This is a genomic window from Bacillus sp. PK3-067, assembly GCF_056738645.1.
Window position 1 is genome coordinate 740,001 of the sequence record NZ_CP096490.1, and the last position, 461,373, is coordinate 1,201,373.

The window sequence follows — 461,373 nt, forward strand, 5'->3', positions numbered from 1 at the left end:
CAATGGAGGGACGCAGAAGGATAGAAGAAGCGTGCGATTGGTTGTGCACGTCCAAGCAGTTAGGCTGATAAGTAGGCAAATCCGCTTATCGCGTATGCTGAGCTGTGATGGGGAAGCTCCTTATGGAGCGAAGTCTTTGATTCCCCGCTGCCAAGAAAAGCTTCTAGCGAGATAAAAGGTGCCTGTACCGCAAACCGACACAGGTAGGCGAGGAGAGAATCCTAAGGTGTGCGAGAGAACTCTGGTTAAGGAACTCGGCAAAATGACCCCGTAACTTCGGGAGAAGGGGTGCTTTCTTAACGGAAAGCCGCAGTGAATAGGCCCAAGCGACTGTTTAGCAAAAACACAGCTCTCTGCGAAGCCGTAAGGCGAAGTATAGGGGGTGACACCTGCCCGGTGCTGGAAGGTTAAGGAGAGGGGTTAGCGTAAGCGAAGCTCTGAACTGAAGCCCCAGTAAACGGCGGCCGTAACTATAACGGTCCTAAGGTAGCGAAATTCCTTGTCGGGTAAGTTCCGACCCGCACGAAAGGTGTAACGATTTGGGCACTGTCTCAACCAGAGACTCGGTGAAATTATAGTACCTGTGAAGATGCAGGTTACCCGCGACAGGACGGAAAGACCCCGTGGAGCTTTACTGTAGCCTGATATTGAATTTTGGTACAGTTTGTACAGGATAGGCGGGAGCCATTGAAACCGGAGCGCTAGCTTCGGTGGAGGCGCTGGTGGGATACCGCCCTGACTGTATTGAAATTCTAACCTACGGGTCTTATCGACCCGGGAGACAGTGTCAGGTGGGCAGTTTGACTGGGGCGGTCGCCTCCTAAAGTGTAACGGAGGCGCCCAAAGGTTCCCTCAGAATGGTTGGAAATCATTCGTAGAGTGCAAAGGCATAAGGGAGCTTGACTGCGAGACCTACAAGTCGAGCAGGGACGAAAGTCGGGCTTAGTGATCCGGTGGTTCCGCATGGAAGGGCCATCGCTCAACGGATAAAAGCTACCCCGGGGATAACAGGCTTATCTCCCCCAAGAGTCCACATCGACGGGGAGGTTTGGCACCTCGATGTCGGCTCATCGCATCCTGGGGCTGTAGTCGGTCCCAAGGGTTGGGCTGTTCGCCCATTAAAGCGGTACGCGAGCTGGGTTCAGAACGTCGTGAGACAGTTCGGTCCCTATCCGTCGTGGGCGTAGGAAATTTGAGAGGAGCTGTCCTTAGTACGAGAGGACCGGGATGGACGCACCGCTGGTGTACCAGTTGTTCTGCCAAGGGCATAGCTGGGTAGCTATGTGCGGAAGGGATAAGTGCTGAAAGCATCTAAGCATGAAGCCCCCCTCAAGATGAGATTTCCCATAGCGTAAGCTAGTAAGATCCCTGAAAGATGATCAGGTTGATAGGTTCGAGGTGGAAGCATGGTGACATGTGGAGCTGACGAATACTAATAGATCGAGGACTTAACCATATAATATGTAGCAAATGTTATCTAGTTTTGAAAGAATATAAAAAACTTGTTGACTTTCGAGGTCAAATAAGTTAAAATGATTCTTGTCTTAAATGAATACAGTCTGGTAATGATGGCAGAGAGGTCACACCCGTTCCCATACCGAACACGGAAGTTAAGCTCTCTAGCGCCGATGGTAGTTGGGACCTTGTCCCTGTGAGAGTAGGACATTGCCAGGCAAAATGGAGGATTAGCTCAGCTGGGAGAGCACCTGCCTTACAAGCAGGGGGTCGGCGGTTCGATCCCGTCATCCTCCACCATATATGTCGGAGGGGTAGCGAAGTGGCTAAACGCGGCGGACTGTAAATCCGCTCCTTCGGGTTCGGCAGTTCGAATCTGCCCCCCTCCACCATTCTTAATTAATGGGCTATAGCCAAGCGGTAAGGCAACGGACTTTGACTCCGTCATGCGCTGGTTCGAATCCAGCTAGCCCAGCCATTAAGAGCCATTAGCTCAGTTGGTAGAGCATCTGACTTTTAATCAGAGGGTCGAAGGTTCGAGTCCTTCATGGCTCACCATTTTAATGAAATATGCGGGTGTGGCGGAATTGGCAGACGCACTAGACTTAGGATCTAGCGCCTTTGGCGTGGGGGTTCGACTCCCTTCACCCGCACTTTTAATAAAATAACTCATACATGTCTTGCGGAAGTAGTTCAGTGGTAGAATACAACCTTGCCAAGGTTGGGGTCGCGGGTTCGAATCCCGTCTTCCGCTCCAATTTTCAATATGACATGCCGGGGTGGCGGAACAGGCAGACGCACAGGACTTAAAATCCTGCGGTGGGTGACCACCGTGCGGGTTCGACCCCCGCCCTCGGCACCATATGCGCCCGTAGCTCAATTGGATAGAGCGTTTGACTACGGATCAAGAGGTTAGGGGTTCGACTCCTCTCGGGCGCGCTTTTATTAACGGGAAGTGGCTCAGCTTGGTAGAGCACCTGGTTTGGGACCAGGGGGTCGCAGGTTCAAATCCTGTCTTCCCGATATTCCCAAAAAACATGGGGCCTTAGCTCAGCTGGGAGAGCGCCTGCCTTGCACGCAGGAGGTCAGCGGTTCGATCCCGCTAGGCTCCACTTTATTTAATATATGTCTCGGAGGTATACCCAAGTTCGGCTGAAGGGATCGGTCTTGAAAACCGACAGGCGGTGAGAATCGCGCGGGGGTTCGAATCCCTCTACCTCCTCCATTTTTTCTTTAATGGTTTAGACATATAATAATAAAATATTTATTTTTTCCTTCATGGAGGTATACCCAAGTTCGGCTGAAGGGATCGGTCTTGAAAACCGACAGGCGGCGAGAGTCGCGCGGGGGTTCGAATCCCTCTACCTCCTCCATTTTTAAAACTTTATATTGTCGCGGGGTGGAGCAGCACGGTAGCTCGTCGGGCTCATAACCCGAAGGTCGCAGGTTCAAATCCTGTCCCCGCAACCAAATGGTCCCGTGGTGTAGTGGTTAACATGCCTGCCTGTCACGCAGGAGATCGCCGGTTCGACCCCGGTCGGGACCGCCATTTATGTTGGCTCGGTAGCTCAGTCGGTAGAGCAGAGGACTGAAAATCCTCGTGTCGGCGGTTCGATTCCGTCCCGAGCCACCATTTTTTTATGCCGGCTTAGCTCAATTGGTAGAGCAACTGACTTGTAATCAGTAGGTTGGGGGTTCAAGTCCTCTAGCCGGCATCATTTAGGGGCATAGTTTAAAGGTAGAACTGAGGTCTCCAAAACCTCCAGTGTGGGTTCGATTCCTACTGCCCCTGTAAAGTATATGGGCCTATAGCTCAGCTGGTTAGAGCGCACGCCTGATAAGCGTGAGGTCGATGGTTCGAGTCCATTTAGGCCCACCATATATTATTCCGCAGTAGCTCAGTGGTAGAGCTATCGGCTGTTAACCGATCGGTCGTAGGTTCGAGTCCTACCTGCGGAGCCATGGCCCGTTGGTCAAGTGGTTAAGACACCGCCCTTTCACGGCGGTAACACGGGTTCGAATCCCGTACGGGTCATACAAAAAAGAGTCAGCATTATGCTGGCTCTTTTTTATTTTGTTAATCCTTTTTATTACGTTACTTTCCAGAAATAAATAAAGGAATTTTGGAAAAGCTATGGTATGTATAAAAAGGAGGAAATCATAATGACACGAGTGAGAGACTTAATGAGTACCCATATTGTACATTGTACACCGCTAGACAATGTATATGAGGCAGCTGTAAAAATGAAGGAAGAATCGATTGGATTAATTCCTGTTGTTGAAAATGAGCAAGTTGTTGGGCTTGTTACTGATCGTGATTTAGTCGTTCGAGGGATTGCTGAAAAACATCCTGGATCTAATAAGATTACAAATGTAATGACAACAAATATTATCTCAGTTTCTCCAAATGATTCTATTGAAAAAGCTACAGAGCTAATGGCACAGCATCAAATTAGACGATTACCAGTAGTTGATAGTGGTCAACTTATTGGCATGTTAGCACTAGGAGATTTAGCTATAAGGGAATCAGCAGATGATCAAGCTGGATTTGCCTTGAGCGAAATCTCAGAGCGTACAGAGTAAATTGAAACTTTCATTAACCGAGAGTTTAATGGTCACTCATAAAGAGCTAAATTATATATAAATTTCAGATACATTATTCTAGTATATATGGATTAAACTAATATGTTAGCGTGATGTATCTGAGACATTATATAATAAGTATGTGGTTAATAATTTCGACATTTTTTTAAAATTTGTTATTCTTAATTTTTAATAAGAGAAAAGATGATATACTGATAGATATAAGTATTATGAGAGATTTTGAATATAACAATATTAATTTTTAGTGGTGCGATAATAAATTAATATTTCCTACATAGATGAAAAGGGAAGGGGAATTATATGAAGGCTGTACAGGGCGATCCAAATTGGAATTTGGTTACAGATACATATATAGAACCAAATAATTTCGCTGAATTATTTTCTTTGCTTGTACCTTGTCACCCAAAAGGTGAGGGGAAAGAACGAACTATATTAGTATGGAAAGAGAAAGAATTTTATAAAGAAGAAAATTTAGCGGCATTTATCGTATATGGCATGAATAAAGCAAAGAAATTACCGCAGTTTCATAAAGATGAAATTCCAACTTTAGTGCGTATTCTTCGCTTATGCCAAGAGATTGGTTGGTATGAAGAGGCAAATGATTTTATGATAGCGCAAGGATTAGCTGAGTTTGTTCATACTTCATTGGAATATGAAACATGGGATCTTTTGACGCAATCAGTTGCTTTAAATTATTTAATTATTAAATATCGTATAGGTGAATTGACAGATAGGGATATTGAAATTTGGGATAGAGTTAAATTTAATGAGAAGTGTATAACCGATTGTAAACATTTATTATCTCATAAAGAAGTATTGGAATTTACATTCTTTTATATGTGCAAGAGAGCGAAATCATTATCAAAAGAGCAATTAAATAGTGATATGATGAGTTTAGCAATGTATTGTAATACTTTTGTATATGATTTGTATACACATGATTTATTACGGAAATATCGTAAGTGTACAGATTTCCTATCATATTATGGGCCTAGTCAGGCAGTTTTAGCATGTCAAAGAGCTGTATTATCTCAAATTTCCGATCGCTTAGACCCATTAAAGACAACGCATGTAGATGATTATTTATATGTGATGAAAGAAATGATGGAGCATATGACGATAGGAGTAATGGATCGATATGGTCATTTTATTGGAAAGCTACTATCTTATGTGCCATTTTTCGAAATGATACAAGTTCCACAGCATGCATATTATTGTGAAGAATTACTGTATATTTGTAAGGGCATTGAATATAAAGAAGAAACACTACGCAATTATATATTTATACAATTACATGATTGTTTACCATCATTTTTTAGGCTATTTCTTAAAAATAAGCGTTACGCAACGATTCATGATATTCTTTTCTATTGGTGCGATGACGAACAACGAATGAGCTTAGAGAAAAAATATAATCTGAGCTTTATTTATGAAAAATATGCTTGTGGATAAACAATATTTTCGATATGAAAAATTAATATAAATTAAAAAGGATCTCCAGTTTATGTGAGATCCTTTTTTGTTAGTAAAACAAGGAGAAAGTGATTAAGACAAGAAACAACATTCCATATAGGAGAAGTTGTGCAGTATAACTTCCTTGTATACCAAAAAAAGTATTGGCTTTCTTATACAAATTCAATATGTATTTTATTGGAGTATCTTTGAAAGATTGGTACACAGTGTCTCCTCTTTCTAAGCTTCTTGTTTTTGTTTTTGGTTATAAGGGACATTAATATATCTAGCTACAAATAATAAAACAGCCATAAAGAATACTGGAAATACAGTAGATAAATAAAAGCCATTACTAATTATATTTGTTATGAGAGCACTCAAAAGAAAAATAGCATTATAAATATGGGCAATTTTTTGTTTTAGTTGCACTTGAAATGATTCCATCATAATTTCTAATGCAACAAAAGCAATAATAATAGATAAAAATACAATGTTTGTATTGTAAATGATTAAACAACAGATTAAACCTAAAAAGGCTACGTATTCAATTATAAGAGGTATATTGCGTGGCATACAATTTACCTAACTAAATATGGCAGTGGATTTACTGCATTTGTTTTTTCAAAATTCCATTCTCCATTATGTAATTCAAAATGAAGATGTTGCCCGTATGAATGACCTGTGTTTCCCATATGACCTATTAATTGTCCAGTCTGTACTTGATCACCAGCTTGTACAGTGCGATCCTTCATATGAGCATAAACAGTTGTATATAATTTCCCATTGATTTGATGCGCAATGAAAACAACATTGCCATAGCTAGCTGAATAATAAGATTTCACAACTTTACCTGCAGCAGCAGCTTGGATAGAGACGTTTCCTGGAGCGGCAATATCTATACCATAATGCATTTGTTCCCAGCGTATATCAAAGGTTGAGCTAATTCTTCCTTGAGCGGGGAATTTGAAAGCAGCTGGAATTGATGAAGGCTGATCTGTTTTAGCTTGTGGTTGATTTTGTACTACATAGTGTTTTGCTACATATCCGTATCCTGTGCCAAAACGAATTTTATACCAAGTACCTACAGTTTCTACTACTTGTACTTGAGTACCGTTTTGTAATGAACCGAGTAGAGCGCTACTTGTACTAGCGGTGCTACGTACATTTAGATTAGGTGTTGCAACAGTATATTTTGTATTATTTTGAACGGTGATTCCTTTTACTAAGGGTTGTGAACCATTAGAGATGAATGCTTTTTGTACGTAACCTGTTTGGCCATTATGTGATATTTTATACCATTCGCCTTGATCTTCTTGAACGGTAATAAACTTACCATTTGGTAATACATCTAAAATGGAAGATTCTAAATTAGGTTCAGAGCGAACGTTTAATGCATTAGCATTAACGATGTATTGATCATTAGATTGAAGTTTGTTTTTTAGTAAAATAGCATCTTTTTGTACATAACCTACTTTATTATGAACAGATACTTTATACCAACCATTAGTTGTTTCAATGATGTTCACTTTTGTATTAAAGCGAATTGTATCAATTGATGTGCTTTTTACGTTATCTTCTGTATGTAATGCTACTTGATCGACTTTGACATACCCAGTTTTAATATTAGATAATTGTTCAGCGTTTGCTTTTTGTACATTTGTTTCACCCATAGAAGGAAGTAAAGAAGCAATCGCTACAGTAGTTGCTGTTAAAGCAGTAGCTTTCATATTCATGGAATAGAGACCTCCTCTAGTTGTATAGTTGTAATTTTATTATAGTATAAAGATATAATATAGTGGGGGTATTCACATAAATGTAATATGAAATCAATATAAAAATAAATTTTTTGAGGATAATGATTCCTTTTTATACAATTAATTGGGGTTTTATTTTCTAAAATAGAATGTATGTATTGTATAATTTTGATATTATGTTGATAATTAAGAAAATTAAAAAAGTTGATGATGTCTTATTAGGGTGTTATACTGACAGTGATAATTTTATAGTTTGCTAGGAGAGCTGGTGTTGCCAGCTGAGAGTAGGCCGTAAGCCTTTGATCCTTTTTATTACCTGATCTAGATTATGCTAGCGTAGGGAAGCAATTCGGACACTAACAATGAGTCCCCGTTTCTTTGCGTATAGAAACGGGGCTTTTTTATTTGAAAATTTCATATTGAAACCACTAGGGGTGCTTGACTTGCTGAGAGAGGAATAATCCTTAACCCTTACAACACCTGATCTAGGTAATACTAGCGAAGGGAAGTGGAACATCGAATAAATGTATAACTTTATTTGCTGTAACCACTTCTTATATATAGAAGTGGTTTTTTATTTAGATACATATATTGGAAGGGGATAGAGAAATGAAATTTTGCGATAGATTATTAGAAACTGTGCAACCGGTTTGGGAGATGAGTCATAATCATCCGTTTGTAGTGGGTATGGGAGATGGCACGTTAGAAAAAGATAAATTTCAGTATTATATTATTCAAGATTATTTATATCTGCTAGATTATGCAAAGTTATATGCGATTGGTGTTGTAAAAGCAACGAATCCACAAGTAATGGGAAAGTTCGCTGAACAAATTGATGGAATATTAAATGGCGAAATGACAATCCATAAACAATATGCAAAAAGACTTGGAATTTCTATAGAGGAGATAGAGTCTGCGAAACCATCTGCTAAAAATTTAGCTTATACAAATTACATGATGTCTGTATCTCAAAATGGCACACTTGCGGAATTAATAGCAGCGCTTCTTCCATGTATGTGGAGCTATTGGGAAATTGGAAAGCGTTTAAATGATATTCCTGGAGCAAGAGATCATGAGTTTTTTGGTGAGTGGATTCAAGGATATAGTTCGGAAGAATACGGTAATCTTTGTATTTGGTTAATAGATTTATTAAATGAAATGGCAGTTGGAAAGTCTGAGAAAGAACTAGAAAGATTAGAGGAGATCTTCTTATATTCCAGTCGATTTGAATATTTATTCTGGGATATGTCCTATCGTAAGGAGATGTGGGGATTTGAGGAGCAAGAACATACTACAGTTTCATAATGTTTCTTTTCATTACGATGAGAAACCAATCATCCATGAATTAAATGCTTCTATACATGAGAAAGAGTTTGTCAGTATTATCGGACCGAGTGGATGTGGAAAAAGTACTTTATTTCGCCTTATTACAGGTCTAGAAAAGGTAAGTACTGGACAGATAGAACTGACAGAAACAAAGAACCATCCTGTAGGATATATGCCGCAAAAAGATATGCTTTTGCCGTGGAGAACAATTATTGAGAATGCTGCCCTGCCGCTAGAGTGCCAAGGTGTACAGAAGAAAGAAGCAGAAGTAAAGGCAAAGGAACTGTTACATAAATTTGGTTTGCAAGGGTATGAGAAAAAATATCCGAAAGATTTATCTGGTGGTATGAGACAACGTGTATCTTTTATTCGAACTTTATTAACAGGCGGGGAGATATTGCTGTTAGATGAACCATTTAGTGCGTTGGATGCTTTAACGAAGACCTCTTTGCAAGAATGGTTGTTTGAACAATGGCAAGAGTGGGAAAAAACAATTTTATTCATTACTCATGATGTTGAAGAAGCGTTATTTCTTTCAAACCGAGTTTTAGTAGTGGAACAGCAGCCGATAACGACTTTGACTGAGCGGAATGTACCGCTTGATCATAACAGAACACGAAAAGATTTATATAAACCGGAAGTATTAGCGCTGAAAGATGAGCTTCTTAGTATGTTACAAAGGCAGGTACTTGTGTGATGAACCGATTGAAAGAATTAGTTCCTGCTATTACACTTTCTAGTATTTTACTAGCTGTGTGGGAAATAGGAGCAAGAATTGTAGATGAGATGTACATTTTACCGTCACCTTCTGCGATTTTAATGAAGATATGGAAACTAAAAGACATATTATTTACGGTTCATTTACCTGCAACGTTATACGTCGTTTTAATAGGTGTTGTTATCTCTATCGTATTAGGTGTAGGGCTAGCGATGTTAATGAATGCGAGTACATGGATGGAGAGAGCGTTTTATCCATTATTAGTTGCTTCACAAACGATTCCGATTACTGCGCTTGCTCCGCTATTTGTTTTATGGTTTGGATATACAATTTGGAGTAAGGTTGTTGTCACAGTTTTAATTACGTTTTTCCCAATTGCGGTCAATACGTATGATGGACTGCGTAGTACGAAAAAAGAATGGGAGGAGCTCTTAGTTACATATGGAGCAACAAAAAGAGATATTTTTCTTAAATTAAAGTTGCCGTCTGCTCTTCCTTATTTTTTCTCAGCTTTAAAAATTGCAGTTCCGCTTAGTGTTATCGGAGCAGCAATTGGAGAATGGCTCGGTGCACAAGCTGGGCTTGGATATTTCAGTAAGAGAATGATGACGCAGTTAGATGGAGCTGGCGTATTTGCACCTATTGTATTGTTATCATTATTAGCTATTTTCTTCGTCGTAATTATTTCCATATTAGAAAAGAAATTCATTAGTTGGAGGAAGCATTCATGAAATTTTTAAAGCGCATCTTTGTGTTTACATTATTAATTGCAATAATTGCAGGATGTTCGAGTAATTCAGCATCAGACAAAAGTAAAAAAGAGAAAGAAATAACAGTCATGTTAGATTGGTATCCAAATGCGGTACATAGCTTTATCTATGCAGCAATTGAAAAAGGATACTTTAAAGAAGAAGGTGTAAAGGTAAATATTAAATTCCCTTCTAATCCGACTGATCCATTAACGCTGGCAGCAGCAGGGAAGGTGACAGTTGGCTTGTATTATCAGCCAGATGTTGTTATGGCGAAAGCGAATGAGCAAATTCCAGTGAAATCAATTGGGGCTGTCGTACGTTCACCATTAAATCATGTTGTATCACTGAAATCAGCGGGCATTCAATCACCGAAAGATTTAGAAGGAAAAACAGTAGGATACTCTGGAACACCATTAAGTGAGATGTATTTAAAAACGATGGTAAAAGAAGCTGGTGGTAATCCTGATACAGTGAAAGTAGTAGATGTTGGCTTTGATTTAGTACCAGCATTAATTACGAAGAAAGTAGATGCGGTAACAGGGGCATACATTAACCATGAAGTACCTGTTATGCGTCATGAAGGCCATGAACCAGCGTACTTTAATCCAGCTGATTACGGAGTACCAAACTATCATGAGCTTGTGTTTGTAACAGGTGATAAAACGTTGAAAAAAGATAAAGAGGCGTTGCAAGCTTTCTTACGTGGTACGAAAAAAGGCTATGATTTCATGAAGAAAAACCCAGATGAAGCATTGAATATTTTATTAAATCATCAAGAAAAAGAAAACTTCCCACTTGTGCCAGAAGTTGAAAAGGAAAGTATGAAAATTTTATTAGAGAAGATGGAAACGAAAGATGAGCCATTCTTATCAGATTCAAAAGAATCTTGGGAGAAACAAAATAAGTGGCTGAAGGACAAAGGAATGACGAAAGAAACCGTCCCAGCCGATGAATTATTCGAAAATATTTTAAAGTAGGCGAATGAATATGAAAAATGAGCTCCACGTAATCTCAAATGGCCATATGCCATTCGAAGAGTTAGTGAATGTAGCGATGCAAATTGAGAGTGAGATTGATTATTTGCATATTCGTGAGCGTGAGAAGAGTACGAAGGAATTATATGAAGGTGTGGAAAGTCTATTAATGGAGGGCTTTCCGGCTTCTAAAATTGTCATAAACGATCGAATTGATATTGCAATTTTATTAAATATTCCTCGTGTTCAACTAGGATATCGAAGTACAGATGTAAAGTCAGTGAAAGAAAAGTTTTCGTATTTGCATGTCGGTTATTCTGTGCATTCGCTAGATGAAGCAATAGTAGCTTTTAAAAATGGAGCGGATTCACTCGTTTATGGCCATGTATTTCCGACAGATTGTAAAAAAGGTGTGCCAGCGAGAGGGCTTGAAGAAATTTCAGACATTGCAAGGTGTTTATCTATACCGATTACAGCAATTGGAGGAATTACCCCAGAAAACACAGTGGATGTTCTTACTAACGGTGTAAGCGGTATAGCAGTTATGTCTGGAATTGTAAGTAGTAGTAACCCGTATAGCAAAGCGAAATCTTATAAGGAATCAATAAGAAAGTGGGCGGAAAAACATGTGTGAGAAGTATGATGTAGCGATTATTGGTGGTGGTGTAATTGGTAGTTCAGTTGCACATTTTCTAGCAGAAAGAGGACATAAAGTAGCGATTGTGGAGAAGCAAAGTATTGCATCGGAAGCTTCAAAAGCAGCTGCTGGTTTACTTGGTGTTCAGGCAGAATGGGATGCGTATGATCCGCTATTTGAACTTGCTAGAGAAAGCCGAGCTATATTTCCACAACTTGCAGCAGTTTTACGTGAAAAGACGGGTGTTGATATTGGATATGAAGAAAAAGGAATTTATCGTATTGCTCAAAATGAAGATGAGAAGGAAAGAATTCTTCACATTATGGATTGGCAGCAGAAAACAGGTGAAGATTCTTATTTTCTAACGGGAGACCATGTGCGGGAAAAAGAGCCATATCTATCCGAATCTATTATAGGAGCAGTATATTATCCGAAAGACGGTCATGTTATTGCACCAGAGCTTACGAAAGCATTCGCACATTCTGCAGCGATTTCCGGTGCTGATATATATGAACAGACAGAAGTATTTGATATCCGTATTGAAAATAATAAAGTGACTGGAGTTATTACAAGTGAAGGTATTGTCACATGTGAGAAAGTCGTTATTGCAGGAGGTTCATGGAGCACGAAGTTACTCAGTTATTTTCACCGCGATTGGGGTACATATCCAGTTAAAGGAGAAGTGGTTGCGGTAAGAAGTAGAAAACAACTTTTAAAAGCACCTATTTTTCAAGAAAGATTTTACATTACTCCAAAGCGCGGTGGACGTTACGTAATTGGGGCAACAATGAAGCCACATACGTTCAATAAAACTGTGCAGCCAGAAAGTATAACTTCTATATTAGAGCGTGCTTATACAATATTGCCAGCTTTAAAAGAAGCAGAATGGGAAAGCACGTGGGCAGGATTAAGACCACAATCGAATCATGAAGCTCCTTATATGGGAGAGCATGAAGAAATAAAAGGTTTATATGCTTGCACGGGCCATTATCGAAACGGTATTTTATTAAGTCCTATTTCTGGCCAATATATGGCTGATTTAATAGAAGGAAAGCAAGAGAATCATTTGCTAGATTCATTGCTTTCTAGAAGAGTTTAGAAAGGGGATGGAAGTTTGAATTTAAAAATTAATGGTAACCAAATTGAAGTGCCAGCGAGTGTAAAAACAGTAGCTGAGCTACTTACACATTTAGAGCTAGATAACAGAATTGTTGTAGTAGAGCGTAATAAAGATATTTTACAAAAAGATGATCATACAGATACATCTGTTTTTGATGGAGACCAAATTGAGATTGTAACTTTCGTAGGAGGCGGTTGATTATGTTAAACATTGGACCATTTTCATTTCATTCTAGACTTTTATTAGGAACAGGTAAATTCCCTGATTTTGACGTACAGCAAAAGGCAATTGACGTTTCTGAAGCTGAAATTTTAACGTTTGCAGTACGTCGTATGGATATCTTTGATGCAAAGCAACCTAATTTATTAGAGAAACTTGATGTGAAAAAATATACGTTATTACCAAATACAGCAGGAGCAAAAAACGCTGAAGAGGCTGTTCGTATTGCAAAATTAGCAAAAGCTTCTGGGCTTTGTGACATGATAAAGGTAGAAGTTATTGGTGATGATAGAACGTTATTACCTGATCCGGTAGAAACGTTAAAGGCATCTGAAATGTTACTGGAAGAAGGATTTATCGTACTTCCGTATACATCTGATGATGTTGTATTAGCACGTAAATTACAAGAGCTTGGCGTGCATGCGATTATGCCAGGAGCATCTCCAATCGGATCAGGACTTGGTATTGTAAATCCATTAAATTTGAGCTTCATTATTGAACAAGCGACAGTACCAGTTATCGTTGATGCCGGTATTGGTAGCCCAGCTGATGCGGCATTTGCAATGGAATTAGGAGCAGATGGCGTGTTATTAAATACAGCTGTATCAGGAGCAAAAGATCCTATTAAAATGGCACAAGCAATGAAATTAAGTATTGAAGCAGGCCGTTTAGGATTTGAAGCAGGTCGTATTGCACGTAAGCGTTGTGCAACTGCAAGTAGTCCTTTAGAAGGAATGAGCGTAGTTGAATAATCGATATTCTCGCCAAGAACTATTTTCTCCAATTGGAGAAGAAGGACAGCAAAAGATAAGAGAAAAGCATGTGCTTATTATCGGTGCAGGTGCATTAGGTAGTGCAAATGCAGAGATGTTTGTAAGAGCAGGTGTTGGCAAGATAACAATTGTTGACCGTGATTATGTAGATTGGAGTAATTTACAAAGACAACAATTGTATGCAGAGAGCGACGTAAAGAATAATCTCCCAAAAGCTATAGCGGCTAAAAAACGTTTAGAAGAGATTAATAGTGATGTAACAATAGAAGCTCTCGTTCAAGATGTAACAGCTGAAGAGCTAGAAGAACTTGTTATAAATGTTGATGTAATTATTGATGCGACTGATAATTTCGAAACGCGCTTTATTGTAAATGATATATCACAAAAATATTCTATTCCATGGATTTACGGTGCATGTGTAGGTAGTTACGGTCTTTCTTACACAATCCTTCCTAGTAAAACACCATGTTTATCATGTTTATTACAGTCGATTCCGCTTGGCGGGGCAACATGTGATACAGCGGGTATTATATCACCTGCTGTATCTCTTGTCGTTTCTCATCAAGTAACAGAAGCTCTTAAACTGTTAGTAGAAGATTACGAATCACTTCGAGATGGGCTTGTATCGTTTGATATGTGGAAGAATGAGTATTCATGTATGAATGTGCAAAAACTTCGCCAGCATAATTGTCCTTCATGCGGAGAGAATGCATTATATCCGTATTTAAATAAAGAAAACACATCAAAAACAGCAGTTTTATGCGGGCGAAATACAGTTCAAATTAGACCACCTCATAAAGATGAAATGAATTTTGAACAATATAAAGAGTTGTTGGAAGGTCGTGTAAATGATTTAAATATAAATCCATATTTACTATCATTTTCTGTTGAAGACAAGAGGTTAGTAGCCTTTAAAGATGGCCGTGTGCTCGTACATGGAACGAAAGATATAAGCGAAGCAAAAACAATTTATCATCGCTATTTTGGATAGAAAAGGATGAATGGGATGAAAGTGAATAAAGCTTTAACAATTGCAGGGTCTGATAGCGGCGGCGGTGCTGGAATTCAGGCAGATTTAAAAACATTCCAAGAGCTTGGTGTATACGGAATGACGGCTATTACGGCAATTACTGCTCAAAACACGCTTGGCGTTCAAGGGGTATATCCTGTTCCGTTAGAAGGTATTACAGAACAGCTGAATTCAATTGGTACGGATTTAACACCAGATGCAGTGAAACTAGGAATGTTATTTAGTAGTGAAATAATTCAAATTGTTGCAGAACAAATTAAAAAATTTGGCTGGAATAATATTGTGCTAGATCCCGTTATGATCGCAAAAGGCGGTGCATCATTATTACAGCAAGAAGCAGTTCATGCATTAAAAGAATATTTATTACCAGTAGCAACCGTTATAACACCGAATGTTCCAGAAGCAGAAGTGTTAACTGGGGTGGAGATTCATAATGTTGAAGATAGTAAGGAAGCTGCAAAAGTATTGCACGAATTAGGTGCTAAATATGTGCTTATGAAGGGCGGACATGCAGAATATCAAGGTAATGAAGTAATTGATTTCCTCTTTGATGGAGAAGAATTTATTGAGTTTAGAAGCGAGCGAATTCCTTCAAAGCAAACGCACGGAAGTGGGTGCACATTTGCTTCAGCGGTTACAGCAGGACTCGCGAAAGGATACTCAATTGAAGATGCTGTTCAAGAAGCAAAACGATTTATTAGTATAGCAATTGAAGAGCCATTGAATATTGGTAGTGGTCATGGACCAACGAATCATTTTGCGTATAAAGTGAATAAAACGCGTGTATAGATAAGTGAAAAGCCAGTTTTATAACTGGCTTTTTTTCTGTTTACTTTTTCAAAATACAGGAGTAATATATCAGCCAGAATATATTTTTTTGTAAACGCTGAGTCCAATTATATGGAGCGGAGGAACCAATTTGTGCAGTGTCACTAGGGGTGAATCTTTCAAATTTGAAAGTAGGGCTACTCTCAAAGCCCGAATCCGACAGCTAACTTCGTAAGCGTCTTGAGAGAGGACGGTGCCATGATGGATACATCACTTCATCGATCTGATTAGTATAGGGGAATATCAATCTATGTTTGATTTCTTTTATACTAAGGAGGATGAGGTACATGGAACTAACACTTATTTGTGTTGGAGAAGAAAGTAAGGTAAATAGTTTAAGAGATCTAGTTGCATTTCAACATGAGTTAGTTATTTTTACAGCAAATGAAGAGGTAGCGGCTGAAGTTAGGAATTGTGGGTTTGATTGGACTTATAGTTGTAGTAAGGAGCAGGATTTTACTAGTATTTGTGAGTGTATTAAGAAGGTCATTTTACTAGGGGATGAGCTTCCAATCGTTAGTTTCTTCACAGAACACATTCGTTTTTCTTTTCAAGCACCTATTACTGTTGTTACAAGGAATAAACGATATCCAGCGAGGCTCTATGAAACCATTGGAGCTAAGTTTGTCGTGTTTACAAATTGTGATAATATTTCTTTTTTATTTTTTGAATAGGGCGGGGGAAGAAATGATGAAGGTACTATTACTTGGAGATATAGCAAATCGTTGGGCAGTATCGGTAGAGCGAGTTCAAGAATTGGTCCAGATTGATCCCCTTTTTCCAGGGCCATATATTATATTACCATCAAAAGATGCTTTGTATTTAGAGATGGATATTACCGAGTATGAGCAGCTACATGCAGAATTGACACAAGTTTATATTCGTGGGAGAAATTTACGTGCATTTTTACGAGGAGAATAAAGGTTGAATAAAAAAGAGCGAATGCTGAGTGCAACAAGCTATGCACTTCATGTCATTCGCTCTTTTTATTTCATATTTAAAAGGTCATTTTTAAGAAAAGAAAAGAGAAATAAAGAAAATAGATGAAATAACAGTAATAATCTTCAATGTAAGCGTTTAAATGAATGTAAATATTATTATTTTCAGTAATTTACCCCTTTACAAGTGAAATATAGAGGAGTATATTTACTCTCATAAATCATTCATAAAATTTCCAAAAAAACCTAAAATCGCTGAGTTCCAGAAATGGAGCGGGGGAACCAATTTTGTGCATCGTCACTTGGGGTGAATCTTTCAGTTTTGAAAGTAGGGCTACTCTTTAGGCCCGAATCCGACAGCTAACCTCGTAAGCGTTTAGAGAGGAGGTTTACTTTTTGTTGTTCATTTTTTGAACACTGAGTAGAGCTCAGTGTTCTTTTTTAATATTTAAATGGTAAATTTTAACAAAAAGAGAGGGATAGTTATGTTAGATGTTGTAATGGTCGGGATTTTTATTTTATTAGTTGCATCGATGGCAAGTCTTGCAAGTTGGTCAGATAAAGTTGTGAAAGAAGGAAAGCAATCATGATGATTGTCTTATCGGTTATTGTCGCAGCAATTACAGTGTATTTAGTGTATGCATTATTAAATCCAGAGAAGTTTTAATTAGGGGGAATCATTCATTATGATTTGGGTTGCAGTCATTATTACAATGCTCTTGTTTATTTTAGTAGCAAAGCCAACGGGGATTTATTTAGAAAAAGCTTTTCAAGGTAGCAAAACGTTAGATAAAGTATTCGGGCCTTTTGAAAAACTTATTTTTAAAATTACGGGTGTAAAAGCATACAATCAAACGTGGAAACAGTACGCATTATCATTAGTTTTATTAAATGGATTTATGATCGTTGTCGTATACTTCATTTTCAGATTACAGGGTGTGCTGCCACTAAATCCAGCGCATATTGAAGGGATGGAGCCTACGCTCGCTTTTAATACAGCAATTAGTTTTATGGCTGATACAAACTTACAGCATTATAGCGGTGAAAATGGTTTATCTTATTTATCACAATTAATCGGAATTACATTTTTAATGTTTGCGGCACCAGCAACGACATTAGCGCTCGTTATGGCTTTTATAAGAGGACTTGCTGGAAAAGAACTTGGTAACTTTTTCGTTGATTTTACGAGAGCGTTAACGAGAGTGTTTCTTCCTATTGCATTTATTGCGGCACTAGTTTTTGTCGCACTTGGCGTACCACAAACGTTAGATGGGGCGGTTACAGCACAAACGATTGAAGGTGCAAAGCAAAGTATTTTACGTGGACCTGTTGCATCATTCGTTTCCATTAAGGAACTTGGAAATAACGGCGGTGGATTTTTCGGAGCAAACTCTACGCATCCTTTCGAAAATCCAGGACAAATGAGTAATATTTTGCAAATGATGCTTATGATGTTATTACCAACAGCACTTCCATTTACGTACGGACGAATGGTCGGAAATAAAAAACAAGGCCGCATCCTTTTCGTGTCACTATTTATGGTATTTTTACTAGGGTTTATAACGATTACGACATCTGAACTAAACGGGAACCCGGCATTAAATGGAATGGGTATCGAACATGTACAAGGAAGTACAGAAGGGAAAGAAGTACGATTTGGAACAGTATTTTCTTCACTATACGCAACGGTAACGACAGCTGCTGAAACAGGCGCTGTTAATACGATGCATGATACGTTAACACCAATTGGCGGTTTAGTTCCGCTTGTAAATATGATGTTAAATACTGTGTATGGCGGCGTTGGAGCAGGTTTTGTAAACATTATTATGTATACAATTATCGCGGTGTTTATATCTGGGTTAATGGTTGGACGGACACCAGAGTTTTTAGGTAAAAAGATTGAAGGTAAGGAAATGAAATTAATCGCGGTCACGATTTTATTTCATCCATTGCTCATTTTAGGATTTTCGGCATTAGCTCTTTCAACAAATTTAGGGACGGATGCTATTTCTCATTCCGGTTTCCACGGTTTGACGCAAGTGGTATATGAATATACATCGTCAGCTGCGAATAACGGATCTGGATTTGAAGGATTAGGAGATAATACACCGTTTTGGAATATTACGACTGGTTTAGTTATGTTTTTAGGACGTTACTTCAGTTTAATTACGATGCTAGCTGTGGCAGCTTCATTGAAAGAAAAAACGGTAGTGCCAGAAACAGTCGGAACGTTCCGTACAGATAATAGTTTATTTGGTGGCATCTTCATCGGAACAATTGTAATTGTCGGTGCATTAACATTCTTCCCGATGTTAGTACTCGGTCCAATTGCAGAATTTCTTACATTGAAGTAATGGAGGGTAAATGATGAGACCGGTAGTAGTAAAAGAAAAACAAGTAAATGAGTCACAAATACATGCTGTAGAAGATGAAGTTAGACAAGCGAAAACGATGGATCGTGATATCGTAACACATGCGATGAAGCAATCCGTTGCGAAATTGAATCCGAAAGTCATGATAAAGAATCCGATTATGTTCGTTGTGGAAATTGGATTTATCATTACGTTCATTTTATCTTTTCTTCCAAGCAGTTCTAGTAGTATACCAGGATGGTTTAATATAACAGTTTCTCTCATTCTATTATTTACAGTTTTATTTGCGAATTTTGCAGAAGCATTAGCAGAAGGTCGTGGTAAAGCGCAAGCCGATTCTTTAAAGCAGTCGAAGAAAGATGTGTTTGCAAATGTAGTAAAAGAAAATGGAGACATTGTCCAAGTTTCAGCAACTGATCTTAGAAAAGGTGACGTTGTTATCGTAAAACAAGGAGAAATGATTCCAAGTGATGGCGAAGTAATCAAAGGATTAGCATCTGTAGATGAATCTGCAATTACAGGTGAATCAGCTCCTGTTATAAAAGAAGCAGGCGGTGATTTTTGTTCCGTAACAGGTGGAACGATGGTCGTAAGTGATGAAATTACAATTGTCATTACGAGTAATCCTGGTGAATCATTTATCGATAAAATGATTTCTTTAGTAGAAGGAGCTGCTCGTCAAAAAACGCCGAATGAGATTGCTTTAAATACAGTATTAACGAGCTTAACTCTTATTTTCTTAATCGTCGTTGTGACGTTGCCGATTTTTACAAATTATTTAGGTTTTCAAATTGATACTGCTGTACTTGTAGCGTTGTTAGTATGTTTAATTCCAACGACAATTGGTGGTTTGCTATCAGCGATTGGTATTGCGGGGATGGATCGGGTGACAAAATTTAACGTGCTAGCGATGTCAGGGAAAGCAGTAGAAGCTGCGGGCGATATTAATACAATTATTTTAGATAAAACAGGTACAATTACTTTTGGGAACCGAATGGCTCATACATTATTGCCTGTAGGAAATGAAACGATTGAGCAAGTTGGAAAGTGGGCCGCTATTAGTTCTGTTTTAGATGAAACACCAGAAGGTCGATCTGTTATCGAGTATGTGCAGGGAAAATCTATATCATATAATAGAGAACTTGCAGAACAAGGTGAGTTTGTTCCGTTTAAAGCAGAAACGAGAATGAGTGGTGTTGATTTACAGGACGGAACGAAAGTGAGAAAAGGTGCTGTCGGTAGCGTGATTGAATGGGTTCAGTCACAAGGTGGAACAATTCCGAAAGATGTAAATCAAAAAGCAGATTTCATTTCAAAAGAGGGCGGAACACCACTTGTAGTTGCAGTGAATAATCGTATTTACGGTTTAATCTATTTAAAAGATACAGTAAAACCTGGTATGCGTGAACGTTTTGAACAGTTACGTCAAATGGGGATTAAAACGGTTATGTGTACAGGGGATAACCCATTAACAGCAGCAACCATTGCAAAAGAAGCAGGAGTAGATGAATTCGTTGCCGAGTGTAAACCGGAAGATAAAATTGCTGTCATTAAAGCAGAGCAAGATAAAGGGAAACTTGTAGCGATGACAGGTGATGGTACAAATGATGCTCCAGCATTAGCACAGGCGGACGTTGGATTAGCGATGAACAGTGGTACGACAGCAGCGAAAGAAGCGGCAAACATGATTGATCTAGACTCGAATCCAACGAAAATTATTGAGGTTGTAGGAATCGGTAAGCAATTGTTAATGACGCGAGGTGCTTTAACGACGTTTAGTATTGCGAATGATATAGCAAAATATTTTGCAATCATTCCAGCAATGTTTACACTTGCGATTCCGCAAATGGAGGCATTGAACATTATGAAATTAACATCACCACTGTCAGCGATTTTATCAGCATTAATATTTAACGCTGTTATTATTCCATTACTCATTCCGTTAGCGATGAAAGGTATTGCATATAAACCGATGAGTTCTAATGCATTGCTTAGCCGAAACTTACTTATTTATGGGCTTGGCGGAGTTATCGTTCCGTTCATTGGAATTAAAGTAATTGATATAATTGTCGGCTTGTTCATATAAGGAAGAGGGGAAAAAGATGGAGAAGAAACAAAGTATACTATCACCAATTATCCGTATTACTTTTACATTTCTAGTGTTGTGCGGACTTGTATACCCGCTTATTGTTACTGGTATTGCACAAGCCGTGATGAAGGATAATGCGGATGGAAGTCTAATATATAATGATAAAAATGAAGTGATTGGTTCTAAATTAATCGGGCAAAACTTCACGGATCCACGTTATTTTCAAGGGCGTGTTTCTAGTATTGAATATAAGGCTGAAGCATCTGGTTCAAATAACTATGCACCATCTAATCCAGATTTAGAGAAACGAGTAGAGAAAAGTATTGAAGAGTGGAAGAAACAAAATCCGAGCGTTCCAGTTACAGAAGTACCGATAGATTTAGTGACAAATTCAGGTTCAGGGCTTGATCCTGATATTAGTCCGAAGGCAGCTTCTGTGCAGGTGGATCGCATATCGAAATTAACGAATATTCCGAAAGAAAAACTTAATCAATTGATTAAAGATCAAACAGAAGGTGCTGCGCTTGGTTTATTTGGAGAGACCCGCGTAAACGTCTTAAAGCTAAATTTGGCATTACAGGAATTAATGAAATAGTAACAGTGCTACCTCAATCTAACGGATTGAGGTAGCGTTGTTTCGAATGAAAGGTAGTGTTTATTGTGTATGCAGATGATTATGAACCGAAGTTTCAAAGGCGAACGCCAGAGGAATATTTAGAATATATTCGTCAGCAAAATCGCGGAAAGTTAAAGTTATATGTAGGAGCAGCTCCAGGCGTAGGAAAAAGTTATAAAATGCTCTTTGATGCAAGGGAAATGAAAAAAGATGGAATTGATATTGTAATTGGTTTAATTGAAACGCATGGAAGAAAAGAGACGGAAGAAGCAATTGCTGATTTAGAAAAAGTTCCTTTGAAAGAAATACAGTATAAAGGAAAGGTATTTTATGAGCTTGATGTGGAAGGAATAAAAAAACGCGCGCCGCAAGTAGTCGTAGTGGATGAACTTGCGCATAGTAATGTTCCTGGTTCTAAGCATAAAAAACGTTATATGGATGTGCAGGAATTGTTAGAGGCTGGTATATCGGTATTATCAGCTTTTAATATTCAACATTTAGAAAGTGTTCATGATATTGTAGCTCAAATTACGAATGTAAAAGTAAGAGAACGAGTTCCAGATTTTATTTTACAAAAAGCAAATGAAATTCAGCTCGTTGATGCAACACCGGAAGTACTTCGGAAGAGGTTAATAGACGGAAAGATATATAAAGAAGAAAAAATTCAGCAAAGCTTACAAAATTTCTTTACGCTTAATAATTTAGGAGCACTTAGGGAATTATCACTTCGCGAGGTGGCCGATGATATGGACGAGAAAATTAGCCAAACAGTAATAGAACCAATTGGCGTAAAAGAAAAAATTCTTGTTTGTGTACAATACAGTTCAACAGCGGAGAAATTAATAAGACGGGGATGGCGCATGGCTGATCGGTTAAATGCTGAATTGTATGTATTAAATGTTGAAAGAGAAAATATAGACTCTCTTTCAGCTGGTAAAAAACAAACAATTGAAGAGTGGAAGACGCTCACGAATCAATTTGATGCGAGTTTTGTATTAGAAGAAGCAAAGGGAAGAAAGCCAGCGGATGTTATTATTGAAGTCGCGAAAAGATTGCAAGTAACACAAATTTTACTTGGGCAATCAGCGAGAACGCGGTGGGAAGAAATTCGAAAAGGTTCTATTGTAAATGAAATTATGAGACAAACAAAGTATATTGATATTCATATTGTTGCGGATCAAAGAGGGTAAAATAGAGCCGACCTTTTTTGGGGCTCTATTTTGCTTTTTGTACAGAATGAAAACTTAGCATTTTCATTGTATATAAGATTACAAGTAAAAATATAATTGCGCCTAGGAAGAAAATCCAAAAGTAATTTTGGTTAAATAAAAGAAATCCACCTATAAGTGGCCCTGTGCCCATACCAAGATAGCGGATGAAGTTGTACATACCGATAGCTGTTGCGCGTTCTTGTACGAATTCTTCTGTTAATAAAGTAGTGTGAGTTGGCATAGAAAGTCCCATACTAAAACCGTACAAAGATGTAACGATAATGATGAATGGGATATTGATGTTATATGTGAAAGAGAATAAAACGACACATATAATATTGAAGAAACTCGTAATAAATAAAGCTTGCTTTGTTGTGAGGCGTTTTTGCAAAAACTTGTAGCAAAAACTTCCTAGCATGATAGAAAGAGACATTGGTACAAACATAAGACCAATTTTATTTACAGTTAAATGAAATGAATTTGTTAAAATACTCGGTAAAAAAACGAGAAAGCAAAAGTAAATACAAAATTGAATGAAGCCAATAAGAGTAATAGAAAATCCAGTTTTATTTTTTAAGATAAGAGAGTAATTCTTTTGTGCTTTAGATTGTTTAATTATATTTGGCTTTGTTTCTGGGAGTAGTGAAATGTTTATAATTAATAAGATAATGCCAAGTGTAGATAAAAAGAGAAATACAGATAAGTGACCATTTATACTGCCAAGATAACCACCTATGAGAGGAGCCATTGCAGGTGCGAGGGCAAGTAACATTTGGTATAGGCTCATCGCTTCTCCGCGTTCTTTTCCTTCAAATAAATCGCCGATAATCGTTGCTGAAACTACAGGTATAGCCGCTATTCCTATAGCTTGAACAGCTCTAAAAAAGAGAAATAAATAAATGTTTGCCGAAAAAGCACATCCGATTGAACCAATTGTACTAATGACTAAACTAGGGATAAGGACAGATTTTCTCCCTTTTGTATCAATTAAAGGTCCATATACGAGCTGCATAATTGCAAGAACGAATGTGAAAAGTGAAACTGTTACATTTACAAGATAAAGAGAAGTGTGAAAAGAATTTTGAATCATCGGTAAGATAGGTGTGTAAATATTTTGAGCGAAGGAACCGAGTAAGGCACTAATACAGACAACATATAAAATGAAAGTTAGTTTAGATTTTTTCATCTTGTTAACCTCCTTGTATTTTAGTTTCCTTGGAAACTAAATTTATTTTAACATGATTTTCTTACTTGTAAAGATGAAAAAATGGTTTTAAAATGGTATATAGTTAAATTGTTTCTTTGGAAACTTAGGAGGCGAACGGATTGAAGCATGCAACGAAGCAAATGGAAATACTGTCGGACATTCGTACACTTTTGCATAAAAAAGAAGAACATTTAAAACGACAAAATGAGAAGTTTCTTCGTGAGACAGGCGTAAGTAGTATGTCTTTATCTGAGTTACATGTAATCGAATGTATCGGAAAAAATGGTTTGATGAATGTAACGGCAATTACGACAGAAATGGGCATGACGAAGGGAGCAATCTCTAAAATTTGTACAAAGTTGTTTCAAAAGCAATTCGTTGAGAAGATGCAAATGTTAGATAATCAAAAAGAAATCTTCTTCAGCTTAACGGAGAGTGGGAATGAAATATATAAAGCTCATGAAAAATTGCATAAGCTAGCTGAAGAAAAGTGGTTGTTACTTTTAGATGGATATACGAAAGAAGAGCAAGACTTTATTCAAAGGTTTATAAAGGATGTCTCCGGTCATTTGGAAATATAATTGGAAGAAAAAACTCCTTTTTCTCAAGTCTTTTAAATATAATTTCTGAAAGAACTCATATATAATAGAAAAAGATACTTAACATGGTGAATAATTAAAGAGTCAATATATATAGAGGAGAGAGTAACATGCTTGAAAATACGGGGTTAGTATTAGAAGGCGGCGGTATGCGTGGTGTATACACGGGCGGAATATTAGAATACTTTATGGAACAAGATTTATATTTTCCATATGTAATCGGTGTATCAGCTGGTGCTTGTCATGCAGCGTCGTATCTTTCCAGACAAAGAAATAGAAATAAAACGGTCAATATTGATTATGCATCACATCCGAAATATTTATCGTATAAAAACTTATGGAGAAAACGTCAGCTATTTGATATGGATTTCATTTTTCACGAAATCCCAGAAAAGCATGTGCCGTTTGATTTTGAAACATACTTTAATAGCCCGGAACGTTTCCTTGTAGGAACGACGGATTGTGAAACAGGGCAATCAGTTTATTTTGAAAAAGAAGGCACGAATGATGATGCGCTAAATTTATTACAAGCGTCTAGTTCATTGCCTTTCATTGCACCAGTAGTAAATTATCGTGGTAAGCAACTGTTAGATGGCGGGATTTCTGATCCAATTCCAGTTCGTAAAGCACAGGAAGATGGATTTAAAAAATCAGTCGTAATTTTAACGAGAAATCATGGTTACGCAAAGAAAAAATCAAGATTTGGGTGGATTGCTGCGAAAGCTTATAAAAAATATCCGAACCTTGTGAACACGATGCTAAATCGTTATGAAGTGTATAATGAAACACTTCACTATATTGAAAAAGAAGAACAAGCTGGGAATTTATTTGTTATTCGTCCAGAAGTACCGCTTCAAGTAGATCGTATGGAAAAAGATACAGCAAAACTACAAAATCTATATGAGCAAGGCTATGAAGATGCAAAGAGACAATTTGCAGATTTGCAGGCGTTCTTGCAAAAATAAATATTAGGCTGTGGAGAAGAATTTCTCTGCAGCCTTTTTATATTGCTACTTATACGTTACTTTTTAAAAATGTATGAATGTTTAAGTGTTTAAAGAGTTTGTAAAACATAGAGGTGTCTTATTGAGGAGAATTTACTTGAGAGGTATTATGACGATGTAGCGCTACAAAACTATTTAATTTATAAGGTGATTATTAATGAAAGGAAAAGTTTTTTCAATTACGACTTTAGTATTATTAGCAACATCAATCTCAACAAGTGCATTCTATCCAACTCTAAGCGGTAACCTACTATCTTATAGAGCTCAAACTACTACGAATCAAAATGCATCTCGTTGTTCAGTAGCAATTTCTTTTATTAAATCAAATGGAAATAATTCATATATTGAAAGCGCTTCAGACAAATTAGGATCCCATGAATCTGGAAGAGTATTAAACGCAACTGTGAGTAATGGTGCATATAACGCCTTTGGTGCAAAAGGACTATACTCTGAGCATTATGCTAATGAAAATAATGACTATCAAGAAGATACACACAAAGGTACTTTTGATAGTAATGGTAACTTACGATTACAGTGGTAAAAAGCATTAAACAGTTGTCTTTATAAATATTTGGATAAGGAGATGTTCATCATCTCCTTCTTATTTAAAAGGAGCACAGACATGTACCTAGCTTTTAAAAATATAAAAAGCAATAAACTGTTTTTCTTAATTCTCCTTATGTCATTTTTTATTTCTTTTCTTTCTATATCAATAGCCGCACTTTTAACAGAATCTAAACGAAACTTTATATCTGCTTTTCAAATCGGTTTTCCAGAGAAGAATCAAATTTTAACTGTTCCGATAGCGAATGCAACTGAATTGGAAGAGATAATTCCTTTCATACAAGATATTTTTGTTAAAAGTGATATTTATGTAGAGCATTTAAAAGCATTAAATAGTTCAGGGGCAACAAAGATTATAGCTGTGAACTTAAAAGATGATTATTATTGGAAGCCATATATTTCTGAAGGACAATATTTTCATCGTGAAAATGTAAACAATATGGTTGTTGGCGATCAAACGAATGTAGAGGAGTTATATGAATTTGATGATACATATAAAAAAATAGGAACTATATCAAGAAAAGACAGTGACGTCGGTGTAGCAGGTATATACGTTCCACTTCAAAACTTACCTACTATATCTAAAAAAGGTATTATCGCGAGTAAACAATTACAATTAACAGTTGTTAATCCTACATCATCTATTCATAACGAAATAAAAAAGTTTATGGATAGGAGTAAAGAAGTGCTTTCGGGAGATGTTCAAATACTGAATGAACGAGATCTTCAGGAACTACATGTGACACATATAGATCCAGCAAATAAGTATTATTATAAATTCATTCTTGTTGCAATTGTTTCTGGCATTTCTGCGGTTTTATTTTGGATTTATAAAAAAGAAAGAGAGATTTCATTAAAAAAAGCAGTAGGTGCTTCTAATATATCTATTTACTGCGAACTATATATTCAAATTTTGTTTATTTCTCTAGTGGCGATGCTGTTGGTTTTTCTGGTGTTAGAAATGTTTTCTGGAACAATTCATACGTATTTTCAGACATACTTATTAAAACCGTTAACACCATATGTATTGGTATGTAATATTGTTTTTATAATTTTTCTTACAATGTTTGTTACTGTAATTCCAATCAAGCACATTATAAATATATATCCCGGAAAACATTTAAGAACGTAGGAGGTCTTCATGTTTTTTATATTTGATTCTATACGGTCTGTGAAAAAACGGTTATTACCAAGTTTGATTATAGTAATTTCTTTAATTATTGCATTTTCTTCAGCAATAGAATTTGTTAGTAATCTTTCGGGATATCGAAAAATGATGACGGTAGCAAATAATTTATCGACTCATAAAAATTTTTATGAACTTAATGCGACGCAAGATATAACATTGTTTAGCGAAGAAAAAGCAAAAAATGATTATCAACATTTCATGCAAGGGTTATCTAATACGATACCAATAACAAATAAAACAAATTATTTGTTCCGTAACTATTCACTTAGTTTAAAAAAAGAAAATGGAACGATAAAGACTCTTATTGTTGATAAAGATATTAATAAGTACTTTCATATACGAATTTCACAAGGCAGATATTTTGAGGAATCGGAATTTCATAAATCAGTATTTGATATTAGACCTGTTATATTAGGGGCTAATTATATAGAAAAGGTATCTATTGGTGATGTTATACCATCTGGAAAAATGAAGCTAAAAGTAATTGGCTTTTTAGAAAAAAAATTCACCATTTACATATCCTCGAAGTGGTGAAATATCGGATAATCGTATTACATTATTAGATGACATGGCGATTTTACCAATTGGAACAGAAGAAATAGAGTTCTATAGTGTAGAACTTTTATACAATGGGTTAATTATAGAAACAAAGGAGCAGATAAATATAAATGAATTTCAAAAGAAAGTATTAAAGGTAACGGAAGGTAAGGGTTATTCGTATTATGTTACAAATCCGAATAAATTGTTAGAAAATGAAAAACAAGGTATTGATAATATGTCATACCCCTTATTATTAAGCAGTACAGTCTTATTTTTTTCATTTCTATCTATTGTATTGACATCAATGGCAGCACTTTATATGGAACGTAAAAATATTTCTATTAAATCAGCGTTAGGTGCAAGCACTTTTCAAATATGTCTTCCATTTATTATTGAGTATATGTTGCTATTCGTTTTAGCGATATGTATAGGAATAATGTATTTTCAATGGGAGAATAGCGGAGTAATTGAAATTCAGAAAGGGCTAGAAAATAGTATAGTATCTTTCTTTGGAACGTTAAAAGTCTCTATAGAATCATTGGTTGTTATAGGTGCTTTATCACTTGTAATGATCCTCGTTATATATGCAATCATTTATTTCAATGTACTAAAAATAAAAAATACATATATGAAAGAGGTGTTATAGATGATTCAGCTCGCAAATGTGGCTAAGGGCTTTGGAAAGAATAATTTTAGTGCTTTAAAAGATATTAATCTTACAATAGAAAAAGGCGAAATGATAGCCATTATGGCCCCCTCTGGTTCGGGGAAGTCTACTCTCCTTAACATTATTGGCTTAATCGATACCCCCTCTGCTGGAAAGTATTTTTTAGATGGAATGGATACGAGTACATTAAAGCAAAACTATCATAAGTATAGAAACACGGAAGTTGGATTTGTGTTTCAAAACTTTTCGCTACTCGATGATTATACGATTATTGAAAATGTAATGCTTCCACTTGTATATAGAAGAATTTCTCATAAGAAACGTATGCAAATATCAAAAGAAATGCTGAAAATGGTAGGGCTTGAGAGGCATATTAACAAATATCCTTACGAGTTATCAGGAGGAGAACAGCAAAGAACAGCAATAGCAAGGGCTTTAGCACAAGATACAAAAATTATACTTGCTGATGAACCGACTGGTGCTCTTGATCAAGAAAATGGGGAAAAAATTATGAGTATTTTACAAGAGATTAATAAAGAAGGAAAAACAGTGCTAGTTGTTACACATGATCAAAAGGTAGCTGCATATTGTCAGAGGACGATAAGGTTACTTGATGGTTGTATGGTATAATATGGATAATGTTATGTGAAGAGGTGATACATATGGAAAATGTATATAAAGGACTTAGGCATACCGGATTTACTGCAATGCTTATTTTTGGAGGGGTATTTCTACTTCGCTGGCTCATACATGATGAGATGCTACTGGATCAGCTTATTGGATTTAGTGTAGGAATGGTAATGGTTGTTTCGTCAGTTTCCATTCAAAAGTATAGTAAAGAATTACAGATGAATGAGAAATATTAATAATTTTTAATTGCTGTTATCTTTTTCATAGTTTAGGAATAGTGGAGGCTTTCGTGTGATTTTCTTATTTGTAGTATATTTTGTTTTCATTATGACGTTGGTAATTACGTTTCTTCTTTCACAAAAGTCATATAAGAAGCCTATTATTAAATATATACCAACGTTAGTATTGTTTATTTTGGCTTTCATTTCTTCTGCTATGTTTGTATTGAATAATGGAATGGGAGAGCTGATGATATCGGTCTCTTTAGGGGTTGCAGCGATAGTGAACGGTCTTTTACTTCTTGTTTTGAAAGTAGTTCGTGTGATTGTTGCAAAGGGAAAGTAGAGCATCGAATTCGATGCTCTACTTTTTATTTACGCTTCTTTTTAATAAATGAAAAGGCTAAAGCTGTAATTAAAATGCTGCCTTTAATAATATCTTGTGCATAATAAGGGACGTTCATCATTGTGAGTCCATTTAATATAATTCCAATTAATACCGAGCCGAGGAATGTTCCGACTATATTTGGTTTCTTGGCACCGAACATTGCGTAACCGATATAGGCAGCTGCGACTGCATCCATTAATAATGGAGCACCAGCTGAAACTTGTCCTGTTCCAACGCGGCTGCATAGAATAATGCCGCCAATAGAAGCTAGTAAACCACTAATCATATAAGCATATACACGGTAACGATCAGTAGGAATACCGGCTAATCTAGCAGCTTCTCGATTCCCACCAGTCATATAAAAGAAACGACCGTACGTTGTTTTTTCTAAAAATAGATGTGCAATTAAAACGACAGTAAGCATGATAATGACAGGGACTGGAATTCCTAAGACGGAACCTTGACCGAGAAATAAAAAAGATGGAATAAAATGTCCTGTTGCACCGGACATTCCTTCATAAATTGAAGATCCTTTTGAAAATGTTAAGTGTAGTCCATTGACGATATACATGATACTTAATGTAGCTAGTAAATCAGGTAGTTTAATTCGGATAACGAGTAGTGCATTTAATAATCCAACTAATAATCCACAAAGAATAGGAACAAGGAGTGTAACTAATAGTTCTTGTCGATATAAAACGAGACAAGAAGCAGCTGCAATTGTTGCTAAACTAGCGGTAGAGCCGACTGATAAATCAAACCCATCTACAATCAATGTAAAGGTAACGCCGATTGCAAGTAACGTTACGATGGAGATAGAACGTAAAATATCACTAATATTGTTATATGTTAAAAAAGAGTCATTGACGATAGAGAAAAAAATTGTAACACCTATAATAATAGCAATTGTACTAAATTGATAAAAAAGATGAGTAGGTAAATATAGTTTCTTAGTTTTCGTTTTATGAACGAGATTCAATGGAATAGCTCCCTTCAGATAAATGTAAAAGCTGTTCAGGAGATAGTTCGCTTGGTAAGTATTCACCTACAAATTCTCCGTTTGCCAGTATAAGAATGCGATCAGCGATATGCAACGCTTCATCTTGTTCTCCTGTGAAATAAATTACGGAACTTCCGTTTTCTGTAATGTTGCGAATGAATTGAAAAATGTCTTGTTTCGCAGCGATGTCTACACCTTTAGTTGGCTCGTCTAAAAGAAATAGATTAGGTTTGAATCCACTCCACTTTGCAATTGAGACTTTTTGTTGGTTTCCACCGCTAAGTGAATGAATAAGTGCCTTTGGGTCATTTGGTGAAATACCGAAAGAAGAAATTGCTGTAGTAGCATCATTTAATTCGGTTTGTTTTCGTTTCCAACCTGATTGATGTAAATTTGTGTGACTTATAATATCTTCCGAAAGAAATACGCCTTGTTTTCTTCTTTCTTCTGGTACAAGTGCGATTTTCGCTTTAATCGCATCTCGTGGTGTTTTAATCGTTAGTTTTTGACCGGCTATTTCTGCGTGATAAGTATGAAGAGCACCAAATAACGTTTCAGCAAGTGTTGTTTTTCCACTTCCAATTAATCCGTATATCACAACAGTTTCTCCTTTTCGTATTGTAAGAGAAAGGGGAGAATGACCTTCGTGTAATAGAAGCTCTTGTACTTTAAATAGTTCCTCGCTCCCGGTTTTTGGTGCTGTATTAATAGGAAGTGTAAGTTGTTTTCCAGTCATCGCTTCCACAATTTGTTGATCTGTAATCGTTGTAATGGTTTCAGAAAGGGCAACTTGACCGTTATGTAATACAGTTACATCATCCGCGAAATTTCGAATCTCTGATAAACGATGAGAAACTAAAAGGATGCCAATTCCTTTTGATGTTAAATCTTTTAATAGTTTCCCAAAGGTTTCAACTTCTTTTGGTCCAAGAGAAGAAGTAGGTTCATCTAATAAAAGGTAATTTGTATTGTTAGATAAAGCTCTTGCGATAAGAAGTAATTGTTTTTCATGTAATGAACAGTTTGAAACATCTTCCGAAACATTTAAATTTACCTGTACAGTTTGCAAATGTTGTTTAGCAAGTGCGACTAATTTGGACTTTGAAAATAGTACTTTATTTTGCATTGCTAAATGATCGATTAGTACATTTTCTAATACAGATAATCCGGGAATAAGTCCGTGATCTACTTCTTGTGTTACGAAAGAAATGCCATGCTTTTTTGCATCGCGCGGTGAAGTAAAGGAAACAGACTGAGTATCAATTTTTATATCGCCAACAACTGGTTGAATTTCACCAGTTGCTATTTTTAGTAAAGTACTTTTTCCTGCACCGTTCATGCCTAGTAAAGCGTGTACTTTTCCTTTTTGAATATGAATAGAAACATCTTCTAGAACAGGTGTAGCGACATGATAAGAATGTGTAATGTTTTGAAGAGAGAACGTCATCATTTTTTCTCCTTCTCTAATTTTTTCATCCAAGGGGAATATGCATCTTTTGAGTCTCCCCAACCGTTTATATATTTTGATAACTGATCCATTGTTATATTTTCTTTTGGTAAACTATTTTTCTTTACTAAATAAGGTTCTAGTGAATAAATATCTGGCGTTTGTTCACCAGCAATTTTTTTGTATAAAAATCGTACTTGAACCTTACCTACTTCAGCTGGATCAGTTGCAGCTGTAGCAGTCCAAGGTGAGTTTTCTTTTTGCATGAGTTGTAAATCCTCATTACTTAAGTCAATGCCATATACTTTTATATCTGTACGACCAGCTTGTTCAAGTGCTTTAACAGTCCCTTTAGCAAACTCATCCCACGAAGCGAAAATAGCTTGTAAATCGCCTTTTTTCGGATATTTCTTTAGTAAAGCTTCTACTTGTGTTTGTGTATCGAGTGGCGTGTTATTACTAGCAGTACCGAATCTTGCGATTTCTTTTATATTTGGATACCGTTTATAAAAAGCATCAATGATAACATTGCGACGTTCCATTGGAGCAAATCCGCCGACCCATACAACTGCGATATTTCCTTGTCCATTCAAATCTTCCGCTAATGTTTTTAATGATTTCCATGCAAGACTATAGTCATCTTGATCAATAATTGTCACACCTGGCAAGCGTAGATCGTTATCGAACGCAACTACGGGAATGTTCGCTTGTAACGCTTTTTCTACTCCAGGTTTTAGTGCTTCAGAACGGCCATGATCAATTAAAATACCATCCACTTTTGAATTAATAGCAGTATCTAAATTTGCAGCCATTTTTGCTAAATCGTTATCAGAATTGTAGACTTGTACACTGCCGCCAAATAGCTCAACTTGTTTTTTGACACCCTCAATATATTGAGAGGAAAAAGTTCCGATGGACATTTGCATAATTAATGCGATTTTTAATGGCTTCTTCATTTGGCTTGGAATTTCTGTTTGTAATTGATTTTCTACCGTTGTAGTCGCCTTTCTCACAGTTTGTTGCTTTTGTGAAGAGATAGTATCTTGTTCATTTGTACAAGCTGCTAATGTAAATAAGAGAAAAATAAGTACGATGGAACATAATTTTTTCATAAAAAAATCCCTCCTAAACTAAAAAGAGAGAGGAGGGAGTGAAAATAAAAAACGCCTTTTCATATAGAAAAGACGCCTTATCATATTACTCTTATCTTTCAACACAATGTGTTGTAAGAATTAGCACCGTGCCCATAAATGGGTCGGTTGCCGGGCTTCGTAGGGCTCATCCCTCCACCTGCTCTTGATAAGACATCCGATATTTAACTATTTTGAATTATTCCACAAACGAATGGTATTGTCAAACAGTATTTATAAAAAAATCCCTCAGGAAGAGGGATTTTAATGTGGTAAGAATATCAATTGATAAGCAAACAAAATTCCAAATACATATACAAGTGGGTGAACAGCACGGAATTTACCTTTTGCCACTTTCATAAGTGGGTATGAAATAAATCCAAGTGCGATACCTGTTGCGATACTTGATGTAAGTGGCATGCTTAAGATTACTAAGAATGCTGGGAATGCTTCATCAAATGCGTCCCAATCGATGTGGCGAACTGAACCCATCATAAGACTACCAACGATAATTAATGAGGGTGCAGTAATAGCTGATACACCAGAAACAGCACTTACTAATGGGCCGAAGAATGCTGCTAGTGTGAATAGAACCGCTACTGTAACAGTTGTTAAACCAGTACGACCACCAGCTGCAACACCAGCAGATGATTCAATGTAAGCTGTTGATGGTGTCGTTCCGAACATAGAACCAATAGTTGCTGAGAATGAGTCAGATAGAAGAGCTCGTCCTGCTTTTGGAAGCTTTCCGTCTTTCATAAATCCACCTTGTTGTGCAACGCCAAGTAATGTACCTGTTGTATCGAATAGTGTAACAAGGAAGAATGAGAATACAACGCCGTATAATCCGTAGTTAATTACGTCAGATACAGCAGTAATTGGATTTGAAACGATAATTCCTTCTGGTAAACCAGGCATTGATGTAACACCGTTTGAGAATGATAATTGTCCCGTGAAGAAAGCGATAATACCAGTTAATAGCATCCCGATAAATAGTGCGCCATTTACATTTAAAGACATAAGGACAATTGTAATTCCAAGTCCAGCTAATGCTAGTAGTACTGGAGCAGAGTGAAGATCACCAAGTCCAACTAAGTTTGCATCATTTTTTGTAACGATACCTGTTAAACGTAAACCGATAAAGGCGATAAATAGCCCGATACCAGCAGTAATTGCATGTTTTAAGTTTTCAGGAATTGCTTCCATTAATTTTGTACGGAAAGATGTAAATGATAGCAAAATTAAAATCATACCTGCTACGAATACAGCAGAGAATGCAATTGCGAAAGTCATGCCTTCATGCGCTTTTACAACAGAGTAAGAGAAGTAAGCATTTAATCCCATACCTGGCGCGATTGCGATTGGTAAGTTTGTAAAGATTGCCATAAATAATGTTCCGACAACAGCAGCGATAATTGTTGCTGTAAATGCTTGTTCAAATGGAACACCTGCATCTCCAAGGATAACAGGGTTTACGACAATGATATATGCCATTGTTAAGAAGGTAATAATACCTGCCATAATTTCAGTTTTAATAGAAGTTTTATGTTTTGAAAGGTTAAACATATAAACATCCTTTCTGTTTACGAATAATTTTCACAACAGTTATATATAATATTCGTTTTTTATCTATTTTGCAATAGTTTTGCATAAAAAGTTTATAACAATTCATATTTTGTGTCTTAAATTCGAATATTAATCGTAAAACGATGTGTGAATTTCAGCTTTTTATTGTGCACATGCTAAGGAAAAGGAGTTGAAAGCAGCTATGCCACAGCAAAAAAACTTTATAACAATGCCTGCGCAACATCAAAATAAGCAGCCAGGTATTGAATCATTAATGAGCCCCCTTCCGCAGTTTGAAGATGCAAACTATAAAGGAAGTGAAAAGTTAAAAGGGAAGAATGTGTTAATTACGGGAGGAGATAGCGGAATTGGACGAGCAGTTTCCATCGCTTTTGCAAAAGAGGGAGCAAATGTTGCGATTGCTTATTTAGATGAGGAAGAAGATGCAAATGAGACGAAACAACGTGTTGAAAAAGAAGGTGTAAAGTGTGTATTGTTGCCGGGGGATTTGAGTAATGAACAGCATTGTAAAGATATTGTGGAAGAAACCGCCCGGCAGTTAGGTAGTTTAAATATTTTAGTGAATAACGTTGCACAGCAATATCCGCAGCAAGGGCTAGAGTATATTACAGCAGAACAGCTAGAAAAAACATTTCGTATTAATATTTTTTCTTATTTTCACGTTACGAAAGCAGCCCTTTCTCATTTGAAGAAAGGGGATGTCATTATAAATACGGCATCTATCGTTGCATATGAAGGAAATGAAACGTTAATTGATTATTCCGCAACGAAAGGAGCAATCGTAGCTTTTACAAGATCACTTTCTCAATCGTTAGTGCAAAAAGGGATTCGGGTAAATGGTGTTGCACCAGGCCCGATTTGGACACCGCTTATTCCATCGAGCTTTGATGAGAAGAAAGTCTCTCAGTTTGGGAGCAATGTCCCGATGCAACGGCCTGGTCAACCATATGAATTAGCGCCGGCATACGTATACTTGGCATCTGGTGATTCATCCTATGTTACTGGGCAAATGATACATGTAAATGGGGGCGTTATTGTAAATGGATAGTTTTCATTTATAAGAGCAAAGTAATGTTAATTCCACTTATTATAGGGAGCGCTAGGGGGGATATAGCTGAAAAAGTTATGTTTCATCATACTATTATTTTTCATCCTACCGGTTAGTGCTTTTGCTAATACAGATCATTTAATATTAGTAAATCTTACGACGAACCAGTTGTCTTTTTTTGAAAATGGAAATTACACAAAAACATTTCCAGTAACGACTGGAAGAGATCGTACACCTACGCCTGAAGGTAATTTTTGTATTATAACTAAATTTAAAAATAAAGAATACCATCGAAAAAAAATACCTGGGGGTGCACCGAATAACCCTCTTGGTACGAGGTGGCTTGGACTAGATAAGAATGAATATGCAATTCACGGGACGAACCGGGAATGGACGATTGGAAGTAGGGAATCAAATGGCTGTATTCGTATGCATGACAGGGATATACAATGGTTATATGACCGAGTACAATTACAAACAAAAGTAATCATTTCTCGTTTTCATACGAGCCCCGAATATGAAGCGAATAAACTTGGTTATCGCGTTGTGAGCTGGAATGGTCGAAAAATAGAAAAAGAACAAATTGGAGTACTTACGTTAGTAGACCGCGCGGATATATATTGGCAAGAACCAAATGGACAGTTAACGAAAGTGAAAACGGTATTGCCAAATGAAAGATATCCAGTGTACTCAAAACGAAAAGATGGAATATATTATATAGGAAACAATTCGTATATTATAGATGAAACAGGAGAGAAAGTTCGTTACGAGCAAATTCCTTCTTCGATTTTAAGTAATATATATAAACGGAAATACAATGTTCCGTAATGGCTACCGTATTATAGACGGTAGCTTATTTATACTTGGAGTTTAACTGCAACTATTGTATTTTGCTGAATATAATACAGTACAGATAGGGGGCGGTTATATTATGAAAAGTGAATTTGCGTTTAAAGTTTTCTTAGTAACGACCTGTTTATTTATCGTGTATTTATATGCGTTTCTCGTCTTTTCTTTTTATGTTCCATATGTTGATTTAATATTATTCTTCGGATTTATTTGGGCGTTTGTGAAAGCGAGGGAAGGAGAGAAGAGTATATATCGGCGCATTACCCTATGCGGGACGGCCGTTCTCGTTATTTTGTACTTTTTTATTATGCATGATTTTTGGAGAGGAATGTAAAAAAAGCATACGATTAATCGTATGCTTTTATATCTGTTAATGATGGAAGAGAGGCAATTGCACCGTAATTTGTACATGTGATAGCGCCTACTTTATTTGCAAAGGAGATAAATGCTGTTAAGTCTTTGAAATGATACGAAAGTGTATGTTCACTTTGGGCAATCTGATATAACATTGCTCCAACGAAAGCGTCACCAGCACCAGTTGTATCGACTTGTTGAATGGAAATAGAAGAGACAATAGTTTGACCTTCATTTGTCGCAAGAAGGGTACCGTCTTTTCCAAGTGTAATAGCTACTACTTTTGCGCCATAATTTAATAATTTGAGTGCAGCTTGTTGTAAATCACTCTCTTTAGAGAGCATAGTAGCTTCCTCTTGACTTACTTTTACGAAGTGTGCATGTTTTATAAAGGTTAGACAATCTTGAGAGAATTGTTCTGTATTTGTAATGAGTGCACTTCGATAATTTGGATCAAAAGAAATGAAATGGCCTTTATCTTTCGCATATTGTAACAACTGAAAATACGTTTCTTTTAATGGGCTTGATAGTAAAGCTGTCGCTGAACCGAAATGTATTAAATCATTCGTTTGTATTTTTGATAAATCAATGCTATTGAATTGATATTCACCATCTGCACCACGCATAAAAGTAAAATCACGTTCGCCATCTTGATCGATGGATACGAATGCAAGTGTTGTTTGTTTATCTTTTATGAGCATGGATGTATCGACTTGCGCACGCTGTAAAGTTTGTTCAAGAAACTCACCAAATGGGTCGTTTCCTACTTGCCCCATAAATGTAGCGTGTCCACCTAATTTTGTAATCGCAGCAGCAACGTTAGCGGGTGCTCCACCAGCTTTTTTTTCGAAATCTGAACCGTTTACTAAAGAAACATTAGTATTTCGGCACACAAAATCAATTAATAGTTCACCTATACAAAAGACATTTCTCATACAATCCCTCTTTTCAGCTTATATTGTGTGATGGTAAAGTTTAGTTTTGCATCTGAAAAGATTGCGATATGATGTTTCATGTCTTTTCGAGGAAAAACTCGGGACGTAAAGACTGTTGAACCATCGTATAAGAAAATTTCCACGATGCTTTTATCTACAAATATTTGTAGTTCTATCGTATCTTGAATATCGATTTTTTTACAGCGTTCAAATCCATATTCTCCGCCAAATTGATGGTAGAAGTTGCCCCTGTCTATAGAAATAGTACCTTGTTCCCGATTAAATGTAATGGGGAAACATTCCTCCTCATTGTGGAAGAGAGAAAGACCAAAACGTTTTGCATCTTCTGTTTTAAGTGTAACAATTAATTCATAGGAGTCTTCATCATCAAGCGTTGATAATACATTTAATCCAGCTGTTATATCTCCTGAAATGTCTTTTTTTGTTGTTCGTAGTTTTGTTAATTCTGAAACTGGTTTTTGTTTTAAGATGTTATCTTCTAATGTTAATTCACGTGGAAGTGTTAGGCAATGAGCCCACATATAATCATCAGAAGGATATGTGATTTCACTTGATCCTGCCCAAGCAAACAATAGGCGACGACTAGTAGAGTCTTCTAAAGTTTGAGGGGCATAAAAATCGAACCCTTTATCAGCTTCGTAATAGGAATCAACATGGAAATATAAATTTTTAATATCGAAATGGCCTATAGCATAAACGACATTGTATACATTGTGAAAGTTTTCTCCGTCTTTTTCAATTCCTTGCGGTGAAAAGAGAAGTACATCTTTCCCTGATAATTGGAAGTAATCGGGGCATTCCCACATAAATCCGAATTCTTTTAAGTTTGTTGTAATTTCGCCTTGGAAATGCCAATTGTATAGGTCTTGTGATTTGTATAGTAATAGAGTTCCTGTTTTATTTTCACGTTGGGCACCGAGTAACATATAGTACATATCATTATGTTTCCAGACTTTTGGATCACGTACATGTTTTGTATATCCGTCAGGAATTATATCAATAACAGGATTATTACTATATTTCATCATCGTATATTGTGAATCCATTGTTGCCATACATTGTTTTGCATCACGGGAATCATCAGGCTTTTTTATGTTCCCTGTATAAAGTAGATGAAGAAGGCCATCTTTTACGATAGCACTACCAGAATATGCACCGTGTGATTCATAGCTTTCAGTAGGGATGATGGCTACAGGCATACGCTCCCAGTTAATAAGGTCTTTTGACCTCACATGCCCCCAATGCTTCATTCCATGAATGGGACCAAATGGATACCACTGATAAAAAACGTGATATTCATCATTGTAGTATGATACACCGTTAGGATCATTCATTAATCCAAATGGTGGGTGGATATGATAAATTGGTTTCCATGAATCTTGGTTTGCAATTTCATATAAAGAATGTAATTCGTCTTTATTAGATTGCAGTATTGTTTTATATTTTGACATAGGTTTTCACCCCGTTATTATTTACTTTCTTTATATAAAATGAATGTGGCAACAAAAGCAGTGATAACTGCAATAGCGAAACCAATTATATAGTGAATCATGTTCATCATGCCAAGAGGTGCAACAATTGTAAGCATCGGAATACCTGTTAAACCGTATGCATTAGCCGCTACTTGCATCCAAACAACGTAAGCGCCTCCAATTGCGCCGCCAATAGCTGCTGCAATAAATGGTTTACCAAGTTTTAAATTGACACCAAAAATAGCTGGTTCTGTAATTCCTAAAAATGCTGAAGCTGCTGCTGGAATTGCAATTTCTTTCGTTTTTTTGTTTTTTGTTTTGAAATAGACAGCTAAAGTAGCACCGCCCTGTGCAACGTTCGCCATTGACCAAATAGGGAGTAAGAAATTGACACCGATATCTTTATTTGCGAGTAAGCCCGCTTCAATAGCGTGGAAGCTATGATGTAAGCCAGTAAGAACAATTGTTGAATACAATCCACCGAATATAAGTCCAGCTACTGGTCCTGCAAATTGATAAATTGTATTTAAAAGGTACGTAATGCCGTCACCGATTTTATATCCAATTGGTCCGATAATAATAAGTGATAAAAAGCCAGTTATAATAATTGTTAAGAATGGTGTAACTAATAAATCTAAAGAGTTCGGAACACGTTTTCGAAGTTCTTTTTCAATTGTACTCATAACATATACACATAATAAAATAGGTAAAACAGTACCTTGATAGCCAATCATATCAATATCCATACCAAGGAAATGTAAAACTGTGGGTTTTGCATTTGAAAGAGTCCAAGGATTTGTTAAGCTTGGGTGAGTTAATATACCACCAACAACTGCACCTAAGAAAATGTTTCCACCAAATTCTTTAGCGGCACTAACTCCAATTAAAATGGGTAAAATGATGAAAGCTGCACTTGAGAACATATCAAGTAATTGGATAAGTGAGTGATCTCCAGGAACTAATTTAAACGCTTTCAACATTCCGAGTAGACCCATAAGTAAACCGCTTGCAACGATAGCTGGAATAATTGGAACAAAAATATTAGATAGTGTCTTTGCTAGGCGGGCGATAGGATTCATTTTTTTCTTAGGTATATCGTTTGATGTTGTAGAATCTAGTTCGGCTATTCCAATTAGTTTTGAGAATTCATCATATACTTTGTTTACTATGCCAGTTCCAAAAATAATTTGATATTGCTCGGTCGTTGCAAAAGCACCTTTTACTCCATCGATGTTTTCGATTTCTGCAGCGTTTATTTTCGTATCATCCTTTAATATAAGACGAAGGCGAGTCGCGCAATGTGTGGCACGAACAATGTTTTCCTTTCCACCAATATTCTGTATTACTTGAGTTGCAATTTGTTTCATATCCATAAAAATTCCCCCTTACTATAAATTCTCTTTTATGGAACCGGTTCCGTAATAAGTTAAAATAAAAAACAGGGAAATGATGTTGAAAATCCTGTTTTTAAAATGTGGAACCGGTTTTAATTTTATTATAGAGTGCCTTTATATTTTGTCAACGCTTTCTTGGATTTTTAATGTATAACGGGAGTGTAATATTTTTGGTATAGTTTTGTTTTCAACAAGCTGTGAAAGAGAAGTGGCAGCAAGCTTTCCAGCATACTCATAGTCAAACGCAATTGTCGTTAAACTAGGGTGTACCATTTCTGAAATATCATATCCACCGAATCCTGTTACAGAAATATCACCTGGTACAGAAAGAGAGTGGGAGTGAATGACTTTCATTGCGCCAAGAGCGATGTTATCTGTAGCACATACGATAAGAGTTGGGCGATTATTATCTAAAATATGTTGTACTTGTTTCATGGCATCTTCTATGCGGAAAGTTGTTTCGTAATATGAAACGTTGCAAGTCGGTTCTAAATTTTCAATTGCTTTTTGAAAACCATTTTTTCGATTTATTCCAACAGAAATATCATCTTTTTCTATCCCTAAATAGGCAATATGTCGATGGCCTTGCGATAAAACGTATGCCCCTAACTCATAAGCTGCATCATAATCATCGTGAACGAGGCAATATTGATCTTTATATTCTTGCCCGACGAATAAAATAGGGATGTTTGAATTAGCCATAATTTTTTGATGTTCATTCGTCAATGTTTTTGTTAATAAAATAATGCCAGCTACCTTTTGTTTTATAAAGTTTTCAATTGCTTGTATTTCAGTTCCGGTTGTTTGATTTGCATTTGCTACAAGCATTTGATAGTTATTTTCCTGTAATGTTTTATCGATCCCGATAAGTGTTTTCATTGTAGCGAAGGAGTCTAATCGGGGGATGATGACACCAATTAAATTTGTTGTTTTTGCTTTTAAACTTTGAGCAAATGTATTGGGAGAGAAATTTGTTTCTTGAATAATACCTTCGATTTTAAGTTTTGTTTTATCACTTACATATCCGCCGTTTAAGTAACGAGAGACTGTGCTTTTTGCAACTCCAGCCAATTTGGCGATATCTGCAATTGTTTTAGCCATAGTATTTCACCTTCGTATTCATAAAAATGTTAACTTTATTATAGGGAGAATTAGAGATGACGTAAACAAGAAGAGGGAAAGAAAAAACCACCTCACGTATATGAGGTGGAATAATTGTTAATATCTAGGCTTAAATGTATGACAACAAGTCTCTACACTCGTTGCTACAGAACTTTCTAGCGTCTCGTTTGTTAAAACAGCAGCTGTATATGAATCATTTTCAGTTTGACCAGTTTCATCTGCATCAGGCTGAACGATGATCGCACTTGCTTGACAAAAGTTACCTTGTCCCCAAAAAGAACAGTTGGAAACAGAACATCTTACTTCTGGCATAAAACCCCCTCCTTATACATTAGTGTGGGATTTTACGCCCATTTCATGTGTAGAAGGAGTTTCCTTTTCTAATTACTTTTTCGTTTGTTCAAGCCATTCTTTTAATTTGTCTTTCGGCTGTTCACCGCTAATACGGCTCACTTCTTTGCCATCTTTAAAATGAATGATTGTTGGTGTACCTTGAATTTTATATTCATCCCAAGGAGCATCTAATTTTTCAATATCCATAACTTTCATATCAACGTTCAAGTCTTTAGCCATTGGCACTACGACAGGAGATAATTTTTGGCAATGAACGCAAGATGTTTGATAAAAGTATACTGTTTCTTCTTTTTTCTCTTTTAAGTTCTTTTGAAGATCTGAAAGAGAAATTTTATTTGTGTAGTAGTCAGGACCATCTGTTTGACTACCAGTAGCATTATCAATTTTTTGGCTAGTTGAAGCGTTTTTTTCTTCCATTTGTGTTACAGCGAAAATTGCCGCAAACAAGGCGATAATAATACCACCAAATATAAGCATTTTTTTCATTCTTTCATCTCCTTATTTGTTTTTGATGACAATAAAGCTACAAACAGCGATTGTAATAAAGCCGATAAGTGCTAAAAACGGGATTGTCACAAAACCGAACCAGTTTATGTATTCTCCCGTACATGGTACACGTCCACAAGCTGCCCCAGCAGCTGAAAATGCTGCGACTTTTTGAATTGCATAGTGATATAAAGAAATACAAGCACCAATAGTTGCGATTGGTAAAGAATAACTTGCAATGCGATAATCTTTCTTTGCTACAGCGATACCAAGCCATAAAACGAATGGATACATAAAAATACGTTGATACCAACAAAGAACACAAGGCTCAAATTTCATGATTTCGGAAAAGTACAGACTTCCTAGTGTAGCGATAAAAGAAGCTCCCCATGCGGTAAGTAAAGCATATTCTTGCTTTTTTTCTCGTCCCATATTTTATACCTCTCTTATAATAGTTACATACTAAATTATAGTATGAAGTAGTATGGAAAAGAAAGAAAAAATATGTTTATCAATAAAAGTTTTATAAGGAGAAACTTTTATTGATATAAACATTTTAAAAAAGCGCCATTCTCCGGAAGAGAATAGCGCTATATTTTACATTTGAATTTGTTCTACTTCTTCTACATGCGACTTTTGGGATGCGTGGTCAATATATTGAAATAGGAGCTGCAATTGTTTATCAACTTCTGGAAGTTCTTTACTGTATTGATAAGCGTGTAAAAAATGCTCAATACGTTTAGAAAATAATTGATCGTTCGTTTGAACCATGAGAACGAGTAATTTATCCCAATTACAGCAATACGTGTAATAGAGAGCTTTATCATAGTCGTTATATGTTTGCACTGTGTACCCTCCTTACCGAGAGTTATATATAGTGTGTGATAAGTAAGGGGAAATACACTTGAAAGAATTTGTTAAGAAAAAAAGTGAATGAAAAGAAAAAACGAGGAGTTTCCTCGTTTTTTAAGCTTTTGGCATTGGCGTAGGTGTTGGTTTGCCATAGCCTTCTTTGTATTTATTATCGATATAGTTACGAATTTCAAGCGTTGATTTTCCTTTTTGTTTCATGGAAGCAGATTCAACTGCGATTTCTAGGCAATTGACGCAAGTCGTTGCATGGGAGTCCCAAACAACTTCACCATTCTTTTTAATTTCACGAATAAAGCAGTTTTTATTATTTTTATGTCCTACACTTTCACCGCAACCACAATAGCATGGAATCCAATCTAATAGTTCTGCATTTTGTCCAGCGACAGTGTAGATATCTTTCATTTGTGGATCAAGCTTGTCTAGGAAGGTAGGAAGTGTGTCGACTCCTTTTGTTTTCTCTTGAATGTCAGCTTGCTGAGTGTGCGATGCGTGGTCATGTTCTTCTTTTTTTGATTCAGAAGATTTTTGGTCATTTGTACTAGTACTTCCGCATCCAGCAAGAATTAAGCTTAGTACTGCAAGTAAAGAAAATACATACTTTTTCATTCGCTTGTCCCCTTTACAAATGTATTAATCAAATTGTATCAGACTAAGGGACACCTAGGGAGAAGTTTTTTTTGAACGATTTTTGAAGTACCATCTTAGTGAATGAAACAAAAATAAAATTGGGATATAAGCGTATACAATATATAAACCCGCTTGAGATAGTACGGTATTTAATGTGTTGATACTTTCACGGTTTGTGAAAAGTAGAGAAGCTGAAAATATGATGAAAATAAAAAACGGTAATGTAAATTTAAATGAAATATGAAAGGAACGCTTCATCGTTTGACATGATGACCAAATGGTTAAGCAGAGGTTTGGTAAAATAATTAAAAACCAAACGAAAATAATAATATATTCAAAGCGCTGGATAAAAGGAACTTTAATTATTTTTAACATCGTTAAAGTAGGCCAAATAGTACGGTTTAATTGTCCCTCGCTGTAATACATAAAAGATACGATAGCTAAAACTACATAAATTAAGGTGCTAAAAGCAATTCCAGCATGGGCCCATCGCTTTAAAGATTTTCCTTTTTCAATAAAGGGATAAAAGATAAGAATTGTTTCAAACCCCAGAAATTCCAATGCGGATTGTTTTGCAGATATAAGCATGTCAAAAGGTGAATGTGTAAAAATAGGTAAAATATTACGAAAATGAGCATATTTCATTGGATAGATTAAAAAGAATACAACGAAAATAGGAAGAACAATACCCCAAAAACATATCCCTGTCACAGAACGGAAGCCACCTTTTATAATGTAGTAAGTGACTAATAAAAACATAAGCGTAAGTTTCCATAACTTAATGGTAGGGAAAATCCAAACTTGTATCACTTCCATATACGTACGAAGAACCGTAAGGCAAAATAATAAGCAATAAAGAGTGAAAATTACAGAAAATATAGAGCCAACCCATTTTCCAAAGGTTGTTGTATGAATGCTAATTAAATCTCCGTCTTTTTCAAGCATTTTTAACATACAAAACAGCACAATATGAGTTGCAATTCCCGCAATAATAAGAGAAATCCAGGCATCATAACCAGCGTTTTTTAAAATTACACGTTGATATCCGAGAATTCCTATACCAATCTGGAGAGAATGCAATAAAATAAATGCAAAATATGGAGAGACTGTCTTTGTTTTATTCATTGTATTCATTGCTTATTTCACCTCACTATTCTCCGATTCCAGATTGTACAATATTAAGATCTAAATTTACATCCACCGCTACATTTTTATACATATTTCGAATTTGTGTTATATTCCATTTTCTCGTATGGCTTCTAATTTCATCTCGTATTCCTAAAGGATCAATTTCCTTTTCTTGAAATTGTTTTATTAGATCTTCACAGTCTTTTTCAACATTTCGTTCAATTTGTTTTTTTATATAGTTGATATTTGTTTCTTTTCTTAAATCAATCCAATTAGGAGAGTTTTTAATTAATCCATTTAATTTTAAATGGATTTTTACTTTTGGTATGTCGCCAGTTTGATCTATATTATACTTATTTTCCCCAGCTAAGTTTTGTATAACAACCATACCTTTATGTTTATCCTTTTTTATCGCTGCTTCGTAACGTCCATTTTTCGTAGGATTAATAAGTAATTTTGCTAAAACAGAATGTCTTTTATCCGTATACATGACGACTTTATCGCCTTTTAAAAAGGCAAGCCCTTTGACAGCGACAGAATGATTATCGTCCATTTTAATATAAGGAACATAGGCATCACATACGGAAGAGTAATAATTATATAAAAAAGTGTTTAATTCGGTTTGTGGAATGTTTTCATTTCTTATATTTTGTTCGAGTAAGTCAGCAATATATAAAGACCCATTTTTTTTTCCGTAATTTAAAAGCTCTTCAGCTGATCCATCTACAATTGCTAGTTGTACATCACGCCCGATATTTGGGTCACGTTGTAAGTTAGTAATAATCTCTCCCATTCCGCGTTCTCCTAGAGCTTTTCCAAATAGTACGACACGCATTTGACCTACAACGACATTGTGAGGAGATTTTGCATTTAATCGTGAAGCGATTGTCTCAAGTGAACGGGCAGATGTTGATTGCGTTTCTGGTTTAGACTTTACACCATGTGTGTACTCTGGGAATAGAATAGTTCCTTGGAATCTTTTCTTTTTTGTGATGTCAAATCCAGCGATATGAATAATACGCTGCGTATCCACTATATAGGTTTGTGTACAGCCAGTTTGTAAAATGAAGAAGATAATGATAATAAGGTGCAATAAAAATTTTTTCATTCATTCTCACCATCACGTTTTTGCTTCGCTTTGTTTGGATTATAGCGCCATTTTGATTTTGGTCTAAGAAAAGAAGGTCTTTGAGCTGTTTGACTAAATGGTAATCGAAGAAAACCTTCTGCTGTACCTAAACCACGAAATGGATATAAAGGTAATAAATAAGGTGATCCAAGTGATTTTAATTTAATTAAATGAGCTAAAATAAATACAAATCCGACAATAAGACCTAATCCTCCGAATGCACCGGCTAAAAGAATAAGTGGAAAGCGTAATAACCGGATAGTAGAAGACATCTTTACGGTCGGTGTTGTGAAAGATGCAAGAGCGGATAAAGCAACTGCAATTAATAAAATTGTACTAGTCAAAGCTGCCTCCACGGATGCTTGGCCAATTACAATCCCCCCAACAATACCAATCGTTTGTCCGACTTTTGTCGGTAAACGCGCTCCAGCTTCACGAAGCAATTCAATTGTAATTTCTAAAAAGAGTGCTTCTAGAATGGGAGGGAAAGGTACGTTAGCTCTCGAGAAAATAATAGGACCTAGTAAATCAGCTGGAATCATTTGATAATGATATGTTAAAGCCGCTGTATAAATAGCGGAGGAAAAAAGAGAAAATATAGCTCCGAAAAAACGAATAATACGAAAGAACGATCCAATCATCCACGGTAAATAATAATCTTCTGGTGAAATGAAAAAATCCAGTAACGTGGTTGGTCCTGATAAAGCATATGGAGAGCCATCTGTTAAAATTAAAACTTCCCCGTTAATTAATGCAAATACAGCTCGATCTAATCGTTCTGTAGGTAATAGAACTGGAAAAGGTGAATTGCTATTATCACTAATAAATTGCTCAATCATAGTTGAATCAAACGGGACATCAAAGTCAATGTCTTCTAGCCGTTGTATTGCGGTGTTGATAAATTGTTCATTTGTAATTCCTTCTATATAAGCAACTGCTACTTTCGTTTTTGACATAGATCCGACGGTAACTTCTTTAAAAATGAGTTGCTCCGTTACGATATTTCGGCGTAATAAGTGGATATTTGTATCAAGGTTTTCAACGAAACCGATTTTAGGCCCGATTACGCTATACTCATTTTCTGTATCGTTATATAATCGTGTTCCTAAAACAGTACTTTCGGCACGAATTAAAGCATATTGATCAGGATTCGAATTGTTTTTTAAGCGTATTAAAATATATCCACCTAATAATTTCTCACGAATATCATCAATAGAAGGGGAGGTAATAATGTCTTCAATAGAGACGATATTACATAAATCAGAGATGTTTTGGATTTGTTCCGATTCCTTTTTTAGAGGAGTTAAAATGAATTGTTTAATAATAAGTGCTTCCACGACAGATTTATAATAAAACAAGCACAATGTTTCATTTTCAAGTACGTTATGAGAAACAAAGTCGCTTGATTCTTTCATGGTTTGTATAAATTCTGGAATAGAACAAAGTGTTTTTGTATTAGTCTTTTTTGATTTTTTAGATGATAAACCGAACATTTTCTCACCCCTAACTTACATCATTTACTTGTGTTAGTTTTTGGGAAAGACGGGAATTTATACTTAAAAATTGAAAGTTCATAAAGAAAAGGAAGAGTGGTGAATGCCTCTTCCTTTTTAGCATTTTAATTTGTTTTTTGTTCTTTAATAGACTTCACTAATTTCATCATTTCCGCTCGTATATCTTCTCTTTTTACATTTAATTTTTCGGCAATTTGTTTAATGTCCATTCCATCTTTTTTCATCTTTAATACATCATCAAGAGGAGTATTGCTTTTTTGAGAGATGATTGTTAACACAGTAAGATGACGCAATTTGATGTTATATTCTTTCATTTTTTGCTTTAGCTGATCCGGTGTGGATTTTTGCATAGTTGCTAACTGTTGTAGCAGTGCTTGCTTTGTTTCTTTATTCATATGATGCTTTTTCAGCTTACTTGGATCTATACCGAAATGCTCGGCTGTTTTCTCCCAAGATTTATTTTGCTTATAGTAAGCTAAAACATCTTTTATTTCTTTATTACTAATTCTTGCAATATGAGCAGCTTTCCAAATTTCATGTTTGTTATAGCCGAGTTTTTCTAGCGATTGCATTTCTTCTTCTGAAATTGGGTTATGGTGATGCAGTGTTACTTCTTTTGGCGTGGCAGCGGATATAGGGAAGGTGGATATCCCGCATAATAATGCTGCCATAGTCATACAAACAGCAATTTTTTTGTACATGTAAACTCCTCCTAGATGGATAATGTAGAAAACTGTACACATATCATTTCCATAAAATGTGAAATACTTGTGAACAAGTTAAGTTTTTTTATTCACAGCATGGAATGACGTTTTTAGAAGTTTTCCAACATAAAACATTGATTAATAGTAAAAAACTAAGGTATAATCGAAATTGAAAATCAATATCAATACTAATGATAAACTTATACATATAGATAAAAATAAGGGAGAGATAAATATGACTACATATACTTCCATCGCTAATGTGATTAAAGAAAGACGCTCTGTTCGTACATTTACAGACAAAGCAGTAGAAAAAGATTTATTAATTGAACTATTAAACGACGCAACATGGGCACCAAATCATAAGCACCGTGAACCATGGAATTGTAAACTATACATCGGAGAAGGCCGCAAGAAATTAGTAGATGCGGTATTAAACTCTTTCACGGAAGAAGAAAGAGCGAAACGCGGTAAAATTTTATCAGATCGTTTCTTAAGCACGCCTGCACAAATCGTTGTATATATAAATGAAGATCCACGTCAAATTCAACGTGATGAAGATTACGCTGCAACATGTGCATTTATGCAAAACTTCCAACTTCTTGCTTGGGAACGTGGATTAGGTTGCGTTTGGAAATCAGGCGGATTAAACTACAATCCATTATTTATAGAAGGAATCGGTTTAACAAGAGGCCAACGTATCGTTGGAATTCTTCATATCGGCTATTTCGATAAAGCACCAGAAGGAAAAGCTCGTACTCCGATTACGGAGAAGATGGAGATTATCGAAGGTTAATAGATGAGACATTCTCGTTTTTGCGGGGGTGTCTTTTTATTATGCAATCAATCCTCATGAAAGCTTGTTTTTCATCATACACTTTCTTAAGGGAAAGTGTAAGGAGGGAAAATAATGAGAGCAAGTGATGATAAAGCACTGCAATATGCGATTGCGGAAATTACGGAAATTGCGACTGGATTTGGGCTTGATTTTTATCCGATGCGTTATGAAATATGTCCAGCGGAAATTATTTATACATTTGGTGCATATGGGATGCCGACAAGGTTTTCACATTGGAGTTTTGGAAAACAATTTTTCAGAATGAAATTACAATACGATTTAGGACTTAGTAAAATATACGAACTCGTTATTAACTCTGATCCATGTTACGCCTTTTTATTAGATACGAACTCTTTAATTCAAAACAAATTAATTGTAGCGCACGTTTTAGCACACTGTGATTTCTTCAAAAATAATATTCGTTTTTCAAATACGAAGCGAGATATGGTAGAGAGTATGGCGGCAACAGCGGACCGTGTGAAAGCGTATGAGCATAAGTACGGAAAGGCAGAGGTAGAAACATTTTTAGATGCCGTACTTGCCATTCAAGAGCATATTGATCCGTCGCTTATGCGTCCGAAGCTCGCATGGAGTATTGATGATTTAGAAGATGAAGAAGTAGAAAAGAAAAAGGTGTCGCAATACGATGATTTATGGAATTTAGATAATCGCAATAAAAAGCAGGAACGTTCTAATGTGCGTAAAAAGAAGAAAATTCCACCACAACCAGAGAAAGATTTACTGCTCTTTATTGAAGAATATAGCCGTGAGTTAGAAGATTGGCAGCGTGATATATTAACGATGATGCGCGAAGAAATGTTATATTTTTGGCCACAGCTTGAAACGAAAATCATGAACGAAGGCTGGGCATCCTACTGGCATCAACGCATACTTCGTGAAATGGACTTAACCTCTGATGAAGCAATTGAATTTGCGAAATTAAATGCAGGTGTTGTACAGCCATCAAAAACAAGTATTAATCCATACTACCTCGGTATTAAAATCTTTGAAGATATTGAAGAACGGTACAATAATCCGACTGAAGAAATGAAACGACGAGGCGTAAAACCAGGATCTGGCCGTGACAAAATGTTTGAAGTACGCGAAATTGAATGGGACGTATCGTTCCTAAGAAACTACTTAAATAAAGATCTTGTTATGCGAGAAGATATGTACTTATTCCAGCGCCAAGGAAAAGAATATAAAGTCATAGATAAAGAATGGGAGAATGTGCGTGATCAACTCGTAAATATGCGGACAAATGGTGGGTTCCCGTACTTAGTAGTAGAAGATGGAGACTACTTAAAGAACGGAGAATTATACATTAAACATAGTTACGAAGGAATCGAGCTCGATTTAAAATACTTAGAAAAAGTATTACCATATCTTCATCAGCTATGGGGAAGAACGGTGCATATGGAGTCGATTGTGGAGAGTAAGGGCGTTGTGTTTTCTTATGATGGGAAGATGGTGCATCGGAAGTATGTGTGAGGGGAAGAACGGACATAGGATACTGTGTCCGTTCTTTTTATTTGGAACAAAGTTAAATATGCTATTCTTGAAAAAAGGGAGTTACATAGAGAAATGGAGTGATTTAAATGAGCAAAGTAGGGATATGTAAGGTGGATATTACGCCGCCTGTAGGTATTGATTTTGTCGGATATCATAGAGAGACAGGCATAAATAATGTTGAAGAACGTATTTACGGGACAGTTTTTGTATGTGAAAAAGATGAAATGAAAACGAATCCATTTTGAAGAAGATGAATCAAAATGGATTCGTTTTTTGTTTACCAGACAGGTCGTATATTTGATGATAATTTCTCTGTATTTTCTTTAGTAACGAATGTTGTTAAATCTTCTTTTAGCATCTGCATTCGTTCTATACCTATGTTTTCAATCCATCGCTGTTCTATTTCAGCTACTATTTCTTCTTTTACTTTCATTACTGACAAACCACGTTCGGTTAAAACGATGATTTTACCTCTTTTATCAGTAGGATGTGTTTTGCGTGTAACATAGCCATTACTCTCAAGAGAATCCACCATTTTACTTACAGCTTGTTTGGAAATCCCCAAATACTCAGCTAGCTCTATACCAGTTGCCCCATTAGGAAGGATGCGTTTGAACATAAAACCATGTGCTGGCCTAATATCTTCAAATCCTAATTCACTTAATTTGTCATGTAGCTCAGTGATTAATGTGCTAAATGATAATGATAAAAGCGATGTAAGATCTAACTCGTTAAATGTTTGATCCATGTATATAACCTCCGCGCTTGTAGTCAATTAAGTTGACTATGTGTAATGCCTATTGTACTATACATAATATAGTCAATCAAATTGACTATATTATGTCGGTAGAACAAATAATGATTTATATAATATAGAATCAATGGAGGTTTCACATGGTTAATATCGTGAAAATTAGAGGGAGTGTATTTGCACCGTATGCATCGCTGGAACCTATTAAGGACCCTGCAACAGGAAGAGTGTTTGAATATGCTGGAGATGCACGTGAGTTTACACCACAAGCTGTGAACACAAAGCGTTCAAGGTTAGAACAAGAAGTGAATATTGATTTTTATAAAAGAGAAATTTTCACATATGCAGATGCTTGTATCGTCACCGTGAAGATTACAAATTCAGATGGCTCAATTGAGTATCAAAAGGGAGAAACAAGTACAGAAAACATTGTATGTACAAATATTGTATGGAGTGAAGGTGAAGTTTCATTTGAAATGAGAGCAAGTGCAAGTAATCCTTTAAACGCAGCAGCACCTGCAGCTGATTATTTTTTGACTATACGAGCTAATGAAAGTGGCACTGTGAATATTGAAGGTGTACATGATGGTTTCCCTTGCTATGAATTTTATAAACAAGTAGATTTTGGTTCGTTTGAATTGATATACACACATGATTTCAGAAAAACGGATGATACCCCAGCAGCACTAGCTGGAGAGATGGAATATAGCTTTAAAACGACAGTCTAAACATAAATATAGCGCTATTTTTTAGAAGGAAATAGAAAAGTAAAAGAGAAATCTATTGGTTTTAGGATTGAAATTATGGTCTGTTTTATTTAATAAGCATTCAGCATCTAAAATAAAATTATAGGGGTGTTTCTTATGACTAATATCGTGAAAATTAGAGCCAGTGTATTTATTCCAATGTCTTGGACTGAGGCTAAGAAGGATATGGAAACAGAAAAAGTAATTCAATTCGAAGGTGATTCACGTGAATTCACACCGTATGCGGTAAATGCGATGCGCTCTAGAGTTGAGCAAGAGGTAGTAGTTGATTTCTATAAAGAAGAAGTGTTTTCATATGCGAACACGGGTATTACGACCGAGAAGATTACAAGTCCAGATGGTTCTGTGAGTAAAAGAACAGGGAAAGCAAGTACAGAAAATATTGTGTGCACTGATATCACATGGAATTCTGAAGGTGTGCAATTCAAAATGAGTGCGAGTGCAAGTAATCCATTAAATGTATATGCACCTCCTGTGGATTATGTATTAAATGTATGTGTGAAACAGGATGGTAGTATTGATATTCAAGGGGAGCATGATGGATTCCCTTGTTTTGAATTTTATAAGCAAGTAGATTTCGGTTCATTTGAAAAAATATATACACATGATTTTAGAGAAACTGGTGATACAGCGGCAGCCCTAGGCGGGAACATGGAGTATAGTTTTACAAAGAGATTATAGGAAGTATGATAATAGAACGATGGATTGATTCATTCGTAAAGAACTTGGAAATATCTAAGTTCTTTTTTTGTTTCAAATTTGTGAAAGACATATTGATTGAAATTAAATTTTTTATAATTTATTATATACCCGTACAGGTATAGGTTTTATATGTGTGATATATGAGGGAATTAAATAATAAATAGTATGGAGGTTTGACATATGTCTAGAAAAATTGTTGTAGTAGGCGGAGTTGCTGGCGGGGCATCAGTAGCTGCAAGGCTTCGTCGTTTAAGTGAGGAAGATGAAATTATTATGTTTGAACGCGGTGAATATATTTCGTTCGCAAACTGTGGATTGCCATATTATATTGGCGGTGTCATTACAGAAAGACAAAAGTTATTAGTACAAACTGTTGAAAGGATGTCAAAACGTTTTAATTTAGATATACGTGTATTGAGTGAAGTTGTAAAGATTAATAAAGAAGAGAAAACAATTACGATAAAGAATGTAACTACAGATGAAACATATAACGAGGAATATGATGTTTTGATTCTTTCACCAGGGGCGAAACCAATTGTTCCACCTATTCCGGGCATTGAAGAAGCGAAGGCGTTGTTTACGTTACGAAATGTACCTGATACAGATCGTATAAAAGCGTATATTGATGAGAAGAAACCACGTCATGCGACGGTTATTGGTGGAGGATTTATTGGAGTGGAAATGGTTGAGAATTTAAGAGAACGCGGGATTGAGGTTACTCTTGTAGAGATGGCAAATCAAGTGATGCCACCAATTGATTACGAAATGGCGGCATATGTACATGAGCATATGAAGGTGCACAATGTTGAGCTTGTTTTTGAAGATAGTGTAGATGCGTTAGAAGAGAATGGGACTGTTGTACGTTTAAAAAGTGGCTCAGTTATAAAAACAGATATGATTATTTTAGCAATTGGTGTACAACCAGAGAGTAGTTTAGCGAAAGATGCAGGATTAGCATTAGGAGTTAGAGGAACGATAAAGGTAAATGAGAAATTTCAAACATCTGACCCATATGTATATGCAATTGGTGATGCGATTGAAGTGAAAGATTTTGTTACAGAAACAGAAACGATGATTCCTTTAGCGTGGCCCGCTAATCGTCAAGGTCGCATGTTAGCAGATATTATTCATGGTCATACGGATTCTTTATATAAAGGTACGATGGGAACTTCTGTGGCTAAAGTTTTTGATTTAACAGTTGCTTCGACTGGAGTAAATGAGAAAATATTAAAACGATTAAATATACCCTATGAGGTAGTACATGTACAGGCAAATTCTCATGCGGGATACTATCCGAATGCTACGCCAGTGCTAATAAAATTAATCTTTAATAAAGAAAGCGGAAAAATTTACGGAGCACAGGCTTTAGGGCGTGACGGGGTAGATAAGCGTATAGATGTTATCGCGACGGCAATGAAGGCAAACTTAACTGTAATCGATTTACCGGATTTAGAATTATCATATGCCCCGCCGTATTCTTCTGCAAAAGATCCAGTAAACATGGTGGGGTATGCTGCAAGTAATATAGTAGATGGTTTTGTGGAAACGGTACAATGGCATGAAATAGATCGTATTGTTGACAATGGTGGATATCTTATAGATGTTCGGGAGCCCAATGAACTAAAACAAGGAATGATTAAAGGCTCTATTAATATTCCGTTAGATGAATTACGTGATAGATTGGATGAAGTGCCAATGGACAAAGAAATATATATCACTTGTCAACTTGGTATGAGAGGGTATGTTGCAGCGCGTATGTTAATGGAAAAGGGATATAAGGTAAAGAATGTAGATGGTGGTTTTAAATTGTATGGGACAGTATTGCCAGAACGTGTTGTATATTGATATTTTTCATTTTCTATTTCAAGATTTAGTGGAAGATGAAAACCTATAGATTAAGGTTTTACTTTTTGTTTTGCGAACATATAAGGCGAAAAATAAAAATAGGGGTTCACAAAATACCCTATAGGGTATAATATATTGTCATAGGTTATAAATAGTGACATAATGGTAATGAGGTGATTATAGGATGGAATATAATCAAGATATGAAAAATAGATTGAAACGTATTGAAGGTCAAGTTCGTGGTGTGCTTCGTATGATGGAAGAAGGAAAAGATTGCCGAGAGGTTATTACACAGTTAACGGCATCTCGTTCTGCACTTGATCGTACAATTGGACTCGTTGTTGGAACGAATTTAGAGCAATGTTTGCGTGAACAGTTTGAAAGTGGAAATGGTTCAAATGAAGAGTTAATTAAAGAAGCTGTTCAATTACTTGTAAAAAGCCGATAATCTGTCAAACGTAAGTGTTGACAGATTTTCAAAAACGTTTTAATATACCCCTACAGGTATATGTATATGAATTGTGGAGGAATCGATTATGAGTATAAAAGTGGATATGAGTTTAGATTGTAAAGGTTTGGCTTGTCCGATGCCTATTGTGAAAACGAAGAAGGCGATAGAAGGATTGGCACCAGGGCAAGTGATTGAAGTTAAGGCAACAGATAAAGGATCTACGGTAGATATAAAAAGTTGGGCGAGTAAAGTAGGACATCAATATATCGGGACGAAACACGAGGGTGATGTATTGGTGCATTATGTTAGGAAAGCAAACGAGCATGAAGTGAATGAAGTTGTGAAATATCCACATACAATTACGAATGCAGAATTACAGTCTATATTGTCTCATGGAGAAGAGAGCATTGTATTAGATGTTCGCGAAGCAGCGGAATTTGCTTTTGGCCATATTCCATCCGCCATTTCGATACCATTAGGTGAATTAGACAGCGCAGTGTTAGATGAGACGAAGCAAATTTATGTTATTTGTCGAACTGGTAACCGCAGTGATGTGGCTTGCCAAATGTTGAAAGAGAAAGGTTTTTCAAATGTGAAAAATGTCATTCCTGGTATGTTAGGGTGGCAAGGAAATGTGGAGAAATAAAATTTTTTAAACAAAAATATACCTATGGGGGTAATTAAATGGACATTAAGATGTTACAAGCAAAAGATGTTGCAGAGAAAGTTTTATTCGGAGAGTTATTCATTTTAGATGTTCGTAATGAGACGGATTATGAAGATTGGAAAATTGAAGGGAAGCAAGTTTCTTCTATTAATAAACCTTATTTTGATTTGTTAGATGGTGTAGATCATATTGTAAGTGAATTACCTAAAGATAAAGATGTTTTAGTAGTATGTGCAAAAGAAGGGTCTTCTATATTTGTGGCAGAGCAATTAATAGAGGCTGGATTAGAAAATATTTATTATTTATCTGGTGGTATGAAGGCTTGGAGTGAATATGTAAAGCCTATAAAAGTGGGAGATTTAAAAGATGGCGGAAGTATGTATCAGTTTAACCGTCTTGGAAAAGGTTGTTTATCATATATGGTTATTTCAAACGGTGAAGCAGCAGTTATTGATGCAGTAAGAACAGCCGAGGCATATGAAGAATTTGCGAAAGAGCATGCTGTTACGATTACGAATGTAATGGATACACATTTACATGCAGACCATATTTCCGGAGGACGTAAGTTAGCGGAAAAGGTAGGTGGTACGTATTGGTTACCACCAAAAGATGCAGAGGAAGTTGTCTTCTCATACGAACCGCTTGTTGAAGGATCTGTTATTACGGTGGGGGGTACTAAAATTGTAATTGACGCATTATACTCACCAGGGCATACGATTGGAAGTACGTCATTCATTGTAGATGATTCTTATTTATTATCAGGCGATATTTTATTTGTAGATTCAATTGGGCGTCCTGATCTTGCTGGTAAGGCTGAAGATTGGGTGAGTGATTTACGTAATACTTTGTATAGCCGATATAAAGAGCTATCTCAAAATTTAGTTGTGTTACCGGCTCATTATTCAAAAATAAGTGAAATGAACGAAAGTGGTATTGTTAGTGCAAAATTAAAAGATTTATTTGAGCATAATGCAGGGTTAAATATTGAGGATGAGGGAGAGTTCCGTAAAGTTGTAACAGAAAACTTACCACCTCAGCCAAATGCATATGAAGAAATTCGTCAAACGAATATGGGGAAAATTCACCCAAGCGTGGATAAAGAGCGTGAAATGGAGATTGGTCCAAATCGTTGTGCAGTGCACGAATAATGAAATAAATAAAAAATGGAGGAATTGATGATGAATATAAAACAAGTATTAGATGCGAAAGGTTTAGCATGTCCAATGCCGATTGTAAGAACAAAGAGAGCAATGGATACTTTGCAAACTGGAGAAGTGTTAGAAATACATGTAACGGATAAAGGGTCAGTTAAGGATATTCCAGCGTGGGCAAATAAATGTGGCCATGACATCGTAAAGCTTGAAGAAGAAGGCGATGTGCTGAAGTTTTGGATTAGGAAGGCGTAGTGAAGCAATAGTTTTGTAAATATAGAGAGGTTGGTTATATGAACACAATATTAAGTACGCTTTTCATTGTACTTGCTGCATGGTTTGTTATTTCACGATTTTTACCAGTGAAAGGTGTTCAAAATATAAATGGCAAAGAATTGAAAAGTATAGTGGGGAAAAAGGGGAAGTATTTTATTGATGTCCGTACAGTAGGTGAATATAGAGGGAATCATATGAAAGGCTTTCAAAATATCCCCCTAAATGATCTAGCAAGTAAGGCGAATCAATTAGATAAGAATAAGGAAGTAATCGTTATTTGCCAAAGTGGAATGAGAAGTAAGCAAGCAGCAAAGGTATTGAAAAAACTAGGGTTTCAGCAAGTAATAAACGTTTCAGGCGGGATGAATAGTTTGTGAGGAGGAAATTTAAAATGAAAGAAATGACTACAAAAGAATTAGAAGAGAAATTGTTGCGTAAAGAAGTGGTAAATATTGTGGATGTACGTGAAGTAGAAGAAGTAGCTGAAGGGAAAATTCCAGAAGCATGTAATATTCCACTAGGACTATTAGAGTTTCGTATGCATGAATTAAATAAAAATCAGGAATATATTATCGTTTGTCGTTCAGGCGGGAGAAGTGCAAGAGCTGTTCAATTTTTAGAAAGTTACGGTTTTCAAGTAATCAATGTGGTAGGTGGTATGTTAGCTTGGGAAGGAAAAGTAGAATAGGGAGAAACAATTTTTTACAAATAAAAAAATACCCCTATAGGTAATTGGAGGGAGAACAATATGGAACAACAGAAGAAAACAACAATCGTTTTATTTAGCGGAGATTACGATAAAGCAATGGCTGCTTATATTATTGCAAATGGTGCAGCAGCGTATGATCAAGAGGTAACTATTTTTCATACTTTCTGGGGATTAAATGCTTTAAGGAAAGATGAATATGTGAATGTAAAGAAAACATTTATAGAAAAAGTATTTGGAAGAATGATGCCACGCGGTGCTGATAAGATGGGGTTATCCAAAATGAATTTTGCTGGTATGGGACCAAAGATGATTAAAGGCATTATGAAAAAACATAACACAATGCCTTTGCCAGATTTAATTGATTTGGCAAAAGAACAGGGGATTAAACTTGTAGCTTGTCAAATGACAGTAGATTTATTAGGGTTAAAAGAGGAAGAGATTATGGAAGGCGTAGAGTTTGCAGGTGTAGGGGCATATTTAGCAGATGCTTCGGATGGGAATGTAAACTTATTCATTTAATCACCTTCTTTTTAGAAGGAGGGGGATGTAAGGTGAGTGGAGTATTATTACTTTTTATAATTGGGTTTATAGGATCGTTTATATCAGGAATGGTTGGAATTGGCGGTGCAATTATTAATTATCCGATGATCTTATATATTCCAGTATTGTTAGGATTTACTGGCTATACGTCACATGAAGTGAGCGGTATTACAGCGGTACAAGTATTCTTTGCAACTTTTGCAGGCGCCTGGGCATACCGGAAAAGTACTGATATGAATAAAATGTTAGTTGTGTATATGGGAGCTAGTATATTAATAGGAAGTTTTATAGGAAGTTTTAGTGCAAATCTATTAGATGAACACGCTGTAAATGTTGTTTATACAGTATTGGCGACCATTGCAGCTATGATGATGTTTGTACCGAAGAAAAATAATAGTGGAGCAGTTAAGTATAATAAATGGTTAGCAAGTGTGTTAGCGTTTATTGTAGGAGGTGTTTCGGGCATTATTGGAGCTGGAGGTGCGTTTCTTTTAGTTCCTATTATGCTAGTTATTTTAAAATTACCATTGCGCATGACGATAGCGACATCTATCGCTATTACGTTTATTTCCTCAGTAGGGATTACGACTGGAAAAGTGATTACTGGACAAGTAGTTATCATTCCAGCTCTAATTATTGCGGTTGCAAGTATATTTGCTGCGCCACTTGGAGCGCGAGTCGGGAAGAGGATAAATCAAAAAGTACTACAATATATGTTATCGATTTTAATTGTCGGCACTGCTGTTAAGATGTGGATTGATATGATATTGAAATAAAAGGATGGCGCTGCTTGCAGCCCATCCTTTTATTTATGCCCAAATAACTTTCATTAAGTTTTTATATTCGTCATTCGCTAATTTATATAGCATTCTCGTATGTTCAAAGACAAGTGCTGGATTAAAGTTTGGTTCTGAGAATGCAAGAGATGTTGAAATATCAATTGCATTTTGCTTATTTAATGTGAATTTTGCAAAGCGATAAGATGTATTTAATTCATTGATGACATGTAAAATATCATTTGTTGATGTTGCATCAGGTACGTGAGCAACATTGAAGCAGTATATATCCACCGTAGGATGTTCGTTTTGGAAAGCAGCGATAAGTTGAATCTTTGCGCCAGCTTCAGTCTCTAATCCTACTGAAAAATGAACAGAGCCATCATTTTCATCTATATTTTCTTCCATGTATATATCGTTGGATTTTAAGTAGTCTTTAAAATCTGAGATGTTATGTTTTACTGCAGCTTTCATATGTATGAGCCCCCTGATAATTGGAATAGATTGCTACTATTTATTATAATTTAAAAATATTAAAAAAGATAGTTAGAAAGTTCTGATTTTTAATTCTGAAGAAATAAAAAGAAGCCGTACTCTACCTCCATAGAGTACGGCTTCTTTACTATTCATTGTCGTTAGACGATGTTTCTGTATCTTCACTGCTATTTTTGTTCTTATTTTTCACTTCATTGTTACTTGATTCGCGTTCACTTGAATTTTCAGACTTAGATTCTTTTGTCTTTTTCGAATCAGAGTCTGAGTCAGACTTTGTATATGCAGGTAGCCCAAGATGAGTACGAAGTTCATTTGTAACATTAGCTAATTCTTTTTTATCTGGATTGTAGTAGTAAGTTCGACCACCACCAGCAGATTTGCTACATGTATCGTCACCTTTTGCCATATAGCAATCATCACCTTGGATTTGTAATTTCTCAATTTCCGAATCCGATCCATATTTATAGAATGAAAGCATATCATCAAATGTTAAGTTTGTAACGAATTGTCCGTTAATATCATCAATGATGTTGCCAACTTTTGTTACAGAACCAACACTTGTTAGTTTCTTTAAAATAGCCTCGATAACGAGTTGTTGACGTTGTCCACGCATTGCATCGCTATCGATGTGTCTTGTTCTAGCAAGAGCAAGAGCTTCTTCGCCATTTAACTTTTGAACACCTTTTTCTAGATGAATTGCCTCAGCATTATCATTGCTATCTTGCTCAGTAAATTCAACTGGTACATCAACTTCAACACCGCCCAAGTCATCGACGATTTTTATAAATGATTTAAAGTTAAATTTCACAAAATAATCGACAGGAACATTCATTAATTTTTCAACTGCATCAATGCTTGCTTGTGGTCCACCATTTTTTCCGTTTTTAGCAGAACCGAATGCATGAGCGTGTGTAATTTTATCTTTTTTCTTTTCTATTGGGATATAAGTATATGTGTCACGTGGGATACTTAATAGTTTAACAGTTTTGCTATCTTTATTAAATGTTGCAAGTAAAAGCGCATCTGTTCTTATAGCTTCACCATATTCTTTTCCTCGGACATCGCTTTCATCAACACCCATTATTAAAACAGAGACGTTATTTGTAATAGGTTTTACAGCTTTATCTCGTAAATCAGATTTATCACCGCGTGCTAAATCGTGTGCGGCATTTCGAACAGCAGAAGATGCTTTATTTACTAAAAACCAAGTATAACCGCCGCCTATTAATAAAACGAATAGTATAGCGCTTATAATAATTTTTATTTTTTTCTTATTTTTTTTCGGTTTATTGCGTGTATTTTCTTGCAAAGATGGGTTTTGCTCCATTTCCTGTACTCCTTCATTTGGATTGAAATACGACACTCATATCCACTTATTATAATGAAATTTAGCGAAAAAAAACATTACAAAACATTTACATTTCGTAAAAATTCAATATATTTATAAAAAGTCAGATTTTCTATATTATCTTTTTTAGATGTAGAATAAGTATAAGTTGTTTTAGTAGAAATGAAAATATGTATTGTGAGAAAGTGATAGAGAAGTAAGATTTGTTGAAATATAGCCAAGAAGAAATGAGTAAGCTTACTTATTTCTTCTATATAATAAAGAAGAATTTGACGGATAAAGGAGAGAGCATAATGAATCATACATCATTCCGAGCAATCGTTGTGAACGAAACGGAAAATCATCAGTTTGTAAGAAAAGTTGTTGAGAGAGAAGTAAGTAGTTTACCTGAGGGAGACGTATTCATACAAGTTCATTATTCTTCATTAAATTATAAAGATGCTCTTTCAGCTACTGGTAATAAGGGTGTTACGAGAACATATCCTCATACGCCAGGAATTGATGCTGCAGGAGTGGTTGTGAGTAGTGAAGATGCTACCATTAAAGCAGGAGATCAAGTTATTGTAACGGGATATGACTTAGGTATGAATACCTCTGGTGGTTTCGGAGAATATATTCGCGTGCCATCATCTTGGGTCGTGCCTTTACCGGAAGGAATGTCATTAAAGGAAAGTATGATGTATGGGACAGCAGGTTTTACTGCGGCTTTGTCGGTATATAAGCTTATTGGAGCAGGAGTCAAGCCTAGTATGGGAGATGTTTTAGTAACGGGTGCTACAGGCGGCGTAGGGAGTGTAGCTGTTAGTATATTAAGTAAGCTAGGGTTTAACGTAGTAGGAGCGACAGGAAAAATGGAAGAGGAAGATATGCTGCTACGTCTAGGAGCGAAAAAGGTGATTCATCGCGCGGAATTGAATGATGAATCAGGAAGACCGATGTTAAAAGGGATATACGCGGGAGTTATCGATACTGTAGGTGGACATATGCTAGAAACAGCTTTAAAAACAGTAAAGTATGGTGGTTGTGTAACGACATGCGGTAATGTGGCAGGCCAGGAACTACAAACAACGGTATATCCGTTTATTTTACGAGGTATAAGCCTTTTAGGGATAGATTCCGTGCAATGCCCAGTAGATGTGAGAAGAGATGTTTGGACGCTTTTAGCGAAAGAATGGGGAAATAAAGAGTTACTATCTTATACAGAAGAATGTACATTAGAAGAATTAGAGAAGAAGTTTGCACTTATATTGCAAGGAAAGTTAAAAGGAAGGACAGTTGTTAAAATATAATGAAAAAAGAGACGCTTAAGTTAGCGTCTCTTTCTTATTATAATGATTGTTTTAGATTAATTTTTCCTTGTTCACCTAAAACACCGTCAGCGATATTTACAGCGTGATCACCAATGCGCTCTAAGTTACTTACCATATCGACGAAGATGATACTTGCATCACCTGAACAGCTGCGTTCGTTTAGACGTAATACGTGACGTTTACGAAGAACACGTTCCATTTGGTCGATTTTGCGTTCTTTGGCAATAACAGTTTGAGCTAGTTCAGTATCGAAGTTTGTTAAAGCTTCAACTGAGTCTTGCAGTGTTGAAATTGTTAACTCAAGCATTTCGTTTAATTCAGCTAATGCTTCATCTGATAGTGAAACACGGTTTGAAATTTGGAAATCTACAAGTTCTACAAGATTTTCTACATGATCACCGACACGTTCAATATCTCCAACAACACCTGCTAAAACAGAATGTTTTTCAGAATCCGTAGGTGAAAGTGGCTTTTCTGATAGTAAAACTAAATACTCGGTAATTTTTTTATCTAAATTGTTAATAGCTCCTTCTAATTGAGTAGCCATGTTTGCGTGTTTTTTGTCTTGTGTATTTAAAAATTGATTTGCTTCTTTTAATCCATGTAATGAGAACTCAGCCATACGGATAATCTCTTTTTGAGCTTCAGTTAAAGCGATGGCTGGAGATTGTTCAATAAAGATTGGATTTAAATGTTGTGGTTTGAAGTCAATCGCTGCATCTTCACCACGAATAATTTTTGTTACAATCCATGCTAACACTGCAATGAACGGGAATTGAATGATTGTATTTGTTACGTTAAATGTTCCGTGTGCAAATGCAATAGTCATTTCTGGATTCAAGTTTAATGATGTTTGGAAATATTGAATTAAACTTGTAAATGGTATTAATAAAATTGTAAAGATAATTGTACCGATAATATTAAAGATAACGTGAACTAATGCTGCACGTCTTGCTGCAATTGAAGTACCGATTGCTGCTAATACAGCTGTAATTGTTGTACCGATGTTATCACCGAATAATACAGGAAGAGCTGCTTGTAAATCGATTGCACCTTGACCGAATAGTTCTTGTAAAATACCGATTGTTGCACTTGAACTTTGTACAATTAAAGTAAAGACTGTACCGACAACAATTCCTAAAATTGGATTATCACTCATGCTCACTGTTAATTCTTGGAATGATTCTAAAGAACGAAGAGGTTTCATACCTGCGCTCATTAATTCTAAACCGAAGAATAACATACCAAAACCGAATACAACTTGACCTACAGAATGTACTTTTTTATTTTTAAAGAAGAATAGTAAGATTGCTCCAACTGCCATAACTGGGAGAGCATATTCTCCGATTTTAATTCCGATAATAAATGCAGTAACTGTCGTACCGATGTTTGCACCCATAATAACACCGATTGCTTGTCTTAATGTCATAAATCCGGCACTTACAAGTCCGACTGTTAAAGCGGTTGTTCCTGAACTGGATTGGATTAATACAGTAACTAACATACCTGCTAGTACACCCATAAGTGGGTTTGTTGTAAAACGATCTAGAATATCGCGAAGACGATCTCCAGCTGCTTGTTGCAGTCCATCGCCCATGTATTTAATCCCGAATAAGAAAATACCTAATCCACCAATGAACTGGAAGATCATATCTTGAACATTATATTCCACGCATTCCACTCCTTAAATTTCATGTACGATGTAATTATTAACTGAACCTTGAGTCACTGTAAACGGTTTGCTAGTAAAATTTACACTAAATTTACAAAGGGAATAAAAGTTTACAATCCCTTAAAGAAACAACTGCATTTCATTGGTTTTTATCTTGTATAAATCTTAATTTTGTAAAGAAATCACACTTTTTAGAATAATGTTGTTCAGTCGAATATCAAGGAAAGCGTATGCAAGTTCATCGTATATTTTTTGATGAACGTTAAAAAAATATGTAGGGAAATGCATGTAGTTTTAGAACAGCAAAATGAGGGAAAACAATTCTTTTAACATGATAAAAAAGCCACTGAATTATCCAGCAGCTTTTTCCGTGTTTTTATCGCCATGCTTTTGTTTTCTTATGCTTGTAATGTAAATGAAGAGAAAAGCAATAAGTAATAGAGAGGAGTAACGATATACAGTTGCATAGTTTGTAAAGTGAGCAATAAATCCAAAGATAATCGCTCCAGCGCCGATTCCAAGGTCAAATGCGGAGAAGAATGTAGCAGTTGCTACGCCGCGTCGATGCGGTGCTACGCGGTCAATCATCCATGCTTGTAGTGCAGGTTGGATCGCTCCAAAACCACTTCCGTAACATGCTGCAGCAATAATTAAGCTCGGAATTGTCGTCGTATACGACAATAAAATAATACCTGTAAACGTTATAATAACTCCCGGAATGATGACGAATGTATGGCCTTTCGCATCATATAGCTTTCCAGAGAATGGACGTGTCACAGCGATTGCTAGTGCGTTACATAAAAAGAAGAGACTAATATCAGCTATGCCGACTTCTGTAGCAAATAGTGTGATAAAACTTCCGATTCCTCCGTACATTAATGTAATACATAATATTAATAATGAAGGAAGTAAAGCTTTACGCTCAATAAATCCATCGAGAAAAGTACTAGATGATTGTTGTGGAGGCTGTTTCGTTTTTTGGATTTGAAGTAGTTTCGTTAATATTAATGAAACAATTGTGCACGATAATGCACATAAAAAAAGAATTGTGAAGTTATATGTTTGCATAAGCCATAGTCCGATAAGTGGACCGAGGGCCATTGCAAGTGTTCCAGAAAGACCAAAATATCCCATGCCTTCTCCGCGGCGAGCTGAGGGAATTAAATCAGAAACGACAGTTCCATATGTAGTCGTTGTAATGCCGAAACCAGCTCCGTGCAAAATACGAACAGCAAGCAAGAGAAAAATAGTTGAGGCGAAAAGGTAACTGCCCATAGCGAGTAAACAGATAGCAGTACCGATCATTAAAATGATTTTTTTATTGAATTTTTGCAAGGCGTTCCCAGTTAGCGGTCTAACAAAAAGTGCCGCAACGGTAAACATGCCGACAACAAATCCGATATTTGAACTTGTGCCACCAATTTCTTTCACATAAACAGGTAAGGTTGGAATTAACATTTGAAACCCTAAAAACATACATAAGTTTGCAAAAATTAAAGCAACAAACTCTTTTGTCCATAACGGTTCTCGTTTTACGAGTATTGCTTCTCCCATATATTCATCCCCTATATAAAATTTTCTCTTTTCTTTCGAGTATATGTATTGGCCAATGCAACAGTCAAGGAAGGTGTCTTGAAAACGGATAACAATTTTTAAGGTGAAAAACTGACAAATTTGTGTAAAGGCTACACAACTATGAAAAAAAGATGTAAAGTATAGATGTATAGACTTGTAGGTGTTAAGAATGATAGAAATTGTTTTTTCTTTAAAGAAAGCGGATTCAAAGGAGTAGTGAACAAGAAGGGGATATATACTTTTTCACTACATATATTTGAAAAGGTTTACAATATGATGAAGAAAGAGGCGTGTACATATGAGACGATTAGGTATTTCTATTTATCCAGAACATTCAACAGTAGAGAAAGATAAGGAGTATTTAACATTAGCAAGTAAATATGGGTTTACACGTGTGTTCACATGTTTATTATCTGTGGATGGAGAAAAAGAGAAAATTATTGAAGAATTTAAAGAAACGATCTCACATGCGAATGCATTAGGGTTCCAAGTATTAGTGGATATTAGTCCATCTGTTTTTGAACAATTAGGTATTTCGTATAATGATTTATCATTCTTCCATGAATTGGGTGCGTACGGTATTCGTTTAGATGTTGGTTTTTCAGGATTAGAAGAATCAATTATGACTTATAATCCGTATGGTTTGAAAATTGAGATTAATATGAGCAATGGTACGAAGTATGTAGATAACATTATGAGTCATAGACCAAATCGTGAAAATTTAATTGGTTGTCATAATTTTTATCCGCATCGTTATTCAGGGTTATCATACGATCATTTCATTAAATGCTCGAAACAATTTAAAGATTACGGTATGAGAACGGCTGCTTTTATTTCATCATTTGATGCAACATATGGACCTTGGCCAGTAACAGAAGGGTTATGTACATTAGAGCAGCATCGTGAATTACCGATGACAACACAGGCGAAACATTTATTCGCGACGGAATTAATTGATGATGTTATTATTGCAAACGCATATGCGTCAGAAGAAGAATTACAAGCACTAGGTGCATTAAATAAAGAGAAACAAACATTTGATATAGAAATATATGATACAACGACAGAACTAGAAAGAATTATCGTATTAAACGAACCACATTTTTATCGCGGAGATGTATCTGAATATATGATTCGTTCTACACAAAGTCGTGTGAAATATAAAAAAGAAGAGTTTAAACCTCATAATACGCGTGAAATTAAGCGTGGGGATTTATTAATTGATAATGAACAATATGGTCAGTATAAAGGCGAATTACAAATTGCATTAAAAGATATGGTGAATACAGGAAAAACAAATGTAGTTGGTCGAATTGTAGAAGAAGAGATTTTCTTACTAGACTATTTACAAGCATGGGATAAATTCGGATTTACATTAAAGAAATAGAGAGAATATAAAGGGGAAAAACTACTGATTTCAGCAGCTTTTCCCCCTTTATATATAAAGAGCGAGAGGAAGAGCTATGACAAAGGTGCATCAGCGATTAATTTCTATTTTAGAGGAATTTTTAGAAGAGAAATCGATGTTAAATCGAGCTTTTTTAGCGGGCCGTTTACATGTATCGACGAAGACGATTCAAAAGGATATAAAATTATTAAATGATATATTGGAAGAAAACGGAGCGAAAATCGAATCGCAAAGAGGGACTGGGTACGAATTAGAAATTATACAAAAGAAGAAATTTGAAGACTTTTGTGTGAGTCTATTTCAAAAACAGACGGAAAAGATCCCAACTTCTTATGAAGAAAGAATAGCGTACATTCTGCAGCGTGTTTTAATGACAGAGGGATATGTGAAGCTTTCAGAATTAGCGGAAGAGATGTATGTGAGCAAATCAACGGTCAATTTAATTATGAAAGATGTTACAGATATATGTGGTCGCTATAAATTACAAATTGAGAAGAGACCGTATTATGGTATACGTATTGTTGGAGAGGAATTTAATATTCGTTCTTGTTTATCACAATATGGTTTACCGCGTTATGACCATACTCCGTTTCATGAGCAATTTGAGCAGACGGAGACATATTTATCGCTACCGCATATATCACTCATTCGTTCAATTATATTAAAGTATATTGAAGGCGGAACAATATATTTATCTGATATAGAAATTGATAATTTAGTCATTCATATTGCAATCGCATTAAAGCGTTGTCAAAGTCAACATTATATGAAAGGACTGCATGCGGAGCAATCAGAACTTATAATAAAGAAAGAATATACAATTGCGAAGCAGATTTTAGGAGATTTAGAGAAAGCGTTAAAATTTTCATTTCCAGAAGAAGAAGTATTATATGTGACGATGCATTTATTAAGTACTGCTGTTACAACGAGAAATCGCTATGAAAATATAGAAGAGCTATTAGGGAAAGATATATATGCATTTATGCAACATATTCTTTTTAAAGTAGCGGAAGAACGGAATCTTATTTTTTATTATGATGAAGAATTATTATTTGGATTTGGTATTCATTTAAAAACGTTATTAAATCGTTTGAAGTATAAGTTAAATACGAGAAATCCTCTTTTGGCAGAAGTGAAAAAGAATTATCCGTATGCTTTTGAAATTGCGGTTCTCGTTGGAGATATCATTGGTGAATATACGGGTGAATCGATCCCTGAAAGTGAAATTGGTTATATTGCAATTCACTTCGGTGGAGCTATGAGCCGTTTGCAGGAGCAAAATCAAAAGAAAAGATGCTTATTGGTTTGTGCGACTGGTCAAGGAAGTGCCCAACTATTAAAATATAAAATTTTATCACAGTTCCGAGATAAATTAGAGATTGTAGGTATTACAGGCTATTATCAATTGAAAGTAGAAGATCTTTATAAAGAAAAAATAGATTGTATTATTAGTACGATTCATATACCGAGTGGCTTGCCTGTTCCAGTTATAAAAGTGAATTCAATATTTGATGATAAAGAGATTAAATCGATTGGTCAGCGGTTGTTTACGCATGTGAATACTAGTGTGCAGCCTTATATTAAGGAAGATTTAATCTTTTTAAATTATAGTGCTTCTACGAAAGAGGATGTTATTCAGTTTTTATGTGAGAAAGCTGCTGAGAAACGCTATGTACCAGAAAACTTTTATGCTTCTGTTATGGAAAGAGAAAATACGTCTCCGACAGCGGTTGGGAATTCAGTTGCAATCCCGCATCCGATGCAGTTATTAAGTGAGGAAACTTTTTTGATGTTTTGCACACTTGAAAAGGCTGTTGATTGGGGAGATAAAAAAGTACAAGTAATTATTTTATTTAGTGTAAAGCGCAATAATAATGAAGATTTGCAAAGGCTTTATGATTTTTTATATGATATTATGTCTAGTCAAACTACGATAGAGAAACTTACTCAGACCGAGGTAATTGAAGATTTTCAAGAGATTTTATTATCATTTTGAAAAAGTATATAAAAACTTCCGTTACATAACGGAAGTTTTTTATGTTTAATTGTATGCGTTTTCATAATAAGATGGAAATATAGAAAACATATAGCTTGGGGGAATTTAAAATGGCTGATATGCAAACTCCATTTGCGTTAATTTTACATGGTGGCAATGCGAGAAGTGCGGCGCTTGAAGCAATTGCTTTTGCAAGACAAGGAGATTTCGGGAATGCCGGTGAAAAGATGAAACTTGCTAGTGAGGAAATTTCAGCAGCGCATCGTATTCAAACGGATTTAATTCAAGAAGAGGCAAGAGGAAATCATGCAGAAATTAGTTTACTGTTGGTGCACGCACAAGATCATTTAATGAATGCAATTACAGTGAAAGAACTGGCTGAAGAATTTATTGCTCTTCATAAACGAGTAGAAGAGAAAGTGACCGTATAAGATGTACATTTTATTATGTTGTGCAGCAGGTATGTCAACGAGTATGGTCGTAAGAAAAATGCAAGAAGAGGCAAAGAAACAGGGGAAGAATTATAAAATTAAGGCAGTTGATTCAGAACTAGTGAAGCTTGAAATTAAGGAAGCCGATGTCGTTTTAATTGGCCCACAGGTGAAATATTTATTTCCAGCTGTAGAGTTTCTTGCAAATTCATACAATATACCAGTTGCGATTATAGACCAACGAGATTATGGCATGTGTGATGGTTTGAAGGTGCTTAAGCAAGCAGAACAATTAGCTTTAGCATAATTATATCTTTTTAAATATAAACATTATAATGTTATAAAGTTTATTTCGTTCTTTTATAGTAGAGAGAAAGAGGAGGGCTATTGATGAATGGGTTTATGAGTTTTATGGAACAAAAGATTATGCCAACAACGCAAAAGATTGCAGGACAACGACATTTATTAGCAATTCGAAACGGGGTTATTTCTACATTACCGTTAACGATCGTCGGATCATTTTTTGTTATCTTTTTAAATTTACCAATTGATGCATATATGGAATGGATCGCACCGTTTCGCCATATTTTAGATATTCCATTCCGATTTACAGTAGGACTAATGGCGTTATACGCAGCGTTTGGTGTAGGGGCTTCGCTCGCGAACTTTTATCAGCTCAATCAGTTAAGTGCAGGGTTATTATCTGTACTCGCCTTTTTACTAGCATCAGTTGAACCAATTCAAATTACGAAAGCTGTACCAGGTGTTATTGATGCAGGGAGATATATTTCAGTAGGAACATTAAGTGCAACGTCTTTATTCGGCGCAATTGTTACAGCATTAATTGCAGTAGAAATTTATCATTTTATGATTAAGCATAATATCTCGATTAAATTACCAGATAGTGTACCACCAGCAGTTTCAAATTCGTTTGCAGCATTAATTCCAACATTAGCAGTTATTCTTTTATTCTGGGGCATTCGCTACGGTTTGAAATTTGATGTGAATACAACGATCACATATTTAATCGCACCATTAAAATCAGTATTAGTAGGAAATAATTTATTCGGTGGTTTATTAACAGTATTCTTAATCGTGTTTTTCTGGTCATTCGGTATACATGGACCAGCGATTTTAGGACCAATTATTCGTCCGATGTGGGATTCAGCAATTCTTGAAAATATGGAAGTATTCACGGCTACAGGAAATGCACATCAGTTACCAAACTTATTTACAGAGCAATTTATTCAATGGTTCGTATGGATTGGCGGATCAGGCTCAACGTTAGCTTTAGTAATTATGTTTATGTTCTCTAAATCTAAGTTCCTAAAAGAGTTAGGTAGATTATCATTCGTACCAGGTTTATTCAATATTAACGAACCAATTATTTTTGGGGCACCGATTGTAATGAACCCAATTCTAATTATTCCGTTCGTTATTACACCGTTAGTGACAACGACAGTATCATATTTTGCAGTTGTTTCAGGTATGATTCCACTTATGATGGCGAAATTGCCATTTACGATGTTAGCACCAATTGCAGCGGTAATTAGTACGGACTGGACAATTATGGCTGGTGTACTTGTACTTGTTAACTTTGTCATCTCATTCGTTATTTACTATCCATTCTTCAAAATGTATGAGAAACAACAATTAGCAGGAGAGGAGAAAACAGAATGCTCGGAGCAATTATCATCTTAATTACATTCGTGGTCGGACAGTGTATTGCCCATTATTCGAAATGGGTACAAAGTAAATCTTTATTAGTGTTACTACTAGTATCAGTTTTATTTATCGGTTGTTCAATGGGTGCATATGTAATGTTAGGATTGCAATCACCGTACGTAATTATTGTACCGACAATTTTATGTGCAACGTGTTTATCTGCAAAATATAGATTTACGAGCATGGCATTAATACAACGTGTGAAGGAGATGCAAAAGCATGGAGCGTAAATTAGGAATTTCACTTTATCCAGAACATTCAACGAAAGAAAAAGATATGGCTTATATTTCCGCAGCGGCACGACACGGTTTCTCAAGAATATTTACTTGTTTGTTATCTGTGAATCGTCCGAAAGAAGAAATTGTAGCTGAATTTAAAGAGATTATCAATCACGCAAAAGATAACAATATGGAAGTTATTTTAGATGTAGCTCCAGCTGTGTTTGATCAGCTTGGTATTAGTTATAGCGATCTATCATTTTTCGCAGAATTAGGCGCAGACGGTATTCGTTTAGATGTAGGTTTTGACGGATTAACGGAAGCGAAAATGACGAATAATCCGTACGGTTTAAAAATTGAGTTAAATGTAAGTAACGATATTGCGTACTTAGAAAATATTCTTTCGCATCAAGCGAATAAATCAGCTTTAATTGGTTGCCATAATTTTTATCCGCAAAAATTCACTGGTCTTCCATACGATTATTTCATTCGCTGTAGTGAACGCTTTAAAAAGCATGGTATTCGCAGTGCAGCCTTTATTACATCACATGTCGCAAACATCGGTCCATGGGATATTAACGATGGATTATGTACATTAGAAGAGCATCGTAATTTACCAATTGAAGTACAAGCGAAGCATTTATGGGCAACAGGGTTAATTGATGATGTCATTATCGGAAATGCTTATGCGAGTGAGGAAGAGTTAGAGAAACTAGGAAACTTAAATCGCTACATGTTACAGCTAAAAGTGCACTTTGTAGACGAAGCGACTGAAGTAGAGAAGAGAGCTACGCTGCAAGAATTACACGTAAGGCGCGGCGACATAACAGAGTATATGGTACGTTCTACAGAAGTACGTAAAAAGTACAAAGATTATGACTTCCCAGTGCGTGAAAGTGTGCTGCAGGAAAGAGGGCAAGTTGTAATTGGAAACAATTCATTTGGTAAGTATAAAGGTGAACTGCAAATCATTCTGAAAGAAATGCCGATAGATGAACGGAAAAATATTGTCGGTACAATTGCAGAAGAGGAGTTATTCTTACTAGATTATGTAGGAGCTTGGACGCAGTTTACTTGTGTGGAATAGGGAAGAGAAGGAGAGGATGCTGTGACATCCTCTTTTTTCTGTTGAAATAGTAATCTATCGTATATAGAATGCAAAGAGATAGACTTAATTTGGACGGGAGAGAAGGAGATGGAAGAGTATATAGATGATTTATTAAGGCGGATGGCTGATGAGGAAACAGAGATTTGGCATCGTGCGTATGATGAAGCAAAAGCGTTAAATGACTTATTAACTTTTCCTTATTTACAGCAGAAGGTAATCAAAGCAAAAAAGGTATCTATGAAGAAAGATATTTATTATTTAATGACGAAACTCGCCATCAATACGAAGGAAATCTATATTGCTGATTATCTTATAGATCGTTTGGAATGTGAACAAAGCCCGACTTTGTTAAGTGAACTGCTTAGTAATATTTATACATTGCCAGAAATAAGTAGTACAAATAAAATCATTCCGTATATTTATCATAAAAACGATAGTGTTCGTTATTGGGCAGTTGCTTCCTTAAAGTTATATAAATCGTTAGAAGCGGAAAGTGCGTTGCTAAAGTTGTTGGATACTGAAGAAAATAAAGATGAGATTACACATATTTGTTATACATTGTTTGAGATTGGAACGAAGCAATCGATTCTGCCGTTAACAAAGCTTTTATATAGTAATAGTGCCTATGTTCGTTCAACCGTTATTGAGGTTTTAGCAAAAATAGGGGGATCGGACTTACAAATAGTTTATATTGAAGCTTTACATGATAGAAATGTTATGGTGAAATATGAAGCTGTTCGAGCTATTTATACGTATGGCGACGAAATGGCAATGAGAGCAATTTGCGAACGTGTGAATAAAATTGTTGCTAGAAGACGTAAAAATGAAGTAGAGCCTACGGATGAAGCAGAGATTATCATTGCTCTTCGTTTCTTACATAAGCTTGCTAATCATGAAGAAGTTTTAAAGATATTTGATAAGGTATACAAAAAACGTGGAAACTTGTTTATGTCGGAGAGGGAGTGGCTTCGAGACAATATTGCTTACTTTCAAGAGAAAGAATGTAATAATTATAGAAAAGGAGCCAGTCTCAACGATGAGACTGGCTCTTTTTTATAACTAGTTTAATACTTTAACTGTAACTGTTTTACGTCCCCAGCTACTTGATGAACCTTTATCTGGCATTAAAACGTCGATTTTATTACCTTTAATAGCTCCACCAGTATCACCAGCGATTGCTACTCCGTAACCTTCAACCCATACTTTTGAACCTAATGGAATGACACTTGGATCAACTGCAATTAGTTTCATGTTTGGATTAGCTGTTAAGTTGTGGCCTAAAGCTGATTTTACTTGGTCGCCTGCTTTATAACCATTTTCAAGTGGATCTGCTGTGTAAGCTGTTGCTACAACACGTAACTCACGAGAAGATGATGGTGTACTTGTTTCAGTTTCTTTTGCAACAGGTTGTTGTGTAGTTGGTTTTTGAGCTTTAGCCGCTTCACGAGCTTCTTGAGCCTTAGCTGCTTCACGAGCTTCAGCTGCCTCTTGAGCTTTAGCTGCTTCACGAGCTTTAGCTGCTTCTTGAGCCTTAGCCGCTGCTTGAGCTTCAGCATCTGCTTGAGCTTTAGCTGCTTCACGAGCTTTAGCTGCCTCTTGAGCTTTAACTTCTGCTTGAGCTTCAGCATCTGCCTGAGCTTTAGCTGCTTCTTGAGCCTTAGCTGCTTCACGAGCTTTAGCCGCTTCTTGAGCTTTAACTTCTGCTTGAGCTTCAGCTGCTTCGCGAGCTTTAGTTGCTTCCACTGCTTTAGCTTTTGCTTGAGTTTCAGCTACTTCCTGAGCTTTAGCTGCTTCACGAACTTTAGCTGTATCTTGAACTGTAGTCGTTTTTTCAACTTTAGCTACTGGTTGAACTTTAACTGGTGCTTTACCTGTTAAGTAAGGAACATGAACATAAGCTGTTTTTCCGTTATATTCAAATTGAATCCAATCATTTTGTACTTGGTGTGTTGTTTCAATTACATCATCTTTTTTCAACTTACCAAGAATCTCTGAGTCTGTGTTTGCCCCAGCACGTACGTTTAATACGTTTGCTGTTACGTAGTAAGTGTCTTTTGTATAGTCAGCGCTTATGAAAGCTTCTTTACCGCTATTCAATTGAACTTTTGACCAACCATTTTCTGTATGTAAAACATTTACTTTATATCCATCTAATAATTTTCCTACAACTTTTGATTCAGTAGTTGGGTTTTCTCGTACGTTTAGTACGTCAGTCGTTACGATTGTTTCTGCTTTAGCAGATGTTGTGAAAATCCCAAGACCAAAAACCGCTGCTGTTGCTATACCCATAAATTTTTTCATAATAGCCTCCATTGCATTTGTTTTCGTTGACCTCATTATAGCAACCATTATTTTCTTATTTGCGAAAAACATAAAATTACAAAGCTTTCGTAACGGGGCATTAATATTCTGTAACAATTCCATAAATATCCTGATAGCGCTTCCTTGTTGTTTTTTGGCGTATTAGGGCATATGAAACACAAAATGAGTAGTATTTCAATTACTGTAACGTTAATAATGTTACAGTAATATTTCTTGATGATATCTATAGCGTTACAAAAATAGCTTATTTTACTGTTTGAATGGAAATTTAGTTATGAAACGATAATCTTTTTAGGCGTGAAAATATATAAATGAGGTGAAATTTAATAAAATATCGATATAATTGTTACAAAATCAGTCGAAGTATGGAAAAAATTACGCCTTGATTTTCGTCTGTTACATAGTATTTTTGCAATAATAGAATTAGATAATAGCCTTAGTACCTATAAATAATGAAGAGTATTAGAATGGTAGTTGTAACGTGAAACATATATAATAGAAGAAACTCAATTTAGTAGATAAATAAAAAACGCAGGAGTGTAAACTCCTACGTTTTTGTTTATTCATATCGTAAACATTCAATTGGATCCAGTTTGGCAGCTTTGTTAGCTGGTAGTAAACCGAATAGTATACCGATTAACATAGATAGGGCAACGGAGATAAGTCCTAGTTTTAGTGAAACGACAAGTGGCCATCCTGCAAACATTGCGACAATCCATGCGAAGAAGATTCCAAGCATAAATCCGACAAAACCACCTAATGCTGTTAAAATGCAAGCTTCGATTAAGAATTGCATTAATACTTTACCACGTGTTGCACCTAATGCTTTACGAATACCAATTTCGCGTGTACGCTCTGTTACAGATACTAGCATAATGTTCATTACACCAATACCACCTACAAGTAAGGAAATAGCGGCAATACCACCGAATACACTTTTTAATATACCTGTGAAGCTATCAATTTCTTTTAAGAATTCTTGTGGATCTGGTACTTCAAATTTACCTGAATGCTCTGGTTTTTTTGCTTCATTTAATGATTTTACAACTGCTTCTTGAACAGTTTCCTTATCTTGACCAGGAGCAATTTTTACCGTTACAGAATCGTAGTTGTTTTTCCCGAATAGTACAGGCCAGTTTTCTGCTGAAATGACACCTTCTTTAAATGTCATGCCACCCATCATTGCTTTTATTGAATATACGCCAACTACTTTGTATGGTGTACCTTTTATATCTACATATAAGTTTGGTTCCCATGAAGAATATAATTTATCAAAAGCATCTGTATTTAATACAATTGTGTGTTCAGGTCTGTCTAAATCAGCTGCTGTTAAAAATCTGCCGTGCTCAAGTTTGAATTTAGATGTATCTTCAAAATAATCACCTTTTGCACCGGTAATATCAAGATCTAATTCTTTTTTTCCTGCATATACTTTTTCTTTTCCTTTTACATCTGGATAAACTTCTTGCACACCAGAAATTTTGGATATACTTTCATACATGCTTGAGGAAATTTTGCCGTCCATATCTGAGTAATCTTCTGTCTTATAATTTACAGAAAACTGATCTTTTTTTTCATTCCCGATTTGTTCGCGGAACTTTGCATTTGTTCCATCCCCAATCGAGATAATGGTAATGATGGCACTAACCCCAATAATAATACCTAACATCGTTAAGATAGAACGCATTTTATGAGCAAAGATAGAGGAAAGGGCCATGCGTATATTTTCACTCGTATTCAAAATTAACCTCTCCAATCTTGGACGATATTTCCGTCACGAATTACAATTTGACGTGCTGCAGCTTCCCCGATTTCACGGTCATGGGTAATCATAATGATTGTTGAGCCTTGTTTATTTAATTCGTAAAAGAGGTCCATAATTTGTGTACTTGTTTTCGTATCAAGTGCTCCTGTCGGTTCATCGGCTAAAATGAATTTTGGGTTATTTACGATTGCACGTGCAACAGCGACACGCTGCTTTTGTCCACCTGATAATTCGTTCGGTAAGTGAGTAGCGCGATCAGCTAAACCGACTTTTGTTAAAGCAGCTAATGAGCGCTCGCGTCTTTCTTTTTTATCGACTCCAGCGTAAATAAGAGGTAGTTCTACATTTTGAAGCGCTGTAAGTCTCGGTAATAACATGAAGTTTTGGAATACGAATCCGATCTCTTTATTACGTACGTGTGCAAGTTCTGTTTCAGACATGTTTGAAATATTTTGACCGGCTAGTTCGTACGTACCTGTCGTCGGTTTATCTAAGCAACCGATAATGTTCATTAATGTTGATTTACCAGAACCAGAAGGTCCCATAATTGAAGTGAATTCTCCTTGGTTCAGTGTTACGTCAATTCCGTGTAATATTTGAACGGACTCTGCACCATTTTGGAAGGATTTCGTGATGCCTTTTAAGTTAATCACTGGGCGACAACCTCCATACCATCTTTTAAGTCTTTTTCAGGTTTAGAGATAATTTCCTCTCCTTTTTTCACTCCAGAAACTTTTGCTTCGCTATCAGTCTCGAATTCAACAGTAACTGCTTGTTCTTTCGCCTTACCGTCTTTTACAACGAAGACAACATTTTTGTCACCTTTTTTCACGATACTGCTTTTCGGAACAATTGTACCAGTTGCTTCGCCAGATTTACTTGTTACGTAAACGTGGAAGCCGTTTTGTAATTCGTCACTATTATCTAATGTGACAGTGAATTGATAGTTAGAAACAGTTTTATTTTCATCCATGCTCTTTAATGGTGTAGAACCGATTTCTGTTACTTTTCCTGTCCAAGTCTTACCAGCGACAGTTTTTGATGAAACAGTTACTTCTTGCCCAACTTTCATACTAGCAAGCTCATATTCAGAAATTTGACCTTTTACTTTAAATTGACCAGCGTGACGAAGAGTAATTCCGCTCATACCTGTTTTTTCGTCAGCAGTTTTTACGATATCATCAATTACGCCATCAGCAGGACTTGTTACAGAAAGATTGTTTACTTTCTCTTTTGCTGCTTTAATCATTTCATCAGCTTTTTCAACTTCAAACTTTTTCATTTCAATTTGTGATTCTAATTGCCCAACTTCGGCTTCTGATGCTTTTAATGCTTCAGCAGGAAGGCCTGCATTTTTATCTTTTTGTAATTTTTGTTTCGCTACATCAATTTGTTTTTGGAGCAACGTTACTTCTTTTTGTGCGATTTTCTTTTGCATTTCTGCTTCTGTTACACCTTGTTTCGCAGTCGGATCATTGTATTTAAATAGAAGCTGACCTTTTTTCACTTCATCGCCTTTTTTCACAGCTAATTCATATGTTCCTTTTGTTGGATCGAATGAAATAGTTTCAATTCCATTTGGAATAACTTCGCCACCAAATTTTTGCGCGTTTTGGATTTGTTTTTCGGTTACTTTATATCCGCTATATGCCATTGCTACATCTGAACCGCCACCAGCAAATGCAAAGTATGATCCAGCTGCAATTCCGATTGCTACTACACTAGTAATTAACACTTTATTTTTCTTCTTCATCTATTTATCACCTTTTCGTTCGTTTTAGTATCTACATTAAGTATAGAAGAGGTAAAGAATCTGACAAATCGTTTTAGCTTACAATAACCTTACAGTTTTGTAAGGTATGAATATGTAAATGTAAGGTAGAGGTTGTCCTAGTGTAAGCAAATGAATTGACTCGTCGTTTCTTTCTTACAATAATATTGTATGGAGGAAAGGAGGAAGGAAGATGGAAGCTTATTTTAGCGCACACCCATTAAAACCATTTATTCCATACTCAAGGCAACATGCCCTTATATTATTTATTATGTTGGTGGGGATATTTTTTCTGTATCAATACCAAGATGTATTACGTCAAAGTGAGTGGAATATAACGGTTCGATATGCAATTGCATTTTTATTTATAGGTAGTGAAATTGGGCTTCATATGTGGGAGTGGAAAGCGGGGATTTTTGAGCTAGCTACTTCATTACCGTTTGAATTATGTACGATTAGTTTATTATTAGCGTCGATTATGATCGTAACGAAAAGTTACCGCATATATGAGATTGTATTTTTCACGGGAATTATTGGTGCATCACAAGCTATTTTAACGCCAAACTTGCAGTATGCTTTTCCGCATTTTCGTTTCATTGAATATTTTATCGCGCATATATTGCTCATTTGGGCACCACTCTTTATGACTTGGGTGGAAGGCTATAGACCGACCTTGCAATCTATTAAGCGTACGATGATATTTTTAAACATATTGATTCCGCTTGTTTCGTTTGTGAATTATAAAACAGGCGGTAATTATATGTTTTTAGCTCATAAGCCAGAAACAGCTTCATTACTCGATATGTTAGGACCGCATCCTTACTATATTATTTCATTAGAACTCGCAGCGCTTATTGGGTGTTTTATTTTGTATATGCCGTTTGCAAAAAGAGAAAGGCATGCGCATAAAGAATCACTAGGATCATAACCTAGTGATTTTTTATGATTGAATATTTACAATTCAGAAAATTAAGAATAAAATTAGAGAGTAAAATATAAAGAGAGAGAAGGGAAAACGTGGTCAAAAAAGTTTTTCTGAATGGGATGGAAGTGACAATTCAATTTATTATTTCGATTTTGGGGATTATTATGTTAGGGGCTCTGCCGAAATTGTTTTATGGATTTAAGCTGGATGTATCAAAGTACATACAGAGTTTAAAAGAAGTGTTTGTGAACTTAATGGATATTTCCAATTTGCAATATGTGAAAGGTAAATTTTTATTTCCGCAGCTGTTCGTCCATTATAAAGAAACGATTATTATTTTTTTAGCTGCTTTTTTTATTTCATTATTTGTAGCATTTTGTATTGTTTATGTAATTATGAGTAGTTCACCGCGTATACAACATCGAATTAAATCATTTCTTATCTTCCTAGAATCTATTCCAGATATCCTTCTTATTTTAGTATCACAAATTTTAGTTATATGGTTTTTTAAACAAACAGGTTTTTTACCTTTTCAAATTGCTTCAATTGGAGGCGAGTCAATTAGAGGATTGCCGATACTTTGTTTGAGCATCCCGACTACGATTATGTTTGTAAAAATGGTCGTGCTTCGTTTTGAAAATGAACTAGAAAAAGATTATGTACTATTTGCTAAGGCGAAAGGGCTGGGGCGCTTTCATATTTTAAATCGTCATATTTTACGAAATGTGTTGCTTAGTACATTATTCTTTGCGAAAACGAATATCTTTTTTATGTTATCTAATTTATATATTATAGAATGGATTTTTAATACGGGTGGTATTTTTATGTTTTTGAAATCTTATTTTGGTATTAGAGTTGAGGTTTTCATCGTTAGTGTGCTTCTTATATATATTCCGATTTTTATTTTATTTAAATTGTTTCATTATCTCATTCCGGCTGCGATGAAGGAGAGATTATAATATGTGGACGTATATAAAACGTGATAAAAGATTTTGGATAAGCATTGGGTTTCTTCTCCTATTAGTTCTTTTGAGCATCGGAAATACGTTATGGAATGATGGACATATTAGACAAGTTACATTGCAATATGATGCGGATGAAAATCCACAAGTGCCACCGTTTTCACCTTCATTACAATTTTTACTCGGGACAGATCGGAAAGGATACGACCTTTTACATTTAGTTATTGAAGGCGCGAAGTGGACGATTGGTATATCTATTTTAATTGCGGCACTTAGAATGGTAATAGGTGTGTTTTTCGGTGTCGTACTCGGAACGTATATAAAAAGAGGGTTTTCAAAAATTGAGGCTTTCTTTGATAGTTTTACAGTTATTCCGACAGTTATGATTGCGTATTTTTTTCTTCAATTTGCAAATGCATTTGGAAGCGGGGAGGAAACAACAACCTTTTTTGAAAGGGCTTCGTTTCAAGTTGTCTTACTTGTAATGCTTGTAATGCCAGTTATTGCACTGTATGTTGCGAAGGAAGTTCGTAAATTGCGAACGGAGGAATTTGTTGATGCCGCACGCATATTAGGTGGATCGAGAAGACATATTGTTATAAAGCATCTTTTCCCGCACCTTTATATGACGTTTATACTTGTATTTTTTCAGCAGTTTACGCAGACTCTTACTATTTTACTGCACTTAGGATTACTAGAAATATTCTTTGGCGGAACGGTTAAGTTTTTAGGACCGATAGAAGAAATAGAATCTTACACACATGAATGGTCAGGGCTAATTGGAGTCTATTTTAGATCTTTAACAGTGCATCCATGGATTCCTCTCGTCCCAATTACATTTTTCGGGCTTACCATTTTTTCAGGAAATATGATTGTAAAAAGTCTAGAAGAGGCGATGTTGAAAGTTCGATTAGGGGGAGAGATAAAGAAGGAAGTTGTAGAAGAGGAACAATCTGCTGTACAGTCAAAGGAAGAGTTGTTTACGTTTAAACATACGATGTGAAGAGAAAAAGAAGCAAGCATGGATTTCATGCTTGCTTCTTTTTACTTTGCAGAAACTTCACCTTCAGCTTCTGTTTGCGGAATAAAGTATCCGATTATACCACCAATTATTGCTGGAACGATCCAGCCGATTCCTAAGTTATAAAAAGGAATCGTGTGTACGATATTAGCGATAAAACTTGGTATCATTCCCACATTATCAAGTGCATGAATACAGCTAATAATGAATGCTGCGATCATTGCTCCGATGTAGACAGAAGGTTTACGTTTCGTATATTTATCGATAAATGATACGAAAATTAAAATGATTGTAATTGGGTACAAAATAATTAATACAGGTAGTGTGATTTTAATTAATAAGCTTAATCCTAAGTTTGAAATAACGAAACTAAAGATACAAACGTATAGTACGAGCTTTTTGTAAGAAACATTTGTTAATACTGTTGCGAAATAGTTGGCGAATGCACTTACAACACCAATTGCTGTTGTTAAACAAGCGAAGATAATGGCGATACTTAATAAAACATTACCGCTTGTCCCAAAGAATTGGTACATAACAGTTGCTAATAGTTGACCACCGTTCTCGAATTGTCCCAAGTTTCCGTTTGAAGCTCCGATATAACCGAGTAAGAAGTAAACAATTGTTAAGAATAGAGCAGCGATACTTCCGCAAATGATTGTATATTTCGCGATAGATTTCTTCTCTTGTATACCGTTTTGACGAATTGCATTTACAACAATTGTTGATAGTACGAGAGCGCCAATTGCATCTAACGTTAAAAATCCTTCAAGAAATCCTTTGAAAAACGGGATGTCTTTATAGTCACCGATAGGCTCTGCAAACGTTCCTGGTGAAAGAATCGCTTTTGTTGCCATAATTGCAATAATTACAAGTAAAATTGGCGTTAATATTTTACCGATATGATCTACTAGCTTGGATGGATTTAATGATAAGAAGTAAACGACTGTAAAGAAAATCGCACTAAAAACTAACATAGAATACCATTGATCTGGGAAAAGTGGTGCAATCCCAATTTCATAAGATACAGATCCAGTTCGTGGAATAACAAATAGTGGGCCGATTGAAAGATAAATAATGATAGCGAATACTGCTGCGAATTTTGGATGAACACGGCTCGCTAAAGTGTTAAAACTACCACCAGCAAGGGCAACAGCAACGATAGCAAGTAAAGATAAACCGACGTCTGTAATAATAAACCCTGTAATGGAAACCCACATATTTTCTCCGGAAGAAAGGCCAAGAAGGGGCGGGAAAATCATATTACCAGCACCGAAGAAAACTGCGAAGAGTAATAAACTAATCGAAAGTATTTGCGCTGGTTTCAAAGTTGTACGCATATAAAGAAAATCCTCCTAATGAGTATTTTTGTCGAAAATTCAAATAATTTGTCGAGTAACTGTTATTATTTTAAAGGTCTGATGACTAGAAAGCAATAGGGAATTTTGAAAAAATTAAAAAATAATGCATTAAATCGAATAAATATACTATTTGTATGTTTAATAGGAAGGATTTAACTTTTAACGTAAAAAAAACACATATCGCTAGGATACGTGTATTAAAAATATATTTTTCTATCGCGTTCTTCTTTTAAAATTTCAACCGCTTCTCGGAAACGTTGTGAATGGACAATTTCTCGTTCGCGTAAAAAGCGTAAACTGTCATTTATGTCGGGATCGTCAGATTGGTTGATAAGCCATTGATATGTGGCACGCGCTTTTTCTTCAGCCGCAATATCTTCGTATAGGTCGGCAATTGGATCACCTTTAGCTTGTATATAGGTTGCAGTAAATGGAACACCAGCTGCGTTATGGTAATGAAGTGCGCTGTCATGATCGACGTAATGAGGGTCGAGACCAGCTGCCTTCATCTGTTCAGGAGTCGCATCTTTTGTCAGCTTATAAACCATCGTAGCAATCATTTCAAGATGCGCAAATTCTTCTGTACCAATATCGGTAAGGAGGCCAATGACTTTATCCGGGATTGTATAACGCTGATTTAAGTAACGTAGTGCAGCAGCTAATTCTCCATCTGCACCACCGTATTGCTCAATTAATAATTTTGCAAGTGCTGGATTACAAGTTCCTACTTTAACAGGGTATTGTAATTTTTTTTCATAAATCCACATAGTTTCTCTCCTTTATATTTGCCATGGCCAAGGACCTTTGCTCCATTCCCAAGGGGCATTAGAATAGCTATTTCCATACTGTTGAAGCGGTCCATATTTTTCTTCCATCTGTTGTTTTAATACTCTTCGTTTATAGGAAAAATCATTAAATTGGTTAATAGCTGCTGTATCGTCTGGGTGGGTGTCTAAGTAAAGGGTTAGTTCAACTAATACAAAGTCTAATTCTTGGAGATTCTCTAAAAGTCGATAATACTCTTCTGGTAGTGGCTGGTTCACGTCAGTAGTCACCGCCCTTTTTTATAAGGATTTTCGTAATAATCATAAAAGATAGGCCATAAGGTTCCTTTTTGTAGTGCTTCTTTCGGTGAGAATTGTGGTAAATTTGGCGGTTGAAAACCTAAATATAAATTAGGAGGGGTAGAGTAATATTTTTTACCAATAGGAGGACAAGGATCTTGAGGACTATGATATGGCACATATGATTTCATATATTTATCCATTAATAAACCTCCCTATATTCTTCATCACTACGTATTGTATTCAGACATAATAGGCCTTTATGACACATATAAAAAAGTAATAGGTACGGGGGGAATGAATGTGGAGAATGTGAAACAATTCATTGTATTGGAAGTGAAAAACTTAAAGGAAACTTTGTATTTTTATGAAGGGATTTTAGGAATCAAGCCTAGTTTAGAAAGACCCCAATTAGATGTAACAGGGGTTTGGTATGATGCTGATTCAATGAGAGTTAGTTTTGTAATGAATCGTAGTTTGGGTGGGCGTGAGAAGAGTGTTACGGATTCGGTTGATGTACTAATGTTTTCAATTTCTAACATAGAGAACTTAAAGAAGAGGTTAGTGTTTTATAAAATTGCATATACAGAAAACAAAAGTGAGAAGAGTATTGTAGTACAAGACCCAGATGGATATAAAATTCAAGTGATAGAGAAGGACGAATAAACGGAGGGGATTTAGTGGAGAGGAATTATGAAGAAAGTGCATTGTTTGAGCATCAATTTTGGCTAAAGGTGCTTACTGATCATTCGCAATTTTTACTTGATGCATTAGCTCCGAAGGAAAAAGAGGATATAAAAAAGGCCACTTATTTTGTTGAAACATTTACGAATCTGTTAAATAAAGTTCGTAATGTGAATCTCATTGCGTTTTCAAAAGAGGCAGAACGAGCCGCAAAGGAAATACGAACGTTTAAATTAAGTATTATACAGAAACAACTCGAGGGAAAAATCACTATTCATTTTACGCCAACTTTCATCAATCATATGGTAAACGAAGTAGAAGAGTATATAACAGTGTTAGAATTTTTAAATAAAGGAGAAGTTCCGCCTGTTTTTCATGAATTACATTATCATCTCGTTTGGTTAACGGATGCGGCTGGCCATGCAGGGTCTATTTCTGGTGGATTAGATCTTGTTGAAAAAAGATTAAAAGAGAAAAGCGAAGAATTTACGAAGCACTTTGAACAATTTTATTTAAAGGCAGTTGAAATGACGGGGTATTTACGGACAGAGCTTCATCATTTTCCTGCATTAAAGAAGTTTACAAAAGATGTTTCACTTGAGTTAAAATTATTTTCGCATTTTCTCCATGAGGTCGAAGAGCTGGAGTTATCGAATGAAATATTAAGTGCATTATCTGCTAGAATGGCGGATCATATGGCAAGAGAAGAATGTTATTACTTATTAAAATTAGCACAATCGTCTGGACTTGAGATGCCAAAATGTAATCCGCTTTAAAGAAAAAAGAGGTCAATTTTATTTGGCCTCTTTTTCTGCTTTATTTTCTCTTTTTATTTTTGCTTGTTCAATACTTGCCTGTAATGTCTCCATAATATTGATGATGTTTGGAGTTGGAGAGATTGTTTCGGTTTTTTCCTGTTGTTCAATTTTGTTTTCGATTAGTTCGGTAAGGGCTTCTTTATACTCATCTGTATACATCTCTTGTTCAAAAGGATTTGTAAGATGGTGGATTAAATTGATTGCTGCTGTGAGTTCTTGTTTTTGAATCGGATAATTTTCGTTACTTGGTAAGTTAGGTGTATTTGTTATATCGCGAATTTCATTAGGGTAGTGAATAGTTTGTAATATAAGCCCATCTTCAAAGTTACGGATAATAGCTAAATGTTGTTTTTTTCTAATGGAAATATGGATAAGACCAAGTTTATTCGTACGTTCAAGTGCTTCTTTTAATAATAAATATGATTTTTCATGTCCTGAGGTAGGGCCTATAAAATAAGAACGATCGTAGAGAACAGAATCAATTTCGTTATTTTGGATAAAAGATATAATACGAATAGATCTTGGTTCGTGAGCTTTTTGCAACTCAGCTAATTCTTTTTCATCCATAATAATGTACTTATGAGGTGCGTATTCATAGGCTTTTACAATATCTTTATCATCAATTTCTTCATCCGTACAATCAGGAGCAAATTTTTTATATTTAATAGGTGTTAAGCATTCTTTATGAAGACTTAAAAACTTTATATCGTTTTCTTCTACGGCACTGTATAGTTTGATTCCTATATTTAATAGTCCAAGTGAAAGGGCACCTTTCCATACGGTATGCAAATGAAGCCTCTCCTTTCATTCAAAAATGATTATGTATATTATGAGATAGTAAGAAATTTCCTATACGTTTTTTGTTTTTACGGAATGTTAAGCAGGAGGATGTGGGATATAAAATATATTGACAAGCCCTCCAAAATATTTTAATGTGATTGTATAAAATTGTGTATATAAAGGGGAGTAACTTATTACAGTAAAGTCGTCATTACAGGGAGAAACCCTCGGCTTTATTGGCAACGTTTCGTTGTTAGTGAGACCTTTACCAGCAATGGTAAAGGCCCCTTATTGTCTTTTTTAGGACCCTTACCATGTTTGGTAGGGGCCTTTTTGTATACAAAGAGAGGAGATATAAAAATGAAAAAACTTATTAGTAGATTAAGAGTTGTATTTCATGTTCGCCGATTTGTTCCATTCCTATTTGACTTTTTCACTTCAAAAGAGGTTTCAATAAAGAAGAAAATTTTATCTATTGCGTTTTTAGTTGGTTATGTTGCGATGCCGCTCGATTTAATTCCAGACTTCTTACCGTTTATCGGTATTTTAGATGATATTGGAATTGTATTATTTATTTTGAACCGAATTGTAAAAATGGCGCCAGTTCAATTACAAGAAAAGCATAACGTAAACGTAGGATAGGAGTTGGGGTAGAAAATATGGAGCAAATTATTTTAGATATAATCGAGTTTTTAAAGCAATTTTCTTATTTTGGAGTTGTGTTAGCATTAACGTTTGAATTTATTCCAGCAGAAGTAGTTTTGCCCATGGTTGGTTATTGGGTGTACGAGGGAGATATGAATTTTTGGCTTGCTGTATTAGCCGGAACCCTCGGCGGAACGACAGGACCTTTAACGTTATATGCACTCGGTTATTACGGTGGTCGTCCTCTATTAATAAAATACGGGAAATACTTCTTCATTAAAGAAGAACAAATTCAAAAAGCAGATGATTTCTTTGAGAAATATGGACCGGTTGTAGCATTTGTTGGACGCTTTGTGCCAGGAGTTCGAACGCTTATTTCTGTTCCATGTGGTATGGCGAAAATGAACATATGGAAATTTAGTATATATACATTTGTAGCAATGTTCCCGTTAACGACTTTGTATGTTTATTTTGGAATGAAATTAGGTCCACATTGGGAAAAAGCAGCGGATGTTGTTGGGCAATATATGTTACCGATATTAGGAGGCGTTATTCTTATCGTTGCTAGTATCTTTGTCTATAAATATATGAAAAAAAGAAACAAAACAGAATCTATCTAGTCACATGAATATTTTTTGAAAATAGATGAATAGTACAGGCAAAAGACTCTGGGGGACATACACATATAGGGAATATAAAAGAGAGAGGGGAAACAACTATGTCTTGTGAGTGCTCAGGGTCAGCATTAACTTGTTGTCCAGATAAAAATTATGTGCAAGATAAAGTGTGTAGTCCGTGGTCTGCTACTGTAGTTGCAACAGCAATTGATAATGTTCTCTATACAAATAATATTAACCAAAACGTAATTGGTACTGGTTTTGTTAAATATGATGTTGGACCAGGCCCAATTACTGTAGAGGTACTTGATTCTGCTGGGGGTACAATTGATACACAAACATTAAACCCAGGAACGAGTATTGCTTTTACGTATCGCCGCTTTGATAGTATACAAGTTGTGTTACCTGCAACACCTGCTGGAACGTATCAGGGAGAATTTTGTATTACAACACGTTATCCACTTTCATAGCAGAATAGGAGAGGATCGAAATGGGAATGAGAAGTTCCAGTTTGTCTTGTTGTTCTAATAAAACACTTGTGCAAGACCAAGTATGTACAGACTGGTCTATTACAGGTGCTGGTACTCAAATTGTATATACAAATAATATCACGCAAGAAGTATATGGTTCAGGTTACGTGAAGTATGATGTAGGTGCCAACCCGATTACAGTTGATTTTTTAGTAGGTGCAACAGTGGTTGATACAATTACTGTACAACCACAAAGTAGTGGTACTTTCACTGTCCGATATTTTACTACTGTCCGAATTACTACGACAGGAACGACTGTTAATCAAGGAGAGTTTTGTATTACAGTACGTTATCCAATCTCATAAAAAGCATACCGTGAACGGTATGCTTTTTATATTAAGGAAATAATGAAATTGGTATTCTATAAGCAACATGTAAATTCGCAACAGTACTTGCCTTCTAAATATAGTGAAGGATTACTTGTTATATTGATAATATTGATCGACTGTAGGTCTTTTCCTGTGTACGATATTGTATTACCAGGAAACACAGTGAAAATATTGGTTACTGTTCCAACGATTTGAATTGTAATTGCTTCGTTGCTGCTAGTACTATTGTAAACCGAGACAGTACCTGATATAAGTAGTATCCCATCACTTTGCCATAGTATCATTAATTGTGATACATCTTTGGCAGAGGAGATGGTGTTATTAGTTATGAGGAAATTCCCTGCAAATTCATTTGTTACTCGCTCGCAATTTGGATTTGGAGGAGGGGGCGGTGGACAAGGGTCTGGACAAATAATAGATAAAGGAGCGAAACAGCCGATATTTTTTTTATTCTTCATACAACCCCTCCTTTTAAGTTGTCTTTTATTACTATTAAATGTAAAAGCATGGCCGATGTGTTAAAAAAAGAAGGAAATATTAAAAATTAAGATTGTCTAATAGGCTTAAACCTTAACTTATCATTAGTGTTATAGAAAAGATTATATGTGAATAGTCATAGGAAAAGAATGATCAGACTCTTTTAGACAAAAGGTGGTTGTATAAAATAGTACGAGTAATGTTGGACTTAATTTCTAATTAACTGTATATTTACAAAAATCTAATAAATTTCATTTGTTATTTAAACGACATTAACATGTATTAGATAAAATAGCCCTTGTAATGAATCAATTATTATGAGGAGGATTCACGTGGACAGAAATGCTTTAAGAAAAGTAAAAGGCCTTATTGGATTATTAATGGTTTTTGTATTAGCATTCGTATCATTTCCATGGAGTACATCAGTCAAGGCGGAAGAGAAAAAGCAAGAAAAGGCATCAAGTGAGAAGAAGATAGTTTTTCCAGTTGTAAGTGATGTGCATATTAAAAACAGTGGAACAGATGATACGTTTCGCTGGAAAAGAGCGATTGAACAGTTTAATACACTAGCACCAAAGCAAGATGCATTTGTTATTGTAGGTGATTTCACAGATGCAGGATCAGTGCAGCAATATGATCGTTTCATGCAAGTGTATAATGAAAATGCAAATAAAGATGCCGTGAGAATGAATTCTCTTGGTAACCATGATTATTGGAACGGTTTATCTGTAGAGGGCGCACAGAAGCGTTTCTTAGAAAAAACAGGTATGGAATCAATTTATTATCATAAAGTGGTAAAAGGTTATCACTTCCTTGTTATGTCTCCAGAGAATGGAACAACTCATGGCTATTATTCGGACAAGCAAATTAATTGGTTAAAAGAAGAAATGGCAAAAGCGCAAAAAGATGATCCAGAAAAACCGATTTTTGTATTTTTACATCAACACATTAAAGAGACAGTATACGGTAGTCATGAATGGGGAACACAAGATAGCGCAAAAATTAATGCAGTATTAAAAGAATACCCACAAGTTATTACGTTTTCAGGTCATTCACATTATCCATTAGATGATCCGAGATCGATACATCAAAAAGACTTTACATCAGTTGGTACATCTTCAGTAAGTTATATGGAAGTTGAAGGTGGTAAAGTACAAGGGAATATCCCGCCAGGAGCTAGTACGTTAAGCCAAGGTTTATTAGTAGAAGTAGATGATAAAGAAGTAACGATTAATCGTCGTGATTTCCATACGAATTCTTGGACAGGCGAGCCTTGGAAAATTAAATTACCAGCAAAGAAAGACACATTTACACATGTAGAAGATCGTGATAAAGAAAAGCCATACTTTGCTAAGGATGCAAAGCTTGCTGTATCAAATGTAACAGAAAATGCAGCAACAGTAACATTCCCACAAGCGTTGGACAACCTTCTTGTTCATTCTTACCGTGTACAAGCTAGAGATAAGCAAACGGGAGAAATAAAGAATAAATTGTTAGCATTCTCAGAGTTTTATCGTGATCCAGTGCCGAAAGATCTTACGTTCACGCTTGCAGGGTTAGATGGCGGGAAAACATATACACTTGAAGTCGTTGCAATTGATTCGTTTGGTAATGAAAGTGTGCAGCCGTTAACGGCAGAAATTACTACGAAAAAAGATGATATTGATCCGAATGTAAAAGTGCCAAAGGCTGATGTTTTTGATGTGAATTTTGCAGATGGTACATTTAAAGACAATTCACCATTTGGAACAAAAGGTGATGTGAAGGGCAATGTGACTATTGAATATGATAAAGCATTGAAAAAGAATGTTATGAAGTTAAACGGACAATCTAATACATTTGGATACCTTCCATTTTCAGCAGCACAAAAAGAGAAAGTAGCAAATACATTTACGTTAGAAACGGTATTTTCAATGAATCAAATCCGTGGACAAGGTATTTTGCAAAATACAGAGAGCGGTGGAATTGGATTTGAGTCTACAGGAAGCGGCTATGTTGAATTATGGGCTCACATTGGCGGCAGTTATAAACGTGTTGGAGTTCAATTAGAAGCAAACAAAACATATCACTTAACAGGAACGTATAACGGAAGTGAAGTAGCTATTTATGTCGATGGTAAAAAAGTAAATAGCCAACCAGCTACAGGAAAAGTGTATCATCCAAATGTACCATTTGCACTTGGAGCTGATCCTGATAGTAACGGCAATGGTGGTATTCCGTTAAACGGTAAAATCGCGCTTGCGAAATTATATAGTAAAGCGTTAAGTTCTTCAGAAGTATTAGCAGCGTACAATGAGTTTTCTAACCGTACGAAATTAGAGCAAGTGAACGCGTTATATGAAGAGCTTGGAAAAGGGAAAGAAGTGTTAGCTGGTACGTATGAGTTTGGTGATAAGCCAGGTCAATATTCAAAGGAAGCATTTCAAGAACTAGAGAAAAGCTATAATAATGCAAAACAAGTGTTTGAAAATGTAGGGAGCACGGGAGAGCAAATCGTTCAAACATATAACGAATTAAAAACAGCTAATGTAACATTTGTACAATCTAAAGTAGTAGAACAACCGAAAACACCGAAAGAAAAATTACAAATCAATATTGAATCTGCAAAAGTAGTAGTGAAAAAAGCGCAAGATGCAAATGTAACGGACGGTTCAGTGAAAGCACTGAGTCAAAAAATTACAGTGGCCGAAGCTGTAGTGAAAGATGTAAAAGTAAAAGATACACAGGTAGAAACAATGAATCGTACATTAGAGTATACGATTTCACTTGTTGAAAAAAGCATAAACAAATAAGAGAGAAGAAAAGAAGCTTATCATGATAGGCTTCTTTTTTGTTATACTAAAATTAGTATAGAATGAAGGAGCGAATAATTTGGAACAGAAAAAGCTAAAAAGAATTCTTGAATATGTATGGATCGCGGTTGTGCTCCTTGTAGGATATTATTTCTTAAAAGAAAAAAGTATATGGGTTTTATTTTTAATGACGTTTTTATTAGCGGGTTTAGGCACGTTATTTATTAATTTCTTCTTTGATAGTTTAAATGCCTGGAAGAATAAAAAGAAGGGAACGAAGTAAAGGAGGGAATATATGCAAAAGTGGAAGCTCATATATCAGGTGATTATTTTCCTATTGCTTGTAGGTATTGGAATTGTGAAATACGCAACGCCAATAGGAAATTGGGCATGGTTTACAGCTTGCATCGGCATATTTTTCATTTTACAGTCGTTAACGAAAAAATATAATAGTACAGAAAAATAGCTCGCCGCTAAAACGGCGAGCTATTTTGTTATGCTTTTTTCTTTTCATCATTTGTTTTTTCAATAGCTAAATGACTATGTTTCCTAGAGTAGAAGAAATAGAAGCATAAGCCGACTATAAGCCAAACTGCAAAGCTAATCCATGTTGTTTTAGACAAATTGATCATTAAATATAAGCAGCAAAGAATCGCGACAACTGGTAATACAGGTACGAAAGGTGTACGGAATCCACGTTTTAAATCAGGGTGTGTTTTTCGTAAAATAAGTACTGCGCAGCAAACGAATGTAAAGGCTGTTAACGTACCGATGTTTACTAAATTCGCTAGCAAATGTAAGTCTAAAAGGCCTGCTAATAAAGCAGCAACAACGCCAGTAATCCACGTATTTAATAAAGGGATTTTTACTTTTTTATTTACACGTGCTAACGCTTTTGGAAGTAAACCGTCACGGCTCATCGCATACGAAACGCGAACTTGTCCATACATAACGACTAAGAGAACGGTTGTCATTCCAGTCATCGCTCCAACAGCGAGTAGTCCTGCAATTGTATCCTCACCAACGAAATGCAATGCAAATGCAACTGGATCAGAAACGTCTAATTGCGTATAAGGAACCATACCTGTTAAAACGAAAGATACGATCATATATAAAACAGTACAAATAAGAAGAGAACCGATAATACCAATTGGTAAGTCACGCTGCGGTTTTTTCGTTTCTTCTGCAGCTGTTGCGATTGCATCAAATCCTAAGAAGGCGAAGAACACAGTGGCAGCCCCAGTAATAATACCGTCGTATCCGAATGGGATGAACGGTGTCCAGTTTTCAGGTTTTACATATTTTGCACCTGCTACGATAAAAGCGATAATAACGGCTAACTTAATAAGAACCATAATATTATTAATGCGTGCGCTTTCGCGTATACCAAAACTTAAAAGGCCCGTAATAAGAAGTAAAATACAGACAGCAGGTAAATCGATGAGACCACCTTTTCCTACGCCGGGGGCCGAGGCGATTATGGCGGGCAGGTGTATATTGAACCCTTGTAGTAATGATTGCAAATAACCAGACCAACCGACAGCTACTGCTGCAACGGCAAGTAAATATTCGAGCATTAAACACCATCCGACGATGAAGGCGACGACTTCTCCGACTGTCATGTATGCGTAAGTATACACACTTCCTGAGACAGGAATAGAAGAAGCAAATTCAGCGTAACAAAAGGCTACACAAGCACAAGTAAATGCAGCAATAAGGAATGATAGCATAATACCAGGACCAGAATGTTTTGCTGCAACAATACCTGTTAATACAAAGATCCCTGTCCCAATTACGGCGCCGATTCCTAAAAATGTTAAATCGAGTGCAGTTAATGTTCTAGCTAGCTGCTTTGGTGATTCAGTACTAAGCGCTTTTTTTCGTAATAATGACTTCACTTTGGACTCTCCCCCCGTTTTTTCATTTCCATAACTGCGACTATAGTATGAGTCCATTAAAAAAGAGTAAGTAAGGAAGTGGAGGTGCAGTTATGGTATGTAGTTTTTTAAAATTGCTGGATTAATCTTAATATAATTCAGAATATTTTGTCAAATAAAAATATGACAAATAAAATGCGGATCAATAGGGGAAACTACTTGCAGAAATGGACGGGGGTTAACGACCCACTGATTAAAGTTAAAGTAGGAGCAGATGCTATGTTATTTTATTTTGAACTTGTCGTCATTTTACTTTGTACGAAATTAGCTGGTGACATTAGTGTAAGACTTGGTCAGCCTTCTGTACTTGGTAAGTTAATTGTCGGTATTATTATCGGTCCGGCTGTACTTGGTATTATTAATAGTTCTGAACTGATTGATGAATTGAGTGAGATTGGTGTTTTGTTACTTATGTTTATGGCGGGACTTGAAACAGATTTAGAAGAGTTAAATCGGAATTTGAAATCGTCGTTTGCAGTAGCGGCCGGTGGAATTATTTTTCCTTTCATTGGTGGTTATGTAACAGGATTGCTGTTTGGATTAATACAATCCCATGCCATTTTTTTAGGGTTATTACTTTGCGCAACATCGGTTAGTATTACGGTGCAGACGCTACGTGATCTAGGAAAAATGAATACGAGAGAAAGTACAACCATTTTAGGTGCTGCCGTATTTGATGATGTCATTGTCGTTATTTTATTAGCATTTGTAATGAGTTTTTTAGGAACGCAAGATGTGAATATAACACTGGTCATTGTAAAGAAAATTATTTTCTTTGTAAGTATTGTTTTTATTGCTTGGAAAGTCGTTCCTTGGATTATGAAAATGCTTGTCCCGCTTCGTGTAACAGAAGCGTTAATTAGTGCAGCTCTTATTATTTGCTTCTCTTTTTCTTATTACAGTGAAATGATGGGAATTGCAGGCATTATTGGAGCATTCGCAGCAGGAATTGCTATTTCTCAAACAGAGTATAAGCATGAAGTGGAACATAAAATTGAACCGATTGCTTATGCAATATTTGTTCCAGTATTCTTCGTAAGTATCGGAATGGAAATTACATTTCAAGGCATTGGAAGTCAGCTTTGGTTCATTATTATTATGACTCTCGTTGCGATTTTCACAAAGTTAATCGGATCCGGCTTAGGCGCAAGACTGACAGGATTTAATCGCCAATCTTCTATCAGTATTGGTGTGGGGATGGTATCACGTGGTGAAGTAGCGCTTATCATCGCAGCAAATGGACTTACGGCGAATTTATTAGCGAAAGAAAATTTCACAGCGATTGTTATTGTTGTTATATTGACGACAATTATCACACCGCCACTTTTGAAGAAATATTTTGTATAGACAGGAAGGGCTTATCTGATGTAGGTAAGCTCTTTTTTTATTCCCAAAAGCAATGATCATATAGCATGAAGGGTTTGTAATTATGGTAAAATCTATGTATGTGATATGACAAGGAGAGGGAAGTGTGAAGATTACGAAGGAGAAGGTTATCGGTGTAATCGTACTTATTGCAGTATGTATACCATTTACTGCATGGAAAGAATCAAAAGTGAAAGATTTTCCGGTTTCTATTTTTTCGGAAGAAGCAGATGGTGAGTACGGTCAGAAGCTGAAATATACTGCTTTTTTACCTGATGTTGCGATTTGGATGAACGGTTGGGAAAAGAAGTGGACAGAGGGGGAAAGAACTGTTTATCAAAAAGGGAATCGCATTGTAAATGTGTTTCATCCTCCTGGCGATGATGGTTATTACCTTCTTGAAGCAAGAGAAAATAAGTGAACGCAACCGTAAGAAGTGGAGGTTAAATAGTGAAAGCTTCAACATTACTATTTAAAATTGAAAGTAATATGGATCAATTTTCACCAGCTGAGAAGAAGGTTGCCATGTACATAATGGAGAATGCAGAGATTGTACCGAATTTAACGACGAAAGAAGTGTCAACGAATGCAGGCGCAAGTGAAGCGAGTGTCGTTCGCTTTTGTAAATCGATTGGAATCGGAAGTTTTAAAGCATTTAAGATAGCACTCGTTCGTGAATTAACGATTGCTGATTATAATATTAACGATTTTTCAGTGATGAATACAGAAGATGGACCGTATGATTTATTTAATAAAGTTACTTATGTGAATAAAGCTGCAATTGAGGCGAGTGTTACTGCGATAGATAAGAAGGAACTTGAGAAAGCAGCGGATCGTATCGTCAATGCGGGCAAAATTATATTTTACGGCGTAGGTGGATCAGCTACGCCAGCGATGGATGGGGCGTATAAATTTACACGGCTCGGATTTACAGCGATGATGCTATCTGATTTTCATATGATGTTGCCGCTTGTGACGAATTTAAAAGAAGGCGATATATTTGTTGCGATTTCAACATCTGGTCGAACGAGAGATGTGCTTGAAATGGCGCAGTATGCAAAGAGACAAGGTGCAACTGTTATTGGAATTACGAAATTAGATCAATCATCCCCCCTATATAAAGAAGCGGATATTCGCCTTTGTATGCCAGATGTAGAACAAGATCATCGTATTGCGAGTATTGCTTCGAGAATGACACAATTGAATATGATCGATGCTTTATATGTGATTACTTTCAATCGAATTGGTAATAAAGTATTGGATCAATTTATGGAGACGCGAGAAGAAGCGTTGCGGTTACGGAAGTTAAAGTAGAAGAAAAGATGAGGAGACTCATCTTTTTTATTATCTTTGACACAAATATGTCATGTTGTGAAATTTTATTTCATAAAATAAGAAAGGGTTATTGATTTTTAGTTTCTTAAAGTTATAATAAAAGTGTGAAATATAATTTCAAAGAGGGTGGAAATATGTTAGAAAATTTATCGACAGAACATCGTAATGAGAAAACAATGAATCTGGATGAAATGAGCATAAAAGAAGTATTGCAAAGTATGAATGAAGAAGATCGAACTGTTGCGTTAGCAGTTGAAAAAGAGATAGAACAAATTGAAAAGGTTGTACAGACTGTTATTAAATCTTTTGAAGAAGAGGGACGCTTAATTTACATTGGTGCTGGTACGAGTGGTCGTTTAGGTATCCTAGATGCAGTGGAGTGTCCGCCGACATTTGGCACGGATGATAAAATGGTGCAAGGATTTATAGCAGGTGGATTGAAAGCGTTTACTAAGGCGGTGGAAGGTGCCGAAGATCGCGAAGAGTTAGCAGAAGAAGATTTAAAAAGTATTGGATTAAATGAGAAAGATACAGTGATTGGAATTGCTGCCAGTGGCAGAACTCCTTACGTAATTGGCGGCTTGAAATACGCACAGAGCGTAGGAGCGAGTACAGCGAGTATTTCTTGTAATAAAAATGCTGAAATAAGTAAATATGCAAATTTAAATGTGGAAGTAGAAACAGGTGCAGAAATATTAACAGGATCAACGCGTTTAAAAGCTGGTACAGCACAAAAATTAGTGCTGAATATGATTTCAACAGCTTCGATGATTGGTGTAGGAAAAGTATATAAAAACTTAATGGTAGATGTTCAATCCACAAATGAAAAGTTAGTAGAACGGTCAAAACGAATTATTGTGGAAGCAACAGGTGCTAGTTATGAAGTAGCGGCAGAGTATTATGAAAAGGCAGAACGTAACGTAAAAGCTGCCATTGTTATGGTGTTGTTGCAGTGTGAGTATGGGGAAGCACTGGAGAAACTAAAATACGCAAAAGGGTTTGTGAAGAAAGCACTATAAAGTAATAGGGAGGGGGATTCTATTATGAAGAAAGAAGAGAGAATGGCCAAGGAAATTTCGGAGCAACTTGGTGGAATAAAAAATATTCGTAGTATTGCTCATTGTATGACGAGACTACGTTTAACGCTTCATGATGAAAGTAAAGTAAATATGGACCTTTTGAAAAAAGTTGAAGGCGTTATGGGTGTTATAGAAGATGAGACGCTTCAAGTTGTCGTTGGTCCAGGAACAGTAAATAAAGTAGCAGCTGAAATGGAAGGTTTGACAGGACTACGAATTGGTGAGGTAGCAGATCATCACCTTGAAGATATTGGGCAAGAGATGAAATCAGAGATTAAGAAGAAAAATAATACACCGGTGAAAAACTTTTTACGAAAAATAGGAAGTATTTTCATCCCATTAATTCCGGGGCTTGTTGCGTCAGGAATTATAAACGGGGTTGCTAACTTTGCGAAAAATGCTGGTGCTGATCCAAATGCAACGTGGTTACAAATGTTACTACTCATTGGCGGCGGTATCTTTACATTCTTAGGAATTTTAGTCGGCTGGAATACAGCGAAAGAATTTGGCGGGACACCGGTTCTTGGGGCAATTGCTGGTATTTTAATTTTCAACCCGGCGATGGCAAACGTAAAATTGTTTGGTGAAGCATTAGTGCCCGGACGGGGCGGATTGTTTGCAGTTATTTTTGCAGCATGGCTTATGGTTGTAGTGGAAAGACAAGTTCGAAAAGCAGTGCCAAACGCAGTTGATATTATCGTGACACCACTCATTACTGTATTAGTTGTAAGTATCGTAACGATGTTAGCCATTCAGCCATTAGCAGGTTTCTTATCAGATGGTATTACGAGCGGAATTAATGCTATTTTAAATATTGGCGGAGCATTTGCTGGCGCAGTACTTGCGGGAACATTTTTACCTCTCGTTATGGTCGGATTGCATCACGGTTTAACACCAATTCATATGGAATTTATTAATCAAACACACGTAACACCGTTATTACCAGTGCTCGCAATGGCTGGTGCTGGCCAAGTGGGCGCAGCAATTGCGATTTATGTGAAAACAAAAAACAAACGACTTCGAAATGTAATTAAAGGTGGATTGCCAGTTGGCTTTTTAGGAATTGGTGAGCCGTTATTATACGGGGTGACATTACCACTTGGGAAACCGTTTATTACTGCTTGTTTAGGAGCGGCTGTCGGTGGTGCATTCCAAGCAGTTATGCAAACAGCTTCTCTTGGAATTGGCGTATCAGGGCTATCTTTAATTCCGTTAATTGCTGACAATAAATATTTACTCTATTTCTTAGGTTTAGTAATTGCATATGCTTTCGGATTTATCTTTACGTATTTCTTCGGATTTAAAGAAGAAATGGCAGAAAACATATAGAGAAAGGGATTCCTTTCTCTTTTTCTATTAATAGAAAGGGAGATTTATATGATCGGAGTTTCCATTTATCTTTCAAAAGAACGAGTAGAGAAACAAGAAGAGTGGCTAAAAGTAGCGAAGGAAAATGGGTTTACATCTATTTTTACATCACTGCACATTCCAGAAGATGATCCAAATACGTATAAAGAGTTAATTCAAATATTAGGGAAACAAGCTCTTGCACATGAAATGGAGTTAATGGTTGATGTTTCTCCAAAATCGTTACATCATTTAGGGCTAACATATGAAAATGTGGAAGAACTATTGGACTGGGGCATTACCGGTTTAAGAATGGATTACGGCATTGCGCCAAAAGAAATTGCAAGCGTATCTCATAAGATGAAAGTAGCTTTAAATGCGAGTACGATTACAAAGCCATTTTGGAAAGAATTACTTGCAGAACATATAAGAGTAGAGAATGTAGAAGCGTGGCATAATTTTTATCCACGTCCAGAGACGGGACTAGCAAAGTCCTTCTTACAAAAACAAAATCAATATTTACAGGAGTGCGGAATAAAAACGATGGCATTTATTCCAGGAGATGCGGAAAAACGTGGTCCGTTATATGAAGGGTTACCAACGTTAGAAAAACATCGCAATATGCGCCCGCTTGAAGCGTACTTAGAACTTGTTCAAGATTGTGGTGTTGATAAAGTATTGATTGGAGATATAAGCGCAAGTTTGGAAAGTATGCAAGAAGTAGCTAGTGCGAGTAGAGGGATTATTCCATTGCGTTACAAATCATTTATAACTGATAAAGAAGTATTAAAAGTGGTGGAGCAAGTGCATAAAAATAGACTAGATCCGGCTCGTGATGTTATTCGATCTGTAGAATCAAGGGAAGGAAATAGAGTGGTTTTACAGCCGATGCATACAATTGTAAGAAAGAAAGGCAGCATTACAATTGATAATGAATTGTACGGTAGATATGCAGGGGAGATGCAAGTTGCTACACATGATTTACCTGTAGATGAGAAAGTGAATGTTGTTGGAATAGTTGTGGAAGAGGACGTTTCTTTACTGCCTTATATTGGCGCTGGAAAAATGTTTCAACTTTTTCTATGCGATAGAATAAAAGCTTGAATTAGCGCTATTTTGTAGGAAAACATTATCCGTAAAACGGATAATGTTTTTTGTTTTCTTTAAAAAAGTATTTGACGAATGAAATAAAATACCGTATTGTTTTGACTTGTAAATAAAAGTTCACCATAACAAAACAAAAAGGAGAGTTCAAAATGAATCAATATATTGGGAATTTAATTATTCGTATCGTGTTAGGAGTTACGTTCTTTGCACACGGTTTAGCAAAGTTTCAATCAGGTATCGATAATGTAGCAGGATGGTTTACAAGCATCGGTTTACCAGGTGGCCTTGCATACGGCGTAGCAACTGTAGAATTAGTTGGTGGTATATTATTAATTATCGGTTTAGGTGTACGATATGTAGGATTGTTATTCGCTCTTATTTTAGCTGGAGCTATCGTAAAGGTAAATGGAGCAGCAGGTTTATTAGGAGATGGAAAGAATCCAGGATATGAATTAGATCTTGCATTATTATCAATGGGTGCGTATTTATTCGTAGTAAAAGCAGAAGGATATGTAGATCGTTTCTTAAAAGAGAAAGTAATGAAAACGAAGTAAATTTTATTTATAAATGTTGACTTGAAGAAGTGTTGTAACTATAATGATTACAACAAATAGATTAAGAGTAAAACAATTTAAATATTTTTTTACACAAGATGTAACTATATAGGTTACATCTTGTGTAAAAATAAATAAACGGGAGGAAGTAATATGCCTAAATCAAATTTAGAAATTATTCAAAGCACGTATGAAGGATCAGCGTCTTCGAATGCAAAGCATTTAGCAGAAGCCTTCTCTGAAAAAGTGGAATGGACAGAGGCAGAAGGTTTCCCGTACGGCGGAACATATAAAGGCGTAGAAGCTATAATGGAAAATGTATTTAGCCGTTTAGGATCAGACTGGGATGATTATAAAGCAAGTGTAAATACATATCATGAAGTAAACGGAAAAGATGTAATTGTTGCTGAAGGTATGTATTCTGGAGTTTATAAAGAAACAGGAAAATCATTTGAAGCAGAATTTGTTCATGTATGGCAGCTTGAAAATGGAAAAATCGTGAAGTTTAAGCAGTATGTAGATAGTCATATTGTTAGGGAAGCGATGAAGAGCTAATGCTTTTTAAATGGATTGTAGGTATATGTATTACCATTATGGTAATCATCTCTTCTATAGTTGGCGGAAAGAAATTGCTTGCATATGTGGAAAAAGAAAATACAAATATTCAAACCGAGCGAGCGGCAAACGAAAAAGAGAAAAAAGCTGCAGAAGAAGCCCCGCAAATTAGTGAAGGTGAAATTATTTCTACTATGCATAAAATGGTGCACCAAAAGGTAAAATCCTCTGAAAAATGGGGATTTGTAGAGATGACAAAAAAGGAAATTTCTAATGTAAAAAGAGATATTGAAAATAGTACAGGTTTTCAATATAAAATGAAGTTATTTTCTATTATAAATAGATGGGAAAAAGGAGATTTTTCTCAAACTGTTGAGGAGCATAACTTTTTATGGAGCCTTCAAGGTGGAGATACTGGCAAGGCGACGGAACGTTTATCGCCAGAAGAGGAAAAGCAGTATATAAAAGAAATGAAGAGAAAATAAAAACATCGCCAACCCAGATGACGATGTTTTTTCATTAAGAATGTTTTCGCATTAAAGGTCTAACAGGCTGAACGGCAACAGTTTTAAAATGAGAAAATAAATAACATCCTGTTACAACGACAATTGTCCCTAAAATTTGTATCCACGTTAATTCTTCTCCGAGGAATATGAATGCTAAAATGGCTGTGAAAATTGGATTGAAGTTTAGAAAAATACCTGATGTAGTTGCGCCTAATTTTTGTACGCCAATATTCCAAAATACCATACAAAGAACTGTCGAAATAAGCCCAGTATATAAAAGTGATGTGATGAAAGAAGTATTTATATTTGAAACAGTGAAGCTACCTATGTTAAACGGTAGTAATAAAATAACGCCGAAAATACCAGAGTACAACGTTGCCATAAGTGGTGTAGTTGTTTTTGTTGCCCATTTACTACAAACAGAATAGATTCCCCAAATACAAACTGCTGCAATCATCCATAAATCGCCGCTATTAAAATGTAGTGAAAATAAAAGCGAGAAATCACCTTTTAATAGGACGAGGATAACCCCGAAGAATGAAAGAATCATGGATAGGATTTGAAGTGTATTTACTTTTTCTTTTAGAAATAATACTGAAAATAATGCGATTGAAATTGCATTCAATGTAGAGATAAGACCTACATTCGTAGCGGATGTTTTTTCTAATGCTAAAAATTGAAAGATGTTAAAAAGAGCGACCCCTGAAATTCCCATCAATATTAAAGGAAGTATTGCGGTACGTGGTGGAAGGATTTTCTTTTCTTTAAACCATACCATCGGTAATAAACAAACAATCGCAATCATCCATCTTAAATTTGTCAATGTCATCGGCGATGCATGATCGACGAGTGATTTTCCAACGACAAAATTTCCTCCCCATAATAAGCTCGTTAGTAATAGTAAAAAGACGTAAAAATAAGGCATGCTAAAATCCCCTTTTTTGTAATCAATACGAATTGTAAATAATTTTAGCATTTTTCTTTATTATGTAATATATTCTTTTGTATAATGGTGAAAACTCGATAAAATATTTAGTTGCGAATGATATTTACGGAATGATATTCAGTTTTTTGTAAGGTATAAGGTGTTTTTTCGAATAATCATCGGTAAGAAAAAAGGGGGAATTGTAATGGAGTCGTCTGTTATTAAAGTGTTGGATGATTTGGATGTACAAATTTTAGATATATTGCAGAAGGAGTCACAAGTAAGTAATGCAGAGCTGGCACGTCGCGTTAATTTATCACCGGCTGCGATGCATGCAAGAATAAAAAGATTGGATGGGGAAGGTTTCATCGATAAGCAAGTTGCGATTTTAAATCAAGAAAAGCTTGGGTTTGATTTATTATGTTTTATTTTTATGAGTACGAATATTCATCAATTTGACAAGTTGGAAGTGTTGGAGAAAGAATTAGAATCGATGCCGGAAGTGTTAGAATGTCACTGTTTAACAGGAGAGTACGATTATTTATTAAAGGTTGCAAATCGTGATCGTAAAGAACTAGAGCAGTTTATTAGAAAGTTGAATAAGCTTGGTATTACAAGGATACAGACAAGTTTAGCACTTCGTGAAATTAAATATTCGACGGTATTGCCGATACGAAATGAGGAACCGAGCATCGATTAGATTGCTTGGTTTTTGTTTGTATAAATTGATTGACGAGGAGAAAAGAGAGATGTATTATTATATAAAATTATGAATTAAAATTCATTTTAAGTTATAAATATTAATATTGAGGGGCAAGGGGATGTAATATGAAAATCTGTAATGCAGTGACGAGTGATGTGAAAGAAATTTATAGTCTTATTGAGGTTTATGCAAAAGAGGGAGTTGTTTTACCACGTTCTCTTTTGTCTCTTTATCAATATTTGCAATGTTTATATGTTATGAAAGAAGATGAGAGAATTGTTGGAGTTGCTGGATTGCATGTATTAGGAGAAGATCTTGCAGAAATACGATCGTTAGTAGTTTCGCATACATATGCAGGGAAAGGGATAGGGCGTATGCTTGTAAATCATGTAATGGAGGAAGCTACGAAAATAAATGTAAGAAGAGTAATTTCCTTAACATATGAAACAGTATTTTTTCAAAAGTGTGGATTTGATTTTATAAATAAAGAAGCGTTGCCAGAGAAAGTATGGATTGATTGTAGACATTGTCCAAAGGTGGATTATTGTGATGAAGTGGCGATGGTGCGGTATGTTGGATGAAAATTTTATAGAGAAAAAGTTCCCACTATTATTTACATATATAGTGGGAACATATATTTCCATAAGAAATGGACAGGTTATTAAGAATTTGAATTCTTTTGTCTCACGGCAAAATTATAAAGTGGATCTTTAAGTTCATAGTTATACGTTAAACCGTCGACAATTCCTACAACTTTATCATTATCATAAAGGTCGAGCATAAATTGTGCCATTTGTTTTGCAGTGTGGAATTTTGGTACAACATTATCATATTGGAATTCATCAATATCAAATGAACGCTTCGCAAATTCTGTTTCAGTTGCAGCAGGAGCTAAAACTTTTGCTTGCAGTTTTGCGCCTTGTTCTTTCAGTTCGTGAGACAGCCCTTCTGTAAATGCACTTACATAGAATTTCGTAGCGCAATACGTAACAGCATCAGCAACAATTGTGTATCCGCCGCCCGATGAAATGTTAATAAGCTGTGTTCCATCAATCATTGAATAATCTCGAACGAAAAGAGAAGAGAGTATTGTTAGTGCTTCTATATTGACATGCAACATCGTCTCTATTTTATTTAAATTTTGTTCAGCAATTGAGGCGAAATTACCAAAACCTGCGTTGTTAATCCACGTTTCAATTTGAAAAGCTTGTAGGCTTTCATAAAGTTTATAAACATCTTCAGTCACAGATAAATCAGTTTTTCGAATGACAACATCCAACTCAGGATGCATTTCGTTAATTTTCAATTTTAATCCGTTTAATTCTTCTTGTCTTCGAGCTACAAGTACTAAATTTTTTCCGCGAGATGCAAATGCTAAAGCTGCTGCATAACCAATTCCGGAACTTGCGCCAGTAATAACCGTGTATTTCATATAAAATCCCCCTAAATTCAAATTCATTTATGGTTAGATTGTATTTGTTAGAGTATACTCTAAGTCAAACGTTTTTTATAAATTTGATACGGTTATAAAATATATGAGGGTAAGCATGTGAAGGGAGTTTTAGTATGTACACAATTAGCGAGGTAGCAAAATTATTAGGCGTGAGCACACATACACTACGTTATTATGAAAAGGAAAATATATTAATTGCAAATCGTGATACAAATGGAAATCGACTTTACGAAGAGTCACATATAAAGTGGTTGCAGTTTGTAATGAAATTAAAACAAACGCAAATGCCAATAGCGAAAATAAGAGAATACGCTAGATTATATACAGAAGGGGAGCATACAACAGAAGCTCGTTTACAGCTCCTAGAAGATCATAGGAAATCTATTCAGATTCAAAGAGAAAACTTAGAGGTTACAGAGAAGATGCTTGAGAATAAAATTAGTGCATACAAAAACTTATTGGAAAATAAATAGATGGTTGTTATGTGATGAAAAATGGATTTGATCTATGAGTATTTCATCATAAGTGTGCGGACAAATAAAAAAGAGCAGCTAGCAAAAGCTAACTGCTCCATTCAAGGGATCTCTCCAAGGGGGAGTGGAGAAAATATTATGTTACTAGCAGTATTGACAGATTATTGAGAAATATACAAATCAGATGAAAGAAATTTTAAATAAACTTTCGGCATTGACAGTTTTTAAAATGTTCATGTACAATATATATGAATGACATTCAGTCATTTTTATGTGCCAGGATGCAGTTAGCTTAGAAGTGGAACAAATACAATGGTAAATGAGGATGATAGTTGTTTTTATATAGTATTGATGAAAGAGTATATTTTTTTAAAACAAAATGACTGATAGTCAGTCATAAGAGGTGAGAGGTATGAAAAATAGAGCTTGGTTATATGTCATATTAACATGTATCTTTGAAATTTTTTGGGTGTTTGGTTTTAATACGGCTAATACTTGGTGGCATTGGATTATTATTTTAGGAGTTATCGCTGTTGATTTTCACTTCCTTTCTAAAGCGTGTGAACATCTTGCAACAGGGACTGTATATGCTGTTTTCGCCGGAGCTGGTACGGTAGGTACTTTCTTAATGGATGTATTTCTTTTCGGCGGAAGTTTCAGTGTAGGGAAGTTATTTTTTATCGTGATGGTTGTAGCTGGCGTTATCGGTTTAAAGCTAGCTGATAATAAAGAAGAAACTGTGGAAGGAGCTGCTTAAAAATGGGTTGGTTTTTCGTATTTTGTGCTGCAATTAGTGAAATAGTCGGTGTGATAGGACTTAAAATGTATAGTAAAGATAAGACATTAGCCAATGGTGCGATTTATATCGGTGGGTTTGCTACATCCTTCGCATTTTTGTATACTTCCTTCTTATTTTTACAAGTAAGTGTCGCATATGCGGTTTGGATTGGTATCGGAACAGCAGGTGCAGTTTTGTTAAACATGTTCTTGTTTGGTGAGTCGAAAAGTAAAGCGCGTATCATTAGTGTGTTTCTTATTGTATGTGGAGTGACAGGATTAAAGGCACTTTCTTAAAGATATATTGCATTTTTATCTCCTAATTGTTTATTAGGAGATTTTATTATAAAAAAATGAGTTCCTCTTAGAGTTCACTATCATTGACAGTACAATCGATTATCTTATAAAATGAGTGACAGTCATTCAATATGCGTGTGAAAGGGTTTAGATGATGAATAAAAAAGAGAAAATTGTCTATGCAGCTATTGAAGTGTTTCAGGAAAAGGGCGTCGAAAAAACGAAGATTTCTGATATCGTGAAATTAGCTGGCATTGCGCAAGGAACTTTCTATTTATATTTTCCTTCTAAGCTATCTGTTATGCCTGCAATAGCAGAAGTGATGGTTGAAAAGATGATACTTGCAGTGAAAGAAAAAGTACAAAAAGATGTACCTTTTTCAAATAAAGTGGCACAAGTAATCGATGCGGTGTTTCACTTTATAGAGGAATACCGTGAAATACAAGCTTTAATGTATGCAGGTCTTGCATCTACTGAACATATAAAAGAGTGGGAAGCTGTGTATGAGCCTCTTTATATGTGGTTAAGCGAATTTTTAAGTGAGGCGAAAGAAGCCGGTGAAATTCGTGATTCGGTTCACGCAGAGCGAACAGCGAAGTTATTTATCGCTCTTGTTGAATCAGCAGCGGAACAAGTTTATTTATATGATCATAAAGATGATGAGCAAGTGGATTTGCAAAAGGCAGAAGTACTAGATTTTTTAACACATGCACTACATATAAAGAAGTAGTAAGATGAACCTGTCTGAAAAGGTAGGTTCATTTTTGAGGAAAACTGAATGATAGTCATTCACCTAATACTTATGTATGTGTAGAAGGATAGAGTGAAATTCTAATGAGTGGAGGCATCCTCACTCATTACTAGCCCGCAAAGAGCAGGATAAAGAAAAAGCTTCTTGGGTATTATTTTTTGAGAGGAACTTATGGGAAGAGGTGTTAAAAAGTGAAGAAACCGATAAAAGAACAAAAGATGGTATTGGTTATTCTTTTGAGTAATATATTTATCGCTTTTTTAGGGATTGGATTAATCATTCCGGTTATGCCGTCCTTTATGAATGATATGCATTTAACAGGGAAGACGATGGGATATCTCGTTGCAGTGTTTGCAATGGCACAGCTCATTACTTCACCTATTACAGGCCGATGGGTTGATCTTTACGGTAGGAAGAAAATGATAATCATTGGATTATTTATTTTTGGTGTTTCAGAGCTTCTTTTTGGATTAGGAAAAGATGTGTGGATGCTTTATGTGGCAAGGGTATTAGGCGGAATTAGTGCTGCTTTTATTATGCCTGGTGTTACGGCATATGTTGCGGATATTACATCTATTCAGGAACGTCCAAAGGCGATGGGATACTTATCTGCGGCTATTAGTACTGGATTCATTATAGGGCCTGGAATCGGCGGATTTATTGCAGAATACGGTATACGTGTGCCGTTTTTCGTTGCAGCAGCAATTGCTTTTATAGCATGTGTGATTTCAATCTTTATTTTAAAAGAACCGTTAACGAAAGAAGAACTTGCAGAGATTTCTTCTAATACGAAAGAATCAAGTTTTATTGGTGATTTAAAGAAATCATTACATCCAATGTATGCAATTGCATTTATTATCGTATTTGTACTCGCATTCGGATTATCGGCGTATGAAACTGTGTTTAGCTTATTCTCAGATCATAAATTTGGTTTCTCGCCGAAAGATATTGCAGCAATTATTACAATCAGTTCAATCTTTGGGGTAGTTGTGCAAGTATTTATGTTTGGCAAATTGGTAGACATGTTCGGTGAGAAAGTATTAATTCAAATATGTTTAATTGTAGGTGCAGTATTAGCATTCGTCTCAACTGTAGTCTTTAATTATTGGATTGTACTTCTCGTTACTTGCTTCATTTTCTTAGCATTTGATTTACTTCGTCCAGCTTTAACGACGTTTTTATCAAAAGCAGCTGGAAAAGAGCAAGGATTCGTTGCTGGAATGAACTCGACTTATACGAGTTTAGGAAATATCGCAGGACCAGCGATGGGCGGAATATTATTTGATATGAATATTCATTATCCATATGCATTTTCAGGAGTTGTTTTAATAGTTGGTCTCGGCATTACATTTATGTGGAGAGAGAAACAGTTGGCTGAGAGTTTTGCGAAGTAATAAAACCCCTTACGACGGTAAGGGGTTTTTGTTTTATAAACTTAATCCAAACCGTTTTAATTCAATAAAAATCCCCTCTAATTGCTTTCCTTTATCCGTTAATGTGTACTCTACACGAGGCGGAACTTCTGGATATACTTTTCTCGTTATAATGCCTTGAGATTCTAATTCCTTTAGTCGAAGCGATAATGTTTTTGGACTAATCCCATCCATTGATTTTTGTAAATCACTAAAGCGTAATGTTCCTTCGATAAGAAGATCACGAATGATTAAAAATGTCCATTTTGTACTAATTACATCAAGCGTTTTAGCGATAGGACAAGGTATGCCAGGTAAACCTTTCGTTAATTCAACTGGATCTATATTGCTCATGGAACTAGCCTCCATAAAATTTTTTTAGATGAATTTGCTTTATAGTATCACAAAACTATACTTTTGGTAACTATATGAAAAAAATATCACTACTTCCATAAAGGAAGTTAGTGCATATACAATAGCAATACGAAACAAAAGGATTTATATAAGGAGGTGGTGATTTCCATGGGGATAAAAAAGTTACTTGGATTTCTTAGTTTGTTTGTTATTTGTATTGTGCTTGTAGCATGCGGCGCGGAACAAAAAGGTGAAGTTCAGTTATTAAAAGAAATGCCAAGGCCAAAAGCAATGACAATTGATCCCTCACTAAGTAAAAAAGAAGCGACAGAAATGGTTCATGCGGCGCAGCGTTTTTATGCATTTTGGGATACAGGTAAGGAGGAACTTATTCCGCAGACTGTTACTGAAAAATTTTTCGATAATACATTGCCGAAAGGGCGACCACAAGGCATTGAAGGATTAAAGTTTGCAGCGCAAAATTTTCGTAAAGTTGTGCCTGATATACATTGTGAGATTGAAGACTTATTAGTTGTTGGTGATAAAGTAACAGCCCGTCTTTCTTTTACAGGAACGCATAATGGTAAGAAAATTAATTTTTTTGCAATTGATATTTTACATGTGAAAGACGGAAAGATAACGGAAGATTGGCATTTAGAAGATAATCTTACACTACAGCAGCAACTCGGCTTAATAGCCGAAGAGTAGATCATATAGGGGAGAGAAAAACGATGAAAAATATATTTATTATAAATGGACATGAAAAATACGGTACAAAGGAAGGACGATTAAATAGAACGTTAGTAGATTATATGGTTACTGTATTAGGCGAGAATTATCATGTGAAAACAACAACGATTCAAGATGGTTACAATATTAAAGAAGAACAAGATAAGTTTTTATGGGCCGATGTTGTTATTTATCAAACACCGATTTATTGGTTTAGTGTACCGGGCTTATTTAAAACGTATATGGATGAAGTATATGAATACGGTTTGTTCTTTAAAGGTGCAGATGAATATGGAACAGGTGGTTTATTAAAAGAGAAAGAGTATATGTTCTCTACAACTTGGAATGCACCTGAAAAAGCATTTGGAGATAAGACGAAGTTCTTTGAAGGAGAAAGTTTAGAATCAGCGCTTAGTCATTTACACCGCGTGCAAAAGTTTCTCGGTATGAGTCCGTTAAAGAGTTTTGCTTGTTATGATGTGGTGAAGAATCCGGATATTGAGAAGTTTTTAGTAGACGTGAAGAATCATTTGGAAGAAGTCATTCAATAATAGTTTACATCCCTGCACATTTGTGTGGGGATATTTTTTTACGAGAATTAAATTTTAACTTTAGTATTATTTTGAAAAGTAGCACTTGAATTTTAGATAGTTAAATAATAACTAATACTTCATTTCAAAAGTCGAATGATTTTGTTGTTTTTGTATTTTCTGTAAATACACCTTTTTTAAAATTTTATTTAATGATATATTATTTTTAGATGATAATGTGGTAAAAAAATGAATATATAACAGTATTTTCAAAAAAAAGTTATTGAACATATGCTCGTCATACCGTCCACTAAAATTAGTATCACTTATGACGAAAATAATTTAGAGCGTGAAGATAGAGTTTATGAACTTATTGATAAAAAATTAGAACAAAGAGGAATATTTTCTAAGTCTAAATTGCAAACATTGGGTAAAGGGTAAATATACTATCTAATAGATCAAGAATTTGATAGATACTTACTTTTATTTAAGAATGAGAAAGTGAGGAACAAAATGAAATTAGCAATTCAAACAAAAAATTTAACAAAGTCTTTTGACAATCAATCCATTGTAAGGGATTTAAACTTATCTGTTCCTGAAGGAAGTTTATATGCTTTTATTGGACCAAATGGTGCAGGAAAAACAACAACAATGCGAATGTTATTAGGATTAATTCCATTAGATAAAGGAACGATATTATTTAATGATAAAGATATCAAAGAATGGAAAGAAGAATTATTTGAAAATGTGGGGTGTTTTATTGATTCACCTACCTATTATCCTAATTTAACAGCATATGAAAATTTAGCCTATGTACAAAAAATGATTAATGAACCTTTAGATGAAATAGATAGAGTATTAAAAACTACAGGAATATATAAAGCAAAGGATAAAAAAGTGAAAGATTTTTCTTTAGGAATGAAACAAAGGCTAGGTATTTCCTTTGCTATTCTTAATAATCCTAAAATATTAATTCTGGATGAGCCGACAAATGGATTAGACCCAGAGGGAGTACACGAGATTAGACGTTTATTACTTCATTTAGTAAAAAATGAGGGGAAGACTATATTTATTTCTAGTCATAATTTAGCTGAAATTGAAATGATAGCAGATCACATAGCATTACTACATAAGGGTGGCTTACTCTATGAAGGGAAGTTAAACAGTATTATTACTTCTGGAGAATATATTGTTCATGTTGATGATACTGCTGCCACAGAAAGGGTTTTAAATACAGAGGGTATGCCTTATAGCATAGAAAAAGAAGGGGTATTCAAAGTAATAATAAATCAAGATAGTGTTCCTAGTTTAACAAGAATATTAATTAAAAATGATATAGATATTTTTGAAGTTAGTCCTAAAAAGCCAACATTAGAGGAAGTATTTTTATCTTTAACTAAACAAAAGGAGTTACTATAATAATGCAATTTATCTTTAAAAGTGTAAATAGTGAGATGAGGAAAATTGGTGGGAGAAAATTATTATTATTTTCTTTGTTTTTTTCATTATTATCAAGCTTTTTGTGTATAAGTTATTTTATTTTTAACAAGAATAATCCTGACATGTTTCAATCTACAAATCTTATAGCAATTACAGTAAACTTTAATACACTAACATTAAGCATTTTTTCTGCTTGTATGTGGTATTTTATCATTTCTTCTGAAAATAAATATGGTACTTGGGCTATTATTTATACAAAACCCATTTCAAAATTTAAGTTATTGATAGCTAAAAATATATTGTTTATACTGTTCTATTTGATCTTTGATATTTTAAATTTTTTGGTAATAGGTATCTATGCTTTTATAAATGGTTATGAAATATCCATACTGTATTTTTTAAAAATGTTGATACTTTGTACCGTTTTATCTTTAGCAATACCATATTCTCAATTGCTTTTACATTTAATAATAAAAAAGGGAGTCTTAGCGGCATCCTTGTCAGTTATTTGGATTTTCTTTAGCGTAACATATGGATTATTCCCTGCAATATTCACAAAGACATTTCCAATATTTTATGCATTGAATATAGTAAGTGACATAATGATTAAAAAAACAACTATTTTAATATATCTTGCAAGTTCTTTAATATATATTTTAGGAATTATGTTATTAACTGTGAATTTTAAATATTATACATATGAATAATAAAGGGTGAAATAAGTGGGTATATTAGGTGAGTATAAAAAAAGTCTTCATAATGGATTGTATATCCTGTTACTAGTATTTTTGTTGATACCAATAAGTTTTCAAGTTTTTCTAACTGTAGCGTCTCAATTAAAAGATGGCGTTGTCATGCATATAGCGATTCTGAGCCTTTTTTGTAGGTTGTTTTTACCTATTGCGATAGGTCTATTAGTGTCGTTTTCTTTTGTAAACGAATTTAGAAGAAAAGGATATATGTCTGCTATTTATCATGGAATCACTTTAAAAACTATATTAAGTAATAAGTTTTTGTTTTGCTTAATAATTACTTTTAGTTATTTAATATGTGCTTTAGTCATAACTAGTATACCTATAGTATTAACGGTTGATAATCTTGGGACTGTTTATCAAAGATTAATTTTTTCTATACTTTTTATGGTGATTAGTTCTTTAACTATTGTGAATCTACATTTTTTAATAAATATAATATTTTATAAAATCCCGTTACTTTCATTATTAGTAGGGGTTATAGGCGGATTGGGTAGCTTTTTTATCTCTCATACAAACTATTGGATACTATTCCCTTGGTCATATCCAATTATGAGTCTTTATTTTGAAAGCATTGAAATAAAACAATTGTCTATTGTTCTAGTTGTATATTTATTATCATTAATGATTTGCATATTTATGTTGTCAACTTTCTATAATAAAAAAACAATGAGATGGAATTAAATTTACAATGAGGCAAGGGGTTCTTATATGGCGATTAACGGGATGGTCTTTCAAGTTGCAAAAATGAACGGGGCATTAGATGTTATGCTAGGTTCATTTATTGCATCTTGGGGCATGAGTGCTCTGTACTTTATCGTTGGTATGAGCAGTATTTTATTATTTATGAAGGCGATAGGGAAAGAGAAGTATGAGGATGAGAGAAATGTTTCTCAAATTGGATGAAACTATATAAAAGCGAACCAGTTATACTGGGACTCGCTTTTTATATAATTTTTAGAACGGATCAACTTCAGCTAAATCAGGGTTAGCATTCGGATTTGTTAATAAGGTTTTCAGCTCACCTACTTCTGAGAGAGCAACGAGGATATAACCACTAATAAGAACGATGAGTCCAATGACCCGTAATGTTTGCAGTGTAATATCACGGCTATTGTTTTCGGAGTTGTCTTGGGGCGGAGAAGGTGGATTATTGTTCATAGTTAGGCTCCCATCTTTTGTATTTATATATGTGCGAAATCATTATTTAACTTATGGATAGGAATTATATAGTCATTTTCACTATATGAGAACTGCCTATGAAAAGTGATAAGGAATTTTTGGGCGAGAAAAGGTGGGGATCCAAAAGATTATTAAAACTGAACTTTTGGATTCCCCTCTTTTTATTTATCTTGCTGTTTGTGGTGGTCGGATTGCCTGTAAACGACCAGTTGGTGAGGGCTAATTAATCAGTGGGGGATGAATAAAACCCCACTGATTAACTATTTTCATGTAAATAAAAGGAGGTTAGTTATCCTAATATACGCAACGATTCTTCAATAAACGCTGGGATGTCCTCTGGCTGTCTACTTGTTACTAGCTGATTTTGACATACGACAACCTCTTTGTCATGAAAGTTCCCGCCGGCATTTTTCAAATCAACTTCAATAGATTTATATCCAGTGACATCACGTCCTTCAAGTGTTTGTGCAGTGATGAGTAGCTGAGGTCCGTGACAAATAGCGAAAACAGGTTTTTCCGTATCCATAAATGCTTTACTAAAGCGAACAAAACGTTCATCTGCACGAAGTATATCTGGAGAAAATCCACCCGGTATGAAGAGGGCATCAAAGTTCTCTGGAGAAACATCATCAATACTTTTATCAATTACGACTTCACTTTTTCCTTGCTTACCGTGTACTGTTTTCCCTTTTTCCATTTCAATAGTTGTTAATTCATATTCCTTTTGATTAAAAGCTGCTACTGGCTCTGTGTATTCTGTGTCCTCGAAATAATCCGTTATTAAAATAGCAATTTTTTTACTCATTCTAATCCGCTCCTTATATTATATTATCGGTTCCAGAATCTTCCTTGGGCAATGCCTTCTATAAATGATTCAATTGAAGTGTTTGTTAAGTTGTAAACTCCTGCTCCATCCAGTTTAATCTTACTATTGTCCAAAGCATGAGGATTACTAAGGATATGAGCTATCGGTTTAAAATGTTTAAAAGTAGTTTCTGTAAATTCTAAAACAGGGGGGTGAATGACAGACTCACTACTAAACACTAATACTGCATCAAAAAGCGAAGAGTCTGTTGTTGTATAAGTATCAGTTACTTTAATGGAATCATTGAAATGATAAATTTTATTATCTATGATGCTATAGTTCATTCGGTGCTGTGCAAAAGCTTGAATCCATTCGGACAGAAGGGAGACGCTTGGGTCACCATTTAATAGAATTGCGACATTTTTAGAATCAGATTTAAAAATAGTATTGGACATACTTAGTGCAGGTGATTTTGCATCTGAATTTACTTCGTGATTTTCTTTAGGTAAAGGAGCTCCAACAATGTTAGCGACTTCTTGTGCTAATTGACGATCGACGTGGTTTAGGAGAGCAATTACATTTGCCTTCACCATGTCTGATTTACACTTCCCAACTTCAAAGCAAAAAGCTTCTTTTATGTGCTGCTTTTCAATAGGGCTCATACTATTGTAGAAAAGTTTAGCCTGAGAATAAAAGTTAAGAAAGCTTTTACTACGACCTCTAATTTTATGCCCATCAATCTTTTCTTGATAATGTTCATATCCTCCTTGTTCGGCTTGGACGGTTGCAGGTTGATTGTTATTTAATCCGTTAGGATGATAGCTTGTTTGACCGCGATGAATCTGCATTTGATGCATACCATCACGTTGATTATTATGAAAAGGACATACGGGTTGATTGATAGGGATTTGATGGAAATTAGGGCCCCCTAAACGAGATAATTGTGTATCTGTATAGGAGAATAATCTTCCTTGCAGAAGAGGGTCATTTGAAAAATCAATACCTGGTACGACATGACCAGGGTGAAAAGCTACCTGCTCTGTTTCAGCAAAGAAGTTATCAACATTTTTGTTCAATGTCATTTTACCAACTAATTTTACGGGAACTTCTTCTTCTGGCCATAATTTCGTTGGATCTAAAATATCAAAATCAAATTTATGTTCATCTTCTTCTGGAATTAACTGTAATCCAAGCTCCCATTCAGGATAATCCCCTTTTTCAATTGCTTCGTATAAATCTTGACGATGAAAATCAGGATTTTTCCCAGCAATCCTTTGAGCTTCATCCCATACTAATGAATGAACCCCAAGGGTAGGTTTCCAGTGAAACTTTACGAAATGGGCTTTTCCTGCTGTGTTAATGAGTCGAAATGTGTGAACTCCAAAACCTTCCATCATTCGTAAACTACGCGGAATAGCTCGGTCGCTCATTTGCCACATGACCATATGAGTGGACTCAGGATTATGCGCAACAAAGTCCCAAAAGGTATCATGAGCGCTAGCTCCTTGAGGAATATCATTATGTGGTTCTGGTTTAACTGCATGGACAAAATCAGGAAATTTAATAGCATCTTGGATAAAGAATACGGGCATATTATTACCCACTAAATCATAGTTTCCTTCATCTGTATAAAATTTTGTGGCGAATCCGCGTACATCTCTTACTGTGTCGTTGGATCCTTTAGAACCTTGAACGGTTGAGAACCGTACAAATACAGGTGTTTTCTTTGAAGGATTAGTAAGAAAATCTGCTTTCGTATATGCTTCTAACGATTCATAAAGCTGAAAATAACCATGAGCGCCAACTCCGCGTGCATGAACAATCCTTTCAGGAATTCGTTCATGATCAAAGTGGGTCATTTTCTCGCGAAAGTGGAAATCCTCCATTAAGGTTGGGCCTCTTAAGCCCATCTTTAAAGAAAATTCATCCTCGGCTATTTTTACTCCTTGGTTTGTTGTTAAAGCATGTTTGCGTTGATTATCCGTAACATGGTGCTTCAATTGCTCCATTTTTTTATTCACAATATAGGCCCCTCCTTTACTTTGTTAATTTAATAGATACCCTTTTTATTAGGACGTAAACATGTATTATGATTTTTGTATGTAAAAATCATAATTAAAACCTAAAACATGAAGGGGAAGAAAGGGAGTTTGTATAGCACTCTAAGCTTAAGAAAAACAGGAGTAACATACCTAAAGTTTTTAATTAAGTATGAACGATAGGTTTAACATTAAAAAATAAAAAGGCCAAGGAGATCATTTATTTTCTCCTTGGCTTTTAAGATAATTCTTTTCGTTAAAACGAAGAAATGCGTTGCTTCGTTTTTGGTACAATAATAAATTTGATCCAAAGTAACCCGATAATCATAATGATAAGGCTATGTAAAAATTGACCTGTAGCAATGAGTATAACAATTGAAAATACAACAAGTTGAATGCTTAGCAATATAAAGATTAAGTGAAGAAATTGATTCATTCGCTTTTCAGTATCAATTGGATATAATGCTACAATAATATTTCCCGAAAAATATTTCCACAGGGAACGGAGCTGCATAGAAATCATATATAGGACGATATATGCGATAGCGCCTTTTACGTATATGTTTGGTATAAAATATAAGGCGAAGGCACCGATCAATCCTAAGCGAATATATATACCGAAATAATCATTTCCACGTAAAAATGCTAATGTATGTAAATAGAAGAAAGTTGCTCGTTTTTTATGTAATAAAGGTTCAATCCAATTTGTAAGCCATTTTCTTTTATTTACTTGTTTATTCAGTTGCGGAACATCTGTGAAAATGCTAGCAAATTGATAAAAACGAACGTTCATTTTTTCTTCTTGCTCGATTATGTAATCCCACGGTATTCGTTTTGTAGGCTGTTTTTTCGTATATAGAAGTAGGAAAGCAAGTAGTAAGAGTAGTCCGCCCAATATGAGAACATTTGCGGAATAAAACAGCATGTAAATGATTAGGGCGTTACAAGTAATACGAATGATTAGCCATATATTTTTTTCGTGACTATCACGCCACATCCAATGTATGTACATGTTCCAGGCTTTCGTAATCATTAACACGATAAAGATTGTACATAAAAAAGGTACAGTTAATTGCAATGATTGCATAGCAAGTGGAACGAGAATAAGGAACGTAAATAACAATGGGAAAAGCTGCATGATGTAATTGTATAGAAGAGATTTTTTAAAATAAGATGTTAATTTCTCTTCTAGTGCTAGTAAATAGACAGCATCAGGTTTTTGAATAAATGTACGGATAGGGCATCTCGTTATAATGAATGTAAGTACAATCGTTATAATTATTAAAGATATTCCTTTAGAAGGAGATGCTTTTAGAAACTGAGCATAATAATATGCACCAACGCATGAAATAAAGATAAAGCTATATAGTAAACCGTTAATCATACGTGCAAAGTATGTAATGATATTTTGAATATGTTGTTGGAAGCGACTGCTCCATAGCGATTCGATTGACATGTTTTTCACCTCTTTGTTCTATTATATATGTTTTACAAAAGAAAAAACGAGCAAATTGCGTTATGCAACTTGCCCGTTTTTCTTTTCGTTATTTTTTTTCTGATCACGATTCATTAATGGATAGAAAGCAAATCCGATTACGAATAAACCAATTCCGAGAAGGAACGTTTTTATATCGGATGCGCCCGTTTTAATAACCCATAGTGCGTAGCAAAGTGCGATAACTGCGACTATGCCATCTGTAATTCTTGCCCGCATTTCATTTTTATATGTTTCACCAGTTGCGACTAGTTTTAACTGGAAGATTGGTGAAACGAGATATGGAATGAGGTAGGCCAGTGTTGATACGGTAATAACGAATGTATAAGCTTCCGCAATGGTTCCTGATAATGTTGAGAATAGGAATACTTGCGACATAATGTTTGTTAATCGTAATGAGTAAATTGGACTTCCTTTTTTATTTGTTTTCGTGAAGAAGGAAGGGAAGAAACCTTCTTTTGCTGCTTGATAAGGTACTTCTGAGCTTAATAAAATCCAGCCTAAGATAGAACCGAACAGGGAAGTAAGAGCAAGTAATGCCATCAGTTTCCCGCCGCCATGACCCATTGCAGCGTTTAGTGCATCTGCTAATGGACGTTCAGAAGCTTGTAATTTATCAACGTGAAGTACACCCATTGTTAAAATTGTAATTCCTAAGTAGATGGCAACTGTAATAAGTAATCCCGCAACTGTTGCGCGTTTTACCGTTTTTGGAGAAACAGCACGGTTTGATAAAAGAACGGCTGATTCAATTCCGATAAACGCCCAAAGTGTTGTAAGAGCAGCTAAATTCACTTGTGAAAGAAGACCGTGTGATGCCCCTGATTTATCAATCATCGGTGTGTACCATTGTCCAAATTTAGAAGCTTCGAATGCAAATAACGTAACGACGATGAATAAAAGGAATCCAGTTACTTTCGTTGTTGTTGCTAAGAAGTTTAGTTTTCCAGCTCCGCTTACACCGTTTGTTAATATAATATGAGTTCCCCAAAGTAAGATGGAACAAATCGTAAATGTAATTAGTTTTCCGACTTCTACGTTAAACGAACCGATTGAAAATAGTAGTCGCGTATCTTTCATAATTGGGAAGAAGAGTGATAAATATCCCGCAAATGATGTAATGATGGCAACGTTACTTGCCCAGTTTGCAACCCAATATCCCCATACCATACTGAAACCAGCCATTTTTTTCTTTTTTGGTGTTGAGAATAAAGCATATGCATGACTTTGTGGCCCTGTCGTTAAATCAGGACGACGAATTGCTAAATTACCGAAAACAAGAGCTAGCATTAAAACACCAAACCCTGTAGTTAACCAAGCTAAAGTGACACCGAGTGGGCTTGCTGTTTGTGCCAACGTACTTGGCACCATGAAAATACCAGCGCCAACCATGTTACCGACAACGAAAGCTGTTAGTACCCAAAAGCCCCATTTTTTTTGTTGCATAGAAAATACCTCCAAAGTTAGTATAACCAAGTCAAGCGAGGAGATATGTATGTCTTCCTGAGTTAGGAAGAGAAGTCCCAAACAAAACAAAAAAAGCATGTAATTTGCCGCTACATGCTTTCTATCTTATAAGAAACCCACGACATACCTCTCGATAGCTCTCCACAAACGAAACGTTTGTGACAGTTCTGCACTTATTAAATGCAGACCCAGCAAGCGTGCATGGTGGACACGACTTACTTCGGCAACCATTCCTTTCTCATTCCTTCATCAATGCCACTACATCTCCTGAAATGATACTCTTAATGATTGCAACCTCTACCTCACCGAGATACGAATGAGGATTTAAATATTAAATTAACGTCTTTAAGAGTAACAAATGAATTTTTATACGTCAATGGATATAGTAATAATCAGATTATAGAGAAGAGTTTGTGATTAAAAGTAAGAGGGGTTGTTATGTGATATTTGAATTTTCGTAATATAATACATATTATTAGCGCTAGATGATTGAAAAGGGGATGAAGTAAATGTCTGTATGTCATAAACATTCAGTAATAGGTGTGCTAGATTCGGGAGTTGGGGGATTAACAGTTGCGAGCGAAATTATAAGACAATTGCCTAAAGAAAGCATTTATTATATTGGTGATAATAAGCGTTGCCCGTATGGACCAAGAAGTGTAGAGGAGGTGCAATCTTTCGTATTTGAAATGGTTGAGTTCCTCAAACAGTTTCCATTAAAAGCGCTAGTCGTAGCATGTAATACTGCTGCAGCTGCTGCATTGACTGAGCTGCAAGAAGCACTTTCCATTCCAGTTATTGGCGTTATACATCCAGGAGCAAGAGCGGCAATTAAAGTAACAAAGAAAGGGGAAATCGGGGTAATTGGAACTGTAGGTACGATAAAATCTAATATGTATGAAAAAGCATTACACGAGCTGGATACATATTTGGAAGTGCATAGCTATGCTTGCCCGACTTTAGCCACAGTTGTAGAAAATCAATTAGAAGATACAGCATATGTCACGCAGCAAGTGAAACAAGCTTTACTTCCATTAACGAAAGAAGATATAGATACGTTAATTCTTGGATGTACGCATTATCCACTTTTAGAGTCCTATATAAAAAAGGAACTAGGAGAAGATATAACGATTATTAGTTCTGCAGAAGAAACGGCGATAGAGTTAAGCACCATTTTACAGCACAAAGGAATTTTGTCTGACAATCTGAATCCGAAACATCGTTTTTTTACAACGGGATCTGTTTTATCATTTGAACATATTGCTGAGCGATGGCTAGGGTATCAAATTTCTGTAGAATGTGTACATTTGCCTATGAAAAATGCGTGTATGCATAATTAAGATTTAGTAAATTACGTTTTTAAATAAATGAGGTTCGTTTCATAAGAAGGAAAGAATAAGCTTTTAATTGAAATGATTAAGGTCATTTTAATTAAAGGAGAGGTTTGATTATGGAATTATCAAGATCTCAATTATTTGCTTTAGAGTATATTTCAAAATATGCAGAGAACGAAAAACGTGAGGCTAAAGCAACGATTAATCATATACTTAAAATGTCAAATATTACAGATGAAATATTTGAAGAGGCTGTCGCTAATTTAAAATCTCACGCAAGGATTGCTTTACACTTTCATCCAGACAGACTAGATTCGAGTAAGAAAAGTGTTGCTGAAGCACTATTTGAGCAAGGAGTATATAAAAGTCAGTTTGAAACATTGCTATCTAATGGAAGCGTATCTGCTTATCCTGGTGGTGAACGTGACCTTTGGGAAAAGAGAATATTTGGAGGGGCATATCAATTAGAAGGCGTAACGAATGATCAACGTCCAAAATACGGAGCGCTAAATTTAATGTTACATCCAGATGGGCCAGCTCCGCGTTTTGGTTCCTGTTATTTTCTCTTATCTCCAAAAGTTTCTTCGCGTTCTACATATACATATTTAGATTCGCATCAAGATCCGAAAGAAAAGGGGACTTATGAGGAGTTTGATATGATTTTAGCTGCTCTTTTGGAAGAGACATTCGTAAGAGATTTTGCAATTGGTGAAGGAAATTTGACTCCAACAATATTAATTAATCATTTACTGGCTAATCTGAAAGGGCCGTTTATAGATGTAGTAAGCAAAGAGCCAGCCCGTAATCTTAATCATTATATTGAAGCGCAGATTCATGGAGAGATTTCTCTAAAAGAAGACGTGGAAGCGCTTGTTGCAGATCCTTCATTTAAGGGTACGGATGTAGGAAGAGTTTTAGAAGAAATTTGCCTGAAGTATGCTATTGATTTGTATTGGCACATCGGTTTTGTACTTGCGGTAGACGAAGTTCCGATGGATTTTAGAGGTTCAAAAATGCCATCTTTAGCAAGACGCATTGCACGGAATCATTGTATCGATGCAAATATAATTGGCTCTGCTGTAGTGGATTTGAAGTGCAATCCATTATCTTGGAGTGATCGTGGAACTTATGAAGAAGTGCTTCAGGAATTAAAATTATTATGGCATGTTTTAGTTCGATTTGGAAAACCAAATCGGAAGTAGAATGAAATACTTCGTTTTTGGAAGTATTTATATAGAAAAGAAGCTGATCTATTTATAGATCAGCTTCTTTTTATAAGATTAAACTAAGTTTAATACAGTTACTTTTTCACGTGTCATAGACTCAAGGCTCTTACGAATACCTTGTGCGCCCATACCTGAACCTTTTACACCGATGAATGGGAAGTGGTCAGGGCCGCGCTCTGTGCGTCCGTTAATTTGAACAGAACCAGTTTCGATTTTGTTAGCAATTGCAAATGCTTTGTTAATGTCTTTAGTGAAGACACTTGCTTGCAGACCGAACTCTGATTTGTTAGCAATTTCAATTGCTTGTTCATCTGAAGAAACACGGATGATTGGAAGGATTGGGCCGAATGGCTCTTCCCAAGCAACTTTCATCTCTTCTGTTACGTGATCGATTAATGTTGGGTAAATTAAGTTACGCTCACGTTTGTTACCGATAACGATTGTAGCACCTTTTTCTACAGCGTCGTCAACTAAACTTTGAACGAAGTCAGCAGACTTGTCGTCGATTAATGGAACGATTGTGCTATCTTGTTCTGGAGATCCAACTGATAGTTCAGCTACTTGCGCTTTTAATAAGCTAACAAGCTCGTCCGCTACGTTTTCGTGTACAAGTACACGTTTAATAGCTGTACAACGTTGACCAGAGTAAGAGAATGCACCGCTTACGATATGGTTTGCAGCATCTTGTAAGTCAGCATCTTCACGAACGATACCAGGATCTTTACCACCAAGTTCTAATACAAGTGGAATCATTGAAGCTTTTTTCGCTAAATGTTTACCTGTGTTTGTACCACCTGTGAACGATACCATATTGATGCCTTCGTGTTCTACTAAGTAGTCACCAATTACAGAACCGCGTCCTGTAGCTACGTTTACAAGACCTTTTGGAAGGCCAGCTTTATGAAGTGCTTCAACCATTTTAATACCACTAATTGCACCTTGAGTTGCTGGTTTGAAAATAACAGCGTTACCCATAATTAATGCTGGTGCAAGTTTTGCAGCAGATAAGTTTACTGGGTAGTTAAATGGTGCGATTGCTAATACAACACCAAGTGGTGCGCGTTGGATAATCGCAAGCTTAGATTTTGTACCGCCCGGGAAGCTATCGCCCATCATGCTTTCTCCGTGCATATGTAAAGCTTCTTCGATCGTGTAACGAATGAAGTCAGCTGTACGAACAACTTCTTTCTTCGCATCTTTATATCCTTTACCGACTTCTTTCATAATGATATCGGCAATTTCATCCTGCATATTTACGAGCTCATCAGCCCATTTATATAAGTATTTTGCGCGATCTTGTAGGGAAGCTTCAGCCCATGATTTTTGAGCTTCTTTTGCAGATGCAATTGCTTCATCTACTTCTCCGCGAGTAATTGCTTGTACTTGTCCAATTACTTCGTGTAAGTATGGAGATGGAATTTCGATTGTTTCTCCTGAAGAGCTTTCTCTCCATTCTCCGTTTAAATAAAATTTGTACGTATTGCTAGTTGTCATGATTAGTCCTCCTAAAATAGCAACTTGTAAGAGTGAGTATAAGGTGATTGTAGGGGGTTTGATAACATTTTTCAAATGAAATGTTTGTGAAAACGATTTCTTATTCTTTTTTTATTTTGTATGCCCTTTCTTACAGAACATTCCCTTATTTCAAAATGGTGTATCATATATTTTTATTTAAAGTGTGAAAAAATAATTGACAGAATACTCAATAAAGTTGTAAGATTATAAATGGAAAATAAATGAAAGGGGTGTGCGTAATGATTGTAATCGTAAATGTAATGGGCTTAGCTCTGTTAAATGGCAGAAAACATTCATATCATTACGCAACCCGTACGGATATATAGGGCATCTTTGTCTTATAAGAAGCGTACGTTGCGTATATCGTAACGTACGCTTTTTATGCATTCCTGTGCATATCGTCAAGCGGCGGTATGCTTTTTTTTGTTTATTTTCCCTTGTTTAGTTCCGATAAAAAACTTTGGAAGGTGGAAAAATGTGATGAGATTGTATGGGTTACGAAATGTAAATGTGATAGGTCTGGATAGTGGATAAAGAAATGAGAGGTAAACGAGAACGAGAAGGGAGAGGTTACATTGTTATCAGTATTACTAAAGCTAAAATGGTTTTTTAGGGAGCACTGGAAGAGATATAGTATTGCCATTGGAGCTCTTTTAATTGTGAATATAGTTGAAGTGATTCCCCCGAAAGTGTTAGGGGTTACGATAGATAACATAAAAACAGGAACGTTATCGAACGAAGCTATTATACAGTCTATTCTTATTTTAATAGGGGTTACGATCGTTGGATATGGCCTTACTTTCGTATGGCAACATCAATTGTTTGGCGGTGCATTCGTACTTGAGAAAACGATGCGCTCTAAATTTATGGGGCATTTACTTAAGATGACGCCGACTTTTTATCAAAAAAATCGTACTGGTGATTTAATGGCGAGAGCGACAAATGATTTGAAAGCAATCGCTATGACAGCTGGTTTTGGTATATTAACGCTTGTGGATTCTAGTTTATATATGCTTACGATTGTCTTTATGATGGGGTTTACAATTAGTTGGGAGCTTACATTTGCAGCGCTTATTCCGCTTCCAATTATGGCGTATGCGATGAATATATATGGAAAGAAATTGCATGAAAGATTTACAGTTGCACAAGATGCGTTTGGTGATATGAACGATAAAGTGCTTGAATCAATCGCTGGTGTGCGCGTTATTCGTGCATACGTACAAGAGAATGCAGACGAGGAAAGATTTCATCATTTAGGAGATGACGTCTACGAAAAAAATATGAAGGTAGCAAAGATTGATGCATTATTCCAACCAACTGTGAAAATGCTTGTCGGTCTTAGTTATTTAATCGGCTTAGTGTACGGTGCATACCTTGTGTTCCAGTCAAAGGTGACGCTTGGTGAACTCGTTTCTTTTAACGTGTATTTAGGGATGATGATTTGGCCGATGTTTGCAATTGGGGAATTAATTAATGTTATGCAAAGAGGAAATGCTTCGCTTGACCGTGTGAATGAAACGTTAGCGTATGAGCCAGATGTAAAGAATCCGAAACATCCAAAGCTTGTGCAAGAGCCGGATTATATTCAGTTTGATGATGTGTCTTTCTCATATCCTTCATCAACTGAAGAAAATTTAAAAAAGGTTTCTTTCACATTAAAGCAAGGAGAAACGCTAGGGGTTGTCGGAAAAACAGGAAGCGGGAAAACGACGCTTGTACGTCAGCTTCTTCGCCAATATCCGCTTGGAGATGGAGATATTGCAGTTTCTGATGTGACTTTAGATAAAATGACGAATGAAAATGTACTCGGCTGGATTGGTTATGTACCGCAGGAGCATATTTTGTTCTCAAAAACAGCGCGAGAAAATATTTTATTCGGAAATAGGGAAGCGACTGAAGAAGAACTAGAGAAAGCAATTGAAATTGCTGCGTTTAAAAAGGATTTAGAGTTTTTACCAGAAGGGTTAGAAACGCTCGTTGGAGAGAAAGGTGTTTCTTTATCAGGAGGGCAAAAACAAAGGATCTCGATTGCACGAGCTGTTATTCAAAATCCAGAAATTTTAATTTTGGATGATTCTTTATCAGCTGTAGATGCTCGTACGGAAGCAGCGATCATTGAAAATATAAGAACGGAAAGAAGTGGAAAGACGACGATTATTACGACGCATCGTTTATCTGCAGTGCAACATGCGGATTGGATTCTCGTTATGGATGAAGGCGCAGTTATAGAAGAAGGTACGCATGATCAGCTTATCCAAAAGGGAGGCTGGTATGCTGAGCAGTTTGAAAGACAACAAGGTGAAAGTGAAAGTGCGGATAGTGGGGTGAAAATATGAGCGTTTCAAAACGGTTGTTTCAATACGCGATGAAAGTGAAGGGGACGATTTTTGCTGCGATGTTAATGTTATTTATTTTCGTCATCGCAGAGCTTGCTGGTCCTTTCGTCGCTAAAACGATGATTGACGATCATATCGTCGGGATAGAGAAACCTTGGTATGAAACAGAACAGAGTGAAGATGCTGTTTCGTATAATGGGGCTTTTTATAAGCGAAGTGATCGCTTTGAACAAGGCGAGAAAAAAGGAAAAGAAGTACGCGTAATGCAAGTCGGTTTTCAATATTATTTTGTACCGAATAAAGTAAATGCGGAAGGGTCACGGACTGTAAAAGGGGATATGATTACCGTTCAAAATGGTAAGGCGGTGCAAGTGTATAAAGCGAAAGTATTAACGAAAGAAGAAGTGTTTGCATTTTATAAACCAGAAATAAACCGTCTATTATTACTTGGTGGTGGCTATTTCGCTTTATTAGTAGTCGTGTCATTATTTGCATACGGAAAGCAGTTCTTCTTGCAGAAGGCAGCGAACAAAATTATTCAAATTATGAGGGAAGATGTTTTTTCTCATATTCAAACGTTGCCAATTCGGTACTTTGATCATTTACCGGCGGGGAAAATTGTTTCGCGTGTGACGAATGATACAGAGGCCATTCGTGATTTATATGTAACGGTGCTGGCAACATTCGTTTCTAGTATCATCTATATTATTGGGATATTCGCTGCGTTATTTTTATTAGATGTGAAGCTCGCTTCATTATGTTTATTAATTATCCCAATTTTAATTGTTTGGGCGATTCTTTATAGAAAATATGCGTCTGTATACAATCATAAAATGCGCTCTCGCTTATCTGATATTAACGGAACAGTGAATGAATCCATTCAAGGGATGCCAATTATTCAAGCGTTCCGTCAAGAGCGTGAAACGAAAAAAGAATTTGAAGAATTAAATGGCGATTATTTTAAGTATCAAAATAAAATTTTAAATTTAAATGCAGCAACTTCGCATAACTTAGTAGCCGTATTAAGAAATATCGCTTTCACAGGAGTAATTTGGTATTTCGGCGGTGCGTCATTAAGTGCTACAGGTATTATTTCACTTGGGGTACTGTATGCGTTCGTCGATTATTTAACACGATTATTCTCGCCAATTACGAATATGGTGAACCAGCTTGCAAACTTAGAGCAAGCGCGCGTTGCATCAGAACGTGTCTTTGAATTGTTAGAGGAAAAAGGGGAACCGGTAGAAGAAGAACGTATGCCTCGTTTAAAAGGAAATGTAAAATTTGATAATGTATCATTTTCTTATAATGGAAAAGATGAAGTGTTAAAAAATATTTCTTTTGAAGCGAAACAAGGCGAGACAGTGGCACTTGTCGGTCATACTGGATCAGGAAAAAGTTCTATCATGAATGTACTCTTTCAATTTTATGAGTTTGAAAAAGGAAAGCTTACGATTGATGGTCACGATGTAAAAGAGATGCCGAAACAAGCAACCCGTGAACATATGGGAATCGTACTGCAAGACCCGTTTCTTTTTAGCGGGACGGTCGCTTCCAATGTAAGCTTAGAAAATGAAAAAATTTCAAAAGAGCGTATCATAAAAGCATTGCATGATGTTGGTGCTGAAAGATTTGCGAATAATATAAATGAAGAAATTACAGAAAAGGGAAGTACGCTTTCCACTGGAGAACGTCAGCTTATTTCATTTGCTAGGGCGCTTGCTTTTGATCCAGCTATCTTAATTTTAGATGAAGCAACGTCTAGTATTGATACAGAAACAGAGGCGATGATTCAACAAGCACTAGAAGTTGTAAAAAAAGGAAGAACGACATTTATTATCGCTCACCGCCTTTCAACGATTAAAAGCGCAGATCAAATTATTGTGCTCGATAGAGGAACCATTTTAGAAAAAGGCTCTCATGATGAACTCATGAAAAAGCGGGGGCGTTATTACGATATGTATAAAACGCAAATGGAAGGCAATCAGAGTGCTTAATATGCATGGAGGAGAACTTGTGATTTTCACAAGTTCTTTTTTATTGATGAACATGTCGACTCTTTAGCGAATTACGACAGTTAAATAAGAAGTATTGTTTTACCTTTTTCTCCATAAATGCTATATTAAAAAATGTTACTTATTTTTTGTATGTAGCGTTATTTTTCCCTTTTGTTTGATTATGAAGAAAAAGGATAAACTAAATAAGAACATTTTCATTGAAAAATTGTTCAAGATTGCATACAATCAATATAGTTTTTAAATTCCTATCAGAATACTTGGAGGATTACTATCATGAAGAAATTATTTTCAGTGCTTGCAGTAACTACATTAGCGATCGGGATTGTAGCCGGCTGCGGTAAAGAAGAGAAAAAAGATACAGCTAGTCAAGACGCGTTACAAAAGATTAAACAAAGCGGTGAACTTGTAATTGGTACAGAAGGTACATATCCACCATTTACGTTCCACGATTCAAGCAATAAATTAACTGGATTCGATGTTGAATTAGCAGAAGAAGTTGCAAAACGTTTAGGTGTAAAACCTGTATTTAAAGAAACACAATGGGATAGCTTACTTGCTGGCCTAGATGCAAAACGTTTCGATATGGTTGCAAACGAAGTTGGTATTCGTGAAGATCGTCAAAAGAAATACGATTTCTCTAAACCATACATTTCATCTTCAGCGGCATTAGTTATCGCAAAAGATAAAGATAAGCCTGCTACATTTGCTGATGTAAAAGGGTTAAAAGGAGCACAATCTTTAACGAGTAACTATGCAGATATTGCTAAGAAAAACGGTGCAGAAATCGAAGGTGTAGAAGGATTTAGCCAAGCGGCAGAATTATTAGCTTCAGGACGCGTTGATTTTACAATTAATGATAAGTTATCAGTATTAAATTATTTAGAAACGAAAAAAGATGCAAAAATTAAAATTGTAGATACAGAAAAAGAAGCTTCACAAAGTGGATTCTTATTCCGTAAAGGTAGCGATAAGCTTGTACAAGAAGTAGATAAAGCGTTAGAAGATATGAAAAAAGACGGTACGTATGACAAAATAACGAAAAAATGGTTCGGTGAAAATGTATCTAAGTAGTGCATTAGTTTCAGATCGATTGTCTACTTGGATAGATATTATGCAGACTTCCTTCATGCCTATGCTGAAGGAAGCTGTTTTTACAACAATTCCATTAACGCTTATTACATTTATTATCGGTCTTATACTTGCGACGTTAACAGCGCTCGCACGTATTTCAGGTAGTCGTATTTTACAATGGATTGCTCGTATCTATGTATCTATCATTCGCGGAACACCACTTCTTGTACAGTTATTTATTATTTTCTATGGTCTTCCAACTCTTAATATTGAAGTTGAGCCATATACAGCAGCAGTTGTTGGATTTTCATTAAATGTCGGTGCATATGCATCTGAAATTATTCGTGCTTCTATCCTTTCCATTCCGAAAGGGCAGTGGGAAGCAGCTTATACAATTGGGATGACATATCCACAAGCATTAAAACGTGTTATTTTACCACAAGCAACGCGCGTATCAATCCCGCCGCTTTCAAATACATTTATTAGCTTAGTGAAGGATACTTCATTAGCATCGTTAATTTTAGTAACAGAAATGTTCCGAAAAGCGCAGGAAATTGCGGCGATGAACTACGAGTTTTTAATTGTTTATTTTGAAGCAGGTCTTATTTACTGGGTTATTTGTTTCTTATTATCAATCGTACAACAGATGTTAGAAAAGCGTTCAGAACGCTATACATTAAAATAATCCTTTTACAAAAGGAGTTTTTGTTTTTATGATTTCAATTCAGCACTTACAAAAAAGTTTCGGAGATAATACCGTACTAAAGCATATAGATTTAACAGTTGAGAAGGGCGAGGTTGTTGTTATTATTGGTCCGTCTGGATCTGGTAAAACGACATTCTTACGTTGTCTCAATGTATTAGAAACGCCAAACGCTGGTAATATTCGTATCGGTAATAAAGAGCTTAACTTCTCTCAAAAAGTAACGAAGAAAGATATTGTTAATCTTCGTACGCAAACAGGTATGGTATTCCAGCACCATAATTTATTCCCGCATTTAACAGCACTTCAAAATGTAATGGAAGGGCTCGTTACAGTGAAAAAGATGGGGAAAGAAGAAGCGAAGAAAAAAGCAAACTATTTCCTTGAAAAAGTTGGTTTAGCAGATAAAGTGGATTTATATCCGTTCCAATTATCAGGCGGACAACAACAGCGCGTTGGAATTGCGCGCGCACTTGCGATGGAGCCGGAAGTGTTACTATTTGATGAGCCGACGTCAGCGCTTGATCCTGAACTCGTTCAAGAAGTTCTGAAAGTAATGAAAGAACTTGCTAAAGAGGGCATGACGATGGTTATTGTAACGCACGAAATGCGTTTTGCACATCAAATTGCGAACCGTGTTATTTTCATGGATGGTGGTGTCGTTGTCGAACAAGGTACACCAGAAGAAGTATTTACAAATCCAAAAGAAGAACGCACGAAGAAGTTTTTACAAATGTTGCAATAAATTAAGGAAGGTCTCAAGGCATATGCCTTGAGACCTTTTTGCCATATATATTTATTTGTGGAATCCGCCAAGGCTTTGCTCAGCCATTGCAACTAGACGTTTTGTGATTTCTCCACCAACTGAACCGTTAGCGCGAGCCGTAGAATCTGCTCCTAATTGTACACCAAATTCTTGAGCGATTTCGTACTTCATTTGATCGATTGCAGCTGTTGCACCTGGTACTACTAATTGATTTGAAGAATTTTGGTTTGCCATAGGAATATATCCTCCTTAGAGTTATAAAAGTTTTTTTGGTTGGACTAGCTGGAGTTGAACCAGATTATCGCCCCGGTTGGCGCTAATCCATCGGTAATTAAGTTTGTACTCATAGTATGGATGTTACCTAGAAAGATATACAAAATAATAATTTGTAAATTTTGTCAAAAAAACGTATTGATTTCGTAAATTATGAAATAAGAGTAATCGTTGTATTTTTAAGAAAACAGGCCAAACTAAGGGTGATATTAAATATAATTTTTTCATTGTAGCCTGCTACTTGTAGGCTAATTATTAGCTTCTTATTTATGATTTATTGAAATAAAAATGAAATCGGTAGCAACTTCATAGTTCTATTTTTAAGTAGGGATGGAGTGGGCGCTCCTATGTCTGGATAGGTTGCTCTCTTCACTCTAAAAAAGAGAGGCTTATAAACGATAACGTATGGAGGAATCATGATGGGGATTTGCCCGCTTTGCAACGCATTAGAATCACAAACATATTCTTGTCAAAATTGCCAAAGTATACTCCAAGATTATGGGAAGTCTGTAGATTACATAGACGATTATAGTGCCTATATGGATCAAGAATTATTAAGTGCAGTAGATGGTTTAACGCATAATAATTCAAATGAATATTGCAATCATATTTTTTATTGCAGAGTATGTAACGTGGAAACTGAGGTTGTAGTAAAACTTGTGTAAATAGAAAACTTCCACCTTATTATCTAGGTGGAAGTTTTTGTTTTTGTATTTGTGAGTGAATCATAGGAGAAGGGATATGTTCGGTGTTTGATGAAGCCCCTGATTTTATTTGAGACATTTTTTCTTTTGTATCACGTAAAGAATGTTCAGTTAAGTAGACGGCATATTCGTAAAATAACTGGCGCGTCAGTTCACTTTGCTCTTTTAATTTTTTATCTTGGAATACAGTTCGCCCAGGTTTAGAGTTGGCTTCAAAGAGCCACGGATTTTCCTTTGTGTCTAAACCGATATCAAAACCGATTTCTCCAATATTTCCAGTTACTTGTTCATCGAGCGCGTAACTTATTTGTAAGGCAGTATGTTTTAATTTATTTTCAATTTGAACTTGTTTCGTTGAATCTGGAAAAAGCTCTTGTAATAATTTTGTATCACCGCCACTATTTACGTGCGTTGTTAAACTGCCTTTGCCGGCGATTTTGGCGACGATTGCACTAACTATCCAATTACCGAAATGGTTTTTATTTGTATGAATGCGGAAATCAACAGGTTGCCCATCGAAGCGAAGTAACGAAATACCTTGCTGTACGATAAACTTTTTTAAATCATGTCCTTTTAATACGTGGTTTAGAAGCGTTTCTAATGATTGATACTTTCTCAGTTTATTTTCTTCATTTTCGCGATAACGACAGTAGTAGCAATTCTCTGTTTGAGAATAAAATATTTGATGAATATTTCTACCAAAGCTCCCGTGTATTGGTTTCATGTACACTGATTTATACGTGCCAAGAAACCGTTCTACTTGTTCAAAATGCTGAAATGCTTCTGTATTTGGTAATAAGGGTTTAATTGATTCGTCTTTCGTAAGAAGTTGATGAACTTCCCATTTATTGAAAAAACCTGGGTTAAACCATGGAATGCAGTAGTCTTGTTCTAATTTTCTTTTTGCCCTGACAATTGGTTTATAATTTTCCGCTTGCCGATTCGGTAAGCGATCGTAAATGACATTTGGTAAAGGGACTTTTTTCTTTATCCATTGTTTCTCTTGAAAGAAATATCCTTCAATCGTTTCTTCTTCCCAGTGTATATGTTGAACCCCAAAGACGAATACGAACGGTCGTAATGAGAATGGTGGTGTTAATAACTCACTCAGAGCAATTGAACGATTTCCTAAAGGGGTAGAAGAATCATCATTAAAGCCAGTTGTAAAAATGCCAATCAATGGTCCGAAAATAATTGTTTGGTTTTGTGTGAATGCATGAATAGTAGTTGATTGAGGCAGTAAAAGTTTTTCGGCAATATGCTTTCCGATAATAATTTTGCGAGTAAAGGAATAATGAATTTTCACCTCTTCACTTGCAATGTGACGTATACCGAAGGATAGGGATGTAATAGGTGGTGTAATAGAAAAAACGTAAGGTAAAGTAATGCTATTTGGATGTTCATCTGAAATGTTTAATGTATATATATGTTCTTTCAAAATAGGTTTACCTCCTTTCATTATGGTGTAAAGCGACTGAATTTAAGTGGTCCGTGAAATATCTTTTCGGCTAATGAATCACTATGACGAATGTATTGTTCGTAAGGAGGAATCGTGTTGACATACATAAGCCAAATTGCGCCTTTTTGATCCATAATTGTGGAAAGTTCTAGTTCGAATAATGAAGAATAAGACTGATCTAGTGTTTGGAATACTTCATTTATAATGTCGTGTAAAGCGTCTTGCAATAGTTGCACACCTGTACTAGATAGTACGTATTTAATTTTTGAAAATGAATGCAATGAATCATCGTCTGTTGCTGAGGGTAAAAGTTGATTAGGAAATGAACTTTTTTGTATAAATTGACCGATAATATTCCAAGTTTGTTCTTTGTTTTTTTGCAAAATAGTTCGAATGTGGAGTGGGTATGTTAATTGATTTGGTGGTTGTAGCATGGTATGCACTATGTAGCGTGATGAACGTATGTTAGATTTACACCAAGATATAAATTCATCTGTCCGCTTGATTGAAAGAGAAGTATGGTATTTTTCATTTACTGTATCGATATGAAACGTTTTATTTTTGTAAGCGACTCGATATAAGTTATCTTTAGAATGTATATTAGTGGGGCGTATAATAATATCTTTAGATTTTAACAACAATTTGAAAATGTTTTGTATCGTTGCCACTTCAAATTTGGGTATATAAGGAGACAGTTTTTTATTAGTAAGAAATAAATCATGTAGTTCACTTAAGTTAATAAGTGTGTTATTTAAAAAGGTAGTGGAAGGACGGTTGTGCAAAGAGTGAATAATTGATTTTGCTTTTTCAAAGTCTGTTTCCTCGTGAAAAGAATAACGATCATATATATAAGAAGGAATAGGGAATGTTTGCTCTTTCCATTTTCCTGTATCTGTATCGTAAATAAGACCAGAAACAAGGTCTGTTTTAGAATCAATACAAAATGGCGTAAACTGGGCAACGACATTATGATAAAGCCGAGCGCGTTTAGCGATTTCGGTGTAATACGTTTGCTCATAATGAAGTTTAGAAGTTAAAAGGCCGAGAACCAACGAAATCACTCCTTTACTACTATTTGCATAATAGGCGAAGCTATATATTGCAAATACGTTTTTATACCATTATACTTTTGTCCGTATGATGATATGCTATAGTTTTGGAGAAGTGAAAGGTTGATTGTAATGAATATATGGTTAAATATGTTAACGACGACAGGACTCGGAGCAATTATTGGGGGATACACGAATCATTTAGCGATAAAAATGTTATTTCGTCCTCATCGTCCTATTTATATCGGAAAGTTTCAAGTTCCATTTACACCAGGGTTAATTCCGAAGCGTCGTGATGAACTTGCTGTTCAATTAGGAAAAATGGTTGTAGAACATTTGTTAACACCAGAAGGAATTGGAAAAAAGCTAACAAATGAAGAGTTTCAAAAAGGTTTAATTCACTGGGCGCAAGTGGAAGTGGATAAAGTAATTACGAATGAACAATCACTGCGACATATGTTAGAAAAATGGAATGTAGCGTATGTAGAAGAAGAAGCGACTCGAAAAATCGAACATGTTATTACAGAAAAAATTCATGCATTTTTAGCAGAGTATTATACATATACATGGGAACAGGCTTTACCTCATTCTGTAAATGAAAAAGTAGAGAATGCGATTCCGAATGTCTCGGCGTTTATTTTAGAGCGAGGAATTAGCTTTTTTGAAAGTGAAGAAGGGAAAGCACGTCTTTCAAAAATGATTGATGATTTCTTTGCTTCTCGCGGAACGCTACTTAACTTAGTCGGAATGTTTTTAGGAAATGTAAGTGTTGTGGATCGTGTGCAGCCAGAAGTTATTAAGTTTTTAGGGCAAGATGCTACAAAGCAGCTTTTAACTGACGTACTACAAAAAGAGTGGGAAAAGTTAAAAGGAAGAGATGTAAAAGAATTAGAAGCATTTGTAGAGAAAGAAATGATTGTAAGCTCCGTGCTGTCAGCAGTTAAAGTAGAGGAAACAGTGAGTAAGTTTTTAAATCAATCTGTTCAGCAAGTATGTGAACCAGTTCGAGAAACAATTATTGAAAAAGTGGTTCCAAGTGCAGTAACGAAAGGCTTAAAGTGGGGAACAGAAAATGTAGAGAGTATACTAAATAATCTACACCTTGCGGAAATTGTCCAGCAAGAAGTGTCTACATTCTCAACAGAAAGATTAGAAGACTTAGTTCTGTCTATTACGAAAAACGAATTGAAAATGATTACGTATTTAGGAGCGTTATTAGGCGGAATGATCGGGCTCGTACAAGGATTGTTACTATTGTTTCTTAGATAATAAGGTGAGTACATAGAAATAAAAGTGAAATTTCTTCACATCTCTTGCATAGTTTGATATGGTAAGAAGAGGTGCGTATGTAAATGCACGTAAAAGGCAGTGCGAGTGAAAAGCGCTAGCCTTCTAAAGGAGGAAAAATAAAATGACAAAGAACATTCATGATGTTGCATATGAATTACAAAAAGCAATCGCTGAAAACGAAGACTTCAAAACTTTAAAAGAGAGCTACGCAGCAGTTCAAGCTGACACAGCTTCAAAGAACTTATTCGATGAGTTCCGTACAATGCAACTTAGCCTACAACAGAAAATGATGCAAGGCCAAGAAATCACTGAAGAAGACAACCAACAAGCACAAGAAGTTGTAGCTCGCATTCAACAAGATGCTAAAATTACAAAATTAATGGAAACTGAGCAACGCCTAAACGTTGTAATCGGTGACGTTAACAAAATTATCATGAAGCCACTTGAAGAATTATATAGCGCGCAACAACAAGCGTAATAGTGGAAGACGCTCCTAGTTTAGGAGTGTCTTTTTTGTTTAGGGAATTTAATAGTTATACCACAAAAACTCCCTTTCAAAATAGCCATTTCTTATTGGTTATTTTGAAAGGGATATGTAACACATCTGTTAATTTTTTTTATTGCTGTTAATTGAAGTTTTAATATTTTTTTCGTTCAAAAACGTTTCAATCTCTTTTTGTTTCCTCCCATTTATTTTCTCAAGGCGTTTTGTAAAAGAAAAATTGGCTTTGAATAAGTTACCATCTTGGGTGAGTTTGTCTAATTCTTGATCTAGCTCTACGAAAATATCCGTAGATGATGACATAAATGCATAGATTTCTTTTGAAGGTTTTTTATAATCAGTAGGTAAATTATTATTACTAATAAACTCATGGAAATTCATATCGTTTTGTTTCGCTAAATCAATTAGTTTTTGTAAATTTTCTTGGTCAGATTCTGTGAAATTCTTATCAGAATTTGTTGAAGCGAGAGGGATAATATTTTCAGATAACTCCCAACTATAATCTATATAATTTTTTATATTTTGTTTCATTTCGTCTTCATTAATAGTTTTGTTTTTCTTTGAGGAACTAAATATATTTTCTGGAACTTTAATAGCAACATCTTTAATAGATTGTACATCGTTTTCTTCCTTAGGTTGTGCACTGTTTGAACAAGCTGATAGAAATAAAAGAGTAAGTAGCATGAGTGAATATAAAGTATATTTCTTCATTTTAATCTCCTTTTACATTCATTAGTGTCTTTGTAAAATAGCAATATTCCATTTCAAATACTTTACTAAAAGTGCATATAGATGTTTTACCATTTGATAAGATATGACGGATATGAGTAAACCGACGCAAAAAGCGATGAACACATTATAAACATCGGAATAACTGATTTGATGAAACCCTTTAAAGAATCCTAATCCTATTAATAAGATAGGTGAAATAATTAATAATGGTGTAGCAATGATAAGTGCTAGAAGAATCGGTAATAAAAAGAGTAGTACGAAAAAGGCGATAAAGATAAAGGCAAAGTTTAAAACACTTAAGCTCATAACAGAAAAAAGTGCAATTATCATATTTTTGAAGCTTCGTTTACTGTCAGCATTGCTTATTGCATAGGAAACAGTAAGTTCTTTAGCAATGGTTTTAGGATTTCCTAGCTTTTTAGAAATTTCCTCTTCAGATATTCCATCTTGTTTACCACTAATAAAATGAGTTTCGTACTCCGAGATAATATCCTCCTTTTCTGAATTAGGCATATTCCGTAGGGAAGAACTAAGTTGTTCTAAAAATTCACTCTTGTTCATAACGATCACTTTCCTTTATAAAATGATGAATTATGGCTGAAAATCCTATCTTTTTTCTAAGCAGCACACACAATCTATATCTACTTTTTGAAAGGAGATATACTAATCGTGAATAAAATTACAAATAATGGGTATTCCATTATTTACAAATATATCACTTACTATTATTCTTTGCAAGGTACTATAAATTTGTTAATAATGTGAATAGGTGGAAGTATTTTTGTACATTTTTAGAAGAGATATAAAAATGTTATTTTAAGATAAACAAAAGGTTGTAAGCGCATTCTTTAAAACTTGTCAAAATAATGTCGAATTCATATTGTTGGAAAAATAATGCATTTGTAATATAATGATAAAGATACTTCACCAGCTTAATTAACTAGGTGAAATTAAAATCTTTATTACACACATTATGAAACAAAGGAATGATTAGTTTGAGTACAGGTGTAAATGCAAACGACGTGAAGACAAAAACAAAAGGAGCAGATCTTGTTGTTGATTGTTTAATTAAACAAGGTGTTACACATGTTTTCGGTATTCCAGGAGCAAAGATTGACTCTGTATTTGATGTATTGCAAGAAAGAGGACCAGAGTTAATCGTTTGTCGTCATGAACAAAATGCAGCATTTATGGCAGCTGCTATTGGTAGATTAACAGGGAAACCGGGCGTATGTCTTGTAACTTCAGGGCCAGGGACATCAAATTTAGCGACAGGTCTTGTTACTGCGAATGCGGAGAGTGATCCCGTTGTTGCTTTAGCTGGTGCAGTACCGCGTACGGATCGATTAAAACGTACACATCAATCTATGGATAATGCTGCACTATTCGAACCAATCACAAAATATAGCGTAGAAGTAGAGCATCCTGATAATGTGCCAGAAGCACTTAGTAATGCATTTCGAAGTGCGACTTCCACAAATCCGGGAGCTACTTTAGTAAGTCTTCCGCAAGACGTTATGACTGCGGAAACAACTGTAGAGTCTATCGGTGCGCTTTCTAAGCCACAGCTTGGAATCGCTCCCACAAATGATATTACATATGTAGTAGAAAAAATAAAATCAGCGAAATTACCAGTTATTTTACTCGGTATGAGAGCGAGCACAAATGAAGTGACGAAAGCTGTTCGTAAATTAATTGCGGATACAGAACTTCCTGTCGTTGAAACATATCAAGCAGCTGGTGCGATTTCACGTGAGTTAGAAGATCATTTCTTCGGCCGCGTTGGATTATTCCGTAACCAACCAGGTGATATTTTACTAGAAGAAGCAGACCTTGTGATTTCTATCGGTTATGATCCAATCGAGTATGATCCAAAGTTCTGGAATAAACTTGGCGACAGAACGATTATTCATCTTGACGACCATCAAGCAGATATCGACCATGATTACCAACCAGAGCGTGAATTAATTGGTGATATTGCCTTAACGGTAAATAGCATCGCGGAGAAATTACCGAAACTTGTATTAAGTACAAAATCAGAAGCGGTATTAGAACGATTACGCGCAAAATTATCAGAACAAGCAGAAGTTCCAAATCGTCCTTCAGAAGGTGTTACGCATCCACTTCAAGTGATTCGTACACTTCGTTCTTTAATTAGTGACGATACAACTGTTACATGTGACATCGGTTCCCATTCTATTTGGATGGCGAGATGTTTCCGTTCTTATGAACCACGTAGATTATTATTTAGTAACGGTATGCAAACGTTAGGTGTTGCACTTCCTTGGGCAATCGCAGCTACTTTAGTAGAACCAGGTAAAAAAGTAGTTTCCGTATCAGGTGACGGTGGTTTCTTATTCTCAGCGATGGAGTTAGAAACGGCGGTACGTTTAAATTCTCCAATCGTCCATCTTGTTTGGAGAGACGGCACATATGATATGGTTGCATTCCAACAAATGATGAAATACGGCAGAACATCAGCTACAGAGTTTGGCGATGTTGATCTTGTGAAATATGCGGAAAGTTTCGGGGCGTTAGGTCTTCGTGTTAACACGCCTGATGAATTAGAAGGGGTATTAAAAGAAGCATTAGCAGCAGATGGTCCTGTCATTATTGATATTCCAATTGACTATCGTGACAACATTAAATTAAGCGAAAAATTATTACCAAACCAATTAAACTAATGGAGGCAGATTTGAGATGACTGTTGCGCAATTAATTGATATTGATGCGAAAAAAACGAAAACGAGTAATGAAGTATATCAAACATCTACAATGCTTGCGCTATTAGATGGTATATATGATGGTGTAATTAGCTTTGAAGATTTGAAAAAACATGGTGATTTCGGCATCGGCACATTTGATCAATTAGATGGTGAAATGATTGCATTTGATAATGAATTTTATCATTTACGTTCAGACGGTTCAGCGGAAAAAGTAGAGCCAGAAGAAACAACGCCATTTGCGACTGTAACGTTTTTTGAAAAAGAAATGAGTTATACGGTAGAGCGTCCGATGAATCGTGAAGAAGTTGAAGCGTTATTACATGAATTAATGCCAAGTAAAAACTTGTTTTACGGTATTCGAATGGACGGTACGTTCCGTGAAGTAAGGACGAGAACTGTTCCAAGACAAGAAAAACCGTATACACCGCTCGTTGAAGTGACGAAATCACAACCAATCTTTTCATTTGAAAATACAAAAGGTACGCTTGCTGGATTTTGGACACCAGATTACGCACAAGGTATTGGGGTAGCTGGATTCCACTTACATTACATTGATGATGAAAGAAGCGGAGGCGGACATGTTTTCGACTATGTTATAGAAAACTGTACGATCCAAATTTGTCAAAAAGCTCATATGCATTTAGCACTTCCAGAAACAGCTGATTTTATGGCGGCTGAATTATCAAGAGAAAATTTAGAGGATAATATTGCAACTGCGGAAGGTGCAGAGTAAGAGGGAAAGACTGTTCCATTTTGGAACAGTCTTCTTTTATTCGTAATGTTATTATTTGTCGATAAATCTATATTTCTTGTCGAACCGTTGATATATTGTAAGTTACGATAGATATATTTGAAAAATCGTGGATATATTGTAAGTTACGATAGATATATTCGAAAAATCGTTGATATATTGTAAGTTACGATAGATATATTTGAAAAATTGTTGATATCGCTTATTTTTTTGAAACAAACGGATGTCCCTCATAATAAAAACGCCACGGATAGTGTACAGCTTCTTCTGCATAGTCGATATTAATACGAGGTCCTGCTGTTATTTTATATTGTGATGATATGTGTTCTTCTTTTGGAACTAATTCAATATGTAACGTATCACTTTGTAACGATACACCGCGTTCTTTTAAAGTGATGCCAAGTGCACGGCATAGTTTGCCAGGACCGTTCGTTAAATTTTTGTACTGCGCTTTTGTAATTTCGGTCTTATTGTAGCGCGCTAGTTTTATTTCTGCTATTCCATCTACCGGCTCAAGAGCTCGAATGAGAATACCTTGCGGGGTGCCCACTGGCGCTGTAATAACGTTAAAGCAATGATACATACCGTAAATTAAATATACGTAAGCATGCCCTGGTGCACCAAACATGACTTCTGTGCGATCAGTCCGTCTGCCGCCATAACTATGTGCGGCCTTATCATCGGGACCTTTATATGCCTCTACTTCAACAATGATTCCGCTTCGCTTTATTCCGTTTACAATATGAACAAGTTTTTGTCCGAGTAATTTCTTTGCGACTTCTAACGTATCGCCTTCATAAAAGGAAGGAGGTGCCTGCATTGTACTATCTCCTTTGCTAAGTGTATATGTATATAGTAAACCAAATTTTCAGTAGTAATTCTAACTCGTTCTATTTGCTACATTTATTTCATAAATTATGGATAGAGTACAACAGCGAAGAGGGGGAGTGCGACATGATTTATCGCTTACTAGCTCTTAATATAGATGGGACACTACTATACAACAATGGAAAAATTGCAAAAGGATTAAGAGAAACAATTGAATTTGTGAAAAGAAAAGATGTATACGTTACGTTATTTACGAGTCGTAATTTTCAATCCGCTCATAAAGTAGCAAAGGCGTTAAAATTAGATTCTATATTAGTGACACATGGTGGTGCTTTCGTTTCAGCAACGTTAGATAAGCCGTACGTTCAAAGAAGATTGTCTGAAGAGAAGACTTTTAACATTGTGCAAGTGTTAGAGCACTTTGATTGTAACGTACGCATTTCTCATGAACGGTTTTCGATAGGAAATCGTGAGAGAAATACACCAAACTTAATTGCGCGCACTGTATTATCAAGCGCAGATCCGTTATTTTATCCAGTTCAATTTGTAGATTCGTTAGGTGACGCGCTTCGTGACCATCCGGTAGCGGCGCCAAAAATTGATGTTCTTTTCCAAACTAAAGGTGAAAAAGAACGCGGGCTAAATACATTAAGAAAAGCGTTCCAAGATGTAGAGTATGTTGAATGTGATTCAAAACGAATAGAAATTTTACCGCAAAATGTATCAAAGTTACGCGGGTTACAATTGCTTGGAGAGCATTTAAATATTTCGCTAAATGAAATGGTTGCGATTGGAGATAGTATGGAAGATTTAGAGGTTATTGAAAACGTGGGACTTGGGGTAGCGATGGGGAACTCGCCTGTAGAATTAAAGCAAGCAGCCGATTGGATTACACGTTCAAATAGTGAAAACGGTGTAGAGTACATGATTAAAGAGCATTTCCGTAAGCAGTTCCCGCTTCCGTTTTTGAAGAATCATAAAAATACACCGAAACGATGAAAGAAAAACGTAGCTTTTTGGCTACGTTTTTTGTTGAGCTTATTAAAAGGAATGAAAACGTTTTAAAATGTGAATTGTGTATGAAATCTATACAATTCACTTGAATCCTTTAGAAAACTAATGTAAAGTGAATGATGTTGTCAAAATAGTTACACCACATGAAATATTCTTCAGATTAATTTTATTGGGCTCCCATACGTAAAAGTATTTCCGCATGACAGTTTAGTTCACGTATTATTTCAAAAATGAATTGTAGTAATTTTATTAAGTAGTTGTAGCGTTCCTTTGTTGTATTTAAATGGATTATTTTAAGTTAATGTGAGTAAGACCTGGTACATATGAAATGTACTTCTTTTTGTGATTTTAGGAAGTTTAAAAGGGGGAATGAATTTCTTGAGGAAATCATTTAATCAAAAAATTAAAAAGTTAAGTAGTAGTTTAATAGTTGTATTACTAATATGTATGAATTTTTTAATCCATTTACCATTTAAAGCAGAGGCAGCTACAACAGAGTTAAAAGGTTTAGGTGATGTATCTTATTACAACGCCATCATTTTTGGGGATCATAGTGCAACGAGTGCTGATATTGAAGGTGCGATGGCTGTTCAGAAAAATATGAACGCATCAAGTTATACAGTCGTAGCGGCTGCAACTGGAGCAAATAACTTAGCTGGAGCAACTTGGATAGATGAAGGATATCCATCATTATTACTAGGCGGTCAATTTACGAAAGCGGGAGCAGGACAGGTAATTATTCAAGATGGAACAGTGGCGATGACAAAAGACGGTGACCCAGATGGCGCGATGAAAACATCATATGACCGTATCTCTTATAAAGAGCAAGCGGAGATTGATGCTAAGTTTAAAGAATTTAGAAAAGACGTTGATGGTGTAATTGGGGATGCAAGTAAACTACACACTGATAAGCCAAAACCTAATATGAGCTTTGGAATCGGTGAAGATGTAAACAACCCTAATATTTATGTCTCTTCAGGCCAGACGGGAAAGAAAGCATTCGATGTAAAAGACGTTTTTCTTCCGAATGTAGAGAATAAAGACTTTATTGTTATTTATTCAGATGCAGAAGAAGTGAGTTTTGGTGGCGGTGCAATTTTGTATGATACAAGAAATACTGGGATGGCGACGGATTTAATTAATACATCTCAAGCATACGACCCTAATTCATCTTTTACTGAGTTAGCTAGTAAGGTAATTTGGGTATTTCCTAATGCTACAAAGATAACAACTAAAGGTTATGGTGTAGTAGGTAGTGTGTTTGCACCTAATGCAGTTGTAGAAACAAAAGGTGGTTCTATTAATGGACAAGCCTATGTTGGAGGATTACACCAAAGAGATGGTTTTGAGGTTCATAACTTTAAATTTAACTGGCCAAAATGGAATAAACCAGCAGCTGAAAAAGGACATTTACAAATTAAAAAAGTTGATGAAAACGATGGAAATATTGTTTTAAAAGACGCAAAATTTGATGTTATAGACAAAGATAATAACGTTGTGGCTACTGTTACAACAAACGAAAAGGGTATTGCGGAAGTTAAAGATTTACCACTTGGTGACTATTTTGTAAAAGAAATAAATGCACCAGAAGGATATATAAAAGTTGATACACCAGTCAAAGTAACAATTGATAATACAAACGTAATTGAACTTGTTATGAAGAATACGAAAAAAGTAGAGAATGGCCAATTTAAATTATTGAAAAAAGATAGTGAATCCGGTCAACTTCTGCCAGGTGCAAAATTTGATGTTATCGATAAAGATGGGAAAGTTGTGGAAACAATTGTTACAGATGATAAAGGTGAAGCCTTATCGAAACGACTTCCAGTTGGAAGCTATACATTAAAAGAAGTAGAAGCACCGAAAGGGTATGAATTATCATCTAGTTCAGTTTCTGTTGATGTAGAGGCTAATAAAGTATTGACTGTAGATGTGGTGAATAAAAAGATTCCCGAAAAAGTAACAGGTCAATTTGAAATTGTGAAAGTAGATGCGGAAGATAAAACGAAGGTATTATCAGATGCAGAATTCGAAGTGTATAAAGAGGGTAAAAAAGTAGATACGTTACGAACAGATAAAACTGGTAAAGTAGTTTCTCAGAAATTAGAACCAGGAAAGTACACATTAAAAGAAACGAAAGCACCACAAGGATATAAATTGCTAAAAGAAGAAATTGAAGTCGTTGTGGAAGCGGACAAAGTAGTAGAAGTACAAATAGAAAACGCAAAAGAACTAGGAAGCTTACAAGTAATCAAAAAGGATGCAGAGAGTGGAAAAGTTCTAGCAGGTGCGGAATTTAAATTAAAGAACGAAGCTGGTCAAGTAGTTGGAGAAGCGAAAACAACGAATAAAGACGGCGTTGTGAAATTCGAAAGCTTAGTGCCAGGAAGGTATACGTTAGAAGAAACGAAAGCGCCGGAAGGTTATAAGGCGTTAGAAGTAACAGTAGAAGTAAATGTTGTAGCGAACGAAGTAGTAAAACAAGAAGTTATGAATGAAAAAGTAACAGGTCAATTCGAAATCGTGAAAGTAGATGCGGAAGATAAAACGAGATTGTTATCAGGTGCAGAATTCGAAGTGTATAAAGATGGTAAAAAGGTAGCGGAACTGAAAACAGATGAGAGTGGAAAAGTGAGGTCACCAAAATTACCGCTAGGTGAATACACAGTGAAAGAAACGAAAGCACCAGCGGGCTACAAGCTTTCAAATAAAGAATGGAAAGTAACAATTCAAAACGAGAAAGAAGTAGTAAAAGTAGAGGCAGAAAACGAAAAAATCTTAGGTTCTCTACAAATTATTAAAATGGATGATAAAGATCAAACGAAACGCTTAGCAGGCGCAGAATTTACATTGAAAGATGCGAAAGGAAATGTTGTAAAAGAAGGAATTACAACAGATAAGTCTGGAACGGTTAAGGTAGACGGACTTGTGCCAGGTGAATATACGTTAGAAGAAACAAAAGCACCAGAAGGTTATGAGTTAACAAAACAAATAATTCATGTAACAGTTGACGGTGAAAAAGTTATTGATGTAAAAGTAACGAACGGTAAGAGCCTTGGGCAATTCGAAATCGTAAAAGTAGATGCTCAAGATAAAACGAAAGTATTATCAGATGCAGAATTCGAAGTGTATAAGGATGGTAAAAAAGTAGATACGTTACGAACAGATAAAACTGGTAAAGTAATTTCTCAGAAATTAGAGCCAGGAACATACAAATTAAAAGAAACGAAAGCACCACAAGGATATAAGTTGTTAAAAGAAGAAATTGAAGTCGTTGTGGAAGCAGACAAAGTAGTAGAAGTACAAATAGAAAACGCAAAAGAACTAGGAAGCTTACAAGTAATCAAAAAGGATGCAGAGAGTGGAAAAGTTCTAGCAGGTGCGGAATTTAAATTAAAGAACGAAGCTGATCAAGTAGTTGGAGAAGCGAAAACAACGAATAAAGACGGCGTTGTGAAATTCGAAAGCTTAGTGCCAGGAAAGTATACGTTAGAAGAAACGAAAGCGCCGGAAGGTTATAAGGCGTTAGAAGTAACAGTAGAAGTAAATGTTGTAGCGAACGAAGTAGTAAAACAAGAAGTTATGAATGAAAAAGTAAAAGAAGAAATTACAGGTCAATTAGAAATTACAAAGGTAGATGCTAATAATACAAATAAAACATTAGCAGGCGCAGTGTTTGAAATTTGGAAAGACGGAATAAAAATCGACACATTAACAACAAATAAGAGCGGTAAAGCGACTTCTAAGAAGTTAGAACCAGGAGATTACACTTTAAAAGAAATCCAAGCGCCAGAAGGATATACTTTATCCGATAAGGAAATGAAATTTACGATTTCTAATGAAAAAATTGAAGTTGTAAAGCTTCAAATTACAAATAAAAAAGATACAGATAAAGATCCGGAAAAACCAGGTGAAGGAACAGAGAAGCCTGATGAAGGAACAGGAAAACCAGGTGAAGGAACAGGAAAACCAGGTGAAGGAACAGAGAAGCCTGATGAAGGAACAGGAAAACCAGGTGAAGGAACAGGAAAGCCGGGTGAAGGAACAGAAAAGCCGGGTGAAGGAACAGAGAAGCCAGGTGAGGGAGTAGAAAAACCTAATTTACCAGAACAAGGACAAGGTTTTTCTAATAATCAACAACTCCCAGCTACAGGACACAATACGAATTACGCTCCATTCATCGGTTTTATGCTTCTGTTACTAGGAATACGTTTAAGATTCATGGCTAAAAATAGTTAACGGATGTATAAAAGGCATCAGAGATATACAATCTCTGATGCCTTTTAAATTAATACAGATAAATATTTTAAGCTTCAATTACGCTAAGCATTCTGTTTATAAATGCAGCTGCGTGAGCACGTTGTGATGGTCCTTTTGGTACGAATTGATTCAATTCATTACCTTTTACAATTCCATATCCATACACTCTTTGTACTTCTTCTTTAGCGTAAATTAAGTTTTGGTCTACGAATGGTAGTTCAACTTGTTTTGCAAAAATACCAGCGTGTTTTAGAGAACGATCGATCATAATAACAGCTTCTTCGCGTGTAATTGTAGTATTTGGGTCAAATGTATTATCACCACGTCCGCGGATTATGCCTGCGCTTGCTGCACGATTAATACCGTCTCGTAACGATGGGTGTACTTGTTCTAAGTCTGTGAAATTAGCATTTCCACTTGGTAATTGTAAAGCACGAGTAATTAATGTAGCAAATTCAGCACGCGTTACAAGACGTTCTGGGAAGTACTTGCCGTTTCCTTCTCCTTGCATAATGCCTCTAGCTGCTAATTGACGAATGTCTTGTTCATACCAGCCACCTGTAATGTCATCAGTTACTGGATTTTTTTGATTTTCTTTATAGTATGTTTCAGTTCCTTTTAAGAAAGCATCCCATTGTCCGCGTTGAATCATAAACGCAGGGCAGTTTTTTCCTGACCAAAATTGGTGTTTTTGGACCTTATCTAGAGAAATATTTAAGTCGTTCATTAAATAAGCTGCCAATTTACGGGCATTTTCTACCGCTTTTTCATAGTTTCCATCTTGATTAACGGCAATTTCAATTCCGATAGATTCATAGTTTCCAGTTTTATTTCCAGCATGCCATCCAACTTCATTTACCGGAAGATGTTGATAAATTTCTTTATCATCTACTGTGAAATGCCAAGATGCGGCGCGATCAGCTGTTCCGCGTGCTTGATTATCTAAGAATTTTGCATGATTTAGAGCATTAGCACCTTTCGCTGTATTAGCCGTTTCGTGAATCGTAATATATTTAGGCACCATCGGGTAGCCAGGTCGAATATCGTCATTTCCTTTTGGGACAATCATTTCTTTAAATGTAACGCCATAAATATTGTTTGTTTGTAGAGCTTCTGGCGATCTCAATAAACTGTTTTTAGCAGTACGACTGTTTTTTAATAATGAAGCTTTTGTACCTTCAAATGTAGCAGAAGGTGCATAAATCCATTTTGCTGTTTCGTTTATTTGGACTTTAAACCAATTTCCAGCTTGTTCAGTAGGAGTAATGACTTGTGGCTCTAGTTTCCCTTCTTCTTTAAACGATTGGAACGGAAGTGCATGTATGGAAGCTTCTTCTTTTACGATTAATTTTTGGTTAGATAGTTTATGAATCTCTTGAACTTCTAAGCTATTATCATTGTTATCTATCCATCCAGCGCCAGTTGGCGTCGTTATGTAGTAAGCATTTCCTTTTTTCTTTGTCGCCGTTACGACTTGTTCTGTAATCTCGATATTCGATTTGTTTTTTAAATCATTCGCGGTATATAATGAATGTTTTTTTGAAGTGTATAGTAGGAATTGGCCAGTAACCTCGATATCTTCTTCATGAGTACTATGCTCATTAACATGCTCCTTAATACTTTTAAAAACTTGATCCTCCGTATATACTTCGGCGGATTTTTCAGCACTCTCTGCAAATGAATAAGTAGGTGCAAGAACAGTTTGTAATGCAAGAGAGAGAGTTAATACACTATAAAATTTCTTTTTCATATTTGTTTTTAACACATTAGATTGTGGAATCTAGTGTTAACAGTCCTCCTTTTTATATTGTATTTTCACTATGTATCGATTTTAACACTAATAAATTTTAACAAGAGAAAATCATGATGTCTATATACATGAGCAATATTCATAAAAAGAATTATTTGAAAAAATGTAAGAGAAACAGGTAAAACCTTCTGTATTGACCTGCAAACGCCCTTCAAGTAAACTAAAGAGAGTTTGCAAATGAAAAGGTGATAATGTTGTTAATTTCAATTAAAACGTTACAAGATGATCGTTTTTTACGTCCGCTACAAAATATTGGCGGCTTATTTTTTGAAGAGAGTACGATTGGATTTGAACAAGAGGAAGCAAATCTTATCGTTGATATACACATTGAAGAGAATGTGAAAGCATCTGCTCGTTTAACAGATGTTGCGACTGGAAATGTGTATGAAGAAACATTCGCAAAAGATTTATCTGCTTTTACAGATGAAAAAGAGCGTATGAAGCAAGTGAAACACGTTGTTTCTTATGTATATCTTTCTGTTCTTCAGCAGTTAACTGGTATTGAACAAAGCTGGGGTATTTTAACGGGAGTACGTCCGACGAAACTTCTTCACAAAATGCTTCAAAATGGTATGTCAAAAGAAGAAGCGCATCAAGAACTTCGTGAAAGTTATTTAATTCATGAAGAGAAAATTGAACTTCTTCAGCGCATTGTTGATTGCCAATTAGCAGTTGTTCCGGATTTATACCGTTTGAAAGAAGAAGTAAGTATTTATATCGGTATTCCGTTCTGCCCAACGAAATGTGCATATTGTACATTCCCGGCTTATGCAATTAATGGACGCCAAGGATCTGTTGATTCGTTCTTAGGTGGTTTACATTATGAAGTTCGTGAAATTGGTAAGTTTTTAAAAGAAAAAGGTGTAAAAGTTACGACGATTTATTACGGCGGCGGTACACCTACAAGTATTACAGCAGAAGAGATGGATATGCTGTATGAAGAAATGTATGAAGCGTTCCCAGATGTGAAAAATGTGCGTGAAGTAACAGTTGAGGCAGGTCGCCCAGATACAATTACGCCAGCAAAGCTAGAAGTGTTAAATAAATGGAATATTGACCGTATTAGTATTAATCCGCAGTCATACCATCAAGAGACACTAAAAGCAATTGGACGTCATCATACTGTAGAAGAAACAATTGAGAAATACCATTTAGCTCGTGAAATGGGAATGAACAATATTAATATGGACTTAATTATTGGTCTTCCTGGTGAAGGGTTAGATATCTTCAAGCATACGTTAGATGAAACAGAAAAGTTAATGCCAGAATCATTAACAGTTCATACGTTATCATTTAAACGTGCTTCTGAAATGACGCAAAACAAACGTAAATATAAAGTAGCAGGTCGCGAAGAAATTACAGCGATGATGCATGAAGCAGAAGAGTGGACGCAAAAGCATAATTACGTACCATATTACCTATATCGTCAAAAGAATATTTTAGGTAACTTAGAGAACGTTGGTTATGCAATGCCGACGCAAGAAAGTATTTACAACATTGTCATTATGGAAGAAGTACAATCAATTATCGGACTTGGTTGTGGTGCATCAAGTAAATTTGTTCACCCGAAGACGGGAGCAATTACGCACTTTGCGAATCCGAAAGATCCAAAATCATATAATGATGGCTTTGTGAAATATACAGAAGATAAACTGAAAATTTTAGAAGAGCTATTTGCATAAGAAGAAAGAGGTTGTTCCGAGTCGGAACAACCTCTTTTTTATCCTGCAGTAACGGGCGGTCCGATTATATCTTATCAGTTTTTGTCGGTAAGTCGATATATTCGAAAAATCGCTGATATAAATTGAGTTGTGGTTGATATATTTCAAGTTACGGTCGATATATCTGGAAAATCTCCGATATAATTTCATTTACTGTCTAGCGGTATCGTATGTAAAACTATGTCGATAATAATCAGAAAAATTAGTCAAATCATTAGAGGACAATGTCTACTTATGGACGAAATGATAGATTTATGAAAGAGAAAAGGGGGAAATTGTTGGCATGTATATGACGATAGGGAGAATTTTTGATTTATCAGTTGGTAAGTATCCAAATAAAGAGGCGTTAGTGGAACCTGAAAAAAATATTCGCTGGACGTATAAACAGTGGGATGAACAAATAAATAAAACAGCGCACGCTCTATTAGAAGAAGGGGTAAGAAAGGGAGATACGGTATCTGTTTACTTATATAATTGCCATGAATTTGTAAACGTTTACTTAGCCTGTGCGAAAATTGGAGCGATCTTTAACCCGATTAATTTCCGCTTAAAAGCAAAAGAAGTATCTTATATTCTTCAGGACGCATCCTCGAAAGTCGTTGTCTTTGAAAAAGCAGTTGAGTCAACTGTTGCTATAATTGAAAGAGATTTTCCAAATACATCTTTTTGGTCTATAGAAAACGATAAACCTTCCTATGCAAGTTCCTACCATGAAAAAGTGAATGAAGCATCTTCTGAGAAAGTAAATATCGAAATTGATGAAATGGATTATTGTTCTATGCTGTATACGAGCGGTACGACAGGTCATCCGAAAGGCGTGTTACATCGCCATCGTGAAATGGCTGAGCATAGTATGATTTGTACGTATTTCCTAAAATATAATAGAGATAGCGTTGGGCTTGTTGTTGCACCTTTATATCACTGTGGTGAATTAAATGCCGGAATCATACCACGCATTCAAGTTGGCGGAAAGAATGTTATTTTGCATCATTTTGATACAGAAACAGTATTACATACGATTCAAGAAGAAAAGATTACGACGTTCTTTGCAGCGCCGACGATGTGGAATATGTTGTTGCAAAAAGATTTAGCTCAGTATGATTTAACGTCAATGAAAATCGGTATATATGGCGGAGCAGCAATGGCACCGGCGTTAGTGAAGGAATGTAAAGAACGTCTTTATATTGATCTTGTTCAAATATACGGAATGACAGAAATGGGGCCAGTTGTTGCATTTCTGGTAGAGGAGGATCAAATTACGAAAGCTGGTTCAGCAGGCACGCCATGTTTTAGCCATGAAGTTCGTATTGTGAAACCGAACGAGGATGCACCGGCAGAACCAGATGATGTATTACCTCCTTATGAAGTGGGAGAAATTATTTTACGCGGCCCAACTATGATGGCTGGCTATCATAATCGTGAAGAAGCGAATAAAAAATCGATGTATAAAGGATGGTATCATTCTGGTGATCTAGGCTATTTTGATAAAGACGGTTATTTATTCGTTGCTGATCGCGTTGATGATATGGTAATTAGCGGTGGCGTAAATATTTATCCTCGTGAAATTGAAGATTTCCTTCATAGTCATCCAGGTATATTAGATGTGGCGGTACTTGGTGAGCCAGATGAATTATGGGGAGAGCGTGTTGTGGCAGTTATTGTGAAGAAAGATGAAACAATAACAGAAGCTGATTTAGAAACGTATTGCAAAGAAAGTGATGAACTAGCAGATTATAAACGTCCGCGTCATTATTTATTTGTAGATGAACTCCCTCGTAATGCGAGCGGGAAGTTGCAGAAGTTTGTACTGAGGGAGTCGTTGAAAGGTGCGAAAAAATAGAAAATGCAGGATGCCCCATATCTATGGGGTATCCTGCATTTTTCTGTATTAAACAGAAGAAACAATATCTTTGTTAATTCTCATTTTTTCTTGGTGAAGGTTAATTAGCGCATTTGAAATAAGGTGGAAACACAAAGTGGATGTAATACAAAAAGAAAAGACACCCTAAGGTGCCTTTCTCCGACTTGAACCATTTCATTTCATACGAATCGGAATCTATCCGTATTACCATTACCCCTTTGTTATGAGTGTAAACACACACTATAAAGCAGAATCGTCTATATACACTAGATTGTTAGTTCACAAAAGACAAGAGATTTGAGATCAATATCGAAGTGACGCCACATCCCCTATAATAATTGATATGTTACGCCTTTTAAAAGAATCTGCTTTATAGAACGTGCCCACAAGTTATATTTTACTACATGTAATATTCATTCAGTGTATTTTTTGATGAATATGTATAATTACATAAACTGTATGAAAAAAGAGAGTATACTCTGATGTTGTGTAATAAAGATAAAGCCCGCCTATGGAATAGGGGGCTTTTCTTACTTTTTATAAATATTTATTCCAATTATATTATCAGATGAGTCTAAACGAATATAAACGTCAGCTGATAAAAGGTGTGCATTATATATTCGTTGTTTATATGTTGATATCTCGAAGCGTTTTCCATTTAATTCACATTCTAGAATAATCATATCGCCATGTTCTTTCCAATTTATTAATTTAGCAGTTGTATTCATATAAACCTCCTCTGAATCATTTTATGAAAATTAATAGAGATAGTGTGAGAAAGGAGTTTATATAACAAAAAAAGACACCTTAAGTGTCTTCTTTGATTACTATAAAAGTCGTTGAATGAAATAGGTTTCTATTTTTATTTGCGTGAAAAGCCTTCTTCATCAAGGTATTCCGCAGCTTCTGGATAAGAGTTGAATGTACCGTCTAAGTTTACACCAGCGTACACGTTCCACATGTCATCCTCTGAAATAAGAGTAAGAATATGACCATCTTCGTTCTGCCATTCTTCTTCTTTCGCAGGTTCTACAGGTGCTACTACTTCTTCTTGTGATAGAAGGTCAATTGATTTCTCAATTACTGAACGTAACTCCTCTGCTGAAAACTCACGGATGTTAACCATGCCTTTATCATCTGTTTTATAACCTTTAATACCGCTTGCATATACAAATCCATTTCCATTTGGGTGTAAATGAAATACAACGTTCTTTTTATCTAAACGACTTTCTTCAAAGTGGAAGTTTACACGTTTTAATGATACGTTCTTTCTTTCTAGTTCTGGGAAAGATTCAATAATCGATAATTTTTCTTCAAAAGTTAGCATAGTGCCTCCAAGTATATAGTAAAAGATTTAATTTGTTCATTATAGCATAGTTGCAATTGTTTCCAAAGATAAGGGGAAAACTTTTCGTTGAATACGTTTACGTCACGAGAATGTAAAAAGTGAGCTAACGAATGTATCTTTTTAGGTGTACAATGGAACATGGACTTTATACAAAGGTGGTTTTTTTATGTTTCAAAAAATAGCAAAGGAATGTTTAGCAGGATTTACTGTTGCGATTGTTGCGTTACCACTTGCGATTGCATTTGGTATTGCCGCGACAGGAACGTCTGAGGGAGCGCTTGTTGGATTGTATGGTGCGATTTTTGCAGGTTTATTCGCAGCGTTATTTGGCGGGACACCTGGGCAAGTAACAGGGCCAACAGGACCAATTACCGTTATTGCAACAGGAGTTATTGCGACGCACGGGTTAGAGGCAAGTTTTATTGCCTTTATGATGGCAGGGTTATTTCAAATTTTATTCGGTGTATGTAAGCTCGGTTCTTACGTTCGATATATTCCGTATCCTGTCGTTTCGGGATTTATGAATGGTATTGCATTAATCATTATTTTAGGCGAAATAAAGCACGTACAAAATAGTTTTTTACTTGTTGTGTTAACGATTATTGTAATGATTGTTTCTGGTAAATGGATTAAGGCGATTCCGTCTAGTTTAGTAGCACTAGTCGGTGTGACAGCTTTGCTTCCTTTATTTTCTTCCTTACTCGAAGGACTTACAGTAAAGTTACCGATTATCGGAAATCTTTCACTAAATAAAGTAATTGAAAAGATTGGAACCATTCCAGAAGCGATGCCTACGCTTCATATTCCATCTTTAAGTGGAACAGGAATAGCAGCACTTATTTTGCCAGCGCTTAGTATTGCTTTATTAGGATCGATTGACTCGTTGTTAACATCGGTCGTAATGGATAATGTGACAGGTACACGTCATAAAAGTAATAAAGAACTGGTCGGACAAGGTATCGGTAATATGATGAGCGGATTGTTTGGCGGATTAGCAGGTGCAGGTGCGACTGTAAGGTCTATCGTGAATATAAGAAGTGGCGGTAAAACGGCACTTTCGGCATGTATGCATAGTGTTATCTTATTTATTTTTATTATGGGTCTTGGTTCGGTCGTACAATATATTCCACTTGCTGTATTATCAGGTATTTTAATTTTAACTGGTATTGGAATGTTCGATTGGGGAAGCATGAAAAAGATGCATGTCGCTCCTAAAGGTGATGTCGTTGTTATGCTCGTAACGATGATTGTAACGGTGAAGTTCGATTTAATGATTGCTGTTGCATTCGGTATTATTCTTTCGTTCATCATATATATGGTGAAATGTAAAGAACGTAAAACTTCTATCGTAAAGGAAAAAGAAGAAACGTACACAATTCAAGGACCGCTCTCTTTCCTATCAGTAGATCGTATTTTCTCTACTTTACAAGATGTGAAGTCACCGGTTGTTTTACGTATGAAAGATGTGCGTTATATGGATGTATCAGGAGCTATGGCATTATTAAATTTTGTTGAGCAATCAAATAAAGTAGGAGCAAGTGTAAAGCTTGAGCAAGTACATCCGAGTATTGAAAAAACAATCGCAGCAATGGCAAGCGATGAACAGAAAGAGCAATTGAAAATCTTAAGTGTTTAGATGGTAATTAGAATATCTCACAATCTTACATAAATTATAATGTAGAGTTGTGGGATATTTTTATAATGTTTTTAGTAATATGTATCGCAGTGATAGGGAGGAAGGGCTCTTTTTGCGTAAAAGAAACGGTTATAGTGTGTACATACATAATGGAAGGAATTAGAAAAAATATTGTGAAGAGACAGGCTTAAATGGGTTCTCTTTTCTATTTTGAAAAAAAAACCAAGTATTCAACCTATAATAAATTTGTTATGATAACCAATGGGATAAAGTGAATTCCTATCGTTTAAAACAATATGTTTGAGAGTATATGTATAAAAGAAAAGAGAAAAAATATGAATAAAACATTTGTAAAAGGAGCAGCAATTTTAACCATTACAACTTTTTTGTCGAAATTGCTGGGTAGTTTTTTTCAAATTCCATTACAAAATATTGCAGGAGATGAAGTGCTCGGTATTTTCCGCCTTGTTTTTCCTGTATATATGATTGCTCTTACATTATCGGTAGCCGGAGTTCCACTTGCAATTTCGAAACTAATTGCAGAGTTGAACGAAAAAAATAAGCAAAAGGAAATTGCAAAATTATTTAAATCAGCGTCAATTATTGGGATAGCATTTGGCGTTTTCGGCTGTTTAGTCATTGTATTATTTTCTATTGAAATTGCAAATATGCTTGGTGGACAAGAAACTAGAATGCCGTTGCTTATTACTTCATTAGCGTTACTCATTGCGCCATACATGGCGGTGTATAGAGGGTATTTTCAAGGTTTCGGTGATATGAAACCAACAGGGGTATCACAGGTCATTGAGCAATTTGTACGTGTGTTTTTTATGTTAATAATTGCTTACATACTAGTATCATGGGATAAGAGTAATACTGTTATTACTAGTGGTGCGATGGTTGGCTCTTTTCTTGGAGTCATTAGTTCGCTTATATATTTGCGTATAAAATATAATAGAAGTCCATACTACAATAAAAGCAATTCCTATTCGCTCCGAGATTTAAGAGAAAACGGCAAAAAGATATTGCGGGTATCGATCCCAATCGCTATTGGAGCTTTATCAATGCCACTTTTAAATTTAGTAGACTCGCTTACAATACCGCATGTATTACAAGGATCATCAACAGAAATTCAAGAACAATTTGGAATATACAGTCGCGGTTTTGCATTCACGCAAATAATTGTTATTTTTGCAAGCGCAATTGTATTTCCGTTAATACCACTCTTAACTTCCGCATTGGCCAAAAGAGATATAAATTTGGCGAAAATAACAATTCAAAATACAAATCGACTAGCGCATGTTTTGACAGCACCGTTAACAATATGGTTGATGGCATTAACAGTACCGTTAAATGTCGGATTGTTCACAGATGTAAAAGGCAGTAGTATGTTAACAGTTATGATTGGCAGTTCGTATTTTACTGCGGTTATGGTATTATCAATAGGTGTTTTACAGGGCATTAACCGTTCTGCACAAGCTGCATGGATTGTTATTGCTGCGAGTTGTGTGAAAGTCGTGTTAAACATAATGTTCGTGCAGAAGTTTGGCATAGATGGAGCGGCGTATAGTACATTCATTACTTACGTATTGGTTTGTATTGTAAATCATTTGTATATTCGAAGCTATATTGCCTATTCTATTCATTTAAAAAGCTTTTTTGGTGTGCTAGCAATAGCATGTATTTTGGGACTAGGATTGTATGAACTATGTAATGTGATAAATATTACATCTTCAAGAATTATGACGTTATTATTCAGTGGTATAGCATTAAGTATTACAACCATTTTGTATGGTGTATGTGCTTTGAAATTAAAATGGATATCAATAAACAAAATACCATTTTTAAAAAGATAAATATAGAAATTTAATTTTTTATTATAATTCATATGAACTGATAAAGAGGAAACTATGTAGGGTATCAAGTGTTTAGGTAAGGAATGGGTACTAGTTTATGTTAGATGAAATAAACGGTTACCTAGTTTTGGAGGAGATTTAGGGTGCGTTTAGTCTTATCAGGATATTATGGTTTTTATAATGTTGGAGACGAGGCGATTCTACAATCAATTATTGAATCGTTAAGTAAAGAGAACCCGGATATAGAACTAGTAGTACTATCAAATGATTCTAAATATACAAAGGAAATGTATGGTGTAGAATCGGTAGATCGCTGGGATATAAAAGCTGTTTATCATGCAATCAAAAACAGTGATGGAGTTATTAGCGGTGGCGGGAGCCTTCTTCAAGATCAGACAAGTACGAAGAGTATTCTATATTATACGGGTATTATGGGACTCGCTCGATTATTAAAAAAGCCGTATTATATTTATTCACAAGGAATAGGTCCAATTACAAAAGGATATAATCGTCTATTAGTAAAATGGAACTTGTCAAAAGCTTCCTATGTATCAGTTCGAGATGAGGATTCGTTTTTATATTTAAAAGAACTTGGCATAAAAAACGATATTGAAATTGTTCCAGACCCTGTTTTAACATGGAAACGGACAAAACAATCGGATTGGTTGCAAAAGCATTCGATACATGGAAAAGTAATCGCGGTTAGTGTGCGTTATTGGAATGCAAAAGAAGATTATATAAAAAAATTAGCTGCGGCATTAAAAAAATTAAAGCAAGAAGGATACCAAATTCTATTTGTTCCAATGCATGAGCCATTTGATCAAAAAGCTTCGCGTGAAGTAGTAGACTTAATGGGAGAAGAGACGTATATGCTTCCATATAAAATGGATATCGATGAGAAAATATTCATTTTATCACAATGTTCATTACTAATTGGTATGCGTCTTCATGCACTAGTTTTTTCTGCTGTAGCCAAAACTCCAATGGTCGGGATTTCATATGATCCGAAAATTGATTCGTTTTTAAGTCAAGTGAATCAGCCAGTTATAGGAAGTGTGGATGGCGAATGGAGTGCTGAATATTTATATGAAATTGCGAAAAAGCAATTAATGCAACAAGGAACTGTGCAGCAAGAGTTACAATTGACAATAGATGAGCTTCGGTTGCAAGGCAAACAGGCAACAAAGAAACTCATTGATCATATGGAAAAAGGCACTTTATTAAAAAAGTAAAGTGTCTTTTATTTTGTTTTGAATGTAATGAAAATTCAAATTAAAAAACGTTTTATTTTAATTCCTATTTATTATGCTAAAATGATTGTAATTATTATATAATCAAATTTGTGATAATAAATTCGTAGATTACGAGGAGGATAACCTTGAAGACTTTTTCAAAAGGTATAACAGCAGTGGCATTAACGGGATCATTACTTTTAACTCCTATTTCAAGTTATGCGGCAAATGATGATATTACAGGACATATGTTTGAGACGAATATGCGCTCACTTATTACTAAAGGAGTTTTAATGGGGTATGGGGACAATGTATATGCGCCTGATAAATTAGTAACAAGAGCAGAGTTTGCTACATTCATAGCGAGAGCTTTAAATTTACCGAAAGCTGATTCGAATTTCGAGGATGTGCCGAAGACTTACGGTTTATATGATGGTGTAAGTAGAGCATATGGAGCGAAAATTATTAATGGTCGTACGAACGAGACGTTCTCACCAAATGATGTGATTACACGTGAAGAAATGTCGATCATGGTAAAGCGAGCGTTAGACTATAAAAATATTAAAGTAGCTGTAAGTCCGCTTACCTTTACTGACAAAGATAGTATTAACTATAAAGAGCATGTGCAAGTTATGGTGGCTACTCAAATTATTAAAGGGTATCCAGAAGATAATACATTTAGACCACATTTATCAGCTACAAGAGGGATGGCTTCAGCTATGTTGGATCGCATGCTTCAGACGATTGAAAAAAACGGAAATAGCAATCCTGTAGAAACTAAGAAATATGTTGTGACAAATGTAAGAGAAAATGGAACAGAGCAAGAAGTAGAGCGCTATAATACGTATAAAGAAGCGGTTACGGCTGCTCAAAATAAAGGTATGAATGCGGTAAAATACGAGAACGAATTTTTATGGATTAAAGATGGTTTTGCAAGTGCGAAAAGAATAACTGGGCAAAACATCATTAATATTTATGATGAGAATTTAGCAACAGTATATACGTATATTCAGTATGGAACAGAATTGAAAGTGTTAGAAGTTGGCGAAGATCGTGTGAAAGTTCAACTTTCTGGTTTGACAGGTTATGTGAAGAAGAATGAAATCACTTTAATTCCTACCAATGAAATGAAACAGTCGTCTTATTATGTGAAATCAGATGGATATTTATACCATAAATATTATACATATAATACAAGTTCACCTGGATATACAGAATTTAGATATGGTGTGGCACCTTCTTTCATGAAGCAAGGACAGCAAATGTATAGTGTAGATGGAAAGACATTCGGAGACGAAACTTTCTATCAATATTTCAATTATTTATCATTACGTTCGAAAACAGATTATACAGCTGAACAACTAGATAGTTATGTGAAATCGATTAAGCCAGACTCTCCATTAATTGGTTTAGGAAAGAAATTTAAAGAAGTAGAAAGCAAGTATAATGTAAATGCATTATTCTTATATTCATTAGCAATTCATGAAAGTTATTATGGAACAAGCGCTCTTGCAAAAGACAAAAATAATTTATTTGGTTTAAAAGCAACAGACGATAGCCCATATGGTAACGGGGAAGCATTTAATTCAAAAGAAGATTGTATTGAACATGCAGCAAAATTATACATGAATGAAGGATATTTAAATCCAGGACATTGGCGTTATACAGCAACATATACAGGTGATAAAGCTGCTGGTTTAAATGCGAAATATGCATCTGATGCGAACTGGGGTAAAAAAGTAGCGGGGCATATGAACCGTTTTGATTCTTATTTAGGTAAAAAAGAATACAACAAGTACAAACTTGCACGTGTGATGAATAACGTGGAAGTGAAAAAGAATCCTAGTATATCAAATGAGCGACTGTATCGTTTAAATACAAATGTAGTTGTCACAGTTACTGGTGAAGAAATAATAAATGGAAAAGCGTGGGTTAAAGTTATTTCAGATAATCCTACTGTAACAGAAGCGTATATTGCAAAAGAAAGCTTAGAGTACGTAAAACATTAATTAAATAAAAAAGAAGGTGCTACTAATATTTCGTAGCACCTTCTTTTTATTCAATTTCAAAATCAACAATGATATAAGCGAGAATAACAACGAAGAAAATGCTAACGGCTGGCGCTGTTAATACGTGGCCAGACATAAAGCCAATGCCAAGTGATAGAATGAGTGTGCTCGCTAATAGCATATACTTTACGGTCATGATTTTCTTAAAGTTTGTGATCATGCGGGTGAATAATGTAATACCAAAGTATAGAAGTGGTATTAAGTAAATAAGGAAACCGACAATGCCAAATGCGAAAAATAGGTCATGGAAGTCCATTTCAATTAATTTAATTTTATCTGTGTAGTTACCAGCGTAACCCATTCCGAATAGTTTTTGTGAAAGCGGTGCGTCTTTATAGTACTGTTTGTATGTTTTTAAGAATTTGTCGCGATCGCTGTAAATTAAACTTTTTACTTCAGAATCTGTAAGTTCACCTTTTGCATGTTTTTTTGCATCTTCTGGATCTTCTTTAATTACTTTTCCTTCTTTTCGATCTTTCTCTTCTTGTACTGATTTTTTGTATTCGTATATTTGCATGTGAATGCCCATATTTTTTGCGATAGGAGTATGCGGTGTAAGAACAATTAAACCTCCTAGTATAACAGCGGCAACAACGGTATTTACAATATGTGTGAATCCTTTTCCTTCTTTTTTACGATTTATCATGTACTCAATGAATGAGAAGAAAAGTGCTACGCCTAATGTAATAACAATTGCGCCATATCCGACTTTCGTTCCGACCATAATACTTGCATACATCGCAAGTATTGTTGGAATCCAGTAATATATTTTCGAGAAAGAAGTTGTTTTATGAATCGAATATAAGACAATGATTGGGAACATAATGGCGAAAAGAGAACTTAAATCATTTCCAGCGAAGAACCAACCTCTTGAACCGATTTTTGAGTGAGGATAGCTTGGGAAATCCGTTCCAGTTTGCATTGCGACAATCATTGTGATGCTTAAAATTAAAGTTGCATATAAGAAATATGTAATGATTTTATGAAATACATACTCTTTATTTTTTAGCTCTTTAAAGGCGATAATATATCCAAACAGTAGCACAATTGGATATACGCTCTTTAAGATAAATTTAACTTCTTCTCCAAATGAAATTGGAGATTTAACCATCATATTATTTACAAGACCGATTGCGAGTGCGATTCCGAGTAAACATAAATAGAGGATGTACTTTTTCGCATCTTGTTGTTTGTGATGAAGAAGTAGGTATCCTAATGCAAGAAGCATAAAGGCGAAACGGACTACAACTCCAACTGTTGCGCTCATGTGTAGTATATAGATTGAAAAAGATGTTAATAAATCTAAAATTGGTTGAAACACAATGAATAGCAATAGGAAATGTGGGAAGTAGTTATCCGTTTGTTTCAACTTATTAACCATATGTTCCTCCAGTTCTTCATTCCTTTATTACAACACCCAAAAGATGGGTATAAAGCCTTTTTTACATAGTAAGGCGAATGAATTTCAATATTTGTTTTTTTATCAAACTTAAGAATACACCATTTCATTGTAATGGTAAATAGATGAAAAGCATGGATAAACCGACTTTAATTTCTATATTTTTCAACGGAATTGTATGTTTTATACGGTATATGTACAAATTGCGAGATTATTAGACAGAAAATTGAGAAAAAAGAAGGATTTTTCAATGGTTCTCTATAATTATATAAGTATAATCTTTATGGAGAAAAGAGGGGTATATATAATGGAAATAACAAGTAAAACAGAATCTGTCGTTGTGAAATATGAAGGCCACGTTGCAACGGTTATGGTCAATCGCCCAGAGGTGTTAAATGCGTTGGATGAGCCGACCTTAAAAGAGTTATTACAAAAGTTAAAAGAAGTAGCGGAAAGTTCTGCGCATATCGTTGTGTTATGCGGGAACGGCCGTGGTTTTTCTGCGGGTGGGGATATTAAATCGATGCTTTCAAGTAATGATGAAAGTAAGTTTGATGGTATTATGAATACCATTTCTGAAGTTGTCGTGACATTATATACGATGCCAAAGCTTGTTATTAGTGCAATTCATGGACCAACTGCAGGTCTTGGATTAAGTATTGCGTTAACAGCTGATTATGTAATGGCGGATATATCATCTGTTATTGCAATGAACTTTATTGGAATCGCTTTAATTCCAGATGGAGGCGGTCATTTCTTCCTTCAAAAGCGCGTCGGTGAAAATATGACGAAGCAAATTATTTGGGAAGGTAAGAAATTATCAGCGACAGAAGCGCTTGATATCGGCTTAATTGATGAAGTAATCGGCGAAGATTTCCAAACGGCTGTGAAGCAGAAGATTAATGAATGGTCACAAAAGCCGATTAAAGCAATGATTCAAACGAAGCAAATTTTATGTGAAGTAAATCGTTCTAATTTAGAGCAAACATTGCAATTAGAAAAGCGTGGTCAATATGCAATGAGACAAACAGCGGATCATAAAGAAGGTATTGCTGCGTTTTTAGAGAAACGTTTACCAGCATTTAAAGGGGAATAAAGTTTGTCCATTCCTCACTGATTATTAGCTCGTTAATTCGGGATAAAGGGGAGAAAGTGCTAACACATTTTAGTATAATTGTGTTAGCACTTTTTTTTAGGAGTAATACATGAAGAAAATGATCGGTGTTATCACTATTATTTTGCTTACATATTCTGCTTTGCATAGTACACCATCTTTGGCAGTTCGGACTGCGTTATTTTTTGAGGGACATCCAAGTGTTGCATTTTCTGACGGGGTGACGAAAGAAAAAGATGTGAAAAAAGAAGCGATTCCAGATGAGTATCAAACTCTATATGGTAAGGACGAAGACTTAGAGCACTATTTCTTTCCACATGTAAGAGCACATGGATCAGGAATTGATATGTTAAGTGCATGCGTGAAGAAAAAATGGTTTTTCTATAAAGCAGAGCTCGGATGTTATTAAATATAGGAGGATGAATGATGTCAGCATATAACAAGTTAGTAAGAGATCGTGTTCCAGAGAAGATTTTAATGTCTGGAAAAACATATACAGCACAAAAATTAACAGGTCAAGCCTACATACAAGCTTTAGCGAAAATTGGAACGGAAGAAATTCGTGAATTTGCTTCTATGAAAGAACGCGAACATGCACTAGATTCTCTTGCAGATGCGCTAGAGGTTATCATTTCATTAGCACGTGCAGAAGGTGCATCGATTGAAGATGTGGAACGCCTTCGTAAGCAAAAAGAGATAGAACGCGGTGGATTTGAAAGAGGGATTTATTTATTAGATGTTTCAGAAGAATAGTTTTATAGGAAAAGCATAGCGTTAATGAGTAACACTATGCTTTTTTGTTGCAATGAAGCTAATAATGAAGAAGATAGCTGTTAATATCCAGCCGATTGTAATAGAAGTAGTAGTATGAATGGCATAAGAGATTTGTAAACAAAATAATGATGCTAAAAACCAAATGAGTGCAATGTGTATATATTTTTTTGATATATTCATATTTCAGGACTCCTTTTGTATACTAAAAAGAATTTTACTACAATTTAGAAAATTGAGCTATATAAGTAGAGGTTTTCTGGCGAATTTTGTATACTGAATAGTAGAGAAAATGAGGAGGAAACGACAATGGCACATCATACGAAAGAAACGATGGAACTGATTAAGGAGCTTGTCTCTATTCCGAGTCCATCTGGAAATACAGCAAAAATTATTAATTTCATTGAAAACTATGTCAGTGAGTGGAACGTAGAAACGAAACGTAATAATAAGGGAGCTCTTATTTTAACGGTAAAAGGGAAGAATGATGCGCAGCACCGCTTATTAACGGCACACGTTGATACGTTAGGTGCGATGGTGAAAGAAATTAAGCCTGATGGTCGCCTGAGTCTTTCTATGATTGGTGGATTTCGTTGGAACTCTGTAGAAGGGGAATATTGCGAAATTGAAACAGCAAGTGGCAAGACATATACAGGAACGATTTTAATGCATCAAACATCTGTACATGTATATAAAGATGCAGGTGAAGCAAAACGCGATGAGAAAAATATTGAAGTTCGTATTGATGAGCGCGTATTTTCAGCTGATGAAGTACGCGAATTAGGAATTGAAGTAGGAGACTTCGTTTCATTTGATCCGCGTGTTCAAATTACAGAGAGTGGATACATAAAATCCCGTCATTTAGATGACAAAGTAAGTGTTGCGATTTTATTAAAATTAATTAAAAGATTACAAGATGAAAACGTAACATTACCATATACGACGCATTTCTTAATTTCTAATAATGAAGAGATTGGATACGGTGGTAATTCTAACATTCCTGAAGAAACTGTTGAATACTTAGCAGTTGATATGGGAGCGTTAGGTGATGGACAAGCATCTGATGAATATACAGTATCTATTTGTGCAAAAGACTCTAGCGGCCCGTATCATTACGCACTGCGTAAACATTTAGTAGAGCTTGCGAAAACGAATCATATTGAATATAAAGTAGATATTTATCCATACTACGGATCTGATGCATCAGCTGCGATTCGCGCGGGATTTGATGTGAAACATGCTTTAATTGGAGCGGGTATTGATTCTTCTCACGCATTTGAACGTACACATGAAAGTTCTATTGCGCATACAGAAGCATTAGTGTATGCATATGTAATGTCTAATTTAATTGAAGAATAATTTCATAGATAATAGAGAGCAGATTAAAGATATTATTTTTAATCAGCTTTTTATTTGGCAAAGCGATTAGGAGACATGTTCTAATCGCTTTTTAATCCCGCTATTTGCCGAGTAGTAAGACCCCTACCTCAAAATTCAGCGAAAGCAAAAAAGTTAGATGGGGACCGGGCTGCCTGTAAAAGCCCGATTGGTGAGGGCTGATTAAAGTTTTTTATATACATTCATTATAAGTTATATATATGCGATTTTTGTTATACGACCGGAAACGTATTTACTATAGATATATAATGTTATACACTATGAAAGGAATTAATTAATAGTTAATATTTTTTAGTTAGCTTGATTAAAAAAATTGTATGAATATGAAGTTTTGAGAGGAGATTTATTTTTCATGAAGTACAAAGCAATAGCCGCAGGTTTATTAGCAGCAAATTTACTAGCACATCCAATTAGTAGTTTAGCAGAAACGAAGAAATTTCCTGATGTTTCAGATAGTGCGTGGTCGAAAGACGCAATTTATTATTTAGTAGAAAGAAATGTAATTAACGGTATGCCAGATGGTAACTTTATGCCATACGGAAATTTAACACGTGCCCAGGCAGCAAAGATTATCGCAACAGCAATTGGTGCTAAAGTAGATCCAAATGCAAAGCCGTCTTATAATGATGCGAAAAATAGTTGGGCAGCTTCATTTATTGCAGCCATGGAAAAAGAGAATATTATTAAGGGACGAGAACCAGGAGTATTTGATCCTGAAGGAAAAGTAACTCGTGCTGAAATGGCAGCTATGCTTGTAAGAGCATATAATTTGAAGAGCAAAGTAACAGGACCAGTTCCTACAAAATTTGCTGATTTAGAGAATCATTGGGGTAAAGAAGAAGTTAATATTTTAGTAGAATTAAAACTTTCTTTAGGTACAGAGAATGGCTGGAAACCGAATGATTCTATTACGCGTGAACAAGCAGCTCAGCTTACTGCGCAAACAGATAAATTTAGCAAGAATAGTGATCGTCCAGTAGAAACAAAGAAAATGTACATAGATAGAAAATTCATTACATATCACGCACCATCATTAAGTTCTGGGATTAGTGCAAATCAGCATAATCCACAAATGGTTGAAATTAAAGAAGAACGAGATGGATGGATCAAAATTGCAACAAGTAACGGTGATAAATGGACACCTTTAGTAGAGAAAACAGAAGTTATTAATGAAGGGTTCACTACTTATGCAGAAGCTTCTTCTTCGTCAAAAGTAATGGGAACACATAACGCACAACAAGTAACTGTTATTGAAGAGAGCGGCAGTTGGATTCGTATCCGCATGGGCGCTGGTTTCCAATGGGTTAATAAAAATCAATTAAACCCAGTGAAGCAAGGTAATTTCTTAGAAGGCAAAGCGATTATCATTGATCCAGGTCATGGTGGAGTTGATCCAGGTCATTCTGGTGTGAAAATGGATGAAAGTGCTATTGTATTAGATACATCTTTACGTGTACAAAAACTATTTGAACAAAAGACACCATTTACTGTCTTATTAACACGTAATGATGATACGCGTCCGGGAAATACCCCTGGTGAATCTTTGAAAAAACGTGTAGAATTTGCACAAGAAAATAAAGGTGATATTTTCGTAAGTATTCATGCAAACGGGTTTAATGAACAAGTAGAAGGAACAGAAACGTTCTACTACAGATCAGCAACAAATCCAAACTCAGAAGAAAGCCGTGTACTAGCAGAAAAAGTACAAAAACGTTTAGTACAAGCACTTCAATCAAATGATAGAGGTGTAAAGACAGAAAACTTCTATGTAGTGAAATACAATACAATGCCTGCTATTTTAGCTGAACTAGGTTTTATCGATGCTAAAGGTGAAGGTGAAAAACTAGCTACTGAAGAATGGAGACAACGTGCAGCGGAAGCTATTTATCAAGGTATTTTAGATTACTATGAAGAAATGGGTAACAACGTGTCTTCTTTCCGTTAATAAATAATAAGAGATTGCCATTGGCAGTCTCTTTTATTTATTAACGTTTCTCTTTATTTCCGGCATATGATATCATTTAATTTTATATACAAAAGTATTTGAGTAATTGTAATTAGAACAATTTTAAACGATAGAGGATGATAATAGATTGAATAATCATAGTAAAACACCTGCCTGTATATATACGTATGCATTTCGTGAGGAGGAGCGTGCTTTATGTTACTTGGAAATGCGCTCGTTCTTTGGAATGGAGTCCCACGTTAATATTTTAAAAAGTGATGTCAAAATTGACCCTAGTAGAAGTGCGTTTATGAAAGAGCGAATTGAAGTTATGTATGAAGGGGACGACTTAGAAAGCATTTTAAAACAAGTGGAACAAATTGATTTGGCGGGAGCGACATTTAAAGTTATCTTCGTTAAAATCAATGACCTCGTTGGGGAGAATAAAATTGAATATGGAGAAAGACGTCTTATTGAACGAGACCTTGGCATGCATATTGAAGGAGAAGCGGATGTTCGTAATCCAGAGCGTGTATTTGGGATTGTTCCTCTTGGAGGGCGCTGGTACTTCGGGCACTATGTAGAAAGCGAACCAGTTTGGTATCATCACATAAAAAAACCGCATAGTTATTCGACATCACTTAGCACACGTGTTGCGAGATCAGTTGCAAATATCGCTGTACCAAATCCAGAGGGAGTACGAGCAATTGACCCGTGCTGCGGTATTGGAACAGTAGTAGTAGAAGCACTTTCTATGGGGATTAACATCGTTGGTAGAGATATAAATCCACTTGTAGTTCTTGGAACGAGAAAAAACATCGCACATTTCGGATTTGAAGGAACAGTAACAAAAGGTCCAATCGAGGAAATTACTGAGAACTATGACGTTGCCATTATCGATATGCCGTATGACTTATTTACGCATGCCACACCAGAAGACCAGCTCTCCATTCTTTCAAGTGCACGCCGCATCGCGAAAAAAGTAGTCGTTGTCACGATGGAAACAATGGATGACATGATCCATGAAGCAGGGTTTGAAATTACAGATCGCTGTATTACAAGAAAAGGGTCATTTACTAGACAAATTCTTGTTTGTGAATAAGAAAGGAAGGTCACCCGTTTGGGTGACCTTTTTAGTGTAGTTTGATGTGTGATTGATTGGCAGTTTGTAGGCGGCGATAAGTTGATATTGTAATAGGAGAATCTATTACTGTTCTTTTAATTTCTCTTGTTGTGCGATTAATAAATTGCGTAATATGTGCCCGCGGTAACTTTCTAGTTTTCGTCCTTCATGATAGCGCACACCTAATTTTTTTAGTTCAGCTACGTACCAGCCCTTTGTTCCGTAGTACATTGGATCACTTCCTTTTTGCTTTTGAACAGTATATGTTGGGGAGCGAAGTAACTTTACATTGAAAATAATAAGACTGGTTGTATCAAGGGGGCCCCCATAACATAGCCTCTGGACAGTGTATAAAAAAATAGACAGTAGTGTATGTTTTTCTAAACAATGCATACAAATTTATAACCTATGCGTTGGCATGATATTTGCAATGAAAAGAGTATCAACGTATAGGGGAGAGATCGAAATGAAGGTTAGTAAAATATATACAACGATTGATGCACACGTAGCTGGGGAGCCGCTTCGAATTATTACGGGCGGCGTGCCAGAAATAAAAGGGGAAACGCAACTGGAAAGACGCGCCTACTGTATGGAACATTTGGATTACCTTCGTGAAGTTCTTATGTATGAACCGAGAGGACATCACGGAATGTACGGTTGTATCATTACACCGCCAGCAAGTGCCCACGCTGATTTTGGTGTGTTATTTATGCACAATGAAGGATGGAGTACGATGTGTGGTCATGGCATTATCGCTGTTATTACAGTTGGAATTGAAACAGGCATGTTGGAAGTAAAGGGTGAAAAACAAAAGTTCATTATTGATAGCCCAGCCGGAGAAGTTATTGCGTATGCAAAATATAACGGGAGTGAAGTAGAATCTGTATCATTTGAAAATGTTCCTTCATTTGTATACAAAAAAGACGTTCCTATTAAAATAGATAACTATGAATTTCAAGTAGATATCGCGTTTGGAGGAGCATTTTACGCTGTTGTAGACTGTAAAGAATTTGGTTTGAAAGTTGATTTCAAAGATTTATCTGCTATTCAAATGTGGGGCGGTAAAATTAAACATTATATAGAGAGCAAAATGGAAGTGAAACATCCACTTGAAGAAGGATTGAAAGGAATATACGGCGTTATCTTTTCAGATGAACCGAAAGACAAAGGTGCTACGCTACGAAATGTAACGATTTTTGCTGATGGGCAAGTAGACCGTTCTCCTTGCGGTACAGGAACTTCAGCGAGAATCGCAACTCTTTTTGAAAAAGCTACCTTGCAAAAAGGAGAAGTATTCATCCATGAATGCATTACTGATGGGAAATTCCAGGGAGAAGTATTATCCGTAACCGCAGTAGATACATATGAAGCTGTCGTTCCAAAAGTAACGGGGAATGCCTTTATTACAGGATTTCATCAGTTCGTTGTAGATCCGAGAGATGATTTGAATCGAGGATTTTTGTTAGGATAAGAGGAGGGGGTGGAAAGATATGCTTGTCATAAGCGCGAACGAACAAAGAAACTTAGTAAATATGAATGAAGTTATTGAATACGCGGCGCTTGCTTTAAAAGAATTTTCCGCAGAAAGAACGATTACACCAATAAGAGGCTCATTACCATTTGCGAACGAGCAAAATACGGCATTAATTATGCCTTCAGTAGCGGAAGGACTTGAGGCACTTGGAGTAAAAATAGTAACGGTAGTCCCGCAAAATAAACAGATAGGAAAGAAAACGATCAATGGGATTGTGATGCTATCAGACTTTCAAACGGGAGAACCGCTCGCACTTCTAGAAGGATCGTACTTAACGATGATCCGAACGGGCGCCTTATCAGGAGTAGCGACAAAATATTTAGCTCGTCATAACGCAAAAACTTTATGCATTATCGGCACGGGTGAACAGGCGAAAGGAATTGCCGAAGCAATATTTGCGGTTAGAGATATCGAAAAAGTCATCTTATACAATCGCACAGAAGAAAAAGCGTATGCATTTGCGCAATATATACAAGAGAAATTTGGTAAACCTGCTTACGTTTACAAGGATCCAAATGAAGCAGTACGTGAAGCAGACATCATCGTCACAACTACGAACGCAACCACACCAGTCTTCTCAGAAATCTTGCAAAAAGGCGTCCACGTAAACGCCGTCGGCTCATTCAGACCGAGCATGCAAGAACTACCATCTCACGCCATCACAAGCGCAAACAAAGTAGTAGTTGAATCAAAAGAAGCAGCACTAGACGAAACAGGAGACCTTCAAGTTCCGATAAAAGAAGGTTTATTCAAAGCAAACGCCATTCACGCTGAACTTGGTCAAATTATAAGCGGAGAAAAAGCTGGACGCGAAAATGATGAAGAGATTACTATTTTCAAATCAGTTGGTTTGGCGGTAGTAGATATTATCGTTGCGAAGTATTTGTATGAGAAGGCGGTGGAGCAAGGGATGGGGAATAAGATTGAGTTTTGAGACTGCCTTTTGGTGGTCTTTTTTTCAATTCATCAAATGTCATGATAACCTCCTAAATTTGTTTTTTGTCTTTAATCCCATTCTACAGTTCCGAGTATATATAACAATCATTTTAGAGGGGTTTTCTGTAAGTTGATAGTTTTTTAACTCATTTTATGAGGCTACTTATTCGTGGTCTTTTTATTTTCTCCTCCGCATAAATATAGTTTATCGCAAGAATGCATTAATAGATTACAAACTTTCTAACTTTGCGAAAAAGTTTGACAATACATACCGGTAGTGGTAATTTAAAACCTATAAGAAAACTCGGTATTAATTCCGAGTTTTCTTATAGGTGTAAATAGTCGAGAGGGGTCGAAATATGAAGAAGAAGTTGTTTGTATTACCATTTGTCCTACTATTATTTATTGCATTAGCTGCTTGTTCAGGGGAAAAAGATTCGAAGCAAGCGGGCACTAGTAAATCAGGGACTCCGAAAGATGGAGGAACGTTAACGATTGGTGTTAGCGATAATCCAGATACGATGAATCCGCTTTATGCGAATGATCGTGTGTCATTAACTGTGCAGCAAGCTTTATATGCGCCGCTGTATCATATGGAAGACGGTAAGAAAAAGTTTGTTCTTGCTGAGAGCTTTACGCCTTCAGAAGATCAATTAACTTGGACACTGAAGTTAAAAGATAATTTGAAATGGCATGATGGTAAGAAAATTACATCAGACGATATAGCATTTACATTCCAATCTATTTTAGATGAGAAGCAAAATAGCTCAAGTCGTGAAAACTTTATTTTTAAAGGAAAGCCGCTTGAGGTGAAAAAGGTAGATGAGTTAACCACTCAATTCGTTTTACCACAAGTAAGCGCATCTTTCGAAGGTGTGATGAATGATTTCTTCCCAATTCCGAAACATGTATTTGAAGGGGAAGCAGATTTAGCGAAGAGTAAGAAAAACTTACAGCCTGTAGGATCAGGACCGTTTAAGTTTAAAGAGTATAAATCAGATGAGTACGTTGCATTAGATCGATTTGATGATTATGTAGGTGGGAAAGCTAAATTAGACTCTATCGTATACCGCGTTGTAAAAGACCGTAATACAGCAAATGTTTCACTGCAAAATGGTCAAATCAACATGAAGATGATTGAGCCGCAAGACTTTAAGAAATTGGATAGCACTGGGAACTTCTCAATGGTGACATTCCCTGAAGGTAGATTATTCTACTTATCTTATAACATGAATACAGATTTGATGAAGAAAAAAGAAGTGCGCCAAGCAATTGCGCATGCGTTAGATAAAAAAGAAATGATTAACTCAGCATTCGTTTCAGGTGAATTTGCAGAACCAGCAAATTCAATCTTAACGCCAGACGCTATATATTATGCGAAAGATATTAAAGACTATAAGTATGATAAAAAAGAAGCGAAAGATTTATTAGCAAAAGCTGGCGTGAAAGATAACGAAAAAGTACGTGTGATGTATGTAACGAATAACAAAATCATGGAAAGCTTAGCGCTTTATACACAACAAAAATTAAAAGAAGTTGGCTTAGAAGTTGAACTAAATGCATTAGATGCTAGTGCAGCAAGTGAAAAAGGCTTAGATAAAGAGAATAAAGAATATGACATTACATTTGGTGGTTACATAATGGGACCTGAGCCAGATTCATATAAGAGCTTATTCTTAAGTAATGCAGAATACAATTATGCACGATATAAAAACGCTGATTTCGATAAGTTATGGGAAGAAGCTGCAGTTGAAACAGATAAAACAAAACGTGCAGAGCTATACCATAAAATTCAAGAGACAGCTAGAGAAGACGTACCTTATCTACCAATCGCGTATCCGAAAGCAGTTATTGCAGTAGATAAAAAGTTTGATGGATTAAAAGAAGCGAAAGCAATTCCTGTCACAATGTTTGAAGATCTATCTAAGATTTATGAAGTGAAATAAGAAACAATAAAGAAGCTGGTGGAAATCAGCTTCTTTAGCTTGAGGGGGGAAGTTTGTGTATAAAGTAATTGCGAAGAGGCTTTTAAATGCAATTCCGCTTTTATTTGTTATTTCTATTATTTCTTTTCTATTAATAAAACTAGCACCGGGGGATCCGGTTCGAAACTTTGTAACGCCAAACATGAGTCCAATTGATGTGGAGCGTATTCGCAAAAGTTTAGGACTAGATCAACCAATTTACGTGCAGTATTTTTTATGGTTAAAAAACATTTTAACAGGAAACTTTGGTTACTCACTTCAAAATCATCGTCCTGTTTTGGAACTTATCACAGAAAGATTACCTGCAACAATTGGATTAATGGGATCATCTTTACTCGTCTCATTCGTAATCGCAATACCGCTTGGACTATTTACAGGTGTGAAAAAGAATTCATTCTTTGACCGCATTGTAAACTTTATTTCATACGTTGGTATTTCTATGCCGGTTTTCTGGTTTGCACTACTATTAGTCTACTTATTCTCTTTAAAATTGAACCTACTTCCGAGTATGGGTATGCGCACCGTAGGTAAAGATTCTGTCTGGGATATTGTGCAACACGGCATTTTACCTTGCATGGTGCTAGCGTTCCAAAACGTATCTGTTTATATGAGATATATTCGTTCAAGTACGATTCAGCAATTAGAAGAAGAATATGTACAAATTCAATATGCGTACGGCGCTTCAAAGAAAACGGTTTTATTTAATCACGTACTTCGAAATGTATTAATACCGATCATTACAATTTTCGGATTATCGATTCCAAGTTTAGTAGGCGGAGCGTTTATTACGGAAACAGTATTTTCATGGCCGGGTCTTGGTTCACTTGGGGTAAATGCTATTTTTAGATTTGATTATCCGATTATCATGGCAATTACATTACTATCATCATTCATGTTAATTCTCGGTAACTTAATTGCTGATATTTTATATGGCGTAGTAGATCCGCGCATTCGAATGAGGGGGTGATTTGGAATGAATAATAAGAGATTTCAAACGATAAAACATAGCTTTACGAAAAATAAGTTTGTTGCAATGGGAGTTATTATACTTGCGATTTTAACGGTCGCATCAATTTTCGCATTCGTGTCGCCGTACGATCCTAGCAAAATGTCGATTCCAGATCGCTTACAAGAACCGAGTATGAGTCATCCTTTCGGAACGGATGATTACGGAAGGGATTACTTAACGAGAGCGTTATATGGCGGACGAGTTTCACTTGCGGTCGGTTTCCTTGCGATGGTTGTTTCTATTACAATCGGTACTGCAGTTGGAACAATTAGCGGGTATTTTGGCGGAAAGTTAGACAACTTTTTAATGCGAGTTGTTGAAGTGCTTATGTCAATTCCATCATTCTTTTTAATGCTACTATTAAATGCGTATTTAAAACCAGGAATTACGACGCTAGTTCTTATTATCGGATTACTAACATGGATGGACACCGCCCGTATCGTAAGGGCAGAAACGTTATCTGTAAAAGAGCGTGAGTACGTTTTATACGCAAAAGTATCAGGACAAAAGTCACTTATGATTATTGTAAGACATATCATTCCTAACATTTTATCAACCATTATTATCGCCGCGACATTAACGATTGCGACATCAATTTTAATGGAATCATCACTTAGTTTCCTAGGTTTAGGTATTAGAGAACCAGATTCTTCTTGGGGCAGCATGCTAAACAATGCGCAAGGATATATTGGTGAAGCTTGGTATTTAACGCTCTTCCCAGGATTTCTTATCCTTTTAACGGTACTTAGTTTTAACGTAATTGGTGAAGCATTGAAGAAAGCTTTCGCACCAAAAGGAGCCGGACATGAAAACTAAAGTGTTAAGTGAAAGGAGTGAGAAGCGTGTCTGAAAAACTACTAGAAGTGAAAAATTTAAAGACTTCTTTTTTCATAGAAAGTGGCGAAGTTGAAGCGGTTCGCGGCGTTACATTTCGCTTAAATAAAGGAGAAGTAGTCGGTATCGTTGGGGAATCTGGAAGCGGAAAGAGTGTAATGGCGAAGTCTGTTATGTCTCTCGTTATGTCACCAGGAAAAGTGAAAGAAGGGGAAATCCTTTTTCATAATGAAAACATACTTTCTAAATCTGAAAAAGAATTACGTTCTATTAGAGGAAATCAAATTTCACTTATCTCTCAAGACCCAATGTCAGCGCTGAATCCGGTCGTGAAAATTGGGAAACAAATGATGGAAGTAATTATACGTCATCAAAAAGTGAAAAAGAAAGAAGCAGAGCAGATCGCAATCAACTTGTTAAAGCAAGTCGGCCTTTCGTCACCAGAAGAAAGGGTAAAACAATATCCGCATGAACTAAGCGGTGGTATGAAGCAGCGAGTTATGATCGCAATGGCGATGTCTTGCAACCCTGACCTTCTTATTGCGGACGAGCCGACGACTGCACTTGATGTAACGATACAAGCACAAATACTAGATTTAATGAAAAACTTAAAGAACGAAACGAATATGGCGTTACTTCTTATTACGCATGACTTAGGAATCGTCGCGCAAAACTGTACGCGCGTTATCGTTATGTACGGCGGGCTTATTATGGAAGAAGGACCTGTACTTGATATTTTCCAATCGCCGAATCATCCATATACGAAAGGGCTATTAAACTCTTTGCCAAAAATAGCGAACGGCGTAAAAGAAAGACTCGCTCCTATTCAAGGTGTAACGCCAAACTTATTAAACCCGCCACAAGGTTGCCCATTCGCAGAGCGTTGCCCGCATGCGATGGACATTTGTGAAAAAGAACGTCCGCCATATTTTGAAATTGGAGACGGAAGGCGTTCCATGTGCTGGTTAAATGATAGGGCGGTAGGTGATTCCCATGCATGAAGAAAACTTAATTGAAGTTCGGAACTTAAAAAAGTATTTTCCTATTAAAAAAGGACTATTCGGTAGAAAAACAGAGCAATTAAAAGCAGTCGATGACTTAAGCTTCACTATTAAAAAGGGTGAAACATTCGGGTTAGTAGGAGAATCTGGCTGCGGAAAATCAACGACAGGAAGAAGTATCATTCGCTTACACGATGTCACTTCAGGTAACGTTTTATTTGACGGAAAAGATATCGCAAGTTTAAAGGAAAGTGAACTAAAAGAATATCGAAAAAGAATGCAAATCATTTTCCAAGATCCATACGCATCATTAAACCCGGCAATGAACGTATTCCAAATTATTAGTGAGCCAATGAACATTCATGGATCTTATGAAAAAGAAGAACAAAAAGAAATCATATTAGACCTGCTCAAAAAGGTAGGCTTAAAAGAAGAACATTTATATCGCTACCCGCACGAATTTAGCGGGGGCCAGCGCCAGCGCATTAGCATCGCGCGCGCACTATCTGTAAAACCAGACTTTATCCTATGTGACGAACCAATCTCAGCACTCGATGTCTCAGTCCAAGCACAAGTCGTAAACATGCTGCAAGACATCCAAGAAGAAACAGGCGTCACATACTTATTCATCGCACATGACCTATCGATGGTAAGGCACATATCAGACCGCATCGGAGTCATGTACTTAGGAAACATAGTAGAAATTGCCGACAGCGAAGACCTATACACAAAACCGGCACATCCATACACACAAGCACTACTCTCATCCATGCCAGAACCAGATCCAACAAACATAGGAAAAGAACGGATTATCCTAGAGGGAGAAGTACCAAGCCCGCTCAACTCACCATCCGGCTGCAAATTCAGAACGCGCTGCAAATTCGCCACTGAAAAATGCGCACAGGAAGTACCGAAGATGGTTGAGATTGCGAAAGGGCATCAGGTGGCTTGTCATTTGTTTTAGAGGGAGAGCACCAGGGGGACCTGGTGCTTTTTGGTTTTGTGTTGGGGTGTGTGAATGGTTGTAGATTAATGGTCAGCGATTGTTTATAGTTGCATTTCCTGTTATATAATTTTCCTTATTTTTCAACTATAATTGTAATGATATGTTAGATTGTATATTTTAACCTTAATATATTTAAAGGAAGGGGACTCTCTATGAAATTGCTTCGTTCATTTCTCATTTTCACTCTTGTTGTATTGTTAAGCGCATGTAATACAGCAACAAAAGTCACAAAGGTTCAAAAAAATGGCGAAACGACTTTAACAATTGGTTCTTTGCAAGGGTATTACGATGTACAAACGCTTAAAGCTGAAAAAGGAAATGTGGAAATTCCTTATGAGGCAGCAGTTGAAGAAGGTACGATTTTATTGCAAGTCACCAAAGATGATAAGGTCATTTATGAAGAAGAAGTCACTTCTCAAAAAGAAGGTTTGCTTTCTTTTGAAGCGCCAAAACCCGGGGCATATGATTTAATTGTACGCGTGAAGGGTGATGAAGAGAAAGCGAAAGGGATTCAAATACATACGAAGCTATGAAAAAACGGCAAGCGGAGTATAATCGCTTGCCGTTTCCATTTCCAGTTGGTTCTGGCATAACAAATGCTCATCAATTTTAAGAAGTACATATAAAGTAATTCCAAAATATACAATACTTCACTTTCGGCGATGTAATCTCTAATAAAAGATCCAATAAATTTCATAATGTAAATATTTAATTCTAATCATTAAAAATCCTACTTTTTCTTACTTTAATTGTTTCTAAAATATAAAGAAGAATACCTAAACCAAATATTTTTTCAGTATTAGAAATATTATTACCTAATTTAATAATAGGTACATTTAAGCCAAATCTTTCACTCCATTCTAAAGGCATATATCCCCTCTTGCAGTTTATTAATATACGATCATCCATTGTATGAAACGACGTTTCGAAAAAATCAAATTCCACTTCTATCTCAGAAATTTTTATTTCTTTTTCATTCATCAAAGAACCACGTACCATTCCAAATCCTTGTATCATATTTTCTTTAAACATACCTACACAATTATAATTCGAATCATAAATAGCCCAATCATGATTTTCAACTTCACTATGAAAGTATGCAAGAATTTCTCCATCACTTGCTTCCAATCCAACAACGTGATTATTTTTTAAAGAAGATACTGTCATCATATCAGTTGAAATTAGCTTTGTTCCTGCTACATAAGCTCCATCAGGAGTATATAATCCAAAATGTTTATTACCTTCTGGTAATTCTAATAATACAAAAGTATTAGTATCCCAAAGTGTTATACTATTTTTAACAATATTTTTTTCTAATAACTTCCCTTTTCTTAATTGCAAAAACCCAATTCCTAAAAAAACAAACGAAACTATAACAATAAAAATAACCTGTCCCCAATTAATATGTCCCCACTTTTCATATACAGCACATAGTGCCAAAATAAAAACACCAATTCCAATAAAAAATTTAAACTTCCCTTTCTTTTTATAATACTCAAATAATTCCACATAAACACCTCTATCAGTTGGTCTTAATATTTCAATTACCTTTCAAATAGGGGGCACATTACCGAAAGTGAAAAATTGTATGCTAAGGGTGTAAAAACCTATTATAGCAGGTTTTATAGACGTTATATTTACCTTTATAATAAAAGAGGACGTGGAGTAACTTGATTATTCTTAATCATTCGACAAGATACAACAATTTAAGATCATATTTTTTGCTATGATAAGTAAGAAATTTACATATCGTGTTATTGGGGGATAAAAAGAGATGTTGAAAAAATTTACTACATGTATTTTAGGTGGCGCTTTAGTATTCAATTTATCTGGTTGCGGCAATACATCCGACAAAACTTCTTCAGAATCTAAAGAAACCAATTCTAAACAAGAAGAAAAGAAAGTGCAAACAACTGATGAGGCGAAAACGAAAGAGAATACAAAGCAGAAAAATACAGAACAAACAAAAGAGAAATCAAAAATAAAAGAAAAAGAGTATGCTGTAAACAAGGATTTTCATACACCTAAATTTGATGTAACTGTAAAAAGAGTTGTAGAAAGAGATAAGGTTGGTAAAGAGAGTATAGGATTCCAAAAACCTGAAGATGGACATGTCTTTATTGTTGTAGAAGCAGAAGGGAAAAATATCACAAACGAACCGATGAAATTAGCCGTTTTACCATCAGTGGATTTAGTGGATGAAAATGATAATGCTTATCAAAGTGATGTGTTAGCAGCTAGTAGTTATGCGGTTGAAAAAGGTGAGACCTCTACTATTACTAAGGAATTAAAACCAGGGGAGGTAAAGAGACAAAATAAAGTTTACGTGATTAATAAAGAAAAATTTGATACAGGAAAGTGGTATGTAGTTGTTAACCATGAGTATAAGGAACAAATTAAATAGTGTTTATTTATGAAGAGGAGATGGCTCCTCTTTTTTTTTTACAAGTTAACACAGAATTTCGTTATAATATAGAAATTTAATGTTTTCGAAAAAAAGAATTGACTTCTATATTAGTTGTAACTAAAATGGTTACATAAAGATGTAATCAATTTAGTTACAACTAATATCTGCTAAAAATATGATTTATATATTTAATTAAGGATGGTGGTCCATACGTTGCCACCCGGTGTAGAAAGTTACTAACACATTCAAATCAATGCATATTCTAAGCTTTAGTATTTTCTGTTACGGGGCAATAAGGTGCAACGTTATCTTTTGTAAAAAACCTTGGTGGATCTTTCTTTGGAAATATTAGTTTTGGGGAAATATAGTAAGGTATCTAAAAAAGAACAAGGTATAAAAAGATGTACTTATATAAACCAAAAATTTAGTTGAGCTGGATAATAAAAAAAAGGTAGGAGATTTAAATGGAGACGAAACAAGATAACCTTATTTACGTATGGGATGCATATTGTGGATGGTGCTATGGTTTTTCAGAAAGTATTAAAGGATTTTACAAAAACCACACTGAAGTGCCATTAACGGTTTTATGTGGAGGGTTATTTTTAGATAATTTACCAATGAAAAACTTCTCATATATAGAAGAAGGAAATAAAAGAATTAATCAACTTACAGGTGCTGAATTTGGTCCTTCCTATCAAAAATTGGTGGAGGAAGGGACTTTTAAAATGAATTCGAAAGATGCTGCAATTGGTTTTTCAGCTTTACGCTCATTAGCGCCAGACCGTTTATTAGAATTTACTTCTGCTATGCAAAAAGCGTTTTATTATGAGGGCCAAAGTCTGAGTGATCCTGAAACATATCGCAAAATTGCAATCGAGCATGGTTTGGACCCTGAACAAGTATTAGAACGTTTAAACGCTCAAGAAACAATAATAGATGTCCAAAATGATTTCAATAAAGTTCGACAGCTTGGTGTTAATAGCTATCCTTCCTTACTTTTACAAAAGGATAATCAAATTATTCCTATTGGTGGTGGCGTAATGACGCCGGATAAAATTGAAGCGCGTTTTAAAAATTTATATTAAGAAAATTTAGGATATAGTAGCAAACATGTTATCTTAAGCCACCTGACATTTATCTCCGGAATACTCGCCAGTACTATTACACTTTCAGATAAATGGGAGTGGGAGATTTTATCCCGCTTTAACGGGCAGTAAGACCCCCACCTCAAAATTCAGTGGAAGCAAAGAAGTTAGGTGGGGGATCAACTGTCCGTAAAAGTCCGATTGGTGTGGGCTAATAATCAGTGGGGGATGAACAACCCCCCCACTGATTAAAGTTTCACTTTATCGGAACAAGATAAAAATATGATAATTAGTTCATAACTTTAACAAAAGGAGAATAACATATTATGTTTAAAACAATCGATACAAATCAAAAAGATGTGAAATTAACGGTGTTTAGTTCGGACGAAAAAAGCTTTATGGTCACAGCAACATTAGTTGAGAAAGCAGGACATGCATTGTTAATAAACTCAAAATTTACTCAATCTGATTCGAAAGAAATTGTTGAGTATCTGAAAAAAAATGACTTATCTTTAGATAAAATCTTTATTATTCATGGGGATCCAGACTACTACTTTGGATTAGAGAGCATTAAAGCCGTTTACCCAGAAGCTATAGCGTATGCAACAGAGTCTACTGTTGAACATATCGTTCATTCTGTCTTAGGGAAATTAAAAGTTTGGAAAGATGTCCTTGGAGAAAATGCACCAAGTAACGTGGTATTACCTCAAGTGTTTAAAGAAAAAGCGATTGATTTTCAGGGGTTAACATTTGAACTAGTAGGCTTAGATCATTACAGAACTAGCCTATTTAATAAAGAACTAAAAGTATTAATTGGTGGTATTGATGTCTTTAACGAAATACATGTATTCTTAGCGGACACTAACTCAAAAGCGGCTATGGAGGCGTGGATTGAGAACTTGAAAGTATTACAAGCGTTACATGCTGACATAATTGTGCCTAGCCATGGATCAATTGAAAAATCCCTAAATAATCAAGCACTTACTGCGACAATGGATTATCTAAGAACGGCGGTTCAAGCTTCTGAGGAAAGTGGAACTTCAAAAGATTTTGTGGCAAAACTTGAAGCAGCATATCCAGGCTATGCAAATAAAGGTGTATTAGAATTAAGTGCAAAAGTTGTAACAAAAGAAATGCCTTGGGGTTAATGATATGAATAAATATCAAAAGCTATTACATGAAACGTATGTGTTAACTGGCGAAGGGAAATTGGATGCGTTCAAAACGTATTTAAGTGAAAATGTATCTTGGACAGAAGCTGCTGGGTTTCCATATGCAGGTACTTATATAGGTCCAGATGAAGTAGTGAAAAACGTACATGAACGTCTTGGCACAGAATGGGATGACTATAGCGCTAAAGATGAAATCTATGCTTTTAATAACAATACTGTGATCGTGTATGGAAAATATAGTGGGACATATAAAGCTACAGGGAAATCGTTCATAGCAGATTTTTGTCACCTTTATAAGTTTGATGAGAACGATAAGGTTAAGAAGTTTATTCAAATTGTGGACAGTGCAACTGTTAATGAGGTATTAAGTTAGAATGAATCGTTTTTAATATGCCTTGTATAGGGGGAGGTTAGGATAAATGAAATTTCTAACATTACCCCTGACATTACATTTTGGGGAAGGTTTCTCCTTCTTCAAGCTTTTTATAGAAGAAAACTTATTTAAGTAGAAGAGGTAGGTATATATGAAATTAGAGAAAAGTTTAATCATAACAATTATTTCTGTATTTATTTTAGGAGTAGTTTCGACTTTGGTATATCAAGCTTCCGCTGGTAATAACAAAGGGAACTCAATTAAGAGCGAAAATGTCGCTTCTGCATCAAAAGAAGTAAAAGAAAATGAAAAGAATAAAAAGATGGTAGTTGATTTCTATAATGAAGTTTTTAACAAACATAATATCGATATTATCCCTAAATATGTTAGCGAAGATTATAAGCAACATAATCCTTTTGTTGCTGATGGACGAAAAGCCTTCATGGATTTCTTTAAGGAGGATTTTGTTAAAAATCCTAATTCCTCTGCAGAGATTAAACGTGTAGTAGCTGAAGGGGATACAGTTGCTCTTCATGTACATTCTCGTACTAATTCTCAAGATAAGGGAGTTGCTATAGTGGATATATTTCGTATCAAGGATGGAAAGATTGTCGAACACTGGGATGTAATTCAAGAGATTCCAAGTGAAGCAGCTAATGATAATACGATGTTTTAGATAGAAGATATATTTAATAATTGTTTAAATGATAGTGCTGTATAGAATTTAGAAATTTAGATAATAAGTTATCAAATTTGGAAAACATTTAAAAATAGCATATTAAATGATGGCATAAATTAATACGAAATAGCTCTTTAATAAAAAATCCTACCCATTAAAAAATGAGTAGGATTTTTTATTAAAGAATAGTGCTAATTTTGTGGTTCGGCACCATCTAAATTTGGAAACCATGAAAGTATAGGTACTCTATATCCACGTAAAGTAAAATTGTAATTTTTTCCTTATTTTATGTTTGCTTGCAGATCCACTGAATGAAACTTCATCATAAGAAGGCTATCCTCATTAGAAATAACTTTTTCGGTTCCATTTTTTTGCTCAACCTAGTACAATCTCATCAATATAAAAAAGGACCACCATTACTGGCAGTCCTTTTTTGGTAGTTTTAGAAATTAAATTATAACATATTAATATACAAATTAAAAATATACCTTTACAAAAGATACTATAAGTTTTTTATAATTCTTGATTTCTCAATTTTCATTGCATAATGAATTTTTCTATGGGGTATTAACAACTAACATTAAAATTATCAATTCACTAGATTATTAGAAAAAACTGGTTATCTATATAATTATTTGGTAAAATATAGATATAATTTAAGAGGGTAAAGTTAATATAGATCAACTAAGTAATGCTAAGAAAATGTTTTATTGCATAAAAAAAGGCTCCATTGCTGGAGCACTCAAAATAAACAAACGAATTAAAACAAGAAACAGACAATTTAACTATATAGATAAAACATAAATAAATCTATATATATGTAAATATGCATATAAAAACTCTATTTATTGATGCTATAATAGGTTTACTCGATGATTGTTATATTTTTTTATGGTTTTTAAGCAATAAATACCTTCTTAACACCAAGTGTACAAGTAAAAGAAGACATCTTAAGCGATGTCTTCTTTTCTTATATAATAACAACACAATAAAATTAAGATGGTTCAAGTCGGAAAAAAGCACCTTTGGGTGTTTTTTCTTTGTCGAATTTGCCTAATAGGGGCAGCGCCACATTGCTATCAAGTTAAAAATTTTTTCACCCAAAACAAAAAACGAGCTGAATTCACATAAATAACGATGGAAGAAAACAAAAACTTGGGATTAAAGAACTTGTGATGTATGACTATATTGGCTGTTTTTATCCAGAAGAATACATTAATCCTGATTATACATTTGTATTTAATCATGAGGATATTGAAGAAATTGTATTTATAGGTTTTATAGATGAGGAAGAAGAGGCATTTGTAGGATTGCTTAATTGAATAGGATCTAGAAACAGGTAGTCTTCAAATTTTGATAAAACTAGCAATCTCCACGCCGAAATTGGTTAAATTATAAGGGGGAAAAGCTGGTCACGAAAATGATGAAGAGATTACTATTTTCAAATCAGTTGGTTTGGCTGTAGTAGATATTATCGTTGCGAATTATTTGTATGAGAAAGTAGTGGAGCGCGGGACGGGATTGAGTTTTGAGGGACTGCCTTTTGGTGGTCTTTTTTGCATAAAATCTTGTAAATCTAGAAAAAGTAGGATATTTAATGATTAGAATTGAATATTCATATTCTAATATTCAATAGAAAGATAAAACGTTTAAAAGTTCAGAATAATAGATTATAATATGTTTAGTAAAATTAACCAATAAATATTTTGCTCATTATGTATTAAAGGGGAAATGAAAATGGCTGGACAAATTCGTATGTCACCAGAGGAGCTTAAATCGAAAGCGGCTCGATATGGACAAGGTGCAAATCAAATTGAGGACATTTTAAGTCAACTACAAAACTTGCAAAATGAATTAAGAGGAGAATGGGAAGGTCGTGCTTTTGAAGGTTTTGACCAACAGTTCAATCAATTAAAGCCAAAGGTACAAAACTTTGCACAGCTATTACAAGAGATTAATATGCAGCTTAATAAAACTGCAGAGGCTGTTGCTTCTCATGATGAAGAATTATCACGTAATTTCGGTTTGAAATAAAAATTGTCGTACTCTATATAACAAGTATTTTAAATGAGCCATACAGCTTATATTGTATGGCTCATTTGATTGCATGCCTAGAGCGAGTGATATTGATAGGGATATATATTTAATGAGATTTCTTTGATGCATTTGGAAAACTTATAGAAAGGGTTTGAAAGAATGGGACAATTTCAAAGTAATTTACAAACAGCAACGCAAATTGCTACGAAAATGGGATCAGCCTCTGATAGGATTCAAAGTGCAACAAGTCGTTCCATAACAAAAGCGACGCGTACAACATTATCTGTTAACTTCAAAGCACAAGAAGCGAATCAGCAAGTTTTAGACTTGACGAAACAATTTTCCGCTGCCTTTCAACAAGCGGTTGATAATATTCATTCGGTATCTAATGAATTTGAGAGAATGGATAATGAACTTCACAACACTTTTCGCTAATGTGACAACCTACGTAAAGTAAAATAGTAGGAGGAAAAAGATGAGTCAACATATTGAAAAACAAATTAATCAAGTAAATCAAAAGTTACGAAGTGTATTTGAAGAACAAGACCGAAATCAATCTGCGATTCAAAAACAGGAAAAAGTAGAAGAAGATTTTCATGTATGGAAGAATCAAAACCATCGTTTGTTTGATCGTATTTTAGGAACTTGGCATAAAGATAGAGAAATGTCATTGTTTTTTATGGATATTCGTCAAGAAGCACAATACATCGAACGAAAACTTACATTTGAATTGGAAAGCCAAAAAGAAACATTGTTTAAAGAGAAACGAGATCTTAGTGATTTAGAAAATGATCTTTCATATCAGCAACAACAATTAGTAAAGGAGGCTAATTCATGAGTTTAAATATGTATTTGGGAGAAGTACAAAACCAAACTCAAAGTATGAATGCTGTATGTACGGCCACCATTCAAGGTATGGAACAAGCAATTCAGTCGATTGATGCTTTTGCAACTGATACTGTGTTACAGGGGCAAACATATAGCAGTGCAAAAGCATTTTTTGTACAAACTTTTCGACCTTTGGCACAAGGAATCATTTATTTGTGTGAAGAATTAATCCGTCAGAATGGTGCTTTTCCAAGTCAATTTCAATCACAAGTCGCTTCCACAGATGTAATTGAACAAGAGATATTAGAACAAATTCGGGAAATTGACCGAATGAAAACAAGTATGGAAGCTGTCAATCAAGCTATGCCAATGCCGGGTATGGATGCCATGGTAAATCTTTTTATTGTTATGAGGCAAAAACTGCAAGAAAAGCTGGATCATTTGTATCAATTCAATCAGACCTCTAGTAATAACTATAGTACAGCACTGCAATTAGCAACTAGTATTGCTGCAGGTCTTGCGGAAGTTCAGAGTGGGAAAGGGTTTAGTGTTGTCAGCGGTACATTTAGTACACAAGGATTGAATATGGATTGGACGGGGCCTATTCAAACAATTACAGAAGATAAAGCTCGTGAAGTTGAAAGATTAAATAAGGATTCTGAATCTGGTGAAGTAGACAAAAAAGAGTCATTTTTAGGTATGACTGGATTCAATTGGAATGCACCATTGGATGGAGCGGGGAATACATTTGGAACACTTACAGGTGCAGTTGTAGTAGGGAATACAGCTCATAAAGTAATTAATGGTTATAAGGTAACATACGATTTGGACAGAAGAGCACAACGCGTCCTTGTAAGAGAATATTCCGGTTTTAAGGGCAATAAAAAAATTAATGGAAAGTATAGGGATTATAAGATTTATTATGTAGATGATGTCGCGGCAAAAATGAAAAATGGAACTGCTAGCAAGACGATAAAAGAAATAGATGCTCTTATAAAAAATGGAAGTGCGCTAAGTGCGTCTAAAATGGCTTTAAAGGATAAACTTGGATGGTTTAGTGTGGCTATAGACTCATATACGGATACAAGTGAGAATATCAAAAATAATGAATCAAATGATAAAATCGCCGGGGATATTATTGGTAATGTTGTTGTAGGAGGAGCAGTAACCGTAGGGGCAACGGCTCTTACAGTTGCTGCCCTCCCAGCAGCACCAGTTCTGGCGGTTGCGGCAGCTGGATTTGCTGTTTCAGTAGGACTAACATATTTTACAGAAGGTGTGAAATGGGATGTTGATTTAGATGGTGATGGTGAAGATGATAGTATTAAAGATATGGTGAAAACGGGTGCGAAAAAAACTTGGTCAACAGTAGCGGGGTGGTTTAATTAATATGAAAAAAATTATAGATTTTAATAAGAAAGCTTTTGCACATTATATGGCTCTTTATCCTGTAAATGAAATAAGATTCCAAATAATTGCCCTTGTTCTTGTGGGAGCGGACATATTTATTCTGTTGCCCGCTTTTGCGAATCCTTTTCGATTACTCTATGTATATATAGTAACTCCTCCAGTTGTTTTTTTAAATTTGTGGGCGATATGGATTGCTATCAATCCTCGGAAACGACAATTACAATACACCCTATTTCGAGGAGTATATGGCGCCATATGTTCAGTCGGATTATTGGTTATAACTCAAAAATATGCTTATGAAGTGTTACAATTACAAACTCCCATCTATTTTATTCTTTCATTTGGTTTGTATGGTTTTGCTTTGTATTATTTTTATAAAAATCATATTGAAAAACTTCAGGAACCAAGAAAAAAATCAAAATCATCGAAAGGAACTGGTGGTGTAAAAGTAGCAGCTATTGCAGCGGGATCGGGGCAGTTAATTGCTAATATAATTCTTAGCACTGCAACACAACAGATGGGGGCAATTGTATTTATGTCTGCATGCACAGTGTTTTCGTTTGTTTTGTTTTATATGATTATAGAACTCCATAAGTATTATTATTTACGGAAGCATATAGAAGATGGAGGGAAAATACGTATAGGCTTTTAAAGAGGATTTGTTGCATTTCAAGTATATAATCGCATTCTTCTTCTAGTTGGTTAAAGGATAGAAAAAATAGGAGGGAGAGTTAATCTCATGAATGTGGAATTATATTTAGATAGCAGAGATATCTTTTTTCTATTTTGGGTGATAGGGATAAATAATACTTAATCGAAAACGACAGGATGGTGCAAGTGAGATTCTGCGCTATTTAAATAATCTTTGAAAAATATATCAGCCGTATAAGAAAGGGCGGAGAATTATGCAATTTTCTAAAGAAAAGCTGTTACCAAATGGCTCTATTGTTCTGTTAAAAGGAGGGACAAAAAAGGTTGTAATTTACGGGAGAAAACAACTACTTATGGTTGAAGAACCGGTTATGTATGACTACATAGGCTGTTTTTATCCAGAAGGATATATTGATCCTGATTATACATTTGTATTTAATCATGATGCTATTGAAGAAATTATATTTGTAGGTTTTATAGATGAGGAAGAAGAGGCATTTGTAGGATTGCTTAATTGAATGTGATTTAGAAACAGGTGACCTTCAAATTCTGATAAAACTAGCAATCTCCATACCGAACTTGGACAAATTATAAGCAGGGAAAAAGCTGGACGCGAAAATGATGAAGAGATTACTATTTTCAAATCAGTTGGTTTGGCAGTAGTAGATATTATCGCTGCGAAGTATTTGTATGAGAAAGCGGTGGAGTGCGGAACGGGGAATAGGATTGAGTTTTGAGACTGCCTTTTGGTGGTCTTTTTTGCATAAAATCTTGTAAAGCAAGTAAAAGTAGAATATTCAATAGAAAGATAAAGTGTTTAAAAGTTCGGAATAATATATTACAATGTGTTTGGTGAAATTAACCAATATATATTTTGCTCATTAGAAGTTATAGCAGGTATTGACGATTACTCCTTAAAAGCAGCATCGGAAGCTTCTACACTTAAGTATGAAGTAGAAGTAAGTATGCTACATTTTCCAGATTTGTTGCCGATTATTGGAGATACAGACCTGAAAATTAAAGGTGATTTGGGATTGGGCGCAATAGGTTTGAAAGGTAGCGTTGGAAAAGAAACTGGTATAACAGTTCCTGTTTTAGAGGGGGTTACTGTGGGAAGTAGTTTTAAATTTGAAAAACATGAGGAGAAAAAATGATATGAAAACACCATCGTATAAACCATTATATATTTTAGTTTATGTCGTAATATCCGTATCTATTATAGGGTTAATGATTACTCCATTCAACAATTGGTGGGAAAAATTATTAGGAACTATCGTTCTCATCATTTTGGGAGCAGGTTTAATATGTTTTTTAAAATTCGGACGGTGGGCGCAAGAGAAATTTTATGATAAATTTACAAAAAAACGGGATTAATATAAGACTGGAGTAATTTAAAACGTGGGAGCAACCTTTGATGATATATGGTAGAAAACAGGAAACTTCAAAAACTAAGGAAACTTGGGATTATGTGGCTTGTTATTATCCTATTGGAAATGTTTTAACTGAATATAATATGTTTTTAAACCATGAATACATATCAGAAGTTATTTTTACTGGTTACATAAATGAGGATGAAATTAAGTTGTGTGAAGATTTGAAATAATAATTTGGAATTTATAACTATAATAAAATATATATATCTTATTGGATATAATTTTTTATTATAGTTATTTTTATAAGTTTAATGGTGAAAATTTTATTGGGAGTAGAAGGGGTAATGATAGTGAAAATTTTTGAAAATACAATTTTATTTGTTTTGTGTTTAGTAATTCTTAGTGGTTGTTTTACAAGAGAGGGAACTATTGTGGGTGGTAAAGTTCATGGTTCTTCAGATAGTGTATCAGGTAGTATATCTGGAGATTATAGAAAATTTACTGGATCTGCAACTCAAGATAGGAAAGTTAAAAAAGGTGAGAATTGGATTTTTTCTTTTGATGATAAAACTAAACAAGGAACTATAATTGCTTATGTTGTGGATTCAAATGATAATACAATACTAGAGTTTAATAGTGGCGAAGGCGAAAAAAATATTAAAGTGCCTAAGGATGATACATATAAGGTTAAAATTAAAACGGAAGAACATGGTGGGGAATTTCGAATATCATGGAAAAAAGAAAAATAGTTTTTGGATTGAAAAAGGCATCTAAAGAATACAATGTATTTTTTAATCATAATTAAATCGATAGTTTATTTTTTTAAGGTTTTGAAACAGTTGAAGAGCTAGAGTTAAGAAATAAACTAGCAAAATTTTAATGAAAAGGTAGATTAATTATATGTTTTCAGGATTTCAATGGTTTCCTAAAAAATGGGGGAAAAGAAAAGTTTCAGAAAAGTTTCATCAATCAAAGTTTGCTGATGAAGGTAAAGGTATTTTGATTACTATTTATGCTATAGATTTGTATTTTATATCTATTCCTTTAAAGGTAAAAAAATATAATTAGTTTTAATCATACATATATTCTTTATTTGAAGGTTGAGGTAGAACACAGGAAACCTTTTAAAGAGTCTGTATTGAATATTAAGTATATAATCGCGGTTCTCCTATAGTCAGTAAAGACTATGGAAAAGAGAGAAGCAACATCATGAATATAGAATTACATTTAGATAAAGGAAGGATAGAAAAATAACAAAGGAGAGTAAAAATGAAAATTTGGGAATTAAAGAGTTCATTTGATGACTATGAATCCTTTCAACTATTGAACTTAGAAGAAGATTCTAAAAAGTATTTTGAAGGGAAAATTGACTCGGCAGTAAAAGCATCTGATTCATGGGGAGAAATACGTATTAAATGTGTAGAAGAAGGAAATCAAAGTGATTTGCCTCATTTTTGGGGAGAAGTTGGTACGCCAATGGTTAGTGGGAAAGCTAAAAAATTTTTAGAGTCTATACTTGGTGATAATGTAGAATTTCTTCCCCTAATTCATGATGTGACGGGAGAAGTGTATTATATAATTAACGTTTTAAATGCACTAGATGCTATTAACTATGAGAAAGCTATACTAAAGAAACTACGTTCTGGCTTAGTAATAGATTTCAAAAAATACGCATTCTTACCTAATATGGTTAAGAACCAAACAATATTTAAAGTTTACTTAAATGAAATATTACATATTCCTTCCATTTTTGTATCAGATGAATTTAGAAATACAGTGTTAGAAAGTGATTTAAAAGGTTTTGAATTTATCGAGGTATGGGATTCAGAAGCAAACATGTAAAAGAAAGTCCTAAAATAATTGATAGGAGTTAGTGACATGGATGTAAAGGATTTAAAAATTCTAAGAATGTTAAACAATTATGAGGGAAATGAAAAAGAAATTTTTGAACTGATTCAAGCTGAAGCAATGGTGAAATTTATATGTGGAAAAATATGATTTTGGAAATTGGAGATATATTGAAAAGTGTTAATTATAAGCTGAATACACCCGCAACGGATACTGAAGTTCAAAGATTAAGAGAACATGTAAAAGAGAAATTTAATGTTGATTTACCGAGGGAATACGAAGAGTTTCTTAAAACTGTAAATGGTTTAGACTTTGATGGACTAGTACTTTACGGAGTTGATTCTTCTTTACTAGAAACAAAAAAAGATGAACATATTTGCGGCTTTATAGACACGAATAAGATTTGGTATGAAAATGAATTTCAAAAAGAGTATCTTTTCTTTGGCGATTCAAATATTGCGTGGTTTTGTAAGAGCTTATCAGACGGTACTTATTTAGAACTTGATAAACCATCAGGTACGGTAATGAACACATATAATGATTTTAATACAATGCTTGAGGAAGCGTTAAAAATAACCCTTCTTTAATAGGATGATAAGATTATAACTGTTTATCCAATGTATTAAAGAATGTGAGGTACTCAAAAATGAAAGTAACTACTCAGCCCATAGTTAAAAATGCAAGACAATATAGAGGTAATTGCTAAGAAGCACTCCGCCTGAGTTTCAGATGAAATTAAATAATTGAATATTTATATTTAAATAATCGACTATTTATGCTTTAATATTTCTATGTACATAACTGGGATAATTAGGAATTTACATTTAGTATGTTTTAAGAAAGGGGAATGTTTTTTATATGGAAACTCCAGAAAATCAATTTAAACGTGCGCTTAATCCTTGGTTCTCCATTTGGACAAAACCACGTGATACAATGAAAGAAATTTTTATATCCAAACCAAAGAATGTGTTTTTACTCATTTTACTAGGCTCATTCGTACAGACTTTAGATCGAGCATCTTCTAAAAATATGGGGGATTCAATAAGTAGTCCAGTTTCAATAATCTCAATGGTTATATTCGGTACCTTCGTTGCTTTCTTAATTTATTATTTTTTGCTACCAGCGTTATTTAATTGGGTGGCAAAAAAACTTGGTGGACAAGGTACCTTTGAAAAAACACGTTACGCAGTTGCCTATTCTTATATCCCTTACGTTTACTCTCTTATATTAGTTTGGGTGCCTTCATTTTTCTTGTTTGGGATAGAAAACTTTACGAGTGAGACACCGAAAATGGATAGTAGCATAACTTTAACGATTTTGTTTATTATTTTTGCCATAATTGATATAGTTATTGCAATTTGGACAATCATTATTTCCTTAAAATGTTTAGGAGAAGCACACCAATTCTCAGCATGGAAAGCATTATTAACAATAATAATATCCTTTATGATTATCATTCTTCCTTTAGTAATAATAGTATTTCTTATAGTAGGGGTTACAATCTTTTAATCATTTATTTGCTTCTTATGAATTTAGAATTTTAATAGAGGTCTGGGGAAAAACACAAAAAATGTGTAAAAATAATAACTAAAAAATTAACTTTTATAAAAACATTTAAACTAAAATGCTTCTTAAGCGTGGGTCCAATAGCTCACGCTTTTTATTTTGGGTGACTATAACATTTATTTTTAAAATTTATAATCATGTTATTTATTACGGACAAACCTTCAAAGAATCTATTGGTGCTACAGCTAATTGAAGGCGTATTAACAATTTGAGAGTAGTTATTGATAAGAATGGAAATGTAATAGCTGTGTTTCTAAAGAATAAGAAAAGTTTAACATGAGTTTATTTTTTTTATTCGGGGAATATGGGCGTAATTGGTTATCGAGAAAAAATTCAGGAGAATAAAATTATGAAAAAAATAAACCATGAATTATTTGGTGAAATTGTTCACGATTTATATTGGAGCGGACAACAAAAGATAACTATTTTTGGGCAGGAAAAAATAGTTTCTTTAACTATTGATGGAGAAGAAGATGATTTAATTCCTAAAATTCAAGAAGAAGCATATAGGAAGTTCATTACTGATATAAACAAACTTACAAAAGAAGCTGAACAAGCGATATTCGAGTATTATAAAGAAGAATATATGGAATATAGAGATATGGTAGGTGATGAATCTGCTGATAAAATAGCGCCGATTATAACAACCATTCAAGAACTAGGAAAATTGGTGGAACCTGTTGGGTTAATTATATTACCAGATTTTGAAGATGGAATTAGAAGAGTTGGATTAATATTCAATTGTACCTGGGAAGAGGACGGTGTCGGGGTGAAATTTGAAAATGAGCAAGTTGTAGAAGTTGGTTATCAAGACATCGTTATTTAAACTTCAAATTATGTGCTGTCACTATATCGAATAGAAGCTGGGTTTGTAAAATAACAATGGAACTACGTGTTTTTTCGTCATACAAAAACCTCTACATATAAGTAGAGGTTTTTAAATTGCATATTAGTGAATTATGCTTTTTCAAATAAACGAAGATACTAGAATACATAATTTTAACTAGACTTATTATTAACTAATTTATCCCCACCACCAAGCTCCGCCTCAATCTGCGAAGTTTTCGATGACTCATCCATACGCCAATACGTAATAAAGCTGATCGCGATACATCCAGCTACGTAGAAGTAGAAGAGTGATTCCATTCCGATACTTTTTAGCCATAATGCGATGAACTCAGCTGTTCCGCCGAATATCGCGACTGTTAGTGCATATGGTAAACCTACGCCGAGTGCGCGAATTTCAGTTGGGAAGAGTTCTGCTTTTACAATTGCATTAATTGATGTGTAACCAGTAACGATAATGAGACCGACCATCATGAGTAAAAATGCTACGATTGGTTCTGTCGTTTTTTCCATGAAGAAGAAGATCGGTGCTGTTAGTAATGTTCCGAGAATACCGAATGCCATTAATAGTGGGCGGCGTCCAATTTTATCGGATAATAGCCCTGCAATTGGCTGAAGTACGACGAATATAAGTAGTGCGACAAAGTTAATCCAGCTTACAACTTCTTTCGGAAGGCCGACTGTGTTTACCATGAACTTTTGTAAATATGTTGTGTACGTATAAAATGCAACAGTGCCTCCTAATGTTAGGCCGACTACTGTTAATACTGCTTTCGGATGTTTCATAAGCGCGCGAACGGTTCCTGCGCTTTCACGTTTTTGTGATTTTATGTTTGAGAACTGCTCCGACTCATCCATCGTGCGGCGAAGCCATAATACAGCTACTGCGCCCATCGCTCCAATAATGAATGGAATACGCCATCCCCAAGCTTTCATATCTGGTTCGCTTAGTAATTGCTGAAGAACAATTTGAACGCCTAACGCAACCATCTGTCCAGCAACGAGCGTTACATATTGGAAACTTGAATAAAAACCACGGCGTCCACTACTAGCCATTTCAGATAAATACGTTGCGGAAGTTCCGTACTCTCCACCAAGTGATAATCCTTGTAGTAAACGGGCAAGAACTAAAATAATTGGCGCCATAATACCGATACTTTCGTAACTCGGTGTACAGGCAATAATTAAAGAACCACCGGCCATAACCGTAATGGAGAGGGTTAATGCCGCCCGGCGTCCGTGCCGATCTGCATAGCGTCCCATTAATAAACTTCCGATAGGGCGCATTAAAAATCCAACTGCGAAAATAGCCGCTGTGTTTAGTAACTGACTCGTTGGATCGCCTTTAGGAAAGAACTCTGCTGAAAAATAAACAGCAAAAGCAGAGTAAACGTACCAGTCGTACCATTCAATTAAATTGCCGACAGAACCTTTGAAAATATTGCCGGCGACTCGATTAGATTTTGCTTGAGCCATAATAATTCCTCCTCTTGCTTATAAATAAAATGATAATTATGAAAGCGTGTTCATTATAGTTGAATTGTACTGTCTGTAGAATAAAATCTCAATATTGTGACAATTTTATTCTTTTTGTACTTTATGTACATGGAGAGTTTTAATAGTTGCTTCCTTATTCGTTTTGTCATAATAATAGAAAAAGGAGATTGATAGTTTAGAATATTTTATCAAAGGATATGAAGTATGAAGAAATCACGCAAAGTGTCATTGCAAACGAAAATAGTAAGCTTAATTATTACGTTAATTTTATTTGTCGTTCTCCTGTTAGCGGGAATATTTGTTTACATTCAGTCCGTTGATACGAAGCACCAAGTGGAACAGTTAGCACTGCAAACAGCTAAATCTCTTTCTTTTATGCCAGCTATAAAAGAGGCTTTTCAAAATAACGAACATAAAAGTACTATCCAATCCATTGCGGAACAAGTTCGTGAGCAAGCTGGTGCGGATTATGTAATTGTGGAAGATCGCTATGGGGTTATGTATTCACATTCTAATTCGGAGTTGATTGGTACAAAGAGTAACAACCCGTATAACTATGAGGCACTTACTTTTGGTGGTTATTATACACTCGAAGGAAATGGTACAAGTGGTCCAGCCTTAATGGCAAAGGCACCTATTATTGTTCATAACGGAGACTACGATCAAGTCGTAGGCGTTGTGACAGTAGAGTTTTTAATAAAAGGTATTGAATCTAACATATTGAGTAGAACGAAAGAAATTATCCTCTTTTCATTAGGTGTATTACTAGCTGGAATTGTTGGCGGCATTCTTTTAGCACGTAGTATTCGTAAAGATACACTCGGTTTAGAGCCGAATGAAATCGCAGCGCTATACCGGGAACGAAGCGCGATACTACTATCTATAAAAGAAGGGATTATCGCCATTGATCAAAACGGTTTTATTACGATGATGAACACCTCAGCAGAAGAAATGCTTCATGTAAATGATGATTATATGCAGCAGCACATTTCAAAAGTTTTACCGAATTTTAATATGGAAAGAGTGCTAGAAACCGATCAAGAAATCGCGTTTCAAGATAAAGTGTTTATTTTAAACATGACACCGATACTCGAAAATAATAGTACGGTAGGCGTTGTATGTAGTTTTAGAGATAAAACAGAACTGCAAAACTTAGTGAATACGATATCTGAGGTAAGAAAGTATTCAGAGGACTTACGTGCTCAAACGCATGAATTTACAAATAAACTTTTCGTCTTATCAGGATTACTTCAGTTAGGACAATACAAGGAAGCGATTGAATTTATCCAACAAGAATCTAACATTCATCAAAGCCAAAACCATATTTTATTCCATCAAATTCATGATGCAAAAGTACAAGCAATTTTATTAGGAAAAATCGGAACAGCATCTGAGAAGAAAATCGATTTTCATATTGAAGGAGATAGTGCGCTTCATCCGTTACCAGATCATATAAAAGTTTCACACCTCATTACGATACTTGGAAACATAATCGATAATGCGTTTGATGCGGTGAGCGAACAAGAAGAGAAGAATGTTTCTTTCTTTGTTACGGATATTGGGCACGATATTGTATTTGAAGTGATAGATGGTGGAGCAGGAATACCAGCAGAAAAAATCGCGACCATTTTTCAAAAAGGATTTTCAACGAAAGGAAATGATCGTGGTTACGGACTAGCAAACGTGAAAGAAATGGTAGATGTACTAGAAGGAACAATTGAAATTCAGAACGAGAAAAATGGGGGAGCTATTTTTACAATTTACCTTCCGAAAACATTGAGAGAAAGTACATAACAAACAGGGGGATGGGCATATGTTGAAGGTTGCAATTGCAGAAGATGATTTCCGCGTAGCGCAAATTCAGGAAGAGTTTTTATCAAAAATAAAGGATGTAAAAGTGATCGGAAAAGCATTGAACGCGAAAGAAACGATGGAATTACTACAAAGAGAAGAAATCGATTTGCTTCTATTAGATAATTACTTACCAGATGGAATTGGAACGGACTTATTACCACAAATTCATGCTGACTTTCCAAATGTTGACGTCATTATGGTAACAGCGGCGAATGAAAACTATATGTTAGAAAAAGCAATTCGAAACGGAGTAAGCAATTACCTCATAAAACCAGTCACGTTAGAAAAATTTGTTCGCACAATTGAAGACTATAAAAGAAAGAAGCAACTATTACATAGTAACAATGAAGTAAATCAAGCACTCATCGATAATTTCTTCGGGACTTCGCAAACACAAGACATAAAAAATTTACCGACAGGTGTGGATCCGTTAACACTGCAAAAAGTGAAAGGCATTATAAAAGGATTCGAAGAGGGCATTACAATAGAAGAAATGGGAGAACAAATGGGGGCCTCCAGAACAACCGCAAGAAGATATTTAGAATACTTAGTAGCGACAAACGAATGCACAGTAGAGTACACATACGGCATTATCGGACGACCAGAACGAAAGTACCGAATAGGACGAGGACTATGAAAAAACGATTATTACTATGTATATGGATCATGACAGGAGTAATAGCTGGTTGTTCCTCGGAAAAATCTCAAACGAATACAGTAAACATAGACAAAGTAGAAATCGTTGCACCAAACGTTCAAGGAGCAGGATGGGACTTAACAGCACGGGCGATGCAAAAAACACTAATAGAAGAAAAAATCTTCACAAAACCAATCACTGTCACAAACAAAGTAGGCGGCAGCGGTGATGTCGGATGGAAATATACGAAACAAAAAGGTGGTCACGTACTGGCGATTAACTCAAGCTTACTCATAACGAACAACCTACTAGGCCACAGTAAACTAACATACAAAGATTTCACACCACTCGCAACATTAGCATCGGACTGGGAAGTCGTTGTCGTATCACAAGACTCAAACATAGAAAATGCAAACGAACTAATGGAACAACTAAAACAAAACAAGAAAAACTTCAAAATCGGCGTTGCCCCCGGCCTAGGAAACGACGATCACCTATCCTTCGTACAAGTAAGCAAAGCGTTCGGCATAAACCCTGCCGAGCTACAATTCTTCGTCTACGAAAACAAAGAAAAAATCATAAACGCCCTAACGAACAAACAAATAGGCGCCGCAACCATGACCCTATCCGAAGCCGAAAAACAATACAAAGCCGGCAAAATAAAAATACTAGCCGTATCAGCACCAAAACGACTAGACCGACTACCAGAAATCCCAACGTGGAAAGAACAAGGGATCGACGTCATCTTCCAGCACTGGAAAGGAATTATGGGGCCAAAGGATATGACGGAGGAAGAGGTTGCTTATTGGGATGGTGTGATTAAGAAGATGGTAGAGAGTGAGAGTTGGAAGGGGATTTTGAGGGAGCGGGGTTGGGAGAGTTTTTATAAGGGGAGTGGGGAGAGTAGGGGGTTTTTGGAGGAGAGTTATGAGCGGTATGGAGAGATGGTTGGTGGAGATAGAGGAGATAAGTAATTTTAGTGCTTTGTACTTATAAAATATCGATATCATTCTTAGTATATACATTTATATAAATATTTCCCTTTATAAAAATAATGCGTTATTATAATTTTATAAGTTGAGATAGAAAGGGAAATAAAATGGATGTTAATAATATAGAGTTACCAGAATCACTAAAAGAAGTACTTTGGGACGGGTGGATACTCCTTGGTGTCATATTTATTATATGTACTCTGCTTGTAATTATTAGATCTTATATACCAGATGATATTCTACCTATAATTAAAGGTGCTATAGCATTAGTTATTTTAGGTGGGATATTTTATCTAGGTTATTAAAATAATTATTATAGTTTATGAGTGAAAAGGAGTTAAGATGGCTAAGCGAAAGAAAAAGCAAGATGAATCAATACTGGGATCTTTACTAGTTATTACGTTTTTCGGGGTGTTGTGGAAACCGGAATTTTTAGTACCAATAGTAATGGTATCGGCAGCAATTATATTATTATATATGTATGTGAATGTAAAAAAGCTAAGAGAACTTCGGCAATCAGGAATTTATGATATTGATAAAATGAGCGGACACCAGTTTGAAAAATATTTAGGAAGTCTATTTCCAGCTTTGGGTTATAAAACAGAGATTACTAAAGCATCTAACGATTTTGGTGCAGATTTAATTTTGAGAAAAAATGATAAAAGAATTATTGTACAGGCAAAACGCTATAAGAATAATGTTGGAATTAAATCTGTTCAGGAGATTGTTAGTGCAAAAGAATTTTATAAAGCTGATGAAACATGGGTTGTTACAAATAGTGAATTTACAGCTGCAGCATACAAACTCGCTAAAGTGAATCGAGTTGTATTAATTAATCGAGAGAAACTTATTAAGTTAATTAGTCAGGGCAAACGAGAAAAGAGAAATTAGTGATACAAAAGGTCAGGTATAGACTTATGGAAAAGGCACTATGAAAAGTGTCTTTTTGTTTTGGATATAGAAAAATAATCCAGAAAACTTATATTTTAGTATATAATTTAAAATGAGAATGGCGTGTAATAATATTTTTAATAGTAAAAGAGAACTTTTGATCATTTTTTATTATTGTAATTTATTTGTTTATATATATATTTAATTTATATGAATGGAAAACACGCATAATATGAAAAAAGAGGGGATTCTTGTGGGTTTACATATTATACCGAATGATTTGCCGAGCTTAACTCCAGGTGAGAGAAAAGTACTTGAAAAGGTTCGGTCTTTATATAAAGATGTGCAAAGAGAAGCGTATTTATATATTCAGCCAAGAATTAGACATTTAGAACCTGATTTTATTTTAATTGATTCACAAAGAGGGGTAACAATCTTTGAAGTGAAGGATTGGGAACTTTCTTACATTAGTAGAGCGGATAGAAGAAAAATAGATTTAGCAGATGGGAAACAGGTAGATAATCCGTTTTGTAAAGCTAACTTATACCATACTGCAGCACAGAGATTATTTAGTTTGCAAGATGTTTTAAAAAATGAACGGAACGAATTAAAGTTTAAATTACATACTAACGTTATATTTTCGTATCTTCATTCTAATAAAATTGAAGAGAGTGGATTAGATCAAGTATTTAATCAGCCACCAGCACAGTGTATTTCATCTGATATGTTAAGTACAGTAAATATAAATCAATTATTTAAAAATGAATTTAGTTTCGTAGAAGAAGATGAAATTATTGCGATACGAACGCTATTATTCCCAGAAATTAAGGTTAGTTGTAGCGATAATCAAATTAGTACAAAAGAATTAATTACAGCACTAGATGCAGAGCAAGAGCGTTTCGCGAAGCGTGTACCGTACGGTCACTATATGGTAACTGGAGTTCCGGGTAGTGGGAAAACGGTTTTATTGCTAGCTCGTGCAATTCATCTAGTACGTGAACATCCAGAGTGGAAAATAAAAATATTAACGTATAATAGATCGTTAAAAACAAAAATTGAGAACAAATTGAATTCTTTAGCAGCTGATCTTGCTTTTATGAATGTGCGCTTGGAGAATATAGATGTTAGCACTTTTCATAAATTTGCGCTAGATACAGCAAGTATATGTGTACCCCAAAAAAATACAGTGAAGTGGTGGAATGAAGAATTGCCGGAAGTAGCTATACAGCGAGCTCAATCATCATATGATGCTGTTTTAGTGGACGAATACCAAGACTTTCTAGATGATTGGATTCGATTATGTGTGAAGTCTTGTAAAGAACATACGTATGTTAATAACCAAAAGGAAACTGTTACTGGGATAAATTTATTTTTAGCAGGAGATAGACTCCAGAGCATCTATAACAACTCAGATCATAGTTGGAAGAGCTTAGGTATTGATATGCGCGGGAGAAGTTCTTTATTAAAGAAATCTTATCGTGCCGGTAGTCAACATATAGATTTAGCCCTTAATTTCTTGAAACAAGAAAAGAAATTGGAAGAGGAAGTAAATAAATTTTATTGTCCAATGAGCGAACTATCTTTTGAGAATGAAATGAAAGATGGAGTTAGTTTTATTGAAGGATCATATGAAGATATTAGTAATAAAGTTTACGAGCTTATTAAGCGCAAGGGCTATAAGCCAGAAGATATATTAATTTTGTGTAGAGAAGGAAAAGATTGTGAGAATATACAAAAGAAATTAAATCGTGAGATACGTCAAAAAGTAAAAGTTACAAAAAATATTACTGAAGGACATTTAATTATAACAACATATCATTCATCAAAAGGTCTTGAGGCACCAATTGTCTTTTTAGTTGATGTGGACAAGTTTGAAAGAATGGAGCTTGAACAAAATGATATTAAACTACGTAAGCTATTATATGTAGGCATGACAAGATCATCTGAGCATTTATACATTCATGCTGGAAGTTATGATAAACCTTCCTTTGGACAAGTATTAAGGAACGAAATATCTTGAGGATATCCTTGAAAATCTAAAGAGGAGTATAATTGAACTGAATGTTAAAACATTAAAGGTGTAGGACGGGTGAATTATGATGATACATACTTTAGTAAGGGGACAAAAGATAGATGTTACAAAGAATCATCCAGAGATGAAAGGGTTACTGGTAGATTTAACTTGGAATGCCCCGATGAATATGGATGTAGATGCATCAGCTTTTTTAGTAGGTTTTAATGGGAAAATTACCAAAGAAGAGGATTTCGTTTTTTATGGACAACCTTATTCTAGTTGTCGATCTGTTCAATTAAATCAAAATATCGTAAATGGAAGTAAACAAAGATTTTCGATAGATTTTACTCATATAAAAGATGAGGTACAAAAGGTTGTATTTTCGATTACAATTTATAATGCTGAAGAGAAGAAACAGGCGCTACGAGATGTTTCCCATATTCAATTGAAAATAAACAACGCACAATCAGGATTAGAAATTATTCATTTTCCTATCACGTATCCATTTACAGATGAAAGTGCCATTATTGTTGGAGAGCTGTATCGACATGGGGGAGGATGGAAATTCAATCCTATTGGAGCTGGCTATTTTGGTGGGTTAGCTGCATTATGTAAAAATTTTGGGATAGAAATCGCAGATGATGAAAAACAAACTGTTCCCCCTGTAGAGAAGAAAATAGTTCCTACTCCGTCTCCAGTACAAACAACTATTAATGTAGTGAAGGTTGAATTGAAGAAAAAACAATCTATAAATATACAAAAATCTAAAATGGTAACAGCTACTTTAGAATGGGAAACAAATAAAGATTTAGACTTATACTGTTTTTACGTAACAACGAATGGAGAAATAGGAAAGGTTTATTATAAAAATCTAGGTTCGTCTAAAGTCTCGCCATATATTGTGTTAGATGGTGATTCGCAAGAGCCAGGAAAAGAAACAATTCGTATTTATCGACCAGAAGCTTTGAAATATGTTTTATTTGCTGCGTATAGTGCTGTCGGAAATGGAATAGGCAGTTTCTATTCTATGAAGGCTAAAGCTATTGTTGATAATCATATGGGAAGCGTTGTAACAGCGCCGTTATTAGAAATAAATGACCATGCTTATTGGGTGTGCATTGCGCATATTGATTTCACGAATTCAAATGATATGAAAATTTCACATGTAGAAAGTTACTCAAAAGACCATTCAGAGGCTTCACCACTGTTGTACGAGAACGGGAAGTTCCGAATGGATGTTGGGCCGATTGAATTTAAAAATGAAGAGGATTATCAGAAGTATTTTAAATAGTAGAGTAGAAAATCATACATCGTATTGTATGATTTTTTTAAAAACATAGTTTGGTAAAATAGTAGTAATTGTAATTAATTGTAACGGTGGGGATGAAAATGTTAGATCAACTTATAATTGAATTGGCTAGAACAACGAAGCAAGTTGAAGGTATAAAAGGTAATAAAACTTATTGGATTATAAACAAGGATGATAAAGGATTAGATGTTCAAACTAAAACTTCAAGTGGACAATATGCAAAGGAAGAAGAAGCACGATCTTATTTTAACGTGAGTTTTGAGCTTCTTAAGGATGCTTGGGGAAAGCTTATCGCTATGCGTACGGTAAAGAGTGAGGATTTCGGACAAGTGAGTGAATGTAATGCTTTCTTAGTAGCTTTCTTTTCACAGCTTCCATTTGTGAATGTAACGGAATCAGGGGCTATTACATTTAAAGAGTTTCAAACTGATAATTTGCCATGTGAGCAGTATCATAAAGTTGTTGGATTTTTGGAAGAGGTAATAAACAATACATACGATCCGAAAAATTTAAGTGATCAAACCAATGGTAATTTGTATAGAGTTAAATCTAAAGGAAGACAAGATTTAAGATTACTTGGATTTTTAAAGGATAATCATAATATTAATACATCTTTATTAACTGAATATATTGAGGCAGAAAATAAGAATGATGTTATTCGAAAGTTAGTTTTAAAGCAGGAATACTTTCACATTGTTATGTTTGTGCTTAATCTTTTAAGAGCATATCAGAGAAGGGATAAGAAAGCAGCTTTAGTACATTTAGCTATGACGATTGTTCGGAACTCTAGAGGGGATAATTTAATGCTAGAATCATTAGCGAAAGAGCGTACGCATAATCTCTTAATGTGGTCTGAGAAATTGGAAATAATTAATGCTAAATGGATTCCAGCCGAACAATACATAAAAAAGAGTGAAGAAAAGGGCGGTAATATGAGTAGTAGTTTACGTGAAGGCTTTTTAAAGATAATGAAAGAATATTTGAATGCAAAAACAGAAAAATTTGCAGGACATAAATTAGGATTAACAGTCCGAAATGATATAGCAACAGAGATCATTTGTTTACCATTTATAAATGAGAAGCAGTACAGTGTGATAGGGTCAGTTGGAAAAGGGAATTGGGCAACAGTTCCCTGGATTGCGCTAATGCATAGAGATATTACAACATCGACACAGAGAGGGTATTATATCGTCTATTTATTTAGTGAAGATATGCAACGATTGTATTTGACCATTGGACAAGGTGTGACGGAAACGTCTAAAGAAGAGATGCAAAAAATTAAAGAAGAGATTCGTGAGCAAATACACATGTCCCAAAAGGTAAAAAAAGACGATGACATTTTCCTAGGTACAAGTCCAAAAGCAAAGGGATATTCGAATTCAACCGCGGCTTATATTGCATACGATATTAATGAAATGCCTAGCGAAAGAGAATTAGTTGAAGACTTAGAAGAAATGCTTCGCTATTATGAGGAGTTCATAGCTTATAAAGAGGAAGGAACGAAATATGAAATGATTTATGAGAGGAAAGAAGTGTATTTAGATCAACAATCCATTATCGATCATGTGTCTTCTTATATTCAAAGTAAAGGTTTCTATTATGAGAAAAAGGATCTTATTAACTTCTTCCTTTCATTAAAGACTAAGCCTTTTGTGATTTTATCAGGTATTTCAGGTACAGGGAAAACGAAAATTATTCAGTGGTTTGCGGAGAGTTTAGGGGCAACAGAAGAGAATGGAAAATTTACGCTTATTCCGGTTCGACCTGATTGGAGTGATAGTTCTGATTTGCTTGGTTATGTGAACCTTCAAGGGGAGTTTCAAGAAAGACCGTTAATTAAAGTTCTTGAAAATGCAGATGCAAATCCAAACAGACCTTATTTTGTAGTATTGGACGAGATGAACTTGGCTCGAGTGGAATACTATTTTAGTGATTTCTTAAGTGTAATTGAGAGCCGTAAATGGAAAGATGGAAAAATTGTTACGTCACCAGTACTTCCAGAATCCATTACGAATAAGCACATTACGATCCCATCAAATGTATATATTATCGGAACTGTAAATATGGATGAAACGACACATCCGTTAAGTAAGAAAGTATTAGATCGTGCGAATACAATTGAGTTCAATACCGTTAACTTAGATTATTTTAATTTCTTAATGGATATAGAAGAGAAGGAAGCTGAAGTTGTTTCTAATAGCTCTTTAGCAACCGAGTATCTTCATTTAAAAGAATGCTTTAAAGAAAATGAAGACCTTGTGAGAAATATATCGACTATTTTAATAGAAATAAATAAATCACTGGAATCAGTTGGGGCTCAAGTTGGATATCGTATACGAGATGAAATTTGTTTCTATATGGCATACAACGAAAAAGGAAAGTTATTATCGTTTGATGAAGCATTTGATTATCAAATATATCAAAAGATTTTACCACGTCTTGCAGGTAGCGATGGAAGAACAGAAGAGGTATTAAAGCAGTTGTATATATTATGTGCAAATGAGGAATATGATAGTGGCAACAATGACGCTTTATATGCTAAATATCCTCGTTCTGCTAACAAGCTGTCTCATATGTTAAGGAGGTTCGAGTATGATGGTTTCACCTCTTTCTGGATCTAATAATGAGATAGAGCTAGTTAAGATTGAAACAGAGGAGCTATCATTGACGATTAAAGGAAACCCTTATCATGAAAAATACGAGAGTTTAAAAGAGTATCACGCTATGAGTGCGGATGAAATGATGTATTTTCAGGTAGATGGGAAGGCAGAATCCGTTTCTGTATTTGATGCGAGATTGCAGAGATTAGATAAATGGAACGAACATCCGCCGATCTTTTTTGAAAATAGAAGTTATCAGCTTGTTGTTGTTCCGAAAAATAACAAGCAGCTCTCCTTTTATCATGAACATCCAGGATTTCGAAAACAAGTTAGTTCCATTCAAATGGGTTCACTTCACGTGTTAATGGGAAATCTTTCTTTTCCGAATGAAGTAGGAAATACAACGTTTGAAATTAAAGATGATAAAGAAACTTTATTAACCGTTACATTTGAAGTTTTTCCAGTAAAACTTGATTATAAGGATGATTATAAAGCTTTATTAGATGAGGTAAATGATGAAATTTATAATTTAGCGTTTCATCTACTAAAGAGAACTTACTTAGGAGCATCTGCAATTTACGCTACAAATCCATCGAAGAGTGAATTTTATCGTATTTTAAGCGATTCCTTTGATCGGTTTATGAAGTCGATCTCTCATATAAAAAGACAACCACATCATACGCTTATGACTAGGCATCAACTTGTACGAGGAGAAAAAATTCGTAAATTGGATTCTGTCGGAATGAACTATTTGCGAAAGCGACCACACTTACTGCAAGGAGAAAACAGTATACCGACTAAAGGCATTACAGCTTATAAGGAAGTGTCATATGACACGCTGGAAAATCGATTTGTTAAATGGATGATTCAAAGAGTCGTACATAAAATAGATGATTTACTTAAGGCGCTAGAGCCAAAGTCTAGATATACACGTGGTGAAACTGATGAAGATTTACTACAACGTGTAAAAAATATGAAGTATCGAATGAAAAATGAATTGAACGATCTATTTTGGAGGGGAATCGGAAAATTAGATCGCTCAGTCTTTTCGCTCGTTATTCAAATGGCGGCAGGCTATAGAGATGCGTATCAAATCTTCTTAATGCTATCGCGCGGTTTAACATTACGAGGACAAATTTTTAAAATGTCAGTAAAAGATGTCGCAAGGTTATACGAATACTGGACGTACTTAAAACTTGGACAAATTCTATCTGAAAAATATATACCGATCCATCAAGATGTTATTCAAGTTAAACAAGATGGTTTATATGTAACGCTTGATGAAAGTAAAACTGCGAAAAGAACGTTCAAACATCCAGTCACTGATGAAGTAATAGAACTTTATTTCCAGAAAAGAAATGGTAGACTGCCGACAGTTACACAAAAGCCAGATACGATGCTTGCTATTGAGAAAAAAGGAAAGAACTATCAATATCAATACATTTTTGATGCGAAATATCGAATTGATTTTGCTGAAACAGCTCATTATAAAAGTCGATATAGAACCCCTGGTCCGCTAGAAGAGGATATTAACACAATGCATCGATACAGAGACGCATTAGTAGTAGAACAAGAAGGACCCTTTGAGCGAACAGCTTACGGAGCGTACGTACTATTCCCATGGAACCAAGAGGAAGCATATGAGAATCATCCATTTTATAAAAGTATTGAAAAAGTAAATATCGGTGGCTTCCCGTTCTTACCAAACGCGACAAGATTAGTAGAACAATTTCTAGATCATCTCATTGAAAAAAGCCCAGAAGAAATTATAAGAGAAGGCATTCTTCCAAGAGGAACAAAAGAAGAATGGCACTCTTCATTAGAAGAAAAAGTATTAGTAGGCAGTGTGAAAACTGAAAGTGACTATGAAACATATAGAAAGAATGGCATATATCAGCTACCAGTTACACAACTAAAATCAGGATGGCAAGAAGCGAAGTACATAGCATTATATGCACCGAAAAAATGGCACGGAGAAAAAGGTGGAATTCAATACGTAGCTAAAATCAAACACATTCAAATGCAACAAAACAATGAATATGTACATTTCGAACTAGAGCCATGGAAAAAACTAGACCACCTCATCCGCCCAGTAGGATATGGCATTCAAACATACACCATAACAACTATGTCGTTATTAAAAGAAGTACAAGAACTTCCAGAACTATTTATGAAATCAAAAGAAGAACGAATTCTTTGGAAAACGCTGCGTCGTTTTACGAAGCAGGTTAAGGTTGAGTTGGATCACCGTAATTTAGATGAGGCTTCTTCAGTTAAGAGTTATTATGTGGAGGATGTTCAGATTTGGGTTGATTATGAGAGTGGGGTTGTTATGGTGGGGAAAGGTGGGTTAGTTAAAGAGGTTGCTTTGGAGTTGGTTGTTGGGAGAGGTTCGGTGTTGTTTAGGGAAGTTTTAGAGGTGTTAAATGTTGGAGAATAGGGATTAGATACAAAAGGGGATTAAGCCATGGATAAGGGCTGAGTTTATTTTTACATGGAACAAATGGGTTTAGGTGAAGTGGAGAAATTTTTAAATATAATAGATAAATATTAGTTAGATAAAGTGTATTGTTAGCCATGGGAAGAAGAGCATAGAAGGCATATGTTCTTCTTTTTATTTGTAAATAAAGTAGGTATGATGACCTCCCCCCTGTCAAGGTGGCGCTCTCCCTGCTGAGCTACGGGAGAAACGTTGATTTAAAGGCATTCTCACGGGTTTGTATAAATGGAATTCTATTAAAAAAGCAATAGTTATTGTAATTTATGTGACCATTTGTGACCACAAAATTATGTCTTTAACTGTCTGTATAATGGTAAAGGGAATGGGATGACTCATTCCTTTTTTTGATGTAGAGGGGGGATAATTTCGACATCTTGAGGAGGACTTGTGGAGAGAATAGGCATAGTTTGGTTCAGACACATGGTATGGAAATGTTGAGTGTCTGAGAAAGAAATATGAGAGTGTGGAAGCTAAGCGAAAGAAACTTGACAATAGAAGGACAGAGTTTTAAGAAATTTTAAACCTTGTTAATAGTAAGAATCAATTAGAATCAGAAGTTGATAAGCTAGGAATAGATGTTGAGGTTAAGAAAGTCGAGATTAATATGATTTACATTCCAACAAGAAACAATTAAACTGTATAAATAAATTCATTAATAATAGACACAAAAAGGAGAATTATCGTGAAAACAAAAAAATGGACAATTTGGGGAATTATCTTTTACATTCATTCAGCAGTATTACTTTTCTTAGGATTTGATAGACTCGGAGGATATCAAAATTCTGAAACATATACCGATTCGAATAAATATGCCTACGTAGGCGGAGATGCGTATAATTATATTATCAATACAAACGTACTTACAGGTTTCTTTGTACTTAGTGCGTCATTCTTTGTAGCGGGTACAATGTTAATCGCAACTGGTTCAATTCTAAGAGCTATCAAGGAAAAGTAAGTGGAGAACAAATACTTGAACCACCAATAACACTATGTAATTAAAAATGGACTTCCTTTAGGAGGTCTTTTTTTATCTTTACCTTTGTTTCTACGAGAGATTATTGAAAATGTAAGTAGGGGTTGATAAGAGGAGGGGATGTGACCACAAAATTATGCTCTTAGCGGTCTGTATATAAATAAATACTGCTCCTTTTATAGAAGAAAAAGGAGCAGCTTATAAAGAGTGATTTTGAGGATTCAGGTATAAAACACTAAAAAATGAAAACTACTTTAAACCATTTTGTGTTTTAGATTCTAATTTATTGTTATAAAAGCTTAGTAGTGCGATACCTTTACCAGATAAAGATTCAAATTCATATATTTTATAATTATAACTTTCGGAGGTTAACTTCCCTTCACCACCAATAAGTTTTATGCATTCCTCATATGTCATGCCCAACTGCAATTGTTGAAATTCATCTAATGTAATATAAGCATCTTCGAGTTTATGTAGTCTCTCATAACTTTGACGTAATTCTTCTTCTCTTTTTTCGTTTTCTGCTAGTGCCTTCTCTTGTTGTTGTCTTTTTTTCTCTTTTTCAGCCTCTTCTTTTTCTTTATTAACTTTAAAAGATAATTTATCTATACTTTCTTTGAAATCTTTAACATCCTGCTTAGAATTTAATATTCTTTTATCAATAATTTTTGCGTACATACTACCAGTACCTTCATTTTTATATGTAATACCGATTTTTTTATCGTCAGTGTATAATATATCCCCAAATATATACTCAAAGTAATGTTCAATTCCAAGTTGCTGAATTTTCCATTTATCAGGGTTATATATTTCACGGTACATATTATATTCTTTTGAAAATGCAGTGATGTACATTATACCATCTGCATTCTTCAGATTGTCTAAGACTAATTTGGTATTATATTCATTACAATACGATATATTGCCCTTTTGACACATTTCATGTTGCCTTTTTTCTTGTTTTTTTTCCCATTCAATTAGATATATAGTTGAGACGATTGTAATAAGAACTAAGATAATGGAAGTTACCATAGTTATAAATATTTTTTTACTAGCCTTTTTCTTTTTAATAAATTTTAGATAAAGAATAGAAATAAGAGATATTAAAAATACAATTATTAATAGTGGAAACAGTATTAAGATACTACTTTTTATTATCCATTCTAGATTCATTCAAATCATCACCTTTCATAGAACTATTCTCCTTAAATAGAAAATAATAGCATTAACAATTATATCAAAATAATTTATAAGAGTGGTTGTAAATCTTTATTTATTTGGGGAGAAATTCAATATATTTTTAGGTAAGTAGGAATGAGGTATTATTTGTATACGAGTGAAAGGATAGGTTTTTTGTTGTATAATTTTGGTATTGAGGTCATTTAAAATGAAGTTTTTAGGGATGGTGAGAATCACAAGATGAGTGATACAAATCATGGAGTAGCTATTGAAGTATCAGAAATTGAAACTGATGAATTACTAGAACAAGTGGATGATGAGATTCAAAGAGAAGAGGGAGTTATAGCAGAGGTAAATGCAGAAGAAAAGGCAAAAAAGATAGAACGAGAAAAACATAGATTGATGGTTAATTTAGCGGAAGGGAATATGAAACATCTTATAACTAAGATAGCTTATTTATTAAATAAGTATCCATCAACAAGAAATTCTGATATTACGCTACAATTAAAGTATTGGAGAGAATTTGAAAGATTTAATATAGAAGAAAAACCAAACGGAGGGAAACCACATGCCATCCTACAACAAACTAATCCGAAACAAAATCCCACAAATAATAAAATCCAACGGCAAAACACCAACAACAAGAATCCTAAACAAAGATGAATACATAGAGGAACTCTGCAAAAAAACACAAGAAGAACTAACCGAATACCTAGAAGCAACAACAAAAGAACATAAACTAGAAGAACTATCCGACCTACTAGAACTAATAAACGCTCTAGCCGAACACGAAGGGACAACACTAGAAGAAATCAACAACATCCGTAAAAAGAAAGCAGAAGAACGAGGCGGCTTTTCGGATCGAGTCTTCCTAATCGAAGTAACCGATAACTAGCCCCTCATAAGCCCCTTCCAAGCCCCTACCAAGTAATAAATCACTAAGAAAAAACATAACAAAACAAAAACACCAACAAACACCGTAGTAGTAGTCAAAAAAATTTTTGAAATAACACGCCAAAAACCCGGCCCTCCCGCCTATATATATTACAAAGGGGCTTTTACATTTTGAATGGGGACGGGAGGAACTTTGATGGCGGTCTATCGTAATGTGCAGGTGAATTTTTGGCAGGATGATTTTGTTTTGGATTTGACGCCGGAGGAGCGGTATTTTTATGTTTATTTGTTAACTTGTTCGAAGACGACGCAGTGTGGGATTTTTCCTTTTCCGAAGCGGTTAGCTGAGATGGAGACGGGTTATAATCGGGAGACTGTTGATAAGCTTGTGCAGCGCTTCATTGATTATGGGAAGATTCTTTATGATGCGGATACGCGGGAGTTATTCGTTTTGAATTGGCTTCGTTATAATCCTGTGACGAATACGAATGTGGAGAAGTGTGTGCTTCGTGAGCTTAAGGGTGTGAAGAATAAGGAGTTTATACATATGTTTCTTCAGAAGTGCGTAGAGGAGGAGCTGAATGTTCCAATGCTTTTAGCACATTTCGGTATGCCTGGTGAATTGGCTGTGGATGATGTTGAGCCGATTTGTGAGGAGACAGAGGAAGAAGAGGTTGTAGAGGAAGAAACGGGAAGTCGTGTGTTTTCTTTTTATGAGCAACATTTTGGTAGTTTGTCTCCGCATACTGTGGAGGAACTGAGTGCGTGGATGGAAGATTTGTCAGAGGAGCTTGTGCTGAAGGCTCTTCAAATTGCGTTTGAGAATAATAAGCGGACGGTTGCTTATGTGAAGGGCATTTTGAGAGGTTGGCATGGGAAAGGTTTTACGAAAATGTGTGAGGTTGAGGCGGATACGGCGAGCTTTAGGAAGAAGGAGTCGTCTGTTAGTACGGGGGAGACGGAGGAGTTTTTGGCGAGGTGTGAGGAGTGGGAGAAGAATGCGCCGTCAGAGGAAGAGTTGCAGCGCTTTTTAGCGGAGCGCGGGTGGCGGCCATGAGTATTCAAAATGTAGAGGCGGAGAAGACGGTGTTAGGTTCTCTATTAATTGATGGAGAGCTTATTAAGGAGTGCCGTTTGACGGAGCATTATTTTTCTATGTCAGTACATAAGTCTATATTTCAGTTAATGCGAAAGATGGAAGGAGAGGGGCAACCGATTGATCTTGTGACGTTCATTTCTAGGGTAGATCCGAAGTTTTTAGAGGGGATCGGGGGAATGGAGTATTTTATAGGGTTAATGGATGGTGTGCCTACTACTAGCAACTTCTCATATTATGAGGGGCTTGTTCGAGGTGCGTGGAAAATGTATCAGGCCGGTGTTCTCGGGCACAAGATGGGAGAGCGTCTTATTGCGGAGAAGAATGAGAAAATTATTGGTGAGACGATTACGGCACTTTGTGAGTTAGAGGAAAAAGACTCTGTATGTGAGTTTGATTTGAAGGATGCGTTAGTTGATTTGTATGAGGAGCTTCATCAAGATGTGAAAGAGATTACTGGTATTGAGTCTGGTTATACATCGTTAAATAAAATGACGTGCGGACTTCAGGAAGGAGATTTTGTCGTTCTTGGTGCGCGTCCTTCTATGGGGAAGACTGCGTTTGCACTAAATGTTGGACTGCATGCGGCGAAGTCTAGAGCGGCAGTTGGATTGTTTTCGTTAGAAATGAGTAGTAAGCAATTGTTAAAAAGGATGGCTTCTTGCGTAGGCGAAGTGTCAGGAGGTAGGCTGAAAAATCCGAAGCATCGTTTTGCGATGGAAGATTGGGAGAAAGTAAGTAAGGCGTTTGCGGAGATTGGTGAGTTGCCATTTGAGATTTACGACAATGCAGGCGTTACGGTACAAGATATTTGGATGCAAACTCGTAAGTTAAAGAGGAAACACGGTGATAAAAAGCTTTTAGTCATTGTAGATTATTTGCAGCTTATTACGGGCGATCCGAAGCATAAGGGCAATCGATTTCAAGAGATTAGTGAGATTTCTCGTAAGCTTAAGTTATTAGCACGTGAATTAAATGTTTGTGTAGTAGCACTGTCACAGTTATCTCGTTCTGTAGAGTCGCGGCAAGATAAGCGTCCGCTTTTATCAGATTTAAGAGAGACCGGACAAATTGAGCAAGATGCGGATGTCATTATGCTTATGTATCGAGAGGATTATTACGATAAGGAAACAGTGCAGAAAGAGATGACGGAGATTCATGTGGCGAAGCACCGGAATGGGCCTGTGGGGAGTTTTAAGCTGAGGTTTTTGAAGGAGTTTGGGCGGTTTGTGGAGATTGGATGATAAAATAGAAGAAGGCATATAAAAAGGTAAAGGAGTGGTTACGGATGACAAAAGTAGGTCGTTTATATGAGCAAGAGAAGCAAGAAGAAATTGATAAAGCACTTTCGGCAGCTGGAATGCTCTTTAAAGGAATGAGTGTAGAAGAAATAGCTAAAAAATTAGATGTAACAATTGAAAAGGTAAAAGAGTGGGAGAAGCGTTTATCTCATTAATCGCTGGGGTAATGGCAGCGTCTGTATAAATTTATACAAAAATAGCCGAATATTTACTATATAATAGTCGGCTATTTTTGTACGGAGAAGTTGTTAGGTTTAATACGCAAAATTTTTTATTTGCTCTTGAATATGTTTCTTATTTCCCCATAAAGAAAGACTTTCTCTCTGCAGTAATCCATTGCTGCAAATCATCTTGGCTACGTCGGACAAGTCGATTTACTAACACATCATGCCATACATAATCCTCTAATAAGTATATATGGACGGGGTCATCTGTATAAAAAGCAATATTACGCTCTTCAAGTGATGGTCCATAAATCATCTCTTTAGAATCTATTGATACAATAAACCAATGTTCTGTAGACAAGGTTTCTGTATAAGGTGTTATGCGATGGGCTTCTAGATTTTTAATGGGATTTTCAACATGCAGGGTAATACCTTGTATTGAAACTTTATCAGCTACTTCAGATAGATCTTCTTTTAATGCTTCATACATCTCATCCCACATTGAAATGACAATACGTCGTTCTGCTTTTTTTATTAATGCCTGACAATAGCTAATGATTGTTTGATTGTCTTTTAAAGTAATCACTCGATTATCCGTTTTTTCCTCGGAAGTTTCTAGTTTTTTTAATGAATCACTTATTCCTTCGTAAGTAGACTGCCATTCTGTTTGCGCCTTCTGTAAAAAGATTTCAACAGGTAGAGGTGAATAGCGAGTGGTGTCATTTATTTCTTCCTTCATGACAATTCCTTTTTCTACAAGGTTACCTAAAATCTCATAAATTCGCGCTCTTGGGACACCCGAATCCTTACTCACTTGGTAGGCTGTGACAGGCCCTTGTTTAACAAGAGATACATAAGATTTAGCTTCATATTCATTGAAACCAATTTTTTTAAGCTGTTGCACTATGTAGTCCACTTTTTTCGTCCTCCGATGTTTGCTTTTATATTTCAACGTTACAATAACTGTTTACATTTAGCAAATTATTAGTTACTATTCGAATAGTGACTAAAGGGGAGGTTAATAGTATGGATTTTTATTTAGACCCATCTGTATTAATGATTTTGATTGTTTTTGGATTTGTAGCTGCATTTATTGATTCAGTTGTAGGTGGTGGTGGACTCATTGCTTTACCAGCTTTATTATTTACAGGACTGAATCCAGCAAGTGCAGTAGCCACAAATAAACTAGCATCGACAATGGGAAGTGCAACTAGTAATATTGTGTTTTATCGTTCTGGTAATCTTAATTTGAAATCGGCGTTTAAATTAGTTCCGCTTACTTTCATAGGTTCCATAATAGGGGCATGGACCGTTCATTTAATGAATCCAGAAGTACTGAAGCCATTGATGTTAATTATGCTTGGTGCGGTCGCTATTTATACGATATTCAAAAAGGATTGGGGTAGTATTTCCACTCATAAGAAATTGTCTGGTCGACACGTCATTATTTTTACCTTTTTTATTTTTGCTATTGGTTTTTATGATGGATTTCTAGGTCCTGGAACAGGTTCATTTTTAATGTTTTCTCTTTTATTTATTGGGTATGATTTTTTAAAAGCAGCAGGTAATGCGAAGCTTCTTAATTTAGGAAGTAATGTTGGTGCATTGTTGATGTTTATGTATGTAGGGCAAGTCAACTATGCATATGGTTTTATCATGGGGATTGCTCAAATTGCTGGAGGGATTGTTGGCTCCAAGTTTGCTATAAAAAAAGGAAGCGGGTATGTTCGTGCTCTTTTCATTACAGTAACTTGTTTATTGTTAGCGAAAAATCTGTATGACTATATTCAGTAAGTAATTAAAGAACGTAGAAAAGGTCAAAGATGCCTACATAGAATATAAGAAGATACCAGGAGAAAATTCCTTTTAACATTTTTTAGATGCTACCTTGTTTGAAGATAGCATCTAAAAAGAAAATCTAAGTGAAGAGAATAAAAATAATATAAACTCATATTTTTCTATGTAAAATTTCATTTGTTTTGTTTACATAATATCTTTACAATCATTTGATAAAATAAAGTCAACTGCATATTGTGAGGGTGGATGGTTATCCCTTCTTTCTATTCGGAAGGAAAGGAGGTGATAATATAGAGTTTTTGTTTGACCTTGTAAAAGAGTTTGTCAAAGCGACTGTGCGCGAAGTTTCAGCGTATTTTTTGCGGAAGCAACTTCTGGATAAGGACAACAAAAAAACCACTCCGCGCCGTCACAAGCAAAAGGGTGGGTTCCGCAAAAAGAAATAGCTTATAATAACCACCACCCTAAGCGGTAGCAGTTAGGGAAGAGATGTTAGCGCATCGCTTCTTTTTATTATATGCCATTTTATTTGATGTCATACTTATATAGTATTCTACGGAAAATATATCATATTCCTATTTTGTGGTCAATTTGATTGCATGATTGAAAAGGTGTAGTCTTATTCCTCTTCAAACTGAAAAATATCCCGATTAATGAGTTGGTGGAGGTACCTATCCATTTCAGCAGCAGAAACGCTTTTTTTATTTTTAAACCACCATGTGCTTAATGAGGTGATTGCCCCTGAATAAAACTCAATGATTAAATCATTTGGTATCGTATGATTTTTGCAAAGTTGATTTAATGCTTCTATTTCTTGTTTTCTCGTTTCGTGACTTAAATAATGTGTACGGGTAATGAATTGTTCATCAGACATTTGCGTTTCTAATATTTTACCGAGTTCTTCATGATGTAGGAATTGTTCCATTACTTGAAATGGTTTACTTAATCGATCTGAAACCGGTATTTCAGCAATCATCTTACCGTATCGTTTAAATCCAAATGTTAATAAAGCATCTTTATCTTCAAAGTGTTTATAAAAGGTTGTTCGGTGTACCATAGCGCGGTCACATATTTGGTTAATCGTGATCGTACTATATTTCTGTTTTGATTGCGTCATTAATTCAAATAAGGAATCCCACAGTAATTTATGTGTACGTCTAATACGTAAATCAAGTTGTTTTTCATTATCATTCATCTACAATTCTCCTTTTTTGTAGATTAAATATACAGTAGCTGAAAATTGATTCTCCCTTTTTAATCTACATATGTATATTATATTACATATGTTCTGGTGTATTTAAAGTTTTTTAAGTAAGAAACAGGAGGAGAATCTGTAAATGAATATGACAACTAAGAGCCCCGCAAGTGGCAAAGTTGATACTTCTAATATGAAACATACCCCCATTTTAATTGCGTTACTTTTAGGGGCAATGGTTGCATTATTAAATGAAACATTACTTGGTAATGCGTTAACGGTATTAATGAAAGAATTTGACGTAACAGCTTCAACGATTCAATGGCTTTCTACAGCTTACATGTTAGTAGTTGGGGTTTTAGTCCCAATTACAGCGTTACTTCAGCAATGGCTTACAACGAGACAAATGTTTTTGATCGCTATGGTAACGTTTTTAGTCGGTACATTAATTGCGGGATTCGCACCGACATTTTCCGTTTTATTAATTGGCCGTATCGTCCAAGCTGTAGCGACGGGGTTAATTACACCGTTATTAATGAATACGATTTTAATCATTTGTCCACCTGAAAAACGTGGTGCGACAATGGGATTAATCGCACTCGTGATGATGGCAGCTCCGGCAATTGGCCCTACATTATCTGGAGTAATTGTGGATTCATTAAATTGGCGCTGGTTATTCTATATTGTTATTCCTATCGTGATCATTTCCATTATGATTGGGATGAAGTACATTCAAAATGTTTCAGAGTTAACAAGGCCAAAAGTAGATTACCCATCTATCCTTTTATCGACATTAGGATTTGGCGGATTTGTGTATAGCTTTAGTGCATCGGGTGATTTAGGATGGTCCGATGCAAAAGTGTATGGCACTTTAATTGTTGGGCTTATCTCATTATGTATTTTTGCCGTTCGACAATTGAAAATTGAGAATCCAATTTTAGAATTACGAGCATTTAAAGTTCCGATGTTTACATTATCAGTTGGATTAATTGTCATTGTGATGATGTCGTTATTTTCAACGATGACTTTATTACCGATGTTCCTGCAAACCGTTTTACTCGTTACAGCTTTTAAATCAGGAATTATCATGCTTCCGGGAAGTGTTATTAGCGCCATAATGGGACCAATCGCAGGTAAACTATTTGATAAATTTAGTCCGAAAGTTATTATCGTTCCCGGCATTGTCTTAGTAGGAATTGCAATGTTCTTATTTAAAGGCATTACTCCTGATACATCAATGGTACAAATTATTATCATGCATAGCGTATTAATGGTTGGACTCATGTTTGTCATGACAGCACAAACATACGGTTTAAATCAATTAACACCAGATTTATATCCGCACGGAACAGCACTATTTAGTACGTTGCAACAAGTAGCTGGTGCAATTGGTACAGCTATCTTTATTTCGAAAATGTCTTCAGGAACAACTAAGTATATGGAAAGCTCCGCAAATCCACTGGATCCGTTAGAGAAGTTAAACGGTTTAACTTCAGGATTCCAGGGTGCATTTGCACTTGGGTTAGTCTTTATCATTGTTGCATTTATCGTATCGTTATTCTTAAAAGAAGAGAAAGAAGGAGTAAAGGAAGCGAGAGTTTTACAGAACGAACATTAAGGTTTATATAAAAAAGACATCTTTCCCTAGAAAAGATGTCTTTTTTATATTTTTTTCGTAACACTTGTTTTGGGTGTCTTCATACATAAGAATTGGTATGTACAATAATTATCCTTTTTGAGAATAAGGATGCAAAGCCGTACTAATAACTAATAGTTCACCAGATGATTTAGTGACATCGTATATAAATCCTGTTATGAGAATAGGTATAGCAATGATTATAAATTTATTATATTTTAATTAAAAGATTTATACGTTTTTTATAGTAAAAATTAGAGCCTCTTCAATAAAAAGGAATTAAATATTGTATTCTTAGTTAATATATTTAAACGAAGACAGGGGAAATGAAGATGGACAAGAAGCTAACGTATTGGCTAGCATCTATTATAGGGGGAGTAGTACTTGCAACTGGTATGACTTATGGAATGTTACAGTTTGCTGAAGTCCCGCTTGGGAGTGAGGACCATGTTTTTGCAGAGGTTAATAAAGAAGACACACTATCGAATGAAGCAGAAGTGAAAGGCTCAAATGCACAACTTCACATTACAGTAACTTCTACTGAAGAAGAAGTTATTTCAGCTATGCATAGTATGACTCATCAAAAAGTAAAAGCGTGTGAAGGAAAGGGAGCGATTCCTATGTCCAAAAAGAATGCAGAGAAAGTAAGAAACATTCTAAACGGAAACAATTTCAAGAATAAAGAAGAGCTATTAGCAATTACTGAAAGATGGGCAAATAGAGATTTTAGTAAAATTTTAGAAGAACATAACTATTTTATTAAACTTCAAGGTGGCAAGATAGGTGAAGCTACAGTAATGGATAAGATAGACGAGAAAGTATTCTGTTTCAATACTTTCGGTGATGATGTAACGGCCGCATTAGTTAAATCAGGAGATCTTCAGCCACGTTAAAGTGTCTTTCTCAATTATAAGAAAAGCCTCAAGTATTCATATACTTGAGGCTTTTCCAATGGAAAGATAGGAATGATCCGAATTCCTTACATTAAGAACAAAGTGGAATTACTCCTAAACCAATTAATAAAGCTGCAGCAACTGCTGGAATTGGTACAGGAATTTGAATACCTTCTACAAATAAGAAATACTGACCACTTACTATTTTAAAACAAACTACTTGCATGGCTATTCCTCCCTTCTTTTAGAATTAATACATTATATTAATTAATCTATTTATTGATATAGTTAAATTATTCATTTTTAAAAATATAGTTAATATGTGAATAGTTTTCGAAAGGACCTGCTCAATCAATGCGGAAAAACATAAGATGAAACGAATCCATTAAAATACATGAGTGAACCTTAGTTTTCCCCTCTTATCTAAAGGAGGAACTATTATGGGTTATGGTGGTAGTTGTGGCGGTTGTGGCTTCTCGGGAGGCTTTGCTTTATTAGTTGTGTTATTCATTTTATTAATCATCGTTGGAGCTTCTTGCTTCTGCTAAAAACTATTGGAAAAGACACTCATATAGAGTGTCTTTTCTTTCGTGCAAAATGCTTCCTGATATTATCCAACTGTATATAGTATACGGTATACTTTTTCCTCATTAGACATATAAAAATGTTGGAGGGATGTTATGAAACTAGTAGGGAAGCACATTTATATTCGGCTTTATAAAACTGCTGATGCTAACGAGTTAGCTAACTTACATATTAGAAATCGCGAATTTTTTCAACGAGTTTGCCCGTTGCTCCCAGAAGTTTTTTATACAGAAGAACATCAAAAAATACGTCTTGAACAAGCTCTAAAAAAGACAGCTGAAGGGCAAGTATACCCTTTTGGAATCTTTTTAAGAGAAAATGATAAACTGATTGGAGACATTTCATTAACTCAAATTGTTAGGGGAGACCTCCAAAGCTGTTATACGGGTTTTACTTTGGATAAGGAGCATAATGCAAAGGGCTATACAACAGAGGATCTTCAACTTGTTGTAGATTTTGCTTTTAGGGAATTAGAGCTACATAGAATTGAAGCAGGAGCGATGCTTGCTAATTTAGCATCTATTCGTGTATTAGAAAAAGTGGGATTTAAAAAAGAAGGTATAGCGAAAGAAAATATAAGGATTAATGGCAAATGGACAGATCATCAAATAGTAGCTATCATCAACAGCTTGGATGTGTAAGTTTATTTTGATTCCAATAACGATAATTATGTAACTCTTCAAACTCTACCAACAGTTTTATAGGGACCTTTACAATTTTCGGATTAGAAACTAACCTTACAAGTCTTGAAATTCCACCTAACTCTACAATTACTCTATTTGAAAATTTTACAACTAACCACACTAAGACTCTTATTTGTTTTAGTTTTAGCTTTGTATTTGCTGCGTTCGTCACATTGACTAGTAGAACATTTAAATCCACAACTCCACAAACAATTAGATTAACACCAGGGAGATACAAGGACTTTCTTATTTGAGGATGTTAAATGCCACTTCAGTTAACGCCTCATCAAGGCCATTATTTATCCAACAAACAACATATATTTTTTGTGATAAACCAAATTCATATTACTGTGAGAATAGTAATTATGGTTATTAGTAGTTATTAAAGAGGGCCTTGGCTCTTTTTTATTTTCTTTCGACATAATATGACAATATATGAATTAATAGTTTGGTATTATTATCTAGAAATCTTACATTTATCTACAAATTATTATTGTATTTTTAATTTTTTAAATGTAAAATATTTCAATGTTAATACATACCATTTAGGGGGATAAAGAAATTTATGAAAAAATTATTAGCTTCAGCAACAGCGGTAACACTATTAACAGTGGGGTACAGTTCTTCTGCATTTGCAGCTAAGAGTCCTAATGATACAAAAAACTGTGGCCATTTTAAAAGTCAACAAGATGCTCAAGCATTCTGGGATCAAAATGGATATGGTGTTGGAAATGATCCGCACCGTTTAGATAATGATAAAGACGGCATTCCATGTGAAGATTATAAATATCCAAAGAGCACAAATACTACAACAGAAAATAAAGAAACTACTAAACCTCAAGAACAACCTAAACAAGAAAATACTAAACAGGAAAACACTAAACAAGAACCTGTTAAACAAGAAAACACTAAGCAAGAGAATTCAAAACAAAACAACCAAACAACAAATAATAAACAAGAACAAACTAAGCCTCAAACAACTGCAAAAGAAACAAAGAAAAATACTAATACAGTTGTGAAAAAAGAAACAAAAAAACAAGGTGAAAAATTACCTAATACAGCATCAAACGGTGTTACAATGATGCTAGCAAGCTTAGGATTAGCATTAGCTGGATCTGTATTAATGTTCCGTCGTAAAAAGACAAACGCATAAAATAGTTCCTTAAAACGGCAGGAGAAATCCTGTCGTTTTCAAATGGAGTGATAAAAGTGAATAAAAAACAATGGATAGGCTTATGTTTAACTGTTATTGGACTTACTATCTTTTCCTATTATTTTCTGGAATGGTATAGTGCTAGACAATCAGCAGAGTCGTTAACAACTAGCGAGGCTAAACAATATGAGATCTCCACACCTTCTAAAGAAAATGAAACGCAAAACATCAATCAAACAGAGACAGAGATAAAGACTGACACTTCATTACAAGAAGAACCTGTACAAATTCCTGCTTCAAAGGTAAACCATCAGTTAGGAGATAAAGTAGCATATTTAATTATCCCTAAAATACAAAAGAAATACTCTATATATTGGGGAGCTGATGATAAAGTACTAAAAAAGGGTGTAGGTATGTTTGTTAGTGACTTAACTACTACACCATCTGGAAATGGTCATACAGTTTTAAGTGGACATAGAGATACTGTTTTTACCGAGCTTGGTCAATTAAAGGAAAATGACCAACTTATCGTGGAATATGAAAATAAAACATATACATATGAAATTAACAAGCATTGGATAACAGATTCAGAAGATCGAACAGTTATTGTAGAAAAAAGTGAGCCGACATTAACATTAACAACTTGTTATCCTTTTGACTATATAGGAGACGCTCCAGATCGGTACATAATTGAAGCATCTCTACTTTCTATTCATTGATGAGGATGGAAAGTCCAATACACATTAGTAAAATTAAAGTGGTTATCGAGTCGGAGAAAGGCACCTTAGAGTGTCTTTTTTTATATAATTTAGTTGCCCATATGGAAAGTTTGTTATAGTTTTTTGTTTAGCGTGATTTTTTTCGAAATGCTGGCGGCACCCCATCGCTATCAACCTAACAGAACAGGTTGCTCCCAAAAGTTTTTTATACAAAATAACATCAAAAAATACGTCTTGAACAAGCGTTAAAAAAGAAAGCTGAAGGGCAAGTATACCCTTTTGGAATCTTTTTAAGAGAAAATGATAAAATGAAGATAATATTAGGGAATTATGGGGATGATTACGTTGCTTACTTTAATAAAATTTGTAGTTAGTTATGCTGCAAGTCTATTTGCTTTTATTTTTGGATGGTTCTTAATTTCATATATTTTTAATCCTAGCTTTATTCACCCAGACGTTTTACAGGGGTTCATAAAAACTATTGTCACTTATGGTAGTATACCAGCTCTTATAGCTTGTCTAATTGGGGAAGTCTTATATAGGAAAATTAAACGATGTAGAGAGTTTCAATTTGGAATTCCTTTATTTATAGGACTAGCAGTTATCTATACACTTATACCATTTCTTTTTCTTTTTACTTTTTCTTTTTCACATTTCTTTTATTTCGTAGCACCTGTTATGATGGGGTCCTTAGCTTTTTATGTAGTGCGTAGAAAAATATAATTATAATAGATATGTCTGAATCACCAGTTTCAAAAAGCCTTCACGCAATGATGATTGCATGAAGGCTTTTGATGTTTTCTTATTTTTTTGTCTCGTTAACCCATGTAATAATGTCCTGGATAACGTACTCGGGAACGTTAGCAGGGATTTCGTATTCACTAGGAAGACTTAATTCCCCGTCACCTTCCGTGAAAAAATGATTCAATTTCGGGTATTTTTTGACCTGAACATTCCTGCGGTTTGCAAGCCCTTCTTGCCATTTTGTATATTCATTTTTTACTGTTACTTGATAATCGCGTGCTCCTTGCAAAATGAGTAAAGGCTCTTTTCGTGATTTTGCCTCTTCAACTGGACGCCACCTAGAAACATCATACATAAAATGAGGTGACCCAAAATTGTAGCCAGCTGGAGGATGGTCAGGATTGAAAGTAGGGTCCTGAATAAAAGCAGCCTGTCTTTTTAGTTCATCGATTTCTTCCTTTGACGCCCCAAGGTATTCATACTGATCAATGGCAATGTCAGTCAAAGGGCGTGCAGGTGGTGCGAGTAAGATACTTCCTCGAACAAGTGAGGAAGGCGCTTTGCTCAGTATACGCGGCATTGTGCCAGCTCCTTGGCTATGTCCGAGAATGAAAATATTATTTGGATCAATGCCTTCCTGCTGCGCTGCTGACTTTGCTGCATATATGGCATCATCTGTAGTATCACGGTCTAATGTAACAGGTTCTGCACTCATCTTTAATGCATGTTCTAAGGTACGTTTTTCATAGCGCAACACTGCAATTCCGTTGGATGAAAGGCCCACCGCAAGGTCTCGTAAGATTTTTGTTCCCAAATAGGTAGCATCGCGATCATGGATGCCAGCACCATGCACAAGAACAACGACGGGTACCTTTTCACCACGCTGATGCTTCGGAACTGTTAATGTCGCTGGTAACGGATAGGTAGAATTTCCAATGACGATTTCACGTTCTTGATAGGAGTCAGGTTGATCATAGCTAGGATGTGGGATGGTATAAGATTCTTCGGGTGGCCTTTCTCCAATTTCATCTACTTTCCCGCCAGGTGTGAATTTAAGGAGTAGCGGTATGGTAGTTCCTTCGGTAGCTGCTGGAATTTCTACCGTCTGATGGACCAAGTTTCGTTCTTTTATCACGGGGGTTCCCATGCTTTTTATCCCGCTCCAGCCACTTTGTGTCCACCAGTTTTGTAATGTGGTTGCTGTAAACTTGGATTGAAAAGCAGTAGACGTCAACTGTAGTGCCTCTGCATACTTACCTTGCTGGAGATATTCAAAAAATAATGATGTACGCTCCGTTAAAGAGACTAGTTTCTTTTCAGCAGATTGTTCTTCGCGTGTATCTGCGTGAATAGTTGTTGTAAGCGGGAAAGATGAAACGCCTAAAGAAAAGAGTAGGGGAAAGGTAAGTACTGATCTTTGTATTTTCTTTTTTTTATTCATGTTTTAACCTCCAATACGTGATGGTACAAAACAGGTATGGTAATTAGAATTCTGGTGCGAAAACTTCAAAATATTTGCAAGCAATCTCCAAAACTTGGACATACTCATATTATTATTCTAAAAAACGTAGCTTTCTTCTCTTGTCACATGCATATTAATCCCAGAAATAATCTTTCTTCCTTCACTTTATATTTTGATTATACGAAACAAAGCTCTCGTTTTTCTTACTTGATACTTACAAATTCCTTAAGTAAAGGATATTTTAAAATCTTAGCTTGATGAATATGTAGCGGTACTCCTATGTTAAGAGATAGCTTAAGGACCGAGGATTATATTGTTTTTATAAAGGGTTGATGTTATGTTTGTTTTGTAACATATGGTGTTTTATGCATGTAGGAGGATTTATTGAAGAAATTATTAATATTGTTTTTATTAGCTACATTTTGTCTACAGATTACAGGATGTTCTAATAATATGGGTACACTAAGGGAGAAGTCTAAAACTTCAACAACTGTGAAGTCTAAACGCATCAATAAAGGGTGGTACAAACATATGTAATAGTTTGTATCACCCTTTGTTGATGATAGAAGTCATAAAGAAAAGACACCCTAAGGTGCCTTCCTTCGACTTGAACCATCTTAATTTTAATAATATATTGGACTCCCATCCAACTATTATTTTACCATGTTAAATTGTTTTATTCATTGAGAAATATGCTTTAAATCTATATTTTTAAAAAATATATAGATTTGAACAATATGTATACGAGCCACATATCAAAAAAAGACACTCTCAAGAGTGCCTCTCCTTAGCAGCCGAATCCGCCGCCCCAACAGCTAGCGCCAACGATGATTAATAAGATGAAGAGCACAACAAGTAAGGCAAATCCGCCGCCGAAACCACAGCCTCCACCACAACTACCTCCATAGCCCATATTAACTCCTCCTTCCATAAAGACCATTTATTAATGGATTTAATTTAATTTATGTTTTTAAGGGTGAATGGAGCAGGTCCTTAAAAAAATAAAAGGATTTTGGAAGTTAAAAAGAGTTGACGATCTTATTTTTGTCACCGGAATTTTGTCTTCTACATATTGTATTTTATTCTGTGTATTGGGGGAAGGAGGATCTTATGGCTAATTCTGAGATGATTTTACGTTTACTTACGGATTTAAAGATTGAACAACAATTGTTGAAAGAACAGTTAGAGAAAATGCAAACAACTGTGACTATTCTTGAAGAAAAATCAGTGACGCTTAAAGAAAAACCAGCGACTCTTAAAGAAAAAACAATGACTCCTGAAGAAAAACCATCTGTTACAAAGCAAAGAGCTTTTTCTGGACGCCCAACATCTTTTCGTGATTGGAGAGCAGCTGCTCAAAAAAATTCATAAAACTATAAAAAAAAGAAGACATCAATTAAGATGTCTTCTTTTGCTTGTAAAATCCAAATGAAGTTAAGAAGATATATCCATATTGCTTTAGAAATAAGAAGAAAATAACGATTGTCGACTCCTATTTTAGTTATCTATTATTTGTTTTAATTCATTTATTCGTATTATTTTTTGAGAGCCCCAGTAATGAGGCCTTTTTTATAATTGTGTTAAAGTAGAAACCCCTCAAGCATAGTGAGGGGTTACATGACTAGGGAAATGAATGGTTATTAGTGTTTAATGAGCTGAAGTTCAGGATATTGCTTCTGAATTTCTTCTAAATGATTTTCGTTTATCCCTTTTAAATTTTGATCAAAGAAGCTAGTTACTAGTTTATTAATGAGTGTATAATTTGCGGCTACATCTTCGTCTGGTTCATTAATAATAGGTGAAAATGCTGCTAAATCTGTAAAACTGGTATGGTTTGTTTTTGGAATTACCACTGTGTACACGCCCGGTTTTTCAATCGTTTTATTTCTTAAATAGGATATTTCCAATAATTCATTTTGGATTCCGGTTGTCTTTTGATTCTCCGCTTCTTTCATATAATGAATCGTCGCCTCAGCATTCATCAACATGAATGGTTTCTGAGGACCGTCTTTAGGCATTGGGTCGCCAAACAATCCGCCATCCATATCAATTGCAGCTTTAATACGCGTATCCTTTACTAACATTTGTGCGGAGGTTGCTCCGCCAAAAGAGTGACCGAACATTCCAATTTTGTCATAGTTAATTAAGTCTGCAATAGTTTTAAAACTTTTATCGAAATTACCTTTTATTACTTCGTTTAAAACAAAAGTAGTATCTTGTTCCCATTTTTGAACTATGGTATTTAAGGCCGTAGGTGTATTTTCAATTGGTATAGAGTCTACACGGTTTCCGTTAGGGAAAATCGTTGTTGCTGCATATCCTGTGAAATTAAGAGCGATTACTACATAGCCTTGACTAGCTAATTCCTCTAACTGGAATGTATTTTGTTGACCATATAATCCCATCCCATGGCCGAATAAAAGGAGGGGGAATTTTTCTTTAGCTTGAAGTGGCTTAGCATTTTGATAAGAATGTGTTTTTGTCAGCCCTAAATGTGTCGTTACGATATACGGAGCACCGTTTGTTACTGCCAATTGTTCGGCCAGTTCGTTTATGTTCTCAAAATAGACAGAAGGATTCCCTGATCCTTTTGCGGCAGGATAGTATACTTGTATCATTAACTCACGATTTCCATGATTATTTGGTACAGTTGTTTCTTTTCGATTTGTATCAATTAAATGAAAAGCTTTCGTGCCTACTGTATATTTTCCAGTAGGCTCTGGGAGTGTTATGATCGGAAAAAGTAAAGGTAATGTAAACATTGCGATAGCAGTTACGATAATTCCTAAACCTTTTAAAACTTTCATCACTAACTTTTTAGAAACGGCTGTAGTTTTTGGTTTCAAAAAAACTTGTAATGTTAAAACGAACAATAAGAAATAGGCGGGAATCATACGCCAGTTTGCACCAATTACAATGATGGTGACAAATAATAATGCATAATTTATTAGTAAAATGACTCCATTTTTTTTCGTCAAACCCCGTTTGATAAAGATGGGAATGATACTAGATAAAAGTAATACAGCAACAAAAATGATTTCTAACATTTTTAGCTCCTTTCCTAATCAACATAAATATAGATTGATAATTTAAAACCTTCTCAATTATATAACTATCTTTGATAATTGTATGCATGTAAGTAAGTTTAGAATGTTTTTATATGACATTTAAAAAAGTACTCATACGAGTACTTTTTCTTAAATGAATTATTATTTATTTTTAAACCGTTCCCCATAAATGATAAACCATACCGATAACAAAAAATGCTAGTCCTACAAATAAAACAATTAAAGCAAGTATTCCATTTTTATTATGTTCCATAAAATTAGCTCCTTTTTCATTTACTTACATACAAAAAGCCTTTAGTCGTAATTATGGCTAAAGGCCTTAATCTTCATACTTTTTAGTTTATAAAAAAGTTGCACTGCTGTATTAATTTGGAATATGATTATTTAAAGAGAAGGTGATGAGTACATGCAGGAAACAAAACAATTCCCGCTTATATCGGGAAATCTCTCATTAGATTTAGTAAATACAGAGTTAGTTAGGCGTGGACAACGTTATGATTTATTAATAACAGATGAAGATGTATTAGAATGGCTACATGTAATAAAGGTTAATCTTCCTTTTTGGAATGAAAAAACACTTATAGGAATTCAGAAGCGAATGGATCAAGTTACATCTAGCATATTAGAGGTAAGAGAAGTATTGAGAAAACAGTTTGAGGCAATTGCTGATCAGCAAGAAATTTCTAATGATTTTATTACGTATTTAGAAAAACAAATTGAGAAGGCACCATTTACATATAAAATCATTGAACAGCAGCTAGTATCTATCCCAGTTGGAGAAATCGAGGATGTACTCGCATCGTTAATTGCATTTGACGCTTTAACGTTAATAGCAGAAAATAAGCTTATTTCCCTTAAAAGGTGTTCAAATCCTGACTGTGTTTTATTATTTATAGATAAGAGTGGAAAACGAAAATGGTGTTCTATGAAAATATGTGGGAACCGGAAAAAGGTAGCAAAATTTCAGGATCGAAAATTTGAGGAAGTTTAGAGAATCAACTTATAATAGTTGATTCTTTTTTTGTATTCTCCAACTAACCTATAAAAATGATATTTACAGGTTAGTTATTGCCGAGTTATAATGGTTGGTAAATAAAGGAGGAGAACGATGAATAATATAACAGCAACTAAGCAAAAAGACCCTCAACCAATAAGTGTACGATATTTTACAAAAATGAAAGGGAAAGGAAGAAGTCCATTACAAGTAAATGTAAAGGACTCTTTAACGGGACTACTAGGGGGATTTTTAACAATTCTTACCTTAACATATTTAACGAGCATAACCTCTACAGAATTATTAATGGCTCCATTTGGTGCGAGTTGTGTATTAGCGTTTGGAGTTTGGAATGCGCCATTATCTCAGCCGCGTAATATTATTGGAGGACATTTGATTTCAACTTTCATTGGTCTATCAATATATCATTTGTTTGGGAATGAATATTGGACAATTGCTTTAGCGGTGGGGATGGCAATAGCCGTTATGATGTTAACGAGAACGACGCACCCTCCGGCAGGCGCCGATCCGATTATCGTAATTTTAGGGGCAAATAGTTGGAGTTATTTAGTAACACCAGTTTTAATTGGCTCCGTTGTTATTGTAGTTATTGCTTTATTCATTAATAATATGAGTAGTAAAAGAAGTTATCCAACTTTTTGGATGTAGTTTGTGAAGTGAAAAATAATTTAAGTGAGTATTCTATTCTTACTATGTTTTATTTTTTATATAGTAAAAGCCTTAGTCGTAATTGCAGCTAATGACTTGGGGCCTCATACTTTGTAGTTCATAAAGAAAAGACACTTTAAAGTGTCTTCTACAGATTTGAATTATTTAATTCATGTAATTAATATTCGTTAGCATAAAAATCTTTTATTAATTTTATTTCATTTGTATCTGGATTAAACTTAAATATTTTAATTTGATTCGATTCGTCTTTGTATGCAAATGTATTCTCACCAACTTGGGTCATATTGCTGGTGTTTAAGATAGGATCGCTACCGTGATCAGTAATTTCCACAGTTTTCTCGCGATCCCAGAATGCAATGACAATAATCAAAATGATAAGACATACCCGTATAAAACGTAATTCTCTTGCAACAGGATGTTCCATCTGTTTGTCTCCTTTACTGTTTGATAGGGTCTGTTTATAAAAGAGATGATTCCTAGGAATATAAATAAAAAAGACACCGTAAAGTGTCTTTTTTATTTTAGTTATGCGCATTACTTAATAAGACGCTAGTTCCTCAGTCTGGCTATGAGTAACCATGTAGGGTAATTCCATTATAACATTTTAACCAGTAATGGGTCTATATGGAATTTAATTGATTTTCTTTTTGATTATTCAGAACGATTAATCGGGTATTTGGATGAAGGAAGCGGTGAGGAAGAAGGGACTTAACTTGTTTTAGAAGAGTGTCTTCTTTTTTGTATCATTGTGAGTAAAGTGTAGAGTTATATTTCCCTTTACACGAACATAACGGTATAATATAGTTAAGTTAAGTAAACTTAACTATTAAACAAAACGAAATAAAAGCATGGAGGAATAACGCTATGACTAGAACGTATAAAGAAGTAATTAATGAAATGAACCGAGCTTATAATGAATTCTACATTTTACTATTCCAGGAGTTAAAAGATGAGTTCGGTCTTACAGGACAGCAAGAGAGCATGCTATTTCATATTAATTTAAATGAAAACACGACAGCAAATCACATTGCGACTACTTTTAATATATCAAAAAGTGCCGTTAGCCAAGTTTTATCTAAATTGGAGAAACAGAAGATGATTTCAAAACAAGTAAACCCTAATAATAAACGGGAGTATTTTCTTACACTTGGTCCAAACGGTAGTAAGTATATAGAGCGGTTGTCGGAGTTAGATGATGTATTAATTGAGAAATATTTTTCTAAAATCGATATAAACGCCCTAGAGCAAATGACAGATACGTTAACGAAAATAAATAAAGTCATATTGGAAGAAAAACAGAAAGATCTTGATTGTAATGAGTAAGAACGTAGATGAAGCAATTAGTAGAAAGGAGGAGAAGTGTATTATGAGTTTCATACCAAATATGATTACGATAGCAAATTTTGTATGTGGGCTTTTAGCTATTTACGCTGTTTTCGTTCACGATATTTATTTGGGAGCAGTTTTTATTATTACAGGTATGTTGTTTGACTTTTTAGATGGTATGGTCGCTCGGAAACTTGATTCTGTTTCGGAAATTGGTGGAGAGTTAGACTCATTTGCGGATTTAGTTACTTTTGGTGTGGCACCGTCTATTCTTGCATATAGTGCCTCGTTAAAAGATTTGCAGTCTATCGGGATGATATGCGCGCTTGCTTACAGTATTTGCGGCATGCTTCGGCTTGCAAGATTTAACACACAGCAAAGCAAACTCCCGACCTTTATCGGCATGCCAATCCCATTCGCGGCAATGTGTCTCCTCATTTTATGTTTTTTTAAGAATCCAGTTTCCGTGGCGTTTGGTACATGCGTACTCGCTTATTTAATGGTAAGCAAAATCAAATTCCCTCATTTTAAAAAAGATATAGCTGAAAGCTTGAAGCCTGGAAGATTGGATTGATGATACGGGATTACAATGAGAAAGATAAAGGAGTATAACATGATTCGTATGGCATTAAGATCATTCAACATACAAATGTATTGTTTGCTAGGCGTAATGTTATTGGGATGGCTTGTGACACCTTTTTCAGCCCAGTTCGTAGGGATAAGCATTGGCCTTTTGGTGAGTATGTACTGCGCCTGGATTTTAGGAAGGCGTATTGAAAAGTTCGGAGATAGCATTGTAAAAAAAGAAAAAACACCGATGCTTGGAATGATAAATCGGTTCGCAGCCGCAATACTCGGCGCGATTATTATGTATGAAATTGAACACCATGAATTCATGTGGACATTCGCTGCTGGAATTATGGGTGGGTATTTCTTGGTTATTATTAATTTGGGGTATTACAGTATGAGGGATGAGAAGGGATAAAGTGAAACCTAAGTTTCAGCATACTGTTGCCTAACAACGAATAGCGGATTAGTAATTAGAGTAATAATAAAATCTAACATAAAATTTAAGGAAAATTTTATATTTCCCCCACTTTTTATTTTAAAAGTTTTTCCTATCCTATAAACAAGTTACATCAAGGAGGAGACTGAAAATGAATAAGTGGGGATTTTTTTATTTTTAATATATTCCCTATATTCGAAGACAAAGTAAAAGATTAAATATATGAACAAAGTACTGGTTCTTAAACTATGTTCTAAATAATAGATGAAAATGTAAAGTTAGGGGATTCCACATGCATACAGAAGTTTTGATGAGTTATTTGTATACGTATTTTTTTACAATTATGTTTTGTATTGTATTTCAAATTGGATGTTATTTTAAAGCGAAAAACAATATATCTATTCGGCATTTTCTATGGGTGCATGTTTTTCTATTTTACCTTTCGCTTGTGTATAAGGTGACGCAAATCGCGACTGTATGGGATATAAGTAGATATGAAACGTGGATTCGTGTAAGTCAAATTAACTTGACTCTATTTGATACGGTAGGTAGTACTACGTATCTTTTGAACATCGTACTGTTTATGCCGTTCGGTTTTTTATTACCGATGATTTGGCCGTATTTTAGAAAAATAAAAAACACGGTATGTGCAGGATTCTTTTTTTCATTGGCAATTGAGTTAAATCAATTGTTAAATAATAGAATTACAGATATTGATGATTTATTTACGAACACCCTCGGGGCGATTATTGGGTATTTATTATATAGAGCTTTAAAAATGATATTTAAAAGAGAGGGGGAAAAGCTTGATACCAGCTCTTCTCTAGTTATAAAATACGAGGCTATTTTTTGTTTAGTATGTTCATTTGTAGGAGCGATGTTAATTTATCATCCAGCTTTATTTGGAAGACCTGTCATCATTCAGTGAGGCAATTACGAATTTCTTTTGAATGCTCGAGTGATATTTCAATTTGCAAAAAGCCTTTAACTTGTTATAGTTAAAGGCTTTTATCATCATAATTTTTACTTACCAATTACCCACTCTAACATCCGCCTTCAACCACTTCACCCAATCCAAATCCTCTACCTTAAGCAAACTAAGCGAAACACCCTTCATATCTAAAGAAGTTAACAGTGTACCAACCTTTACGAATGTCACTTGCAATCCTTCAAGTTCATACAAACGGCGAATGTCGTTTGCGAAAATGTATTGTTCCATTAATGGAGTTGCGCCGAGTCCATTAATGAGGATAGCGAAGTTGTCTCCTTTTCTCCAGCGATAAATGCTTTTTAGTTTGTTCATTAGTTCGATCGCTAATATTTCAGAAGAGGATAGTGCTTCTTTACGGTAACCTTTTTCTCCGTGAATGCCTACGCCATAAAACACTTCATCGTCATTTAATGTGAATGAAGCTTTTCCTTTTACTGGATCGTTGACAGGGGAAAGAGCAACTCCTAATGTGTGTAAGTTTTTAGTGATAGAGTGGCCAAGTGTTGTTAGTTCTTCTAGAGAATGGCCTTCAAGAGCGGCCGCACCAAGTATTTTTTGAACGAAAACAGTACCAGCGACGCCGCGTCTTCTTTTATTAAAAGAAGCATCATCTTCAATTGAAACGTCGTCATTTACGATGATGTGGTCAATTTTTCTTCCTTCTTCTTTAGCGATCTGCTTTGCCGCAAGAAAGTTCTCAACGTCATCTTTAAAGTTTTTAATAATGAATAGTATACTTTTATCTTTTGGCATAAGGCGAGTTGCCGCCGCAATTTGTTCCACTGTAGGCGGAGTGAAGATGCTTCCGTTTACTGCCGCTGTAAGCATACCTTTTCCTACATAGCCAATATCAGCAGGTTCATGTCCGCTACCACCGCCACTTATAATAGCGACGTCTTGCTTCATTTTTTCGATATCTTTTACATAAATGATGTTATTCGTTTCATCGTAATTTACTTTGTCGTTATGTTCAAAATAAAAGCCGTGCAGCATATCTTGAACGATATTTTGTACATCATTCATAATCTTTTTCATTGCTTTTGCCACCCTTTAATTACTTTGCTGATTGCTCCAGTAATAGTAGTAATTGATTGTTTATCATATTTTTCATAAGAGAAGACATAATGGAAGGATCTACTTCGCACTTACTTTCAATCCAATCTTTTATCGTTCCAACGAAGCCGTGACTATAAAAGGAGGCAATCGTATTTTTTGTCTCATCAGAAAGGCTGAATCCACAGCTCACAGATAGTTCATCGATAATCTTCATATATAAGTTTTTCGTATGCTCAAATAAATAGTGATTAAACGAGTTTTGCTCAATGACTTTAAAAGCATTTCGGTAAAATTTTTGATTTTCATAAAAGTAATCAAATAATAAATCGAAAATGTTTTCCCACGTTTCATAATCGAGAAAGTCGATAATGTTTTCCCTCGTTTCTTCTCTATAAATCCAGCTTAATAGTTCAAATTTATCTTTAAAATGATAATAAAAAGTTTGCCTACGCATTTGACAGTGTAACATAATATCGCTCACTGATATTTTATGAAACGACTCTGTTTCCATTAAATACTTCAATGAGTTCGCGATTATCTTTTTAGAAATTATAGAAGAGGTCATCTGAATCATCCCTAGAATGTTATTAATATGAAAATCCTATCTATAAATGAGAGCGGTGTCTTTAGACAGATTGTCCATTTTGTCCGTTTACTATAAAACGCTTTCATTTTAACATGGTTAGTAAGAAGAAGATTTCAAATATATCACAATATATTAAAGGAATTGAGGGAGAACTACAATGAAAAAGATTATAAACAAACCAGAAACATTAGTAATGGAAATGTGCAACGGAATGGTTATGGCTCATCCAGAGCTTGAGCTTTTGAAAAAATATAAAGTGATTAAGAAGAAAGAAATGAACGAAAATAAAGTAACGTTAATTAGTGGAGGCGGTAGTGGTCACGAGCCGGCACATGCAGGATTAGTCGGAAAAGGAATGTTAGATGCGGCAGTGTGCGGAGATGTGTTTGCGTCACCTTCACAAATTCAGGTATACCAAGCGATTAAAGAGACAGCTAGTAAAAAAGGTACGTTATTAATTATTAAAAATTATAGCGGCGATATTATGAATTTCAAAAACGGTGCGCATTTAGCGACGGAAGATGGAATTGAAGTCGACTACGTAAAGGTGGACGATGATATTGCGGTAGAAGATAGCCTGTACACAGTAGGACGCCGCGGCGTTGCGGGCGTTATTTTAGTTCATAAAATTGCCGGCGCAGCAGCGGAAGCAGGTATGGATTTAGGAGCGGTGAAAGCTGTAGCAGAAAAAGCAGCGGCTAACGTGCGCACAATCGGTTTAGCATTAACGTCTTGTACAGTTCCAGCGAGTGGATCACCTACTTTCACACTTGCGGAAGATGAAATGGAATACGGTGTAGGTATTCACGGCGAACCAGGAATTAAGCGTGAAAAAATGCTGTCAGCAGATGAACTAGCGAACCGTATGACAAATGACCTTGTAAAAGATTTAGGAGTAAAAGATGGCGAGGAAATCGCAATTCTAGTTAACGGTTTTGGCGGAACACCACTGCAAGAACTTTACTTATTTAACAACGCAGTTACGAGAGAACTAGCTGCAAGAAACATTAAAATTAATAGAGTATTCGTCGGTAACTATATGACAAGTATTGATATGGCTGGTATGTCTTTAACGGTAATGAAGTTAGATGAAGAGCTAAAAACATTACTATCAAAAGAATGTAATACACCAGCGTTTAAAGTAGACGGTCCAGTTGAAAGTGTAGAGTACGTAAATGTACTTGAAGAGACAGAAGAGAAGGAAGTTTCATTTGAACTAGAAACTGCGGAAGAGCACGCTGTTATTAAAGATAATGTTATTACATTAAACAACATGATTTATCTCGTTGATAAAATGAGCGATATTATTATTAAAAATGAAGTACCGTTCTGTGAGCTAGATACGCATGCTGGTGATGGCGACTTCGGAATGAGTGTGGCAAAAGGATTTAAGCAATTAAAACGTGAGTGGCACTCTATTGTAGAACAAGAAAACGTAACGATCGGATCATTCCTTGACGGCTGTTCGATGATTATTATGGAACATTGCGGCGGCGCATCTGGTCCAATTTGGGGCGGTGCATTCCGCGCAGCTAGTAAAGCAGCAGCCGAGAAGCGTGAGTTAACAGTGAAAGAATTCGCTGAAATGCTGCAAGCAGCATTGCAAGGCATCCAATTGATCGGTGAAAGATCATTCGGCAGAGGAGCAGTAGTTGGTGACAAAACACTTGTTGACGCACTTGCTCCATGTGTAGACTCTTGGTTAGATAGCGCCTCAAACGAAGTAGACGTAAAAACTGCCTTTGAAAAAGGAGCAGAAGCAGCGGTCAAAGGAGCAGAGTACACGAAAGAAATCGTAGCTCGCATGGGCCGCGCTGGTACAGTTGGCGAAAGAAGCTTAGGATATCCAGATGCAGGTGCACATGCACTTGGGGTTATCTTTACGGAGATTGCAGGTAGTTTGAAATAGTAATTGGAAAGTCCCTCTGCCTTAAGGTGGAGGGATTTTTATATAGTTGATATGTAGAAGACTTCTTTCGGTTCTTTCTCAGTAAAATATGAGTTTGTTACTATTTTTGATAAAATCTTATTTCAAAAATACAACTAATATTTCTCAACATTAATATATTGAAAATAGTTAGAATATTTAAGATAATTATTTGTGAAGAAGTAAATTATAAAAAAAGGGGGAATTTATTTTGTTACGTCGTTTATCTATTTGTACAGTACTAACAGCTTTTATATTTACTTTATTTACATTTAACGGCTCTGCTTTCGCGGCTACGAATGCTACTGAAAATCAAAATGTAGTAGCAGCTTGTGCAAAGGGAGGTACGGTAGGTGTATATGGTGCAAAGATGCGCAGTGGTTATACTGTCGATTCACCTGTCTTACATACATTTAATGATGGTACGAAAATTACTGGAACATGGGTAACTGGTGAATATGTTCAAGGTCATTACAGTAATTCTAAACAGTGGTTAAAAGTTACATATAAAGGGATGACAGGTTATGTATCCCATACAACATTATATAACGTTTGCTCATAAAACTATGTACCATAATAGCTTTGGATATATTGAGCTAATCTCTTCTCGAGATTAGTTCTTTTTTATCTCTTAGTTTTTAATGGGGCATTTTTTGAAAAAGACCAACGATTCATTAAATCGATGGTCTTACGTTTATATAGTATTCATTTGTATCTATATTAAATTTTTCATTGCTTTTTGCTTATTTTAGACTTAGTTTGTTTGTGATTGCAGCTTATCAATTTTCCAGTATGTTTGTAGAGGGTCTAAAGAGCTTTCAATATAAAACATATATTCATCTGCGGTACGTGGTACTTCAAAAGCTATTTTCAATTCTACCGTTTCATTTGGTTTAACTTGTATATCAGAAGGGTTTTGATCAAGCACCTTTCCTTTATAGATCTTTCCGTCTTTTTCATCTTTTAAGTTATATTTTAATTCTGATAGTCCAATCGTTTGACCTCGTACATTTTTTACAGAGACATTAACAACTACGGAATCGTTGCTAGCATTTAAATAGGCACTTTGAACAGCGGTCAAGTAATAGCCTCCCTTAACACTCTCACCAACTAATAAAATACCTTGTTCCAAGCGGCTCATATCTTCTTTTTCTTCAAAATTTATTAATTCTTCATTTTCATTTTTTGCGGTTGGTTCTTCTATTGGACCATTTTCAACGGCACTATCTGTTTTATCTTGTGTGCAAGCAGCCGTAACACTGACTAATACTAGAATGAAAGTAAGTAATATAGATAATTTTCTCATAAAATTTATCTGTCTCCTTAAGTTTCTCAATTTTGTGCAACTATACATATAAGATTAACATAATGTCTCATTATTGGCTCAAAATAGGGGGTCTTTTAGACAACTTATTCTTTTTACTTTTAATATACATTCGATTGGTTCTCGCGATATTTGTTAATCTTTTAAAACATTGGCTTAGTAATACCGAGGGTTATTATAGATATATTAATCATGTAATTTGTCCATATCAAAATGAACGTTTTTTGCATTTAATATATTGTAAATATATTTTATTTTGGAAGGATGTGATTATATGGCTCATAAATCTACTGGAGTGTTTCGAGTTCCAGTTTCTGAAAATGGGATTATTCCAACTGCTCTCAACATTATGTTAAACAATGATTCACGCTGTCATACTAGTAATGTAACGGTAACTGTTAAGAGAAGTCGAAACACCTTTTTCCCAACTCAAAATGAATTAGTTGAAATCTCTCGTACTTTTGTTTCTTTAGAACCAAACAGAACAACTAAGATTGTGTTGTTTACTCCAGAATTCCAAGTAGAAGATTTCCTTGATATCATCATTAGTGGAAATAGAGAGGATGTTAAGGATGTTCTTGTATATTCTTTCTTAGCAGATTCAGTAGGTCATAATCTGCCATCTACTGTTTTCAGAAATGCAGAATACACTTTTGCTTGCTGACACTGTGATAATGTATTCTTTACTGTCGTATATCTGAATTGAAATGTTGCAAACAGCACTTCAAGGCATATAATCTATCGTTGAAAGATCATTCGGCAGAGGAGCGGTAGTTGGTGAAAGAAGTTTAGGATATCCAGATGCAGGTGCACATGCGCTTGGGGTACCTTTACGGAGATTTCGGGTAGTTTGAAATAGAAATTAGAGGATCCCTTCTACCTTAAGGTGAAGGGTTTTTTTAATATGTTTTTTGATATATATTGCTAAATATGTTCCCATAATTCATTCTATTGTATTGAGAATAATGTCATCTACATCAAAAAACGGTTTATAAAAGGAACTAGTATTTGAAGAAGTTCCACCTCAAACATACTCCTATGCATATAAGTATGTTTGAGGTGGATTTATTAAAGAATTTTATATATAGCATGAATGAAAATGGGATAAATAAAACAATGCTTCTCAGTATGTTTTTAAGAATTAATTGAGCAGGTCCTTGTAAAAATAAAGAAAAGACATCTAAAGGTGCCTTTCGCCGACTTAAATTAATTTTAATATTATCGATCTAAGTTTAAAAGCTGTAGGGATTTTTTCTGTGGGTTTTGTAAGTAGTTTTTACGAAATTATGAGTGTTTTTTATTTTGTATTTCAATAAGTTCATCTGGTAGCATTTTTGTATAATATTCTTTTTCTGTTAGTTCAAATATAAATAATGCTTTTTTCCAGTTATAAATAACATCTTCTACATTATGTTGTTTCATTTTTAATAAACACTGACCTTTTAAATAGAATAGTTCACCTAGTAAGTATAAAGTATTTAGATTAATTGCTAATTTGATACCCTTATCAATATACTTTATTGCCTCTTCATGTTGATATGTGAAGTCGAAACATTTTGCTAAATTTAACATGAGTTTTAATTTAATTTCTTTATCTCTAGGAAAATCTAATTTATTAAAATTAGTTAAACATCTTTTGAATATATTAATACTTTTTTCATATTCTTTATTTTCTGCATAAAATATAGCCATTGTTTGCATAATATCTATTTCTCTTTCTGATAAAAAATCAGAATTAGTTAAAGTCAGTTTTAATGCATTATTTAAAAAATCTAAAGCAGTTTTTATTGATTTATCCACCATAAATATAGCAATTGCTTCATGCCACATTAGAAATTGTTTCTCATCTTTTGTTTGAAAATTATTTAAGTTTTTCTCTTTTTTTACTATTTCATAAAGTTCTTTATATTGTTTTTGCTTTAAGCAATCTTTTATTACGTATTTTACGTTTTCTACATATTTTAATCTTTTGTTTTGAGTTAGTGCAAATATGTTATTCGGATCAATACCAAGTCTTTCTGATAATTGATATAACAATATACTAGATGGATAAATCATACCTTTTTCAATCTTGCTAATTTGACTTTGTGAACATATTCCATGACATAATTCGGATTGTGATATATTTTTTTTAATTCTAAGTTCTTTAATGGTAATACCCAAATCGTTAAATTCCATTTTGCCACCTACTATTTAGCACTTTATTAATATAAGAACATTCTCTAACCTTAATGTAATGTAAAATTAATATAGTTGCAATTATTGTTTTAAAGGGCTTATCGTTTCTATAAGATGGTGAGATTTTTTTATGTACAAAAAAGACACCCTAAGGTGCCTTACGCCGACTTGGACCACATTCGTTTAATATAAACCTATCTGTATTTTCACATGCTTCTCTAATTCCTCTATTTTCCATTTGATAAAATAAAATCCTAATATTACTAATAATTAAATAAATATTTCTACATATTCAAGATATTTACATAAATTACAAAAGTGATACATTTAAGTTGTAATCTATAAAAACTATTAAAGGGGGATTTATTATGTTCAAGAAATTAGTAGTAGGAGCGTTAGCAACAGGTATTGCATTAACAGGAGGAATGGGTGCAGCTTCAGCTGATACACAAAAAGCTGTGAGCTCTCCGAAGCAAGCAGCCTGCTCCATTCCTTATGAGTATTCTAATGGTAAATTCAAAAGAACTCTTTATTACTCAAATGGAGTATATGCTAATAGTTTTAATGAAAATGTTTGTGGCGGGACGATTACGTGGTATTTAAAACATGTTCAACATGGAGTTGCTTTTTACGAAGGTAATTTAAAATAGTAGATTTTTTGAACCTCATTTATTGAGGTTCTTTTATTTTTAGTTTTTAAACTGATTCTCTATAAAAAAGACACCCTAAGGTGCCTTTTTGCGATTTGATCCATTGTAATATGGTATTGAATGTCAGTCCGATTATTATTTTACTATGTTAAGTAGTTTCGATTATTGAGAAAAAATACAACTCATTGTTTGAATGCAAAAAAGCCCTAGGGGGACTAGGACTTTTTGCTAGAATGAATAAGATTTAAAAAAGGACTTATATAACGTAACATATGAATGTTTCGTAAATGTATCAAAAAAATGAACAAAATAGTTATTTTAAATAAAAAAAGCTCCGCGATAAAAGCTGCGGAGCTTCATAAGGTCGAGTTATGTCGTACTCACAAGGGATTTTAACATGAATGTTGTGGTAAAAATACCGGTAAATTTATCCTATAACCCCCCCCGCTGATTAGAGTTTCACTTCATTCGAAGGAATTTATGTTTTATAAATTAGATTATGATAGTTGATATTTTCCATATTGACCAGAAAAGAACTAAAAATTCTAGTGAAATTCCAAGTGTTCGTTTCCTAGTTTTTTGAAATTCTTTTATTAAATAGCCAACAGCACTAATTGCTATAAGAATGAAAAGAATAAGTTCGAGTGTAACTGGCATTTTATCTACTCCTAATACATTAATTTGTTATATAAAGATTATAAGATATTTTTGTGATTAGTAGTGAAAAATTCAATAGAATTATCTCTAAATGGAGTAAATGTTTCAACGGACCAATCAAATGTCAATACAACAAGTGTTATACAATATACGCATGGAGAGCCGTGGGGCTGAAGAAATATTGAAGTATAAAGAGTTGTTAGATCGAAGGATGATTACCGAAGAAGAGTTCTAAGTGAAGAAAAAGTAACTAATAAGTATATAGATGAAACGCTCAGATGAGCGTTTTTTTATTTATATATTCGCAAGTAAAATAACATAATATCACTATGAATCCTTATAACAATATGAATTTTTGCATATTTTAAAATTCAATATATCCCTCAAAAACTTTTAATTGTATAATATATTTTGTCATATTTTTAGATTTTTCGACATAAACCAACAAAAATAGAGAACGTATTGGGAGAAGACATTATGTATACAAAACTATTAAAATCAATTACATCATTATCACTGATTGGTGGTGCGTTGTTATATACAAATGGCAGTGGTGTGAAGGCTGCTGAAGTGGGTGTTTTTTCTGATGTGCCGACATCACATTGGTCATATCCTGCGATTAAAGATTTAGCGAGTAAAAATATTATTTCCGGTTATGGGAATGGGATATTTGGTTTTGGAGATGTTGCGACAAGGGAGCAAGTTGCGGCTTTAATTTATCGAGTGTTAGTACCGAATAAACAAGGCGGTTCGTTTAGTAATGATGGAACTCGTTACGTATTAAAGGATGGGTCTACGTTTAAAAATCCTTACGGTGATATTAATCAAAGTTCTACAATGTTTCCAGAAGAGGTATTAACTTTAACGAATTTAGGAGTTTTTAAAGGTGATGAAAATGGCCAATTTAGACCGAAAGCTTCTGTGAGTCGTGCGGAAATGGCACAAATTCTTACAAATGCTTTCCATCTTGCGGCAAAACAAAAACATACCTTTAAGGATGTTCCAAATCCATTTTGGGCAGAAAACGCAATTAGTGCAGTGCAGTCAAATGGAATCGCAGATGGCACAGGGAACGGGAATTTTGAACCGTATGGCACAGTAACACGTGAACAGTATGCGCAGTTTTTATATAAAACTTTAAAATATAAAAATGCCGATGTGAAAGATACAGGAGATGCTGCATTATTAACAGCGTTTAAAGAGGAAGTACAAAAGCGTATTAATACATACGAGACAAATATTACACTTCCATATAAAACGAAAAACAATAATACAAACGAAGTGATGAATACACTTTTTAACGCATATAAAGAAGTTGCAAGTAAAAATGAGTATACAAATAATAATAGATCGAATGTTTCATATGGACTTTCTGGATCACCTGGAAATTATACATTTACGCTTAAGATTACATATCGTGAAACGAAAGAACAGACGGAATATGTCATGAAACAAGCGAAAGCAATCGTTTCTTCTATTACTCAAGTTGGAATGGATGATCACGAAAAAGTGAAGGCGATTCATGATTACGTAGTAAAACATGTTTCTTATGATACGTCTTATAAAGCTTACACAGCATATGAAGCACTTGTAAATCGTTCTGCGGTTTGCCAAGGTTACGCACTATTAACGTATCAATTATTAAAAGAAGCAGGAATTGAAAATCATTTCGTGACAGGAACTGGGGACGGACAACCTCATGCTTGGAATTTAGTGAAAATCGAAAACAAATGGTATCATCTTGATACAACATTTGATGATCCGGTTCCAGATGAGCAGGGCCGCGTAACGTATTCGTATTTCAATTTATCAGATGAACAAATCGCAAGAAATCATGAGTGGAACCGCGGAGACTACCCGCAAGCTACAACGAATTATTATAGTACACTGACAAACAAAATTGCGGCAGGTAGTACGAAAACGCCTGCATATCAACAAATATTAAAAGATACAAAGTTAAACTATTTAGGAAATGAATATATCGCAAATAACTATACCGAATTAAAAAATAAAATGCAGCAACGCTATAGTGCAAAACCAGAGAAAATTGAAGTGCTATACAAGCAATCAATGAATGGTGCACTGCAAGATGTGAAAAAGGCAATTGGTGAAATCGATTATCCGCAAGGGGCAAATCGAGTTTCTTATAAAGCGGAGCCTTACAATGCGAAAGAAGGGTATTCTTTAGTAACAATTACGTTTACGTATTAAGAATGAGAAAAAGCATCTGTTTCAGATGCTTTTTTTTTATTGTATTGATTCGACAAAATATGACAGGGGAAAGCGAATTGGTCTGTTATGATAATTTTTGAAATTTTACATTTTGGAGGATTAATCATGAACAAAAAGAAGATTTTCGGTGCGTTAATAGGAATTGTAGCCTTATTTGTAATTATTAATGTAGTTGTTATGAAAGAGAAAACGACATCAACTAGTGAAAAAATGTACTCTGAGAAAGAATATAATAAATTAGTAGATGAACATTTTGAAGAAACGCAAAAGTTGAAAAGTGATATGAGTGTGTTAGAAACTGAAAAAAAATCTCTTGATGAGCAAGTGAAGAAGTTAAAAGATGAGTTAGCGAAAAAAGAGCAACAAGTAGCGCAGCAGCCGGTTCAACAAGAACAACCAAAGCAGGAACCACAACAACCAGCACCAGCGCAACAGCCGGAAAAGAAAGAAGAGCCAAAACCAGAACAACCTACTGGAGCATTCGAAAATCCAATGAAAAGCATAAACAAAACAGAGGCAATGAATAAAGTAAAAGAAAAGGCGAAGAAAGACTTCCAAGATGATTATATGACACAAAACTTTGTTGCGGAGGAACAATCAAAAGCATTTGATTTCTTAAACAGTATTGAAATTAAATCACAAGAAGAATTAAATGTAATGAAGAATGCATTGAAAGATTTTTCTAACGACTTTATGACCGCGAAGTTTGTTTATGAAGAGCAAATGAAGGCGAAGAATAAGCAAGGGTAAAACAAAAACGCTATCTTTTAAAAAGGTAGCGTTTTTGTTTTGGGTTATAAAGTTATTCCTACATTTGACATATACAGTTTAACTATATATTTATCGTTACATTGGAGGTCTTTATGAATAGAGATAAAAATTTACCATTAACGGAAACAACGTATTACGTTCTTTTAGCTTTATTAGAGCCAGCTCATGGATATTTAATTATGCAAAAGGTGGAGGAACTGAGTAATCATCAAGTAAAAATCGCAGCGGGTACATTGTATGGTGCGGTTGAAAATTTATTAAAACAAGGGTTAATAGAATCAGTAAAAAGTGAAGATAAACGAAGAAAAGTGTATGTTATTACGGAACGCGGGAAAGAAGTATTGCACTTAGACTTTATGAGAATGCAGCACATTATTGAGGTTACAAAGAGTTTATTACACGTATAGTTAGGGGGAAACGATGATGTGGAGATTGAAATTCTTTTTAGACTTTGAGAAAGAGGAAAAATGGTTAGAAGAGATGGCTTGGAAAGGCTATCAACTGGAAAGCACTACATTTGGTTATACATTTAGATATACAGAACCAGAAGATGCGACGATTAAAATAGACCATAGAGTATTTAGTAGAAAAAGTGACTTTATTAATTACTGTACATTATTTGAAGATAGTGGCTGGGAGCATATAGCTGGTAATCGTTGGTCAGGTACGTACTATTTTAAAAAGGTAAATGAGGAAAGTGAAGATGACATTTTTTCAGATCCAATGTCACGAGCAGGGAAGTATAAGCGTCTATCTAAAACATTTTTAGAATTAGCAATCTGTTATTTGCCAATATTATTTTTATTTATGTATAGTAATACAATGAATTTAGGAGCCTTTGTAAATCCGAAAGAACTATACTTGACGCCAGGATTATGGGATAAGCAAGGTGTATCATTTCTATGGTCATTCTTATTTGAAACGCCATTTGCATTAATGAGAGGACTTTTTTTGACATTTATCCCCGTTGCGACATGTATGTTTTTCGTTTGCTCGTATAAAGCGAATCGATTGTATGAAGAGAGAAGATGATAGGATGGATCCCCTGAAAGCTTAAACTCTTGGGATAGATGGGCATCTATAATGACACTTTTCAAAAGAATCAGCTTTATAGAGCATACCCATAGTTTATAGTCTACTATATACCTTTTCATGAATATGTAAAATTACATAAAATTTCAGTGAAAAAGAGAGTATACTTTCGTATTGTGTAATAAAGATAAAGCCCGCCTACGGAAATAGGCGGGCTTTTTTTACTTATAAAGAAAAGACAACCTTTAAGGTGTCTTCCTTCGATTTGAAACATTTTACTAGGTTAAGTTTTTGTGATAATAAACTCTTTTAATTGGAATGAACCTACGCAGTACATCACTTTATTCTTAAGCATCATTCTCAACAAAAGTGAAGATTTTCATTATCTTTTTAACTACAAAGGGTAATAATTTAGAAGCTAAAAATGCAAGTACGAAAGCAATTCCCCATGTTTTCATCCATGATTTGAGAAATAAAGCTGTATATCCAACATTCATTGAAACCATGACGAAAGAGATAATGCTAGATATGCCTAAAATCATAAAGATATTAAAAATTAATGGTTCAAATTTTTTATTGATTTTCAACATTAACACCTATTTTCTATATGCTTTGCTGCCCAATTTCACCAACATCTAATCTTACAGTTTGAAATCTAGGTTGTCCAGTTTGTTTTACTTTGGTGCAATAGCGATATTGTTTGGAATAAAGTTTCACTTTATTATTTAAGAGCGAATAAATGAAAAATAAAATATCCAAAAATATAGATAGAAATCCGCTTTTATACCTTTCAATAAAAGAATACTAGCATTATATATTATAAGGAATACTTGTCCTTAATTGTAAATGAAAGGGGGGAATTGGTATGAGTTATGGCTATGGTCACCCTCCAAAAAAATGCTTTGAACATCATAATGAAACTTTATCAACGGGTGTATTACGTAGACATTCCGCTACGTTATTTCTTACTGTTGAAGCTATGAATGTTGATCCAGATGATACTCGTAGAGTAACAGTTGAAATGTTTGATTGGTCATCGGGTTCTCCGGTATTGTTACCATTAATAGACCCTTCAACACAAACATTGCCACCTAATCGATATGTTACTTTTCGTTCAGCAGCTCTTCCTCCAGCACTCTTTGCTTATGAAGTAAGAATCATTCGTCCGAAAGATAGAGATGTTGTTACAAATGTTTTTGGTCTTAGTGCAATCGTATTTAACCCACAAGAAGGAAATAATGTTTTACAACATGATTTAGCAAAATTAGACTTTAAATAGATTTTATAAAGGTCTATTTATTGAGCATGATTAAACAAAAGAGTAGGGTGTAATCCTACTCTTTTTTTAACGTTAACTAGAATTTTAAAAGAAATCCTTCATCATTTTAGCATCTTTAATATTTACTATCACACCTTCTACCTTATCTTTCTTCTCATCTTTAGCAATTGTAATTTGTTCCTTATTATCAACCCAAACAAGAAACTCTTCTTTGGAGTCATCTTTATATGTAACGGTAATAGTAGAATGTGCAGATTCTCTCTTTTTTTGATCTAAAGTAATTGTTGTAGGTGTTCCATTTTGAACTGCTGAAACGATAGATTGTATCATTTCTTCGTTATCTGTTTGAGATTTGGAAGTAGTATGATTTGTTGTTTTCAGTATTTCAATGTCTGAAATATTTGCGGAGTTTAATTGAAAGGTATATTGTGCATGTTCTTGCTTAACTTGTGAAGCTTTATCTGTAGCCGAGGTGCTTGCACAACCTATTAAAGTGAAAGATAGAGCGGTTAGTGCGCATATAGATATGATTTTTTTCATAGTATCCCTCCTTAAGATTAATTATAACAATTTTCTGTTAATTTAGGTAGTTATTGTAAGGGGAAGATGTTTTAAAGTGGTAAATGATGTTGTTCATTTTCTATTAAAATTAAAATTCACATAATTTTTTTCATATTTTATGTTTAACATTTCGAAAATAGGTGTACTACATATAATATAACAAATAATTCATTTTAAAGGAGGAAGTTAAAGATGGAAACGAAGTATAGGAAACCTTTTGTATATGAATTTATTACGGAGAAAGAGGTCATGAATGCGGCGAATGATCTAGTGAAGAAAGGAATAGAACAAAAAGATATTTACGTGTTAACACATGAGAAAGAGAGGACAGATAGAATCGCAGATAATGCAGACGTGAACACGATTGGAATAAAAGAGGAAGGACTTGGGACAAGCATTATTAATGTCTTTCAAAAAACGGGAGATCAGTTAAGAAATAAGATGCAGGAGTTAGGGCTTAATGAGGAAGAAGCAAACTTCTACGAAGAAAAGCTAGATGAAGGGAAGATCTTGTTATTCGTTAAAGATTTAGAAAGAGTCGGTGAATGGTTACACGAAAGAAGATGCATGTATTCTATTTAAATTTGTATCCTGTAAATCTATAAATCTATTACGAAAAGGAGATGGGAAATATGAGTGAGAGCGGACTAAAAGAACAAATTACTGGTAAAGTGGAAAAGGCAAAGGGACAAGTAAAAGAAGGAATTGGTGAAGTTACAGAAGATAGAAAGTTGAAAAATGAAGGGAAGTGGGACAAGACGAAGGGAACGATAAAAGAAAAAGTCGGAAAAGTGAAACAAAAGATAAGTGATGGATTGGATAATAAAGAATAATACATGTTTATCAAGCTTTGGTTACATACCAAAGCTTGATAAATCCAATATAAAACGAATATAGGAGGTTTAATTGTGGGACTTATTATTACGTGTATTGTAGGTGGACTTATTGGTGCGTTAGCTGGAATGATTACGGGAAAAGACTTTCCTTTAGGTATAGTTGGTAATGTGATTGCCGGATTAATTGGATCTTGGGTAGGTAGTGCGTTATTTGGTCATTGGGGTCCTGAATGGGGAGGCATTTTCGTTCTTCCAGCGTTATTAGGTGCAATCGTCTTTATTTTAATCGTTACATTCTTCTCTAGAATGCTACGGAAAGCGTAAGTATGATAATGAATAGTAATCTTAAGTTTATTATATATAACTATAAAGTGAATGAACTGATAAAAATACATAAAAAAGCATCCAATTAAACTAATTTGGATGCTTTTTTATGTATTTTACATAGGAATGAGTGGAGGATGAAGAACCCCCCACTCATTAACATTACACTTTCTATTATGTATTAAGCCATCGTTACCTTTTTACAATTATTTATTCTTACGACTTGCCTTGGTTCTATATGAGATAAGTCCTCGCTATTACTTATATCAACTACAATTGTATTCGTTAGTATGTTAATAATGGAACCAACTAATTTTGTAGCATGATCGTGTCGATAAGAAAATTGAACGAAATCTCCCTTTTTAAAGTTGTGCTCTTCCATAGATAGATCCCCCTAAAAATAATGTTTATACATTATACATACACAAAATTATAAGTTTTAAACATTTATTAGTACGATTTAAGTGTTAAGCCGAGAAAGGTGTAGAAAATTTATTTATAATGAAAATAAAAAAATATGTTTAAAACTAATTTTTATGGGTAATTAAATAGTAAAAGTTCGAGATAAGGGGGCGGAAATGATGAATTTGGCAATAAATATTTTGCAAAATGATGGAGGTTATACGGTACAACTTAATGGTGAAATTGATGCATATACGGCATCAGATTTAAAAAATAAGATTATGCCTATTGCAAGCGAAAAAGAGGTTCAGATTGTAGTAGATTTTCATAACGTAGATTATATGGATAGCACCGGTTTAGGTGTTTTTATAGCGCTATTAAAAGCGGTTAAGAAAAATGATGGAAAACTAGAGTTTATTGGTGTATCTAAAAGGTTAAAAAGATTATTTGATATTACAGGGTTAACAGAAATATTAAATTTGAATTCCGATTTTGAAAAAGTAGAAAGAAGGTGACTAGGGATGATGGAGAGATTTGAAAAGATAGAAATGAAAATTCCTGCAAAGGCAGAATATGTGGCTATTATTCGTTTAACAATGGCTGGTGTTGCGAATCGAATGGGCTTTGCTTATGACGATATAGAAGATATGAAAATTGCTATTAGTGAAGCATGTACAAATATTGTACAACATGCATATAAAGAAGACGTTGGAGAAATTGCAATTGTCTTTGGACTATATGAAAATCGATTAGAAATTATGGTTGCGGATAATGGGGTTAGCTTTGATTTTAATAACTTAAAAAGGAAAGTTGGTCCGTATGATATTAGTAAACCAGTAGAACATTTGCCGGAAAATGGTTTAGGTTTATATTTAATTAATACGTTAATGGATGATATACAAATCATGCATGATGAGGGTATGACAGTTTTAATGACAAAATATATACAAAGAGAGCAGGTGGAGAATGATGGAAATCCAATCTCAACCTACGAATCTTACTAAAGAAGACGTTATTAAACTAATTGCAGACTTCCAACAAAACCAATGTGATGAAGCGCAGGAAAGGTTAGTTGAGCATTATAAAAATCTTGTCTATTCCATTGCATATCGCTATTCAAAAGGCGGACCGATGCATGAGGATATTATACAAGTAGGCATGTTAGGGCTCTTAGGTGCAATAAGAAGGTATGATTATTCGATAGGGAATGCCTTTGAGCCTTTTGCAATACCTACAATAGTAGGCGAAATAAAGAAGTATTTACGTGATAAAACTTGGGGCATTCACGTTCCAAGGCGAATTAAAGATTTGGGCGGGAAAATTAAGCTTGCGATAGAGGAGCTAACAGATCACCTACAACGTTCACCGAGGATAATAGAAATCGCAAATCATTTAGGACTATCGGAAGAGGAAGTTCTAGAGATTATGGATGCGAAAAATAATTATCGAGTATCTTCCTTAGATGATGTAGTTGAAAATTCATCTGATGGAAGTTCGGTAGCGAGAATTGAATCTGTAGGTGAAGTAGAGCAAGGATATGAAGAGACAGAAAGGCGTCTCGTTTTAAAGGATATTTTTAACGTATTAAATGATACGGAAAAGAGTGTTATTCATTATATATTTGGAGAAAATTTAAATCAAAAAGATACAGGGGAACGGTTAGGTATTTCACAAATGCACGTTTCTCGTATTAAAAGACAAGCGATAAGTAAATTGAAGCAAGCCGCATTTTTAGATACATAAAAAATTTAAAATAATGATGTTTAAAACATGAGAAAAGGGGTACTTATTAAGTATAGGAGGAGATATGAAAATGTCACACGATGTGAAAGAACTAATCGAAGGATTGAATGAAGATTTAGCAGGAGAATACTCAGCAATTATTATGTATAACCATAATGCAGCTACAGTTTCTGGTATATATAGACAAGTGTTAAAACCTTTCTTTGAATCTGAAATTAGTGATGAACAAGGACATGCCCTATATTTAGCGGAGAAAATTAAGACGCTAGGTGGTACCCCCACTACGATCCCTTTACCAGTGAAACAAGTAGAAGATGTTAGAGAAATGTTAGAATCCGCTAGACAATCAGAATATGAAACAATTAAGCGTTATGAAACGAGAAAAGAACAGGCAGCGAAATTAAATATGACAGAGTTAGTTGTAAAACTAGAAGATATGATTGCCGATGAAACAAATCATATGGAAGAATTAGATCGTCTTTTAAATGATAAAGCAATGGTGTTAAATTAAAAGTAGAAATTTATAGAGTGAAAGAACAAATTCCTATTTCTAGGGGTTTGTTCTTTTGTTGTATAAATATGTTTGAGTAAGAAATTTTCATTTTGTAACTGAGTATGTAATACTAGAAAAATAGAAAATGATAATAGATTTACATTTTAAATAAGAAAAGGGGAAATAACTTGTGTCCATTTTAATTGTTGATGATAATCCGGTTAACATATTTGTAATTGAGAAGATTTTAAAACAAGCCGGATATCATGATCTTGTATCGCTCAATTCTGCACAAGAGCTCTTCGAATACATACAGTTTGGAAAAGATTCTTCCAGGCATAATGAAATTGATTTAATATTATTAGATATTATGATGCCTGAAATTGATGGACTTGAAGTTTGTAGGCGATTACAAAAAGAGGAGAAGTTTAAAGATATCCCTATTATTTTTGTTACAGCTTTAGAGGATGCAAATAAATTGGCCGAAGCTCTTGATATGGGGGCAATGGATTATATTACGAAACCTATAAATAAAGTTGAACTATTAGCACGTATGCGTGTAGCGTTACGCTTGAAATCGGAATTAAATTGGCATAAAGAGCAAGAAGAAAATCTTCGGAATGAACTAGATTTAGCTACGCAAGTACAAAGAAACTTATTAAGTAGCCCATTAAGAGAAGATCATCTAAAAATTGAAGCAAGTTACTTGCCCTCATTTAAACTAGCTGGAGATATGTATTATTGGTATAAAATCGATGAAAATCGCTACGGTATTATATTATTAGATGTGATGGGACATGGTGTATCTGCTTCATTAGTTTGTATGTTTATTTCGTCTGTATTACGTGAAACGATTAAATGTTTAATTGATCCAGAACTCGTTATTAAAGAATTAAATAAATATATGACCCTTTTACATAATGAAAATGATAATATTCCCTATTATTTTACGGCCATATACTTAGTTGTTAATACAGAAGATAGAACAGTTGAATATGTCAATGCAGGGCATCCTTCTGGATATGTTTTAGTTGATGAAACAAATGTAGTTGAACTAGATCGCGGGAGTTGTGCGGTAGGATTTTTTGATGAAATAAAAGTTGAAAAGACAGTTATACCTTTTGAGAAAAATGCTCAAATCGTATTATTTACAGATGGTGTTCTTGAAGCAATTGCAAATGATGAATTTGAGGCTGAAGAGAAATTACGTACTTTTACAGAAAGAAAATGGGGAGATTTAGAAGGCGAGATAGAAGGGTTTTACAAGGAAGAACAAAAGAAAGCGCAATCAGATGATATGTGTCTCATTATGATACAAACGAATGCGAAATAAAAAGCGTATGAAATCCAAACAGAGGATTTCATACGCTTTTTATTGTATTTTTTGATAAATTTGTTCACTAGGATTAAATTGGGTATAATGCGGCATTATATTTGAAAAACGAAGAGTTTCTTTATTTCCTAAACATAGAAATCCATTGTGACCTAAGCTTTCATAAAATAGTTGCTGCACTTGATTTTGAAGTTTGCTTGTAAAGTAAATTAAAACGTTACGACAAAGTATAATATGAAACTCGTTAAAAGATTGATCGGTTACTAAATTATGCTGTGCAAAAATAATGTTTTGTAAAAGTGATGGATTAAAATAAGCAAAACGATTATCTGTTGAATAATAGTTAGAAAACGCTTGTGTACCGCCAGCTTGTAAATAGTTTTTCGTATAAGTTTGCATTTTATTTAACGGGAGGATACCTTGTTTTGCTTTTTCTAACACATTTGTATTCATATCTGTTGCGTAAATAACCGACTTTTCACTTAATCCTTCTTCGTGAAGTAAGATGGACATTGATAATACTTCTTCACCAGTTGCGCATCCAGCATGCCAAATTCTAATTTCAGGTTGCTTTTTCAATTCAGGAATAACATGCTCTCTTAGCGCTTTAAAAAAGGCAGGGTTACGGAACATCTCAGTTACATTAATCGAGAAATCATTTAATAACTGTTCTAAAACCCCTTCCTCGTGAATTACTTTTTCAATTAATTTTGAAATGGTTGGGATATTAGAGAGCTGCATTCGATTACAAATCCTTCTATAAATAGATGTGCGAGCATATTGGCGAAAATCAAATCCTGATAGTTTAAATACCGCTTCCAATAGTAATTCAATTTCTAAGTTTGTGCGCTCATCCGTATCTACTGATGGATCAAAATTATAATACTTATTTTCCACTCCAACTAAACCTCACTTATTTTATTAACCATACACTCATTACCGAATAGAGTTGATGTAGATTTAATGGTTTACTTATATAATCTGAAGCGCCAGCAGATAAACATTTTTCCTTATCATTTGGCATTGCTTTAGCAGTTAATGCGATAATAGGTATTTCATGTAACCCTAAGTTCATTCGGATATTTTCCATCGTTTCATAACCGTCCATATTCGGCATCATAATATCCATTAAAATAAGGTCAATATTTGTATTGCTTTTTAGTATTTCTAAACACTCTATGCCGTTTTGGGCAGTAATAATGTTGGCATTTTGTTTTTTTAATGCATTTTGTAACGCAAATATATTTCGATGATCATCATCGACAATTAAAATGGTTTTCTCTTGGAAGACGTTATTTGTTTCGGTAGTAACGATAGTTTCTTCAACAACTTTAGCAGGAATAACATCTTCTATCGTTGCTGCGACTTCTAAATTGGATAACTGTATATCATGTAATCCATTTGGAAGGTTAGGAATATATACGGTGAAAGTACTACCTTCTCCTACATTACTCTCTAACGTAATCCAACCACCTAATAATCTCGCAAACTCTTTACAAATAGATAAACCTAATCCTGTACCACCATACTTTCGAATCGTTGCTCCATCTGCCTGTTGAAAGGCTTCGAAAATAAGTTGATGCTGTTCTTTAGCGATACCAATACCAGTATCTTTTACTGAAATTGTAATCCAATCTTTACTGATAGACTGCATATCATGACTTAAATTGGTTGTTTCTATCGAATCAAAATGTAAAGAAACGGATCCTTTTTCTGTGAATTTAAATGCATTGGATAATAAGTTTTTAATAATTTGCTCAATCCGTTTTGCATCTGTATAAAACAGATCAGGAATCGTATCACTGTCCTCAATAGTAAATTCGACATTTTTTTGTGCAGCTATATGTAAAAAGTTTTGATGCATATTGGCTGCCATGTCACTTATGTTCGTTGCCTCAAAAATGATGTCTAGTTTGCCTGCTTCTACTTTAGATAAATCTAGTATGTCATTAATTAAAGTAAGTAAGTCTTTCCCTGATGAATGAATGACAGTTGCTAATTCAATCTCATCGTCGGATAAATTGTTATCATGATTTTCTCTTAACATTTCAGATAATAGTAAAATACTATTTAATGGTGTGCGTAATTCATGTGACATATTTGCTAGGAACTCAGATTTGTATTTTGAGCTGCGTAACAACTCGCTTGCTTTTTCTTCTAATTCTGATTTGGTAATTTGTAAGTCAGCTGTCTTCTGCTCAGCCTCTTCAGTTCTAGACTCTAATTGTTCATTCGTTGTTCGTAATTCTTCTGCTTGCATTTGTAGTTCTTCCGCTTGCGTTTGCAATTCTTCTGATTGAACTTGCAACTCTTCTGTCATTGCTTGTGATTCATGTAAAAGAGTTTGAATTCGCATACGTCCCATAATGCTATGAATTGTTAAACCTAGATTATCAACGGTTTGTTGAATTAAATCTTGATGTAAATCTGAAATCTCAGTTACACTTACTAACTCCATTACTGCGATCACTTCATCCTCAAATAAGATAGGGATGACTAGTAGATTTTTAGGACGTATTTCTAATACTCCACTAGTGACATAACGAAACTCTTCGGGTATGTCACTGAGAATAAAACTTTTCTTTTCTAAAGCAGACTGTCCAATGAAACCTTCACCCATTTTAATGGATTGTTTTCCAATATCAGCACCTTGATCGGCGAAAGAAGCTTTTTTCACATAGTAGACAGTTTCTTCATATTCTTCACGTACATAAAATGCACCGCAAGAAGTTTGCGTTTTTTGTATGATGCCACTAAGAATTTTTTTACCTAACATCTCAATAGAAGATACACCTTGATACATTAAAATTAATTCTGCAAGCTCAGTTTGTAACCACTCTCTTTTTGATATTTCGTCTAGTAGGTGATTTGTTGTATGAGCAAGATCTTTTATTTCATCATGTGTATTTACATGAATTCTTTCCGTAATTTTTTCTTTAGAAGAAATGGATTTAATAGCTTGAATTACATTTTTAATCGTTTTTGTAATGGCATTCGAAATATAGAGTGAAACGATAATAGAAATACAAGAAAGTAAGAACAATAAACTGTATAACCAAATCTCTAATTTATTATTTTCAGTATCTAATTGTGCAGCTCTTTTTTTCGTTAGTTGCTCCTCAGTGTTACGGAAGTTAGTTAGCTGTGATTGTAATGACTGAATTTGAGTCGTGTCGATTGTTTGTACATTATTACTATTATTATTTGCAATGAGTGGGTGAATCTCTTTATTAATCCAACTAGTAATGTTTTCGTTAATCTGTTTTAATTTTTCTTGCTGAGAGGGATTATCCTCTAATAAAGCAAAAAGATCTTGATAATGTTTTTCGTAATCCTTTTCCGCAGAATTAAGGGATTGCACGTAAGTAGGGTTATTAGAAATGATAAACCCTTTCGCTTTATTTTCAATTGTTAGTAACTCTTTCTCCACTTGATTCGTTAAATTGAGAACTTTAAAATCGTGATCAATAATAAAATTACGAGATTTTTGTAAGCTGGAAATCTCATTGTTTAACATAATGAAAGAAACAAGTAAGAACAAAATGATAACTAAATAACCAGCCATAATTTTGTAGCGAATACTAAATTTTGCTTTCGAGTTCATTAAAAATTCCTACCTTCAAGGTTATTAAAACTTTTCTATTTTAAAGAATGAAAAACGTAATATATATTATATCAGTTTTCATAAGGTCAAACTAGAAATCCCCCTATTGTATTAGGGGGTTCTTTTTTAATAGAGGAAATCATTTTGAAATATAAAAACATATATGAAAGGTAGTAGACGAGGGAATAGAGGATAACAAACATTCTAAGAAGGGAAGAGTGTTTTTAAAGCTCTTTTTGCATCTATTCCTTCAAAAATAAATAATACAAGATCTCTCTTTTTTACAGTAAGGAAAAAGGATACTAGAGTGCTTAAGTTTTTAATAGAAGTAAGTGTTCCGTGTTTACTTATAAATACATTCGTTTGAAATGTTGTCATTAAAGCATAAAAATGATGAATCTGCGTTATTGTAGGTGTTTCATTATAAGAAATAGTAGTAGAGTGAATGGCGTTCATCGTAATATTCCTTTCCATATAGTAAGCATAACAATATAAACATACCCGTTTAAAAAAATGTTAAACATATAAATAAGAAAAAATATAATTATATTTTTTTACGTTTAGAAAAGGTTAGGAAGGGTATACATATACTACAAAGAGATTAACTGAAGATGAATTGTAAGATGTCTATGTTTAGTAGATTAGTCTATCAAAATATAATTTTACTTTAAATAAAAAGGAGCCTGGTATACATGAATGAAATGATGATTAATATTACATTTGATTTAATTTACTTGTTAAGTAGTTCACTTGTAGTGCTTATACTATTCGCTTTTTTCGTAAATGGTTATGTTAATAAGAAGATTAGTGTATACAAAAATGAAGAAAAATAAAGATACATTATATAAAACTTTAGGAGGTTAATAGTTATGAATGTAGATAGAAAAATAGTAGGTGTTTTTAGAACAATTGATGATGCGGCACTCGTTATTAATGAATTAAATGAAAAAGGATACTCAGCAGATAACATTTCAGCTATTGCGAAAGATCAAAAGGAAATTGAACATCTGGAAGAAAAATCGGGTGAAAAAGTGAATAGCGAAACTGCACATAAAGCAGATATCTTTTCAGCAACAGGGCTTGTAGCTGGAGGAGTAGCAGGCGGACTCGGTGGTTTATTAACAGGTCTTGGTATACTTGCCGTTTCTGGAATGGGTCCAATCGTAGCAGCGGGACCGATCGCAGCAGCTATTGGAGGAGCTGGTATTGGCGGAGGAGCTGGAAGTTTAATAGGAGCATTTATAGGATTAGGAATTCCAGAAGAACATGCTAAAAAGTATGAAGAATATATTTACGATGGAAATATATTAATTTTAGTAGATGCAAAATTAGATAATAAGTTAGAAATCTATAAAATCTTTGATAAGCATCATGCTTATAACTCTGATTTCTTTAAATAAAATGTAAACAAAGTAAATATCGTTTTTTGATCTTACAAATTTGGCGCGGCCGAGGAGTCGTATGACTATAAGAGAGGAAGGGCTTATAGTAAAAGATCAAGTTCTATCATGCTATTTAAAAGGGAAGAGGTGTCTTTTCGTGATTGTAAAAATATTAAAGGATAGCAGTAATAGTTTCCTTTGTACAGTTCAAAATAAAAATGGAGACCAGTATGTGAAGAAATGGTTTCGTAAACATGAAAACAATGAAAAATTAGGACGACCAACTTTTAAAGAAGTAGAAAAGGACTGGAAAGAAAATAAAGAGTCGTTTATGTATCCTAATGTTAAAGCGCTTTATTAAACATAATAGGCATTTTATTCTTACAAAACTGTCACATTCCTGTAAGGTAATTCAATAGATTAGTTGTGTGTTCCATGTCATAATAAAGACATAAGAAAGCTTATTAAAACTACAATTTATTAGGAGAGTGTCAGTCATGATTGTAACAACAACGTCTGGAATTCAAGGTAAAGAAATTATTGAGTATATCGATATTGTAAATGGTGAAGCTATTATGGGTGCAAATATTGTCCGCGATTTATTCGCTTCTGTTCGTGATGTTGTCGGTGGTCGTGCTGGTTCTTATGAAAGTAAGCTAAAAGAAGCTCGTGATATCGCAATGGACGAAATGAAAGAACTTGCAAAACAAAAAGGTGCGAACGCTATCGTTGGTGTTGACGTAGATTACGAAGTAGTTCGTGATGGAATGTTAATGGTTGCTGTAAGTGGTACAGCTGTACGTATATAAGTAAATAAAAAACAGGCTCACCCCTTGAAGTTTATGCTTTGAGGGGGTTTTTTATTTTTCTTTTGTTCATGACTAAAGTTAAAATAGAGAAGGGCCGACGTACTAGCTCGCTTATTTCAAATGTAGTATATTATTTCTTAAGAAAAAGCAAGTAAATGGAAGTTTTTGTATTTAAAGAAGGTGTTAATTTTATGACAAATAATAAAATTGCTATTTGAGGTACGAAGAGAATGAGTGGTATGAATAATTTTAGAAAGTGTATAGTTAATAGAAATAAACGATGGAGTATGTAAAGAGTTATATTACATAAAATTTATTATGAATGGAGGCGGTTACACTATGTTTTGGTTAGGATGTTTTTTAGGATACATTGTAGGTTCTATTATTACATGTGCGCTACTTTACTTTGGATATAGATCCAATGAAAATAAAAAAGCGGATATGCAAAAAGGGGAGGAGAGAAAAATCAATAAAAGAGGTGTATAGTAGGCGAAAGGTAAGGTGATAACATTGATGCAAAAATAAAGGACAGTTACATATTTCATATGATTACTATGTACTGTCCCGCTTATTCCTTTTGGATTAGGAAAAATTGTTCCCTGTCTTGCTATAAATTTCATAAGCAAAAAATCCAAATAAATAGCCTATTCCAGATCCTAAACTAACTGAAAGTAGTAATGAATCAGGAGAAAATATGCCAACAATAATACCGATCAAACACCCTAAAAGCATTCCTATTGGTATTAAACTATCTAATAAAACTTGAGCGTTTTTTGATTTTTTCTTACCTAAGTTACCGTTGTTATATTTATGTTTAAGGCTACCAATCACATATACTACAATTCCCCCGACTATTAAAACAGGCGCAATTGCCGTGAGTAACCACATGTTAGAACCTCCTTTCGCTTTTTTAATTAAATTACATAAGCTACTTAAAATTCTATGCTACTAAATGGATTGATAGTTGAATGTACTCAATTTAATAATTCGTTAAAAAAACTTTCCCTTTCGTTTTCTCCGCAGATTGCACAACATCAACCGCCGTTTTCACATCCGCTAAGTCATATGTAGAATGTACTTTCATAAAACGTAATTGCTTATTTTCTACTAAGTGAATTAAATGACGAAACGTCTCTTGCCATTTATATGGTGACACTTCTTTATTCCAATGTCGTAAATGAAATATGTTCGCGTGCACTTTTGCTTTCGTGACAATCTCTGCCCAGTTTACTTGTATGCCTGATAGAAGACCGATCGTTAAAAAGTGCCCGTTTGGACGTAAGGAGAAAGCTAATTCATTTCCATCCGGTCCCCCAATAGAATCAATCGCAGCGTCTGCACCTCTGCCGTTTGTTAATGTCATAACTGTTTCATAAAGCGGGGCAGTCGAAGTATCAATTACATGATGAGCGCCAAGCTGAAGTAATTCCTCTGTATGTTTACTATTTCTTGTCACGGCAATGAGTTGGAAATTTAAAATTTGCGATAACTGCGCAAAAAGATGACCAATTGCGGATCCACAAGCATTCACTAATAAAACGTCATTACGCTGTAAGTTTAACGTTTCTGTACATGTAACCCACGCTGTAAGGGGATTAATATACATTTGTGCCGCGGTAAAATCATCAATAGAATCGGGAATAGGGACTACAAAATCAGCCGATGTTTTCACATATTCTTGCCAAGTACCTTCCCCGCGTAACGGTAACACACGTTTACCGATAAGCTCTCTAGAAACAAAAGCTCCTACATCTTCTACAATACCAACACCTTCATAACCAGGTATGTTAGGTAACGGAATTCTATGAGCGTACGCTCCGGTTATTGGAATTAAGTCAGATGGATTAATCGGTCTAACTAGCATACGGACGAAGACTTCATTATCTTTCAGTGGTTCTATATTTTTATATTCAACTTGTAATACGTCTTTTGGATTGCCAAACTTATGAAATTGAATGTGTTTTCCACGCAAGATAGATGTTCCCCCTTAGTTTGATTGAGTTTATTATAGCATTTTTGGTTTGGTTGGTTATTTTGTTAATGATAAATAGGGTTTGTACAATGGTAAGTAAAATAGATTTTAATTTACGTATTTATCAGAATTTTATAAAATGTGTATATAACTATGAAATGGGGGAGATTTCTTCATGTGTACTAGTTTGACGTTACAAACTAAAAATTTCCAACATCTTTTTGCGAGAACAATGGATTTCACATTAGATATGAATCAGGAAGTAATAATCATTCCTCGGCGTTATCAGTGGAACAATATAACTGGTGAAACAATCCGAACGAAAAAGGCTGTTGTCGGAATGGGAATTAATTTTGGAGGAAGGGTCATGATGGCAGATGGAGTAAATGAAGCTGGTATGACATGTGCAACTCTCTATTTCCCAGGATTCGCTACTTATAGTAGTCATGTAGATAGCAATAAAACGAATGTAGCACCATTTGATTTTGTGACTTGGAGCCTCACGCAGTTCAATTCTGTTGAAGAATTAAGAAAATCTATTGATAGCATTGCCTTTATAGATGTGCCATTACCAATTTTAGGGGTTACTCCACCGCTACATTGGATTTTAGCAGATAAATCGGGAGAATGTATTGTACTTGAGCCGACAGCTGATGGAATAAAAGTGTATGACAATCCAATAGGAGTGATGACTAATAGTCCGGAGTTTAGTTGGCATTTACAAAATTTAAGACAATATATTGGTCTTAAATCGCAGCCATTTGCGCCAACGGAGTGGGGCGATGTACCATTAAGTGCTTTTGGCCAAGGTTCAGGATCGATGGGACTTCCTGGAGATTTCACACCGCCATCAAGATTTGTACGGGCAGCGTATGGCAAACAAAACATTCAAGGTATAGAGAACGAAGAAGAGGGTATATCGGCTATTTTTCATATTTTATCGAATTGTGAGGTTCCTAAGGGGGCAGTAATAACAGAAGACGGTATATTAGATAATACGATCTATACAAGTGCAATGTGTATGGAGTCTGGAACATATTATTACCATACTTACGATTGTAGACAAATTATAGCCATTCATTTATTCAATGAAGATTTAGATACAGCTGAGATTAAAACGTATCCGTTTCAGCGGAAACAAAAAATATTTTATGAAAACTGAAGCGCCCCTGAAAAAGTGAGACTAATAAAAACACCTCCATTTAATTTGCATACTTAGTATGCGAATTTAGGAGGTGTTTTTTATCATTTACCAATATTCAGGTTTACTTCTTGCTATTCTATTAAGCCGAAGCTCTCTTCATTCTCTCAAGTAAACTAGACAACACATGCGTACGATAAGATTCTAGTTTTTTACCTTCATAAGTACGGATACCTAATTTTTTAAGTTCTTTTACATACCAACCTTTGCTTCCGAAATACATGTGATCGCTCCCCTTCAACTTTGTTTTTATTTATCCTGATTGCATATGGAGGTACAGGAATTATAATGAAGGAAATGAATTTCGCGCGAAAATGGTTAACTTTGTTGCAAAAGACATATATACTAAAGATAGTATACAACGAGGTGGACAAGACGTGATTATAGAGAAGCACGAAATTCAAATTGACCAAATTACTAGCGGTAAAGTGAATATCTTTACTTTCTATAGAAATAGAAAGCAAATTGATGATCATTTTTTACGATTGCAAGAACCATCGCTTACAGCAAACTACTTCTTCCATTTTCATTTTGATGCAGAGAGCTTGCATCTACTGCAGAAAGAGTTTCCGAGCGTATATCCGTACGACGGTAGTGAAACGATTCACGACTGGACGGAAAAGATGAAAGCTGAATTGCAACATCAGATCCAAACAGGAAAATGGAATAAACGCGTACGTATCGGTAATCGCATTCTAGATGTGGTGTTTACGTGGTGTGACGAAGATATAGTAGAGTGAAAAAGAAGCGGATGACGCTTCTTTTTTTTAGCGCTGGAATAAAACGAGCTTACCTGCAGTAGATGTACAGCGATGTGTTTTTTCATACAATCCTTTTTCTTGTAAGATAGATTCACCTTTTGCTTTTGCTTCTTTTTCAGTTGCCGCCTCGAATGATTCGTCTAATGCTTTTGAACCATCTTTTTCAAAGACTGTTAGAACGTATACTCCCATGAAAATTCCCTCCAATAATTAAAATCAGAATCTTATAATTATTTTGACATAAAACGCTACAATATGCAAAGAAATATATGACATTGCGTGGTAAAATAGAATGCAACTTTACTCATCGAGAATATTTTTATTCTCGATGAGTATTAGTTTTCAGCGATGTTAATTTTAATAAAATGAAACTTTTGAAAGATAGAAAGGATCGTTATTTGTGAAACAAGTAAAGTTTATACATGCGGCTGATTTGCATTTGGATAGTCCGTTTAAAGGGATGGAGATGAATGTACCGCAGTCTGTTTGGGAGAGAATGAAGCAAAGTACGTTTGAATCATTTGAGCGTATTGTTGATAAAGCGATTCAAGAGCGCGTTGATTTCGTATTACTAGCTGGGGATTTGTATGATGCGGAGACGAGAAGTTTGAGGGCGCAAGTGTTTGTGCGTGAGCAAATGAAGAGACTTTCGCAGTACGATATCCCTGTTTTTATTATTCACGGTAACCATGATCATTTAGGGGGAAGCTGGGCAGCAATTGAGTTTCCGGAAAATGTTCATGTATTTACTGAGCCTTATGTAGAAGAGAAATCATTTTATAAAAATGGTGAGCTATTAGCTTCTATTTATGGTTTTAGTTATTTGCAGCAAGCGGTAACAGATAATATGACAGCGCAGTATACGAAAATGAGTGATGCGCCTTTTCATATTGGCATGCTTCACGGAAGTGTGGAAGGAGATGCAGAGCATAATCGCTATGCACCGTTTCAAATTCGTGAGTTGAAAGAAAAACAGTTTGATTATTGGGCTCTTGGCCATATACATAAACGTGAAATTTTATCAGAAGAACCATGCATTATTTATCCAGGGAACATACAAGGTCGTCATCGTAAGGAAACAGGCGAGAAGGGTGCGTACCTTATTGAACTTACGAAACAAGGAACGCAGTGTTCATTTTTCCATACGGCAGATGTTGTATGGGATGAAATCGAAGTTTGTATTGATAGACTTGAAACTGTTGATGAACTTATGACGAGCCTATCTACTGCGATGAATGAATGCCGAAGAGAAGAGGAAGGTACGCTATTAACTGTCGTATTCACAGGACAAGGCTCACTTTCCCCTTATTTGCGTGACGAAAAGCGCGTGGAAGAGATTTTTCACATTTTAGCATCTAGCGAAGAGCGAAAAGATTTTGTATATGCGATGAAGTGGAAAAATGAGACGGTTTCTTTTGCGGAAATCGAACGTTTGAAAGCGGAAAATCATTTCATAGGTAGTGTGCTAAAGGAGTTAGAAGCTTTCAGCAATATGGACGGAGTATTGCGCACTATTTGGACATCTCCTGTAGCGCGTAATAGTATTGAATCTTTTACAGAAGAAGAGAAGAAAGAGATTCAAAAGGAAGCAGAAAATATTATTTTAGAGCAATTATTCCAGCAAGAGAGGGATAAAAAATGAGAATTGAAAAACTCCATATTTATGGGTACGGAAAATTAGAAAATGTGGAAATGGATCTTTCCTTGCTGACGGTGTTATACGGTGAAAATGAAGCGGGGAAATCGACAATTCGCTCATTTATGAAAAGTATTTTGTTCGGTTTTCCGACGAGAGGACAGCGCCGTTATGAGCCGAAAGAAGGCGGGAAGTATGGCGGCGCGATGACTGTGCAAACAGAGCAGTACGGTCGTTTGAAAATTGAGCGATTGCCAAAGACGGCAGCTGGCGAGGTGACCGTTTATTTTGAAGACGGGAAAACGGGCGGAGAAGAAATTTTAAACGATATATTAAGCGGGATGAATGAAAGTTTATTTGAATCTGTCTTTTCATTTGATATGCATGGTCTTCAAAATATTCATCAGCTAGGCGAAGCGGATATTGGCAATTATTTATTTTCGGCAAGTGCAGTCGGAAGTGATGCGCTATTGCAGTTAGATAAAAAGCTAGAAAAAGAAATGGATCAGCGCTTTAAGCCGAGCGGGCGTAAACCAGAAATTAACGTGTCACTGCAAGAGATGAAGAAACTTGAAGAGAAGATGAAAGAGTGGCAAGGAAAAATTGGCACGTATGAAAAACAAGTAGAGCAGTTAAAAGAAAGTGAAGAGAAGCTTGCTTCTGTTCGCGTGGAGAAAGAGAGTGCAGAAAAGCGAAAGCAAGATTATGAAATATTAGCAGCGCTTGAGCCACTCGTTATTGAAAAACGTGCGCATGAGAAAGTGTTAGAGAACGAGAGCGGGCAGTTTCCTGTAAACGGAATGGCGCGTTATGAAGCAATGAAGGCGAAGATGGAGCCGCTTCAATTACAAGTTGATTCGCTCCACAAGAAAATTGAGACAGTGCAATCGGAAATTGCCTCGATTCAAATAGATGAAGAGTTTTTACAAAAAGAAAGTTATGTAGAAGAACTTCGTATGCAGCATATGTCTTACGAAAATGCACGCCAAGAAATGCGTGATATGAGCGGGAATATTACGAATATAAAAGAAGAAATCGCAGAACTAGAACAACAAATTGGTACTACTTTTGAAAAGGAAACAGTTCTTTCATTTGATATGAGTTTGGCAACGAAAGAGTTAATTACGCAAACAGTGCAAAAGGCGCGCGTATTAGAAACGCAAAAAGCACAGCTCGATGATCGTTTTAAAGTAGCGCAAGAGCAATTAGAAGAACAAGAAGAAAATATAAGACAGATTAAGAAACAAATGTTAGTGGATGAAGAGAGAAATGTGTTAGTTGAGAAAGAGAAAGCGTTCCAAGATGCGGCGTTTATCGGTATGGGCGCAGAGAGAATGAAGCGCAAGTATGAGGAAAAAGCAGGAGTAGCTAAGCAAAAGAAAAAGCAGTGGCAAAGAGTTTGTCTTCTGTTACTTCTTATTAACACAGTCGTTTTATTCACGAGCTTATTTATAGACAATCGCCCGCTCTTATTTATTAGTGTCATTGTTTTTGTAGGGATTGTTCTTGCCCTCATTTTATATAAAGATCCGTCAAGTGGATTACAAGAAGAGCTCCTTACACTTCAGCAAAGTGCCGGCGGGAGACAAAGTGAAGAAGCGATGTCTGTTCGCTATCAGTTAGAAAAAGATGAAGAGATACGTAAATTATTTGAGCGCGAGTCTTATAAGTTACAGCAGTTGGAACGAGCGTATGATAAAGTCGTTTCATCGTATGAGGAATGGGAGAGAGAAACGTTCCAGGCGGGAGAACAAGTCGATGCATATAAAGCGCGCTATATGTTTCCTGAATTTTATACGTATGCACACATATTGCCGGCGTTTGAGCGTATTGAAAAAATGCAGCAATTATATCGTGAATTAGAGAAACAAGGCACGCGAAAATCTTCATTATATGAAATGATTTCGCAATTTGAACATAAACTAGAAACTGTTATCGGTAGTGCGGAGTATAGTAAGCTACACGAGGCACAAAGCCGTATGCAAAATGAGAAAGAGAAGCGCCAAACTTGTAAGCAGTTAAAAGAAAAACTGGCGGAATGGCAAGAAGAATATGAGTTTATGCAAGAACAATTAAAGAAATTACTAATAGAACGAGATGGTTTATGGCATATTGCAGCGTCTACAGATGAAGAGATGTTTTTAGAAGCGGGTAAACTAGCGGAAAACCGTGAAGATGCAGAGAAACAAGTGGGGCGTTTATTACCGCAAATTGATCTGTTAGAACAACGTTTAACGAGTTTATCATTAGCTGAACATTACGAAGCTGACGGTTATGACGGAAAATTAAAGCAAGAACTGACAGTCGTGCAAAACTGTCTGGTGCAAGAGAAAGAACTGACAGAGCGTATTGCGAAACATCGTATGGAAATTGCGAATTTAGAAGAAGGTAGTACGTACGGCGATTTAATGCATGAATGGGAAATGAAAAAAGCGCAAGTGCGTGAACAAGTGAAGAAGTGGGCTGCTTATGCGGCCGCAAAAACGGTGTTAACGAAAACGAAGCAATATTATCATGAAGTACATCTTCCTCGTATTTTACAAAAGTCAGAAGAGTATTTCGTCTATTTAACAGGCGGACGATATAGTAAAATCTTTTCACCGTCAGAGTCAGAGCCGTTTATTGTAGAGCGTAACGATGGTATGCGTTTTTACAGTCATGAACTAAGCCAAGCGACAGCGGAGCAGTTATATTTATCGCTGAGATTTGCACTAGCAAAAACATTTGAGCATGATTACCCATTTATTATTGATGATAGTTTCGTGCACTTTGATGCGGTAAGGACGAATCGAACGATTGAACTTATAAAGGAAATTGCAAAGGATAGACAAGTCATATTCTTTACATGTCATGCGCATTTACTCGCCTATTTTACAGAAAAACAGATTATAAAATTAACACATATGCGTAAAGAAAATGAGTTGTAGTGTGCTATACTAAAAGTAACTGATTTGGTGGAGGAATTCGAATGAAAAAGAAAATTGCAGAGTATGAAGTTGGTGAACAAGTCGATATTTTCTTGTTAATTAAAACAGCGACAAAAGGTATCGCAAGCAATGGAAAGCCATTTTTAACAGTAATCTTACAAGATCCAAGTGGAGATATTGAAGCGAAGTTATGGGACGTATCACCAGAAGTTGAGAAACAATATGTAGCGGAAACAATCGTGAAAGTAGCTGGAGATATTTTAAACTACAAAGGACGTATTCAATTACGTGTGAAACAAATCCGTGTTGCGAATGAAAATGAAGTAACAGACATCTCAGACTTCGTAGAAAAAGCACCAGTGAAAAAAGAAGATATGGTTGAGAAAATTACGCAATACATATTTGAAATGAGAAACCCGAACATTCAACGTCTAACAAGACATTTATTAAATAAGCATCAAAACGAATTTTTAGACTATCCAGCAGCGACAAAGAACCATCACGAGTTCGTATCTGGACTAGCTTATCACGTCGTATCAATGCTTGATTTAGCGAAAGCTATCTCAAATCTATACCCATCGTTAGATAAAGACTTACTATATGCAGGCGTTATTTTACATGACCTTGGTAAAGTAATCGAACTATCTGGCCCAATTTCTACAACGTATACGTTAGAAGGAAATTTACTAGGCCACATTTCGATTATGGTGAACGAAATTGGTAAAGCGGCAGACGAATTGCAAATCGATGCAGAAGAAGTATTAATTCTTCAACACATCGTCCTTTCTCACCACGGAAAAGCAGAATGGGGTAGTCCAAAACCACCATTAGTAAAAGAAGCAGAAATTCTGCATTACATCGATAACTTAGATGCAAAAATGAACATGATGGACCGCGCATTAGGACGCACAAAACCAGGCGAATATACAGAGCGTGTCTTTGCGCTTGATAATCGTTCGTTCTATAAGCCGTCGTTCCATAATTAAAAGTGTGAATAAAGTGGCCTTATTAAGTTTTAAAAGCTTAGTGAGGCTGTTTTCTTTATTAAAAATTAAATGAAATAGTTAAGAAGTACGCATGGGGTTAACGAAGAACGATTAAAACATATCTCACCACTAGAATGGGAGCATATCAACTTTAATATGGCAGATACTTAGAATCGCTTCAGCCTGTATAACAGGCCTAAAAATAAGAGTTGAAACTTGTTTAGCATCTATTTTTGTTAAAAGGTGGGAGAATTGTGCTATGATGTGGGCAAATATAAAACTATCTAAAGGAGGGATTTACATGCCGCATATTGTATTTCGTGGAATTACTACTGAACAATTAAAACACATAAGCAAGCCATTAGTAGAAGAGCTCGCAGAGATTTGTGAGTGTGGTACGGATAATTTTACGTTGGAACTACCAAGTTCTACGTATGTATTCAATGGACAAGAAATAGAAGCGTTTCCTCTTATTGAAGTGAAATGGTTCGAGCGTGGACAGGAAATTCGTAATCGATTTGCCAAGGCCATTACTACATATGTAATGGATTTTGGACTTCCAGAAGTAGAGGTTGTATTTACGGTTTTCACAGAATCAGCGTATTATATTAACGGGAAGCATTGTGCAAGTTAGAGCTATTATAAATGTTTTTGTAACATTTATAAGGGATAGAACCACATCGCTATCAAGCTAACTAGACAAAATACCCTCTAAAAAGAGCAAGGCGTTATTCTTTCTGAGAAATCATAGGAAAGGATAACGCCTTTATATCAATTTTAATATAATCGATTCATTTCTTTATAAAAAGTTTGGTTATTTTATTGAAGCTTATTCCACAAACACACCCGTTTGTTCACTTTTTTACTGTTTGAAAGCCATACTTTTTATATTGATTCATTTATTGGAAAAACCGAAAGTTTTAAACGCTCTCTATTACATATTTATTTTTGGAAAAATAGCCTAACTCCAAATACTAATAATACTGTGCCAGTAATACCCTCTATTGTACGGTTCACCTTTTCTTTTCTTAAAAAAGTTCTTAATTGACGTATTAGAGAGATATAAAGTAAATACCATATTGCTGTCAAAGTCGTAAATGTGAATCCCAACAAAAGAAATTGGAAGAAATGACTTTGATTACTCACAATAAATTGGGGTAGAAAACTAAGGAAAAATACAGCCGTTTTTGGGTTTAAGATTGCCGTGGTAAATCCTTGTCTAAAACTTTTAACCGTTCCAATATCCTTAAAGTTTATTTCCACTGAACTTGACATATCTTCTTTTTTAGAAAAGGCACTTTTAATTGACTTTACAGCTAAATAAATTAAATAAAATGCCCCAGCATATTTTATTAATGTAAATAGCATAGCAAATTTCATTAAGATAGCAGAGAGTCCTAGTGTAGCCATTATTGTATGAATCATCATTCCAGATACCGTTCCTAAGACGGTCTTTATCCCACCATTTCTACCATGAGAGATAGTGTTTTTTGTAACTAAAGCAAAACCGGGACCAGGCATCATTATAATAAGGAGTGCTGTAAGGATAAATAGCATATAGTTTTCCATGTTATGGTATTTCCTTTCTGATTTTTAGTTTCGCTTATAGTATAGCTTTTTTCCTTAAAACATTAAATATAAAAAGTGTGATCAGGATAGTATCATAAACTTTCAAGGAGTTGTAATTGAATTATAGAGGGCTTCACTTGAATAATGTTCTTCTGTAAATGAGCGTTTTTTAATTACTTTTTCTCGGAACACTCTTAATTTTCTTTCGTTTATCGAGGGTATTAGTATCAACTTGACCAAACATTATCCAAAAACTACATTTAACATTTACGAAAGCATATTCGAATAATCATTCATTAAATTTCTTATCAATCAACAAAAATTAATTATCATAAGGAAGAGGTACGTGAACTTCTATTTAAGAAATTACTTATTCTTGAAAAAAACGAATTAACTCCCCATAAATAATTGTAAAGATATAAAATTCTATAATTCCCTCGGAACAAAAAAGTTGTCTTTTATAGCAACGAAGTTCATTTTTATCGTTTTGGGGTAGTGTATTCTTGGTAGCTTGATGGGCATGGAGAGCTTTGAGTCTTTAGCTTGATAGTGATGTGACGCTATCCAGAAATTAATGATTTTACACCCTAAATGTTATTTAACAAAAAAATATCTCGAATTTGAGATAAATCACTTGCTTTTTAATCACTTGAGGTGTAAAGTGATAGTAACGAAAGCGATTGAGTCATATGAAAAACATACACTCAGTTGTTTTCGATTAAAAACAAAGTAACTTATACAGTAAAAACTAAGATGAATTTACAAAAACATAATTAAGAATAAATTGAAAAGCTAAAAACCATATTAGTTGTGGGAAATGTTATTTTTTTAGTTGTCACTTGACTAGTAAAACGAAACGGAGGAATAACCAATGTATGAAATTAAAGGGCATCATCACATTTCAATGGTTACGAAAAATGCAAATGAAAATAATCACTTTTATAAAAACGTGCTTGGCTTACGTCGTGTGAAAATGACAGTAAACCAAGATGATCCGTCAATGTACCACTTATTTTATGGAGATAAAACAGGAAGTCCAGGTACGGAATTATCATTTTTTGAAATTCCATTAGTAGGAAGAACATATCGCGGTACGAATGCGATTACTCGAATTGGATTACTTGTTCCTTCAGAGGATAGCTTGCATTACTGGAAAGAACGCTTTGAAAAATTTGATGTGAAACATAGTGAAATGACAACATATGCAAATCGTCCTGCTTTGCAATTTGAGGATGCTGAAGGTCTTCGCTTAGTACTACTCGTTTCAAACGGGGAAAAAGTGGAGCACTGGGAAACTTGGGAGAAATCAGAAGTTCCTGCAAAGCATCAAATTCAAGGAATGGGTTCTGTAGAACTGACAGTGCGTAGACTTGATAAAATGGCGAGTACACTTACAGAGATGTTCGGTTATACAGAGGTTAGCCGAAATGATCAAGAAGCAATTTTCCAGTCCATTAAAGGAGAGGCTTTTGGAGAAATCGTTGTGAAATATTTAGATGGTCCTACTGAAAAGCCGGGCCGAGGCAGCATTCACCATTTAGCAATTCGCGTGAAAAACGATGCAGAGCTTGCTTATTGGGAAGAACAGGTGAAACAAAGAGGCTTCCATTCTTCAGGAATCATCGACCGTTTCTATTTTAAAAGCTTATATTTCCGCGAATCAAACGGAATCCTATTTGAAATTGCAACAGATGGCCCAGGGTTTACAGTTGATGGAGATGTGGAACATTTAGGAGAAAAACTTGATTTACCACCGTTCTTAGAAGATCAGCGTGCAGAAATTGAAGCGAATTTAGCACCGATTGAAGAGAAGTAATAGAAGAAAATATACAACTTTAACATATAAATGAAACCCATTGGAGGAATATAAAATGAACCAATTAAAAGGAATTCACCACGTTACAGCGATTACAAGTAGTGCAGAAAAAAACTATGAGTTTTTCACTCACGTTTTAGGAATGCGTTTAGTTAAAAAAACAGTAAACCAAGATGACATTCAAACATATCATTTATTCTTTGCAGATGATAAAGGTAGTGCCGGAACAGATATGACATTTTTTGATTTCCCGGGTGTTCCGAAAGGAGTACACGGTACAAATGAAATTTCAAAAACTTCATTCCGTGTTCCAACTGATGCAGCGTTAGCATATTGGGTAAAACGTTTTGACCGTCTTGAAGTAGAACATACAGGAATTAAAGAGCAATTTGGTAAGAAAACTCTTTCTTTCGTTGACTTTGATGATCAACACTATCAATTAATCTCAGATGAACTTGATAAAGGAATCGAATCAGGTACACCATGGCAAAACGGGCCGGTACCATTAGAATACGCAATTACTGGTTTAGGACCTGTATTCATTCGTATCGCAAACTTTAGCTTCTTTAAAGAAGTGTTAGAAAAAGTTTTATTATTTAAAGAGATTGCGCAAGAAGGAGAATTCTATTTATTTGAAGTGAACAAAGGCGGAAACGGTGCCTCTGTCATCGTAGAACATAATACAGTTCTTCCTGAAGCACAACAAGGTTTTGGTACAGTGCACCATGCTGCATTCCGCGTAGAAGATCGCGCTGTATTAGAAGAATGGATTGAGAGAATCAGTAGCGTAGGACTTCCTTCATCTGGCTATGTAAACCGTCACTTCTTCGAATCATTATACGCAAGAGTTGCACCACAAATCTTATTTGAATTTGCAACAGACGGCCCAGGATTTATGGGAGATGAGTCATACGAAACACTTGGCGAAAAATTATCTTTACCTCCATTCCTAGAGCCAAAACGTGAAGAAATTGAAAAATTAGTTCGTCCAATTGATACAGTGAGAAGTACGAAGGAATTTATTAAAGAGTAAAAATAGAGATAGTAAGTAGGAGAGCAAGTAGTTTTAGCGGAGTGCTGGAACTGCTTGCTTTTTTATTTGGGTAATTATCAAAGTGGATAATCTTTATAAAATAATTAATGAATTGTCAGTTAATTATTGAGAAATATTTATTTGTAGGATGATCGGAATAGATATTTGAATTTTCTGTTATTATTTGTAGAAGAGTACATAACAAATGATTAGGAGGGGTTTCATGATTACATCTACTACAAACGAAAAACTGACGCAGCTATTGAATGAATGGTATCTAGAGATTAGATCTAGACGTATAAGTAATGCAGAACGTCTAAAACAAGAAATTGATTTTAAATTTACTAAACTAAAAAAAGAGACTGGAGAAGGTTTGCAGGACCAAAATCTATTACTTTATTATTATTTGCTAGAATTTCGATATAACTATTTAATAGATAATCTAGGCTTATCTCAAGAGAGTTTTAACAAGATAGATTCGTTTGATCAACCAACAGATAATTTTTTAACTTATTATTATCACTTTTTTAAAGCAATACATGCTAGTGAGTTAGGAAATTTTCATCTCGCTAAAGAACATTACGAAAAGGCTGAAAGTTTTTTGAAGTATGTTCCTGATCAATTAGAAAAGGCTGAATTTTATTATAAGTTAGCTACATTTCATTATGATACACAACAAGCTTTGGTATCTATTAAACATGCAACGAAGGTAAAGGATATGTATTTAAATCATGATGGATATGAATTAAATGTAGCTTTTTGTGATAATATTTTAGGCTTAGCCTGTATGAACTTAAAGGAATGGGAATTAGCTGAAGAGCATTTCACAGCTGCTATGGATCAATTCCAAAAAATTGGTGAAGAAAAATTTATTATTATGGTTCGTCATAATTTAGGATGGATGTATTCTACGCAAAATTTATCTGCATTGGCAATTCGTTATCTTACTGAAGTAGTAGAAAAATCTCCCCAACATTATAAAGCTCTTTATGTAAAAGCAAAAGAGCATTACAAGTTAAAAGAGCATGAGATTGCAAATAAGCTTATAGAAAAAGGATTGAAGATTTGTAGAGATTCGAAAATTGAAGGATATCAACACCATTATGAAATTTTAAATGCATTAAATCAAGGTGTAAAAGCGGAAGAATTAGAGGACATTATTCTTAGAGGAATTACGTATTTTGAAAGAGAAGAGTTATATGATTATACTCAGGAGTATCAGGAAAAGTTAGCAGTAAAATTTTATGAAGAAAACCTTTGGGAAGAGGCAAGTAAGTATTTTTATTTTAGTAAAAAAGCAAGAGAAAAACTTTTTGATAAGGGGGCTTTAAAATGAAAAAAGTGGTAATTAAATTATTAGGGATTGTAACAGTATTTACACTGACTTTAGGGGTGTATAGTTCAACAGATCATCAAAAAAGTCCAACACTAATGAAAGCTGAACATGGTGATTATGGTGGCTAAAAGAGAAAAAGGGATCTCACAATGAGGTCTCTTTTTTCTTTTTAGTTGTAAAACAATTGACTTACTTTAAATATGTAACTATAATAGTTACAAAATAATCATTAGTGACAGAAATGAGTTATATTTTTTTAGTTTAATTGTAACCGTATTGGTTACAATTAAAAAGAGAACATAAAATAACCAAAAAATGTAAAAACTTTTAAATAGCAACAAGAGAAAGGAGACGGGAATTTTGAAACGGTTTAAGTTTTATATGATTAGCGGTATTGTGCTCGTTTTGTTAATTGTTTGTAATTTCGTCGATAAGCCGATTGCGAAGGTTGGAGAAGTGAAAGATACTGTTATGATGAAGCTGAATACGAAAGAGAGTATGGCGCAAATTGATGGGCAGACGATTTATTTTAAACAAATTGGTAAGGGGAAACCTCCTTTACTTATGCTGCACGGGTTTGGTGGTTCTTCTGATGGGTTTAGTGATATTTATCCGGAACTAGCGCGAGACCATACGATTATTGCGGTTGATATTTTAGGGTTTGGGCGTTCTTCTAAGCCAGTTGATTTTCAGTATTCGTTTCCTGCGCAAGTGAATTTATATTATAAGTTAATGAAGAAGCTCGGATACGATCAGTTTGCAGTGCTCGGCCATTCAATGGGCGGAGAGATGTCCCTTAATTTAGCGTATTTATATCCGGATGCAGTGACGCATCTCATCTTGGCGGATGCTACAGGGATAGAGTCTTTCCAGCAAAAAGAAAGTTATGAAGTACCACCGCTATCGACGGACTTACAAACTGTAACTGAGATTACGAAGTATAATAAAAATGAAGTAAAAAATAGTCGTGATGATAAAGAGCATTATGATCAGCTTACGAAAATGCGAGAGCGCCGCATTGCGATGGAAGCTGATAAAATTAAGGTACCGACTTTAATTATATGGGGACGACATGATAAGAGTGTTTCGTGGAAAAATGGTGAACTGTATCATGGGCTATTTGTGAATAGTACGTTTCATATTATTGAAAAAGGATACCACGCACCGTTTCGTCAGGAACCAATTGAGTTTATGGAATATGTACAAGCATTTTTCGCGAAGCATCCACAATAAAAATTTTAAGCATAAATCCATTTCTTTCCTCATAAAGTGAAACTAATAAGGCTTGTCTAAGGAAAGGAATGAAGTGATTTGGAAACTTTACCATGGTGGGTGTATCTTGTAATTGTCGGGATTGTACTAAGTGGCTACATGGTTTTATATACTTCGAAAAAAGAGCAAGATATGGATAATGAGTTTATCGAAAAAGAAGGCGAAGTATATATGAAGCGCTTAGAAGAAGAGCGCGAGAAACGTAATCAGGATAGTGATAAGGATTCTGTATTGCTTTAATAGAAATTTTGAAAGGCTACCACCTAGTAGGATTTTACATCTAGGTGGTAGCTTTTTTTCTTCTGGGGGAGCAGTATATGTTCATCAAGCTAAGGTTATATTAGTTTAATTTTACATGTATAAGAGAGTCATCATAAACTTTTATTGATGGCATTTATATATATTTTTCCTCATAAGAATGGAACTAGTGGGGATTTTACTGGGGGGGATTAACAATGCATAGGGATGAAACTTCATTACATCCTGATACAGGTGTTACGTCTGTAATGTTTGTTGAGCGTTCATTAAATGAAATTCGTTTTTGGTCTAGAATCATGAAGGAGCATTCTTTTTTTCTTCGATTGGGATTTAGATGTGAGGATACTCAATTAATTGAAGAGGCGAATCAATTTTATCGGTTGTTTGAACATATTGAACAAATAGCGCATTCCTATACAAATGAAACAGATCCTGAGCAAATAAAAAGATTTAATGCAGAAGTACAACAAGCCGCAACTAATATTTGGGGATTTAAACGAAAAATTTTAGGATTAATTCTCACATGTAAATTGCCAGGACAAAATAATTTTCCACTTTTAGTTGACCATACAAGTAGGGAAGCTGATTATTTTAGAAAACGTTTAATACAATTAAATGAAGGTAAATTAGATGCCCTTCCTGATGCTATTATTAAAGAAAATGTTTTCTTTTTACGGATTATGGCAGACCATGCTAAATTTATTGGCCATCTTCTTGATCCGTCGGAAAGAAAGCTTGTAGATACAGCACGAAATTTTAGCAATGATTTTGATGAATTGATGTATCAAGCAATTGACTTAGAATCTATGAAACCACAATCCCAAACAGCTCCTCTTTTAGATCAATTTTTAGATCAAAATCGCGTGTCAGTTGCATCTCTTCGGGATTTTAAGAAAACAGCACGTGATTTAATTGAGCAATGTAAAATAAAGAGTATCATTCATCCATTATTAGCAGACCATGTTTTCCGTGAAGCTGATAGATTTCTTGAAATCATTGATATGTATGATGTTCATCTTACAAATATTCAATCACAACCTAGATATTAGAAGATAAGGAAAGATACTATTTTTCCTTAAGCTGAGAAGTTAACAATTTATTGTTAGCTTCTTTTCTTTGTGATTAAAATTTTCTTTTAAGGACTACATAAATCCTTTTGACCAAATATGTAATTCTTTGTAAAATATTATATATGGAAAGATTATGAATATACAGGAAATCTATGGGTAGTAGATTTTAATAAATTACTCGGGGGAAATTTATTAATTAAGTATATTAACTTTTTCACATTAAATTTTACAACTAAAGGGGTAGTAGTAATCATGAAGGCAAAGAAATTAGTAAGTTTAGCATTACCAGTTATGTTATTGAGCGGTTGTATTACAATTGAAACGGATGGTAAGAAAGCTAATGAACCAAAGAAAGAAGAAACACAACAGGTAGAGAAAGAAAATAAGGCTTCTGAAAAAGAGAGTAAGTCAACTGATAGCAAGAAAGAGGATAGCTTATCTGTAGCGAAAGGTGAAGGTACAAACAGTAGTTCATCAAGTAGTCAACCAAGTTCTTCTTCAAATAATTCAACTTCTTCACCTGGTAAGGTAACTGGTTCAGATGTTGAAAGGTACAAGGCAGATATCATAAATAGTGCTACTCAAATTGAAGATACAATGAAATTAATTGAAGGAATAGCAGATTCAGACGTAAAATCATACAAACAAAAGAAAAGTGAAGTACAACTAAGTTTAGGTGGAGCAAAGGCAACAACGAAGAAACTGAAGAATTTACAAGTGCCCCCTGAGTTACAGGGAGAACAGGCGAAGATAAAGCAATCGATGGAACTGTATGCGGATTGTTTTCAACTTCTCTTTGATGCATTGGACCAAGAAGACGAAAGTAAAATGCATCAATCAGTAAGTAAAGCACAAGAAGGTTCGAAACTGTTTGAAGAGGCAGCGAAGAGTATCGGTAGTAAAACTAACTAAAAATAAAGTATTTAAAGGGGTATTTGTAAGTGCAGTTGGTGCAAGTGAAGAGTTAGGAATTAGTTATGGAAACACATTACAAATTTATCAAATGGACGATAATGTTCGTATTCGATATGTAAAACAATAAATAATTGGTGAAAAACTCTGTAATAAATTTTACAGGGTTTTTTGTTAGTTCTAGTTTATTTTTTTGTCTTCCTAAGCGCTAAGCATACTAGTATAAGTTGAGAAATGAACAAAACGATAATGATAGGCAGATGATGTAACTCCATAGTAACTGTAACCATCTAAAGCCCAATTCATACACTATGATGGAGGATTTTTACTTCATAACCGGATGAAAAAGGAGTGTAATCATGAAGAAACGTACTGTTAATGAAGCAGGAAGGAATGTGCCACAACCAATCCGCAGCGACGGAGCAGGTGCGATTGATTCTGGACCTCGTAATGTTATGCGGGATATTCAAAATCCGAATATGCTTGTTCCGCCTATAACGGATGCAGGGTTAGTTCCTAACTTGAAGTTTTCATTCTCGGACACTTCTATGATTTTGAAACAAGGCGGGTGGTCTCGGGAGATTACTGCTCGGGAACTACCGGTTTCGACGACGATTGCCGGAGTAAATATGAGTTTAACGGCAGGTGGAGTACGAGAACTACATTGGCATAAAGAAGCAGAATGGGCGTATATGCTTTTAGGACGGGCACGCATAACGGCTGTAGATCAAAATGGACGGAATTTTATTGCTGATGTTGGACCAGGTGATCTTTGGTATTTTCCTCCTGGTATTCCGCATTCCATTCAAGGGTTGGAACATTGTGAGTTTTTGCTCGTTTTCGATGATGGGCATTTTTCTGATTTATCTACTTTAGCTATTTCTGATTGGTTTGCGCATACGCCGAAAGAAGTGCTATCGGCTAACTTCGGAGTGCCGGAAAGTGCTTTTCATTCCATTCCTTCAGAGCAAGTGTATATTTATCAGGGAGAGGTACCAGGTTCGCTTGAGAGTCAGGAAGTTCAGTCGCCGAAAGGAGAAGTTCCTTTAACGTTCAAGTACGAACTTTTAAAACAAAAACCGATTAAGACTCCTGGTGGGAGCGTTCGAATTGTCGACTCTACGAATTTTCCTATTTCAAAAACAATCGCAGCGGCGCTCGTTGAAGTGGAGCCTGGTGGAATGAGAGAGCTTCATTGGCACCCGAATAATGATGAGTGGCAATATTATCTTACAGGGGAAGCGAGAATGACTGTGTTTCTTGGAAATGGTACCGCTCGTACATTTGATTATAGAGCTGGCGATGTCGGATATGTACCGTTTGCGACGGGGCATTATATTCAAAATACAGGTACCGAAACATTATGGTTTTTAGAGATGTTCAGAAGCAATCGTTTTGAAGATGTATCGTTAAATCAATGGATGGCACTGACTCCTAAAGAAATAGTGGAGAGTAATATACATGTTGGCCCGCAAGTAATGGATTCTCTGCGTAAGGAGAAGTGGCCTGTTGTGAAATATCCGGGGTTTTCATATAGTCCGAAAAATGATGAGTAAAAATGAAAATTTGCGTTATTCTTTCTGGAGACTGATAAGAAGGGATGGCGTATTTTTTATGCCTAATCTAGTCTTTATCCCGCTATTTGCCGGGCAGTAAGACCTACCTCAAAATTCAGCGGAATCAAAGAAGTTAGGTGGGGCGCGGGCTGTCCGTAAAAGCCCGATTAGTGAGGGCTGATTAAAGTTTCACTTTATTAGTATCCGTCCCTTGTATTATTGTTCGGGAAATTATTATTGGAGCATAGTATAGGGAAGATACATATAAAAGAGCGCCATTATAAGCTGTAACGTATAAGTTGTGCAGGAAATGCAACAATAACTCGCTTTACTCTTCATCATTTATTTGAACATAATGGGCATAGAGAGGTGATAAACACAGTATGATTTTTAGTGAGCGTTTAAAAGAAGAAAGGGAAAAAAGAAATTGGTCGCAAAATGATTTGGCTGAAAAACTTCATGTGAGCAGGCAATCTGTTTCGAAATGGGAGACGGGAAAGAACTATCCGAGCATTGAAATTATTATTCATTTAAGTGATCTGTTCGGTATTACAATTGATGAACTGCTAAGGAGTGATGAAGAATTGACGCAGAAAATAATTGAAGATAGTAAGCAATTGGCGTATCCAAAATGGAAGGTGTTTTTTGATAGTCTATTTATGATAGGAGTATTTTTGTTTATTGCAAAAATCGTTGTATGGATGCTAAATAAGTTTGCTGGAGCAAGTATTACAATTGTAGCAGATGCGCCATATGTAATGAATCTTTTGCCCCTTGTATTCATGATTATAGGTGGTATAGGTTCCGATAAGTTGAAGAAAATATATAAATAGAGGCAAGATTTGAAAGAAATCCCCAACACTGGCTGTTCTTTTCACTTAAATTGTGTACTATAAAGGATAGGATGACATAAAGAAGGGGACATTTAGAATGGAATTTCATGAACAGAAGATTTTGCCGGCAGTGAGGCAAATTAAAGATTTGGAAAAGCTATTACATAGTTCGTATGAATATATTGTTATTTTAGATATTCATGTCGGCCAATTGAAGAGTGTTATATCGCTTGCGAAGCAATATTGTAAAAAGGTGTTTTTACATGTGGATTTAATTCATGGTTTGCAGAGTGACGGGCATGCGACGGAATATTTATGTCAGGAGTTTAGACCGTACGGGTTACTTTCAACAAAGGCGAGCGTTATTATGAAGGCGAAGCAAAAAGGTGTTGTGGCAATACAACGCATCTTTTTAATCGATTCGAGTGCGATGGAGAAGAGCTGCAATCTTTTAGATAAGACGAAACCGGATTATATTGAGGTACTTCCTGGAGCATTAACGGACGTTATCGCTGAAGTGAAAGAGCGTACTGGTGTACCGATTTTAGCAGGTGGTTTTATTCGTACTGTAGAAGATGTGGAAAGAGCATTAAACGCTGGTGCGACAGCAATTACGACATCAAAACGTGAACTATGGAAACATTACCAAAAAAAGTGACGAAAATGTGAATTTTTTCGTTGACACCGCTTTCATTTACGGTTAACATTATAGACAAGTTAATAAACGTGACGGAGAAAAGTAGAGATCCACATTTCATTGTTTCTATATAAATTTATATAGAAGCGTGCAAGCTGTGGGTCTTTTTCTTTTGACAAAAACGAATGGCCATTCATTTTACCTCTATCACATTTGAAAGCGTTTAAATTGATTGTGGAGGGATACTATGTCAGCATTTTTAGGAGAGTTAATAGGGACTGCGTTGTTAATCGTACTTGGTGGCGGCGTTTGTGCTGGTGTAAGTTTAAAGAAATCGTTTGCGAAAGATTCAGGTTGGATTGTTATTACAATGGGCTGGGGCTTAGCAGTAGCGGTTGCAGCGTATGCGGTTGGATCAATTAGTGGGGCACATTTGAATCCAGCTTTAACGATAGGATTAGCATTTAAGGGAGCGTTCCCATGGAGCGACGTACCAGGTTATATCGTAGCACAAATGATTGGGGCAATTATCGGGGCAGTTATCGTATATTTACATTACTTACCACACTGGAAAGAAACAGAAGATCCAGGAACAAAGTTAGGTGTATTTGCAACAGGTCCAGCAATTCCGAACACATTTGCAAACCTTTTAAGTGAAATGATTGGAACATTCGTTTTAGTATTTGGTATATTAGCAATTGGTGCAAATAAATTTGCAGATGGATTAAATCCATTTATCGTAGGTTTCTTAATTGTAAGTATTGGTTTATCATTAGGTGGGACAACAGGATACGCAATTAACCCAGCGCGTGATTTAGGTCCGCGTATCGCACACTTCTTCCTTCCGATTGCAGGAAAAGGCGGTTCAAACTGGAAGTATGCATGGATTCCAGTAGTTGGTCCAATTTTAGGTGGATCACTTGCAGGTTTATTCCATCAAGTTGTATTTGAAGGAAAACAAAATTCAGCACTTATTTATGTGATTATCGCAACTGTGATTGTACTAGCAATCTCTTATATGACAAGTAAAAAAAGCGGAAGCAATACAAATAGTAGAAAAGTAGCATAAGGGGGAAACCGATATGAAAAAATATATTCTTTCATTAGACCAAGGAACAACAAGCTCACGCGCAATTCTTTTCAATAAAAAAGGTGAAATTGTTCATTCAGCTCAAAAAGAGTTTACACAACATTTTCCAAAGCCAGGCTGGGTAGAGCATAATGCACAAGAAATTTGGGGATCTATTTTAGCAGTTATCGCAACTTGCTTAAGCGAAGCGGATGTAAAACCAGAACAAATCGCTGGTATCGGTATTACGAACCAACGTGAAACAACGGTTGTATGGGATAAAACAACTAGTAAACCAATTTACAACGCAATCGTATGGCAATCTCGCCAAACAGCTGAAATTTGTGATGAGTTAAAAGAAAAAGGTTATAGCGAAATGGTTCGCGAAAAAACAGGTCTTTTAATTGATGCATACTTCTCTGGTACGAAAGTAAAATGGATTTTAGATAACGTTGAAGGTGCAAGAGAAAAAGCAGAAAACGGCGATCTATTATTCGGAACAATTGATTCGTGGCTTGTATGGAAACTATCTGGTGGTAAAGCACACGTAACAGATTACTCAAACGCATCACGTACGTTAATGTTTAACATTCACGACTTACAGTGGGATGATGAGCTTCTAGAAATGTTAACAGTACCAAAGAGCATGCTTCCAGAAGTGCGTCCATCATCTGAAATTTACGGAGAAACAATTGATTATCACTTCTTCGGCCAAAATGTACCGATTGCAGGTGTAGCTGGTGACCAACAAGCAGCATTATTTGGACAAGCTTGTTTCGGTGAAGGTATGGCGAAAAATACTTACGGAACTGGTTGCTTCATGTTAATGAACACAGGTGAAAAAGCAGTAGCTTCTGAGCACGGTCTATTAACAACAATTGCATGGGGAATAGATGGTAAAGTAAACTACGCATTAGAAGGAAGTATTTTCGTAGCGGGTTCTGCAATTCAATGGTTACGTGACGGAATGCGCATGTTTAAAGATGCAAGTGAGAGTGAAGTGTATGCGAGTCGCGTTGAATCAACTGACGGTGTATACGTTGTACCAGCATTCGTTGGACTAGGAACACCTTATTGGGATAGTGAAGTACGCGGCGCTATGTTTGGTGTAACGCGCGGTACGACGAAAGAGCATTTCATTCGTGCAACGCTAGAATCTTTAGCTTACCAAACGAAAGATGTATTATGCGCAATGGAAGCAGATTCAGGTATTGAGCTGAAAACATTACGCGTTGATGGCGGAGCGGTTAAAAATAACTTCTTAATGAAGTTCCAAAGTGATATTTTAGATGTTCCTGTAGAGCGTCCAGTAATCAACGAAACAACGGCTCTAGGTGCAGCATACTTAGCAGGTCTTGCGGTTGGATATTGGAAAAACCAAGATGAAATTAAAGAACAGTGGCATATGGACAAACGCTTTGAACCAACGATGGAAGCGAAAACAAGTGAAGAGCTATATGCTGGATGGAAAAAAGCAATTGAAGCAACAAAAGCTTTCAAATAATCATAAACAGTGTTATAATGGTGACAAGTTAATAATTCGGTAGGAGATTTGGAGAGACCACAACGCGCTATAGAGGCGAAATCTATAGCGGAGTTTGTGGTCTCTTTTTTCGTTATCAAAGGGAGGAATTACCATGAAATTTTCAAGTAAACAACGTAAAGACGTATTAAACGGAGTAAATAAACAAGAGTTAGATGTGATCGTAATTGGTGGAGGTATTACTGGTTCTGGTATTGCATTAGATGGAGCAACACGCGGGTTATCAACAATTGTGTTTGAAATGCAGGACTTTGCAGCAGGTACATCAAGTCGTTCAACGAAGCTTGTACACGGTGGTCTACGTTATTTAAAACAACTTGAAGTGAAAATGGTAGCAGAGGTGGGGAAAGAGCGTGCGATCGTATATGAGAACGGTCCCCATGTAACAACACCAGAGTGGATGTTACTTCCGTTCCATACAGGCGGTACGTTCGGATCATTTAGTACATCAATTGGTCTTCGTGTATACGACTTCTTAGCAGGTGTAAAACGAAGCGAGCGCAGAAAGATGTTTAACCGTGAAGAAACGCTAAACAAAGAGCCTCTTGTAAAAAAAGAAGGATTAAAAGGCGGCGGTTACTACGTAGAATATCGTACAGATGATGCGCGTCTTACAATTGAAGTAATGAAAGAAGCAATTGAGCACGGCGCAAAAGCTGTTAACTACGCAAAAGTAGATAGTTTCTTATATAAAGATGGAAAAGTATGTGGTGTACGTGTAATCGATTTACTAGACGGTGAAGTATATGAAGTTTACGGTAAGAAAATTGTAAACGCAGCTGGTCCTTGGGTAGATACACTTCGTGAAAAAGATAACTCGAAAAAAGGAAAAGTACTTCAGTTATCAAAAGGTGTTCACTTAGTAATTGATCAAAAACGTTTCCCATTAGGTCAAGCGATTTACTTCGATACACCAGATAAACGTATGGTGTTCGCGATTCCTCGCGGAGGAAAAACATACGTAGGTACAACAGATACGTTCTATGATAAAGACGCAGCTGTACCACAAATGACAACAGAAGATCGCACATATATCATTAATGCGATTAACTACATGTTCCCAAGCGTGAAAATTACAGAGAAAGACATCGAATCAAGCTGGGCTGGTGTACGTCCGTTAATTTACGAAGAAGGTAAGAGTGCATCTGAAATTTCTCGTAAAGACGAAATTTGGACTTCTGAATCTGGTTTAATTACAATCGCAGGTGGTAAATTAACTGGATACCGCAAAATGGCTGAAATGGTAGTAGACTACGTAACGAACTTACTACAAAAAGAAGGTCATAGCGCATATCCGAAGAGCGACACGAAACATATGCCAATCTCTGGTGGACATGTAGATGGTTCACACGGATTCCCAGCATTCGTTGCGAAAAAAGCTGGCGAAGGTACGAAATATGGTTTAACAACAGCACAAGCAGAAGAATTCGCGAAATTCTACGGCTCTAACGTTGACGTACTATTTGATTTAGCGAAAAAACATAAAGACGAAGCGAAAGAATACAACATGCCACTAGACGTTCTAATCCCGCTTGTATACGCAATGGATTACGAAATGACAGCAAAACCAGTTGACTTCTTCGTACGCCGTAGAGGCGCTGTATTCTTCAATATCCACTGGGTATACGAGTGGAAAGAAGCAGTAATCAACTACATGGCTGCGAAACTAGGCTGGAGCAAAGAAGAACAAATGAAATATACAGCTGAACTAGAAAAAGCATTAACAGACGCTGTAATTCCTGTAGATCAACAAGAACAGGCAGCTGCGTTAGCATAAAATAGAGAACCACCTGAAGGGGAGCCTTTAGGTGGTTTTTTTTTGGGTTATTTTTCTAACTATGTTGTATAACGACATATGTTGTTATACTATGTATATAAGGTGGTGGTATTGTTGGACAAAGAAATCTTGAAGGGAAGTATAGATATTTTATTACTTTCTATCATTGCAAAACATGATACATACGGCTACGAAATAGCTCAAAGTTTAAAGGATGCAAGTGAAGATTTGTATAGTATGGGACAGGGAACTTTGTATCCTGCTTTAAAGCGATTAGAGAAAAAGGAGTTTCTTGAATCTTATTGGAATGAATCTGAGAATGGGATGAAAAGGAAATTCTATACTATTACAGATAAAGGGAAAAAAGAATTGCAGAAGAAAGTGAACTCTTGGGAGAGTGTAACAGCATTAATTCAAGCTTGTCAGAAAGGAGTTATTTATGAGTGAATTTGATGAGTATATTAAGTCTATTTTAGCCTATTCAGAACTTAGTGATATTGAACAGGATGAGTTATTTCTAGAAATGTATGATCACTTGAACAGCTTGAAAGAAGAATATATGGAACAAGGTATGAATGAAAAAGAAGCGATTTATAAAGCGATTCAAAGTTTTGGAGAATCAAAAGTTATTGGCGTAGAGATTAATAAATCGGTATACGAAGTTCCTAGGCCATTAAAGGTATTATCAAAAATTTTATGTATTCCTTATATAATCATTTGTTTTATTGTCTTTTTAGGAACGTTTATTTCAACTTCTACATTTGACTCTGTTCGCAGTTTGACAGGTGGTGGGACTGTCTATCATCCCATTGAATTTTGGCAGCAATTTTTACATATATCTGATTTAGAAACGTTATTACAACTTTTTGGAATAACACTTTGGCAAGTTAAAGATTTTATTGCACATCCAGGTCCTTGGGGAAACTCAACTTATTGGTTAAGTGTTTTACAACATATAATATTAGTAGTTCCATTCGGATTTTTCGTTCCAGTGCTCATTAATAAAGTGACTAACTATAAGAAAGCTCGTAAGTGGTATGTTATGACCTTTCTTGTTTGGGAGATATTACATTTACTAACTTTGTCTGATGTTTTTGATGTGTGGCGGATTGCTATAAATATGCTCGGTGCGTCGGTAGGATATCTTTTATTTATAAGCATAATGCAACTGGATAATAAATTTAGGGTTATGCGAAAGAAGATATTTGAAAATTAGCTCGCTATTCTGTAGTTTAAATTATACAAATTTAATTTGATGGTAATAGAGTATCGCTGAAAACATAGGTACTATGTAGTGAGAGGATTTTTTATATTCGTAATAGGTGTTGTTCCTTGTTTAATCCTACTGTTATGAAGCGGGTCCATAATCCGTCTTTATTGGTGCTATAAATGATGAGAGCGGCACAGCTGAACTAGAAAAAGTCTAGAACAACAAGAACAGGCGGCTGCTTTAGCGTAAAATAGAAAACCAACTGAAGGGGAGCCTTTAGGTGTTTTTTTCTCTTGACTAAAAATAAATAAAATGTGTTACAATGATGATAGAGTATTTAGTATGAATTTTGCATAAAATAAAGAAGACAGAAGCCTGAGAAACTTCTGCCTTTGTAACCTAACTTGCTATTGTGGTGGTAGTAGGTGCGGTTATAAGACAATTACATTAACGTTTTAGCCGAGAACCGCCTTTACCTTTTCCACGAAGCAGGGTGGTTCTCGCTTTTTTGTATACAGAAATTAGCCATGGACCGACGTATCTTCTACCGATGACAACGCCAGCTCCGGTTAGGATACCATACACTAATTTAATTACAAACATCGCGATCATATTATCACCTCCCCCTTTTTTCAAAATGGAAGAGATGATTACCACACCTACTAGTTATAGCTTATTAAGTTACGTATTCATTGTATTATGTTTTAAAATAGGGAACAAGATATATGGATGAAAATTCCTGTTTTTAAGCAGAACATTAGTGTCAGGGGACAAGAAGTAAATAAATATTCATAAAAAAACGGTATGGACATCGCAATCTGTATTTTTTACACTAGCACACTTAGTACGTTTTGTTTCAAAAACATAAATAGATAGTATGTAGAGGGTTATGATAAATAACCCTCTTTTCGTGTTTAAATAAGTGCACTCTCTTTAACAGAAATACATAATTCAGAACGAGAGATTGATTCAGTTAGTTGCTGTAAATAAGAGTATTCTTCCGCATCTTTTTCGGAAGTGTTAGGATCTAGTAAAGGTGAAGAAAGAAGTACATCAATCGTAAGTATGTCTGCATCATGAGAGACGATGTTATAACCTGCAAATACAGGTCGTTTTAAGTCTTTTACTTTTTGAATCATCTGATGGAATTTCGTAACACTTATATTGATTTGTGCGAATGGAAAGCATTTTTGGATAGGATTCTCGATGGTCTTTCTAATTTTATAATCGTATACATAGTAGTACTTTTTTTGCTGCTCAAGTGTTTGCAACTCTTTCGTTAATGAGTGGTATTTGTCTGTAAGTCCAGTTGTGAGTGCACGATGTTCTTCGCCAACTAATAATGTGAAAGGTCTTGGTGAGGAGATTGAAATGGTGCGGACGTTTAGGTCAGTAAAAGTGTGCTTAGATTGTAAAATGGTATGTAATTTTTCGGTAGGAAACTCACCGTCATAAATAGCAATAAAATAGTGGTTCATCTTTTCGCTCCTTAATTTTTTTCTAAACTGATATATTCTACTTTAAAGGTGTAAGTCCTGCATAAAAAAGAAAACACCTTGATTGTTACCAAGGTGTTGTAATAAGTTCAAAACTATCCGAATCAGCCCCAAGCACAAAAGGACTAACCTCGCCAACACAATAAAGGTGCAATTCATGCATTGCGCGCGTACAAGCAGTATAGAACAATCTACGAACGCTCTCATCACTGTACACATCTTTAGATGCATCGTAAATAATAACAGCATCAAATTCGATACCTTTCGCTAAGTAAGCAGGGATCACGACAATACCTTGCTCATACTCGGCTGAGTTACTTTTCACAAGTTTAATATTCTCGATATGATTAAGTGCTTCGTAGGCAGCGGCGCTTTCAGTTGCAGATTTACATATAATTGCGATCGTATTGTGCTGCTCTGTTTGTAGTGCAGCAACTTTAGCAGTAATATGTTCGTGTAGTTCGTTGTGATTAGCTACTTTCGTCACTGTAGGTTTCGCGCCGTCACGTTCAAAGGCGTGAATGTTCTTCCCTTCCGGTACGAGAGCACGTGTAAATTCAATAATCGGTTTTGTTGAGCGATAGCTACGAGTTAAGTTAATGCCGTTTGTTTCGTCTGGTCCGTATAAATTCGTAAGTGTATCGAAATTCACCGTTTCACTCGCATGGGCAAATATCGCTTGGTTAAAGTCTCCGAGTACCGTCATTCTTGCAGCAGGGAAGAGACGTTTTAAAAACTCGAACTGGAACGGAGAGTAATCTTGCGCTTCATCTACGAGTACGTGTTTAATCGATCTGTTCGTTTGGAAGCCTTCAATTAATTCTTTTAAAAGTAAAAATGGAGTCGCATCCTCGTAATATAGCTTTCCTTCATCAAGCATGTTTACTGTTAATGAGCAAATGTCATCCCACTCTTTCGGTTTTTCCCCAAGAACCCATGATGCATCTGTGAAGAGCTGTTTATATATGCCTGTGAAATTGATGAAACGCAATGTTTGAACGCCTTTACGAAGCGGCTTCATTTTTTTACGGACAATCATACGCCCAAGTACTCTTGTTTCTTTCTCAAAGTCTTGAAAGGAGTTGTCGTCAAACTCGCCTTTTTTCTGTAAATATTTATAAGCCTTTTGGTATTCATCTTTACTAAGTAATTCAATTTCCTCTTCTACCCAAGGTTTTTTCAGTTCTGCTTTTTCAAGTGCATCTATTTGCTTATTTAGCCAATCCGTTAACTTCTCAATTCGACTATGGAAGCGGAGGGAGGAGTCAGTATTATAAAATTGCTCTGTAATTTCTTTAGCTGAGGCAATCAGTTTTCCTCTAAATTTCATTCCTCTAAATAGCATGCCTGAAGATTCAAGAGATTGTCTGTACGCTCTAATCATCTCGAAAAATTGAGTGGATGCTTTAAATCGGATGCTCGCATTTCTCGTTTTATAGGTAGGGCTATTCGTTTCAGTTAACATATATTCCAATTGCTCATAAGGGTCTTCAACATCAAATGACTTACTCAGTCTATGATTTAAATATTCTTGGAATGTCACTTGCTGCATATTTTCTTCACCGAGTTCAGGTAGTACGTTAGAAACGTAGCTATTGAACATAGAGTTAGGGGAGAAGAGAATAATTTGATCCGCTTTTAGCCATTCGCGATATTTATATAGTAAGTAGGCGATTCGCTGCAGGGCAGCTGACGTTTTACCACTACCAGCAGCTCCTTGCACGATAAGGAGTCGGCCTTCATCGTGACGAATAATTTCATTTTGTTCACGCTGAATTGTAGCGACGATACTTTGCATATGTTTGTTCGTACCTTTTCCGAGCGCTTGTTGCAAGATTTCATCGCCAATTGTAAGGCTCGTATCGAACATAGAATCAATCTCGCCATTTTGAATAATGTATTGTAATTTTTTCTCCACATTACCGTGGATTACGCCTCCTGGTGTACTGTACTCAGCTGGTCCTGGTGGATAATCGTAGTATACACTCGAAATAGGTGCGCGCCAGTCATATATAAGAAAGTTTTCTCCGCTAGCATCCGTAAGTGTAGCAACACCGATATAAATTTGATCCGCAGCAGATTCTCCTTCTTCTTTGAAATCAATTCGTCCAAAATAAGGTGCTTTATGCATGCGTCTTAATGCGGCAAGTCGATTAAAGGTATGCTTATGGGTAATTTGTGTGACAGCTAGTGACTGAGCTTGTTGTCTTAAGTTGATAACTGTTTCAAGATAATCATCAAAAGTATCCGTGTTCACTTTCACATCATCCCAAAAGTGTTTACGAATATTGATTACTTCTGCCCGGCGTCTGCCAGTTTCGTTTTCCAGTTTATCAATTTGCTCCGTAATTGTCTCGATTACGGTATCCAATCTTTTTTGCTCTAAATCAAGTTTTTTGTTCATACGGTAAGCACTCCTTTAAAAGTGAAAAATAGAGGTTGACTGAAGATGTGTTTTGGTGTACAATTAAAATACGGATAAATACGTTCCTTTAGTTTTAGAAAACGTGTTTCTGTACTAATTTAACATAGTTTTTGAATTTAATCAATGATAATAAGATAAACCTTGGTTCTGCGTGGCGTGGATCAAGGTTTTTTTGTGTTTTTCTTTAAGGAAGAATTGCAATTTTATTGAGGAGAATGTAAGTAAAGCAAAGAAGAAAATCAGGAATAGGGGGATACTGATGCAAAAATATTTTGAGGAAGCGCATCGTTTTTGTTCTCGTAATAGAAAGCACTTAGAAAAGGATGTTATATGTGGTTGTTTCTATTGTTTAGAAATTTTTCATCCAAAAAAAATTACAGAGTGGTGGGATGATGATAACACAGCAGTTGTCCGCATTGCGGGATTGACTCTATTATAGGAGAAAGTTCTGGATTTAAAATTACAGAAATGTTTTTAAGTGAAATGCATAAAAGATGGTTTTAGTTAAACGAATGAAAAAATAAACTTTCGTTAACGAAGAGGATACATAAAAAAGCTCGGGCCTAAGCCCAAGCTTTTTACTTCATTATTTCTTTTCTTCTTTTTTATCGTCAGCTTTTTTCTCTTCGAAAAGATCTTTTAAATCTTTATCGTCAACTTTTACGTCAGCTTTTTTGATTTCTTTCATCATAAGATCATTCATGAATGCAGCATCTTGTGCTTTCTTCTGAACTAGATCTTTTTTGATGTCGCCTTTTACTTCATCAAATGGTTTTTGTTCTTTAATGTCTGTTACTTTAATGATGTGGTAACCGAATTGTGATTTCACAGGTTCGCTTACTTCATCTTTTTTCAGCTTGTAAGCAGCATCTTCGAATTCTTTAACCATTTTACCAGCAGTAAAGTAGCCAAGGTCTCCGCCTTTTTCTTTTGAACCAGTATCTTCAGAGTATTGTTTCGCTAACTCTTCGAAAGATTTACCTTGTCCAAGTTCTTCTTTTACCTTTTTCGCAGTAGCTTCATCTTTTACAAGAATGTGGCTTGCTTTAATTTCAGGCTTGTAGTTTTCTTTTAGTTCTTTATCAGTGATTGTTTTCTCGATAGCTTTTTCTTGAGCTAATTGAGCACGCACACCAGTTTTTATAGTTTCTTCTTTAATACCTTGTTGTTTTAATAGTGTATCGAATTGATCACCGTATTGTTTTTTCATTTCATCGAACTTTTTGTCTACATCTTTGTCTTCAACTTTGTAGTTTTTAATAAGTACTTTTTCCATAACCATGTTGTTTAGTACTTGTTTACCAGCTTGTGTCTTCATTTGATCGTAGAATTCTTCTTTTGTAATGTCACCAGCTTTAGATGTAACAATTTTGTCTGATGATGATGTTCCACATGCTGATAATGCGATTACACTTGTTGCGGCTAAGGCAAGCATAGCTTTCTTCATTCGATAAACACTCCTACTATTATGTATTTTTAATTTATCCTACACCAATGAATTTTGATTCATAAGAGCCCGATTAAGTCTCACTGATACTTTTGCTTTTTTATATTGGTAAAGCGCGCTTAACAGGGCTTACCGAGGCTGAGGATAAAGTTTTGATGAATGTTTTGTTCTATAGTATAAGCAATATGTACAAAATTTAATATATCATATTTCGAACCGTTTTCATATTGATAAAGAAAAATTAACCAGCACGTGTCAGATTTTGAAAGTGTGCCATATTGGGCGTATGCCGCATATACAGAATAGAGGAGGGGATGGGGATGAATTCTCAACTTATTTTATTACTTGTACTGTTTATTTTATTGGTTATTGTAGGTATAATTTGCTTATAGAGGAAAAAAGTGAGGAAGGGGCTTTCCTTCCTCACTTTCCATGAAATATAATTTCTATATAACTAGAAATTAATAAAATTGTTATACATACATTAATAACCCGAAAGACACCGGGCTGGCGGCTCGCAGCTATTTGTTTTCGTTCACACAGTGTATGTGTCATGAAATTCGTGTAAAATATAACAAGAAGTGCGAATGCGACAAAAACAACTGTTATAAGTGTCATGAGGCGAGACCTCCTTTTGGCTAAAATACATATACATATATTGTATCACACGATATTTTGTTCGTGTTACAAAATTCAGAAATAGAAGACTTTGTGTTAGAAAGTGAGGGAGAAAATGGACGTTGTTAGAAGATTAGAACAAGCTGAATACTATGTAGACCTACTATTTAAAATGATTGATGAAGAGAAGTGTCCATTTTATTCTTTAATCATAAAGAAAAAAGCTCGTAAAAAAGATATTGAACGTATACTAAATCTTTGTGAAAAACTGAACGATCAATATGTAGTGGAGAAAGCAGAAGGGCTTCTTTTGTTCGATGCGCTGTTAGATCAATTTGAAAAAGCGCTTCCACATCAGCTCGAAGTACACGAAACTGCGGAAGCGCTAGCAAAACAAGGTTTATTTAAGCCGCTTATGAATGAATTCTTAAGCATGATTGCGAAAAAATAAATAGATTATTTCTTAACTAACTTTTGATCGGACTCTGTAAAGTTCTCTTCAATATCTTCTAATGATTTCTCAAAAATATCGATAAAGTCTTGTCCGTAAATATTACGCAGGATTGCAATCAGTTCGATATTTTCTGGGAACTTCCCATAAAAATTACGAAGTGCAAGAGCCCCATTAAACACTGAATTATTTTCAGGATCATACTCCTCCATTAAGCGAAGTAGTAATTCTTCCCCTTTGTCTGTAATTTCAATGTACGTATTTCGTTTATCATCTTCCTTTTTTGAGAATACAAGATAGCCGCGTTCTTCTAGCTTTTTAGAGAAGTTAAATGCCGTTGATACGTGCATAACTCCAAACTTAGCAATCTCAGAAATAGAAGCCCCTTTTAAATGATAAGCGATTGTTAAAATATGATGTTCATTAATATTTAAATCGTAAGGTTTAATCCACTGCTGCCAATCTTTCTCTACACATTTCCATAACGCTTTCGATAATTGAGCAATGCGTTGGCTGAAAATCATCGCTTCTTTTACCGAGTAATCTTTTTCTCCACTTTTCATTTACTCACCCACTTTAACATTCTTTTTCATTACTATCTATTATGCCAGTAAAATAAAAATTAATAAAGTCTTTTTGTAAGAATTGTGAAAATTTTTTAACAAAATGACATTCTATACAAATCATGCATAACTATGGAAGCGTTTTATGAGTCATGAATACATACGTTGTCCTTACATGTTAAGTGATAACATATATTGTAAATGCATAAAAACACGGCATATCTATACGACATGCCGTGTCAAGGTCAATTTATATAAAAAATATTTGTTATATGCAAAAAACTAAGCAGGAATTTGTTTACGCTTTTTCTGGAACAGCTTCTTGTAGTTTCTCAATTGACTTTTGGATGTCCAAAATTTCTTTCTCAATATGGCGCTTGTTTTGAGAAATATCTTGCTTCCAGTTAGAAAGTGTATCGTGCATATCGTCTTTTAATTCTTGGAACACTTCTTTACCTTCTGAAGCAGTTTCAACGATTTGACGTTTTAATAATTTCGTATCAGCTGTAATATCAGCTAAAGTCTTTTTAATATCATTTCCTTTTTCTTTTAACTTGCCGCGCATGTCTTTACCAGAAGAAGGAGTTGAGAAAAGAACAGCTAGTCCAGCAACTGCTCCGCCGCAAATAACACCTGTAATAAAGGATTTAGCTTTTGACATAAAAGGAGGCCTCCTTATTTTTTGTTCGTATTCATGATGGAAAAATATGCATATCTTTTTTATATGTGCTATGCACAAACAATCATCCCTGAGCATTTTAAGTAAAGAAACAAGCCATGCGGAATTTGATGACTTCAGGGAAGTGGCTTGTTATGTATTACGCCTTCTTATAGTGTCATTATTTCACACTATTTGCAATTGTACTTGCGATGTTTTGTAAATTTTCCATAGTGTATTCATTTTGGTGTGATTTCCAAACAGCACCGAAACCATCTTTTTCACCGTAGCGTGGAATTAAATGAAGGTGGAAGTGGAACACAGTTTGTCCAGCTTTTTCACCGTTATTGTTAAGTAGGTTAAAGCCAACTGGATTAAACTCTGCTTTAATCGCATTTGCGATTTTTGGAACGACAGAAAAAATATGTGATGCGATTTCTGGCGTTAACGCAAAAATGTCTTGTTTGTGAACTTTCGGAATAACAAGAGTATGTCCTTTTGTTACTTGACTAATATCTAAAAATGCAAGCACATGTTCATCTTCGTATACTTTTGAGCAAGGGATTTGCCCGTCAATGATTTTACAAAAAATACAATTGTCTGCTGTATGATTCATTGATCTCATCCTTTCAAATATCCTTAGCCGTATTTTACCATAATTACATAAGAGAACAAACACGAAAAACAGGAAGCTGACTCAGCTTCCTGTTTTCTAAAGAGGGATTGAAAAAGCATTATCGTAATTTACGTTTCGCAGACACCTCATTTATTTAAGAAATGCACGGTAAATCGGCTAAAGTTTCTGCCGTAGACACCCCATTTTCAAGTGAAATGAATTGCAATCTTTTTTAAAATGAAATTGTTTATTTTTTAAAACAGTATATGCTCTTTCAGAGACACCCCGTTTCGAAAATGAAACAAATGATCTGGTTATGTGTAAATTTCATTGTCCAACTTGGACACCCCATTTCATGATGACTTCACTATGTTGTTGTACTCATCAATTGGTGGTTGCTTTTTCAATGTGTTCCTTCTTCAATAATTATGATGTCCGCTTTCGGGAAATTATATGCTAATAAATTTAAAAATTTTTTTTGAGTACATGGATACTATGTAGTACAGCATAATTTTTGGTAAGATGAATATAGAATGAATACTAATGAAGAAAGTGGTGTCGTATGAGCGAGTTATTGCGTGTAGAAAATGTTACAGGAGGATATACGAAACGACCTGTATTAAAAGACGTTTCGTTCTCTGTTAATAAAGGCGAACTTGTCGGCTTAATCGGTTTAAATGGAGCTGGTAAAAGTACGACGATTAAACATATTATCGGTTTAATGGAACCGAAAAAAGGAACTGTCACAATTAATGGGAAAACAATTCGTGATGATATGACAGCGTACCGTTCTAGCTTTTCATTTATTCCGGAAACGCCGGTATTATATGATGAATTAACGTTAGAAGAGCATTTGAAATTAACAGCTATGGCGTATGGCGTGGATGAAAAACAATATGAAGAACGTGTAGGACAACTACTACAAGAGTTTCGTATGAAAAATCGTTTAAAATGGTTTCCATCTCATTTCTCAAAAGGGATGAAACAAAAAGTAATGATTATGAGCGCATTTTTAGTGGAGCCATCTCTTTACATAGTAGATGAACCTTTCGTTGGATTAGACCCGTTAGCGATTCAATCCCTTCTTCAAATGATGGACCAAATGAAAAAGAGTGGTGCCGGTATTTTAATGAGCACACATATTTTAGCGACGGCAGAGCGTTACTGTGATTCGTTCATTATTTTGCATCAAGGTGAAGTAAGAGCGAAGGGAACTCTATCTGAACTGCAATCACAGTTTAATATGCCAGGTGCAACGTTAGATGATATTTACATTGCATTAACGAAGGAAGAAGATTATGAATAGCACAGCGTTATGGAAAGAACGATTTCGTCAATTTCTAAAAGAAGTTCGTACATATAGTAAATACGTATTTAATGATCATTTGAAATTTATTTTCGTGTTCATCATCGGTGCGGGAGCGTATTATTACCAGCAATGGTTACAAACGTTAACATCTTCGTTTCCAACTGCGCTCGTAATGGCAGTATTAATTGGACTCGTGTTAACGGCTGGATCCATTCAAACGTTATTAAAAGAAGCGGATCTCGTTTACTTACTGCCAGTTGAAGAAAAGTTAAAACCTTACTTCACAAAGGCATTTCTTTTTACATTTATGATTCAGTTATACATAATCGCAATTGTAGCAGCTGCGCTTGCCCCGTTATACTTCCAACAAATGAAGCAAACAGGTGCTGGCTACATATGGATCGTACTCGCATTCGTCATTGTAAAAGCGTGGAATTTATTTATAGCGTGGGAAAAGTCATTTTTAACAGATCAAAATATACAAAGGGCTGATTGGTTTATTCGTTTTATCCTAAACGGTTTATTTGTATATTTCCTTGTAGAACGTACTTCAGTTCTTTTCATTGGTGGAATCGTCCTTCTCATGGTGTTATACCTTGCTATCATGCATCAAATGGTCAAAGGAAAGCCACTAAACTGGGAGTATTTAATTTCCGAAGAAGGTAAGAAGATGATGCTGCTGTACCGCATTGCGAATATGTTCGTTGATGTACCAGCATTAAAAGAAAGAGTAGCCCGCAGAAAATGGCTAGATTTCATTCTGTCGATGATAGGCGAAAAGCGTACATATTTATACTTATATACGAGAACGTTCTTAAGATCTGGTAATTATTTTGGCTTATATGTGCGCCTGCTCGCTCTAGGCGGAGTTATTCTTTACTTCATTCCGTTTTTATATGGACGATTTATCGTAAGCCTTATCTTCCTATACTTAATCGGTTATCAGCTATTAACTTTATGGAAACATCACCGCATGAAAATTTGGCTTGATTTGTACCCAGTAGGCGGAGAAGAGAAGAAGAAAGATTTTCTTACTTTATTAAATGCAATTCTTATTACAGGTAGCGTTATATTTACAATTATATTTGCACTAGCAACGAAAGATTTCATGATGACAGGAATTTTACTTATCGTAAGCATATTATTTAGTATCGGTTTCGTTTACCAATACGGGGCGAAGCGCATTGAGCGTTTAAATTGAAAGGAATGAACCTATGATTACATACGAAGAGAAGGTTATAAAAGAATTGGAGCAGTGGAAAGCTACATTCATGAAAGATTCTTCTATGATGACACGGTTCTCCAAAAAAGTGCAGACGAAGGTGCAACAGCTCATTCCGGCGAAAGTACAAAAGGTACTAACAGAGACGATTCGTATGATGGTGCAAACGATTAGCGCCGGGTCAAACTTTATAAAGCCGAAGCTAAAAGAGACGACATGGTCACTGCAAAGACGTGACGATGAAGTTCGTAAAAAAATGGATGAGTACAAAAAAATAGCAGCGGCAGAAGGAGCAGGGACTGGAGCTGGTGGTATTCTCCTCGGTCTTGCTGACTTTCCGCTTTTACTTACAATTAAAATTAAATTTTTATTCGATGCAGCGACATTGTACGGATTTGATACGAGTAAACAAGAAGAGCGTCTTTTTATCCTTCATGTTTTCCAACTTGCCTTTTCAAGTGACGATCACAGAAAAGAAATATGGAAAGCAATCGAAACGTGGGATACAGAAAAAGAAAATCATATGGACTGGGAAAAGTTCCAAACAGAATACCGAGACTATATCGATTTAGCAAAAATGCTTCAGCTCGTCCCGGTAATCGGCGCCCCGGTCGGCGCATATGCGAACTATCAATTACTGCAAAGGCTTGGAGAAGTGACGATGAATTGTTATCGTATGCGATTGCTGAATAGAGATTAAAAACAAGGCGTCCTACATATGTAATGTAGGACGCCTTTTCTTAGAAGCTAAGTCCGATATAGCTAATTCCAGCTATAATCAATACGATAAAAAGTACAATGATTAATGAAAATCCGCTCTTACCAGCTTGTCCCGCTTCACCGCCGCCATTACCACCACTACCGCCATTACCACCAAGTCCCATATGATATCCTCCTTATTGTTATATGTTGCTTTTACTTTATAACTTTCTGTATTTTCCAATAAATACCTTCTGTAGTGCTAACTAAATTGAAAATCATTTCGTTTTGTTTTATAATTTACTTACCGACCGGTAAGTAAAAATAAGTGAGGTACAGTATGACGAAGAATTTACAAACATCGCAGAACATTGTAGAGGCATCATTTAAACTTATGGCAGAACACGGCATTGAGAAGATGAGTCTTTCCATGATTGCGAAAGAGGTAGGTATTTCAAAACCGGCTATTTACTATCATTTTTCTTCTAAAGAAGCGTTAGTTGATTTTTTATTTGAAGAGATTTTTTCTGATTATCATTTTACAAAGTACTTTAATGAAGAGCAGTATACGAAAGAAAACTTTGCAGAAAAGCTAATCGCAGATGGTTTACATATGCTCTCTGAGTATGAAGGACAAGAAGGAATACTACGCGTTATCAATGAATTTATCGTAACTGCATCACGAAATGAAAAGTATCAGAAACGTTTATTTGAAATACAAGAGGATTTTTTGCATGGTTTCCACGATTTATTGAAGAAAGGCGCGAGACTGGGCGTTGTGTCACAACATGAAACGGAAGAAAATGCTCATACGCTAGCGCTCGTGATCGATAATATGAGCAACTATATGCTCATGGGATTCCAGTTAAAGTATAAAGAAATTTGGATTCGAAATGTGAAAAACGTAATGAAGGAGGAGTAAAAATGAAAATGCAAAAAAACTGGTGGCTCGGTTTTCTTGGATTTATTGGGGTTTATAAAATACCAGGTATGATTGAAGCTTTTCAAGCGGATGGAAATTGGATGAAGTTAATCGGTTTCATTTGGCTACTTTGGTTCGGATATTTTATTCCTGAGAAGAAAGAAGATTAAATTCCAATTTTCTGTAAAGTTACGTAAAATATAGATTGAGAGTATTCATATATTAGATTACTAGATTTGGAGTGGTTACATGGATCCATTGAAAAATGAAATTCACCCTGACATGGTCAAGGTGTGGAAAGCGCGTTCTTTAATTGAGCTAGGAATCAGTATTATAGTCATTTTTGCATATCTTTTCTTTATGATTAAGTTTAATTGGTGGGCTTGGATTTTCTATGTGCTCATCGGATTAACAATCGTATATACACCGTTTGATTACTTTACGTTTCCGAAACTACGTCAACGTTATTACAGCTACCAACTAAATGAAGAAGAACTTGAAATTCAGCATGGCCTTTTCGTTGTTAAGCGCGTATTAGTGCCGATGATTCGTGTACAGCACGTAACGATTGAACAAGGGCCAATTATGAGAAAATACGGATTAGCAGAATTACACATTTCAACAGCAGCAACTTCCCATAGCATCCCAGGTTTAACGATGTATGAAGCTGAAATGTTGAAAACGAAAATCGCAGAATTAGCGAAAGTGAGTGATGAGGATGTATAAAAGGCAGCATCCAATCACGATGTTATTAGAGTTGAAAATAACAGACTTTATACCACTCATTATTTTCATGTTTAGCTTAAACGGAAAGTTCCCGTTTTGGTATTTAATTCCCGCTGCATTCGGTTTACTCACCGTCTTTTCAGCGTTTGAAAAATGGTATTACACAACATACTGGGTTGAAAATAACGTATTGCATGTGAAACAAGGTCTCTTTGTGAAAAAGGAGAGCTACTTAAATAAAGAACGTGTTCAAACGATTAATACAAGTTCTAACGTACTATATCAAATGCTCGGTTTGAAAAAAATTCAGATTGAAACAGCTGGCGGAGGCGATGAAGCAGAAGTTAGCTTAGCTGGAATTACGGTAGAAGAAGCGACAGAGCTTATCGCAATGTTAAATGAGTCGGCTTCAGAATTGAAAGTAGAAAAAACATTAGAAGAAGTAGAAGTAAAAGAAATCATTACAGAGGAAAAACAAGCGAGAGAATACAAATTAACGTGGAAAGAGATTTTAATAGCCTCTGTTACATCTGGTCAATTTGGATTATTATTCTCATTAATCTTTTTTGTGTATCACCAAGTAGATGAGTACATTCCGAAATGGATAGAGAATAGCGTAAAGTCGTATGTAATGGAACATGATATATATGGCTGGATTTTTATGATAGCCATTTTGCTCGTCCTTTCGTGGATTATATCGACAATTGGTTATGCGCTAAAACATGGAGATTTCACAGTGAATCGAAGAAATGACGAAGTCCGTATTTCGCAAGGATTACTGGAGAAAAAAGAACTCGTACTAAAATTGCACCGTATTCAAGGGATTACGATAAAAGAAGGTATTTTACGCCAACCGTTCGGTTATTGTGCTGTGCAAGTAGAAGTCATTCAAAGTAAGGGAACGGATGACGAAAAAGAAAAAGTTACACTGCATCCTATCATTCGAAAAGATCGAGTGCAACAGTTACTCGCGCATTTACAATTACCATACGAACTGAATGCAAATATTACTTCGTTACCAAAAGCAGCATTGCGCCGTTATCTCATTGATAGTTTCATCTTTTTCGCTATGCTCGCAATCCCGCTTACTGGAATAAGCATATACTTTGAAAAGTATTACATCATGTGGGCATTATTACCGCTCGCAATCCTTATCTTTACACTTGGATACGCAACATTTAAAACAAATGGTTACAGTGTTAACGGAGAACAAATTACACTTGTCTATCGTAGCGTCGGAAAATATACAGGACTTATTAGAAGAAGACACGTCCAATCAATGGAGAAGACACAATCATATTTCCAGCGCCGTGCGGATTTATGTACGTATAAGTTTTCGAGTGCATCATCTAGTTACAAAATAGAGCATACGAGAGTAGAAGATGCGGAGAGAATGCAGGATTGGTATAAGAAGAAGTTAAGTGAGAATTAAGTGGAACGGCTCGTCTTTCGCGGAAGACGGGCTATTTTTTTATGCGAAAATAATGAATAATATATGTAAAGAAAAAAGCGAGGTGAATGAGAGTGAGCAAATTTTTAATACCGTATTCATTTTCTATATTAAGTTTCTTTATTTCAGCAACAGCACTTGATTTATATGATAGGATGGGAAACAATAGTGAGCTGGTTTCGCCGAACATAATTGGAAAGATAATTCAATCTACTGCGCAAATGGGAGTCCTTACATTGTATTTCGGAGTACCTATTATTTTAGGTGGCTGTCTACTTGGTGAGCTATTGTTTAGAGGTATCATTTTACGATTTAAACTCAGCTATATTATATCTTTATTATTATATCTACTTTTAGCTTTTAGTATTGTTTCTGTAACGGTTGGGATTCCAACTACATATGAGGATTCTAATACTACTTTCATGGTAATAACTATGATTTGCGCTGTTACATTCTTTATGGGCCGGAATATATGGGAGAAAAAAGAAATGAATAATGGAGTAACAGAATGAAATATACATGTCCGTGCTGCGGGTATAGAACAATAGAAGAAGAACCACCAGGTACATATGAAATTTGTAATATATGTTACTGGGAAGATGATGAGGTACAGTTTAACGATCCTGACTTTGAAGGCGGTGCAAATGAAGTCTCGTTAAGACAAGCACAGAAAAATTTTATTGCATTTGGTGCTTGCGAGGAATGTTTTATTGGATTAGTTAGAAAACCGACTAGTGAAGATGTGAAGGATGCTAGTTGGCAGCGAATTTGTTAAGTAAAATGTTATTACTCAATTCAATGGGAGTAATAACATTTTTTATATAGTGCTGAAAGAATTACTGCCGTCTTATAAAGTAATAAGAAGGACTAAATTGGTAAATTTTATTAATGGATATATTTTCAACAAATACAAAAGTATAGATGTATAGTCAACTTTGTGTGTTTAATGTTATCATATTGAATGATATGGAAATTTTTAATAGAATAAGTAACTAAAAATTCAAAGGTAATGAAGCTTTTGTTGTATAAAGAAAATACTTAGTAGTAATCAACAATATTAAAAATAAGATTCGTATTTATATAAATTTAGTAGAAATGGGGTTTTAAAAAGGAATGAGTATAAGCATAACGCGGCAAAAGATTTTGGCGGCCGCTTCTCAAATTGTGCAATGTAAAGGGGTTGCTAAATTAACCTTAGAAGCAGTGGCAAAAGAGGCGGGTATAAGTAAAGGTGGGTTATTGTATCACTTTTCAAATAAAGAAGCTTTAATAGAAGGTATGATAGTCAGAGGGGTAGAGGATTATGAAGGGGCCATTTACAATAAAGTAGCGGAAGACTCAGAGAGGAAAGGGAGATGGGTTCGCTCTTTTGTAGAGGAAAGATTAAATAATGAGAGAAGAACAGAAGAGTTATCTAGTAGTATGATGGCAGCATTCATGTTAAAACCTGAATTACTTGAGCCATTACAACAATCATTTCAGCAACTGCAAAAGAATATAGAAAATGATGAGATAGATTCAGTTTGTGCAACAATTATTAGATTAGCAGCAGATGGATTATGGTATTCGGAATATTTAGGGGTTGGCAGACTAAGCCCCGAGTTAAGAGAAAAAGTGATTCAAGCTCTTATTAGTAATTCATATAAATAGAATATGCGAACTATATAATACGAAAATAATTCACCATTGCTTCTTTAATGTAGTGGTGAATTGTTTTTTTTATTAGAAAAATAGAACAATTTTATAGAGTATTGAATTATAACCGTCCAGACGGTATAGTAATATTTGGTTTAAGAGGAAAATGAAACAAAAAAAGAATAAAAGATATTTTTAGCACACTATTCGAAAGGATAGGCCGCAAAGCTTAGAGTCTACGGTAATACATATTGGTTACTAAGATCGTCTGGTTGCACATTTTTGATGCAACTGGACGGTCTTTTTTTGTTATATAAATATAAAAAATAGGAGGGAACTATGCAAATGAAAAGTACTAAAAGACATATTTCAATGGTTTCATTAGTTTTTCTAGTATTATTTTCAGTGCTGAATGTGTGGGCTCCAGTTATTCAAGCTGCTGTGATGAAAAGTCCAGTGGACGAAATTAATATTTCCCGTACTGATGGCACGACATCTGAACCGTATCAAGCCTCAGATGGTATGAAAGTAGAAGTGAAGTGGTCAGCTAAAGAAAAAATAAAAAGTGGAGATCAATTCACAATTGATATGCCAAAAGAGTTTCGAAAAGACCTTATGAATATGAGTTTTCCTTTAAAAGATGCTGAAGGAAAAACAGTTGGTACATGTGAGATGAAAAAGGGTCTATTAACGTGTACTATGGGTGATTACGTAGAAGGAAAGAATAACATTAAAGGTTCTTTATTCGTAGAATTCTACTTTGGTCTAGAAGCATATGATGGTGTTAAAGAAATTCCATTAGAATTTAACGTTGATGGTCAAATCGTCAATAAAGAAGTAAATGTAAGTAATACGACAGAGAGACCGAAGCCACAGCCCAATACAGATAATCTATTGAAATGGGGTTCTTATAATCAAGAAGATCCTTCGATTGCTGATTGGCTTGTATATGTAAATGCAACTGGAACAGAAATGCAAGATCTTAAATTAACAGATACATTAGGACCTGGGCATGAGTTAATTACAGACAGCGTAGTATTAGAAGAGGCTGTATTTGAAGATGGTTATGCACCAACAAATATTAAGCCAGCAGATTTATCTAACATTAAAATTAATGCAACAAAGGCTGGATTTACAATTGAGTTTCCAGACAGTTCAAAAGGTTATATTTTAAGATATAAAACAAAGATTACTAATCCTTCTGCAAAGCCTCATAAAAATACTGTGAAATTAGAAGGTAAAAATATTAAAACTGAAGAAAAAGTAGGACAAGTATTTGTAAGTGGTGGGGGAGGATCCGGTTCAGGTGACAATAATCCACCTAGTATTGAAAAAAATATAGTTGATGAGAATGGCAAGCTTGTAGAGAATGAGCAGCTAACACAAATGGATCAAGTGATTCAATACCAAGTTGGTACACATATACCGAACGATCCTCCTAAATACACATCAATGGTAATTCGTGATGATTTAGAAGATGTTTTAGAAGTATTAGAGGCAAAAGTGTATGATCAAAATGGCCAAGATATTACTTCTAAAGGGACGTTAAAGATAGATAAGCAAAGAAGTGAAGTAACATTTACGTTTGGTGAGAATTTTGACTATAAGTCATATGAAGACCAGAGAATCAATCTTAGTATCAAGGCGAAAATTAAAAATAATGCAGACTTATCTTCTTACGTAGATAAGAAGATTCCTAATAAAGCGGAATTACATTTTGATGATAAAACATTAACATCAAAAGAAGTAACTATTACGCCGCCTGAAGCTCCAAAAGACGGTACAGTATCGATTCATAAAATAGATTCTGAGGATCCGAACAAAGGGTTAAAAGGTGCCGAATTTGAAGTTCGAAATAGTGCAAATGAAGTTGTTGCAAAACTGAAAACGGACGAAAAAGGTTTTTCAGTACCTCAAACTTTAGCTCCTGGAACGTATAAAGTTTATGAAACAGTAGCACCAGAAGGATATCAAAAATTAAAAGAACCAGTAGAGGTTACACTTCAAGCTGGAGAAACAAAAACAATTGAAATTAAAAATACTATGCAAAAGGGTCAAATTGAAGTAAAGAAAATTGATTCGGAAAATGGTGAAAAACCATTAGCAAATGCAGAGTTTGATATAGTAAAAGACGGTGTAGTAGTCGAACATATTGTTACAGATAAAGATGGTAAGGCAATCTCTAAACCGTTAGCACCAGGGAAATATATTTTAAAAGAAACGAAAGCGCCTGAAGGCTACCAATTAAAAGAAGCAGAGTTCGAAGTAAATGTAACAGGGGACGGCATATTCCCAATACAAGTGGAAAATGCAATGGTAGACAAAGGTAATATAGAAATTACAAAAGTGGACAAAGAAAACGGAGCAGTATTAGCGGGTGTCGAATTTGAAGTCCAAGATGAGAAAGATGAAGTAGTAAGAAAAGTAGTAACAGATAAAGATGGAAAAGCAAACGTTTCAGATCTATCAGTAGGAAAGTACAAATTAGTAGAGGCGAAAAGCTTACCGGGTTATAAAAAGCTAACAGAACCAGTACCATTTGAAATAAAAAAAGGTATGACAAAAGCTTTAGCAATAAAAGTAGAAAATGAGCAGTTAGACAAAGGCTCAGTAGAAATTACAAAAATAGATAAAGATAGTCAAAAAGTATTAGAAGGCGTAGTCTTCGAAGTGCAAGATGAGCAAGGCAAAGTAGTAACAGAAGTAAAAACAGATAAAGATGGTAAAGCAAAAATCTCTGATTTATCAGTAGGGAATTACAAATTAGTAGAGACGAAAAGTTTACCAGGCTACAAAAAGCTAACAGATTCAGTATCATTCGAAATTACAAAAGGTATGACAACAGTCCTATCGTTGAAAGTAGAAAATGAACAGTTAGATAAAGGTTCAGTAGAAATTACAAAAATAGATAAAGACAGCAAAAAAGCATTAAAAGGCGTAGTCTTTGAAGTGCAAGATGAAGCTGGAACAGTAGTAAAGGAAGTAAAAACAGATAAAGATGGTAAAGCAAAAATCTCAGATCTATCAGTAGGAAAGTACAAATTAGTAGAGAAAGAAAGTTTACCAGGCTATAAGAAATTAACAGAGCCAGTATCGTTTGAAATTACAAAAGGTATGACCGAGATCTTATCATTAAAAATAGAAAATGAAATGGTAGATACGGGAAATATAGAGATAACAAAGATAGATAAAGATAATAAAGCACCGTTAGCGGGAGTAACATTCATCGTACAAGATGAAAAGGGTAAGGAAGTTACGAAAGTAACGACAGATAAAGAAGGAAAAGCAAATGTTTCAGATTTACCTGTAGGAAAGTATGAATTAGTAGAGGTAGAAAGTTTACCTGGTTATAAAAAGTTAGAAAAACCAGTATCATTTGAAATTAAAAAAGGCATGACTGAGGTTCTATCATTAAAAGTAGAAAATGAAATGGTGGATACAGGGAATGTAGAGATAACAAAAATAGATAAAGATAGTAAAGCTCCATTAGAAAATGTTGTATTTGAAGTACGTGATTCAAAAGGAAAAGTAGTTGCGAAAGTAAAAACGGATAAAGAAGGAAAAGCAAACGTTTCAGATTTATCTATTGGAAAGTATGAGTTGGTAGAAGTAGAAACACCGGCAGGATACAAACCACTAGAAAAGCCAATTTCATTCGAAATTGAAAAGGGTAGAGTAACAGCATTACAATTGACTGTAGAAAATGAATTAGTGGATACAGGAAATGTAGAAATTACAAAAGTAGATAAAGAAAATAAAGATGCTTTAGCTGATGCAGTCTTTGAAATTCAAGATGAAGCAGGACAAGTAGTCGCTAAAATAACGACAGATAAAAAAGGACAAGCACAAGTTACTAATTTATCAGTCGGCACATACAAGTTAGTAGAAGTAAAGGCACCAAAAGGGTATAAACAATTAGTAGATCCGATTACTTTCCAAATTGAAAAAGGCATGACAAAATCTCTTGCTTTAACAGTAGAAAACGAAATGTTAGACAAGGGAAATGTGGAAGTAACAAAAGTAGATAAAGATAGTCAAAAAGTATTAGAAGGCGTAGTCTTCGAAGTACAAGATGAGCAAGGAAAAGTAGTAACAGAAGTAAAAACAGATAAAAATGGTAAAGCAAAAATCTCAGACTTATCTGTAGGAAAGTACAAATTAGTAGAGAAAGAAAGCTTACCAGGTTACAAAAAGTTAACGGAACCAGTATCATTCGAAATTAAAAAAGGTATGACAAAAGTCTTATCATTGAAAGTAGAGAACGAACAGTTAGATAAAGGTTCAGTAGAAATTACAAAAGTGGACAAAGAAAGTGGCGCAGTATTAGCGGGCGTAACATTCGAAGTGCAAGATGAAAAAGGCAAAGTAGTAACAAAAGTAACGACAGATAAAGAAGGACAAGCAACAATTTCAGATTTACCAGTAGGAAAATATAAGCTAGTAGAGGTAGAAAGCTTACCAGGATATAAAAAACTAGCGAAACCAGTATCATTCGAAATCAAAAAAGGTATGACAGAAGTTTTATCACTAAAAGTAGAGAACGAATTAGTAGATAAAGGCTCAGTAGAAATTACAAAAGTGGACAAAGAAAGTGGCGCGTTATTAAAAGGCGTAACATTCGAAGTGCAAGATGAAAAAGGCAAAGTAGTAACGAAAGTAAAAACAGATAAAGAAGGAAAAGCGAAAATTTCAGATCTATCTGTAGGGAATTACAAACTAGTAGAAGTAGAAAGCTTACCAGGCTACAAAAAGCTAACAGAGCCAGTATCATTCGAAATTAAAAAAGGTATGATAGAAGTCTTATCATTAAAAGTAGAGAATGAACAGTTAGACAAAGGTTCAGTAGAAATCACAAAAGTAGATAAAGATAGTCAAAAAGCATTAGAAGGCGTAGTCTTCGAAGTACAAGACGACAAAGGAAAAGTAGTAACAGAAGTAAAAACAGATAAAAATGGTAAAGCAAAAATCTCAGACTTATCTGTAGGAAAGTACAAATTAGTAGAGACGAAGAGCTTACCAGGTTACAAAAAGTTAACGGAACCAGTATCATTCGAAATTACAAAAGGTATGACGAAAGTTTTATCATTGAAAGTAGAGAACGAACTGTTAGATAAAGGTTCAGTAGAAATTAAAAAAGTAGACAAAGAAAGTGGCGCAGTATTAGCGGGCGTAACATTCGAAGTGCAAGATGAAAAAGGCAAAGTAGTAACAAAAGTAACGACAGATAAAGAAGGACAAGCAACAATTTCAGATTTACCAGTAGGAAAATATAAGCTAGTAGAGGTAGAAAGCTTACCAGGATATAAAAAACTAGCGAAACCAGTATCATTCGAAATCAAAAAAGGTATGACAGAAGTTTTATCACTAAAAGTAGAGAATGAATTAGTAGATAAAGGCTCAGTAGAAATTACAAAAGTAGATAAAGATAGTCAAAAAGTATTAGAAGGCGTAGTCTTCGAAGTACAAGACGACAAAGGAAAAGTAGTAACAGAAGTAAAAACAGATAAAAATGGTAAAGCAAAAATCTCAGACTTATCTGTAGGAAAGTACAAATTAGTAGAGAAAGAAAGCTTACCAGGCTACAAAAAGCTAACAGAGCCAGTATCATTCGAAATTAAAAAAGGTATGATAGAAGTCTTATCATTAAAAGTAGAGAATGAACAGTTAGACAAAGGTTCAGTAGAAATCACAAAAGTAGATAAAGATAGTCAAAAAGTATTAGAAGGCGTAGTCTTCGAAGTACAAGACGACAAAGGAAAAGTAGTAACAGAAGTAAAAACAGATAAAAATGGTAAAGCAAAAATTTCAGACTTATCTGTAGGAAAGTACAAATTAGTAGAGAAAGAAAGCTTACCAGGCTACAAACAATTAACAGAACCAGTATCGTTTGAAATTACAAAAGGTATGACAGAAGTTCTATCATTAAACATAGAAAATGAAATGGTAGATACGGGAAATGTAGAAATTACAAAAATAGATAAAGATAATAAGGCACCGTTAGCAGGTGTAGTCTTTGAAGTACAAGACGACAAAGGCAAGGTAGTAACGAAAGTAACGACAGATAAAGCTGGAAAAGCAACAGTTTCAGATTTATCAGTAGGAAAGTACAAGCTAGTAGAAGTAGAGAGTTTACCAGGCTACAAAAAATTAGAAAAGCCTGTACCATTTGAAATTACAAAAGGTATGACAAAATCTTTAGCGTTCACTGTAGAAAATGAAATGGTAGATACGGGGAATGTAGAAATCACAAAAATAGATAAAAACAGTAAAACACCATTAGAAAATGTTGTATTTGAAGTACGTGACTCAAAAGGCAAAGTAGTTGCGAAAGTAACGACGGATAAAGAAGGAAAAGCAAACGTTTCAGATCTATCAGTAGGAAAATACAAATTAGTAGAGACGAAGAGCTTACCAGGTTACAAAAAGTTAACGGAACCAGTATCATTCGAAATTACAAAAGGTATGACAAAAGTCTTATCATTGAAAGTAGAGAACGAACAGTTAGACAAAGGTTCAGTGGAGATTACAAAAATGGCCGCTGAAAGCAAGGAAGTCTTATCAGGAGCTGTGTTTGAAGTTCATGATGAAAAGGGAAAAGTAGTAGTGAAAGTAACAACAGATAAAGATGGAAAGGCAAAAATCACAGATGTATCTGTAGGTAACTACACACTAGTAGAAGTAGAAGCACCAAAGGGATATGAAAAATTAACTAATCCAATTCCATTTGAAATTACAAATGGAATGATAAATGCAGTTCAATTAGAAGTATTAAACAAATTGAATCATTTAGCACCACCAGGTCCAGAAACACCAGATCCAGAAAAGCCTGGAACACCAGATCCAGAAAAACCTGGAACACCAGATCCAGAAAAACCTGGAACACCAGATCCAGAAAAACCTGGAACACCAGATCCAGAAAAACCTGGAACACCAGATCCAGAAAAGCCTGGAACACCGGATCCGGAGAAACCTGGAACACCGAATCCAGAAAAACCTGGAACACCAGATCTAGAAAAACCTGGAACACCAGATCCAGAAAAGCCAGGGACACCGAATCCAGAGAAACCTGAAAAAGAATTACCGAAGACAGGGCAGAAAATGCCTGTGGAACCATATATGGGAGCACTTCTTGTAATGATGAGTTTTGGATTACTCGTATTAGGTAGAAAACAGCAGAGATAATAAAGGTGAAAAGGTATCCTCAAAGTATTTGAGGATACCTTTTTTAGCATAAAAAAAAGCATCTAGCAAAAGTACTAGATGCAAATAAAAACACAAGGGAAGACAAAATTCTTCCCTTTTCCCGTATGTAATTATATCAAAAAATTTATAAAAAACTAGCTATATTTAAAATATAATTTTTAAAAAAGTTATATACATAAATAATTGCAATACGCGCAGTTTTATCTTTCTGAAAAATCCATTTCTTTAATTTTGAATATTAAGACTAATGTTGATAAATCTTCAGATAATTAGAAAAAATACCCAAAAGGATATATAATATTGCTTAATAAATAATTTTAATGAATTACATATATTTCATTTGGTGTATTAATTGAATATCATAATTTTAAATTTTATTAAGCAAGAATCTCGGTTACTTATTGCATTTCTAACATAGGGTGAGATAGAAAAATACAATAGTGTGGAGGTTTTTATAATGACGTTTGTTCTTAGTAAAATGAATGGGTTTAGCATAGAAGAAAAGGTACATGAATTTGAATCTAAAGGATTCCTTGAAATCTCAAATGAAATCTTTTTACAAGAGGAAGAGAATCATCGTTTATTAACACAAGCACAGTTAGATTATTATAATTTGGAAGATGATGCGTACGGTGAATGCCGTGCTAGATCTTATTCAAGGTATATAAAGTATGTTGATTCACCAGATTATATTTTAGATAATAGTAATGATTACTTCCAATCTAAAGAATATAACTATGACGATGGCGGGAAAGTTAGACAGTTCAATAGCATAAATGATAGCTTTTTATGCAATCCTTTAATTCAAAATATCGTGCGTTTCGATACTGAATTTGCATTTAAAACAAATATAATAGATACAAGTAAAGACTTAATTATAGGTTTACATCAAGTAAGATATAAAGCTACTAAAGAAAGACCATCTTTTAGTTCACCTATTTGGTTACATAAAGATGATGAACCAGTAGTATTTTTACACCTTATGAATTTAAGTAATACAGCTATTGGTGGAGATAATTTAATAGCTAATTCTCCTCGAGAAATTAATCAGTTTATAAGTTTGAAGGAGCCTTTAGAAACTTTAGTATTTGGACAAAAGGTCTTCCATGCCGTAACGCCACTTGGAACAGAATGTAGTACGGAGGCTTTTCGTGATATTTTATTAGTAACATTTTCTTATAAGGAGACAAAATGAGAGAGAATAAAATAATTATGATTTCTGGAGCCAATAGCGGTATAGGTCATGCTTGTATAAAATACTTTTTAGAAAAATCATTTTATGTAATAGCGCTTGATATTCATAATAATAATTTAATAGATTATATGAAAACAGATATGCCTTTGAAAGTAGTGCAAATTGATTTAAGTAATAGCGAAGCGATTCATAATCTTTTTACTCAATTAGATTTAGAAAAGCTTTCTCCTGATATATTAATAAATGCAGCTGGTATTCGAGAGATAACACCTGTTTTACATTTATCCGATGATATGTTTAAAAAAGTAATTGATGTAAATTTAGTAGCCCCATTTATCCTTTCTAGGGAAGTAGCTAAGCGATGGTGTGAATCGAAAATAAAAGGTTGTATTGTGAATATAGCATCGGTTTCTGGATTAATGGCTGAACCAGAGCGAGCTGCTTATGTTGCATCAAAGCATGCTTTAATCGGATTGACTAAACAGATGGCTATGGAATTTGGGAAGCAAAATATAAGGGTAAATAGCATTTCTCCCGGTGTTATTAGAACCGAACTTACAGAAGAATACTTTAGTAATAAAGCCTTGATGTCTATGATAAAAAGTAATCAATCTTTAGATACTTGGGGGTTGCCGCAGGATATTGTTTCATGTATTGAGTACTTGATTTCTGATCAGGCCCGCTTTATTACTGGTTCTAATTTTGTAATTGATGGTGGTTGGACTGCTGGGAAAAATTTATAATTGAGTGTTTTTGAGGAAAAGCACCTGTCCTTTTTTTAGGCTGGTGTTTTTCTCACTATAAACCGAGTTTTTATTGGAGGGGGATTAATTTGCTTCAAAAGAGTTTTAAGCAAGAGAAAACGGTACCGGCCTTAAAGATGATAGCATCAATGGTTATCTTTGGATCAGTTGGATTTTTTTCTGTTCAAACAAACTTACCTTCGTTTGAATTAGTGTTTGTAAGGTGTATTTTTGCGACAATATTTTTAAGTGTATGCTGGTTGCTTACAGGGCAATATAAACAAGATAAATGGGAACGAAAAGAAGTTATTCAAGTTTTAATATGTGGTTTTTTCTTAGTATTTAATTGGGTTTTCTTATTTAAAGCCTTTGAAAATATGTCAGTTACCATTGCTATCTCAGTTTATCATCTTGCACCAGTAATTGTACTGTTAATTGGAAGTATCGTCTTTAAAGAAAAATTAACATTCATATCTATCATTTCAATAATTGTGTGTTTTGCAGGAGCTTTATTAATTGCTGGTATTGATGGAAGCTTCTCTGTCGGCTCATTAATGTCTTCAGGTATGATATGGGGATTTCTTGCGGCTCTCTTTTATGCATTTACAACTTTATTTGGTAAAGGGATTAACAAAATGAGTGCGTATGCAATGACATTTTTACAAACATTCTTGGGGATATTTCTTTTAATACCATTTATAGATTTAGATGCTTTTAGTGGCCTCACTCAAAGTAATTGGACATATATTATAGCTACTGGTTTTATTCACACAGGGATAGTATATTATCTGTTTTTTGATAGTTTACGCTATTTATCTACAAAAACCATCTCAATATTAGTTTTTTTAGATCCGGCAGTGGCAATATTATTAGATACTGTACTTACTGGATTCCGTCCAACTTTAATGCAAATAACAGGAATTCTTTTTATTTTTATTGGCATGACTTTAACATTAAAAAAATCTAAAGATAAAAAACTAAGCCAAAAAGAAAAGCGAATTGAAAGCGATGCTAGTATATCTCAACAATAATGAAATATATTGTGTATAAAACGATAAACCTTGCATGAATCATGTAAGGTTTATTTTAGTTCAATATAATTCATATTTATAATACATAATTTTCAAAACTGAGGTATGTGTTTCTTTAATATGCTTTTGATTCAACTATTTTTATTTGACTATAAATTTACAAAAATGTATATAAAACCTTATTTTTTGATAATATATAAGTAATAAATTCATAGAATTGGAGTGATGAGATGCAGCCGTTAGAAAGGGAGATTCATTCTAATATGCTGAAAGTGTGGAGGATGCACGCTTTAATTGGGGCGGTAGTTATACTAACAGTCGTAATTGCGTATTTCTTTTTTATGATTAACTTTAACTGGTGGGGCTGGTTGTTCGGACTATTAGTAACAGGAGCTATTACATTTATTCCCCTTGATTATTTTGTGTTTCCAAATTTACGTCAACGCTATTATAGTTACAGATTAAATGAAGAAGAGATTGAGATTCAAAAGGGAATGTTTGTTGTAAAACGCGTACTTATTCCGATGATCCGTGTGCAGCACGTAACGATTGAGCAAGGGCCGATCATGAGAAAGTATAATTTAGCAGAATTACATATTTCAACAGCCGCAACTTCTCATAGTATTCCAGGTTTAACGAAAGAAGAAGCAGAACAGCTGAAAAGACAAATTGGAGAACTTGCGAAAGTGAGTGATAAGGATGTATAAGAGGCAACATCCGATTACGATATTGTTAGGTATTAGGATTGCGAGTTTGTTGCCACTTATTATTCTTGTTTTATTTAAACCTGATGAACAAGTGGAACCTTGGTATTTATTTTATCTTTTTCTTCTGGTTGTTTTATTCATCATGGCTATTTTTTCAGCAATTAAATGGTATTTTAAAGTTTACTGGATTGAGAATAATATTTTACATATAAAGCACGGTGTTTTTGTAAAGAAGGAAAGCTATTTAAATAAAGAGCGTGTACAAAATATTAGTACGTCTTCTAACATCATTTATCAAATGCTCGGACTTATGAAGTTAAATATAGAAGTAGCCGGTGGTGGTAATGAACCAGAAGTGATGTTGGCTGGTATTAAAGAAGACGAGGCAAAACATTTAATTTCTTTATTACATAAGAAAGAAACTACTGTAAAAGAAGAAATAGAAGAGGAAGAAAGCAAGACGGTTTATCAGTTAACAGCGAAAGAGGTTTTAGCCGCAGCGATTACATCTGGTCGGTTCGGACTAGTGTTCTCTGGGCTAGTACTTCTTTACACAAAGTTTGATTTTGTTCTTCCTGAAGGATTCACAAGTAAAGTAGAAGTGTATGTGATGGGAAACGGTGTTTATAAACTAATTGTAATTGCATTAATTTTAATGGCAATTTCGTGGATTATTTCCACGGCTGGATATGTGTTGAAATATGCAAACTTTAAAATTGAGCGAAAAGGGGAAGAGATTCGTATCGTTCAAGGATTATTTGAAAAGAAAGAGTTTGTCTTAAAATTGCACCGCATTCAAGCGATTACTGTAAAAGAAGGTATGCTTCGCCAGCCGTTTGGCTATTGTGCTGTTGAAGTGGAAGCAATTCAAAGTATTGGAGCAGCAAGTAACGAAGTAATGTTGCATCCATTTATGAAGAAAAAAGATGTACAGCACCTGATCACATATTTAGAGTTACCATATGAAATCGAAGCGGAGATCGTTCACTTACCAAAAACAGCGTTGCGTCGTTATTTCATTATGGGCTGGTTAATAAGTATCATACTCACAGTTCTAATTGCCAGCGTGAGTATATATTTTAAACAATATATTGCGTTGTTTGTTATTTTACCGTTATTTATCGTGTTTTCGTTACTTGCGTATGCTAGATATAAAAGTGGCGGTTATGAATTAAGAGAAAATCAACTAACGGTTGTATATCGTAATTTTTCGAAATATACAGGAATAATGCGAAGAAGACATGTTCAAGCAGTAGGTTATAATCAATCGTATTTTCAAAGAAAAGATGAATTATGTACAACTCTTGTAGCGGTAGCTGGGCGCGGTTATGAAGTAAAGCATATGAGAAAAAAAGATTCACTTCGTATATATAATTGGTACAAAGAAAAAGGAAACACCGGTGTGTAATGGTGTTTCCTTTTTGTCATTAAATTGATATCTTTAGTCGAATCGTTGATATATTTCAAGATATGATAGATATATTCGGAAAATCGTTGATATATTTCAAGATGTGATAGATATATTCGGAAAATCGTTGATATATTCAAAGATGTGATAGATATATTCGGAAAATCGTTGATATAATTTCACGTACTGTTAGTGTTGTATTATGTTTTAATTAAACTAACACATCAAAAGTAGTCACAAAAGATGGACGAGAGAAAATACTCTTTTGCTGTTCCGCATGTGGATGCGCTGGAGCTTGTCCTTCTGCTTGTACAGGGCGTTTCTTATGAGCGTTTTCGAATGAACGTGATTCTGTCCAGTCTTTAAAGTTTTGCTCTGTTTCCCACATCGTTAAGATGACGTATGTATCGTTACTTAATGGACGTAGAACACGGATTGCTTGGAATCCTGGTTCGTTTTCAATAAGGCCTGCGCGGTTTTTAAAACGGTTTTCAAATACAGGGCGACCTTCGTCTGTGACAGAAATGTTGTTACAAACGATATAGCCAGGTTGTCCTTTAAATTCACCGACAGCATCTAGTACGTCATACTGAAGTGAACCTTCTACAGATTCTTCTGTATTTTCTTTATAAAACATATTTTTTTCATCATTTTTTGCAGTGAAATGTGCTTGTTCTAGAGGTGTTTCGTATGAAATAATAGCCTTCATTTTAATGCCCCCTTAATAGTTTGTTTCTATTATATCAACTCTCTTAAAAAACTTCGAAGATTATATACATAAAGATACTTCTTTTTCAAATAATAAATGTACCATCATTTGGAAAGAAGGACGATGTATGAAGAAAGTAAAGTGGACTTTATTAGGCGGCGTCGCAACGTTCGTAGTAGCGATTGTAATCTATAAACTTATCGTGTTAGCTGGTGGCTATATGATGGATGAAAAGCAGCTCGTTTTCCACTCTTCATCACGTATCGTTGACCAGAAAGGGAAAGAAATTACGAAATTATACGTAGAAAATAGAGAGCTCGTACCAATCGAGCAAATTCCGAAGTATGTGCAGCAGGCGTTTGTTGCGGTGGAAGATTCTCGTTTTTATGAGCATCAAGGGATTGATTATCCGTCTATATTCCGTGCTCTTTATAAAGATACGTTAGCTGGAGAAAAGGTAGAGGGCGGTAGTACCATTACGCAGCAACTCGCTAAAAACGTCTTTTTAACTCGTGAAAAAACATTTACGCGCAAATTGAAGGAAGTCGCAATTTCTCTTCAATTAGAGCAAAAATATACGAAGCAACAAATTCTTGAAATGTATATGAATCATATTTATTTTGGGCATGGGGCTTACGGCATTCAAGCGGCAGCAAAGTTGTATTTTAATAAAAATGTTGAGGATTTAACAGTAGAGGAAGGGGCAATGCTTGCAGGCCTTCCGAAGTCACCAAACGGATATTCACCGTACTATTCTGCAGAGAAGAGTAAGGAACGCCGTGATCTAGTGTTGTCACTTATGCATAAACAAGGCTATTTGACTGCAGAAGAAAGCGTTCGTTATCAAGGGAAGACAATTGCTCTATATAAAAATTTAGATGAGAATGAGCTTGCATATATGCCGTATATTGATATGGTCATAGATGAAGCCGCTCGTTTATACGGATTGTCTCATCAAGAAGTACTTCGCGGAGGATATACGTTTGTCGTACCTATGGATGAAAAGATTCAAAAGGTAGCATATAACCAGTTTCAAGATGCAAGGAATTTCCCTGGGAAAGAAGAGGGGGCGCAAGGTGCTTTCTTATTAATGGATAATCGTACGGGAGGGATTAAAGCGGCGATTGGGGGAAGAAAGTACGTCCCGAGAGGATTTAATCGTGTTTTTGCCAAAAGGCAGCCTGGATCTGTTTTAAAACCACTTATCGTTTATGCACCAGCACTAGAAACGAAAAAGTATAATCCGTATTCTTTATTAACGAATGAAAGAAATTCTTTTGAAGGGTATGAACCTCGAAATTATAATCATGAGTATTCAAAAGAAATGACGATGTATGATGCGATTTTAGAGTCGGCAAATGTACCGGCAGTTTCTTTATTAAATGAGTTAGGGGTAGAAGAAGGAAAGCAATATTTAGAAAAAGGAAATGTTCATATTGCAGATGCTGGTTTAAGTACAGCGCTTGGCGGATTGAAAAATGGCGTTTCAATATTTGATCTTGTAAAAATGTACCGTTCATTTTTAGCAAATGGAAATATTATCGAGCCGCACGTTATTGATAAAGTATTAAACAGACACGGTGCAGTCATTGGGGAATCTCCAAAAGTAGAGACGAAAATCTTCTCGAAGCAGACAGCATGGTATATGACGAAAATGTTAGAAGGAGTTGTGAAGGAAGGAACAGCGAGAGTTGGTGTATATAACGGTGCGTTAGCTGGGAAAACAGGTACAACTTCATTGCCAAATGACGATAAGGGAGCAAGAGATATGTGGTTCGTCGGCTATACACCAAACTTAGTAGGCGCTGTTTGGATTGGTTATGACCGCACGGATAAGGAGCATCAGTTGCAAGGAGAAAGTGCATCTGCGACAAAATTGTTTAAGAAAATTTTAACGAAGGCTAATGTAGAACATAAAGAGAAGTTTATGAAGCCTGAAGGTGTGGAAACAATCGGCGCTCCGATTCGGCTGCGCAAAATTGAAGATGTAAAAATGAAATTATCATTTAGCCCTTTCGGTTTATTTAAAGCAAAATTAAGCTGGACGCCACTTCCAGATAACAGAATTATGTACCGAATCTATAGAGTGGAGAACGGAATTCATACGCATGCTAGCACTGTAAATGGTGCTGGAGAATATGAGGAAAAGTTCGTTAACATATTTTCAAAACCGAGCTTTTACGTTGTACCATATAATACACAAACGAATCGTGAAGGAGAAAAGTCAAAAGTAGCTAAACCATAGTTTTTCTCTGTGTTATAATAAGAATGTTGTGAAAATAGTAAGCGTTTTTAAGAATGTTTGTGTCAATTTAATGAACAACGTACATAATATTATGCATTTTGTTTTTACAAGCTGTATAGTAAAAAAAGATAAATATCGAACGTATTCGAAGCATTGGTAAGGAAGGGAGCAAGGGTCTTGGTAAGAACTATAAATGAGACATTTTTAAAAGCATGTAGGGGGGAACGTACCGATTATGTACCAGCATGGTATATGCGTCAAGCAGGTCGTTCACAGCCGGAATATAGAAAGATTAAAGAAAAGTATTCTTTATTTGAAATTACACACAATCCAGAGTTATGTGCTTACGTTACAAAATTGCCGGTTGATCAGTATAACGTAGACGCAGCAATTCTTTATAAAGATATTATGTCACCACTACCTGCAATTGGTGTGGATGTAGAAATTAAATCAGGTATTGGCCCAGTTATCGATAACCCAATCCGTTCTTTACAAGACGTAGAAAAACTAGGGGAAATCAATCCAGAAGATGACGTACCGTACATACTAGATACAATTCGTTTATTAACGACAGAAATGTTAGACGTACCGTTAATCGGTTTTTCAGGAGCTCCATTTACATTAGCGAGCTATATGATTGAAGGCGGTCCATCTCGTAACTACCATAATACGAAAGCGTTCATGTATGCAGAGCCAAAAGCTTGGTTCGCTTTAATGGATAAACTAGCAGATATGGTTATTACATATTTAAAAGCGCAAATTAACGCAGGAGCAAAAGCAGTTCAAATTTTCGATTCTTGGGTTGGAACAGTAAATGTAGCGGATTATCGCGTATTTATTAAACCAGCAATGGAGCGTATTTTTGCAGAAGTTCGTAAGATGGGTGTTCCAATGATTATGCACGGCGTAGGAGCTGCACACTTAGTGAATGAGTGGCACGACTTACCGCTTGATGTAGTCGGCTTAGATTGGCGCTTACCGATTGAAGAAGCACGTGCACGGGGCGTTCATAAGGCGGTACAAGGTAATATGGACCCTTCATTCTTACTTGCACCATGGTCTGTTATTGAAGAACATGTAAAAGGTATTTTAGATCAAGGGATGAAACAGCCGGGTTATATCTTTAACCTAGGTCACGGTGTATTCCCAGAAGTAAATCCAGATACATTAAAACGTTTAACTACATTTATTCATGAATACTCTAAAGGGCAGTTAGCGAAGTAAAGGAGCATTGCTGTATGAAAAAGAAAATTGGTTTGCTTGTAATGGCATACGGAACGCCATATAAAGAAGAAGATATTGAACGTTACTATACACATATTCGTAGAGGAAGAAAGCCAAGTCCTGAAATGCTGGAAGATTTAACAGAGCGTTACCGTGCAATTGGTGGTATTTCTCCTTTAGCTACTATTACATTAGAGCAAGCTAAGAAGTTAGAGAAGCGTTTAAATGAAGTACAAGATGAAGTAGAGTACCATATGTATCTTGGCTTAAAACATATTGAACCGTTTATTGAAGATGCGGTGAAAGATATGCATAACGACGGAATACAAGATGCAATCGCACTTGTTCTTGCACCTCACTATTCTACGTTTAGCGTGAAATCATACGTTGGACGAGCACAAGAAGAAGCTGAGAAACTTGGAAACTTAACAATTCATGGCATTGATAGCTGGTATAAAGAGCCGAAATTCATCCAGTACTGGGTCGATGCAGTGAAAGGTATATATAACGGTATGTCAGATGCAGAGCGTGAAAAAGCAGTATTAATCGTATCTGCACATAGCTTACCAGAGAAAATTATTGCAATGGGCGATCCATATCCAGATCAATTAAATGAAACAGCGGACTATATCGCGCGCGGAGCTGAAGTAGCAAACTATGCAGTAGGCTGGCAAAGTGCAGGAAACACACCAGATCCTTGGATTGGTCCAGATGTACAAGATTTAACGAGAGAACTAAATGAAAAGCACGGTTATACTTCATTCGTATATGCACCAGTTGGATTTGTTGCGGAACATTTAGAAGTTTTATATGACAACGACTTTGAGTGTAAAGTTGTAACGGATGAAATTGGTGCAAAATATTATCGTCCAGAAATGCCAAATGCATCGGAGGCATTTATTGATTGTTTAACAGATGTTGTATTAAAGAAAAAAGAATCTGTACTGTAAGAAGAAAGGAGGAGCCTGCTTGAGGAAAAAAGTTGTGATCGTCGGCGGAGGCATCACTGGATTAACAGCAATGTATAACTTACAAAAAAATATTCATGAAAAAAACTTGCCGATTGATACATTACTTATAGAAGCATCGGGTAAACTTGGCGGAAAAATTCAAACCGTTCGAAAAGATGGATTTACAATTGAGCGCGGACCAGATTCTTTCTTAGCACGAAAAGAAAGTGCAGCTAGATTAGTGAAAGAATTAGGTCTTGGCGATGAACTTGTAAATAATCAAGCCGGTCAATCATTTATCCTTGTAAACAATCGGTTACATAAAATGCCGAATGGATCAATGATGGGAATTCCAACGCAAATTACGCCGTTTCTATTTTCCGGGCTGTTCTCCCCAATTGGTAAACTAAGAGCTGGCTTTGATCTATTAATGCCGAGGTCAAAGCCAGTATCTGACCAATCACTCGGACAATTTTTCAGACATCGTCTTGGAAACGAAGTGGTTGAAAACTTAATAGAGCCGTTACTATCGGGTATTTATGCAGGGGATATTGATGAAATGAGCTTAATGTCAACATTCCCGCAAATGTATCAAATTGAGCAGAAACATCGCAGTATTTCACTCGGTATGCGTACGCTCGCTCCGAAAGAAGAGAAAGCTGAACCGAAAAAGGGAATGTTCCAAACAGTGAAAACAGGTTTAGAATCTATCGTAAAATCTCTCGAAGTAAAGATGCATGAAGGTACGATAATAAAGGGAACTCGCATTGAAAAAGTTGCGAAACAGGGTGATGGTTATACGATTACTCTTAGTAACGGAAAAGAAATAGAAGCGGACGCCATCGTAGTGGCAACTTCGCATAAAGTATTGCCGTCCATGTTTGCTCAGTACAAGCAGTTTCGTTTCTTCCGTAATATTCCATCCACATCCGTTGCGAATGTGGCACTTGCTTTCCAAAAGTCTGCAATCCAGCGCGATATTAATGGTACAGGATTTGTCGTATCACGAAATAGCGATTACACCATTACAGCATGTACGTGGACGCATAAAAAATGGCCACATACAACGCCAGAAGGAAAAACACTCCTTCGCTGTTACGTTGGACGTGCTGGTGATGAAGCGGTTGTAGAACAAACTGAAGAAGAACTCGTTCAGCTCGTACTAGAAGATTTAAGGAAGACGATGGATATTACAGAGGATCCAGAGTTTACAATCGTAAGTCGCTGGAAAGAAGCGATGCCTCAATATACAGTAGGCCATAACGAGCGAATGAAAAAGCTCACAACATTTATGGAGAAAGAGTTGCCTGGTATATACTTGGCAGGTAGCTCCTATGCTGGTGCTGGACTTCCAGACTGTATGAATCAAGGTGAGGAAGCTGCAAAGCGTGTATTATCTCATTTGGAGAAAGTAATAGATGCTGAATTAATCGCACAATAAATTATAAGAAACGCCTTCAATCATATTGAAGGCGTTTCGTTTATTATATAAAATACTTATTCGCCAATAAACATATATAAGTTATTTGGCTTTATAATAGTATCTCCTGCATAAATAACCCACTCTGTTAAGTTATCAAAATCTAAATGATAAGAATTTCCTTCACTCATATCTTCTATAAAATATGGTTCATTAATGAGTATTCCTTGAATGAAATCTTCCGTAATGTTTTGCATTTCAAACCACATATGTTCACTTTTTCCTTCTTCGTAGGAGACACCAAACTTAGCAAGGAAACGAAAATCTTCATTTGATTGTTCAATGTGAAAAATGTTGCTGAAATACCCGAAAGTATTTTTCGCATTGTAAGCCATACGATCGGTTTCACTATTTGTTTTATAGAACATGAGCCCTGTAGCTTCCTCGTGTTCTTTGAAAAAACTTTCAATATATTCTCCTGAAGTATTAAATTTGAATAAGAGAACGGATGGAGATTGATGGTATTCATCTCGGGCATCCATTCCGCCTAAGAATGTATTTTGTGCATCTATTGGTTGTAGTTTCACTTCTTCATCCTCGATTGAAGATAATTGGTCCATACACGTTTTATGCCCTATATAAGATAATCCTTTTTGCCACGGAACAGCGACTGTATGTATAGAACCTTGCTGACTATGCGCGATAACGATAGGCTCATTCATAGGGACTTGTCCATTCTCAACGGCATTATTAGCAAATGTTTGAAAGAGATCGCCAATGCCGTAGTAGGAAGAAATACGATTTGGAATAATTAACTCTATTTCAGTTACGCCCGCTCTTAAAAGGCCGTGTGTATGAAACCAATATTGCGTAGGCTCGCCTTCTTTATCGTCTTCATAAACGGAATGAATAACGTATAAGTCAGGAATGTCAGGTAATAATTCATTTTCAACGTGATATTCAATATAGCTTCTAGATAGCACTTTCATTGCTGCACTTGAATCGATTACAAATAACAAATCTGGGGCGAGGTTCCATAAAAATTGTATTTGCTGGAAAAAGCAGTCGAGTACATCGCCTACAAATAGCGTACGAGTGAAAATTTCAGTACCGAAAGCCGCATCTTCAAAATTACGATCTACAATTGTAGAATCTTGTCTATTGTACATTTTATATTCTTCTGGGTCATTCGCCTCATCAATATGCAGTTCATACGGTATGATTGTTTCATCCATATGTAACTCAACAATAAGGCTTGTCTCATCACTATAAACAATTTTTAACTCATCAACTTTAGTAGTGATATTTTCTAGCCGTTGTTTTAACTGCTCAATTGTAATTCTAGTTGGTATAACAGCAATCATATCTGAAAAATGACGTTCTAATGTTCCATTCATAGCTGCGCGGTATGTTTCTGTTTGCACTTCCATCCAATCACTCCTATTCAAATGAATCCATTTTACATGCCAATCAAATGTCGATATTTTCTGTTTTCTCTCTCTAACATTATAGAGTGCATTTGTAGAAGGTGTAAAATTATTATTTTGTATTATAGTTTGAAAGCTTGTAAATTAAATAAATCTTTTGTAAAATTTGTCGAAAAATAGTTCTATATAACGAATCATTTGTTATGATAGAAATGCTGAGAAAATATGAAATAGGGAGAGGAAAATGGCTGTGAAGAAATTGTTAAGCGTCTTTTTATCATTCTTGCTATTGCTTTCATTTACTGGAACTTTAGCGCAAGCAGAAGAAACTGCTTCTATGTCAGTAGAAAAAGCAATTCAAGTATTTAAGCAGCAAGGGAAAACGAAGGGGATTGTGGAAGGATATATTGTCGGATATACGCAAAGTTCTTCTAAATATACGAAGGATCCAGCTAAGTTTGATGATACAAACGTAGCAATTGCAGATTCGCCAAACGAAACGAATCCAGACAAAATCATGCCCGTTCAGTTGCCAAAAGGTGATGTGAGAACGGCAGTGAATGTAAAAGATCACCCTGAAAATATCGGGAAGAAAGTTAGTTTGACTGGGACTCTTGAATTATATTTTAGTAACCCAGGTCTAAAATCAGTAACAGCTTATAAGTTTCAAGGTGAAGGACAAAACCGTGTTAGCGATGTAGTAGCTTCACCGAACAGCGGAGAAGTTGCTAAAGGAACAGCGGTAACATTAACGACGAATACAGAAGGTGCAACAATTTACTATACGTTAGATGGCTCTAATCCTACTAATAAAAGTGTTCGTTATAATGGACAGATTATAGTGAATGAAAATAGTGTAGTGAAAGCAATCGCAGAAAAAGAAGGACTTACTTCTTCAGCAATTTCGACATTTTCATTTATTATCGTAAATAATGAACAGGTTCGTATTCATGACATTCAAGGAAAATCACATATGTCTCCTTACAACGGGAAGAAAGTAAACAATGTGGAAGGCGTTGTCACAGCGCTTGATAAAAACGGCTTTTATATAGAAGATAATCAGCCAGATAATGATCCAGCTACTTCAGAAGGTATGTACGTATATAAAAAAGATGCGAATGTAGCAGTAGGAGATCTTATTCAAGTTGATGGAGTAGTAGAAGAATATGTTGGACCAGGCTATGCAGAGCGATTTGAAACAGACTTAACGACGACAGAAATTAAGGCGAGTCGCGTTGCTGTAATCGCAAAAAATCAATCTTTGCCAGCACCGATTGTACTTGGGGAAAACGGTGTGAAAATCCCGGACCAGATTATTGATAATGATGCATTCGGTTTATTTGATCCAAATGAAGATGCAATCGACTTTTATGAAAGTATAGAAGGCATGCGTGTTACGATGCCAACACCAAAAATTATTGCACCTCAGAAAAATGGAAATTTATATGTAACAGTAAAAAATGGTGGAGATAAAATAGTAACACAATATGGCACACCTCTATTAGATGAAAACCAATTAAACCCAGAGCGTCTTTCTGTGAAAGTACCTCGTGATTATGTAGCAAAAGTAGGAGATATTTTTACTGGAGATATAACAGGGGTAGTAGGATATGATTACGGTTCTTTCCGTATTTCGCCAATAACAGAACTGCCAGCTGTAGTGGATGGTGGATTTAAGCAAGTAGGCGCAAATATTCAGCCACGTCTTGATAAGTTAACGGTTGCTACATATAACATTGAAAACTTCTCAGCGAATAAAAAAGAAACAACAGATGAAAAGGTAAAAGCGTTAGCGTATTCTATTAAATACAACTTAAAAATGCCAGATATTATCGGTGTAGAGGAAATGCAAGATAATAACGGATCAATTAATGACGGTACAACAGATGCGTCATTAAGCGCAAAACGTATCATTGATGCAGTGCTAGAAATTCGTGGACCGAAGTATGAGTATGTAGAAATCGCTCCAAACAATAATCAAGACGGAGGAGCACCAGGAGCGAATATTCGCGTCGGCTTCTTCTATAATCCATCACGCGTGAAATTAGCGACGGTACCAAAGTTACTTGATAAAAATGTTGTTCGTATTGGAGAAGAAAATCCATTATTTGAAAGTACACGTAAACCGTTAGCGGCAGAATTTACGTTCCAAGGACAAAACATTGTTGTCGTTGCAAATCACTTAAACTCAAAACTAGGAGATGCAACGCCATTTGGAAAAGTGCAGCCGCTCGTATTAAAAAGTGAAGACAAACGAATTCAGTTAGCACAAGAGGTAAATCATTTCGTGCAAGGAATTCAGAAAAAGAATACGAATGCACCAGTTGTCGTGTTAGGTGATATGAACGATTTCGAATTCTCTAAACCACTAAAAACACTAGAAGGAACAATCTTAAAAGATATGTTAAACACAGTGCCAAAAGAGAATCGTTACACGTACATTCACGAAGGAAATGCACAAGTGTTAGATCATATTTTAGTAACAAATAATATCGCACCACACACAATTGTAGATCCAGTGCACTTAAACTCAAATATAATGAAAGAGCACGGACGTGTAAGCGACCATGACCCAGTACTTGCTCAAATTGATTTGAAGAAAGCTTCTTAAAGAAAGGAACGCTTAGGTGACTAAGCGTTCTTTTTTTGCATCGTTATAGAATAGTATAAAGAGATGATTCCTTTTTTTGTAATCTAATGATAAAATTGATTGAATATTTAGTTTTTCGATAAGGAGGACAACAATGCAGTTACAAATAAATGGAAAGGTAATGAATCAGTTTGCAATTTTTTTTAGTACGATCGTCATGCTTCAGTTTGTAGCTGATATAACAGGACTTACAAGCAATCTAGATATTACGTATAACTTAATACATACAGCAACTTCTTATATAACATTTAGTTTGGCGGTTATTTTCACTTTAATAGGTGCAAGAAGAGAATTAAGTAAATATGCAATTGTTTCATTATGTTTAGTAATAGCGATTAAAGCGATTTATTTTGTAGCGGTTGTTATTTTATGGGGATTGGCAGGTACACCGTAAGTGAATAGTAAATAAAACCCTAATTTCCAATATAGTAAGGAAATTAGGGTTTTATTATACTTGAAACGCCTTTCTACACCGCTCTCTTTTTTGCAACCTTCTTCTATATTTTTTTCTATCACGTTTTACTCCTTGTATATACATGATTAAGCTAACGAGGAGGAAAAAGGCACATTGTATTGTCAAAATATATGGTGACATGCCATGCAGCGGCTGCCTTGGATCATATAAATGAATAGGTGCTCCGCCTATTGTAGGGAGTACCGTATTTAGCAGGACGTAAGGAATAGAGGTAGTTGCAAATGGAAATAGAAGCGCCATATAGTCCTTTTGGGACCATGCAGATGCAGCAAGTCCTAAAAGAGCCATCAAACCTGCAAATAAAAAATTAATTCCGATATATACAGCAATGTAAGTGATGGGAGAAGTTTCATATAAGTTTGCGAACATCCCGTTATCATTTATAATGCCTGAACCAGCCGTTGGTACTCCGTCTGGAATGGTTAATTTGCAAAATAATAACGATAAGATGAATGGAAATGTATAAAGAAGTCCGCCGCAAAAAAATGTAACGATATATTTCGTTACTGAATAAGAAAATAAAGAAATTTCTTTACTGACAAACGGTTTAAAACCATCGGACTTATCCGAGTTATAACTTGTACTAAAGGGAAGACTTGCAATAACTGGCATTAATAATAAATAAACATCCATTTCATTTCCACGAAATCCAATCCATTTAATATCCGTCGATATAGGTCCATTCGCAGCGTCTCCTAAATAACGAATTACATAATAATAATGATAAATACAAATAAGAACAAATCCACTAAACATAATAATTAAAGAAACACGATTACAAAAAGCTTGCTTTATATTTAAACGAAGCGCACGCATCATGACTGAAAAAGCCTCCACTATTTTGATAAACTTGTCTATTTTCTATATTACTATTAATTGTAAAGATTTTCTTGTTTTTTTATTTGATTATTTGAAAAAGAGGAATTTTGTTGTTGTGAAGTAAGGTTTAGCTGAAATTAATTTTTCTAAAATATGGTTGACAATTAAGTATTACATTTGTAATCTTAATTGTAGATTACAAATGTAATACTTAGGAGTGAAACATACGATGACAAATCAATTACCTAAAATATCTGAAGCGGAATTAGAAATTATGAAAGTACTTTGGTCGAGTTCTCCGCAAACAGCGAATGAAATTATAGAAGAACTGGAAGATGCAATGGACTGGAAACCGAAAACAATCCGCACATTAATTAATCGATTAGTACAAAAGGAAGCCGTTTCTTACCATCAAGATAAAGGGCGTATGTACGCTTATTATCCGTTAGTATCACAACATAATTATTTGCAAGTGGAAACGAAATCTTTACTAAAACGTTTTTGCGGTGCAGCGTTTAAGCCATTACTTGTTAATTTCTTAAAAGAGGAGAAATTATCTTCAGAAGATATTAATGAATTAAAACGCATTTTAGATGAGAAGACAGAGGAGAATAAGAGGAAGGATCGATAAAAATGATAAACACGCTTATAAATGTATACCTTCCTCATTTTTTTGATTGGCTTATAGAAACGTCACTTATGGCTAGCATATTAGTGGGTTTTATTTTATGTATAAAAATTTTATTTAGAAATAAATTAACACCCCGGTGGCAATATATGCTGTGGATCGTATTAATGGTAAGACTCCTTTTACCGTGGTCGCCAGATAGCTCTTATAGCATTTACTCATTACTTTCCTATCGTTCTAGTGTATCGGAAGTTATTCCAAAAAATATGCCGGCTACTGAGAATATAGTGAATATAGAAAGCGACCGTAAAGTGGAATTGGAATCAAATCCTAAAATGGTGACAAAAACTAGCGAACCGGAAGTAGAAGTAAGTTCGGAACAACAGACTACATTTTCTTTATACAAAATTGCTTTGTATGTGTGGCTAGCTGGGGTCATCGTATTAGCATATATTACGTTTCGTACAAATAGACGGTTATATTCGTACATAAAGAAACAACCGGATATTACGAATGAACAGGTCGTTACAGTGTTTAATCGCTGTAAGCAGTCTATGAAAATAAAGAAGGCAGTTTCGTTACGTCTGGCGGGAAAGATTGCGAGCCCAACTGTGTTTAGTTTCTTTCGTCCGAAAGTATTACTATCAAAAAAACATATGAAAGTATTAAATGAACAACAATTACAATATGTCTTTTACCATGAGTTAGCTCATATTAAGAGAAACGATGTAGCTGTAAATTGGATTATGTACAGTTTAATCCTATTAAATTGGTTCAATCCGATTCTTTGGTACGCCTATTTTTGTATGCGAGAAGATCAAGAATTAGCCTGTGATGCATATGCACTTACTTTTATAGATAAAGAGGAACAAATTGCATACGGTCATACAATTATTACCCTTCTAGAACATTATTCCTATCAAGTACCAAGCCTAGCAAATTTAAGTAGAAATAAACGAACACTAAAAAGGAGAATCGTTATGATTAAAAAATTCCAAAAGAAATCGTATCGCCTTTCTTTACTTGGAGTGATTGCGATAGCAGCTATAGCAGGCGGATTTTTATTAAATGCAAGGATAACTGAGGGAGATGAAAGACAGGAAGAAAAAATTGTAGGAAAAAAGCAACATAAAGCGGCTTTTGAAGAAGCGATAGAAACAGTATTAGGTACACCAGAGAATGCAAGTAGAGAATGGGGTATGTCGATAAAGTCATATAAAATGAATACAGATTTTTTGTATTTGGCAGAAAAGAATTTTACGAAAGAAGAATTTGAGCAGTATGTTCAATTATTTAAGGAAGCGCAAGAAATTCATAAGAAAGCAATGGTTAAGAAAAATGTGCCTGAGAATTATGATGGAGATACAAAGGAATATAAACCTGAACGCTTGAAGAAAGCTGATCAAGAAAGATTAGCTACTATTGAGAAGACATTAAAGCCGCTTGAAGATAAGCTGGAGAAGTCTTTAACATATACTATAGAAGAAGCAAAAGAACATGTACCGTATCAAATTAAGCAGCCGACTTATATACCAGAAGGTTATGAGCTAAAGAGAGAATGGGCTGACTCATATTTTGGAAGAGATGTAGAATTAGTTATTAAATCAGAATATACAAAAGGGAAATATGGTTTTACGATTTATCAGTCAAGGATGTATATGGATGGTAATGTTAATGGTGGTAAGGATCCACTACACTATATGATGCCTGGAGAAGAGAATTTAGAAAGTTATAGTTTAGACGGGAAAGGAATGGTCTATAATAAATCTTCTCATGGAGAGGGGAAGTTAAGAGGCCTTAAAATGTTTGTACCAGCACAAGGTAAGAATAGTGATTATCAAATTGTCATAGTGAATGATATTTTTACAAGAGATACAAAGATATACGAAGAGATAATCGATGATGAGCTAACTAAGAAAGAAATGGAGAAAATATTACTTTCTATGTCAAAATAATAGACAGTGTTCTTAACCTTTGGTTTTAAGAACACTGTCTATTTTATTAAATTTCTAGTGGAATCTAGTCAGCAATTATTTACGAATATATTCTAGCTTTCCATACAAGTATACTTTTTGATAAACTATGGACAGTATGATATACACTGACTGGAATTTTTTTATACTGGAAATAATAAAAAGAGAACTTGTATAGAATGTAAGCGTGTGGTAATATCAAAGATGTACTGATTGACTATATTATCCAATTGGTCATTTTTGGAGGTGACAATGTGGCGATAGATCGAAAACGTTCTATTATTGAAGCTGCAACAAAGTCTTTTTCAGCGTTCGGTTATAAAGCAACAACGATGGATCAAGTAGCGAAGTTAGCGAATGTAGGAAAAGGAACGATTTATACTTTTTTCAAAAATAAAGAAGAGCTATTTGGTGAAATTATTTCTAATTTAATTACAGAAATGAAGCAAGTTGCAGAAAGTGCAATTCGTTCAGATGTTTCATTTTTTGAAAATGTACATAGAGCATTATATAGCATCTTGGAATTTAGAAAAGAACATCAGCTCATGATTAAATTAATTCAAGAAGAGCGCGATATGGGAACGAAAGAAGTACAAGAAGTTATGCAACAAGTTGATGTGGAAATCGTTTCTGTTATTCAATCGTATTTAAAGATTGCGATTGAAAAAGGTGAAATTAGCAAATGTGATCCAGAAATTACAGCATTTATTATGCTTCGTCTATATGTATCGCTTATTTTTGATTGGGAAAAAAATCACGAACCGCTAGAAAAAGAAAAAATTGCAGAGTTATTTGAACTTTATTTATTAAAAGGATTGTCAAACTAAGATAATCCTTTTAATTTTATAAAAAATGACCAAATGAACAATGCGGTCATATATTTAAGTTAAGGGGGGATATAGAAAAATTATAATCATAATAAGAAAAAGTTGCATAGTAATAAATTCAGGGATAAGGCATATGTATGAACAAGTATAGCCTTTTTGTTTGGGTAAAAATGACTATATGAACATTTTGGTCATTTTATAAAAAGGGGGAGAAATTATGAAAGGGAATCAGTTACTTCGGAAAGAGTTCACGGAAATTATAAAAAGTAAAAAAATATTAATTCCAATTATTGCGGTCTTATTCGTACCGATTTTATATGCAGGGATGTTTTTGTGGGCCTTTTGGGATCCGTATAAACAGTTAGATGACTTACCAGTTGCAGTAGTCAATTTAGATAAAGGCGCAGTATTTGATGGGAAACCAATTGAGGTCGGAAAAGGGCTCGTTGATAATTTAAAAGATAATAAAAGTTTTAAATGGGAGTTCGTAAGTGAAAAAGAAGCGAAGAAAGGAATGGAAGGTAGAAAGTATTACATGTTAGTGCGCATTCCAGATGACTTCTCAAGTAACGCTACAACGTTACTAAAAGACAATCCAAAGCCATTAAACTTAGAGTACATTCCAAACGAAAGTTTAAACTTCTTATCTTCACAAATTGGAGGAACAGCCATTGAAAAGATTAAAACTGAAGTATCAAGCACGTTAACGAAAACATATGCAGAGAAAATGTTCGATTCTATTAAAGACGTCTCAAAAGGATTAGCAGATGGAGCGGAAGGGGCAAGTAAACTACACGACGGATCAAGTGAGTTGCATGATGGTTCAAGTAAAGTGACGGATGGCCTTCATACGCTTCAAGGGAAATCTGGGGAGATGAAGGATGGAGTTGGGAAACTATTTGATGGATCTGGGAAAGTGACAGCAGGTTTAAATACGTTAAATAGCAAAACCGGTGAAATGCAAATAGGTATCGGGAAATTAGTAGATGGCTCCGGAAAAGTAACAGATGGTTTACATGTATTAAATAGCAATGTAGGTATCGGAAAATTAGTAGATGGGTCAGGAAAAGTAACAGACGGTTTACATGCACTAAATGGCAATGCGGGTATCGGGAAATTAGTAGACGGCTCAGGAAAAGTAACGAACGGTTTAAATACGTTAAATAGTAAAACAAGTGAGATGCAAACAGGTATCGGAAAATTAGTAGATGGGTCAGGAAAAGTAACAGACGGTTTAAATACGTTAAATAACAAAACGGGTGAAATGCAAAAAGGTATTGGCGAATTGCGTGATGGATCTGAGAAAGTGACCGGTGGTTTGAACAAGTTAGTAAGTAAATCCGGTGAATTAAAAACAGGAACAACTGATCTATCAAATGGTATGGAACAACTGGTTGGGGGACAAAAACAATTAGAGGTAGCTTCTCAAAAAATTGAAAAGGGTTTGCAAGATTTAAATAGTAAAGTGAAAAGTTCTGCTGCAGGTTTAGAGGAAATACAGTCGAAAGGCCCTTCTATATTGAATACAGTAAATGAGAAAATAGATGGAGCTGGGGCGAATGTAAATCAGTTAAATGAACTTACGCAATCAACAGCAGGAGATGCAAAAAATGCAGCGCAAGATGTAGCGAATTTACAAAAGCAAATCGAGAGTTTACCGAAAGAATATCAAGAGCAGTTACAACCATTTATAACAAGTGCTGTAAAAAGTACAGCTACAGTTCAACAAAAAGCTGCCGGAGTAGCAGGTGGAACAAATAAATTAAATGAAGAAGTAAAACAATTAAAAGGCGAAATAAATCAAAAAACAAGTGATGCACAAAACAAACTACCGAATACAGCGAAATTGGACTCTTTAACAGAGGGTATTGAGAAATTATCCAGTGCACAAAAAGGATTTGTTGAAAATTTCCAAGGGTTTGGTAAGAATTTAAATGTAGCAAAAGAAGGCGCAAATAAATTTAAAAATGAATCCGGTCAATTAATTGATGCGATAAATCAATTAGCAGATGGCTCTGGTCAAGTAACAGGCGGTTTAGGAACATTATCTGCAGGAGCAAATCAAATGGCAGGTGGTGTACATCAATTAGCAGATGGCTCAAGTCAAGTAACAGGCGGTTTAGGAACATTGTCTGCAGAAGCAAACCAAATGGCAGGTGGAGTAAATCAATTAGCAGATGGCTCAAGCCAAGTAACAGGCGGTTTAGGAATATTATCTGCAGGAGTAACGAAATTAGCGGATGGCTCAAGCCAAGTAACAGGCGGTTTAGGAACATTATCTGTAGGGGTGTCCCAATTAGCAGATGGCTCCGGTCAAGTAACAGGCGGTTTAGGAACATTATCTGTAGGAGCAAATCAAATGGCAGGTGGAGTAAATCAATTAGCAGATGGCTCCGGTCAAGTAACAACAGGCTTAGGTACATTATCAAATGGCTCAACCCAGCTAATCGACGGAGTAAATAAACTAGCAGACGGATCAGGAAAAGTAACTGATGGACTAGTGAAAGTAAACGATGGTTCAAGTGAACTTGCAGAGAAACTTGGCGAAGGAGCAGAAAAAACTGGTGAAGTAAAAGGGACGGATAAAACGTATGATATGTTTGCAAGTCCTGTAAAAGTGAAGACGGAGAAAATGGCGGAAGTTCCAAACTACGGAACTGGATTTACGCCGTATTTCCTATCACTCGGTTTATTCGTTGGGGCATTACTATTATCTATCGTATATCCATTACGTGACACAGTTGGTGTTCCAAAATCAGGGTTTAGCTGGTTTATTAGTAAGTTCGGTGTTTTACTATCGGTCGGTATTATTCAAGCGATAGTAGCAGATGTTATATTACTGTTCGGATTAGGTGTAGAAGTACAAAGTATTCCGTACTTCATACTCTTTAGTATCGTTACAAGTTTAGCGTTTATTTCATTAATTCAATGTTTAGTAACAGCATTCGGTGATGCAGGCCGTTTTATCGCCATCATCACATTAATTATGCAGCTTACAACGAGTGCCGGAACATTCCCGCTAGAATTGATTCCGAAGTTTTTACAACCATTCAATGCTTGGTTACCGATGACATACTCTGTATCAGGATTGAAAGCAGTCGTATCAAGTGGAGACTTTGACTTCATGTGGCAAAACATAGGAATGCTCATGATCTTTATCGTTATATTATCACTTGGAACGATCGGTTCTTTAACTTTGATGCACAAACGACAATTTAAAAATGTTGCTGAAAATCAATCGGTTGAAGCATAGATAAAAGCACCTTTTTGGTGCTTTTTTATTTTAATAGAGGGCATCTTTTCCTTAGTTCATCTATAAATCTTTCTACAAGCTATAGAAACGAAAGAAAAGGAATTACAACAATTTACAGAGAAACATAGGGTAGAGGAGTTGATATGATGAAAGGCAATCTTACTTATTATTTTATCGTAAATCCGCTAATCATCTTTCTTGTTTATGCCCTTTCATCTATATTGTTTGATAAAGAAGTATATACAAGTATGAAAGATGCATTTGGAATACTTACGTTCTATGTAGTAAGTCTATGAACGCTTCAACATTCGAACTTGTAATGTATCCAAGCGTTATATATTCATCTTCATAGTAAAATATTATTTTTTTGTCAAAGATTCTTCTCTTCGTTTCTATGGATAGAATTTTTTCATAATCAAATTCGGCAATGAATGTGTTTTTATATTGGCTAAAAAAGAGAAGTCTTTGATTAGTAGCAAGTAACATGCCAGGATACGGGACTTTATGCGTAATCATATAGCCAGTAAGTGAACATTTTAAAGTAGATAAAATTTTTTCTTCTTTATGTAATAGTTGTTTTGCAGCTGTTAAGATTGGATTCATTGTATACATTCCTTTTATTTTGATATATGAATATTGTATCAAGAGTAAAAAGATTCTCAATATGTAATATTGCATATTGGCCGTTTTATAGTTGTAATATTATTTTTAAAAAGAAAAAGTACGAGGTGATTCAATGATACGGTTAGTAAAAGAGACTGATGCAGAAGCAATTATGAATATTAGAAAAGAAATTATATTATCGGAAACTACTACAAAATTTTTCATAGTATCCCCAAAGAAGTTACCGAATGATATGAATGCAGAAAGAGAAAAGATACGGAAAAGTAATGAGAAAGGTAATCTTTATATCGTGTATGAAGTAGATGGGAAAGTAGTTGGCTTTTTAATTTTCAACCGATATGAACTAGAACGGTTACAACACGCAGGCACAATGGGAATGGGGATTAAAGAGGCGTATTGTAATCAAGGCATCGGCACGAAATTAATTGAATTTCTTATTAGTTGGGCGAAAGGGCAGAAAGGTTTAGAGAAAATTTGTTTAGGTGTAGTTTCTGTTAATGATCGGGCAATTAAAGTGTACAAACGTATGGGCTTTGTAGAAGAAGGCAGACAACGAAAGCAAATAAAGTATGAAGATGGATCATATGGAGATGACGTATTGATGGGGTTTTATATTGAATAAAGGATATATGGTATTAAGAAAAGGAATGTACATAACGTAAATTTCTAAAAGCAGTATATTGCCCATGCATTAACAGACTTTTACCTATGTATAATATTAATATAGTAAAATCATAACAACCGATATTGCAGTTTCCAATAATATACTATATAATCAATTTAAGAAAACGTTTTCATGCAAAGGGGGAGAATTTCGTGTCGACTATAGAGGACGTGGCGAAATTAGCGGGGTTATCAAGGACAACGGTTTCTAGGGTGATTAATAATCATCCATATGTTTCAGATGAGAAGAAAAAAAGGGTTCAATTAGCAATGAAGCATTTAGGCTTCGTTCCTAATTCTGCGGCGAGAAGGCTTCGTAAACAAAAAACGGAAACAATTGCGGTGCTCGTTCCAAGGATTACAAATCCTTTCTTCAGTAGATTTATCGAAGCAATCGAGATTGCTGCTTCTGAACATAAATATAAACTGATTATTTGTCAAACAAGGTATTTACCGGAAAAAGAGATGGAGTATTTACAATTATTATCTACGAAACAAGTAGATGGGATTATTCTATGTTCACTAGAAAATCCGTGGGAAGATGTAGAGCCATACTTACAGCACGGTCCAATCGTGTTGTGTAATGAATATATTGAGGAAGCAAATATTCCAACAGTGAAATTTGATCATGCGCAAGGAGCATACATAGCTGCGAAGCATGTTTTAGATCAAGGATATCGTAATCTTATTTTTTGCCGTGGTAACGAAACCAAAGTCGTTAGCCAGCAGCGAAAAATGGGCTTTTTACGTGCAATAACTGAGAAGAGCCGCCAAGTAGAAGCGATTGACTTTCTTGAAAACGCTTTCTCTTGGGAAGATGGAAAACGAATATTCCATGAAGTATTAAAGGACAAAAAAAATCCTACCGCGATTTTGGCAGGAGGCGATGAGGTAGCAGCTGGAATTATCTCAGAGGCGAAACGCCATAACTGGAGCATTCCAGATGATCTCGCTGTTATCGGTTTTGATAATCAAATATTATCGCAGATTACAGAACCAGGTATTACGACAATTGAACAGCCAATTGATGAAATGGCCCGAAAAGTTGTCGACCTAATGATGGATAAAATTCATACGAAAAATTATCGAAAAAAAGAATTGTATGAGTTTGAACTGGAGCTCTTGGTGAAAGGTTCAACGATGAAGGATAAGATGTTATTAGCCTAGTAGACTATGTCTGCTAGGTTTTTTTCTGTTCACAAACTACTATTCTTCGTGAACGCAATCATCACATTTGTTATGGTATGCTTCGTGCTGCTCATCAATTTCTTTCCCGCAGTGCGCACAAGTTTTCGTCGGTAAATTTCTGAAAAACTCCATTGGTTGATCGATCATGTCAATCCCTCCATTTCCATTTCTTACTATCATTGTATTAGTACAAAAAATAAAAGTCAATAACTGTTTTATAACAAAATTGAAAATTAATGAAAAAGTTTAGGAAATGGATTATAGTTAACAATGTAGGATGTAAGCAAAACATGCATTTCTACTCGGTTTTAGAAAGGATGGATACATATGAAAATGACTGTTGTCGGCTTTTGGGGCGGCTTTCCAGAAGCGGGAGAAGCAACGTCGGGGTATTTGTTTGAACACGATGGTTTTCGTTTACTTGTAGACTGTGGTAGTGGTGTACTAGCACAGCTTCAAAAATATATAACACCGTCTGATATAGATGCAGTTGTACTGTCGCACTATCATCACGATCATGTTGCAGACATTGGGGTATTGCAATATGCGAGACTAATTACGAGTGCGACAACAAGGCAACTACCAGAACTACCAATATACGGTCATACATTTGATGAGAATGGATTCCATTCTTTAACGCATGAACCGCATACGAAAGGAATCCCGTACAATCCAGAAGAAACACTTCAAATTGGACCGTTCTCGATTTCATTCTTAAAAACTGTTCATCCTGTTACATGCTTTGCGATGCGCATTACAGCAGGTAGTGATATCGTAGTATACAGCGCTGATTCCAGTTATATTCCTGAGTTTATTCCATTCACGAAAGATGCTGATCTTTTCATTTGTGAGTGTAATATGTATGCACATCAAGAGGCTGCAAAAGCAGGGCATATGAATAGTACAGAAGTAGCAAGTATTGCAAAAGATGCGAATGTAAAAGAACTTTTATTAACGCACTTACCGCATACAGGCAACCCATCTGATTTAGTAACAGAAGCAAAACAAATTTTCAGTGGCCATATTACGCTAGCGCATAGTGGCTACGTATGGAACTCATGAGGTGATACGATGTTATTTATTGATAATAAAGGAATTACAGACCCTAGAATAAACTTAGCGATTGAAGAATATTGTGTGAAGAATTTAGATATTAACGAAACATATTTACTGTTTTACATTAATGAGCCTTCGATTATCATTGGTAAAAACCAAAACACAGTAGAAGAAATTAATGCAGATTACGTAAAAGAAAAAGGTATTCATGTCGTTCGTCGTCTATCAGGCGGAGGCGCAGTATATCATGATTTAGGAAACTTAAACTTCAGTTTTATTACGAAAGATGATGGAGACAGTTTCAGCAACTTCAAAAAATTTACAGAGCCTGTAACGAAAGCGCTTGGCAAATTAGGTGTAAATGCAGAACTAAGTGGTCGTAACGACATTTTAGCTGAAGGCAGAAAAATTTCAGGTAACGCGCAGTTCTCAACGAAAGGTCGTATGTTCAGTCACGGTACGTTATTATTTGACTCTGAAATCGATCACGTCGTATCAGCGTTAAAAGTAAAAATGGATAAAATTCAATCAAAAGGTATTAAATCAATCCGTAGCCGCGTTGCGAACATTACAGAGTTCCTAAACGAAGAAATGACGACAGAAGAGTTTAGACAACTTCTTCTAGAAACAATTTTCGAAGGAGAAACAGAAATTCCAACGTATGAATTAACAGAAGAGGATTGGAAAGAGATCCATAAACTTTCTGAAGAGCGCTACCGCAATTGGGACTGGAACTACGGAAAATCTCCGAAGTTCAACTTACAACATTCACACCGCTTCCCAGTTGGACAAGTTGACGTTCGTCTTGAAGTGAAAAAAGGAACTGTAACAGAATGCAAAATTTACGGTGACTTCTTCGGTTCACTAGATGTGCATGATATTGAAGAGCGTCTAACAGGCGTACAATTTGATAAAGATGCATTCACTGCAGCTTTAGAAGGCGTAGATATTAAACGCTACTTCGGTAATATTACAACAGAAGATTTCTTACATTTATTCTTCTAAAAATGAGGGAGGCTTCCATAACGGGCAGCCTCTTTCTTTTTGCGTAGATTGTCAGGTTTTGTCGGTAAGTCGATATATTTGAAAAATCGCCGATATAAACCGAGTTGCGCTGATATATTTGGAAAATCGCCGATATAAATTGAGTTGCGCTGATATAACTGAAAAATCGCTCATATAATTTCATTTACCACAAAACATAAAATCACAGGACATTTGCCCCTCGTAAAGGAATATATATATTCAAAAGGAGGCGAATCGAAATGAAAAGAGTAATGTACGTTATATTATTGCTCAGCTTCGTCATCGGAATGACAGCGTGTAACAGTGGATTGCCCTCAAGTCGTACAATTTTGTCTATCGGAAAACCGGCTGAGGATAATGTTATATATTTTACGCATACAGATAACAAACGAAAGATACATGATATACAAGACATGTTTCAAAATAAGAAGTGGAAAAGAAATGAAACATTCAGCACTGTTAATAAAAAGCCAGATGTCGTCTTATCAATAGATGAAAACAACAAAGGGTTACCGACGTTATATGTTACGGTGTATTTTCATGAAGATGGAGCGGACGCTCTTAACTTGCACGGCGAGCATACGACGTTAAATAAAGAGGAACTTAATAAACTTAGAGAAAAGATGAATGCATATTATCCTAAAATGATTTCTGGTCTAGTTTCATAAATTACTTGTAAATAAAATCCCCTTATTTTTCCAAAGTAAACTAAGAGAAGGTGAGCTGTCTATATGCAGTTAATAGAATATCACTTGCTACTTTAATTTTCTTTTAATATAATTAATTTAGAATTTTTAAATATTCTAAATTTTATAAAGGTGGGGTTTTTGTGAATCTCGTTCAATCTTTGGCTGAAACGGCAAAAAAGAAGGGGGATAAACCGGCTTATATATTTATGGATCAGTCGGTCTCATATGACCAATTAAACAAAATGGTCACAAGGTTTTCTAGCAATTTAGCAGAAATGGGCATTGGAAAAGGGGACAATGTCGCATTAGTTGTTGGGAACTCACCACATTTTTTGGTCGGTTTATACGGAACAATGAAAGCCGGAGCAACTGTTATTCCAGTTAATCCAATTTATACAGCAGACGAAATGCATTATATTTTACAAAATGGAGATGTAAAAACAATCATCGTACTCGACGTCCTTCTACCTGTTATACAATCTCTTACAACAAGACTTCCTTCATTAGAAAACATCATCATATGCGAAACCTCATCAGATTTTAACCATACAGAAACCGAAAAAATGAAAACGTTTACTAGTTTTGTGGGGACTGGAGATACAACTTACGAAGGTCCTGAACTAGATGAAGAAGATGTAGCGGTTATCCTATACACTTCGGGCACAACTGGAAAACCGAAAGGCGCTATGTTAACACATAAAAATTTATATAGTAATGCGAGCGATGTGGCTTCGTATTTACAATATACGGCTGATGACCGTGTTGTTGCGGCACTGCCTATGTTCCATGTATTCTGTTTAACAGTTGCGGTAAATGCACCGATTGTGAACGGGGCAACGATTTTAATGTTACCGAAATTTAGTCCGAAAGAAGTATTCCGTATTTGTCGCACGTACGAACCAACGATCTTTGCTGGCGTACCGACGATGTACAATTATTTATATTTATTTGAAGAAGCAAGCGCAGAAGATGTGAAGACGCTTCGTCTTTGTATTTCCGGTGGCGCATCGATGCCTGTTGCTCTTCTACAAAACTTTGAAAAACGTTTTAACGTTATTGTTTCAGAAGGATACGGTTTATCAGAAGCCTCACCAGTTACTTGTTTCAATCCGCTAGATCGTCCTCGTAAACCAGGGTCGATTGGCACAAATATTTGGCATGTAGAAAATAAAATTGTAAATGAACTTGGGGAAGAAGTACCTGTCGGCGCAGTCGGTGAATTAATCGTTCGCGGACCTAACGTTATGAAAGGATACTATAATGCACCAGAAGATACAGCTGCGACATTGAAAGACGGCTGGCTATATACAGGTGACTTGGCGAAAATGGATGAAGAAGGTTACTTCTATATCGTTGATCGTAAAAAAGATATCGTCTTAGTTGGCGGTTATAACGTATACCCTCGTGAAGTAGAAGAAGTATTATATACGCACGAATCAGTAGCGGAAGTTGTTGTAATCGGTGTTCCTGATGAAAACTTAGGAGAAGCAGTGCGAGCTTACGTCGTTCTGAAACAAACGAACGTAACAGAAGAAGAACTAATGCATTACTGTACGTTACATTTAGCGAAATATAAAGTGCCGAAAAGCATTGAGTTTTTAATAGAATTACCGAAGAATACGACTGGTAAGTTGTTAAGAAGAGCATTGAGAGAGAAAGCGATGCAAGTGTAAAAATGAGGCAACCATCTTTGAAGGTGGTTGCCTCATTTTTTTGTGCATTGATTAAGCTGTGGTGCCATATATTTAAAGCTTCATATGACCAACAAGGAGGAGATATACATAGAACAGAAGGGATTAACGCTTACGGCGAGTGCAATATCTTATTTGTGAAATTATGGATGAAATCTGAAAATGATAAGAACGGTAATTTTAATCAAAATGGAGTAGTGGACTGTGAATCAATGGCTACGGTGTTAGTAAATACATATAAATTAGAATGGAATGAAAATAGTAAGTTACCAAAAGAATTTGCTGATTTGAAAAATCATTGGGCTCGAAGTATGCCAATATTTTAGTTTAGCAAGAAAATTCAAATTCCAAGTTGACACATATGAATTACAGAATTAAAATGAAAAGAAATCGAATACAATACATTAGAAGCTAATCAGATAAACTGAAGGCGCACAATGTTCACATTTGTGAATATATTGTGTGCCTTTTTCTATTGTATAAACTAAGGGGGCTTAACGATGAAAAAGTGGGGTAAGACAGCGTTTATGAAAAGTACAGGTGTTTTATTATCAGCAGTTGTACTTTTATCAGGGTGTGGTTCGGCAACATCCACTAGTAATTCTGAAGGAAGTGGAGATAAAAAAACAGTTGAGCTTTTAAATGTTTCTTATGATCCAACGAGGGAGTTATATCAAGATTTCAATAAAGATTTTGCGAAGTATTGGAAAGAGAAGCATGGGCAAACAGTAAATGTAAAACAATCACACGGGGGATCTGGAAGTCAAGCGCGCTCTGTTATTGATGGCTTAGAAGCAGACGTTGTTACACTAGCACTTGCTTATGATATTGATGCCATTAGCAAGAAAAAACAATTAGCAGAAGATTGGCAGAAGCGACTTGCGAATAATTCCACTCCATACACGTCAACAATTGTATTTCTTGTTCGAAAAGGAAACCCGAAAGGAATTAAAGACTGGGATGATTTAACGAAAAAAGGTGTGTCTGTCATTACACCAAACCCAAAAACATCAGGCGGAGCACGTTGGAACTATTTAGCGGCGTGGGGATACGCATTGAAAAAATATAATCATAGTGAAGATAAGGCGAAAGAGTTTGTTAGCCAAATTTATAAAAACGTAGAAGTATTAGATTCAGGAGCGCGCGGAGCAACGACAACATTTGTTGAAAAAGGAATTGGTGACGTATTAATCGCATGGGAAAATGAAGCGTTATTATCCCAAAAAGAGCTTGGAAAAGATAAATTTGAAATTGTAACCCCTTCTATTAGTGTACTTGCAGAACCACCAGTAGCGGTTGTAGATAAAGTCGTTGATAAAAAAGGAACGAAAAAAGTAGCAGAAGGGTATCTTGAATATTTGTACTCAGAAAAAGGACAGGAAATTGCGGCGAAAAACTTTTATCGTCCGCGTAATGAAAAAGTAGCAGAAAAATATGCATCTCAATTTCCGAAAGTTCAATTATTTACAGTAGATGAACTATTTGGTGGCTGGAAAAAAGCACAAGAAAAACACTTTAATGACGGCGGCGTATTCGATAAAATTTATCAAAAATAATGCGTACTGCTAAAGGGGGATGAGGTGAAAGAGGATGAGGAAGAAGCGTGTTTTACCAGGGTTTGGATTATCGCTTGGATTTACAATGTTGTACATGAGCTTATTCGTACTTATACCACTTTCTATCGTATTTATTCAAACTTCACAGTTAGGTTGGAAGAAGTTCGCTGGGGTTATAACGAACGAGCGTGTGTTGCATTCCTATCAAGTTAGTTTTACAACTTCATTTGCAGCTGCTATTGTAAATGCCATTTTCGGTTTATTAATAGCTTGGGTGCTCGTACGCTACAAGTTTCCAGGGAAACGACTATTAGATGGACTCATTGATTTACCGTTTGCACTTCCGACAGCTGTAGCTGGTATTACACTTACAACGCTTTATGCGGAAAATGGATGGATTGGGAAAATATTTAGTCTGTTTCATATAAAAGTAGCTTTTACACCACTCGGAATTATCGTTGCGCTTACTTTTATCGGTTTACCATTTGTCGTTCGAATGGTGCAACCAGTGCTGCAAAATATTGATAAAGAAGTAGAAGAGGCGGCTTCGAGTTTAGGTGCATCCCGCTTGCAAATATTTGTGAAAATCATTTTACCAGAGATCTTTCCCGCTCTTCTTGCCGGTTTTTCACTCGCATTTGCAAGAGCATTAGGAGAATACGGATCTGTCGTTTTCATCGCAGGTAATATGCCGATGAAAACAGAAATTGCACCACTGATGATTATGACGAAACTAGAACAATATGATTACGCGGGGGCAACAGCTGTAGCGACCGTGATGCTTATTATTTCTCTCCTTTTCCTTCTTCTTATTAATATGATTCAAAGCTGGAGTAGAAGGCATGAACTAAAAAGTGAATAGGGGGAGAGAAAATGGAACCAACAGTATTAGAAAAGAAAATAGTAAAAAGCGTATCAGCTAAAAAAGAATCTAAGCTTGTACCAGGCATATTAATTACGATTACAGTTTTATTTTTATCTCTCTTTCTATTACTGCCACTCATAACTATTTTTCTAAAAGCCTTTGAAAGAGGGATGGATGTATACTTTGCCGCTATCACTGATCAAGAAGCATTTTCAGCAATTAGGTTAACGCTTCTCGTTGCGTTAATCGTTGTACCGCTGAATACGGTATTCGGAATCGCAGCGGCATGGCTTATTACAAAGTTTCAGTTTAAAGGAAAACAAGTATTACTCTCTCTTATTGAACTGCCGTTTGCTGTGTCACCAGTTATCGCAGGATTAGTATTCGTTTTACTTTTCACACCGAGGGGTGCTCTTGGCGAATGGTTACTTGAACATGGAGTGAAACTCATTTTCTCTGTACCAGGCATTATTATTGCAACAATCTTTGTAACCTTCCCGTTCGTTGCACGTGAATTAATTCCGATTATGCAGGCGCAAGGGAAAAGTGAAGAAGAGGCAGCGTTATCACTTGGCGCAAGTAGCTGGAAAATGTTTTGGCGCGTTACGCTTCCAAATATCAAATGGGGTCTTTTATACGGCATGATTCTATGTAATGCTCGTGCTATCGGTGAGTTTGGAGCCGTTTCTGTCGTATCAGGTCACGTGCGTGGCATTACGAACACGATGCCGCTCCATATTGAAATTTTGTACAATGAATATCAATTTTCAGCAGCATTTGCAGTAGCGACGTTAATGTCATTAATTGCAGTGTTTACACTCGTTATAAAAAACTGGATTGAATGGCGAATGGAAAAACGACAATAAGAGGGGGATTACGGTGAGTATTCAAATTCAAGGTGTATCAAAGCAATATGGTACATTTCAAGCACTAACAGACATTCATTTGGATATTCCAAAAGGTGAACTTGTTGCCTTATTAGGCCCGTCAGGTTCTGGGAAAACGACGTTATTACGCATTATTGCAGGATTAGAAGAAGCGGATGGAGGCTCTGTTTCATTTGATGGAGAAGATTTAACAGACATTCACGTGAAAAACAGGCAAGTCGGTTTCGTCTTTCAGCACTATGCGCTCTTTAAACATATGAATGTATTTGAGAATGTCGCTTTCGGTTTAAAAGTAAGAAAGAAAAGCTTAAGACCGTCAGCAGAAGCGATAGAAGAAAAAGTAATAGAATTATTAAAGCTCGTAAAAATGGACGGCTTTGCTAAACGTTATCCAGCGCAATTATCTGGTGGACAACGTCAACGTATTGCACTAGCCCGGGCACTTGCAGTCGAACCGAAAATTTTATTACTCGATGAACCGTTCGGTGCACTTGATGCAAAAGTGAGAAAAGAATTACGGAGATGGCTCCGGAAATTACATGACGAATTTCAAATTACGAGCGTATTCGTAACGCATGATCAGGAGGAAGCATTAGACGTTGCAGACCGCATCGTTGTAATGAATGAAGGCTGCATTGAACAAATGGGAACACCGGAAGAAGTATATGAAAACCCAGCAAGTCCGTTTGTATATGACTTTTTAGGAAATGTAAATTTATTTCACGGCCGCGTTCATAAAGGAAAGCTAAATGTAGGGTTGGTCGAACTAGAAGCACCAGAGCATAAGCACGTTTCCAACGTAGACGGAATAGCCTACGTAAGGCCGCATGACTTATCAATCTCTCGTACGAAACAAAGCGTAGATGCAATCCCGGCCAAAGTATCATACTCTCACGCAGTTGGACCTGTCGTATATGTAGAATTAAAACGAGATGGAACAGATGAGTACTTAGAAGCAGAAATAAGTAAAGAACAGTTCAAGCATCTCAGCATTCAAGCGGGTGATTTCGTATACGTACAGCCGAAAGAAGTGAAAGTGTTTATTCCGGAGGATTTTGTGATTTAAATAAAAACCGAACCGTCATCTAAGTGGCGGTTCGGTTTTCTTTATTTTTTCTCTACCAATTTTTTATTCTTCCAATCTAGTGTGAACAATTTATTAAATGTTTTTTGATCAACGTCTTTTACGTTGTTTCCAACCCAGTTTGCAGTTCCGAATGTGAAGCCTGGACGAAGTTGGTAATCATCGGCGTGTTTTGTATAAGCGACTTGTAAGTTAGATTGATCTGTATTTTTTTCAGAGATAACAACAGCAATCATACCAGGAGAGAAACCGCTATTTGTTAATGCTGGAAGTTGATCCATCGGTATTAAATTACCTTTTGCATCAGATTCATATAGGTATGTGCGAGAGTACATGAAAAGTTGGTTTCCATATAAAGAATGATAGGAGTCACGTGTGTAAATACCCCAGTTTTGATTGTTATATCCGTTAAAGAATACGTTCCACTTTACGTTTTTGTTTGTTTGGTCAATTAAATTTGTTTTATAACTAGTTTGTTTATAGCTTACAGAGTCAGACCAAGTGACTTGACCAGTTGCACCAGCTTCACCGCTAGGGCCATTAGGCGTTACAGAAGCTTTAACAGAGCCACCAAGTTGATAAGATACGCTAGATGTTACAGTCGTTTCTTCTACAGCATTTGTAGGTGCTACGTTAAAGAAACGAGCGCTGTTATCTTGAAGGTTAAATGCAACATCATATTGTGAAGGATAACGTAATGTTGCACTAGCGCCAGGGATTAGGTAGTTATCAATAGGTGCATCACTTATAGTAGGATTTGCTTTTAGAAAACTACCAGTTGTATTAATAACGGCAATCTGTTTATCAGCGCTTGGGTCATCGATAAAAGTTACCTTTAAAGACATTGTCATATTATCAGTTTGATCATTATTAAATGTATTATAGCTCGTATGTGTTTTTGCATTTTGCCCGATATCTGTTACAACTTGTGACGTCGTTTGAGCGTAAGCAGCAGGTGTTGAAAGAGTTAAAGCGCTACTAGCAAAAACAGCGGATAATGCTAAACATTTTAAATATGTTTTAGAACGTTTCATACAATCACTTCCTTTTATCTTTGTCGATATATGTCGTATTACATTTATATCGTAACATGAAAATAAAACGGAATGGATGGTTATGCATAATTGCATAGATGAGTTTTGAAGGATAAAGATAATAGAATTTCATCCAACACTTAAGACTCGAAAATGTCCATTACAGCCGTTCTTAAAAATTTTAAGACAATATGTTTATCAATGTTCTTATTCTGAAGATTGAAGCGCTTAATATTTACGTTATAAGTGCATAACAAGTTATAATAAAAGAAATCAATAAGGAGGCTGGCTGTGAAGAATCTTCGTTATCTCAATATATTTACCATATTAATTATATACACACTACTTATGTTTTACATCGGCTGGAACGGATGGGTTTGGCTTCATGCGGTATTTGGCTGGGAATCTTGGGGATATTATGCTTTCATAGTCGCATTTATTTCATATGCGTACATTCTCGTGCAAGTGTTTAAGTTTTTGCCATTTCTACGAACGATCGGTTCAATTTGGTTCGCGGTCATACAATACGCGCTTATGTTGTTGCCATTAGCTAATATTATGGTCTTTCTTTTACAGTTTTCAGTAGAGAAAGAAGCGGCAATTATTTGGACAGGGGCGGCTGTGATAGCTGCATTTATCTTTATCTTTGCGTATGGAGTATTTAATGCGTATAGCCCGGTAGTAAGAAAGTACGAGGTGCACATACCGAAAAAGGTAGAGGGGCGTAAAAGTTTACGCATTGCGATGGCTTCTGATATGCATTTCGGTAAACTGTCTGGCGTTTCGCATTTAAAAAGACTTGTTCGTCATGTAAATGAGATGGAGCCCGATATTATTTTGCTACCAGGTGATATTATCGATGATCATCCAGGTGTGTTCATTCAAAAGAATATGGGACCAATCATGAAACAAATGAAAGCACCATTAGGCGTATATGGCGTATTAGGAAACCATGAATACTACGGTAGAGCGGTTCCAGAGTTTTTACAAGAGATGGATAAGATTGATATTCGTATTCTTTTAGATGAAGTAATTACAATTGAAGATGACTTTTATCTCGTTGGAAGAAGAGATAAAACAGAGCGAGATCGTCAAAGCTTTGAACAATTAATGAGTACGGTAGATAAATCGATGCCTGTTATCGCAATGGATCACCAGCCATTTGAGTTGAAACAAGCAGCAGCGGCAGGTGTAGATTTATTATTATCCGGTCATACGCACCGCGGACAAATGGCGCCCAATCATATTGTAACGAGAAGAATGTACGAGCTAGACTGGGGATACGCACAAAAAGGTGCGTTCCACGCAATTGTTTCTTCTGGATTTGGATTTTGGGGACCCCCGCTTAGACTTGGTAGTAGGTCGGAGATTGTGCAGGTAGAAGTTACGTTTGAATAGGGGTTATGAAATAGAGAGTTGATGGCTCTCTATTTTTTTTAATAAAAACAAATAAAAATAAATATTTATGTTGGTGCTAATTTCATAAAAGAGATACGATTATAAGACTCGATTAAAATAAAGGGGGATTGTAAGTGATCATATCAGATGTACTATACGGAGAATTTGAAGTGGATCAAGTAGTAGAAGAATTAATTTCAAGTAAGTCTATGCAAAGACTAAAGGGAATTCATCAAAATGGCGCAAGTTACTTAGTGAACGAGAAATGGAATGTAACGCGCTTTGATCATTCAGTTGGTGTTATGTTATTAGTTAAAAAACTAGGTGGTTCAGTAGAAGAACAGATCGCTAGTTTACTGCATGACGTATCGCATACTGCCTTTTCCCACGTGATTGATTACGTTTTTGATAATGAAGATGAAAGTTATCATGAAGAGATATTTAGTTCTGTTGTGAAAAACTCAGAAATTCCAGCGATCCTTGCGAAGCATGGTTATAACTATGAAGATATTTTATTAGATGATTCGAAGTGGACATTACTGGAAAGGTCAGCGCCCGAATTATGTGCAGATCGAGTGGATTATACGTTACGAGATATGTATACATACGGATATATTTCTTTAGAAGAGGTTCATAGATTTTTAGAGGATATTATCGCAGTAGAGGGGAAAATGGTCCTTCAAAGTATCGAAATGGCAGAGTGGTTTACAGAAACGTATTACAAAGAAGTAATCGATTTCTTTATGAAACCAATGAATATTTACGGAAATGATATGTTAGTGAAAACGTTAAAGTTAGCTCTTCATAAAAAGGTTATTCATGCAGATGATTTCCTTCTTGAAGATGCTGAGCTTATTTCGAAATTGCAGCAATGTAATGATTCAGAAGTCCATGCTTTATTAAGAAAAGTTCATCCCAATGTAAAAGTAAAAGAAGATAGAGACGATTACGATTTGTATCAGAAAAATAAAGTCCGTCTTATTGATCCTCCGTTACTTCGTGAAGGTGAAGTTATTCCAGCATCTGTTGTGTCAGAAAACATAAGACAGATGAGTGATATTGCTTATGAAAAAGCGGTGAGAGGGATGTATGTGAAAGTGATTTCGAATTAAAAAAGAAGTAGCGCATCGTTTTTAGAGCGCTACTTCTTTTTTATTAATGATCAAACCAATTCCAAATCTCAATATCTCCAAGAGTCGCATAACGTACGTGCGGGGAGTTTTGTAATTTTAATAACTCTTTCGACGGGCCAGTAATGACAATGCCGTATACTTTTACGCCATTCTCTTTTACATATTCATAACGTTTATCTAAGTTTAGTTCTTTCTCAGAAAGCGCTGCTATTTTGCTTACCGTTTTTTTATGGATAGAAAGGACGCGCATCATTTCGGTTACTTTGTCTTCTTGCGTTTTCTGCCCGTCAGTTTCATTAGCGAGGAATCTTACATGTTCTGGAAACCCTATAGCTTCTCCGCCATGTAGGATATAGTCATCTACATTTTTTCTTTCTTGTCCTGTATCTAAAGCATACCATAAAGGAGTTGGAGGGAGTTCTTGTGCCTCAAATGTGCTATATAAAAGCGGTTCTAATTCTTTTAAAGTGTAAGCTTTATCAAAAGAAATTGCTACTTCTGCAACGGTTCCATCATGTACTTTTGCAAGTGTATCCCATACTTTTTTTGATGAATCCTTTAAATAATCACCCTGCTCTGTTTTTGGATGAACAAAGAAGAGTTTTGGTTGATAGAACGGATTCATCCAAGTTCGCTTCGTAACATCTACAGATGATAAGAAGCTTTTTGTTTCTATTGTACCGAGGGGCATTTCTTTTTTACCGACGGTTCGTACTAAATCAAATTGGCTATTCGTACGGAAAAAAGCTTCTACACTTGTTCCGCCTCCCATAACGCGGCTATTTGGGATCGTTGCTTCAAGTGCAAGCGAAGGAACCTCTCTAATTTCTTCTAGCCTTTTATCATTATTAGCTTGAAAATAAAAGGCTGATAATACCCCGCCGATTATATAGATAACGATGCAAATTGATAATATAAAACCAAACGTTTGTAAACGATGTTTCCACTTAATTCTCCAAAAAGGAATTTTAAGATTTTTTGGAGGTAACTTTTTCTTAATTGGTTCTGTTTTTGTTAACAGCTCATCTAAGTAAGCTTCACACTCTTCACATGACTCAATATGACTTTCTAACAGTTCTTGTTCATCATGCGTGAGCGTTCCATTTTCATACTTCTTCCATAGTTTTTTAAATTCTGTACAACCCATCCGTATCACTCCTTTATGCTTTTCGTGTCTTTCCGTCCCCTGTGTAATTCAATTTTCACTTTCGCTAATGAGAGACCAGTCATTTCTGCTATTTCCTTATAGGAGAATCCATAGTAATCTCGTAGTAGTAGGACATTTCGTCTTTCGAGCGGAAGAGCGTATAAACGGTCTAACCAACTAGCAATCTCATGTTTTACGAAATATCCATGTTCTGTACTTGGCACGTTTGGTAAATGGAATTCTTCCACTGTAGTTGTTTTATACTTTTTTTCTTTTCGATACCAATCGATAAAGGCATTGTAGGCAATTGTAAATAACCAAGGCCTAATTTCTTCTCCTTTATAATAGTCAATATGGACGAGCATTCGGTAAAATGTTTCTTGCATGAGATCTTCCGCATAGTGGGAATCTCCGGTTAGGGAGAGAAGATAGCGAAATAAATCTTGCATATGCTCTGAGTAAATTTCTTCTAATGATTGTTTACGTTTCACTACATTTCCCTCCCTTCATACATAACAACGAAATACATATAAAAAAGTTACAATTTTTTATGGAATTATAGTAAAAAACGTCAAGAATTGGATTGCGTTCTCTTTTATCATAATACATATAAGGCGGGTGAACAGAGATGGAAAGCTATGAAACACAAATTCAAAGGTCAATTGATTATATTGAGGAAGATGTAATGGAAAAACAAACGCTGCGTAATTTAGCGCGGGTTGCAGGTTTTTCTGAGTCTCATTTTCATCGTGTATTTCAGGCGTTAGTAGGTGATACGGTAATGGAGTATGTTCGAAAGAGGAGGTTAGCCCGGGCAGCTTATCAACTTTCTCATACGGATGAAAAAGTTATTGATATCGCGTTTGAACATGGCTTTCAATCTCACGAAACGTTCACGAGAGCCTTTAAAAAATTATTTCAAATGACACCGAGTGAATATCGAAAACAAGAAATCGAAACACCGATGTATTACAGAGTAAATGTAAAGCAAAGAAAATTAAATCCGTATTTAGGAGGTATACAAATGGAATATTGTATTGTAAATAAACCAGAATTTTTAGTGGCGGGTTATGAACTGAAGACGACAAGTAAAGAAGGGAAAAACCATCAAGACATTCCAGCATTTTGGCAAGAATATTTACAAAAAGATCTTGGGACAACAATTCCGAATCGTAAAGATACGAGCCAATGGGTAGAGCTTGGATTATGTACTGATTTTGATTTAGAAACAGGGGACTTCACTTACATTATCGGAATGGAAGTTACAGACTTTGAAAATGTACCAAATGAAATTGCAAAGCGTACTTTCCCGGCAGCAACATATGCAGTATTTACAACGCCGAAAGTTCCTCATGAAGAAATGGTATCGTCTATCCACCAAACTTGGAATGCAGTATTCTCAGAATGGTTTCCGCATTCAGGGTATGAACATTGCGGAGTTACAGAGTTTGAACTGTACGATGAGCGTTGCCACGAAGATAAGAGTGAGTTTGCACAAGTAGAGCTTTGGATACCGGTGAAGAAAAAATAATAGGGTAAGAGCGAATCATTGGGAGATGGTTCGCTTTTTTTATAAGTGGATTGTTAAATTTGTATTGTTTTATCTGTAATACATATGAAAATGGTAAAATAAAATAGCAATTAAATATTGCGGGTGGAAGGTTATGCCCTTTCTTCATTTTGTGAAGAAAGGAGGTGTAATCGTATGGAATTTCTTTTGCAAATTTTGTTGGAAATTACAAAAACTATAGCTAGAGAAGGTATAGTTTTTGGATTTAAGAAATTAACGGCAAAAAAAGCGCAAAAAGAAGACCACCCGTCTGCCTGCGAAGCGTGGGAAGTCTTCTAAGCGCAAATAAGCTTTAGTTGCAACCTTCCACCTTGCGGTAATTAGTTGCAGTGACGGGGTGTTGGAAGCACCTCGTCTACTTCATTTTATGCAAAACTTAGTTAGTTTATACTTCTATTTATAGTATAACAGTTTAGAAATGTATTTGTTAATAGTTTTATTTTTACTTTTACTTTGTATAGTAGGGAAGCAGGTTAGTATTGTCGGTTTTTGTCGGTAAGTCGATATATCTAGAAAATCGCTGATATAATTCGAGTTGCGCTGATATATTCAAAAAATCGCTGATATAATTCGAATTGCGCCGATATAATTTCATATACCGATAAAACACCTCAAAAAAACGATCCACATAATTTCAATCACTGTAAAATCACCCCAGAAAAGAAAAAAGACGCCACATAGCGTCTTTCCTACGAACGAAACGGAAATACAAGAATAATCGTCGTTCCTTTTCCGAGTGCACTATCAATGGAAATTGTTCCGTTATGAGCATGAACGAGCTGTTTTGTAATGGCTAGGCCAAGTCCAGTTCCGATGTTGCTTTCTTCTGTGTTTGTTCCGCGGTAATATCGTTCAAATAGAAGTTCTTTCGTTTTTTCATCCATTCCTTTTCCGTCATCTGAAATGGAGAGTGTAAAGGAATTAGCGTTTTGTGATAATTTTACGATGACAGTAGTTGTTTCGTTATTATGTTTTACAGCATTTACGAGTAAGTTTTCGATAATACGCTGGAACCATTTTTCTTCAATGAAATATTGAATTTTATTTGAGCTCGGTACGAATTCAATATTTTGATTTTGGAGTGTTGGATTGTTAATAAATTGCAATAACACTTTTTGAACGAACTGATTGATTTCAACGTTTACGTGTTGGGCAGGAAGGCTGTTATTTTTTAATTGATACGTTAAGCTTAAATCATCAATTAATGTCGTCATATATTGAGATTTCTCTTTCATAACACTACCAAATTGCTGAATATCACGATCAGTCCAGTTATATTGATTCGATTCGAGTAATAATGCGTAGCCATATATAGAGCTAAGTGGTGTTTTTAAGTCGTGTGTTAGACCGGTAATCCATTCTTCTCGTGTTTGCTGGAGGACTTGCCTCATCGCATCATTTTTTTTGAGTGTAATAGAAAGGTGTTCTAGTGAACTTGTTACATCTCTAAACAAACGGAATGACCATTTTTCTTTACCAGATCGCCGGAACCTGACGGGTTTTCCTTTTTTACTAATAGGTTCTTCATACTTTCCACCAGCGATATTTTTAAGCCAGCGCATCGCATGTAATAACGGTTTCCCGAATTTATTACCGTACCAAATAGAAAGAATGACTAAATAAACAAATACGATAAGAAGGATTAATCCGCATCCGATGAGAAACTTCTTAGTAAATACATCTTCAATTTCGTCACCTGGATAGTAGTGCTCATTTTTTGCAGTTACAACGAGAAGGTTGCCACTATTTGCATCGTAAAAGCTAGACGTATTTTCTTTATGATTCCACGGTTCTTTTTCATTAAGGGCGATTTGTATTGCTGAAAATGTTTTTTTCTTTCCAGCTGGATAGGCAAAAACCTCTTCGCCATTTTGATTAAATATTTGAAGTGCTGCTTTTTCTTTAGACAGTAACTGTTTTTCTTGATCTGTTAATGTGAACGAATCCATCGTTAAAGAGGAGTGATCCTTTTGAATTGCTGTCAGTAACGCATTGCTTTTTAACATACCACCATAAATAACAAGTACTTTCTTTTCTTCTAATTCAATTTCCCAATATGTAAATTTATAATTACTTTCGATATGATGTTGTATATATGCGACTAAAGATGTCTTCGTATAAGCATTCGGAACATCATTTGGTGTATTAAAGTGGTAGAGGATTTTTCCGTTTTCATCTACAACTTGGAGCCAATCATTTTTCTCCTTTATTAAATCTTGCACTTCAGATTGTAACGAAATATGCCCATCTTCTGAAGAGATGTATCTTGAAATTGTAAAACTATCAGAATCTGGAATGTTAGGTTCGTATAAAGTACTAGTAAGAAGAAAAATTAAATAAGTAAAAGCAGCAACTACAGCGATAAGTAATGTAACTAAAACAAAAACGTGTTGCATGATAAATTGAATAATAAGTCGTTTATTAAAATTCATATCGTCACCCTACTTTGTAACGAACTTATAACCAAGCCCGCGAACGGTTTTTATATATTCTGGTTTACTTGGATCATGTTCAATTTTTTCACGTAGTTTTCGAATGTGGACCATAACAGTGTTGTCATCGCCATTATAGGCAGGTGCTCCCCAAACTTTTTCGTATATTTCCTCTTTCGAAAATACGTAGTTCGGATTCTCGCAAAAGAAGAGTAGTAGTTGAAAGAGTTGAGCGGAGCATTCGACAATGTGCCCATCTACTGTTAGTTCTGCAGAGTGCTGATCAATTTCAAATCTTCCAAATGAAATCGAGTGTGATTTTTGTTCGTGTGGTACGGTTTGTTTCATATGTCTCCGAAGCTGTGCTTTCATGCGTGCTACTACTTCTAATGGATTAAAGGGTTTCGTAATATAATCATCTGCACCGTATGAAAATCCGGATATTTTATCTAAATCAGATGCTTTTGCTGATAGGAAGAAAATTGGACAATCTGTTTGTTGGCGAATGATTGGACAAATATCAAAACCAGATTGTCCAGGAAGCATTACATCTAAAATAATTAAATCGTAATTGTTTTGCTTAGTTAGAGATAAAGCCATTTCAGCTGATGTTGCAGTTGTAATATGAGAAAAGCCTTCTTTTTCAAGAATGGTAGTTAGTAATTGTAAAATTGCTGTTTCATCATCAACGAGTAAAATATTTGCTTGGTACATAAACATCCCTCCTAATTTTCTCGAATATCATATCATCATTTTGTAACTTATGGAATTTTTAAGGAAATTTTAAGGTTTTCTTTCGCAAAAAATTAAGAATCAAATGATATGATAAAAGTAACATAGGGGAGGAGATGAGTGTGAACCCGTTTCAAGTGATGCGAGCTAGATATTTTTTAATTGTATTTGCACTATTAATTTTAATAGCGAGAAGTAGTGGCGATTTGCTAACAAGTATATTTCATATACAAAATTCTTCTTTTATAAATATCCTTATATTCTATATCCTTCCGATGGTATGGATTTCTTATGAGTATAGAAAGCACCACATTTCATTTTCATTATTTGTTAATAAAAATGAAACATTTAACTTGGTACAAGTTTTATACATTACGGTTATGTTATGCATGTTTAGTTACGGGTATCTTATTTTGTATATGTATAGTTTTGCATGGATTACACCGGACTTTATTATGAACGCCCTGCATGAACCAATTGTAGATAGTACTGGGGGATATGTATCTCAAGTCATTAGGGTCGTATTCATCGCACCAATTATCGGGGAATTTGTTTTTCGCGGATTTTTACTTCAACGTTTTGCAACAAAATGGGGAACGAGCATAGCGACCATCGTTGTAGCAATATTGTTTGCGTTGTTACATGTTGATTTCCTCGGTGCAGCCATATTCAGCATCGTATTGTCAATCGTATATATTCGTACGAAAAGTTTACTCATGCCAATTGCAATACATATGTTAAACAATGCATTTGTAATAGGTGCGTCTTTTCTAATAAGTAGAGAAAAAATTATGAGTTTTGCCGATTTCTCAAGTTATACGACATTCTTTCCTGGACTTATTATTTTTATAACAGGATTAAACTTAGTACTTATCTTTTTATTTGTTAATCGCAAATATTGGAGTAAAGAAGTGCCAGTTATATATGCAGAGCAGAAAAAGAGCTTTTCAGATGTAGTCGGGAGTAAATAAGATGAAGAAGACGGTTGAAAAAATATTAAAAGACATTATAGATTCTACGTCTATTACAGATATGTGTGATAAAAGCGTTTGTCATTGGCTCCAACCTGTAGTAGATACGATTGTGTTTCCAGAGTATTACGTATTTTCTAGTACTCATTTAAAAGAAAATATTATTTCTCTTCTTATTGTGTTCGGGGTTTTACTAATATTTGGTCTAATTGTAGAAGAAATGATGAAGCGCATCTTCAAAAAGAATGAAGAGAAGTATATGTGGATTCATAAAGTATTCGAGAAAGTAATGGTGGCTTTCCTTTTGTTTTATGGTATGAAAACAATCATTTACTTTATAGCTTTGAAACATCATTAATTCGAAATTTGAAAGGGATGTATAAAATTATATGAATGAAACGATATCATCAAATAAGTTTTTTTATTTGATTTTACTTAGTCTAGTGTTAATAACGACAGTGAATGTTATTTTGCGCTGGGAGGAAGCTTATTTTTTCATGTATTTAGCGCTCCATTTGTTGGGGATTTTATGTATAAGTGGTGGAGTCGTTACTGAAAAAAAGAATGAAGAAAGCGTTAACTATATGTGTGTGATCGGTCTTGTTTTACTTTTAGCTGTACAGGGTATTATGAAATATAGTTCTTTCTCTTTACAAGATTTTAGTTTATTAATAGATGTACTTCCTTAAAGAGGCTTTTTATGTTATCTAAAAACCAAGTAGGGTACGTGTTGGTTTGTAAGTGTGATCCTTATTACGGATTGTGAATCGAAGAAAATGTTTAAAGATAGGTAAAACTCTTCTTATGTAGAAGAGTTTTTTTATGTAAATAAAAAGATTCAGAGCAATTCACATAATAAGCTTGTTCTAATTTAGCGTGTACGAACTTACAATAATAATAGACAGGCAGCATAGAGGAGGGAATAGCGTGAGGAAGGTTATTGGTTGGTCGCTTTTTTTGTACGTTGGATTTGCGTTACTTATATATTGGTATTTATTTGGATGGAATCATGAACTTATTCCGGACATGTATAAGGGAACGAGTGCAGATCCAGAAACGTTTATGAGTGCTAGAGAGCTTACGCTAAGCCAAGATTATTCGCGCGTGAAAAATTTACTATACTTTTTAGCGACGCCTCTTGAATGGATTATTTTATTATTTGTACTTGTGCTAGGTATTTCAAGAAAGTTTGAGAAATGGTCGAAGGAAACGACTAAAATAAGTGTTTTGCAAGTTGCGATTTATTTCTTTTATTTATCATTACTGACAACAGTGCTTGCCTTACCGATGCAATGGATTGGCCGGAAAGTGTCCGTTGATTACGGCATTTCAACGCAAAGTACACAAAGCTGGATAAAAGATCATGTTATCGGTTTTTGGGAAAGTTATGCGACTATGTTAATCGTAGTTACCGTTCTATTATGGCTTATCCGTAAATTTCCGAAGAGATGGTGGCTCGCAGGATGGGCGCTCTCTGTTCCATTTACAATCTTTTTAACATTCATACAGCCTGTCGTTATTGATCCGCTTTATAACGACTTCTCGACGCTGAAAAATAAAGAATTAGAAACGAAAATTTTAGCGATAGCAGACAAAGCGGATATTCCTGCTAAACACGTATATGAAGTAAATATGTCAGAAAAAACGAATGCATTAAATGCTTACGTAACAGGAATTGGCCCTAACGCCCGTATTGTAATGTGGGATACAACGCTTAAGCAGTTAAAAGATAAAGAGATTTTATTTATCATGGCCCATGAAATGGGGCATTACGTTATGAAGCATATATATTTTGGCGTTGCAAGTTATGTATTGCTATCGTTTATAGGTATGTTTTTAATTAGTCGTATTATAAATATGTGTATTCGCAAATGGGGAGATACATTGCAAATTTCAAAAGTGGCATGTTTCTCCATTTTACCTTTATTTTTCTTAATTTCTTCTATACTCTCTTTTGCAGCACAACCAGCAACAAACTATGTTTCACGTATAGAAGAAAGAGCGGCAGATCAATATGCTTTAAATATGACGAAGGACGGAAAATCTGGTGTGAAAACTTTTCAATATTTATCAAAAACAAGTTTAAGCCAAGTAAATCCGCCTGCGTTAGTGAAATTTTTCTTATACACGCACCCACCAATTTTTGAAAGAATTCATACGTTTGAACAATATGAGAAACAAAGCAAAAAGGAGTAGCTATTATGCTACTTTTTTTTATAGAAATATAAGTTTTATATTGGGAATATTTATCATTGCTTTTTATTGCGATTTTGTAAATAATAAGCTATGAAATTCTAAAAATCTATATATAAAGGAATAAAGGTGGAAAAATGTATTTTTTACAAAATTTAAAAGTGAAATATAAATTATTATCGCTTATTTCATTAGCAGTTTTAGGTATGGTAATTATGAGTAGTGTAGCAATTAATTCTATTAATAAGATTAAGCACGATACAGAGGTTGTAGTAGATGATTATCAATATTCTGCAATTTTATTAGAAGGAATGCTTCGTACACAAAATTCACTAGAATATAACTTATTAGAGTTAATTACGGCATCACAAAATGAAGTGGCAAATAAAGAGGGAATAATTAATAATATTGAAAAGGATCTTAAAAAATATGATTCTTTATTAAAAGAATATGATGATGGTTTTAATTTAAGTAAGCAAGAGGATGAACTGTTTCAGAAGATGAAGAAATCTTTACCAAGTTATAAAGATACATATAAGAAATTATTTGAAAAGGCGAAGGCAACAAACGAGCCGCAAATGGTAAATGAATTTCAGAAGGAATTAAAACCGAAGGGAATAGAGTTAGCTGGTTATGCAGTGGATCTAGAATCGTATGTTTCAAATTTAGCTGACCAAGTATTTAAAGATTCGCAAAAAATGATTGATCGTTCCGTTATTACCTTTATCATTCTTGTAGTAGTTACTACAATCGTTATATGTATAGTAAGTTATATTATTAGCAAGCTTATAGTTGCTCCTTTACAAACGGTTAGTCGTATGATGGAAAGAGCGAAAGAAGGAGATTTAACCGTACATGGTGATTATACTGCTAAAGATGAATTAGGTGTATTAGTAAGTAATTTTAACGAGATGATTGCAGGGCTAAGAACAAATATGCAAGAAGTAGAGAATAATATTCAGCTTTTATTTCAACATGCAGACGGAGTAGTATCTGCATCAGAAGTATCTAGTAGTGCAGCGAAGAAAATCACTATGGATATTGAAGAAGTTGCAAATGGTGCAGAAAGTCAAATGCAAGCAATGGAACAAACTGCGGGTGCGATGGAAGAGTTGACACAAGGAATGCAGAGTATAGTCAATACATCATCCTCTGTAAATGAATTATCTGCTCAATCAGCATTAGATGCAGAGAATGGTAACAAATTAATGAAACAAATGATTCAACAGATGGATACAATTCAAAATTCGGTACATAGCGGTGTGAAACAAGTAGAGACTATGAAAGAACAATCAGAAGAAATTGTTAAAATCATTGATGTTATGCAAGGTATTACCTCCCAGATTAACTTATTAGCATTAAACGCCGCAATTGAGGCTGCACGTGCTGGTGAAAGTGGTAGAGGATTTGCAATTGTGGCAGATGAAGTGCGGAAATTAGCAGAACAATCTAGTGATTCTGCAAAACAAATTGAGAATCTTATTACTCAAGTTATGGGAACAACGAACCATACGGTACATATGATGGGGAAAGTAGATAATGAGGTACAGGCAGGTACACAAGTAGTAATGCATACAGAAAAAGTATTTGGAACAATTACAGAAAAAGTACAGCAAGTATCTGAGCAAATTCAAACGGTATCTATGTCTACAGATGAAATTGCAGCGAGTAGTGAGGAAATCTCGGCTTCTGCAGAAGACATGGCTCAAATTTCCCAAAGATCATCTGACCGAACTGATAGGGTAAAAGAGTCTATTCAACAGCAAGAAAAATCTGTTCAAGAGATTTCGATTTCAATTGAACATATGCATAACGCAGCAGGAAAACTAAAACAAATAGTTGCCCAATTTACTCTTCAAAAGTAGTAGCATATTTGAGTGTTAATAAAGATAAAAAATCATCCTCTTTTAAGAAAAAAGGATGATTTTTTTATCTCGTTATTTGCTGGGCAGTAAGACCCCCACCTCAAAATTCAGCGAAAAATGCTACCCCTGAAATATAAACCATGAATATAGTAGCCTATCTCCTTTAGGTGCCAATAAAGGGAAGTTGTAAAGTGAAAAGGAGTTTATAAAGAGATTGTAGAATGTTTTAGTATATAACACCTTAGATGTGACAACTTCCTTTTTGAAAAAGAAAGAAGGGAGTATAAAGCAGAAAGGTAGTGGAAATATTTCTTCTAGAAGATTTACATTTTATCTTACATTCACCAAAAAATAATACTCCTGAAACAATGAAGTTCATTTTATTTGAATGAAATAGGGAGAGAGGACAATGAAGAAAAAAATATTGGGTGTAATGATGATTGCGACAATGGCAGGAGGTATATTTGCAGGGACGAATGTGACGCCTGTAAAAGCGGAAGAGTATCCACAAATGATTGTGTTTGAAGATGTTCCATACGGATTTTGGGCATATGATGCTATTATGGACTTAGCATATCATAAAATTATATTAGGGTATGGAAACGGGAAGTATGGTGTTGGCGATCTTATAACACGTGAACAAGTAGCTGGGACTATTTACAGAACACTTGAGATAAAAGAAGAAGGGCCAGTAGCGAATCCATATAAAGATGTTTCTGATAGTACAACAACTTTTAAAAAGGAAATTTTGGCGTTAACAAAACGTGGTGTTTTTTCAGGGGATGGCCAAGGGGATTTTAGGCCGAAAGCACCAATCTCTAGAGCGGAAATGGCTGTCATTTTAAAACGAGCATTTCATTTTGAAACGAAACAAAAACATACATTTAAAGATATTCCAAAAGGCCACTGGGCAGAAGATGCAATTAGTGCGTTACAATCTAATAATGTTGTGAGAGGAACTGGGAATGACATGTATGAATTAAATCGCCCTGTACCTAGAGAACAATATGCTCAGTTTATTAATAATGCGATTATTAATTATCATTTGAAAGAGGATTGGAAGTAGAGTGAAATATGAAAGCACAAATAGAAATATTTGTGCTTTTTTGTTTGTTTAAAAAGAATTATTATTCGAATTTATGTATTTTTATGGTTATACACAAGCTTTATAATCAACCCGATGAAAAAGACATGATGTGTAATATGATTCACAAAACCGTCACGAAATGTGTCGAAAAATATATTGTCACTATACCATTTATTCTGTATATTTTTAAAAAAACATATACATATTGGGGAGATAATTTGATGAGCAAAAAATTATTAAAAACAGCTACAGCATTAACAATTATGGGTGGGGTGTTATTCTCAGCAGAGAGTAACAGTGTAAAAGCGGAAAGTGCACCGTTGCAAAAAACAAATACAATTGTATTTAAAGATGTACCAAAAGGACATTGGGCATATGAGGCAATTCATGAATTAGCGGAACAAGAAATTATTTTGGGATATGGCGATGGAATATTCGGTTTTGGGGATAATGTAACACGTGAGCAAGTTGCAGCTTTAATTTACCGTGTGTTTGATATGGAAGAACAAGATGAATATGAAAACCCATATGGAGATATTGATGAAAATTCAACAAGCTTTATCGAGGAGATATTGGCTTTAACGGAAATGGGAATTTTCCAGGGAGACGAGAATGGAAACTTTAGACCGAAGGCGACGTTAACGCGTGCGGAAATGGCACAAGTTCTTACGAATGCTTTTGACTTACAGGCGAAGGGATCTCATAACTTTAATGATGTTTCAGCAAATTCATGGGCAACGAATGCAATTAGTGCAGTACAAACAAATGGTATTACAATGGGAATCGGAGAAGGTAAATTCGGTCCGTCTATGAAGGTAACGAGAGAACAATACGCACAGTTTTTACATAGAGCAATATTGCATGATATGGAACAAGGGCAGTAATAAAGTTTAACTAGTCAAAGTGAAATTTAAAAATAATACAAAAAGGTCGTTGTTGTATAACAGCGGCCTTTTTTGTATGAAATAAAGCGCGAAAGAATGGCGTTTTGAAAAAAAATGAAATGAATTTTCAAAAAAAACTTCCTTTTCTGAAGATTTGTTATATAATATAAAACATGAAATCAAATCTGTTATAAAACAGTTTAAGAAGGGGATGCTAATATGTCGACGCAAACTTCACGGGTTACACTCGTTGGAGAAATGTTACCAGCGTACAACGAAATATTGACACCTGAGGTGCTTAGTTTTTTGAAGGAACTACATGAGAATTTTAATGAGCGCCGCATAGAACTTTTACAAAAACGTGTAGAAAAACAAAAGAGAATTGATGCAGGGGAGTTTCCAAAGTTTCTAGAAGAAACAAAACACATACGTGAAGCGGATTGGACAATTGCCAAGCTGCCAAAAGACTTAGAGGATCGCCGCGTAGAGATTACTGGACCGGTAGATAGAAAGATGGTCATTAACGCTTTAAATTCAGGAGCGCATCTTTTTATGGCGGATTTTGAAGATTCGAATGCACCAACTTGGGAAAACGCAGTTGAAGGTCAAATCAATTTACGAGATGCAGTAAAGGGAACGATTTCACATGAAAATGATAAAGGGAAAGAATATAGATTAAATGAGAAAACAGCTGTACTCATTGTACGTCCAAGAGGATGGCATTTAGAGGAAAAGCATATGCAAGTTGATGGGAAGAATATGTCGGGTAGTTTAGTAGATTTCGGCTTGTATTTTTTCCATAATGCGAAAGCTCTTTTAGCAAAAGGGAGCGGCCCATACTTTTACTTACCGAAAATGGAAAGTTATTTAGAAGCGAGATTATGGAATGATGTATTCGTATTTGCTCAAAAATATATCGGCATTCCAAACGGAACGATTAAAGCAACTGTGTTACTAGAAACGATTCACGCTTCGTTTGAAATGGATGAAATTTTATATGAGCTAAAAGATCATTCTGCTGGCTTAAATTGCGGAAGATGGGATTATATTTTTAGCTTTTTAAAGAGTTTCCGTAATCATAATAAATTCTTACTACCAGATAGAGCACAAGTCACGATGACGGCGCCATTTATGCGTTCGTATTCTTTGAAAGTAATTCAAACATGCCACCGCCGTAATGCACCAGCAATTGGAGGAATGGCGGCACAAATTCCGATTAAAAATAATCCAGAAGCAAATGAAGCAGCTTTTGAAAAAGTGCGTGCTGATAAGGAACGCGAAGCTTTAGACGGTCATGACGGGACTTGGGTCGCCCACCCTGGACTTGTACCGGTTGCAATGGAAGTGTTTAATCACATTATGAAAACACCAAATCAAATTTTTAGAAAAGGTGAAGAAATATGTGTAACAGAAAACGATTTACTAGAGGTACCGGTGGGAACGATTACAGAAGAGGGCCTTCGCATGAATATTAGCGTAGGTATTCAATATATTGCATCTTGGTTAAGCGGACGGGGAGCAGCACCCATTTATAATTTAATGGAAGATGCGGCAACAGCTGAAATTTCAAGAGCACAAGTATGGCAATGGATTCGTCATGAAGGTGGAAAACTAAATGATGGTCGTAATATTACGCTTGAATTAATGGAAGAGCTAAAAGAAGAAGAATTAGCAAAAATAGAAAGAGAGATTGGTAAGGAAGCCTTTAAGAAAGGGAGATTCCAAGAGGCGACAACGTTGTTTACAAATCTCGTTCGAAATGATGAATTCGTACCATTTTTAACATTACCGGGTTATGAAATTTTATAAAAAATGAAAAGGGGATGGAACAAATGAAAAATGAAAGAATCGAGAAGTTACAAGAAAGCTGGGAATTAGATGAGCGTTGGAAAGGGATCACACGTCCATATTCGGCAGAAGATGTAATTCGCCTGCGCGGGTCAATTGATATTGAACATACGTTAGCGCGTCGCGGTGCTGAGAAGCTTTGGACATCGCTTCATACAGAAGACTATATTAACGCACTTGGCGCATTAACAGGAAACCAAGCGATGCAACAAGTAAAAGCTGGGTTAAAAGCGATTTACTTAAGTGGTTGGCAAGTAGCAGCAGATGCAAACCTTTCTGGGCATATGTATCCAGACCAAAGTTTATATCCAGCGAACAGCGTACCTGCTGTAGTAAAACGAATTAATCAAACGCTTCAACGTGCGGATCAAATTCAGCATATGGAAGGAAGTGATGATACAGACTATTTCGTACCGATTGTAGCAGATGCAGAAGCTGGATTTGGCGGACAATTAAACGTATTCGAACTGATGAAAGGTATGATTGAAGCAGGTGCATCAGGTGTGCATTTTGAAGATCAATTATCTTCAGAGAAAAAATGTGGCCATTTAGGCGGAAAAGTACTACTACCAACGCAAACAGCAGTACGCAATTTAATTTCTGCACGTCTTGCAGCAGATGTAATGGGAGTGCCGACAATTATCGTTGCAAGAACAGATGCGGATGCAGCTGATTTAATTACGAGCGATATCGATCCTGTTGATAAAGCATTTATTACAGGAGAAAGAACACCAGAAGGATTTTACCGTACAAATGCAGGTCTTGATCAAGCAATTGCGCGCGGTTTAGCGTATGCACCGTATGCAGACCTCGTTTGGTGTGAAACGTCGGAACCAAATTTAGAAGATGCAAAACGATTTGCGGACGCAATTCATAAGGAGCATCCAGGAAAGCTACTTGCATATAACTGCTCACCTTCATTCAACTGGAAACAAAAACTAGATGAAAAAACAATTGCAAGCTTCCAAAAGGAAATCGCATCTTATGGTTACAAGTTCCAATTCGTAACACTTGCTGGATTCCATTCATTAAATTACGGTATGTTTGAACTAGCACGTGGCTATAAAGAGCGCGGCATGGCAGCATACTCTGAACTACAACAAGCAGAATTCGCAGCTGAAAAACATGGCTACTCTGCAACACGTCATCAACGCGAAGTAGGAACAGGTTACTTTGATGAAGTAGCACAAGTGATTACAGGCGGAACTTCATCAACGACAGCGTTAAAAGGATCTACAGAAGAAGTACAGTTTACGAAATAAAAGGAAGGGCACCTTTTTGAAGGGTGCCCCTTGTTATTTTCTAAACGATTCGAAAAGAGAGAGTGAGTTGTCGGCAAAAAACGATACTTCCTTTTCTTTATTACTAAATCAACTCCACTCAGCCCTATGATCACGAATAAACTTCATATCTTTCTCATAATGCTCTAGATGTCCTTCATCAATCATTCTTTGGAAATTCAAGTCGCCTTCTTGCGCTTTTCGTTTCATATATGTACATAATCCTTCTAATCGAAGCAACACCATTCCTAAGTAATCTTCATCCATATTTTTATCATAGGACTGAACGAACAAATTCATTCTCTCTTTAATGCGATCTGCATGTTGCGATGATTCATAATGAACGGCTTCACCGGATTCTGTATAATACACTCTACTTAAAGGCACACAAGTATAGAGTGTATAAGCGATATCCCATAGTCTTGGACCAGGAGCAGCAACATCGAAATCAATAATCCCTACTGGCTTCTCATTATTAAAAATAATGTTATATATGGCAAAATCATTGTGACATAAAACCTCAATGTTATTTGGAGTGTGATCCATCGGTTTCCAATCATCTAATAACAGAAAATCACTTACAGCATCATGGTAAAGGCGGAGTATCTTTGCTATTTCTTTTAATACATTATTAGATCGCATATATTCTTTTAAAGGATAATTGCCAGCTTCTCCTTCAATAAAGGATAAAATCTCTCTATCCTTTTCATCTACACCTAAAAACTTTGGAGCATAATGAAATCCTTTGTTTTCTAAATGTTGCAATAACTTATGAATCTTTTCATTTCCTGGCTTTAACTCTCGCCGAACAGTATTTTCAGAACGATATACGCTTGAGACGTTTCCCCCTGTTAGCCTTTCTTCTTTAGCGTAGTTTGACATGTGAAAATTCCCCCTGTGATTAAAAAATCCAATTCCAAATAGTAAATAAACCAACAACGGCAGAAAAGAGAAGGGAAGCAAGCAATGCTAGACAGCAAAAAGGAACTAGCTTATCTTGCCATGTTTCTTTATACTCATAAATTAACTCCTCTGCTACTTTCTTCTGCACTGAAGATAAAGGTTGATCTTTATACAAACCTTTTATATGGTTAGAATCGCCTTTAAACTTTAAAGCACGTGCAATATGATGAGGACTATTTCCCATTGATTTTTCAAATAATAAACATGATTCATGCATAATGTCTGTTTTATGCTCCTCTAGATACCAGTAACGTCCAGCCATTTCTGGATATTGTAATTTATAATAAATATCTCCGAGTTGTTTTCGAAGATGTAATTCATTTGGGTATGTAAAGATGAGGCCATGCAATCTATCCCTTGCTTTTCCAAGATTATTATTTTCAATATCCTCTTCAATTCTTTTTAATGTTTTTCTAGGAATTTTATTGGTCATAAACTCCTCCTTATTTAGAATAGAGATAATTATATTTTATAAGAAATACTAAAAATTAGAAATTCTATTTTCGAAAAAGATTGTACATTTTATTTTAATGTGCTATGATGATGTCAGTTGAATAGTTAAATTAAGCAATCCATATGTTATCAAGTGCTGGAAACGAACGAGAAAAAGTATGTGAGAACTAGTTTATGTTTCGTATTTGATAATGTGTGGATTCTTTTTTTAGACAGGAAGACTAAAAAATTAAAAATTTGTATTTTCTTAGGAGGAAATAATCATGGCAGTAACAGGACAAGTAAAATGGTTTAACAACGAAAAAGGCTTCGGTTTCATCGAAGTTCCAGGCGAAAACGACGTATTCGTACACTTCTCTGCAATCGAAACTGAAGGTTTCAAATCTTTAGAAGAAGGCCAAAAAGTTAGCTTCGAAATCGAAGAAGGTAACCGTGGACCTCAAGCTAAAAACGTAATCAAACTATAATTTTATAGTTGATGATAGAAAAAAGGATGGCTAATGCCATCCTTTTTTGTTGTGGAGAAAGTTTTTTCAGAGTCTTGTTTTATATCTAAATCTCTTTTTCTATGTTACAACTGGTGAAAAATTATCTGGAATGCGTATTAGTTTTTGTAGAAGAATTAGTTCAGCAAGGGCATTTACTGCGTATGATAGTAAATAACTATAAATTTGTATTCTCTGTTGAAATGGGGAAATCTTTTCCAGATAGACCTTGAGTAACATCTTTTTTGTTAGTGTTGTTGTTGGAATTTTGTACGTTTTGAGATGATGTTTCTAACAGTTGTTCTTGTTCCTTGCTAGGGGTATTCAGGGCATCTGAGGGGATGCTATTAACCTGCTGGCTTAAGAGATTTTCTTTGTCCATAGTATACAGCTCCTTTTTGGAATTCGATAAAAAGCAATGTAATTATAAATAGCTACTTATATATATTGTGTTTTTGAATGACATTATATACAAAACTTATATTACAAAGTTAACTAATTAACGAATTGTTAGTGATGGATAAAGATGTACAAATTTGAAGTGTTTAATAAAAATTAAAAGCGGGTAACAAGTACCAATACTCTTTCTCATGTTTTATATAAGGACCATATTACAAATCAAAAAAGATGTAGGGAACCTTGGGAGAAAATATAGTTGTTTTTTAGGGAGAAGAATAAATAAAATGATACTACAAATGTAAAAAGGCATTCCATAAAGGAAGGCCTTTTATTGTTCTTGTCCTGATTTTTTCTTCTCACGTTTTTTACATTCTGGACATTTTGATTTACGAAACGGTTTAGCAAAGAATAGCAGAATGAAAAATAAACCGAATATAATACTAGCTGAGTTTTTCACGATAATGACGCTACTATTTTTCATTTGAATCGATGGTTGGATCTCTTTTTCCTCCATAGTGGCCCTCCATATATTGGATTTACATTTTAATTATAGCAAAGTTAATTGTTTTCATGATGTGAAAATAGGAAGGGGTAATAAATATTTATAGGTAGTATAAATGCTGTTTTTATAACTTTAAAATTAAAACATTACTATATCGTGATTTTTTTATTTAACAAATGTTTGATAAATGATAAAAAATTGTAAAAAAGCGGAACTTGTAAGCTATTTCCTTTTCATAGATGCTAAAATTATATATGCAGCTGCTAATATAAATGGAAAAAAGGAGATAATGGAGTATGGAAAGTAAAGTGGAACGCTATGTCGAAAATTATGTTGTAACGAAAAATACGATGGCCTTACTTCCTGTTATTCTAAGTGAAAAGAAAATTGTTACGCGAGTCGTTGAAATGAATGATTCTTTTTTCGTATTTCAAAAACCTCTAGATATTATAGAAAGAAGTTGCCGCAAGCATGGCTCTAGTTTCTTAGGCAGAAAAGAAGGAACGAAAGAGTTAACTCATATTACACATAAAGCACCGATTGCGATTAGTCCAGCAGATCAACTTTATTTTTTCCCTACCTATTCTTACTCTAGAAAAGAGTGTGCTTGGTTGTCTCATTTTTATATTGAAAGTAATAAAGAATTAAAAGATGGAAATCTTATTATTAGATTTATAAATGGCTTTGCTGTGAAATTAGAGATATCAAAAACTAGTTTTGAAAATCAACAAAATCGTACAGCGAAATTACGTACTGAATATGAAGATCGTAGGAAAAAACAAGGGAATCCTTGTTTTAAAGAGGTTGATAAAAAAGAGGAATCAACATTAAGACCCGCTTATGAGAGTGTGTATTTTGTGAAGGAAGGCGAAGTGTGAAAGGATGGGGGAATCCCCATTCTTTTTTGTTTATCCTGTTATTTGTGGGCAGTAAGACCCCCGCCTCAAAATTCAGCGAAAGCAAAGAAGTTAAGCGGGGGATCAACAAAATCCCCACTGATTAAAGTTTCACTTTATCAGTCTTTGTAGGTAAGGCGATATATTAGAAAAACCGAGTTGTAATTGTTATATTTAGAAAATCACCATTGTAATTTCATTTACCGAAAAAATCAAAAAAACAATCTAAATAACAAAACGAATGACACGTCCTGTCGAATATTGATAGATTATCATAGCTAAATAATGAAGGAATTCTTATGAAAGATATGGAAACTTTAATAAATACATCTCCATATGTCGTATCTACCATTTCCTCTTTCATATAAGCAATGATACAGTAGGGATAGTATTTAGAGTAAAGGGGTAAAGTGTAGAATGGATTTTCAGACAATCAAAGAGTATTTTTCACCAGAAAATATGGATCATATTGTTGAGAGTTATAAAGCGTTCGGACCACTTCTTGGTATTGGTTTACCGATGATAGAGGCGTTGATTCCAGCATTACCGCTTATCGTATTTGTACTGGCGAATGCTGTTGCATTTGGCTTTTGGCTCGGTTTTCTTTATTCATGGCTTGGATCAGTAATGGGTGCATTACTTGTCTTTTTCATCATCCGCCATTTTGGTCGCAGTCGTTTCTTTTCGTTTGTAAATAAGCATGAGAGAGTACGAAAAGCAATGGGGTGGATTGAAAGGAAAGGATCCGCACCGATTTTTGTTATATTTTGTTTTCCGTTTACACCGTCAGCGCTCATAAATGTTGTCGCTGGTTTATCCCGAATTAGTGTAAAACAGTTTGGTCTAGCGTTAGCATTCGGAAAACTTGTGATGATTTTTATTTTAACGTATATCGGTCATGATTTAATGTCATTTATTCATAATCCGGTGAAATCAGTTATTGTAGCGATTGGTATTTTTATTTTATGGTATGTCGGTAAGAAAATCGAAGTAAAGTTAGAACTACATTAAGAATAGTCTTCTTTGTAAAGGAAAGCTTCAGTATTAAAGGATAAGGGGAGAAGCAGATGAAGAAAACTTTGAAAAAAGAAGGCATGGAGTGGATACGAACAATTTTAATTGGTGTATTATTAGCTGTATTTTTTCGAACGTTTTTCTTTTCAACGTATGTTGTAGAGGGGAAGTCAATGATGCCGACATTGCAAGATGGCAATATGCTAGTTGTAAATAAGGTGAGTTATCAAGTTGGGGACTTGAACAGATTTGACGTTGTGGTATTTCATGCGAATAAAAAAGAGGACTATGTAAAGCGGATTATCGGTTTACCTGGAGATCATATTGAATATAAGCAGGATAAGTTATATATAAACGGTCAATTTATTGATGAGCCGTATTTAGAGAAGTATAAGAAAGAGATAAACGGAAGGCAACTAACAGGCGACTTTACATTAGAAGAGTTAACGAAAGAAAAACTGGTGCCACCTGGGTTTATTTTTGTAGTAGGTGATAACCGGCTCGGGAGCTGGGATAGTAGACACTTTGGCTTTGTAAAAGCTGATACAGTCGTCGGTAAAGTTGATTTGCGATATTGGCCAATTCAAGAGGTGCAAACGAATTTTTCAAAAGGTTGATATAATAGATAGAAGTATAGAAAAAGGCAAACAACTCAGTTTGTCTTTTTTCGTGTCCTATAATACAATTATAGTAGCAAACTAACGTTCGTTATGTAAGTGAAAGGTGGGGTTACATGTCACTTCGATTTGTGATTGGTAGAGCGGGAAGTGGAAAAAGTACACTTTGTTTACGCGAAGTGCAAGAAGAGTTAAAACAACGCCCGAGAGGGAAAACAATATTATATCTTGTGCCAGAACAGATGACATTCCAGACGCAGCAGGCGTTAATTGGAAGTGAGGATGTAAGAGGTTCTATTCGGGCACAAGTTTTTAGTTTTTCACGATTAGCGTGGAAGGTATTGCAAGAAGTTGGCGGAGCGAGTCGTCTTCATATTGATGAAGCTGGTGTACATATGTTACTCCGTAAAATTGTAGAGTCTCGTAAAGATGGATTATCGGTGTTCCAAAAAGCAGCGGAGCAAAACGGTTTCTTTGAACATCTTGGTAGTATGATTGCAGAGTTTAAACGTTACAATGTAACGCCATCTAACGTATATGAAATGTGGCAACAATTAGATGCGCATAGTAGCAGTGCCGAACAAAAGTTACTAGCGAATAAAGTGTATGATTTACAGCTGTTATACGATGATTTTGAACGTGCTTTAATTGGAAAATATTTAGATTCAGAAGACTACCTGCAATTGCTAGTGGAAAAGCTTCCGCAGTCTGAATATGTAAATGGTGCGGAAATTTATATAGACGGATTTCATTCATTCTCCCCGCAAGAGTTAGAGATTGTAAGACAGCTTATGATTTGCGGAGCGAGAGTTACGATCACGTTAACGATAGATGAAAAAACGTTAGCACAGCCAGTAAATGAACTCGATTTATTTTATGAAACGACGTTAACGTATGAAAAAATAAAACAAGTAGCGCGTGAAGAGAAAATAGAAATTGAAAAAACAATTCCACTTATGGAACAGCCGCGTTTTCATTCTCCGGCATTAGCGCATTTAGAAGCTCATTATGAAGCGCGTCCGAATGAAAAATTTAACGGTGAAGCGAGTGTAACGATTAGTACAGCTGCGAATTTACGAGCGGAGGTAGAAGGTGTTGCTCGTGAAATTCGTAAACTTGTTGCGGATGAAAAATATCGTTACCGAGATATTGCAGTGCTTCTTCGTAATGGGGAAAGTTATTACGATGTGATGCGAACGTTATTTACAGATTACAATATCCCGCACTTCATCGATGAAAAGCGCCCAATGTCACACCACCCATTGGTAGAATGTATTCGTTCTGCACTCGAGATTATTAGTGGGAATTGGCGTTATGATGCGGTGTTCCGCTGCGTGAAAACAGAGCTTTTATATCCATTAGACGTAAGAAAAGAAACGATGCGTGAAGAAATGGATGAATTTGAAAATTACTGTTTAGCGTACGGTGTACAAGGAAAGAGATGGACTGCTGAAGATCCATGGATGTATCGCCGTTATCGTTCTCTTGATGATACGAACGGGATGATTACAGACAGTGAACGTGAAATGGAAGAGAAAATAAATAGGCTACGTGACGTTGTAAGAACACCTGTTATTCGCATGCAAAAAAGGTTAAAGCGTGCAGGAACAGTTATGCAAATGTGTGAAGCAGTTTACTTGTTTTTAGAAGAACTGGATGTTCCGAAAAAACTAGAAGAATTACGTATACGTGCAGAAGAAAGTGGAGATTTCTTATTTGCGACAGATCATGAACAAGTATGGGAAGAAGTAATGAGCCTTCTTGATACATTTGTAGAGATGCTTGGGGAAGAGAAAATGTCTCTTTCTATGTTTACTGACGTTATGTCGACTGGTCTTGAGGCACTTCAATTTGCTAACATTCCGCCGTCATTAGACCAAGTGTTAATTGCTAATATTGATCACTCCAGATTATCTGATGTGAGAGCAACGTTTATTATAGGTGTAAATGAGGGTGTCATTCCAGCAGCACCTATGGATGAAGGTATGCTTTCTGATGAGGAAAGAGAAGTTCTTGGTGCGGCAGGGATTGAATTAGCGCCAACGACGAGACAAACTTTGTTAGAAGAACAGTTCGTTATGTATCAAATGGTAACGAGAGCATCTGAGAAGTTATACATTTCATGCCCGCTTGCAGATGAAGAAGGAAAGACGTTACTTGCGTCTAGCTTTATTAAGAAAATAAAAAGAATGTTCCCTAATGTGAAAGATTCATTTATTACGAATGACGTAAATGATTTATCACGTTCAGAACAAATTTCATATGTAGCAACGCCAGAAGTAACGTTATCTTACGTTATGCAGCAACTACAAACGTGGAAGCGATACGGATTTGAAGGGAATTTAGACTTTTGGTGGGACGTATATAATTTCTACGTAACTTCAGATGAATGGAAACAAAAAAGTAGCCGCGTCTTATCAAGTTTATTCTATCGAAATCGTGCGAAGAAACTAAGTACAGCAGTAAGTAGAGATTTATACGGAGATATAATTAAAGGAAGCGTCTCTCGTATGGAACTATTTAATCGTTGTGCATACGCTCATTTTGCGCAGCACGGTTTATCGCTTAGAGAGCGTGATATTTTCAAGCTTGATGCGCCAGACATCGGCGAATTATTCCATGCGGCATTAAAGAAAATTGCGGACAAGTTATTGCGTGAAAACCGCACTTGGGCGGATTTATCCATAAAAGAGTGTGAGCATCTTTCTGTTTTAGTAATAGAAGAAATTGCGCCGTTATTACAACGACAAATTTTATTAAGTTCAAACCGTCATTTCTATTTAAAACAAAAACTACAACAAATCATTTTCCGTACGTCAATCATTCTTCGTGAACATGCGAAGTCAAGCGGATTCGTACCAGTTGATTTAGAGGTGCCGTTCGGTATGGGAGGTACAGGGTCACTTCCGCCGATGGAATTCTCATTACCAAATGGTGTAAAGATGGAAGTAGTCGGCCGTATTGACCGTGTTGATAAGGCAGAAGATGAAAACGGGACGTTCTTACGTATTATTGATTATAAATCAAGTTCAAAAGCGTTAGATTTAACGGAAGTGTATTACGGATTAGCACTTCAAATGTTAACGTATTTAGATGTTGTTACTTCGAATGCACAGACGTGGATGAAAAAAGGCCACGCAGCATCACCAGCTGGTGTATTGTATTTCCATATTCATAACCCAATCGTTGAGATGAAAGGTGACGCAACGGAAGCTGAAATTGAAAAAGAAATTTTAAAGAAATTTAAAATGAAAGGACTCGTATTAGGAGATGCTGACGTTGTTCGTTTAATGGATAACAAACTTTCAACAGGAAGCTCAGATATTATTTCTGCTGGCCTGAAAAAAGACGGTAGCTTTAGTGCGCGTTCAAGTATTGCAAGTGAGCAAGAGTTTAACGTACTGCAAAAATATGTACACCATACGTTTGAAAATATCGGAAAAGATATTACAGAAGGTGTTATCGATATTGCTCCTTATAAAATGGGGAATAAAGCAGCATGTACGTTCTGTAACTTCAAATCTGTTTGTCAATTTGATGAGTCACTGGAAGATAATCAGTTCCGATCGTTAAAAGATATGAAAGATAGCGAAGCGATGGAGAAAATAAGAGAGGAGGTTGGCGGAGAATGATAGAAAATTGGCCTAAAAAACCAGAAGGTAGTCAATGGACAGATGACCAGTGGAAAGCTGTTGTAGCGAACGGACGTGATATTTTAGTTGCTGCTGCAGCTGGATCAGGTAAAACAGCAGTATTAGTTGAACGTATTATTAAAAAGATTATTAATGAAGAGAATCCAGTCGATGTCGACCGCCTGCTCGTTGTAACATTTACGAATGCAGCAGCGCAAGAGATGAAAAACCGAATCGGGGAAGCGTTAGAAAAGGTATTAATTGATGAACCAGGCTCTCAACACGTAAGAAAGCAGCTGAGCCTATTAAATAAAGCTTCCATTTCAACAATTCACTCATTCTGTTTACAAGTAATTAGAGGATATTACTACATGCTTGATGTTGATCCTCGTTTCCGTATTGCGAATCAAACAGAAAATGAATTGTTAAAAGAAGAAGTGCTAGATGACATATTAGAAGAAGAGTACGGAATCGAAGATAATACAATCTTCTTTGAACTTGTTGATCGTTATACGAGTGACCGTAGTGATGATGACTTGCAACGTATGATTTTAGCGCTTCATACAGAGTCAAGAGCGCATCCAAATCCGGAAAAATGGCTTGATAAATTAGTAGAAGCATATGACGTAGAAGGAAAGACAATTGAAGATTTAGTATATGCTTCTTATTTATTAGAAGATGTGAAATTCCAGCTTGAAACAGCGGAACAGCATATTCGTAAGGCAACTGAACTCGCAATGCTTCCTGACGGTCCAGCGCCTCGCATTGAAACCCTGCAAGCAGATGTAGCATTACTTGGAACGCTATCATCAGCTGCTCGTGAGTCGTGGACAAGTGTGTATGAAGCGATGCAAAACGTATCGTGGCAAACGTTAAAGCGTATTAAGAAAAGTGATTACAATGAAGATGTTGTAAAACAAGTAGACTCTCTTCGTAATAAAGCGAAAGATGAAGTGAAGAAATTACAAGAAGAGTTATTTAGCCGCAAACCTGAAAGTTTCTTACGAGATTTTCAAGATATGCACCCAGTATTAGAAAAGCTTGTTCAACTTGTAAAAGTATTTACAGAGCGTTTCCAAGCGATGAAGCGAGATAAAGGAATGGTCGATTTCACCGATTTAGAGCATTTCTGTTTACAAATTTTAAGTGAACAAAGTGAAAATGGTGAAATGAATCCGTCAGCAGTGGCGCTCCAATATCGTAATAAATTTGCTGAAGTATTAGTCGATGAATATCAAGACACGAACTTTGTACAGGAATCCATTATTAAATTCGTAACGAAAGATTCTGAGAGTGAAGGAAACTTGTTCATGGTTGGTGACGTAAAGCAGTCGATTTATCGTTTCCGACTAGCTGAGCCAGGCTTATTCCTAGGAAAGTATAAACGTTTCACACAAGAAGGATTGGGCGGCGGAATGAAGATTGACTTAGCGAAAAACTTCCGTAGTCGTCATGAAGTACTAGCAGGTACGAACTTTATTTTTAAACAAATTATGGGCGAAGAAGTTGGGGAAATTGACTACGATGCTGACGCTGAACTAAAGCTAGGTGCTACCTATCCAGAAGGTGAAGATGTAGCAGCAGAATTATTATGTATTCAGCAAACGGAAGAAGAAGTAATAGACGGTGAAGAAGGTGCAGAAGTCGAAAAAGCACAGCTTGAAGCTCGCCTTATGGCGCAGCGCATTAAAGCGATAGTTGATTCCGGTTATGAAGTGTATGACCGTAAAAATGATAGTATGCGTCCGGTGCAATATCGCGATTTCGTTATTTTACTTCGCTCCATGCCGTGGGCCCCGCAAATTATGGAAGAGTTAAAATTACAAGGAATTCCAGTATACGCTGACCTCGCGACTGGTTATTTTGAAGCGACGGAAGTAAATATTATGATGAACGTATTCCGCGTTATTGATAATCCGATGCAAGATATTCCGCTTGCCGCTGTACTTCGTTCCCCAATCGTTGGATTGAGCGATGAAGAACTTGCAACGCTTCGTGCTCATGGAAAGAAAGGCTCGTTTTATGAAGTAATGAGCTCATTCTTAAAAGGGGCACCGCTTGAAGAGGAGCAAGAACTTCATGATAAATTAGAGTGGTTTTATAACTTACTGCAAGGATGGCGTGAATTTGCCCGTCAACAATCCCTTTCTGATTTAATTTGGAAAGTGTACGGTGAGACAGGTTATTACGACTTCGTTGGCGGTTTACCAGCAGGAAAGCAAAGACAAGCAAACTTACGCGTACTATATGACCGTGCAAGACAATATGAAGCAACATCATTTAGAGGGTTATTCCGCTTCTTGCGTTTTATTGAACGTATTTTAGAACGCGGTGATGATATGGGTACGGCGAGAGCCCTAGGTGAACAAGAAGACGTTGTTCGCATTATGACGATTCATAAAAGTAAAGGGCTAGAGTTCCCGGTCGTATTTGTAGCTGGACTCGGTCGTCGTTTTAATACACAAGACTTAATGAAGCGTTTCTTACTGCATAAAGATTTCGGTTTCGGTTCGCAATTTATCGATCCGCGTAAACGAATTAAATATACAACATTATCACAGCTTGCGATTAAGCGTAAAATGAAAATGGAATTAATTGCGGAAGAAATGCGCGTACTATACGTAGCGTTGACGCGCGCGAAAGAGAAGTTAATTTTAATCGGAACAGTTAAGGATGCAAATAAGGAAATGGAAAAATGGCTTGATGCGAGGGAACATAGTGAATGGTTATTACCAGATCACATACGTGCCGGTGCGTCTTGTTATTTAGACTGGATTGCACCTTCATTATATAGACACCGTGATAGTGAAATGCTTCTTGAATTAGGACAAGGAAGTATTCCAGATGAAATTTACGGATATGACACTAGCTGGAAAGTAGAAGTTGTGGACGGTAACACACTACTTGCACCAGAGCCAGTTCAAGAAGAGAAACAAGAATTGTTAGAAGCGCTTCGTGAGAAAAAGGCTGTTCCCCTGCAAAGTGAACGGAAAGAAGAAGTGTACGACAGATTAATGTGGAAGTACGGATATGAGGATGCGACATCTCATCGTGCGAAGCAATCTGTTACAGAAATAAAGAGAAATTATCAATCTGAAGAAGGTAGCGATAACGCCTTTATTAAAAAACTACGTGCACCAATTAAAACACGCCCGCGCTTTATGGAGAAAAAAGGGTTAACGTACGCAGAGCGCGGAACAGCAGTCCATGCCGTTATGCAGCATGTTGATTTGAAGAAGCCGATTACGGTTGAAGTTCTTCAAGAGCAAATTGCTGGAATGGTAAATAAGGAATTATTAACATTCGAGCAGGCGGAAGAAATAGCGATTGAAAAAGTAATTTCATTCTTTGACAGTGACTTAGGTAAAAGGGTATTAGCGGCGAAAAGTGTTGAGCGTGAAGTACCATTTACGATGATGCTTGCAGCAGAAGAAGCATATCAAGATTGGCAAGGGAAGAGTGAAGAAACGATTCTTGTCCAAGGGGTTATCGACTGCATGATTGAAGAGGAAGATGGCATTACGTTAATCGACTTCAAAACAGATACGATTGAAGGGAAATTCCCAGGCGGATTCGATCAAGCGAAACCAATTTTAGAGGATCGATATAAAGTGCAGCTTTCGTTATATGCAAAAGCGCTGGAGAAAAGCTTACAACATCCTGTAAAAGAGAAATGTTTATACTTCTTTGATGGGAATCACGTTGTAAATATTGAAGAATAGAGGGGCTTGAAAATGGTAACGGAAAAAACGTTAAGAACTTGTGAACAGGGACACGAGTACTATAAAAGTAGCGATTGTCCAACTTGCCCAGTCTGTGAGAAAGAGAGAAAACCAAAAGAAGGTTTTCTCTCTCTTCTTTCAGCGCCAGCAAGAAGGGCATTAGAGCACCGTGGAATTCAAACTGTAGAAGAACTCTCAAAATATAGTGAAAAAGAAATTTTAAAACTGCATGGTATGGGACCTGCGTCTTTGCCGAAGCTTAGGAAGGCTTTGGAGGAGAGTGGGTTATCATTTAAATAAAATGAAATAGTGTCTCTTCACTACTTACGTGTTTATACCACTATTTGTGGACAGTGAAGCTCTTGCTTATTAAAATTTCATTTTAATAATTTTGAATTACATAAAAGAAAAAAGTAGGAGAATATCTCCTACTTTTTTTACGCTGTTCCAATCTGATCTTGATCTGCCACATCAGAATCAAATGTATTCGTTGCACTAACACCGTTAAACGTATTCACGACAAACCCAACATTGGAAGCTCCAGATCCGTTATAGGCTTTCGTGTTTTCTTTCGGAGATACGTTATAAAAATCTCCTAAGTTGAAAGAGCCGTTACTGTTTTGCACGACGAGATTTCCTACAACTGAAGGCATACTATCCACCTACTTTACTAAGCTTTTTAATTACTATATGAATTATTGTGCGGAAGGTTCATCCGTAATATATTGGCGGATTTGTATAATACGAGAGTTATTAAAACCATAATCAACATTTCCAATTTGAAAGCAACCAGAATTTAAAAGTGTCCGCAATTCAACGTTATTCACTTCAATAAAAGGGCATTCATTTACAATATTTAATTTTACATCTGTCGTTCGTTTTGGAATTGTAATGTGTTCATCTGTAAAGATTTCAAAAGCATCAAAGCGACCTTCTCCCCGTATATAAAAAGGAATTTCACGGTGGACGGCAATAGCTCTACTTTTTAATTCCATTTGGTTTGCATCTCCAACTTGAAATACGGCAGTAATCCCTAAAGAAATAATAGAAACATTTTGGACAATGGACACATGATGCAACATAATTTTTCAGTCTCCTTAACCTGGAGTAGGAGGGACATCTGTTACTAATGGTACAAATGGACCCTCTGTAACTGTTTCAAATGGTGTATCGAGAATAGAAGATAGAATGAGGAGATTTGCATCTCCAATTAAAAAGAGTGCGGACGACGATACACCGTTCATTTTAATCTGTCCGACTTTTAACTCACGGTTTACAACGTTAAGGTTCATACATACTTACTCCTTTCGAAAATTTCCCGGTATGTGCTGAATAAAGGAGAGAAAGGCTTTGTCAATATCTTGTTTCATTGCCTGAATAATGATATCTCGTAAATAATCTGGATCTGTTGAAATACCTTCATATGATTGCGCTTGTGATAAATAATAAGGGAGTCGATGCTCCATCTGTTTTTTTATGTCATCCACCATCATTTGTCGATACATTTCATCAAGCGGTGTTCTCTCTTCTTGTTCAAAATGGAGAATACGATTATATGCTTCTTCATCTAAGTATCGATGCATTTCTTGGAGGATACCTTGATAAAAGTCTGGGTTTGTTTCGGTTTCAGGGTTTACCTTCAATGTTTCTGTATCCACTTGAAAATCTTCAATTTGTTGTCCTTTTGCTGAAAATGGGTTTAAACCAATATTTAAAGTACCATTTAAATTTTCGACTTTTAATTGATCGAATTTGTATTCCACTTTTCCTACAGAAGAGGAGGGGCGATTTTTTAATTCGTTAAGCTCTTCTTGGAGTTGGCGCACTTGATCTTCTAAATTCAAGATGGCTGCTTGTTGTGTTTGAAGAGCTTGTTGAAGTTGGTGTAAGTAAGTATATATATCTTGATTCATTTGTGAAACCTCCTTTTCAATAGGGAGGGTAAAAATATTCCTGCTATATATTTATGACAAGGATGTCTTAAGAAGAACTAGTTGATGGTTTGATAGAAATAATTTGTCCTTTCGCCTGTAATGGGCGAAGCGGCTCCGTAAATCCGCCCGTATTTGAAAATTTAGATAGGGCTTTAATACTTCCGGCAGTACCAATTTGGAACACAGAAGAGGTTGTAATGCTATCAATTTTAATACTGTTGATGATGATACTTTGGTTTACATAAAAATTCAATGCAATTGCCTCCTTTAAGTTGAGCCAATTATCGCTTGATCGATTACATCTGAATCGTTGACAGTCGTTGCACTTTGATAATTGTAGACAGAAACATTATCTCCAACGTTGAAAGAGCCGGCCCCGGCGAAAGCACGTGAGTAACTAATAGGCCTAATCGCAAATACATCTCCAATATGAAAAATACCACTTGATCCAATATTGACGATACGAATATGTCCGACCATAGCTGGCATACAAAACACCCTTCGTTTTTAAAATTTTCTTTTCTACTATTGTATGGGCGTTTCCAATAAAATGTGTATTTTTTTGAAATAAAAGAAACACACGCATTATTGCGTGTGTGTTTTGAATGTTTGATTAGGGTGTAAATCCGTATGTACATGACAAATTACATTTAAGAGCCTGTCCAGTTCTTGGCTACAATCCACTGTTTTTTGAGAAGTCATTCCATAGCGTTCAGCAAAATAAATCATTTTTTCACGTTTTTTTTCAATCGCTTGCTCAAACATTGAAATCGGCTCCATCTCTAAATGAAATTTTTAGTATATATGTAGTACATATTATACAAAAACTTCATAAAAAAGAAATGCATTCGCTAAAAAAAGTAAAATTTCTACATTTTATGCCAAATGATAAAGGGGTAACGAATAGGGGATGAGAAGAATATTGTAAAAATTAGCGTGCATGAGAAGGTTTTTTTCTTGCGGATGCGAATACAATTAAAGGGTATGAGTTTTAGGATGGAGAGTGGAAATATTGCGTTTTGTAACGGCGAAGAAAGAAGAAAAGGTATTTGTAGGTATTGTAGATGAAGAAGAAGAAAAGGTATTACACTTAAGAGAAGCGCAAAGACAAAAAGGGGAAAAGGTTACAATCCCTATTACAATGTTAGAGTGTATTGAAAGAGGAACTGAATGCTTTGAGAAAGTATGTGAAATTGTAAATTGGGCAAAAGAGAACGGGGAAGCGGCGTATTATCCGTTAACAGAGGTGAAAATATTAGCGCCGATTCCAAGGCCAAGAAAGAATATTTTGTGCGTTGGAAAAAACTATCGTGAGCATGCGGTAGAAATGGGCGGAGTAGAGTCTATTCCAGAAAATATAATGATCTTTACGAAAGCACCAACAACAGTTATTGGCATAAATGAGCAAATTAATGGTCACCCTCATGCAACGGACGAACTAGATTACGAAGGAGAATTAGCTATCATTATTGGTAAGCGAGGGAAGCAAATAAAAAAAGAAAAAGCGCTTGAGCATGTTTTTGGTTATACGATTATAAATGATGTAACAGCTCGAGACATTCAAAGAAAACATAAACAGTTTTTCCTTGGGAAAAGCTTCGATACATTTTGTCCGATGGGACCGTATTTAATTCATAAATCGGTGGTTAATGCGCCGAATGCATTACACATTGAAACGGTAGTAAATGGAGAAGTAAGGCAAACTTCTAACACAAATAAAATGATTTTTTCAATAGAAGAAATTATTTCAACGATAAGTAAAGGAATGACTTTAGAACCAGGCGATATTATCGCAACAGGAACGCCGGCTGGTGTCGGAAAAGGTTTTACACCACCGAAGTTTTTACATGCTGGTGATGAAGTGGTCATTACAGTAGAAGGAATTGGTACTTTACGAAATGTAGTGAAATAAAGAAAAGAGCTATCTTGTTAAAAGATAGCTCTTTTTTATGGCCTTGGGTTATAGAGGTAATCGATAACGGCAAAAGTGTAAAGACCAATGAATGCAAGTGTACAAATGCCAAATAGTATAACCGTAAGTGCGCTTTTTTCTCGTCCAAAACCAATGATAGTAAGAATAACAGCAGTCCAAAATGATGCTTTCAGTAGTGTGAGTGTAGTAGGAGTTGAGTAATGAAGCCATGTTGTGGAAAGTAGGAAACCAAAGAATGTAACTAAAATAAAAGCTGTAGCTAAATAGTTAATATGTTTACCATATCTTAATAGCATGTCGCACCTCCTTTACGATTTTAAAATACAGAAAATTACAATTTCATCTTAATATAAATGAATATGAAAAGAAAGAGGTTGTCCCAACATGTCGGACAACCTCTCTATCATTACGATAATACAGCTTTAATTTTTTGGAATGCCCACTCTAAATCTTCTTCAGAGATTACTAGAGGTGGTGCGATACGAATTACATTTTCGTGTGTTTCTTTACATAATAGACCAGCTGCTTTTAGTTGTTCACAGTAAGGACGAGCTGGCTCGTTTAATTCGATACCGATGAATAAACCTTTACCACGAACTTCAGTGATCATTGGGTTATCAATCTCTTTTAATTGCCCAACTAATTTTTCACCTAATTGAAGAGAACGCTCTGTTAATTTTTCTTCTTCTAACACTTCAAGAGCCGCGATAGAAACAGCACATGCAAGTGGATTACCACCGAATGTAGAACCGTGAGAACCTGGCTCAAATACACCTAAAATGTCGCGGTTTGCTGCTACGCAAGAGATTGGGAACACACCGCCGCCAAGTGCTTTACCAAGTATGTACATGTCAGGAGTTACATTGTCCCAGTCACAAGCAAATACTTTACCAGTACGGCCTAAGCCAGTTTGGATTTCATCTGCTACAAATAAAACGTTTTCTTTTTTACATACTTCAAAAGCTTCTTTTAAGTAACCAGCTGGTGGGATATTAATTCCTGCTTCACCTTGAATTGGCTCTAAAATGAATGCTGCTGTGTTTGGTGTAATTGCGGCTTTTAATGCTTCTAAATCACCGTAAGGAATTACAACGATGCCAGGAAGCATTGGACCGAATCCACGCTTGTACTCTTCATTTGAAGACATGGAAACAGAACCCATTGTACGTCCGTGGAAGTTATCTTCACAAACGATGATTTCAGCACGGTTTGCTTCCACTTTCTTCACATCATAAGCCCAGCGACGAACTGTTTTAATTGCAGTTTCAACAGCTTCAGCACCTGTATTCATTGGAAGTACCATTTCTTTATTAGTTAGTTTCGCAACTTTTTCGTACCAAGGACCTAATTGATCGCTATGGAAAGCACGAGAAGTTAACGTAACACGATTAGCTTGGTCAATTAAAGCGTTAATAATTTTCGGGTGACGATGACCTTGGTTTACTGCAGAATATGCACTTAATAAGTCCATATAGCGGTTTCCTTCAGGATCTTCTACCCAAACACCTTCTGCTTTAGAAATAACGATTGGAAGTGGGTGATAGTTATTTGCTCCGTATGTGTCTGTAAGTTCGATAATATCCTTAGTTTGAATCATGATTGTTCCCCCTTTTGTTATTACAAGAAGTTTGTAAATACTCTAAATATTATATCATTTAAATGTAAAAAAGCGAAACATTTCCTGAAAATAAATGAACATGTTATCATATAGAGTGAAAAAGTGTGAAAAGAGGAGGTAAGGGATACGATGGTACATATGCATATTACAGCATGGGCGTTAGGTTTAATTTTATTCTTCGTTGCGTATTCACTTTATTCAGCAGGAAGAAAAGGGAAAGGTGTACATATGGGGCTTCGCCTAATGTATATCATTATTATTGTGACAGGCATCATGTTGTACATGAGTATTGTGAAGACAGCAACAGGTAGCATGCACATGTGGTATGGCTTAAAAATGTTAGCTGGTATTTTAGTTATCGGTGGAATGGAAATGGTTCTTGTGAAAATGAGCAAAAACAAACCAACAGGGGCGGTTTGGGGCTTATTTATTGTTGCGCTAGTAGCAGTATTTTACCTTGGGCTGAAATTACCGATTGGCTGGAAAGTATTCTAATAAAAAATAAAGCCACCTTATGATCTCAAAGACTTGGGAGATTATAAGGTGGTTTTTTTACTTTATCCCGTAAACATCAGATTGGTGAAGGCTAATAATCAGTGGGTTCCCCCACTGATTAAAGTTTCACTTTATGTCGCATCGATATGCAACTCTTCTCCATTTACTTTCGTAAAACGGAACATATTTTTATTTGACGTAGTGTGACGGACGAAATGGTGCTGCAGTGTACAGATCATTTCTTCGTTATCAAACAAAAGAATATTTACTCCTTCGCGTGACTCCTCTTGCGGTAAGAAAGATAAATAATTATGACAATACATGCAATCATATAAAGAGTAGTGAAGTGATTGCAATGATTCGGTTAATAATGTGAAGACAGAGTCAGGTAATTCCTCCAGCCATTCATTATAGCTAAGAAGTAACTTTTTTCGAATACGTATCATTTCACCATTTTGCAAATGGTGTTGCTCGTTGGCGATTTGTAATACATCTTGTTCATAGAAACGGGCTGGTAGCCAATTGTTATTATACAAAATTTCAAACCCATCTTCGGCAATATCTTCTAATAAAAACGCTTCATCATTTTCATCATCAAAGAATACCCACTCATTGTTTATATATTCTACATTACCGACTGTATGAGCACGGGGCTGATTATATAAAATATGTTTACGTTGTATCATACACGATTTCTCCTTTATGAAAAGTAGTTATTCCTGTTATAGACAGTTCGTGCATTCTTTATAACTAGACACATATAGACATAGGTGGGCATACAATAAAACACGTTTTACTGAGTGAAAATGCTATTCCATATGTGGATAGTAGGTTATCGTCAAGTTTTTCATTTTTTTGATCCGCACTCTTAGGGTGGGGATTACTGCACGTTCAAGAAAAGAAATAAGATGGAAGGATGATTTATATGTGCGGGATTACAGGATGGGTGGATTATAAACGCTCATTAGAAGGAGAAAGAGATGTCGTTACGAAGATGGCTGAGACGTTAGCGAAACGGGGGCCGGATGATAATAAAGTTTGGATTAAAGGAAATGTCGCATTTGGGCATAAGCGGTTAATCGTTGTGGATCCTGAGGGCGGTAAACAGCCGATGACTTGTTTAAAAGGTGAAACGAATTACGCCATTTGCTATAACGGTGAACTTTATAACACAGAAGACATTCGAAAGGAATTATTAAGAAGAGGATATACGTTCAAAGGTCATTCTGATACAGAAGTATTATTAGCTTCTTATATTGAATGGAAAGAAGAATGTGTCGATCATTTAAACGGTATATATGCGTTTGCAGTATGGGACGAACAGAAAGAACAAGTATTTATTGCGAGAGATCGATTAGGTGTAAAGCCACTTTTTTATAAATATGATAGCGGACGCTTACTATTTGGTTCGGAGTTAAAAGCGATATTGTCGCATCCAGATGTGAAGGCGGAAGTAACGTTAGAAGGATTATCAGAAATATTCGGGCTCGGACCGTCAAGAACGCCTGGCCACGGTATTTATGCTGGTATAAAAGAATTGCGTCCAGGTCATGCAATGACATTTTCAAAGAACGGTTTATGTATATGGAGATATTGGAATGTAGAAAGTAAAAAACATGAAGACTCTTTTGAAGAAACAGTAGAGAAAACGCGCTTTTTATTACAAGATGCGATTACAAGACAGCTTGTTTCTGATGTACCACTATGTACTTTTTTATCGGGTGGTGTAGATTCGAGCGCTATTACAGCTATTGCAGCGAAAGAATATGAGAGATCAGGAAAAGGGCAATTACACACGTATTCTATTGATTACGAAGATAATGACAAATACTTTAAAGCGAATGCATTCCAGCCAAATTCAGATGCTCCGTTTATTAATTTAATGACTGAGACATTTCAAACAACCCATCATCGCTGCGTCATTTCGAATGAAAAATTAGCAGAGTATTTAACTGAAGCAGTACTCGTTCGTGATTTGCCTGGTATGGCAGATATCGATTCGTCATTATTATGGTTTTGCCGAGAAATTAAACAAGATTTTGTCGTTGGCTTATCTGGAGAATGTGCAGATGAAATATTTGGTGGATATCCGTGGTTTTATAGAGAAGATGATTTACAATCGAGTGCATTTCCGTGGATGCGTTCTACAGAGGCACGTGAACAACTTCTAAAAAAAGAATGGAGAAATAAATTAAATTTACAACAATATGTACAAAGGCGCTATGAAGAGTCAATTCAAGAAGTTCCTATTTTAGAGGGGGAAAGTCCGCTAGAAGCAAAAAGACGCCAATTATTTTATTTAAATATGGTATGGTTTATGACAACATTATTAGACAGAAAAGACCGCATGAGTATGGGAGCGAGCTTAGAAGTACGTGTTCCATTTGCAGATCATCGTCTTGTCGAATATGCGTGGAATATTCCTTGGGAAATGAAAATGTATAAAAACCGCGAAAAAGGTCTATTACGTAAAGCGTTAGAAGGTGTACTTCCACATGACATCTTATATAGAAAGAAGAGTCCTTATCCGAAAACGCACAATCCGCACTATACAAAAGCAGTAACAGTATGGCTTCAAAATCTATTAACGGATAAAGGTTCAATTTTACACGAACTGTTTGATAAAGAGCAGTTGAGCAGATTGATTCAGTCTGGCGGCAGTGCATTTCAAACACCATGGTTTGGTCAATTGATGACTGGGCCACAGCTTTTAGCTCATTTAGCACAAATTCATGTTTGGTTTAAAGAATATGGGGTAAATATTAAGGAATAAGGGAAAAGCGGCTTACAATTATGTAAGTCGCTTTTTATTAAAGAAATTGTCATATAAAATTCAAAATCACCTTATAAATAATACTTAATTAGAATTATTATTTTGACATACTTATTATTACTTGTTATAATTGGAAACAAATGTTCTTGAAAAAGATTCTCATTTATAAAATTGAGGTGTTATATAGATGAAAAAGAAAAAAATAGGTTTACTCGTAATGGCGTATGGAACACCAGAATCATTAGACGATGTAGAGACGTATTATACACATATCCGTCACGGGCGTAAGCCATCAGAAGAAGCGCTTGAAGATTTAATTGGGCGCTATAAAGCGATTGGTGGAATTTCGCCGCTTGCAAAAATTACGAAAGAACAGGCGCATAAATTAACAGATTCAATGAATAATATATTTACAGAGTATGAATTTACTTGTTACTTAGGTTTAAAACATACTGCTCCGTTTATAGAAGATGCTGTAGAAGAAATGAAGCGTGATGGGATTGAGCAAACGATTAGTATCGTATTAGCGGCGCATTATTCTACATTTAGCATTAAAGCGTATAATGACCGTGCTATTCGTCTTTCAAAAGAAATCGGTGGTCCTGTTATTGAATCAATTGAACAATGGTATGATGAACCGAAGTTTATTTCGTATTGGGCAGACCAAATAAAAGAAACGTTTACAGAAATTGATGATAAAGAGAAAGCAGTCGTAATTTTTTCAGCGCATAGTTTGCCAGAAAAAATTATTGCAGCAGGAGACCCATATGTAGAACAACTAAAGCATACGGCAGATTTAATTGCAGAAGCTGCAAATATTCAAAACTATACAATCGGTTGGCAAAGTGCTGGGAATACTCCAGATCCGTGGATTGGTCCAGATGTGCAAGATTTAACGAAAGATTTATATGAAGAGCATGGGTACGAATCTTTCATATATTGCCCAGTTGGTTTTGTAGCGGAGCATTTAGAAGTTTTATATGACAACGATTATGAATGTAAAGTTGTAACGGATGAATTAAATGCCAAATATTTTAGACCAAATATGCCGAATGCGCAATCTGCATTTATCGACTGTTTGGCTGAAATTGTTTCCAAAAAAGTGAAGGAAATAGTTGACAAAGATCTAGTTTTGAATAATAATTAGTTTATAATAATTTTAAACAAATAATAATTACTATGAAAGAAAGAGGAGGATCCCCCTAGATGAATCCAAATAATCGCTTAACAACAAACCAAGGTGCTCCAGTTGGAGACAACCAAAATTCTCGTACAGCTGGTCGTCGTGGACCAGTATTATTAGAAGACTATCATTTAGTAGAAAAACTTGCACACTTTGATCGTGAACGTATTCCGGAGCGTGTTGTGCATGCACGTGGTGCAGGTGCTCACGGTGTATTCGTAACGAAAAATAGTATGAAGCAATATACGAAAGCTGCATTTTTACAAAATGAAGGAACTGAAACACCTGTATTTGTTCGTTTTTCAACGGTTATTCATGGTCAAGGTTCTCCTGAAACAGCACGTGACCCACGTGGGTTCGCTGTTAAATTTTATACAGAAGAAGGAAACTACGATATCGTAGGTAATCATTTACCAGTTTTCTTCATTCGTGATGCAATTAAATTCCCTGATATGGTACATTCCTTAAAACCAGCACCTGATACGAATATTCAAACGCCAGATCGTTACTGGGATTTCATGACGTTAAGTCCAGAATCTACACATATGATGACATGGGTATTTTCTGATTACGGTACACCAGCAAGTTATCGTGAAATGGAAGGTTTCGGTGTCCATTCATTTAAATGGATTAATGAAGAAGGTAAAATTGTTTATATTAAATACCACTGGAAACCACAGCAAGGTGTACGTAACTTAAATGCGAAAGAAGTGCAAGAGGTACAAGGGAAAGACTTCAATCATGCTACTCGTGACTTGTTCGACGCGATCGAAAAAGGAAATCACCCGAAATGGGATTTACACGTACAAGTTATGCAATTAGATGAAATGGATTCTTTAGACTTTGATCCACTAGATCCAACGAAAGTATGGTCAGAAGATCGCTTCCCGTTAATTGAAGTAGGGACAATGACGTTAAATCGTAATCCGAAAAACTTCTTTGCAGAAGTAGAACAAGTAGCGTTCTCTCCAAGTGCCACTGTAAATGGTATTGAGCCATCGGAAGATAAATTATTACAAGGTCGTTTATTCTCTTACCCAGATACACAGCGTTATCGTCTTGGTGCAAATTACTTACAAATTCCTGTAAACTGCCCATACGCAGCTGTTCATAATCAACAACGTGATGGTGCGATGCAAGTGAATCAAAACCCATCTACAATCAACTACGAACCGAGCCGTCATGCAGAGAATCCAGTTGAAGACCCAGCTTACCGCGATTCAACTATGAAAGTAGAAGGCTATGTATCTCGTGAAAAAATTGACAAACCGAATGACTTCAAACAAGCAGGTGAGCGTTACCGTTCATTCTCTAAAGAAGAGCAAGACAACTTAATTGCAAACTTAACAAATGACTTAAAAGACGTAAATGAACGCACAAAATTATTAGCTGTTTGTAACTTCTTCCGTGCAGATCAAGAATACGGTATGCGTTTAGCGCAGGCATTAAATGTTGATATTACGCAATATGTAGGAAATGCTCCGAAATAAATAGGAAAAGACGACTGGGTTTCGGTCGTCTTTTTTATGTGTAAAGTTACACGCGGGTATTCTTCAGTTTCGTTATGTTGGAATTTGTTGGTAAATCGATATCTTGTGTCGAAACGTTGATATATTGAAAGGAACAATCGATATATTTGAAAAATCGTTGATATATCCAAAAAACCGTTAATATATTTCCGGTTATACTAGGTGGGGTATGTTGCCCGGTGCGCAAAAAAGAGATGCAATCTATTACTAATAGATTGCATCTCTTTTTTAGTTCACTCGCTCAGTATACTCATAAGCTTTCTCCCCATGCATCGAAATATCAAGTCCCATATGTTCCTCGTGCTCATCTACCCGGACAGGGAGGAAGAAGTTGATTGCTTTAATAATGGCATACGTCATTATAATTGTGAACGCATATGTTGCGCCGATCGCTACAAGTTGTTTCAACAGCAGCGAGGCGTTTCCGTAAAATAATCCGTTAGCGCCATCGCCGTTTACGGCAGTAGTTGCAAATAATCCTGTCGCAATACCGCCCCAAGTTCCACCGATGCCGTGACATCCGAATGCATCGAGTGTATCGTCGTATCCGAATTTTGTTTTTAAGAAAAAGACCGCTCCGAAGCATAATACGCCGCCAATTGCTCCGATAAGAAGAGCTGAGAAAGGTGTAACGAACCCGCAAGCTGGTGTAATAGCGACTAGACCGGAAACGGCGCCACAAGCAGCTCCCATCGCAGTCGGTTTTGATTGGAAGAACCACTCTGAAAGCATCCAAGTTAATGCTGAGGCAGCAGCGGCTATATTTGTATTAATAAATGCAGTTAAAGCTACGTCGTTTAAGGATAATGCGCTGCCGACGTTAAAACCGAACCAGCCAAACCATAATAAGCCTGCGCCTAACATTGTAAATGGCAAATGGTGAGGAGAAGAACCATTTATGTTTTTTCGTTTTCCGAGGAAAATAGCTAATACAAGACCAGCAACTCCGGAAGTGATGTGAACGACGTTTCCGCCAGCGAAGTCTAGTGCACCAAGTTCCCTTAGCCACCCGCCGACGCCCCATACCCAATGAGCGACAGGATTGTAAACAATCGTTGTCCATAAAAGGATAAAAATAAGAAAGGCAGAAAATCGCATTCTTTCAGCAAATGCACCTGAAATTAAAGCTGGAGTTAAAATGGCGAACATGAGTTGAAACATCATGAATAAATTGTGAGGAATAGTAGATGAGTAGTCTGGATTTGGTGCGTAGGTAACTCCGTTTAGACCGAACCAATCAAGTGTACCGATAAGCCCGTGCCAATCTGGTCCGAATGATAAAGAATAGCCGATAACAATCCATTGAATCGAAACGATAGCCATTGCACTATAACTATGCATCGTTGTACTGAGTACATTTTTGCTGCGAACCATACCTCCATAAAAAAGTGCCAATCCTGGTGTCATCAACATGACCATTACTGTCGTCACAAACATAAAAACTGTATCTCCCATATTCATGAGCTCTCCTCCTATAATGTTAGAAAAAATAACATCGTTTTGTTATGTTTCATATCATATTCGAAAAAGAACTAAAAATCAACTAAAAATTCAGAAAAATATATACATGATGTTAGAAAATATAACATAGATTATTTTGTGAGGATTGAAATCGACATATGCGTTTCTCTTGGATAATTGGTATAATATTCTTACAATTAAAAACTTGGGGGATGCGTGTGGGAAAAATACGGACTAGGAAACTATTCATTTGTTTTTGCTTAGCTTTTGTTTTGTTTGTACCAATACATACTTTTGCAGACGAAAAAAGAGAGTGGAAAGATGAAGTTATATACTCCATTATGATTGATCGCTTCAATAATGGAGAACCGAAAAATGACAAACAATTAGAAGTTGGTAATTTAGAAGGGTATCAAGGCGGGGATATAAGAGGAATTATAAAAAGGTTGGATTACATAAAAGAAATGGGTTTTACTACCGTTATGCTTTCGCCGCTTTTTGAAAGTGGAAAGTACGATGGATTAGACGTGCGAAATTTTAAAAAGGTAAATGAACATTTCGGGACAGACAATGATGTGAAAGAACTTGTAAAAGAAGCTCATGCAAAAGGAATGAAAGTTGTATTTCAATTTCCGCTTGGAGAAAACGAACGACAGGTAATTGACGCAATGAAATGGTGGATAAAAGAAGTTGATTTAGACGGAAGTTATGTTATACATAGTGAAAAAAAGCCGCGTTCCTTTTGGGATAACGCGCAAAAAGATATGCAAGTGATAAAGAAAGATTTTCGTATTATGACAAAGGAGGATAGCGAATACAACGAAAAAATCGTAGAATCGTTTTCCGAAGCGGATGTATCGGTGAAATCGTTATACGATGTGAGTAAAAAAGAAGGGGAATTTGTTACGTTTTTAGATGATCAAGAAACAAAAAGATATGCGCGTATTGCAAAAGAAAATATGTATTATCCGCCATCACGTTTAAAACTGGCGCTTACTTATTTGTTAACATCACCTGGGATTCCGAATTTTTATTACGGAACGGAAATTGCATTAGATGGAGGAAGTGTACCCGATAATAGACGATTAATGGATTTTAAGTCAGACGAAAAATTTATGCAGCACATAACAAAACTAGGTGAAATTAGGCAGGCGAGACCGTCTTTACGACGCGGTACGTTTGAGCTTCTGTATGATAAGAGCGGGATGAGCATACTAAAACGAAAATATAAAGATGAAGTAACTTTAGTAGCAATTAATAATACGAAAGAAACACAAAAAGTCTCCTTACCTGCAAGTGCAATTGGTGAAAAACAAGAGTTAAGAGGATTGTTACAGGATGAAATTATAAGAGAGGAAAACGGAAAGTTTTATCTCGTTTTAAAACGTGAAGAATCAAACGTGTATAAAGTTAACGGAGAAACAGGTGTGAATTGGTTATTTATCTCCTTAATCGTTGGTGTGAATGTATTATTTATTGCGTTTCTAATTGCAGTTAAAAGGAAGCGTAGATGAGATGAGAAATTACTCGCTCTATGTTCATGTCTTCTTATTGTATTTGTAAGTTTGTTCGGCGGGGCAATAGTGTTATTCTGTTGATATGAAATTTCTTAAGAGAAACGACGTGAGAATGAAAACGTCCCTAGTGAGAGGAGGGCTAGGTTAGGAAGAGGATTTTCTTCCTAACCTGTTTTTTGTGTTAGCACCGATAGGGAAGAATCTTTGAAGCAATCAATAATTGCAACTATATTAATTTTACATTACATTAAAAGTTAGAGAATACTCTTATACTAATACAGTGCTAAATAGTAGGTGGGAAAATGGAGTTTTACGATTTGGGTATTACCATTAAAGAGCTTAGAATTAAAAAAAATATATCACAATCCGAATTATGTCATGGAATATGTTCGCAAAGTCAAATTAGCAAAATAGAAAAAGGTGTGATTTATCCATCTAGTATATTGTTATATCAATTATCAGAAAGACTTGGTATTGACCCAAATAATATATTTGCATTAACTCAAAACAAAAAATTAAAATATGTAGAAAATGTAAAATGCGTAATAAAAGATTGCTTAAAGCAAAAACAATACAAAGAACTTTATGAAATAGTGAAAAAAGAGAAAAACGAAAATAACTTCCAATCAACAGAAGATAAACAATTTTTAATATGGCATGAAGCGATTGCTATATTTATGGTGGATAAATCAATAAAAACTGCTTTAGATTTTTTAAATAATGCATTAAAATTAACTGTAACTAATTCTGATTTTTTATCAGAAAGAGAAATAGATATTATGCAGACAATTGCTATATTTCATGGGGAAAATAAAGAATATGAAAAAAGTATTAATATATTAAGAAGGTGTTTAACTAATTTTAATAAGTTAGATTTTCCTAGAGATAAAGAAATTAAATTGAAAATTATTTTTAATTTAGCAAAAATTTTAGGTCATGCAAATCAACATGAAGAGGCAGTAAAATACAATGATATGGGTATCAAACTAGCTATTAATCTAAATACTTTATATTTACTAGGTGAATTATACTATGGAAAAGCTTGGAATTTATTGAAACTTAAACAACCTAATGAAGAAGATGTTGCAAATAACATGAAAAAAGCATTATTTATATTTGAACTAACAGAAAAAGAAAATCTGATAAAAATGGTTAAAGAAAAATATTTTGAAAACCAAACTGAAAAAAGTCACTCATAATTCATTTGGAAATCACTTGAAATATAATAAAACCTACAGGGGAAATCTCTGTAGGTTTTATACTTATAAACTTGCTTCTAAAATATTAGTGCTTAATATAAATTTTTGAATAAGAGTTTACTTAGCGCTTTAGCGTACTTTTTTATTTTGAAGCCTGCATCTTTATTAAAGATGTAGGCTTCTTTTTAAATCCATCCGAATATTATTGGTTCAAGTCGGAGGAAGGTACTTTGGGGTGTCTTTTCTTTAGATCTTTATCATTAACTATTTAATGTTTTTTAAATGATTACATGACATATTTTTTTTGTACCAAGCTTTGTTGATACAGTTAGATTTATCCGTTAGTGTATTCGTATTATTAGAACATCCTACAGTATTTAGGGAGAATGTGGCTAATAAAAACCATAATATTAATTTCTTCAAAAAACCACTTCTAACTCTTTTTTAATTAACATTTTTTAGATCCTTACTAATTTTACATTACATTAAAGGTTGGGAAATATTCTTATACTCATAAATTGTTACGTTTTGGCGGGGAGAGGAATTATGAGTTACAGCGATTTTTAAGATGACTTTGGCCCAGGATGTGGTTATTAAGAAAAGTAATTCAAATTGAAGGGGAAACGTCTTAAGGTATATTTTTCTTATTTTCAATAAGGTCTGCTAAATACATGTATAAAACAAATTCTACAATAAGGCCTAGTTTAATCATGCGCTCACTTGTAAAGTATTCGTATGGTTAGACTCTGTTCACTTAGTGATTTTCACCGCATACACCATTTTTCTATGGTTTGTTCTCGGAATATTGTCTCTACAAAACAAAAAACTCCTCTAATTAAGAGGAGTTTTCTTTTTAGCGGTAGTTAATGAACTGTACGTCGATTGGTAAATCAGCGCTACGAACAGCTGCGATTACTGCTTGTAAGTCATCACGGCTTTTCGCTGTAACACGTACTTGATCATCTTGTACTTGTGTTTTTACTTTTAATTTCATTTCTTTAATGATGTTGTTAATTTTTTTAGCGTTATCTTTATCGATACCTTGTTGAAGTGTTGCGCGTTGGCGAACAGTGTTGCCAGTTGCAGCTTCAACTTTTCCGTAATCTAAGTTCTTAATTGGAACGTTACGTTTTACAAGTTTAGAGATAAGAACGTCTTTTACTTGCTCTAATTTAAACTCGTCATCAGAAGTTAAAACAAGTACTTCTTTTTCTAATTTAATATCACTTTTACTTCCTTTAAAGTCATATCGGTTTTGGATTTCTTTTAATGCGATATTAATTGCGTTTGTTACTTCAGGTAATTCTACTTTCGAAACGATGTCAAAAGAACTATCTTTTGCCATAGTTAGCACCTCCAAATAAATTTCTAATCTTGTTATGTACTGTACATACTAAAGTATAGCTGAAAACGAGTCTAGACTTAAGTGTTTTCGTACTTATATTCATGTAACCTCATTTTATTATAGTGAATTTTGGGCAGTTGGACAAATACAGGAAAAATCATGTTATAATTAACTTTTGTTTGGAATGATAAAAAAGATAATTTTATATATATAGAAGGGAATTAAAAAATATGTATTTGCAAATAGGATCGATTGAACAGGTAACTGTTTTACGCGAAACAGAAATCGGATATATGGTTGGGAATGAAGAAGAAGAAATTTTCCTACATAAAAACGAAGTAGCTGGAGAAATTGAAGAAGGCGATACGATTGATGTATTCTTATACCTTGATCACCAAAATCGTATTTCAGCAACAATGAAGGAACCAATTATTACAACTTATGACTGGAACTGGGTAAAGGTTGTAGAAGTTATTCCTAGTTTAGGTGTGTTTGTTGATATTGGTGTGTCAAAAGATATACTAATTCCAGCTGATGAGTTCCCGATTTATATGCCAGTATGGCCAGAAGTAGGCGACGAATTATATTGTACGTTAAAATTAACGAATCGTGATCGTTTAATTGCTCTTCCGGCAAGAGACAGTGATATGCAAGAAATTATCGTAGATGCAACGCCATCTATGCGTAATAAAAACGTAAATGGACGTGTATATCGTTCGCTTCAAGTCGGTTCATTCGTACTAACTGATGAGCATTTCCGTGCTTTCTTACACCATACAGAAAGAAAAGAACAAGTCCGCATCGGTCAGCGTGTAACAGGACGTATTATTGACGTAAAAGATGACGGTACAATTAACATTTCACTTCTTCCTCGTAAAGAAGAAGGAATGGAAGACGATGCTGCAGTAATTTATGCATATATGGAAGAACGAGGCGGAGCAATGCCGTTTTGGGATAAGAGCCATCCGGAAGATATTAAAGAACGCTTTAACATGAGTAAAGCTGCATTTAAGCGCGCACTTGGTAAATTGATGAAAGAAGAAAAGGTTTACCAAGAAGAAGGTTGGACTTACTTTAAGAAATAAGATAGAAGATTAAAAAGCACAACCTTATGTAAAAAGATAAGGTTGTGCTTTTTTTTAATTTCCTTGCGGAGAAACAAGAGTAAACGTATCTTTCAAATCACTATCATTTATTTTAATATTTGCCTTTTTTAATTCCTCTTGTAACAATTTTTTGCTGAATACAGGATCAGCAGTACGTTCTTCCTCTAAGTTTTTGCGAATAGAGTCTTTCACTTCATCATAAGGCTTTAAAGCTTTTTTATCAGTTAATTTAATAACGTGATAACCGTTTGATGATTTTACGGGATTGCTAATTTGTCCAACATTTAGTTTGTAGGCAGCGGTTTCGAATTCAGGAGCCATTGTACCTGAATTGAAGTATCCAAGGTCTCCACCTTTATCTTTTGATAGCAGATCTTGTGATTCTTGTTTTGCTAATTCTTCAAATGAAGCACCAGCATCTAGTTTACTCTTTATTTCTTTCGCTTCATTTTCGTCACTTACTAAAATGTGACTCGCTTTAATTTCTGGCTTATAGTGGTCTTTTACGTCTTTTTCTGTAATGCTTTTCTTAATCGCTTCATTCATAGCAAGTTTGAACTTAATTTGATTTTTGAAATCCTCTTCATCTTTTAAACCATAATTTTCTAATACTTTTTTGAATTGATCTCCATATTGTTTTTTTACTTTTTCTACTTCTTTATTTACCTCTTCATCAGGTACTTTATATTTTTTTGTGATGACGTCTTGTGCCATCATTTCGTATAGCATGTCTTTTCCGTAACGATCTTTCAATTGTTTTTCGAAGTTATCCTTTGTAATGGTGGAGTCTGTTGCTGTAGCGACTGTAGCTGAGCCATTCTTTTGTCCGCAAGCAGATAGCATCAATATACTTATTAGTGCAGTAATAATGAAAATATGTTTCCCTCTCATGCCAACACCTCATCCGAATATGTTATCGCTATTGTAGAATATAGAAGTGAACATGAAGTGAATTTTTAATGTTTTTTCCTTTAAAATGTAAAAAAGTACATCAACATAATTGTTGATGTACGATGGAATCAAAGGTGATCGGTCTTTTTAGAGTATGCACGTTTACCTTGCTGAATATTTTTTTGCTCTTGCTCATTTTTTTGTGTGCGTTTTGCGTTATTATCACGTGCTTTTTTGTCGTTATCACTCGTATGTGGCATATGTATCAACTCCATTTCTAAACGTTGTACGTTTATCATTTCCTTTTTCGTAAAGACTATGTATAGCGGTGCATTTATGAAGGGTAAAGGTGGATTCGAAATGGATTTGAAGTTGAATTATACTGAACTTATAAAGAAGTTAATCGTTGTAATCATCGCAGGTTTATTAAACGCGATTGGGATGAATTTATTTTTAACGCCAGCAAAAGTGTATGCGAGCGGCTTTGCTGGATTGTCTCAATTATTATCACAAATATTAGGTGATTTTTTATCGATTCACATATCTACGGGAGTATTGTTTAGCTTATTTAATATTCCTGTCGTTATTTTAGCGTGGAAAAAGGTTGGAAAGGCCTTCACCTTTTTTAGTTTTCTTTGTGTTATATTTATGACTCTGTTTCTAGAAATCATCCCTGTTAGAGCGGTTTCGAATGATATCATATTAAATGCGATTTTTGGCGGGATTATTTCGGCAATTGGAGTAGGGATTGCTTTAAAGTGGGGTGCTTCTACAGGTGGATTAGATATTATCGCCATGATTTTATCAAAAATAAAAGATAAGCCTGTCGGTACATACTTTTTCTTTTTTAATGCAATTATCATTATCGCTGCTGGCTATGTATATGGATGGGAAAAAGCGTTATATACGCTAGTGACTTTATATGTATCAACGAGAATTATTGATGCAATTCATACTCGTCATGTAAAGATTACAGCATTAATTGTTACGAAGAATGGGGCAGATGTAAGAAAGGCGATTCACTCGCGATTAGTAAGAGGGATTACAACGATACCAGCAACAGGTGCTTATACGAATGAAAATAAAGAAATGTTAATGATGGTTATTACTCGTTATGAGTTATACGAATTAGAGAGGATTATTAAACAAGTGGACCCAGGTGCATTTACAAATATACTGCAAACAGTTGGGGTGTTCGGATTGTTTCGGAAAGATTAAAGAGGACCAAAGTTGGTCCTCTTTTTTAATGTAAATTCGTAATGTTTTGCAATTGCTCTTGCATTTCACGGAGCTGAACTTTTTCAGCAGTTGAAGAGTTTGCGTAAGCGGATTGCAAAGCATTTTTTGCTCTATACACGAGATCTTGTTGCTCAGTACCGCTTGAACAAGATACGGCATTTTCAACAGCATCTCTAGCTTGTTGGAATAGTAAGTTCCCCATTTAAACCCCTCCAAAAGAAGAGTTACTTCTTGCTTTTTCTGCCTCAGCTAATGTACCTCTGTACGGGAATCTTGCATCATGCTTCATAACAGCATCGGCTCCTTGTTGGATAAAACGTTTTGATTTGTTCTTTTTACCCATTCGAAAAACCCCCTTTATTTAGCTGAAAACAATCGACGCGATGTCTCATGCGTCTACTTATAGTATGGACATTTGGCAGGAAACTATAAGTAGGGAATTTTTAGATTACAACCCAAGAACCTCTTCTAAATATAAAGCAATACCATCTTCTTCGTTCGTTAACGTCGTATGGTTTGCGAGTGATTTTAATTCAGGGATGGCATTTCCCATTGCGATGCCGTGACCAGCAAATTCAATCATTTCAAAATCATTATCTTCATCACCGAAAGCGATAATGCGCTCTTGTGGAATGTTGTAATGACTAGAAATTTTTTGTAATCCAACTGCTTTATTTAATCCGCTTTTCACAATTTCAATAATCGGCCAAGGTGCGCCCCATTTTCTATGGTCGATTACTTCCGCATGCATATCGGTTAAATGTTGACGAATTGCAGTAGAATGCTCGTCATGTGCGTCAATTAATAAGCAAGTTGGATGATCGTTTAAAATATTTAATAAGTCTCCCGTAAAAATCTTAGGAGAGCCGAATTCGAAAATATGTTTTTTATCTTCATCAATTTCACGAACATACACATCGTCCATTACTTCCGCGTATATATTTTTTACGCCAAAATCAAAGCAAGCTCGGACAATTTCTTGCGCTGTTGCTAGCTCAAGAGGAGAGTGATGTGTTCCCCAGTTTGAATCAAGAGGATGATGTACGTAAGCGCCGTTAAAGTTTACGATAGGTGTGTTAAGATCAAGTTCTTTATAGTAATCATAACTAGCACGGAATGGACGTCCTGTTGAAATAACAACAATATGTCCCTGTTCCTTTGCTTTTGCAATTGTATGTTTCGTTCGAGTGGAAATTATTTTGTTGTCTGTTAATAAAGTGCCGTCTAAGTCTAATGCGATTAAATGTTGTTTGTTCATAATTTCACCTCTTATAATAATTTTTTTGTATCTATCTGTATTTCCGTTTTTAATATGCAGAAATAAGAGGTTAGACTCGGTGAAATCACCATAGATGGAAATTTCACTATATATCCATCTTACGTCTCAAAGTGCTGTGGTGTCTACTATTTATCGTTGGAAATTAAGAAAAGTCAACATCTTTTTAGAAAGTTCAAACAATGTTTCTTTCATTATGTACAAATTGTGAAAAGGGTTACATTGCTCGTGTGATGAGGCATATAATGAACATGTAATCTTCTCGTATATGTTTGACTCTCCTTTGAAACTAGCCTAGAGTAGGTTGGTTTCTTTTTTTCTACAGGTAGGAAAGAAATCCCTGCTTACGCTTGTGTCATTCATATATATGTACAAGAATGAGATGTAGTACTGTTTCCTAAACATGACAGAAAAGCTTTCTTTTAAAATGGATATACTAATGAGGCAAGACGTCATGGAAGGAGAATGAAGATGGGACAAAATCGCAGGTTTCGTTCTGGACAAAAAGCGCCGAATGATGGCATTTACGTAGAAATTGGTGAAACGGGAAGTATGGTGAAAGATCCGCAAATGGTGAAATTAACTGCCGGTGAAAAGTTTCCGGATAACACGAATCATAACCGCCAGTGGACATATAAAAGAAAACCGTAACAGAAGCCGCAATCATTATTGCGGCTTTTTTGTCGTTACACATTGTAATTTCATTTACTGTATTTTTTAGCAGTATAATGAATGCTCTCTTTTTCTTTTTCAAATAATAAGTTTGAAAATACATAGGCAAAATTATTGTATAAAAAAGTCAGTTGGCGTATAATCAAATCAAAGGTCAAAGAAAGTCAAACTTTTGGAGGGCTGTAAAGATGGACTTAAATCAAATGACAACAAAAACACAAGAGGCGATTATGAGTGCCCAATCTTTAGCGGTATCTCATCATCACCAAGAGGTGGATACTGTTCATCTATTACTTGCATTATTAGAAGAGCAAGATGGATTAGCAGTACGTATATTTCAAAAAATGAATGTTGATATAGAAGCATTAAAGCAAGGTGCTGAAAGTTTAATTAAAAAGAAACCTTCTGTAACAGGGAGCGGTGCAGAAGTTGGAAAATTGTATGTAACGAGCGCTCTGCAACAACTTCTTGTAAGAGCAGGGAAAGAAGCAGAAAAACTGCAGGATGATTACATTTCAGTAGAACATGTATTGCTTGCTTTTTCTGAAGAAAAAGGCGATATAAATCAATTATTTACAAGATTGCATATTACGAAAGATAACTTATTACAGTCTTTAATGACAGTTCGGGGGAATCAAAGAGTGACGAGTCAAAATCCAGAAGCAACTTATGAAGCGTTAGAAAAATATGGCCGTGATTTAGTGGCGGAAGTGAGAGCAGGGAAAATCGATCCTGTAATCGGCCGTGATAGTGAAATACGACGTGTAATTCGTATTCTTTCACGTAAAACGAAAAACAATCCTGTTTTAATTGGGGAGCCAGGTGTTGGTAAAACAGCAATCGTTGAAGGGCTAGCACAGCGTATCGTGAAAAAGGATGTACCTGAAGGATTGAAAGATAGAACGATTTTTGCGTTAGATATGAGTGCGCTCGTAGCAGGTGCGAAATTCCGTGGTGAGTTCGAAGAGCGTCTGCAAGCTGTATTAAATGAAATTAAAAAGAGTGAAGGACGCATTTTATTATTCATTGATGAACTTCATACAATAGTTGGAGCTGGTAAAACAGAGGGAGCCATGGATGCAGGAAATATGTTAAAACCGATGCTTGCGCGCGGTGAACTGCATTGTATCGGGGCGACGACGCTCGATGAATATCGCAAATATATTGAGAAAGATCCAGCGCTAGAAAGACGTTTCCAACAAGTATTAGCAGAAGAACCAACTGTTGAAGATACAATTTCCATTTTACGTGGATTAAAAGAACGCTTTGAAATTTATCACGGTGTAAATATTCATGACCGTGCGATTGTAGCAGCGTCAGTTTTATCAGATCGATATATTTCAGATCGCTTCTTACCTGATAAAGCAATTGACCTTGTTGATGAAGCGTGTGCAACAATTCGTACAGAAATTGATTCTATGCCAACAGAATTAGATGAAGTAACGCGCCGCATTATGCAGCTGGAAATTGAAGAAGCAGCTCTTGGGAAAGAAACGGATCGTGGTAGCCAAGAGCGTCTAAAAACATTGCAACGTGAATTATCGGATTTAAAAGAAGTTGCAAGTGGCATGAGAGCGAAATGGGAGAAAGAAAAAGAAGACATTCACAAAGTTCGTGACTTACGTGAACATTTAGAACGTTTGCGTCGTGAATTAGAAGAAGCAGAAGGCAATTACGATTTAAATAAAGCAGCCGAACTTCGTCACGGGAAAATTCCCGCAATTGAAAAAGAGTTAAAAGAAGCGGAAGAAATGGGCGCGCATAATAAACAAGAAAATCGTTTATTACGTGAGGAAGTAAGTGAAGAAGAAATTGCAGATATTGTTTCACGCTGGACTGGTATTCCTGTTGCGAAACTCGTGGAAGGTGAACGCGAGAAATTATTACGCTTAGAGCAAATCTTATCAGAGCGTGTCATCGGACAAGAGGAAGCAGTAAGCTTAGTGTCAGACGCAGTTCTTCGTGCTCGCGCTGGTATTAAAGATCCGAACCGCCCGATTGGTTCTTTCATCTTCTTAGGACCAACAGGTGTTGGTAAAACAGAACTTGCAAAAACGTTAGCCCAGTCTTTATTCGATAGTGAAGAGCAAATGATTCGCATTGACATGTCTGAGTATATGGAAAAACACGCCGTGTCTCGCTTAATTGGTGCACCTCCTGGATATGTAGGATATGAAGAAGGCGGTCAATTAACAGAAGCGGTAAGACGTAAACCATATTCCGTTGTTTTATTAGATGAAATTGAAAAAGCACATCCAGAAGTATTCAACATTTTATTACAAATGTTAGATGATGGACGCATTACAGATTCGCAAGGTCGTACAGTGGACTTTAAAAATACAGTTATTATTATGACTTCAAATATTGGATCTGCTCATTTACTAGATGGATTAGAAGAAGATGGTTCCATTAAAGAGGAATCAAGAGACCTTGTAATGGGGCAATTAAGAGGACATTTCCGCCCTGAATTTTTAAACCGTGTGGATGAAATTATTTTATTCAAACCTCTTACAACGAATGAAATTAAAGGCATTGTTGATAAAATTGTAAAAGAACTACAAGGTCGTCTAGCTGACCGTCACATTACAGTAGAATTAACAGATGCAGCAAAAGAATTTGTTGTGGAAGCCGGTTTCGACCCAATGTACGGAGCTCGTCCATTAAAACGGTACGTACAGCGTCAAGTGGAAACGAAATTAGCACGAGAATTAATTGCAGGAACAATTACTGATAATAGTCACGTAGTTGTTGATGTAGAAAATAACGAGTTAGTCGTTCATGTGAAATAAAAATAAAAAGAGTTCGGATAAAATCCGGACTCTTTTTTTAGTGTTGTTCTACTGGCTCGTTTGGAATTGCAGCTGAAATTGCTAGTACTAACACAGCAAGAACAACTGAGAAAATAGACGCTTGGTTAAAGTCGTATGTACCGCCAGTCATAGAGCCGATTACATAGCTCATCATATGTACAAGTAAGAACGACCAAATTAATGCCCAAATGAAACGCATATTTTACACCTCTATTCGTTCAATCTGTCCTTATTGTAACACAATTGAAAAAAGAATATAGAAAAATATTTGTAGATTTTTCAACGCAAATTTGCATTCCGTTCATACATTATAAAAGAGTGGTTTTATATGTTTAGAAAATAAGGCGGGGGAAAAATGAGTATTACGGAACGTTTTTTTTACTTAGAAAAAGAACCATGTGTCATTTATTTACCGGAGAAGCCAAATGGATTTTCTGTTATGCTCCTCGGTGATTATAACTACTTTATTGAGAATGGTACAAGTTTATGGACACAGCATGCGGGTAGATCTTATTTTTTACATGGCCTTATTGAGCAAGGCTACACAGTCTTTTCTTCTAATTTATACGGAAGACATTGGGGAAACGACCAATCTGTTCGTCTAGCGAAACGTTTATATGACGTTGTGTTGAGAAAAGAGACATTGAATGCGAAAATGCATATTATGGCAGATGGTATGGGAGCACTTGTAGCACTCGAAATGATGAACAAATACCCTGAGTGTATACGCTCTGTCATTATGTTAAATCCGTGTTTAGATTTACCAGAATATGTGGAGTTTGAGAAAGAGCATAAGTTTTTTTACAAGAGACTCGTGAAGGAATTAAGTTTGGCGTATGATGCCAAAGAAGAAGAATTAGAATCAAAAATAAATAAGAAATCATTTACGCTTCTTCCATCTTGTGTACCTGTTAAAATTTTCGTATCAACACAAGAAAAAAGAGGAAGAAAACAGCAGTTGCGTAGATATGAGAAAATGAGGCAACTAAATCAATGTGATACTTCTGTCTTGTTCCATCTGCAAGATGTGAAATATAAAATGGTTAGGCAAACGACCGATTTCTTTAAAAAATATGAAGAAGAATTATGAAGCTCCCATATACATAAATGAGGAGCTATTTGTTTCAGAGGGAAAGGGTTGGTGGTATGGAACGCGTGCTAATTGTAGGTGCACTTACGTTTGTAGGTTATCACCTTGTAAATAAAATGATTGCAGAAGAAGTGGAAGTATATGGTCTTGATTTTGATGAATTCGATAGTATGACGAAAATTAATGAAGAGAAGTTATTATTAATTGGGCGAAATGCATTATTTACGTATTATTCGATAAGAGATGAAGATGGATGGAGATCGGTTGAGGAAGAGAGATTCGATACTGTTTACTTTTGCTTATATGAGCCAAATCAGCAAAGTGGATTTCGGAATGAAAGAGTCATATTACAATATTTAAAGCGAATTATAAGAATGTGTGAAGAACAAAAAGTGAAGTTAAATTTAATTTCTTCTATTGAAGTAGGCAGTACAGATGAATCCGAAAATAAGCGACTATTTTTGAAAGTAGAAGAAGGATTGAAAAAAGGGAATTTACAATATAGTGTATTTCGAGTTCCAACATTATATGGACCGTGGCAACCGTCCTTTATGATGTTTCATCAGCTTATTTTATCAGAATTAGGTGAAAAAGAGTGCCGTTGTACGATTGAGGAAAAGGGGAATGATTTACTTTACGTTGAAGATGTATGTGAATACTTATGGGAAAATGGAACGAACGGGGCGCATCTTGGTATATACAATTTACTTAGTGGTAAACAGTCATTATGGGAAAAAGGTATGAATCTTTTACGCGCGGATGATAAAGTAAATAAAAATAATAACGAAGTAAGAGATGAGGCTATCAAGGTAATTTCAATAAAAAGAAATACTCCGTTAGAATACGGTTTAAATAAGCAACTGGCACACATGAAAAAATATAAAGAGTTATACGAAGGGTAGTACGCGTGTTACACTATTGTATGTGAAAGTTTTAATGGAGAGGAAGAGCATAATATGAACGAAAAAAGCATGCAGTTTTTACAAATCGCAATGAAGCATTTACCGGAAGCAAAGGCAATTTTAGATGATAATGGAATTGCACTTGATATGGAGAAGGCACAGCCGGTGTTAGAGTTGTTAATGAAAGTTATGAACGAGGCCTATGAGCTCGGGAAAGCAGATAAAGAATAAAAAGAATAAAAAGCATCTTTTTAAGATGGAAGAGAGGCCCGAACCGTGGATAGAAGCGGTCAGGGCCTTTTTTATTCTCGCCTGGGGGAAAACCAGAGATATGAAGAGGATAAAGGAAAAGTAGTGAGGAGAACTCTCTAGTTTAGAAGGAAAGCAGATAAAGAATAAAAAAGCATCTTTTTAGATGAAAGAGAGGATCGAACTGTAAATAGAAGCGGTTTGAGTCTTTTTATATTTGAGAGGTATGTTTCTGTTTCTTTTAATGAAAAATAACGTGAATAATGCGTTAGCTTTCTGTTTTATGCGAAATATATTCTAGACAAAAATACATTTATGTTTTAAAATTAGTACCAAGTCATAATAATTGATATAAAACGGAGGGCTGCGATGTGAACGTGGGCATTTTAGGGATCGGAAGATATGTGCCAGAAAAAGTAGTCACAAATCACGATTTAGAGAAAATAATGGAAACATCCGATGAATGGATTCGTACGAGAACGGGAATTGCAGAAAGACGCATTGCCGATGATACAATAGATACTTCATATATGGCCGTAGAGGCTTCTAAAAAAGCACTTGAAGATGCAGGAATTAGCGGAGAGGATATCGATCTTATTTTAGTAGCAACAGTAACACCAGATCGTGCTTTTCCAGCAGTTGCTTGTGTAATTCAAGAAGCAATAGGAGCGAAACATGCAGCCGCAATGGATTTAAGTGCAGCATGTGCTGGTTTTATGTACGGAATGATTACAGCGCAGCAATTTATTCAAACAGGAACGTATAAAAATGTATTAGTAGTTGGTAGTGATAAACTATCTAAAATTGTAGACTGGAACGATCGAAATACAGCAGTACTATTTGGAGACGGAGCCGGTGCTGTCGTAATGGGAGCTGTTTCAGAAGGTAAAGGCGTTCTATCTTTTGAATTAGGAGCAGACGGAAGTGGCGGCAAGCACCTTTATCAAGACGAGTATGTTATGATGAATGGCAGAGAAGTGTTTAAATTTGCCGTTCGTCAACTTGGTGATTCTTGTCTTCGCGTTTTAGATAAAGCTGGTCTTACGAAAGAAGATGTGGATTTCTTAGTACCGCATCAAGCAAACATTCGTATTATGGAATCTGCAAGAGAGAGGTTAAATTTACCACAAGAAAAAATGAGTATGACGATTGAGAAGTTCGGTAATACATCAGCTTCTTCAATTCCGATTGCAATGGTAGAGGAATTGCAAAACGGACGTATTCAAGACGGTGATTTAATTATACTTGTTGGTTTTGGCGGCGGATTAACATGGGGAGCAGTCGCTCTTCGTTGGGGTAAATAAGGACTGAGAGAAAAAAAGGAGTGTATTTTGTATGGAAAAAAAGAGGGTCGTAATTACAGGACTAGGAGCTGTTACACCGGTCGGAACAGATGTTGAAACAGCGTGGGAAAACATTAAAAAGGGTGTATCTGGAATCGGGCGACTTACAAGAATTGATCCAGAACTATTTCCAGCAAAAGTAGCAGCGGAAATTAACGACTTTGAAGTCGAGAAATATATTGATAAAAAAGAAGCGCGCCGTATGGATCGCTTTACACAATATGCAGTAGCAGCAGCGAAAATGGCAGTTGCAGATGCAAAGCTTGAAATTACAGAAGAAAACGGACCTCGAATTGGTGTATGGATTGGATCTGGTATTGGCGGTATGGAAACATACGAAGAACAATTTAAGATTTTTACTGAGAAAGGCCCACGCCGCGTGAGCCCATTCTTCGTGCCGATGATGATTCCAGATATGGCAGCAGGTCAAGTATCAATCGCAACAGGAGCAAAAGGAATTAACACTTGTTCTGTAACGGCTTGTGCATCTGGTGCAAACTCAATTGGTGATGCATTTAAAGCAATTCAGCGTGGTGATGCTGATGCAATGATTACAGGCGGAGCAGAAGCACCGCTAACAAGTATGGCATTCGCAGGATTTAGCTCAGCGAAAGCATTAACATTTAATGAAGACCCAGCAACGGCTTGCCGTCCATTTGATAAAAACCGTAGCGGTTTCGTAATGGGTGAAGGTTCAGGTATTCTAATTCTTGAAGAATTAGAGCACGCATTAGCACGCGGTGCTCACATTTACGCGGAAATTGCTGGTTATGGTGCAACTGGAGATGCGTTCCATATTACAATGCCTGCTCCTGGTGGGGAAGGCGGAGTGCGTGCAATGCGTCAAGCTTTAGCTGATGCAGGCCTACAGCCAGAAGATATTGATTACATTAATGCGCACGGTACAAGTACTGATGCGAATGAAAAATATGAAACGATGGCAATTAAAGAAACTTTCGGCGAGCACGCGTATAAAGTAGCGATTAGCTCAACGAAATCAATGACAGGTCACTTATTAGGAGCAGCTGGTGCTGTTGAAGCGATTTTCTCTATTAAATCAATTACAGACGGAGTAATTCCTCCAACAATTAACTATGAGACACCAGATCCAGAATGTGACTTAGATTACGTACCAAATCAAGCGAGACACCAAGAAGTAAATGCAGTATTAAGTAACTCATTAGGATTCGGTGGTCATAACGCAGTGTTAGTATTTAAATCGTATAAATAATCGATGAAATAAGGAGTTTTTTCGCAATAGATTGCGAAAAAACTCCTTATTTATTTTTACGCCTTTTTCTCCTGTAGCATATACATAAGAAAAAGGAGGGATAAAGATGGGGATTGTTGAAACAGCTGAATGGCTACATTTATATTATGGACGGCCAGAAAAACTTTGTGAGAAATTTACGAAGTATATTCCGTTGCCAAAAGAAAGGTTGTATCGCTTTTTAATTTCAAAAGGGATGTATCGCCCGATCATGCGCGGAGAAAAGGAAATTAAAGAATTAGAGGAAAAGGAAATTTGGAAAGAATTGAGCCTGGAGTATGATAAACTGAAAAATTGGTTAAAAGGTCCAGATGTCCCTGTCTTTATTTTATTATCAGATTCCTATAATCGAACTGTACAAGAAGAGTATAACGGTAGGGCTGGATTATCTATGCGTCATGTTATTTTCTTATTCGTATGTGGGCGGAATTCGGTAGAAGAATTAAAAGTGTTATTGGCGCATGAATATCATCACATATGCAGGTTACATCAAATTGAGACGAAAGAAACAGAATATACATTACTTGATACGATGATTATGGAAGGGCTAGCGGAACAAGCAGTAACAGAAAGGTATACAGAAAAAAACAATGCACCGTGGACGGCGTATCTTTCAAAAGAAGAGGCTGTTTATTATTGGAAAAATGTTGTACATGAAAGAATAAGTATAAAACGAGGAACAAGGGAACATGACATCTTATTAAATGGCTTTCACTCTTATCCGAAGATGCTTGGCTATGCGCTTGGATTTCATATTGTCAAAGATTGTGTAACTTTGGAAGGAGAAGATACACTTTCTTTATTATCTATAGATGCAAAAGAAATATTGAATAAAGCAAATACATTTCATATATAAAAAAACAGGAATTCTATTTCCTGTTTTTTTAGTATTAATAGAAGAAAAAATAATAATTAGAATATATTTCCTCAAGTGGAATAAAGTTAAGCAAAAATGAACATAATGATTGGTACAAACAGTAGTGAAGTGAGGGGTAGTGAATGTTATATCTACATGATGTATGGGTAAATTGGTTTGAAGGTGAAGAGAATGGGTATAACGTTTGTCATTTTTACGAATGGCGGAAAGATGATACGATTGAGCTATTAGATCAAGTGCCATTATTAAAAGTAGATGCCACATTATATCATTACATCGAGAACGAATTGTTAGAGCTTCCGCAAAAAATGCTGGAAGACGTACATCATAAGGCTTATATTCGTAAAAATCATGAACGTTTGCAGCAAGAGTATTGCTTTGTTGTTACAGATGGGAAAGGCATTATTGCCATTGACACAATTGGTTACAATGTACCAATTCGCAAAAGTAGACTTATACCACGCCAAGAGCAGATGGTATATGAGATGGTAGAAAACGTACAAGCAGAAAAGTATGAGTTCCAAGTAGAAGAAACAGAAAAAGAACATCATATTTTATCACCATCGCCTTTCATTATGAATGGCTTGACTCGTAAAGAAAGACAGCTAAAACAATTATTATTTATGGCGTTAGATCAATTACATACAACGAAAAACACAGCAGAAATTCGCTATTGGTTCACAGAGTGGGATCCATCAGCATATGGAATGGTTCAACATATGGAATTTGAAGATATTTGGGCTAAGCTGTATGATGAAGCGAAAGCTGGCTGGTCTGATAAGCACGAACAATTATGCGAGCGTCTCGTAAAAGGACAGCCATTTTTTGAAAAGTTATGGGAAATGGAAAATGAGCAAAAGGTAAATTAAAAAACCGCCAATTGGCGGTTTTTTAATTTTGTAGAAATCTAGTTCCAGCGGCAAGAATGTTCGGTGGCTTCGCGCCTCCCTGCGAGGCAAAAAGCGCCTCTACGTCAGGAGCTCCATCCCCCTCACATTCTAAACGAGCTCTTCGCGTCTAAGAACCTTCCCCACAAGAAGGTAAAAAGCACCTTCTGTGGGAAAGAACCTTAGCCGTCAGGGCTAAGCAGTCGCCTCCGCTTTTTGTAGAAATCCAGCTCCGGCAGCGAGCTCTTCGTGTCTAAGAACCTTCCGCATAAGAAGACAAAAAGCGTCTTCTATGCGAAAGAACCTTATCCAGTCAGAGCTGAACGAGCTGCCTCCGCTTTATATGTTACCTACGTTTTCTGCTTAGTCCCATTGCGTTTTCTACTTTGCGTAGTTGTTTGAATGCAACGCGGTTTGCTTTTTCTGCACCTTTGTCTAGGATTTCGTCTAGTTCTGGTGAGTTGATTAGTTCGTTATATTTGTCTTGGATTGGACGAATAGCTTCTACGACTACTTGCGCTAGGTCGCCTTTGAAGTCGCCGTATCCTTTTCCTTCGTACATTGCTTCGATTTCTTCAACTGTTTTTCCAGAGAATGAAGAGTAGATTGTTAATAAATTAGAGATACCAGGTTTGTTTTCCTTATCAAATTTCACAATACCTTCAGAGTCAGTTACAGCACTCTTAATTTTCTTTTCAATTGTTTTTGGCTCATCAAGCATACTAATCATTGATTTTGGATTCGGATCAGATTTACTCATTTTTTTCGTAGGCTCTGTTAATGACATAACGCGAGCTCCTACTTTTGGAATGCGAATTTCAGGCATTGTGAAGATTTCGCGGTAACGTTTGTTGAAACGCTCTGCTAAGTCACGTGTTAATTCGATATGTTGCTTTTGGTCATCACCAACCGGCACGATTTCAGTGTTGTAAAGTAAAATATCAGCAGCCATTAATGGTGGATACGTAAGTAATCCAGCTGGAACTGAATCTCTACCAGAAGCTTTATCTTTATATTGCGTCATACGTTCTAATTCTCCAACGTAAGCAACAGATTGCATGATCCATCCTAGTTGAGCGTGTGCTGGTACTTCTGATTGTACAAATAAAGTAGCTTTTTCAGGATCGATGCCGCATGCTACATAAAGTGCAGCAAGACTGCGGATGTTTTTACGAAGCCCGACGGGATCTTGAGGTACTGTAATCGCATGTTGGTTTACAATACAGAAATAACAGTCGTGTTCATTTTGAAGCTCTGTAAACTGCTTCATTGCTCCTAAATAGTTTCCAAGTGTAATCGTTCCACTTGGTTGAATACCAGAAAAGATAACTGACATAAGTAATTCCTCCTAAAATAGAATGCGTGATGTGGGGAAGAGAAGGCAAACAAAAAAGCCCATTCATCCCAAAAACTATAGGGACGAATGGACCGTGGTACCACCCTAATTATTTCACTACTGTGAAATCTCTCTAATCCATAATAACGTTTGGATATAACGCCAAAGCCTACTACTTTCGGTTCGGTTTGGTGCTCAAAAGCCCATTCCATACTGTACAATTACTTGTTCACACCAACCACAAGCTCTCTGAAATTGCCTCAATATGTACTCTTCTTTATCATCGCATACATATAAATTTATTTATTGTTACTTGAGCTCTTTTAATATGAAAGAACTAAAGTTTTATAACAAAATGTTTTGCTGATTATTATATCATATGGGATAGTGTTTGCAAACTACATCAAAATAGTAAAGCTAATGAGGGTCGAGAACAACCCAAGGAAGATACCTGTAATACAAATTGGATATGTCCATTTGAATGAATATGTTTTATAAATACGTTCTTTCTTATCTGTAGGTTCCTCGACTTCTTCAATTAAAGAGTCAATCTTTTTGTTCGTACCAAATACTCTTTGGAATGCGTAAAGGGTTACATTGAAAAAACCATTTTGAAATATGTATAAAAAACCGCCGATAAGAATAAAAAACAGTGCAATATAAAACAAAATGTTGACAAAGTTCAACAAAAATTGAGATGAAATGAGGAATGCACCAATACTAGAAGCAATCATCGCTATAAAAATTAGTATACAAGTATGAAAAAAAACTTTATTCAAAATATTCCCCTCCGTCAAAATATTACTAGAATTATTATACTATAAAAGCTATAATAAGTACTAGGATTAATTTTTTGAAAATTATACGCAATTAAAGGTCTGATTTTAAGATGATGGTAGCAATGTTAATGTATCCCTTTACGAAAAATTAAAAATATAAATATTTTATTAAAAATTTTAACAAAAAAACAAAAAACTATATTCACAATTGTTATATTATATGTATAATGAAAATTGTAGAAACTTGGAGATTATTCTTTCAATTCTACTTTTTAACAAGTGAGGGTACAGGAAGTGCAATTAGGGGAGGCAACACAACATGAAGAAAAAGATACCGTTATTACTTGCATCAACTTTAACTGCAAGTATGTTGCTTAGCGCGTGTAGCTACCAAAAAGATGACGCAAAAGCAAAAGGGAAAGAGAACGCTACGAGTAGTAGTAACGGAAAACAGATTCTTAATTTAACAGAGTTATCTGAAATTCCGTCAATGGATGCATCATTGGCATCTGATTCTTCATCTTCTACAGCATTAAATAATACGATGGAAGGTTTATATCGTATTGGCAAAGATCAAAAGAGAATGCCTGGAGTTGCAGAAGATGTCGAAAAGCTAGATGATGGGAAGAAATACATATTTAAATTAAGAAAAGATGCGAAATGGTCGAATGGGGAACCTGTAACAGCTAAAGATTTTGTGTATTCATGGAAAAGAGCAGTAAATCCAGATACAAAAGCAACGTATTCGTACATTATGTTCGATATTAAAAATGCAGAGAAAATTCATAAAAAAGAATTACCTGCTGACCAATTAGGTGTAAAAGCGATTGATGATTATACATTAGAAGTAGAATTAGACAATCCCGTTCCTTACTTTATCGATTTAACAGTTTATCCAGTATTTTACCCACTAAATGAAAACTTTGTAAAAGCACAAGGGGATAAATTTGGTTTAGAGGCAAATACAACATTATATAACGGTCCATTCGTTATGAGTGATTGGAAACATGAACAAAGTTTCCAATTCAAGAAGAATCCTTCATATTGGGATAATAAAACGGTTAAAATCGAAGAAATCAACTTTAATATTGTAAAAAATACAGCAACTGATGTAAATTTATATGAGACAAACGCGATTGATCGAGCGGCTTTAACGTCTGAATTTGTTGATAAGTTTAGAAAAAGCCCAGAGTTCCAAACAAGAAAAGAAGCAGGGGTTGCTTACTTAAGATTTAATCAAAGTAATCAGTACTTAAGTAATAAAAACTTAAGAAAAGCAATTTCAATGTCCTTTGACCGTGATAACATTGCAAAAGTTATTTTAAATAACGGTGCAATTGGAGCTTACGGATTTGTTGGAAAAGATTTCGCTGAAGGTCCGAATAAAAAAGATTTCCGAGCTGAAAATGGAAAGCTAGTTGAAACAAATCCAAAAGAAGCGAAAAAGCTTTGGGAAACAGCGAAGAAAGAGCTTGGAACTGATAAAATCGAACTAGAATTCTTAAACTTTGATAATGAAGATGCTAAAAAAGTTGGGGAATTCTTAAAAGGTGAGATGGAAAAGAACTTACCAGGTTTATCAATTAAAATTAAACAGCAACCATTCGCACAAAAAAATAAATTAGAAGATTCTCAGCAATATGATATTGCGTTTGGTATTTGGGGACCAGATTTCCCAGATCCAATCTCATATTTAGATATGTTTGTTACGAATGGTTCTCAAAATAAAACAGGGTATTCTAATCAGAAATATGATGAGTTAATCCTAAAAGCTAAAACAGATACAAAAGATTTACAAGCTCGCTGGGACAACCTTTTAGAAGTAGAGAAGATGTTAATTAAAGAGGATGCAGTTATCACTCCAATCTTCCAAAAAGGTTCAGCGTATGTAGTAAAAGGTGCCGTAAAAGATATTATCCCAATTAACTATGGTGGTAAATTAACTTACAAATGGGCATCTGTTGAACAAAAATAATCTTTTTTTCCATCGTTTACAAGGGTATATGCCTATGATGGGCATATGCTCTTATTTTAAAAAAATAAAAGTAAGAATATTTTAAACTATCTTATTGCTTTTGAGAAAAACGGGGAGGTGCTTGATATGGGACGTTATGTATTAAAACGTTTCGTGTACATGGCTTTGACATTATTTTTAATTACTACACTGACTTTCTTTTTGATGAAATTACTTCCGGGTTCTCCGCTTAAAAACCAGGAGAAGCTATCACCGGCACAAAAAGAAATCATTCTTGAAAAATACGGATTGAATGATCCGGTACCAGTTCAATACGCACGTTACTTAGGTAACCTAGCAAAAGGTGATTTAGGGGTATCATTCCAATATGATAACCGCCCAGTAACAGACATGATTGTGGATCGTATTGGACCATCAGCCCAATTAGGTTTACAAGCGATTATATTAGGAACATTTATCGGTTTAATTTTAGGTATTGTTGCCGCACTTCGTAATAATACGTGGGTAGATTATAGTGCAACAGTTATTTCGGTACTCGGAATGTCGGTACCATCATTCGTATTCGCCGCATTACTGCAATATTTCGTAGGGGTAAAACTTGGCTGGTTCCCAGTAGCATTCTGGAAAGGACCAGAGTTTACTGTAATGCCTACAATTGCATTATCGATGGGAGTTATCGCAACAATCGCACGTTTCTCTCGTGCAGAATTAATTGAAGTTATGCAAGCCGATTACATTTTAACAGCGAAAGCGAAAGGAATTAGCCAAGGCGTTATTATTGTCAAACATGCACTTCGTAATGCGTTAATTCCAGTTGTAACAATTTTAGGACCAATGGTTGCGGCATTAATTACAGGAACACTTGTTATCGAGCAAATTTATGCTGTACCAGGACTTGGGGAACAATTCGTTAAATCGATTACTTTAAATGACTATACAGTTATTATGGGAACTACGATTTTCTATAGTGCAATCTTCATTTTAGTTATTTTCATTGTCGATATTTTATACGGAATTATTGATCCTCGTATTCGTTTAGCGGGAGGGAAAAAATGATGAAAGATGTACAAAAATTATCTCCAGATTTATTTCAACAAGCCAATCAAAATAATGTTGATAATGAAGTCATTGCCCGTCCAAGCCTAACGTTTTGGCAAGATGTAAGAAGACGTTTATTCCAACATAAAGGTGCGATGCTTGGCCTTGTATTATTAGTTATCATTGCACTATTAGCGATTTTTGGACCGATGGTAAGTAAACACTCGTATAAAGAGCAAGATTTAGGTCGAGCGAAATTACCACCAAAAATTCCAGTTATTGAAAATGTTCATTGGTTACCATTTGACGGTACAGATCAATATGGTGTTGACCAATATGAAAAACGTGATATTAAAGAGTACTTCTGGTTTGGTACAGATGATCTTGGCCGTGACTTATGGACAAGAACATGGGAAGGTACACGCGTATCATTATATATCGCTCTTTTAGCAGCAGCAATTGACTTAGTAATTGGGGTTGCATACGGAGGTATTTCAGCATTCTACGGCGGTAGAGTAGATAACATTATGCAACGTATTATGGAGATTATTAACGGTATTCCATACTTAATCATCGTTATTTTAATGGTAATCATTATGGGATCTGGTATTTGGTCAATTACACTCGCGATGGCGATTACAGGTTGGATAGGGATGTCGCGTATTGTTCGTGGGCAAATCTTAAAGTTAAAAAACCAAGAATATGTATTAGCATCTCGTACATTAGGTGCAACAAATACACAATTAATTGTGAAACATTTAATTCCAAACGTAATGGGACCTATTATCGTAATGACAATGTTTACAATTCCATCAGCGGTGTTTGGTGAAGCGTTCTTAAGTTTCATCGGTTTAGGAATTCAGCCGCCATTTGCGTCACTAGGTTCTCTTGTAAATGATGGTTATAAATCTATTCAAACGTATCCGCATATGATGTTCATCCCTGCGGTTGTCATCAGTATATTAATTTTAGCGTTTAACTTAATGGCAGACGGATTACGCGACGCGTTAGATCCAAAAATGCGTAAGTAAAAGAGGGGAGAGGCAAAGATGAAAACATTGTTAGAGGTAAAAGATTTACAAGTCTCCTTTGATACACATGCAGGTGAAGTACAAGCTGTACGCGGCGTTACTTTTGATTTGAAAAAAGGAGAAACATTGGCGATTGTAGGAGAATCTGGTTCAGGGAAATCAGTTACTTCTAAAGCGTTAATGGGATTAATTCCGAATCCTCCTGGACGCATTAAAAATGGTGAAATCGTATTTGAAGGTCGTGACTTAACGAAATTAACAGAAAAAGAAATGCAGCAAGTACGCGGTAAAGATATCGCGATGATTTTCCAAGATCCAATGACATCATTAAACCCAACGATGACAATTGGAAATCAAATTATGGAAGGTCTAATTAAACACCAAGGGATGAGTAAAGCAGATGCACGTAAAGTTGCTTTAGAATTAATTGACCTTGTAGGTATTCCAAATCCAGAAGCTCGTTTAAAACAATATCCTCACCAATTCTCAGGTGGTATGAGACAGCGTGTAGTTATTGCGATGGCGTTAGCTTGTAACCCGAAATTATTAATTGCCGATGAGCCGACAACAGCGCTAGACGTTACGATTCAGGCGCAAATTTTAGAACTTATGAAAGACATTCAGCAAAAAACAGAAGCAGCAATCATTTTCATTACGCATGACTTAGGTGTAGTAGCAAACGTTGCGGACCGAGTGGCAGTTATGTACGCTGGTAAAGTTGTTGAAATTGGAACTGTAGATGAAATTTTCTACAATCCGAAACATCCATATACTTGGGGTTTAATCGCATCTATGCCAAGTTTAGATGGTTCAGAAGAAGAGTTATATGCAATCCCTGGAACGCCTCCAGATTTATTGAAGCCGCCAAAGGGAGATGCTTTTGCACCACGTAACCCACAGGCACTGAAAATTGATTTTGAAATGGACCCACCTTTATTTAAAGTAAGTGATACGCACTATGCGGCAACTTGGTTACTTCACGAGCAAGCTCCAGAAGTAAAACCGCCAGCAGTCGTTGAAAAACGCATTCTTCAAATGAAAGCAGGTGAACAACATGACTAAACAACGTGAGAAATTAATTGAAGTAAAAAATGTAAAGCAGCACTTCGACGTGAGTGGTGGTGTTGTCAAAGCGGTTAATGATATTTCATTTGATATTTACCGCGGAGAAACATTTGGTCTTGTAGGAGAATCAGGTTGTGGTAAATCGACAACTGGAAGAACGATTATTCGTTTATATGATGCAACTGCTGGTGAAGTATTGTTCGATGGTGAAAACGTACATGGTAAGAAATCACGCGCAGAACTGAAGAAATTCAACCGTAAAATGCAAATGATTTTCCAAGATCCATACGCATCATTAAATCCTCGTATGACAGTAGGGGATATTATCGCAGAAGGTATTGATATTCACGGATTAGCGAAAAGTAAAAAAGAGCGCATGGACCGTGTTCATGAACTATTAAACACAGTTGGTTTAAATAAAGAGCACGCAAACCGTTTCCCACACGAATTCTCAGGTGGACAACGTCAGCGTATCGGTATCGCTCGAGCGCTTGCTGTAGACCCAGAATTTATCATTGCCGATGAGCCGATCTCAGCACTTGACGTATCGATTCAGGCGCAAGTTGTAAACTTACTGAAAAAGTTACAAAAAGAAAAAGGTTTAACATACTTATTCATCGCCCATGATTTATCAATGGTAAAATACATTAGTGATCGTATTGGTGTAATGTACCGTGGCCAAATCGTTGAGTTAACAACAAGTGATGAATTATATGCGAATCCAATTCATCCATATACGAAATCACTATTATCAGCGATTCCACTTCCAGATCCAGATTATGAGCGCAATCGTAAACGTATCGTATATGATCCATCACAACATAATTATGGTAGTGAAGCACCAACAATGCGTGAAATTCGCCCGGGACATTTCGTACTATGTTCGGAAGCGGAGTACAAGAAATATAAAGAGATTTATCAATAAGAAAAAGAGCCATTCTTCTGTTATGGAAGGATGGCTCTTTTTCTACTATATAAAAGAATTGTATACATTTGTCGGTCAGTCGATATATTTAAAGAATCGCCGATATAAATCTCATGTATCATTAGTGATATCCATATGCAAAATTACTGAACTTGAACAGAAACATTCTCCTCTTGTTCTTCAGGTTTAACAAGTGCATAACGCTCCCACGCTCTACTTTTCCAGCGGAAGAACATAATAATGGCACGTGTCCATTCGTCGATGGCGATTGCTAGCCAAATACCAACGAGCCCCATATCTAAATGAAAGGCGAAAAAGTAACCTAGTGGTAAACTCATTAACACCATAGAGAATGCACCGATTAAAACAGGATATTTTGCATCACCAGCTGCACGAAGCGAATTAATGATGACGATATTCATCGTACGTCCCGTTTCAAGTAGTACACTTAGTAAAAGAACACTTGCGCCTAACCCGATAATGTACGGATTATCTGTAAACAGTCCCATTAATTGTGTACGGAATGTAATAACGAGAGCGACCATACATAAAGTTACACCAATCGCCCATTTTACACTTTTCCACAAGCGTTCGTATGCTTCATCTTTTTCGCCACCACCAACGAGGCGGCCAATAATAATGGCTGTTCCCATACCAATTGCAATAGCGAATAAATAAGTGAACATAGAAATGTTCGTAGCGTATTGTCTAGCCGCTAACGATTCCGTTCCTAAATATGTTGCATAGTATAAGAAGACAATTTGACAAGCTTGATACATAACTTGCTCAAAAGCAGATGGAATCCCGATTTTTAAAATTTTCCCGATATATTCTTTTGATAAGGTGAAATAATATTGTAATTTTACACGATATTCCATAACGCGGTATAGTAACCAGAAGAAAACAATAAGCGCTATAAGTCGGCTGACAGCAGAAGAAATGGCAGCCCCTTGTACACCGAGCTCAGGGAAACCAAATTTCCCGAAAATGAGTACATAGTTTCCAGCGATATGAATCATATTCATTCCGAGTGAAATAAACATCGCTTGCTTTGTGAAACCGTGTACACGGATAATTGCGGCTAATGAGTTAATAATAGCTTGTAGGAAGATGGCTCCTCCGACGATAGATAAGTAGTTTTGCGCATACGTTAGTACATCGCCTTGTAAGTTCATTGCGAGCATCATATGTTTCGAAAATAAAAGAAAACCAGCGCTTATAACGAGCCCAACTATTAAATTTAATGTGACGGCTAATGCTGATATTTTAGATGCTTCCATAAAGCGTTTGGAACCGAGGTATTGAGATACGACGATAGCTGCGCCGTTCCCGATGACTTCTAGTACCAAAATAGCGATATGGAGGTATTGATTCGCTGCACCAACCCCAGATACAGCATCGTCTGATAATGCACTTAACATGAAAGTATCAGCGATCCCCATTAACATAAAAAGAAAAACTTCTAGAAAAATAGGCCATGTTAATAAGAATAAACTTAATTTCTCAGTAGGCCCGTTTTTTGCCTGAATTGCTGCCATGTCCGTCCCCTCTTTACCGATATCTATTTTTAGCAAAATGTATCGTAACATACTTTCTTAACCTTTGCACTCATTTTAGCCTACATATTTTTATTATGAAGAGAGTGCTATTTTATGATAAAAACAAAAGGATAATTATACATAAAGTATTATGAGATATAAAATTCATTTTTCTCTGATAATTTAGAAAAGTATAAAAATATTGTTTTTAACACTTTAGTAAGAATAATCAGCAATATGAAACGTTTACAAAGATTTATTTTTTAACAGGAAATTTTAATGAAATAGAAATATAAATATACAAAAAATATATTTGTGTGTATAATATGAATTATTAGAACATATATATATTTCTTTCTGTTTGAAAATGAAAGGGCTAACATTTTTATGGAGGGTGGAAGTATGAAAAAAAAGATGCCAGTTTTTGTAGTATCAACAGTAGCAATGAGCATGATGTTAGGGGCATGTAGCTACCAAAAAGATGAACCGCAAGCGAACGCAAAAGGGGATAGCGGGAAAAGCGGTGCGAAGCAAGTTATTAACTTAATTGAAACGCAAGAAATTCCAACGATGGATCCAGCGTTATCAGCTGATGCAGTTTCTTCAAGAGTAATGGGTAATACGATGGAAGGCTTATACAGTTTAGGAAAAGATGATAAGCTAGTTCCTGGTGTAGCGAAGGAATTCCAAAAATCAGAAGATGGTAAAAAATATACATTTAAATTACGTGAAGACGCAAAATGGTCAAATGGTGATCCTGTGACGGCAAAAGATTTCGTATACGCATGGCAAAGAGCGATTAACCCAGATACAGCTGCGAAATCAGCGTACATTATGTATGATATAAAAAATGCAGAGAAAATTAATAAAAAAGAGATGAGTCCGGATCAATTAGGGGTAAAGGCGATTGATGATTATACATTAGAAGTGGAATTAGATAATTCAATTCCATACCTTGTAGATTTAATGGTATATCCAATCTTCTATCCTGTGAATGAAAAGTTTGTGAAAGAGCAAGGTACAAAGTTTGGTTTGGAAGCGAATACAACGCTTTATAACGGACCATTTACATTAAGTGATTGGCAACATGAACGTAGCTTTAAAATGACAAAGAGCGCGTCATATTGGGACAATAAAGAAGTGAAGATTGAAGAAGTAAACTTTAATATTGTAAAAGATACATCTACGCCAATTAACTTATATGAAACAAATGCAATTGATCGAGCGTCGTTATTAGCGGAGTTTATTGATAAATATAAAGGAAAACCAGATTTCCAAACAGTAGAAGATACATCTGTATTCTTCCTTCGTTTAAATCAAAAAGATCCAGCTTTAGCAAATAAAAATATTCGTAAAGCAATTTCACTTGCTTTTGACCGTAAGCCATTCGTGGATACATTATTAAATAACGGTTCTAAGCCAGCAACAGGATTAATTCCTGATAACTTCATTAAAGGACCAGATAAAAAAGATTTCCGTGCTGTAAACGGGGATATTGTAAAACCAAACGTGAAAGAAGCGAAGAAATATTGGGAAGCTGGTAAAAAAGAACTTGGTAAAAATGAAATCGAATTAGAATTATTAAATGAAGATGTAGAGTTATCAAAGAAAACTGGTGAATATTTAAAAGGTGAATTAGAAAAGAATTTACCAGGTTTAACAGTAAAAATTAAACAACAACCATTCGCACAAAAACTAAAATTAGAAGATGCGGGCGATTATGTCATGTCATTCTCTGGATGGAGTGCGGACTTCCCAGATCCAATTACATATCTTGATATGTTTGTAACAGATGGGTCACAAAATAAGATGAAGTACTCTAATCCAAAATACGATGAAATCATTATGAAGGCGAAAAAAGATGGAAGCGATGTAAATGCTCGTTGGAAGAACTTATTAGAAGCAGAAAAAATGTTACTTGATGATGCTGCGATCGTTCCAGTATATCAACGTGGTAGAGCATATTTACAAAGAGATTCAATTAAAAATATGTATAACCATAAATATGGCGGCGATTTAAGCTTTAAATGGGCGTCAGTAGAGAAATAAAAAAAAAGCAGGTGATCGCCTGCTTTTTTTTTAATACGTTCGTTTCTTATAAATGCCTTTTCCGCCAACTTGGTTCCAGCCAGATTGTACATCCAAACTTTTGTTAACAAACTTCATTTTTTCTTTTCCACCAAAGAGCTTTTCGCCGATGCTATTTGTAATGACACCAATCAATGCTGTTATTCCGATGATGAGGGCAGCAACCGTAATAAAATCAATAAAAAAAGCAATCATTTGAAAACTCCCCCTTTGCCTGTCTGTATGTTTATTGTATGAGATAAAAAATGAAAAAGAAAGAAATGTCAGAAAAATATTTAATTTACTTTAGAAATCGTGTAGACAGGAGGGAGGATATTTGTTAAAATAAGAACAAACGTTCCTTTTCATTCTCATTTGTATAGTCTTACATTTCTTAATTGATTTATCAAGAAAAAGTAAGAAAACGTTCTCTTTTTCATAGGGAAGATTATAGATAAATAACTATATATTATATGAAAAATCTATGAGAAGTGAGTAGTAAAAGGATTGAAAGTTATTGTTAAAGTACAGCTGAAGTGAGCGTAATCATGTTACATAGCAGTGAAATACACGGAAGAGTTTTCTCAACTAGCAGGAAATTTACTGTATATTTCTTGCAAAATCTATTGTATAATGATTATAGAAGTTACTTATTAAAAGTAATTGTTGTTTATTATAAGTTGTTGCTTACATGAAATGCGATTTTTGTACTTTTCAATAAGACAAGTTATCGCGAAAAATTGCTGAAGTTAGAAATTAAAACTGTATTTAGTACAGAATTTGTACTCTTTAAGGAGAGTGAGCTTTGTATGGTAACATTATATAGTTCTCCAAGCTGTACGTCTTGTAGAAAGGCGAAATTATGGCTAGAGGAAAATCATATTCCCTATACAGAACGTAATATTTTCTCAGATCCATTAACGATTGAGGAAATTAAAGAGATTTTACGTATGACAGAAAGCGGAACGGATGAGATTATTTCTACTCGTTCGAAAGTTTTCCAAGAATTGAATGTAAACTTAGAGTCTTTACCACTTCAAGATTTATATAAGATGATTCGTGACTATCCAGGGATTTTACGTCGTCCAATTATGATTGACGAGAAACGCCTTCAAGTTGGTTACAACGAAGACGAAATTCGTCGTTTCTTACCACGTACAGTAAGAACGTTCCAATTACGTGAAGCACAACGTCTTGTAAATTAATTATAATAATATGAAAACCTTCTACCTATTATATAGTAGAAGGTTTTTTTAATGTTTCACATTGCGTAATCGAACTTGTTGTACGATAAAGCCGATGCATAAAATAGTGAAAATGAACAAATAAGGAATGCTTGTAGTGAAACTTGGATTGTTATGAAAAAAGGTTGCAAGTCTGTCTTCATGTGTAACCATTTTTCCTGCAGTATAGGCAAGAATCGCTGCACCGCAATAAATGAGGAATGGAAATCGTTCCATAAGTATTAAAATAAGTTTGCTGCCCCAAATAATAATCGGGATAGAAATGAGTAAGCCGATTATGACGAGTAAAAATCTCCCGTGAGCTGCACCTGCAATGGCAATAACATTATCAAACCCCATAACGAGATCCGCGAAAACAATTGTCCGCACAGCTTGAAATAAAGTTGTTTTTCCTTGAATAGAAGAAAGATCGTTGCTATTATCGGTTAATAAATTGACTGCAATTAATGTAAGTAAAACCCCGCCAATCAATTGTAGAAATGGAATGTCGAGTAAATAGACAGCTAGTATAGTAAGGATGATTCTTAGTACAATCGCTAAAAGAGTACCGATCAAAATAGCCTTATTTCGTTTCGATTCAGGTAAATTTCGGCTAGCTAGTGCGATGACGATTGCATTGTCACCACCTAATACAACATCGATACCGACAATCATTAGTACGGATGTTAAAAACTCTAAGTCCATTCGTCTGCCTCCATTTATGATGTTTTAATAAGCGAACTATATGTATGTGATGAAGAAAGTTGTTGTTAAATAATCTCTTCTAATAGAAGTTTCACTTTATTACAGTGTACGGGGGAATGTGGAAATGTATGTCCAAATTTTTTGTAAGTAAGAAATCGCTATAATAATATATTTATGTAGTTTATCGAGTAAAGATAGGCATATAAATATTTTTGTAAAATAAATCGATTTTATTTCCATTCTGGAGAATCTTATCATAAAATGAGAGTACAAGAATCTATTGATTTGTCATATGAGTGGGGAATCCCTTCATAACAATTCTAAGCAGGAAGGGAGAGTTGTATTTTGGATATTGAAAGAATTAATGATCATACGATGAAATTTTTTATTACGTACATTGATATAGAGGATAGAGGATTTAATCGTGAAGAAATTTGGTATGATCGCGAACGAAGTGAAGAGCTCTTTTGGGAGATGATGGACGAAGCTCGTGATCATGACGATTTCTTTATTGATGGACCGTTATGGATTCAAGTGCAAGCAGTCGATAAAGGGATTGAAGTACTTGTCACGAAAGCAGAGCTTTCAAAGGACGGACAAAAGCTGGAACTACCGATAGGGGTAGACAAAATTATAGATATTCCTCTAGATGAAGGCATCGAATCATTATTCCAACAAGAATTAGTCGAAGAGGTAGAAGAACAAACAGGAACAAACTTTAATGAAGATGGTACGTTTGGCTTTTTAATTAAATTTAATGATTTTGAAGATGTCATTTCATTAAGTCATCGTCTTATCTTTGAAGATATAAAAGATGAGCTGTATTCATTTGAGGACCGCTATTATGTATATGTGGAATTCGATGAAGTGCTACATGATGAAGAAGAAATCGATCGTATTTTAAGTATTATTTTAGAATATGGAGAAGAATCAACTTTAACAATTCATCGTGTAAGTGAGTATGGAAAACAAATTGTGAAAGAGCATGCGCTTGAAACGATTCGCAATAATTTTCCTGCTAAAACGTAGGCCGATTTCTGTAGTATGAAATCGGCTTTTTATATGAAGAATAGGAAAGCTTTCTTAGTTAGGAGGTAAGAGATGAAAAATACGTTAAAGCTGATTTTCTTTATACTGCTATTGTTCGCATTATTTGTTTCGTTACGTATGTTTATTGATGTAGCATTTTATTCAGATGTGATTGGGATAAAAGATGTTTCGATTTTAGGTATTATTAGTATTTTATTTACAGTATCTGCGTTTTTAATTGGTTGCGTTATTTTCTTAGAAAATCGACATCCATCTAAAACACTTACATGGTTAATTGTTTTAGGAATTTTTCCGGTATTTGGTTTCTTTGCTTATTTATTATTCGGACAAAATTTTCGAAGAAAAAGAATGTTCCAAAAGAAGGCGTTACTTGATGAACAGGCGTTTTTACAATATAAAGGGCATGAAGATTACGAAGAACGAATTTTACGCAATCATAAGCATCAAGAACTGTTATTTCGTTTAGCGGATCGATTAGGAGCTTTAAATATTTCATTTCAAACTGAAACGAGGACATTAACAAATGGAGATGAAACGTTTCGGGCTATTTTAAATGGGTTAAAACGAGCGAAACATCACATTCATATGGAATATTACATTGTGCGTGATGATAAATTAGGAACAGAAATTAAAGATATTTTAATACAAAAATCGAAAGAAGGCGTTGTTGTTCGCTTTTTATATGATGCGGTTGGAAGTTTTAAGTTATCGAAATCGTATATTGAAGAATTAAACGATGCAGGTGTAGAAATGATTCCATTCTTTCCTGTGCGCTTTCCGATTTTAAACGATAAGATTAATTATCGAAATCATAGGAAAATTGTTGTGATTGATGGGAACGAAGGATTTGTAGGCGGATTAAATATCGGTGATGAGTATTTAGGGAAAAATAAATATTTTGGCTTTTGGCGAGATACGCATTTGTATTTACGTGGTGAAGCGGTTCAAAGTTTACAACTTATTTTCCTTCAAGACTGGTTTTATATGACTGGAGAGGCTGTGCTAGCCCCTGAATATTTACAAGCAAAAGCAGTTGAGGGTGATCATTGGGGAGGAGTGCAGCTAGTTGCAGGTGGCCCCGATAATAAGTGGGAAACGATTAAGCATTTATATTTCGCAATGATCGCTTCTGCTCGGAAATCAATTTGGATTGCAACGCCGTATTTTATTCCGGATGATGATATTTTATCCGCATTAAAGGTTGCTGCACTTGCTGGTATTGATGTTCGTTTATTAATGCCGAGTAAACCGGATAAGCGTACTGTCTTTTACGCATCGAGATCGTACTTCCCAGAGCTTTTAGATGCAGGAGTAAAGATATATGAATACGAAAAAGGTTTTCTTCATAGTAAAATTGTCATCGTTGATTCTGATTTAGCTTCAATTGGGACAGCTAATATGGATATGAGAAGTTTTCATTTGAATTTTGAAGTAAATGCCTTTTTATATGATACAGATAGCATTCGAAAACTTGTTCAAGACTTTAAAGATGATTTAGAAGAATCAAGTGAAATTCATGGTGATCATTTTCATAAAAGACGTCTTCATAGACGAATTGTTGAATCAACGTACCGATTATTATCACCTTTATTATAAAAAGAGATGTCCGAAATTGGGACATCTCTTTTTTAAAAGGAATTTGTAACAAATTGTAGAATATAAGGAGCTGAAAGGGTGTGATTACGATATTTATCGCTAAAAGAGAAAACGGTGAAAAAATTCATTTACTCTATAATTGTAATGAAGAGCTTTTGCGCCGTATGCGTCAACAAGAACGATTCTTTTGTGTAGCTTGCGGAAAGGAAGTGCAAATGAAATTAGGGAAACAAAAAAGTTGGCATTTTGCTCATAAAAAAGTGGATTCATGTCTTGCCTTTTATGAAGCGGAATCAAAGTATCATATGCATGGTAAAGAATTGTTATATAGATGGTTCAAACGTCAAAACTTTCAGGTGGATATAGAGTACTACCTCCCAGAAATTAAGCAACGACCAGATGTTTTTGTAGAGAGGGCGGGTAGAAAAATTGCAATTGAATACCAATGTGCAAACCTCGCTATAGAGCAGCTGTACAAAAGAACATATTCGTATTGGCAAGCTGGTATACAGGTCATTTGGATCGTTGGTGGAAATCAATTGAAAAAGCAATCTGCATATTGGATGAAATTTTCCTCACTTATGGCTTTCTCCTTACAATCTTATCCTCAGCCACTTCTTATTTTCTTCTGTCCGAAACAAAAATCATTTATGAAATGTGCATTTGTCACTCCCTTTTCTACAAATGTTTTTTTCTCACATACTATATATTTACCAACTGATGCGACTACTTTTGAAATGCTTTTTTCTCCTGTTCCTTTCGGGAAAGAAAGATTGGGTGAAGAGTGGAAGAAGAGAAAGAAAAACTTTCGCCAAAATGCCTTACCGATTTGGAATTATAATTATAAGTCATTATTACGCCTCTTATATCAATTTAAATGTACCCCAGCGAGCTTTCCTTCTGAAATTGGTGTTCCACTCCCTTCTGCATTTGCTTTTCAAACAAACCCATTTATATGGCAAGCTTTTCTATATATGAAGTGTATAGGGGAGCTTGCAGTGGGAGAGTGTATTTCTCTTCAATATGTGTGTAGTTATGTAAAAAGGTATACGAAAAGGCGGATACTTCCGTACTTTTCGCAGCACATATGGAAAATGGCAGTTACTGAATATATGACATTTTTATGCTATATAGGTGTTTTACGTAAAGTGAGAACTTATACGTACCGAAAAATAAGGGATGCCGTGATGTTAAAAACAGAGGAGGAAATTATGAAACATGATGAGATTTGCTTAATACATGCGCTATCTTTATTTGAGGCAAATTTTAACATGAGAGGAGGAAAAGCGGATATAATAAAGAATGATTGTGAAGGAATTACATAAGAAAAAAACGAATTGTACTTAAGTAGAGATATTTAAAGGAGGGCTTAAAGAATGTCTGAACAAAACAAAGCGAAAGCATTACCAGATCGCAACGAGATTGAAGAAGCAAGTACGTGGCGATTAGAAGATATTTTCCAAACGGATGCAGAATGGGAAAAAGAATTCCAAGCTATTAAAGAGCTATTACCGAAGTTAACTGAATTTAAAGGGAAACTTGGTGACTCTGCGGACAATTTACTTGAGGCATTGCAATATGAAGATGAAATATCAATGCGATTAGGTAAGTTATATACATATGCTCATATGCGTTACGATCAAGATACAACAAACTCTGTATATCAAGCATTAAATGATCGTGCAACAAATTTATATTCACAAGTATCTAGTAGCACAGCGTATATTGTGCCTGAAATTTTATCGATTTCAGAAGATACATTGCAAACATTCTTGAAGGAAAATAGAGATTTAAGTGTATATGAACATGCATTAGAAGAAATTACACGTCAACGCCCGCACGTATTATCAGAAGCTGAGGAAGCTTTATTAGCGGAAGCATCTGAAGTAATGAGTTCATCAAGCAATACATTTGGTATGTTGAATAACGCGGATTTAAAATTCCCATCTATTAAAGGGGAAGACGGAGAAGAAATAGAAATTACACATGGCCGTTACATTCAGTTTTTAGAAAGTGATGATCCTCGTGTTCGCAAAGATGCATTTAAAGCTGTATATGAAACGTACGGAAAATTTAAAAACACATTCGCAAGTACGTTAAGCGGAGCAGTAAAACGTAATAATTTCAATGCGCGTGTTCGTAAATATGATTCTGCTCGCCAAGCTGCACTGAGCAATAATAATATTCCGGAAGCAGTATACGATCAACTCGTTGAAACAGTAAATGACAACTTACATTTATTACACCGTTACATCGATATTCGTAAGCGTGCACTAGGACTTGATGAGCTTCATATGTATGATTTATATACACCACTTGTACCAGAAGTGAAAATGAATGTGAAATACGAAGAAGCGCAAGACCTTTTATTAAAATCTTTAAACGTACTTGGTGATGAATATGTTGATATTTTGAAAGAGGCATATGAAAATCGCTGGGTAGATGTGTATGAGAATAAAGGAAAACGAAGCGGGGCATATTCATCTGGTGCATATGGAACAAATCCGTATATTTTAATGAACTGGCATGATAATGTAAATAATTTATTTACACTTGCTCATGAGTTTGGTCATTCGGTGCATAGTTACTATACAAGAAAAACACAACCGCACGTATATGGTGATTATTCCATCTTCGTAGCAGAAGTGGCATCTACTTGTAATGAAGCACTTCTAAATGATTATTTATTAAAAACGACAGAAGATAAGAAAGAGCGTCTATATTTATTAAATCATTATTTAGAAGGGTTCCGTGGTACTGTATTCCGTCAAACGATGTTTGCAGAGTTTGAACATATTATTCATAAGAAAGTACAAGAAGGACATGCTGTTACGCCAGACATGTTAACGGAAATTTACTATGATTTAAATAAGAAATATTTCGGTGACGCTTTAGTAATCGACGAAGAGATTGGTTTAGAATGGTCTCGTATTCCACACTTCTACTACAACTATTACGTATATCAATACGCAACAGGATTTAGTGCAGCGACAGCTCTATCTAAACAGATTTTAGAAGAAGGACAACCAGCAGTAGAACGTTATATTAACGAGTTCTTAAAAGCAGGAAGCTCTGATTATCCAATTGAAGTGCTGAAAAAAGCAGGAGTACATATGGCATCTCCTGAACCAGTAAAAGAGGCACTACAAGTATTTGAAGAGAAATTAAATGAATTAGAAGCATTATTATTTGAAGAAAAGTAATGAAAAAAGACGAGGGATTGTATCCTCGTCTTTTTGTTGAATAGATTCAATGTCGATATTTGTCGGAGAGAAAGGTGAATTTCTTTGTTTTTCTAACTGAAAGGATAGTTTTACGACTGATTTTTAAAATTAAAACCCTTTGAATCGTTTTTTATAATTGAAATAAGAGAGAGTGATAACGATGATTCCAAATAAAAGAGGTAAGGCAATAATTTTAGGAAAAGCTTGTAGTAGAGAGAGGATGTACAAGAAAAAAGAAACGATGACAGCTAGAAAGAGAAGAGCAATATAAGATTTTTTCATAAATAAACCCCCTAAATGACCTTTTTTATAGCTTATTCAAAAATGAAAACGTTTAGAATGTGACAAAAGTGTGAAATTCGACAAAAGGGGTTGTCATCTGACGTCGAATCTTGTAATATAATAAGCGTGAACGAATTCACATACAAACATATACCCCTTTGTTTGAACGTGAAAATTTCTCCCATCCCCTTTAATATTTTTATAAGCCGTAAAGAAAAAGACCTGGTGTTTACACCAGGTCTTTTTCTTTTGCTATCCATTTCCAATAACGTTCGCATTTTACTTCTATCATTTGTACTTTTCGTTTCAGTTGTAATTTTTTTAGTTCGCGTTCAATTTCTTGTTGCGGACAATCATAAATAAATGCTACTTCTTTTGAAGATATAAATTGTGTTGCTTCTAGTAACACTTCTAAAGGTGGTAATGGTTCTGGCTCAATTTCACATTTTACAAGTTCTTTCAATAATTGTACGTATACATCGTAGGAATAATTTCCAGCGATTTTAATACCTTCTTCATCTGAGTTCGCATGAAAAAAGACGAGGGAAGGTATTTCTGTAATATGCATTTCATTCGTGAATTTCAAGTCACATTGGAAAGCTTTTTTTGCACTAGCAGAATGTAGATCTTTTTTAAATTCTTCTACATCAATATTGCTATCTTTCGCACATGCAAGTAATAGTTCGCAGTCAGGGTTTGATACATTTTCAAGGAAAATGTATTCTTGGAGTTTTCGCAAAAACTTCGAACCTGCTTTTCGGCCTTGCAACTCCGCTGCCTTAATTGCCATCGAAACTAAATATGGTGTTGACGATGCTTCTTGCATATGTACCTTTCCATCACATGAAAAACCTTGTAAACTGGTTGTCTTTTCCCACACAAATCGAATATTAGCAGGTTTATTCCATTTGTGTGAGGAAGCGTTCGTTCCATCCACTTTTCCTGTTACGATATGACGAATAGAGAAGTATTTCCCGTATTCAAGCCATAGTTTAATAATAAAAGGCTCAATTTCCCAGCAATCTTTACAAAGTGGATCAATAAATAAATATGCTTCTACAGACTTATGCTCGCATGCGGAAGGAGATGGCATATTTATATGCTTTGCTTCCTGCTTATCCATTACACTTCACCTGTTTCGTTTGGAGTATTAACCATATGCTGAGCGGTTAATGCTAAACGTTCAAAAACAAACTCTCTTATATGACCATGAACTCCAGTATCATCCATTGCTTGCTCCATACATGATAGCCAAGCCTCTGCTCGTTTTGGAGTAATCTCAAACGGAAGATGGCGTGCTCTTAACATAGGATGACCATGTTCTTCAGTGTACAAATTAGGACCACCTAAATATTGTGTTAAAAATTGCTTCTGCTTCCTAGCGGTTTCTGTTAAATCTTCCGGGAAGATGGGAGATAAGTCAGGGTGTTTACTGACATAGGAATAAAATGTATCTACTAATATTGCAATGCATTGTTCACCGCCAATTGCTTCAAATGGTGTCATCGGTTGCTTGCTCATCCTTTATAAACTCCTTTTTCCATGAAATGTATATCTATTGTAGCAATGGAATGTTCGAGAGGGCAAATAAACAGCTTTCTCAAAGATTCTTTGCTTATTCTACGGGTGTAAACTTTTTTAGTGAGATGTATCCACTAGTGAAACATATTCACTAGTGGAATTTTCACTTTAGCGTGCTTTTTTTTGTTTGGCAAGGAAAAAGCGTTTTACTTTGTTATTTGTATGGCGAACAGGTATGTTATGTTGCGTTAATAAATGAATAAATGCAGCTTTTCCTGTTTCTTCATCTTGCACTTCAAATTCAATTTCATAATCATCGTGATTGTAATAGAAACTATGATCAAAGACAAGCGTTCCGCCTTTAAATAATGTTTCTGCTCTTTCTGTTGTTAAACTACCCATATATGTTAAAGCAGAAACAGGAATTTGTAATTTGTGTAATTGATCTACTACTGCTCCTTGAATGATTGTGTTTGTTTCCATCATCATTTTTGCTTCGTCTTCTGTTACGACTTGATGCGTTTCTAATAAACCGATTTCTGCAGGTTGTTTCAACGTTAACGTATAAGTTTCTCCTTTATGACGAATACGAAGTGCAGAGCCAGCTTCTTTTAACGAGAAGTCAGGTGTTTCAAAGTAGTGATTCACTTGTTTAGTAAATGCTTCAATAGAAAACGATTTACATAATGTATCGAATTCTTCTTTTGTAACGATATTTTTGAATTCAATTTCAATTTCTTGTGTCATTGTATAATCTCCTTTTGAAAAATAATTCTTTACACATTATCGCTTTTTCATAAATTTGGTTCAATGTTTTATTTGTTTGCGTCCATGTTATGATACAATAATACTGTTAAGTAAGACAGGAAGTTGAGATGGAGGAGTTAGAGCATGCAAAATAAAATCCAAGTTAAGAGCGTAGAAAAGAGAGAGAATGCTCTTATTTTTTGTGCGGAAAATAGTGAAATAGAGGTAAAGGAGTTAAGTGCGCGTAATCACGTACTTGTAGACTCAGACAATTTATCATTTTTATATATCTTAGAAAATGAATCATCTTTCATTTATGTAAGTATTCCGCACACATGCTGGGAAGCAATGCATGAAGCGATGAATAACGATGTGGTTATGTTCGTTCGCGTGAATGACATTGAAATGGAATTAGAAGGATTAAAAGAAGAAGTAGAATATTTAGTTGAAAATATTGAAGGTAATGCAAATTACGGAGAAGAATTAGTAACTGCTGTAGAAAAAGTATTTCTATAAGCAAATGGATTGATTTTGGTGGTGGTTGAAATGAATCGAAATTGGGAAGAATTTTTAGCACCTTACCACCAAGCGGTGGCAGAGCTAAAAGTGAAACTAAAAGGAATGCGTACTCAATTTGCAATGTTAACAGAGCATTCTCCAATTGAGTTTGTAACAGGAAGGGTAAAGTCGGTTGCAAGTATTATTGATAAAGCGGAGAAGAGAAATGTACCGCTAGACCGATTGAGAGAAGATATGCAGGATATTGCTGGGCTTAGAATGATGTGTCAATTTGTTGATGAGATTAAGCCTGTTGTAGAATATCTTCGAAAACGAAATGACTTTGAAATCGTGGAAGAACGTGATTATGTCACGCAAAAGAAAGATAGCGGTTATCGTTCTTATCATGTTGTCATTAGTTATCCTGTTCAAACGATTCAAGGTGAACAAAAAGTATTGGTAGAAATCCAAATACGCACGCTAGCAATGAACTTTTGGGCAACAATTGAGCATTCTTTAAATTATAAATATAGTGGACGTTTTCCTGAAGATATTAAAATACGATTGCAACGTGCAGCTGAAGCGGCGTTTTTATTAGATGAAGAAATGTCTTCTATTCGTCTTGAAATTCAAGAAGCGCAAAAGGCTTTTTCAAGAAAGCAAGAAACGAAAGATTCCGAATCATAAACTAAAGGGTGTTGGGCGATGAAATTTACAATTATGTCAAAGGGAGATCAATCATCAGATACACTGGCAAGCACGATGAAAGAGTACTTGCTAGATTTTGGATTTATAATGGATGAAAAGGAACCCGATATTGTAATTTCTGTTGGGGGAGATGGAACGCTTTTATATGCGTTTCATCGTTATTATAATCGATTGGATGAAACAGCATTTGTTGGTGTACATACAGGACATCTAGGTTTCTATGCAGATTGGTTACCAACAGAAGTAGAGAAATTAGTAATTGCGATTGCGAAAACACCATTCCAAGTGGTGGAATATCCGCTTTTAGAAGTTATTATTCGCTATGTGAATGGAAGTAAAGAGTCACAGTATTTAGCGATGAATGAGGCGACTGTAAAAAGTGCAGAAGGTACATTAGTAACAGAAGTAGAAATACGCGGAGAATATTTTGAAACATTCCGCGGAGATGGCCTTTGTATCTCTACTCCTTCAGGAAGTACCGCGTATAATAAAGCGCTTGGCGGAGCAATTATTCACCCATCTATTGAAGCGATTCAAATTGCAGAAATGGCGTCCATTAACAATCGTGTATTTCGTACTGTAGGATCGCCACTCGTATTGCCGAAGCATCATACATGTGTGTTAAAGCCAGCTGCAGGAATGAACTTACAAATTACAGTGGATCATTTAACGATGGTTCATCAAGATGTGAAATCAATCCAGTATCGCGTCGCAAACGAGAAAGTACGATTTGTTCGTTTCCGCCCATTCCCGTTCTGGAAACGAGTTCGTGACTCGTTTGTTGCAGATAAATAGAAAGGGTTATATATTTGAACAGATTTACATTGAAATGGGATATAGGGCCGGCTCAAGAGGGAACTTTAGTTAGGGAATTTTTGAAAACGAAAGGTATTTCTAAAGCCGCTTTAACGGATATAAAGTTTCATGGCGGAGCAATTGAAGTAAATGGTCAACATGCGAGTGTTCGTCATCAGTTGCGTGCTGGTGAAGAATTACGTGTCTTTTTTCCAGTGGAGGAAAGAAGTGAAGGGATGATGGCAGAAGATATTCCTTTATGCATTATATATGAAGATGACGCGGTTCTTATCATTAATAAAGAGGCGAATATGTCAACGATTCCGTCTAGAGAACATCCGGCAGGAAGTGTTGCCAATGCGCTGTTATCTCATTATGATAAGCAGCATCTTGCAAGTACAGTGCACATCGTAACACGTTTAGATCGTGATACTTCGGGGCTTATGCTTATTGCAAAAAATCGTTTCGTGCATCATCTTTTATCGAAGCAGCATCAACAAAAAGCTGTGAAACGAACGTATGAAGCAATTGTTCACGGAAAGATTGTAGAACGAGAAGGAATGATTGATGCACCAATTGGTCGAAAATCTGATAGCATTATTGAGCGAATGGTTTGTGAGGATGGACAAAGGGCAGTTACTCATTTTAAAGTAATTGATAGTACATATCATAAGACACATGTAGCGCTTGAGCTTGAGACAGGAAGAACGCATCAAATTCGTGTGCATATGGCTCATATAGGACATCCATTACTTGGTGATAGCTTATATGGAGGGAGAAGGGATGAAATGAAACGGCAAGCACTTCATAGTAAATCTTTGACGTTTTATCATCCTATTTTAGAGAAAGAGATGTCTTTCACTATAAAGCTTCCAAGCGATATGCAAGAAGTGTTGCGGCATACTTAAAAAGGGAACAAAATTCTTATATTATAAAGAATTTTGTTCCCTTTTTTCTTAGCGGAATAATATTAAAATTTGGTTTTCACCCGTACGCTTTATAACGAAAAATCCATTTTCGGCTTTTGTAGCAATGCCATTGTCATTTGGAAGACAAAATCCATGTGCTTCGCAAGTGCCGTCATCACGTACTAACATTTGTCCAATTAATCCGACAGGAAGCCACTCGGCGCGATCTTTTCTGGCTACATATTTGCGAGTTGGATCCCATTCTGTATTTAAAAGAGGTTGTATTTCTTCGGTTTCCGTCCATACATATTGGCGTTTTCCAAAGTTATCTGTTTTATAACGTTTTTCCCAACTTAAAGCCCCGCTATTTCCTATAAGGGCAGGGGTTGCACTAGATATTCCTAAAATGAACGAGTCGTGTGAAGTAGCTATCCGAATTTTTTCTTCGCTACTAAATGTAACGAAATAACCGACATCAATAGGTTTATGATCTTCGGTTTCAAACATTTGTGCAAAATCCGTTCCACTTGCATTGTAAGACGCACCCTCAATGTACATTTCTCCATTATGGGCAAGCCATTTAGCCCCGATATTATGGTCGGTGTCGCTTACACCATTTGCAATAAACCAAGAATAAGCTTCTTCTGCAGTGCCGAAGCGCCCCATAATATGGCTACCTGCAAAATGAGCTGTTGATGTATGATGACCTTCCGCATGAGAAGAGGATCCGTTAGCGATAGTTGCGGTTCCTTCTGCGTGTGCTGCTTCGCCTAAAGCAATCGTCTGTTTACCCTCTGCATGAGAATAAGCTCCGCCTGCTGTCGTTTCACTTCCCTCACTATGCGAACTATGTCCAGTTGCTTTTGAGTTTGATCCCTCTGCATGAGAGAAAGAACCTTTTGCGTGTGTTAATAAGCCTTCCGCATGTGCTGCCATGCCCTCCGCATGAGAGTGAAGCCCTTCCGCATATGCATATCGGCCGCCCCTTTTAACTTTTGTATTTTCAGGTGTAGGTGTCTCAATTATGAGTGGTTTTTCAGTTTGTATATCATTCGATGAAGCCAATGCCTCTTTTATTTTTTTTACTTTGTTTATAATAGCAGCTGGAATTTCTGGTTCCACTTTTTTATTTATTGCTACAGAAATATTTTCTTCCGTCTTTTCTTCTGTTTGATTAGAATGTATTACCTGTTCATCTTGATTTGAGAGCTGTTTATTTTTTTGCTGCATTTTTATTTTTCTGCGATCGATTATGCGGCTCATCACAGCATTTTCTAAAGAGACATATGTTGGTTTTACTTTGCTTTTTTTTGATGACTCTTGTTCTTCCAGTTCTTCTATCGCTGCAGCCCGAATACTACACCAGTTGTTAATTCCGTACATGGGCAGATATAAAGGGGGAAATTTTCTTTTTTGTTTAGAAGATTTTTTCTTCATTATGTCACCTCCTGCGACATTATATGTAGTGTAATTAAAAAAAGATGCACTTTATTGCATCTTTTTTTAATTACTTTACCTAGTTTTATATGAGATCTGCCTAAATAATACGGTAATCTTTCGCTAAGTAAGGTAGTTATGAAATTGGACGGAATTTCTCAGCGACAAAAGGTAAAGAAGAAGGAACAGAGATAGTCTCCATTTCAGGATAACGTAATCCGGTTAATTTGCCACCAAATACAGCACCAGTATCAATATTGACTGTCTGATTGACGAATCGAGGTTCTGCTACTGGTGTATGTCCATATACAATCCAAGCTTGCCCCTTGTACTCTTGCGCCCAATCGCGACGGACAGGTGAGCCATCGGCATGCTTTTCTCCTGTAATATCGCCATATAATACAAAGGTTTGTACTTTTTTATCTCGTCTTCCTATGTAATCTTGCCGAATCCCAGCGTGACATACGATTACTCTTTTTTCATCTAGTATGTGGTAGAGCGGTGATTGTTCATAAAGAGTGATAAACTTTTCTTTTATAATGTTTTGCTTATGAGAAGGGAGTGCCTCATATTCAGCAACAGTTGTTTCAAGTCCGTGAGCGACTGTTACATTACGCCCAAGGAAAAATCGATATAGTTTATTACAGTGATTTCCAGGAGCGTAATAAGCTTCTTTTTTATGTATGACAAGTTCCCATACAATTTCAATCATACGTAATGAATGAGGACCACGGTCTGTAATATCGCCAACGAATGCAAGTTTACGTTGGTCAGGGTGAACCGGTAGACCGCTACTCCAGTTATATCCTAGCTTCTCTGTTAAATTTTGAAACTCTTGGAAGCATCCATGAATATCTCCTATAATGTCATATTTCATATTTAAACCTCCATCGTATTTTTCATTAGTATATCTAAAAAAGGATAGAGATAAAAATATAGCGTTTTTGTGTTGTTCATTTAAACATAAAGATTTTCGTTCTTGAGCGAACATTTAAAATGAATCCAATCGCAATCATGTATGTAAGCAGTGAACTTCCTCCGTAACTCATAAGAGGTAATGTTATCCCTGTAATGGGAAGTAATCCGATTGTCATCCCGATATTTTGGAATACTTGGAAAGTAAACATTCCGATTGTACCAGCGCAAATGTAACTACCGAAAGGGTCATTACTTTCTAAAGCAATATGAATCATTCGAAAAATGAGTAAGAAAAAAAGAGAAATAATGACACTTGCGCCTAGAAAGCCAAATTGTTCAGCGACATTAGTGAAAATAAAATCTGTATGTGGTTCTGGAAAATATACTTGTCCATTTTCCCACCCTTTTCCTTGCATTTCTCCGGATCCAGTCGCTAAGAATGCTTGTCTTAATTGATAGCCTTGTGCATCATATTTGTAAGGTGCTAACCATCCGTAGAAGCGATTTAATTGATACTCTTTTAAAATGTGTGCTTTAAAGAAATCTGTGTGAGTAAAAAAAATATATATTAATGTAGATCCAGCAACGAAAGTACCTGAAACTAATCCAAAAATAAAACGCCATCGTATGCCAGAAACTAGTATCATTGCTGCAAGCATCGCTGAAATGACCATTGTGTTTCCTAAATCTGGTTCTTTTGCAATAAGTAGTAGTGGTGGCAAGCTTGTCGCAAATATTTTTCCAAGTAGTAAAAAATCGTCATGTATCGTTTGGGAAAAATATTTCTCATTATGATTTGCTATAATTCGTCCAATGACGATAATTAAAAACAATTTCATAATTTCAGAAGGCTGAAAATTTCCGATGCCTGGGAGCCTGTACCAAGCGGTAGCGCCTTTAATTGTAACGGCACCTGGTACTTGAAGTTCTAGTCCAATAAGTAGTACCATTGCAAAGCTGTACAAATACCAAGCAATTTTTTGATAACGATCGAAGTCGATAATCATAATAACACCAATGGCTATAAATCCAATGAAATACCATTGGATTTGCTTTAGTACAAAATTGACGTTTTGTAAAAATGGCGGTAAAGAGGCTTGCGCACTTGCAATAGCACAACAACTAACAATCCCAATGGCAAATAAAATAAATAGTAATACGTAGTCTATTTGATATTGAGAATTTGGATCTTTCAATGTAGGTATTCCTTTCTACTGCTCTTTATAGTAATGGATTTTATCCCGCATTAATGGGCAGTAAGACCCCCACCTCAAAATTCAGCGAAAGCGAAGAAGTTAGGTGGGGGATCAACTGCCCGTAAAAGCCCGATTGGTGAGAGCTGATTAAAGTTTCACTTTATAGTATGAGAAAGAATGTATGAACTATACGAATGATTCACATATAGTCCATACACTTTTAATTTTGCAGAGTAGTTTAATTGTTTAGCTCTTTAATAATTATATCCAAACAATGAGAGAGACGTACATGTGCGTCAGGAAAAATATCTAGTTGATGAAGATAGTATTTTAAGGAACTTTTACACCATTGGTAAGCACTAAGTAGAGCTGCTCTATAGTCCGTAGTATTTTGTAAAAAGCCATATTCTTTTGCTGTTATAACAAGGTGTGTGAAATCTTCACAACCTTGAAGGAGCTTATTGTGTATTTGTTGTCCAGCATGGTAGCGAAATTGACTTAAAGGCTCAGAAATGTATATTGCATTTCCTTTAGAAAGTAAAGAAATCCATGAGGCCATATCAACACTACAAGAATATTGTCGCTCTTTAAGGGTGCCAAAAGGTTCAGTGAGCAATTCCTTTCGGAACAAAGTAGTTGTAGGCTCACCGATAATGTTGTGTCCGCCCTTTAACATCCAATTACCTAAAAATATCCCGTTTAATGGGGTGTCTTCACTATATAACCTTTGTGTTGGATGGGAATCACCTATTAGATTTCCATGATCATCAATGCGTACTCGATAAGAAGTAACAAGAGCAAGATTTTTATTGGGATCTTGCTCAAAATAGGTCATCATTTTTTGTATTTTATGCTTATAAAACACGTCATCGTCCATTAAAAAATTTATATACTCACCATTTGATTTTTCTATGAGCATAAGGTCATTGTGAAATTGTCCTAGAGTAGGGGTATTTCGAATGTATGTTATATTTTTATAATTTGGTAAGTATTGTTCGCGTATTAAAGTTGCTGTTTCATCATTTGTACTATCATCTCCGATGATGATTTCAATATTTGAATAAGTTTGTGCCAATGCACTTTCTAGAGCAATTTTGAAATAATGAGGCCGATTATAAGTAGGAATAAGGATGGAAACGAGAGGTGGATTTTTTTCATTCATCATACATAACTTCCTTTCAGAAGCTTTTTTTTGTTAGAACAATATCTTGGTAACTTGTATATTCATATCTGCCGCACCATAAACCGTAATGCGGCTTATTGATTATTTCTAGGCCGTACTTATTCAATAGATTGCAAATATCTGTCTCAGGATAAGCAACTGCGAAATTCGGAATATCTTTATTTACAACGTAGCAATTTTCGATTCGATGATAAAAACCTAATGTACTTTGTCCTGCATTTAAATAATAGGATGATTCAGGGTTTATAAGAAAGAATGTAATGAAACATCTCCCGTCTTTTTTTAATACACGTACAATTTCAGATACGTAATGTTCTAATTCTTTTGGGAGAAGATGTGTAAATACAGAAGTTAAAAAGATAAAATCGAATGTTCCGTCTTCATAGGGAAAACGATATTGAGAGGCATCTTCTTTTCCTTCCGGATTATAGAATTGATTGTATATGTCAACATGTTCAAAGTGAAAATTATTACGCATAGTTGAAATGTTATTTTGACACCAAGTAATTCCATCTTTAAACAAATCAAATCCATAATACGCTCCATCATCATTTAAGTAATTCATTAATGGTACAGCCATTCGGCCGACACCGCAGCCTACATCTAATACTTTTTCATTTGATTTTAAAGCACCAATTTGAATAAAATGCTTTAGGAACTCTTTTCCAACCTTTTTGAAGTCGCCACCTACATATTGGACGAGTTCAGGAGGGGGGAGTAAAGTCATTTCTTTGTTAAGTTCACTCATGAGTATACCCCTTTCTTGTATGAGAAGATGCAGTAAATCTATTAATAAAATTTTCAATTTGTAGTGAGAGAATACAGGAAAACAATTGTTATATGTAAGGAGATTCCGAAAAAGAATACTTAATTGGATTAGAAGTGAGAGAAGAATGAGTGAAAATGGAATCTCCTATAGATTAAATCTTTTTTTATTCTTTTCTCCAATAAACGCCAAATACATCAATTTTAGTAATAGGGGCTTTTAAATTTCGTTGGTTTCTAAAGTCTGTCACAGCCTCAGCGCATGGCGGTAGCCCGTAGTCATCGATAATTATATAGCCACCTTTAGAAACTTTATCATATAAGTTCACGAGACCATCCATTGTGGATTCGTACATATCACCATCAAGCCGTGCAATTGCTATTTTTTCAATTGGTGCTGTTGGTAAAGTATCTTTAAACCAACCTTTTAAAAATTTCACTTGATCATTTAGTAAATCATATTTTTTGAAATTCTCTTGTACTTGTTCTAAAGAGACGCGTAAGTAATCGAATGTGTGTAAATAATCACCGTAATCTTTTGGATATTGTTCTAGATTCGGTGCTGGCAAACCTTCAAATGAATCTGCAACCCACACATTACGATCCGTAATGTTGTTTGCTTGTAAAAAACCATTCATAAAAATGCATGATCCTCCGCGCCATACACCTGTTTCAATAAAATCACCTTCTATATTTTCACGAACAACGGTTTCCATCGCCTCTTGTAATTGGTTCATACGTTCTCGACCAATCATGCTATGTGCTGCTCTTGGCCAATCCATTCCATCATGACGTTCACTTTTAGAAACATTTGGTTTTACAATTTTTAAGTTATGGTTTTCAGCATATTGCTTAATGAATAAAGGGAGGGGGACTGTAACTGGTTCGAATTCTAGTTCTTTTGAAATATGTAGAGATGCGGGTAAGTATGCCTCATATTCTAACCATATTTCAAATAAAATGGTCTTCTTTAGCAATTCGAGATAAAGCTGAACAGCAGATTTACTTTCCATATTTGTGCCTCCTGCAAAATGTCATACAACAATATGATTATGTAGATAGCGAATGTTTCATGATTGAATTTGAAATTGAAAAAGCAGTAAAACTGATATCAGTTTTACTGCTAAGTAAAAAATTAAGCGATTTTTTCAATAATAATAGATGCATTTGTACCAAGAGCTAATGATAGCCCAAGTCCTGTAACGATTACTTCAACTAATGATGGAGTTGTCGTAATTTGCGTAATTGCTTGAACAACGATAGGTGCTCCAACTGAGATTAAAGTAGCCCCAGTACCTGGTACAGATACCCCATTTACTTGGATTGTAAGCCCCCCTAATACACTTATTGCCGCAGTATATACGATAACAGTGATTTTATAGAATCCAGTTTCAGCAATAACGAAAGTATCAGCATCTAATTGAGAAATTGCTGTACCAAACTGAGATCCAACAGTATTAAATGGTACTGGAGCATTTAGTCCAAGATCTAAAGAAATTCCAGCGGAGTTAAATGCATACAATCCTGCTGGAAGTCCTAGTCCGGATGGTCCAGTCGGTCCAGTCGGTCCAGTAGCCCCAGTCGGTCCAGTAGCTCCAGTAGCTCCAGTGTCACCAGTCGGCCCTGTAGGTCCAGTAGCCCCAGTGTCACCAGTCGGCCCCGTAGGTCCAGTAGCCCCAGTGTCACCAGTCGGCCCCGTAGGTCCAGTAGCCCCAGTGTCACCAGTCGGCCCCGTAGGTCCAGTAGCCCCAGTGTCACCAGTCGGCCCCGTAGGTCCAGTAGTCCCAGTGCCACCAGTCGGCCCCGTAGGTCCAGTCGGCCCCGTAGGTCCAGTAGGTCCAGTTGGCCCGGTAGGTACAGTCGGCCCTGTAGGTCCAGTCGGTCCAGTCGGCCCGGTCGGCCCAGTCGGAAGGGTAAACGGTGGTATCGGTGGTAATGTTGGTCCTACAAGATTAGGGTCAAATGCACTAGCTGATAAAGATTCATCGGGATTTAATCCATTTGAATAATTATTATTTGACATAAATTCACCTCCATAAAGCGTTCATTATATAGTAGATGCAAAACCGAAAGAAAATGACACGGACATTTGAATTATTGAAAAGAAATCTTAAACTACTTGAACAATTTAAAAAAATGGAAAGTTTAGTATATGTATAACATATGATTGATTTGGAAGAGGGTGATTATGTTGAACAAGCAAGGAATTACAATTAGTTTATGTATGATTGTTCGAGATGAGGAGGAGACAATAGCCCGTTGTTTAGAAACAGTTGAAAAAATTGTGGATGAAATTATAGTAGTTGATACAGGTTCCGTCGATCGAACGAAAGAAATCGTAGAGAAATATACTTCTAACATATATGATTTCCAGTGGATTGATGATTTTGCAGCAGCAAGAAATTTTTCTTTTTCAAAAGCGACGCAAGAGTATATATTGTGGCTAGATGCAGATGATGTCTTATTAGAAGATGCTCAAGAAGCATTGAAACTTTTAAAAAGAGAATTAGATCCTAAAATTGATGCTGTTTCGATGCCTTATCACCTTGCAATGGATTCTAACGGGAAACCTTTATATTGTACAAAAAGAAATCGACTTGTAAAGCGTGAAAAACAATTTCAATGGTTTGGAAAGGTTCATGAGTATTTAGCTATTTCTGGTGAGGTTTTTAGTAGTAATGTTGCTATTACACATAAAAAAGAAAAAAAAGTAACAAATCGTAATTTGAAAATTTTTCAAAATACTGTAGCGGCAGGTGAAGAATTAAGTCCGAGAGATTTATTTTATTACGCAAATGAATCTACAGATAACCAAAAATATGATGATGCAGTTCTTCTATATGAAACATTTCTTAATCAAGACGAAGGATGGTATGAAGAGAAAATTTATGCATGTGGTAAGTTAGGAGATTGCTATGCAAAGCTCGGAATGTGGGAGAAGGCAATCGAATCTTGTGTGAAGTCGTTTCGGTATGACGTCCCTAGAGGAGAGAATTGTACAAGAATAGGATATATATATATGGAACAAGAAAAATATAATGAAGCGATATTTTGGTTTAAACTTGCTACGGAAGTACCAATGGCAACGGAAAGTCCTTTCCATAGTCCAGCTAGCTACACATGGCTACCCTATTTACAAATGTGTATTTGTTATAGCAGGTTAGGGGAGCAGGATAAAGCGTATTATTACAATGAATTAGCAGCTTCTTATGTTCCGAATAATGCTGCAATTGAATATAACCGTAAATATTTTCGGGGAGTTTTTGATAAACCATATAAAGTGTAATAGGTTTCGTTTTTTAGAAATGATTTATCGCTATTCTAACTCTAATAGATTGGTTATATATTAGAGTATCAGTAACGTAACCAATATAAATAAAAGATTTTATACTGCTATTTGCGGGCTAATAATCATTGGGGGATGAACAAAATCTGCACTTTATAGAATTCATATGAGATTTATATTTCTAATTCAATTTGCATAAGGAGTGTGTGAAATGAATCGCGAAAAAAGTTCTTTATATGAAGAAAAATCCGAGCATTATTATAATGCAGCGAATCCGAATTTATTAAAGCATATAAAAAAGGAATGGAAAGAAGTTCTTGATATTGGTTGTTCGAGCGGTGCATTGGGAGCAGCTATTAAAGAAAACGGTACACGTGTATCAGGAATAGAGGCATTTCCAGAGGCGGCAGAAAAAGCGAAAGAAAGACTAGATCATGTTATTTTAGGGGATATAGAAAAAATAGATCTTCCTTATGAGGAGGGGCAATTTGATTGCGTCCTATTTGGGGATGTATTAGAGCATTTATTTGATCCGTGGGCTGTGATTGAAAAGGTTAAGCCATATATAAAGCAAAATGGTGTGATTTTAGCAAGTATACCAAACGTTGCTCATATTTCAGTATTAGCTCCCTTACTTGCTGGAAATTGGACGTATACAGAATATGGTTTATTAGATAAAACACATATTCGTTTCTTTACATTCAATGAAATGCTAAGAATGTTTTTAAAAGCAGGATATTCAATTAGTAAAGTAGATCGTGTATATGTTGATCATAAAATGTATGAGCCGCTTATTGAGGAGTTATATGGAATTTGTAAAAAATATCGTCTTGGAAGTGGCTTCATGGCTGAGACAGTTGTATTTCAGTATATTATTGAAGCTGAAAAATCACAATTATGAGTGCTGCAGACAAAACAATATTATTTGTTACATGTATAAATGATCGGAAATTGTATGCAAACTGCGTGCGACATATATTGCAATTGTTAGTACCGCCAGGGTATATTGTCCAATTTATGCCGATTCGAAATGCGAAAAGTATGACGAGTGGATACAATCAAGCCATTTCGCATCCAGCGAAGTATAAAGTGTATTTACATCAAGATGTTTTTATTATAAATAGGGCTTTTTTATACGGATTACTTCAATTATTTGAGGAACATGAAAACCTTGGGATGATTGGGATGGTTGGAGCGCAATATGTTCCTCCGACTGGCGTATGGAACGAAGGGCGTGGAATTGTAGGGAAAGTCATTGGTTATATGAATGATTTGTTTTATATGGCAAGTTTAGAACAACCGTATCATGAATCAAAAACATTTATTCCTGTAGAATGTATTGATGGTTTATTAATGGCCACACAATATGATGTTCCGTGGCGAGAAGACTTATTTGACGGATTTGATTTTTATGATGTATCTCAATCATTTGAATTTAGAAAAGCAGGATATACAGTTGGTGTACCTGTACAGCGCGATGCTTGGTGTATCCATTATCATTTTGATGTGAATATGACGAACTATGAAAAGTATCGGAAAATATTTGTGGAACAATATATGTCAGATGTAAATAAGGAAGAATAAAAGGGGGGACAAAAATGAAAGATCATACAATATTAGTCGTTGTTTGTGTAAATAATGAGGAGCTTTTCAAACAATGTGAGAGCCAAATAAGAAACATTTTTGTTCCCCCAGGTTATGTCGTGCAAATTTTTCCGATACGAGATGCACAAAGTATGGCAAGTGCATACAACCGAGCCCTTTCATATCCAGCGAAATACAAAGTGTATATACATCAAGATACATATCTTATTAATCGAGACATGTTTTCTGCACTTATATCTCTTTTTAAAGAAAATGAAAAGCTTGGTTTAATAGGAGTCGCTGGGGCTCAGTTTTTACCGAATAACGGGATATGGTGGGAAGGAAAAAATTTAGTAGGGAAAGTGATTGAGTATAGAAGACGGAATTATCAATTATTAAATTTAGATCAGGTTTTTTATGGTAATCAACCATTTTTGTCAGTTCAGGCAATTGATGGCTTATTCATGGCAACGCAGTATGATATTCCGTGGCGAGAAGATTTGTTTCAAGGGTTTCACTTTTATGATGTGTCACAGTCTTTAGAGTTTCAAAGGGCTGGTTATTTAATCGGTATCCCAAATCAAGCAAATTTATGGTGTATTCATTACAACGGGGATGAGTTTGATGCGGATACATATGAGAAGTACCGGAAAGTGTTTGTAGAACATTACAAAGATATATTATCTCCATCATAAAGGAGAGATGCAAAGTGAAAGGAATTATTTTAGCAGGTGGTACTGGATCGAGATTATATCCAATAACGAAAGTAACGAATAAGCATTTACTTCCTGTTGGTCGGTATCCAATGATTTATCATGCGGTATATAAGCTAAAACAATGCGATATTACAGATATTATGATTATTACAGGTAAAGAGCATATGGGGGATGTTGTTAGCTTTTTAGGGAGTGGTCATGAATTTGGAGTGTCCTTTACGTATCGTGTGCAAGATAAAGCGGGCGGGATCGCACAGGCGTTAGGGCTTTGTGAAGATTTCGTCGGGAATGATCGTATGGTAGTTATATTAGGGGATAATATTTTTTCAGATGATATTCTTCCGTATGTTGAAGAGTTTGCAAATCAAAAAGAAGGTGCGAAAGTGCTATTGCAATCTGTAGAAGATCCCGAAAGATTTGGCGTAGCACATATTCAAAACCGAAAAATAGTTAAAATTGAAGAAAAGCCGAAAGAGCCGAAAAGTTCTTATGCGGTTACGGGAATTTATTTGTATGATTCGAAAGTCTTTTCTTATATTAAAGAATTAAAACCTTCTGCACGGGGAGAACTTGAAATTACAGATATAAATAATTGGTATTTAAAACGAGGGGTACTTACTTATAATGAAATGAACGGCTGGTGGACTGATGCGGGAACTCATGCTTCGCTTCAAAAGGCGAATACGTTAGCGCGTGATATTAATTTTGGGAAACAGTTTAACGGAGAATAGGTGAGAATATGAAAGTTGTAGAAACAAATTTTACCGATGCAAAATTGTTAGAACCGAGGTTGTTTGGAGACGAGCGTGGCTTTTTTTCAGAGAGTTATAATAAGCAGGTGCTAGAAACATTAGGGATAACGTATTCATTTGTACAGGATAACGTATCTTATTCGGCTAAGGCAGGAACGATTCGAGGACTACACTTTCAAAAAAAACCGAAAGCACAAACGAAACTCATTCAAGTTATGCAAGGGGCAATTTATGATGTTATCGTTGATTTACGAAAAAAATCACCAACATTTAAACAATGGAAAGGATATATTTTAAGTGCAGATAACCATCGGCAATTACTAGTGCCAAAAGGGTTTGCGCATGGATTTTGCACGCTTGTTCCGCATACTATCGTTATGTATAAAGTAGATGAATATTATAGCGCAGAGCATGACTCAGGATTACTTTGGGAAGATAAAGATTTAGCAATTCCTTGGCCAGTAACCGATCCTATATTGTCCGATAAGGATCAGATATTACCATTATTAGAGGAATATGAAGATAGTTTTTAAGTAGGAGCGTTGTTTATGAATATATTAGTAACAGGTGGGGCTGGATTTATTGGAAGTAATTTCGTTCATTACATGCTACAAAGTTATGAAACATATAAAATTATTAATTACGATGCATTAACATATAGCGGGAATTTAAATAACGTAAAATCTCTTCTGGATCACCCGAATTACTCTTTTGTAAAGGGAGAAATTCAAAATGGAGAGCTATTAGAACACGTTATAAAAGAGCGGGACGTACAAGTGATTGTAAATTTTGCAGCTGAATCACATGTGGACCGTAGTATTGAAAATCCGATTCCTTTTTATGATACAAATGTAATTGGGACGGTCACTTTATTAGAACTAGTTAAAAAATATTCGCATATAAAACTTGTGCAAGTATCAACGGATGAAGTGTATGGCTCTTTAGGAAAAACAGGGAAGTTCACAGAGAAAACGCCGTTAGCTCCAAATAGTCCATATTCTTCAAGTAAGGCGAGCGCGGACATGATAGCTCTATCTTACTACAAAACATATCAATTACCGGTTATAGTAACGCGTTGTTCTAACAATTATGGACCGTACCAGTATCCTGAAAAATTAATTCCATTAATGGTTACGAATGCACTAGAAGGAAAAAAACTACCGTTATATGGTGATGGTTTAAATGTAAGAGATTGGTTACATGTAACGGATCATTGCAGTGCGATTGACGTTGTTTTGCATAAGGGACGTGTCGGAGAAGTATATAATATAGGTGGAAATAATGAAAAAACAAATGTAGAAGTTGTGGAACAAATTATTACTCTTTTAGGAAAAACAAAAAAAGACATTGAATATGTTACAGATCGTTTAGGGCACGATCGTCGTTATGCGATTGATGCAGAGAAAATGAAGAATGAATTTGATTGGGAACCGAAATATACGTTTGAACAAGGATTACAAGAGACGGTGAAATGGTATGAAAAGAATAAGGAATGGTGGAAACCACTAAAAGACCAGTAAGGGGCATGTTAAATGAAAGAGAGGGTTATCATAACAGGAGCAAACGGTCAATTAGGAAAGCAACTATTTGAAGAGTTAGACTCTGAAGAATATGATATATATCCATTTGATAAAAAGTTATTAGATGTGACAAATATATCCCGAATACAACAAGTGGTACAAGAAATAAAACCACATATAATTATTCATTGTGCTGCCTATACGAAAGTAGATCATGCGGAGAAAGAACAGGATCTTGCATATAGAATAAATGCAATCGGAGCTCGAAATGTAGCGGTTGCTTCACAATTAGTAGGGGCGAAGCTAGTTTATATTAGTACTGATTATGTATTTCAAGGCGCCAGACCAGATGGATACGACGAATTTCATAGTCCAGCGCCGATAAATATATATGGGGCCTCTAAGTATGCGGGGGAGCAGTTCGTCAAAGAGTTACATAATAAATATTTTATCGTTCGCACATCGTGGCTATATGGTAAATATGGGAATAATTTCGTGAAAACGATGATGCGATTAGGAAAAGAAAGAGATGAAATATCTGTTGTAGCGGATCAAGTTGGCTCTCCTACGTATGTGGCGGATTTGAATATGGTTATTAATAAGCTCATTCATACTTCTTTATACGGTACATACCACGTATCAAACAGAGGCTCATGCTCTTGGTTTGAATTTGCACAAAAGATATTTTCGTACGCCAATATGAAAGTGAATGTATTACCTGTTTCAACGGAAGAATTCGGGGCTGCGGCTGCGAGGCCCAAATATTCTATTTTTCAACATAACATGCTAAGATTAAATGGTTTTTCACAAATGCCGTCTTGGGAAGAAGGATTAGAGCGGTTTTTTATAGAAACCAAAAGTCATTAACAAATTTCTGTTAATGACTTTTTTGTTTGCCTTTAAGCGGTTTTATGGTACTATAATTATAGTATCAGGTACTAATAACAAGTATAAGTATTTCTGGGAGGATATATCATGGAACTATTACAAGGGAAAACATTTGTTGTTATGGGCGTTGCGAACCAAAGAAGTATTGCATGGGGAATAGCTCGCTCTTTGCATAATGCAGGTGCAAAATTAATATTCACATATGCAGGAGAACGTTTAGAAAGAAACGTTCGTGAATTAGCGGACACATTAGAAGGACAAGAATCACTTGTATTACCTTGTGATGTAACGAATGATGAGGAACTTACAGCTTGCTTTGAAACAATTAAACAAGAAGTAGGTACTATTCACGGTGTAGCACATTGTATTGCTTTTGCAAATCGCGATGACTTAAAAGGTGAATTTGTAGATACTTCTCGCGATGGATTTTTACTTGCACAAAATATTAGTGCATTCTCTTTAACAGCTGTAGCAAGAGAAGCGAAGAAAGTAATGACAGAAGGCGGAAATATTTTAACGTTAACATACCTTGGTGGCGAGCGCGTTGTGAAAAATTATAACGTTATGGGTGTTGCGAAAGCTTCATTAGAAGCGAGCGTGAAATATTTAGCGAACGATTTAGGTCAACACGGTATTCGTGTTAACGCTATTTCTGCAGGACCAATTCGTACGTTATCTGCAAAAGGCGTAGGCGATTTCAACTCAATCTTAAGAGAAATTGAGGAGCGCGCACCACTTCGTCGTACAACAACGCAAGAAGAAGTTGGCGATACAGCAGTATTCCTATTCAGTGATTTAGCACGCGGTGTAACAGGAGAAAACATTCATGTTGATTCAGGGTATCATATCCTAGGATAAATATAATATTAATTTTTAAAGGACAATCTCTAAATGCTGAGATTGTCCTTTTATTTGTTCTGAGAAAGAACGATTTTTAACGAAAGTTCTTGCCACGTGATGAATATAACTATAATAGTACACGATTTATTCAGCTACGTATGGAAGTGGGAGGGACGAGTGTGAAGAATAAAAATAAAAGTTCAACAGTTGGAAAACCGTTGTTATATATCACGCAAGTAAGTTTAGAACTTGCTGCACCGAAAATAAAAAGGATTATCCTGACAAACTTTGAAAATGAAGATCAAAAAGAAAAAAGTAACATACAGGAAAATGTTGTAAGTAGTGCTGTGGAAGAGGTAATAGAACAAGAACAACAAGAAGAGCAGCAAGTGGAAGAAAAAATAGAAGAAGAGGAAAAAGAAGAACACGCAGAACAAGAAGAGCAAGAACCAGAACCAGTAAGAACCGTCCCACATAATAAATCATTTAAGGATATGAATAATGATGAAAAAATTCATTTTTTATTAAACCGCCCTCATTATATTCCGAAAGTAAGGTGCAGAATAAAAACAGCTACAGTTTCTTATGTTGGATCAATCATATCGTATCGTAATGGCATCGTATCTATTATGCCGCAAAATAGTATGAGAGATATTAGGTTGTCTATAGATGATATCCAATCAATTAGTATGGCCGGCTTTTAAATATGTAAAGGTGGTAGAAAGCTTCTACCACCCCAATAGTTTTTTAGTTTACTTCACTTATTAGATAGTAACGTCGCGTAAGCACTGAATCGCACAGAAACAGCTTAAATCAACAGTAATGCAAGTAGATGTCGATACTAGTCTTGCATTTGGTACAGCTAAAAACGTACAAATTGGGTCATCAGTAGGTGGTACAGGAGAGCTATCACCTAATACTACACTTAATACACGTAGTACAGCACAGCTATCATCATCTACACTTTCCACACGGAAAATTGGAGATCGGCAGCCAACAAGGCTTGCAGATGGCGCAAATGCTTCAAATGGTGCTCCAGCTTTTGTGTATAAAATAAAAGGACGTGTATTTGCTACTGATGCAGTATTATGTGCACCTAAAAATGGGATTTCACAACCAGATCCACACGTTGTTGTAGAACAATCTTGTAATTCATTGATGAATTTAACAACGTCAACTACACAATGAGAAGAGCCATGGTGTTTATTTTCGTTACAACTCATTAATGTCACTCCTTATCTTCTTGTTTGTATTTACATTAATAAGATATTGGAGTCGAGGAGATTTGGTCACAATCTCAAGACCTTTTTTTTTAAATAGGCGAAAGAGGATAAGGGAAGGTGGAATTATGCTGTTTACAAGCTGGCTTTTATTTTTTATTTTCGCGTTAGCAGCCTTTAGGCTCACTCGTTTAATTGTTTATGATAAAATTACAGCCTTTTTGCGAAGACCATTTATTGATGAATTAGAGATTACGGAGCCAGATGGAAGTGTATCAACGTTTACAAAAGTGAAAGGTAAAGGATTAAGAAAGTGGATTGGCGAATTATTAAGCTGTTATTGGTGTACAGGTGTATGGGTTAGTGCTTTTTTATTAGTTTTATATAATTGGATTCCTATTGTTGCGGAGCCGTTACTTGCATTATTAGCTATTGCAGGAGCAGCAGCAATCATTGAAACGATTACAGGATATTTTATGGGAGAATAATATATTTTCATAATAAGAGAAAAAGCGGAGTTTAAAAGAATGAGGGAACGGAAATAAAGAGTTGTTCATATAGTAAATAGACAGAATTGACAGTAGAGGAGATGTTTGCTGTGAGCAATAATCCAAGGCAAAATTCATATGACCTGCAGCAGTGGTATCAAATACAGCAACAGCACCATGCACAACAACAGGCATATCAAGAACAATTGCAACAACAAGGATTTGTGAAGAAAAAGGGATGTAATTGTGGGAAAAAGAAGAACACAATAAAACACTATGAAGAATGAAACACTCATGTTACTGTGAGTGTTTTTATTATATATAAAAAGCGGTATTTCTGTATTAGAAATACCGCTTTTTACTAGCTAATTTGTGCAACTGTTAATGCTGCTGCACGGATGTCTACAGTTCCAATTAACTCAACTGGTACAATTTGAATTAAGTCACCAGGGTTTAAGTTAATAAGAATAACACCGCTGGATACGTCTACTTCACCAGTACCAATAACGTTAGAACGAACCGCTGTACCTGATCCAGGAATAATGTTAGCTGGTGTACCTAATGATAAGAAGAAACGACCAGCTTCTGGTGCTACAGGTGCGTTATCAAGACTAATCGTTAATGTATAACTGATTTGATAAATACCAGCTCGTAGAATTCGAATGCCATCTCCAACACTTACTGTATCATTTATTACAGGAACAGTAATATTTGGGTTTGGACTTACGCTAGGTAATAATAGTGGTGTAAATAGTGAAGCGAACTGAGGTGCAGACGCGTTGAAAGCAAAACCGAAGGCAGGTAATGTACTAGCTGGCTTCGCCTCGCAATCGATTTTAGTAAATTCGCAATCAGAAGAGAACATGTTTTTCACTCCTTTATCTGTTTCTACTTTCAGTTAATGAAAAGGACAGGTTCTATGTTCTAGACAAGTTCCCAATTTTAAGAAATTTACATAAGAATACTCTTTAAGCATGGATTGGGTGGCAGAATACTCTGCCACCCAATCCATGCTTAACTCATTATTTAGTTTTAAATAGAAACATCGCGTAAGCATTGAATAGCACAGAAGCAACTTAAATCAACAGTAATGCAAGTGGAGGTTGATACTAATCTTGCATTTGGTACAGCTAAAAATGTACAAATTGGGTCATCAGTAGGTGGTACGGGTGAGTTATCACCTAATACTACAGTTAATACACGTAATACAGCACAGTCATCATCATCTATACTTTCTACGCGGAAAATGGGAGATCGGCAACTAGTAAGGCTTGAAGATGGTGCAAATGCTTCAAAAGGTGCTCCGGCTTTTGTGTATAAAATAAAAGGACGTGTATTCGCTACTGATGCAGTGTTATGTGCTCCTAAAAATGGAACTTCGCAACCAGATCCACATGTTGTCGTTGCACATTCTTGCAGTTCATGTATAAAGCGAACGACATTAGATACACAGTTGAAATCACAATCATGTTCATGATGGTCTTCGTTACAATTGCAGCTCATTATGTTCACTCCTTCTCGTGAGTTCTGACATACACTATTACAATATGAGTGGGATATGGCTGATATTACGTTAATTCTCACGATAAAAACAAGGAATTTATATAGGAGGGATGTACATAACGTGATATAAAAAAAGACATCCTTATTTAGTGGATGTCTTTTCAGGCAAATCTTTTCGCACAGTATATAAAAAACGAGATATGTCTAATTTCTTTCCTCTGAAAAATTGCGGAGAAGAAATGTAAAGTTCTTCTTTCGCACGTGTAATGGCGACATACAGTAATCGGCGTTCTTCTTCTAGCGCTTCAGAAGTTTCCGTAATACGATCATTTGCATCTTTTAAAGAAGAAGTATGGGGCAGGATTCCATCACTCGCTCCAAGTAAAAAGACACATGGAAATTCAAGGCCTTTTGCGTTATGGATTGACATAAGTGAAACGGCATCTTTTTGCGGCATTGTTTTTAATGCTTCCATTTCTTTTTGACCTTGAATCGCCTCGTCGATAAATTGTAAATAAGCTGGAATATCGGTGAAACGAGTTGCAGACTCCATTAATTCTTCCAACATTTCTTCTTGTATGTCTTTATGCATCGTAAAGGAAGAACGATCGTTACTTTGTAAGTACTCTAAATATTTTCCTTTACCATGAATGATTTCTTTTAATGCTTTTTTCGGTTCTAATTCTTTAATAAACTTAATAAAATCGATGCGCTCATTTACCTTTTTCACTTGAAAAGGTTTTAAGCTTGGATTTAATAGTAAGAAATGAAGAAGAGAAGGGAAGCGTCCCTCACCATATTTCCATTGTTCACGTTCAATAAATGAAATACAATCATCACGTCCGATATACATCGTCGGCAATATGTTTGAAAGTGATTCTAGTCGAAACGGCTCAATCACGAGTCTTAAATGATCTAATACAGGCTTAATTAAAGAATGTTCATAAAATGATTGGCTCGCCCCGTGTTTAATAAACGGGATTTTATGAATGGTAAGCTGATCAAGTAACGAACGACTTACAGAATGTGTGCGATACAGTAAACAAAAATCTTTATAGTTTCGTTCACCGCTATCTACTTTTTCTTGAATGAGCTGTAAAATTTGATTTGCTTCATCAAGAGTCGTAGCAGGTCTTGCATAAAAAGGTTGTACACCTTCCTCACGAACGGAGTATAGCTCTTTATCAAAACGTTCTTGATTTAATTTTATAACTTCATTTCCAAGCCCGACGATAAAGGGATTGGATCGATAATTCGTATTTAGTGCAATAATTGTTGTGTTATCAAATTCTTTTGGAAAAGATAAAATAATTTGGTGACTTGCCCCTCGCCAGCCATAAATTGCTTGATCATCATCACCTGCGATGAACAAATTATTTCTTGGCGTGGCTAACAATTTTACAATTTCATATTGTGCATAGGATGTATCTTGAAACTCATCTACTTCAATGTAGTGAAAACGTTGTTGTAATTGAGTTAGTAAAGGAGCATTATTTTCTAACATGTAATATGTTTCCAATAAGATGTCATCGAAATCAATATAATTGTATCGTTGTTTTACCTCTTCAAAACGTTCATATACTTCTTTAAATTCTTGTTCCACTGGTGTTTTCGCTTTTACATCTTTCGGACGATTTAATTTGTTTTTCTCAAGTGAAATCATCGCGAGCATCGTTTCCGCATCATAATCGTCTTTTAAACGCAATTCTTTTAAGATTTTCTTTATCATAATTTGTTTATGTTTTTCATTTGCTAAAATTTGCTGATTATACCCTTGACTACGAAGCAATTTTAAGAAAACAGAGTGAAATGTACCAGCAACAACGTAGCTACTTGCTGCATGATTCATACCTGGTAACTTCGCAACACGACTTCGGATTTCTTCAGCTGCTTTTTGTGTAAATGTAAGTAATAAAATATTTCGTGGATGAACTTGTTTTACATTTACTAAATAACCAACGCGAGTTGTTAAAACAGATGTTTTCCCGCTTCCAGCACCAGCTAGTGTAAGAACAGGACCTTCTGTTGTGCGCACGGCTTCTAATTGTTTTTCGTTTAAAAAAACATTTTGTTGTTCAAGAGCGCGGAAATAAGCCGCATCTACATCTTCTTCCATAATTAAATGGGTAGATGTTTTCGGAATATGATATGTCGCACGCGGAATATCAGCGTGTGTTAACGATTTTTGTGAAAATTTTTCTTGTGTCATATGTTCACCTTCAAAACTATAGCATCAACATTTAACTTTAGCGGAAGAAAAAGAAAATAGCAATGTAAAAAAACAGGAGGGGTTACCTCCTGTTTTCAAATTACAATTTTTTTATCATTACGACGTGCGGGATATTTGCTTCCATAAATACATCAGAACTTGTTACATATCCAAGTTTTTTATAGAAATCTTCAGCATGTGTTTGAGCGTGAAGTTTCAATTTTGGTAGCGAATTTTCTTTTGCATACGCTTCAAGAGAATCCATAACAATTTTTCCAATCCCTTTTTTGCGATGGGAATTTAGCACGCAAATGCGTTCCATTTTTCCTATACCATCAAGGATGCGAAAACGTCCAGCACCAACTGGAACATCGTTGTCATATATAACAACGTGTGTTGAAGTTTCTTCAAACTCATCGTACTCTTCTTCAGCAGAGACACGTTGTTCATTTACAAACACTTGTTTACGTACAGAGAATGCATCTCTTAGTTGTTCGTCCGTTTGTACAATCTGTGCGTGCAAATTAGTTGTTCCCCTTTCCAAGACGGAATGTTTCGTGTACAGTCCATGTTCCATTTTCTAATTGATATAGAAGATGGAAACGATCAATTGGTTGTTCGTAATAGAAATCTTTCATACGTAATCGGCCCAACACATCAGCATGCTCTGCATCTGATAAGCCTTGTCCGATTGTTAGATGAGGTACGAAAGCATATTCGCGTTCTTGCGTGAATAACCCGCTATGCATTTCTTCATTTAAGAAAGTAAGTTCAGGTGTTTTTTCTACTTTAAAGTAAAGGACGTTATTAACAGGTGCGAAAGAACCAACTTTCCCAACATGAAGGGTGAAAGGGTTCGTTTTACTTGCGATTGTATGTAACTCGTTTACAATCGACTCTAATTGTTCATCTTGCGCCTCAAAGGGTGTTTTCAATGTAATATGTGGCGGAACTAATGCGTAGTGCGGGTCATAACGTTTACGCAATCCGTTCGCTTTATCTTGAATCATTTTAGATGGAAAAATTACAATGCCTAATTTCATGTTCCAATTCCTCCCTTTGTAAGTCTAGTTAGATTTTGAGATAAATAAATCTCTTTATCTATTATATCAAATTATTCTGAATACTGCTCTCTATTATTTCATTGATAGAATATGAGAGAAGGCTTTCGGTAAATCGGTCTGCCAATATTTCCAAGTATGATTGCCTTCAAATTCCTCGTAATGCGTGATGAAGTTTCTATCTGTAAGAAGCGTATTTAACTCACGGTTCGGCCCTACGAAATCAGATACTTGTCCATCAGTACGCTTTACAGCCGTTTCTTCTGTACCGATGACGTGATACAGTTCTAACGCCTGTGGATCTTTGAATTCTTTTGCTAAGTTCATCACTGTCTCATCCACAAATGGTGATTGCATAACGACTTTACCGAATGTATGCGGATACATAAGTGCAGTCATAAAGGAAACTGTTCCGCCAAGAGAATCACCAATTAAAACACGACCTTTTCCCATTTGATACGTTGGATAATTTTCATCAATATATGGTGCAAGTTCATGAGCAAGGAAACGAATATATGCAGCATTTTTCACTTCATTTGGGAAATATTTTTCTTTACGATCATGTACATTTTTATATGGAATACCGACAATAATTGTACGGTCAATTTCTTCGGTTTCACGAAGGCGCTCAATTACACGGTGCGCTTTACCGAGCTGAAAATAATCTCTACCATCTTGTGCAATTACAACTGTATGTTTGTGCAGTGGTGTGTAATTTACTGGTAAATAAACGAGAAGTGTAACATCATCTTGAAGTGATGCGCTATAAAATGAAATTTCTTCAATTCTCCCTATTGTTTGACTCATGTAGATCCCCCTAAATAAAAATTTACTGTAACGATTGTAAGAGCGACGCTTGTAGTGAAAAGGAAAGAAATATTCACTAATTGGTGCCTTAATTTCTATTTTACCATAATGGTACGAAGAATCTAAAAAATTAGTATTTAAGTTACGAAAGAAAACGGATATAATGAAGTGGGATTTTTGACAGGTGAGAGGGGAGACAGGATTTGAAACAAGAAAAATCAATCGCACTACCATTGGCTATTTCTATAATTGCCATTTCCTTTGCAGCAGTTTTTGTAAAGATGTCCTCAGCACCATCTTCAATATTAAGTATGTACCGCTTATGGATTATCGTACTTATTATGCTGCCTATCGTATGGAAAAAAAGAGAGGAATTTAATAGGATTCAAATGAAAGATTGGGGCTTTTTAATTGGATCTGGTTTCTTTTTAGCACTTCATTTTCTTTTATGGTTTGAATCTTTAAAGCATACAACAGTTGCTAGTTCAACAATTATTTTGGCGCTTCAACCAATCGTATCTTTAGTTGGAGGTTTTTTTCTATTTAAAGAAAGAACAACATATTCAGCCATTGCAACGATGGGAATCGCTATTTTAGGAGTAATGTGCATTGGTTGGGGAGATTTAGGTTTAAGTAAGCAAGCAATTTATGGTGACATATTATCCTTTCTAAGTGTAATAGCAGTTGTCGGTTATTTATTTATCGGGCAAACGACAGTGAAGAAAGTATCGCACTGGATTTATAGCTTTACAGTCTTTGCGTTCGCAGGTCTTTTTATGGGGATTTATAATGTCATATTACAAGTTCCCTTTACAGGTTATACGAGGTGGGATTGGACTGTTTTTCTTTTACTTGCAATTGTGCCAACAGTGTCACATGTAATTAATAACTGGCTATTAAATTATGTAAATGCAACGACAATTTCAATGAGTATTTTAGGAGAACCTGTTGGAGCATCTATACTTGCGTTCTGCTTACTTGGAGAAAAATTAAATGCAATGCAAATTATCGGTAGCATGCTCGTATTGTTTGGTGTATCTGTTTTCTTACTGCAGCAACAAAAGCGAACAGCAAAAAATGTCGTAAACGAGCCGGTGTATACACAGGAATTATAGTGTTAGGGGAGAAAAGAGAAGTTGTGATACTTCTCTTTTTGTTTTATAGAAATACGGGTGTAGAAGGGGGAGGAAAATGGAATTTCCATCAAAAAAAGATGTATGGTTACATCCAATTTTTTTTTATTGTTGTAGGCGCCTGTTTTGCTCCTATATTTGCAGGGAGAGAATATTTTCTTTTGCTTTTTACAATTCCATTAGCAATGTTGTTTAGTTGGAGTTGATTTTTGGCAAAATATATTGCCGAGAAAGAAACAATTACGATTAGATCGGGTCTCGTTACAAAACGTATATTTATACGAGATATAAAACAAATTTCAAATACGAAAAATCCAATAGCAGCTCATGCATTATCATTTGACCGACTTGAAATTGTTTACGATACACATAAAACAGAAATTATTTCTCCAAGAAATAAAGAACAATTTATTAACCTTGTAAAAAGTAAAAACTCAAATATTGAAATCAAGTAAAAGAGTGGCTATGAAGCCACTCTTTTACTTTGGATTTGTCATATAAGGTTGTACATGAATGACACATAGGTCACGAAATTTGCCTTCAGCAGTTGTGACAATTACGACTGCTTTACCTGCACTTTTTCCAGTAATCGTTACGGTGTCACCTTTTGGATATATGGTGATGATATCAGAATTCATGTTTGACCAAATAAGTTCTTTATTCGTTGCTTGTATTGGCAAAATGGAAGCTGATAACACAATGTTTTGTCCTGTTTTTATTTTTAATTTATGTTTTTCCATATGAACACCGATGACTGAAATAACAGAAGGAGCAATTGAAATTTTAGGCGGGTTAGGTTGCATGTTTAAACAAGACGCAGAAGTATTTGTGATAGGTGAAAATTTTCGTGTTTGTTGTTGCTGGAAAGCTGCTAACATGTTGGAGTCCCCTTTCTGTATAAGTGCTGATACTCATACTATAAAGGAGTAGTGTTATGTTAAATTTAACGAAACATAAAGAATTTGTTAAATTTGATAAGAAGATTGTCGAACTGTAAAAAATCTCTGCTGTTACGATAACAGCAGAGATTTTTTTATAAATTATGACGATGTTGTTTTTCGAAATCCTCAAATTGCTCTTCAACTTCTTTTGAAGGTTGTGTTAGTAAACTAACAATTACGATGGCTAGTAAACTAATAGCGAAACCTGGAATCATTTCATATAAGAAATCTTTTAAGAATTTGAATTGAGTCCATATAATAACAGTAGCGGCACCAGAAATCATACCGGCAAGTGCGCCCCACTTCGTCATACGTTTCCAATATAAGCTTAATAAAATAGCAGGTCCAAATGAAGAACCGAACCCAGCCCAAGCGTATCCAACAAGAGCTAAAATTGTATCATTTTGTTTAAACGCTAAAGCGCATCCAACTAATGCAATAACAAGTACAGCCATACGACCGACAAATACAAGCTCTTTATCAGAGGCAGAGCGTTTAAAGAATGTACGATATAAGTCTTCCGTTACTGCACTTGAAGTAACAAGTAACTGAGATGAGATTGTACTCATAATCGCTGCTAAAATAGCGGCTAATAAGAATCCAGTAATAAGTGGATGGAATAAAATTTTTCCTAGTTCAAGGAAAATTGTTTCTGGGTTAGATAATGTTAACTCTTGTTGTGAATAGTAAGCAATACCGATAAGACCAGTAAACATAGCTCCGACAACAGAGAAAATCATCCAGCTCATACCAATTCTTCGTGCGCTTTTCAATTCTTTTACGGACGAAATCGCCATAAAGCGTACGATAATATGAGGTTGTCCGACATAACCAAGGCCCCATGCAAATAGAGAAATCATTCCTAAAGTAGAGGCACCTTTAAAAATATCTAGACGTGTTGGATCTACAGATCGAATTGTATCAAATGCAGGTCCAAGTCCGTTCGAATTCATAATTGTTACGATAGGAACAAGAATAAGAGCAACTACCATAATGATTCCTTGCACGAAGTCTGTCCAACTTACTGCTAAGAAACCACCAAATAATGTGTAAGCTACAACAACGCCTGCTACAATGAATAATCCAACATGATAGTTCATGCCAAATGAATTTTCAAATAATACAGCGCCTGAAACTAATCCTGAAGCTACATAGAAAGTAAAGAAAATCATAATAACAAGTCCAGATACTAAACGTAGCATATGAGATTTGTCGTGGAAACGGTGTTCCAAAAATTCTGGGATAGTAATAGAGTTATTTGCAATTTCTGAGTAGGTACGTAAGCGAGGAGCGACATAAAGCCAGTTTGCGTATGCGCCTAGTGTTAGGCCGATCGCAATCCAACTACTACTTAATCCAACGCTAAACATTGCACCGGGTAATCCCATTAAAAGCCAACCACTCATATCGGATGCTCCAGCACTTAATGCTGTTACTGCGGGGCCTAGTGTACGCCCGCCAAGCATATAATCTGTTAAGTTGGACGTTCGTTTGTAGGCGAAATAGCCAATTACTAACATCCCGAGCATGTAGATAGAGATCGAAGTTAAAGTTAACATCTGCGTACTCATGTAGTTCCCCTTCCTTTTGTCATGTCTTTTGATGCGTTATGCATATTTATAATCTATCATGATTATTCTGAAAAATCCATATAGAAATATGAATTTTCAGAAATGTAAGCGTTTTTTGATGTCAGTTTACTTTTTTAATATATAATATTCATACAAAAAACCTTATTTTTAATAGAGTATTTATTATATTTACATAAAAAGAGGTTGTTTTGTCAATATAATATTGAAAGGAAAGAAAAATAAAATTTTTAAAAAAGTATTGACTTGTGAAAAAAGTCAGGTCTATAATGAGTGCAACTTAAAAAAATGCAAGCGTTGATGAAGAAGAGTACACATGATGAACATGTCAGAGAGCTGATGGTTGGTGCGAATCAGTATGGAATTGATGTGGAATGGGCTTCGGAGCTTCCAAACCGAAACGAAAGAAGTAGGCTTTGGCGACATGATCTCATCGATACAAGAGACACGTATTGTTTTTGATACGGTAAAGTGCGTTACATTTGTAACGAATTAAGGTGGCACCACGGGAGTACCCGTCCTTTCTATAGGATGAGTACTCCCTTTTTGTGTATAAAAAATTAAATAAATGAAATCGTTTAAGTAAGAAGAGTACGTATGTTGGAGACGTTACAGAGAGCCGGGAATAGGTGGGAGCCCGGTACGGTGCCATATACGGAATGGGCTTACGAGAGGTATGCTGAACAATTATATTCAGTAGGCAACCCGGGTTCCGCCGTTACAAGGATAAGGTATAAATTTTGTACCTGAACAAAGCGGGATGCTTTTGCATCCAACACGAGGTGGTACCGCGGTATATTTATCGTCCTCTACATATTTTCGATATGTAGAGGACTTTTTTATTTTTCAGAGCGAGGTGAAGGACATGATGACGAAAGAAGAATTTATAAAACAAAAAAGAGAGAGAAAGACATTTTTAGTAATCGATGAAGAAGAAGGAGATAGCATTACGCCAATTTCTTTATATAGACGTATGAAAGGGAAGAAGAAATTCTTATTAGAAAGTTCACAGCTTCATCAAGATAAAGGGCGTTATTCTTACTTAGGATGTAATCCTTATGGAGAAGTGAAAAGCGTGGGTACGGAAGTGGAACGAACGATTTTCGGCCGGGCAGAAAAGTTACAAGGTAACGTACTACAAGTGTTAGAAGAAGTAATTGCACCATCACAAGTAGACAGTCCATTTCCATTTTGCGGAGGAGCAGTTGGTTATATTGGATATGATGTCATTCGGCAGTATGAAAACATTGGAGCGGATTTACACGACCCATTAAATATTCCGGAAGTACACCTCTTACTATATCGTGAGTTTATCGTTTACGATCATTTACGCCAAAAGTTGTCGTTTGTATATGTATGCAGGGAAGATGATTCAGCAGATTATGAGGAAGTATACGAAAGGCTACGAGTATACAAAGAGGAAGTGCTACAAGGAGAAGAAACTGAAGTAAATGCAATACAATCCACATTATCATTCACTTCTTCTATAACGGAAAAAGAGTTTTGTGGGATGGTAGAAATGGCGAAAGAACATATAAGAGCCGGAGACATATTCCAAGTCGTACTGTCACAGCGTTTACAAAGTGAATGTATTGGTGATCCATTCGCGTTATACCGAAAACTTCGAATTGCAAATCCATCACCATATATGTTCTATATCGATTTTCAAGATTATGTTGTACTCGGTTCTTCGCCGGAAAGTTTGCTATCAGTAAGGGAGGATAAAGTAATGACGAATCCAATTGCTGGTACAAGACCGAGAGGGAAAACGAAGAGGGAAGATGAGGAAATCGCAAAAGAACTGTTAGACAATGAGAAAGAGCGAGCAGAGCATATGATGCTTGTAGATCTTGGGCGAAACGATATTGGTAGAGTGAGCGAAATCGGCTCGGTTACGATAGATAAATATATGAAAGTAGAAAAATACTCTCACGTTATGCACATTGTATCTGAAGTTTACGGAACATTGCGAAAACAAATGAGCGGATTTGATGCATTAGCGTATTGCCTACCAGCAGGAACGGTTTCTGGGGCTCCGAAAATTAGAGCGATGGAAATTATAAATGAGCTAGAGAATGAAAAAAGAAATGTATACGCGGGTGCAGTTGGATACGTTAGTTTTTCAGGAAATCTTGATATGGCGCTCGCTATTCGAACGATGGTCGTAAAGGATGAAAAAGCATACGTTCAGGCAGGAGCGGGAATTGTTTATGATTCAGACCCAGTAGCTGAATATGAAGAAACGTTAAATAAAGCGAGAGCGCTTTTGGAGGTAATGAAATGATTGTACTTATCGATAATTACGATTCGTTCACATATAACTTGTACCAACTGTTAGGCGAACATGAAGAAGAAATTGTAGTTGTAAGAAATGATGAAATAACGATAGAACAGTTAGAAGAGATGAATCCCAGAGGAATTGTACTTTCACCAGGACCAGGAAAACCAGAGGGTGCTGGCATTTGTATCGACGTCATCCGTCATTTTTATAAGAACGTTCCCATATTAGGGATTTGTCTTGGCCACCAAGCGATCATAGCTGCATTTGGAGGAGACATTGTTAGAGCAGAACGTATTAGACACGGAAAAACATCGCGTGTGAAACATAACGGAACGTCAATCTTTTCATATGTGATGCAGCCGCTAACAGCAATGCGCTATCATTCTCTTGTTGCAGAGCAAACAAGCTTGCCAGAGTGTTTTGACATACTAGCGACAGCGATGGACGATGGAGAAATTATGGCAGTTCGTCACAATTATTATCCGCTCTTCGGATTACAGTTTCATCCGGAATCAATCGCAACAGAAGAAGGCGGAAAGTTAATACTTGCCTTTTTAACAGAAGTAAAAGGGGAGGAAAGAGTATGAATAACTATCTTCGTAAATTAGTGGAGGGTCAACATTTAACAGAAGAGGAAATGTATAAAGCAGGACTACTTTTATTAAGTGAAAACATATTAGAAAGTGAAATTGCAGCTTTCTTAGTCTTACTGAAAGCGAAAGGTGAAACGGCAGAAGAAATATACGGTCTCGTTCGAGCTCTTCGCGAAAAGGCATTGCCGTTTTCGAACCATATACAAGGAGCAATGGACAATTGCGGGACGGGTGGTGACGGTGCTCAAACGTTTAATATTAGCACAACATCAGCATTCGTACTGGCAGGAGCAGGTGTAAAGGTTGCAAAACATGGTAATCGTGCTGTTTCTAGTAAAACAGGAAGTGCAGACTTATTAGAAGAACTGGGTGTAAATATTAGTAGTACGCCAAACGAAATTGATTATTTACTAGAGCATGTGGGCATTGCATTTTTATTTGCACCAGCGATGCATCCAGCACTAAGGCGCATTATGAAAATAAGAAAAGAGTTAAACGTGCCGACGATCTTTAATTTAATTGGTCCTTTAACAAATCCGGTAAATTTAGAAACACAATTTGTAGGTATTTATAAACGAGATATGTTATTACCAGTTGCGCAAGTATTACAAAAGTTAGGCCGGAAACAAGCGCTTGTCGTAAATGGAAGTGGTTTTTTAGATGAAGCATCATTACAAGGGGAAAATCACGTAGTCCTTTTAAAAGATAATGAAATAGTGGAAATGAGTATTGATCCAGAAAAGTATGGTTTTTCAAGAGTGAAAAATGAAGAAATTAGAGGGGGGAATTCAAAAGAAAATGCAAAGATTACGCTTGAAGTATTGAGAGGAGAAAAGAGTGTTTATCGCGATACAGTTTTATTAAATGCAGGTCTAGCTCTTTTCGCAAATGGAAAAACGGAAACGATTGAAGAAGGAATTAAACTCGCGGCACATAGCATTGACTCTGGAAAAGCATTAGCCAAATTAAACTTATTAATTGTAGCAAGCAACGAAAAATTAGAAAGGGTGAACTAAAGTGGGGACGATTTTAGATAAAATTGTAGAACAGAAGAAAAAGGAAGTTGCGGAGTTATATGAAATATATACACCAGTAAAAACAAAAAGAAAGACACATTCACTTGTAGAAGCGTTACAGCAGTTTACTGTCATTGCAGAAGTAAAGCGAGCATCACCATCAAAAGGAGATATCAATTTACACGTTGACGTACGAAAACAAGTGGGAACATATGAGAAATGTGGTGCAGGAGCAGTATCTGTTTTAACAGATGGTCAATTTTTTAAAGGATCGTTTCACGATTTACAAACAGCAAGAGAAGAAAGTAACATTCCGCTTTTATGTAAAGATTTCATAATTGATAAGATTCAAATCGATAGAGCGTATGAAGCGGGAGCAGATATTATTTTACTAATTGTAGCAGCGTTAACGAAAGAGAAGTTAAAAGAGTTGTATAGCTACGTGTTAGAAAAAGGATTGGAAGCGATTGTTGAAGTTCATGATGAACAGGAATTAGAAACTGCGATTGTATTAAATCCGCACGTTATTGGCATTAATAATCGTAATTTAAAAACGTTCGAAGTAGATTTAAGCCAAACTGAAAAGCTTGGAAAAAGATTGAATGAGGAGAAACTACTTTGGATTAGTGAGAGTGGCATTCATTCAAAAGAAGATATTATCCGTGTTAAAAGAGCTGGAGCCAAAGGTGTATTAGTTGGAGAGGCGCTTATGACATCATCTTCTATTAGTAGTTTTTTTGAAGATTGTAAGGTGAATATA

General features: G+C 35.5%; 471 protein-coding genes, 20 tRNA genes, 2 rRNA genes, 13 pseudogenes, 7 riboswitches and 3 other annotated features (3 of these 516 only partly in view). Of the genes and pseudogenes, 357 read left to right on the forward strand and 149 right to left on the reverse strand.

Annotated elements, in window-relative coordinates; genetic code table 11:
* From M1D73_RS03720 to M1D73_RS03835, 24 genes are all read left to right on the forward strand, one after another.
* Positions 1-1,456 (forward strand): 23S ribosomal RNA (locus M1D73_RS03720); it begins 1,466 nt to the left of the window's first position.
* A gap of 102 nt (positions 1,457-1,558) precedes the next feature.
* A 5S ribosomal RNA gene (rrf, locus tag M1D73_RS03725) occupies positions 1,559-1,674 on the forward strand.
* Positions 1,675-1,679: 5 nt separating this feature from the next.
* Positions 1,680-1,755 (forward strand) — tRNA-Val (locus M1D73_RS03730).
* Positions 1,756-1,763: 8 nt separating this feature from the next.
* Positions 1,764-1,847: transfer RNA gene (locus M1D73_RS03735), tRNA-Tyr, on the forward strand.
* Between the two features lie 11 nt (positions 1,848-1,858).
* Positions 1,859-1,933, forward strand: a tRNA-Gln gene (locus tag M1D73_RS03740).
* A 4-nt stretch (positions 1,934-1,937) separates the two neighbouring features.
* A tRNA-Lys gene (locus tag M1D73_RS03745) sits at positions 1,938-2,013 on the forward strand.
* Between the two features lie 14 nt (positions 2,014-2,027).
* Positions 2,028-2,108 (forward strand) — tRNA-Leu (locus tag M1D73_RS03750).
* 29 nt (positions 2,109-2,137) lie between these two features.
* Positions 2,138-2,212, forward strand: a tRNA-Gly gene (locus M1D73_RS03755).
* 16 nt (positions 2,213-2,228) lie between these two features.
* A tRNA-Leu gene (locus tag M1D73_RS03760) sits at positions 2,229-2,317 on the forward strand.
* A 3-nt stretch (positions 2,318-2,320) separates the two neighbouring features.
* Positions 2,321-2,394, forward strand: a tRNA-Arg gene (locus tag M1D73_RS03765).
* A 10-nt stretch (positions 2,395-2,404) separates the two neighbouring features.
* Positions 2,405-2,478 (forward strand) — tRNA-Pro (locus M1D73_RS03770).
* Between the two features lie 16 nt (positions 2,479-2,494).
* A tRNA-Ala gene (locus M1D73_RS03775) sits at positions 2,495-2,567 on the forward strand.
* 20 nt (positions 2,568-2,587) lie between these two features.
* Positions 2,588-2,680, forward strand: a tRNA-Ser gene (locus M1D73_RS03780).
* A 55-nt stretch (positions 2,681-2,735) separates the two neighbouring features.
* Positions 2,736-2,828 (forward strand) — tRNA-Ser (locus M1D73_RS03785).
* Positions 2,829-2,848: 20 nt separating this feature from the next.
* A tRNA-Met gene (locus M1D73_RS03790) sits at positions 2,849-2,925 on the forward strand.
* 3 nt (positions 2,926-2,928) lie between these two features.
* A tRNA-Asp gene (locus M1D73_RS03795) sits at positions 2,929-3,004 on the forward strand.
* A gap of 8 nt (positions 3,005-3,012) precedes the next feature.
* Positions 3,013-3,088 (forward strand) — tRNA-Phe (locus tag M1D73_RS03800).
* A 9-nt stretch (positions 3,089-3,097) separates the two neighbouring features.
* A tRNA-Thr gene (locus M1D73_RS03805) sits at positions 3,098-3,170 on the forward strand.
* 6 nt (positions 3,171-3,176) lie between these two features.
* Positions 3,177-3,247: transfer RNA gene (locus tag M1D73_RS03810), tRNA-Trp, on the forward strand.
* A 10-nt stretch (positions 3,248-3,257) separates the two neighbouring features.
* Positions 3,258-3,334, forward strand: a tRNA-Ile gene (locus tag M1D73_RS03815).
* An 8-nt stretch (positions 3,335-3,342) separates the two neighbouring features.
* A tRNA-Asn gene (locus M1D73_RS03820) sits at positions 3,343-3,417 on the forward strand.
* A gap of 1 nt (position 3,418) precedes the next feature.
* A tRNA-Glu gene (locus tag M1D73_RS03825) sits at positions 3,419-3,490 on the forward strand.
* A 128-nt stretch (positions 3,491-3,618) separates the two neighbouring features.
* The gene (locus tag M1D73_RS03830) at positions 3,619-4,038 is read left to right on the forward strand and encodes a CBS domain-containing protein (RefSeq protein ID WP_000199006.1); all 420 of its coding nucleotides are present in this window, start codon (positions 3,619-3,621) and stop codon (positions 4,036-4,038) included.
* Positions 4,039-4,359: 321 nt separating this feature from the next.
* A complete protein-coding gene (locus M1D73_RS03835) occupies positions 4,360-5,511 on the forward strand; it encodes a DUF3965 domain-containing protein (protein WP_000648912.1) in 1,152 nt (383 codons plus the stop codon).
* 240 nt (positions 5,512-5,751) lie between these two features.
* Here M1D73_RS03835 and M1D73_RS03840 read toward each other — a convergent pair whose 3' ends face one another.
* On the reverse strand, positions 5,752-6,084 hold the full coding sequence (locus tag M1D73_RS03840; RefSeq protein WP_001137823.1) for a hypothetical protein: 333 nt from the start codon (positions 6,082-6,084) through the stop codon (positions 5,752-5,754).
* A 5-nt stretch (positions 6,085-6,089) separates the two neighbouring features.
* Positions 6,090-7,244, reverse strand: a complete 1,155-nt coding sequence (locus M1D73_RS03845; RefSeq protein ID WP_001056030.1) for an SH3 domain-containing protein — start codon at positions 7,242-7,244, stop codon at positions 6,090-6,092.
* A 269-nt stretch (positions 7,245-7,513) separates the two neighbouring features.
* Positions 7,514-7,625, forward strand: a riboswitch (TPP riboswitch).
* A gap of 60 nt (positions 7,626-7,685) precedes the next feature.
* A riboswitch (TPP riboswitch) is annotated at positions 7,686-7,789 on the forward strand.
* Between the two features lie 85 nt (positions 7,790-7,874).
* Between M1D73_RS03845 and tenA the strand changes: the two genes are divergently transcribed.
* From tenA to kdpDN, 19 genes are all read left to right on the forward strand, one after another.
* Positions 7,875-8,570: a thiaminase II gene (gene tenA / locus M1D73_RS03850; protein ID WP_000666827.1), complete on the forward strand. Its 696-nt coding sequence runs from the start codon at positions 7,875-7,877 to the stop codon at positions 8,568-8,570.
* Complete coding sequence (locus M1D73_RS03855) at positions 8,539-9,288, forward strand: ABC transporter ATP-binding protein (RefSeq protein WP_121868526.1); 750 nt, start codon at positions 8,539-8,541, stop codon at positions 9,286-9,288. The genes tenA and M1D73_RS03855 overlap by 32 nt, the downstream gene beginning before the upstream one ends.
* Complete coding sequence (locus tag M1D73_RS03860; RefSeq protein WP_001080853.1) at positions 9,288-10,040, forward strand: ABC transporter permease; 753 nt, start codon at positions 9,288-9,290, stop codon at positions 10,038-10,040. The genes M1D73_RS03855 and M1D73_RS03860 overlap by 1 nt, the downstream gene beginning before the upstream one ends.
* Complete coding sequence (locus tag M1D73_RS03865; RefSeq protein ID WP_000670414.1) at positions 10,037-11,038, forward strand: ABC transporter substrate-binding protein; 1,002 nt, start codon at positions 10,037-10,039, stop codon at positions 11,036-11,038. The genes M1D73_RS03860 and M1D73_RS03865 overlap by 4 nt, the downstream gene beginning before the upstream one ends.
* Before the next feature lie 10 nt (positions 11,039-11,048).
* Positions 11,049-11,669 carry a thiazole tautomerase TenI gene (gene tenI / locus M1D73_RS03870; protein WP_000787170.1) on the forward strand — a complete coding sequence of 207 codons (621 nt, stop codon included), beginning with the start codon at positions 11,049-11,051 and terminating at the stop codon, positions 11,667-11,669.
* The gene (gene thiO / locus M1D73_RS03875) at positions 11,662-12,771 is read left to right on the forward strand and encodes a glycine oxidase ThiO (RefSeq protein WP_000333313.1); all 1,110 of its coding nucleotides are present in this window, start codon (positions 11,662-11,664) and stop codon (positions 12,769-12,771) included. Before tenI ends, thiO begins: the two co-directional genes overlap by 8 nt.
* A gap of 15 nt (positions 12,772-12,786) precedes the next feature.
* Positions 12,787-12,990, forward strand: coding sequence for a sulfur carrier protein ThiS (gene thiS / locus M1D73_RS03880; RefSeq protein ID WP_001049502.1), 204 nt, complete (start codon positions 12,787-12,789; stop codon positions 12,988-12,990).
* 2 nt (positions 12,991-12,992) lie between these two features.
* Positions 12,993-13,763, forward strand: coding sequence for a thiazole synthase (gene thiG / locus M1D73_RS03885; protein ID WP_000931981.1), 771 nt, complete (start codon positions 12,993-12,995; stop codon positions 13,761-13,763).
* The gene (gene thiF / locus M1D73_RS03890; protein ID WP_001065417.1) at positions 13,756-14,775 is read left to right on the forward strand and encodes a thiazole biosynthesis adenylyltransferase ThiF; all 1,020 of its coding nucleotides are present in this window, start codon (positions 13,756-13,758) and stop codon (positions 14,773-14,775) included. Before thiG ends, thiF begins: the two co-directional genes overlap by 8 nt.
* 15 nt (positions 14,776-14,790) lie before the next feature.
* Positions 14,791-15,603, forward strand: a complete 813-nt coding sequence (gene thiD, locus M1D73_RS03895) for a bifunctional hydroxymethylpyrimidine kinase/phosphomethylpyrimidine kinase (RefSeq protein WP_000867371.1) — start codon at positions 14,791-14,793, stop codon at positions 15,601-15,603.
* Between the two features lie 85 nt (positions 15,604-15,688).
* A riboswitch (cyclic di-AMP (ydaO/yuaA leader) is annotated at positions 15,689-15,836 on the forward strand.
* A 93-nt stretch (positions 15,837-15,929) separates the two neighbouring features.
* Positions 15,930-16,316 carry a hypothetical protein gene (locus tag M1D73_RS03900; RefSeq protein ID WP_000424087.1) on the forward strand — a complete coding sequence of 129 codons (387 nt, stop codon included), beginning with the start codon at positions 15,930-15,932 and terminating at the stop codon, positions 16,314-16,316.
* 13 nt (positions 16,317-16,329) lie between these two features.
* Entirely contained in the window at positions 16,330-16,563 is a 234-nt protein-coding gene (locus M1D73_RS03905; protein WP_002025339.1) for a hypothetical protein, read from the forward strand.
* Positions 16,564-16,566: 3 nt separating this feature from the next.
* Complete coding sequence (locus M1D73_RS03910; RefSeq protein ID WP_001034421.1) at positions 16,567-16,689, forward strand: hypothetical protein; 123 nt, start codon at positions 16,567-16,569, stop codon at positions 16,687-16,689.
* Between the two features lie 134 nt (positions 16,690-16,823).
* Positions 16,824-16,969, forward strand: a riboswitch (cyclic di-AMP (ydaO/yuaA leader).
* A gap of 96 nt (positions 16,970-17,065) precedes the next feature.
* Positions 17,066-17,170 (forward strand): SipW-dependent-type signal peptide-containing protein, encoded by a 105-nt coding sequence (locus M1D73_RS03915; protein WP_000887894.1) that lies wholly within the window; start codon positions 17,066-17,068, stop codon positions 17,168-17,170.
* Positions 17,170-17,247, forward strand: a complete 78-nt coding sequence (kdpF, locus tag M1D73_RS03920; RefSeq protein ID WP_223153441.1) for a K(+)-transporting ATPase subunit F — start codon at positions 17,170-17,172, stop codon at positions 17,245-17,247. The genes M1D73_RS03915 and kdpF overlap by 1 nt, the downstream gene beginning before the upstream one ends.
* A 19-nt stretch (positions 17,248-17,266) precedes the next feature.
* A complete protein-coding gene (gene kdpA / locus M1D73_RS03925; RefSeq protein WP_121868525.1) occupies positions 17,267-18,934 on the forward strand; it encodes a potassium-transporting ATPase subunit KdpA in 1,668 nt (555 codons plus the stop codon).
* A gap of 13 nt (positions 18,935-18,947) precedes the next feature.
* The gene (gene kdpB / locus M1D73_RS03930; protein ID WP_121868524.1) at positions 18,948-21,038 is read left to right on the forward strand and encodes a potassium-transporting ATPase subunit KdpB; all 2,091 of its coding nucleotides are present in this window, start codon (positions 18,948-18,950) and stop codon (positions 21,036-21,038) included.
* Between the two features lie 16 nt (positions 21,039-21,054).
* Positions 21,055-21,636: a K(+)-transporting ATPase subunit C gene (kdpC, locus tag M1D73_RS03935; RefSeq protein ID WP_000412608.1), complete on the forward strand. Its 582-nt coding sequence runs from the start codon at positions 21,055-21,057 to the stop codon at positions 21,634-21,636.
* Positions 21,637-21,692: 56 nt separating this feature from the next.
* The gene (kdpDN, locus tag M1D73_RS03940) at positions 21,693-22,847 is read left to right on the forward strand and encodes a KdpD-like non-kinase potassium sensor (protein ID WP_086408028.1); all 1,155 of its coding nucleotides are present in this window, start codon (positions 21,693-21,695) and stop codon (positions 22,845-22,847) included.
* Positions 22,848-22,872: 25 nt separating this feature from the next.
* Here kdpDN and M1D73_RS03945 read toward each other — a convergent pair whose 3' ends face one another.
* Positions 22,873-24,054 carry an MFS transporter gene (locus M1D73_RS03945; RefSeq protein WP_086408027.1) on the reverse strand — a complete coding sequence of 394 codons (1,182 nt, stop codon included), beginning with the start codon at positions 24,052-24,054 and terminating at the stop codon, positions 22,873-22,875.
* A gap of 140 nt (positions 24,055-24,194) precedes the next feature.
* Between M1D73_RS03945 and M1D73_RS03950 the strand changes: the two genes are divergently transcribed.
* From M1D73_RS03950 to M1D73_RS03985, 8 genes and pseudogenes are all read left to right on the forward strand, one after another.
* Entirely contained in the window at positions 24,195-24,656 is a 462-nt protein-coding gene (locus M1D73_RS03950; RefSeq protein ID WP_000679680.1) for a MarR family transcriptional regulator, read from the forward strand.
* A gap of 128 nt (positions 24,657-24,784) precedes the next feature.
* The gene (locus tag M1D73_RS03955; RefSeq protein WP_000892679.1) at positions 24,785-25,639 is read left to right on the forward strand and encodes a patatin-like phospholipase family protein; all 855 of its coding nucleotides are present in this window, start codon (positions 24,785-24,787) and stop codon (positions 25,637-25,639) included.
* 196 nt (positions 25,640-25,835) lie between these two features.
* A complete protein-coding gene (locus tag M1D73_RS03960; protein WP_121868523.1) occupies positions 25,836-26,219 on the forward strand; it encodes a hypothetical protein in 384 nt (127 codons plus the stop codon).
* Between the two features lie 81 nt (positions 26,220-26,300).
* The gene (locus M1D73_RS03965) at positions 26,301-27,374 is read left to right on the forward strand and encodes an ABC transporter permease (protein ID WP_000280225.1); all 1,074 of its coding nucleotides are present in this window, start codon (positions 26,301-26,303) and stop codon (positions 27,372-27,374) included.
* Positions 27,375-27,383: 9 nt separating this feature from the next.
* Positions 27,384-28,617: pseudogene (locus tag M1D73_RS03970) on the forward strand (ABC transporter permease).
* Entirely contained in the window at positions 28,618-29,268 is a 651-nt protein-coding gene (locus M1D73_RS03975) for an ABC transporter ATP-binding protein (protein ID WP_086408025.1), read from the forward strand. It abuts the pseudogene before it with no gap.
* Between the two features lie 8 nt (positions 29,269-29,276).
* Positions 29,277-29,504, forward strand: coding sequence for a hypothetical protein (locus tag M1D73_RS03980; RefSeq protein ID WP_002195168.1), 228 nt, complete (start codon positions 29,277-29,279; stop codon positions 29,502-29,504).
* 55 nt (positions 29,505-29,559) lie between these two features.
* Positions 29,560-29,832 (forward strand): sugar ABC transporter ATPase, encoded by a 273-nt coding sequence (locus M1D73_RS03985; protein ID WP_086408024.1) that lies wholly within the window; start codon positions 29,560-29,562, stop codon positions 29,830-29,832.
* 25 nt (positions 29,833-29,857) lie between these two features.
* On the opposite strand, the gene M1D73_RS03990 is transcribed toward M1D73_RS03985, so the two are convergent.
* The 4 genes from M1D73_RS03990 to M1D73_RS04005 form a co-directional block, all read right to left on the reverse strand.
* Positions 29,858-30,853, reverse strand: coding sequence for an ABC transporter permease (locus tag M1D73_RS03990; protein ID WP_086408023.1), 996 nt, complete (start codon positions 30,851-30,853; stop codon positions 29,858-29,860).
* Positions 30,837-32,324, reverse strand: a complete 1,488-nt coding sequence (locus M1D73_RS03995; protein ID WP_002164630.1) for a sugar ABC transporter ATP-binding protein — start codon at positions 32,322-32,324, stop codon at positions 30,837-30,839. Before M1D73_RS03995 ends, M1D73_RS03990 begins: the two co-directional genes overlap by 17 nt.
* Complete coding sequence (locus tag M1D73_RS04000) at positions 32,321-33,433, reverse strand: sugar ABC transporter substrate-binding protein (protein ID WP_086408022.1); 1,113 nt, start codon at positions 33,431-33,433, stop codon at positions 32,321-32,323. Before M1D73_RS04000 ends, M1D73_RS03995 begins: the two co-directional genes overlap by 4 nt.
* Positions 33,434-33,521: 88 nt before the next feature.
* A riboswitch (SAM riboswitch) is annotated at positions 33,522-33,627 on the reverse strand.
* Between the two features lie 88 nt (positions 33,628-33,715).
* A complete protein-coding gene (locus M1D73_RS04005) occupies positions 33,716-35,017 on the reverse strand; it encodes an NCS2 family permease (protein WP_121868522.1) in 1,302 nt (433 codons plus the stop codon).
* 202 nt (positions 35,018-35,219) lie between these two features.
* Between M1D73_RS04005 and M1D73_RS04010 the strand changes: the two genes are divergently transcribed.
* From M1D73_RS04010 to M1D73_RS04020, 3 genes are all read left to right on the forward strand, one after another.
* Positions 35,220-36,086: an SDR family oxidoreductase gene (locus tag M1D73_RS04010; protein ID WP_001136261.1), complete on the forward strand. Its 867-nt coding sequence runs from the start codon at positions 35,220-35,222 to the stop codon at positions 36,084-36,086.
* A 66-nt stretch (positions 36,087-36,152) separates the two neighbouring features.
* Positions 36,153-36,914 (forward strand): L,D-transpeptidase, encoded by a 762-nt coding sequence (locus M1D73_RS04015; protein ID WP_025921749.1) that lies wholly within the window; start codon positions 36,153-36,155, stop codon positions 36,912-36,914.
* Between the two features lie 103 nt (positions 36,915-37,017).
* Complete coding sequence (locus tag M1D73_RS04020; RefSeq protein WP_000834195.1) at positions 37,018-37,269, forward strand: hypothetical protein; 252 nt, start codon at positions 37,018-37,020, stop codon at positions 37,267-37,269.
* 13 nt (positions 37,270-37,282) lie between these two features.
* Here M1D73_RS04020 and M1D73_RS04025 read toward each other — a convergent pair whose 3' ends face one another.
* From M1D73_RS04025 to M1D73_RS04085, 13 genes are all read right to left on the reverse strand, one after another.
* Positions 37,283-38,224, reverse strand: coding sequence for a carbohydrate kinase family protein (locus M1D73_RS04025; protein ID WP_001246640.1), 942 nt, complete (start codon positions 38,222-38,224; stop codon positions 37,283-37,285).
* Positions 38,221-39,696, reverse strand: a complete 1,476-nt coding sequence (scrB, locus tag M1D73_RS04030) for a beta-fructofuranosidase (protein ID WP_086408021.1) — start codon at positions 39,694-39,696, stop codon at positions 38,221-38,223. Before scrB ends, M1D73_RS04025 begins: the two co-directional genes overlap by 4 nt.
* A gap of 17 nt (positions 39,697-39,713) precedes the next feature.
* Positions 39,714-41,090, reverse strand: coding sequence for a sucrose-specific PTS transporter subunit IIBC (locus tag M1D73_RS04035; protein WP_000367320.1), 1,377 nt, complete (start codon positions 41,088-41,090; stop codon positions 39,714-39,716).
* Between the two features lie 135 nt (positions 41,091-41,225).
* Positions 41,226-42,212 (reverse strand): LacI family DNA-binding transcriptional regulator, encoded by a 987-nt coding sequence (locus tag M1D73_RS04040; RefSeq protein WP_001140402.1) that lies wholly within the window; start codon positions 42,210-42,212, stop codon positions 41,226-41,228.
* A gap of 117 nt (positions 42,213-42,329) precedes the next feature.
* The gene (locus tag M1D73_RS04045) at positions 42,330-42,545 is read right to left on the reverse strand and encodes a DUF1540 domain-containing protein (RefSeq protein WP_001115482.1); all 216 of its coding nucleotides are present in this window, start codon (positions 42,543-42,545) and stop codon (positions 42,330-42,332) included.
* A 72-nt stretch (positions 42,546-42,617) separates the two neighbouring features.
* Positions 42,618-43,073, reverse strand: a complete 456-nt coding sequence (locus M1D73_RS04050; RefSeq protein ID WP_000738435.1) for a thioredoxin family protein — start codon at positions 43,071-43,073, stop codon at positions 42,618-42,620.
* 12 nt (positions 43,074-43,085) lie between these two features.
* Positions 43,086-43,505, reverse strand: a complete 420-nt coding sequence (locus M1D73_RS04055; RefSeq protein WP_000532265.1) for a disulfide formation protein C — start codon at positions 43,503-43,505, stop codon at positions 43,086-43,088.
* Between the two features lie 165 nt (positions 43,506-43,670).
* The gene (locus M1D73_RS04060; protein ID WP_001195459.1) at positions 43,671-43,919 is read right to left on the reverse strand and encodes a YhdB family protein; all 249 of its coding nucleotides are present in this window, start codon (positions 43,917-43,919) and stop codon (positions 43,671-43,673) included.
* Positions 43,920-44,039: 120 nt separating this feature from the next.
* Positions 44,040-44,552 carry a PCYCGC domain-containing protein gene (locus M1D73_RS04065; protein WP_000761036.1) on the reverse strand — a complete coding sequence of 171 codons (513 nt, stop codon included), beginning with the start codon at positions 44,550-44,552 and terminating at the stop codon, positions 44,040-44,042.
* Positions 44,553-44,606: 54 nt separating this feature from the next.
* A complete protein-coding gene (locus M1D73_RS04070) occupies positions 44,607-45,707 on the reverse strand; it encodes a GerAB/ArcD/ProY family transporter (RefSeq protein ID WP_001095038.1) in 1,101 nt (366 codons plus the stop codon).
* A 16-nt stretch (positions 45,708-45,723) separates the two neighbouring features.
* Positions 45,724-46,809, reverse strand: a complete 1,086-nt coding sequence (locus tag M1D73_RS04075; RefSeq protein WP_000714133.1) for a Ger(x)C family spore germination protein — start codon at positions 46,807-46,809, stop codon at positions 45,724-45,726.
* Positions 46,806-48,323: a spore germination protein gene (locus tag M1D73_RS04080; protein WP_000467483.1), complete on the reverse strand. Its 1,518-nt coding sequence runs from the start codon at positions 48,321-48,323 to the stop codon at positions 46,806-46,808. Before M1D73_RS04080 ends, M1D73_RS04075 begins: the two co-directional genes overlap by 4 nt.
* 125 nt (positions 48,324-48,448) lie before the next feature.
* Positions 48,449-49,045, reverse strand: a complete 597-nt coding sequence (locus M1D73_RS04085) for a hypothetical protein (protein ID WP_000276964.1) — start codon at positions 49,043-49,045, stop codon at positions 48,449-48,451.
* Between the two features lie 238 nt (positions 49,046-49,283).
* Here M1D73_RS04085 and M1D73_RS04090 point away from each other — a divergent pair, with 238 nt between their 5' ends.
* The 3 genes and pseudogenes from M1D73_RS04090 to M1D73_RS04100 form a co-directional block, all read left to right on the forward strand.
* Positions 49,284-49,844 carry a nitroreductase family protein gene (locus M1D73_RS04090; RefSeq protein ID WP_000214819.1) on the forward strand — a complete coding sequence of 187 codons (561 nt, stop codon included), beginning with the start codon at positions 49,284-49,286 and terminating at the stop codon, positions 49,842-49,844.
* Between the two features lie 114 nt (positions 49,845-49,958).
* Positions 49,959-51,377: a stage V sporulation protein SpoVR gene (gene spoVR / locus M1D73_RS04095; protein WP_001202693.1), complete on the forward strand. Its 1,419-nt coding sequence runs from the start codon at positions 49,959-49,961 to the stop codon at positions 51,375-51,377.
* Positions 51,378-51,484: 107 nt separating this feature from the next.
* A pseudogene (locus M1D73_RS04100) lies at positions 51,485-51,631 on the forward strand (neutral/alkaline non-lysosomal ceramidase N-terminal domain-containing protein); the annotation flags it as partial.
* A gap of 44 nt (positions 51,632-51,675) precedes the next feature.
* Here the strand turns inward: M1D73_RS04100 and M1D73_RS04105 are convergent.
* Positions 51,676-52,146 (reverse strand): MarR family winged helix-turn-helix transcriptional regulator, encoded by a 471-nt coding sequence (locus tag M1D73_RS04105; RefSeq protein WP_121868521.1) that lies wholly within the window; start codon positions 52,144-52,146, stop codon positions 51,676-51,678.
* A gap of 146 nt (positions 52,147-52,292) precedes the next feature.
* Between M1D73_RS04105 and M1D73_RS04110 the strand changes: the two genes are divergently transcribed.
* The 11 genes from M1D73_RS04110 to M1D73_RS04160 all read left to right on the forward strand — a co-directional run bounded on the left by M1D73_RS04110 (position 52,293) and on the right by M1D73_RS04160 (position 60,033).
* Positions 52,293-52,877, forward strand: a complete 585-nt coding sequence (locus tag M1D73_RS04110) for a DUF3238 domain-containing protein (protein WP_065212394.1) — start codon at positions 52,293-52,295, stop codon at positions 52,875-52,877.
* A 135-nt stretch (positions 52,878-53,012) separates the two neighbouring features.
* Positions 53,013-53,597 carry a DUF3238 domain-containing protein gene (locus tag M1D73_RS04115; protein WP_000182101.1) on the forward strand — a complete coding sequence of 195 codons (585 nt, stop codon included), beginning with the start codon at positions 53,013-53,015 and terminating at the stop codon, positions 53,595-53,597.
* Between the two features lie 201 nt (positions 53,598-53,798).
* Complete coding sequence (gene cdr / locus M1D73_RS04120) at positions 53,799-55,463, forward strand: CoA-disulfide reductase (RefSeq protein ID WP_017673121.1); 1,665 nt, start codon at positions 53,799-53,801, stop codon at positions 55,461-55,463.
* Between the two features lie 184 nt (positions 55,464-55,647).
* Positions 55,648-55,911, forward strand: coding sequence for a metal-sensitive transcriptional regulator (locus M1D73_RS04125; protein ID WP_000456206.1), 264 nt, complete (start codon positions 55,648-55,650; stop codon positions 55,909-55,911).
* Positions 55,912-55,999: 88 nt separating this feature from the next.
* Positions 56,000-56,560: a sulfurtransferase TusA family protein gene (locus M1D73_RS04130; protein WP_000023949.1), complete on the forward strand. Its 561-nt coding sequence runs from the start codon at positions 56,000-56,002 to the stop codon at positions 56,558-56,560.
* A 38-nt stretch (positions 56,561-56,598) separates the two neighbouring features.
* A complete protein-coding gene (locus M1D73_RS04135) occupies positions 56,599-57,729 on the forward strand; it encodes an MBL fold metallo-hydrolase (RefSeq protein ID WP_121868520.1) in 1,131 nt (376 codons plus the stop codon).
* 27 nt (positions 57,730-57,756) lie between these two features.
* Positions 57,757-57,987 (forward strand): sulfurtransferase TusA family protein, encoded by a 231-nt coding sequence (locus M1D73_RS04140; protein WP_002182462.1) that lies wholly within the window; start codon positions 57,757-57,759, stop codon positions 57,985-57,987.
* A gap of 38 nt (positions 57,988-58,025) precedes the next feature.
* Entirely contained in the window at positions 58,026-58,385 is a 360-nt protein-coding gene (locus M1D73_RS04145) for a rhodanese-like domain-containing protein (RefSeq protein WP_001092319.1), read from the forward strand.
* 14 nt (positions 58,386-58,399) lie between these two features.
* The gene (locus tag M1D73_RS04150) at positions 58,400-58,696 is read left to right on the forward strand and encodes a rhodanese-like domain-containing protein (protein ID WP_000661811.1); all 297 of its coding nucleotides are present in this window, start codon (positions 58,400-58,402) and stop codon (positions 58,694-58,696) included.
* A gap of 60 nt (positions 58,697-58,756) precedes the next feature.
* Positions 58,757-59,236 (forward strand): DsrE/DsrF/DrsH-like family protein, encoded by a 480-nt coding sequence (locus tag M1D73_RS04155; RefSeq protein ID WP_000437747.1) that lies wholly within the window; start codon positions 58,757-58,759, stop codon positions 59,234-59,236.
* Positions 59,237-59,268: 32 nt separating this feature from the next.
* Positions 59,269-60,033, forward strand: a complete 765-nt coding sequence (locus tag M1D73_RS04160) for a sulfite exporter TauE/SafE family protein (protein ID WP_000017250.1) — start codon at positions 59,269-59,271, stop codon at positions 60,031-60,033.
* Between the two features lie 33 nt (positions 60,034-60,066).
* On the opposite strand, the gene M1D73_RS04165 is transcribed toward M1D73_RS04160, so the two are convergent.
* Positions 60,067-60,507 carry a hypothetical protein gene (locus tag M1D73_RS04165; protein WP_000642362.1) on the reverse strand — a complete coding sequence of 147 codons (441 nt, stop codon included), beginning with the start codon at positions 60,505-60,507 and terminating at the stop codon, positions 60,067-60,069.
* Between the two features lie 148 nt (positions 60,508-60,655).
* Positions 60,656-61,855: an LCP family protein gene (locus M1D73_RS04170; RefSeq protein WP_000437391.1), complete on the reverse strand. Its 1,200-nt coding sequence runs from the start codon at positions 61,853-61,855 to the stop codon at positions 60,656-60,658.
* Between the two features lie 314 nt (positions 61,856-62,169).
* Here M1D73_RS04170 and M1D73_RS04175 point away from each other — a divergent pair, with 314 nt between their 5' ends.
* Entirely contained in the window at positions 62,170-63,165 is a 996-nt protein-coding gene (locus tag M1D73_RS04175) for a YhdH/YhfP family quinone oxidoreductase (RefSeq protein WP_001016967.1), read from the forward strand.
* 37 nt (positions 63,166-63,202) lie between these two features.
* Here M1D73_RS04175 and M1D73_RS04180 read toward each other — a convergent pair whose 3' ends face one another.
* A complete protein-coding gene (locus M1D73_RS04180; RefSeq protein WP_000456278.1) occupies positions 63,203-64,858 on the reverse strand; it encodes a Na/Pi cotransporter family protein in 1,656 nt (551 codons plus the stop codon).
* Positions 64,859-65,209: 351 nt separating this feature from the next.
* Positions 65,210-66,412 (reverse strand): MFS transporter, encoded by a 1,203-nt coding sequence (locus M1D73_RS04185; RefSeq protein ID WP_000503245.1) that lies wholly within the window; start codon positions 66,410-66,412, stop codon positions 65,210-65,212.
* A gap of 319 nt (positions 66,413-66,731) precedes the next feature.
* Here M1D73_RS04185 and M1D73_RS04190 point away from each other — a divergent pair, with 319 nt between their 5' ends.
* The 8 genes from M1D73_RS04190 (at position 66,732) to M1D73_RS04225 (ending at position 74,378) form a co-directional block, all read left to right on the forward strand.
* Positions 66,732-67,820, forward strand: coding sequence for a DUF871 domain-containing protein (locus M1D73_RS04190; protein ID WP_001253349.1), 1,089 nt, complete (start codon positions 66,732-66,734; stop codon positions 67,818-67,820).
* Positions 67,821-67,896: 76 nt separating this feature from the next.
* A complete protein-coding gene (locus M1D73_RS04195) occupies positions 67,897-69,837 on the forward strand; it encodes a BglG family transcription antiterminator (protein WP_000169796.1) in 1,941 nt (646 codons plus the stop codon).
* A gap of 110 nt (positions 69,838-69,947) precedes the next feature.
* On the forward strand, positions 69,948-70,268 hold the full coding sequence (locus tag M1D73_RS04200; RefSeq protein WP_000774631.1) for a PTS lactose/cellobiose transporter subunit IIA: 321 nt from the start codon (positions 69,948-69,950) through the stop codon (positions 70,266-70,268).
* A gap of 1 nt (position 70,269) precedes the next feature.
* Positions 70,270-70,575: a PTS sugar transporter subunit IIB gene (locus tag M1D73_RS04205; protein ID WP_000275641.1), complete on the forward strand. Its 306-nt coding sequence runs from the start codon at positions 70,270-70,272 to the stop codon at positions 70,573-70,575.
* Between the two features lie 83 nt (positions 70,576-70,658).
* Positions 70,659-71,969 carry a PTS sugar transporter subunit IIC gene (locus M1D73_RS04210; protein WP_001013053.1) on the forward strand — a complete coding sequence of 437 codons (1,311 nt, stop codon included), beginning with the start codon at positions 70,659-70,661 and terminating at the stop codon, positions 71,967-71,969.
* Positions 71,945-72,223 carry a hypothetical protein gene (locus M1D73_RS04215; RefSeq protein WP_000900048.1) on the forward strand — a complete coding sequence of 93 codons (279 nt, stop codon included), beginning with the start codon at positions 71,945-71,947 and terminating at the stop codon, positions 72,221-72,223. Before M1D73_RS04210 ends, M1D73_RS04215 begins: the two co-directional genes overlap by 25 nt.
* The gene (locus M1D73_RS04220; RefSeq protein ID WP_000440054.1) at positions 72,213-73,298 is read left to right on the forward strand and encodes a DUF871 domain-containing protein; all 1,086 of its coding nucleotides are present in this window, start codon (positions 72,213-72,215) and stop codon (positions 73,296-73,298) included. Before M1D73_RS04215 ends, M1D73_RS04220 begins: the two co-directional genes overlap by 11 nt.
* A 108-nt stretch (positions 73,299-73,406) precedes the next feature.
* Positions 73,407-74,378, forward strand: coding sequence for a HEAT repeat domain-containing protein (locus M1D73_RS04225; protein ID WP_121868519.1), 972 nt, complete (start codon positions 73,407-73,409; stop codon positions 74,376-74,378).
* Here M1D73_RS04225 and entC read toward each other — a convergent pair whose 3' ends face one another.
* The 4 genes from entC to M1D73_RS04245 form a co-directional block, all read right to left on the reverse strand.
* Positions 74,379-75,743 carry a cell wall-binding protein EntC gene (gene entC, locus M1D73_RS04230; RefSeq protein ID WP_481157995.1) on the reverse strand — a complete coding sequence of 455 codons (1,365 nt, stop codon included), beginning with the start codon at positions 75,741-75,743 and terminating at the stop codon, positions 74,379-74,381.
* Between the two features lie 457 nt (positions 75,744-76,200).
* Positions 76,201-77,358, reverse strand: coding sequence for an ABC transporter permease (locus M1D73_RS04235; protein ID WP_002197439.1), 1,158 nt, complete (start codon positions 77,356-77,358; stop codon positions 76,201-76,203).
* 26 nt (positions 77,359-77,384) lie between these two features.
* Entirely contained in the window at positions 77,385-78,059 is a 675-nt protein-coding gene (locus M1D73_RS04240; RefSeq protein WP_000609100.1) for an ABC transporter ATP-binding protein, read from the reverse strand.
* Positions 78,056-79,159 carry an efflux RND transporter periplasmic adaptor subunit gene (locus M1D73_RS04245; protein WP_000728807.1) on the reverse strand — a complete coding sequence of 368 codons (1,104 nt, stop codon included), beginning with the start codon at positions 79,157-79,159 and terminating at the stop codon, positions 78,056-78,058. Before M1D73_RS04245 ends, M1D73_RS04240 begins: the two co-directional genes overlap by 4 nt.
* Before the next feature lie 211 nt (positions 79,160-79,370).
* Between M1D73_RS04245 and M1D73_RS04250 the strand changes: the two genes are divergently transcribed.
* From M1D73_RS04250 to M1D73_RS04260, 3 genes are all read left to right on the forward strand, one after another.
* Entirely contained in the window at positions 79,371-80,105 is a 735-nt protein-coding gene (locus M1D73_RS04250) for a YwaF family protein (protein WP_000388698.1), read from the forward strand.
* Between the two features lie 89 nt (positions 80,106-80,194).
* Positions 80,195-81,061, forward strand: coding sequence for an ABC transporter permease subunit (locus M1D73_RS04255; RefSeq protein ID WP_000239670.1), 867 nt, complete (start codon positions 80,195-80,197; stop codon positions 81,059-81,061).
* A 1-nt stretch (position 81,062) separates the two neighbouring features.
* Complete coding sequence (locus M1D73_RS04260) at positions 81,063-82,067, forward strand: ABC transporter permease (protein WP_136363042.1); 1,005 nt, start codon at positions 81,063-81,065, stop codon at positions 82,065-82,067.
* 41 nt (positions 82,068-82,108) lie between these two features.
* Here M1D73_RS04260 and brnQ2 read toward each other — a convergent pair whose 3' ends face one another.
* The 4 genes from brnQ2 to M1D73_RS04280 all read right to left on the reverse strand — a co-directional run bounded on the left by brnQ2 (position 82,109) and on the right by M1D73_RS04280 (position 84,713).
* A complete protein-coding gene (gene brnQ2 / locus M1D73_RS04265) occupies positions 82,109-83,425 on the reverse strand; it encodes a branched-chain amino acid transport system II carrier protein BrnQ2 (protein WP_001260934.1) in 1,317 nt (438 codons plus the stop codon).
* A 218-nt stretch (positions 83,426-83,643) separates the two neighbouring features.
* Positions 83,644-84,213 carry a spore coat protein CotJC gene (gene cotJC / locus M1D73_RS04270; RefSeq protein WP_000265278.1) on the reverse strand — a complete coding sequence of 190 codons (570 nt, stop codon included), beginning with the start codon at positions 84,211-84,213 and terminating at the stop codon, positions 83,644-83,646.
* Positions 84,214-84,225: 12 nt separating this feature from the next.
* Complete coding sequence (gene cotJB, locus M1D73_RS04275) at positions 84,226-84,489, reverse strand: spore coat protein CotJB (RefSeq protein ID WP_001075543.1); 264 nt, start codon at positions 84,487-84,489, stop codon at positions 84,226-84,228.
* Positions 84,490-84,497: 8 nt separating this feature from the next.
* Positions 84,498-84,713, reverse strand: coding sequence for a spore coat associated protein CotJA (locus tag M1D73_RS04280; RefSeq protein WP_000362187.1), 216 nt, complete (start codon positions 84,711-84,713; stop codon positions 84,498-84,500).
* Positions 84,714-84,747: 34 nt separating this feature from the next.
* Here M1D73_RS04280 and M1D73_RS04285 point away from each other — a divergent pair, with 34 nt between their 5' ends.
* Both M1D73_RS04285 and M1D73_RS04290 read left to right on the forward strand, forming a co-directional pair.
* A complete protein-coding gene (locus tag M1D73_RS04285; protein WP_162837398.1) occupies positions 84,748-85,176 on the forward strand; it encodes a VOC family protein in 429 nt (142 codons plus the stop codon).
* Positions 85,177-85,190: 14 nt separating this feature from the next.
* Positions 85,191-85,970, forward strand: coding sequence for a DUF2935 domain-containing protein (locus M1D73_RS04290; RefSeq protein WP_000440988.1), 780 nt, complete (start codon positions 85,191-85,193; stop codon positions 85,968-85,970).
* Between the two features lie 18 nt (positions 85,971-85,988).
* Here M1D73_RS04290 and ku read toward each other — a convergent pair whose 3' ends face one another.
* Positions 85,989-86,801: a non-homologous end joining protein Ku gene (gene ku / locus M1D73_RS04295; protein ID WP_000557737.1), complete on the reverse strand. Its 813-nt coding sequence runs from the start codon at positions 86,799-86,801 to the stop codon at positions 85,989-85,991.
* 351 nt (positions 86,802-87,152) lie between these two features.
* Between ku and M1D73_RS04300 the strand changes: the two genes are divergently transcribed.
* The 4 genes from M1D73_RS04300 (at position 87,153) to M1D73_RS04315 (ending at position 88,889) form a co-directional block, all read left to right on the forward strand.
* A complete protein-coding gene (locus M1D73_RS04300) occupies positions 87,153-87,434 on the forward strand; it encodes a YkvA family protein (protein ID WP_000733844.1) in 282 nt (93 codons plus the stop codon).
* Positions 87,435-87,451: 17 nt separating this feature from the next.
* Positions 87,452-88,057 carry a DedA family protein gene (locus tag M1D73_RS04305; RefSeq protein ID WP_000435017.1) on the forward strand — a complete coding sequence of 202 codons (606 nt, stop codon included), beginning with the start codon at positions 87,452-87,454 and terminating at the stop codon, positions 88,055-88,057.
* 98 nt (positions 88,058-88,155) lie between these two features.
* Positions 88,156-88,524, forward strand: coding sequence for a DUF3992 domain-containing protein (locus tag M1D73_RS04310; RefSeq protein WP_001277537.1), 369 nt, complete (start codon positions 88,156-88,158; stop codon positions 88,522-88,524).
* 20 nt (positions 88,525-88,544) lie between these two features.
* A complete protein-coding gene (locus M1D73_RS04315; RefSeq protein WP_000525819.1) occupies positions 88,545-88,889 on the forward strand; it encodes a DUF3992 domain-containing protein in 345 nt (114 codons plus the stop codon).
* A gap of 56 nt (positions 88,890-88,945) precedes the next feature.
* Here M1D73_RS04315 and M1D73_RS04320 read toward each other — a convergent pair whose 3' ends face one another.
* Positions 88,946-89,371: an S-Ena type endospore appendage gene (locus tag M1D73_RS04320; protein ID WP_086401415.1), complete on the reverse strand. Its 426-nt coding sequence runs from the start codon at positions 89,369-89,371 to the stop codon at positions 88,946-88,948.
* A 351-nt stretch (positions 89,372-89,722) separates the two neighbouring features.
* Between M1D73_RS04320 and M1D73_RS04325 the strand changes: the two genes are divergently transcribed.
* The 3 genes from M1D73_RS04325 (at position 89,723) to M1D73_RS04335 (ending at position 92,648) form a co-directional block, all read left to right on the forward strand.
* The gene (locus M1D73_RS04325; RefSeq protein ID WP_121868515.1) at positions 89,723-92,182 is read left to right on the forward strand and encodes a LamG-like jellyroll fold domain-containing protein; all 2,460 of its coding nucleotides are present in this window, start codon (positions 89,723-89,725) and stop codon (positions 92,180-92,182) included.
* A gap of 79 nt (positions 92,183-92,261) precedes the next feature.
* A complete protein-coding gene (locus M1D73_RS04330; protein ID WP_000435797.1) occupies positions 92,262-92,465 on the forward strand; it encodes a hypothetical protein in 204 nt (67 codons plus the stop codon).
* A 12-nt stretch (positions 92,466-92,477) separates the two neighbouring features.
* On the forward strand, positions 92,478-92,648 hold the full coding sequence (locus M1D73_RS04335; protein ID WP_001174838.1) for a hypothetical protein: 171 nt from the start codon (positions 92,478-92,480) through the stop codon (positions 92,646-92,648).
* 28 nt (positions 92,649-92,676) lie between these two features.
* Here M1D73_RS04335 and bcaP read toward each other — a convergent pair whose 3' ends face one another.
* On the reverse strand, positions 92,677-94,137 hold the full coding sequence (gene bcaP / locus M1D73_RS04340; RefSeq protein ID WP_002040681.1) for a branched-chain amino acid transporter BcaP: 1,461 nt from the start codon (positions 94,135-94,137) through the stop codon (positions 92,677-92,679).
* Positions 94,138-94,242: 105 nt separating this feature from the next.
* On the opposite strand from bcaP, the gene M1D73_RS04345 reads away from it, so the two are divergent.
* The 9 genes from M1D73_RS04345 to M1D73_RS04385 all read left to right on the forward strand — a co-directional run bounded on the left by M1D73_RS04345 (position 94,243) and on the right by M1D73_RS04385 (position 101,946).
* On the forward strand, positions 94,243-95,466 hold the full coding sequence (locus M1D73_RS04345; protein WP_370512997.1) for a cation:proton antiporter: 1,224 nt from the start codon (positions 94,243-94,245) through the stop codon (positions 95,464-95,466).
* A 124-nt stretch (positions 95,467-95,590) separates the two neighbouring features.
* Positions 95,591-95,905, forward strand: a complete 315-nt coding sequence (locus M1D73_RS04350; RefSeq protein ID WP_000704958.1) for a hypothetical protein — start codon at positions 95,591-95,593, stop codon at positions 95,903-95,905.
* Between the two features lie 29 nt (positions 95,906-95,934).
* Positions 95,935-96,798, forward strand: coding sequence for a MurR/RpiR family transcriptional regulator (locus tag M1D73_RS04355; RefSeq protein ID WP_000648168.1), 864 nt, complete (start codon positions 95,935-95,937; stop codon positions 96,796-96,798).
* 155 nt (positions 96,799-96,953) lie between these two features.
* The gene (murQ, locus tag M1D73_RS04360; protein WP_000892350.1) at positions 96,954-97,838 is read left to right on the forward strand and encodes an N-acetylmuramic acid 6-phosphate etherase; all 885 of its coding nucleotides are present in this window, start codon (positions 96,954-96,956) and stop codon (positions 97,836-97,838) included.
* A 24-nt stretch (positions 97,839-97,862) separates the two neighbouring features.
* Positions 97,863-99,227: a PTS transporter subunit EIIC gene (locus tag M1D73_RS04365; RefSeq protein ID WP_000711293.1), complete on the forward strand. Its 1,365-nt coding sequence runs from the start codon at positions 97,863-97,865 to the stop codon at positions 99,225-99,227.
* 48 nt (positions 99,228-99,275) lie between these two features.
* Positions 99,276-100,349 carry a DUF871 domain-containing protein gene (locus M1D73_RS04370; protein ID WP_000580626.1) on the forward strand — a complete coding sequence of 358 codons (1,074 nt, stop codon included), beginning with the start codon at positions 99,276-99,278 and terminating at the stop codon, positions 100,347-100,349.
* A gap of 152 nt (positions 100,350-100,501) precedes the next feature.
* Positions 100,502-100,906, forward strand: a complete 405-nt coding sequence (locus tag M1D73_RS04375) for a DoxX family protein (RefSeq protein WP_001077751.1) — start codon at positions 100,502-100,504, stop codon at positions 100,904-100,906.
* A gap of 153 nt (positions 100,907-101,059) precedes the next feature.
* Positions 101,060-101,461 (forward strand): nuclear transport factor 2 family protein, encoded by a 402-nt coding sequence (locus tag M1D73_RS04380; RefSeq protein ID WP_001126699.1) that lies wholly within the window; start codon positions 101,060-101,062, stop codon positions 101,459-101,461.
* Positions 101,461-101,946 carry a PRK06770 family protein gene (locus M1D73_RS04385; RefSeq protein ID WP_000897995.1) on the forward strand — a complete coding sequence of 162 codons (486 nt, stop codon included), beginning with the start codon at positions 101,461-101,463 and terminating at the stop codon, positions 101,944-101,946. The genes M1D73_RS04380 and M1D73_RS04385 overlap by 1 nt, the downstream gene beginning before the upstream one ends.
* 34 nt (positions 101,947-101,980) lie before the next feature.
* On the opposite strand, the gene M1D73_RS04390 is transcribed toward M1D73_RS04385, so the two are convergent.
* Positions 101,981-102,892, reverse strand: a complete 912-nt coding sequence (locus M1D73_RS04390; protein WP_001146242.1) for a DMT family transporter — start codon at positions 102,890-102,892, stop codon at positions 101,981-101,983.
* A gap of 205 nt (positions 102,893-103,097) precedes the next feature.
* On the opposite strand from M1D73_RS04390, the gene M1D73_RS04395 reads away from it, so the two are divergent.
* A complete protein-coding gene (locus tag M1D73_RS04395; RefSeq protein WP_000446097.1) occupies positions 103,098-103,592 on the forward strand; it encodes an Lrp/AsnC family transcriptional regulator in 495 nt (164 codons plus the stop codon).
* A 128-nt stretch (positions 103,593-103,720) separates the two neighbouring features.
* The gene (locus M1D73_RS04400; RefSeq protein WP_000686663.1) at positions 103,721-104,176 is read left to right on the forward strand and encodes an N-acetyltransferase; all 456 of its coding nucleotides are present in this window, start codon (positions 103,721-103,723) and stop codon (positions 104,174-104,176) included.
* A gap of 80 nt (positions 104,177-104,256) precedes the next feature.
* Here the strand turns inward: M1D73_RS04400 and M1D73_RS04405 are convergent, their stop codons facing one another.
* Positions 104,257-105,027, reverse strand: a complete 771-nt coding sequence (locus M1D73_RS04405; RefSeq protein WP_071740644.1) for an SDR family NAD(P)-dependent oxidoreductase — start codon at positions 105,025-105,027, stop codon at positions 104,257-104,259.
* A 134-nt stretch (positions 105,028-105,161) separates the two neighbouring features.
* Here M1D73_RS04405 and M1D73_RS04410 point away from each other — a divergent pair, with 134 nt between their 5' ends.
* From M1D73_RS04410 to M1D73_RS04430, 5 genes are all read left to right on the forward strand, one after another.
* Complete coding sequence (locus tag M1D73_RS04410) at positions 105,162-105,521, forward strand: MerR family transcriptional regulator (protein ID WP_000288068.1); 360 nt, start codon at positions 105,162-105,164, stop codon at positions 105,519-105,521.
* Positions 105,522-105,933: 412 nt separating this feature from the next.
* A complete protein-coding gene (locus tag M1D73_RS04415; RefSeq protein WP_000796022.1) occupies positions 105,934-106,278 on the forward strand; it encodes a DMT family transporter in 345 nt (114 codons plus the stop codon).
* A 2-nt stretch (positions 106,279-106,280) separates the two neighbouring features.
* Positions 106,281-106,595 (forward strand): DMT family transporter, encoded by a 315-nt coding sequence (locus M1D73_RS04420; RefSeq protein ID WP_000539671.1) that lies wholly within the window; start codon positions 106,281-106,283, stop codon positions 106,593-106,595.
* 151 nt (positions 106,596-106,746) lie between these two features.
* Positions 106,747-107,325, forward strand: coding sequence for a TetR/AcrR family transcriptional regulator (locus M1D73_RS04425; protein WP_002025356.1), 579 nt, complete (start codon positions 106,747-106,749; stop codon positions 107,323-107,325).
* Positions 107,326-107,537: 212 nt separating this feature from the next.
* The gene (locus tag M1D73_RS04430; protein ID WP_000742953.1) at positions 107,538-108,740 is read left to right on the forward strand and encodes an MFS transporter; all 1,203 of its coding nucleotides are present in this window, start codon (positions 107,538-107,540) and stop codon (positions 108,738-108,740) included.
* 33 nt (positions 108,741-108,773) lie between these two features.
* On the opposite strand, the gene M1D73_RS04435 is transcribed toward M1D73_RS04430, so the two are convergent.
* Positions 108,774-109,112, reverse strand: coding sequence for a winged helix-turn-helix transcriptional regulator (locus tag M1D73_RS04435; protein ID WP_000065115.1), 339 nt, complete (start codon positions 109,110-109,112; stop codon positions 108,774-108,776).
* A gap of 168 nt (positions 109,113-109,280) precedes the next feature.
* Between M1D73_RS04435 and M1D73_RS04440 the strand changes: the two genes are divergently transcribed.
* The 6 genes and pseudogenes from M1D73_RS04440 to M1D73_RS04465 form a co-directional block, all read left to right on the forward strand.
* Positions 109,281-109,820, forward strand: coding sequence for an ester cyclase (locus tag M1D73_RS04440; RefSeq protein ID WP_000511569.1), 540 nt, complete (start codon positions 109,281-109,283; stop codon positions 109,818-109,820).
* Between the two features lie 23 nt (positions 109,821-109,843).
* Positions 109,844-110,392 (forward strand): NAD(P)H-dependent oxidoreductase, encoded by a 549-nt coding sequence (locus tag M1D73_RS04445; protein WP_000789195.1) that lies wholly within the window; start codon positions 109,844-109,846, stop codon positions 110,390-110,392.
* A 492-nt stretch (positions 110,393-110,884) separates the two neighbouring features.
* Complete coding sequence (locus tag M1D73_RS04450; RefSeq protein WP_000761417.1) at positions 110,885-111,790, forward strand: ABC transporter ATP-binding protein; 906 nt, start codon at positions 110,885-110,887, stop codon at positions 111,788-111,790.
* A gap of 2 nt (positions 111,791-111,792) precedes the next feature.
* Positions 111,793-112,518, forward strand: a complete 726-nt coding sequence (locus tag M1D73_RS04455; RefSeq protein ID WP_001159640.1) for an ABC transporter permease — start codon at positions 111,793-111,795, stop codon at positions 112,516-112,518.
* Positions 112,519-112,533: 15 nt separating this feature from the next.
* On the forward strand, positions 112,534-113,247 hold the full coding sequence (locus M1D73_RS04460; RefSeq protein WP_000511803.1) for an ABC-2 family transporter permease: 714 nt from the start codon (positions 112,534-112,536) through the stop codon (positions 113,245-113,247).
* 6 nt (positions 113,248-113,253) lie between these two features.
* Positions 113,254-113,469, forward strand: a pseudogene (locus M1D73_RS04465) (MDR family MFS transporter); the annotation flags it as partial.
* 51 nt (positions 113,470-113,520) lie between these two features.
* Here the strand turns inward: M1D73_RS04465 and M1D73_RS04470 are convergent.
* From M1D73_RS04470 to M1D73_RS04490, 5 genes are all read right to left on the reverse strand, one after another.
* Positions 113,521-113,724: a hypothetical protein gene (locus M1D73_RS04470; protein ID WP_001063856.1), complete on the reverse strand. Its 204-nt coding sequence runs from the start codon at positions 113,722-113,724 to the stop codon at positions 113,521-113,523.
* 310 nt (positions 113,725-114,034) lie between these two features.
* Entirely contained in the window at positions 114,035-114,550 is a 516-nt protein-coding gene (locus tag M1D73_RS04475) for a type 1 glutamine amidotransferase domain-containing protein (RefSeq protein ID WP_121868513.1), read from the reverse strand.
* 23 nt (positions 114,551-114,573) lie between these two features.
* Positions 114,574-116,571 (reverse strand): catalase, encoded by a 1,998-nt coding sequence (locus M1D73_RS04480; RefSeq protein ID WP_001035773.1) that lies wholly within the window; start codon positions 116,569-116,571, stop codon positions 114,574-114,576.
* Positions 116,572-116,845: 274 nt separating this feature from the next.
* Entirely contained in the window at positions 116,846-118,045 is a 1,200-nt protein-coding gene (locus tag M1D73_RS04485) for an ABC transporter permease (RefSeq protein WP_071740647.1), read from the reverse strand.
* 60 nt (positions 118,046-118,105) lie between these two features.
* Complete coding sequence (locus tag M1D73_RS04490; protein ID WP_001186301.1) at positions 118,106-119,530, reverse strand: amino acid permease; 1,425 nt, start codon at positions 119,528-119,530, stop codon at positions 118,106-118,108.
* 147 nt (positions 119,531-119,677) lie between these two features.
* A riboswitch (Lysine riboswitch) is annotated at positions 119,678-119,859 on the reverse strand.
* A gap of 201 nt (positions 119,860-120,060) precedes the next feature.
* Here M1D73_RS04490 and racE point away from each other — a divergent pair.
* Positions 120,061-120,891, forward strand: a complete 831-nt coding sequence (gene racE, locus M1D73_RS04495; protein ID WP_025687296.1) for a glutamate racemase — start codon at positions 120,061-120,063, stop codon at positions 120,889-120,891.
* A gap of 110 nt (positions 120,892-121,001) precedes the next feature.
* Positions 121,002-122,087, forward strand: a complete 1,086-nt coding sequence (locus M1D73_RS04500) for a DUF3626 domain-containing protein (RefSeq protein ID WP_000423678.1) — start codon at positions 121,002-121,004, stop codon at positions 122,085-122,087.
* 78 nt (positions 122,088-122,165) lie between these two features.
* Here the strand turns inward: M1D73_RS04500 and gapN are convergent, their stop codons facing one another.
* Positions 122,166-123,605 (reverse strand): NADP-dependent glyceraldehyde-3-phosphate dehydrogenase, encoded by a 1,440-nt coding sequence (gapN, locus tag M1D73_RS04505; protein WP_000213636.1) that lies wholly within the window; start codon positions 123,603-123,605, stop codon positions 122,166-122,168.
* A gap of 596 nt (positions 123,606-124,201) precedes the next feature.
* Here gapN and M1D73_RS04510 point away from each other — a divergent pair.
* The 5 genes from M1D73_RS04510 (at position 124,202) to M1D73_RS04530 (ending at position 130,499) form a co-directional block, all read left to right on the forward strand.
* Positions 124,202-125,962, forward strand: a complete 1,761-nt coding sequence (locus M1D73_RS04510) for an ABC transporter ATP-binding protein (protein WP_000953783.1) — start codon at positions 124,202-124,204, stop codon at positions 125,960-125,962.
* Positions 125,959-127,959 (forward strand): ABC transporter ATP-binding protein, encoded by a 2,001-nt coding sequence (locus M1D73_RS04515; protein WP_121868512.1) that lies wholly within the window; start codon positions 125,959-125,961, stop codon positions 127,957-127,959. Before M1D73_RS04510 ends, M1D73_RS04515 begins: the two co-directional genes overlap by 4 nt.
* Positions 127,960-128,253: 294 nt before the next feature.
* Positions 128,254-129,051 (forward strand): amino acid ABC transporter substrate-binding protein, encoded by a 798-nt coding sequence (locus tag M1D73_RS04520; protein WP_000732840.1) that lies wholly within the window; start codon positions 128,254-128,256, stop codon positions 129,049-129,051.
* Positions 129,038-129,736 carry an amino acid ABC transporter permease gene (locus M1D73_RS04525; RefSeq protein WP_000281501.1) on the forward strand — a complete coding sequence of 233 codons (699 nt, stop codon included), beginning with the start codon at positions 129,038-129,040 and terminating at the stop codon, positions 129,734-129,736. The genes M1D73_RS04520 and M1D73_RS04525 overlap by 14 nt, the downstream gene beginning before the upstream one ends.
* 28 nt (positions 129,737-129,764) lie before the next feature.
* Complete coding sequence (locus M1D73_RS04530) at positions 129,765-130,499, forward strand: amino acid ABC transporter ATP-binding protein (protein WP_000623610.1); 735 nt, start codon at positions 129,765-129,767, stop codon at positions 130,497-130,499.
* A 51-nt stretch (positions 130,500-130,550) separates the two neighbouring features.
* Here M1D73_RS04530 and sasP read toward each other — a convergent pair whose 3' ends face one another.
* Positions 130,551-130,754: a small acid-soluble spore protein, SasP family gene (sasP, locus tag M1D73_RS04535; RefSeq protein WP_000013338.1), complete on the reverse strand. Its 204-nt coding sequence runs from the start codon at positions 130,752-130,754 to the stop codon at positions 130,551-130,553.
* Between the two features lie 458 nt (positions 130,755-131,212).
* On the opposite strand from sasP, the gene M1D73_RS04540 reads away from it, so the two are divergent.
* Complete coding sequence (locus M1D73_RS04540; protein ID WP_000510476.1) at positions 131,213-131,458, forward strand: hypothetical protein; 246 nt, start codon at positions 131,213-131,215, stop codon at positions 131,456-131,458.
* A 19-nt stretch (positions 131,459-131,477) separates the two neighbouring features.
* Here the strand turns inward: M1D73_RS04540 and M1D73_RS04545 are convergent, their stop codons facing one another.
* The gene (locus M1D73_RS04545; RefSeq protein WP_481157996.1) at positions 131,478-132,935 is read right to left on the reverse strand and encodes a YheC/YheD family endospore coat-associated protein; all 1,458 of its coding nucleotides are present in this window, start codon (positions 132,933-132,935) and stop codon (positions 131,478-131,480) included.
* A 20-nt stretch (positions 132,936-132,955) separates the two neighbouring features.
* Positions 132,956-134,008, reverse strand: coding sequence for a YheC/YheD family endospore coat-associated protein (locus M1D73_RS04550; protein WP_000242824.1), 1,053 nt, complete (start codon positions 134,006-134,008; stop codon positions 132,956-132,958).
* Between the two features lie 129 nt (positions 134,009-134,137).
* On the opposite strand from M1D73_RS04550, the gene M1D73_RS04555 reads away from it, so the two are divergent.
* Positions 134,138-135,274, forward strand: coding sequence for a DUF445 domain-containing protein (locus M1D73_RS04555; protein ID WP_065381890.1), 1,137 nt, complete (start codon positions 134,138-134,140; stop codon positions 135,272-135,274).
* Between the two features lie 142 nt (positions 135,275-135,416).
* Complete coding sequence (locus tag M1D73_RS04560) at positions 135,417-135,773, forward strand: YlbF/YmcA family competence regulator (RefSeq protein ID WP_000164614.1); 357 nt, start codon at positions 135,417-135,419, stop codon at positions 135,771-135,773.
* Between the two features lie 129 nt (positions 135,774-135,902).
* On the opposite strand, the gene M1D73_RS04565 is transcribed toward M1D73_RS04560, so the two are convergent.
* Positions 135,903-136,508: an NDxxF motif lipoprotein gene (locus tag M1D73_RS04565; protein WP_000760965.1), complete on the reverse strand. Its 606-nt coding sequence runs from the start codon at positions 136,506-136,508 to the stop codon at positions 135,903-135,905.
* A gap of 21 nt (positions 136,509-136,529) precedes the next feature.
* A complete protein-coding gene (locus M1D73_RS04570; protein ID WP_001042974.1) occupies positions 136,530-137,090 on the reverse strand; it encodes an HAAS signaling domain-containing protein in 561 nt (186 codons plus the stop codon).
* 434 nt (positions 137,091-137,524) lie between these two features.
* Here M1D73_RS04570 and alsS point away from each other — a divergent pair, with 434 nt between their 5' ends.
* Together alsS and alsD are read left to right on the forward strand one after the other, a co-directional pair.
* The gene (gene alsS / locus M1D73_RS04575; RefSeq protein ID WP_098583739.1) at positions 137,525-139,213 is read left to right on the forward strand and encodes an acetolactate synthase AlsS; all 1,689 of its coding nucleotides are present in this window, start codon (positions 137,525-137,527) and stop codon (positions 139,211-139,213) included.
* A 16-nt stretch (positions 139,214-139,229) separates the two neighbouring features.
* Positions 139,230-139,988 carry an alpha-acetolactate decarboxylase gene (gene alsD / locus M1D73_RS04580; RefSeq protein ID WP_121868511.1) on the forward strand — a complete coding sequence of 253 codons (759 nt, stop codon included), beginning with the start codon at positions 139,230-139,232 and terminating at the stop codon, positions 139,986-139,988.
* A gap of 220 nt (positions 139,989-140,208) precedes the next feature.
* Here the strand turns inward: alsD and M1D73_RS04585 are convergent, their stop codons facing one another.
* Positions 140,209-140,826: a DNA-3-methyladenine glycosylase gene (locus M1D73_RS04585; RefSeq protein WP_001148811.1), complete on the reverse strand. Its 618-nt coding sequence runs from the start codon at positions 140,824-140,826 to the stop codon at positions 140,209-140,211.
* Positions 140,827-140,960: 134 nt separating this feature from the next.
* Here M1D73_RS04585 and M1D73_RS04590 point away from each other — a divergent pair, with 134 nt between their 5' ends.
* Both M1D73_RS04590 and M1D73_RS04595 read left to right on the forward strand, forming a co-directional pair.
* Positions 140,961-141,833: a Cof-type HAD-IIB family hydrolase gene (locus tag M1D73_RS04590; RefSeq protein ID WP_000640431.1), complete on the forward strand. Its 873-nt coding sequence runs from the start codon at positions 140,961-140,963 to the stop codon at positions 141,831-141,833.
* A 393-nt stretch (positions 141,834-142,226) separates the two neighbouring features.
* On the forward strand, positions 142,227-146,087 hold the full coding sequence (locus tag M1D73_RS04595) for an MSCRAMM family protein (RefSeq protein ID WP_481157997.1): 3,861 nt from the start codon (positions 142,227-142,229) through the stop codon (positions 146,085-146,087).
* Positions 146,088-146,154: 67 nt separating this feature from the next.
* Here the strand turns inward: M1D73_RS04595 and M1D73_RS04600 are convergent, their stop codons facing one another.
* The gene (locus M1D73_RS04600; protein ID WP_033666542.1) at positions 146,155-147,858 is read right to left on the reverse strand and encodes an S-layer homology domain-containing protein; all 1,704 of its coding nucleotides are present in this window, start codon (positions 147,856-147,858) and stop codon (positions 146,155-146,157) included.
* Between the two features lie 251 nt (positions 147,859-148,109).
* On the opposite strand from M1D73_RS04600, the gene M1D73_RS04605 reads away from it, so the two are divergent.
* The gene (locus M1D73_RS04605; RefSeq protein WP_002025370.1) at positions 148,110-149,600 is read left to right on the forward strand and encodes a coproporphyrinogen III oxidase; all 1,491 of its coding nucleotides are present in this window, start codon (positions 148,110-148,112) and stop codon (positions 149,598-149,600) included.
* Between the two features lie 322 nt (positions 149,601-149,922).
* Positions 149,923-151,479: a fatty acid--CoA ligase gene (locus M1D73_RS04610; RefSeq protein WP_000281991.1), complete on the forward strand. Its 1,557-nt coding sequence runs from the start codon at positions 149,923-149,925 to the stop codon at positions 151,477-151,479.
* 551 nt (positions 151,480-152,030) lie between these two features.
* Here M1D73_RS04610 and M1D73_RS04615 read toward each other — a convergent pair.
* Both M1D73_RS04615 and M1D73_RS04620 read right to left on the reverse strand, forming a co-directional pair.
* Positions 152,031-152,228, reverse strand: a complete 198-nt coding sequence (locus M1D73_RS04615; RefSeq protein WP_001098258.1) for a hypothetical protein — start codon at positions 152,226-152,228, stop codon at positions 152,031-152,033.
* A 134-nt stretch (positions 152,229-152,362) separates the two neighbouring features.
* Entirely contained in the window at positions 152,363-152,827 is a 465-nt protein-coding gene (locus M1D73_RS04620; RefSeq protein ID WP_000954998.1) for a hypothetical protein, read from the reverse strand.
* Positions 152,828-153,014: 187 nt separating this feature from the next.
* Here M1D73_RS04620 and M1D73_RS04625 point away from each other — a divergent pair, with 187 nt between their 5' ends.
* From M1D73_RS04625 to M1D73_RS04640, 4 genes are all read left to right on the forward strand, one after another.
* Positions 153,015-154,484 carry a SulP family inorganic anion transporter gene (locus M1D73_RS04625; protein ID WP_121868488.1) on the forward strand — a complete coding sequence of 490 codons (1,470 nt, stop codon included), beginning with the start codon at positions 153,015-153,017 and terminating at the stop codon, positions 154,482-154,484.
* 335 nt (positions 154,485-154,819) lie between these two features.
* The gene (locus M1D73_RS04630) at positions 154,820-156,340 is read left to right on the forward strand and encodes a putative polysaccharide biosynthesis protein (protein ID WP_001043996.1); all 1,521 of its coding nucleotides are present in this window, start codon (positions 154,820-154,822) and stop codon (positions 156,338-156,340) included.
* A 143-nt stretch (positions 156,341-156,483) separates the two neighbouring features.
* On the forward strand, positions 156,484-157,572 hold the full coding sequence (gene csaB / locus M1D73_RS04635; RefSeq protein WP_001241591.1) for a polysaccharide pyruvyl transferase CsaB: 1,089 nt from the start codon (positions 156,484-156,486) through the stop codon (positions 157,570-157,572).
* A 146-nt stretch (positions 157,573-157,718) separates the two neighbouring features.
* A complete protein-coding gene (locus M1D73_RS04640) occupies positions 157,719-159,581 on the forward strand; it encodes an S-layer homology domain-containing protein (protein WP_000847503.1) in 1,863 nt (620 codons plus the stop codon).
* Positions 159,582-159,627: 46 nt separating this feature from the next.
* On the opposite strand, the gene M1D73_RS04645 is transcribed toward M1D73_RS04640, so the two are convergent.
* A complete protein-coding gene (locus M1D73_RS04645; protein WP_000247523.1) occupies positions 159,628-161,022 on the reverse strand; it encodes an O-antigen ligase family protein in 1,395 nt (464 codons plus the stop codon).
* A gap of 301 nt (positions 161,023-161,323) precedes the next feature.
* On the opposite strand from M1D73_RS04645, the gene M1D73_RS04650 reads away from it, so the two are divergent.
* The 3 genes from M1D73_RS04650 (at position 161,324) to M1D73_RS04660 (ending at position 162,907) form a co-directional block, all read left to right on the forward strand.
* Positions 161,324-162,136 (forward strand): enoyl-CoA hydratase, encoded by an 813-nt coding sequence (locus tag M1D73_RS04650; protein ID WP_001999174.1) that lies wholly within the window; start codon positions 161,324-161,326, stop codon positions 162,134-162,136.
* A gap of 109 nt (positions 162,137-162,245) precedes the next feature.
* Positions 162,246-162,563, forward strand: a complete 318-nt coding sequence (locus tag M1D73_RS04655; protein ID WP_000738198.1) for a hypothetical protein — start codon at positions 162,246-162,248, stop codon at positions 162,561-162,563.
* Positions 162,564-162,580: 17 nt separating this feature from the next.
* Positions 162,581-162,907 carry a nucleoside triphosphate pyrophosphohydrolase gene (locus M1D73_RS04660; protein ID WP_001277350.1) on the forward strand — a complete coding sequence of 109 codons (327 nt, stop codon included), beginning with the start codon at positions 162,581-162,583 and terminating at the stop codon, positions 162,905-162,907.
* 21 nt (positions 162,908-162,928) lie between these two features.
* Here M1D73_RS04660 and M1D73_RS04665 read toward each other — a convergent pair whose 3' ends face one another.
* Positions 162,929-163,108 (reverse strand): hypothetical protein, encoded by a 180-nt coding sequence (locus tag M1D73_RS04665; RefSeq protein ID WP_001027083.1) that lies wholly within the window; start codon positions 163,106-163,108, stop codon positions 162,929-162,931.
* A gap of 126 nt (positions 163,109-163,234) precedes the next feature.
* Here M1D73_RS04665 and M1D73_RS04670 point away from each other — a divergent pair, with 126 nt between their 5' ends.
* From M1D73_RS04670 to M1D73_RS04680, 3 genes are all read left to right on the forward strand, one after another.
* On the forward strand, positions 163,235-164,284 hold the full coding sequence (locus tag M1D73_RS04670) for a M42 family metallopeptidase (RefSeq protein ID WP_016125550.1): 1,050 nt from the start codon (positions 163,235-163,237) through the stop codon (positions 164,282-164,284).
* Positions 164,285-164,675: 391 nt separating this feature from the next.
* Positions 164,676-166,268 carry an N-acetylmuramoyl-L-alanine amidase gene (locus M1D73_RS04675; protein ID WP_017674480.1) on the forward strand — a complete coding sequence of 531 codons (1,593 nt, stop codon included), beginning with the start codon at positions 164,676-164,678 and terminating at the stop codon, positions 166,266-166,268.
* Between the two features lie 148 nt (positions 166,269-166,416).
* Positions 166,417-167,370, forward strand: coding sequence for a TRM11 family SAM-dependent methyltransferase (locus M1D73_RS04680; protein WP_001059319.1), 954 nt, complete (start codon positions 166,417-166,419; stop codon positions 167,368-167,370).
* A gap of 105 nt (positions 167,371-167,475) precedes the next feature.
* On the opposite strand, the gene M1D73_RS04685 is transcribed toward M1D73_RS04680, so the two are convergent.
* The gene (locus M1D73_RS04685) at positions 167,476-167,751 is read right to left on the reverse strand and encodes a YflJ family protein (protein ID WP_121868505.1); all 276 of its coding nucleotides are present in this window, start codon (positions 167,749-167,751) and stop codon (positions 167,476-167,478) included.
* 106 nt (positions 167,752-167,857) lie between these two features.
* Between M1D73_RS04685 and M1D73_RS04690 the strand changes: the two genes are divergently transcribed.
* From M1D73_RS04690 to M1D73_RS04725, 8 genes are all read left to right on the forward strand, one after another.
* Positions 167,858-168,862: a proline racemase family protein gene (locus M1D73_RS04690; RefSeq protein WP_121868490.1), complete on the forward strand. Its 1,005-nt coding sequence runs from the start codon at positions 167,858-167,860 to the stop codon at positions 168,860-168,862.
* Between the two features lie 19 nt (positions 168,863-168,881).
* Positions 168,882-169,859, forward strand: coding sequence for an ornithine cyclodeaminase family protein (locus M1D73_RS04695; protein WP_121868491.1), 978 nt, complete (start codon positions 168,882-168,884; stop codon positions 169,857-169,859).
* Between the two features lie 361 nt (positions 169,860-170,220).
* Entirely contained in the window at positions 170,221-171,807 is a 1,587-nt protein-coding gene (locus M1D73_RS04700) for an ABC transporter substrate-binding protein (protein ID WP_121868492.1), read from the forward strand.
* 55 nt (positions 171,808-171,862) lie between these two features.
* Positions 171,863-172,813, forward strand: a complete 951-nt coding sequence (locus M1D73_RS04705; protein WP_000278778.1) for an ABC transporter permease — start codon at positions 171,863-171,865, stop codon at positions 172,811-172,813.
* A gap of 6 nt (positions 172,814-172,819) precedes the next feature.
* On the forward strand, positions 172,820-173,671 hold the full coding sequence (locus M1D73_RS04710) for an ABC transporter permease (protein ID WP_121868493.1): 852 nt from the start codon (positions 172,820-172,822) through the stop codon (positions 173,669-173,671).
* Positions 173,672-173,697: 26 nt separating this feature from the next.
* Positions 173,698-174,690 carry an ABC transporter ATP-binding protein gene (locus tag M1D73_RS04715; RefSeq protein ID WP_017674477.1) on the forward strand — a complete coding sequence of 331 codons (993 nt, stop codon included), beginning with the start codon at positions 173,698-173,700 and terminating at the stop codon, positions 174,688-174,690.
* Entirely contained in the window at positions 174,683-175,654 is a 972-nt protein-coding gene (locus M1D73_RS04720; protein WP_000544130.1) for an ABC transporter ATP-binding protein, read from the forward strand. The genes M1D73_RS04715 and M1D73_RS04720 overlap by 8 nt, the downstream gene beginning before the upstream one ends.
* A gap of 194 nt (positions 175,655-175,848) precedes the next feature.
* Positions 175,849-176,229 carry a BA_1872 family lipoprotein gene (locus M1D73_RS04725; RefSeq protein WP_086692804.1) on the forward strand — a complete coding sequence of 127 codons (381 nt, stop codon included), beginning with the start codon at positions 175,849-175,851 and terminating at the stop codon, positions 176,227-176,229.
* 181 nt (positions 176,230-176,410) lie between these two features.
* Here M1D73_RS04725 and M1D73_RS04730 read toward each other — a convergent pair whose 3' ends face one another.
* Entirely contained in the window at positions 176,411-177,205 is a 795-nt protein-coding gene (locus M1D73_RS04730; protein ID WP_121868494.1) for an ABC transporter ATP-binding protein, read from the reverse strand.
* Positions 177,206-177,470: 265 nt separating this feature from the next.
* Here M1D73_RS04730 and M1D73_RS04735 point away from each other — a divergent pair, with 265 nt between their 5' ends.
* From M1D73_RS04735 to M1D73_RS04845, 23 genes and pseudogenes are all read left to right on the forward strand, one after another.
* Positions 177,471-178,100 carry a hypothetical protein gene (locus tag M1D73_RS04735; RefSeq protein ID WP_000913402.1) on the forward strand — a complete coding sequence of 210 codons (630 nt, stop codon included), beginning with the start codon at positions 177,471-177,473 and terminating at the stop codon, positions 178,098-178,100.
* Positions 178,101-178,567: 467 nt separating this feature from the next.
* A complete protein-coding gene (locus M1D73_RS04740) occupies positions 178,568-179,188 on the forward strand; it encodes a DsbA family protein (protein WP_000448622.1) in 621 nt (206 codons plus the stop codon).
* Between the two features lie 326 nt (positions 179,189-179,514).
* The gene (locus M1D73_RS04745) at positions 179,515-180,336 is read left to right on the forward strand and encodes an MBL fold metallo-hydrolase (protein ID WP_000477278.1); all 822 of its coding nucleotides are present in this window, start codon (positions 179,515-179,517) and stop codon (positions 180,334-180,336) included.
* 4 nt (positions 180,337-180,340) lie between these two features.
* Positions 180,341-180,733: a nuclear transport factor 2 family protein gene (locus M1D73_RS04750; RefSeq protein ID WP_001046359.1), complete on the forward strand. Its 393-nt coding sequence runs from the start codon at positions 180,341-180,343 to the stop codon at positions 180,731-180,733.
* A gap of 151 nt (positions 180,734-180,884) precedes the next feature.
* Complete coding sequence (locus M1D73_RS04755) at positions 180,885-181,409, forward strand: nuclear transport factor 2 family protein (RefSeq protein ID WP_000764206.1); 525 nt, start codon at positions 180,885-180,887, stop codon at positions 181,407-181,409.
* 1,142 nt (positions 181,410-182,551) lie between these two features.
* Positions 182,552-182,734 (forward strand): annotated as a pseudogene (locus M1D73_RS04760) (DUF4176 domain-containing protein); the annotation flags it as partial.
* Between the two features lie 115 nt (positions 182,735-182,849).
* Complete coding sequence (locus M1D73_RS04765; protein ID WP_481158038.1) at positions 182,850-183,017, forward strand: ornithine cyclodeaminase; 168 nt, start codon at positions 182,850-182,852, stop codon at positions 183,015-183,017.
* A gap of 132 nt (positions 183,018-183,149) precedes the next feature.
* Positions 183,150-183,446 (forward strand): WXG100 family type VII secretion target, encoded by a 297-nt coding sequence (locus M1D73_RS04770; RefSeq protein WP_000918591.1) that lies wholly within the window; start codon positions 183,150-183,152, stop codon positions 183,444-183,446.
* Between the two features lie 162 nt (positions 183,447-183,608).
* On the forward strand, positions 183,609-183,884 hold the full coding sequence (locus M1D73_RS04775; protein ID WP_000529667.1) for a TIGR04197 family type VII secretion effector: 276 nt from the start codon (positions 183,609-183,611) through the stop codon (positions 183,882-183,884).
* A gap of 40 nt (positions 183,885-183,924) precedes the next feature.
* Positions 183,925-184,287, forward strand: a complete 363-nt coding sequence (locus M1D73_RS04780) for a DUF3958 family protein (RefSeq protein WP_000077666.1) — start codon at positions 183,925-183,927, stop codon at positions 184,285-184,287.
* Positions 184,284-185,666 carry a T7SS effector LXG polymorphic toxin gene (locus M1D73_RS04785; protein ID WP_000056072.1) on the forward strand — a complete coding sequence of 461 codons (1,383 nt, stop codon included), beginning with the start codon at positions 184,284-184,286 and terminating at the stop codon, positions 185,664-185,666. The genes M1D73_RS04780 and M1D73_RS04785 overlap by 4 nt, the downstream gene beginning before the upstream one ends.
* A gap of 1 nt (position 185,667) precedes the next feature.
* Complete coding sequence (locus tag M1D73_RS04790; protein WP_000719971.1) at positions 185,668-186,339, forward strand: hypothetical protein; 672 nt, start codon at positions 185,668-185,670, stop codon at positions 186,337-186,339.
* Positions 186,340-186,592: 253 nt separating this feature from the next.
* On the forward strand, positions 186,593-186,856 hold the full coding sequence (locus M1D73_RS04795) for a DUF4176 domain-containing protein (RefSeq protein WP_001160636.1): 264 nt from the start codon (positions 186,593-186,595) through the stop codon (positions 186,854-186,856).
* 48 nt (positions 186,857-186,904) lie between these two features.
* Positions 186,905-187,075, forward strand: a pseudogene (locus M1D73_RS04800) (ornithine cyclodeaminase family protein); the annotation flags it as partial.
* Between the two features lie 108 nt (positions 187,076-187,183).
* Positions 187,184-187,492 carry a hypothetical protein gene (locus tag M1D73_RS04805; RefSeq protein WP_000466642.1) on the forward strand — a complete coding sequence of 103 codons (309 nt, stop codon included), beginning with the start codon at positions 187,184-187,186 and terminating at the stop codon, positions 187,490-187,492.
* A 1-nt stretch (position 187,493) separates the two neighbouring features.
* Complete coding sequence (locus M1D73_RS04810) at positions 187,494-187,712, forward strand: hypothetical protein (protein ID WP_000856858.1); 219 nt, start codon at positions 187,494-187,496, stop codon at positions 187,710-187,712.
* A gap of 16 nt (positions 187,713-187,728) precedes the next feature.
* Positions 187,729-187,941, forward strand: a pseudogene (locus M1D73_RS04815) (DUF4176 domain-containing protein); the annotation flags it as partial.
* Positions 187,942-188,022: 81 nt separating this feature from the next.
* On the forward strand, positions 188,023-188,460 hold the full coding sequence (locus M1D73_RS04820; RefSeq protein ID WP_013141783.1) for a hypothetical protein: 438 nt from the start codon (positions 188,023-188,025) through the stop codon (positions 188,458-188,460).
* A 151-nt stretch (positions 188,461-188,611) separates the two neighbouring features.
* Positions 188,612-188,779, forward strand: a complete 168-nt coding sequence (locus tag M1D73_RS04825) for a hypothetical protein (protein WP_000490949.1) — start codon at positions 188,612-188,614, stop codon at positions 188,777-188,779.
* A gap of 201 nt (positions 188,780-188,980) precedes the next feature.
* The gene (locus M1D73_RS04830; RefSeq protein ID WP_000707084.1) at positions 188,981-189,553 is read left to right on the forward strand and encodes an imm11 family protein; all 573 of its coding nucleotides are present in this window, start codon (positions 188,981-188,983) and stop codon (positions 189,551-189,553) included.
* 140 nt (positions 189,554-189,693) lie between these two features.
* A complete protein-coding gene (locus M1D73_RS04835) occupies positions 189,694-190,146 on the forward strand; it encodes a YrhA family protein (RefSeq protein WP_000265803.1) in 453 nt (150 codons plus the stop codon).
* Between the two features lie 271 nt (positions 190,147-190,417).
* Positions 190,418-191,068: a Yip1 family protein gene (locus M1D73_RS04840; protein ID WP_000449723.1), complete on the forward strand. Its 651-nt coding sequence runs from the start codon at positions 190,418-190,420 to the stop codon at positions 191,066-191,068.
* 406 nt (positions 191,069-191,474) lie between these two features.
* Entirely contained in the window at positions 191,475-191,951 is a 477-nt protein-coding gene (locus M1D73_RS04845) for a DUF6985 domain-containing protein (protein ID WP_000723510.1), read from the forward strand.
* Between the two features lie 173 nt (positions 191,952-192,124).
* Here the strand turns inward: M1D73_RS04845 and M1D73_RS04850 are convergent, their stop codons facing one another.
* A complete protein-coding gene (locus M1D73_RS04850) occupies positions 192,125-193,447 on the reverse strand; it encodes an MFS transporter (protein WP_000035840.1) in 1,323 nt (440 codons plus the stop codon).
* A 225-nt stretch (positions 193,448-193,672) separates the two neighbouring features.
* On the opposite strand from M1D73_RS04850, the gene M1D73_RS04855 reads away from it, so the two are divergent.
* From M1D73_RS04855 to M1D73_RS04895, 9 genes are all read left to right on the forward strand, one after another.
* Positions 193,673-195,262 (forward strand): ATP-binding protein, encoded by a 1,590-nt coding sequence (locus tag M1D73_RS04855; RefSeq protein ID WP_000749653.1) that lies wholly within the window; start codon positions 193,673-193,675, stop codon positions 195,260-195,262.
* Between the two features lie 19 nt (positions 195,263-195,281).
* The gene (locus M1D73_RS04860; protein ID WP_000921560.1) at positions 195,282-195,959 is read left to right on the forward strand and encodes a response regulator; all 678 of its coding nucleotides are present in this window, start codon (positions 195,282-195,284) and stop codon (positions 195,957-195,959) included.
* Positions 195,956-196,933 (forward strand): tripartite tricarboxylate transporter substrate binding protein, encoded by a 978-nt coding sequence (locus tag M1D73_RS04865; RefSeq protein WP_000746643.1) that lies wholly within the window; start codon positions 195,956-195,958, stop codon positions 196,931-196,933. Before M1D73_RS04860 ends, M1D73_RS04865 begins: the two co-directional genes overlap by 4 nt.
* A 360-nt stretch (positions 196,934-197,293) precedes the next feature.
* A complete protein-coding gene (locus M1D73_RS04870) occupies positions 197,294-197,842 on the forward strand; it encodes a restriction endonuclease (protein WP_016125572.1) in 549 nt (182 codons plus the stop codon).
* Between the two features lie 253 nt (positions 197,843-198,095).
* Entirely contained in the window at positions 198,096-199,862 is a 1,767-nt protein-coding gene (locus M1D73_RS04875; RefSeq protein WP_000522843.1) for a UvrD-helicase domain-containing protein, read from the forward strand.
* Between the two features lie 79 nt (positions 199,863-199,941).
* Complete coding sequence (locus M1D73_RS04880) at positions 199,942-201,147, forward strand: TerD family protein (RefSeq protein WP_000582008.1); 1,206 nt, start codon at positions 199,942-199,944, stop codon at positions 201,145-201,147.
* A 98-nt stretch (positions 201,148-201,245) separates the two neighbouring features.
* Positions 201,246-203,786 carry an MrcB family domain-containing protein gene (locus M1D73_RS04885; RefSeq protein WP_000886761.1) on the forward strand — a complete coding sequence of 847 codons (2,541 nt, stop codon included), beginning with the start codon at positions 201,246-201,248 and terminating at the stop codon, positions 203,784-203,786.
* Complete coding sequence (locus M1D73_RS04890) at positions 203,761-206,205, forward strand: restriction endonuclease-like protein (RefSeq protein WP_002204836.1); 2,445 nt, start codon at positions 203,761-203,763, stop codon at positions 206,203-206,205. Before M1D73_RS04885 ends, M1D73_RS04890 begins: the two co-directional genes overlap by 26 nt.
* A gap of 742 nt (positions 206,206-206,947) precedes the next feature.
* Positions 206,948-207,220, forward strand: coding sequence for a hypothetical protein (locus M1D73_RS04895; protein ID WP_000850455.1), 273 nt, complete (start codon positions 206,948-206,950; stop codon positions 207,218-207,220).
* Positions 207,221-207,487: 267 nt separating this feature from the next.
* Here M1D73_RS04895 and M1D73_RS04900 read toward each other — a convergent pair whose 3' ends face one another.
* Positions 207,488-208,411, reverse strand: a complete 924-nt coding sequence (locus M1D73_RS04900) for a hypothetical protein (RefSeq protein ID WP_001047851.1) — start codon at positions 208,409-208,411, stop codon at positions 207,488-207,490.
* A 246-nt stretch (positions 208,412-208,657) separates the two neighbouring features.
* Here M1D73_RS04900 and M1D73_RS04905 point away from each other — a divergent pair, with 246 nt between their 5' ends.
* From M1D73_RS04905 to M1D73_RS04925, 5 genes are all read left to right on the forward strand, one after another.
* Entirely contained in the window at positions 208,658-209,080 is a 423-nt protein-coding gene (locus M1D73_RS04905; protein WP_001285650.1) for a hypothetical protein, read from the forward strand.
* Complete coding sequence (locus M1D73_RS04910; RefSeq protein WP_033689232.1) at positions 208,986-209,312, forward strand: nucleoside triphosphate pyrophosphohydrolase; 327 nt, start codon at positions 208,986-208,988, stop codon at positions 209,310-209,312. The genes M1D73_RS04905 and M1D73_RS04910 overlap by 95 nt, the downstream gene beginning before the upstream one ends.
* Before the next feature lie 195 nt (positions 209,313-209,507).
* Entirely contained in the window at positions 209,508-210,368 is an 861-nt protein-coding gene (locus M1D73_RS04915) for a DnaD domain-containing protein (protein ID WP_000312050.1), read from the forward strand.
* Positions 210,365-211,651, forward strand: coding sequence for a replicative DNA helicase (gene dnaB / locus M1D73_RS04920; protein WP_000027288.1), 1,287 nt, complete (start codon positions 210,365-210,367; stop codon positions 211,649-211,651). Before M1D73_RS04915 ends, dnaB begins: the two co-directional genes overlap by 4 nt.
* A 44-nt stretch (positions 211,652-211,695) precedes the next feature.
* The gene (locus M1D73_RS04925) at positions 211,696-211,863 is read left to right on the forward strand and encodes a hypothetical protein (protein ID WP_000169783.1); all 168 of its coding nucleotides are present in this window, start codon (positions 211,696-211,698) and stop codon (positions 211,861-211,863) included.
* A 139-nt stretch (positions 211,864-212,002) separates the two neighbouring features.
* Here M1D73_RS04925 and M1D73_RS04930 read toward each other — a convergent pair whose 3' ends face one another.
* A complete protein-coding gene (locus tag M1D73_RS04930) occupies positions 212,003-212,788 on the reverse strand; it encodes a TrmB family transcriptional regulator (protein ID WP_079245129.1) in 786 nt (261 codons plus the stop codon).
* A gap of 110 nt (positions 212,789-212,898) precedes the next feature.
* On the opposite strand from M1D73_RS04930, the gene M1D73_RS04935 reads away from it, so the two are divergent.
* The gene (locus M1D73_RS04935; protein ID WP_000348466.1) at positions 212,899-213,666 is read left to right on the forward strand and encodes a TSUP family transporter; all 768 of its coding nucleotides are present in this window, start codon (positions 212,899-212,901) and stop codon (positions 213,664-213,666) included.
* A gap of 622 nt (positions 213,667-214,288) precedes the next feature.
* Here M1D73_RS04935 and M1D73_RS04940 read toward each other — a convergent pair.
* Positions 214,289-214,864, reverse strand: a complete 576-nt coding sequence (locus tag M1D73_RS04940) for a TetR/AcrR family transcriptional regulator (protein WP_000999318.1) — start codon at positions 214,862-214,864, stop codon at positions 214,289-214,291.
* Positions 214,865-215,006: 142 nt separating this feature from the next.
* On the opposite strand from M1D73_RS04940, the gene M1D73_RS04945 reads away from it, so the two are divergent.
* Together M1D73_RS04945 and M1D73_RS04950 are read left to right on the forward strand one after the other, a co-directional pair.
* A complete protein-coding gene (locus tag M1D73_RS04945; protein WP_001057532.1) occupies positions 215,007-216,482 on the forward strand; it encodes an MDR family MFS transporter in 1,476 nt (491 codons plus the stop codon).
* A gap of 350 nt (positions 216,483-216,832) precedes the next feature.
* Positions 216,833-217,393, forward strand: a complete 561-nt coding sequence (locus M1D73_RS04950) for a PRK06770 family protein (protein ID WP_000358707.1) — start codon at positions 216,833-216,835, stop codon at positions 217,391-217,393.
* 91 nt (positions 217,394-217,484) lie between these two features.
* On the opposite strand, the gene M1D73_RS04955 is transcribed toward M1D73_RS04950, so the two are convergent.
* Positions 217,485-217,619 (reverse strand): hypothetical protein, encoded by a 135-nt coding sequence (locus M1D73_RS04955; RefSeq protein ID WP_001198456.1) that lies wholly within the window; start codon positions 217,617-217,619, stop codon positions 217,485-217,487.
* A gap of 214 nt (positions 217,620-217,833) precedes the next feature.
* Between M1D73_RS04955 and M1D73_RS04960 the strand changes: the two genes are divergently transcribed.
* From M1D73_RS04960 to M1D73_RS04985, 6 genes and pseudogenes are all read left to right on the forward strand, one after another.
* Positions 217,834-217,941, forward strand: coding sequence for a YjcZ family sporulation protein (locus M1D73_RS04960; protein ID WP_000540375.1), 108 nt, complete (start codon positions 217,834-217,836; stop codon positions 217,939-217,941).
* 132 nt (positions 217,942-218,073) lie between these two features.
* Positions 218,074-218,619 carry a GNAT family N-acetyltransferase gene (locus M1D73_RS04965; protein WP_208755789.1) on the forward strand — a complete coding sequence of 182 codons (546 nt, stop codon included), beginning with the start codon at positions 218,074-218,076 and terminating at the stop codon, positions 218,617-218,619.
* Between the two features lie 607 nt (positions 218,620-219,226).
* Positions 219,227-219,814 carry an excalibur calcium-binding domain-containing protein gene (locus M1D73_RS04970; protein WP_000734536.1) on the forward strand — a complete coding sequence of 196 codons (588 nt, stop codon included), beginning with the start codon at positions 219,227-219,229 and terminating at the stop codon, positions 219,812-219,814.
* Between the two features lie 56 nt (positions 219,815-219,870).
* Positions 219,871-220,533, forward strand: a complete 663-nt coding sequence (locus M1D73_RS04975; RefSeq protein WP_001036110.1) for a class D sortase — start codon at positions 219,871-219,873, stop codon at positions 220,531-220,533.
* Between the two features lie 188 nt (positions 220,534-220,721).
* Positions 220,722-220,844 (forward strand): annotated as a pseudogene (locus M1D73_RS04980) (GNAT family N-acetyltransferase); the annotation flags it as partial.
* A gap of 25 nt (positions 220,845-220,869) precedes the next feature.
* A complete protein-coding gene (locus M1D73_RS04985; RefSeq protein WP_000631591.1) occupies positions 220,870-221,256 on the forward strand; it encodes a hypothetical protein in 387 nt (128 codons plus the stop codon).
* A gap of 79 nt (positions 221,257-221,335) precedes the next feature.
* On the opposite strand, the gene M1D73_RS04990 is transcribed toward M1D73_RS04985, so the two are convergent.
* Together M1D73_RS04990 and M1D73_RS04995 are read right to left on the reverse strand one after the other, a co-directional pair.
* The gene (locus tag M1D73_RS04990; protein WP_001035275.1) at positions 221,336-222,718 is read right to left on the reverse strand and encodes an alpha/beta hydrolase; all 1,383 of its coding nucleotides are present in this window, start codon (positions 222,716-222,718) and stop codon (positions 221,336-221,338) included.
* Positions 222,719-223,526: 808 nt separating this feature from the next.
* Entirely contained in the window at positions 223,527-223,652 is a 126-nt protein-coding gene (locus M1D73_RS04995) for a YjcZ family sporulation protein (RefSeq protein ID WP_000540377.1), read from the reverse strand.
* 197 nt (positions 223,653-223,849) lie between these two features.
* Here M1D73_RS04995 and M1D73_RS05000 point away from each other — a divergent pair, with 197 nt between their 5' ends.
* A complete protein-coding gene (locus M1D73_RS05000) occupies positions 223,850-224,110 on the forward strand; it encodes a hypothetical protein (RefSeq protein WP_000013698.1) in 261 nt (86 codons plus the stop codon).
* A gap of 269 nt (positions 224,111-224,379) precedes the next feature.
* On the opposite strand, the gene M1D73_RS05005 is transcribed toward M1D73_RS05000, so the two are convergent.
* Positions 224,380-225,786 (reverse strand): alpha/beta hydrolase family protein, encoded by a 1,407-nt coding sequence (locus M1D73_RS05005; protein WP_000889696.1) that lies wholly within the window; start codon positions 225,784-225,786, stop codon positions 224,380-224,382.
* 427 nt (positions 225,787-226,213) lie between these two features.
* Between M1D73_RS05005 and M1D73_RS05010 the strand changes: the two genes are divergently transcribed.
* On the forward strand, positions 226,214-226,798 hold the full coding sequence (locus M1D73_RS05010; RefSeq protein WP_001158435.1) for a CGNR zinc finger domain-containing protein: 585 nt from the start codon (positions 226,214-226,216) through the stop codon (positions 226,796-226,798).
* Between the two features lie 117 nt (positions 226,799-226,915).
* Positions 226,916-227,470, forward strand: a complete 555-nt coding sequence (locus M1D73_RS05015) for an HPP family protein (RefSeq protein WP_001059994.1) — start codon at positions 226,916-226,918, stop codon at positions 227,468-227,470.
* Between the two features lie 178 nt (positions 227,471-227,648).
* Here the strand turns inward: M1D73_RS05015 and M1D73_RS05020 are convergent, their stop codons facing one another.
* A complete protein-coding gene (locus M1D73_RS05020; RefSeq protein WP_000400964.1) occupies positions 227,649-227,915 on the reverse strand; it encodes a YmzC family protein in 267 nt (88 codons plus the stop codon).
* A gap of 440 nt (positions 227,916-228,355) precedes the next feature.
* On the opposite strand from M1D73_RS05020, the gene M1D73_RS05025 reads away from it, so the two are divergent.
* The 4 genes from M1D73_RS05025 to M1D73_RS05040 all read left to right on the forward strand — a co-directional run bounded on the left by M1D73_RS05025 (position 228,356) and on the right by M1D73_RS05040 (position 230,751).
* Positions 228,356-228,814 (forward strand): MarR family winged helix-turn-helix transcriptional regulator, encoded by a 459-nt coding sequence (locus M1D73_RS05025; protein WP_000198939.1) that lies wholly within the window; start codon positions 228,356-228,358, stop codon positions 228,812-228,814.
* Between the two features lie 43 nt (positions 228,815-228,857).
* Complete coding sequence (gene pssA / locus M1D73_RS05030; protein ID WP_000008336.1) at positions 228,858-229,391, forward strand: CDP-diacylglycerol--serine O-phosphatidyltransferase; 534 nt, start codon at positions 228,858-228,860, stop codon at positions 229,389-229,391.
* A 39-nt stretch (positions 229,392-229,430) separates the two neighbouring features.
* The gene (locus tag M1D73_RS05035; RefSeq protein WP_000620612.1) at positions 229,431-229,802 is read left to right on the forward strand and encodes an ATP synthase subunit I; all 372 of its coding nucleotides are present in this window, start codon (positions 229,431-229,433) and stop codon (positions 229,800-229,802) included.
* A gap of 313 nt (positions 229,803-230,115) precedes the next feature.
* On the forward strand, positions 230,116-230,751 hold the full coding sequence (locus M1D73_RS05040) for a VanZ family protein (protein ID WP_000556720.1): 636 nt from the start codon (positions 230,116-230,118) through the stop codon (positions 230,749-230,751).
* Positions 230,752-230,850: 99 nt separating this feature from the next.
* Here M1D73_RS05040 and dhaQ read toward each other — a convergent pair whose 3' ends face one another.
* Together dhaQ and dhaS are read right to left on the reverse strand one after the other, a co-directional pair.
* Positions 230,851-231,849: a DhaKLM operon coactivator DhaQ gene (dhaQ, locus tag M1D73_RS05045; protein ID WP_000723362.1), complete on the reverse strand. Its 999-nt coding sequence runs from the start codon at positions 231,847-231,849 to the stop codon at positions 230,851-230,853.
* Positions 231,850-231,868: 19 nt separating this feature from the next.
* Entirely contained in the window at positions 231,869-232,435 is a 567-nt protein-coding gene (gene dhaS, locus M1D73_RS05050; protein ID WP_000204231.1) for a dihydroxyacetone kinase transcriptional activator DhaS, read from the reverse strand.
* Between the two features lie 178 nt (positions 232,436-232,613).
* Between dhaS and dhaK the strand changes: the two genes are divergently transcribed.
* Both dhaK and M1D73_RS05060 read left to right on the forward strand, forming a co-directional pair.
* Positions 232,614-234,365 (forward strand): dihydroxyacetone kinase subunit DhaK, encoded by a 1,752-nt coding sequence (gene dhaK / locus M1D73_RS05055; RefSeq protein WP_000720736.1) that lies wholly within the window; start codon positions 232,614-232,616, stop codon positions 234,363-234,365.
* 229 nt (positions 234,366-234,594) lie between these two features.
* Positions 234,595-234,945 carry an SH3 domain-containing protein gene (locus M1D73_RS05060; protein ID WP_000946193.1) on the forward strand — a complete coding sequence of 117 codons (351 nt, stop codon included), beginning with the start codon at positions 234,595-234,597 and terminating at the stop codon, positions 234,943-234,945.
* A gap of 192 nt (positions 234,946-235,137) precedes the next feature.
* On the opposite strand, the gene M1D73_RS05065 is transcribed toward M1D73_RS05060, so the two are convergent.
* On the reverse strand, positions 235,138-235,689 hold the full coding sequence (locus M1D73_RS05065) for a DUF4352 domain-containing protein (RefSeq protein WP_001228902.1): 552 nt from the start codon (positions 235,687-235,689) through the stop codon (positions 235,138-235,140).
* 292 nt (positions 235,690-235,981) lie between these two features.
* Here M1D73_RS05065 and M1D73_RS05070 point away from each other — a divergent pair, with 292 nt between their 5' ends.
* Positions 235,982-236,371, forward strand: coding sequence for a hypothetical protein (locus M1D73_RS05070; protein WP_065211908.1), 390 nt, complete (start codon positions 235,982-235,984; stop codon positions 236,369-236,371).
* Positions 236,372-236,465: 94 nt separating this feature from the next.
* Positions 236,466-236,566 (forward strand): annotated as a pseudogene (locus M1D73_RS05075) (DAK2 domain-containing protein); the annotation flags it as partial.
* A 425-nt stretch (positions 236,567-236,991) separates the two neighbouring features.
* Here the strand turns inward: M1D73_RS05075 and M1D73_RS05080 are convergent.
* Positions 236,992-237,885: a helix-turn-helix domain-containing protein gene (locus M1D73_RS05080; protein WP_000395467.1), complete on the reverse strand. Its 894-nt coding sequence runs from the start codon at positions 237,883-237,885 to the stop codon at positions 236,992-236,994.
* A 368-nt stretch (positions 237,886-238,253) separates the two neighbouring features.
* On the opposite strand from M1D73_RS05080, the gene M1D73_RS05085 reads away from it, so the two are divergent.
* From M1D73_RS05085 to M1D73_RS05105, 5 genes are all read left to right on the forward strand, one after another.
* Entirely contained in the window at positions 238,254-238,535 is a 282-nt protein-coding gene (locus tag M1D73_RS05085; RefSeq protein WP_000473820.1) for a hypothetical protein, read from the forward strand.
* 1,134 nt (positions 238,536-239,669) lie between these two features.
* On the forward strand, positions 239,670-241,403 hold the full coding sequence (locus M1D73_RS05090) for an S-layer homology domain-containing protein (RefSeq protein WP_000288216.1): 1,734 nt from the start codon (positions 239,670-239,672) through the stop codon (positions 241,401-241,403).
* Between the two features lie 126 nt (positions 241,404-241,529).
* Positions 241,530-242,174 carry a hypothetical protein gene (locus tag M1D73_RS05095; RefSeq protein ID WP_001035208.1) on the forward strand — a complete coding sequence of 215 codons (645 nt, stop codon included), beginning with the start codon at positions 241,530-241,532 and terminating at the stop codon, positions 242,172-242,174.
* A gap of 113 nt (positions 242,175-242,287) precedes the next feature.
* Complete coding sequence (locus tag M1D73_RS05100) at positions 242,288-242,602, forward strand: PadR family transcriptional regulator (protein ID WP_001078066.1); 315 nt, start codon at positions 242,288-242,290, stop codon at positions 242,600-242,602.
* Positions 242,603-242,615: 13 nt separating this feature from the next.
* Complete coding sequence (locus M1D73_RS05105) at positions 242,616-243,227, forward strand: DUF2812 domain-containing protein (RefSeq protein WP_002195227.1); 612 nt, start codon at positions 242,616-242,618, stop codon at positions 243,225-243,227.
* Between the two features lie 347 nt (positions 243,228-243,574).
* Here the strand turns inward: M1D73_RS05105 and M1D73_RS05110 are convergent, their stop codons facing one another.
* On the reverse strand, positions 243,575-243,814 hold the full coding sequence (locus M1D73_RS05110) for a DUF2798 domain-containing protein (RefSeq protein WP_000700224.1): 240 nt from the start codon (positions 243,812-243,814) through the stop codon (positions 243,575-243,577).
* A 278-nt stretch (positions 243,815-244,092) separates the two neighbouring features.
* Between M1D73_RS05110 and M1D73_RS05115 the strand changes: the two genes are divergently transcribed.
* On the forward strand, positions 244,093-244,506 hold the full coding sequence (locus M1D73_RS05115; RefSeq protein ID WP_000120216.1) for a hypothetical protein: 414 nt from the start codon (positions 244,093-244,095) through the stop codon (positions 244,504-244,506).
* Positions 244,507-244,590: 84 nt separating this feature from the next.
* On the opposite strand, the gene M1D73_RS05120 is transcribed toward M1D73_RS05115, so the two are convergent.
* Positions 244,591-245,046: a hypothetical protein gene (locus M1D73_RS05120; RefSeq protein ID WP_121868497.1), complete on the reverse strand. Its 456-nt coding sequence runs from the start codon at positions 245,044-245,046 to the stop codon at positions 244,591-244,593.
* Positions 245,047-245,259: 213 nt separating this feature from the next.
* On the opposite strand from M1D73_RS05120, the gene M1D73_RS05125 reads away from it, so the two are divergent.
* From M1D73_RS05125 to M1D73_RS05135, 3 genes are all read left to right on the forward strand, one after another.
* The gene (locus tag M1D73_RS05125; RefSeq protein ID WP_000448799.1) at positions 245,260-245,649 is read left to right on the forward strand and encodes a YflT domain-containing protein; all 390 of its coding nucleotides are present in this window, start codon (positions 245,260-245,262) and stop codon (positions 245,647-245,649) included.
* A gap of 50 nt (positions 245,650-245,699) precedes the next feature.
* Positions 245,700-245,900 carry a CsbD family protein gene (locus M1D73_RS05130; protein ID WP_000004257.1) on the forward strand — a complete coding sequence of 67 codons (201 nt, stop codon included), beginning with the start codon at positions 245,700-245,702 and terminating at the stop codon, positions 245,898-245,900.
* 75 nt (positions 245,901-245,975) lie between these two features.
* The gene (locus M1D73_RS05135) at positions 245,976-246,227 is read left to right on the forward strand and encodes a GlsB/YeaQ/YmgE family stress response membrane protein (RefSeq protein ID WP_000522903.1); all 252 of its coding nucleotides are present in this window, start codon (positions 245,976-245,978) and stop codon (positions 246,225-246,227) included.
* Between the two features lie 181 nt (positions 246,228-246,408).
* Here M1D73_RS05135 and M1D73_RS05140 read toward each other — a convergent pair whose 3' ends face one another.
* Positions 246,409-246,609: a hypothetical protein gene (locus M1D73_RS05140; RefSeq protein WP_000391011.1), complete on the reverse strand. Its 201-nt coding sequence runs from the start codon at positions 246,607-246,609 to the stop codon at positions 246,409-246,411.
* 196 nt (positions 246,610-246,805) lie between these two features.
* Between M1D73_RS05140 and rsbV the strand changes: the two genes are divergently transcribed.
* The 5 genes from rsbV to M1D73_RS05165 all read left to right on the forward strand — a co-directional run bounded on the left by rsbV (position 246,806) and on the right by M1D73_RS05165 (position 250,198).
* Positions 246,806-247,144, forward strand: coding sequence for an anti sigma b factor antagonist RsbV (rsbV, locus tag M1D73_RS05145; RefSeq protein ID WP_002195245.1), 339 nt, complete (start codon positions 246,806-246,808; stop codon positions 247,142-247,144).
* Between the two features lie 6 nt (positions 247,145-247,150).
* Positions 247,151-247,633 carry an anti-sigma B factor RsbW gene (gene rsbW, locus M1D73_RS05150; RefSeq protein ID WP_000970576.1) on the forward strand — a complete coding sequence of 161 codons (483 nt, stop codon included), beginning with the start codon at positions 247,151-247,153 and terminating at the stop codon, positions 247,631-247,633.
* Entirely contained in the window at positions 247,596-248,372 is a 777-nt protein-coding gene (sigB, locus tag M1D73_RS05155; protein ID WP_002164611.1) for an RNA polymerase sigma factor SigB, read from the forward strand. The genes rsbW and sigB overlap by 38 nt, the downstream gene beginning before the upstream one ends.
* A gap of 70 nt (positions 248,373-248,442) precedes the next feature.
* The gene (locus M1D73_RS05160; RefSeq protein ID WP_000017755.1) at positions 248,443-248,883 is read left to right on the forward strand and encodes a ferritin-like domain-containing protein; all 441 of its coding nucleotides are present in this window, start codon (positions 248,443-248,445) and stop codon (positions 248,881-248,883) included.
* A gap of 172 nt (positions 248,884-249,055) precedes the next feature.
* Positions 249,056-250,198: a fused response regulator/phosphatase gene (locus M1D73_RS05165; protein WP_121868498.1), complete on the forward strand. Its 1,143-nt coding sequence runs from the start codon at positions 249,056-249,058 to the stop codon at positions 250,196-250,198.
* A 39-nt stretch (positions 250,199-250,237) separates the two neighbouring features.
* Here M1D73_RS05165 and M1D73_RS05170 read toward each other — a convergent pair whose 3' ends face one another.
* The 3 genes from M1D73_RS05170 to M1D73_RS05180 form a co-directional block, all read right to left on the reverse strand.
* Complete coding sequence (locus tag M1D73_RS05170) at positions 250,238-251,095, reverse strand: CheR family methyltransferase (RefSeq protein ID WP_000429044.1); 858 nt, start codon at positions 251,093-251,095, stop codon at positions 250,238-250,240.
* Between the two features lie 16 nt (positions 251,096-251,111).
* On the reverse strand, positions 251,112-253,802 hold the full coding sequence (locus M1D73_RS05175; RefSeq protein ID WP_001084968.1) for an ATP-binding protein: 2,691 nt from the start codon (positions 253,800-253,802) through the stop codon (positions 251,112-251,114).
* Between the two features lie 204 nt (positions 253,803-254,006).
* The gene (locus M1D73_RS05180; protein ID WP_000991356.1) at positions 254,007-254,258 is read right to left on the reverse strand and encodes a hypothetical protein; all 252 of its coding nucleotides are present in this window, start codon (positions 254,256-254,258) and stop codon (positions 254,007-254,009) included.
* A 236-nt stretch (positions 254,259-254,494) separates the two neighbouring features.
* Here M1D73_RS05180 and M1D73_RS05185 point away from each other — a divergent pair, with 236 nt between their 5' ends.
* The 5 genes from M1D73_RS05185 to M1D73_RS05205 all read left to right on the forward strand — a co-directional run bounded on the left by M1D73_RS05185 (position 254,495) and on the right by M1D73_RS05205 (position 256,479).
* Positions 254,495-254,635, forward strand: a complete 141-nt coding sequence (locus M1D73_RS05185) for a hypothetical protein (RefSeq protein ID WP_183128505.1) — start codon at positions 254,495-254,497, stop codon at positions 254,633-254,635.
* 36 nt (positions 254,636-254,671) lie between these two features.
* On the forward strand, positions 254,672-255,202 hold the full coding sequence (locus M1D73_RS05190) for a general stress protein (protein WP_001100102.1): 531 nt from the start codon (positions 254,672-254,674) through the stop codon (positions 255,200-255,202).
* A 139-nt stretch (positions 255,203-255,341) separates the two neighbouring features.
* Complete coding sequence (locus M1D73_RS05195) at positions 255,342-255,545, forward strand: DUF4028 family protein (protein WP_002023439.1); 204 nt, start codon at positions 255,342-255,344, stop codon at positions 255,543-255,545.
* 136 nt (positions 255,546-255,681) lie between these two features.
* The gene (locus M1D73_RS05200; protein ID WP_000637511.1) at positions 255,682-255,993 is read left to right on the forward strand and encodes a YbjQ family protein; all 312 of its coding nucleotides are present in this window, start codon (positions 255,682-255,684) and stop codon (positions 255,991-255,993) included.
* A gap of 339 nt (positions 255,994-256,332) precedes the next feature.
* Positions 256,333-256,479, forward strand: a complete 147-nt coding sequence (locus M1D73_RS05205; RefSeq protein WP_000498628.1) for a hypothetical protein — start codon at positions 256,333-256,335, stop codon at positions 256,477-256,479.
* A 96-nt stretch (positions 256,480-256,575) separates the two neighbouring features.
* Here M1D73_RS05205 and M1D73_RS05210 read toward each other — a convergent pair whose 3' ends face one another.
* Together M1D73_RS05210 and M1D73_RS05215 are read right to left on the reverse strand one after the other, a co-directional pair.
* Positions 256,576-256,881, reverse strand: coding sequence for a hypothetical protein (locus tag M1D73_RS05210; protein WP_000266569.1), 306 nt, complete (start codon positions 256,879-256,881; stop codon positions 256,576-256,578).
* Positions 256,882-256,972: 91 nt separating this feature from the next.
* Positions 256,973-257,965: a zinc-dependent alcohol dehydrogenase family protein gene (locus M1D73_RS05215; RefSeq protein WP_001214234.1), complete on the reverse strand. Its 993-nt coding sequence runs from the start codon at positions 257,963-257,965 to the stop codon at positions 256,973-256,975.
* Between the two features lie 175 nt (positions 257,966-258,140).
* On the opposite strand from M1D73_RS05215, the gene bsh reads away from it, so the two are divergent.
* A complete protein-coding gene (gene bsh, locus M1D73_RS05220; protein ID WP_000337598.1) occupies positions 258,141-259,127 on the forward strand; it encodes a choloylglycine hydrolase in 987 nt (328 codons plus the stop codon).
* Positions 259,128-259,248: 121 nt separating this feature from the next.
* Here the strand turns inward: bsh and M1D73_RS05225 are convergent, their stop codons facing one another.
* Positions 259,249-259,389, reverse strand: coding sequence for a YflJ family protein (locus M1D73_RS05225; protein WP_000273537.1), 141 nt, complete (start codon positions 259,387-259,389; stop codon positions 259,249-259,251).
* A 154-nt stretch (positions 259,390-259,543) separates the two neighbouring features.
* Here M1D73_RS05225 and M1D73_RS05230 point away from each other — a divergent pair, with 154 nt between their 5' ends.
* On the forward strand, positions 259,544-259,906 hold the full coding sequence (locus M1D73_RS05230) for a hypothetical protein (RefSeq protein ID WP_000582785.1): 363 nt from the start codon (positions 259,544-259,546) through the stop codon (positions 259,904-259,906).
* A gap of 27 nt (positions 259,907-259,933) precedes the next feature.
* Here M1D73_RS05230 and M1D73_RS05235 read toward each other — a convergent pair whose 3' ends face one another.
* Positions 259,934-260,119, reverse strand: coding sequence for a YhzD family protein (locus M1D73_RS05235; protein ID WP_000539552.1), 186 nt, complete (start codon positions 260,117-260,119; stop codon positions 259,934-259,936).
* Positions 260,120-260,327: 208 nt separating this feature from the next.
* On the opposite strand from M1D73_RS05235, the gene M1D73_RS05240 reads away from it, so the two are divergent.
* The 4 genes from M1D73_RS05240 (at position 260,328) to M1D73_RS05255 (ending at position 266,110) form a co-directional block, all read left to right on the forward strand.
* A complete protein-coding gene (locus tag M1D73_RS05240; RefSeq protein ID WP_121868499.1) occupies positions 260,328-261,569 on the forward strand; it encodes a metallophosphoesterase family protein in 1,242 nt (413 codons plus the stop codon).
* Positions 261,566-264,490: an ATP-binding protein gene (locus M1D73_RS05245; RefSeq protein WP_001217621.1), complete on the forward strand. Its 2,925-nt coding sequence runs from the start codon at positions 261,566-261,568 to the stop codon at positions 264,488-264,490. Before M1D73_RS05240 ends, M1D73_RS05245 begins: the two co-directional genes overlap by 4 nt.
* Positions 264,491-264,531: 41 nt before the next feature.
* A complete protein-coding gene (yhaM, locus tag M1D73_RS05250) occupies positions 264,532-265,476 on the forward strand; it encodes a 3'-5' exoribonuclease YhaM (RefSeq protein WP_000726638.1) in 945 nt (314 codons plus the stop codon).
* A 301-nt stretch (positions 265,477-265,777) separates the two neighbouring features.
* Entirely contained in the window at positions 265,778-266,110 is a 333-nt protein-coding gene (locus M1D73_RS05255) for a DUF1904 family protein (protein ID WP_001120262.1), read from the forward strand.
* 308 nt (positions 266,111-266,418) lie between these two features.
* Here M1D73_RS05255 and M1D73_RS05260 read toward each other — a convergent pair whose 3' ends face one another.
* Positions 266,419-267,045 (reverse strand): LysE family translocator, encoded by a 627-nt coding sequence (locus M1D73_RS05260; protein WP_000433008.1) that lies wholly within the window; start codon positions 267,043-267,045, stop codon positions 266,419-266,421.
* Between the two features lie 871 nt (positions 267,046-267,916).
* On the opposite strand from M1D73_RS05260, the gene M1D73_RS05265 reads away from it, so the two are divergent.
* From M1D73_RS05265 to M1D73_RS05345, 17 genes are all read left to right on the forward strand, one after another.
* A complete protein-coding gene (locus M1D73_RS05265; protein ID WP_000272977.1) occupies positions 267,917-268,861 on the forward strand; it encodes a ring-cleaving dioxygenase in 945 nt (314 codons plus the stop codon).
* 55 nt (positions 268,862-268,916) lie between these two features.
* Positions 268,917-269,894 carry a ring-cleaving dioxygenase gene (locus tag M1D73_RS05270; RefSeq protein ID WP_001072569.1) on the forward strand — a complete coding sequence of 326 codons (978 nt, stop codon included), beginning with the start codon at positions 268,917-268,919 and terminating at the stop codon, positions 269,892-269,894.
* A gap of 223 nt (positions 269,895-270,117) precedes the next feature.
* Positions 270,118-271,230: a response regulator aspartate phosphatase gene (locus M1D73_RS05275; protein ID WP_000633311.1), complete on the forward strand. Its 1,113-nt coding sequence runs from the start codon at positions 270,118-270,120 to the stop codon at positions 271,228-271,230.
* Positions 271,227-271,358, forward strand: a complete 132-nt coding sequence (locus tag M1D73_RS05280) for a hypothetical protein (protein ID WP_000758182.1) — start codon at positions 271,227-271,229, stop codon at positions 271,356-271,358. Before M1D73_RS05275 ends, M1D73_RS05280 begins: the two co-directional genes overlap by 4 nt.
* A gap of 232 nt (positions 271,359-271,590) precedes the next feature.
* Positions 271,591-272,463: an alpha/beta fold hydrolase gene (locus M1D73_RS05285; RefSeq protein ID WP_000819482.1), complete on the forward strand. Its 873-nt coding sequence runs from the start codon at positions 271,591-271,593 to the stop codon at positions 272,461-272,463.
* A gap of 78 nt (positions 272,464-272,541) precedes the next feature.
* Positions 272,542-272,742: a sporulation YhaL family protein gene (locus M1D73_RS05290; RefSeq protein WP_000449223.1), complete on the forward strand. Its 201-nt coding sequence runs from the start codon at positions 272,542-272,544 to the stop codon at positions 272,740-272,742.
* Positions 272,743-272,957: 215 nt separating this feature from the next.
* Positions 272,958-273,809, forward strand: coding sequence for a DUF2935 domain-containing protein (locus M1D73_RS05295; RefSeq protein WP_000554479.1), 852 nt, complete (start codon positions 272,958-272,960; stop codon positions 273,807-273,809).
* Between the two features lie 273 nt (positions 273,810-274,082).
* On the forward strand, positions 274,083-274,742 hold the full coding sequence (locus M1D73_RS05300; RefSeq protein WP_121868500.1) for a DUF7018 domain-containing (lipo)protein: 660 nt from the start codon (positions 274,083-274,085) through the stop codon (positions 274,740-274,742).
* Entirely contained in the window at positions 274,702-274,872 is a 171-nt protein-coding gene (locus tag M1D73_RS05305) for a hypothetical protein (protein ID WP_002182520.1), read from the forward strand. Before M1D73_RS05300 ends, M1D73_RS05305 begins: the two co-directional genes overlap by 41 nt.
* Before the next feature lie 229 nt (positions 274,873-275,101).
* Positions 275,102-276,298, forward strand: coding sequence for an oxalate decarboxylase family bicupin (locus M1D73_RS05310; protein ID WP_000747525.1), 1,197 nt, complete (start codon positions 275,102-275,104; stop codon positions 276,296-276,298).
* Between the two features lie 383 nt (positions 276,299-276,681).
* Complete coding sequence (locus tag M1D73_RS05315; RefSeq protein ID WP_000577652.1) at positions 276,682-277,131, forward strand: helix-turn-helix domain-containing protein; 450 nt, start codon at positions 276,682-276,684, stop codon at positions 277,129-277,131.
* 97 nt (positions 277,132-277,228) lie between these two features.
* Positions 277,229-277,789, forward strand: coding sequence for a glycerol uptake operon antiterminator GlpP (glpP, locus tag M1D73_RS05320; RefSeq protein ID WP_000394285.1), 561 nt, complete (start codon positions 277,229-277,231; stop codon positions 277,787-277,789).
* Between the two features lie 226 nt (positions 277,790-278,015).
* Positions 278,016-278,837 carry a glycerol uptake facilitator protein GlpF gene (gene glpF / locus M1D73_RS05325; RefSeq protein WP_001272200.1) on the forward strand — a complete coding sequence of 274 codons (822 nt, stop codon included), beginning with the start codon at positions 278,016-278,018 and terminating at the stop codon, positions 278,835-278,837.
* 13 nt (positions 278,838-278,850) lie between these two features.
* The gene (glpK, locus tag M1D73_RS05330) at positions 278,851-280,341 is read left to right on the forward strand and encodes a glycerol kinase GlpK (protein ID WP_000760011.1); all 1,491 of its coding nucleotides are present in this window, start codon (positions 278,851-278,853) and stop codon (positions 280,339-280,341) included.
* A gap of 133 nt (positions 280,342-280,474) precedes the next feature.
* Positions 280,475-282,157 carry an aerobic glycerol-3-phosphate dehydrogenase gene (gene glpD / locus M1D73_RS05335; RefSeq protein WP_000672831.1) on the forward strand — a complete coding sequence of 561 codons (1,683 nt, stop codon included), beginning with the start codon at positions 280,475-280,477 and terminating at the stop codon, positions 282,155-282,157.
* Between the two features lie 114 nt (positions 282,158-282,271).
* Positions 282,272-282,604, forward strand: coding sequence for a PadR family transcriptional regulator (locus tag M1D73_RS05340; RefSeq protein WP_000356628.1), 333 nt, complete (start codon positions 282,272-282,274; stop codon positions 282,602-282,604).
* Positions 282,597-283,373, forward strand: coding sequence for a VanZ family protein (locus M1D73_RS05345; protein WP_001288377.1), 777 nt, complete (start codon positions 282,597-282,599; stop codon positions 283,371-283,373). Before M1D73_RS05340 ends, M1D73_RS05345 begins: the two co-directional genes overlap by 8 nt.
* Before the next feature lie 441 nt (positions 283,374-283,814).
* Here the strand turns inward: M1D73_RS05345 and M1D73_RS05350 are convergent, their stop codons facing one another.
* The 3 genes from M1D73_RS05350 to helD all read right to left on the reverse strand — a co-directional run bounded on the left by M1D73_RS05350 (position 283,815) and on the right by helD (position 287,267).
* Positions 283,815-283,979 carry a hypothetical protein gene (locus tag M1D73_RS05350; RefSeq protein WP_000561154.1) on the reverse strand — a complete coding sequence of 55 codons (165 nt, stop codon included), beginning with the start codon at positions 283,977-283,979 and terminating at the stop codon, positions 283,815-283,817.
* Between the two features lie 302 nt (positions 283,980-284,281).
* Entirely contained in the window at positions 284,282-284,845 is a 564-nt protein-coding gene (locus tag M1D73_RS05355; RefSeq protein ID WP_001017098.1) for a hypothetical protein, read from the reverse strand.
* 85 nt (positions 284,846-284,930) lie between these two features.
* Positions 284,931-287,267: an RNA polymerase recycling motor HelD gene (helD, locus tag M1D73_RS05360; RefSeq protein ID WP_121868501.1), complete on the reverse strand. Its 2,337-nt coding sequence runs from the start codon at positions 287,265-287,267 to the stop codon at positions 284,931-284,933.
* Between the two features lie 280 nt (positions 287,268-287,547).
* Here helD and M1D73_RS05365 point away from each other — a divergent pair.
* Positions 287,548-287,792, forward strand: a pseudogene (locus tag M1D73_RS05365) (cytoplasmic protein).
* Positions 287,793-287,874: 82 nt separating this feature from the next.
* Here M1D73_RS05365 and prsA (M1D73_RS05370) read toward each other — a convergent pair.
* The gene (gene prsA, locus M1D73_RS05370) at positions 287,875-288,735 is read right to left on the reverse strand and encodes a peptidylprolyl isomerase PrsA (protein WP_000710058.1); all 861 of its coding nucleotides are present in this window, start codon (positions 288,733-288,735) and stop codon (positions 287,875-287,877) included.
* A 423-nt stretch (positions 288,736-289,158) separates the two neighbouring features.
* The gene (locus M1D73_RS05375) at positions 289,159-289,353 is read right to left on the reverse strand and encodes a hypothetical protein (RefSeq protein WP_000172690.1); all 195 of its coding nucleotides are present in this window, start codon (positions 289,351-289,353) and stop codon (positions 289,159-289,161) included.
* A 115-nt stretch (positions 289,354-289,468) separates the two neighbouring features.
* On the opposite strand from M1D73_RS05375, the gene M1D73_RS05380 reads away from it, so the two are divergent.
* A complete protein-coding gene (locus tag M1D73_RS05380) occupies positions 289,469-289,804 on the forward strand; it encodes a YhaI family protein (RefSeq protein ID WP_000383653.1) in 336 nt (111 codons plus the stop codon).
* Positions 289,805-289,809: 5 nt separating this feature from the next.
* Here M1D73_RS05380 and M1D73_RS05385 read toward each other — a convergent pair whose 3' ends face one another.
* From M1D73_RS05385 to M1D73_RS05395, 3 genes are all read right to left on the reverse strand, one after another.
* Complete coding sequence (locus M1D73_RS05385) at positions 289,810-290,367, reverse strand: HTH-type transcriptional regulator Hpr (RefSeq protein ID WP_000834924.1); 558 nt, start codon at positions 290,365-290,367, stop codon at positions 289,810-289,812.
* 298 nt (positions 290,368-290,665) lie between these two features.
* Positions 290,666-291,028, reverse strand: coding sequence for a YtxH domain-containing protein (locus M1D73_RS05390; RefSeq protein ID WP_000030300.1), 363 nt, complete (start codon positions 291,026-291,028; stop codon positions 290,666-290,668).
* Positions 291,029-291,206: 178 nt separating this feature from the next.
* Positions 291,207-291,641 carry an HIT family protein gene (locus M1D73_RS05395; protein WP_001016835.1) on the reverse strand — a complete coding sequence of 145 codons (435 nt, stop codon included), beginning with the start codon at positions 291,639-291,641 and terminating at the stop codon, positions 291,207-291,209.
* A 562-nt stretch (positions 291,642-292,203) separates the two neighbouring features.
* Between M1D73_RS05395 and ecsA the strand changes: the two genes are divergently transcribed.
* The 3 genes from ecsA to ecsC are packed head-to-tail and all read left to right on the forward strand — an operon-like array spanning position 292,204 to position 294,872.
* On the forward strand, positions 292,204-292,947 hold the full coding sequence (gene ecsA, locus M1D73_RS05400) for an ABC transporter ATP-binding protein EcsA (RefSeq protein ID WP_001292603.1): 744 nt from the start codon (positions 292,204-292,206) through the stop codon (positions 292,945-292,947).
* Positions 292,940-294,151, forward strand: coding sequence for an ABC transporter permease EcsB (gene ecsB, locus M1D73_RS05405; RefSeq protein ID WP_086692731.1), 1,212 nt, complete (start codon positions 292,940-292,942; stop codon positions 294,149-294,151). The genes ecsA and ecsB overlap by 8 nt, the downstream gene beginning before the upstream one ends.
* 13 nt (positions 294,152-294,164) lie before the next feature.
* The gene (gene ecsC / locus M1D73_RS05410) at positions 294,165-294,872 is read left to right on the forward strand and encodes an ecs operon protein EcsC (RefSeq protein ID WP_000634142.1); all 708 of its coding nucleotides are present in this window, start codon (positions 294,165-294,167) and stop codon (positions 294,870-294,872) included.
* A gap of 40 nt (positions 294,873-294,912) precedes the next feature.
* Here the strand turns inward: ecsC and M1D73_RS05415 are convergent, their stop codons facing one another.
* On the reverse strand, positions 294,913-295,056 hold the full coding sequence (locus tag M1D73_RS05415) for a YjcZ family sporulation protein (protein ID WP_000522758.1): 144 nt from the start codon (positions 295,054-295,056) through the stop codon (positions 294,913-294,915).
* A gap of 155 nt (positions 295,057-295,211) precedes the next feature.
* Between M1D73_RS05415 and M1D73_RS05420 the strand changes: the two genes are divergently transcribed.
* From M1D73_RS05420 to M1D73_RS05480, 13 genes are all read left to right on the forward strand, one after another.
* A complete protein-coding gene (locus M1D73_RS05420; protein ID WP_121868502.1) occupies positions 295,212-295,793 on the forward strand; it encodes a TetR/AcrR family transcriptional regulator in 582 nt (193 codons plus the stop codon).
* 2 nt (positions 295,794-295,795) lie between these two features.
* The gene (locus M1D73_RS05425; protein WP_000783813.1) at positions 295,796-295,963 is read left to right on the forward strand and encodes a hypothetical protein; all 168 of its coding nucleotides are present in this window, start codon (positions 295,796-295,798) and stop codon (positions 295,961-295,963) included.
* Between the two features lie 79 nt (positions 295,964-296,042).
* Positions 296,043-296,519: a PH domain-containing protein gene (locus tag M1D73_RS05430; protein ID WP_000371345.1), complete on the forward strand. Its 477-nt coding sequence runs from the start codon at positions 296,043-296,045 to the stop codon at positions 296,517-296,519.
* Entirely contained in the window at positions 296,512-297,951 is a 1,440-nt protein-coding gene (locus M1D73_RS05435; RefSeq protein ID WP_103621852.1) for a PH domain-containing protein, read from the forward strand. The genes M1D73_RS05430 and M1D73_RS05435 overlap by 8 nt, the downstream gene beginning before the upstream one ends.
* Positions 297,952-298,037: 86 nt before the next feature.
* Positions 298,038-298,481: a hypothetical protein gene (locus tag M1D73_RS05440; protein WP_080350299.1), complete on the forward strand. Its 444-nt coding sequence runs from the start codon at positions 298,038-298,040 to the stop codon at positions 298,479-298,481.
* Complete coding sequence (locus M1D73_RS05445; RefSeq protein WP_000877835.1) at positions 298,478-298,744, forward strand: CPCC family cysteine-rich protein; 267 nt, start codon at positions 298,478-298,480, stop codon at positions 298,742-298,744. Before M1D73_RS05440 ends, M1D73_RS05445 begins: the two co-directional genes overlap by 4 nt.
* Positions 298,745-299,082: 338 nt before the next feature.
* Positions 299,083-299,619 (forward strand): TetR/AcrR family transcriptional regulator, encoded by a 537-nt coding sequence (locus M1D73_RS05450; protein WP_121868503.1) that lies wholly within the window; start codon positions 299,083-299,085, stop codon positions 299,617-299,619.
* A 172-nt stretch (positions 299,620-299,791) separates the two neighbouring features.
* Positions 299,792-299,884, forward strand: a riboswitch (cyclic di-GMP riboswitch).
* A 59-nt stretch (positions 299,885-299,943) separates the two neighbouring features.
* Positions 299,944-306,786 (forward strand): SpaA isopeptide-forming pilin-related protein, encoded by a 6,843-nt coding sequence (locus M1D73_RS05455; RefSeq protein ID WP_481157998.1) that lies wholly within the window; start codon positions 299,944-299,946, stop codon positions 306,784-306,786.
* A gap of 478 nt (positions 306,787-307,264) precedes the next feature.
* Entirely contained in the window at positions 307,265-308,002 is a 738-nt protein-coding gene (locus M1D73_RS05460) for a 2OG-Fe dioxygenase family protein (RefSeq protein WP_000144813.1), read from the forward strand.
* Positions 307,999-308,745 (forward strand): SDR family NAD(P)-dependent oxidoreductase, encoded by a 747-nt coding sequence (locus M1D73_RS05465; protein WP_001208947.1) that lies wholly within the window; start codon positions 307,999-308,001, stop codon positions 308,743-308,745. Before M1D73_RS05460 ends, M1D73_RS05465 begins: the two co-directional genes overlap by 4 nt.
* A gap of 89 nt (positions 308,746-308,834) precedes the next feature.
* Positions 308,835-309,776: a DMT family transporter gene (locus tag M1D73_RS05470; RefSeq protein WP_000939625.1), complete on the forward strand. Its 942-nt coding sequence runs from the start codon at positions 308,835-308,837 to the stop codon at positions 309,774-309,776.
* A gap of 230 nt (positions 309,777-310,006) precedes the next feature.
* Positions 310,007-310,483, forward strand: coding sequence for a PH domain-containing protein (locus M1D73_RS05475; RefSeq protein WP_001182728.1), 477 nt, complete (start codon positions 310,007-310,009; stop codon positions 310,481-310,483).
* Positions 310,476-311,891: a PH domain-containing protein gene (locus M1D73_RS05480; protein ID WP_000278133.1), complete on the forward strand. Its 1,416-nt coding sequence runs from the start codon at positions 310,476-310,478 to the stop codon at positions 311,889-311,891. Before M1D73_RS05475 ends, M1D73_RS05480 begins: the two co-directional genes overlap by 8 nt.
* 211 nt (positions 311,892-312,102) lie before the next feature.
* On the opposite strand, the gene hmoB is transcribed toward M1D73_RS05480, so the two are convergent.
* Entirely contained in the window at positions 312,103-312,600 is a 498-nt protein-coding gene (gene hmoB / locus M1D73_RS05485; RefSeq protein ID WP_000644067.1) for a heme-degrading monooxygenase HmoB, read from the reverse strand.
* 127 nt (positions 312,601-312,727) lie between these two features.
* Between hmoB and M1D73_RS05490 the strand changes: the two genes are divergently transcribed.
* The 4 genes from M1D73_RS05490 (at position 312,728) to hemY (ending at position 318,460) form a co-directional block, all read left to right on the forward strand.
* On the forward strand, positions 312,728-314,845 hold the full coding sequence (locus M1D73_RS05490) for a transglycosylase domain-containing protein (protein ID WP_000756285.1): 2,118 nt from the start codon (positions 312,728-312,730) through the stop codon (positions 314,843-314,845).
* A 177-nt stretch (positions 314,846-315,022) separates the two neighbouring features.
* Positions 315,023-316,069, forward strand: coding sequence for a uroporphyrinogen decarboxylase (gene hemE / locus M1D73_RS05495; RefSeq protein WP_000252605.1), 1,047 nt, complete (start codon positions 315,023-315,025; stop codon positions 316,067-316,069).
* A gap of 14 nt (positions 316,070-316,083) precedes the next feature.
* The gene (gene hemH / locus M1D73_RS05500) at positions 316,084-317,019 is read left to right on the forward strand and encodes a ferrochelatase (protein WP_000726779.1); all 936 of its coding nucleotides are present in this window, start codon (positions 316,084-316,086) and stop codon (positions 317,017-317,019) included.
* 19 nt (positions 317,020-317,038) lie between these two features.
* A complete protein-coding gene (hemY, locus tag M1D73_RS05505; protein ID WP_078439368.1) occupies positions 317,039-318,460 on the forward strand; it encodes a protoporphyrinogen oxidase in 1,422 nt (473 codons plus the stop codon).
* 56 nt (positions 318,461-318,516) lie between these two features.
* Here hemY and M1D73_RS05510 read toward each other — a convergent pair whose 3' ends face one another.
* A complete protein-coding gene (locus M1D73_RS05510) occupies positions 318,517-319,869 on the reverse strand; it encodes a DUF4026 domain-containing protein (protein ID WP_481157999.1) in 1,353 nt (450 codons plus the stop codon).
* 241 nt (positions 319,870-320,110) lie between these two features.
* Here M1D73_RS05510 and M1D73_RS05515 point away from each other — a divergent pair, with 241 nt between their 5' ends.
* Both M1D73_RS05515 and M1D73_RS05520 read left to right on the forward strand, forming a co-directional pair.
* Entirely contained in the window at positions 320,111-322,477 is a 2,367-nt protein-coding gene (locus tag M1D73_RS05515; protein WP_121868115.1) for a DUF6359 domain-containing protein, read from the forward strand.
* 133 nt (positions 322,478-322,610) lie between these two features.
* Positions 322,611-322,910: a hypothetical protein gene (locus M1D73_RS05520; RefSeq protein ID WP_001176850.1), complete on the forward strand. Its 300-nt coding sequence runs from the start codon at positions 322,611-322,613 to the stop codon at positions 322,908-322,910.
* A 54-nt stretch (positions 322,911-322,964) separates the two neighbouring features.
* Here the strand turns inward: M1D73_RS05520 and M1D73_RS05525 are convergent, their stop codons facing one another.
* Positions 322,965-323,810 carry a membrane protein gene (locus M1D73_RS05525; protein WP_000984146.1) on the reverse strand — a complete coding sequence of 282 codons (846 nt, stop codon included), beginning with the start codon at positions 323,808-323,810 and terminating at the stop codon, positions 322,965-322,967.
* Between the two features lie 229 nt (positions 323,811-324,039).
* On the opposite strand from M1D73_RS05525, the gene M1D73_RS05530 reads away from it, so the two are divergent.
* The 5 genes from M1D73_RS05530 to M1D73_RS05550 all read left to right on the forward strand — a co-directional run bounded on the left by M1D73_RS05530 (position 324,040) and on the right by M1D73_RS05550 (position 330,787).
* Positions 324,040-324,441, forward strand: coding sequence for a BlaI/MecI/CopY family transcriptional regulator (locus tag M1D73_RS05530; RefSeq protein WP_000184510.1), 402 nt, complete (start codon positions 324,040-324,042; stop codon positions 324,439-324,441).
* Between the two features lie 2 nt (positions 324,442-324,443).
* On the forward strand, positions 324,444-326,393 hold the full coding sequence (locus M1D73_RS05535; RefSeq protein ID WP_098212809.1) for a M56 family metallopeptidase: 1,950 nt from the start codon (positions 324,444-324,446) through the stop codon (positions 326,391-326,393).
* Between the two features lie 272 nt (positions 326,394-326,665).
* Positions 326,666-327,238 (forward strand): TetR/AcrR family transcriptional regulator, encoded by a 573-nt coding sequence (locus M1D73_RS05540; protein WP_000963381.1) that lies wholly within the window; start codon positions 326,666-326,668, stop codon positions 327,236-327,238.
* 217 nt (positions 327,239-327,455) lie between these two features.
* Positions 327,456-330,491 carry a YhgE/Pip domain-containing protein gene (locus M1D73_RS05545; RefSeq protein WP_000678076.1) on the forward strand — a complete coding sequence of 1,012 codons (3,036 nt, stop codon included), beginning with the start codon at positions 327,456-327,458 and terminating at the stop codon, positions 330,489-330,491.
* A gap of 146 nt (positions 330,492-330,637) precedes the next feature.
* Positions 330,638-330,787: a hypothetical protein gene (locus M1D73_RS05550; protein ID WP_000678024.1), complete on the forward strand. Its 150-nt coding sequence runs from the start codon at positions 330,638-330,640 to the stop codon at positions 330,785-330,787.
* On the opposite strand, the gene M1D73_RS05555 is transcribed toward M1D73_RS05550, so the two are convergent.
* Complete coding sequence (locus M1D73_RS05555; RefSeq protein ID WP_001068219.1) at positions 330,762-331,094, reverse strand: PH domain-containing protein; 333 nt, start codon at positions 331,092-331,094, stop codon at positions 330,762-330,764. The two genes, M1D73_RS05550 and M1D73_RS05555, sit on opposite strands and share 26 nt — an antisense overlap.
* 133 nt (positions 331,095-331,227) lie before the next feature.
* Between M1D73_RS05555 and M1D73_RS05560 the strand changes: the two genes are divergently transcribed.
* Entirely contained in the window at positions 331,228-331,737 is a 510-nt protein-coding gene (locus M1D73_RS05560) for a GNAT family N-acetyltransferase (RefSeq protein WP_000620467.1), read from the forward strand.
* A gap of 194 nt (positions 331,738-331,931) precedes the next feature.
* Complete coding sequence (locus M1D73_RS05565) at positions 331,932-332,945, forward strand: LacI family DNA-binding transcriptional regulator (RefSeq protein WP_000103715.1); 1,014 nt, start codon at positions 331,932-331,934, stop codon at positions 332,943-332,945.
* Between the two features lie 39 nt (positions 332,946-332,984).
* Here the strand turns inward: M1D73_RS05565 and yhfH are convergent, their stop codons facing one another.
* Complete coding sequence (yhfH, locus tag M1D73_RS05570) at positions 332,985-333,113, reverse strand: protein YhfH (RefSeq protein WP_000567010.1); 129 nt, start codon at positions 333,111-333,113, stop codon at positions 332,985-332,987.
* Positions 333,114-333,293: 180 nt separating this feature from the next.
* On the opposite strand from yhfH, the gene M1D73_RS05575 reads away from it, so the two are divergent.
* The 9 genes from M1D73_RS05575 (at position 333,294) to M1D73_RS05615 (ending at position 341,802) form a co-directional block, all read left to right on the forward strand.
* The gene (locus M1D73_RS05575; RefSeq protein ID WP_000784675.1) at positions 333,294-334,028 is read left to right on the forward strand and encodes an MBL fold metallo-hydrolase; all 735 of its coding nucleotides are present in this window, start codon (positions 333,294-333,296) and stop codon (positions 334,026-334,028) included.
* Between the two features lie 9 nt (positions 334,029-334,037).
* Positions 334,038-335,027, forward strand: a complete 990-nt coding sequence (gene lplA, locus M1D73_RS05580) for a lipoate--protein ligase (RefSeq protein WP_121868116.1) — start codon at positions 334,038-334,040, stop codon at positions 335,025-335,027.
* Positions 335,028-335,287: 260 nt separating this feature from the next.
* Positions 335,288-335,716, forward strand: a complete 429-nt coding sequence (locus M1D73_RS05585; RefSeq protein ID WP_000832611.1) for a hypothetical protein — start codon at positions 335,288-335,290, stop codon at positions 335,714-335,716.
* A 161-nt stretch (positions 335,717-335,877) separates the two neighbouring features.
* Positions 335,878-337,410, forward strand: a complete 1,533-nt coding sequence (locus tag M1D73_RS05590; RefSeq protein WP_001055178.1) for a fatty acid--CoA ligase family protein — start codon at positions 335,878-335,880, stop codon at positions 337,408-337,410.
* Positions 337,411-337,577: 167 nt separating this feature from the next.
* Positions 337,578-337,754, forward strand: a complete 177-nt coding sequence (locus M1D73_RS05595; RefSeq protein ID WP_033689289.1) for a hypothetical protein — start codon at positions 337,578-337,580, stop codon at positions 337,752-337,754.
* 174 nt (positions 337,755-337,928) lie between these two features.
* The gene (locus M1D73_RS05600; RefSeq protein ID WP_000758697.1) at positions 337,929-338,984 is read left to right on the forward strand and encodes a sulfate ABC transporter substrate-binding protein; all 1,056 of its coding nucleotides are present in this window, start codon (positions 337,929-337,931) and stop codon (positions 338,982-338,984) included.
* 34 nt (positions 338,985-339,018) lie between these two features.
* Positions 339,019-339,846 (forward strand): sulfate ABC transporter permease subunit CysT, encoded by an 828-nt coding sequence (gene cysT, locus M1D73_RS05605; protein WP_001227879.1) that lies wholly within the window; start codon positions 339,019-339,021, stop codon positions 339,844-339,846.
* A gap of 11 nt (positions 339,847-339,857) precedes the next feature.
* Positions 339,858-340,715: a sulfate ABC transporter permease subunit CysW gene (gene cysW / locus M1D73_RS05610; RefSeq protein WP_048656903.1), complete on the forward strand. Its 858-nt coding sequence runs from the start codon at positions 339,858-339,860 to the stop codon at positions 340,713-340,715.
* Positions 340,716-340,728: 13 nt separating this feature from the next.
* A complete protein-coding gene (locus tag M1D73_RS05615; RefSeq protein WP_000027099.1) occupies positions 340,729-341,802 on the forward strand; it encodes a sulfate/molybdate ABC transporter ATP-binding protein in 1,074 nt (357 codons plus the stop codon).
* Between the two features lie 41 nt (positions 341,803-341,843).
* On the opposite strand, the gene cytK2 is transcribed toward M1D73_RS05615, so the two are convergent.
* Entirely contained in the window at positions 341,844-342,854 is a 1,011-nt protein-coding gene (gene cytK2 / locus M1D73_RS05620) for a beta-channel forming cytolysin CytK2 (protein WP_000830618.1), read from the reverse strand.
* A 143-nt stretch (positions 342,855-342,997) separates the two neighbouring features.
* Positions 342,998-343,111 (reverse strand): annotated as a pseudogene (locus M1D73_RS05625) (TetR family transcriptional regulator); the annotation flags it as partial.
* Between the two features lie 34 nt (positions 343,112-343,145).
* Between M1D73_RS05625 and M1D73_RS05630 the strand changes: the two are divergent.
* Together M1D73_RS05630 and M1D73_RS05635 are read left to right on the forward strand one after the other, a co-directional pair.
* Entirely contained in the window at positions 343,146-344,252 is a 1,107-nt protein-coding gene (locus M1D73_RS05630; protein ID WP_000793735.1) for a metallophosphoesterase, read from the forward strand.
* A gap of 134 nt (positions 344,253-344,386) precedes the next feature.
* Positions 344,387-345,364 (forward strand): HD domain-containing protein, encoded by a 978-nt coding sequence (locus M1D73_RS05635; RefSeq protein ID WP_000587075.1) that lies wholly within the window; start codon positions 344,387-344,389, stop codon positions 345,362-345,364.
* A gap of 43 nt (positions 345,365-345,407) precedes the next feature.
* Here the strand turns inward: M1D73_RS05635 and M1D73_RS05640 are convergent, their stop codons facing one another.
* A complete protein-coding gene (locus tag M1D73_RS05640; protein WP_121868118.1) occupies positions 345,408-346,532 on the reverse strand; it encodes an anti-sigma factor in 1,125 nt (374 codons plus the stop codon).
* 5 nt (positions 346,533-346,537) lie between these two features.
* On the reverse strand, positions 346,538-347,023 hold the full coding sequence (locus M1D73_RS05645) for an RNA polymerase sigma factor (protein ID WP_121868119.1): 486 nt from the start codon (positions 347,021-347,023) through the stop codon (positions 346,538-346,540).
* 137 nt (positions 347,024-347,160) lie between these two features.
* Here M1D73_RS05645 and M1D73_RS05650 point away from each other — a divergent pair, with 137 nt between their 5' ends.
* Both M1D73_RS05650 and M1D73_RS05655 read left to right on the forward strand, forming a co-directional pair.
* Positions 347,161-348,063 (forward strand): AraC family transcriptional regulator, encoded by a 903-nt coding sequence (locus M1D73_RS05650; RefSeq protein WP_481158000.1) that lies wholly within the window; start codon positions 347,161-347,163, stop codon positions 348,061-348,063.
* Positions 348,064-348,237: 174 nt separating this feature from the next.
* On the forward strand, positions 348,238-348,381 hold the full coding sequence (locus tag M1D73_RS05655; protein WP_006916098.1) for a hypothetical protein: 144 nt from the start codon (positions 348,238-348,240) through the stop codon (positions 348,379-348,381).
* A 410-nt stretch (positions 348,382-348,791) separates the two neighbouring features.
* On the opposite strand, the gene M1D73_RS05660 is transcribed toward M1D73_RS05655, so the two are convergent.
* On the reverse strand, positions 348,792-350,534 hold the full coding sequence (locus M1D73_RS05660; RefSeq protein WP_098771865.1) for a sensor histidine kinase: 1,743 nt from the start codon (positions 350,532-350,534) through the stop codon (positions 348,792-348,794).
* A 9-nt stretch (positions 350,535-350,543) separates the two neighbouring features.
* A complete protein-coding gene (locus M1D73_RS05665; protein WP_000283871.1) occupies positions 350,544-351,248 on the reverse strand; it encodes a response regulator transcription factor in 705 nt (234 codons plus the stop codon).
* Between the two features lie 140 nt (positions 351,249-351,388).
* Here M1D73_RS05665 and M1D73_RS05670 point away from each other — a divergent pair, with 140 nt between their 5' ends.
* From M1D73_RS05670 to aceA, 10 genes and pseudogenes are all read left to right on the forward strand, one after another.
* Entirely contained in the window at positions 351,389-352,237 is an 849-nt protein-coding gene (locus M1D73_RS05670) for a CPBP family intramembrane glutamic endopeptidase (RefSeq protein WP_001067988.1), read from the forward strand.
* 1 nt (position 352,238) lies between these two features.
* Positions 352,239-352,595 (forward strand): hypothetical protein, encoded by a 357-nt coding sequence (locus M1D73_RS05675; protein WP_000754338.1) that lies wholly within the window; start codon positions 352,239-352,241, stop codon positions 352,593-352,595.
* Positions 352,596-352,626: 31 nt separating this feature from the next.
* Positions 352,627-352,926 (forward strand): DUF2101 family protein, encoded by a 300-nt coding sequence (locus tag M1D73_RS05680; protein WP_001006050.1) that lies wholly within the window; start codon positions 352,627-352,629, stop codon positions 352,924-352,926.
* A gap of 238 nt (positions 352,927-353,164) precedes the next feature.
* On the forward strand, positions 353,165-354,433 hold the full coding sequence (locus tag M1D73_RS05685; protein WP_001233314.1) for a M48 family metallopeptidase: 1,269 nt from the start codon (positions 353,165-353,167) through the stop codon (positions 354,431-354,433).
* Between the two features lie 203 nt (positions 354,434-354,636).
* A pseudogene (locus M1D73_RS05690) lies at positions 354,637-355,299 on the forward strand (MCP four helix bundle domain-containing protein); the annotation flags it as partial.
* A 351-nt stretch (positions 355,300-355,650) separates the two neighbouring features.
* A pseudogene (locus tag M1D73_RS05695) lies at positions 355,651-356,295 on the forward strand (methyl-accepting chemotaxis protein); the annotation flags it as partial.
* A 409-nt stretch (positions 356,296-356,704) separates the two neighbouring features.
* The gene (locus M1D73_RS05700; RefSeq protein ID WP_000727101.1) at positions 356,705-357,361 is read left to right on the forward strand and encodes an S-layer homology domain-containing protein; all 657 of its coding nucleotides are present in this window, start codon (positions 356,705-356,707) and stop codon (positions 357,359-357,361) included.
* A 137-nt stretch (positions 357,362-357,498) separates the two neighbouring features.
* The gene (locus M1D73_RS05705) at positions 357,499-358,266 is read left to right on the forward strand and encodes an S-layer homology domain-containing protein (RefSeq protein ID WP_113304420.1); all 768 of its coding nucleotides are present in this window, start codon (positions 357,499-357,501) and stop codon (positions 358,264-358,266) included.
* A 219-nt stretch (positions 358,267-358,485) separates the two neighbouring features.
* Entirely contained in the window at positions 358,486-360,075 is a 1,590-nt protein-coding gene (gene aceB, locus M1D73_RS05710; RefSeq protein ID WP_121868120.1) for a malate synthase A, read from the forward strand.
* Between the two features lie 23 nt (positions 360,076-360,098).
* Positions 360,099-361,376, forward strand: a complete 1,278-nt coding sequence (aceA, locus tag M1D73_RS05715; protein WP_481158001.1) for an isocitrate lyase — start codon at positions 360,099-360,101, stop codon at positions 361,374-361,376.
* Positions 361,377-361,484: 108 nt separating this feature from the next.
* On the opposite strand, the gene M1D73_RS05720 is transcribed toward aceA, so the two are convergent.
* Complete coding sequence (locus tag M1D73_RS05720) at positions 361,485-362,276, reverse strand: phosphotransferase (protein ID WP_086692708.1); 792 nt, start codon at positions 362,274-362,276, stop codon at positions 361,485-361,487.
* Positions 362,277-362,295: 19 nt separating this feature from the next.
* Positions 362,296-362,790, reverse strand: coding sequence for a DUF6584 family protein (locus M1D73_RS05725; RefSeq protein WP_000182392.1), 495 nt, complete (start codon positions 362,788-362,790; stop codon positions 362,296-362,298).
* Between the two features lie 283 nt (positions 362,791-363,073).
* On the opposite strand from M1D73_RS05725, the gene cspA reads away from it, so the two are divergent.
* Positions 363,074-363,277, forward strand: a complete 204-nt coding sequence (gene cspA / locus M1D73_RS05730) for an RNA chaperone/antiterminator CspA (protein ID WP_000301522.1) — start codon at positions 363,074-363,076, stop codon at positions 363,275-363,277.
* 196 nt (positions 363,278-363,473) lie between these two features.
* Here the strand turns inward: cspA and M1D73_RS05735 are convergent, their stop codons facing one another.
* Together M1D73_RS05735 and M1D73_RS05740 are read right to left on the reverse strand one after the other, a co-directional pair.
* The gene (locus tag M1D73_RS05735; protein ID WP_000356916.1) at positions 363,474-363,677 is read right to left on the reverse strand and encodes a hypothetical protein; all 204 of its coding nucleotides are present in this window, start codon (positions 363,675-363,677) and stop codon (positions 363,474-363,476) included.
* A 345-nt stretch (positions 363,678-364,022) separates the two neighbouring features.
* A complete protein-coding gene (locus M1D73_RS05740) occupies positions 364,023-364,208 on the reverse strand; it encodes a hypothetical protein (RefSeq protein WP_000391373.1) in 186 nt (61 codons plus the stop codon).
* A gap of 284 nt (positions 364,209-364,492) precedes the next feature.
* Here M1D73_RS05740 and M1D73_RS05745 point away from each other — a divergent pair, with 284 nt between their 5' ends.
* The 6 genes from M1D73_RS05745 (at position 364,493) to M1D73_RS05770 (ending at position 374,377) form a co-directional block, all read left to right on the forward strand.
* Positions 364,493-365,074 (forward strand): competence protein ComK, encoded by a 582-nt coding sequence (locus tag M1D73_RS05745; RefSeq protein ID WP_000444443.1) that lies wholly within the window; start codon positions 364,493-364,495, stop codon positions 365,072-365,074.
* A 435-nt stretch (positions 365,075-365,509) separates the two neighbouring features.
* A complete protein-coding gene (locus M1D73_RS05750; RefSeq protein WP_481158002.1) occupies positions 365,510-366,103 on the forward strand; it encodes a TVP38/TMEM64 family protein in 594 nt (197 codons plus the stop codon).
* 56 nt (positions 366,104-366,159) lie between these two features.
* Positions 366,160-366,723 (forward strand): signal peptidase I, encoded by a 564-nt coding sequence (lepB, locus tag M1D73_RS05755; protein ID WP_000751919.1) that lies wholly within the window; start codon positions 366,160-366,162, stop codon positions 366,721-366,723.
* Positions 366,724-366,839: 116 nt separating this feature from the next.
* Positions 366,840-370,355, forward strand: a complete 3,516-nt coding sequence (gene addB, locus M1D73_RS05760) for a helicase-exonuclease AddAB subunit AddB (RefSeq protein WP_000058593.1) — start codon at positions 366,840-366,842, stop codon at positions 370,353-370,355.
* Positions 370,352-374,077 (forward strand): helicase-exonuclease AddAB subunit AddA, encoded by a 3,726-nt coding sequence (addA, locus tag M1D73_RS05765; protein WP_121868121.1) that lies wholly within the window; start codon positions 370,352-370,354, stop codon positions 374,075-374,077. The genes addB and addA overlap by 4 nt, the downstream gene beginning before the upstream one ends.
* A gap of 12 nt (positions 374,078-374,089) precedes the next feature.
* Positions 374,090-374,377, forward strand: coding sequence for an RNA polymerase alpha subunit C-terminal domain-containing protein (locus M1D73_RS05770; RefSeq protein WP_000255728.1), 288 nt, complete (start codon positions 374,090-374,092; stop codon positions 374,375-374,377).
* A gap of 137 nt (positions 374,378-374,514) precedes the next feature.
* Here the strand turns inward: M1D73_RS05770 and gerPF are convergent, their stop codons facing one another.
* From gerPF to M1D73_RS05805, 7 genes are all read right to left on the reverse strand, one after another.
* Positions 374,515-374,730 (reverse strand): spore germination protein GerPF, encoded by a 216-nt coding sequence (gene gerPF / locus M1D73_RS05775; protein ID WP_001141566.1) that lies wholly within the window; start codon positions 374,728-374,730, stop codon positions 374,515-374,517.
* A gap of 42 nt (positions 374,731-374,772) precedes the next feature.
* Positions 374,773-375,159, reverse strand: coding sequence for a spore germination protein GerPE (locus M1D73_RS05780; protein WP_000902324.1), 387 nt, complete (start codon positions 375,157-375,159; stop codon positions 374,773-374,775).
* A 15-nt stretch (positions 375,160-375,174) separates the two neighbouring features.
* Positions 375,175-375,369: a spore germination protein GerPD gene (gene gerPD, locus M1D73_RS05785; RefSeq protein ID WP_001052807.1), complete on the reverse strand. Its 195-nt coding sequence runs from the start codon at positions 375,367-375,369 to the stop codon at positions 375,175-375,177.
* Positions 375,370-375,375: 6 nt separating this feature from the next.
* Positions 375,376-375,990 carry a spore germination protein GerPC gene (gene gerPC / locus M1D73_RS05790; protein WP_001070760.1) on the reverse strand — a complete coding sequence of 205 codons (615 nt, stop codon included), beginning with the start codon at positions 375,988-375,990 and terminating at the stop codon, positions 375,376-375,378.
* 67 nt (positions 375,991-376,057) lie between these two features.
* Positions 376,058-376,264 carry a spore germination protein GerPB gene (gerPB, locus tag M1D73_RS05795; RefSeq protein WP_001012508.1) on the reverse strand — a complete coding sequence of 69 codons (207 nt, stop codon included), beginning with the start codon at positions 376,262-376,264 and terminating at the stop codon, positions 376,058-376,060.
* A 14-nt stretch (positions 376,265-376,278) separates the two neighbouring features.
* Positions 376,279-376,500, reverse strand: coding sequence for a spore germination protein GerPA (gerPA, locus tag M1D73_RS05800; protein ID WP_001111187.1), 222 nt, complete (start codon positions 376,498-376,500; stop codon positions 376,279-376,281).
* A gap of 96 nt (positions 376,501-376,596) precedes the next feature.
* Positions 376,597-376,776, reverse strand: coding sequence for an aspartyl-phosphate phosphatase Spo0E family protein (locus M1D73_RS05805; RefSeq protein ID WP_000462841.1), 180 nt, complete (start codon positions 376,774-376,776; stop codon positions 376,597-376,599).
* Between the two features lie 247 nt (positions 376,777-377,023).
* Between M1D73_RS05805 and M1D73_RS05810 the strand changes: the two genes are divergently transcribed.
* Positions 377,024-377,923 carry a fumarylacetoacetate hydrolase family protein gene (locus M1D73_RS05810; protein ID WP_001213071.1) on the forward strand — a complete coding sequence of 300 codons (900 nt, stop codon included), beginning with the start codon at positions 377,024-377,026 and terminating at the stop codon, positions 377,921-377,923.
* 35 nt (positions 377,924-377,958) lie between these two features.
* Here the strand turns inward: M1D73_RS05810 and M1D73_RS05815 are convergent, their stop codons facing one another.
* Both M1D73_RS05815 and rocD read right to left on the reverse strand, forming a co-directional pair.
* Complete coding sequence (locus M1D73_RS05815; protein ID WP_000926857.1) at positions 377,959-378,240, reverse strand: hypothetical protein; 282 nt, start codon at positions 378,238-378,240, stop codon at positions 377,959-377,961.
* A gap of 110 nt (positions 378,241-378,350) precedes the next feature.
* Entirely contained in the window at positions 378,351-379,541 is a 1,191-nt protein-coding gene (gene rocD / locus M1D73_RS05820) for an ornithine aminotransferase (RefSeq protein WP_000616658.1), read from the reverse strand.
* A gap of 150 nt (positions 379,542-379,691) precedes the next feature.
* Here rocD and M1D73_RS05825 point away from each other — a divergent pair, with 150 nt between their 5' ends.
* Positions 379,692-380,057: a YisL family protein gene (locus tag M1D73_RS05825; protein ID WP_121868122.1), complete on the forward strand. Its 366-nt coding sequence runs from the start codon at positions 379,692-379,694 to the stop codon at positions 380,055-380,057.
* A gap of 131 nt (positions 380,058-380,188) precedes the next feature.
* On the opposite strand, the gene M1D73_RS05830 is transcribed toward M1D73_RS05825, so the two are convergent.
* Complete coding sequence (locus M1D73_RS05830) at positions 380,189-380,743, reverse strand: DUF2777 domain-containing protein (RefSeq protein WP_000616046.1); 555 nt, start codon at positions 380,741-380,743, stop codon at positions 380,189-380,191.
* Positions 380,744-380,982: 239 nt separating this feature from the next.
* On the opposite strand from M1D73_RS05830, the gene asnB reads away from it, so the two are divergent.
* The 3 genes from asnB to katB all read left to right on the forward strand — a co-directional run bounded on the left by asnB (position 380,983) and on the right by katB (position 385,503).
* A complete protein-coding gene (asnB, locus tag M1D73_RS05835) occupies positions 380,983-382,830 on the forward strand; it encodes an asparagine synthase (glutamine-hydrolyzing) (RefSeq protein ID WP_481158003.1) in 1,848 nt (615 codons plus the stop codon).
* A gap of 187 nt (positions 382,831-383,017) precedes the next feature.
* Entirely contained in the window at positions 383,018-383,977 is a 960-nt protein-coding gene (gene hemH / locus M1D73_RS05840; protein WP_481158004.1) for a ferrochelatase, read from the forward strand.
* A 59-nt stretch (positions 383,978-384,036) separates the two neighbouring features.
* Positions 384,037-385,503 (forward strand): catalase KatB, encoded by a 1,467-nt coding sequence (katB, locus tag M1D73_RS05845; RefSeq protein ID WP_121868123.1) that lies wholly within the window; start codon positions 384,037-384,039, stop codon positions 385,501-385,503.
* Between the two features lie 267 nt (positions 385,504-385,770).
* On the opposite strand, the gene M1D73_RS05850 is transcribed toward katB, so the two are convergent.
* A complete protein-coding gene (locus M1D73_RS05850; protein ID WP_001055855.1) occupies positions 385,771-387,003 on the reverse strand; it encodes an ammonium transporter in 1,233 nt (410 codons plus the stop codon).
* A gap of 158 nt (positions 387,004-387,161) precedes the next feature.
* On the opposite strand from M1D73_RS05850, the gene M1D73_RS05855 reads away from it, so the two are divergent.
* Positions 387,162-388,517 carry an alpha-amylase family glycosyl hydrolase gene (locus M1D73_RS05855; RefSeq protein ID WP_048519521.1) on the forward strand — a complete coding sequence of 452 codons (1,356 nt, stop codon included), beginning with the start codon at positions 387,162-387,164 and terminating at the stop codon, positions 388,515-388,517.
* Between the two features lie 305 nt (positions 388,518-388,822).
* Entirely contained in the window at positions 388,823-389,719 is an 897-nt protein-coding gene (locus M1D73_RS05860; protein WP_000397889.1) for a helix-turn-helix domain-containing protein, read from the forward strand.
* Between the two features lie 853 nt (positions 389,720-390,572).
* Here M1D73_RS05860 and M1D73_RS05865 read toward each other — a convergent pair.
* Positions 390,573-391,064 (reverse strand): YajQ family cyclic di-GMP-binding protein, encoded by a 492-nt coding sequence (locus tag M1D73_RS05865; protein ID WP_001040149.1) that lies wholly within the window; start codon positions 391,062-391,064, stop codon positions 390,573-390,575.
* Positions 391,065-391,294: 230 nt separating this feature from the next.
* Here M1D73_RS05865 and M1D73_RS05870 point away from each other — a divergent pair, with 230 nt between their 5' ends.
* On the forward strand, positions 391,295-392,149 hold the full coding sequence (locus M1D73_RS05870; RefSeq protein ID WP_000281262.1) for a CvfB family protein: 855 nt from the start codon (positions 391,295-391,297) through the stop codon (positions 392,147-392,149).
* Between the two features lie 54 nt (positions 392,150-392,203).
* On the opposite strand, the gene prsA (M1D73_RS05875) is transcribed toward M1D73_RS05870, so the two are convergent.
* Complete coding sequence (prsA, locus tag M1D73_RS05875) at positions 392,204-393,061, reverse strand: peptidylprolyl isomerase PrsA (RefSeq protein ID WP_001214214.1); 858 nt, start codon at positions 393,059-393,061, stop codon at positions 392,204-392,206.
* Positions 393,062-393,189: 128 nt separating this feature from the next.
* Entirely contained in the window at positions 393,190-393,321 is a 132-nt protein-coding gene (locus M1D73_RS05880) for a DUF3941 domain-containing protein (RefSeq protein ID WP_001120851.1), read from the reverse strand.
* A gap of 100 nt (positions 393,322-393,421) precedes the next feature.
* On the opposite strand from M1D73_RS05880, the gene M1D73_RS05885 reads away from it, so the two are divergent.
* Positions 393,422-394,279 carry a YitT family protein gene (locus M1D73_RS05885; protein ID WP_000364431.1) on the forward strand — a complete coding sequence of 286 codons (858 nt, stop codon included), beginning with the start codon at positions 393,422-393,424 and terminating at the stop codon, positions 394,277-394,279.
* 25 nt (positions 394,280-394,304) lie between these two features.
* Here M1D73_RS05885 and M1D73_RS05890 read toward each other — a convergent pair whose 3' ends face one another.
* From M1D73_RS05890 to M1D73_RS05900, 3 genes are all read right to left on the reverse strand, one after another.
* Entirely contained in the window at positions 394,305-394,502 is a 198-nt protein-coding gene (locus M1D73_RS05890; protein WP_000527407.1) for a DUF3813 domain-containing protein, read from the reverse strand.
* Complete coding sequence (locus M1D73_RS05895; RefSeq protein ID WP_000516816.1) at positions 394,503-394,643, reverse strand: hypothetical protein; 141 nt, start codon at positions 394,641-394,643, stop codon at positions 394,503-394,505.
* A 105-nt stretch (positions 394,644-394,748) separates the two neighbouring features.
* Positions 394,749-395,558, reverse strand: a complete 810-nt coding sequence (locus M1D73_RS05900; RefSeq protein ID WP_001041232.1) for a Cof-type HAD-IIB family hydrolase — start codon at positions 395,556-395,558, stop codon at positions 394,749-394,751.
* A 489-nt stretch (positions 395,559-396,047) separates the two neighbouring features.
* On the opposite strand from M1D73_RS05900, the gene M1D73_RS05905 reads away from it, so the two are divergent.
* A complete protein-coding gene (locus M1D73_RS05905; RefSeq protein WP_000531421.1) occupies positions 396,048-396,227 on the forward strand; it encodes a YjzC family protein in 180 nt (59 codons plus the stop codon).
* A gap of 209 nt (positions 396,228-396,436) precedes the next feature.
* Positions 396,437-399,037 (forward strand): ATP-dependent chaperone ClpB, encoded by a 2,601-nt coding sequence (clpB, locus tag M1D73_RS05910; protein ID WP_000365401.1) that lies wholly within the window; start codon positions 396,437-396,439, stop codon positions 399,035-399,037.
* 37 nt (positions 399,038-399,074) lie between these two features.
* Here the strand turns inward: clpB and M1D73_RS05915 are convergent, their stop codons facing one another.
* Complete coding sequence (locus M1D73_RS05915; RefSeq protein WP_001211116.1) at positions 399,075-399,257, reverse strand: YjzD family protein; 183 nt, start codon at positions 399,255-399,257, stop codon at positions 399,075-399,077.
* Positions 399,258-399,413: 156 nt separating this feature from the next.
* Between M1D73_RS05915 and M1D73_RS05920 the strand changes: the two genes are divergently transcribed.
* The 7 genes from M1D73_RS05920 (at position 399,414) to M1D73_RS05950 (ending at position 405,658) form a co-directional block, all read left to right on the forward strand.
* Entirely contained in the window at positions 399,414-400,148 is a 735-nt protein-coding gene (locus tag M1D73_RS05920; protein WP_000028712.1) for a lipase family protein, read from the forward strand.
* Between the two features lie 29 nt (positions 400,149-400,177).
* Entirely contained in the window at positions 400,178-401,050 is an 873-nt protein-coding gene (locus M1D73_RS05925; protein ID WP_002204825.1) for an NAD-dependent epimerase/dehydratase family protein, read from the forward strand.
* Positions 401,051-401,104: 54 nt separating this feature from the next.
* The gene (locus tag M1D73_RS05930) at positions 401,105-401,281 is read left to right on the forward strand and encodes a ComZ family protein (protein ID WP_001986215.1); all 177 of its coding nucleotides are present in this window, start codon (positions 401,105-401,107) and stop codon (positions 401,279-401,281) included.
* 389 nt (positions 401,282-401,670) lie between these two features.
* The gene (gene fabH / locus M1D73_RS05935) at positions 401,671-402,603 is read left to right on the forward strand and encodes a beta-ketoacyl-ACP synthase III (protein ID WP_001100547.1); all 933 of its coding nucleotides are present in this window, start codon (positions 401,671-401,673) and stop codon (positions 402,601-402,603) included.
* Positions 402,604-402,634: 31 nt separating this feature from the next.
* Positions 402,635-403,873 (forward strand): beta-ketoacyl-ACP synthase II, encoded by a 1,239-nt coding sequence (gene fabF, locus M1D73_RS05940; RefSeq protein WP_000412656.1) that lies wholly within the window; start codon positions 402,635-402,637, stop codon positions 403,871-403,873.
* A gap of 106 nt (positions 403,874-403,979) precedes the next feature.
* Positions 403,980-404,768 carry a DUF2268 domain-containing putative Zn-dependent protease gene (locus M1D73_RS05945; protein WP_000513277.1) on the forward strand — a complete coding sequence of 263 codons (789 nt, stop codon included), beginning with the start codon at positions 403,980-403,982 and terminating at the stop codon, positions 404,766-404,768.
* Between the two features lie 143 nt (positions 404,769-404,911).
* A complete protein-coding gene (locus M1D73_RS05950) occupies positions 404,912-405,658 on the forward strand; it encodes a YjbA family protein (RefSeq protein ID WP_050252206.1) in 747 nt (248 codons plus the stop codon).
* Positions 405,659-406,022: 364 nt separating this feature from the next.
* Here M1D73_RS05950 and trpS read toward each other — a convergent pair whose 3' ends face one another.
* Together trpS and M1D73_RS05960 are read right to left on the reverse strand one after the other, a co-directional pair.
* Positions 406,023-407,012 (reverse strand): tryptophan--tRNA ligase, encoded by a 990-nt coding sequence (trpS, locus tag M1D73_RS05955; RefSeq protein WP_000110982.1) that lies wholly within the window; start codon positions 407,010-407,012, stop codon positions 406,023-406,025.
* Between the two features lie 76 nt (positions 407,013-407,088).
* Positions 407,089-407,305: a binding site (T-box leader), on the reverse strand.
* Positions 407,306-407,410: 105 nt separating this feature from the next.
* Complete coding sequence (locus M1D73_RS05960; protein ID WP_121868124.1) at positions 407,411-407,791, reverse strand: DUF3899 domain-containing protein; 381 nt, start codon at positions 407,789-407,791, stop codon at positions 407,411-407,413.
* A 319-nt stretch (positions 407,792-408,110) separates the two neighbouring features.
* Between M1D73_RS05960 and M1D73_RS05965 the strand changes: the two genes are divergently transcribed.
* The 5 genes from M1D73_RS05965 (at position 408,111) to M1D73_RS05985 (ending at position 413,825) form a co-directional block, all read left to right on the forward strand.
* Positions 408,111-409,766: a peptide ABC transporter substrate-binding protein gene (locus M1D73_RS05965; protein ID WP_000727217.1), complete on the forward strand. Its 1,656-nt coding sequence runs from the start codon at positions 408,111-408,113 to the stop codon at positions 409,764-409,766.
* 126 nt (positions 409,767-409,892) lie between these two features.
* A complete protein-coding gene (gene opp3b, locus M1D73_RS05970) occupies positions 409,893-410,822 on the forward strand; it encodes an oligopeptide ABC transporter permease (protein WP_000534167.1) in 930 nt (309 codons plus the stop codon).
* Complete coding sequence (opp3C, locus tag M1D73_RS05975; protein ID WP_000974106.1) at positions 410,819-411,835, forward strand: oligopeptide ABC transporter permease; 1,017 nt, start codon at positions 410,819-410,821, stop codon at positions 411,833-411,835. The genes opp3b and opp3C overlap by 4 nt, the downstream gene beginning before the upstream one ends.
* Before the next feature lie 18 nt (positions 411,836-411,853).
* Positions 411,854-412,897: an ABC transporter ATP-binding protein gene (locus tag M1D73_RS05980; protein WP_000854346.1), complete on the forward strand. Its 1,044-nt coding sequence runs from the start codon at positions 411,854-411,856 to the stop codon at positions 412,895-412,897.
* Complete coding sequence (locus tag M1D73_RS05985; protein ID WP_000166348.1) at positions 412,890-413,825, forward strand: ABC transporter ATP-binding protein; 936 nt, start codon at positions 412,890-412,892, stop codon at positions 413,823-413,825. The genes M1D73_RS05980 and M1D73_RS05985 overlap by 8 nt, the downstream gene beginning before the upstream one ends.
* A 143-nt stretch (positions 413,826-413,968) precedes the next feature.
* Here M1D73_RS05985 and M1D73_RS05990 read toward each other — a convergent pair whose 3' ends face one another.
* Positions 413,969-415,414 carry an MATE family efflux transporter gene (locus tag M1D73_RS05990; protein ID WP_002164600.1) on the reverse strand — a complete coding sequence of 482 codons (1,446 nt, stop codon included), beginning with the start codon at positions 415,412-415,414 and terminating at the stop codon, positions 413,969-413,971.
* A 351-nt stretch (positions 415,415-415,765) separates the two neighbouring features.
* Here M1D73_RS05990 and M1D73_RS05995 point away from each other — a divergent pair, with 351 nt between their 5' ends.
* Positions 415,766-417,412 (forward strand): peptide ABC transporter substrate-binding protein, encoded by a 1,647-nt coding sequence (locus M1D73_RS05995; protein WP_000728609.1) that lies wholly within the window; start codon positions 415,766-415,768, stop codon positions 417,410-417,412.
* A 30-nt stretch (positions 417,413-417,442) separates the two neighbouring features.
* Here M1D73_RS05995 and M1D73_RS06000 read toward each other — a convergent pair whose 3' ends face one another.
* Positions 417,443-417,646 carry a hypothetical protein gene (locus tag M1D73_RS06000; protein ID WP_000559971.1) on the reverse strand — a complete coding sequence of 68 codons (204 nt, stop codon included), beginning with the start codon at positions 417,644-417,646 and terminating at the stop codon, positions 417,443-417,445.
* Between the two features lie 593 nt (positions 417,647-418,239).
* Here M1D73_RS06000 and spx point away from each other — a divergent pair.
* Positions 418,240-418,635, forward strand: coding sequence for a transcriptional regulator Spx (spx, locus tag M1D73_RS06005; protein WP_000258267.1), 396 nt, complete (start codon positions 418,240-418,242; stop codon positions 418,633-418,635).
* A gap of 48 nt (positions 418,636-418,683) precedes the next feature.
* On the opposite strand, the gene M1D73_RS06010 is transcribed toward spx, so the two are convergent.
* Positions 418,684-419,358 (reverse strand): TerC family protein, encoded by a 675-nt coding sequence (locus tag M1D73_RS06010; protein WP_000362607.1) that lies wholly within the window; start codon positions 419,356-419,358, stop codon positions 418,684-418,686.
* A 345-nt stretch (positions 419,359-419,703) separates the two neighbouring features.
* Here M1D73_RS06010 and mecA point away from each other — a divergent pair, with 345 nt between their 5' ends.
* The 4 genes from mecA to pepF all read left to right on the forward strand — a co-directional run bounded on the left by mecA (position 419,704) and on the right by pepF (position 425,207).
* Complete coding sequence (gene mecA, locus M1D73_RS06015) at positions 419,704-420,387, forward strand: adaptor protein MecA (RefSeq protein WP_000350713.1); 684 nt, start codon at positions 419,704-419,706, stop codon at positions 420,385-420,387.
* 72 nt (positions 420,388-420,459) lie between these two features.
* Positions 420,460-422,004 (forward strand): cardiolipin synthase, encoded by a 1,545-nt coding sequence (locus M1D73_RS06020; RefSeq protein ID WP_000799194.1) that lies wholly within the window; start codon positions 420,460-420,462, stop codon positions 422,002-422,004.
* A gap of 80 nt (positions 422,005-422,084) precedes the next feature.
* Complete coding sequence (locus M1D73_RS06025; protein ID WP_000628316.1) at positions 422,085-423,329, forward strand: competence protein CoiA; 1,245 nt, start codon at positions 422,085-422,087, stop codon at positions 423,327-423,329.
* Positions 423,330-423,380: 51 nt separating this feature from the next.
* Entirely contained in the window at positions 423,381-425,207 is a 1,827-nt protein-coding gene (pepF, locus tag M1D73_RS06030; protein WP_481158005.1) for an oligoendopeptidase F, read from the forward strand.
* 129 nt (positions 425,208-425,336) lie between these two features.
* Here pepF and M1D73_RS06035 read toward each other — a convergent pair whose 3' ends face one another.
* The 4 genes from M1D73_RS06035 to M1D73_RS06050 form a co-directional block, all read right to left on the reverse strand.
* The gene (locus tag M1D73_RS06035) at positions 425,337-425,510 is read right to left on the reverse strand and encodes a hypothetical protein (RefSeq protein ID WP_000750355.1); all 174 of its coding nucleotides are present in this window, start codon (positions 425,508-425,510) and stop codon (positions 425,337-425,339) included.
* A 229-nt stretch (positions 425,511-425,739) separates the two neighbouring features.
* Positions 425,740-426,633: a ClpXP adapter SpxH family protein gene (locus tag M1D73_RS06040; protein ID WP_000360645.1), complete on the reverse strand. Its 894-nt coding sequence runs from the start codon at positions 426,631-426,633 to the stop codon at positions 425,740-425,742.
* Positions 426,633-427,031, reverse strand: a complete 399-nt coding sequence (locus M1D73_RS06045; protein WP_000043386.1) for a globin domain-containing protein — start codon at positions 427,029-427,031, stop codon at positions 426,633-426,635. Before M1D73_RS06045 ends, M1D73_RS06040 begins: the two co-directional genes overlap by 1 nt.
* 168 nt (positions 427,032-427,199) lie before the next feature.
* Positions 427,200-427,778: a CYTH domain-containing protein gene (locus tag M1D73_RS06050; protein WP_000191121.1), complete on the reverse strand. Its 579-nt coding sequence runs from the start codon at positions 427,776-427,778 to the stop codon at positions 427,200-427,202.
* 144 nt (positions 427,779-427,922) lie between these two features.
* Between M1D73_RS06050 and M1D73_RS06055 the strand changes: the two genes are divergently transcribed.
* From M1D73_RS06055 to M1D73_RS06070, 4 genes are read left to right on the forward strand one after another with little or no spacing between them, the layout of a single operon-like run.
* On the forward strand, positions 427,923-428,294 hold the full coding sequence (locus tag M1D73_RS06055) for a UPF0738 family protein (protein ID WP_001180003.1): 372 nt from the start codon (positions 427,923-427,925) through the stop codon (positions 428,292-428,294).
* Between the two features lie 30 nt (positions 428,295-428,324).
* Positions 428,325-428,963, forward strand: a complete 639-nt coding sequence (yjbM, locus tag M1D73_RS06060) for a GTP diphosphokinase (RefSeq protein ID WP_001081482.1) — start codon at positions 428,325-428,327, stop codon at positions 428,961-428,963.
* 18 nt (positions 428,964-428,981) lie between these two features.
* Positions 428,982-429,779: an NAD kinase gene (locus M1D73_RS06065; RefSeq protein WP_000673190.1), complete on the forward strand. Its 798-nt coding sequence runs from the start codon at positions 428,982-428,984 to the stop codon at positions 429,777-429,779.
* Positions 429,780-429,793: 14 nt separating this feature from the next.
* Complete coding sequence (locus tag M1D73_RS06070; RefSeq protein WP_001079143.1) at positions 429,794-430,687, forward strand: RluA family pseudouridine synthase; 894 nt, start codon at positions 429,794-429,796, stop codon at positions 430,685-430,687.
* Between the two features lie 48 nt (positions 430,688-430,735).
* Here M1D73_RS06070 and M1D73_RS06075 read toward each other — a convergent pair whose 3' ends face one another.
* The 7 genes from M1D73_RS06075 to M1D73_RS06105 form a co-directional block, all read right to left on the reverse strand.
* Positions 430,736-432,124, reverse strand: a complete 1,389-nt coding sequence (locus tag M1D73_RS06075; RefSeq protein ID WP_000730517.1) for a peptidase G2 autoproteolytic cleavage domain-containing protein — start codon at positions 432,122-432,124, stop codon at positions 430,736-430,738.
* A 136-nt stretch (positions 432,125-432,260) separates the two neighbouring features.
* Positions 432,261-433,001, reverse strand: a complete 741-nt coding sequence (gene prpE, locus M1D73_RS06080; RefSeq protein ID WP_000872698.1) for a bis(5'-nucleosyl)-tetraphosphatase PrpE — start codon at positions 432,999-433,001, stop codon at positions 432,261-432,263.
* 76 nt (positions 433,002-433,077) lie between these two features.
* On the reverse strand, positions 433,078-434,238 hold the full coding sequence (locus tag M1D73_RS06085) for an FtsW/RodA/SpoVE family cell cycle protein (protein WP_000654702.1): 1,161 nt from the start codon (positions 434,236-434,238) through the stop codon (positions 433,078-433,080).
* A 238-nt stretch (positions 434,239-434,476) separates the two neighbouring features.
* Positions 434,477-435,403 carry a glycosyltransferase family 2 protein gene (locus tag M1D73_RS06090; protein WP_000980807.1) on the reverse strand — a complete coding sequence of 309 codons (927 nt, stop codon included), beginning with the start codon at positions 435,401-435,403 and terminating at the stop codon, positions 434,477-434,479.
* A 13-nt stretch (positions 435,404-435,416) separates the two neighbouring features.
* On the reverse strand, positions 435,417-436,169 hold the full coding sequence (locus M1D73_RS06095) for a class I SAM-dependent methyltransferase (RefSeq protein ID WP_481158006.1): 753 nt from the start codon (positions 436,167-436,169) through the stop codon (positions 435,417-435,419).
* Between the two features lie 184 nt (positions 436,170-436,353).
* Entirely contained in the window at positions 436,354-437,199 is an 846-nt protein-coding gene (locus M1D73_RS06100; RefSeq protein WP_000444381.1) for a TylF/MycF family methyltransferase, read from the reverse strand.
* Positions 437,200-437,321: 122 nt separating this feature from the next.
* Positions 437,322-438,209, reverse strand: coding sequence for a BclA C-terminal domain-containing protein (locus M1D73_RS06105; protein ID WP_078223926.1), 888 nt, complete (start codon positions 438,207-438,209; stop codon positions 437,322-437,324).
* Between the two features lie 165 nt (positions 438,210-438,374).
* Here M1D73_RS06105 and M1D73_RS06110 point away from each other — a divergent pair, with 165 nt between their 5' ends.
* From M1D73_RS06110 to M1D73_RS06155, 10 genes are all read left to right on the forward strand, one after another.
* A complete protein-coding gene (locus tag M1D73_RS06110) occupies positions 438,375-439,472 on the forward strand; it encodes a glycosyltransferase (protein ID WP_000932913.1) in 1,098 nt (365 codons plus the stop codon).
* Positions 439,473-439,683: 211 nt separating this feature from the next.
* Complete coding sequence (locus tag M1D73_RS06115; protein WP_001078432.1) at positions 439,684-440,373, forward strand: class I SAM-dependent methyltransferase; 690 nt, start codon at positions 439,684-439,686, stop codon at positions 440,371-440,373.
* Positions 440,370-441,056: a glycosyltransferase family protein gene (locus M1D73_RS06120; RefSeq protein ID WP_001271190.1), complete on the forward strand. Its 687-nt coding sequence runs from the start codon at positions 440,370-440,372 to the stop codon at positions 441,054-441,056. Before M1D73_RS06115 ends, M1D73_RS06120 begins: the two co-directional genes overlap by 4 nt.
* Positions 441,057-441,070: 14 nt before the next feature.
* The gene (locus M1D73_RS06125; protein WP_000651521.1) at positions 441,071-441,751 is read left to right on the forward strand and encodes a glycosyltransferase family protein; all 681 of its coding nucleotides are present in this window, start codon (positions 441,071-441,073) and stop codon (positions 441,749-441,751) included.
* Between the two features lie 14 nt (positions 441,752-441,765).
* Complete coding sequence (locus tag M1D73_RS06130; protein ID WP_086692538.1) at positions 441,766-442,503, forward strand: sugar phosphate nucleotidyltransferase; 738 nt, start codon at positions 441,766-441,768, stop codon at positions 442,501-442,503.
* A gap of 8 nt (positions 442,504-442,511) precedes the next feature.
* Positions 442,512-443,057, forward strand: a complete 546-nt coding sequence (gene rfbC / locus M1D73_RS06135) for a dTDP-4-dehydrorhamnose 3,5-epimerase (RefSeq protein ID WP_000869415.1) — start codon at positions 442,512-442,514, stop codon at positions 443,055-443,057.
* Between the two features lie 15 nt (positions 443,058-443,072).
* Positions 443,073-444,044, forward strand: a complete 972-nt coding sequence (rfbB, locus tag M1D73_RS06140) for a dTDP-glucose 4,6-dehydratase (RefSeq protein WP_001024161.1) — start codon at positions 443,073-443,075, stop codon at positions 444,042-444,044.
* A 12-nt stretch (positions 444,045-444,056) separates the two neighbouring features.
* On the forward strand, positions 444,057-444,911 hold the full coding sequence (gene rfbD / locus M1D73_RS06145; protein WP_000664653.1) for a dTDP-4-dehydrorhamnose reductase: 855 nt from the start codon (positions 444,057-444,059) through the stop codon (positions 444,909-444,911).
* A 108-nt stretch (positions 444,912-445,019) separates the two neighbouring features.
* On the forward strand, positions 445,020-445,790 hold the full coding sequence (fabI, locus tag M1D73_RS06150; protein WP_000421886.1) for an enoyl-ACP reductase FabI: 771 nt from the start codon (positions 445,020-445,022) through the stop codon (positions 445,788-445,790).
* A gap of 140 nt (positions 445,791-445,930) precedes the next feature.
* A complete protein-coding gene (locus M1D73_RS06155) occupies positions 445,931-446,476 on the forward strand; it encodes a spore coat CotO family protein (RefSeq protein WP_002195273.1) in 546 nt (181 codons plus the stop codon).
* Between the two features lie 60 nt (positions 446,477-446,536).
* Here the strand turns inward: M1D73_RS06155 and exsY are convergent, their stop codons facing one another.
* Positions 446,537-446,995: an exosporium assembly protein ExsY gene (gene exsY / locus M1D73_RS06160; protein ID WP_001277735.1), complete on the reverse strand. Its 459-nt coding sequence runs from the start codon at positions 446,993-446,995 to the stop codon at positions 446,537-446,539.
* Positions 446,996-447,120: 125 nt separating this feature from the next.
* Between exsY and M1D73_RS06165 the strand changes: the two genes are divergently transcribed.
* Entirely contained in the window at positions 447,121-447,480 is a 360-nt protein-coding gene (locus M1D73_RS06165) for a DUF1360 domain-containing protein (RefSeq protein WP_000899662.1), read from the forward strand.
* Positions 447,481-447,581: 101 nt separating this feature from the next.
* Positions 447,582-447,767 (forward strand): hypothetical protein, encoded by a 186-nt coding sequence (locus M1D73_RS06170; protein ID WP_014894818.1) that lies wholly within the window; start codon positions 447,582-447,584, stop codon positions 447,765-447,767.
* Positions 447,768-447,841: 74 nt separating this feature from the next.
* Here the strand turns inward: M1D73_RS06170 and exsF are convergent, their stop codons facing one another.
* The 6 genes from exsF to M1D73_RS06200 all read right to left on the reverse strand — a co-directional run bounded on the left by exsF (position 447,842) and on the right by M1D73_RS06200 (position 453,060).
* Positions 447,842-448,345 carry an exosporium protein ExsF gene (gene exsF / locus M1D73_RS06175; RefSeq protein WP_000492933.1) on the reverse strand — a complete coding sequence of 168 codons (504 nt, stop codon included), beginning with the start codon at positions 448,343-448,345 and terminating at the stop codon, positions 447,842-447,844.
* Positions 448,346-448,512: 167 nt separating this feature from the next.
* Entirely contained in the window at positions 448,513-448,983 is a 471-nt protein-coding gene (gene cotY, locus M1D73_RS06180) for a spore coat protein CotY (RefSeq protein ID WP_011109914.1), read from the reverse strand.
* Positions 448,984-449,125: 142 nt separating this feature from the next.
* The gene (locus M1D73_RS06185; protein WP_000191201.1) at positions 449,126-451,192 is read right to left on the reverse strand and encodes an ATP-dependent helicase; all 2,067 of its coding nucleotides are present in this window, start codon (positions 451,190-451,192) and stop codon (positions 449,126-449,128) included.
* Between the two features lie 100 nt (positions 451,193-451,292).
* The gene (locus M1D73_RS06190) at positions 451,293-451,715 is read right to left on the reverse strand and encodes a GNAT family N-acetyltransferase (RefSeq protein ID WP_000543296.1); all 423 of its coding nucleotides are present in this window, start codon (positions 451,713-451,715) and stop codon (positions 451,293-451,295) included.
* A 1-nt stretch (position 451,716) separates the two neighbouring features.
* Positions 451,717-452,235, reverse strand: a complete 519-nt coding sequence (locus M1D73_RS06195) for a YjcG family protein (protein ID WP_000765863.1) — start codon at positions 452,233-452,235, stop codon at positions 451,717-451,719.
* A gap of 93 nt (positions 452,236-452,328) precedes the next feature.
* Positions 452,329-453,060 carry an alpha/beta hydrolase gene (locus M1D73_RS06200; protein ID WP_000084007.1) on the reverse strand — a complete coding sequence of 244 codons (732 nt, stop codon included), beginning with the start codon at positions 453,058-453,060 and terminating at the stop codon, positions 452,329-452,331.
* A gap of 203 nt (positions 453,061-453,263) precedes the next feature.
* Between M1D73_RS06200 and M1D73_RS06205 the strand changes: the two genes are divergently transcribed.
* Positions 453,264-454,175 carry a DMT family transporter gene (locus M1D73_RS06205; protein WP_000806942.1) on the forward strand — a complete coding sequence of 304 codons (912 nt, stop codon included), beginning with the start codon at positions 453,264-453,266 and terminating at the stop codon, positions 454,173-454,175.
* A 76-nt stretch (positions 454,176-454,251) separates the two neighbouring features.
* Positions 454,252-454,648 (forward strand): annotated as a pseudogene (locus tag M1D73_RS06210) (PH domain-containing protein).
* Between the two features lie 24 nt (positions 454,649-454,672).
* Here the strand turns inward: M1D73_RS06210 and M1D73_RS06215 are convergent.
* Together M1D73_RS06215 and putP are read right to left on the reverse strand one after the other, a co-directional pair.
* Positions 454,673-455,071, reverse strand: coding sequence for an Ig-like domain-containing protein (locus tag M1D73_RS06215; RefSeq protein WP_000878734.1), 399 nt, complete (start codon positions 455,069-455,071; stop codon positions 454,673-454,675).
* 155 nt (positions 455,072-455,226) lie between these two features.
* Positions 455,227-456,705 carry a sodium/proline symporter PutP gene (gene putP, locus M1D73_RS06220; protein ID WP_000107210.1) on the reverse strand — a complete coding sequence of 493 codons (1,479 nt, stop codon included), beginning with the start codon at positions 456,703-456,705 and terminating at the stop codon, positions 455,227-455,229.
* A gap of 306 nt (positions 456,706-457,011) precedes the next feature.
* Positions 457,012-457,249, forward strand: a binding site (T-box leader).
* 42 nt (positions 457,250-457,291) lie between these two features.
* Positions 457,292-457,536: a binding site (T-box leader), on the forward strand.
* Positions 457,537-457,588: 52 nt separating this feature from the next.
* On the opposite strand from putP, the gene trpE reads away from it, so the two are divergent.
* Positions 457,589-459,007, forward strand: a complete 1,419-nt coding sequence (gene trpE / locus M1D73_RS06225) for an anthranilate synthase component I (RefSeq protein ID WP_121868125.1) — start codon at positions 457,589-457,591, stop codon at positions 459,005-459,007.
* Positions 459,004-459,591 carry an aminodeoxychorismate/anthranilate synthase component II gene (locus M1D73_RS06230; RefSeq protein ID WP_060852302.1) on the forward strand — a complete coding sequence of 196 codons (588 nt, stop codon included), beginning with the start codon at positions 459,004-459,006 and terminating at the stop codon, positions 459,589-459,591. The genes trpE and M1D73_RS06230 overlap by 4 nt, the downstream gene beginning before the upstream one ends.
* Positions 459,588-460,613, forward strand: coding sequence for an anthranilate phosphoribosyltransferase (gene trpD / locus M1D73_RS06235; RefSeq protein WP_060852301.1), 1,026 nt, complete (start codon positions 459,588-459,590; stop codon positions 460,611-460,613). Before M1D73_RS06230 ends, trpD begins: the two co-directional genes overlap by 4 nt.
* Before the next feature lies 1 nt (position 460,614).
* A protein-coding gene (trpC, locus tag M1D73_RS06240; protein WP_000536699.1) for an indole-3-glycerol phosphate synthase TrpC crosses the window boundary here: on the forward strand, positions 460,615-461,373 show its 5' portion. 3 nt of this gene lie beyond the right edge of the window; 759 of the gene's 762 nt are visible here — the first part of the coding sequence; its start codon is at positions 460,615-460,617; its stop codon lies beyond the right edge, outside the window.
* Position 461,373, forward strand: a 1-nt sliver of a protein-coding gene (locus M1D73_RS06245) for a phosphoribosylanthranilate isomerase (RefSeq protein WP_000865141.1). It continues 614 nt past the right edge of the window; a 1-nt sliver of its 615-nt coding sequence is all that appears in the window; the start codon is cut by the window's right edge — 1 of its three bases falls inside, at position 461,373; the stop codon falls past the right edge of the window. The genes trpC and M1D73_RS06245 overlap by 4 nt, the downstream gene beginning before the upstream one ends.

What these genes read in the sequence shown, in the direction of transcription:
- M1D73_RS04905 (WP_001285650.1), top strand. Translation starts at nt 208,658, where the DNA reads ATGAGTGATACAAATCATGGAGTAGCTATTGAAGTATCAGAAATTGAA.
- M1D73_RS04435 (WP_000065115.1), bottom strand. Translation starts at nt 109,112, where the DNA reads ATGAGCAATATAGATCCAGTTGAATTAACGAAAGGTTTACCTGGCATA.
- M1D73_RS04650 (WP_001999174.1), top strand. Translation starts at nt 161,324, where the DNA reads ATGGAGAAAAGAGGGGTATATATAATGGAAATAACAAGTAAAACAGAA.
- M1D73_RS06165 (WP_000899662.1), top strand. Translation starts at nt 447,121, where the DNA reads ATGCTGTTTACAAGCTGGCTTTTATTTTTTATTTTCGCGTTAGCAGCC.
- dhaQ (WP_000723362.1), bottom strand. Translation starts at nt 231,849, where the DNA reads ATGAAAAAGATTATGAATGATGTACAAAATATCGTTCAAGATATGCTG.
- M1D73_RS04720 (WP_000544130.1), top strand. Translation starts at nt 174,683, where the DNA reads ATGCATGAAGAAAACTTAATTGAAGTTCGGAACTTAAAAAAGTATTTT.
- M1D73_RS04235 (WP_002197439.1), bottom strand. Translation starts at nt 77,358, where the DNA reads ATGGCCCTTTCCTCTATCTTTGCTCATAAAATGCGTTCTATCTTAACG.
- M1D73_RS04775 (WP_000529667.1), top strand. Translation starts at nt 183,609, where the DNA reads ATGGGACAATTTCAAAGTAATTTACAAACAGCAACGCAAATTGCTACG.
- M1D73_RS05080 (WP_000395467.1), bottom strand. Translation starts at nt 237,885, where the DNA reads ATGGAATTTAACGATTTGGGTATTACCATTAAAGAACTTAGAATTAAA.
- M1D73_RS05430 (WP_000371345.1), top strand. Translation starts at nt 296,043, where the DNA reads ATGGATCCATTGAAAAATGAAATTCACCCTGACATGGTCAAGGTGTGG.
- M1D73_RS04215 (WP_000900048.1), top strand. Translation starts at nt 71,945, where the DNA reads ATGCTCGGAGCAATTATCATCTTAATTACATTCGTGGTCGGACAGTGT.
- M1D73_RS05900 (WP_001041232.1), bottom strand. Translation starts at nt 395,558, where the DNA reads ATGAACAAACAACATTTAATCGCATTAGACTTAGACGGCACTTTATTA.
- M1D73_RS05200 (WP_000637511.1), top strand. Translation starts at nt 255,682, where the DNA reads ATGATTGTAACAACAACGTCTGGAATTCAAGGTAAAGAAATTATTGAG.
- ecsB (WP_086692731.1), top strand. Translation starts at nt 292,940, where the DNA reads ATGAATAGCACAGCGTTATGGAAAGAACGATTTCGTCAATTTCTAAAA.
- M1D73_RS05265 (WP_000272977.1), top strand. Translation starts at nt 267,917, where the DNA reads ATGTATGAAATTAAAGGGCATCATCACATTTCAATGGTTACGAAAAAT.
- M1D73_RS04050 (WP_000738435.1), bottom strand. Translation starts at nt 43,073, where the DNA reads ATGAAAAAAATGCTTATATTTGGTGGTATTATTATCGCCTTGTTTGCG.
- M1D73_RS04810 (WP_000856858.1), top strand. Translation starts at nt 187,494, where the DNA reads ATGAAAACACCATCGTATAAACCATTATATATTTTAGTTTATGTCGTA.
- M1D73_RS04555 (WP_065381890.1), top strand. Translation starts at nt 134,138, where the DNA reads ATGAATATATGGTTAAATATGTTAACGACGACAGGACTCGGAGCAATT.
- glpD (WP_000672831.1), top strand. Translation starts at nt 280,475, where the DNA reads ATGAAATTTTCAAGTAAACAACGTAAAGACGTATTAAACGGAGTAAAT.
- glpP (WP_000394285.1), top strand. Translation starts at nt 277,229, where the DNA reads ATGGAATTTCATGAACAGAAGATTTTGCCGGCAGTGAGGCAAATTAAA.
- M1D73_RS04205 (WP_000275641.1), top strand. Translation starts at nt 70,270, where the DNA reads ATGTACATTTTATTATGTTGTGCAGCAGGTATGTCAACGAGTATGGTC.
- M1D73_RS05510 (WP_481157999.1), bottom strand. Translation starts at nt 319,869, where the DNA reads ATGGAAGTGCAAACAGAAACATACCGCGCAGCTATGAATGGAACATTA.
- M1D73_RS05310 (WP_000747525.1), top strand. Translation starts at nt 275,102, where the DNA reads ATGAAGAAACGTACTGTTAATGAAGCAGGAAGGAATGTGCCACAACCA.
- M1D73_RS04175 (WP_001016967.1), top strand. Translation starts at nt 62,170, where the DNA reads ATGAATCATACATCATTCCGAGCAATCGTTGTGAACGAAACGGAAAAT.
- cysW (WP_048656903.1), top strand. Translation starts at nt 339,858, where the DNA reads ATGGAACCAACAGTATTAGAAAAGAAAATAGTAAAAAGCGTATCAGCT.
- exsY (WP_001277735.1), bottom strand. Translation starts at nt 446,995, where the DNA reads ATGAGTTGTAACGAAAATAAACACCATGGCTCTTCTCATTGTGTAGTT.
- M1D73_RS04585 (WP_001148811.1), bottom strand. Translation starts at nt 140,826, where the DNA reads ATGCAGGCACCTCCTTCCTTTTATGAAGGCGATACGTTAGAAGTCGCA.
- M1D73_RS06055 (WP_001180003.1), top strand. Translation starts at nt 427,923, where the DNA reads ATGCAAAATAAAATCCAAGTTAAGAGCGTAGAAAAGAGAGAGAATGCT.
- M1D73_RS04520 (WP_000732840.1), top strand. Translation starts at nt 128,254, where the DNA reads ATGAAGAAATTATTTTCAGTGCTTGCAGTAACTACATTAGCGATCGGG.
- murQ (WP_000892350.1), top strand. Translation starts at nt 96,954, where the DNA reads ATGTTAGAAAATTTATCGACAGAACATCGTAATGAGAAAACAATGAAT.
- putP (WP_000107210.1), bottom strand. Translation starts at nt 456,705, where the DNA reads ATGAGTACGCAGATGTTAACTTTAACTTCGATCTCTATCTACATGCTC.
- M1D73_RS06050 (WP_000191121.1), bottom strand. Translation starts at nt 427,778, where the DNA reads ATGACACAAGAAATTGAAATTGAATTCAAAAATATCGTTACAAAAGAA.
- M1D73_RS06215 (WP_000878734.1), bottom strand. Translation starts at nt 455,071, where the DNA reads ATGTTAGCAGCTTTCCAGCAACAACAAACACGAAAATTTTCACCTATC.
- M1D73_RS05350 (WP_000561154.1), bottom strand. Translation starts at nt 283,979, where the DNA reads ATGATCGCGATGTTTGTAATTAAATTAGTGTATGGTATCCTAACCGGA.
- M1D73_RS03860 (WP_001080853.1), top strand. Translation starts at nt 9,288, where the DNA reads ATGAACCGATTGAAAGAATTAGTTCCTGCTATTACACTTTCTAGTATT.
- M1D73_RS05210 (WP_000266569.1), bottom strand. Translation starts at nt 256,881, where the DNA reads ATGTGGTTACTCACGGCAATTGCGCCTGTTTTAATAGTCGGGGGAATT.
- M1D73_RS04155 (WP_000437747.1), top strand. Translation starts at nt 58,757, where the DNA reads ATGGAACAACAGAAGAAAACAACAATCGTTTTATTTAGCGGAGATTAC.
- M1D73_RS04375 (WP_001077751.1), top strand. Translation starts at nt 100,502, where the DNA reads ATGAATCAATATATTGGGAATTTAATTATTCGTATCGTGTTAGGAGTT.
- ecsA (WP_001292603.1), top strand. Translation starts at nt 292,204, where the DNA reads ATGAGCGAGTTATTGCGTGTAGAAAATGTTACAGGAGGATATACGAAA.
- M1D73_RS04440 (WP_000511569.1), top strand. Translation starts at nt 109,281, where the DNA reads ATGGGGATAAAAAAGTTACTTGGATTTCTTAGTTTGTTTGTTATTTGT.
- M1D73_RS05705 (WP_113304420.1), top strand. Translation starts at nt 357,499, where the DNA reads ATGATTCACAAAACCGTCACGAAATGTGTCGAAAAATATATTGTCACT.
- fabF (WP_000412656.1), top strand. Translation starts at nt 402,635, where the DNA reads ATGGAAAAAAAGAGGGTCGTAATTACAGGACTAGGAGCTGTTACACCG.
- M1D73_RS05185 (WP_183128505.1), top strand. Translation starts at nt 254,495, where the DNA reads ATGAATGAAATGATGATTAATATTACATTTGATTTAATTTACTTGTTA.
- M1D73_RS05010 (WP_001158435.1), top strand. Translation starts at nt 226,214, where the DNA reads ATGCAGGAAACAAAACAATTCCCGCTTATATCGGGAAATCTCTCATTA.
- M1D73_RS04425 (WP_002025356.1), top strand. Translation starts at nt 106,747, where the DNA reads ATGATGAATAAAAAAGAGAAAATTGTCTATGCAGCTATTGAAGTGTTT.
- aceB (WP_121868120.1), top strand. Translation starts at nt 358,486, where the DNA reads ATGTCGACGCAAACTTCACGGGTTACACTCGTTGGAGAAATGTTACCA.
- M1D73_RS05375 (WP_000172690.1), bottom strand. Translation starts at nt 289,353, where the DNA reads ATGACACTTATAACAGTTGTTTTTGTCGCATTCGCACTTCTTGTTATA.
- M1D73_RS05920 (WP_000028712.1), top strand. Translation starts at nt 399,414, where the DNA reads ATGAGTATTACGGAACGTTTTTTTTACTTAGAAAAAGAACCATGTGTC.
- M1D73_RS04490 (WP_001186301.1), bottom strand. Translation starts at nt 119,530, where the DNA reads ATGCAACAAAAAAAATGGGGCTTTTGGGTACTAACAGCTTTCGTTGTC.
- M1D73_RS04475 (WP_121868513.1), bottom strand. Translation starts at nt 114,550, where the DNA reads ATGAGTAAAAAAATTGCTATTTTAATAACGGATTATTTCGAGGACACA.
- gapN (WP_000213636.1), bottom strand. Translation starts at nt 123,605, where the DNA reads ATGACAACTAGCAATACGTACAAATTTTATTTAAACGGAGAATGGAGA.
- M1D73_RS04405 (WP_071740644.1), bottom strand. Translation starts at nt 105,027, where the DNA reads ATGAAATACACGGTTATTACTGGCGCAAGTTCCGGAATTGGTTATGCA.
- hemH (WP_000726779.1), top strand. Translation starts at nt 316,084, where the DNA reads ATGAAAAAGAAAATTGGTTTGCTTGTAATGGCATACGGAACGCCATAT.
- M1D73_RS05085 (WP_000473820.1), top strand. Translation starts at nt 238,254, where the DNA reads ATGTTCAAGAAATTAGTAGTAGGAGCGTTAGCAACAGGTATTGCATTA.
- M1D73_RS04740 (WP_000448622.1), top strand. Translation starts at nt 178,568, where the DNA reads ATGGAGACGAAACAAGATAACCTTATTTACGTATGGGATGCATATTGT.
- M1D73_RS05560 (WP_000620467.1), top strand. Translation starts at nt 331,228, where the DNA reads ATGATACGGTTAGTAAAAGAGACTGATGCAGAAGCAATTATGAATATT.
- M1D73_RS04625 (WP_121868488.1), top strand. Translation starts at nt 153,015, where the DNA reads ATGTTTCAAAAAATAGCAAAGGAATGTTTAGCAGGATTTACTGTTGCG.
- M1D73_RS04835 (WP_000265803.1), top strand. Translation starts at nt 189,694, where the DNA reads ATGTGGAAAAATATGATTTTGGAAATTGGAGATATATTGAAAAGTGTT.
- M1D73_RS05750 (WP_481158002.1), top strand. Translation starts at nt 365,510, where the DNA reads ATGGATTTTCAGACAATCAAAGAGTATTTTTCACCAGAAAATATGGAT.
- M1D73_RS06000 (WP_000559971.1), bottom strand. Translation starts at nt 417,646, where the DNA reads ATGATTGCTTTTTTTATTGATTTTATTACGGTTGCTGCCCTCATCATC.
- dhaS (WP_000204231.1), bottom strand. Translation starts at nt 232,435, where the DNA reads ATGACCTCTTCTATAATTTCTAAAAAGATAATCGCGAACTCATTGAAG.
- M1D73_RS04675 (WP_017674480.1), top strand. Translation starts at nt 164,676, where the DNA reads ATGAAGTACAAAGCAATAGCCGCAGGTTTATTAGCAGCAAATTTACTA.
- M1D73_RS04750 (WP_001046359.1), top strand. Translation starts at nt 180,341, where the DNA reads ATGAATAAATATCAAAAGCTATTACATGAAACGTATGTGTTAACTGGC.
- M1D73_RS04080 (WP_000467483.1), bottom strand. Translation starts at nt 48,323, where the DNA reads ATGTTCGGTTTATCATCTAAAAAATCAAAAAAGACTAATACAAAAACA.
- gerPF (WP_001141566.1), bottom strand. Translation starts at nt 374,730, where the DNA reads ATGCCTTCAGTTGTAGGAAATCTCGTCGTGCAAAACAGTAACGGCTCT.
- M1D73_RS05190 (WP_001100102.1), top strand. Translation starts at nt 254,672, where the DNA reads ATGAATGTAGATAGAAAAATAGTAGGTGTTTTTAGAACAATTGATGAT.
- yjbM (WP_001081482.1), top strand. Translation starts at nt 428,325, where the DNA reads ATGAATCGAAATTGGGAAGAATTTTTAGCACCTTACCACCAAGCGGTG.
- yhfH (WP_000567010.1), bottom strand. Translation starts at nt 333,113, where the DNA reads ATGATCGATCAACCAATGGAGTTTTTCAGAAATTTACCGACGAAAACT.
- M1D73_RS06100 (WP_000444381.1), bottom strand. Translation starts at nt 437,199, where the DNA reads ATGGAAAGTAAATCTGCTGTTCAGCTTTATCTCGAATTGCTAAAGAAG.
- M1D73_RS05745 (WP_000444443.1), top strand. Translation starts at nt 364,493, where the DNA reads ATGGAAAGTAAAGTGGAACGCTATGTCGAAAATTATGTTGTAACGAAA.
- M1D73_RS05825 (WP_121868122.1), top strand. Translation starts at nt 379,692, where the DNA reads ATGGTACATATGCATATTACAGCATGGGCGTTAGGTTTAATTTTATTC.
- M1D73_RS04025 (WP_001246640.1), bottom strand. Translation starts at nt 38,224, where the DNA reads ATGAGAAATGTCTTTTGTATAGGTGAACTATTAATTGATTTTGTGTGC.
- M1D73_RS05020 (WP_000400964.1), bottom strand. Translation starts at nt 227,915, where the DNA reads ATGGAACATCCTGTTGCAAGAGAATTACGTTTTATACGGGTATGTCTT.
- M1D73_RS04225 (WP_121868519.1), top strand. Translation starts at nt 73,407, where the DNA reads ATGGAAGAGTATATAGATGATTTATTAAGGCGGATGGCTGATGAGGAA.
- cspA (WP_000301522.1), top strand. Translation starts at nt 363,074, where the DNA reads ATGGCAGTAACAGGACAAGTAAAATGGTTTAACAACGAAAAAGGCTTC.
- M1D73_RS04385 (WP_000897995.1), top strand. Translation starts at nt 101,461, where the DNA reads ATGCTTTTTAAATGGATTGTAGGTATATGTATTACCATTATGGTAATC.
- M1D73_RS06090 (WP_000980807.1), bottom strand. Translation starts at nt 435,403, where the DNA reads ATGATGAATGAAAAAAATCCACCTCTCGTTTCCATCCTTATTCCTACT.
- M1D73_RS03900 (WP_000424087.1), top strand. Translation starts at nt 15,930, where the DNA reads ATGGAACTAACACTTATTTGTGTTGGAGAAGAAAGTAAGGTAAATAGT.
- M1D73_RS04165 (WP_000642362.1), bottom strand. Translation starts at nt 60,507, where the DNA reads ATGAAAGCTGCAGTAAAACATAACATCTCAGATTTTAAAGACTACTTA.
- M1D73_RS05555 (WP_001068219.1), bottom strand. Translation starts at nt 331,094, where the DNA reads ATGAATCCAATCTTAACAGCTGCAAAACAACTATTACATAAAGAAGAA.
- M1D73_RS04515 (WP_121868512.1), top strand. Translation starts at nt 125,959, where the DNA reads ATGAGCGTTTCAAAACGGTTGTTTCAATACGCGATGAAAGTGAAGGGG.
- M1D73_RS04395 (WP_000446097.1), top strand. Translation starts at nt 103,098, where the DNA reads ATGGAGTCGTCTGTTATTAAAGTGTTGGATGATTTGGATGTACAAATT.
- cotY (WP_011109914.1), bottom strand. Translation starts at nt 448,983, where the DNA reads ATGAGCTGCAATTGTAACGAAGACCATCATGAACATGATTGTGATTTC.
- glpF (WP_001272200.1), top strand. Translation starts at nt 278,016, where the DNA reads ATGTCAGCATTTTTAGGAGAGTTAATAGGGACTGCGTTGTTAATCGTA.
- M1D73_RS04985 (WP_000631591.1), top strand. Translation starts at nt 220,870, where the DNA reads ATGATTACGTTGCTTACTTTAATAAAATTTGTAGTTAGTTATGCTGCA.
- M1D73_RS04055 (WP_000532265.1), bottom strand. Translation starts at nt 43,505, where the DNA reads ATGGGACGAGAAAAAAAGCAAGAATATGCTTTACTTACCGCATGGGGA.
- M1D73_RS05455 (WP_481157998.1), top strand. Translation starts at nt 299,944, where the DNA reads ATGCAAATGAAAAGTACTAAAAGACATATTTCAATGGTTTCATTAGTT.
- M1D73_RS06035 (WP_000750355.1), bottom strand. Translation starts at nt 425,510, where the DNA reads ATGAAAAAATCTTATATTGCTCTTCTCTTTCTAGCTGTCATCGTTTCT.
- yhaM (WP_000726638.1), top strand. Translation starts at nt 264,532, where the DNA reads ATGAAAAAGAAAATTGCAGAGTATGAAGTTGGTGAACAAGTCGATATT.
- M1D73_RS03975 (WP_086408025.1), top strand. Translation starts at nt 28,618, where the DNA reads ATGATTCAGCTCGCAAATGTGGCTAAGGGCTTTGGAAAGAATAATTTT.
- M1D73_RS04400 (WP_000686663.1), top strand. Translation starts at nt 103,721, where the DNA reads ATGAAAATCTGTAATGCAGTGACGAGTGATGTGAAAGAAATTTATAGT.
- M1D73_RS05270 (WP_001072569.1), top strand. Translation starts at nt 268,917, where the DNA reads ATGAACCAATTAAAAGGAATTCACCACGTTACAGCGATTACAAGTAGT.
- M1D73_RS05720 (WP_086692708.1), bottom strand. Translation starts at nt 362,276, where the DNA reads ATGTCAAACTACGCTAAAGAAGAAAGGCTAACAGGGGGAAACGTCTCA.
- M1D73_RS04795 (WP_001160636.1), top strand. Translation starts at nt 186,593, where the DNA reads ATGCAATTTTCTAAAGAAAAGCTGTTACCAAATGGCTCTATTGTTCTG.
- M1D73_RS05425 (WP_000783813.1), top strand. Translation starts at nt 295,796, where the DNA reads ATGAAAATGCAAAAAAACTGGTGGCTCGGTTTTCTTGGATTTATTGGG.
- trpD (WP_060852301.1), top strand. Translation starts at nt 459,588, where the DNA reads ATGAATAACTATCTTCGTAAATTAGTGGAGGGTCAACATTTAACAGAA.
- cysT (WP_001227879.1), top strand. Translation starts at nt 339,019, where the DNA reads ATGAGGAAGAAGCGTGTTTTACCAGGGTTTGGATTATCGCTTGGATTT.
- M1D73_RS04880 (WP_000582008.1), top strand. Translation starts at nt 199,942, where the DNA reads ATGATACATACTTTAGTAAGGGGACAAAAGATAGATGTTACAAAGAAT.
- ecsC (WP_000634142.1), top strand. Translation starts at nt 294,165, where the DNA reads ATGATTACATACGAAGAGAAGGTTATAAAAGAATTGGAGCAGTGGAAA.
- M1D73_RS04860 (WP_000921560.1), top strand. Translation starts at nt 195,282, where the DNA reads ATGTTGAAGGTTGCAATTGCAGAAGATGATTTCCGCGTAGCGCAAATT.
- M1D73_RS04840 (WP_000449723.1), top strand. Translation starts at nt 190,418, where the DNA reads ATGGAAACTCCAGAAAATCAATTTAAACGTGCGCTTAATCCTTGGTTC.
- M1D73_RS05260 (WP_000433008.1), bottom strand. Translation starts at nt 267,045, where the DNA reads ATGGAAAACTATATGCTATTTATCCTTACAGCACTCCTTATTATAATG.
- M1D73_RS05725 (WP_000182392.1), bottom strand. Translation starts at nt 362,790, where the DNA reads ATGACCAATAAAATTCCTAGAAAAACATTAAAAAGAATTGAAGAGGAT.
- M1D73_RS04915 (WP_000312050.1), top strand. Translation starts at nt 209,508, where the DNA reads ATGGCGGTCTATCGTAATGTGCAGGTGAATTTTTGGCAGGATGATTTT.
- M1D73_RS05870 (WP_000281262.1), top strand. Translation starts at nt 391,295, where the DNA reads ATGTATTTGCAAATAGGATCGATTGAACAGGTAACTGTTTTACGCGAA.
- bcaP (WP_002040681.1), bottom strand. Translation starts at nt 94,137, where the DNA reads ATGGACTCATACTATAGTCGCAGTTATGGAAATGAAAAAACGGGGGGA.
- M1D73_RS04945 (WP_001057532.1), top strand. Translation starts at nt 215,007, where the DNA reads ATGAATATGACAACTAAGAGCCCCGCAAGTGGCAAAGTTGATACTTCT.
- M1D73_RS04925 (WP_000169783.1), top strand. Translation starts at nt 211,696, where the DNA reads ATGACAAAAGTAGGTCGTTTATATGAGCAAGAGAAGCAAGAAGAAATT.
- M1D73_RS05550 (WP_000678024.1), top strand. Translation starts at nt 330,638, where the DNA reads ATGAAAGGCAATCTTACTTATTATTTTATCGTAAATCCGCTAATCATC.
- M1D73_RS05985 (WP_000166348.1), top strand. Translation starts at nt 412,890, where the DNA reads ATGACTAAACAACGTGAGAAATTAATTGAAGTAAAAAATGTAAAGCAG.
- kdpF (WP_223153441.1), top strand. Translation starts at nt 17,170, where the DNA reads ATGATTGTCTTATCGGTTATTGTCGCAGCAATTACAGTGTATTTAGTG.
- M1D73_RS05115 (WP_000120216.1), top strand. Translation starts at nt 244,093, where the DNA reads ATGAGTTATGGCTATGGTCACCCTCCAAAAAAATGCTTTGAACATCAT.
- M1D73_RS06200 (WP_000084007.1), bottom strand. Translation starts at nt 453,060, where the DNA reads ATGAGTCAAACAATAGGGAGAATTGAAGAAATTTCATTTTATAGCGCA.
- M1D73_RS04075 (WP_000714133.1), bottom strand. Translation starts at nt 46,809, where the DNA reads ATGAAAAAATTTTTATTGCACCTTATTATCATTATCTTCTTCATTTTA.
- M1D73_RS05475 (WP_001182728.1), top strand. Translation starts at nt 310,007, where the DNA reads ATGCAGCCGTTAGAAAGGGAGATTCATTCTAATATGCTGAAAGTGTGG.
- M1D73_RS04070 (WP_001095038.1), bottom strand. Translation starts at nt 45,707, where the DNA reads ATGAATACAATGAATAAAACAAAGACAGTCTCTCCATATTTTGCATTT.
- M1D73_RS04570 (WP_001042974.1), bottom strand. Translation starts at nt 137,090, where the DNA reads ATGAACAAGAGTGAATTTTTAGAACAACTTAGTTCTTCCCTACGGAAT.
- M1D73_RS04040 (WP_001140402.1), bottom strand. Translation starts at nt 42,212, where the DNA reads ATGGCTAAAACAATTGCAGATATCGCCAAATTGGCTGGAGTTGCAAAA.
- M1D73_RS04150 (WP_000661811.1), top strand. Translation starts at nt 58,400, where the DNA reads ATGAAAGAAATGACTACAAAAGAATTAGAAGAGAAATTGTTGCGTAAA.
- M1D73_RS05255 (WP_001120262.1), top strand. Translation starts at nt 265,778, where the DNA reads ATGCCGCATATTGTATTTCGTGGAATTACTACTGAACAATTAAAACAC.
- M1D73_RS06155 (WP_002195273.1), top strand. Translation starts at nt 445,931, where the DNA reads ATGGAAGTGGGAGGGACGAGTGTGAAGAATAAAAATAAAAGTTCAACA.
- M1D73_RS05880 (WP_001120851.1), bottom strand. Translation starts at nt 393,321, where the DNA reads ATGCCACATACGAGTGATAACGACAAAAAAGCACGTGATAATAACGCA.
- tenA (WP_000666827.1), top strand. Translation starts at nt 7,875, where the DNA reads ATGAAATTTTGCGATAGATTATTAGAAACTGTGCAACCGGTTTGGGAG.
- M1D73_RS04455 (WP_001159640.1), top strand. Translation starts at nt 111,793, where the DNA reads ATGCAATTTATCTTTAAAAGTGTAAATAGTGAGATGAGGAAAATTGGT.
- M1D73_RS05480 (WP_000278133.1), top strand. Translation starts at nt 310,476, where the DNA reads ATGTATAAGAGGCAACATCCGATTACGATATTGTTAGGTATTAGGATT.
- M1D73_RS05675 (WP_000754338.1), top strand. Translation starts at nt 352,239, where the DNA reads ATGAAGAAGACGGTTGAAAAAATATTAAAAGACATTATAGATTCTACG.
- M1D73_RS05980 (WP_000854346.1), top strand. Translation starts at nt 411,854, where the DNA reads ATGAAAACATTGTTAGAGGTAAAAGATTTACAAGTCTCCTTTGATACA.
- M1D73_RS06230 (WP_060852302.1), top strand. Translation starts at nt 459,004, where the DNA reads ATGATTGTACTTATCGATAATTACGATTCGTTCACATATAACTTGTAC.
- M1D73_RS04910 (WP_033689232.1), top strand. Translation starts at nt 208,986, where the DNA reads ATGCCATCCTACAACAAACTAATCCGAAACAAAATCCCACAAATAATA.
- M1D73_RS04170 (WP_000437391.1), bottom strand. Translation starts at nt 61,855, where the DNA reads ATGGAGCAAAACCCATCTTTGCAAGAAAATACACGCAATAAACCGAAA.
- rfbC (WP_000869415.1), top strand. Translation starts at nt 442,512, where the DNA reads ATGAAAGTTGTAGAAACAAATTTTACCGATGCAAAATTGTTAGAACCG.
- M1D73_RS06115 (WP_001078432.1), top strand. Translation starts at nt 439,684, where the DNA reads ATGAATCGCGAAAAAAGTTCTTTATATGAAGAAAAATCCGAGCATTAT.
- M1D73_RS05815 (WP_000926857.1), bottom strand. Translation starts at nt 378,240, where the DNA reads ATGCTATTAAGATATGGTAAACATATTAACTATTTAGCTACAGCTTTT.
- spoVR (WP_001202693.1), top strand. Translation starts at nt 49,959, where the DNA reads ATGAGAGCAAGTGATGATAAAGCACTGCAATATGCGATTGCGGAAATT.
- spx (WP_000258267.1), top strand. Translation starts at nt 418,240, where the DNA reads ATGGTAACATTATATAGTTCTCCAAGCTGTACGTCTTGTAGAAAGGCG.
- M1D73_RS06010 (WP_000362607.1), bottom strand. Translation starts at nt 419,358, where the DNA reads ATGGACTTAGAGTTTTTAACATCCGTACTAATGATTGTCGGTATCGAT.
- hmoB (WP_000644067.1), bottom strand. Translation starts at nt 312,600, where the DNA reads ATGAAGGCTATTATTTCATACGAAACACCTCTAGAACAAGCACATTTC.
- M1D73_RS04995 (WP_000540377.1), bottom strand. Translation starts at nt 223,652, where the DNA reads ATGGGCTATGGAGGTAGTTGTGGTGGAGGCTGTGGTTTCGGCGGCGGA.
- M1D73_RS06105 (WP_078223926.1), bottom strand. Translation starts at nt 438,209, where the DNA reads ATGTCAAATAATAATTATTCAAATGGATTAAATCCCGATGAATCTTTA.
- M1D73_RS04305 (WP_000435017.1), top strand. Translation starts at nt 87,452, where the DNA reads ATGGAGCAAATTATTTTAGATATAATCGAGTTTTTAAAGCAATTTTCT.
- M1D73_RS04725 (WP_086692804.1), top strand. Translation starts at nt 175,849, where the DNA reads ATGAAATTGCTTCGTTCATTTCTCATTTTCACTCTTGTTGTATTGTTA.
- M1D73_RS04390 (WP_001146242.1), bottom strand. Translation starts at nt 102,892, where the DNA reads ATGCCTTATTTTTACGTCTTTTTACTATTACTAACGAGCTTATTATGG.
- M1D73_RS04045 (WP_001115482.1), bottom strand. Translation starts at nt 42,545, where the DNA reads ATGCCAGAAGTAAGATGTTCTGTTTCCAACTGTTCTTTTTGGGGACAA.
- M1D73_RS04065 (WP_000761036.1), bottom strand. Translation starts at nt 44,552, where the DNA reads ATGAAAAAGTATGTATTTTCTTTACTTGCAGTACTAAGCTTAATTCTT.
- M1D73_RS04200 (WP_000774631.1), top strand. Translation starts at nt 69,948, where the DNA reads ATGGCTGATATGCAAACTCCATTTGCGTTAATTTTACATGGTGGCAAT.
- M1D73_RS05105 (WP_002195227.1), top strand. Translation starts at nt 242,616, where the DNA reads ATGATGTGGAGATTGAAATTCTTTTTAGACTTTGAGAAAGAGGAAAAA.
- addA (WP_121868121.1), top strand. Translation starts at nt 370,352, where the DNA reads ATGATAGAAAATTGGCCTAAAAAACCAGAAGGTAGTCAATGGACAGAT.
- opp3C (WP_000974106.1), top strand. Translation starts at nt 410,819, where the DNA reads ATGATGAAAGATGTACAAAAATTATCTCCAGATTTATTTCAACAAGCC.
- M1D73_RS05735 (WP_000356916.1), bottom strand. Translation starts at nt 363,677, where the DNA reads ATGGACAAAGAAAATCTCTTAAGCCAGCAGGTTAATAGCATCCCCTCA.
- M1D73_RS03945 (WP_086408027.1), bottom strand. Translation starts at nt 24,054, where the DNA reads ATGAAAAAATCTAAACTAACTTTCATTTTATATGTTGTCTGTATTAGT.
- M1D73_RS04900 (WP_001047851.1), bottom strand. Translation starts at nt 208,411, where the DNA reads ATGAATCTAGAATGGATAATAAAAAGTAGTATCTTAATACTGTTTCCA.
- M1D73_RS05175 (WP_001084968.1), bottom strand. Translation starts at nt 253,802, where the DNA reads ATGAACTCGAAAGCAAAATTTAGTATTCGCTACAAAATTATGGCTGGT.
- M1D73_RS05460 (WP_000144813.1), top strand. Translation starts at nt 307,265, where the DNA reads ATGACGTTTGTTCTTAGTAAAATGAATGGGTTTAGCATAGAAGAAAAG.
- pssA (WP_000008336.1), top strand. Translation starts at nt 228,858, where the DNA reads ATGAGTTTCATACCAAATATGATTACGATAGCAAATTTTGTATGTGGG.
- M1D73_RS04845 (WP_000723510.1), top strand. Translation starts at nt 191,475, where the DNA reads ATGAAAAAAATAAACCATGAATTATTTGGTGAAATTGTTCACGATTTA.
- M1D73_RS04600 (WP_033666542.1), bottom strand. Translation starts at nt 147,858, where the DNA reads ATGAAAAAGAAATTTTATAGTGTATTAACTCTCTCTCTTGCATTACAA.
- M1D73_RS05275 (WP_000633311.1), top strand. Translation starts at nt 270,118, where the DNA reads ATGATTACATCTACTACAAACGAAAAACTGACGCAGCTATTGAATGAA.
- M1D73_RS04260 (WP_136363042.1), top strand. Translation starts at nt 81,063, where the DNA reads ATGTGGACGTATATAAAACGTGATAAAAGATTTTGGATAAGCATTGGG.
- M1D73_RS05520 (WP_001176850.1), top strand. Translation starts at nt 322,611, where the DNA reads ATGCAGTTACAAATAAATGGAAAGGTAATGAATCAGTTTGCAATTTTT.
- M1D73_RS04115 (WP_000182101.1), top strand. Translation starts at nt 53,013, where the DNA reads ATGACTAATATCGTGAAAATTAGAGCCAGTGTATTTATTCCAATGTCT.
- M1D73_RS05315 (WP_000577652.1), top strand. Translation starts at nt 276,682, where the DNA reads ATGATTTTTAGTGAGCGTTTAAAAGAAGAAAGGGAAAAAAGAAATTGG.
- M1D73_RS05300 (WP_121868500.1), top strand. Translation starts at nt 274,083, where the DNA reads ATGAAGGCAAAGAAATTAGTAAGTTTAGCATTACCAGTTATGTTATTG.
- M1D73_RS05205 (WP_000498628.1), top strand. Translation starts at nt 256,333, where the DNA reads ATGTTTTGGTTAGGATGTTTTTTAGGATACATTGTAGGTTCTATTATT.
- M1D73_RS05125 (WP_000448799.1), top strand. Translation starts at nt 245,260, where the DNA reads ATGGAAACGAAGTATAGGAAACCTTTTGTATATGAATTTATTACGGAG.
- prsA (WP_001214214.1), bottom strand. Translation starts at nt 393,061, where the DNA reads ATGAGAGGGAAACATATTTTCATTATTACTGCACTAATAAGTATATTG.
- dnaB (WP_000027288.1), top strand. Translation starts at nt 210,365, where the DNA reads ATGAGTATTCAAAATGTAGAGGCGGAGAAGACGGTGTTAGGTTCTCTA.
- M1D73_RS05865 (WP_001040149.1), bottom strand. Translation starts at nt 391,064, where the DNA reads ATGGCAAAAGATAGTTCTTTTGACATCGTTTCGAAAGTAGAATTACCT.
- M1D73_RS05905 (WP_000531421.1), top strand. Translation starts at nt 396,048, where the DNA reads ATGGGACAAAATCGCAGGTTTCGTTCTGGACAAAAAGCGCCGAATGAT.
- M1D73_RS04190 (WP_001253349.1), top strand. Translation starts at nt 66,732, where the DNA reads ATGAGACGATTAGGTATTTCTATTTATCCAGAACATTCAACAGTAGAG.
- M1D73_RS04935 (WP_000348466.1), top strand. Translation starts at nt 212,899, where the DNA reads ATGGATTTTTATTTAGACCCATCTGTATTAATGATTTTGATTGTTTTT.
- M1D73_RS04630 (WP_001043996.1), top strand. Translation starts at nt 154,820, where the DNA reads ATGAATAAAACATTTGTAAAAGGAGCAGCAATTTTAACCATTACAACT.
- M1D73_RS04745 (WP_000477278.1), top strand. Translation starts at nt 179,515, where the DNA reads ATGTTTAAAACAATCGATACAAATCAAAAAGATGTGAAATTAACGGTG.
- M1D73_RS04300 (WP_000733844.1), top strand. Translation starts at nt 87,153, where the DNA reads ATGAAAAAACTTATTAGTAGATTAAGAGTTGTATTTCATGTTCGCCGA.
- M1D73_RS04820 (WP_013141783.1), top strand. Translation starts at nt 188,023, where the DNA reads ATGGTGAAAATTTTATTGGGAGTAGAAGGGGTAATGATAGTGAAAATT.
- M1D73_RS05355 (WP_001017098.1), bottom strand. Translation starts at nt 284,845, where the DNA reads ATGAACCACTATTTTATTGCTATTTATGACGGTGAGTTTCCTACCGAA.
- M1D73_RS05440 (WP_080350299.1), top strand. Translation starts at nt 298,038, where the DNA reads ATGAGAGTGAGCAAATTTTTAATACCGTATTCATTTTCTATATTAAGT.
- trpE (WP_121868125.1), top strand. Translation starts at nt 457,589, where the DNA reads ATGATGACGAAAGAAGAATTTATAAAACAAAAAAGAGAGAGAAAGACA.
- M1D73_RS04770 (WP_000918591.1), top strand. Translation starts at nt 183,150, where the DNA reads ATGGCTGGACAAATTCGTATGTCACCAGAGGAGCTTAAATCGAAAGCG.
- cotJC (WP_000265278.1), bottom strand. Translation starts at nt 84,213, where the DNA reads ATGTGGATTTATGAAAAAAAATTACAATACCCTGTTAAAGTAGGAACT.
- M1D73_RS05770 (WP_000255728.1), top strand. Translation starts at nt 374,090, where the DNA reads ATGGTAACGGAAAAAACGTTAAGAACTTGTGAACAGGGACACGAGTAC.
- M1D73_RS04530 (WP_000623610.1), top strand. Translation starts at nt 129,765, where the DNA reads ATGATTTCAATTCAGCACTTACAAAAAAGTTTCGGAGATAATACCGTA.
- M1D73_RS04485 (WP_071740647.1), bottom strand. Translation starts at nt 118,045, where the DNA reads ATGTCAATCGAATCGCTATGGAGCAGTCGCTTCCAACAACATATTCAA.
- kdpC (WP_000412608.1), top strand. Translation starts at nt 21,055, where the DNA reads ATGGAGAAGAAACAAAGTATACTATCACCAATTATCCGTATTACTTTT.
- M1D73_RS03865 (WP_000670414.1), top strand. Translation starts at nt 10,037, where the DNA reads ATGAAATTTTTAAAGCGCATCTTTGTGTTTACATTATTAATTGCAATA.
- lepB (WP_000751919.1), top strand. Translation starts at nt 366,160, where the DNA reads ATGAAGAAAACTTTGAAAAAAGAAGGCATGGAGTGGATACGAACAATT.
- pepF (WP_481158005.1), top strand. Translation starts at nt 423,381, where the DNA reads ATGTCTGAACAAAACAAAGCGAAAGCATTACCAGATCGCAACGAGATT.
- M1D73_RS04950 (WP_000358707.1), top strand. Translation starts at nt 216,833, where the DNA reads ATGGACAAGAAGCTAACGTATTGGCTAGCATCTATTATAGGGGGAGTA.
- kdpB (WP_121868524.1), top strand. Translation starts at nt 18,948, where the DNA reads ATGAGACCGGTAGTAGTAAAAGAAAAACAAGTAAATGAGTCACAAATA.
- scrB (WP_086408021.1), bottom strand. Translation starts at nt 39,696, where the DNA reads ATGTCAAAATATAAAACAATACTGCAATCTAATAAAGACGAATTACAT.
- M1D73_RS05600 (WP_000758697.1), top strand. Translation starts at nt 337,929, where the DNA reads ATGAAAAAGTGGGGTAAGACAGCGTTTATGAAAAGTACAGGTGTTTTA.
- M1D73_RS05915 (WP_001211116.1), bottom strand. Translation starts at nt 399,257, where the DNA reads ATGCGTTTCATTTGGGCATTAATTTGGTCGTTCTTACTTGTACATATG.
- M1D73_RS05120 (WP_121868497.1), bottom strand. Translation starts at nt 245,046, where the DNA reads ATGAAAAAAATCATATCTATATGCGCACTAACCGCTCTATCTTTCACT.
- M1D73_RS04130 (WP_000023949.1), top strand. Translation starts at nt 56,000, where the DNA reads ATGAGTATAAAAGTGGATATGAGTTTAGATTGTAAAGGTTTGGCTTGT.
- brnQ2 (WP_001260934.1), bottom strand. Translation starts at nt 83,425, where the DNA reads ATGCGTACAACTTTGAAACCAGCGCAAATACTTTCGATTAGTTTATTA.
- M1D73_RS03995 (WP_002164630.1), bottom strand. Translation starts at nt 32,324, where the DNA reads ATGATGACGTTCTCTCTTCAAAACATTACACATTCTTATCATGTCGCT.
- M1D73_RS04105 (WP_121868521.1), bottom strand. Translation starts at nt 52,146, where the DNA reads ATGGATCAAACATTTAACGAGTTAGATCTTACATCGCTTTTATCATTA.
- M1D73_RS05515 (WP_121868115.1), top strand. Translation starts at nt 320,111, where the DNA reads ATGGCTGTGAAGAAATTGTTAAGCGTCTTTTTATCATTCTTGCTATTG.
- M1D73_RS05950 (WP_050252206.1), top strand. Translation starts at nt 404,912, where the DNA reads ATGTTATATCTACATGATGTATGGGTAAATTGGTTTGAAGGTGAAGAG.
- M1D73_RS06170 (WP_014894818.1), top strand. Translation starts at nt 447,582, where the DNA reads ATGTTTGCTGTGAGCAATAATCCAAGGCAAAATTCATATGACCTGCAG.
- M1D73_RS06195 (WP_000765863.1), bottom strand. Translation starts at nt 452,235, where the DNA reads ATGAAATTAGGCATTGTAATTTTTCCATCTAAAATGATTCAAGATAAA.
- M1D73_RS04660 (WP_001277350.1), top strand. Translation starts at nt 162,581, where the DNA reads ATGTCAGCATATAACAAGTTAGTAAGAGATCGTGTTCCAGAGAAGATT.
- dhaK (WP_000720736.1), top strand. Translation starts at nt 232,614, where the DNA reads ATGAAAAAGATTATAAACAAACCAGAAACATTAGTAATGGAAATGTGC.
- M1D73_RS05700 (WP_000727101.1), top strand. Translation starts at nt 356,705, where the DNA reads ATGAAGAAAAAAATATTGGGTGTAATGATGATTGCGACAATGGCAGGA.
- M1D73_RS05805 (WP_000462841.1), bottom strand. Translation starts at nt 376,776, where the DNA reads ATGTTTGAGCAAGCGATTGAAAAAAAACGTGAAAAAATGATTTATTTT.
- M1D73_RS05295 (WP_000554479.1), top strand. Translation starts at nt 272,958, where the DNA reads ATGCATAGGGATGAAACTTCATTACATCCTGATACAGGTGTTACGTCT.
- M1D73_RS03905 (WP_002025339.1), top strand. Translation starts at nt 16,330, where the DNA reads ATGATGAAGGTACTATTACTTGGAGATATAGCAAATCGTTGGGCAGTA.
- M1D73_RS04955 (WP_001198456.1), bottom strand. Translation starts at nt 217,619, where the DNA reads ATGCAAGTAGTTTGTTTTAAAATAGTAAGTGGTCAGTATTTCTTATTT.
- M1D73_RS03960 (WP_121868523.1), top strand. Translation starts at nt 25,836, where the DNA reads ATGAAAGGAAAAGTTTTTTCAATTACGACTTTAGTATTATTAGCAACA.
- M1D73_RS04315 (WP_000525819.1), top strand. Translation starts at nt 88,545, where the DNA reads ATGGGAATGAGAAGTTCCAGTTTGTCTTGTTGTTCTAATAAAACACTT.
- M1D73_RS04870 (WP_016125572.1), top strand. Translation starts at nt 197,294, where the DNA reads ATGGCTAAGCGAAAGAAAAAGCAAGATGAATCAATACTGGGATCTTTA.
- M1D73_RS03840 (WP_001137823.1), bottom strand. Translation starts at nt 6,084, where the DNA reads ATGCCACGCAATATACCTCTTATAATTGAATACGTAGCCTTTTTAGGT.
- M1D73_RS04785 (WP_000056072.1), top strand. Translation starts at nt 184,284, where the DNA reads ATGAGTTTAAATATGTATTTGGGAGAAGTACAAAACCAAACTCAAAGT.
- M1D73_RS04500 (WP_000423678.1), top strand. Translation starts at nt 121,002, where the DNA reads ATGGAATTATCAAGATCTCAATTATTTGCTTTAGAGTATATTTCAAAA.
- M1D73_RS05525 (WP_000984146.1), bottom strand. Translation starts at nt 323,810, where the DNA reads ATGATGCGTGCGCTTCGTTTAAATATAAAGCAAGCTTTTTGTAATCGT.
- M1D73_RS05235 (WP_000539552.1), bottom strand. Translation starts at nt 260,119, where the DNA reads ATGGGAGTATACGTTCTAACAGTCTTTGAAAAAGATGGTTCAAAAGCA.
- M1D73_RS05490 (WP_000756285.1), top strand. Translation starts at nt 312,728, where the DNA reads ATGAAGAAAGTAAAGTGGACTTTATTAGGCGGCGTCGCAACGTTCGTA.
- M1D73_RS05025 (WP_000198939.1), top strand. Translation starts at nt 228,356, where the DNA reads ATGACTAGAACGTATAAAGAAGTAATTAATGAAATGAACCGAGCTTAT.
- sigB (WP_002164611.1), top strand. Translation starts at nt 247,596, where the DNA reads ATGATGGAAATCCAATCTCAACCTACGAATCTTACTAAAGAAGACGTT.
- M1D73_RS05850 (WP_001055855.1), bottom strand. Translation starts at nt 387,003, where the DNA reads ATGAATATGGGAGATACAGTTTTTATGTTTGTGACGACAGTAATGGTC.
- kdpA (WP_121868525.1), top strand. Translation starts at nt 17,267, where the DNA reads ATGATTTGGGTTGCAGTCATTATTACAATGCTCTTGTTTATTTTAGTA.
- M1D73_RS04790 (WP_000719971.1), top strand. Translation starts at nt 185,668, where the DNA reads ATGAAAAAAATTATAGATTTTAATAAGAAAGCTTTTGCACATTATATG.
- rfbD (WP_000664653.1), top strand. Translation starts at nt 444,057, where the DNA reads ATGAAAGAGAGGGTTATCATAACAGGAGCAAACGGTCAATTAGGAAAG.
- M1D73_RS04965 (WP_208755789.1), top strand. Translation starts at nt 218,074, where the DNA reads ATGAAACTAGTAGGGAAGCACATTTATATTCGGCTTTATAAAACTGCT.
- M1D73_RS05070 (WP_065211908.1), top strand. Translation starts at nt 235,982, where the DNA reads ATGGCTCATAAATCTACTGGAGTGTTTCGAGTTCCAGTTTCTGAAAAT.
- lplA (WP_121868116.1), top strand. Translation starts at nt 334,038, where the DNA reads ATGTTATTTATTGATAATAAAGGAATTACAGACCCTAGAATAAACTTA.
- alsD (WP_121868511.1), top strand. Translation starts at nt 139,230, where the DNA reads ATGACTGTTGCGCAATTAATTGATATTGATGCGAAAAAAACGAAAACG.
- M1D73_RS04035 (WP_000367320.1), bottom strand. Translation starts at nt 41,090, where the DNA reads ATGGATATGAAACAAATTGCAACTCAAGTAATACAGAATATTGGTGGA.
- M1D73_RS05040 (WP_000556720.1), top strand. Translation starts at nt 230,116, where the DNA reads ATGCATACAGAAGTTTTGATGAGTTATTTGTATACGTATTTTTTTACA.
- fabI (WP_000421886.1), top strand. Translation starts at nt 445,020, where the DNA reads ATGGAACTATTACAAGGGAAAACATTTGTTGTTATGGGCGTTGCGAAC.
- M1D73_RS04645 (WP_000247523.1), bottom strand. Translation starts at nt 161,022, where the DNA reads ATGGTTAATAAGTTGAAACAAACGGATAACTACTTCCCACATTTCCTA.
- M1D73_RS04590 (WP_000640431.1), top strand. Translation starts at nt 140,961, where the DNA reads ATGATTTATCGCTTACTAGCTCTTAATATAGATGGGACACTACTATAC.
- M1D73_RS06095 (WP_481158006.1), bottom strand. Translation starts at nt 436,169, where the DNA reads ATGAGTGAACTTAACAAAGAAATGACTTTACTCCCCCCTCCTGAACTC.
- M1D73_RS04960 (WP_000540375.1), top strand. Translation starts at nt 217,834, where the DNA reads ATGGGTTATGGTGGTAGTTGTGGCGGTTGTGGCTTCTCGGGAGGCTTT.
- M1D73_RS05450 (WP_121868503.1), top strand. Translation starts at nt 299,083, where the DNA reads ATGAGTATAAGCATAACGCGGCAAAAGATTTTGGCGGCCGCTTCTCAA.
- M1D73_RS06020 (WP_000799194.1), top strand. Translation starts at nt 420,460, where the DNA reads ATGAAAAATACGTTAAAGCTGATTTTCTTTATACTGCTATTGTTCGCA.
- M1D73_RS04370 (WP_000580626.1), top strand. Translation starts at nt 99,276, where the DNA reads ATGATCGGAGTTTCCATTTATCTTTCAAAAGAACGAGTAGAGAAACAA.
- glpK (WP_000760011.1), top strand. Translation starts at nt 278,851, where the DNA reads ATGAAAAAATATATTCTTTCATTAGACCAAGGAACAACAAGCTCACGC.
- rfbB (WP_001024161.1), top strand. Translation starts at nt 443,073, where the DNA reads ATGAATATATTAGTAACAGGTGGGGCTGGATTTATTGGAAGTAATTTC.
- sasP (WP_000013338.1), bottom strand. Translation starts at nt 130,754, where the DNA reads ATGGCAAACCAAAATTCTTCAAATCAATTAGTAGTACCAGGTGCAACA.
- cytK2 (WP_000830618.1), bottom strand. Translation starts at nt 342,854, where the DNA reads ATGAAACGTTCTAAAACATATTTAAAATGTTTAGCATTATCCGCTGTT.
- thiO (WP_000333313.1), top strand. Translation starts at nt 11,662, where the DNA reads ATGTGTGAGAAGTATGATGTAGCGATTATTGGTGGTGGTGTAATTGGT.
- M1D73_RS04610 (WP_000281991.1), top strand. Translation starts at nt 149,923, where the DNA reads ATGTATATGACGATAGGGAGAATTTTTGATTTATCAGTTGGTAAGTAT.
- M1D73_RS04695 (WP_121868491.1), top strand. Translation starts at nt 168,882, where the DNA reads ATGCTTGTCATAAGCGCGAACGAACAAAGAAACTTAGTAAATATGAAT.
- M1D73_RS04010 (WP_001136261.1), top strand. Translation starts at nt 35,220, where the DNA reads ATGCCACAGCAAAAAAACTTTATAACAATGCCTGCGCAACATCAAAAT.
- trpS (WP_000110982.1), bottom strand. Translation starts at nt 407,012, where the DNA reads ATGTCAGTTATCTTTTCTGGTATTCAACCAAGTGGAACGATTACACTT.
- M1D73_RS03915 (WP_000887894.1), top strand. Translation starts at nt 17,066, where the DNA reads ATGTTAGATGTTGTAATGGTCGGGATTTTTATTTTATTAGTTGCATCG.
- M1D73_RS05015 (WP_001059994.1), top strand. Translation starts at nt 226,916, where the DNA reads ATGAATAATATAACAGCAACTAAGCAAAAAGACCCTCAACCAATAAGT.
- M1D73_RS05100 (WP_001078066.1), top strand. Translation starts at nt 242,288, where the DNA reads ATGAATAGAGATAAAAATTTACCATTAACGGAAACAACGTATTACGTT.
- M1D73_RS05465 (WP_001208947.1), top strand. Translation starts at nt 307,999, where the DNA reads ATGAGAGAGAATAAAATAATTATGATTTCTGGAGCCAATAGCGGTATA.
- M1D73_RS04125 (WP_000456206.1), top strand. Translation starts at nt 55,648, where the DNA reads ATGGAATATAATCAAGATATGAAAAATAGATTGAAACGTATTGAAGGT.
- gerPC (WP_001070760.1), bottom strand. Translation starts at nt 375,990, where the DNA reads ATGAATCAAGATATATATACTTACTTACACCAACTTCAACAAGCTCTT.
- M1D73_RS04090 (WP_000214819.1), top strand. Translation starts at nt 49,284, where the DNA reads ATGACTACATATACTTCCATCGCTAATGTGATTAAAGAAAGACGCTCT.
- clpB (WP_000365401.1), top strand. Translation starts at nt 396,437, where the DNA reads ATGGACTTAAATCAAATGACAACAAAAACACAAGAGGCGATTATGAGT.
- tenI (WP_000787170.1), top strand. Translation starts at nt 11,049, where the DNA reads ATGAAAAATGAGCTCCACGTAATCTCAAATGGCCATATGCCATTCGAA.
- M1D73_RS04145 (WP_001092319.1), top strand. Translation starts at nt 58,026, where the DNA reads ATGAACACAATATTAAGTACGCTTTTCATTGTACTTGCTGCATGGTTT.
- M1D73_RS05415 (WP_000522758.1), bottom strand. Translation starts at nt 295,056, where the DNA reads ATGGGACTTGGTGGTAATGGCGGTAGTGGTGGTAATGGCGGCGGTGAA.
- M1D73_RS04005 (WP_121868522.1), bottom strand. Translation starts at nt 35,017, where the DNA reads ATGTTTAACCTTTCAAAACATAAAACTTCTATTAAAACTGAAATTATG.
- M1D73_RS05640 (WP_121868118.1), bottom strand. Translation starts at nt 346,532, where the DNA reads ATGGGTTGTACAGAATTTAAAAAACTATGGAAGAAGTATGAAAATGGA.
- M1D73_RS04825 (WP_000490949.1), top strand. Translation starts at nt 188,612, where the DNA reads ATGTTTTCAGGATTTCAATGGTTTCCTAAAAAATGGGGGAAAAGAAAA.
- M1D73_RS05860 (WP_000397889.1), top strand. Translation starts at nt 388,823, where the DNA reads ATGGAGTTTTACGATTTGGGTATTACCATTAAAGAGCTTAGAATTAAA.
- M1D73_RS05650 (WP_481158000.1), top strand. Translation starts at nt 347,161, where the DNA reads ATGGAAAGCTATGAAACACAAATTCAAAGGTCAATTGATTATATTGAG.
- M1D73_RS04525 (WP_000281501.1), top strand. Translation starts at nt 129,038, where the DNA reads ATGTATCTAAGTAGTGCATTAGTTTCAGATCGATTGTCTACTTGGATA.
- M1D73_RS05655 (WP_006916098.1), top strand. Translation starts at nt 348,238, where the DNA reads ATGGAATTTCTTTTGCAAATTTTGTTGGAAATTACAAAAACTATAGCT.
- M1D73_RS04245 (WP_000728807.1), bottom strand. Translation starts at nt 79,159, where the DNA reads ATGAAGAAGAAAAATAAAGTGTTAATTACTAGTGTAGTAGCAATCGGA.
- M1D73_RS05830 (WP_000616046.1), bottom strand. Translation starts at nt 380,743, where the DNA reads ATGATACAACGTAAACATATTTTATATAATCAGCCCCGTGCTCATACA.
- M1D73_RS04710 (WP_121868493.1), top strand. Translation starts at nt 172,820, where the DNA reads ATGAATAATAAGAGATTTCAAACGATAAAACATAGCTTTACGAAAAAT.
- M1D73_RS04670 (WP_016125550.1), top strand. Translation starts at nt 163,235, where the DNA reads ATGGCACATCATACGAAAGAAACGATGGAACTGATTAAGGAGCTTGTC.
- M1D73_RS05545 (WP_000678076.1), top strand. Translation starts at nt 327,456, where the DNA reads ATGAAAGGGAATCAGTTACTTCGGAAAGAGTTCACGGAAATTATAAAA.
- M1D73_RS05420 (WP_121868502.1), top strand. Translation starts at nt 295,212, where the DNA reads ATGACGAAGAATTTACAAACATCGCAGAACATTGTAGAGGCATCATTT.
- addB (WP_000058593.1), top strand. Translation starts at nt 366,840, where the DNA reads ATGTCACTTCGATTTGTGATTGGTAGAGCGGGAAGTGGAAAAAGTACA.
- gerPD (WP_001052807.1), bottom strand. Translation starts at nt 375,369, where the DNA reads ATGAACCTTAACGTTGTAAACCGTGAGTTAAAAGTCGGACAGATTAAA.
- M1D73_RS04620 (WP_000954998.1), bottom strand. Translation starts at nt 152,827, where the DNA reads ATGCTAACTTTTGAAGAAAAATTATCGATTATTGAATCTTTCCCAGAA.
- M1D73_RS05990 (WP_002164600.1), bottom strand. Translation starts at nt 415,414, where the DNA reads ATGTTACGATACATTTTGCTAAAAATAGATATCGGTAAAGAGGGGACG.
- thiG (WP_000931981.1), top strand. Translation starts at nt 12,993, where the DNA reads ATGTTAAACATTGGACCATTTTCATTTCATTCTAGACTTTTATTAGGA.
- M1D73_RS04085 (WP_000276964.1), bottom strand. Translation starts at nt 49,045, where the DNA reads ATGTACAAAAAAATTGCTGTTTGTATGACTATGGCAGCATTATTATGC.
- M1D73_RS05160 (WP_000017755.1), top strand. Translation starts at nt 248,443, where the DNA reads ATGTCACACGATGTGAAAGAACTAATCGAAGGATTGAATGAAGATTTA.
- M1D73_RS05065 (WP_001228902.1), bottom strand. Translation starts at nt 235,689, where the DNA reads ATGAGAAAATTATCTATATTACTTACTTTCATTCTAGTATTAGTCAGT.
- M1D73_RS04020 (WP_000834195.1), top strand. Translation starts at nt 37,018, where the DNA reads ATGAAAAGTGAATTTGCGTTTAAAGTTTTCTTAGTAACGACCTGTTTA.
- katB (WP_121868123.1), top strand. Translation starts at nt 384,037, where the DNA reads ATGAATCCAAATAATCGCTTAACAACAAACCAAGGTGCTCCAGTTGGA.
- M1D73_RS04380 (WP_001126699.1), top strand. Translation starts at nt 101,060, where the DNA reads ATGCCTAAATCAAATTTAGAAATTATTCAAAGCACGTATGAAGGATCA.
- M1D73_RS05535 (WP_098212809.1), top strand. Translation starts at nt 324,444, where the DNA reads ATGATAAACACGCTTATAAATGTATACCTTCCTCATTTTTTTGATTGG.
- M1D73_RS06075 (WP_000730517.1), bottom strand. Translation starts at nt 432,124, where the DNA reads ATGAAGAAAAAATCTTCTAAACAAAAAAGAAAATTTCCCCCTTTATAT.
- M1D73_RS05095 (WP_001035208.1), top strand. Translation starts at nt 241,530, where the DNA reads ATGAACAAAAAGAAGATTTTCGGTGCGTTAATAGGAATTGTAGCCTTA.
- M1D73_RS04195 (WP_000169796.1), top strand. Translation starts at nt 67,897, where the DNA reads ATGACAAAGGTGCATCAGCGATTAATTTCTATTTTAGAGGAATTTTTA.
- M1D73_RS05130 (WP_000004257.1), top strand. Translation starts at nt 245,700, where the DNA reads ATGAGTGAGAGCGGACTAAAAGAACAAATTACTGGTAAAGTGGAAAAG.
- M1D73_RS04410 (WP_000288068.1), top strand. Translation starts at nt 105,162, where the DNA reads ATGTACACAATTAGCGAGGTAGCAAAATTATTAGGCGTGAGCACACAT.
- M1D73_RS04185 (WP_000503245.1), bottom strand. Translation starts at nt 66,412, where the DNA reads ATGGGAGAAGCAATACTCGTAAAACGAGAACCGTTATGGACAAAAGAG.
- M1D73_RS04320 (WP_086401415.1), bottom strand. Translation starts at nt 89,371, where the DNA reads ATGAAGAATAAAAAAAATATCGGCTGTTTCGCTCCTTTATCTATTATT.
- M1D73_RS04865 (WP_000746643.1), top strand. Translation starts at nt 195,956, where the DNA reads ATGAAAAAACGATTATTACTATGTATATGGATCATGACAGGAGTAATA.
- cdr (WP_017673121.1), top strand. Translation starts at nt 53,799, where the DNA reads ATGTCTAGAAAAATTGTTGTAGTAGGCGGAGTTGCTGGCGGGGCATCA.
- M1D73_RS05680 (WP_001006050.1), top strand. Translation starts at nt 352,627, where the DNA reads ATGAATGAAACGATATCATCAAATAAGTTTTTTTATTTGATTTTACTT.
- M1D73_RS04560 (WP_000164614.1), top strand. Translation starts at nt 135,417, where the DNA reads ATGACAAAGAACATTCATGATGTTGCATATGAATTACAAAAAGCAATC.
- M1D73_RS06120 (WP_001271190.1), top strand. Translation starts at nt 440,370, where the DNA reads ATGAGTGCTGCAGACAAAACAATATTATTTGTTACATGTATAAATGAT.
- M1D73_RS06125 (WP_000651521.1), top strand. Translation starts at nt 441,071, where the DNA reads ATGAAAGATCATACAATATTAGTCGTTGTTTGTGTAAATAATGAGGAG.
- M1D73_RS05890 (WP_000527407.1), bottom strand. Translation starts at nt 394,502, where the DNA reads ATGGGGAACTTACTATTCCAACAAGCTAGAGATGCTGTTGAAAATGCC.
- M1D73_RS05345 (WP_001288377.1), top strand. Translation starts at nt 282,597, where the DNA reads ATGAGTGAATTTGATGAGTATATTAAGTCTATTTTAGCCTATTCAGAA.
- racE (WP_025687296.1), top strand. Translation starts at nt 120,061, where the DNA reads ATGTCTGTATGTCATAAACATTCAGTAATAGGTGTGCTAGATTCGGGA.
- M1D73_RS03955 (WP_000892679.1), top strand. Translation starts at nt 24,785, where the DNA reads ATGCTTGAAAATACGGGGTTAGTATTAGAAGGCGGCGGTATGCGTGGT.
- M1D73_RS04830 (WP_000707084.1), top strand. Translation starts at nt 188,981, where the DNA reads ATGAAAATTTGGGAATTAAAGAGTTCATTTGATGACTATGAATCCTTT.
- prpE (WP_000872698.1), bottom strand. Translation starts at nt 433,001, where the DNA reads ATGAAATATGACATTATAGGAGATATTCATGGATGCTTCCAAGAGTTT.
- M1D73_RS05855 (WP_048519521.1), top strand. Translation starts at nt 387,162, where the DNA reads ATGCGTTTCTCTTGGATAATTGGTATAATATTCTTACAATTAAAAACT.
- M1D73_RS04220 (WP_000440054.1), top strand. Translation starts at nt 72,213, where the DNA reads ATGGAGCGTAAATTAGGAATTTCACTTTATCCAGAACATTCAACGAAA.
- entC (WP_481157995.1), bottom strand. Translation starts at nt 75,743, where the DNA reads ATGGAATTGTTACAGAATATTAATGCCCCGTTACGAAAGCTTTGTAAT.
- M1D73_RS04665 (WP_001027083.1), bottom strand. Translation starts at nt 163,108, where the DNA reads ATGAATATATCAAAAAAATATATACACATTGCACTCATTTGGTTTTTA.
- M1D73_RS04655 (WP_000738198.1), top strand. Translation starts at nt 162,246, where the DNA reads ATGAAGAAAATGATCGGTGTTATCACTATTATTTTGCTTACATATTCT.
- M1D73_RS03845 (WP_001056030.1), bottom strand. Translation starts at nt 7,244, where the DNA reads ATGAATATGAAAGCTACTGCTTTAACAGCAACTACTGTAGCGATTGCT.
- thiD (WP_000867371.1), top strand. Translation starts at nt 14,791, where the DNA reads ATGAAAGTGAATAAAGCTTTAACAATTGCAGGGTCTGATAGCGGCGGC.
- M1D73_RS05780 (WP_000902324.1), bottom strand. Translation starts at nt 375,159, where the DNA reads ATGTTGCATCATGTGTCCATTGTCCAAAATGTTTCTATTATTTCTTTA.
- M1D73_RS04345 (WP_370512997.1), top strand. Translation starts at nt 94,243, where the DNA reads ATGACAAATAAAATGCGGATCAATAGGGGAAACTACTTGCAGAAATGG.
- M1D73_RS04445 (WP_000789195.1), top strand. Translation starts at nt 109,844, where the DNA reads ATGAAAAATATATTTATTATAAATGGACATGAAAAATACGGTACAAAG.
- M1D73_RS05445 (WP_000877835.1), top strand. Translation starts at nt 298,478, where the DNA reads ATGAAATATACATGTCCGTGCTGCGGGTATAGAACAATAGAAGAAGAA.
- M1D73_RS04755 (WP_000764206.1), top strand. Translation starts at nt 180,885, where the DNA reads ATGAAATTAGAGAAAAGTTTAATCATAACAATTATTTCTGTATTTATT.
- M1D73_RS05435 (WP_103621852.1), top strand. Translation starts at nt 296,512, where the DNA reads ATGTATAAAAGGCAGCATCCAATCACGATGTTATTAGAGTTGAAAATA.
- M1D73_RS04970 (WP_000734536.1), top strand. Translation starts at nt 219,227, where the DNA reads ATGAAAAAATTATTAGCTTCAGCAACAGCGGTAACACTATTAACAGTG.
- M1D73_RS04890 (WP_002204836.1), top strand. Translation starts at nt 203,761, where the DNA reads ATGGTTTCACCTCTTTCTGGATCTAATAATGAGATAGAGCTAGTTAAG.
- M1D73_RS05945 (WP_000513277.1), top strand. Translation starts at nt 403,980, where the DNA reads ATGGGGATTGTTGAAACAGCTGAATGGCTACATTTATATTATGGACGG.
- M1D73_RS04850 (WP_000035840.1), bottom strand. Translation starts at nt 193,447, where the DNA reads ATGGCTCAAGCAAAATCTAATCGAGTCGCCGGCAATATTTTCAAAGGT.
- aceA (WP_481158001.1), top strand. Translation starts at nt 360,099, where the DNA reads ATGAAAAATGAAAGAATCGAGAAGTTACAAGAAAGCTGGGAATTAGAT.
- M1D73_RS06185 (WP_000191201.1), bottom strand. Translation starts at nt 451,192, where the DNA reads ATGACACAAGAAAAATTTTCACAAAAATCGTTAACACACGCTGATATT.
- M1D73_RS05530 (WP_000184510.1), top strand. Translation starts at nt 324,040, where the DNA reads ATGACAAATCAATTACCTAAAATATCTGAAGCGGAATTAGAAATTATG.
- M1D73_RS04735 (WP_000913402.1), top strand. Translation starts at nt 177,471, where the DNA reads ATGTTGAAAAAATTTACTACATGTATTTTAGGTGGCGCTTTAGTATTC.
- M1D73_RS05585 (WP_000832611.1), top strand. Translation starts at nt 335,288, where the DNA reads ATGAAAAGAGTAATGTACGTTATATTATTGCTCAGCTTCGTCATCGGA.
- M1D73_RS04990 (WP_001035275.1), bottom strand. Translation starts at nt 222,718, where the DNA reads ATGAATAAAAAAAAGAAAATACAAAGATCAGTACTTACCTTTCCCCTA.
- M1D73_RS05090 (WP_000288216.1), top strand. Translation starts at nt 239,670, where the DNA reads ATGTATACAAAACTATTAAAATCAATTACATCATTATCACTGATTGGT.
- exsF (WP_000492933.1), bottom strand. Translation starts at nt 448,345, where the DNA reads ATGTTCTCTTCTGATTGCGAATTTACTAAAATCGATTGCGAGGCGAAG.
- M1D73_RS05395 (WP_001016835.1), bottom strand. Translation starts at nt 291,641, where the DNA reads ATGAATCATACAGCAGACAATTGTATTTTTTGTAAAATCATTGACGGG.
- M1D73_RS05385 (WP_000834924.1), bottom strand. Translation starts at nt 290,367, where the DNA reads ATGAAAAGTGGAGAAAAAGATTACTCGGTAAAAGAAGCGATGATTTTC.
- M1D73_RS04000 (WP_086408022.1), bottom strand. Translation starts at nt 33,433, where the DNA reads ATGAAAAAATTATGTTCCATCGTACTTATTTTTCTCTTATTTACATTA.
- M1D73_RS05035 (WP_000620612.1), top strand. Translation starts at nt 229,431, where the DNA reads ATGATTCGTATGGCATTAAGATCATTCAACATACAAATGTATTGTTTG.
- M1D73_RS05575 (WP_000784675.1), top strand. Translation starts at nt 333,294, where the DNA reads ATGAAAATGACTGTTGTCGGCTTTTGGGGCGGCTTTCCAGAAGCGGGA.
- M1D73_RS03835 (WP_000648912.1), top strand. Translation starts at nt 4,360, where the DNA reads ATGAAGGCTGTACAGGGCGATCCAAATTGGAATTTGGTTACAGATACA.
- M1D73_RS05740 (WP_000391373.1), bottom strand. Translation starts at nt 364,208, where the DNA reads ATGGAGGAAAAAGAGATCCAACCATCGATTCAAATGAAAAATAGTAGC.
- M1D73_RS03965 (WP_000280225.1), top strand. Translation starts at nt 26,301, where the DNA reads ATGTACCTAGCTTTTAAAAATATAAAAAGCAATAAACTGTTTTTCTTA.
- M1D73_RS05225 (WP_000273537.1), bottom strand. Translation starts at nt 259,389, where the DNA reads ATGTATTTCGGAAGCAAAGGTTGGTATGTAAAAGAACTTAAAAAATTA.
- M1D73_RS04420 (WP_000539671.1), top strand. Translation starts at nt 106,281, where the DNA reads ATGGGTTGGTTTTTCGTATTTTGTGCTGCAATTAGTGAAATAGTCGGT.
- M1D73_RS04565 (WP_000760965.1), bottom strand. Translation starts at nt 136,508, where the DNA reads ATGAAGAAATATACTTTATATTCACTCATGCTACTTACTCTTTTATTT.
- M1D73_RS05965 (WP_000727217.1), top strand. Translation starts at nt 408,111, where the DNA reads ATGAAGAAAAAGATACCGTTATTACTTGCATCAACTTTAACTGCAAGT.
- M1D73_RS04940 (WP_000999318.1), bottom strand. Translation starts at nt 214,864, where the DNA reads ATGAATGATAATGAAAAACAACTTGATTTACGTATTAGACGTACACAT.
- M1D73_RS05895 (WP_000516816.1), bottom strand. Translation starts at nt 394,643, where the DNA reads ATGGGTAAAAAGAACAAATCAAAACGTTTTATCCAACAAGGAGCCGAT.
- M1D73_RS05885 (WP_000364431.1), top strand. Translation starts at nt 393,422, where the DNA reads ATGGATTTGAAGTTGAATTATACTGAACTTATAAAGAAGTTAATCGTT.
- M1D73_RS05005 (WP_000889696.1), bottom strand. Translation starts at nt 225,786, where the DNA reads ATGTTAGAAATCATTTTTGTTGCTGTATTACTTTTATCTAGTATCATT.
- M1D73_RS06110 (WP_000932913.1), top strand. Translation starts at nt 438,375, where the DNA reads ATGTTGAACAAGCAAGGAATTACAATTAGTTTATGTATGATTGTTCGA.
- M1D73_RS04470 (WP_001063856.1), bottom strand. Translation starts at nt 113,724, where the DNA reads ATGAACAATAATCCACCTTCTCCGCCCCAAGACAACTCCGAAAACAAT.
- M1D73_RS05665 (WP_000283871.1), bottom strand. Translation starts at nt 351,248, where the DNA reads ATGTACCAAGCAAATATTTTACTCGTTGATGATGAAACAGCAATTTTA.
- M1D73_RS04540 (WP_000510476.1), top strand. Translation starts at nt 131,213, where the DNA reads ATGGGGATTTGCCCGCTTTGCAACGCATTAGAATCACAAACATATTCT.
- M1D73_RS06040 (WP_000360645.1), bottom strand. Translation starts at nt 426,633, where the DNA reads ATGGATAAGCAGGAAGCAAAGCATATAAATATGCCATCTCCTTCCGCA.
- M1D73_RS04335 (WP_001174838.1), top strand. Translation starts at nt 92,478, where the DNA reads ATGCAAAAGTGGAAGCTCATATATCAGGTGATTATTTTCCTATTGCTT.
- M1D73_RS06045 (WP_000043386.1), bottom strand. Translation starts at nt 427,031, where the DNA reads ATGAGCAAGCAACCGATGACACCATTTGAAGCAATTGGCGGTGAACAA.
- M1D73_RS05245 (WP_001217621.1), top strand. Translation starts at nt 261,566, where the DNA reads ATGAGAATTGAAAAACTCCATATTTATGGGTACGGAAAATTAGAAAAT.
- M1D73_RS05660 (WP_098771865.1), bottom strand. Translation starts at nt 350,534, where the DNA reads ATGAATTTTAATAAACGACTTATTATTCAATTTATCATGCAACACGTT.
- M1D73_RS04140 (WP_002182462.1), top strand. Translation starts at nt 57,757, where the DNA reads ATGATGAATATAAAACAAGTATTAGATGCGAAAGGTTTAGCATGTCCA.
- hemH (WP_481158004.1), top strand. Translation starts at nt 383,018, where the DNA reads ATGAAAAAGAAAAAAATAGGTTTACTCGTAATGGCGTATGGAACACCA.
- prsA (WP_000710058.1), bottom strand. Translation starts at nt 288,735, where the DNA reads ATGAAGAAAGCTATGCTTGCCTTAGCCGCAACAAGTGTAATCGCATTA.
- M1D73_RS04690 (WP_121868490.1), top strand. Translation starts at nt 167,858, where the DNA reads ATGAAGGTTAGTAAAATATATACAACGATTGATGCACACGTAGCTGGG.
- M1D73_RS03980 (WP_002195168.1), top strand. Translation starts at nt 29,277, where the DNA reads ATGTTATGTGAAGAGGTGATACATATGGAAAATGTATATAAAGGACTT.
- M1D73_RS05280 (WP_000758182.1), top strand. Translation starts at nt 271,227, where the DNA reads ATGAAAAAAGTGGTAATTAAATTATTAGGGATTGTAACAGTATTTACA.
- M1D73_RS04605 (WP_002025370.1), top strand. Translation starts at nt 148,110, where the DNA reads ATGTTGTTAATTTCAATTAAAACGTTACAAGATGATCGTTTTTTACGT.
- M1D73_RS04280 (WP_000362187.1), bottom strand. Translation starts at nt 84,713, where the DNA reads ATGGATAAATATATGAAATCATATGTGCCATATCATAGTCCTCAAGAT.
- M1D73_RS05930 (WP_001986215.1), top strand. Translation starts at nt 401,105, where the DNA reads ATGAACGAAAAAAGCATGCAGTTTTTACAAATCGCAATGAAGCATTTA.
- M1D73_RS04415 (WP_000796022.1), top strand. Translation starts at nt 105,934, where the DNA reads ATGAAAAATAGAGCTTGGTTATATGTCATATTAACATGTATCTTTGAA.
- M1D73_RS04135 (WP_121868520.1), top strand. Translation starts at nt 56,599, where the DNA reads ATGGACATTAAGATGTTACAAGCAAAAGATGTTGCAGAGAAAGTTTTA.
- rocD (WP_000616658.1), bottom strand. Translation starts at nt 379,541, where the DNA reads ATGATTCAAACTAAGGATATTATCGAACTTACAGACACATACGGAGCA.
- M1D73_RS04365 (WP_000711293.1), top strand. Translation starts at nt 97,863, where the DNA reads ATGAAGAAAGAAGAGAGAATGGCCAAGGAAATTTCGGAGCAACTTGGT.
- bsh (WP_000337598.1), top strand. Translation starts at nt 258,141, where the DNA reads ATGTGTACTAGTTTGACGTTACAAACTAAAAATTTCCAACATCTTTTT.
- M1D73_RS03830 (WP_000199006.1), top strand. Translation starts at nt 3,619, where the DNA reads ATGACACGAGTGAGAGACTTAATGAGTACCCATATTGTACATTGTACA.
- M1D73_RS04700 (WP_121868492.1), top strand. Translation starts at nt 170,221, where the DNA reads ATGAAGAAGAAGTTGTTTGTATTACCATTTGTCCTACTATTATTTATT.
- M1D73_RS05595 (WP_033689289.1), top strand. Translation starts at nt 337,578, where the DNA reads ATGAAATCTGAAAATGATAAGAACGGTAATTTTAATCAAAATGGAGTA.
- rsbW (WP_000970576.1), top strand. Translation starts at nt 247,151, where the DNA reads ATGATGGAGAGATTTGAAAAGATAGAAATGAAAATTCCTGCAAAGGCA.
- opp3b (WP_000534167.1), top strand. Translation starts at nt 409,893, where the DNA reads ATGGGACGTTATGTATTAAAACGTTTCGTGTACATGGCTTTGACATTA.
- M1D73_RS05000 (WP_000013698.1), top strand. Translation starts at nt 223,850, where the DNA reads ATGGCTAATTCTGAGATGATTTTACGTTTACTTACGGATTTAAAGATT.
- gerPA (WP_001111187.1), bottom strand. Translation starts at nt 376,500, where the DNA reads ATGCCAGCTATGGTCGGACATATTCGTATCGTCAATATTGGATCAAGT.
- M1D73_RS04885 (WP_000886761.1), top strand. Translation starts at nt 201,246, where the DNA reads ATGTTAGATCAACTTATAATTGAATTGGCTAGAACAACGAAGCAAGTT.
- helD (WP_121868501.1), bottom strand. Translation starts at nt 287,267, where the DNA reads ATGAACAAAAAACTTGATTTAGAGCAAAAAAGATTGGATACCGTAATC.
- M1D73_RS04310 (WP_001277537.1), top strand. Translation starts at nt 88,156, where the DNA reads ATGTCTTGTGAGTGCTCAGGGTCAGCATTAACTTGTTGTCCAGATAAA.
- M1D73_RS04110 (WP_065212394.1), top strand. Translation starts at nt 52,293, where the DNA reads ATGGTTAATATCGTGAAAATTAGAGGGAGTGTATTTGCACCGTATGCA.
- M1D73_RS05390 (WP_000030300.1), bottom strand. Translation starts at nt 291,028, where the DNA reads ATGTCAAAAGCTAAATCCTTTATTACAGGTGTTATTTGCGGCGGAGCA.
- M1D73_RS04780 (WP_000077666.1), top strand. Translation starts at nt 183,925, where the DNA reads ATGAGTCAACATATTGAAAAACAAATTAATCAAGTAAATCAAAAGTTA.
- M1D73_RS06065 (WP_000673190.1), top strand. Translation starts at nt 428,982, where the DNA reads ATGAAATTTACAATTATGTCAAAGGGAGATCAATCATCAGATACACTG.
- M1D73_RS05140 (WP_000391011.1), bottom strand. Translation starts at nt 246,609, where the DNA reads ATGGAAGAGCACAACTTTAAAAAGGGAGATTTCGTTCAATTTTCTTAT.
- M1D73_RS04855 (WP_000749653.1), top strand. Translation starts at nt 193,673, where the DNA reads ATGAAGAAATCACGCAAAGTGTCATTGCAAACGAAAATAGTAAGCTTA.
- M1D73_RS04250 (WP_000388698.1), top strand. Translation starts at nt 79,371, where the DNA reads ATGGAAGCTTATTTTAGCGCACACCCATTAAAACCATTTATTCCATAC.
- M1D73_RS05180 (WP_000991356.1), bottom strand. Translation starts at nt 254,258, where the DNA reads ATGAACGCCATTCACTCTACTACTATTTCTTATAATGAAACACCTACA.
- asnB (WP_481158003.1), top strand. Translation starts at nt 380,983, where the DNA reads ATGTGCGGGATTACAGGATGGGTGGATTATAAACGCTCATTAGAAGGA.
- rsbV (WP_002195245.1), top strand. Translation starts at nt 246,806, where the DNA reads ATGATGAATTTGGCAATAAATATTTTGCAAAATGATGGAGGTTATACG.
- M1D73_RS04615 (WP_001098258.1), bottom strand. Translation starts at nt 152,228, where the DNA reads ATGAATACAACTGCTAAATTAATAAATTGGAAAGAACATGGCGATATG.
- M1D73_RS04450 (WP_000761417.1), top strand. Translation starts at nt 110,885, where the DNA reads ATGAAATTAGCAATTCAAACAAAAAATTTAACAAAGTCTTTTGACAAT.
- M1D73_RS04210 (WP_001013053.1), top strand. Translation starts at nt 70,659, where the DNA reads ATGAATGGGTTTATGAGTTTTATGGAACAAAAGATTATGCCAACAACG.
- M1D73_RS05380 (WP_000383653.1), top strand. Translation starts at nt 289,469, where the DNA reads ATGGACGTTGTTAGAAGATTAGAACAAGCTGAATACTATGTAGACCTA.
- M1D73_RS05995 (WP_000728609.1), top strand. Translation starts at nt 415,766, where the DNA reads ATGAAAAAAAAGATGCCAGTTTTTGTAGTATCAACAGTAGCAATGAGC.